The following is a 461,373-nucleotide window of genomic DNA, read 5'->3' on the forward strand; positions in this document are numbered from 1 at the left end:
CTTAATCAGCATAAACCGGGAATGGCGCTGGCGCTCAATCAGCAGATCCTGCCACGTGAGCAGTGGCAACAGCAAATCGTGCAGGAAGGCGATCAGATCCTGCTTTTTCAGGTTATTGCAGGGGGTTGATATGTTACGTATTGCCGACAAAACGTTTGATTCGCATCTGTTCACCGGCACCGGAAAATTTGCTTCATCGCAGCTGATGGTCGAGGCGATTCGCGCCTCCGGCAGCCAACTGGTGACGCTGGCAATGAAGCGCGTGGATCTACGACAGCACAACGACGCGATTCTGACACCGCTTATCGAAGCCGGCGTCACGCTGCTGCCTAACACTTCTGGGGCCAAAACGGCAGAGGAAGCTATCTTTGCCGCCCAACTGGCGCGTGAAGCGCTAGGGACACACTGGCTGAAGCTGGAAATCCACCCTGACGCTCGCTGGCTACTGCCGGACCCCATCGAAACGCTGAAAGCCGCCGAAGCACTGGTAAAGCAGGGCTTTGTGGTACTGCCCTACTGCAGCGCAGACCCGGTACTGTGCAAACGGTTAGAAGAAGTTGGTTGTGCGGCGGTGATGCCGCTCGGCGCGCCCATCGGTTCTAATCAGGGGCTGGAAACCAAAGCGATGCTGGAGATTATTATCCAGCAGGCGACCGTGCCGGTGGTAGTCGATGCCGGCATCGGTGTTCCCAGCCACGCTACGCAGGCGCTGGAGATGGGGGCCGATGCGGTGCTGGTCAACACAGCCATTGCCGTGGCTGACAGCCCGGTGATGATGGCAACCGCCTTCCGCCTGGCCGTTGAAGCGGGTCTGCTGGCGCGCCAGGCGGTACCAGGAAGAAAAAGTTCGCAGGCAAGTCCCACCAGCCCACTCACTGGGTTTCTGGAGGCCCTCTCATGAAAACTTTCGCCGATCGCTGGCGACAACTGGACTGGGACGACATCCGCCTGCGCATCCACAGTAAAACCGCGGCGGATGTGGAACGGGCGATCAATGCCTCGCAACTCACACGCGATGACTTGATGGCCTTGCTCTCCCCTGCCGCCACCGCCTATCTGGAGCCGCTGGCGCAGCGGGCGCAGAAACTTACTCGCCAGCGCTTTGGCAACACCGTCAGTTTTTACGTCCCGCTGTATCTCTCTAATCTGTGTGCCAATGACTGCACCTACTGCGGCTTCTCTATGAGCAACCGTATTAAACGCAAAACACTGGACGAAGATGAGATTAGCCGGGAGTGCGCGGCCATCCGCGAGCTGGGTTTCGAGCACCTGCTGCTGGTCACCGGTGAACATCAGGCAAAAGTGGGGATGGATTACTTTCGTCGCCACTTACCCGCTATTCGCCGCCAGTTCGCCTCATTACAGATGGAAGTACAGCCGCTGTCAGAGGCTGAATATGCGGAGCTGAAGACGCTGGGACTGGATGGCGTGATGGTGTATCAGGAGAGCTACCATGAAGCGGTTTATGCGCGGCACCATCTGAAAGGGAAAAAACAGGATTTCTTCTGGCGGCTGGACACGCCAGACAGACTGGGCCGCGCAGGTATCGATAAAATCGGCCTGGGCGCGTTGATTGGTTTGTCCGATAGCTGGCGGGTTGATTGTTATATGGTCGCCGAGCATCTGCTGTGGATGCAGCAACATTACTGGCAGAGCCGTTACTCCATCTCCTTCCCGAGACTACGTCCGTGTACCGGAGGTGTAGAGCCGGCGTCAATTATGGATGAACGCCAGTTGGTGCAAACCATTTGTGCATTTCGCTTGCTGTCGCCGGACATTGAACTGTCGCTTTCCACCCGTGAATCGCCGTGGTTCCGCGACCATGTGATCCCACTGGCGATCAACAACGTCAGCGCTTTCTCGAAAACGCAACCCGGTGGTTACGCTGATAATCATCCTGAACTGGAACAGTTCTCTCCGCACGACGATCGTCGACCGCAAGCCGTTGCCGACGCATTGATTGCACAGGGATTACAACCCGTGTGGAAAGACTGGGACAGCTATCTGGGAAGGGCGTCTCAGGTGTTGTAAATCTGAGGAGATCGCACAAACGAAAAAACCCGCTTTCGCGGGTTTTTTCTTCACTGGCACTTAACTGCTCAGGCTCTGGCCTTCATCGCTATCGTAAGCGTTCGTGAGATTATCGGCAATTACAGCGCGATAACGTTAACAGCAGACGGACCTTTAGCGCCGTTCTCAACAGAGAACTCCACTTTTTGACCTTCGTCTAAGGTTTTGAAATCGTTGCTCTGGATGGCTGAAAAATGCACAAATACATCTTTGCTACCGTCCTGAGGAGTGATAAAGCCGAAGCCTTTATCAGAGTTAAACCATTTTACTAAACCAGTCATTTTGTTAGACATAGATACTTCCTTTCATGTTTTTGAGCCGCTTATGCAGCGAAGATGGCCTGTTTTGCAGAAATTAACTTATGGGGCACTTAGGAGGAGGCTCACGATGAAGAGTATCTGAGGATAACGCTTGAACTGAGAACTGCTTTACTAAAACTGCTTGCATAAGGTCTGTGTTCCAAACCGATGTCGCTATAGTAGCCCTACTTCTAATCATTAAGCAAGCATTAATTTATTTAATACCCATCAACAGGTGAAATGTTGAACCGGTGCGGCCGTGCGAAAAGGTAAGGTATTGATATATAGATAATAAAAGCCCTGACCGTTGCAGCCAGGGCTTTAAGTTACTACAAACTTCAGATTTAACATTAATAGACTTAACAATTTTGTACTGCTGTTGATACTACATTTTAAATGTACACGTTTATCACTGATAATATTGGATGCTGATACTGACTAACACTTTCCTCTATTTATCGTTAAATAAACCCAGCCAGCTTGATAATAAATCTCAAGAATGGCGACCTAAACAAGTACACTTCCCCTTGCGACATATACTCTTTGATGCGTGGCCTTACTGCCCTTGCAAGCTCTTATAAAAGAAACCTGCCAACATTAACTATTAAATCATGGCCTTACATCGTCGCACTTTTTTACTACTTTGCGATTAGATAAATCAACTACAGAGCCTGAAAACATTGTCGATGTGCCAGGATAATAACTTCGGCATCGACTACCCCATACAACAGAATATTTCGTGGCCCTTATCGCAACCCCCTATCAAACGCTACTAACACTTACTAATTTAACAGCAAATGACTATTTCTCCGCTGTTAAGTATTAACATACGGGTTTAAAAAACAGTGTCAATACTGTTTTTAATAACATGTCTTTATTGACAGTAATTATTAATATCTACGCCTGAGCGCTATGGGAAAAACGGCTTTTTGGGTCAGACCAGGCCGGCCTGAGTCTCATTTGTAACCGGTTTCAGGAAAAATGGCATTTCTTTGTGATGCCAGACACACAATCGTCGCAAAGCGGTTGTTGCTGTTGCCCGCACGAGATAATTATCAAGAAATACCTGTTGATCGAGACTCACTATGAAAAACATCGTTTTATGCTGTGCCGCCGGAATGTCCACCAGCATGCTGGTGCAAAGGATGAAAGATGCCGCCCAGAAAAAAGGCGTCGATGTGACTATCAAAGCAGTCCCGGTGGCTGAGTTTGCAGAAAATATCGCCACTGCAGATATTGTTTTACTCGGTCCGCAGGTTAAGTATGAACAGGCCAAGCTGCAGGCGCTCGCCGACCCGTTAGGCAAAAAGGTCGCCGTTATCGACATGATGGATTACGGCATGATGAAAGGGGATGCCGTACTGGATAAAGCGCTGAAACTACTGGAGTGATGGCATGGAAGAGTTAGAAACAATCATCATGGAATTATTGGTCAACGCTGGCGCTGCACGCAGCCAGGCCCTGACGGCATTGCAACTGGCGCGTAAAGGTGATTTCACCGGTGCAGAACAAGCGATGACGGAATCACGCGAGTTCGTTAAACAGGCGCATAAAATCCAAACCCAGCTGATCGGTATTGACGAAGGCACTGGCAAACTACCGGTCAATCTCATCACCGTCCATTCGCAGGACCACCTGATGAACGCGATGGTGATTCAGGATCTGGCGGGCGACATGATTGAACTTTATCGGCGCTTACCGCCGGTAAATTAATGGTGCTGCCGAATGGCTTCTTAGGCCTGATAAGCGCAGCGCCATCAGGATAAACATAGATATAAAAAAACCCGCCGAAGCGGGTTTTTTATTAGGGTCAACAACGATTAATCGTTATCAGAACCGCCCAGACCTGCGTTCAACAGTTCTGCCAGGCTGGCAGAAGCATCTTCAGCAGTGACCTGCGGTGCAGCTGGCAGTTCGCCTGCTGCGCGGCGGCGCATACGATCCTGGTGGTACGCATAACCGGTACCAGCCGGGATCAGACGACCCACGATGACGTTCTCTTTCAGACCGCGCAGTTCATCACGTTTACCTGCAACAGCGGCTTCGGTCAGGACACGCGTGGTTTCCTGGAACGATGCTGCAGAGATGAAGGACTCGGTTGCCAGAGACGCTTTGGTGATACCCAGCAGATCGCGGGAGAATGTTGCACCCACTTTGCCGTTCGCTTCCAGCTCGCGGTTAGCGATCTTGACGCGAGAGTATTCAACCTGCTCGCCTTCGAGGAAGTCGGAGCTACCCGCATTTTCGATGGTGGCTTTACGCAGCATCTGACGAACGATAACTTCGATGTGTTTATCGTTAATCTTAACACCCTGCAGACGGTATACGTCCTGAACTTCGTTAACGATGTAACGAGTTACAGCATGTACACCACGCAGACGCAGGATGTCGTGCGGCGCTTCCGGACCGTCGGAAACAACGTCACCACGTTCTACACGTTCACCTTCGAACACGTTGAGCTGACGCCATTTCGGAATCATCTCTTCGTACGGTTCGCTGCCATCTACCGGAGTGATAACCAGACGACGTTTCCCTTTGGTTTCTTTACCGAAGGAAATGATGCCGCTGATTTCAGCCAGGATTGCCGGCTCTTTCGGACGACGTGCTTCGAACAGGTCCGCAACGCGCGGCAGACCACCGGTGATATCCTTGGTACCGCCGGATTCCTGCGGTACACGCGCCAGGGTGTCACCAGAGCTGATCTGTACGCCATCTTCCAGCTGAACAATCGCTTTACCCGGCAGGAAGTACTGAGCAGGCATATCGGTGCCTGGGATCAGAACGTCGTTGCCCTGAGCATCAACAATTTTCAGTGCCGGACGCAGGTCTTTACCACCCGCAGTACGCTCTGCAGAATCCAGAACCACCAGAGAAGACAGACCGGTCAGCTCGTCGGTCTGACGAGTAATGGTCTGGCCGTCGATCATGTCAGTGAAGCGGACGAAACCACTCACTTCGGTGATAACCGGCATGGTATGCGGATCCCAGTTTGCTACGGTTTCGCCGCCAGCAACCTGTTCGCCATCACCTTTCGCCATAACGGAGCCGTAAGGCACTTTATAGCTTTCTTTGGTACGGCCGAATTCGTCGATCAGTTTCAGTTCGGTGTTACGTGAGGTGATAACCAGTTTACCGCTGGAGTTCACAACCGACTTCGCATTGCTCAGACGGATGCTACCTTTGTTTTTCACCTGGATGCTGGATTCAGCAGCCGCACGAGATGCCGCACCACCGATGTGGAACGTACGCATGGTCAGCTGTGTACCCGGTTCACCGATGGACTGTGCCGCGATAACACCGATTGCTTCACCTTTGTTGATGATGTGGCCACGCGCCAGGTCACGACCGTAGCAGTGCGCACATACACCAAAGTCGGTGTCACAGGATACAACGGAACGGACTTTGACGGAGTCAACGGAGTTCTCTTCCAGCAGGTCACACCACTGTTCGTGCAGCAGCGTATTGCGAGGAACCAGAATATCCGCCGTACCCGGCTTCAGAACGTCTTCAGCAGTCACACGACCCAGAACGCGATCGCGCAGCGGCTCTTTAACGTCACCACCCTCGATAACCGGGGTCATGGTGATGCCTTCCAGCGTGCCACAATCGTCTTCAGTAACGACCAGATCCTGCGCGACGTCAACCAGACGACGAGTCAGATAACCGGAGTTCGCTGTTTTCAGTGCGGTATCCGCCAGACCTTTACGCGCACCGTGAGTGGAGATGAAGTACTGGAGTACGTTCAGACCTTCACGGAAGTTCGCGGTGATTGGCGTTTCGATGATGGAGCCATCTGGCTTCGCCATCAGACCACGCATACCGGCCAGCTGACGAATCTGTGCTGCAGAACCACGCGCACCGGAGTCGGCCATCATGTAGATGCTGTTGAAGGAAACCTGCTGCTCTTCTACGCCGTCACGGTTAATAACAGTTTCAGTTTGCAGGTTATCCATCATCGCTTTGGATACACGATCGTTCGCCGCAGCCCAGATATCGATAACTTTGTTATAGCGTTCGCCTGCGGTTACCAGACCAGACTGGAACTGCTCCTGGATCTCAGCAACTTCAGCTTCTGCTTCAGAGATGATCTCGTGTTTCTTCTCTGGGATGACCATGTCATCAATACCAACAGATGCACCTGAACGCGCTGCATAAGCAAAGCCGGTGTACATGGTCTGGTCAGCGAAGATAACGGTCGGCTTCAGGCCCAGAATGCGGTAACAGGTGTTCAGCATTTTGGAGATAGCTTTCTTGCCCAGCGCCTGGTTGACGATGGAGAAAGGCAGACCTTTCGGTACGATCATCCACAGAATGGCACGGCCAACGGTCGTGTCTTTCAGGCTGGTTTTCGCTACGAATTCGCCGTTTTCATCTTTTTCGTATTCGGTGATACGCACTTTAACGCGCGCATGCAGAGAGGCCAGACCTGCGCGATAAATACGCTCAGCTTCTTTCGGGCCAGTCAGCACCATGCCTTCGCCTTTGGCGTTAACACAGTCACGGGTCATGTAGTACAGACCCAATACAACGTCCTGAGACGGAACGATGATTGGTTCGCCGTTCGCCGGGGACAGGATGTTGTTGGTAGACATCATCAGCGCACGCGCTTCGAGCTGGGCTTCCAGCGTCAGCGGTACGTGAACAGCCATCTGGTCACCATCGAAGTCGGCGTTATATGCCGCACAAACCAGCGGGTGCAGCTGGATAGCTTTACCTTCGATCAGTACCGGTTCAAATGCCTGGATACCCAGACGGTGCAGTGTTGGTGCACGGTTCAGCAGTACCGGGTGTTCGCGGATAACTTCGTCCAGAATATCCCAAACGACAGCTTCTTCACGCTCAACCATTTTCTTAGCGGCTTTGATGGTGGTGGCGAGTCCTCGCAGTTCCAGCTTGCCGTAGATGAACGGTTTGAACAGTTCCAGTGCCATTTTCTTCGGCAGACCGCACTGATGCAGACGCAGGTATGGACCTACGGTGATTACAGAACGACCGGAGTAGTCAACACGCTTACCGAGCAGGTTCTGACGGAAACGACCCTGCTTACCTTTGATCATGTCGGCCAAAGATTTCAGAGGACGTTTGTTAGAACCGGTGATCGCACGACCGCGACGACCGTTATCCAGCAGGGCGTCAACCGCTTCCTGCAGCATACGTTTTTCGTTGCGTACGATGATGTCCGGCGCAGCCAGATCCAGCAGACGCTTCAGACGGTTGTTACGGTTGATAACGCGACGATACAGATCGTTCAGATCCGACGTTGCGAAACGACCACCATCCAGCGGAACCAGCGGACGCAGATCCGGCGGCAGAACCGGCAGAACGGTCAGGATCATCCACTCTGGCTTGTTGCCAGACTGTACGAAGGCTTCCAGCAGTTTGATACGCTTGGTCAGCTTCTTACGCTTGGTTTCGGAGTTGGTTTCGTTCAGCTCTTCGCGCAGAGTTTCACACTCTTGCTCCAGATCCATGCTCTTCAGCAGGGCCTGAATAGCTTCCGCACCCATCTTCGCGTCGAATTCGTCACCGAACTCTTCCAGCGCGTCCAGATACTGCTCTTCAGTCAGGATCTGTTGACGTTCCAGGTTAGTCATACCGCCTTCGATAACCACATAAGATTCGAAGTACAGTACGCGTTCGATATCACGCAGTGGCATATCGAGCAGCAGACCGATACGGGACGGCAGAGATTTCAGGAACCAGATGTGAGCAGTCGGAGACGCCAGCTCGATGTGGCCCATACGCTCACGGCGTACTTTAGTCTGAGTCACTTCAACGCCGCACTTCTCACAGATCACACCACGGTGTTTCAGGCGCTTGTACTTACCGCACAGGCACTCATAGTCTTTTACCGGCCCAAAGATACGGGCGCAGAAAAGGCCGTCACGCTCAGGTTTGAACGTACGGTAGTTAATGGTTTCCGGCTTCTTAACTTCACCGAAAGACCATGAACGGATCATGTCTGGCGAGGCCAGCGCAATTTTGATCGCATCAAACTCTTCGGTTTTAGTCTGCGCTTTCAGAAACTTTAATAAATCTTTCACGGATTTGCTCCCGTCGGAGTTAGCACAATCTGGCGCTGGCGGTTAAGCCAGCACCAGTGACCTGTTTGATCGAGAGTTACTCGTCTTCCAGCTCGATGTTGATACCCAGCGAACGAATCTCTTTCAACAGTACGTTGAAGGATTCCGGCATGCCTGGTTCCATCTGATGGTTGCCGTCCACGATGTTTTTATACATCTTAGTACGACCGTTCACGTCATCAGACTTAACGGTGAGCATTTCCTGCAGGGTGTATGCTGCGCCATATGCTTCAAGCGCCCACACTTCCATCTCCCCGAAGCGCTGACCACCGAACTGCGCCTTACCACCCAGCGGCTGCTGAGTAACCAGGCTGTAAGAACCGGTAGAACGCGCATGCATCTTGTCATCAACCAGGTGGTTCAGTTTCAGCATGTACATGTAGCCAACGGTAACCTGGCGCTCGAACTGCTCACCGGTACGACCGTCGAACAGTGTGATCTGACCGGAAGTCGGCAGGCCACCCAGCTGTAACAGTTCCTTGATTTCAGACTCTTTCGCACCGTCGAATACCGGCGTTGCGATCGGCATACCTTTTTTCAGGTTTTCAGCCAGACGCAGAACTTCTTCATCGCTGAAGGTATTCAGGTCAACTTTCTGACGAACATCTGAACCCAGATCGTAAGCACGCTGGATGAATTCGCGCAGTTTCGCGACTTCCTGCTGCTGTTTCAGCATGGCGTTGATCTTATCGCCGATACCTTTTGCAGCCATACCCAGGTGGGTTTCAAGGATCTGACCGATGTTCATACGCGATGGTACGCCCAGCGGGTTCAGTACGATATCTACCGGCGTACCGTTAGCATCGTGTGGCATATCTTCGATCGGGTTGATCTTAGAGATTACACCCTTGTTACCGTGACGACCTGCCATCTTATCACCAGGCTGGATCCGACGTTTAACCGCCAGATAAACCTTAACAATCTTCAGCACGCCCGGTGCCAGATCGTCGCCCTGAGTGATTTTACGGCGTTTCGCTTCGAGTTTTTTCTCGAATTCGTGTTTCAGTTCGTCGTACTGCTCAGCCAGTTGCTCCAGCTGATTCTGTTTCTCTTCGTCGGTCAGGCCGAGTTCTAACCAGCGGTCACGCGGCAGTTTGTCGAGCTTCTCAGCTTCAACACCACCGGAAACCAGCACAGCGTAGATACGGCTGAACAGGCCAGCTTCGAGGATCTGCAGTTCTTCAGACAGGTCTTTTTTCGCCTGCTTCAGCTGCATCTCTTCGATTTCCAGCGCACGTTTGTCTTTTTCTACGCCATCGCGAGTAAAGACCTGAACGTCGATAATCGTACCGGAAACACCGTTTGGCACGCGCAGAGAAGAGTCTTTAACGTCAGACGCTTTCTCACCGAAGATTGCACGCAGCAGCTTCTCTTCTGGCGTCAGCTGGGTTTCACCTTTCGGCGTTACCTTACCAACCAGAATGTCGCCACCGGTCACTTCCGCACCGATATAAACGATACCGGATTCATCCAGTTTGGAGAGCGCAGCTTCACCCACGTTCGGGATGTCAGCGGTGATCTCTTCTGGCCCCAGCTTGGTGTCACGGGACACACATGCCAGTTCCTGAATGTGGATGGTAGTGAAACGGTCTTCCTGGACAACACGCTCGGATACGAGGATGGAGTCTTCGAAGTTGTAACCATTCCATGGCATGAATGCCACGCGCATGTTCTGACCCAGCGCCAGTTCACCGAGGTCGGTGGACGGACCGTCTGCCAGCACATCACCACGTTCAACCGGCTCGCCCAGAGATACACAAGGCATCTGGTTGATACAGGTGTTCTGGTTAGAACGGGTGTATTTGGTCAGGTTATAAATGTCGATACCTGCTTCGCCCGGGTACATCTCGTCTTCGTTAACTTTGATAACGATACGGGAAGCATCCACGTACTGAACAGTACCGCCACGTTTAGCAACTGCAGTAACACCGGAGTCAACGGCAACAGCACGTTCCATACCGGTACCAACCAGCGGCTTATCAGCGCGCAGAGTCGGAACCGCCTGACGTTGCATGTTCGCACCCATCAATGCACGGTTGGCGTCATCGTGTTCCAGGAACGGGATCAGGGACGCACCGACGGATACCACCTGCTGGGTGGATACGTCCATGTAGTCAACCTGGTCGCGGCTGAACAAGCTGGATTCGCCTTTGCTACGGCAGGTAACCAGATCTTCTACAAAGTGGCCTTCGTCATCCAGGTTGGAGTTCGCCTGAGCGATAACGTAGTTGCCTTCTTCGATAGCAGACAGGTAATGAATTTCGTCAGTGACAACACCGTCGGTCACTTTACGGTACGGAGTCTCGAGGAAGCCGTATTCGTTAGTCTGTGCATACACGGACAGGGAGTTGATCAGACCGATGTTCGGACCTTCAGGCGTTTCGATTGGACATACGCGACCGTAGTGAGTCGGGTGTACGTCTCGAACTTCGAAGCCTGCACGTTCACGGGTCAGACCGCCTGGGCCGAGTGCAGAGATACGACGTTTGTGCGTAATCTCAGACAGCGGGTTGTTCTGGTCCATAAACTGAGACAGCTGGCTGGAACCAAAGAACTCTTTCACTGCTGCAGAAATCGGCTTGGCGTTGATCATATCCTGAGGCATCAGGGTATCCAGATCGCCCAGAGACAGACGCTCTTTCACCGCACGCTCAACACGTACCAGGCCAACGCGGAACTGGTTTTCCGCCATTTCGCCTACGGAACGGATACGACGGTTGCCGAGGTGGTCGATATCATCGACTTCGCCTTTACCGTTACGGATATCGATGAGCTTCTTCATCACTTCGATGATGTCGTCTTTGCTCAGGATACCGGAACCTTCGATTTCGTCGCGCAGCAGAGAACGGTTGAACTTCATACGACCAACCGCAGACAGGTCATAGCGGTCTTCGGAGAAGAACAGGTTCTCGAACAGGCTTTCAGCAGCTTCACGAGTCGGCGGCTCACCAGGACGCATCATGCGGTAGATTTCTACCAGTGCGCTCAGACGATCGTTGGTTGGGTCAACACGTACAGTTTCAGAAATGTACGGACCGTGGTCCAGATCGTTAGTGAACAGCGTTTCGATACGCTTGTGACCAGACTGGCTCAGCTTAGCCAGCAGATCCAGGCTCAGCTCCATGTTAGCTGCGCAGATCAGCTCGCCAGTAGATTCGTCAACGTAGTCTTTAGCCGCAACTTTACCAGCAATGTATTCAACCGGAACTTCGATATGTTTGATATCGTCTTTTTCCAGTTGGCGAATGTGGCGCGCAGTGATGCGGCGGCCTTTTTCGACGTAGACTTTGCCGTTAGCTTCAATGTCAAAGGAGGCGGTTTCACCACGCAGGCGTTCCGGCACCAGTTCCATCTGCAGCTTGTTGTCGCGAATTTCGAAAACAACTTTCTCAAAGAACAGGTCAAGGATCTGCTCAGTGGTGTAGTTCAGTGCACGCAGAATAATGGTCGCAGGCAGTTTACGGCGACGGTCAATACGTACGAACAGGTTGTCCTTCGGATCGAATTCGAAGTCCAGCCAGGAACCACGGTAAGGGATGATGCGCGCGTTATACAGCACTTTACCCGAAGAGTGGGTTTTACCTTTGTCGGAGTCAAAGAAGACGCCAGGACTACGGTGCAGCTGAGAAACGATAACACGCTCAGTACCATTGATTACAAAGGTACCGTTGTCAGTCATGAGCGGAATTTCGCCCATGTAGACTTCTTGTTCTTTAATGTCTTTTACGGTGCCTTCCGGCGCTTCGCGCTCGTAGATCACCAGACGCAGTTTTACGCGCAGCGGTGCGGAATAGGTCACGCCACGGATCTGACATTCCTGAACGTCAAACACCGGTTCGCCAAGGCGGTAGCTGACGTATTGCAGCTCGGAATTACCGCTGTAGCTCTGAATCGGGAAAACGGAACGGAAAGCTGCTTCCAGACCATACTGCCCTTCAGGATCTTGCTCGATGAACTTCTGAAACGAGTCAAGCTGGATAGAAAGGAGATAAGGTATGTCCAACACTTGTGGACGTTTACCAAAATCCTTACGAATACGTTTTTTCTCGGTATAGGAGTAAACCATTAGGGTTCCTCAGCTCGCTGACAAGTCGACCCATCTGTCCGACGAAGGGACAGTTTGTGCAACACTATTTTGTTGACCGGAAAATCGAATACTTTCCGCAATGCCTGTTGCTATCACGCTTAAACCATTTCATTGCGATTTACACAGAACTGACGCTCTGTCGCAGTATATTAAGGCGTCGATAGAAACAAGCATTGAAAGGCACAGCAGTAGTCAAACAGTGTGAAATGCTACTGGCGCCTTACAGCGCAAAAAGGCTGGTGACTAAAAAGTCACCAGCCATCAGCCTAATTTCTTAGGCTGCAACCAGAAAAGTTGGCTTATTTAACTTCAACTTCAGCGCCAGCTTCTTCCAGAGATTTTTTCAGTGCTTCTGCGTCGTCTTTGCTGATGCCTTCTTTCAGGGCAGCCGGAGCAGATTCTACCAGGTCTTTAGCTTCTTTCAGACCCAGGCCAGTTGCGCCACGTACTGCTTTGATAACAGCAACTTTGTTAGCGCCAGCAGCTTTCAGAATTACGTCGAATTCAGTTTTTTCTTCAGCAGCTTCAGCCGGGCCAGCAGCTACAGCTACAGCAGAAGCAGCGGAAACACCGAATTTTTCTTCCATTGCAGAAATCAGTTCTACAACGTCCATTACGGACATAGCGGATACTGCTTCAATGATTTGATCTTTAGTGATAGACATTTAAATTGTTCCTGAAAATCAGAATAAGTTTATACGTAAGCAGATGCTTGAGTAAGATAACTGCGATTAAGCAGCTTCTTTCGCATCGCGTACAGCAGCCAGAGTACGAACCAGTTTGCCAGCCGAAGCTTCTTTCATGGTTGCCATCAGGCGTGCAATTGCTTCTTCGTAGGTTGGCAGAGTTGCCAGACGATCGATATTCGACGCCGTAATCAACTCACCTTCAAAGGCTGCGGCTTTGACCTCAAATTTTGCATTCGCTTTCGCGAACTCTTTGAACAGACGAGCAGCTGCGCCCGGGTGTTCCATAGAGTATGCAATCAGGGTCGGACCAACAAACGTGTCTTTCAGGCACTCGAACTGAGTACCTTCAACGACGCGGCGCAGCAGGGTGTTACGAACAACACGCATGTATACGCCAGCTTCACGACCTGCTTTACGCAGTTCAGTCATTTTATCTACAGTTACGCCACGGGAATCCGCAACTACTGCAGACAGCGCGCCTTTGGCTACTTCGCTGACTTCAGCAACAATCGCTTGTTTGTCTTGAAGATTTAAAGCCATTAGCTTTGCTCCTGGATGTTTGCCGGAACTCATGTTCCGGAACTCACTTCACTCTTCCCAACGGAAAGAGCGTCTAAATACGGTGAGCAGAAACAAGCCAGAGTATCAGAAATAATCTTAGCGTTCTGTCACCGTCTACGCAGGGCATTAAGTTTCTTACGAAACACCTGCGGTCTTCGACGGAGGCCTGGATAGGCCAGGCTCCAACGAACAAATCTTGTCTATGACTTCGGCCTTTGAACTGTAGCCGCGTTAGCTGCTCTCGTTCACACCGATCATGTAGTTAACTACACTCCCGGCGATTCACTCAATTGCTGCCTTGCTACAATTCAAATGACTCGCATAGAGTTCTGTTTATTTAAACAGAAACGTGGGGGTAAGATTGTAGACAAAATCACCGCCCACGTAAAGGCGAATATTAGTTCGCCACAGTCGCAGTCAGACCGGACTGATCAACGGCAACACCAGCACCCATGGTGGTGGAGATGCTAACTTTCTTGATGTACACGCCTTTAGCCTGAGTCGGTTTCGCTTTTTTCAGCGCAACCAGCAGAGCTTCCAGGTTTTCTTTCAGTTTGTCAGCGTCAAAATCCACTTTACCGATGGTAGTGTGGATGATGCCGTTTTTGTCGTTACGGTAACGAACCTGACCTGCTTTAGCGTTCTTAACTGCTTCAGCAACGTTCGGCGTTACGGTACCAACTTTCGGGTTTGGCATCAGGCCACGCGGACCCAGAACCTGGCCCAGCTGGCCAACAACGCGCATTGCATCCGGGGAAGCAATAACAACGTCAAAGTTCATTTCGCCTTTTTTGATCTGGTCAGCCAGATCTTCCATACCTACCAGCTCAGCGCCTGCAGCTTTAGCAGCTTCAGCGTTTGCGCCCTGGGTAAATACGGCTACGCGAACGGAACGGCCAGTACCGTGCGGCAGTACAGTTGCACCACGTACGTTCTGGTCAGATTTACGTGCGTCGATGCCGAGATTAACAGCAACGTCCACGCTTTCTACGAATTTAGCAGTGGCCAGCTCTTTCAGCAGAGCGATAGCTTCGTTGATGTCGTACTGCTTAGTAGCATCAACTTTGTCACGGATCACGGACATGCGCTTGGTCAGTTTAGCCATTTCTTAGTCCTCCACTACCAGGCCCATGGAACGTGCAGTACCTTCAATGGAGCGAGTCATCGCTTCAATGTCGGAACCAGTCATGTCGGCAGCTTTGGTCTGCGCGATTTCCTGCAGCTGAGCGCGGGAAATTTTACCCACTTTGTCTTTGTTCGGCTTACCGGAACCAGACTTGATACCAGCCGCTTTCTTCAGCAGAACTGCTGCCGGAGGCGTTTTGGTAACGAAAGTGAAAGAACGGTCAGCGTAAACGGTGATAACAACCGGGATCGGCAGACCTTTTTCCATGGAATCAGTTTTTGCGTTGAACGCTTTGCAGAATTCCATGATGTTCACGCCTTGTTGACCCAGTGCTGGACCTACCGGCGGGCTCGGGTTAGCCATACCAGCTGCAACCTGCAGCTTGACATAGGCTTGGACTTTCTTAGCCATTCTAAATTCCTCTAGTTGGGTTATAGCGCCTCAAGGAGGCTCCCCGTGATTAAATTCGTTTTACGGACAGAATCCATAAAAACAAAAGGCGCGAAATTGTATTCCAATCTCGCGCCTTGTGCAACGATTAAATCGTCGCTTTTTTGATCGACGTGTTAGGCTTTTTCAACCTGAGCGAAGTCCAGTTCAACTGGAGTCGCGCGACCGAAGATAGACACGGAAACTTTCAGACGAGACTTCTCGTAATCCACTTCTTCAACCACACCGTTAAAGTCAGCGAACGGACCGTCGCTAACACGAACCATTTCACCTGGCTCAAACATCGTTTTCGGACGTGGCTTATCACCAACCTGCTGCAAGCGGTTCATGATCGCATCAACTTCTTTGTCGCTGATAGGTGCCGGACGGTCAGATGTACCGCCGATAAAGCCCATCACACGCGGCACGCTGCGCACCAGGTGCCAGCTTGCATCATTCATTACCATCTGGACCAGTACATAGCCCGGGAAGAATTTACGCTCGCTTTTGCGACGCTGGCCGCCACGGATTTCGACCACTTCTTCGGTCGGCACCATGACTTCACCAAACAACTCTTCCATATTTTGTAACTTGATATACTCACGCAGCGAGGTCGCTACGCGGCCTTCAAAACCGGAAAACGCCTGAACGACGTACCAGCGCTTTTTAGGGGCTTCAGACATCTTAGAACCTCAGGCCAGTGATAAAGGATACCAGGCGAACCAGAATACCATCCAGTCCCCACAGGATCAGTGACATTACCGCAGTGACCGCAGCAACGATCAGCGTGGTGTGCAGCGTTTCCTGGCGAGTTGGCCAAATGACCTTACGGACTTCGGTTCTCGCTTCACGGGCAAAAGCAACGGTCGCTTTACCTTTTGTCGTCAACAGCGCGACACCACCCGCTGCGGCAATCAGAATCACTACGGCCAGCGCACGCAGCGGCAGCATCATGTCACGATAGAGGTAGTTGCCAACGATAGCTACAAGCAGCAATACAGCGACAACAACCCACTTCATCGCTTCCAGGCCGCGCCCGCTTCCTTGAGCTTCGGTATTCGCACTCATAAACCAACCTGTCAGAAGTATCTACAAACATTTTCACCCCGCGTAAGCGAGGCGATCCAAACCGAAATGCTCTGGTGCGTTTCGGACTAAACGCCCTCTTCAGAGCCTGTCTCAGCAATGATTATGACAAAAAAAATCACTGATGAGCCAGGTTCTGGTGTGAAAGCGTGCAAAAAGGGCATCAAATGATGCCCTTTTATTGCGCATTGCGTCAAATGTTATCGGCAATTAGCTCATTACTTTGGCAACAACGCCCGCGCCAACGGTACGGCCGCCTTCACGGATTGCGAAACGCAGACCGTCGTCCATCGCGATCGGGTGGATCAGGGTAACAACCATTTTGATGTTGTCGCCCGGCATTACCATCTCTACGCCTTCCGGCAGTTCGATGGTACCCGTCACGTCAGTAGTACGGAAGTAGAACTGCGGACGGTAGCCTTTGAAGAACGGAGTATGACGGCCGCCTTCATCTTTGGACAGGATATAAACTTCAGATTCGAACTTGGTGTGCGGCTTGATAGAGCCTGGTTTAGCCAGTACCTGACCACGTTCGATTTCTTCACGTTTGATACCACGCAGCAGAACACCAACGTTCTCACCAGCACGGCCTTCGTCCAGCAGTTTGCGGAACATTTCAACGCCAGTACAGGTAGACTTAGCAGTCTCTTTGATACCAACGATTTCAACTTCTTCACCAACTTTGATGATACCGCGTTCTACACGACCGGTAACAACGGTACCACGACCGGAGATGGAGAATACGTCTTCGATAGGCAGCAGGAACGGCTTGTCAATCGCACGCTCTGGTTCTGGGATGTAAGAATCCAGGAAGCCAGCCAGTTCGATGATTTTCGCTTCCCACTCTGCTTCGCCTTCCAGCGCTTTCAGAGCAGAACCACGAACGATCGGCGTGTCGTCGCCCGGGAAATCGTACTGAGACAGAAGTTCACGAACTTCCATTTCTACCAGTTCCAGCAGCTCTTCGTCATCAACCATGTCGCATTTGTTCAGGAACACGATGATGTATGGAACGCCTACCTGACGACCCAGCAGGATGTGCTCACGAGTCTGCGGCATCGGGCCGTCAGTCGCAGCAACAACCAGGATCGCGCCGTCCATCTGCGCAGCACCGGTGATCATGTTTTTAACATAGTCGGCGTGGCCCGGGCAGTCTACGTGTGCGTAGTGGCGAGTCGGGGTGTCATATTCAACGTGAGAAGTGTTGATGGTGATACCACGTGCTTTTTCTTCCGGCGCGTTATCGATCTGATCGAATGCGCGAGCAGCACCGCCGTAGGTTTTAGCCAGAACGGTAGTGATTGCAGCGGTCAGCGTTGTTTTACCATGGTCAACGTGGCCGATAGTACCGACGTTAACGTGCGGTTTAGTACGTTCAAATTTTTCTTTAGACATCGATTGTCCCTCTAAGACACGGATAAATCGGTGATATCACCACATCAACCAGGCAATATACCTGAGCTGTTGAATGCTTTTAAAAGTAAACAGAGAGAAACGGGAAGGAGAAGTGAAGTGGTGCTGATACCCAGAGTCGAACTGGGGACCTCACCCTTACCAAGGGTGCGCTCTACCAACTGAGCCATATCAGCACGTCTGGAGCGGGCAGCGGGAATCGAACCCGCATCATCAGCTTGGAAGGCTGAGGTAATAGCCATTATACGATGCCCGCATCCTGAAACTCGGCTACCCAGTTCTTTCTGTAACAAAAAAGAGATTTCTCTCTTTTATGTTTGAGCTGATTAAATTTTTTAACCAACTCAGGCGGCGATAGCGCTGCCAGAAAGTGGTGGTGGGGGAAGGATTCGAACCTTCGAAGTCTGTGACGGCAGATTTACAGTCTGCTCCCTTTGGCCGCTCGGGAACCCCACCGGACTTGATGGTGCCGACTACCGGAATCGAACTGGTGACCTACTGATTACAAGTCAGTTGCTCTACCTACTGAGCTAAGTCGGCATCAAGTAGCGCGCATTTTATGGATACCTGCGTGCTCATGCAACTAAAAAATTGCATAAAATGTTCTTCCGCTCACATTTTGCACTATACGTCCGATAAATAATCTATTTCTTGTCTGAATTGCACAAATTTCCAACGTTGGGCGTTATAACCGGAGAGGGTTTTGCTCCGTTATTCACGTCCGGGCAGAGAGAAAGCACATCTTTATACATCTGGAATACTCGTCACAATGCTTTTCAGGGGACGATTTTTTCTTATTATTCCCCCTCATCTGGTGTTACCCTCCTGCCCATTGTCCAAATTAACTGAAATGTGCGTGCCATTGCGTGCCGGGGATGATTTCGTTTTTTATCACTGACCTGATATAGCAATGACAGCCAGACCATGCGTATGAGTATAAAAGAGCAAGCGTTAACGTCGCCTTACCTACAGTTTGATCGCAACCAGTGGGCTGCGCTTCGTGATTCAGTGCCGATGACCCTGACCGAGGAAGAGATTGCTCGTCTGAAAGGCATTAACGAAGACTTATCGCTGGAAGAAGTTGCTGAGATTTATTTGCCTCTATCGCGTTTGCTAAATTTTTACATCAGTTCAAACCTGCGACGCCAGGCTGTTCTGGAGCAATTTTTAGGCACAAACGGCCAGCGTATTCCTTATATCATTAGTATTGCAGGCAGTGTTGCGGTGGGTAAAAGTACAACCGCGCGCGTTTTGCAGGCACTGCTGAGCCGCTGGCCAGAGCACCGCAAAGTTGAGCTGATTACGACCGATGGTTTCCTTCACCCAAACCAGGTGTTGAAAGAACGCGGACTCATGAAGAAGAAAGGCTTCCCCCAGTCTTATGATATGCACCGTCTGGTAAAATTTGTTTCCGACCTAAAGTCAGGCGTCCCTAACGTCACTGCCCCGGTCTATTCTCATCTGATCTATGATGTGATCCCTGATGGCGACAAAACGGTTGCCCAGCCGGATATATTGATTCTCGAAGGGTTAAATGTATTACAAAGCGGAATGGATTACCCCCACGACCCGCATCATGTATTTGTTTCTGACTTTGTCGACTTTTCTATTTATGTTGATGCGCCAGAAGAATTACTCCAGACGTGGTATATCAACCGCTTCCTGAAATTCCGCGAAGGGGCATTTACCAACCCAGACTCTTATTTCCATAACTATGCGAAATTGTCGGAAGACGAGGCAATCAACACCGCCACATCGCTATGGAAAGAAATTAACTGGCTGAATTTAAAGCAAAATATTTTGCCAACTCGTGAAAGAGCCAGCTTGATTATGACCAAAAGCGCCAATCATGCCGTTGAGCAAGTCAGGTTAAGAAAATAAATAAAAAAGGGGAGCCGATGCTCCCCTTCTTCTTATTATTCTGCACTTCTGAGCGATATTTCTCCGCCCATCCATGGCTTTATCTCACCATTCTGCTCAAGCAATAGTGCACCTTGAGCATCTATTCCCCGCGAGATACCAAATATTTCTTTATCACCAATAATGAGTTTAACCGGGCGGTTGATAAAGTTATCAAGTACCTTCCAGCGTGATAAATAAGGCACCAACCCCTCTTGCTCAAACAGTATCAGCGCAGCACGAAGCTCGCGGATCAGCCGAGCCGCAAGAGTATTACGGTCAATGTTTATGCCTGCTTCCTGTAGGTTAATCCACCCCTGATTAACCACATTCTCTTCGACCCGACGCATAGACATGTTAATGCCGGCACCAATAACAATTTGCGCGGCATCACCAGTCTTCCCGGTGAGCTCAACCAATATACCGGCCAGTTTTCGATCGAGCAGGTAGAGATCATTAGGCCATTTGACACGGACTTTATCCGCCCCCAGATCGCGTAAAACCTCAGCCATGACGATACCAATGACCAGACTCAGGCCAATCGCCGCTGCCGGGCCCTGCTCCAGGCGCCAGAACATAGAGAGATACAGGTTAGCACCAAATGGCGAAAACCATTTACGCCCACGCCGGCCACGACCAGCCTGCTGATACTCCGCCACGCAGGCATCTCCGGATGCCAGTTGCCCAATTCGATCCAGCAGATACTGGTTGGTTGAATCGATTACGGGTAGAACAGTGATATTTCCGCCGCCCAGCTGAGAATGAATAACGGATGAGTCTAGTAGCTGGATGGGCTCTGGTAAGCTGTAGCCTTTACCTGGAACAGTAAATACATCAACGCCCCAGTCGCGTAACGTCTGGATGTGTTTGTTAATCGCTGCACGACTCATTCCCAGTTTTTCACCGAGTTGCTCACCTGAATGGAATTCACCATCAGCCAATAATGAGATGAGCGTCAGGGGGACGGTATTATCCTTCATGCGATGATCTCCACAGCATTCACTTCACCCTGTGGGCCGATAAATCTGACCTCCGGCTCGAGCCAGACATTGAATTTTTCACCGACGTTTTGCCGTACATGATGCGCTAGTTGCACCACATCCTGACTGGTCGCACGGTCTGCATTGATCAGTACCAGTGCTTGCTGCTGATGTACAGCTGCACCACCAATACGCATGCCTTTTAGCTGGCATTGATCGATAAGCCAGCCGGCAGCCAGTTTCACTGAACCATCTACCTGCGGGTAATGAGGTGCAGTCGGGAATTTGGCCAGCAGTTCCTGCGCAACATGCTCTGTAACAACCGGGTTTTTAAAGAAGCTACCCGCATTACCGTTAACTTTCGGATCGGGTAGCTTTGTTGTGCGCATATGGCAGACAGAATCAAAAATCTGCTGAGGCGTCACGGTTGCGGGATCCAGACGCGTCAGGTCACCGTAAGTCAAAACGGGCTGCCACTGTTTAGACAAGCGCAGACCAACGGCTACAATCGCGAAACGATCCTGGTACTCATGCTTAAAGATGCTGTCACGGTAACCAAATCGACATTCTGCGGCGTTAACGCGCAGATGTTTGCCGGTCGAAAGCTCTACGCAGTCCACGTATTCGCAGACGCGCTGAAGTTCCACACCATAAGCACCAATGTTCTGGATTGGCGATGAGCCAACACAGCCGGGAATAAGCGCCAGGTTTTCCAGTCCAGGCATACCAAGCTGCATTGTATGCTGTACCAGATGATGCCAGTTCTCACCAGCCCCTACGTGTAAATGCCACGCATCAGGTTGTTCAGTAATCTCTATCCCCTTGATACGGTTGACGATTACCGTGCCATGGAAGGTATCAAGAAACAGGACGTTACTCCCCTCGCCCAGGATCAGTACTGGATGATGTGATGCATTGGCTGATTGCCAGGCATTCAATAATTGTTGCTCATTTTCGGCGCAGACAAGTTCGTTAGCTTGCTGATCGATGCCGAAGGTATTCCAGGCTTTAAGGGAGTGATTCATAGACGCTTTCCTGATGCAAAATCGCGCTTAGTTTACCGCATATGCCACAGGATGGCTTGTGTTATGGAGGCTCAGGGTATTGCTTTGCACCCGATGGTGCCGCGATGTGCCTGATGCGCTGCGCTTATCAGGCCTACAACATACATTCAGTCCGGTTCATCCGCCTGTTTCCGGAAAAACACGCAGACGCAAAAAAGCCCATCCGTCAGGATGGGCTTCTTCACTTATTTGATGCCTGGCAGTTCCCTACTCTCGCATGGGGAGACCCCACACTACCATCGGCGCTACGGCGTTTCACTTCTGAGTTCGGCATGGGGTCAGGTGGGACCACCGCGCTACAGCCGCCAGGCAAATTCTGTTTATCAGACCGCTTTTTGCGTTCTGATGTAATCTGTAATCAAGCTGAATTTCGATGTCTGTCTTTCGCCAAAACACCTTCGGCGTTGTAAGGTTAAGCCTCACGGTTCATTAGTATCGGTTAGCTCAATGTATCGCTACACTTACACACCCGACCTATCAACGTCGTCGTCTTCAACGTTCCTTCAGGAGACTTATAATCTCAGGGAGAACTCATCTCGGGGCAAGTTTCGTGCTTAGATGCTTTCAGCACTTATCTCTTCCGCATTTAGCTACCGGGCAATGCCATTGGCATGACAACCCGAACACCAGTGATGCGTCCACTCCGGTCCTCTCGTACTAGGAGCAGCCCCCCTCAATTCTCCAGCGCCCACGGCAGATAGGGACCGAACTGTCTCACGACGTTCTAAACCCAGCTCGCGTACCACTTTAAATGGCGAACAGCCATACCCTTGGGACCTACTTCAGCCCCAGGATGTGATGAGCCGACATCGAGGTGCCAAACACCGCCGTCGATATGAACTCTTGGGCGGTATCAGCCTGTTATCCCCGGAGTACCTTTTATCCGTTGAGCGATGGCCCTTCCATTCAGAACCACCGGATCACTAAGACCTGCTTTCGCACCTGCTCGAGCCGTCACTCTCGCAGTCAAGCTAGCTTATGCCTTTGCACTAACCTCCTGATGTCCGACCAGGATTAGCTAACCTTCGTGCTCCTCCGTTACTCTTTAGGAGGAGACCGCCCCAGTCAAACTACCCACCAGACACTGTCCGCAACCCGGATTACGGGTCTACGTTAGAACACCAGCCATTAAAGGGTGGTATTTCAAGGTCGGCTCCATGCAGACTGGCGTCCACACTTCAAAGCCTCCCACCTATCCTACACATCAAGGACCAGTGTTCAGTGTCAAGCTATAGTAAAGGTTCACGGGGTCTTTCCGTCTTGCCGCGGGTACACTGCATCTTCACAGCGAGTTCAATTTCACTGAGTCTCGGGTGGAGACAGCCTGGCCATCATTACGCCATTCGTGCAGGTCGGAACTTACCCGACAAGGAATTTCGCTACCTTAGGACCGTTATAGTTACGGCCGCCGTTTACCGGGGCTTCGATCAAGAGCTTCTCCTTACGGATAACCCCATCAATTAACCTTCCGGCACCGGGCAGGCGTCACACCGTATACGTCCACTTTCGTGTTTGCACAGTGCTGTGTTTTTAATAAACAGTTGCAGCCAGCTGGTATCTTCGACTGATTTCAGCTCCATGAGTAAATCACTTCACCTACATATCAGCGTGCCTTCTCCCGAAGTTACGGCACCATTTTGCCTAGTTCCTTCACCCGAGTTCTCTCAAGCGCCTTGGTATTCTCTACCTGACCACCTGTGTCGGTTTGGGGTACGATTTGATGTTACCTGATGCTTAGAGGCTTTTCCTGGAAGCAGGGCATTTGTTACTTCAGCACCGTAGTGCCTCGTCATCACACCTCAGCGTTAAAAGAAGTCCGGATTTACCTAAACTTCCCGCCTACATGCTTAAACCGGGACAACCGTCGCCCGGCTAACATAGCCTTCTCCGTCCCCCCTTCGCAGTAACACCAAGTACAGGAATATTAACCTGTTTCCCATCGACTACGCCTTTCGGCCTCGCCTTAGGGGTCGACTCACCCTGCCCCGATTAACGTTGGACAGGAACCCTTGGTCTTCCGGCGTGCGGGTTTTTCACCCGCATTATCGTTACTTATGTCAGCATTCGCACTTCTGATACCTCCAGCACCCCTCACAGGACACCTTCAACGGCTTACAGAACGCTCCCCTACCCAACAACACATAGTGTCGCTGCCGCAGCTTCGGTGCACAGTTTAGCCCCGTTACATCTTCCGCGCAGGCCGACTCGACCAGTGAGCTATTACGCTTTCTTTAAATGATGGCTGCTTCTAAGCCAACATCCTGGCTGTCTGTGCCTTCCCACATCGTTTCCCACTTAACTGTGACTTTGGGACCTTAGCTGGCGGTCTGGGTTGTTTCCCTCTTCACGACGGACGTTAGCACCCGCCGTGTGTCTCCCGTGATAACATTCTTCGGTATTCGCAGTTTGCATCGGGTTGGTAAGTCGGGATGACCCCCTAGCCGAAACAGTGCTCTACCCCCGAAGATGAATTCACGAGGCGCTACCTAAATAGCTTTCGGGGAGAACCAGCTATCTCCCGGTTTGATTGGCCTTTCACCCCCAGCCACAAGTCATCCGCTAATTTTTCAACATTAGTCGGTTCGGTCCTCCAGTTAGTGTTACCCAACCTTCAACCTGCCCATGGCTAGATCACCGGGTTTCGGGTCTATACCCTGCAACTTAACGCCCAGTTAAGACTCGGTTTCCCTTCGGCTCCCCTATTCGGTTAACCTTGCTACAGAATATAAGTCGCTGACCCATTATACAAAAGGTACGCAGTCACCCCATAAAGAGGCTCCCACTGCTTGTACGTACACGGTTTCAGGTTCTTTTTCACTCCCCTCGCCGGGGTTCTTTTCGCCTTTCCCTCACGGTACTGGTTCACTATCGGTCAGTCAGGAGTATTTAGCCTTGGAGGATGGTCCCCCCATATTCAGACAGGATACCACGTGTCCCGCCCTACTCTTCGAGTTCACAACACATGCGATTTTGTGTACGGGACTATCACCCTGTACCGTCGGACTTTCCAGACCGTTCCACTACCACACATGCTGATTCAGACTCTGGGCTGCTCCCCGTTCGCTCGCCGCTACTGGGGGAATCTCGGTTGATTTCTTTTCCTCGGGGTACTTAGATGTTTCAGTTCCCCCGGTTCGCTTCATTACGCTATGTATTCACGTAATGATAGTGTGTCGAAACACACTGGGTTTCCCCATTCGGAAATCGCCGGCTATAACGGTTCATATCACCTTACCGACGCTTATCGCAGATTAGCACGTCCTTCATCGCCTCTGACTGCCAGGGCATCCACCGTGTACGCTTAGTCGCTTAACCTCACAACCCGAAGATGTTTCGTAAAACACATCGTGTTGCGAAAATTTGAGAGACTCGAACACACCGCTTTTCATTTCTTATTACGGAGAAATGAAACAGTGTGTCGTTTCAATTTTCAGCTTGATCCAGATTTTTAAAGAGCAAAACTTCGCAGTGAACCTTTTCAGGTACACTCTGAAGTTTTCTTGGTTTTTTGCAGTAAAGATGGTGGAGCTATGCGGGATCGAACCGCAGACCTCCTGCGTGCAAAGCAGGCGCTCTCCCAGCTGAGCTATAGCCCCATCGTAGTTATCTCATTCACCTTAATTTTTGTTGAAGCAAGGCGTGGTGACACGAAGCATACTGAAGTATGTGAGTGTCGCCGCAACGCAGCATCAGCAAAAATTTGGTAGGCCTGAGTGGACTTGAACCACCGACCTCACCCTTATCAGGGGTGCGCTCTAACCACCTGAGCTACAAGCCTGCAGAGATTTTTACTGCTAATTTTCATCAGACAATCTGTGTGAGCACTACAAAGTACGTTTCTTTAAGGTAAGGAGGTGATCCAACCGCAGGTTCCCCTACGGTTACCTTGTTACGACTTCACCCCAGTCATGAATCACAAAGTGGTAAGCGCCCTCCCGAAGGTTAAGCTACCTACTTCTTTTGCAACCCACTCCCATGGTGTGACGGGCGGTGTGTACAAGGCCCGGGAACGTATTCACCGTGGCATTCTGATCCACGATTACTAGCGATTCCGACTTCATGGAGTCGAGTTGCAGACTCCAATCCGGACTACGACGCACTTTATGAGGTCCGCTTGCTCTCGCGAGGTCGCTTCTCTTTGTATGCGCCATTGTAGCACGTGTGTAGCCCTACTCGTAAGGGCCATGATGACTTGACGTCATCCCCACCTTCCTCCAGTTTATCACTGGCAGTCTCCTTTGAGTTCCCGGCCGGACCGCTGGCAACAAAGGATAAGGGTTGCGCTCGTTGCGGGACTTAACCCAACATTTCACAACACGAGCTGACGACAGCCATGCAGCACCTGTCTCACGGTTCCCGAAGGCACTAAAGCATCTCTGCTAAATTCCGTGGATGTCAAGAGTAGGTAAGGTTCTTCGCGTTGCATCGAATTAAACCACATGCTCCACCGCTTGTGCGGGCCCCCGTCAATTCATTTGAGTTTTAACCTTGCGGCCGTACTCCCCAGGCGGTCGACTTAACGCGTTAGCTCCGGAAGCCACGCCTCAAGGGCACAACCTCCAAGTCGACATCGTTTACGGCGTGGACTACCAGGGTATCTAATCCTGTTTGCTCCCCACGCTTTCGCACCTGAGCGTCAGTCTTTGTCCAGGGGGCCGCCTTCGCCACCGGTATTCCTCCAGATCTCTACGCATTTCACCGCTACACCTGGAATTCTACCCCCCTCTACAAGACTCTAGCCTGCCAGTTTCGGATGCAGTTCCCAGGTTGAGCCCGGGGATTTCACATCCGACTTGACAGACCGCCTGCGTGCGCTTTACGCCCAGTAATTCCGATTAACGCTTGCACCCTCCGTATTACCGCGGCTGCTGGCACGGAGTTAGCCGGTGCTTCTTCTGCGAGTAACGTCAATGAATGCGGTTATTAACCACATCCCCTTCCTCCTCGCTGAAAGTACTTTACAACCCGAAGGCCTTCTTCATACACGCGGCATGGCTGCATCAGGCTTGCGCCCATTGTGCAATATTCCCCACTGCTGCCTCCCGTAGGAGTCTGGACCGTGTCTCAGTTCCAGTGTGGCTGGTCATCCTCTCAGACCAGCTAGGGATCGTCGCCTAGGTGAGCCGTTACCCCACCTACTAGCTAATCCCATCTGGGCACATCCGATGGCAAGAGGCCCGAAGGTCCCCCTCTTTGGTCTTGCGACGTTATGCGGTATTAGCTACCGTTTCCAGTAGTTATCCCCCTCCATCGGGCAGTTTCCCAGACATTACTCACCCGTCCGCCACTCGTCACCCAAGAGCAAGCTCTCTGTGCTACCGTTCGACTTGCATGTGTTAGGCCTGCCGCCAGCGTTCAATCTGAGCCATGATCAAACTCTTCAATTTAAGTTTGATGCTCGTGAATTAAACTTCGTAATGAATTACGTATGTTCACTCAGGAGACTTGGTATTCATTTTTCGTCTTGCGACGTTAAGAATCCGTATCTTCGAGTGCCCACACAGATTGTCTGATAAATTGTTAAAGAGCAGTTGCGACGCGCTTTAGCGCTCTGTCGCGAGGTCCCGTATATTACGTTTTCCTCATTCAGAGTCAAGCATTTATTTTTGCTTTTCTCCTCGAAGTTCTCAGTGGAACCCCGCTGACCCGGCGGCGTGTAATCCGTTGTTCCGTGTCAGTGGAGGCGCATTATAGGGAGTTATTTCAGGCTGACAAGGGGAAATTTAAAATAATTTTCCGAGTGCGTACTTTTTCACCAAAACAGACTAAATCGCCAGTTTTTCGAGCGTTTTGAAGCCATAGCGCTGCAACACTGGCAATAACTGTTCGGCCTCGGTTGTCATTGCCATGCAGAATGCCACATTCTCATCGGCTGATTTTGCATCTGGCGCTTCGTGTTCTAATAGCCAGGCCGTGCGACGCGCAATCGCTGCACCGGAATCCACCAGTCGCGTCCCTTCCGGGAGGACTTGTAATAACTCTTCCTGTAATAGAGGGAAATGGGTGCATCCAAGAACCACCGTATCAGGGGGTTCCGACATCCGCAGCCACGGTCGCAGAATACGGCGCAGCTCTTCCAGCGAGACGGGTTCTCCGTGCAGCTTCGCTTCTGCCAGCTCCACCAACTCAGCGGATCCCAACATCGCTATCTGACACTCGTTAGCAAAGCGCGCAATCAATTCGTGTGTGTACGAGCGTTTCACCGTCGCGCGCGTCGCCAGTAGCCCTACAATACCATTCGCCGTGAGCCGCGCCGCGGGTTTAATCGCAGGCACCACACCGACAACCGGAAAAGCGAACTTTTCCCGTAATGCCGGGAGTGACACCGTGCTGGCGGTATTGCATGCGATAACCGCAAGTGCGAGGGGATAGCGTTGCTGAACTGCCGTCACAATCTCAACAACACGCTCAACGATAAACTCTTCGCTTTTCTCACCATAAGGAAAGGCGACGTTATCGAAAGCATAAATATAGTGGAGATCCGGCAGGAGGTTGCGGATCTCATTGTAGACCGACAACCCACCGACGCCGGAATCAAACACCAGCACGGTGGGACGTGAATCAGAAGGTGTAGCTGCCAGACAAGGTGTATTCCCGTCCTGCAGTTGGGTAGCCATAAACTGTCTCGTAATCTTTATCGAACAGGTTGGCGATTTTACCACGAACTGTCAGCTGTGAGGTGATCGGATATGACACGGCCAGATCCCACAAACTCACACCGCCCAATTTTACCGGTTGATAAGTAACGTAGTCCGTATCGTATCGCGTCCCCAGATATTGATATGTCAGGCCCCAGTCAAAATCATAGACCTGCCAGTCGAGTTGGTATTTCACCTGCTGTTTAGAACGACGAGCCAGTGGCTCGTTGGTAATCGCATTACGCGAATCTACGTAGTCGTAGCTAAGCGTATGCGCCAACGGCCCTGTGTCGAAGTTTGCAGTCGCTTCAATACCTTTAATACGCGCTTTGCCTTCGTTGTAGTACTTCTGAGTGTGGGTGTTGTAGTCGATCATGTCATCGATATCGTTGCGATACCCTGACACGCGCCAGTTAACACCTGATGTTAACCCTTCAAACGCCCCTTCCCACTGCTTACTCTCTTCGGGGTCAAGGTTTGCATTGCCGTAATAGCCATGCAACTGCCCCAGATTTGGCGCTTTGTAAGATGTGCCATAGGAGGCAATAAAACGATAGCCTTCGATAAACTCCCATCCGGCACTGGTTTGCCATGTACCATGACGACCAAACTCGGAGTTATCATCACTACGAGCCGCACCTTCGAAGGTGAAGTCACCAAGCTGCTGCAATCCCGTCAAATAGAGGCCAGTATTACGTTGGTCGTAACCGTCCGTAACATACCCAGTGCCTGGCTCCGTGGTTTGCTTCTGCCAGTCCACGCCTGCACCAATGTTACCGTGGCCAACAACGATGCTGTTTGACCACTGAACATTGTACTGCTTCATATCATCCAGCGTGGCCGAGGAATCATAGCGACCATAGTTCGGATCATAGTTGTAGTCTTTACTGTGGCTGTAGCTCGAAACCAGTTGTGACTGAATAAGCTCGCCATTAAAACGTAACCCAGCGTCCCAGCTCTGGCTATAAAGCTGTCGGGTATCAAGTAGCGCCGAGCCAGGAGAATAATACGAGTCATAATCTGTGCGGTTATCATAACCATAACCACGAACGAACCCACTCCATGTCTCGGAGAAGTTGTGCTCCAGTGCGCCATACAGCGTCTTGCTTAAGAAACCGTCTTTATCCGGTTGAGCCTGTGCGCCAGTGCTACCGTAGGCCACGACATCGAAGCCTTTGGTGTAGGCATAATCGCCCATCAGCGTGACACGCGTATTTTCGCCAAGCTGTTGTTGGGTTGAGATATCATAATTCTGATACCCATTGCTTCCCACGCCGGCAGTCAGTTCCGTCCCTGGTTTTTCGCGCGTAGTAATGATATTCACCACGCCGCCAATCGCATCCGAACCATATATGGCGGAACGCGGCCCGCGGATATACTCAATACGTTGCACCAGCGATACCGGGAACTGGCTAAGATCGGCTGAGCCGCTAACTCCCGCTAAATTAAGACGCACACCATCTATCAACACCAGAACATGGCTGGCGTTAGTGCCGCGAATAAAAATAGACGAGTTTTGCCCCATACCGCCGCTTTGCGCGATATCAACACCAGGCAAACGACGTAGTACATCGTTTACCGAGGTAGATTGCCAGCGATCGATGTCCTGACGTGTAACGACGGTGATGGGTGCAAGTACTGCGCTTAGGGGCTGCTGAAAACGGTTGGCAGTGACGACGAGAGTATCTGGGCTAGCATCCTGCGCCCAACCAGAAGATGCCGCGACGGAAAGCGCCGTCAACAGCAACGATTTTTTAATCATTGTAAAGCATCCACAATATAAGAAGGATGCCGCAGGTCCACCGATAGTACGCGATAGTGAAAACCAGATGCGACGTTAGCCGGCAGGTCTTCGGGCTTGGAAGGTTATTCAGGATACCGAATAAAAAAGAAATGAAGACTTCCCACCCACAGGCAGTGTCTGCTTTACGCTCTCATTTCACCTTTCCTTACCGCTGCGCGTCAGCTCCAGATTCACACTGGATTCCCTTTTAACTCACAGGACCGGAAAACGGATGCTACAGTTTGTTACAACCTACTGTCCAGACCGGATATCACAATATCGGAAATCATCAATAACTGGACATCTGATGGGCAATCCCTACAATCCCCGCGTACTTTTATTTTTCAGGACGCATCATGACCCCCGAACACCTTCCGACAGAACAGTACGACGCACAGTTAGCTGAAAAAGTGGCGCGTCTGCAGAGCTTAATGACGCCATTTTATGCACAGGCTCCGGAAGTGTTCCGCTCACCGGTTAGCCATTACCGTATGCGTGCCGAGTTCCGTCTGTGGCATGACGGGGACGACCTGTACCACATCATGTTCGACAGCCAAACGAAAAACCGTATTCGCGTCGACAGCTTTCCGGCGGCCAGCGAGCTTATCAATACGCTGATGACGGCAATGATTGAAGGTGTACGCAACAACCACGTCCTGCGTCACAAACTGTTCCAGATTGATTACCTCACCACCCTGAGCGATCAGGCGGTGATATCCATGCTGTACCATAAAAAGCTGGATAATGAGTGGCGCCAGGAAGCCGAAGCGCTGCGGGATGCGCTGCGGGCGCAAAACCTGAATGTGCACCTGATCGGCCGGGCGACCAAAACTAAAATCGAGTTGGATCAGGATTATATCGACGAACGTTTACCGGTCGCGGGCAAAGAGATTATCTACCGTCAGGTTGAGAACAGTTTCACGCAACCGAATGCTGCGATGAACATTCAGATGCTGGAATGGGCGATTGATGTCACCAAAGGTTCAAAGGGCGATCTGTTGGAGCTGTACTGCGGTAATGGCAACTTTTCATTAGCGCTGGCGCAGAACTTCAACCGCGTACTGGCCACCGAAATCGCCAAGCCGTCCGTTGCTGCAGCCCAGTACAACATCGCCGCTAACCATATTGATAATGTACAAATTATTCGTATGGCCGCCGAAGAGTTTACGCAGGCAATGAACGGTGTTCGCGAATTCAACCGTTTGCAGGGGATTGATCTGAAGAGTTATCAGTGCGAGACCATTTTCGTTGACCCACCGCGCAGCGGTCTGGACAGCGAAACGGAGAAAATGGTGCAGGCGTATCCGCGGATTCTGTACATCTCCTGCAACCCGGAGACGCTGTGTCAGAACCTGGAAACATTAAGCCAGACGCACAATGTTTCACGTCTGGCGCTGTTCGATCAGTTCCCGTATACGCACCATATGGAGTGCGGCGTACTGTTAACGAAGAAGTAAGACTGAACGGAGGCCGGATAAGCACTGCCGGTTCAGATTGCCGGATAGCGGCTTTGCCTTATCCGGCCTACAGCTACAACTGTTACTCCGCGATTTCCTGCTTACGGTTACGCACTTTAAAGCCGATCCAGAACACCAGAATCACCGACAGTACCGCCGGGAAGAAGTTAGAGCCAATATCCGGATATTCAGCACGTACAACGGTGCTGTACAGCAGAACACCGAGAATAAAACAGGCTGCAGCCAGGCCCGGTAACCCCACAGGCATGGTGCGATTCTGGTAACGTTGATGCAGACAGTAAACCGTCAACACCAGCGAAATAATCGGGAATACAGAGAATGGCACAATGGAGCTAAACAGCGCCGCGAATGTGCCATTGATCGATAAGCCAGCAACCAGCGCCAGCAGCAGCGTACCTTTATCTTGACCTGACTGTTTCATTGCTCGTCCTTCTCGTTACTCGGAGTGGTGCGTCATCTTCTCTTGTTCACGGCGGTACCAGTAAAATGCGCCTTTGGCGATCATGCGCAGTTGCAATACCAGCCGCTCTTCCAGCTGCCGACGCTGTTCAGCGCCAACATCCAGTGCTTCTGCCCCGGCACTGAACACAATCGTTACCATCGCTTCGGCTTGCGCTTCAGTAAACGCGCGAGGCATATGGTTTTCGAGTTCAAGATAGTCCGCAAGTTCCGCAATGAAGTGCTGAATTTCACGCGCAACCGCTGCACGAAACGCTGCGGAGGTGCCCGAACGCTCGCGCAATAATAAACGGAAGGCGTTGGGATTGTTGCCGATGAACTCCATAAATGTTGAGACCGAGGTACGGATCACACTACCGCCTTTGGCGATACGCTGACGTGCCTGACGCATCAACTGGCGCAGCATCAAACCACTCTCATCCACCATCGTCAGGCCGAGCTCATCCACATCGCGGAAATGGCGATAAAACGAGGTTGGCGCAATGCCCGCTTCACGAGCAACTTCTCGTAAACTTAGGCTGGCAAAACTACGCTCAGCGCTGAGTTGACTAAATGCGGCTTCTACCAGCGAACGCCGGGTTTTCTCTTTTTGTTGCGCTCTAACGCCCATCACGATGTCTGAATCCTTCCACATACCTTGCTGGCACTATACCAGAGATTCGGCGGTTGGCATGGCTTTGTGAATGATTGTTTACGCGCAGTTTGTGCTTCGACTTCGCAAAAAAGCACAACGATAATTGGGTTATCCCAACAACGATGTTACTATTCTGTTGCTTTTATGTATAAGAACAGGTAAGCCTGACCATGTCACATTCCTACGATTACGATGCAATAGTAATAGGTTCCGGTCCCGGCGGCGAAGGCGCTGCGATGGGTCTGGTTAAGCAAGGAGCGCGCGTCGCGGTTATTGAGCGCTATCATAACGTCGGCGGAGGCTGTACCCATTGGGGCACAATCCCGTCGAAAGCGCTCCGCCACGCAGTCAGCCGTATTATCGAATTCAATCAGAACCCACTTTACAGCGACCATTCCCGACTTCTTCGTTCTTCTTTCGCCGATATTCTCAACCATGCTGATAACGTAATTAATCAGCAAACGCGTATGCGGCAAGGTTTTTACGAGCGCAACCACTGTGAAATTCTGCAGGGAAATGCCCGTTTCGTCGACGAACACACCCTTGCTCTGGAATGTCACGACGGTACAGTGGAAACACTCACCGCAGATAAGTTTGTTATTGCCTGTGGCTCGCGCCCTTATCATCCAACTGACGTCGATTTTTCGCACCCACGCGTTTACGACAGCGATTCTATCCTCAGCCTACATCACGAACCTCGCCATGTTCTGATTTATGGCGCAGGCGTGATTGGCTGCGAATATGCGTCGATCTTCCGAGGGATGGACGTAAAAGTTGATTTAATCAACACCCGCGATCGTCTGCTGGCATTCCTCGATCAAGAGATGTCCGATTCGCTCTCATACCACTTCTGGAACAGCGGCGTGGTCATTCGCCACAACGAAGAATATGAGCGGATTGAAGGCTGTGATGACGGCGTCATCATGCACCTGAAATCCGGTAAAAAGCTGAAAGCAGACTGTCTGCTGTACGCCAATGGTCGCACCGGTAATACCGATTCGCTGGCACTGGAAAATATTGGTCTGAAAACGGACAGTCGCGGGCAGCTAAAAGTGAATAGCATGTATCAGACCGCACTGCCGCATGTGTATGCCGTTGGCGATGTGATCGGTTACCCAAGCCTGGCATCTGCAGCTTACGATCAGGGACGTATCGCCGCTCAGGCACTGGTCAAAGGCGAAGCCACCGCACATCTGATCGAAGATATTCCCACCGGGATTTATACCATTCCTGAAATCAGCTCCGTCGGTAAAACCGAACAGCAGCTAACGGCAATGAAAGTCCCATACGAAGTCGGTCGCGCCCAGTTTAAACATCTGGCACGAGCGCAAATCGTCGGAATGAGTGTCGGTACGCTGAAGATTTTGTTCCATCGCGAGACCAAAGAGATTTTGGGGATCCATTGCTTTGGGGAACGCGCAGCCGAAATTATTCATATCGGTCAGGCGATCATGGAGCAAAAAGGTGGTGGTAACACCATCGAGTACTTCGTTAACACCACCTTTAACTACCCAACCATGGCAGAAGCCTATCGGGTAGCCGCGCTAAACGGCTTAAACCGCCTGTTTTAACGCTTTGTCGAAATGGCCATCCATTGCCCCACGGATGGCCTCTGCCAGCTGTTCATAACGGCTGCGTAACGGCGATCCCGGACGATAGACGAGACCAATAGTACGGCGCGGTTCTGGCTTAATGCACGGCAGATAGACCACACCATCACGCTTACGCTCTGGCGGAACGGCCAGTGCAGGCAGCAAAGTAATGCCACTCCCTGCCGCAACCATATTGCGCAGCGTTTCCAGACTGGTTGCCCGGAAATGGGTGTCTTCATCGGCACCGGCTTCAAAGCAGAAGCCCATCGCCTGATCGCGCAGACAGTGCCCATCTTCCAGCATCAGCAGTTTTTCACCGGCTAAATCTGACATCGGCACACAGTCGCGGTTTGCCCATGGGTGATCTTCATAGATCGCCAGCATCATAGGTTCATCAAACAGCGGCACTTCAATGAACGCCTCACTTTCCTTGACCAACGCCAGGATCACACAGTCGAGCTTACCGCTATCCAGTTGCGCCAGCAGCTGATGCGTCTGCGCTTCATGCAGGTACATTTCCAGTTTCGGGAAGGTCTGGTGCAACATAGGGATAATATGCGGCAACAGGTATGGCCCCACCGTTGGGATCAAACCGATGTGCAGCGGGCCAGACATTGTTTCGCCTTGTTGGCTTGCCATTTCCTTGAGCACTTTGACCTCGCGCAGCACGGTACGCGCCTGATCCACCAGCAGTAAACCTGCCTGAGTGAACAGCACTTTACGACTCGTACGCTCCAGCAGCATAACGCCAAGCTCATCTTCCAGTTTGCGGATTTGCCCGCTAAGCGTGGGCTGGCTGACGTGGCAGGAGTCCGCCGCTCGCCGGAAGTGACGATGCTCGGCTAGCGCCACCAGGTATTCAAGATCACGAATATTCATTATTCATCCTCCTTCGCCACGATAGTTCATGGCGATAGGTAGCATAGCAACGAACGATTATCCCTATCAAGCTTTCTGTTTAATAATGCACCACAGAAACGGAACGGTACCCTTTAACCCTTGAAGCGCCTGTCCGTTCTCATACTCGAAATAACTAAAGCCAACGTGAACTTTTGCGGACCTCTGGTCCGCTTTTTTTTGCATAAAAAAGCCCGGCTTAATGCCAGGCTCTGATAACTTTTTTCCTGATGGCGCTACGCTTATCAGGCAGAACGACGCACAGTGCCGGATGGCGGCTTCGCCTTATCCGGCCTACAGACGCGCCTTCGCATCGTCGATTGCCTGCGCGACCTGCTGCGGTGATACGCCGCCTTTCGCCGCACGTTTATCCAGACAGGATTGCAGGGAGAGTATCGGATAGACATCATCGCCAATGACGCTGCTGAACTTTTGCAAGTCGGCCAGCGACAATCCTTCCAGCGGTTTACCCTGACGAATCGCCTCAACCACCGTCTCACCTACGATATGGTGTGCTTCGCGGAACGGAACACCTTTGGCAACCAGATAATCCGCCAATTCAGTGGCGTTAGCATAACCCTGCTGCGCCGCTTCCTGACAACGCGGGCGTTTCACCTGAATACCGTCCAGCACCAGCGCAGCCATGTGCAAACAGTCCAGCCAGGTATCGAGCGCATCGAACAGGCCTTCTTTGTCTTCCTGCATGTCTTTGTTGTACGCCAGCGGCAGACCTTTCAGTGTCATCATCATGCCGGTCAGCGCACCTTGTACGCGGCCACATTTGCCACGGATCAGCTCTAATGCATCCGGGTTTTTCTTCTGTGGCATCAGGGATGAACCTGAGGTCACACGATCGGATAACTCAACAAAGCCTGCTTCGCCGGTGTTAAAGAAAATCAGATCTTCAGCAAAGCGCGACAGATGCACCATGCCGATAGAGGCATCAGAGAGCAACTCCAGGACATGATCACGATCAGAAACGCTGTCCAGGCTATTGCGGGTTGCCGAGGCAAAGCCCAACCAGCCAGCCAGTTGCTCACGATCGATTTCGTAGGCGGTACCCGCCAGTGCGCCACAGCCTAACGGGCTAACGTCCAGACGCTTAAGCGCATCCTGCAGACGGCTCTCATCACGCGCCAGCATTTCGACATACGCCAGACACCAGTGCGCAAACGTCACCGGCTGTGCCCGCTGCAAGTGCGTGTAACCCGGCATAACCGCGTCCTGATTATTTTGCGCGGTGTCGACTAACGCGCTTTGCAACTGACGATTCGCAGACAGCAGTTCCATGACCGTGTCTTTGCACCACAGTTTAAGGTCAGTTGCGACCTGGTCATTACGGCTACGTCCGGTGTGCAGTTTTTTACCTAACTGCCCGACTTTATCAATCAGCTTGCCTTCCACCCAGCTGTGAATATCTTCCGCATCACTTTGCAGGATCTGCTGCGGGTCCAGGCGTACCTCTTCCAGCAGATTATTCAGCGCTTCTTCCAGCTGTAGCTGTTCATCAGCAGTCAGTACACCGACGGTTACCAGCGCTTTGGACCAGGCCACAGAGCCGACAATATCCTGCTCTGCCAGACGGTAGTCAAAACGCAACGAGTCGTTGAACTGTTTGAACCGCTGATCTGCTGCCTGTGTAAAACGCCCACCCCAAAGTGCCATAACGAATTTCCTTAATATGATATTTTTGCCCGGCGGCGCTACGCTTACCGGGCCTACAAAACCCATGTCGGCCGGATAAGGCGAAGCCGCCATCCGGCACATTAATAGTTAAGCCAGAATACGCGTACCAATCGGCGTGCCGTTAAACAGCGCCGGGAGTTGCTCAGCATGACGCCAGGAGGCGATATCTACCGGGCGGCCCAGCGTACGCGCAGCATCCAGCGCCGCATTGACCTTCACGATCATGCCATCGGTAATAATGCCCTGCTCAATCAACTGTTCCGCTTTCATCGCGGTCATTTCGGCAATACGCTGGCCTTTACCATCCAGAATACCGCTCACATCGGAGAGCAGGATCAGATCAGCCCCCAGCGTTGCCGCCAGCGCCGTCGCCGCCTGATCGGCATTGACGTTCATCAACAGCCCATCTTCAGTAACGCCAATGGAACTCACTATCGGCAGAAATCCCCCTTCCAGCAGCGTGTTAATCAGCTTAGGCGAACCCGGCTGCGCCAGTCCAACGTGACCTAACTCTTTATCGAGCGGCGTCACTTTTACACTATCGCCATCGCCAAGATACAGACCCACAGAGGCAATTTGATGTTTCTTCGCCCAGGCCAGTAAGGTTTTATTCGCGGTTCCCGCCAGCGCCCCGGTGATGATGTCGATTTGATCGGCTGGCGTAACACGCAGGCCATTTTTCTTTTTCACCGGCAGATTAAGTTGTTTCATCAGCTCGTCGACAACACAGCCACCACCGTGCACAATGACCAGCGGACGTTGATGCGACTCGCGATAATTTACCAGCGCGGTAAACAGACGCTCCAGCGCCTCTTCGCTATCCAGTAAAACGCCGCCCAGCTTGATAATTAATGGATTCATCATTGCACCCTTAAATAAGAGACTGCGTCTCAGCAAAGCCGAAACGGATATTTGCGCACTGCATGGCCTGTGCCGCCGCGCCCTTCAATAAGTTATCTTCCGTCGCTACCACAATCAGATGTTCGCCCTGCACAGCAAATCCGATATCACAGAACGGTAAGCCAACCACGTTTTTCAGTGCCGGAACACCTTTCTCATACAGACGCACCAGCGGTTTATCGCTGTATGCCTGTTGCAGTGTCTGCGCGACCTGAGCCTGAGTTACCCCCGCATTCAGACGGCAGGTAATGGTTTCCAGTATCCCACGCGGGAAATTGCCCAGATGTGGAGTGAAGATCACCTCCGTACCCAGGTGAGTAGCAATTTCCGGCTGATGGCGATGAGTAAACACGCCATACGGTTGCAGGCTCACCTCACAGAAGCTGTTCGAAATAGCGGCCTTACGGCCCGCACCGCTCACCCCACTGGTGGCGTTAATCACCGGCCACTGAGTCAGGTCCAGCAGCCCGGCATCAATCAGTGGTTTCAGCGACAATTGTGCCGCCGCCGGGTAACAACCCGGAACCGCAATCAAATTCGCGTCTTTCAGTCTGTCTGCGCTCCACTCAGCCAGACCGTATACCGCTTGTTCCAGCAGTTCAGGATGCTGATGGGTAAAACCATAGTATTGCTCATAGAATGCGCCGTCGTTTACGCGGAACGCGCCCGAGAGGTCAAACACCACACACCCAGCACGCAGAAACTGCGGAGCCAGATCATGACTGACCTCATGAGCCGTCGCGAGAAACACAACGTCCACCCCTGCGCTAAACTCGCTGATATCGGACATTGGCTGTAACGGCAAATCGACAATGCCTTTTAGCTGCGGATGTAAATCGGAGATTAATTTTCCTGCATCATTGCTTTGCGCTGAGACGGTCAAAGCGGTTATGGTCATATCAGGATGGCGATTTACATAGGTCACAAGCTCTGCGCCAGCGTAGCCACTCGCGCCCACAATCAGCGTATTCAACATCGGAGCTGTTCACCTTCTTAGATTCGGTTGCCAGGTATAAGCCTTTATCACCTCACCTTACACTTGGTGGGTTTTATTACGCTCAATGTTATTGTATTTTTATTCACAAATACTGCATGAATATTGATACTATCATGACCCGAGGTGTGTCAACAATGAAAAACAATTTACCGCCATTTATCGAGATTTACCGCGCTCTGATTGCCACACCGTCGATTAGCGCAACCGAAGAAGCGCTCGATCAAAGCAATGCAGGTTTAATCACTCTGCTGGCGGACTGGTTCAAAGATTTAGGCTTCAATGTTGAGGTTCAGCCAGTTCCTGGTACGCGCAATAAATTCAACATGCTGGCGAGTGTCGGGCACGGTGCCGGTGGTCTGTTGTTGGCAGGCCATACCGATACCGTACCTTTTGACGATGGGCGTTGGACACGCGATCCCTTCACTCTTACCGAGCACGACAATAAGCTCTACGGTCTGGGCACCGCGGATATGAAAGGCTTTTTCGCCTTTATTCTCGATGCTCTGCGCGGTGTGGATGTCACGAAACTGAAAAAGCCGCTCTACATTCTGGCCACCGCTGATGAAGAGACCAGCATGGCCGGCGCACGTTACTTTTCTGAAACGACCTCGCTCCGCCCGGACTGCGCAATCATTGGTGAACCGACATCTCTGCAGCCCGTTCGCGCGCACAAAGGCCATATCTCTAACGCCATTCGAATTTTGGGTCAGTCGGGTCACTCAAGCGATCCGGCACGCGGCGTGAATGCGATTGAACTAATGCATGATGCTATCGGCCATATCATGAAGCTGCGCGATGACCTGAAAGAACGCTATCACCATGACGCCTTTACCGTGCCGTACCCCACGTTAAATCTGGGACATATTCATGGCGGTGATGCTGCTAACCGTATCTGCGCCTGCTGCGAACTGCATATGGATATTCGTCCGCTACCTGGCATGACGCTTAACGATCTGAATGGGCTACTCAACGATGCATTGGCCCCGGTCAGTGAACGTTGGCCGGGTCGCCTGACGGTGTCGGAACTGCATCCGCCCATTCCTGGCTATGAGTGTCCGCCGGACCATCAGCTGGTCGAGGTGGTTGAGAAACTGCTGGGCGCACAGACTGAAGTGGTGAACTACTGCACCGAAGCGCCGTTTATCCAGACGCTGTGTCCGACGCTGGTATTGGGTCCCGGTTCTATTAATCAGGCACATCAGCCAGATGAATATCTGGAAACACGCTTTATTAAGCCAACCCGCGAATTGATCACCCAAGTTGTGCACCATTTCTGCTGGCACTAATGAAACTCGCCCGGTGGCGCTACGCTTACCGGGCCTACCCCGTCTTGTAGGCCGGATAAGCGCAGCGCCATCCGGCATCTCTATGTCACATGTTCATAAGCTTTTCTTATTTGGCACGATGTGAATTAACTTTAATAAATTCCCGGCATTTATTCGTTTGCTGAACCGATTTCGCAGCAATTGACGTAAGGGTTTTTACGTGGCTTTATAAAAGACGGCGAAAAATTAAGTCCGAGAGATTTCGAGCGCAGCCAACGCCGCTGTGGCGCGAAGGATACAGGACACATAAATTAAAGATGGGGTGTCTGGGTTAATATGAACGAACAATATTCCGCGTTGCGTAGTAATGTCAGTATGCTCGGCAAAGTGCTGGGAGAGACCATCAAGGATGCGCTGGGAGAGAACATTCTTGATCGCGTAGAAACAATCCGTAAGCTGTCTAAATCATCCCGCGCTGGCAATGAAGTTAATCGCCAGGAGCTGCTCACCACACTGCAAAATCTGTCTAACGACGAGCTACTGCCCGTTGCCCGCGCATTTAGCCAGTTCCTGAATCTGGCCAATACCGCCGAGCAGTACCACAGTATTTCGCCAAAAGGCGAAGCTGCCAGCAACCCGGAAGTGATTGCTCGTACTTTGCGTAAACTGAAAGACCAGCCCAACCTCGATGAGGCCACCATCAAGAACGCCGTGGAATCGCTGTCTCTCGAGCTGGTACTGACCGCACACCCAACCGAAATCACCCGCCGCACCTTGATTCATAAAATGGGTGAAGTAAACGCATGCCTCAAACAGCTTGATAACAAAGATATCGTTGATTACGAACGCAATCAGCTGATGCGTCGTCTGCGTCAGTTGATTGCTCAGTCCTGGCATACGGATGAAATCCGTAAACTACGACCAAGCCCGGTTGATGAAGCCAAATGGGGCTTCGCAGTGGTTGAAAACAGCCTGTGGGAAGGCGTACCCAACTATCTGCGCGAGCTAAATGAACAGCTGGAAGAACATCTGGGCTATAAGCTACCTGTTGATTTTGTTCCGGTGCGTTTTACCTCCTGGATGGGCGGCGACCGTGATGGTAACCCGAATGTCACTGCAGATATCACCCGCCATGTGCTGCTGCTTAGCCGTTGGAAAGCCACTGACCTGTTCCTGAAGGACATCCAGTTCCTGATTTCTGAGCTGTCGATGGTTGAAGCCACACCGGAACTGATGGCGCTGGTCGGTGAAGAAGGTGCGGCAGAACCTTACCGCTATCTGATGAAAATGCTGCGTTCGCGTCTGATGGCAACTCAGGCCTGGCTGGAAGCGCGTCTGAAAGGCGAAAAACTGCCAAAACCAGCTGGCCTGCTAACCCAAAACGAACAGCTTTGGGAGCCGCTGTATGCGTGTTACCAGTCTCTGCAGGCCTGTGGTATGGGTATCATCGCCAATGGCGAGTTGCTCGACACCCTTAGGCGCGTGAAGTGTTTCGGCGTACCGCTGGTACGCATTGATATTCGTCAGGAAAGCACTCGTCATACCGAGGCACTGGGCGAATTGACCCGGTATCTGGGAATTGGCGACTACGAAAACTGGTCAGAAGCGGATAAACAAGCCTTCTTGATCCGTGAACTGAACTCCAAGCGCCCGCTTCTGCCACGTAATTGGGAACCCAGCAACGATACCCGTGAAGTGCTCGATACCTGCCGGGTGATTGCCGAAGCCCCTTATGGCTCCATTGCTGCCTATGTTATCTCAATGGCGAAAACACCCTCTGACGTACTGGCCGTGCATTTACTGCTGAAAGAAGCCGGCATTGGTTTTGCTATGCCAGTTGCACCGCTGTTTGAAACGCTGGACGACCTCAACAACGCCGATGATGTCATGAGCCAGCTGCTGAATATCGACTGGTATCGCGGCTTTATTCAGGGCAAACAGATGGTCATGATTGGCTATTCTGACTCAGCAAAAGACGCCGGCGTGATGGCCGCTTCCTGGGCGCAATATCAGGCACAGGACGCGCTGATCAAAACCTGCGAAAAAGCCGGTATTGAACTGACGCTGTTCCACGGTCGCGGCGGCTCTATTGGTCGCGGCGGCGCGCCTGCCCATGCCGCACTGCTCTCTCAACCGCCAGGTAGCCTTAAAGGTGGCCTGCGTGTGACGGAACAAGGCGAGATGATCCGCTTCAAATACGGCCTGCCGGAAGTCACCATCAGCAGCCTGTCGCTGTACACTGCCGCAATTCTGGAAGCTAACCTGTTACCGCCGCCGGAACCAAAAGATGGCTGGCGTCATATCATGGATGAGCTTTCAGATATCTCCTGCGATCTCTATCGTGGGTATGTCCGTGAAAACAAAGACTTTGTACCTTACTTCCGTTCCGCAACACCAGAGCAGGAACTGGGCAAGTTACCGCTCGGCTCACGTCCGGCAAAACGTCGCCCGACCGGTGGCGTAGAGTCTCTGCGTGCTATTCCGTGGATCTTCGCCTGGACTCAGAACCGCCTGATGCTTCCGGCCTGGCTGGGTGCGGGTACGGCACTGCAAAAAGTGGTTGAAGACGGTAAGCAAAGCGAGCTTGAAGCAATGTGCCGTGACTGGCCATTCTTCTCCACGCGTCTTGGCATGCTGGAGATGGTGTTCTCAAAAGCTGACCTGTGGCTGGCGGAGTACTACGATCAGCGTCTGGTCAAAAAAGAGCTTTGGCCATTGGGTGAAGAACTGCGTCAGCGTCTGGAAGCCGATATCAATGTGGTGTTGGCAATCGCCAATGACTCGCATTTGATGGCCGATCTACCGTGGATTGCCGAGTCTATTCAGTTAAGGAATATTTATACTGATCCACTGAACGTCTTACAGGCCGAATTATTATATCGTTCGCGCCTGGCAGAAGAGCAAGGTCATGCACCAGACCCACGCGTCGAACAGGCGCTAATGGTGACAATTGCTGGCGTTGCTGCCGGTATGCGTAACACCGGCTAATTTTTATGCCTGTCACCCTCGTGCTATTGCGCGAGGGTGATATAAAATACTGCTGTCATAACCATCTCATTTTTAATATATTCCTGTCTGCATTTTATACATCCAATGGATATTTGTTAGCAGAACGCGATATTCGACTCGCATTGCTTCAGATCCCCTTAAGGTTTAGCCGCTAACGTTGGCGCTACGATTAAAGACAGGCTCACACTATGCAATCCTTACAACTCCAGTCTAAACCCAAATTTAGCTGGAAAGCCCTGGGTTGGGCACTCCTCTATTTTTGGTTCTTCTCTACCTTACTCCAGGCCATTATTTATTTTAGTGGCTATAGCGGAACTAACGGATTACGCGACTCAATACTGTTCAGCTCATTGTGGTTGATTCCGGTATTCTTATTCCCGAACCGTATTCGCATTATCGCCGCCGTTATCGGTGTGGCACTCTGGGCGGCTTCATTGGCCGCGCTGAGTTATTACGTTATTTACGGACAAGAATTCTCACAAAGCGTTCTGTTCGTTATGTTTGAAACCAACGCTAACGAAGCCCGCGAATATCTGAGCCAATATTTCAGTCTCAAGATCGTACTTATCGCACTGGCCTATACAGCAACCGCAATCCTGCTGTGGACGCGTTTACGCCCGGTCCATATTCCGTCGCCATGGCGTTATCTGGTGTCATTTGCGCTGTTGTACGGTTTAATTCTGCACCCAATGACCGTCAATACGTTTATCAAGCATAAGCCGTTTGAGAAAACGCTGGGCGGCCTTGCATCGCGCATGGAGCCTGCCGCGCCATGGCAGTTCATCTCTGGTTATTATCAATACCGTCAACAATTGACCGCATTAAATAGCCTGCTGAATGAGAACAACGCATTGCCACCACTGGCTAACTTTAAAGACACTTCTGGTGATGCGCCGCGTACGCTGGTGCTGGTGATTGGCGAGTCAACTCAACGTGGCCGCATGAGCCTGTACGGCTACCCACGTGAAACCACGCCGGAACTGGATGCGCTGCATAAATCCGATCCAAACTTCACCGTGTTCAATAATGTCGTGACCTCACGTCCGTACACGATTGAAATCCTGCAACAGGCGCTGACCTTCGCAAACGAGAAGAATCCGGATTTATATCTGACACAGCCGTCGTTGATGAATATGATGAAACAGGCGGGTTATAAAACGTTCTGGATAACCAACCAGCAAACAATGACCGCCCGTAACACCATGCTGACCGTATTTTCCCGGCAGACAGACAAGCAGTTCTATATGAACCAGCAGCGTACCCAAAGTGCGCGTGAATACGACAGCAACGTACTGGCGCCGTTTAAAGAAGTCATGGCCGACCCGGCACCGAAAAAGTTCATCATCGTTCACTTGCTGGGTACGCACATTAAATACAAATTCCGCTATCCGGAAGGCCAGGGTAAGTTTGACGGTAATACCGAGAACGTACCTGCAGGTCTGAGCAGTGATGAACTGGAGTCATATAACGATTATGACAATGCCAACGTCTATAACGACCATATCATTGCCAGCCTGATCAAAGACTACAAAGCAACTGATCCGAACGGCTTCCTGCTCTACTTCTCTGACCATGGTGAAGAAGTGTATGACACGCCGCCACATAAAACACAGGGCCGTAATGAAGATAGCCCAACGCGCCATATGTATACGGTACCGTTCCTGCTGTGGACGTCTGAAAAATGGCAGGCTGCGCACCCACGCGACTTCTCACAGGACATTAATCGTAAGTACAGCAGCTCTGAACTTATCCATACCTGGTCAGATTTGGCCGGCTTTACGTACGACGGTTTCGATCCGACCCGTTCTATTACCAGCCCGGAGTTCAAAGAGACGACCCGCTGGATTGGTAATCCGTACAAGAAAAACGCCCTGATCGATTACGACTCCCTGCCTTACGGCGATCAAATCGGGAATCAGTAACGCCCTCTCAGGCCACTCTTTAAGAGTGGCCTTTTTTTATGATGACGGTTACTGTTTCCCTGTCCACGATCTGTCAGGGATTCACATGCATCACAACATCAGCCACCTACTTTCCCGCCTGATTAGCGGTCCCTTACCGCTGCACCAGGTTTACTTCGCCAGCAGCAATGCCGCAGCGCCAGAACTGGCGTATAAGGTCGATTTTCCACGACTGGAAATCGTGCTGGAGGGGCAACTTTCGGATACGGGTATAGGCAACATACTTGTTCCCGGGGACGTTCTGTACGTCCCGGCAGGAGGCTGGAATCTTCCGCAATGGCAAATGCCCGTCACCCTGTTGACGATTCTGTTCGCTAAGCAGCAGTTAATCTTTAGCGTTATGCAATGGGATGGTCGCCAGTTCCAACATCTCGCCAATCAACATGTGGCACGCCGCGGGCCGCGTATCGGCTCCTTCCTGCTACAGGCACTCAATGAAATACAAATGCAGCCCCAGGAGCAGCAAACTGCGAAATTAATTATTGCCAGCCTGTTCAGCCATTGCCGTGACCTGCTCGGTAGTCAAATCCAGACGGCATCGCGTAGCCAGGCGCTTTTCGGCGCCATTCGCGACTACATTGACGAACGCTACGCCTCTCCGTTGACCCGCGAATCCGTCGCCCAGGCCTTTTACATCTCACCGAATTACCTTTCGCATCTGTTTCAGAAAACCGGAGCCATTGGTTTTAACGAATATCTCAACCACACCCGACTTGAACAAGCGAAAACGCTATTGAAGGGCTACGATCTGAAAATTAAAGAAGTTGCACACGCCTGCGGGTTCGTCGACAGCAACTACTTCTGTCGCCTGTTTCGCAAAAATACCGAACGTTCACCGTCTGAGTATCGTCGGCAATATCACAGCCAGTTAACGGAAAAAGAGACGTCCCCACATTAAGGTGATGTCGCGACAAAACCCACAGAGGACAAAAAACATATTTACTGGATTTTTGTAATATCAAAAAGAAACACGTATCCTCCGCCATCAGATTAAACTGACCAACCCAGAACATGTGAAGTACCTCCCACTTTCACCGACATATTACATTTGTCCAGCTTTTGACAGATTTGTCAGATAGCGCAGTATGCCGAAACACTCTTATCCTGAGCACAGCAAAGCATCCCGGTAACGGGCTGCTACCGAGAAATTAAGAGGGTGTTTTATATGGAACTGTACCTGGATACCGCTAACGTCGCGGAAGTCGAACGTCTGGCACGCATCTTCCCTATCGCGGGTGTTACCACCAACCCAAGCATTGTCGCGGCCAGCAAAGAATCCATCTGGGATGTACTGCCACGTCTGCAAAACGCCATCGGCGAAGAGGGCATTTTGTTTGCCCAAACCATGAGCCGCGACGCACAGGGCATGGTGGAAGAAGCCAGACGCCTGAGCAACGCCGTGCCCGGTCTGGTAGTGAAAATCCCGGTGACATCCGAAGGTCTGGCCGCGATTAAGATGCTGAAAAAAGAGGGTATCACCACGCTGGGAACCGCCGTTTACAGTGCTTCTCAAGGGCTACTGGCTGCGCTGGCTGGGGCAAAATATATCGCACCATACGTTAACCGCATTGATGCTCAGGGTGGTGACGGTATCCGCACGGTGCAAGAGCTGCAAACACTGCTGGAGATGCATGCGCCAAACAGCATGGTGTTGGCAGCCAGTTTTAAGACACCGCGCCAGGCGCTGGATTGCTTACTGGCAGGATGTGCCGCAATCACCCTGCCATTAGACGTAGCGCAACAAATGCTCAATACCCCTGCGGTAGAGTCAGCAATAGAGAAGTTTGAGCAGGACTGGAACAACGCATTTGGTCACATCAACCTGTGAGGGAAATACAGTATGGATCGCATTATTCAATCTCCTGGTAAGTACATCCAGGGTGCCGATGTTATTACCCGTCTTGGCAGCTACCTCAAACCACTGGCAGAGCGCTGGCTGGTCGTTGGGGACAAGTTTGTCTTAGGATTTGCCCAGGGCGCACTGGAAAAAAGCTTCCATGACGCCGGTCTGGCACTCGAGATCGTGCCGTTTGGTGGTGAATGTTCACAAAACGAAATCGACCGCCTGCGTGGCGTGGCAGAAAAAGCGCAATGCGGTGCCGTGCTCGGTATCGGCGGAGGTAAAACGCTGGATACTGCCAAGGCGCTGGCGCACTTTATGGGTGTACCGGTTGCCATTGCGCCAACCATCGCCTCTACCGATGCGCCATGTAGTGCGCTGTCCGTCATTTACACCGATGCCGGTGAATTCGATCGCTATTTGCTGCTGCCAAACAACCCGGACAGGGTCATTGTTGATACCAAAATTGTCGCGGGTGCGCCTGCACGGCTGCTGGCAGCGGGTATCGGCGATGCGCTGGCAACCTGGTTTGAAGCACGCGCCTGCTCACGCAGCGGCGCAACGACCATGGCGGGTGGTCAATGCACTCAGGCCGCACTGGCACTGGCGGAGCTGTGCTTCAATACGCTGATTGAAGAAGGCGAAAAAGCGATGCTGGCCGCCGAGCAACATGTGGTAACACCGGCGCTGGAGCGCGTCATTGAAGCCAATACCTATCTGAGCGGCGTGGGTTTTGAAAGCGGTGGACTGGCCGCTGCACACGCGATCCATAACGGTCTGACGGCAATCCCTGATGCTCATCACTACTACCACGGTGAGAAGGTGGCTTTCGGTACATTGACGCAACTGGTGCTGGAAAACGCGCCGGTAGACGAAATCGAAACCGTGGCTGCACTGTGCCATTCCGTTGGCCTGCCGATTACCCTGGCGCAACTGGACATCAAACAGGATGTTCCCGCGAAGATGCGCATTGTGGCAGAAGCGGCTTGTGCCGAAGGCGAAACTATCCACAACATGCCGGGCGGCGCCACGCCGGATCAGGTGTATGCCGCCCTGCTGGTGGCTGACCAGTACGGTCAACGTTACCTGCAAGAGTGGGAATAACCTGCAAATAGAAAATCCCCGCAATCACGGGGATTTTTTTTATTCTTACAATGCCGGAGCCGCGCAAGCGACATCCGGCATTTTCGATTACAGCAGATCGAAACGGTCCAGGTTCATCACTTTCACCCATGCCGCGACAAAGTCCTTCACGAACTTCTCGTGGGCATCGCTGCAGGCATAAACTTCGGCCAGCGCACGCAGTACCGAGTTAGAGCCAAACACCAGGTCGGCGCGGGTTGCGGTGTATTTCACTTCACCGTTCAGACGGTCACGACCTTCAAAGACCTCTTTCGATTCGTCAGTCGCTTTCCATTCGTTACGCATATCCAGCAGGTTGACGAAGAAGTCATTGCTGAGCACGCCAGGACGATCGGTAAAGACGCCATGCTGACTACCATCGAAGTTGGCACCCAGGACGCGCATCCCGCCTACCAGCACGGTCATTTCCGGTGCGGTTAACGTCAACTGCTGCGCTTTATCGATCAGTAACGACTCGGTGGTCGACACGTCAGGACGGGCACGATAGTTACGGAAACCATCTGCAATAGGCTCCAGCAGCTCAAACATCTCGATATCGGTTTGGTCCTGACGCGCATCTACGCGGCCCGGAACAAAAGGTACAGTGATGTTAACACCCGCCGCGCTTGCCGCTTTCTCAACCCCTACCACACCGGCCAGCACGATAATGTCGGCCAACGAGGCGGTATGAGCAGATTTATAAATGCCCTCCAGCACTGGCAGAACACGTGCTGCAGTCGCATTCACATCCCAGCCGCGTTGTGGTGCCAGCGCAAGGCGAGCACCGTTAGCGCCACCACGTTTGTCACCGCCACGGAAAGTCGATGCGGAAGCCCACGCCACCGATACCAGCTCACTGACAGAAAGCCCGGAAGCTGCAATGGTCGCCTTCAGGTTAAGAATGTCTTCTTCGCTTGGATTGAAGAACGCATGCGGCAGTGGGTCCTGCCAAATCAGATCTTCTTGCGGTACTTCCGGTCCGATGTAGCGTGATTTCGGCCCCATATCACGGTGCGTCAGTTTAAACCACGCACGGGCAAAGGCTTCGTTGAACGCCTGCGGATCGTTAAGGAAACGACGAGAGATCTTCTCGAACTCAGGATCAAAGCGCAAGGTCAGGTCGGTGACCAGCATTGTAGGCTTGCGTTTTTTCGACGGATCAAACGGATCGGGGATAATTTCTGGCGCGTCAACCGCTTCAAACTGAATAGCGCCTGCCGGACTGCGCGTTTGCACCCACTCATATTTGAACAGGTTCTCGAAGAAATAGTTGCTCCACTGGGTCGGCGTCTGCGTCCAGACGACTTCCAGACCAGAGGTGATGGCATCTGCACCCGAGCCGCTGCCGTAGCTGCTGGCCCAGCCCAGTCCCTGCGCTTCAATCGGCGCGGATTCTGGATCCGGGCCGACGTGTGATGTAGGACCTGCGCCATGGGTTTTGCCCAACGTATGGCCACCGCCAATCAGCGCGACGGTTTCTTCGTCATTCATCCCCATGTTGCCAAAGGTCGCACGAATTGCCGCTGCCGCAGAAAGCGGTTCACCACTGTGATCAGGGCCTTCCGGGTTCACATAGATAAGACCCATCTCGGTTGCGCCAAGTGGGGTTTTCGCCAGCTCTTCCGGGTGGCGGTGAGTCAGCCAGGCTTTCTCATCACCCCAGTTTACGTCCAGATCCGGTTCCCAGACATCTTCACGCCCTGCGCCAAAACCGAAGGTACGGAAGCCGGAGTTTTCCAGCGCCACGTTACCCGCGAGGATAAACAGGTCGGCCCAGGAAATTTTCTGCCCATATTTTTGCTTAATTGGCCACAGCAGACGGCGCGCCTTATCAAGGCTAACGTTGTCCGGCCAGGCGTTCAGCGGTGCAAAACGCTGCTGTCCGCGACCCGCGCCACCGCGTCCATCGATGGAGCGATAGGTCCCTGCGCCGTGCCATGCCATACGGACAAACAAACCGGCATAAGAGCCCCAGTCGGCAGGCCACCACGGTTGAGATTCGGACAGAAGGGCTCTGAGATCCCCTTTCAGGGCAGAGTAGTCGAGTTTGCTAAATTCTTTGCGGTAGTTGAAGTCCTCGCCCAGCGGGTTCGAACGGTTGGAATGTTGGTTTAAAAGATCAACGCGGAGTTGATTCGGCCACCAGTCGCGGTTATTTCTTCCTGCACCCGCGCTGTGATCCGCCCCCCCCTGATGGAAAGGACACTTACCGGCAGTTGATGCGTTCTGGCTATCGTCGGACATGCTCATCTATATGCTCCCTTTACAGTGTTCTGACTACGATATACACCACCAGAGATAAGATATAGTCGAAATAATCCACAGATTCGATAGCTAATTCCTTTTATATTTTAAGTTACAGAGATGTAGATCAAAATGATCAATAAAAAGCCCTCCGTAGAGGGCTGGGGCATCTGTTTAATTCGGTCTTACACCCAGTGTGTGACAAATAGCGTAGCTCATCTCAGCGCGGTTGAGCGTATAGAAGTGAAAATCTTTCACCCCTTCGCGACTGAGGATCTTCACCATATCCATGGCAATATTCGCCCCTACCAGCTTACGGGTTTCGGCATCCTCATCCAGGCCATCAAACATTGTCGACATCCAGGAAGGGATACGAACATTGGTCATATCGGCAAATTTCTTCGCCTGCTTAAAGTTAGAGACCGGCAGGATACCCGGAATAATTTCCACATCGATGCCTGCTGATACGCAACGGTCGCGAAAACGCAGGTAGCTTTCCACATCAAAGAAGAATTGGGTGATCGCCCGGTTTGCGCCGGCATCAACCTTACGTTTCAGGTTAAGCAGGTCTGCCTGGGCACTCTTCGCTTCCGGATGAACTTCCGGATAAGCGGCAACAGAGATATCAAAATCTGCGACGTCTTTCAGTAAGCTCACCAGATCGGCAGCATACATATCTGGTTTCCCTCCACCCGGAGGCAGGTCGCCGCGCAGGGCAACAATATGACGAATACCGTTATTCCAGTAATCCTGAGCAATGGTGCGCAGCTCATCGCGAGTGGCATCAATACAGGTCAGGTGCGGAGCCGCTTCGAGGCCCGTGCGATCCTTAATCCCTTTAATAATGCTGTGCGTACGGTCGCGCTCACCCGAATTTGCCCCGTAAGTCACGGAAACAAACTTCGGCTTCAGGCTGCTCAGGCGATCGATGGAGTTCCACAGGGTTTGCTCCATTTCACTGGTGCGCGGCGGGAAAAACTCAAACGAAACGTTAATCTGACCCTGCACTTCCGCCAGGCTCTGATTCAGGGCTTCCCGCTGGTTGGCGTGAAAAAAGCTCATACCTTACCTCATCAATCTTTTGTCGTTATATGTTGTGTTGTGAACTGCTATACGTTTAGACGTCTAGATGTAAAAATGACGGAAAAGCGTGCTGGCGTCAACACAAAAATCATCGATAAAGGTGAGGAATACTCAGCCAACGTGAAAAAAATTCACATCAGCCTGAAATGGTGAGGGATTGCGTCATGAGTTCTTGCACCCACTGCAACCGGCTCTCATTCTCAGGCAACATCACTAACCCGGCACGGATACACAGCTCAGCATCGCTCAGTGGATGGAATACCACGCCCTGACGCTGGATAGCGGCAAATGAAGCCGGGAGCAAACTTAAGCCATCGCCCTGGGCAATCCGCGCAAGCAGCACATCATGCTCCAGGGGTTCTTCAAGACAGGAAGGAGAGTAACCAGCACGGTGGAAAATCTGCCGGGTGTAGTCAAAGAAAGCCGGGTTACGTTCCCGCTGGAACCAGAACAGCGGTCGGTGGTTGAGTGCCGATAAGGAAAGAGAGGCCGTACAAGCCTCTGACCAAAAGGAGGGTAATGCAGCAATTATCGGCTCTTGCCAGGCTAAAGGGGTGACGGTAAGCCCAGGTGCCTCAATAGGCAAAGCCACCAGCGCCGCATCCAGTTTGCCTCGCCTTACCTGACGAACAAGTTCAGGTGAGCCGTGACGCATGACACGCAGCATTTTTACACGAGCATTTAGCGTTGATTCAAGCGCCACAAAAACACCCTGTTCAAACGCCGTGCTTAATCCTAAACGCAGAGGTTGCACCTCCATCTGCGCTAGCTGGCTCAATGCATTATAGGTCTTGTCCTGTAGCGCCAGCAGTGGGCGCACCATTTCTAATACGTGCAGCCCCTCCTCCGTCAACGTCAGCCCACGGGTATGACGGACAAAAAGCGTCACTCCCAGGCGTTCTTCAAGCTGGCGAATATGACGGCTTAGCGGCGGCTGCGACATAAAAAGACGTTGCGCCGCCCGGCTCATATTGTTCTCTTCCGCTACTACGGAAAAGTAACGCAGCAGACGGATATCCAGAGAGTGCAAAGAAGATGTTGTCATACCGAAAAGGTATCACGGAAACGGTATTATCCCAATTGTTCTGCCCCCCTTATCCTCATGGCATACACCGCACTCACGAGGAAGAGATAATGAATTCAGAACGCTTTATGACGGGTCAGTTGATGCTGCAAAAAGTAGATGGTAAAGGGGGCGATGCGGTCGTCGAAAGTCTGCAGGACATTGCGCCAGACTTCGCCCGATACCTGATTGAATTTCCTTTTGGCGACATCTATTCAAGACCGGGACTGGATTTACGCAGTAGAGAAATCGCTACCGTCGCGGCATTAACTGCGCTGGGTAACGCCACACCGCAACTGAAAGTACATATTGGTGCGGCATTACACGTCGGTTTAACGCAGGATGAAATCATTGAAGTGATTATGCAAATGGCCGTGTATGCAGGCTTTCCCGCTGCGCTGAACGGGCTATTCGCCGCAAAAGAGGTGTTTGCCTCGCACAAAGATTAAAATAACAGGCCAGCGGATACTCTGCTGGCCTGAACTCGTTACGGTTTCACATCTTCCACACGCATGCCTTTGAGTTGCTCATCCGTCAGCGGATTTCCCGCTTTGAAATAATCAACAACCGCATTAGAGATGTAGTAGCCTCCGGATGTGTTACGCGCTTTACCTTCGGTAAAGGCGGCAAAACCATCACAACCGTCCGCCAGGAAGCTATTGGTGGCAATGTGATAGGTGGTGGCGTCCTCAATGGGTTTGCCGTTTAACGTCAATACAGTGACCCGCTGACCGACAGGTTTACTGCTGTCATACTTCATCTCCAGGCCTTTGGATACCTGCAAAACACCGTTACTTAAACTCGCGCCGTGCTCCATCAAACTACGCAACTGCTTACCGTTGAGATCCATTGTGGCCAGCTCGTTCGGGAACGGGAAGGTGCTAATAACCGCCCCCATGGTGATAGCACCTGCAGGGACTTCATTACGGATGCCGCCTGAGTTAGTGAGCGCTAACTGGGTATCTTTACCCGCTGCCACCAGCAGCGCATCCGCCGCCAGGTTCCCCAGCGAAGAAGATTCACCGTAAGCACGCGTCAGCTCAACCGGCGAGTTGGCAACCGTCTGCTGCACCACCTTATCGAGCTTCTTATTCCAGCCATCAATGACCTGTTTCGTCTGCGGATCGGGTTTCCACTCATCGGCGTAGATGGTCTTCAGCTCGAAATTCTTCACGGTAAATTGATGCGGTTTCTGCTGGTAATCCAGCACCAGTTTACCCACATCAATACCCCCGCTGTCGGTGGAAAGGATCAGGGTATTACCGACTTTAATCGGCTCTGGCGTGCCCACATGCGCATGACCGGTGATCAGGATATCCAGCCCCTTCACCTGGCCTGCGGTCTGGATGTCTTTATCCAACGCACGGCGCACATCGGTGCCTCCCAGGCTGGACTGACGCGCTGGCGTGCCTTCATGGATCAGCGCCACGGTGAGATCGACTTTGCCTTTAAGCTCATCGATATAGCGTTGCAACCACTTCACTTCATCACGCGCTTCGATACCAACGCGTGTCGCCGCAGAAACCGTATCATCAAAAGCAAACACACCGTGCAGACCAATTACGCCAATTTTAACGCCATCTTTCTCAATGATGGTGTACGGCTTATCCCAGAACATTTTACTGCTGTTCTGATAAAAGATATTACCCTGCACAATCGGGAATTTCGCCTGGCTCAGCTGTAGCAGCGTGTTATCCCAGCCATGATCGAACTCATGATTACCCATGGTGACAGCGTCAAAATTCATGGTGTTCATGATATCGATAATCGCCTTGCCCTTGGTCAGGCTGCTGATATACGGCCCGGTAAAATAGTCCCCGGCATCAAAAAACCAGGTGGCGCTATTTTTCGCTTTCTCCTGCTTCACCATCGTCGTGATATTAGCCCAACCACCAATGTCACGTGAGCCATTGGCAATCCATGGGACTTTATAAGGTTCGACATGGGCATGGAGATCGTTGGTATAGATAATCGTGACATCTTTAGCACTGGCCCAGAGCGGCAAAGAGACCAGAACACCAACAGCAAGCATTTTTAACTTCATAATCAATCCCTTTCAGTCATATAAAGAATCGCTACGTTACGTTCTGAAAGGTTTTTTTATGTGAGAAAAATCACATCCATCGGTGATAGTCACAGGGCAAAATCAACGACCATTAAAAATCGTTGGTAATACGATGGCGTCTCCGTTCACTATCAATTGCTGTAAGTCCTTTGGCTGCCAAAATCTGGGATTGCCGAGTTCAGCAGATTACAGCTGGCCAGAGTATCGGCTGGGTTATGCCGCGCTGCACTGCCGGGCATGCGGGAGTTATCCGCCGCTGTTTAACGAGGAACAGTTCCGACTCTGGCTGTCGGCCTATTTAGCGGATTCTGCAGCTAATAGCGGTCATTTTTGCCCAAGTTGTTACCAACGGGACCCAATCCGCTATGGCCGAAATCCCCAGGGCAGTCAGCGCATTCAGTGTCGGGCGTGTAAAAAGGTCTGGACGCCCAAACGGCAGCCGCTCACACTTTTTGAGCCGCCAGAACAAATCGCGACGGTTCCGTTGATCGTGCCTTTTCAAGGCGCCAGCGCCGACCAGAAACTTTATATATTGCTCAGCTTTGATGCTATTCGTGGCAATATTCTGCATATTTCCAGCAATTTCGCACCTCATCCTGCCGGGGCTTCATTGCGCTACCGCTGGCGCGGCATCGGCGAGGCAGCTGCAACACATGACGATATTGTTGAGAGAGTAAGCCAACGAGAAAGTCAGTTTTTACGCCGCAGCCAGTTTGATGAAATCCAGTACGGCAGCGCGATGCTCAAACGTAACGCCAGCGGCGCGATTTTACGCCCGGTCATTACCGCGCATGGGCATTTCCGCGTCCTGAGCCATCTCTGGCCTGCGGTAAAAACGCACATCATCGCTCACGAGTGCTTTCTGCGCGGCGCAGTGATTACCGCATGGGCGGAACAATTTCGCGAACATCACGCCTCGCTTTGGTTTGTGGATGAAGAAATCAGTGACGATCAACACACCAGACCCTGGCAGTTACTGGGCAAAAGTTATCAGGGATGGTGGCAAAACCAGTGGCAAATTTGGCAACAAGGCGACACGCGTAAAATGGTGTGTTTGTTAACGGAAGGTCAGGTTGAAAAAGGCGCGTCAATAACCCTGGCGGCAAGTCATCATTTTCTCGCCTGGTTGCAGCAACAGACGGAATTTCGGGATAGCGCCCGTTACTCGGCCCATTCGGTGTTGCTGACGATAAGGACGCTGGCGGAGAAATACAACATCCTGGATTTGCCCGGTGGCGCTGCCGCTTACCGGGCCTACGGTTCGTGTCATATGTAGGCCGGATAAGCGTAAGCGCCATCCGGCAACGCAAACTACAGCAGCTGCGCCAGACGATTGATGTCGGACTGGATAGCACCGGCGGTCACATCACGACCTGCGCCCGGCCCGCGGATCACCAACGGATTATCGCGATACCAGCGGCTTTCAATGGCGAATACGTTATCGCACGGCAACAGCGCAGCCAGCGGGTGTTCAGCGCGGACCGCCTCAACACCCACACGCGCTTTACCATTGGCATCAAAACGCGCCACGTAGCGCAATACCAGCCCCATTTCACGTGCAGCTTCCAGACGTTGCACCATCTGTTCGTTCAACTCATCGCCATTTTCAAAGAAATGGTCAATGGAGCCTTCTTCACAGTGTGCAGGCACCAGTGACTCAACGCGAACCTGGTCCGGCTCAATATCGTAACCTGCTTCACGCGCCAGGATCACCAGCTTGCGCATCACATCTTTGCCAGAAAGATCGACGCGCGGGTCCGGTTCAGTTAACCCTTGCTGCCAGGCCTGATCAACCAGATCGGTGAACGGGACCGTGCCATCAAATTGCAGAAACAGCCAGGATAACGTGCCGGAGAAGATCCCGCTGATCGACAAAATCGTATCACCGCTATCAATCAGATCGCGCACAGTATGGTTGATCGGCAAACCTGCGCCCACGGTGGCGTTATACAGCCAGTGACGGCCGGTTTTTTCGAACGCATCATGAATTTGGCGGTACTTATCACTGGTGCTCGCCCCCGCCAGTTTATTGGCGCTAATGACATGGAAACCATGGCTGGCGAAGTCCAGATACTGATCGGCCAATTGTTCACTGGCCGTCACATCCAGCACCACTAAATCATCATACGGGTGGGCGCGCATCCACAGGAATAGCGCCTCTTCATCCTGCTCTACCGCTTCGTCGTCGAAGAAGGCCAGAGCACGGCTGGCATCCAGTCCTTCATAGTTCAGCAGGCTACGGCGGCTATCCACCACGCCAGCCAGCACGAATTCAAATCCGGTACGCGCGGAAAGCGTTGTTTGTTCGCGGGCAAACAGTTCCAGCCAGCGTGAACCAATATTCCCCTTGCCGAACAGTACCAGACCAATGCGTTTTTCTGCGCGGAAGATAGACTGATGCAGACCCTGAATCAGGCTCTCCGTCGGGCCGGTGCGCAGTACCGCAACCAGACTGATCCCCTCTTCCGACTGCCAGGTAAACTCGACTGGTTGACCTTTTAACTGCTGCCAGAAACGGTGGCAATGCAGCGGATTGCGCGTTACGCCTGCCCCAACCATCGCCACCAGCGCCAACCCCTGGCGCAGACGCAGCTCGCCCGGCAGGCCAGCTTCATCCAGAATTTTCAGTGCGCCGTCAGCCACTTCGGAGGTATAGCAAAATTGCAGCAACTGACGGTCCGGATGCACGCCAACCGCCAATGGACGCACCTGCGTGCGTTTTAAAATCTGGTCGATATCTTTGTAAGCCAGCTTAAAGTCCTGGCCAGTGGGAACCTGAAACTCAATCAGACAGACGTCGTCATGGCTGGTCACAATGCGCGCCCCGGTACCAGAAGCCAGTACACGCTCAATCCGCGTTGACCCCTGATCCGGCGTGTAGCTGCAGCGCAGCTGCAGGTCGATATCGCTTCCCGAAACCGGCTGTAAGGTGCGGGCATGCAGAACCGGAGCCGCCAGACGCGCCAGCTCGCTGGCTTCATCCAGACGCAGCAGCGGCAGCAAACAGGCATCTTTGACTTTACGCGGGTCCGCACTATAAACCCCGGCGACATCGCTCCAGATAGTCACACGGGAAACGCCTGCCAGCGCCCCCACCTGCGTAGCTGAATAGTCAGAGCCGTTACGCCCCAGCAGCACCGTTTCACCGGCATTGCTACGGCTGATAAACCCGGTAACCACCAGGCGCTTGCCAGGATGTTGAGCCAGCAGTTGTTGCAGCAACGGATAAGACAGACCTTCATCCACCTGCGGCTGGGCACCGCGTTCAGCACGTAAAAACTCACGCGCATCCAGCCAAGCCGATTCCAGCCCCTGCTGGTTAAGGACAGCAGACATCAAACGCGCCGACCACACTTCACCATGCCCCACCACTTCGGCATAGACGGCTTCATTCACACCGCTGTCGAGCAATCCGGCCAGACGCTCCAGATCGTGAATAAACGCACCGATCAGCCCATCAGCCACATCTGGTGGTAACAGGCCACTAATCAGCTCACTTTGATAACGGCGTAACGCCTGCTGAACCTGATGCGCAGAAAGACGATCGGTCTGGCTTAACTTAAGCCAGCTAATCAACTGGTTAGTGGTACTGCCTGCGGCGGAAACAACCATCATATCGTCAGGCTGCGAGTACTCCGCCATAATACCTGCGACACGCAAATAACATTTCACGTCTGCCAGACTACTACCACCAAATTTGTGCAGTTGACGACCCTTCGCCCCTGCCTGCGCAATCACACTCATGTTTACCCCTTGTTTGCAGCCCGGAAGCCATTTTCCAGGTCGGCAATTAAATCTTCGCCATCTTCAATACCGGTGGAGATACGCAGCAGCGTTTCAGAAATTCCGGCAGCAGCACGCGCTTCTGGCGCCATACCCGCGTGTGTCATGGTCGCGGCGTGGGAGATCAGACTTTCAACGCCCCCTAATGATTCCGCCAGCGTAAACAATGACAACCCGCTCAGGAAGCGACGCAATGTTTGCTCGTCGCCATTCAGTTCAAAACTCAACATCGCGCCGAACCCTTTTTGCTGACGCGCGGCAATCTCATGCCCCTGATTATCCGGCAGTGACGGATGATACAGTTTTTTCACCAGCGGCTGGGTTTGCAGGTAGTCCACAATAGCCTGAGCATTACGTTGAGCCACTTCCATACGCGGCGACAAAGTACGCAGGCCACGCAACAGCAGATAGCTATCAAATGCGCCGCCGGTTACGCCAATATTATTCGCCCACCATGCCAGCTCAGTGACCGTCTCCGGATCTTTCGCTATCACCACGCCAGCCACCACATCCGAGTGACCGTTTAAATATTTCGTGCATGAATGCAACACCAGATCGGCGCCCAATGCCAGTGGATTTTGCAGTGCAGGGCTTAAAAAAGTGTTGTCGACCACGCTCACCGCACCAGCCTCACGCGCCAGTTGGCAGATTTTTGCAATATCCACCACACGCAGCAACGGATTGCTTGGACTTTCAATCAGTACCAGCTTTGGTTTTTCCGCCAACGCCGCTTTCAGCGCCTGCTCATCACCCTGATCGACAAACAGCACGCGATAGCAGCCACGTTTTGCCAGACTGTCAAACAAGCGGTAGCTACCACCGTAACAGTCGTGCGGTGCGACCAGCAGATCGCCAGGCTTCAGGAACACCGTGGTCACCAGATGAATCGCCGACATGCCGGTATTGGTCAGCACTGCGCCAGCGCCACCTTCCAGCTCCGCCAGCGCACGCTGAACCACATCACGCGTCGGGTTGCCACGGCGTGAATAGTCATGGGCACGCGGCTCATTAAAACCGGTGAAATTATAGGTACTGGAGAGGTGAATCGGTGGGACAACGCAACCGTACTGCTCGTCGTCATTTAATCCGCTACGCACTGCAATGGTGGCCTGTTTACGCGTCATATTGAGGAGATCCTGGCTGAGTCGGTGAAAAGTCAGACACCAGAGTAATCATTGTTACAATAGCCGTCAATACATCTGGACATCTAAACTTCTTTGCGTATAGATTGAGCAAACAGGAAATAGCCGTTAAAATTATATGCATTAGCGTACATTTGCGTCGGCTAACTTCGTGTCAGGGCCGCGCCACTACGATAAACTACGCGCAATTATGGTCCGGGCTCAGGTTCTGGCCTCAATATTAATGACGAAGAGGATTAAGTATCTCATGGCTGAATGGAGCGGCGAATATATCAGCCCATACGCTGAGCACGGTAAGAAGAGTGAGCAAGTCAAAAAAATTACGGTTTCCATTCCTCTGAAGGTGTTAAAAATCCTTACCGATGAACGCACGCGTCGTCAGGTGAATAACCTGCGCCACGCCACCAACAGCGAACTGCTGTGTGAAGCGTTTCTGCACGCCTTTACCGGGCAACCGTTGCCGAACGACGAGGATCTGCGCAAAGAGCGCAGTGATGAGATCCCGGAAGAGGCGAAGATCATCATGCGTGAACTGGGGATCGACCCGGAGACGTGGGAGTACTGATCGGCTAACGGTGAGAAAAATGAGAAAAGGCGGGATAACCCCGCCGTTTCTCACAACATTACTTGCTAATACCATTGATTTTATTCAATGTTTCTTCCATTTTGAGCGTTTCTTTGCGGTTCAATGGATAGAGATAAATCAGTATGACTGCCGCCAAAAACAGACATAACGCCGGCAAGAGATTTGCCATCGTATAAATATTTTCCTGCACGATGCTGGTTTGCACAGCGCCGCCCGTTGACGAAGATTGATAACCAATGATGGCCAGCATAAAGCCACCAATCGCCCCTGCACACGCCTGACCTACCTTGCGGGCAAAGAAGTTTACGCCGTAAACCGTACCATCCTCACGATCGCCGGTGACATACTGATGATAATCACAAACATCGGTCATAAACGCCCAAATCATCAGGTTGAATAACCCTGCCCCCAACGTCGCCAGGAACAGGAAAACCAAATAGACTTTCGCGTCCGTAATATGGATGAAGTACATAATCAGATACATCGCCACCGCAAAGAGCAATGCGCCGACGCTGGCCTCTTTTTTACCAAACCGCTTCGTCAGCCAGGATGCCGAGGGTGCCAGCAAAACCAGAGAGCCGAAGGTAAACAGCAACGCAACGGACATCGCCTCTTTGTTGTGGAAGTAGTCATTAAACAGGTAAGTCATGTTGGTACCGGACAACCCCTGGTTAATCACAATCAGCAGATCCACCACAACTAAAACGATCAGTGCCTTATTGCGTAACAATCCCTTCAGCAGCACCGATACGGGCATGCTCTCTTTTCGCTCCACGCGCACACGTTCTGTTGTTAACTGACAGGTCAACGTTAAAAAGATAAAGCCCAGTACGGCACAGCCGATGGAAATCCAGAAGAAGTGCTGCCCGGAAATCACCTGGCTGCCGTCCACCAGCGTGGTGTACATCAGGATAGGAATGAAGAAGCCGGTCGCCCCGCCGCCAATAGCCGAGCCGACGCTACGCCAGGTTGACAACGAAACACGGTCTTCCGGATTAGAGCTAATCGCCGCAGACATGGCGCCATACGGAATGCTGACTGTCGATAACAGTGAACCGTAAACAAAATAGGAGCAGCAGATATAGATAATTTTCGCCGTATAAGAAAAATCATTCACAAATGGCAGAAACAGGACCACCGCGATGATACAGAACGGATACTTCATGCGGCGCACCCAGGGGTTAAATCGCCCATGTATCGTTAGTTTAGAGGTATCGCATAAGCGTCCTACGCCAACATCGACAAACGCATCAAAGAGTTTGGTCACAAAATAGAGCGAGCCGACAATGACACCAGAAATGCCGAGGACGTTCGTGTAATAAATCATTAAAAAACTATTTACTAACCCAAGAATAAAACAGGTTCCCAGGTCACCACACAAATAACCAATTTTATCTCTGAATCCGAAAGGTCTGACGACAATACTTTGATTGCTTCCACTCACCGTTCCATCATTAGACATGATGTCAACTCCTTAGACATATTATTCACGTAAACTATGTGTATATCCTGGTGCTCAACGTAATAAACCAATACGCAGAGTATTAACAATCAAAAGTTATAACCGAGACCGACACGATAGCGGGTCTGACGATCGTCAGTCGTGGTGGTGTCATAACCCGAAGAAACGTTACCAATCTCAATAAATGGAACCCAGGAATCTATTTTATAAGCGACACGGAAGTTATATTCATAATCGTCTTTTCTGTTGTTGTATAAATCTTCGCTGTCAGCAATTTTATAAATGCCGTTTAGCTCAAACATCCAGTTATTGACGTTATAGCCAAGCCACGCTTCCGGACGGTAAACCATACGGTCATCTTTACCATCGGCGTTTCTGCGCATATACTCCTGACGATAGCGGAATGCCGTCCACCAGCTGTCATTGAGATTATATTGCACACGAATATAAGGCTTATAGATCGTGATGTTGTCACCCGTTTCAACCGCAATACCCGGCTGCCAGATGAGGCCCCGCCAGGTAAACTGATAACTTGCCGTATACTCGTTACCGTTACTTTCCATATTATTCCACGCATCATTCGATTGCGTATCTTCAGAACGTGAAATGGCCTCTACCGCTACACCAAAACCTGTAGCAAAACGATGCGACATATAAACACGATCGTAATTTCGCCCGTCATCATAATATTCATGACGGTAATCAACATAACCCGCCTGCGCGGCTGCAGATAATAATGGGATAAGTAATAAGGTAGATTTAAATTTCATGACAATCCCTTTTCACACTAAATAAAGAAAATTCACCATCACATTCCGGACGATAAACAGGAAAGTAATAGAGTCGTAAGAATAATTTTATATTTCCACGAAAGTGTATTTTAGAAAGAGGGGATAAACCTTTGAGATTTTGCCAGTAATTGGCATGAGTGGCAAAGAACAGAAGATAAAAATGACGGAGATCACTAGTGTGAATATTTTATTTAAATAATAAAAACGCTGTTTCATTTATTAAAAATAAAATATCATTCAACATATCAATATAAATTTTATTATCAAATACATGACTAGTCCTGATATAGGTTGACAGTTTTTTGTCTATAAAACGCCTGATGAACATCATCGGGCGTTTTGTATTTCAGGGCCAGATGTGGCCGTTCATGGTTATAAATGGCCACGGACTCTTTTACCATCATTCGGGCTTGTGCAAGATCCACCGGGCGGGAGAGTAAAAACTCATTTTTCAGTATCCCGTTTATTCTCTCAGCCAGCGCATTCTGGTAGCAGTCGTAACCATCGGTCATTGAACAGATTATTCCGTTTCGCTCATGAACTGACTGATAAAGTACCGAACAGTATTGCAGTCCTCTGTCAGAGTGATGTACCAGCGGACCTGTCGTTTTTCTCCGCCTCAGAGCCTGTCTGAACGCCTTTACCACGTTTTCTGTCTGCAGGTTTTCCCCGACATGGTAACCCACGATTTTTCTGGAGCAGGCATCGGTGACCAGACTCAGATAAGCCGTGCCGCTGCGTAGTGGAAGGTAAGTTATATCAGCGACCCAGACCTGCTCTGGCTCAAGGGCGGTAACCTGTTCAGGGCCGGGTTTCAGCAGATTAGGATGCCGGTAAAAGCGATGATGGCTGTTGGTTGTTTTGTGATATGCCCGTTTCACGGGGACCAGGAGCCGGTATTCACCCAGCAGGTTAAACAAACGGTCCCGCCCTATAGCCAGTGTTTTACCGGCCTGGGTGTTCAGCAGATAGTGCAGTTTACGCGTACCTATTCGCGGCTGACGGCACCGGGTACGGGCAACAAAATCAAGAACCTGAGCATGATGCTCCTGCCGTTTATTACATCTTGTGTTGTACTGGTACCACGCCTGTCTGCTGTGCCCCAGGAACTGACATGCACGCGTAACTGTTATTTTTGGGGCCTGACTTTGCGTGAGGACTTGCCGGGCCGCTTTTTTACAACACTCACCCCGTAATCATTTTTCAGGACGTTGATAACGGACTCAAAAAACTCAGCTTTCTGGTTTGCCAGCTCAAGCTGTTCTTCAAGTTCCCTGATTCTTTGCTCGGGTGTAAGCGGGACAGTCGTCTGAGCCACAGGCAGTTTCCTCTTCACCAGGTCAGGAAGTCCGGGACTCCAGTCAAGCCGGCCATATTTACGCAGCCAGACAAGTACGGTGGAGCGCCCCTGAATGCCATATCGCTGCTGGGCCTGTTTATAGGTCATCTCGCCTTTTTCGACCTGCTCAACGACGGCTATTTTAAAGGATAGAGGATAATCGCGTTGGGTGCGTTTGAACTCAGTCATCATCACGTTCTCCGGAATTAAATCTGGAACGTGTCAACGCTATTCAGGACGGGTCAACAGATACAAAAAAAGCGCCATAAGGCGCTTTTTTCTGACAGCAGGAACTTATTTGCTGCCCGGGATGTTGAAACGCTTGTTGAAGCGGTCAACACGGCCACCGGTAGCAACATCACGCTGCTTGCCAGTATAGAACGGGTGGCACTGACCGCACACGTCCAGGTTCAGATCGTGACCGACGGTAGAGCGGATTTTCATGACGTTACCGCAAGAGCAGTTTGCAGTAATTTCTTCGTATTTCGGGTGAATATCTTTTTTCATGGGAAAACCTCGGTTTAAGGCCGCGTCGCTCTTCCAGCCCTAACGCCAGACACCACGCGATGTTAATAGTATAGGTCAGTGATACAAATTCGTATCAAAGGCGGCGAATCATACAGAAATTAACCTGCTCATGCAAACTGATCCGCATTCTACCCTTCACTAATGTGTATACTAACCCGCCAGATTTCAAGTCAGGATGATTCAATGCCCGTTGCGCATGTTGCCTTACCCGTTCCGCTACCTCGTACCTTTGACTATCTCCTGCCGGAAGGTATGAGCGCCAAAGCCGGGTGTCGCGTACGCGTGCCCTTTGGCAAGCAGCAGGAGCGCGTCGGTATAGTGCTGTCAGTCAGCGAGCAAAGCGAACTGCCGCGGAGCGAATTGAAAGCCGTTCACGAGGTACTGGACAGCGAACCGGTCTATTCGACCTCCGTCTGGCGCTTGCTGCTGTGGGCGGCTGATTACTACCATCATCCCATTGGCGATGTGCTGTTCCATGCCCTGCCGATCCTGCTGCGCCAGGGCAGACCCGCCGCCAACACGCCCATGTGGTACTGGTTCGCCACCGAAGAAGGCCAGGTCATTGACCTCAACAGTCTGAAGCGCTCTCCAAAACAGCAACAGGCGCTGGCTGCGCTTCGGCAGGGAAAAATCTGGCGCGATCGGGTCGCCGAACTGGAATTTAACGATGCTGCATTACAGGCGCTACGTAAAAAAGGCCTGTGCTCCCTGGCAAGCGAAACGCCAGGCTTTAGCGACTGGCGTACGCACTACGCGGTTTCCGGTGAGCGTCTGCGGCTGAATACCGAACAGGCTACCGCCGTCGGGGCGATCCACAGCGCCTCTGACAGTTTTAGCGCCTGGTTGCTTGCAGGTGTAACGGGTTCCGGCAAAACAGAAGTCTATTTAAGCGTGCTGGAAAATGTTCTCGCCCAGGGCAAACAGGCACTGGTAATGGTGCCGGAGATTGGCCTGACGCCACAAACCATTGCCCGCTTTCGCGAACGCTTCAATGCCCCGGTCGAAGTCCTGCACTCGGGTTTAAATGACAGCGAACGTCTTTCGGCCTGGCTGAAAGCAAAAAATGGCGAAGCGGCAATAGTCATCGGCACACGCTCATCGCTGTTTACCCCATTTAAAAATCTCGGCGTAATTGTCATCGATGAAGAGCATGACAGTTCCTACAAACAACAGGAAGGCTGGCGCTACCATGCCCGCGATCTGGCGGTTTACCGCGCCCACAGCGAGCAGATCCCGATTATTCTCGGTTCAGCCACCCCCGCGCTGGAAACGTTGTGCAACGTGCGGCAGAACAAATACCGCATGCTGCGCCTGACGCGTCGAGCCGGAAACGCACGCCCTGCCACTCAGCACGTGCTGGATTTAAAGGGTCAGCAGGTGCAGGCCGGACTGGCTCCGGCGCTGATCACCCGCATGCGTCAGCACCTGCAAGCCGATAATCAGGTAATTTTGTTTCTTAATCGTCGGGGTTTTGCGCCTGCGCTGCTGTGTCACGACTGTGGCTGGATTGCCGAATGCCCACGCTGCGATCACTACTACACGCTGCATCAAGCGCAGCATCACCTGCGCTGCCACCACTGCGACAGCCAGCGCCCGATACCGCGCCAGTGCCCTTCCTGCGGCTCAACGCATATGGTGCCGGTAGGACTCGGTACCGAGCAACTGGAACAAGCTCTGGCGCCCTTTTTCCCTGGCGTGCCGATTTCGCGTATCGATCGCGACACCACCAGCCGTAAGGGATCGCTGGAGCAGCACCTGGCAGAAGTGCATCGCGGCGGCGCGCGAATACTGATCGGCACGCAAATGCTGGCGAAAGGCCACCACTTTCCGGATGTCACGCTGGTTGCACTGCTGGATGTTGACGGGGCGCTATTCTCTGCCGATTTCCGTTCGGCTGAACGTTTCGCCCAACTTTATACCCAGGTTTCCGGACGAGCTGGGCGCGCCGGGAAACAAGGCGAAGTAGTGCTGCAAACGCACCATCCTGAACATCCGCTACTGCAAACCTTGCTGTATAAAGGTTATGACGCATTTGCCGAACAGGCGCTGGCCGAACGGCAAACGTTACAGTTACCGCCGTGGACCAGCCACGTGATCGTGCGGGCAGAGGATCATAACAATCAGCATGCGCCAATGTTCTTACAACAGCTGCGAAACCTGATTCAGGCCAGCCCGTTAGCTGATGACAAACTCTGGGTACTCGGCCCGGTTCCGGCGCTGGCCCCCAAACGTGGCGGTCGCTATCGCTGGCAAATTTTGTTGCAACATCCGTCACGCATTCGCCTGCAACATATCGTCAGCGGAACGCTGGCGTTGATAAATACGCTACCCGATGCACGTAAGGTGAAATGGGTGTTGGATGTCGATCCCATCGAGGGATAACCCCTCATGATGCGAGGCGGATCGTAAAATTAAAGATCCATCACACTTTTTATGAAAATTCTGTAACTGCTTCTATTCACTATCTGATAAAAATGTTTCAGATGAAGGTTATCCAGGGACAGGTCTGTGCCAACTGCACCCTGGCGAGGAGAAAGAGTGAAACCGAATAAGCAGGTTGCCGCCGCTACGATGAAAGATGTTGCTCTGAAGGCGAAAGTCTCAACGGCAACCGTATCCCGCGCATTAATGAACCCGGACAAAGTCTCTCAGTCCACCCGTAACCGGGTCGAACAGGCGGCGCTGGAGGTGGGATATTTACCCCAATCAATGGGACGCAACGTTAAACGAAATGAATCACGTACCATTCTGGTGATTGTGCCGGATATCTGCGATCCCTTTTTTAGCGAAGTGATTCGTGGCATAGAAGTCACCGCCGCAGAACAAGGTTATCTGGTACTTATCGGCGATTGCGCGCACCAGAATCAGCAGGAAAAGACTTTTCTTAACCTCATTATTACCAAGCAGATAGATGGCATGGTCCTGCTCAGCTCACGCCTGCCATTTGATGCCAGCGTGGAAGAACAGCGCAATTTACCGCCAATGGTCATGTCCAACGAATTTGCGCCAGAGCTGGAACTGCCTACCGTTCACATTGATAACCTCACTGCAGCCTTTAACGCGATGAATTACCTGCTGGAGCTGGGGCATAAGCGCATTGGTTGTATTGCCGGGCCAGAGGATATGCCGCTGTGCCACTACCGCCTGCAAGGCTATGTTCAGGCACTACGCCGCAGTGGAATTACCGTCGATCCACACTTCATCGCGCGCGGTGATTTCACCTATGAAGCGGGCGCTAACGCGTTAAAACAGCTGCTTGAGTTACCGCAACCTCCGACCGCGGTCTTTTGTCACAGCGATGTGATGGCGCTTGGCGCGCTCTCTTACGCCAAACGTCAGGGCTTAAAAGTACCGGATGATTTATCTATCATTGGCTTCGATAATATTTCACTGACGGAATTTTGTGATCCACCCCTGACAACCGTCGCACAGCCGCGTTTCGATATCGGACGCGAAGCTATGCTGTTACTGCTCGATCAGCTTCAAGGACAGAACGTCAGCAGTGGTTCACGTTTACTGGACTGTGAGCTCATAATTCGGGGCACTACCCGGGCACTGACGTAAAGTAAAGTGCTTTCGGACTCCCCTGTCTGGTCAAAGGCCCGTCGCTTAAGTAACATGGCGGGCTGACGAACGAATAAATACAGCGAAACGATAGTGGCACAACGAGATTATGTACGTCGCGGCCAACCGGCACCTTCGCGGCGCAAAAAGAGCACATCACGGAAAAAGCAACGCAGTACGCCAGCGGTATCCCCCGCGATGGTCGCTATTGCTGCAGCCGTACTCGTGACCTTTATCGGTGGTCTGTACTTCATTACGCATCACAAGAAAGAAGAGTCCGAGACGCTGCAAAGCCAGAAAGTCACCGGTAATGGCATCCCGCCTAAACCGGAAGAACGCTGGCGCTATATCAAAGAGCTGGAAAGCCGTCAGCCTGGCGTACGTGCGCCTACCGAACCGTCTGCAGGCGGCGAAGTGCTTAACGCCGATCAGCTGACCAATGAGCAGCGCCAGTTGCTGGCGCAAATGCAGGCAGATATGCGTCAACAGCCGACACAGCTCAACGAAGTACCGTGGAACGAACAAACACCTGAACAGCGCCAGCAAACGCTGCAGCGTCAGCGTCAGGTGCAACAACAACAGTGGAACAACGCGCAGCAGCAGGCGCAGCAACCGCGCCCACGGGCGACGGAACAGCCGTACCAGCAGCCACAAACGCGTACGGCACAAGCCGCACCGGTACAACAGCCGAAAGCGCAGCCAAAACCGGTGGCCCAGCAGCCGTACCAGGATCTGTTGCAGACGCCAGCGCACACCGCTGCCGCACAGCCTAAAACGCAACCGGCCGCGCCAATAACGAATGAGACTCAGCCGCCAAAACAGACGGCAGAGAAAAAAGATGAACGCCGCTGGATGGTTCAGTGCGGATCATTCAAAGGGGCTGAGCAGGCAGAAACCGTGCGTGCTCAACTGGCCTTTGAGGGCTTCAACTCCCGCATTACCACCAACAACGGCTGGAATCGCGTGGTGATTGGCCCGGTGAAAGGCAAGGAAAATGCCGACAACACCATCAGCCGCCTGAAAGTTGCCGGCCATACAAACTGCATTCGACTCGCCACTGGGGGTTGAAACCCCCAAAATCTCCCCCATCTATACTTGCATTACGCCCCGCACGCCTGTGCGGGGCCTGTATTCTGCATTTGTAACCAAGGGGTCTGCTCGTGACAACAATAGTAAGCGTACGCCGTAACGGCCATGTGGTAATCGCCGGTGATGGTCAGGCCACACTGGGTAACACCGTAATGAAAGGCAACGTGAAAAAAGTCCGCCGTCTGTACAACGACAAAGTCATTGCGGGCTTTGCGGGTGGTACTGCGGATGCATTCACGCTGTTTGAACTGTTTGAACGCAAACTGGAAATGCACCAGGGTCACCTGGTTAAGGCCGCCGTTGAGCTGGCTAAAGACTGGCGTACCGACCGTATGCTGCGCAAACTCGAAGCGTTGCTGGCCGTTGCAGATGAAACGGCATCTCTCATCATCACCGGTAACGGTGACGTCATTCAGCCAGAAAACGATCTGATTGCCATCGGCTCCGGCGGTCCCTACGCCCAGGCGGCGGCACGCGCTCTGCTGGAAAACACCGAGCTTGGCGCACGCGAAATTGCTGAGAAAGCGTTGGATATTGCAGGGGATATCTGCATTTATACCAACCACTTCCATACCATCGAAGAATTGAACTCCAAAGCGTAAGGATCCCCCATGTCTGAAATGACCCCACGCGAAATTGTCAGCGAACTGAACAAGCACATCATCGGCCAGGATAACGCGAAGCGTTCCGTGGCGATTGCACTGCGTAACCGCTGGCGCCGCATGCAGCTCAACGAAGAGCTGCGCCATGAAGTCACACCGAAAAACATTCTGATGATTGGCCCAACCGGTGTCGGTAAAACCGAGATCGCCCGCCGTCTGGCAAAACTGGCCAACGCGCCGTTCATCAAAGTGGAAGCAACGAAATTCACTGAAGTCGGCTATGTGGGTAAAGAAGTTGACTCCATCATCCGCGATCTGACCGATGCCGCCATCAAAATGGTTCGCGTTCAGGCGATTGAGAAAAACCGCTTCCGCGCAGAAGAAATGGCCGAAGAGCGTATTCTCGATGTACTGATCCCGCCAGCCAAAAATAACTGGGGACAGTCAGAGCAGCCGCAGGAACCTTCTGCTGCGCGTCAGGCGTTCCGTAAAAAACTGCGTGAAGGTCAGTTGGACGACAAAGAGATTGAAATCGATCTCGCTGCCGCACCGATGGGCGTAGAAATAATGGCGCCTCCGGGAATGGAAGAGATGACCAGCCAGCTACAGTCCATGTTCCAGAACCTGGGTGGTCAGAAGCAAAAACCGCGTAAGCTGAAAATCAAAGACGCGATGAAGCTGCTGATTGAAGAAGAAGCGGCCAAGCTGGTCAATCCGGAAGAGCTGAAACAGGAAGCTATCGACGCCGTTGAGCAGCACGGGATCGTGTTTATCGACGAAATCGACAAAATCTGTAAGCGCGGCGAATCCTCCGGCCCGGACGTGTCCCGCGAAGGCGTACAGCGCGACCTGCTGCCGCTAGTTGAAGGCTGCACCGTCTCGACCAAGCACGGTATGGTGAAAACCGATCACATCCTGTTTATCGCCTCTGGCGCATTCCAGGTGGCCAAACCGTCTGACCTGATCCCGGAACTGCAGGGTCGTCTGCCGATTCGCGTCGAGCTGCAGGCACTGACCACCAGCGATTTCGAGCGCATTCTGACCGAACCGAATGCCTCTATCACTGTGCAGTACAAAGCGCTGATGGCAACCGAAGGTGTGGACATCAACTTTACCGAATCGGGCATTAAACGCATTGCCGAAGCGGCCTGGCAGGTTAACGAAACCACCGAAAACATCGGTGCGCGTCGTCTGCATACCGTGCTCGAGCGTCTGATGGAAGATATTTCCTATGATGCGAGCGATTTGAACGGTCAAAGCATCACAATTGATGCCGAATATGTGAGCAAACATCTGGATGCGCTGGTCGCAGATGAAGATCTGAGCCGTTTTATCCTATAATCGCGTTCAATGCATTTTCATCACTGTTGATGGGGCTGATAAAGCCCCATTTTTATTGGCGCTAAATATGACTGAACAACAACAAATTAGCCGCTCACAAGCCTGGCTGGAAAGTTTACGACCTAAGACCTTACCGCTCGCCTTCGCGGCGATCATCGTCGGTACGGCATTAGCATGGTGGCAAGGATATTTCGATCCGCTGGTGGCTCTGCTGGCATTAATTACGGCAGGGCTACTGCAAATCCTGTCCAATCTCGCTAACGACTATGGCGATGCCGTCAAAGGCAGCGATAAACCCGACCGCATCGGACCGCTGCGCGGCATGCAAAAAGGCGTTATTACCCAGCAGGAGATGAAGCGTGCGCTGATTGTCACCGTGGTCTTAATCTGCCTGTCCGGACTGGCGCTGGTGGCGGTGGCATGTCACACACTGGCGGATTTTGTCGGCTTCCTGATTCTCGGCGGCCTGTCGATTATCGCCGCTATCACCTATACCGTCGGTAATCGTCCGTACGGGTATATCGGTCTGGGTGATATTTCCGTGCTAGTCTTCTTCGGCTGGCTCAGCGTGATGGGGAGCTGGTACCTGCAGGCGCATACGCTGATTCCGGCGTTAATCCTGCCGGCAACCGCCTGTGGCCTGCTGGCAACTGCCGTACTCAACGTTAACAACCTGCGCGATATCAACAGCGACAGAGAGAACGGCAAAAACACGCTGGTGGTGCGCTTAGGCGCGGTTAATGCCCGCCGCTACCATGCCTGCCTGCTGATGGGCACGCTGGTCTGTCTGGCGCTGTTTAACCTGTTCTCGCTGCAAAGTTTATGGGGATGGCTGTTTATCCTCGCCGCACCGCTGCTGATTAAACAGGCACGCTACGTAATGCGCGAGATGGACCCGGCAGCAATGCGCCCAATGCTGGAACGCACCGTAAAAGCGGCACTATTGACTAACCTGCTGTTTGTTGTTGGAATTTTCTTAAGCCAGTTGTCTGTTTAACTGACAAATATCAATTAACAGTTTCAATTTTTAGAATCGCATAACGCCTCGCAACCCTTACAAATAGAGGGTCGCGAGGTTTTTCCATGTTTTTTATATTTTCCGGGGATACCTAGGGGATACCAACGAACGGTAAACACCGTGACCTATAAGTACTAAAATCTGCGTTTCCCAGCTTACTTAACCGATCACAAGGTCTGAAGCCCAACTGTACGATCTCGTACGGTTGCTCCCCAAACCAGGGGGCTTAACGCTAGAAGCGGCGTAGCCGCAGTTTGTGACAATTTCGGATATTTCCCGCATTTTTTAACAGGAAAAAATTTACTTTAAGGCGTATTAAGGTGTTTTTACCAATGGATGATGCCTCCAATGATAAGGGAAATGAACGATATAGACCGGGGCGGGTTACGGCTGTTAACGCTTGGTGAGATTAACTTGGCCCGTACCTTCTACGCTTTCACCATCCGCTATAACGAAGTCTGGATCCACCGCAGCAGCTATCTACCTTTCAACCTCCAAAAGAACAACTACGCCATGACGCCCAACGGCGAATTGTACTTTCAGGAAGGTACTTATGAGCCTGACTTTTCACAGCCGCATGTTAATAACGATCGCGTTGGTGGGCAGCATCTTTTTTTACATGAAATGATGCACGTCTGGCAGCATCTGCACGGGATGATGGTAAGGATGCGGGGCCTGTTCTCTTGGGCAGTTGATTACTATTACACGTTGGATAAGGCCATACTCTTGGATTACGGCTTAGAGCAGCAGGCTGCAATGGTGGCTGATTATTGGCTGCTTAAAACGTATGGATTCGGCAACCGCTCTGATTTGTATCGCCTCAAGGATTACGATCCATCTGAACCTGTCCTTAGCCTCATATCCCGCTATGAGAAAGTGTTAGGGAGGTTCCCGCATTGAAACGTTACTTTCTCATTCCTGCCTTTTTTGCGCTGGCTGGGTGTGGCGCTGGCGATAGCGTTCCCCCATGGCGTAGTTTCCCTATTATAAATAATTCGCTTTGCTTCTCTGTTAATAAATCGGACGTTCTGAGCCGATACGGCGTTTATTCTGAGCAGGGAAATGAATACAAGACATTGGCGGAAAATTCGCATGTAGCTCTCTCCTACCCTGAAACGTGCTTAAAAATACCGATAACGCCGGGCTATATCTATGCGGCTTCATACACATTGAACGGAAAGAATTACCGTTACAACTTTTTCATCGACAGAAACGGGAAAATATTAAGCACAAAATAAGGAGATCTATAAATGTCATTACCAGCTTATATGTATATTTATGATGAAAATGGACAACTGATCAAAGGCAGTTGCATGGCACTGGGCCGTGAGGGTGCAATTGAAATCATGAACAGCAGTTACGGTGTGTACCAAAACACATGCCGCAACACTGGTAAGCTGATGGGTTCGCGCGAACACAACGCTTTTACCCTGCACAAAGAGATTGATAAGACCTCGCCATATTTTGCAGTTGCAGTCTGCCAAAGTAAGCGACTGCAAAAGGCAGTAATCCACTATTACGACATCAACGAGGCGGGTGTCGAATACGAGATTTACCGAATTACGCTTAACAACATCGTAATCATGTCCGTCAATGCTGCTCATGCTTATATGCCGGGTTCCCACACTCCGGGCATGATGGAAAATATCGCCATCACCTACTCAGGCATTGAGTGGTTTTATATCGAAGGGAATATCAAATACGACGATGACTGGAGCCGCCCGGTTGGTTACAACCAGCAGCAGAGGTAAATCGAATTGGCAGGCAGATCTGTTGAAAATAAAGACCACTTAGCAGACTGCCTGCAATACTCGTCGCTATTCCCAAACACGCTTACTTGCAATACGAGCGTACTAGGTCATCAAATCAACGTAAATCAAACCAATAATGCAACAACTTTATAGATTTAAAATCATAAGGTTACGTTCTTAGCGTACATTTCTGTACGGTTGGGCTTCCCCCCCATCAACACATCAGTTTTATAGCCTGCTATAGCCCATTGTCTTACGGTATCAAGGGCCTTGAGCCAGCGGCCTAAATCATTATTTCTGATTTTAGTTGTTCTCCGTGTATTTCCATTCCAAAGCCTTTTTGTACATAAAATGGTTGTGGGCGGATCCGGTAACAATCTCCCGTCATCTTTATCACGGTAGCTATCATATGCATAGCGATAGACAGCACGCAGAACACGTGCCCATAAATCAGCCTGGGCTTTACTGCCTTTTTCTTCACGCGTGATAGATGAAAGTTGAAGAGCCATCCAGTCACCAGAATAATTATTGATAGTGTCTTCATATTTTCGCTGGTCGTTTTTTTATACGCCCGGCAGCCAACCGGGATTTGATGTACTCATCCAAAGCATCAGACAGCGTTATCGCCCGTTTTTTCTCTTCACAACGCCGTTCGTTCGGGTTACGCCGTGTGGTAGCTACTAGCTACTTCACTTAAGGCGTTATATGCCCGCTCTCTGGCCTGCTCAATAGTCATATCCGGGAACTTGCCCAACGTCACACGGTAAAATTTTCCGTCGCGCTTTCGGGACACACAAAAACTTTTGCTGCCACTGGACGTAACACGCAGCCGCAACCCATTAACGACACTATCAGCATATTCAAGGCGCTTGCCGGCATCAGGAACGGGGAGTTCCATCAGCACGGCTTGGTGAATCTGATCGTTCTCATAGGGCTTTCTTTTATGCTCCAGCAATCTTCCGAGGATAGCTCGGGGATACCTTACAGAGGAAAATACGGGTAATTGTAGGTCATTATCGGCTGTTTTCAAAATCAGTAATTATCTGTTTTTCAATGAAAAATATGAATGGTTATTGATCTGGACACTAATTAACAATTGATGATTTTGCCAACAGTACACATAGCGCGATATACTAAAAATTCTCGCAGCAACTGAACGTTAAGCCTATGAAATACGATACATCCGAGCTTTGTGACATCTATCAGGAAGATGTCAACGTCGTGGAACCGCTGTTCTCTAACTTTGGAGGACGGGCGTCGTTTGGCGGACAAATCATCACGGTAAAATGTTTCGAGGACAACGGGTTGCTGTACGATCTGCTCGAACAAAACGGCCGTGGTCGTGTTCTGCTGGTCGATGGCGGCGGTTCTGTCCGTCGTGCGCTGGTCGATGCCGAACTGGCAAGACTGGCCGTACAGAATGAATGGGAAGGTCTGGTCATCTACGGCTCAGTCCGCCAGGTAGACGATCTGGGAGAACTGGATATCGGCATTCAGGCGATTGCCGCTATTCCGGTAGGTGCTTCAGGAGAAGGTATCGGGGAAAGCGATGTGCGCGTCAATTTTGGCGGCGTGACGTTCTTTTCCGGCGACCACCTGTACGCCGACAACACCGGGATAATCCTCTCCGAAGACCCGCTCGATATCGAGTAAGCAAAAAAGGCCATCAGCAAGTTGATGGCCTTTTATTTTCTTCATTCATCCGATTCGTAGTGAATAACTTTAACATCATAATTTCCAGCGCTTGCTTCAACAACGACACTCATCATCTCACGACTTGCAGGATAAGATTCAACGTATGCGTTTAATCTTTCTTCTGCCCTGTGAACATCATTCTTAGGTACCCCCGTAAAAACGATTTCACTGCGTTGAAGCAGGCTCCCCTCATCTGTATCACTTACAAAAAACCAGTCGCTGGATACCCTTGGCGCCTGTTTAAGAAATTTCGGCGTTAACAGCTGATAAACTAATAAATCATGCTGCGTATAGCATTTTTTTGTAAAGACACTCACCATGAAATAACAATAAAGCAGCGCAGAAAAAAACATAAACGCAATAAGAGCACCTAACCTTCGAAACTTCATATGTGGAGTTCCCGAACATAATTTGGATTCGCAACAGGTTCTATTACATCCATAAATAAAGGTAGTTCCCCTGAATAAGGTTCATGTTTCTTATCTTTATCTATTGGGTCAGGAAATAATAACGGAATAACGCTTTTATTTTTAAACTCACCAACAGGCCCATAAAAGTCCCAGATACGATAAGCCTTTTCTTTCGGACATATATGAAGATAAGAAGTGTAATCTGCATAATTTACAGCCTGGTAAAAACCAAACAAATTCGATACCAAATCTTCAGCACTATAGCCACTATCAGTTAAATAAACGTAAGGCCAAAAATCCTGTAAGGACTCAAAACGATGTGACGTACTTAAGAATATCGATAAAGCAACACCTTTCAGTGTTCGATCCTGCAATCCTCGTCGCACCATAAATCTACGATAAACACCAGTATTTATATTTAGGCCATGAATGCTTTTGGACATACTTTGATGATAATTTACTTCATAAAATTCACTATCACCGCCACGAGGCTTTATCATTTCAAACCATAATCTTTCAGCGCCTTCCGGATTAGCGTGGCCCAGATCAATCCAACCTAGATTCTCTGTATAGATAAGGCCATATCTAATATCTCTGGTGATCAATCGATCAGAATTATCAATAATATCGCTTCTTTTTGTCATATCGTATTCTTTGAAATTTGAGAGTTACGATATCCTAAAGTCTACATAGTAAAAAGGCATCCATAATGGATGCCTTTTTAAAGAAATCAGAATTAGACTTCTTCCATACGACCCAGCAGGGCATGCAGACGATCCTGCCAGCCGCTCTGCTGTTCTTTCAGGCTGTTGTTCTCACGCTCCAGTTCTTCACGCTGCTGCTGTGCAGACTGAACTTCCTGCGACAGTGAGTTATTCTTTTCTTTCAGCTCTTCGATTTCCATCTGCAACAGCGTGATGGTATCAATCGCCTGCTGTACTTTTGCTTCCAGTTTCTCAAACACTTCTAATGACATCGTCATACCTCTCCTGAATTGCAAGGCGTTGATGGATAAAAATCCTCGTCCCGATAACCGGCGACGCCTTAATAAAAACGAGCGCACACTACTTAACACCGATTGTATGAAGCCACGTCATCCCTGTCCAGCGGCATCCCGCGCAGATTGCGGTTTGCAACACTTTTAATCTTTGTCCTGGTGACATAACTGTCATAACTCTTAAGTGTTAACAGGATGATCGGTGAAATGATTCAGCTCACACTATTTTTGTATAACAAATACCGCGCAATGGCGCGAAAACGCTCATTTTGTTGATGGAGTACACACATTTTAATTTCGATATTTCTCGTTTTTGAGCGTTAACGATAAATTAACAGTGTGCCTACCGGCTCCGGGGATGTCAGTGACCTTCTCGCATACAATAAACATTAAACTCTTCAGGATCCGATTATGAGTCAAACATCAACCTTGAAAGGCCAGTGCATTGCTGAATTCCTCGGTACCGGGTTGTTGATTTTCTTCGGTGTGGGTTGTGTCGCTGCACTCAAAGTGGCTGGTGCTACTTTTGGTCAGTGGGAAATCAGTATCATCTGGGGTCTGGGGGTAGCCATGGCTATCTATCTGACAGCAGGCGTTTCTGGCGCACACCTGAATCCAGCAGTCACAATCGCACTATGGCTGTTTGCGTGTTTTGACAAACGCAAAGTCGTTCCTTTTATTATTTCTCAAATTGCTGGCGCCTTTTGCGCAGCGGCATTGGTTTACGGGCTTTATTACAATCTTTTCATCGATTTCGAACAAACGAACCATATCGTGCGCGGTAGTGTAGAAAGCCTCAATCTGGCAGGTACTTTCTCCACCTATCCAAACCCGCATATCAATTTTGTGCAGGCCTTCGCGGTTGAAATGGTCATTACCGCTATTCTAATGGGGCTGATTCTGGCACTGACCGATGATGGTAATGGTGTACCGCGTGGTCCACTGGCACCGCTGCTGATCGGCTTACTGATTGCCGTTATTGGTGCATCCATGGGCCCACTGACCGGTTTTGCGATGAACCCGGCACGTGACTTCGGACCGAAACTCTTCGCCTGGATGGCAGGATGGGGCGAGATTGCCTTCACGGGTGGTCGTGATATCCCTTACTTCCTGGTCCCCGTGTTTGGCCCGATTACCGGCGCAATTCTGGGCGCATGGGCATATCGCAAACTGATTGGTCGCCATTTACCGTGCGATGTCTGCGCGATTGAAGAAAAAGACGTTGCGACCAACACTCAACAAAAAGCTTCGCAGTAATGTGACTACGGGACAAAAATGATGACTGAAAAAAAATATATCGTTGCGCTCGACCAGGGCACCACCAGCTCCCGCGCGGTCGTAATGGACCACGATGCGAATATCGTTAGCGTTTCACAGCGCGAATTCGAGCAAATCTATCCGAAAGCAGGCTGGGTAGAACACGACCCAATGGAAATTTGGGCGACCCAAAGCTCCACACTGGTAGAAGTGCTGGCGAAAGCCGATATCAGTTCCGATGAAATTGCCGCGATCGGTATTACCAACCAGCGTGAAACCACCATTGTCTGGGAACGTGAAACCGGTAAGCCAATCTATAACGCCATTGTGTGGCAGTGTCGTCGTACCGCAGAGATCTGCGAGAAGCTCAAGCGCGACGGTATGGAAGAGTACATCCGCAACAACACCGGTCTGGTCATTGACCCGTATTTCTCCGGTACCAAAGTGAAGTGGATCCTCGACCACGTTGAAGGCTCGCGTGAGCGTGCCCGTCGCGGCGAGCTGCTGTTCGGTACCGTAGACACCTGGCTTATCTGGAAAATGACGCAGGGACGCGTACACGTCACGGATTACACCAACGCCTCACGTACCATGCTGTTCAACATCCATTCCCTGGACTGGGACGACAAGATGCTGGATGCGCTGGACATTCCGCGCGCAATGCTGCCGGAAGTTCGCCGTTCTTCTGAAGTCTATGGCCAGACCAACATTGGTGGCAAAGGCGGCACACGTATTCCTATCTCCGGTATCGCGGGTGACCAGCAGGCTGCACTATTCGGCCAGCTGTGCGTGAAGGAAGGGATGGCGAAGAACACCTACGGTACTGGCTGCTTCATGCTGATGAATACCGGCGAGAAAGCCGTTAAGTCAGAAAATGGACTGCTGACCACTATCGCATGTGGCCCGACCGGGGAAGTGAACTACGCGCTGGAAGGTGCCGTGTTCATGGCGGGTGCGTCCATCCAGTGGCTGCGTGATGAGATGAAACTCATCAGCGATGCATTCGACTCAGAGTATTTCGCCACCAAAGTGAAAGATACCAACGGCGTATATGTTGTTCCGGCGTTCACCGGTTTGGGCGCACCATACTGGGACCCGTATGCACGTGGCGCCATCTTCGGTCTGACCCGTGGCGTAAACTCCAACCACATCATCCGTGCAACGCTTGAGTCTATCGCTTATCAGACGCGTGACGTGCTGGAAGCAATGCAGGCGGACTCCGGTATTCGTCTGCACGCGCTGCGCGTGGATGGCGGTGCAGTTGCCAACAACTTCCTGATGCAGTTCCAGTCAGACATTCTCGGCACACGCGTTGAGCGCCCGGAAGTTCGCGAAGTCACCGCATTGGGTGCGGCATATCTGGCCGGTCTGGCTGTCGGCTTCTGGCAGAATCTGGATGAGCTGCAGGAAAAAGCGGTTATTGAGCGTGAGTTCCGTCCTGGCATCGAAACCACCGAACGTAACTTCCGTTACAGCGGCTGGAAAAAAGCGGTCAAACGCGCTCTGGCGTGGGAAGATCACGAAGAGTAATACGTCATTGCCGGGTGGTGCGGCCTACTGATACGAAACTGACGTAGGCCGGATAAGACGCGTTAGCGTCGCCATCCGGCAATATCTTCGTGCGGGGGCAACCCCGCACACACATCAATAATCGCTCCCCCTCCCCTGTGCTACACTTCGCGCCATTCCTTTCTGCTACGAGTTTGCAATGAGACGAGAACTTGCCATTGAATTTTCACGCGTGACCGAAGCGGCTGCACTGGCTGGCTATAAATGGTTGGGTCGCGGCGATAAAAACACCGCTGACGGCGCGGCGGTAAACGCCATGCGTATTATGCTCAACCAGGTCAACATCGACGGCACCATCGTGATTGGCGAAGGTGAGATCGACGAAGCCCCCATGTTGTTTATCGGTGAGAAAGTCGGAACCGGTCTGGGCGATGCTGTTGATATTGCCGTCGATCCCATCGAAGGTACACGCATGACGGCAATGGGCCAGGCGAATGCGCTGGCGGTACTGGCTGTCGGCGACAAGGGTTGCTTCCTGAACGCGCCGGACATGTACATGGAAAAGCTGATTGTCGGCCCTGGCGCCAAAGGTTCAATCGACCTGAACCTGTCGCTGGAAGCGAACCTGCGTAATGTCGCCAGCGCGCTCAACAAACCGCTGAGCGAACTGACCGTCACCATTCTGGCGAAACCACGCCACGATGAAACCATCGCCGAGATGCAGGCGCTGGGCGTTCGCGTATTCGCGATTCCCGATGGCGACGTGGCCGCGTCGATTCTGACCTGCATGCCAGACAGTGAAGTTGACGTGCTGTATGGCATTGGTGGCGCACCGGAAGGTGTCGTCTCTGCCGCCGTTATCCGCGCACTGGATGGCGACATGCAAGGCCGTCTGCTGGCTCGCCATGACGTCAAAGGCGACAGCGAAGAGAACCGACGTATCGGCGAACAGGAGCTGGCTCGCTGCGCCGCGATGGGTATTGAGGCAGGTAAAGCGCTGCGTCTGGACGAAATGGCCCGCAGCGACAACGTTATTTTCTCAGCAACCGGGATAACCAAAGGCGATCTGCTGGAAGGGATTAGCCGCAAAGGTAATATTGCCACCACCGAAACACTGCTGATCCGTGGGAAATCACGTACGATCCGTCGTATTCAGTCCATCCACTACCTCGATCGCAAAGATCCGGATGTACAGACGCATATCCTGTAATTGATTTGATCAATAGAGCCTTCCAGCCCATCTGGGCTGGAAATCTTTCGTGCAACGAACGAAGATAAGGCAATCACAGCAGACAGGAGAAAACCATGGCAGATTGGGTAACAGGCAAAGTCACTAAGGTACAGAACTGGACCGATGCCTTATTTAGTTTGACCGTGCGAGCTCCGGTTCTTCCCTTCACGGCAGGTCAGTTTACCAAGCTCGGCCTCGAAATCGACGGCGAGCGCGTCCAGCGAGCCTATTCCTACGTGAATGCGCCTGATAACCCCGATTTAGAGTTCTATCTGGTGACGGTTCCCGACGGCAAACTCAGCCCCCGACTGGCGGCGCTAAAACCTGGCGACGAAATCCAGGTCGTGAGCGAAGCAGCCGGTTTCTTCGTGCTGGATGAAGTCCCCGATTGCGACACGCTGTGGATGCTGGCAACCGGTACGGCTATCGGCCCATATTTATCGATTCTGCAGTTGGGCAAAGATCTGGACCGTTTTAAAAATCTGGTGCTGGTCCATGCCGCCCGCTATGCCGCCGATTTAAGCTATCTGCCGTTAATGCAGGACCTGGAAAAACGCTACGAAGGAAAATTACGCATCCAGACGGTGGTCAGCCGTGAAACCGCTGCAGGTTCATTAACCGGGCGAGTTCCGGCGTTGATTGAAAGCGGCGCGCTGGAAGCTGCAGTTGGGCTACCCATGGATACAGCAACCAGTCATGTGATGCTCTGCGGTAACCCGCAAATGGTACGCGACACGCAGCAACTGCTGAAAGAAACCCGGCAGATGACCAAACATCTGCGCCGTCGGCCGGGCCATATGACCGCTGAACATTACTGGTAAGGGCTTGCCGGATGGCGCTCACGCTTATCCGGCCTACGAGTCAGCTCTGTATTTTACGTCCTGCGTGTCCTTACCGTATTTATTTGCGTCCTGGGTGCCAACGAACGCGCCCAGATCGATAAGCATACCCACCAGAATCAGCGTCGGTACAAAGCGGCCTACCGCCCATTGCCAGATACCGGGCAATACCGCCCAGTTTCCGGCCAGCAGCATCCATGCAAGAATCATCAGGAACGCCCACGCGCCGGAGCGACCCCGATCATGCAGACGTTTTACTGTGACTGCAGCCGTCGGCCACAGCAGACAGACCAGACAAAATGCCGCCGTCTGGATATCGAGCAATTGTTTACTCGCCAGCGAAAACAAAACCAGCATCCCGACAATCCACAGGCCGATCCAAATCCAGAAATCACGGCGTCCAAGACGCCCTTTAAATGAGAATAACCACTGCTGTATGGTCATGTAGATTCCTTTATTATTACCTTCCAGAACAGTTTACCCTTTTGACAAGCCCGGCGGTTACCGTTTTAATCGTGAGCAGTGAGAATAAAAGGTACGATTGATGAAGCAAGGATTGACACTGTTTTTATTATTGTTTTCAGCCTTAACCGCGAGCACAGCGGTACTGGCGGAAGATCCATCGACGGCAACCACGGCCCCCTATTTACTGGCGGGCGCGCCAACCTTTGACCTGTCGATTAGCCAGTTTCGCGAAAATTTTAATACGCAGAATCCAAAGCTTGCTCTGAATGAATTCCGTGCCATCGACAGCAGCCGCGATCGGGCAAATCTCACCCGTGCCGCCAGTAAAATCAATGAAAACCTGTACGCGTCCTCCGCCCTTGAACGCGGCACCTTAAAAATCAAAAGTATGCAGATAACCTGGCTGCCGATTCAGGGGCCAGAACAAAAGGCGGCCAAAGCGAAAGCGCTGGAATACATGACCGCCGTCATTCGCACCGTCGCGCCGCTACTGACAAAAGAGCAAAGCCAGAAAAAGCTGCAAAAATTACTCGCTGCCGGCAAAGGTAAGCGCTATTACGCCGAAACCGAAGGCGCAATTCGCTATGTTGTTGCAGATAACGGTGAAAAGGGGCTGACCTTCGCTGTTGAACCGATTAAGCTGGCACTATCAGAAAGTCTTGAGAAGGCGAATTGATGACAAAAAGCAAAGCCTTTCCGCAGACGAATCTCTATACTGTTTCACAGACCATGCTGCCCTGATGGGCGGCCATCTTCCTTAATTCGCTGACAAGCGTGGAGAAATGAAATGCGACATCCTTTAGTGATGGGTAACTGGAAACTGAACGGCAGCCGCCACATGGTAAACGAACTGGTTGCTAACCTGCGTAAAGAACTGGCTGGCGTTGCTGGCTGTGCAGTAGCAATCGCTCCGCCGGAAATGTATATCGACCTGGCGAAACACGCCGCTGCCGGTAGCCACATCATTCTGGGCGCGCAGAACGTTGACCTGAACCTGTCTGGCGCATTCACCGGTGAAACAAGCGCTGAAATGCTGAAAGATATCGGCGCGCAGTACATCATTATCGGTCACTCTGAGCGTCGTACTTACCACAAAGAGTCTGACGAGCTGATCGCGAAGAAATTCGCTGTGCTGAAAGAGCAGGGTCTGACGCCGGTTCTGTGCATCGGTGAAACCGAAGCAGAAAACGAAGCGGGCAAAACTGAAGAAGTTTGTGCACGTCAGATCGACGCGGTTCTGAAAACTCAGGGCGCAGCAGCATTCGAAGGCGTCGTTATCGCTTACGAACCAGTATGGGCTATCGGTACCGGTAAATCTGCAACGCCTGCTCAGGCTCAGGCTGTTCACAAATTTATTCGTGACCACATTGCTAATGCTGACGCGAAAATCGCTGAGCAAGTAATCATCCAGTACGGCGGTTCTGTAAACGCAGCTAACGCCGCAGAACTGTTCGCTCAGCCGGACATTGACGGCGCGCTGGTTGGCGGAGCATCGCTGAAAGCGGACGCCTTCGCAGTCATCGTTAAAGCAGCAGAAGCCGCTAAACAGGCCTAAGTTGTTAAAAGGGGAGCATCGCTCCCCTTCTTATATCTGCTTTACCAGTATCCCAGCCAGTGCCACCAGAAGGCACCGGTCACCCCCCAAATAGTCAGGTTGACCACACTCATCACCAGCCCCGTTTTCCACCACTCAGCCAGTGTAACGTAACCCGAACCAAAGATGATTGGCGCAGTCCCTGTACCATAGTGCGTAAGCGACATCATCAACGAGGAGGAGAAGCCCAGCATCAGACCGAGCAGCGCCGGTGGAGCACCGAGGCCTAATCCGGCAGCGAAGAAAGCCGCGAACATGGCCGTGATATGTGCAGTGGTACTGGCGAAAAAGTAGTGTGAATAGACATAAAGCAGGATCAGCAGCAGCGTGGCGATACTCCAGTGCACGCCGAGATGGTCAATTGCACTACCAACGCTCGTCGCCAGCCACCCCACCAGCCCCAGTTTGCTCAGGAAATCCGCCATCATAACCAGTGCGGCAAACCAGACTATCGTATCCCAGGCACCACGGCATTTAAGGATATCGTCCCAACTCAATACCCCTGTCACTAACAGAACAGACAAGCCAATCAGCGCCGCACTGGTGGGGTTAACGGCCCAGGTACTGCCCATCAGCATGGCAGGTACCCCCGCCCACAGGCAGAGCAGCAAAGCGAAAACCGCGAGGGTGATTTTTTCAGCCAGCGACAACGGACCGAGTGCCCCCAGTTTTTCCCGGGCAAACTCTGGCGCATTCGGTGTGCGTGTAATAGCGGGCGGATAGAGCCACCAGATGACAATAGGCATCACGACCAGGGAAACAACGGCAGGAAGAAGCGCCGCAATCGCCCACATTCCCCAGGTCATATTCAGCACCCCATCCGTCCCTTTGGTCAAAAAACTCACAATAAGCGGGTTTGGCGCGGTAGCGGTAATAAACATCGCCGAACTGATCGGGTTAATGTTGTAGTTCACCAGCGCCAGGTAACGACCTGTAGCGCCGTTCTCTTTGTCACCGGGTTGAGAGCCCAAACTTTCCGCAATCGCCCGCATCACCGGGTGAATAATACCGCCACCGCGTGCGGTATTGCTTGGCGTAACGGGTGCGATCAGCGTTTCTGCCAGCGTTAGCGCCCAGGCGATACCCAACGTTCTTTTGCCAAACAAAGCAATAAACCCATAGCCGATACGCGCGCCCAGCCCCGTTTTCAACAGGCTTTGCGACAACATAATCGAGATGCCGATCAGCCAGATAAGCTGGTTGGAGAAACCACTTAACGCATCGCTCAGCGCCGCGGTGGGTTTACCGGGGTGCGTCACGCCGGTCATGGCTACCAGCATAATCGCCACAATCGCAATCGCGCCGATAGGCATGGCTTTACCAATGATTGCCGCGATAGTACCGATAAATAACGCCAGCAGATGCCACGCCTCGGGGGTGACATCTGCTGGACATGGGATAACAAACCAGATGGTCAGCGTAATAACAATCGAGATGATGGCAGGCCAACAGCGGATGGGGGTCAATCTGTCCATGAATCAATCCTTGAGTTTCCAGTACGCAATTATGCGCTCAGGTATTAACCAATATCGGTGCGCATAATACAATTCACCCACTCACAAAACAAAAAATTAACATTCCGATACAACTATAATTTCCCCAACACGCTAAACCACAGATAATCCAGCGGCAGCAGTATCAGATACGTTGCCGCCGCCAGCGTGATACACAGCAGCATTCCAGCTCTTGCCGGTACTTTTCCTAACGCCATTGCCACCACAATCGGTGATGCCTGATACGGCAGCAGCGGTGTGGAATAACCCAATACCTGAATCATAATCACTGAGAGTAGCGGGAAGCCGGTCGCATCTGAAAAGCTTTGTGCCAGTGTGGTATACAGTGCCGGAACGCCGTTCGCCGTCATGATGAAATTGAGCGCGGTGGTAATGCCGGTCAATGCAAGGAAGCTGGTAAACGGTTTGTCCGCATCCAGCGGCATCACCTGTAACAGCGCCTCGCCTACCGCGCTACCGATACCGGTCTGCGTCACGGTGATGGCCAGCCCCAGAATACCCGCTACGTAAATGCAGGTACGGATATTCACCCCACTGGAAAATTCTTCGCCATTAATAAATCCTACGCGCGGCAACAGCGTAATCACCGCCGCCACCAGCCCGGTCCATGCCGGCCCCACGCCATGCCAGCTTTCGCTGACCCACAGAAACAGCACCACCGCTAACATCCAGGCCAGACGTTTTTCATCACGACTCATTGGTTCAGGCGGCGTCAGATCGCGCGGCGCATGAGGTTGACCGGGAAACAGCCAGCAGATAAGAGCAATGAGCACCGCACCTTTTAGCCAACCCAACACGGGTGTATGCAGCAGCAAATAGGGAAGATAATTCAAGTGGATACCCCAGGAACCTTCCGCTGCGCCACTCATCACCAGGTTTGGTACGTTAGCAGGTAAGATCGTCGCAGAAAGCTGGAAGGTACCAAAACCCACGGCAAGCGCCAGACCATACCAGGCGCGTGTGCCGTCGTTAATTCCAGCCCGTTTCGCCATCGCCGCCACAATCGGCATCAGCAACGCAATACGTCCCATGTTGGACGGCATGACGAACGCCAGCGCGTAACTCAATAGCACCACGCTCGCGACCATTAATGGCCAGGAGTCTGTCAGCCTTGACGACAACGCCCTCGCCGCCCGGTCCGCCAGCCCCGTTTTACGAATCGCAATACCCAGTACAAAGCCGCTAAACACCAGCCAGAACGCCGAAGAGGCAAAGCCGCCAAAGATGACATCCGGTGGCGCGATTTTGACCACCATCGCCACGGCAAAGAAAAGCAGCGCCGTGATAAATTCCGGCAACAGCGACGTTGCCCAAAGCAAAATGGTGACGCCGACCACCAGAGAGGGAATAAACAGAGGGTGCGTAAGCCAGAGCGACATGCCTGTCTCCTGTTGTTTTTTTCAACAAGAATACGGGGACAGGCAAAGAGAGTAAACGCCAGATTAAGGGGGGTTAACGCAGAATATCACATTGATGATCCTGGATTTCCTCAGCGGAGGCGAGATTCAGCGACAACAGGTCACGCTGAGTCGCCAGCAGGACAAAGGATTCGTCGCTTTGGCGCACCATCGCCAGCGCATAGCTTCCCATCCGCTCACGCGCATCCGGCACCTCTTCTGCCAGCATCATAAACGGGCTGCGCTGCGCCAGTTCGTTTTCCGTCACACGACGCGCCAGATATTCATGCCCGCGCAATCCGCCGGGCAATGGCAACCAGCGAGTGCTGATTTTCGCCATATTGTCATCCAGTTGCGTTCTGACGTCGGGTCGCAGGCAGGAGATATGAATGTGAAAGTGATTTTGCGTACGCCCGGTACGTGAGTTTATTGTCAGCGATACCGCCTTATCAGGGATCTCCTGGCCGTATTTTTGACTCATAAAACTACGTGCCTGCCAGGCTAGCCAGAAGAAGTTCGGCGTGCCTGATTCCAACAGCAGCGGGCTTTCCGTACCATTGATACGGTAAGTCGGCATCAACAGATATTGCAGCGGACCGTTACGGTCTTTGAACACCACATATCCGGCATCGAGTTTAACTTCAGTACACGGCGCGGGATCGTGCTGCTGCAATTGATGTGGCAGGCATTGCTCAAGGACTATCTGGCGTAACGCGTCCGGGTTACCGCTAAATTTCCAGTACCCTATGCCCGCAGCGGCGGCGACCACAATAACCGCCAGTAAAAGATAACCTGCTTTTTTCATTACGCGTTCCCTGTATCCCATTGAGGCGCAAGAGTAACGCAAAACGATGACAAATAAAAAACCCGGTCGCGCTATGCCACCGGGTTCTGTCGTGACCTCAACCTTTAGCGTTTGCTGATCTGGTCAAAGGTACCGCCGTTAGAAAAATGCGTTTTCTGCGCTTTCGTCCAGCCGCCAAACTCTTCATCAATGGTGAACAGTTTCAGTTTCGGGAATGCGCTTTCATATTTCTTCGCGACGTCAGCATCACGCGGGCGATAGTAGTTTTTCGCCGCAATCTCCTGACCTTCCGGGGAATAGAGATACTTCAGGTAAGCTTCTGCCACCGCTTTGGTATCTTTCTTTTCCACGACTTTGTCGACAACGGAAACGGTCGGCTCGGCGAGGATAGACTCACTTGGGGTGACTATCTCGAATTTATCTTTACCCAGCTCGTTCGTTGCCAGCAGCGCTTCGTTTTCCCACGCGATCAGTACATCGCCAATCCCGCGTTCAACAAAGGTATTGGTTGAGCCGCGCGCGCCGGAATCCAGCACTTCCACGTTTTTAAACAGAGCTTTGACGAAGTCCTGCGCTTTGGCCTGATCGTTGTTGTTGTGGTGCAGAGCGTAGCCCCATGCCGCCAGATAGTTCCAGCGTGCGCCGCCTGAGCTTTTCGGGTTTGGTGTAATCACTGACACACCCGGTTTGACCAGATCGTTCCAGTCATGAATTTGCTTTGGGTTGCCTTTGCGTACCAGGAAGACAATGGTGGAGGTGTAAGGCGCAGAGTTGTCCGGCAGGCGTTTAATCCAGTTTTTATCGATACGGCCACGCTCAGCAATGGCATCCACATCGTAAGCCAGCGCCAGCGTCACGACATCGGCTTCAATACCGTTGATGACAGAGGTCGCCTGTTTACCAGAGCCGCCGTGTGACTGGCGGATAACGACGTTATCGCCGGTTTCCTGCTTCCAGTGTGCGCTGAATGCTTTGTTGTACTGCTCGTACAGTTCACGTGTTGGATCGTACGATACGTTAAGTAACTGAATATCCTTTGCCAGAACGCTGGTCGATGCCAGCAATAATGTTAACCCTACGCCCCATTTGTTCATCGCCCAGCTCTCTTATGTGATGTTGTGATGAGCAAAGCGTGCCAGAAAGAGATCCAAACATTAAAGAATAAAAAAAGATTTGCTATAACTTCGAGGAATAAATCTGAGAGGTTGCCGGATGGCGGCTAACGCCTTATCCGGCCTACAAGTTTCTGCAACCTGTAGGCCTGATTAGCGTAGCGCCATCAGGCGCGAAAAAAATACAATCAGTACAGTTTTTTCGCGCAGTCCAGCCAGTCACCTTTGAACGGACGCTTCATGTTTTCGATAGCGTCGATAATGTCGTGGTGAACCAGTTGCTCGTTCTGAATACCGACGCAGCGACCGCCATGACCTGCCAGCAGCAGTTCAATAGCATATGCGCCCATTCGGGACGCCAGAATACGGTCGTAAGGAACCGGAGAACCACCACGCTGGATGTGACCCAGTACGGTAGAGCGCGTTTCACGGCCCGTTTCTTTCTCGATATAGTGCGCCAGTTCATCAACGTCACACATGTGCTCGGTGATCGCAACAATCGCGTGCTTCTTACCTTTCGCGATGCCGGCTTTGATTTCAGCGACCAGATCGTCACGGCTGAATTCAACTTCCGGAACGACGACAAATTCGCAGCCACCGGCAATTGCTGCAGCCAGGGTCAGGTCGCCGCAGTAGCGGCCCATCACTTCAACGATGGAGATACGCTGGTGAGAAGAAGAGGTGTCACGCAGGCGGTCAATCGCTTCGACAACAGTACCCAGTGCGGTGAAGTAGCCGATAGTGTAGTCGGTGCCTTTAATATCGTTGTCGATGGTACCTGGCAGGCCGATGCACGGGAAGCCCATTTCAGTCAGACGTTTTGCACCCAAGTAGGAACCGTCACCACCGATAACAACCAGGGCGTCAATACCACGCTTCTTCAGGTTTTCGATAGCCACAGCGCGCACGTTTTCGTCGCGGAATTCCGGGAAGCGAGCAGAACCGAGGAAAGTACCGCCACGGTTGATCATGTCGGACACGCTATAACGGTCAAGCTGAACCATACGGTCTTCGTACAAACCCAGGTAGCCATCATGGATCCCCATGACTTCCAGCCCTTCCGTCAACGCTGCACGTACAACACCACGGATTGCTGCGTTCATGCCCGGCGCATCACCGCCGCTTGTCAACACACCGATTTTCTTAATCATGACTACCTCTGAACTTTGGAATGCAAAATGAAATCTGCTGCCGGAAGTCGATTCCGCATATCGAAACGATCCAACGAATATGCAGATAGTATAACAATCACTTCCTGCTGAATTGATTCAGGTCAGGCCAAACGGTGGTAATTTATACACAAAATGCTGGCCCTGCTCACTTTTTTACAACGAATTATGAAAGCTCAAACATCTTGCCTTCCTTGGGTACGACTGAACAGGGATCCTGATGAATAATCACATCCGATCCCGGGAAACGTCGCAAAATAGCCTGCTCAACCTGTTCAGCGACTAAATGAGCCTGAACGAGCGGCAGATCATCTTCCATTTCCAAATGAATCTGAATAAAGCGGGTCGGCCCTGACTGCCGCGTGCGAAGATCGTGAGCGCCGCTGACTCCCGGCCATGACGTCACTATATCAATAATTTCCTGACGTTCTTCATCGGGCAAGGCGCGATCCAGCAGAGATTGCACCGCCTCATATCCCATACGCAATGCGCTATATAGAATATAGATGCCAATCCCGAGCGCAAACAAGGCATCCGCACGATGCCAACCATACCAGGCCAGTCCAAGCGCAACGAGAATCGCACCGTTCATCATAACATCAGACTGATAATGAAGCATATCTGCCCGTACAGCCTGACTTTGCGTACGTTTCACCACCCAGCGCTGAAACGTGACCAGAATGATAGTACAAATTAACGCAATAACGGTGACAACTACCCCGACACCCGGATCTTTCATCGGCGTCGGTTGGATGAGATGCTGAATCCCGGTCAGGAATAAAAACAGCGCCGAACCGGAAATAAACATACTTTGCGCCAGCGCCGCCAGAGATTCAGCTTTCCCGTGCCCAAACGTGTGCTCATCATCTGCTGGCTGCAACGAATAGCGCACCACCAACAGATTGGTGAGTGACGCCGCAATGTCGACCAGAGAATCCACCAATGCCGCCAGAATACTGACCGATCCGGTGTACCACCACGCAAAAATTTTGATCAAAAGTAACAGCGATGCCATCACGGTCGCCGCGATTGCCGCCCGGCTAACCAGCCGCCCATAGGTTTGATTCATAAACACTCCTGCCAGGATATGCCGCTAGTATAACGGATGAAGTAAAACAGTCAGGCAATAACCGAGTGACAAATTTTGGGCAAAAAAAACCCCCACATCATGTGGGGGAAGACAGGGATGGTGTCTATGGCAAGGAAAACAGGGTTACTACTGGGAACGTGAGTTGCTACTACTCAATAAATTCAACGATGAGCTTTTTTGCCATTGCGTTACATCACGCAGTTGCTCCATTCGTTGTTCATGTTTCTCATTTAAAACCGCTTGCTGCTCGGGCGTTAACAGGCGATACATCTGGTTGCGGACCCTGGCTATTTCAACCTGGCGGGCAACCTGTTCTTGTGCCATTTTTTCTGCCTGAGCGCGCACAGCGCTTTCATCAAATTTCTCTGCGGTGACAAGACGATGCATTGTCTCCATTTCGCTAACATTAACAGGAGGCTGCTCGTGTCTTGCCTGCTGCATTAAATCTCGCATCTGTTGACGTTGATGTTCGGTTAAACTGATACCGTCAAACATGTGGCTCTGTACGCTGCGCTGCGATGAGCCTTCACCCAGGTGCCAGTGATCGCCTGTGACGACTTCAGCTGCATGGCTTAAAGTACTGAGTGCCAGCGTTGAGGCCATGACGGCAGCGGTAACTTTGCCCATCACTTGCTCCCAAAATCTTTTCTGTCGCGATTCAACGAGAGACAGTTTACGATTCGGGCTGCAAACATGCGTCAGGGGGTGTAAAACAACGTAAAGTCATAGATTAGCGACGCCTGATGACGTAATTTCTGCCTCGGAGGTACGTAAACAATGAATAAAATCCTGTTAGTTGATGATGACCGAGAGCTGACTTCCCTGTTAAAGGAGTTGCTCGAAATGGAAGGTTTCGATGTGCTGGTTGCCCATGATGGGGAGCAGGCACTTGAACTTCTGGATGACAGCATCGATTTACTTTTGCTCGACGTCATGATGCCGAAGAAAAACGGTATCGATACACTGAAAGCGCTTCGCCAGACACACCAGACGCCCGTAATCATGCTGACCGCTCGCGGTAGCGAATTGGATCGCGTACTCGGCCTTGAGCTGGGCGCGGACGACTATTTACCCAAACCCTTTAACGACCGCGAACTGGTCGCGCGTATCCGCGCTATTCTGCGCCGCTCTCACTGGAGCGAACAACAGCAGACCAGCGATAATGGCTCGCCGACGCTGGAAGTGGATGCGTTAAGCCTGAATCCGGGTCGCCAGGAAGCCAGTTTTGATGGGCAAACCCTGGAGTTAACCGGCACCGAATTCACCCTGCTTTATTTACTGGCACAGCATCTCGGCCAGGTCGTTTCTCGTGAACACCTGAGTCAGGAAGTGCTGGGCAAGCGCCTGACGCCGTTTGACCGCGCTATCGACATGCACATCTCGAACCTACGTCGTAAGCTGCCAGAACGGAAAGACGGGCACCCGTGGTTTAAAACCCTGCGTGGTCGCGGCTACCTGATGGTCTCCGCTTCATGATAGGAAGCTTAACCGCACGCATCTTTGCCATCTTCTGGTTAACGCTGGCGCTGGTGTTGATGTTGGTACTGATGCTGCCCAAGCTCGACTCACGTCAGATGACCGAGCTACTGGACAGCGAGCAGCGCCAGGGGTTGATGATCGAGCAACACGTGGAAGCTGAGCTGGCGAACGACCCACCCAACGATCTGATGTGGTGGCGTCGCTTGTTCCGTGCCATCGACAAGTGGGCGCCGCCAGGACAGCGGTTATTGCTTGTCACTACAGAAGGACGTGTGATCGGCGCAGAACGCAACGAAATGCAGATCATTCGTAACTTTATTGGTCAGGCTGATAACGCTGATCATCCGCAGAAGAAAAAATATGGTCGCGTTGAGATGGTCGGGCCCTTCTCCGTCAGAGATGGTGAAGATAACTACCAGTTGTATCTCATTCGACCTGCCAGCAGTTCACAGTCTGATTTCATCAACCTGTTGTTTGACCGGCCCCTGTTGCTGCTGATCGTCACCATGCTTGTCAGCTCGCCGCTGCTGCTTTGGCTGGCATGGAGCTTGGCAAAACCAGCGCGTAAACTGAAAAATGCGGCGGATGAAGTGGCACAGGGTAACCTGCGTCAGCATCCGGAACTGGAAGCCGGCCCGCAGGAATTTCTGGCGGCAGGTGCCAGTTTTAACCAGATGGTGACCGCGCTGGAACGCATGATGACCACGCAGCAACGCCTGCTGTCGGACATCTCTCACGAGTTGAGAACGCCACTAACACGTTTGCAACTGGGGACTGCGCTGCTGCGCCGTCGTAGCGGTGAGAGCAAAGAGCTGGAGCGCATTGAAACAGAAGCGCATCGGCTGGACAGCATGATCAACGACCTGCTGGTGATGTCGCGTAATCAGCAGAAGAACGCGCTGGTCAGTGAAACCGTGAAGGCTAATCAGCTATGGGGCGACGTGTTGGATAACGCCGCCTTTGAAGCCGAGCAGATGGGCAAATCGCTTACCGTGAATTTCCCGCCGGGACCGTGGCCGCTGTATGGCAACCCGAACGCACTGGAAAGCGCATTGGAAAACATTGTGCGTAATGCCCTGCGCTATTCACATACGAAGATTGAAGTTGGCTTCGCGGTGGATATTGACGGGATTACCATCACCGTAGACGACGATGGTCCAGGCGTGAGTCCTGAAGACAGAGAGCAGATTTTCCGTCCATTCTATCGCACCGATGAAGCGCGCGATCGTGAGTCCGGTGGGACAGGTCTGGGTCTGGCGATTGTTGAAACCGCTATTCAGCAGCATCGAGGCTGGGTGAAGGCCGAGGACAGTCCGCTGGGAGGTCTACGTCTGGTGCTTTGGCTACCGTTGTACAAACGTTCGTAATTGTTCCTGTTGTGCCGGATGGCGATGCTAACGCATCTTATCCGGCCTACAGGTTCAATAATAGCCTTATTTTCCCCACAATCTCCGCGAATTGTCTTCGATCTTGCCACTTAGACGGCGCTTTTGCATCGTTCTGGTCCAGCTTTTTGATAACCCGGCAGCCGACAGTAAACGGTGATATTGCGAATCATCAAACGGCATATGCCAGGCGATAGCAATGGCCTCCCGCAGACTGACATCGCTCACGCGCGACACCAGTTCCAGCGGCGCATCCGCCGACACGCGTCCCGGCGCGATAACACTGTACAGCCAGCCTATCTTCCCCGAAGCCTGCATCTGACTTGCCATATCGCTAATGCCAAAATGGAAATTCAGCTTAAAACACGGTGAACGCGGCTGCGTGACCTGAATCAGCGCCTCTCCCCACTGGAAAATATCGCCGATATAGACATTCTCTTCTGTCAGCCCAAGCGTTGAGAGGTTCTCCCCAAAGGCGGGGGCGACAAATAACTCCGCCTGTTCGGGGAATTCTTGTATCCAGTGCTGATAGTGTTCACGCGGATAGTGGCACAGCGCGCGATCCGGCCCGCCATGAATTTTAGTCTCCGCCTGTTCATCGCCCGTGAGTCCCAGATCGGTCAGCATCAACTCGCCATCAACCTGAACTTTAGCAATCGCGCTGGGACGGCTTCCCGTGTAGTCCCGAATCTTGCCTGTAAAAACATCGACCGGATATCGCATCTGTTCCCTCTCCCGATAAATTTCTCCCATTACACCATATTTATTTTACCCCAGTCGCTCAAAATGAGAGCACGGTTCACATGAAACTTAGGGACACATGCTATCAATGTAATCTTGTTTTGAAACATCATTTCAATTAAGGAGTCGACAACGTGACTGGTCAATCGCAATTTGCTGGCGTCTGGTGCCCTTCCATTACGCCAATGGACAATGATGGCAAGATCGATCTCAATGGTCTGAGCCAGCATCTCAAACGCCTTACTGAGGCAAAAATCGACGTTATTTTGTTGATGGGCAGCATTGGGGAATTTGCTTCCTTTACGCTCGAAGAAAGGCTGTTGCTGATCCGTGAAGCCCGTGCCATGAGCTCGCTGAAGATGGTCGCGAACGTCTCATCCACCTGCCAGAATGATGTTTTGCTGATGGCCCAGGAGGCGCATCGCGCCGGATACGATGCCGTCATGATCCTGCCGCCTTACTACTACGGTCAAACGTCGAAGCAGCTACTGAGCTACTTTCGCCAGTTGGGACAAAAGCTCAACGGCAAATGGTTTGCCTATAACTTCCCGGCGCGAACCGGTTGCGATTTAACGCCTGAACTGGTGGCCACGCTGGCAGCTGAATTCCCGAACTTTGCTGGCATTAAAGACACCGTGGACTGCCAGTCCCACACCCGCAGCATGATCCAGACAACCCGTGCCGTGCGGGAAGATTTTGCGGTGCTGTCGGGTTATGACGAATACTACATTCCTAATCTGCTGGCTGGCGGTGCGGGGATCATCTCGGGCCTCAACAACGTTATGCCTGAGCTGTTTGTCAGCGCACGCGAAGCGTTTAAGCAGGGCGATCTGGCGGCGCTGCGTGAGATTCAGGATAAGATTGGCACCTACATGTCCATCTACGCCATCGGCGAGGATTTTGTCACTACCATCAAAACCGTGGTATCGCGTAAGTTTGGCTATTGCACCGGGGTATCACGAAACGCGGGTGGAGAGTTGAACGAGAGTGAGTGCCGAACAATCGATGAGGTGTTTGTCGTCAAAGGGTAAATAATTAAGCCGGATGGTGCAGACCATCCGGCAAAAGAGGCTTACTTCACGGTACCGCGAAGATCAATTTCCGCCGCTCTGGCTTTGGCTCTTTTCGACCAGATGGACGTGATAATCGGTACGAGGATCGAGGTTACAATCACCGAGGTCGCCACCAGGGAGGTGGCCGCTGGTGCCATCGGTTTGAACGCCGGAACCATTTCAGCAATCAGCACCGGTGTGGCAACGGCCGCGCCAGCAGAACTGGACGCCGCAATCCCCGCCGTACCATCCCCGCCACCAATCAGTTTATCGGCAATAATCAACGGTATACCGGTAATGATAATCACCGCGACGCCCAACAGAATACCCAGAACGCCAGTCTGCGCAATGACGCTCAAATCAATAGTGTTCCCCAATGCGAAGGCAAAGAAAGGGATCAGCGTCTGCACGGCTTTACTGAAGAATTCCCGCAGTTCAGGATCCAGATTACCCAGCGCAAAACCAATCAGGAACGGCAATACCGCCCCCACAAATACATGTGGTTCAAACGACGCAATCCCGGCGGTTCCCAGAATGACCATGGTCATCAGCGGACCTGACTCCAGCGACATCAGGACAAACGCCCCAGCCTCTTCTTTGGTGCCGTATTGCTGCATGATCGAAGCATACAGCCCGCCGTTAGTCATATCCATTGCGGCCACCAGCGCCAGCGTGGACAACCCGGCGAAGAACCCCACTTCCACACCATGTTCAGGAAGAATGCGCGATGCAATCGCCGCTACCACCCATGCGACCAGGATCTTGGTTATCACTAACGTGCCGGATTTACGCAGTACGGTTCCGGTAGCGCTCAGCTTAATCGACGCCCCCATGCAAAAGAACCAGACGGCCAGAATCGGCACCGTACCGGTGATCATGCCGTTGGTAAATGAGCCGAAGTATTTCCCGGCGCCGGGTGAAAAGGTGTGACATAACGCGCCCAGAAAAAGTGGTACCAACATCATACCGCCTGGGATTTTCTCTATCGTACGTTTGATCTGCATTTCCATCACCTGTAGACATAAAAATGGGGCAATTTTTATGGGCGACTGCATCTTGCTTTTGAGATGCGCCCGTCTTGATGAAAAGAAGATAGACATTCAGAGAAACTATAAAAGTGATCCCACTCGCATAATAAAACCTTGTTTCAATTTAAATGGATCAATGTTCCTATGTTGATTTTGATCACAAAAAAGCCCCCACAGGCATCGCTTGCAGGGGCTGTATCACGTCATCAGATCCCGACCCGATCAGCATAACGCTCTCAGGTTTCAGGCATCATTAAACTTATTTTTTTGCGGCAAAACGCGCAGCGGCTTCGTCCCAGTTCACTACGTTCCAGAACTCTTTGATGTAGTCCGGGCGACGGTTCTGGAATTTCAGGTAGTAAGCGTGTTCCCAGACGTCCAGGCCCACAATTGGGAAGCCGGAAGCGCCAGAAATAGCTTCACCCATCAGCGGGGAATCCTGGTTAGCGGTGGAAACAACAGCCAGTTTGTCACCTTTCAGAACCAGCCACGCCCAGCCGGAACCGAAACGAGTGGCTGCTGCTTTTTCAAATTCAGCTTTGAAGTTGTCAACGGAACCGAAGTCACGTTCGATAGCCGCTTTCAGGTCGCCCTGCAGCGTGGTACCGGTTTTCAGGCCTTTCCAGAACAGGCTGTGGTTAGCGTGGCCGCCAGCGTTGTTACGCAGAACGGTTTTCTTATCCGCAGGCAACTGATCCAGTTTGGTGATCAGCTCTTCAGCAGACAGGCTCGCGAATTCAGGCAGGCTTTCCAGCGCAGCATTAGCGTTGTTTACGTAAGCCTGGTGGTGTTTGGTATGGTGGATTTCCATCGTCTGCTTATCGAAGTGCGGTTCAAGGGCATCATAAGCGTACGGCAGGGATGGCAGTGTATAACTCATAATCATCTCCAGTATTGTCGGGCGGCCAGTGTTAACGCCGCGTAAGCAGTTGGGTCATTATAGTTAATTAAATGATATTGAAAATGATTATCAATGCCGTACTTTTTACAGGGTCTTAATTATTCATCACCATTACTGAAGATGTGAGCCAAATCACCCAGTTAACGTGATGATTGCCAACAAGAGGACAAAGGCGGCAATCGTCAAAAGGTTAATCATCTGCGTAATTTTTAAACTCGTTGTGTCGGAGGGGTTATGACCGACGATAAAAAATAACGAGGATTCAGTCATGAGTAACGCGATTACGATGGGTATTCTTTGGCATTTGATAGGCGCAGCCAGTGCAGCCTGTTTCTATGCCCCGTTCAAACAAGTTAAACATTGGTCATGGGAAACAATGTGGTCGGTTGGCGGGATCGTCTCCTGGCTTATCCTGCCATGGACCATCAGCGCCATGTTACTTCCCAATTTCTGGGCCTACTTCAGCTCTTTTAGCCTCTCCACGCTGGCACCGGTATTCCTGTTTGGCGCGATGTGGGGGATCGGTAATATCAACTATGGCCTGACCATGCGCTATCTCGGCATGTCGATGGGGATTGGTATTGCGATTGGTATTACCCTGATTGTCGGCACGCTGATGACCCCTATCATCAACGGTAACTTTGATGTGCTGATCAACACCAATGGCGGACGCATGACGCTACTGGGCGTATTGGTCGCGCTGATCGGCGTGGGCATTGTGACCCGCGCAGGGCAGTTGAAAGAACGTAAAATGGGCATCAAAGCAGAAGAGTTCAACCTGAAGAAGGGGCTGGTGCTGGCGGTAATGTGCGGCATTTTCTCTGCCGGGATGTCCTTTGCGATGAACGCGGCGAAACCCATGCACGATGCTGCCGCCGCGCTGGGCGTCGATCCGCTGTACGTCGCGCTGCCAAGCTATGTCATCATCATGGGCGGCGGTGCTTTAGTCAACCTGGGCTTCTGCTTTATTCGTCTGGCAAAAGTGAAAGATCTTTCGATAAAAGCCGACTTCTCGCTAGCCAAACCGCTGATCATCACCAACGTGCTGCTGTCCGCGCTCGGTGGTCTGATGTGGTATCTGCAATTCTTCTTCTACGCCTGGGGCCATGCTCGCATTCCGGCGCAGTATGATTATGTCAGTTGGATGCTGCACATGAGCTTCTATGTCCTGTGCGGCGGTATTGTTGGTCTGGTGCTGAAAGAGTGGAAAAACGCGGGCCGCCGTCCGGTCAGCGTACTGAGCCTCGGCTGCGTGGTCATTATTCTCGCGGCCAATATTGTCGGTCTGGGGATGGCCAGTTAATCATTCGGGCTGCTGAGATGACGCCACTGGCTCGGCGTCATCCCGGTTTCTCGCGTGAATACCACCGAAAAGTAATTACTGTCTTCAAAGCCGCAGCGCATAGAAATTTCACCGATCATCAGTCTACTGTGCTTGAGCAGATACTGAGCATGGCAAACCCGCACCTGGCGGAGATACTGGTTGATGGTCATCCCGGTCTGGCTGCGAAACTGCTGACGTAAAACTCGCTCACTGCACTGTTCCTGCTCACAGAATTTATCCAGCGCAAAGGCATGTTCATGACTCCCGGCCAACGCGGTAATCAGCTTATCCAACAACGTTTCACTTGATGTCGCTGGCAGCGTATCCGTGGCATAGCGATGCCGTTTGAAATGAGTCACCAGTTGCCCAAACAGCAATTCAGCCATTTCAAAAGCCAGCGGGTCACGCTGATTACTCTCGTGTTCAAGCTGACTAATTATCTGCCGGGCCTGGGACATACCAGCGCTACCGAGCCGCCAGTGGGGCTGTCGCGGCGAGCCGTTAAATCCTGGGATCGCGCTTTCCCAGCCAACATTCAGCGTCAGCCGTTCCGGGCAGTAAATGATATTTTGCAGGACGAGATCGTTAACTGAGGTGTAGGAGTGTTTGTCTTCGGCACGGATATAAAACAGATCGCCACGGGTTATCCGGTACGGGCGATCGTTGAGAACATGCAGGCCATTGCCGCGCCACACCATCACCAGTTCGCAAAACTCATGAGTATGTTCGGCAAACACATCCTGCGGGTAACGATCGGCCACCGCGACGGCCTGGTGGTCATTCGCAAAAAAGTCTGATTTCAGAAGGACCAGATGATTCACCATCACATCACCTCAACCTGAACGCTTGCCGGATGCGCTACGTTTATCCGGTCTACAGGGCATCCACGTAGGCCGGATAAGGCACAGCCGCCATCCGGCATAAAAGGGTATGATTATCAGCAAACGGACGGCAAAAAACGTTGATAGCTTTCGCGTTACTGGAGGCTGCTTCCAGTAATGACATCGCGTCCCTGTCGGATATCGCGCGGCGACCAGTTAAACTCCCGGCGAAACAGCGTCGAAAAATGGTTACTGTCGCCAAATCCGCAGCGATAAGCGATGTCCGTCACGCTGTCATCACTGTGACGTAGTAAATGGCGGGCTTTGATTAGCCGTAGGCGGTTGAGATAGCGCTGCGGCGTCAGCCCGGTCTGTTGTTTAAGCTGGCGGTGCAGAGTACGTAAAGAGAGCGAAAACTGCTCAGCTATAGCTTCCCAGCACACTTCGTCGGCAAAGTTGTCCTCCAGCCATGCCAGTAGTTGGTTCAGTCGCGCATCATTATCTGTTGCCGCTTCCATCAGGCTACTTTTACGCAACAGCACCAGCAACTGCATGAACAAGATCTCACGATTTGCCGCCGTCGGCGTATCCATTGCCTCGCCAAGATTTTCCATTTGCCCCACCAGATGCCGAACCTGCTGCAACACGCTCTGATTCACCCGCCAGTGTGACGGATATTGCCCATTCAGCTCCTGGGGTAACAACTGATTCAGCCCAGCCAAAAACTGAAACGCATCCGGGGAACGATACAGAATATTGGTCAAACACAGGTTGTCGGTATGTTCATATAAGTGTCTGTCATGATCGCGGACAAAACACACCGTTCCCCCGCTAATGGTATAAGGCTGTCCATTGAACACATGGATTCCCGTACCATGTTCAACCACTACAATTTCATGAAAATCATGATGATGCTCTGGAAAAGCAGGCTGAGGAAGCCGGGGTTCAATCGCCACGGGCGCTTTACCTGTCGGAAAAAAATCCACGCAATGCAATACGGTCATGATGACATCCACCCCGATCAAATGAACATGGCTGAATAGTAATTAAGGGTTATCACCCTCACCTTAAATTTTTGACGCCAAAGAGCGTAAACACGGTCAATTCTTCAAGAAATAGCGGGAAAGATCGGGAATTGCGGAAGGGGTCACATCAGACGAAACCATCCCTATTAGTAGAAAATGTGAACGCTATCACGTTCACCTTTGCCATGCTGCCAGCCGCCTATTGTCGTTGTCACTAACAAGAAGGTACGCCATTTCACGGGTTCTTAGACTGAGTGCAATGAAACTCAGAAGGACCTCGCTATGACTCTTCGCCATTGTGTCGCTGTTGATCTCGGTGCATCCAGTGGACGCGTAATGTTGGCGCGTTACGACAGTGAACACCGTACCCTGACACTGCGTGAAATCCACCGCTTTGTTAACTGCCTGCAAAAAACAGACGGTTTTGACACCTGGGACATCGACAGCCTGGAAAACGACATTCGCCTCGGTCTGCGGAAAGTCTGCGATCAAGGCATTCGGATCGACAGCATCGGCATTGATACCTGGGGCGTGGATTATGTCCTGATCGATAAAAACGGTCAGCGTGTCGGATTGCCAGTCTCTTATCGCGATAGCCGCACGAACGGCATTATGTCGCGGGCCATGACGCAGCCAGGTCAAAGTGAAATCTATCGCCGTAGCGGCATTCAGTTTCTGCCCTTTAATACCCTGTATCAGCTCCGCGCGCTGGTCGAACAGCAACCGGAACTGATCCCCCAGGTGGCGCATGCCCTGCTAATCCCCGATTACTTCAGCTATCGCCTGACCGGAGAAATGAACTGGGAATATACCAACGCCACCACCACCCAGTTAGTCAATATCAACACCGACGACTGGGACGAAACCCTACTGGCCTGGAGCGGTGCCGACAAAGCGTGGTTTGGCCGCCCCACGCATCCGGGGAACGTAATTGGCCACTGGATTTGCCCGCAGAAAAATCAAATCCCGGTGGTTGCCGTCGCCAGCCATGACACCGCCAGCGCGGTGATCGCTTCACCGCTGGCCGATAAACACAGCGCATACCTCTCTTCAGGCACCTGGTCACTGATGGGGTTTGAAAGCCGAACCCCATATGCCAACGATGCGGCACTGGCGGCGAATATTACCAACGAAGGCGGCGCGGAAGGACGCTACCGCGTGCTGAAAAACATCATGGGGCTGTGGCTACTCCAGCGCGTGTTAAAAGAGCGGCAGATAACCGACCTGCCTGCGCTTATCGCCCAAACCCAGGCGCTGCCGGCCTGCCAGTTTCTGATTAACCCCAACGACGAGCGCTTTATCAATCCTGACGACATGAGCGCGGAAATTCAGGCAGCATGCCGCGAATCTGGCCTGCCTGTGCCGATGCAAAACGCCGAACTGGCGCGCTGTATTTTCGACAGTCTGGCGTTGCTGTACGCCGATATCCTGCAGGAACTGGCTGAGCTTCGCGGCGAAGCATTTCACCAACTGCACATCGTCGGTGGTGGGTGCCAGAACGCATTACTCAACCAACTTTGCGCGGATGCCTGCGGTATTCGCGTCATATCCGGGCCTATTGAGGCCTCCACGCTCGGCAATATTGGCGTCCAGTTGATGACGCTGGATGAGCTAAACAACGTTGATGATTTCCGCCAGGTGGTACGCGCTAACTACGACCTGACAACCTTCATCCCCAATCCTGAAAGTGAAATTGCCCGCCACAAAGCGCAGTTTCAACCATTACGACAGACAAAGGAGCTTTGCGCATGACCACTCAACTTGAACAAGCCTGGGAACTGGCAAAACTGCGTTTCGCAGCGGTAGGTATTGATGTCGAGGAAGCATTACGCCAGCTCGATCGTCTGCCGGTCTCCATGCACTGCTGGCAGGGCGACGACGTAGCCGGATTCGAAAACCCGGAAGGTTCGCTCACGGGTGGAATTCAGGCAACCGGCAACTATCCGGGCAAAGCGCGTAACGCCAGCGAGCTGCGTGCCGATCTGGAGCAGGCGCTCAGCCTGATCCCTGGCCCTAAGCGACTTAATCTTCATGCCATTTATCTGGAATCAGAGACGCCAGTCGCCCGTGACCAAATCAAACCTGAACATTTCAAAAACTGGGTTGAATGGGCAAAAGCGAACCAGTTAGGTCTGGATTTCAACCCATCTTGTTTCTCACACCCGCTGAGTGCCGACGGTTTCACGCTGGCGCACGCCGACGACCACATCCGCCAGTTCTGGATTGACCACTGTAAAGCCAGCCGCCGCGTTTCCGCGTATTTCGGCGAGCAACTGGGTACGCCGTCGGTGATGAATATCTGGATCCCCGATGGCATGAAAGACATCACTGTTGACCGTTTAGCACCGCGCCAGCGTCTGCTGGAAGCGCTGGATGACGTGATCAGCGAGAAGTTCGACCCGGCGCACCATATTGATGCCGTCGAGAGCAAGCTATTTGGTATCGGCGCTGAAAGCTACACCGTCGGCTCTAACGAGTTCTATATGGGTTATGCCACCAGCCGCCAGACCGCATTGTGTCTGGATGCAGGCCACTTCCATCCTACTGAAGTCATTTCCGACAAGATCTCCGCCGCCATGCTGTACGTGCCGCGCCTGCTGCTGCATGTCAGCCGTCCGGTTCGTTGGGACAGCGACCACGTGGTGCTGCTGGATGATGAAACTCAGGCGATTGCCAGTGAGATCGTGCGCCACAACCTGTTCGACCGCGTACACATTGGCCTCGACTTCTTCGACGCCTCAATCAATCGCATTGCCGCATGGGTTATCGGTACCCGCAACATGAAAAAAGCGCTGTTACGTGCACTGTTAGAACCAACCGAACAGTTACGTCAGCTCGAAGCCAGCGGCGACTACACCGCCCGTCTGGCCCTGCTGGAAGAACAAAAATCGCTGCCGTGGCAAGCCGTCTGGGAGATGTACTGCCAGCGTCACGACACCCCAGCCGGTAGCCAGTGGCTGGAAAGTGTGCGCGCTTATGAAAAAGAGATTCTGAGCAAACGTCGCTAAGCGTGACGCCAGGCTTGTAGGCCGGATAAGGCGCCCTGCGTCGCCATCCGGCAATGAATGAAACACGATTGCCGGATGGCGCTTCGCTTATCCGGCCTGCGTAAGACCCGATAACGTTCGGGCAATAAACAGGAACACCGACATGCAAAACATTACCACGTCCTGGTTCGTCCAGGGGATGATCAAAGCGACTTCCGATGCCTGGCTGAAAGGCTGGGATGAACGCAACGGCGGTAACCTGACGTTACGTCTGGATGAAGCAGACATTGCACCATTTAGCGCCGATTTCCATGAAAAACCGCGCTATATTGCGCTAAGTCAGCCAATGCCGATGCTGGCGAACACCTCATTTATCGTCACCGGTTCCGGCAAGTTCTTCCGTAATGTTCAGCTCGACCCGGCCGCCAATTTAGGCGTGGTGAAAATTGACAGCGACGGCGCGGGTTATCACATCCTGTGGGGTCTGACCCATGAAGCCGTGCCGACCTCAGAACTGCCGGCCCACTTCCTCTCTCACTGTGAACGCATTAAAGCCACCAACGGCAAAGACCGCGTAATCATGCACTGCCACGCCACCAATCTGATCGCCCTGACCTACGTACTGGAAAACAACACGGCACTGATTACCCGCAAGCTGTGGGAAGGCAGCACCGAATGTCTGGTCGTATTCCCGGATGGCGTCGGCATTCTGCCGTGGATGGTGCCGGGTACCGATGAAATCGGTCAGGCTACCGCGCAGGAAATGCAGCAACACTCGTTGGTACTGTGGCCATTCCACGGTGTATTCGGCAGTGGGCCAACGCTCGACGAAGCGTTCGGCTTGATCGACACCGCAGAAAAATCCGCTGAGGTGTTAGTCAAAATTTATTCGATGGGCGGTATGAAGCAAACCATCACGCGTGAAGAGCTGATCGCACTCGGCAAACGTTTTGGCGTGACGCCGCTGGCAAGCGCCGTAGAGCTGTACTGATACCTCCCCACTCAACGCCGGATGCGGCTTCGCCTTATCCGGCCTACAGGATTTTATTGTTAAGGAGAATAGTGATGAGCTTTATGTTGGCACTACCAAAAATCAGTCTGCATGGCGCAGGGGCAATCCGCGATATGGTGAGCCTTGTGGCGAACAAACAATGGGGCAAAGCGCTGATCGTCACCGATGGCCAACTGGTGAAACTGGGTTTGCTGGATAGTTTGTTTGCGGCACTGGATGCACATCAAATGTCTTACCATCTGTTCGACGACGTCTTCCCGAACCCGACCGAAGAGCTGGTACAAAAAGGCTATGCCGCCTATCAGGACGCAGAGTGCGACTACATTATTGCTTTCGGCGGCGGTAGCCCAATCGATACCGCTAAGGCAGTGAAGATCCTGACCGCTAACCCAGGCCCCTCCACGGCGTACTCCGGGGTGGGAAAAGTGAAAAATGCCGGCGTACCGCTGGTTGCCATTAACACCACCGCAGGTACGGCGGCGGAAATGACCAGCAATGCAGTGATTATTGATTCCGCGCGTAAGGTCAAAGAGGTCATTATCGATCCGAACATCATTCCGGATATCGCCGTGGATGATGCCAGCGTGATGCTGGAGATCCCGGCGTCCGTGACCGCCGCGACCGGTATGGATGCCCTGACCCACGCCATTGAAGCCTATGTCTCCGTCGGCGCACATCCATTGACGGATGCCAACGCGTTAGAAGCGATTCGCCTGATCAGTCTGTGGTTGCCAAAAGCGGTCGACGATGGGCATAACCTCGACGCCCGTGAGCAGATGGCGTTTGGCCAGTATCTGGCGGGCATGGCGTTCAACAGTGCCGGTCTTGGCCTGGTACATGCGCTGGCGCACCAGCCGGGCGCAACGCACAACCTGCCGCACGGCGTTTGCAATGCCATCCTGCTGCCAATAATCGAGAACTTTAATCGCCCCAACGCCGTGGCACGCTTTGCCCGCGTGGCGCAGGCAATGGGTGTCGATACCCGCGACATGACCGATGAGGCGGCGAGTATGGAAGCCATCAACGCAATCCGCGCATTGAGCAAACGCGTCGGTATTCCTGTCGGCTTTCGTTCGCTTGGGGTAACCAAAGAAGATATTGAAGGTTGGCTGGACAAAGCGTTGGCCGATCCGTGTGCGCCGTGCAACCCGCGTACCGCCAGCCGCGACGAGGTGCGTGAGCTGTATCTGGAGGCGTTATGATCCGCAAAGCCTTTGTGATGCAGGTAAATGCCGACGCGCACGTTGAATATCAACGTCGGCATAACCCGATCTGGCCCGAGCTGGAAGCGGTGCTGAAAGCCCACGGCGCCCATCACTACGCGATTTATCTCGATGAGACGCGCAATCTGCTGTTCGCCACCGTTGAGATCGAATCCGAAGAACGCTGGAATGCCGTTGCCGAGACTGAGGTTTGCCAGCGCTGGTGGCAGCATATGCGTGACGTAATGCCCACCAATGCAGACAACAGCCCGGTTAGCGCAGAGCTAAAAGAAGTGTTTTACTTGCCGTAGTCTTGTAGGCCGGATAAGGCGCTAACGCGCCGCATCCGGCACAACGCAACATAACAGTTAGTTCTGCTCAGAAACCAGAATCGCCTGGGTATCCGGCTCCAGCGCTTTAAAGATATGGGTTTGATCGGCGGGATAACAAATATAGTCTCCCTCACTCAACGCTTCCGGCGCCTCAGTCAGCCCGACCAGCGCCTTCCCCTGCGTTACAATAATATGCTCCACCGATCCCGATGGATGTGGCTGTGAAATACGGTCCGCACCGGGTTGCGTCAGCAGCAGGTAGATATCCCGCCGGGCGCCTGGAGGGCAAGCTGCCAATAAAATCGCCTGATAATGGGCCTGTTCCGCCACCACTTTTGTCCCTTCACCGCGGCGAATCACCTGCGTTTTTTGTTCCTGCGGTTCCAGTAATCGGGCAAAGGGGATATCCAGCGCCACACACAGTGACCACAGCGTTTCCAGGCTAGGATTTCCATTACCGGCTTCCAGCTGGGAAAGTGTAGATTTTGCAATCCCCGCACGGCGCGCAATCTCGGCCAACGACAAACCGGTACGCTGACGTTCGCGCACCAGACTTTTGGCAATCATACTGATGGGTTGGGTCATATTCGACTCTGTGTTTTTTATATCGAACGAATCGTTCGACTTGTAATGCAATTCTGTTCCGTTCATTATAATGGAAATTCGTTCGATATGGCTAAAACAGTATGAAACATTATTTTTCCAGCCTCAAAGGCGACACGATCAAAGCGATATTTTTAGTGTGCCTGGCCGTCGGCGTGGTAGGCATGTCTTACGGTTCGCTGGCAATGGCTTACGGCTTCCCGCTGTGGGTGCCCTTTGTACTCTCGATTACCGTGCTGGCCGGGGCTTCTGAATTTATGTTCATCGGTATTATCGCCAGCGGCGGAAATCCGTTGGCAGCCGCCGCCGCCGGGTTACTGGTGAATGCCCGACATGTGCCGTTTGGCGTGACGGTACGCGATCTGGTCGGCGCTCGCGCCGCCAGCTTTCTCGGCTGCCATATCATGAACGATGAAAGCGTGGTGTTCGGCCTGTCGCAGAAAACACCGGAACAACGTAAAGCCGCCTACTGGTTATGCGGTCTGGGCGTCGCCATTTTCTGGCCGATTGGCACACTGATCGGTGCCGGTGTCGGTAAGCTGCTCCCGGCGCCTGAAACCATTGGGCTGGATGCCGTTTTCCCTGCCATTTTGTTGGCCTTAGTGGTTCCGGCCTTTAAAAACCGCACCACGCTCATCCGTGCCTGTAGCGGGGCCGCATTGTCACTCGCATCCGTACCTTTCGCACCGGTAGGCTTGCCGGTACTGCTCTCACTGTTTGGCCTACTGGCGAGGAAAAAATAATGGGTAACATGACGCTGTTTATCGTCGGGATTGCCGTGCTGTCTTTGGGCACATATTTAATGCGCTTAGGGGGAGCAAAACTGGGAGGCCGCTTAGCCTTTTCTGAACGTTCACAGGCGTTACTTTCTGATGCCGCAACGGTATTACTGTTCTCCGTCGCGCTGGCAACCACCTTTTATGAAGGCGAACACTTTGCCGGCATGGCGCGCGTACTCGGTGTGGGTTTTGCGGTCTTTCTCGCCTGGCGTAAGACGCCGCTAATCGTGGTGATCGTCGCTGCCGCTGTGGTGACCGCATTGCTACGAATGGCGGGTATAAACTAAAAAAGCGCCCCTGGGGCGCTCTTTCTACCGTACTGAGATAACTTATTTCAGCAGTTCAGCGGTCATATGCACACGGTTACCGGTGTAAGCCTGAGTGATTTTATAATCGCTGGCGCCCGCACGTTCAGCCTGGGCGGCAATTTTAGCTTCAGCACTTTCCAGTGTGGAACCGGTCGCTGTAACAGTCTGAGCAGCGAAAGAACCGAAAGAAGTAGCGAGAGCGATAACTGCGACAAAAGTTTTGATGCTTTTCATGATATAAACCCTTTCACTTAGTTGTTTGAGTAAGGCACCGTGCCTTGATGTGATGAATAGTAGCCTTCATATCACACAACTAAAAGCGGAAGGATTTGCCTATCTTATTCAAATTAACTGAACGTTTATTACTCAGCGATCAACCGCTGCGGATGGGTGTAGATCGTCGCCCTGCCCGGTTTGCAAAAACCCACCAGCGTCAGGTTACAACGTTCGGCAACTTCCACGGCAAGCGTTGTCGCCGCAGAGACAGCAAACAGGATCTCCACGCCACACATCGCCGACTTTTGCACCATCTCGTAGCTGGCGCGGCTGGAAACTAACACCGCGCCCTGTTGCCAGCTTTCCCCTTCCACTACGCGTCGTCCCAGCAGTTTGTCCAGCGCAACGTGACGGCCCACGTCTTCATGACCCCCTACCAGATGGCCTGACGGCTGTACCCAGGCCGCAGCGTGCGTACAGCCTGTAAGCTGTCCCACGGGCTGATAATCGTGCAGATGTCGTAATGCGGTATCAAGGTTCGCCAGGTTAAACGTCTGGGTAAACGCCAAAGGCTGGACCGGTTTGCCAATGTCATTGAGCTGCTCCACGCCACAAACGCCGCAGCCGGTACGTCCGGCCAGCGCGCGACGACGCTCCTTCAGCCCCATAAAGCGACGGCTGGACAACTCAACCTGGACTTCCAATCCGTTGCAGGAGGGCACTACGTCCATCGCGTAAATATCCTGCGGGGACTCAATGATGCCTTCAGAAAGTGAAAAACCCATCGCAAAGTGCGCAAGATCTTTCGGTGATGCCATCATCACCACGTGCGAAATTCCGTTATATACCAGCGCAACGGGCACTTCCTCAGCGACCTCATCAGGCTGAGGATGTTGCAAATCCTCGCGCTTCCAGAGGGTCAACTGACGCGATCCTGCACAATTCATCACATTTTTGACTTCTTCTTGATGGATTTTATTCACTTTCTTTTAACCATATTGGAACACACATACCAACATTGTGGTATTCTTTACAAACCCCTCCTGGACGGAGGGAAATTCACCCAATTCTGGACCTTTGCGGTCCCGTCCGCAAAGAAAAATAACAACCACTTCCCTCGCGTTCGCGTTATAGAAAAGCGAAGGGAACGTGACAATGTCGAAACAAGGAGCGAACCATGCAGGTCAGCAGAAGGCAGTTCTTTAAGATCTGCGCTGGCGGTATGGCAGGCACCACGGCAGCGGCACTGGGCTTTGCGCCCGGCGTAGCGCTCGCGGAAACACGGCAATATAAATTGCTGCGCACCCGCGAAACCCGTAACACCTGCACTTACTGTTCCGTTGGCTGTGGACTGTTGATGTACAGCCTCGGTGACGGCGCAAAAAATGCCAAAGCATCCATCTTCCATATCGAAGGGGACCCGGATCACCCGGTCAACCGTGGCGCGCTCTGCCCGAAAGGGGCCGGTCTGGTGGATTTCATCCACTCCGAAAGCCGCCTGAAATTCCCGGAATACCGCGCACCAGGCTCTGATAAGTGGCAACAAATTAGCTGGGATGAGGCATTTGACCGCATCGCGAAGCTAATGAAAGAAGACCGCGACGCTAACTACGTTGCGCAGAACACCGAAGGCGTTACCGTTAACCGCTGGCTTTCCACCGGGATGCTGTGTGCTTCCGCGTCCAGTAATGAAACCGGCTATTTAACCCAAAAATTCTCTCGCGCGCTGGGTATGCTCGCGGTCGACAACCAGGCACGCGTCTGACACGGACCAACGGTAGCAAGTCTTGCTCCAACATTTGGTCGCGGTGCGATGACCAACCACTGGGTCGACATTAAAAACGCCAACCTCGTTGTGGTGATGGGCGGTAACGCCGCTGAAGCTCACCCGGTCGGGTTCCGCTGGGCGATGGAAGCCAAAATTCACAACGGCGCGAAGCTGATTGTTATCGATCCGCGCTTTACGCGAACCGCTGCGGTGGCTGATTTCTATGCTCCTATTCGCTCTGGTACTGACATTGCCTTCCTGTCAGGCGTCTTGCTGTACCTGCTAAATAACGAAAAATTCAACCGCGAATACACCGAGGCCTACACCAACGCCAGTCTGATCGTGCGTGAGGATTATGGCTTCGAAGATGGTCTGTTCACGGGCTACGACGCGGATAAACGCAAGTATGACAAAACCAGCTGGAACTACGAGCTGGATGAAAAAGGCTTCGCCAAACGCGATGTTACGCTGCAACATCCGCGCTGCGTGTGGAACCTGCTGAAACAGCACGTCTCCCGCTACACGCCGGACGTCGTAGAAAACATCTGCGGTACGCCGAAGGCTGATTTCCTGAAGGTCTGTGAGTACATCGCAGAAACCAGCGCCAAAGATAAAACCGCGTCGTTCCTGTACGCCCTGGGCTGGACGCAACACTCCGTTGGCGCGCAGAACATCCGCACCATGGCGATGATCCAGTTACTGCTTGGCAATATGGGGATGGCTGGCGGCGGCGTTAACGCCCTGCGCGGTCACTCGAATATTCAGGGTCTGACTGACTTAGGCCTGTTGTCACAAAGCCTGCCAGGCTACATGACGCTGCCAAGCGAGAAACAAACCGACCTGCAAACCTACCTTGCCGCCAACACGCCAAAACCGTTGCTGGAAGGCCAGGTGAACTACTGGGGCAACTACCCGAAATTCTTCGTTTCGATGATGAAAGCCTTCTTTGGCGATAAGGCGACAGCAGAAAACAGCTGGGGCTTTGACTGGCTGCCGAAGTGGGATAAAGGGTACGACGTGCTGCAGTACTTCGAGATGATGAACCAGGGCAAAGTGAATGGCTATATCTGCCAGGGCTTTAACCCGGTCGCCTCATTCCCGAACAAAAACAAGGTTGTGGCTTCACTGTCTAAACTGAAGTTTCTGGTGACCATCGACCCGCTCAACACTGAGACCTCCACCTTCTGGCAGAACCACGGTGAGTCGAACGATGTTGACCCGTCGAAAATCCAGACTGAAGTGTTCCGTCTGCCATCCACCTGCTTTGCCGAAGAGAACGGTTCTATCGTCAACTCCGGTCGTTGGTTGCAGTGGCACTGGAAAGGCGCGGATGCCCCAGGGATTGCCGTTACCGATGGTGAAATCCTCGCCGGTATCTTCCTGCGTCTGCGTAAGATGTATGCCGAACAAGGTGGTGCGAACCCGGAACAGGTGCTGAGCATGACCTGGAACTACTCCACCCCGCACGAACCGGCTTCGGAAGAAGTGGCGATGGAGAGTAACGGTAAAGCGCTGGCCGACATTACCGACCCGGCAACCGGTGCGGTTATCGTCAAGAAAGGCCAACAGCTGAGCTCGTTCGCCCAACTGCGTGACGACGGCACTACCTCCAGCGGCTGCTGGATTTTCGCCGGTAGCTGGACGCCGGAAGGCAACCAGATGGCCCGTCGCGATAACGCCGACCCGTCAGGTCTTGGCAATACGCTGGGCTGGGCATGGGCATGGCCTCTTAACCGACGCATTCTGTATAACCGCGCCTCCGCTGACCCGCAGGGGAATCCGTGGGATCCAAAACGTCAGATCCTGAAATGGGACGGGGCGAAATGGAGCGGGATGGATATTCCGGACTACAGCGCCGCCGCACCGGGCAGCAACGTTGGGCCATTCATCATGCAGCCTGAAGGGATGGGACGTCTGTTTGCTATCGATAAGATGGCAGAAGGTCCGTTCCCGGAACACTACGAGCCGTTTGAAACGCCGCTGGGAACTAACCCGCTGCACCCGAACGTTATCTCTAACCCTGCCGCCCGTATCTTTAAAGGCGACGAAGAAGCACTGGGTAAAGCAGATAAGTTCCCGTACGTCGGAACAACCTATCGTCTGACCGAACACTTCCACTACTGGACCAAACATGCGCTGCTTAACGCCATCGCACAGCCGGAACAGTTTGTGGAAATTGGCGAGAAGCTGGCGAATAAGCTGGGCATCTCCCACGGCGATACCGTCAAAGTCTCCTCTAACCGCGGCTACATTAAAGCCAAAGCAGTGGTGACCAAACGTATTCGCACGTTGAAGGCCAACGGCCAGGATATCGACACAATCGGTATTCCGATTCACTGGGGCTACGAAGGTGTGGCGAAAAAAGGCTTTATCGCCAACACGTTAACGCCATTCGTCGGTGATGCGAACACGCAAACACCGGAATTTAAGTCCTTCCTCGTGAACGTGGAAAAGGTGTAACGGAGACGACCTATGGCTTATCAATCGCAAGACATCATTCGTCGTTCCGCCACTAACGGTTTCACCCCCGCGCCTCAGGCGCGGGACCATCAGGAAGAGGTGGCGAAGCTTATCGACGTCACCACCTGTATCGGCTGTAAAGCGTGTCAGGTGGCGTGTTCGGAGTGGAACGACATCCGTGATGAGGTGGGTAACAACGTTGGGGTGTACGACAACCCGGCTGATTTGACCGCCAAATCCTGGACGGTGATGCGCTTCTCAGAAGTGGAACAAGACGACAAACTCGAATGGCTTATCCGTAAGGATGGCTGTATGCACTGTGCCGATCCGGGCTGTCTGAAAGCATGCCCGGCTGAAGGGGCAATCATTCAGTATGCCAACGGTATCGTCGACTTCCAGTCCGAGCAGTGCATCGGCTGCGGCTATTGTATTGCAGGCTGCCCGTTCGACGTACCGCGCCTCAACCCGGAAGACAACCGCGTCTATAAATGTACGCTGTGTGTTGACCGTGTGGTGGTGGGCCAGGAACCGGCCTGTGTGAAAACGTGCCCAACCGGTGCCATTCATTTCGGCACCAAAGAGTCGATGAAAACGCTGGCGGGCGAGCGTGTCGCGGAGCTGAAAACGCGTGGTTACGAAAATGCGGGTCTGTACGATCCGGCAGGCGTTGGTGGTACGCACGTGATGTATGTGCTGCACCATGCTGACAAGCCGAATCTGTATCACGGCTTGCCAGAGAACCCGGAAATCAGCGCCACCGTCAAATTCTGGAAAGGTATCTGGAAACCCCTCGCAGCGGTCGGCTTTGCAGCGACATTTGCGGCCAGTATTTTCCACTACGTCGGTGTAGGCCCAAACCGTGCGGAAGAGGAAGAAGACAATCTGCATGAAAAAGACGATGAGGTGCGCAAATGAAACGACGTGACACCATCGTGCGCTACACGGCGCCGGAACGCATCAACCACTGGGTAACCGCCTTCTGCTTCATTCTGGCGGCGGTGAGCGGGATGGGTTTTCTCTTCCCGTCGTTTAACTGGCTGATGCACATCATGGGCACTCCGCAACTGGCGCGAATTGTGCACCCGTTTGTCGGCGTGATTATGTTTGCCTCGTTTATCATCATGTTTTTCCGATACTGGCACCACAATCTAATCAATCGGGATGATATCTTTTGGGCGAAGAATATTCGTAAGATTGTCGTCAACGAGGAAGTAGGTGACACGGGACGTTATAACTTCGGCCAGAAATGCGTATTCTGGGCGGCGATTATCTTCCTGGTCCTGTTGCTGGTGAGCGGAGTGGTCATCTGGCGTCCGTATTTTGCGCCTGCTTTCTCAATCCCGGTGATCCGATTCGCGTTAATGCTGCATTCATTTGCCGCAGTAGCGTTAATTGTGGTTATCATGGTGCACATTTACGCCGCCCTTTGGGTGAAAGGCACCATTACCGCGATGGTGGAAGGATGGGTTACCAGTTCATGGGCGAAGAAACATCACCCACGCTGGTACCGTGAAGTCCGAAAGACAACGGAAAAGAAAACTGAATGAGTATTCGCATAATCCCGCAAGATGAGCTGGGTTCGAGCGAGAAACGCACGGCGGATATGATTCCGCCGTTGTTATTCCCCAGACTCAAAAATTTGTATAACCGCCGCGCCGAACGTCTGCGCGAGCTGGCCGAGAACAACCCGCTGGGTGATTATCTGCGCTTTGCCGCGCTGATCGCCCATGCGCAGGAAGTGGTGCTGTATGACCATCCGCTGCAGATGGATCTGACCGCTCGCATCAAAGAAGCGAACGATCAGGGCAAACCACCGCTGGATATCCACGTCCTGCCGCGCGATAAACACTGGCAAAAACTGCTGCAGTCGTTAATTGCTGAGCTGAAACCAGAAATGAGCGGCCCTGCACTGGCAGTGATCGAAAATCTGGAAAAAGCCTCAGAGCAGGAACTTGAGCTGATGGCCAGCGCGCTGTTTGCTTCTGATTTTTCCTCCGTCAGCAGCGATAAAGCGCCGTTCATTTGGGCTGCCCTGTCGCTCTACTGGGCGCAGATGGCAAGTCTGATCCCTGGCAAAGCACGTGCGGAGTACGGTGAACAACGCCAGTACTGCCCGGTATGTGGTTCAATGCCGGTTTCCAGCATGGTGCAAATTGGCACCACTCAGGGGCTGCGCTATCTGCACTGCAACCTGTGTGAAACCGAGTGGCACGTCGTGCGCGTGAAATGCAGCAACTGCGAACAGAGCCGTGATTTGAACTACTGGTCACTGGATAACGAGCAAGCGGCAATTAAAGCCGAAAGCTGCGGCGACTGCGGGACTTACCTGAAGATTCTCTATCAGGAAAAAGACCCGAAAGTTGAAGCCGTGGCCGACGATCTCGCTTCACTGATGCTGGACGCACATATGGAGCAAGAGGGTTTTGCTCGTAGCTCCATCAACCCGTTCCTGTTTCCGGGTGAAGGGGAGTAAGTTCTTCGCACTATCGGGCGGCGCAGGTCGCCCGGGTTATAACGTATACGGTGTGACCACGCCGGATAAGCCTGCAAAATCCCTGGTATTACGCGTAACCAGTGTAAGACGATGAATCTGCGCAGTGGCCAAAATAATGGCATCCGGTAATTTCATCCCATGCTCCTGTCTGATATTCACGCTTCGTTCAGCAATATCCTGTGAAACACCGATCACATTAAAAGCGCCTAGCGCCACACGAGTGCGGGCTTCCTGATGGTATTTTTTTGCGCCCACCATCACCTCCATCCACGTAATGAGGCTGATCGCGTTCTGTGGCTGCCATGCTTCTATCGCCAGTTTTGCTTCACGTCTCCCGCTAAACAGGTCGATAAGGATATTGGTATCAAAAAGCGCAGATCCTTTGACCATTACCATTCCTCACGAAGTTTACGCTGGTACTCCACACCATCTTCCTCACAGTTTTGCCATAGTCCAAGAGCACGTGAAATTGTCGTTTCAGCCTGATCCTGCCTCTCAAGATACTGTTCAACGGCCTCCCGCAAAAGCTCTGCTCGCGGCAGGTTGCGCTGCACTTTGAGGTCATCAAGACGTTTAATCACTTCGTCTGATAAATCGAGTAAAATTCTGCCCATATCCATCCCAGCCATCATACTCACATATACCTCCAGTATATCATTGACGATTAATTTCCACACAACATACACGTGAGAAAAGCGAGAAAATAGCCTTCACGCGAACGATTTTTACTTTTGCGAGCCACTTTCCAGAATCATACACTCCCCCGCTTTTCCCATTTCCATTCGTAGTTATCCAGGTTATAACGCTGTATATCCATACAGATAAGAGAAATAATAAATGGCACTGGAAAACGGGATTGCGCAGCTGGTTGAGGCGTTTATTGCGGCGGGGCGTCCTTCTGCGCGCGAGCAGAATATTGATGAACGGAGGGCTGGCTACATCGCCAGTACAGTACTGGCCGGAGAAACTGAAACCCGCGTACAGGTTGAAGATAGTGAACTCGATACCATGACGTTTCGCGTTGTTTCGCCACGGGGTGTCACGGGAAACTTACCCTGCGTGATCTATTATCACGGCGGCTGCTTTGTCAGCGGTGGATTCGCTACGCATGATAACCAGCTAAGGCAGCTCGCCCTGACCAGCGGCTGTCGGGTGATTGCAGTACAGTATCGCCTCGCACCAGAGCATACTTTCCCAGCAGCACACGACGATGCCGAAAAAGGCGCTAACATCATTTGGAAGTATGCAGAGAAACTGGGTGTCGATCGTACGCGCATCACGCTTGCTGGCGACAGCGCTGGCGGACATCTGGCGCTGGTCACAGCACTACGCCTGAAAGCTGCCAGGCAATGGCAACCTGCGCAGCTTATGCTGATCTACCCGATGCTGGACGCTACCGCCAGCTTTGAGAGCTATGCCCGCAATGGGCGGGATTACATCATTACACGTGACACACTGCTGTCCGGTTACGAGATGTATATGCCACAGACTGACCTATACCATCCGGAAGTCAGCCCGCTGTGGCGCGACGATTTCAACGGGTTACCGCCGACCCACATCATTACCGCTGAATTTGACCCCCTGTGCGATGAAGGAGAGGCCCTGTATCACCGGCTTCAGAAGCAAGGTGTGGACTGCACCTGCCAGCGCTACCCCGGCGTTATCCACGGATTTTTTCAGTTAGGAGGCGTAAGCCAGACGGCACGAAACGCAATGCGCGACGTGGCTTGGCGAGTGGCAACACACGAGTAAAACGCGTAATCGGGTAGTGTGAAGAGTTGGGATTTCCCCCTACTCTTCTTCATTCCCACCTTCGACGTAAGGACCAAACGGCTTCGCAGGCAGTACGATATACGTGCCTTCAAACACTACGCCCGCCGTATCGTCCCCCAAAAGCTCCACCTGCATCTGCACACGTGCCTTGCGGCCTCTGGCCAGACGGTCAAGATCGCCGCTCAATGAGCCCAGATCGGCGATAGCAGTAGGTTTTCCGGTGATCGGCTTGCTGTAGCGGATATGCGCATCGGCGAGGATAATCGTTCCCCCCAAGTGACGCTCACGCAACATCAGCCAGATAAGCCCCCAACCGGTAAGCGTTGCCAACGAGAACAGGCTTCCGGCAAACAGGGTGTGGTGCGGATTCTGGTTCCCTGTCTCGGGCATCGTGGTAATAAATTTCTGCCCGGTATATTGCTGAATACGCACACCCATTTTCTCGCTTAACGGAATATGTTCGTACCAGGCCTGCTGTAGTTGCCCACACCAGTCACCACGATGAAGAATATCGTCCAGCGTCGCAATGGGCTTAATCATCAGGAAGTGGCGGACCGGCGTGGTTTGCGGCGTGGTGATTTCCCCCTGGCTTACAAACCCCAGCTTGGCGAAAAATTCAACCGCATCCTCACGAGCGCTACAGGTGACGCGCTTCACCCCTTCCTGGCGTGCCACGGATTCAAGGGTCATCGCCATCAGCGTTCCGAGCCCCTTTTCTTGCACCGAGGGGTCTACAGCCATAAAACGTATGGAGGCTTCGTTATCCGCATTGATATACAGACGCCCTACTGCGACCAAATTACCTTCTTCGTCCACCACCATTTGATGGTGTGCCATTGCGTCCCAGGCATCCCGTTCGGAGCCTTTTGGCTGGTGCAGGGGTTTACGCAGCATTTCCCAGCGAAACTGGTAGTAACGCTCCAATTCTTCTTCTGTTTGCGGTACTCGAAGGTGATACATAGTTGTATTCTCTCTTGTTACCCGCGACCACGCCGGAAGCTGGTTCATACTTGTAACCAGAACGTCACGGGGCCATCATTAACCAGCGAAACCTGCATATCAGCAGCGAATCGCCCGGTTTGCGTGTTCATTTCCTGTTGGCGGCAGCGCTCTACAAAATACGTGTACAGCGCTTCTGCCCGATCGGGTGCTGCGCCTTTTGAAAAACCAGGGCGCATGCCGCGTTCGGTATCTGCCGCCAGTGTAAACTGTGAAACCACCAGCACGCTGCCACCTGACTGCTGCACATTCAGGTTCATTTTGCCTTCGGCATCGCTAAAGATTCGATAGCCGAGTACGCGTTCGCACAAGCGGTTCGCTTTCTGTTCGTCATCATCCCTTTCGACACCTAACAGGACCAAAAGTCCTGGGCCAATTTCACCCGTCACCTCACCCTCCACGGTGACGCTGGCACGGGTTACGCGCTGAATTAATGCAATCATGGTTGCTCTGCTTCTTCTTGTTCTGCGGCTTGTTTAAGTTTGCGGTATTCCCCGAGAGTGACAGTTATTTCCGCGCCTAGCAAGACGATACACCACGTCCAGTAAACCCAGACGAATAAAATAGGGATCACCGCCAGGACACCGTAAATGAGCTGATAAGACGGGAACATCGTGATATAGAGCGCAAATCCTTTCTTTCCGGCTTCGAACAGCACAGCAGCAACAAAGGCACCGATTACCGCATCGCGATTGGGGACTCGCGTGGTGGGTACAATGCTGTAAAGCAGCCAGAACGACAGCCAGGAAAGTACCAACGGGAAAATACGCAGTACGTTATCAATCACCGTGTTGAGATCGCTGGCCCAGCGCAACGACAGCAAATAAGAACTGATTGCCAGGCTGGCTCCCGCCAGCAGCGGTCCCAGCGTTAATATCATCCAGTAAACGGCAAAAGAGTACACTTTGGGCCGCGTGCGCTTACTGCGCCAGATGGTATTCAACGCGCTATCGATGGCATACATCAGCAATAAGGCGGTTACAATCAGCCCGCATGCCCCAACAGCAGTCATTTTGTTCGAGTTTGCGACAAACTGTTCGATATACCGCTGGATGACATCGCCAGTTGCCGGAATAAAGTTAGCGAAAATGAAATGACGGAGTTGAATGCTGACATCGGAAAACATCGGAAATGCAGCGAAAAGAGCAAAAACAACGGCGATAAGCGGCACTAATGAGAGCAATGAAACGTAGGCAAGATTTCCTGCCAGCGTTGTCATATGGTCCTCATCAATGCGCTGCCATAATAGCTTCAGCCAGGCCCATACAGGACGCGTATGATGCCTGGCTTTTTGATGCAAAAATTTTAGCATAACAACTTCGCGAAATAGTCAGGGATGGTCGTTTTATCGACGACCTGGATACTGGTGATCCCTAACTGGTTAGCCCCTTCAATATTATCGGCGTTGTCATCAAAAAAGACGGCATCGTGCGCAGAAAAACCTTCTGACTGCAGAACGTGCTGGTAAATCCGTGCTTCCGGTTTACGCATGCCCAATTCCTGAGAAAGATAAATGTGATCGGCTGCCTGACGGATTTCGGGATACTCATCCGGCCAAAACGTTGTGTGCAGGCGGTTAGTATTTGATAACACAACGACACGATGCCCTTGCTCGCGCAGCTTATGCATGATGTCGATAACTTCGGGGCGTAATGCGACAAAAACGGCCTGCCAGCCGTGGGAGAACTGCTCATAACTTAAAGGCAACGCCATGTCATGACACAGCGCCTCGGCGAAGGCCTCATCTGTTATTTCGCCTCGCTCATGCTGGCGAAAAGCCTCCCCCATCGTGAAACTTTGCTTTAGTGAAGCCAGCGGTACACGGCTCAAATCGCTCCATGTGCCTAACACGCGATTGAAGTCGATATCGACAATCACATTACCCAAATCAAAGATATAGAGCATGTCCTTCTCCTTTCTCGCCGTGGATGAATAACTGTAGCGGGAAAGGAGAAGTTTGACTATGCGTGCGTGATGACTTCGAACGAATCAGAGCACCAAAGAGCGAGATCACATAGCCAGCGCATCATCCTGAGAAGGACTCACTTGCACAATTTCAACCTGCTGTGACTGAAGGAGATTGTGCAACGCCGGACCAGGATATTCATCGGTGAACAGCGCAGTTACCTGCGACACATTACCAATCTCTACTGCGGCAGAGGCCGTGTATTTCGTATGATCCGCTGCCAGCAGAATGTGCCGGGAATGGGACATCATCGTTTTTACTACACTGGCTTCGTTAACATCAAATTCCAGCAGCGCGCCATCGCTTTCAATCGCACCCACACTGGTCACCAGATAATCGGCGCGAAAGTCAGCGACAAACGCTGTAGCAGAAGGACCGATAATACCGCTGTTATGCGGGCGCAACGTTCCTCCGGGAACCATCACTTCAAAACGCGGGTTGTTATACAGAATATGCGCCACGCGCAGGCTGTTGGTGATGATGCGCAAATGGTTATGGTTTAACAGCGCCCGCGCAACCTGCTCAACGGTAGTACCAATGGTAATAAACACCGTTGAGCCGTCGGGAATGTAGTCAGCCACCGCTTCCGCGATGGCTTTTTTCTCTTCCGTCCAGGAGACTTCACGCTGTTCGAACGCCGTATTGACCACGCTGGAGGCTCTGCCTGCTCCGCCATGATGACGCGTAATTAATCCCTGTTCGCTTAACTTACGAATATCACGACGCACGGTCTGGGTGGAAACATCCAGCAGACTGGCAAGTTCGTCAATATTCATATAACCACGCTCGCTAATCAGCATCAGCAGTTGATCGTGTCGCGGGTTACCGGTCAGTTCGGTAAGACTCATGAAATTTCCTCGAAAAACCATTGCCCTGGCATTTTATACAAAAAGTGACAGAAAAGATCGGGTTTGATCACAGTCAGGGATCCCCGCACGCCCGCCCGGACGCGTACACTTCAGTGCAGCGACGCCACTGGCAAACCTGACGGCGTCTTCCTGCGCGGACCCACAGGCCAGACTAAATGCCAGCGCACCGTGAAAAACATCACCGGCACCGGTGGTATCGACCACATCGACTAAAAATCCTGGCTGATGCTGCACTGCATTATCTTTTATCCAGTCACACCCCTCACTGCCACGCGTCACATAAACATGACCATTTGTGAGCATTTGTGCTTTTTTCAGTCCAGAATCAGGCTCCGTTGTCCCTGTCAGTCGCGCCAGTCCAGGTTCAGAGAACGCAGCATGATCGCTCAATGCCACCAGTTCACTGATGTCCTGCGGCGTAACGTCGCCATCCAGCACGGTCATCACCCCTGACTGACGCGCCAGCGTGAAGGCCTGTTTTGCCCCTTCGTGCCAGCGCACGTCCGCCAACACCACATCCCACTGAGAAAAATCGATCTCCTTCAGCCAATCAGCATCCGGCAGTAAATCCGGGCTGGGATAGTTAACGATAATTCGCTCTCCCTTCGCGTCGACCATAATCGCCGACTGTGAAGAGTTCGCCCCTGCATAGCGCCGGGTGTAACGGGTGTTTACCCCCAGGGATTACAGCTCCGCCAGCAGGCTGTTTCCGGTGTCGTCATCGCCCACACGGCCAATAAAGTCCACCTGTGCGCCCAGCTTCGCCGCAGCCACAGCCGCCGTCGCAGCAGGCCCACCGCCCACTTCGGTATACCGCTTCGCCACATATTTACCTCCTTCAGTCGGTAAACCTTCTACGTAATAGATGCGATCCATCACGGTAATACCCACACAAGCAATACGAATCATGTTCATTCCTTAGGCGTTTCAAGATGAGATCATTTTAATTTCACAAAATGTTTAAAAAGTGACGGCTGTCAATTTTTTGACCATAAATTACAAATACGATCAAAAACAGACAGAAACAGACGATTTTAAATGACAGAAAATGACATCCACGTCTCAGGAGAACGTTATGGCAGTTATAGCATTTATCGGATTAGGTCAGATGGGTTCCCCCATGGCGAGCAACTTGCTGAAGCAGGGTCATCAACTCAGCGTCTTTGACGTTAACCCGGATGCTGTTCAGTGCCTGGTGGAAAAAGGAGCACAGCCTGCCAGCAGCCCGGCTCAGGCAGCAAACGGCGCGGAGTTTGTCATCACGATGCTGCCAAACGGCGATCTGGTGCGCCGCGTCTTGTTGGGTGAACAAGGCGTTTGCGAGAGCCTGTCGCCACAAGCGCTGGTCATTGATATGTCCACTATCCATCCGCTGCAGACCGACAAACTGATTAGCGACATGGAAGCCAAAGGCTTCAGCATGATGGATTGCCCGGTCGGGCGCACCTCCGATCATGCGATCGCAGGCACCCTGCTGTTGCTGGCAGGGGGAACGGCTGAACACGTTGAGCGCGCAACGCCAATACTGCTGGCAATGGGTAATGAATTAATCAATGCCGGCGGCCCCGGTATGGGTATCCGCGTCAAACTCATCAACAACTACATGAGCATCGCGCTAAATACGCTCTCTGCAGAAGCCGCCGTGTTGTGCGAAGCACTCGGCCTCTCCTTCGATGTGGCCCTGAAAGTGATGAGCGGGACGCCTGCCGGAAAAGGCCACTTCACCACCTCATGGCCGAACAAAGTGCTGAAAGGCGATCTTTCCCCGGCCTTCATGATCGACTTAGCCCACAAGGATCTTGGCATCGCCCTGGATGTGGCGAATCAACTGCACGTGCCGATGCCGCTTGGTGCGGCCTCCCGCGAAGTCTATAACCAGGCTCGCGCCGCTGGCCGTGGTCGGGAAGACTGGACGGCCATTCTTGAACAGGTTCGCGCATCCGCCGGGCTAAATAAACACACAGATAAGTAAGGACTGAACAATGACGAAGTACACCCTGAAAGACATCACCCGAGCTTCCGGCGGTTTTGCCATGCTGGCAGTCGATCAGCGCGAAGCCATGCGCTTAATGTTTGCCGCTGCGGGTGCGAAATTCCCGGTGAGCGACAGCGTGCTGACTGATTTCAAAGTGAATGCAGCGAAGATCCTTTCTCCCTATGCCTCTGCGATCCTGGTCGATCAGCAGTTCTGCTACCGCCAGGTTGTGGAACAACATGCCATCGCGAAAAGCTGCGGCATGATTGTGGCCGCGGATGAGTTCATTCCGGGTAATGGTATTCCGGTCGATAGCGTGGTGATTGATAAAAAAATCGACCCGCAGGCCGTGAAACAGGACGGCGCGAAGGCGCTGAAGCTGCTGGTACTGTGGCGCAGCGACGAAGATGCCCAACAGCGTCTTGATATGGTGAAAGAATTCAATGAGCTATGCCACGCCAACGGCCTGCTGAGCATTATCGAACCGGTTGTGCGTCCACCGCGCCGTGGCGATAAGTTCGATCGTGAGCAGGCCATAATCGAGGCCGCAAAAGAGCTGGGTGACAGCGGCGCCGATCTCTACAAGGTCGAAATGCCGCTGTACGGCAAAGGTACCCAACAAGAACTGCTTAGCGCCTCCCAGCGCCTGAATGAAAACATCAACATGCCGTGGGTCATTCTCTCCTCTGGTGTGGATGAAAAACTGTTCCCGCGCGCGGTCAGCGTGGCCATGACGGCAGGTGCATCCGGCTTTCTCGCCGGACGTGCGGTCTGGTCATCCGTGGTTGGCCTGCCGGATACCGAACTGATGCTGCGTGATGTTTCCGCACCTAAATTGCAACGTTTAGGTGAAATTGTCGATGAAATGATGGCCCGCCGCTAATTCGAGGATGAATAAATGAAATGGTTTAACACCCTGAGCCACAACCGCTGGCTGGAGCAGGAAACCGACCGCATCTTTAACTTTGGTAAAAACGCGGCGGTACCCACCGGGTTTGGCTGGCTGGGTAACAATGGTCAGGTCAGAGCGGAGATGGGGACACATTTATGGATCACCGCTCGTATGCTGCACGTTTATTCCGTGGCCGCATCAATGGGCCGCCCCGGCGCATATCAGCTCGTCGATCACGGAATTAAGGCGCTGAATGGCGCATTGCGTGACACGCGCTACGGCGGTTGGTACGCCTGCGTGAATGATGAAGGGGTCATGGATGCCTCCAAGCAGGGTTATCAGCATTTCTTCGTGTTGCTCGGGGCGGCAAGCGCTGTAACAACCGGTCATCCACAGGCGCGACCGTTGCTTGACGATGCCATCGAAGTGATTGAGAAGTACTTCTGGAGTGAAGATGAGCAGATGTGCCTTGAGTCCTGGGATGAAGCCTTCAGCCAGACGGAAGATTATCGTGGCGGCAATGCCAACATGCACGCAGTCGAAGCCTTCCTGATTGTCTATGACGTTACCCACGACCGTAAGTGGCTCGATCGCGCACTGCGTATCGCTTCAGTGATTATTCACGATGTTGCCCGCAGCGGTGAGTATCGCGTCAACGAGCACTTCGATTCGCAGTGGAACCCGATCCGCGATTACAACAAAGATAACCCTGCGCACCGCTTCCGCGCCTACGGTGGCACGCCAGGTCACTGGATCGAGTGGGGCCGTCTGATGCTACATCTGCACGCCGCACTGGAAGCGCGCTTCGAAACCCCTCCCGCCTGGCTGCTGGAAGATGCCAAAGGCTTGTTCCACGCCACCATTCGTGATGCCTGGGCACCGGACGGCGCGGATGGATTTGTCTACTCGGTGGACTGGGACGGTAAACCCATCGTTCGCGAAAGAGTACGCTGGCCGATAGTCGAAGCGATGGGTACCGCCTATGCCTTGTATACCCTCACCGGCGAGAGCCAGTACGAAGCCTGGTACCAGAAGTGGTGGGATTACTGCATCACTTATCTGATGGACTACGAGACGGGTTCATGGTGGCAGGAGCTGGACACCGACAACAAGGTGACCACCAAAGTCTGGGACGGTAAGCAGGATATTTACCACCTGTTGCACTGCCTGGTGATCCCACGTCTACCGCTGGCGCCGGGGTTGGCTCCGGCCGTTGCCGCCGGCCTGCTGGATATCAACGCTAAATAAGCCAGGAGATAAGCAGCCATGCATAGCGGTGGAAAAACCCTTCATCTTCAGGCTGGGCACTACCAGGCAAAAATTGTCACGGTTGGCGCGGGGCTGGCGGAACTGACGCATCGTGAGCGTCACGTCGTTATTCCGCACAAGCCTGAAGAAATGCCGTTGGCACATCTGGGGAAAGTACTCATTCCCTGGCCAAATCGCGTGGCAGACGGCTGCTATCAGCATAACGGCAAAGCCTTCCAGCTTGCCGTTAATGACCCGGTTTCTCATACCGCCATTCATGGATTGCTGGCCTGGCGAGACTGGCAGATTGACCAACAGTCGGCATCGGAAGTGGTGCTGACTATTTTTCTGCCGCCCTCGTATGGCTATCCCTTTGCGCTGATTTCAAAGGTGATTTACCGGCTGGAAGCCACCAGCGGGCTGCATGTCTTTATTCATACACAAAATGTGGGTGACGAAACGGCACCGTATGGCGCGGGCGCACACCCCTATTTGACCTGCAACCTGCACAGTATTGATGACTGTGAATTAGCACTGCCGTCGGGCGAATCCACACTGGGAGAGCGGGATTTCACAACGCCACAGGTCATCGCGAAAACCTCGCTTGATCATACGTTCAAAGTCTGGCCATCCGGGAATGAGTGGGAAGTCAGAATGACCAGCCCGACACAAAACATGTCCACATACCTGCGTAGCCACCAACCCTGGCTGCAGGTTTATACCGGTGAAAAATTAGCACGCCGTGGCCTGGCAATTGAGCCGATGACCTGCCCGCCCGACGCCTTTAATTCCGGGGTTAGCCTGATTCATCTCGCGCCCGGAGAAGCACACCAGATGCATTTTTTAATCGGCTGTGAATAACAGATTACCGAATTACCCTACATTTACGGAGACTATAATGAATTCGTTACTACAACGGTCAGCCGCCTTAGAGCTCAAAACATTACAGGACGGATTTACCTTAACGTATCAACAGCGTCTGATTTTACGCCATAGTGCCGAAAACCCCTGCCTGTGGATCGGCGCTGGCGTTGCCGATATTGATATGTTCCGCGGTAACTTCAGTATTAAAGACAAGCTCAATGAGAAAATTGCCCTAACCGACGCCACGGTCAGCGAGTCGCCTGACGGTTGGCGGGTAGATTTCAGCCGCGGTAATACCATCACTGCCACGCTACACATTTCCACCGATGAACAGGGTCGTCTGAAGCTGGATCTGCATAACGACGATCCCAGTCATAATCGCATTTGGTTGCGTCTGGCCGCCAGAGCGGACGACCACATCTACGGTTGCGGTGAACAGTTCTCTTACTTCGACTTACGCGGCAAGCCCTTCCCATTGTGGACCAGCGAACAAGGCGTGGGTCGGAATAAGAATAGCTATGTCACCTGGCAGGCGGATTGCAAAGAAAATGCCGGCGGTGACTACTACTGGACTTTCTTCCCGCAACCGACCTTTGTCAGCACGCAAAAGTACTACTGCCACGTTGATAACAGCTGCTACATGAATTTCGACTTCAGCGCGCCGGAGTATCACGAGCTGGCGTTGTGGGAAGACAAAACCACCCTGCGCGTTGAGTGCGCCGAGACTTACATTTCGCTGCTGGAGAAATTGACCGCATTGTTAGGTCGCCAGCCAGAACTGCCGGACTGGATTTACGATGGTGTGACACTCGGTATCCAGGGCGGTACTGAGGTTTGCCAGAACAAACTGGACACCATGCGTAATGCGGGCGTGAAGGTAAACGGCATCTGGGCGCAGGACTGGTCCGGGATCCGCATGACTTCCTTTGGCAAGCGCGTGATGTGGAACTGGAAGTGGAACAGCGACAACTATCCGCAACTGGATAGCCGTATTAAGCAGTGGAAAGAAGAAGGCGTGCAGTTCCTCTCCTATATCAACCCCTATGTTGCCAGCGATAAAGACCTGTGCGCAGAAGCCGCAGCGCGTGGTTATCTGGCGAAAGATGCTTCCGGCGATGACTATCTGGTTGAGTTTGGCGAGTTTTACGGTGGCGTGGTCGACCTGACCAACCCGGAAGCCTACGACTGGTTCAAAGAGGTCATCAAAAAGAACATGATCGCGCTGGGCTGCGGCGGCTGGATGGCGGACTTCGGTGAATATCTGCCGACCGACACATATCTGCATAACGGCGTCAGCGCCGAGATCATGCATAACGCCTGGCCCGCGCTGTGGGCGAAATGTAACTACGAAGCGTTACAGGAAACCGGCAAGCTTGGTGAAATCCTGTTCTTTATGCGCGCGGGTTACACCGGTAGTCAAAAGTATTCCACCATGATGTGGGCTGGCGATCAGAACGTTGACTGGAGCCTCGACGATGGCCTGGCTTCCGTCGTTCCTGCGGCGCTGTCGCTGGCGATGACCGGCCACGGCTTGCACCACAGCGATATTGGCGGTTACACCACGCTGTTTGACATGAAACGCAGCAAAGAGCTGCTGCTGCGCTGGTGTGATTTTAGCGCCTTCACCCCGATGATGCGTACCCACGAAGGCAACCGCCCCGGCGATAACTGGCAGTTTGATGGCGACAGCGAAACTATCGCCCACTTTGCCCGCATGACCACCGTGTTCACCACCCTGAAACCGTACCTCAAACAGGCCGTCGCACAAAACAGCGCCACCGGGCTACCGGTTATGCGCCCGTTGTTCCTGCACTACGAAAACGATGCGCAAACCTACACCCTGAAATATCAGTACCTGCTGGGACAGGATCTATTGGTCACGCCGGTTCATGAGCAGGGTAAGCACGACTGGACGCTGTATCTACCAGAGGATAACTGGGTCAACGTCTGGACTGGGGAAACTTATCAGGGCGGTGAAATTACCGTGGATGCGCCTATTGGCAAGCCTCCGGTGTTTTATCGCGCGAAGAGTGAGTGGGCGTCACTGTTTGCCACGTTACGCAATATCTAATACGGCTCGCCCGTGGGGAAACTCACGGGCAAATGGAGAATAACAATGAGTCAAAATACAGCCAATCCGGCAACCCTACGCTTGCCGTTTAAAGAAAAACTTGCCTATGGGATGGGTGATTTGGGCTCCAATATCCTGCTGGACATTGGTACGCTCTATTTACTCAAGTTTTATACTGATGTCCTTGGCTTGCCGGGGACTTACGGCGGTATCATTTTCCTTATCGCCAAGTTTTTTACCGCGTTTACCGATATGGGCACTGGGATTATGCTCGATTCGCGACACAAAATTGGTCCGAAGGGTAAATTCCGCCCATTCGTGCTCTACGCGGCCTTCCCCGTCACCTTGCTGGCGATTGCTAACTTTGTCGGCACACCGTTTGAAATAACCGGCAAAACGGTGATGGCAACGGTGCTGTTTATGCTGTACGGACTGTTCTTCAGCATGATGAACTGCTCTTATGGCGCGATGGTTCCTGCCATTACTAAAAACCCGGATGAACGCGCTTCGCTGGCCGCCTGGCGGCAAGGTGGCGCAACCCTGGGGTTGTTACTGTGCACAGTCGGCTTTGTTCCAGTGATGAATCTGATCGAAGGTAACTCGCAGTTGGGTTATATCTTCGCCGCCACATTATTTTCCCTGTTCGGCCTGCTGTTTATGTGGCTGTGCTATGCCGGTGTGAAAGAACGTTATGTAGAAGTGAAATCCGGGGATGCAGCAGCGCAAAAACCGGGATTACTGCAATCCTTCCGCGCTATCGCCGGTAACCGACCGCTGTTTATTCTGTGCGTTGCCAACCTTTGTACGCTTGGCGCGTTTAACGTCAAGCTGGCGATTCAGGTCTATTACACTCAGTACGTACTGAACGACCCTATCCTGCTTTCCTGGATGGGCTTTTTCAGCATGGGCTGCATCTTCATCGGCGTCTTTTTAATGCCGGGAATGGTCAGACGCTTTGGTAAGAAGAAGGTCTATATCGGCGGCCTGCTAATTTGGGTAGCGGGCGATCTGCTTAACTACTTTTTTGGCGGCGGCTCCGTCAGTTTTGTTGCCTTTTCCTGCCTGGCGTTCTTCGGCTCAGCATTCGTTAACAGCCTGAACTGGGCGCTGGTCTCCGACACGGTGGAATATGGTGAATGGCGTACCGGCGTGCGTTCTGAAGGGACGGTGTACACCGGATTTACCTTCTTCCGTAAAGTGTCGCAGGCGCTGGCGGGATTCTTCCCTGGCTGGATGCTGACGCAAATTGGTTACGTCCCGAACGTGGTGCAATCGGCAAATACAGTCGAAGGCTTGCGTCAGCTGATCTTTATTTATCCCTGCGCATTAGCAGTGATCACCATTGTGGCCATGGGCTGTTTCTACAACCTTAACGAGAAGATGTATGTCCGTATCGTTGAAGAGATAGAAGCGCGTAAACAACCTGTTTGATAATAATAATGAATAGCGCCTTACGGGGCGCTATTAAGGAGCGATTATGTCTGACCATGATCCGCTAACGCTAAAACTGAGCCTGCGTGAAAAATTCGCCTACGGAGTGGGTGACTTCGGCTCAAATTTGATGCTGTGTATCGGCACGCTGTATCTGCTTAAATTTTATACCGATGAACTAGGGATGCCGGCCTGGTACGGCGGGATAATCTTTCTGGTGGCGAAATTCTTCACTGCCTTCACCGATATGCTGACCGGTGTATTGCTGGACTCACGACGCAATATTGGTGCCAAGGGGAAATTCAGACCCTTTATTTTGTATGCGTCGTTTCCCGTCGCATTGGTTGCCAGCGCGCAGTTTTTAGCCACAGATTTTACCTTGACGGTGAAAACAGGTCTGGCGACGGTGTTGTTTATGCTGTTCGGTTTGTTCTATAGCCTGATGAACTGCTCCTACGGCGCAATGGTTCCTGCGATCACGAAGAATCCGCATGAGCGCGCTCACCTCGCGGCCTGGCGCCAGGGCGGCGCGACTGTGGGGCTATTACTATGTACCGTTGGTTTTATGCCCATTCAGGCGTTATTTATCCATTCGCCTTCGCTTGGCTACCTGATTGCCGCGCTGCTCTTCTCTGTTTGTGGGCTGTTCAGCATGTGGTGGTGCTTTAGCGGTGTGAAGGAGCGCTATATCGAAATCGTGCCGGATCACCATAAACCCAGCATGCTCAAATCGTTCTGTGCAATTTTCCGTAACCCCCCCCTGTTGGTGCTATGCCTTGCCAACCTGTGTACGTTGGCAGCATTCAATATCAAGCTGGCGATTCAGGTTTATTACACTCAGTACGTGCTCAATGATATCCACTTGCTCTCCTGGATGGGGTTTTTCAGCATGGGGTGCATTCTGGTTGGCGTACTGCTGGTGCCCACAGCCGTCAAACGTTTCGGTAAAAAGCAGGTTTATCTTGGTGGCCTGGCGCTATGGGCTCTCGGTGACATCCTGAATTTTCTCTGGGGCAGCACATCACTTCTCTTTGTCACTTTCTCGTGCATGGCCTTCTTTGGGACGGCATTCGTAAACAGCCTGAACTGGGCACTGGTCCCGGATACGGTGGATTATGGGGAGTGGAAAACGGGGATCCGCGCTGAAGGTTCTGTCTATACGGGTTACACCTTTTCACGCAAAATTTCTGCGGCGCTGGCCGGTTTCCTGCCAGGGATTATGCTGACACAAATCGGTTATATCCCCAATATCGCCCAGAGTGATGCAACCTTGCTTGGCTTGCGCCAGCTTATTTTCCTGTGGCCCTGCGGGCTGGCAATTATTGCGGCCATCACGATGGGGTTCTTTTATAAACTCAGCGAAGCCCGTTTTGCTTTTATCATTGAGGAAATCAGTCAACGGAAGAAAAATAACATTCAACCAGAACGCATTAGCCATAAAAAGAAAACCTCTGCTGTAAACATATAAAAATAATTGCCGCCTATTCCATCTTAATGGATGGCGGCCTCCCTACGCTTAAAAAATGGATTTATTATGAAAAAATTAAATACAATAATTCTCTTATCCTCTGTGGTATCCACCTCTGTTTTCGCCGGCGCTTATGTAGAGAACCGTGAAGCTTACAATCTGGCCTCCGATCAGATGGAGGTCATGCTGCGCGTCGGCTATAACTCCGATATGGGCGCGGGTATCATGCTCACCAACACCTATACCATGCAACGCAAGGATGAGTTAAAACACGGCTATAACGAAATAGAGGGCTGGTATCCGTTATTTAAACCGACAGATAAATTAACCATCCAGCCCGGCGGACTGATAAACGATAAGAGTATTGGTTCGGGTGGTGCCGTTTACCTGGATGTTAACTATAAATTCACCCCGTGGTTTAATCTGACTGTACGTAACCGATATAATCATAATAACTACAGTTCCACTGATTTAAACGGAGATCAGGATAACAATGACACCTATGAGATAGGTAACTACTGGAACTTCACTATTACCGATAAGTTTTCCTACACTTTTGAGCCACACTATTTTATTCGGGTAAATGACTTCAATAGTAGTAACGGTAAAGATCATCACTGGGAAATTACCAATACGTTTAAATACCGCATCAACGAGCGCTGGTTGCCCTATTTTGAGTTACGCTGGTTAGATCGCAATGTCGAGCCGTATCACCGCGAACAAAACCAGATTCGTATTGGTGTGAAGTATTTCTTCTGACGTTATTTATGTAGCCTTCTGTATGAAGGCTACATTTCATAGATTTATAGCTTTCATCCATGTCATTCCTATTTTTTTATTTTTATTAACTCCAACTGACTAAAAAAATGCAATAACTATTATCCATCTAAAAATAAATGATTTATTAACATATCATGGAATAAATATTCCGCAGTAACGTATGCGCGCCAACATGCCCAACAACAAAGCACGGGGTTTTGCGCACGAGTAGTTGCCGCTGCTAATGAAGTGCGATTTACTTTTATTATTGCGGAGATTGGACAAAGGAAGAGAAAGACAAGGCCAGCCTGGCGCTCCGGCTGACCTGTAGTGGCTGATCTGTGGTAAATGGCTTATTCTTGCGGTTGAACAGGCCAGTTAACGTCAGGTGCCGTCGCAACATCAACGGCTTCCACCGCCTTCTTGTATTTCATCCACGCTGACAATTTTTCTTTGTCTTCAATGCTGATATCGCCAAGCACTAATTCCACTCGCCAGTCAGAGGTTATGGCAGCTGCCTGAGACATTATGCGGCCCTCACGATGTAGCTAAATGCAACGTTACAGGGAGCCGTTCCGTTGTCCCTCTATTCACTTATATAAATCCCACTACTGCCAGACACAACGAAATAGACTGATGAAGCACTTTTGCGGAAACTCTCAGTTCGATGGGGATGATGAGTGAATGGTTATAACTGCGAACTTATATTATTTATTATGATTCATTACAAAAATAATAATTCCGGTCTATTTTTGTTAATATCATGAAAAGTTTTTTAAATTTAGTTTATTTGTAATAATATGCAATAAAGATTTTATCGAAACAAGCGATAAAGGAGTTATTAGTGTGTCATGGAATAAACACTCCGCAGTAACATATGCGCGCCAACATGCCCAACAACAAAGCACTGGGTTTTGCGCACGAGCAGTTGCTGCCGCTATTGAGGCTGGCGGAGTCCGGATAACTGGAGCAAATGCCGTGGATTTTGATCGTTCACTTGAGCGTGCCGGATTCAGGCAAGTTTATGGTGAACCGATGGAAGGGGATGTCGCAGTGATAAGCGCATTACCTGGCCCACATCAATATGGTCATGCCTGTATTTACGACGGGATGGGAACATGGTATTCCGATTTCGTTCAACGCAGTATGTACCCCGGCCCACGTTACAGGGAAATACATCCTGCTTTTAAACTTTACAGGCACAACTAATATGAAAAAATTATTGATATTAATTTTCATCAGTTTTGCAACATTCGCCGCAGTTGATGACAAAACCCCCATAGCCCGAGCATTTGAATTCAACAAATGGTATATAAATCAAATAAATAAAGATATTTACCCCATCAGTTCTGGTCATGAAATTGATAGTTTTGTTACGTCAGACACGATGAAAAAGTTGCGTCATGCGCAAGATCCTAAATACGCGGACGATGAATTTTATGACGCTGATTTCTTTATTAAGGCGCAATACATCGGCGATGACTGGCCGACCAACGTAACCGTAGTTTCATCCGATTACGATCCAGTTTGTGTGAATGTGTATGTATCATTTGGCAAAAAGCAGGATCACACCGTCGTTGATTGTATGGTTCAGGAAAATGGCATCTGGAAAGTTCAGTCAGTCGTCGGATATGAGATTTATCACAATGGCAGCTTGCAGTAATAAATATCTGTCCGTATACCAGAGCCATAAAAAAGCCGCTGACATTCAGCGGCTTTTTACTGTGCCGGGCGACTCTAATGCTTACCCGGCTCACAATTACTCGTATTACTCTTCTTTCGCGCCACGCATTGCACGGCGACGATCGTTTTCAGTCAGGTGACGTTTACGAATACGGATAGAAGTTGGTGTTACTTCTACCAGTTCGTCGTCATCGATGAATTCCAGAGCCTGCTCCAGAGTCATCTTAACCGGCGGAACCAGAACCGTTGCTTCGTCAGTACCGGACGCACGCATGTTGGTCAGTTTCTTACCGGTCAGGCAGTTTACAGTCAGGTCGTTAGAACGGCTGTGAATACCGATGATCTGGCCTTCGTAAACTTCAGCACCGTGACCCAGGAACAGCTTACCGCGGTCCTGCAGGCTGAACAGTGCGAACGCAACTGCTTTACCCTGGCCGTTGGAGATCAGTACGCCGTTCTGACGCTGACCCACATCACCCGCACGAACGTCGTCGTAGTGGCTGAAGGTGGAGTACAGCAGACCGGTACCGGAAGTCATGGTCATGAATTCTGAACGGAAGCCGATCAGACCACGGCTTGGGATCACGTAGTCAAGACGTACGCGGCCTTTGCCATCTGGATTCATGTTTTTCAGGTCGCCTTTACGCTCACCCAGAGCCTGCATCACAGAACCCTGGTGCTGCTCTTCGACGTCCAGCGTTACGTTCTCGAACGGCTCTTGTTTACGGCCATCGATTTCGCGGAAGATAACTTTCGGACGGGAAACCGCCATTTCGAAACCTTCACGGCGCATGTTTTCGATCAGAACTGACAGGTGCAGCTCACCACGACCGGATACACGGAACGCATCCGCATCTTCGGTTTCTTCAACGCGCAGCGCAACGTTGTGCACCAGCTCTTTGTTCAGGCGGTCAAGAATCTGACGAGAGGTAACATATTTACCTTCTTTACCGCAGAACGGAGAGGTGTTTACGCAGAAGAACATGGTTACGGTCGGTTCATCAACGGACAGAGCCGGCAGCGCTTCGACGTTCTGCGGGTCGCAGATGGTGTCGGAGATGTTCAGTTCGCCCAGACCGGTGATCGCGATGATATCGCCTGCTTCGGCAATATCACTCTCGATACGTTCCAGACCCAGGTGGGTCAGAACTTTACCGACTTTACCGTTACGGGTTTTGCCTTCGCTATCAATGATAGTGATCTGCTGGTTCGGTTTAACTTTACCACGTTTGATACGGCCGATACCGATTACGCCAACGTAGTTGTTGTAGTCCAGCTGGGAGATTTGCATCTGCAGCGGGCCGTCAAGGTCTACGTTCGGAGCCGGTACGCGATCAACGATGGTCTGATACAGTGGAGTCATGTCTTCAGCCATGTCTTCGTGATCCAGACCAGCGATACCGTTCAGCGCGGAAGCGTAAACGATCGGGAAGTCCAGCTGCTCGTCGGTAGCGTCGAGGTTAACGAACAGGTCAAATACCTGGTCAACAACCCAGTCAGGACGCGCGCCAGGACGGTCAACTTTGTTGATAACAACAATTGGCTTCAGGCCATGGGCAAAGGCTTTTTTGGTCACGAAGCGCGTCTGCGGCATCGGACCGTCCATTGCATCCACCACCAGCAGCACGGAGTCGACCATGGACATTACACGTTCAACTTCACCACCGAAGTCGGCGTGCCCTGGGGTATCAACGATGTTGATACGGTAGTCATTCCATTTGATAGCGGTGTTTTTAGCGAGGATGGTAATCCCACGCTCTTTCTCCAAATCGTTGGAGTCCATCACGCGCTCTTGGGTTTCAGCACGTGCATCGAACGTACCGGATTGTTGGAGCAGCTTGTCTACCAGGGTCGTTTTACCATGGTCTACGTGCGCGATGATGGCGATGTTACGCAAATTTTCGATCACAACTTTGCCTCAGGCATTTTAGAAATAGCGCGTTATTGTACACGGATTAATCGCAGTACAAAACAGGATCACAAACATCCTCCGCAAACAAGTATTGCAGAGTTTCTTTGTGATCACATTCACGGAGCGTTAAAAGGGGTAATCTGACATGCTTTGCACCAATATGGTGCTTAATGTTCACATTAAAGCACTATAATGGTGCAATACAACCTTCATGGTGCAGCCCCTTTGCACGATGGTGCGCATGATAACGCCTTTTAGGGGCAATTTAAAAGTTGGCACAGATTTCGCTTTATATTTTTTACGGCGACACGGCCAATTTTTGCAGAATTGAAGACTTCGTTACCACGACGACCATGACCAATCCGGGAGAGTAAGTATGTCCGCTGAACACGTTTTGACGATGCTGAACGAACACGAAGTGAAGTTTGTTGATTTGCGCTTCACCGATACCAAAGGCAAAGAACAGCACGTCACTATTCCTGCTCATCAGGTAAATGCCGAATTCTTTGAAGAAGGCAAAATGTTTGACGGCTCCTCAATCGGTGGCTGGAAAGGCATTAACGAATCAGACATGGTTCTGATGCCAGATGCGTCGACTGCACTCATCGACCCGTTCTTTGAAGAGTCTACCCTGATCATCCGTTGCGATATCCTGGAACCAGGTACGCTGCAGGGTTACGACCGCGATCCGCGTTCCATTGCGAAACGCGCTGAAGAGTATCTGCGTTCTACCGGCATCGCAGACACCGTTCTGTTCGGGCCAGAGCCAGAGTTCTTCCTGTTTGACGACATCCGTTTCGGCGCATCTATTTCCGGTTCCCACGTCGCTATCGATGACATCGAAGGCGCATGGAACTCCTCCACCAAATACGAAGGTGGTAACAAAGGTCACCGTCCAGGCGTCAAAGGCGGTTACTTCCCGGTTCCTCCGGTAGATTCTTCTCAGGACATCCGTTCTACCATGTGTCTGATCATGGAAGAGATGGGTCTGGTTGTTGAAGCCCACCACCACGAAGTGGCGACTGCGGGTCAGAACGAAATCGCGACCCGCTTTAACACCATGACCAAAAAAGCGGACGAAATTCAGATCTACAAATATGTCGTTCACAACGTCGCTCACCGTTTCGGTAAAACCGCGACCTTTATGCCAAAACCAATGTTTGGCGATAACGGTTCCGGCATGCACTGCCACATGTCCCTGTCCAAGAACGGCGTAAACCTGTTCTCTGGTGACAAATATGCGGGTCTGTCTGAGCAGGCGCTGTACTACATCGGCGGCGTTATCAAGCATGCTAAAGCGATCAACGCCCTGGCGAACCCGACCACCAACTCCTACAAGCGTCTGGTCCCAGGCTACGAAGCGCCGGTCATGCTGGCTTACTCTGCCCGTAACCGTTCTGCTTCTATCCGTATTCCGGTAGTTGCTTCTCCGAAAGCGCGTCGTATCGAAGTGCGTTTCCCGGACCCGGCGGCTAACCCGTACCTGTGCTTCGCTGCACTGCTGATGGCTGGCCTGGACGGTATTAAGAACAAGATCCACCCGGGCGAAGCGATGGACAAAAACCTGTACGACCTGCCGCCGGAAGAAGCGAAAGAGATCCCACAGGTTGCTGGCTCTCTGGAAGAAGCACTGAAAGAACTGGATCTGGACCGCGAGTTCCTGACCGCAGGCGGCGTGTTCACCAATGAAGCGATCGATGCGTACATTGCGCTGCGTCGCGAAGAAGATGACCGCGTGCGCATGACTCCGCACCCGGTAGAGTTTGAGCTGTACTATAGCGTTTAATCGTTTGAAGTTGCCGTGGAACTTTTAGCCTGCTCAGGCAGGCTTGAGATCGATGGCGAATGATAGGACGCCTGATGGCGCAAACTTATCAGGCCTGGAGGGTAACATTACCTTGTAGGCCGGATAAGGCGAAGCCGCCATCCGGCATCTATGTTTGCCAGTCATCTGTAGCCCATCTCTGGATGGGCTTTTTTCTCCACTAACAACCTGCTTTTTCGCGCTTTTTTGATGTAAAAAGCTATAATGCACTAAATTGGTGCAACACTTTTCAGGAGACTGCTGAATGGCAACCGGCACGCTGCCCGATGCTGGGCAGATCCTCAATTCTTTAATCAACAGCATCTTACTCGTCGACGATGAGCTGGCGGTACATTACGCCAACCCGGCGGCGCAACAGCTGCTGGCGCAAAGTTCCCGCAAACTGTTTGGCACACCGCTTCCCGATCTGTTGAGTTATTTCTCCTTAAACATCGGACTGATGCGAGAGAGCCTGGAAGCGGGTCAGGGCTTTACGGATAACGAAGTGACGCTGGTGATAGACAGCCACTCACATATCCTCTCTGTGACCGCGCAGAGGCTGCCTGATGGCCTTATCCTGCTGGAGATGGCGCCAATGGATAACCAGCGTCGTCTGAGTCAGGAACAACTGCAGCATGCCCAGCAAATCGCCGCGCGCGATCTGGTGCGTGGTCTGGCACACGAAATTAAAAATCCGTTGGGCGGCCTGCGCGGAGCGGCTCAGCTTCTTAGCAAAGCGCTTCCGGACCCGGCGCTGACCGAATATACCAAAGTCATTATTGAGCAGGCCGACCGCCTGCGTAATCTGGTTGATCGCCTGTTGGGGCCACAACAGCCGGGCATGCACGTCACGGAAAGCATTCACAAAGTGGCGGAGCGCGTGGTGGCGCTGGTGTCGATGGAGCTCCCCGAAAACGTCACGCTGATTCGTGATTACGACCCTAGCCTGCCAGAACTGCTGCACGATCCGGATCAGATAGAACAAGTTCTGCTGAATATCGTGCGTAATGCTCTACAGGCGCTGGGACCGGAAGGCGGAGAAATTATTCTACGTACCCGCACCGCGTTTCAGCTCACGCTGCACGGTATGCGCTACCGTCTGGCGGCACGTATTGATGTCGAGGACAACGGTCCGGGCATTCCTTCGCATTTGCAGGATACGCTGTTCTACCCAATGGTCAGCGGCCGCGAAGGCGGTACCGGACTTGGATTATCCATCGCCCGTAATTTGATCGATCAACATTCCGGCAAAATTGAATTTACCAGCTGGCCGGGTCATACCGAGTTCTCGGTTTATCTGCCTATCAGGAAATAAAGGTGACGTTTATGCAACGAGGAATAGTCTGGGTAGTTGATGACGATAGTTCCATCCGTTGGGTGCTTGAACGTGCGCTCGCAGGGGCAGGACTAAGCTGTACCACATTTGAAAGTGGTAAAGAGGTGCTGGACGCGCTGGCCAGCAAAACGCCGGATGTGCTGTTGTCGGATATCCGCATGCCGGGTATGGACGGTCTGACGCTGTTAAAACAGATTAAGCAGCGTCACCCGATGCTTCCGGTCATCATAATGACCGCCCATTCCGATCTGGATGCCGCCGTCAGCGCTTACCAGCAAGGGGCGTTCGACTATCTGCCCAAACCTTTTGATATTGACGAAGCGGTAGCGCTGGTCGAGCGCGCCATCAGCCATTACCAGGAACAGCAGCAGCCGCGTAATGTTCAGATCAACGGCCCGACCACCGATATCATCGGTGAAGCGCCTGCAATGCAGGATGTGTTCCGCATCATTGGCCGCCTCTCCCGCTCGTCAATCAGCGTGCTGATCAACGGAGAGTCCGGGACGGGTAAAGAGCTGGTCGCCCACGCCCTGCACCGCCACAGCCCGCGCGTCAAAGCACCGTTTATCGCGCTGAACATGGCAGCGATCCCGAAAGATTTGATCGAATCTGAGTTGTTTGGTCACGAGAAAGGGGCGTTTACCGGGGCGAATACCATTCGTCAGGGGCGCTTTGAACAGGCAGACGGCGGTACGCTGTTCCTTGATGAAATTGGTGATATGCCGCTGGACGTGCAGACGCGTTTATTGCGCGTATTATCCGATGGACAGTTTTACCGCGTGGGTGGTTACGCACCGGTGAAAGTGGATGTGCGCATTATCGCAGCCACCCACCAAAACCTGGAACTGCGCGTGCAGGAAGGCAAATTCCGTGAGGATTTATTCCACCGTCTGAACGTAATTCGCGTCCATTTGCCCCCGTTGCGTGAGCGTCGGGAAGATATCCCCCGCCTGGCACGTCATTTCCTGCAGGAAGCCGCCCGCGAGTTGGGTGTGGAAGCCAAGCAACTCCACCCTGAAACCGAAGCGGCACTTACGCGTCTGGCCTGGCCGGGTAACGTTCGTCAGCTTGAAAACACCTGTCGCTGGTTAACCGTCATGGCCGCCGGACAGGAAGTACTGATTCAGGACTTACCAACCGAGCTGTTTGAAACCACCGTGCCTGACACACCGTCACATATGCAACCAGACAGTTGGGCAACCCTGTTGGCACAGTGGGCGGATAGGGCATTACGCTCCGGTCATCAAAACTTGCTTTCTGAGGCCCAACCAAAGTTGGAGCGCACGCTGTTGACTACCGCGCTGCGTCATACCCAGGGACATAAACAGGAAGCGGCACGCTTGCTCGGCTGGGGGCGTAATACCCTGACACGTAAGTTAAAAGAACTCGGAATGGAGTGACGAAAAGTCACTGTGTAAAGATTGATAATTGAGCGCAAATTGCTGCTATTTTGCGCTTTACTGTTCCGATGAGTTAAGTATGATCGTGCCCGGCAAACGGGGGGAAGTCATCATGCTGGAATCAATCATTAATCTGCTATCGAGTGGCTCAGTCGACAGCCACACGCCACAAACCGCGGTTGCCGCAGTACTGTGCGCTGCGCTGGTTGGGCTGTTTAGCTGAAGGCGCGCCGGATGGCGCTAACGCTTATCCGGCCTACAGGTTATCGCAACGTGTAGGCCCGGTAAGCAAAGCGCCACCGGGCAACGTCATTAAATCACCCGAGAGAACTGCTGCATCCGCGCTTTCTGGCGTAGATAAGCATCAAAGCACATGCAAATATTACGGATCAACAGGCGACCCTTCGGCGTAACCTGAATTCCCTTCTCATTCACATCCACCAGCCCATCTTTCGCCAGTGGCGCCAACAGCTTCAGGTCTTCAGCAAAATAATCCGCAAAGTTCAAATCCCATTGCTGTTCCACAGCGGCGTAGTCGAGGCGGAAATTGCAGATCAGCAGCTTAATCACATCCCGACGAATACAGTCATCGCGGGTCAGCGCAATACCGCGCCACAGTGCATTCCCTTGTTCATCAACCTGCTGATAATAGTGCTTCAGCTCTTTTTGGTTCTGCGCGTAGTTGTCGCCAATCATACTGATGGCGGATACGCCCATCCCCAGCAAGTCGGTATCACCCTGGGTGGTATAGCCCTGGAAATTCCGATGCAGAACACCTTCACGCTGGGCAATGGCCAGCTCGTCGTCCGGACGAGCGAAGTGATCCATGCCAATGAACTGATAGCCGGTTTCGGTTAGTGAAGAGATGGTTTCCTGCAGGATATCCAGCTTTTGCTGTGCGCTGGGCAGGTCAGCATCTTTGATCTTACGCTGGGCTGCGAAAAGCGTTGGCAGGTGCGCATAGTTAAAGACGCTCAGACGATCTGGATTCAACTCCGCCACCCGCTTCAGGGTGAAAGCAAAGCTTTCCGGCGTCTGTTTTGGCAGACCGTAAATAAGGTCGATATTCGTCGAGGTGAAACCGATCTCACGCGCATGGTTAAGTAACGCAAAGATAAATTCCTCGTCCTGCTCACGGTTCACCAGGCGCTGAACTTCTTTGTTGAAGTCTTGCACCCCCATGCTCAGGCGATTAAATCCTTCAGCCCGTAAATGATCGAGAACATCCAGCTCGATTTCACGCGGATCCACTTCGATCGAGATTTCGGCATCCGCGTTAAACTGAAAGTTAGCCCGCAGCAGCGTCATTAAGCGGCTGATTTGCGCTTTATTTAAGTACGTTGGCGTACCGCCGCCCCAGTGCAGCTGGCTGACATGCCGTCCAGAAAACAACGGTGCGCGGTGAATAATTTCTTGTTCCAGGGCATCGAGGTATTGATCGGCTTTATGCTGCTGACGGGTCACAATCTTATTGCAGCCACAGAAGTAACACAGTTTATGGCAGAACGGGATGTGGACGTATAACGAAAGTGGGCGCTCAGGGTAACGCGCCACGGCGTGCAAAAACGCTTCTGCACCGTAGTCTTCAGAGAACTCCAGCGCGGTCGGGTACGAGGTATATCGTGGCCCGGAATAGTTATATTTCTGGATCAGGGCCAGGTCCCAGTCTATTAGCTGTTCAGACATGCTCACTCCTTCCGATGGCGTCTCTGGCGGGTACGGCGTACCGGCTTAACCCCAGTGCGGGTGATAAGCCGGTTGCGCAGCCACTTCTGTCGCCGCGACAACCGCTGTAGTTTAACGAATAACCACACCAGATAACATATAACCGGAAGGGTTATAAGCAGGACGGGAAGACCCACGGTGTAAAACCGTTAGTTGCCGCCTTTCAGCAGGCGCATCATATCTTCCTGCTTTTCTTCCTCATCCTCTTCTTCGTCATCCTCGTAAGAGAGACCCAGCTTTTGCATCAGCTCGTCGATGCGATCCAGTTTGGCATCTACCCAGGCCTGATCTTCTGCGCTCAGGTTTTCTCCGGCTTCAAGACGTTCCAGCAGCGCATCCAGGCGCTCATCCGTTTCCAGTAAATCCAACTCAGCCTGTGGTGAAAGCATAGGTTTCTCACTTTTCGGTTTGTGCTGTTTGGTGACTTTTTCGGTCACACCCAATGGAATGGGGGTTTTACTGCCAATACGAGGATCTTTTTGCTTGTTTTGGTTTCCGCCACCTGATGCGCCATCACTACCGGACGCACGGCTACCTGCCGCATGACCACGGTGTTTTTTCTGGCGCTTACGGTCGCGAGCTTCCTGGTTAATTTCTTCGCGTGTTTTACGACGCGCTTTTGCAGGACCTTTACCGCGTGGTGTAGAAGTTGGTTTCATCATGATTCGTCTTTGGCTGTTTTTATTCAGTATATAATTGCGCCGGAATCTAGCAGAAATAAAGAAAAAAGGCGACAGAGTAATCTGTCGCCTTTTTTCCTGACTCTCAACCCTTACGGGCTCTACAATCCATGTTGGCTATCAACACACCCTGTTTTTCCCTTAGCCTGTAACATTCCGTGTTGTTTCCATTTCCTTATACTAACGTCTCCGGACGTTTGTCTTCCTGACAATCCTGTGTCTTCGCCTCCTGGCGCTCCTGACCCTCATCCTGAGTCGTCTATCCTGTCAGCTTCCTCGCTATGGACACTACTTTACCTTTTTAAGGTAAACGCACAAGTAAGCCAGGTAACAGTTTCCATTAATCAGAACGCCAATAAAATATAATTATATGATTTATATGTATTATATTGTTTTTTGCTCTGTCATCTCGCATAGATACTATCGGCAATGTCTCACAAAGCACGAGGTTTTTACTTACACTGGCCACGCGTCGAAAAACCAGTCTTTTGCTGGTGTTCAGGTATAATCGCTGCAAAGCCTTGATTGATGGAGACGACCACGTTGACTAACTTGAATTATCAACAGACGCATTTTGTGATGAGTGCGCCTGATATTCGCCATTTACCTTCCGATACGGGAATCGAAGTGGCTTTTGCTGGCCGTTCCAACGCAGGCAAATCCAGTGCACTAAATACCCTGACCAATCAAAAGAGTCTGGCGCGTACCTCTAAAACACCAGGCCGTACTCAGCTCATCAACCTGTTTGAAGTTGTGGACGGTAAACGCCTGGTCGACCTGCCAGGTTATGGTTATGCCGAAGTCCCGGAAGAGATGAAGCGTAAATGGCAGCGCGCACTGGCTGAATACCTGGAAAAACGCCAGAGCCTGCAGGGTCTGGTGGTATTAATGGATATTCGCCACCCGCTAAAAGATCTCGACCAGCAGATGATCCTGTGGGCTGTTGAGAGCAACGTTCAGGTTCTGGTTCTACTGACTAAAGCAGATAAGCTGGCCAGTGGTGCCCGGAAAGCACAGCTGAACATGGTGCGTGAAGCGGTGCTGGCGTTTAATGGCGATGTGCAGGTTGAAGCATTTTCATCACTGAAGAAGCTGGGCGTGGACAAACTGCGTCAGAAGTTGGATAGCTGGTTTAGTGAGCTGGCACCGGTTGAAGAGATGCAGGACGGGGAATAATCCACGGATATGCCGGATGGCGCCGCTGCGCGTCTTATCCGGCCTACGAGCATGTGCAAAACTTTTCTTTCGCACAATAAAAAACGCCCCAGTCATTACTGACTGGGGCGGCTAAAATATTCAGCCAAATCCGATTACGTGAAGTAAAAGGTCTGAAAGATAGAACATCTTACCTCTGTACCCTACGTGAATAACTTTACTCTTTTTTGAGCAGCTCAGAAAGCACTTTTTGTAATTTTTTTTCATTCCCGACATAGGGATTTCTAATGGACATCACAAAAAGTTCTATCTTATGTTGCTTAGTTACGAAAAAAGCGCGTTATTCAGTAAACCCTTAGTGCGCCTGATCCCAGTTCTCACCACTACCGACTTCCACCAGCAATGGCACATCAATTTGCGTCTCGTTTTCCATCAGCTGATGGATCTTTTTCGACACGCTTTCCAGGTCATCTTTGTGCACTTCAAACACCAGTTCATCGTGTACCTGCATGATCATGCGCACGCGCGGCTGCTCTGTTTGCAGCCACCCATCCACGGCAATCATGGCCCGCTTAATAATATCTGCGGCAGTACCCTGCATCGGAGCGTTAATTGCAGCGCGTTCTGCACCGGCACGGCGAGCGCCATTACTGGATTTAATATCCGGTAAATAGAGGCGACGCCCTTCCAGCGTTTCAACGTAACCTTGCTCTTTTGCCTGTGCACGCGTCCGTTCCATATATTCCAGCACGCCAGGGTAGCGCTCGAAGTAGAGATCCATGTACTTCTGTGCTTCTTTACGCGGAATATTCAGCTGACGAGCAAGACCGAAAGCACTCATGCCATAGATCAGACCAAAGTTAATAGCTTTTGCGCTACGACGCTGTTCGCTGGTCACTGAATCGAGCGGTAAACCAAAAACTTCTGCCGCCGTTGCACGGTGAATATCTTTTCCTTCGGCAAACGCGGTAAGCAGGCCGTTATCACGCGAGAGATGCGCCATAATACGCAGCTCGATCTGCGAGTAGTCCGCAGAGACAATCACGTAGTCTTCTGGCGCGATAAATGCCTGGCGAATACGACGACCTTCATCGTTACGTACCGGGATGTTTTGCAGGTTAGGATCGGTTGAAGACAAACGTCCGGTCGCCGTGACAGCCTGGTGATATGAGGTATGCACACGCCCGGTTTTTGGGTTGATCATCAACGGAAGCTTATCCGTGTAGGTCGACTTCAGTTTTGCTAGCCCACGATATTCCAGGATAACTTTCGGCAACGGATAATCCAGCGCTAACTCTTCCAGTACCTCTTCCGACGTTGACGGCGCACCACCCGGTGTTTTCTTCAGCGGCTTGATACCCTGCTTTTCAAACAGAATCGTTTGCAGCTGCTTGGTTGAAGAGAGGTTAAACGCTTCTCCGGCAATCTCGTGCGCTTTTTGCTCCAGCGCATGCAAACGCAACGTCAGCTCTTCTGAGTGTTTGTGCAATACAGCAGGATCGATTTTCACACCGTTGCGCTCAACGCGGGACAGAACCGGGACCAACGGCATATCTATATTTTCGAAGACGTTTAGCGGCCCTTTGTGCTTCTGCAGTTCTGGCCACATCTTCAGATGCAACTGAAGCGTAACATCGGCATCCTCTGCGGCATAACGCCCGGCTTCTTCCAGTGCTATCTGGTTAAAGGTCAGCTGGTTTTTACCTTTCCCGGCAATCTCTTCAAAGGTGATCGTTTTATGTTTCAGCCAGCGATCTGACAGGCTGTCCATATCGTGTCGGCCTGCGACGCTGTTAAGAATGTAGGATTCGAGCATGGTATCAAAGACAATGCCGCGCAGTTCAATCCCGTAATTTGCCAGGATACCGCGATCGTACTTCAGGTTTTGCCCAACTTTATGCGCCTTTTCATCTTCCAACAGTGGCTTCAGTAACGCCAGCGCACGTTCACGAGAAATCTGATCGGGGGCATCCAGGTAATCATGGGCGACAGGAACATACGCAGCCACACCTGGCTCAATGGCAAAGGAGAGACCAACCAGATTCGCGGAGATGTTATCCAGGCTGTCAGTTTCTGTATCAAAGGCGAATACGGGAGCTTTCTTCAGCTTTGCAATCCACGCTTCCAGCGTTTCTTCGTCCAGAATCGTCACATAGTTATCGTACGAGAGAACCGTGGCAGGTTCCTCAGGCGTTTCATCGACGACGATGGTTTCCTGCGGTTTAGCTGCCGGTTTTGTCCCTTTCGCCTGTAGCCATTTACCGGCTTCAACGTCAGTAACCCAACGCTTGAATTCATACTGTTTAAACAGGCCCAGCAGTTCTTCTGCTGCTGGTTGGCGCACTTCCAGCTGCTCGCAGGTTAATTCCAGCTCAACATCCGTTTTGATGGTAGCCAGCTTATACGAGAGATACGCCACTTCTTTATTCTGCTCGAGTTTGCCTGCCATGGTTTTGGCACCACGGAAGGTCAGCCCTGCTATTTTGTCTGATTCCGCATAGAGAGTATCCAGCCCACCCAGGCCCTGAAGCAGCGCCTGAGCCGTTTTTTCACCCACGCCAGGTACGCCTGGAATGTTATCGGAGGAGTCACCCATCAGCGCCAGGAAATCAATGATCAGTTCAGGCGGAACACCGTACTTATTCACGACCTCATCCGGACCAAGGATCGTATTAGTCATAGTGTTGATGAGGGTGATGTTCGGCGTCACCAGTTGAGCCATATCTTTATCGCCGGTGCTAATCAGCACCGGACGCCCCACCTTCTCTGCCTCACGTGCCAGCGTACCGATGACATCGTCCGCTTCCACGCCTGAAACCGCCAGCAATGGCAGCCCCATCGCTTTTACCATCGCATGTAGAGGCTCAATCTGCGCACGTAAATCGTCCGGCATAGGCGGGCGGTGCGACTTGTAGTGTTCGAATAATTCATCACGGAAGGTTTTACCCTTAGCGTCGAATACCACCGCTGCATGCGTAGGCTGATATTGCAGAATCAAGCTACGCAGCATGTTGAGGACGCCGTACATCGCACCAGTAGGCTCTCCTGCGCTGTTCGTCAGCGGAGGAAACGCGTGGTATGCGCGATACAGGTAAGATGAACCGTCTACAAGGATAAGTGGGTTTTCTGGGATCTGAACCATAATGTCCGTGCCTGTTTATCAGATTATGGGTAAAGGATGCCACAGACGGGATGAAAACATGAGTTTTTCGCCGCATTTGTCGAAAAACTTTTGCAGATCTTCTGCGTTGCTCGCAAAGCGTGCTGTGGATAACTTTGTGAATAAATAATTTTCAGCCCTTTAGCTACAGCAACAGAATTTATAAATCATAATAATTTGTTATATTTTTCATTGCATTACGCTGATAAGTGGAATTTTATGCCATTTTTTCAGCTTATATCTGGATGTGGATAGATATTACCTTTTTTTCTATTCAGCGAAGATCCATCATTTGGTTCGTTTTCTGATAAAATCAGCCCCTTGCGCCTTATTTAGCGCACTATCTATGGCTAACCTTTTGAATAATTTAATTATGACGAGAATACTCGCTGCGATAACGCTGTTGCTGAGTATCGTATTGACCATATTGGTCACGATTTTTTGTTCTGTGCCGATCATCCTTGCAGGGGTTGTAAAACTCCTTTTGCCCATTCCTGTCGTCTGGCGCAAGGTTTCTGTCTTCTGTAATTTCATGATGTATTGCTGGTGTGAAGGCCTGGCTCTACTGCTGCACCTTAATCCACGATTAAAGTGGGATATCGAAGGGCTGGAAGGTCTTAGCAAGAAAAACTGGTACCTGCTCATTTGTAATCATTACAGTTGGGCCGACATCGTTGTACTTTGTGTTCTGTTCCGTAAACACATCCCGATGAATAAATACTTCCTCAAGCAGCAGTTGGCCTGGGTCCCTTTTATTGGTCTGGCGTGTTGGGCTTTGGATATGCCGTTTATGAAACGCTATTCGCGTGGCTATCTGCTCCGCCACCCGGAACGACGCGGTAAAGATGTGGAAACAACGCGCCGTTCCTGCGAGAAATTTCGCGTACATCCGACAACAATTGTGAATTTTGTCGAAGGCTCACGTTTTACGGACGAGAAGCGTCAGCAAACCCGTTCACCGTACAGCAATCTGCTTCCGCCCAAGGCGGCAGGCATTGCAATGGCGCTAAACGTTCTGGGGTCACAGTTCGATAAATTGCTGAACGTTACGCTGTGTTATCCAGAAAATAGCCTTCATCCTTTCTACGATATGCTCAGCGGCAAGCTGACACGTATTGTCGTGCGAGTGAATCTCGAGCCGATTAGCGAAGAATTGCACGGTGATTACGTTAACGATAAGGGATTTAAACGTCGGTTCCAGCAGTGGCTGAACATGCTCTGGAGCGAGAAAGATACACAATTAAATGCGATTAAAGCCTCACATAAAAAAGCCGGTCTGTGACCGGCTTTTTCTTTTACTTCTGACCTACCAGGAATTTCACAGTATCAGCATACTGCTGTACAAAGATATCCATGCTGCTGGTATCCATACCCTGCGGGTTCACCTGATATTTGCCATTAACAAACATCGCCGGCACGCCCTGCAGCTGCAAGTCAGCTGCCGCTTTTTCCTGCTGGGCAACAAGTGATTTCACCACGAAGCTATTCCATGCCGCATCATAGTCTTCACCTTTAATACCTGCGTCGACGAAGACCTTGCGGATATCAGCAACAGACTGAACAGTCTGCGTTTTCTGTACCCCTTCAAACAACGGCACAGTCACCTGATCTTCAACGCCCAGTGCCATAGCAACAGCCCATGCCTGCGTCAGATCTTTGCCCAAAGGCCCGAGAAACTCGACATGGTATTTGGTCATCTTGGTGCCTTCCGGCAGCTTTTTCTTCACATTATCAGAGACGTGAAGCACTTCTTCAAACTGATAGCAGTGCGGGCAGTAGAAGGAGAAGAACTCCAACACTTGCGGTTCACCCGCAACAGGCTTCTCCAGGGTGATGTATTGTTTACCATCCTGGAACTGCGCTGCCGATGCGCTAAAAGCTAAGACCATACCAGCCAGCGCCAGCCATATTTTTTTCATGTTCAAGTTTCTCCGATTAATACATTGGCGTTAATTGTAAGGGGGGCTCTTGCAGAATTTTTGCCTGCTCAATAAAGGTCGCGGTCTGACGATGCCAGTAATCTTCCCCGGTTAACCACGGAAAGTTTTTTGGGAACGCAGGGTCAGCCCAACGTCGAATTAGCCAAGCAAGATAATAAACTAAACGCATAGCGCGTAAAGGTTCTATCAGTCCGATTTCAGCGGTGTCGAACTCACTAAACTCTTCATAAGCCTCGATAATGGTTTCTAGCTGCATGCGTTGTTCAGCTTTATCACCATTGAGGAGCATCCATAAATCCTGAATAGCCGGACCATTGCGGGCATCATCTAAATCGACAAACATCGGGCCATCGCGCCACAGAATATTACCGGCATGACAATCACCGTGCAGGCGTAACGTGGTAAAACGCGTATGCCAGCGTTCGGTAACAATCGCGATAAGCGCATCCGTTGCCTTCAGGAAAGCCGCTTTTTGCCCTGATGGGATAAGCTGTGCGTGTTCAAAAACTTTACGCGGCTCAGTCAGGTACTCTTCAAGGCCAATCGTTGGGCGGAAGACAAAAGTACGCTTGCATCCGGTCTGGTGCATACGTCCGAGATAGCGCCCCACCGCCTCCATCTGATCGATGTTGTCGGCTTCAAACTGGCGTCCACCGACGCTTTGGAAGATCGCATAATGGAAACCCTGGTGGCTTAACAGCGTTTGGCCGTTCAGTACCAGAGGTGCAGCGACCGGGACTTCATCGCTTACCAGTTCCAGAGCAAACTGGTGCTCTTCCTGGATCTGATCGACAGACCAACGTTCAGGGCGATAAAACTTAACGACAAAGCGTCGACGGTCTTCGTCCTGGAATTGATAGACACGGTTTTCATAGCTGTTAAGTGGGGTAAGCCCGGAGTCCACCCGGATCCCCTGCTCAAACAGTGCATCCATGATGGTATCCGGGTGTAGCGTCTGGAAATTAAAAGCGTTGTCGTTCATCCCATCATCCGGAAAATACTACGAATGATTCAGGATATCATTTCGCAGCGCTTTCGGTGGCGGCGATTACAAGCTTTTACTCTTTAATTACGCCACGTGCGCGTAGAAGTGCCGTTTTAAAATCTTCTTCATAATCTTTCTGAATACCTGGGATGACTGCATCCTTCGCTGAGTCACGCATTTTCAGGTGATAGATCAGAATGTCATCAGTTAAATCCGCCAGTTCGCCGTCAAAACCTGACTCTTGCGCCAGTTTCTGTAAAAATTGCATCAGGTTAAGATCGGGTTCCTTCTGCCAGGCAGGCTGGAGGAGTTCAATAACTTCATTCAGACGTTTACATTTCATGGTTGTGCTCCTTAGGCTCAATACAGATACGTTAGCAGGGTCAATCCCACATTAAAAGAGGCGATATCAGTGATTCTGGATAGTGCAATAACAGGGGTTGTGCTGGCTGGCGGTAAGGCCAGACGGATGGGTGGAACCGATAAAGGTCTGCTTGAACTGGACGGTAAACCTCTTTGGCGGCATGTGGCCGACATTCTCGCTTTGCAGGTCGAAACCGTGGTGGTTAATGCCAATCGCCACCGGGATATATACCAGCAAAGCGGCCTGAAAGTTATTCCCGATTCCCTGGCCGATTTCCCTGGCCCACTGGCCGGGATGCTATCGGTATTCCTGCAGCAAACGGGGGAGTGGTTTCTGTTTTGCCCGTGCGATATGCCCTATATTCCTCACGATCTGGTCGCTCGTTTAAAAGAGCAGCGCAAAGCTGCACCGGTTGTCTGGGTGCATGATGGGGAAAGAGATCACCCAACCATCGCGCTAATGCACCGCTCTATGCAGCCTTTGCTGCAGGATTATCTTCAGTCTGGTGAACGACGCGTTATGGTCTTTATGCGTCTGGCTGGCGGCCATGCTGTCGATTTCAGCGATCATAAAGATGCGTTCGTAAACGTGAACACCCCCGAAGAGCTCGCAAAATGGCAGGAAAAATCATGATCCCATTACTCGCCATTGCGGCATGGAGCGGAACGGGAAAAACCACGCTGCTCAAAAAGTTGATCCCGGAACTACGTGCCAGAGGTATACGCCCCGGATTGATTAAGCATACTCATCACAATATGGATGTCGACAAGCCCGGTAAAGATAGCTATGAACTGCGCAAAGCCGGTGCAGCACAAACGCTGGTTGCCAGCCAACAGCGTTGGGCGCTAATGGTTGAAACACCTGAAGAGCCCGAACTGGACATGGCCTATCTGGTTAGCCGGATGGATGCATCGGCGTTAGATATGGTGCTTGTTGAAGGCTTTAAGCATGAACCTGTCGCGAAGATCCTGCTTTTTCGTGAAGGTTGCGGGCACAGTCCTGAGGAATTGGTGATGGACGAATATGTTATCGCAGTTGCCAGTGACGTTCCGCTGGCGGTGGATGTTCCATTGTTAGATATCAACGATATACAGCAACTTGCTGATTTTGTTACGCAATGGATAAGACAGTAACTGTGTATTGCCTGATGCGCTGCGCTTATCAGGCCTACTGAAACGCATGCACTGACGGGCTTTTGTAGGCCGGATAAGGCGGGACGCCGCATCCGGTGGTTTTCATCCCACGCAGACGCAAAAAAGCCCATCCGTCAGGATGGGCTTCTTCACTTATTTGATGCCTGGCAGTTTATGAATCACTTCGTGATTCACCCTTCGGGCCGTTGCTGCGCAACGTTCAAAAGCTTTCACTTTTGTCCTACTCTCTATCGAGTAGTGAACTGCCTCGAAAGTCAGTGCCATACTTCTAATTTGATGCCTGGCAGTTCCCTACTCTCGCATGGGGAGACCCCACACTACCATCGGCGCTACGGCGTTTCACTTCTGAGTTCGGCATGGGGTCAGGTGGGACCACCGCGCTACAGCCGCCAGGCAAATTCTGTTTATTAACCCGCCTTGGCCGGTTAATTTAATCTGTTATCAAGCTGAAACTGATGTCTGTCTTTCGCCAAAACATCTTCGGCGTTGTAAGGTTAAGCCTCACGGTTCATTAGTATCGGTTAGCTCAATGTATCGCTACACTTACACACCCGACCTATCAACGTCGTCGTCTTCAACGTTCCTTCAGGAGACTTATAGTCTCAGGGAGAACTCATCTCGGGGCAAGTTTCGTGCTTAGATGCTTTCAGCACTTATCTCTTCCGCATTTAGCTACCGGGCAATGCCATTGGCATGACAACCCGAACACCAGTGATGCGTCCACTCCGGTCCTCTCGTACTAGGAGCAGCCCCCCTCAATTCTCCAGCGCCCACGGCAGATAGGGACCGAACTGTCTCACGACGTTCTAAACCCAGCTCGCGTACCACTTTAAATGGCGAACAGCCATACCCTTGGGACCTACTTCAGCCCCAGGATGTGATGAGCCGACATCGAGGTGCCAAACACCGCCGTCGATATGAACTCTTGGGCGGTATCAGCCTGTTATCCCCGGAGTACCTTTTATCCGTTGAGCGATGGCCCTTCCATTCAGAACCACCGGATCACTAAGACCTGCTTTCGCACCTGCTCGAGCCGTCACTCTCGCAGTCAAGCTAGCTTATGCCTTTGCACTAACCTCCTGATGTCCGACCAGGATTAGCTAACCTTCGTGCTCCTCCGTTACTCTTTAGGAGGAGACCGCCCCAGTCAAACTACCCACCAGACACTGTCCGCAACCCGGATCACGGGTCTACGTTAGAACACCAGCCATTAAAGGGTGGTATTTCAAGGTCGGCTCCACGCAGACTGGCGTCCACGCTTCAAAGCCTCCCACCTATCCTACACATCAAGGACCAGTGTTCAGTGTCAAGCTATAGTAAAGGTTCACGGGGTCTTTCCGTCTTGCCGCGGGTACACTGCATCTTCACAGCGAGTTCAATTTCACTGAGTCTCGGGTGGAGACAGCCTGGCCATCATTACGCCATTCGTGCAGGTCGGAACTTACCCGACAAGGAATTTCGCTACCTTAGGACCGTTATAGTTACGGCCGCCGTTTACCGGGGCTTCGATCAAGAGCTTCTCCTTACGGATAACCCCATCAATTAACCTTCCGGCACCGGGCAGGCGTCACACCGTATACGTCCACTTTCGTGTTTGCACAGTGCTGTGTTTTTAATAAACAGTTGCAGCCAGCTGGTATCTTCGACTGATTTCAGCTCCATGAGTAAATCACTTCACCTACATATCAGCGTGCCTTCTCCCGAAGTTACGGCACCATTTTGCCTAGTTCCTTCACCCGAGTTCTCTCAAGCGCCTTGGTATTCTCTACCTGACCACCTGTGTCGGTTTGGGGTACGATTTGATGTTACCTGATGCTTAGAGGCTTTTCCTGGAAGCAGGGCATTTGTTACTTCAGCACCGTAGTGCCTCGTCATCACACCTCAGCGTTAAAAGAAGTCCGGATTTACCTAAACTTCCCGCCTACATGCTTAAACCGGGACAACCGTCGCCCGGCTAACATAGCCTTCTCCGTCCCCCCTTCGCAGTAACACCAAGTACAGGAATATTAACCTGTTTCCCATCGACTACGCCTTTCGGCCTCGCCTTAGGGGTCGACTCACCCTGCCCCGATTAACGTTGGACAGGAACCCTTGGTCTTCCGGCGTGCGGGTTTTTCACCCGCATTATCGTTACTTATGTCAGCATTCGCACTTCTGATACCTCCAGCACCCCTCACAGGACACCTTCAACGGCTTACAGAACGCTCCCCTACCCAACAACACATAGTGTCGCTGCCGCAGCTTCGGTGCACAGTTTAGCCCCGTTACATCTTCCGCGCAGGCCGACTCGACCAGTGAGCTATTACGCTTTCTTTAAATGATGGCTGCTTCTAAGCCAACATCCTGGCTGTCTGTGCCTTCCCACATCGTTTCCCACTTAACTGTGACTTTGGGACCTTAGCTGGCGGTCTGGGTTGTTTCCCTCTTCACGACGGACGTTAGCACCCGCCGTGTGTCTCCCGTGATAACATTCTTCGGTATTCGCAGTTTGCATCGGGTTGGTAAGTCGGGATGACCCCCTAGCCGAAACAGTGCTCTACCCCCGAAGATGAATTCACGAGGCGCTACCTAAATAGCTTTCGGGGAGAACCAGCTATCTCCCGGTTTGATTGGCCTTTCACCCCCAGCCACAAGTCATCCGCTAATTTTTCAACATTAGTCGGTTCGGTCCTCCAGTTAGTGTTACCCAACCTTCAACCTGCCCATGGCTAGATCACCGGGTTTCGGGTCTATACCCTGCAACTTAACGCCCAGTTAAGACTCGGTTTCCCTTCGGCTCCCCTATTCGGTTAACCTTGCTACAGAATATAAGTCGCTGACCCATTATACAAAAGGTACGCAGTCACCCCATAAAGAGGCTCCCACTGCTTGTACGTACACGGTTTCAGGTTCTTTTTCACTCCCCTCGCCGGGGTTCTTTTCGCCTTTCCCTCACGGTACTGGTTCACTATCGGTCAGTCAGGAGTATTTAGCCTTGGAGGATGGTCCCCCCATATTCAGACAGGATACCACGTGTCCCGCCCTACTCTTCGAGTTCACAACACATGCGATTTTGTGTACGGGACTATCACCCTGTACCGTCGGACTTTCCAGACCGTTCCACTACCACACATGCTGATTCAGACTCTGGGCTGCTCCCCGTTCGCTCGCCGCTACTGGGGGAATCTCGGTTGATTTCTTTTCCTCGGGGTACTTAGATGTTTCAGTTCCCCCGGTTCGCTTCATTACGCTATGTATTCACGTAATGATAGTGTGTCGAAACACACTGGGTTTCCCCATTCGGAAATCGCCGGCTATAACGGTTCATATCACCTTACCGACGCTTATCGCAGATTAGCACGTCCTTCATCGCCTCTGACTGCCAGGGCATCCACCGTGTACGCTTAGTCGCTTAACCTCACAACCCGAAGATGTTTCGTAAAACACCACCGTGTTGCGAAAATTTGAGAGACTCGAACACACCGCTTTTCATTTCTTATTACGGAGAAATGAAACAGTGTGTCGTTTCAATTTTCAGCTTGATCCAGATTTTTAAAGAGCAAAACTTCGCAGTGAACCTTTTCAGGTACACTCTGAAGTTTTCTTGGTTTTTTGCAGTAAAGATGGTGGAGCTATGCGGGATCGAACCGCAGACCTCCTGCGTGCAAAGCAGGCGCTCTCCCAGCTGAGCTATAGCCCCATCGTAGTTATCTCATTCACCTTAATTTTTGTTGAAGCAAGGCGTGGTGACACGAAGCATACTGAAGTATGTGAGTGTCGCCGCAACGCAGCATCAGCAAAAATTTGGTAGGCCTGAGTGGACTTGAACCACCGACCTCACCCTTATCAGGGGTGCGCTCTAACCACCTGAGCTACAAGCCTGCAGAGATTTTTACTGCTAATTTTCATCAGACAATCTGTGTGAGCACTACAAAGTACGTTTCTTTAAGGTAAGGAGGTGATCCAACCGCAGGTTCCCCTACGGTTACCTTGTTACGACTTCACCCCAGTCATGAATCACAAAGTGGTAAGCGCCCTCCCGAAGGTTAAGCTACCTACTTCTTTTGCAACCCACTCCCATGGTGTGACGGGCGGTGTGTACAAGGCCCGGGAACGTATTCACCGTGGCATTCTGATCCACGATTACTAGCGATTCCGACTTCATGGAGTCGAGTTGCAGACTCCAATCCGGACTACGACGCACTTTATGAGGTCCGCTTGCTCTCGCGAGGTCGCTTCTCTTTGTATGCGCCATTGTAGCACGTGTGTAGCCCTACTCGTAAGGGCCATGATGACTTGACGTCATCCCCACCTTCCTCCAGTTTATCACTGGCAGTCTCCTTTGAGTTCCCGGCCGGACCGCTGGCAACAAAGGATAAGGGTTGCGCTCGTTGCGGGACTTAACCCAACATTTCACAACACGAGCTGACGACAGCCATGCAGCACCTGTCTCACGGTTCCCGAAGGCACTAAAGCATCTCTGCTAAATTCCGTGGATGTCAAGAGTAGGTAAGGTTCTTCGCGTTGCATCGAATTAAACCACATGCTCCACCGCTTGTGCGGGCCCCCGTCAATTCATTTGAGTTTTAACCTTGCGGCCGTACTCCCCAGGCGGTCGACTTAACGCGTTAGCTCCGGAAGCCACGCCTCAAGGGCACAACCTCCAAGTCGACATCGTTTACGGCGTGGACTACCAGGGTATCTAATCCTGTTTGCTCCCCACGCTTTCGCACCTGAGCGTCAGTCTTTGTCCAGGGGGCCGCCTTCGCCACCGGTATTCCTCCAGATCTCTACGCATTTCACCGCTACACCTGGAATTCTACCCCCCTCTACAAGACTCTAGCCTGCCAGTTTCGGATGCAGTTCCCAGGTTGAGCCCGGGGATTTCACATCCGACTTGACAGACCGCCTGCGTGCGCTTTACGCCCAGTAATTCCGATTAACGCTTGCACCCTCCGTATTACCGCGGCTGCTGGCACGGAGTTAGCCGGTGCTTCTTCTGCGAGTAACGTCAATGAATGCGGTTATTAACCACATCCCCTTCCTCCTCGCTGAAAGTACTTTACAACCCGAAGGCCTTCTTCATACACGCGGCATGGCTGCATCAGGCTTGCGCCCATTGTGCAATATTCCCCACTGCTGCCTCCCGTAGGAGTCTGGACCGTGTCTCAGTTCCAGTGTGGCTGGTCATCCTCTCAGACCAGCTAGGGATCGTCGCCTAGGTGAGCCGTTACCCCACCTACTAGCTAATCCCATCTGGGCACATCCGATGGCAAGAGGCCCGAAGGTCCCCCTCTTTGGTCTTGCGACGTTATGCGGTATTAGCTACCGTTTCCAGTAGTTATCCCCCTCCATCGGGCAGTTTCCCAGACATTACTCACCCGTCCGCCACTCGTCACCCAAGAGCAAGCTCTCTGTGCTACCGTTCGACTTGCATGTGTTAGGCCTGCCGCCAGCGTTCAATCTGAGCCATGATCAAACTCTTCAATTTAAGTTTGATGCTCGTGAATTAAACTTCGTAATGAATTACGTATGTTCACTCAGAGACTTGGTATTCATTTTTCGTCTTGCGACGTTAAGAATCCGTATCTTCGAGTGCCCACACAGATTGTCTGATAAATTGTTAAAGAGCAGTGCCGCTTCGCTTTTTCTCAGCGGTGCGGGGTGTGCATATTACGCCATCCCGCTACGAAGTCAAGCATTTAATTTCGCTTTCTTCGCCGGAGTTCTCAGTGGAACCCCGCTGACCCGGCGGCTTGTAGTCCGTTGTTCCGTGTCAGTGGAGGCGCATTATAGGGAGTTATTTCAGGCTGACAAGGGGAAATTTGAAATTATTTACTGAGTGCGTATTTTTTATTCTTTCCGTTTATTTTGACAACGTTTTGTTGGTTAATTGGGCTATTTCCCGGGCAAATCCCGCCACCTGTTCCCAGTCGGTATAGATCACTTCTTTCTTCGTATCCGTTTCACCACCTGACATCTTCATAATCAGTTGGATCATGACGCGGTCATACCAGCGATAGCGGGGATACAACAAAGCACCCGCGATCACCGCGCTGCGATCGGGTCGCCACGGCGAGCTCATCAGAAACTTACGCGCATAGCTATTGGTTTGTGGTGTGCGTTTCTCCGGTTTGCGGGCAACCAGGTTTACAGAGTAAAACGCACTCGGCATCGTATTCAGCTGCGTGGCATGCTTTTTCACAAATTCCTGAAATGCAGAATGGTAATGGCCATAGCGAATTGATGCGCCAATCACCACGCTGTCATAATTTTTCCACTCAGGCTCTTCGGTACGATGCAAATTCATGACATCTGCCCAGACACCCAGCTCTTTCAGTTCAGAAGCCAGATACTCAGCGATTTCGCGCGTTTGTCCGTCCCGGGAAGAAAAAAGAATCAGTGTTTTCACGTGTTACTCCATTATTCACGCCAGAAAGTAGGGGTAAAGAGCACCAGCAGAGTAAAGACTTCCAGACGACCAAACAGCATGTTGGCAATCAGGATCCATTTCGCCACCGGGTTCATGCTGGCAAAATTGTCGGCAACAACCCCCAGCCCAGGCCCGAGGTTATTCAGCGTCGCCACAACCGAGGCAAACGCAGAGAAGTCATCCACACCGGTCGCAATAATTGCCAGCATACTGATAATAAAGACCAACGCATAGGCAGAAAAGAAGCCCCATACCGCTTCAAGGATTCGTTCCGGCAACGCACGGTTGCCCAACTTAATGCTATAGACCGCATTGGGGTGAACCAGTCGCTTCAGTTCGCGGTTACCCTGTTTGAACAGTAACAGGATACGAATCACCTTCAAACCACCGCCCGTTGACCCAGCACAACCACCAATAAACGCAGAACACAGTAGCAGGACCGGCAGGAACAACGGCCAGCGAGCAATACTGTCTGTGGTAAATCCGGCAGTGGTCGCCATCGATACAACCTGGAAAAATGCCTGATTGATTGTCGTAAGCGCCGAACCGTATGTATTGTGTATCCACAGCACCAGCGTACAAACGGCCACCAGCGTTAGCTGCACCCCGATAAACATGCGGAATTCAGGGTCGCGCCAGTAAACCTTCAGACTGCGTCCACTTAGTAAAGAGAAGTGCAAACCGTAGTTACAACCGGAGATCAGCAAGAAGATAGCGATAATAGTGTTGATGGTAGGGCTGTCGAAATAGCCCACACTGGCGTCGTGTGTTGAAAAGCCGCCGATAGCAATGGTGGCGAAGCTATGGCCGATAGCGTCAAAGGCCGGCATGCCGGCAAACCACAGCGCCAGCGCACACGCAACCGTCAATAGCACATAGATGAGCCACAAGGTTTTCGCCGTTTCGGCAATACGTGGGCGCATTTTGTTATCTTTCAGCGGCCCCGGCATTTCTGCACGATAGAGCTGCATCCCACCCACGCCAAGGATAGGCAGGATAGCCACCGCCAGCACGATGATCCCCATCCCGCCAAACCATTGCAGCATTTGACGATAAAAGAGAATTGCATGTGGCAATGAATCCAGTCCCACCAGCGTAGTCGCCCCCGTGGTGGTTAACCCGGAGAAGGATTCAAAAAAAGCGTCGGTTATCGTCAGGTTAGGGCTTTCCGCAAAGATGAACGGTAGCGCACCCACGCTGCCCAGCACGGTCCAGAACAAAACGACGATCAGAAACCCTTCACGTGATTTCAGTTCGCCCTTCTCCTTACGGTTCGGCCACCACAGCATGGAGCCGATCGCCAGAGCAACAAAGAAAGTTTGCGTAAATGCACGACCCGCACCATCACGGTAGATAAGTGCTACCAGTCCGGGGATGATCATCGTCCCCGAAAATAAGATGACCAGTAGTCCAACGATTCGGGTGATGGCGCGAAAATGCATCTCTGCCGCTTCCTTAGTTCTTTAAAATGAGGTGGGGATTATTCTGCAATCGATAACAATTGCAATGAACCACGACTAAAATCCGCCAGCTTTGCTGAAAATTCATCCACTTTCGCATAAGGAAGCGCTACCCGAAGCAGAACGAATGCCTGGTAATCACTGAAAACGATTTTACCGTCAAACTGCCCCAACAGTGTTTCAATGCCTGCCAGTTGGCCGTACTCACACTGCAAAGTATATTCGGTTAATGGCGTCTTGCGCTGTGTCGTCAACTGACGCAGCGCCTGATTTACACCGCCACCATAGGCTTTCACCAGTCCGCCGGTACCAAGAAGGATACCGCCGTAGTAGCGCACAACCACCGCGGTAATCTCACCAACGCCGCTCCCCATCAATTGTGCGAGCATCGGCTTGCCTGCCGTACCCGCCGGTTCACCATCGTCTGAAAACCCCAGCTGCTGCGAGTCATTCGGCGCACCCGCCACCCACGCCACACAATGATGACGGGCATCCGGGTGTTCCGCTCTGACTGACTCAACAAATGCTTTCGCCGCTTCTACACCGTCCGTATGGGCGAGCAATGTAATGAAGCGGCTTTTTTTGATTTCTTCAACGACGCTAACCGGCGCCGCAGGGATTAACCAACTGTCCATTACGCCAGTTTCAAATCCCGCGTCATGTTTTCAATATTGCTCTCGTGGACAACCACGTTGTCTTCAATACGAATCCCGCCGAACGGCTTCAGCGCTTCAATTTTCTGCCAGTTGAAGTGCTTGCTGAACTTCCCTTCACGCCACGGGGCGAGCAGAGATTCAATGAAGTAGATACCCGGCTCGATGGTCAGAACCATGCCCGGCTGCAGCACACGGGTGCAACGCAGGTAAGGGTACTTCGACGGTGCGACAAGGTGCGTGCCCGTGTCATCCTGCATGAAACCGGCAACATCATGCACCTGCAGACCCAGCGGGTGGCCGATACCGTGCGGCATAAACGGTCCGGTGAGATCATTTTCCACCATCGCCTCTTCACTCATGTCGGTGATGATTTGATGTTTACGCAGCAGCTTCGCAATACGCTGATGAAACTGAATGTGATAGTCCACATAGCTAACACCCGCTTTCATCGTCGCGATAAGCGCCAGCTCTTCGTCGTTAACGTCTTTCACCAGCTGTGCATAGTCGTTGTCGCTTTTCGCCGACCAGGTACGCGTCAGGTCTGCTGCATAACCGTTATATTCTGCTCCCGCATCCAGCAGGAAGCTGCGGATTTCGGACGGTGCCTGATGATCCAGTTTGGTATAATGCAGCACAGAGGCATGTTCATTGAGCGCGACGATATTGCTGTACGGCACGTCGGTATCGCGGTGACCGGTCGCGGTCAGGTAGGCGAGGTTGATATCAAACTCGCTCATCCCGGAACGGAACGCTTCTTCCGCGGCACGGTGCCCACTCACCGCCATTTTCTGCGCTTCACGCATACAGGCCAGTTCGTAATCTGTTTTATAGGCGCGGTAATAGTGCAGATAGTCGATCACCCCTTTCGGGTTGATGTTGCTGGCCGCGATGTCCAGTTGCAGCGCACGTTCCGGAACCGGACCGATATAACCGATATTGCCGCGTGCAGCAGGCAGTTGGCTACCAATACCCTCCGCTTTCGGCAGCGCAATGATCTCAATTTCTTCCGTCCAGAAGGAAGTCGGCAGCGGCTCGACGTTGTGCCAGTAATCAACCGGCAAATAGAACCACAGTTTTGGCTTATTCACGCCATCCACCAGCAACCAGCAGTTGGGAACCTGCGTTACGGGGACCCAGGCTTTAAACTGCGGGTTGACCTTAAACGGATACGGATGGTCGTCGAGAAAAACGTTAACAAGCTCGCCAGAATGAATAAGTAACGCATCCAGCTTGAAGCGCGCCAGTGCATCACGCGTACGCTCTTGTAAGGTAACAATATGATTTTTATAGAGTGCGGCCAGTGATTCCATTTTCTACCCTTCTGTTTTTTTGACCTCAAGTCTCCGCATCTTAGCACATCGCTTTATGACTGCGTGATTTCTGCCGAGCGTGATCGAATCGTCATTTCTTTAATCATTTATTTGCATTTTTTTAACATAAAACACACACTTCGATTCATCTGGTATGACCAGATCACCTTGCGGATTCAGGAGACTGACATGCTTTACAAAGGCGACACCCTGTACCTAGACTGGCTGGAAGATGGCATCGCCGAACTGGTGTTCGATGCCCCTGGTTCGGTCAATAAACTCGACACGGCCACCGTTGCCAGCCTGGGCCATGCGCTTGATGTGCTGGAAAAACAACCAAATTTAAAAGGGCTGCTCCTGCGCTCTAATAAAGCGGCTTTTATTGTCGGTGCCGATATCACCGAATTTCTTTCACTGTTCCTCGTTCCCGAAGAGCAGTTGAGCCAGTGGCTGCACTTTGCCAATAGCGTCTTTAATCGCCTGGAAGATCTGCCTGTTCCGACTATCTCTGCGGTAAACGGTTACGCGCTGGGCGGAGGCTGTGAGTGCGTGCTGGCAACTGATTATCGTCTGGCAACACCAGATCTGCGCATTGGTCTGCCGGAAACCAAACTGGGTATTATGCCGGGCTTTGGCGGTTCCGTGCGTATGCCACGTATGCTGGGTGCGGATAGCGCGCTGGAAATCATTGCTGCAGGTAAAGATGTTGGCGCTGAGCAAGCGCTGAAAATCGGCCTGGTTGATGGCGTGGTGAAACAAGACAAACTGCTTGATGGCGCGATCGCCGTATTACGTCAGGCAATCAACGGCGACCTCGACTGGAAAGCGAAACGCCAGCCGAAACTGGAACCTCTGAAACTCAGCAAAATTGAAGCAGCCATGAGCTTTACCATCGCCAAAGGCATGGTGGCACAGACGGCCGGTAAACATTATCCTGCACCGATTACCGCAGTGAAGACCATTGAAGCAGCAGCGCGATTCGGTCGTGAAGAAGCGCTGAATCTGGAAAATAAGAGCTTTGTTCCACTGGCGCACACCAGTGAAGCTCGCGCGTTGGTTGGTATCTTCCTCAACGATCAGTTCGTGAAAGCCAAAGCCAAAAAGCTCACCAAAAATATTGAGGCACCCAAGCAAGCGGCGGTACTGGGCGCTGGCATTATGGGCGGCGGTATTGCTTACCAGTCTGCCTGGAAAGGCGTGCCGGTAGTGATGAAAGACATCAACGACAAGTCATTAACGCTGGGCATGACCGAAGCGGCCAAGCTGCTTAACAAGCAGCTGGAGCGCGGCAAAATTGACGGTCTGAAAATGGCCGGCGTCATTTCCACTATTCAGCCAACTCTCGACTATAGCGGTTTTGAGCGCGTGGACGTGGTAGTTGAAGCGGTAGTCGAAAACCCGAAAGTGAAAAAAGCGGTTCTGGCGGAAACCGAAGATAAGGTGCGCCCGGACACCGTACTGGCGTCGAATACTTCTACTATCCCAATTAACGAGCTGGCCAGCGTTCTTAAACGCCCGGAAAACTTCTGCGGTATGCACTTCTTTAACCCGGTGCACCGTATGCCGCTGGTTGAGATCATTCGCGGAGAGAAAAGCTCGGATGAAACCATCGCCAAGGTTGTCGCGTGGGCAAGTCAGATGGGCAAAACGCCGATTGTGGTTAACGACTGCCCAGGCTTCTTTGTCAACCGCGTGCTGTTCCCTTACTTTGCCGGTTTCAGCCAGTTACTGCGCGACGGAGCGGATTTCCGCAAAGTCGACAAAGTGATGGAGAAACAGTTTGGCTGGCCAATGGGCCCGGCTTACCTGCTGGACGTGGTGGGTATTGATACCGCGCATCACGCTCAGGCTGTGATGTCCGCGGGCTTCCCGCAGCGTATGCAGAAAGATTATCGCGACGCGATTGATACGCTGTTTGATGCCAGCCGTTTCGGACAGAAAAACGGTCTCGGATTCTGGCGTTATAAAGAAGACAACAAGGGCAAGCCGAAGAAAGAAGAAGACGCCGCCGTTGATGGCTTACTGGCTGACGTCAGCCAGCCGAAGCGCGACTTCAGCGACGAAGAGATCATCGCTCGTATGATGATCCCAATGGTCAACGAAGTGGTGCGTTGCCTGGAAGAAGGCATCATTGCCAGCCCGGCAGAAGCCGATATGGCACTGGTTTATGGCCTGGGCTTCCCTCCGTTCCACGGTGGTGCGTTCCGCTGGCTGGATACACTTGGCAGTGCGAAGTATCTCGATATGGCGCAGCAGTATCAGCACCTGGGTCCGCTGTACGAAGTACCAGCCGGTCTGCGCAATAAAGCACGCCATAACGAACCGTATTATCCCCCGGTTGAGCCTGCCCGCCCGGTTGGCGACCTGAAAACGGCTTAAGGAGTCACAATGGAACAGGTTGTAATTGTTGATGCGATCCGTACCCCGATGGGCCGTTCGAAAGGGGGCGCGTTTCGCAACGTGCGGGCAGAAGATCTCTCCGCACACTTGATGCGTAGTCTGCTGGCGCGTAATCCCGCGCTGGAACCCACCGCGCTCGATGATATTTACTGGGGTTGTGTGCAGCAGACGCTGGAGCAGGGTTTCAATATCGCCCGTAACGCCGCGCTGCTGGCAGAAGTCCCACACTCCGTTCCTGCGGTTACGGTCAACCGTCTGTGTGGTTCGTCGATGCAGGCGCTGCACGATGCGGCACGCATGATTATGACTGGCGATGCGCAGGCGTGCCTGGTGGGCGGCGTGGAACATATGGGCCATGTGCCGATGAGCCACGGCGTTGATTTCCACCCGGGTATGAGCCGTAACGTAGCGAAAGCCGCGGGAATGATGGGGCTGACGGCAGAAATGCTCTCTCGTATGCACGGTATCAGCCGTGAAATGCAGGATGCCTTCGCTGCACGCTCACATGCTCGCGCCTGGGCTGCAACGCAGTCTGGCGCCTTTAAAAACGAGATCATCCCGACTGGCGGCCATGATGCCGACGGCGTGTTGAAACAGTTTAACTATGATGAGGTTATCCGTCCGGAAACCACTGTCGAAGCGCTGTCCACCCTACGCCCGGCATTCGATCCGGTCAGCGGTACCGTCACCGCGGGTACCTCTTCCGCGCTCTCCGATGGTGCTGCCGCGATGCTGGTCATGAGTGAGAGCCGTGCTCGTGAACTGGGTCTGACGCCGCGTGCACGTATTCGCTCGATGGCCGTAGTCGGCTGTGACCCCTCAATCATGGGTTATGGTCCGGTTCCTGCCTCAAAGCTGGCGCTGCAAAAAGCGGGACTCTCCACCAGCGACATCGGCTTGTTTGAGATGAATGAAGCCTTTGCCGCCCAGATCCTGCCGTGCATTAAAGATCTGGGGCTGATGGAGCAGATCGACGAGAAGATCAACCTCAATGGCGGGGCGATCGCACTGGGTCACCCACTGGGATGCTCTGGTGCGCGTATCAGTACCACCCTGCTCAACCTGATGGAACGCAAAGACGTGCAGTTTGGTCTGGCGACGATGTGTATCGGGTTAGGTCAGGGTATCGCGACAGTATTTGAGCGAGTGTAATCAAAGCATGCCGGGGGCGCTTCGCTTGCCCGGCCTACGAAATGTTATCTCAAAGCCATTGGTGCCAGAACAAGGCGGCAAGTGAATGAATCCCGATGAGCTTACGTGTAGTAAGTGATTCGGGTGAGTGAGCGCAGCCAACACAGTTATGGTGCCAATGGCGAAGAGAGAAAGTTTAGTTGCCGTTCTTCCCGCCTGTCAGGGGCGGGTTTTTTATTTCCCTGAACTACCACGTACCACCAACTGCACCGGCAGCAACAGATTCTCTTCCGGTTTGCCTGCCAGCAGTAAACGCAGTGCTTCGCGCCCCAGTTGCTGCTTATCAACCGCAATCGTAGTCAGCGGCGGATGTGACCAGGCCGCAGCATCAATATCATCAAATCCTACCAACGCAAGATCTTCCGGAATACGAATCCCCTGCTGCGCACACACCCGCTGAACAACCATCGCCGCCGCATCGTTATAAGCAAAAATGGCATCGGGCGGTTCCGGCAGTCTGAGCAGTTCATTAACCGCCTCGACCAACGATTGTTCGGTATCCAGCAGCGGCGGTGCGATGGCTTCGTACTCTGGAGGCATCAGCAGACGGGCTTCATACAGTGCCTGGCGATAACCCTTTTCACGTTGACGAATACTGTAGTGAGAGAGAGTACTGGCAAGAAAAGCGATATGGCTACGCCCCTGTTCGATCAAGTGTTTTGTCGCCAGATAGCCGCCCTGGGTATTGTCCGGATTGACGCAGGGCAAACCTGGAGCCCACAGATCCACCAGCACCAGCGGCAATTTCATCTGTTGCAGCAACCCAAGCAATTCAGGCTCAAAAAATCCGGCGCAGATCAGCGCATCCGGCTGGTGCAGCATCACCTGCTCACTTACCGCATCGCCCGGACCGATAGAGAGAAAGCTCAGCGCAATACCCTGATCACGGCAGGCATCATCAATACCCAGTAACAGCTGCGAGTAAAACGGCAATGCCCGGCTAATATTGTGTTGTCGATGCAACAAAAACAGGACTCGCTTGAGCTTGTCACTGCGCAGGCGGGAAAAATCATAACCTTGCTGTTGCGCCACAGAAATAATGCGCAATCGGGTATCTTCACGCAATCCGGGTTGACCTTTTAGTGCGCGGGATACAGCGCCAACTGAGACGCCGCAGGCTTCGGCAATATCTCTGATACGTACAGGTTTCGTCATTTCACTCTCATTGATTTTCGCTGGCTTGTTGTGCTCCCAGCCAGGCCGCGCCGCGTACGCCGCTGCTGTCACCGTGTCGGGCCTGAATAATCGGTGTGCGGCACTGTTTACCAAATACGTACTGTGCCACTCGCGCCTGCAAGCCTGAATACAGTATATCGATATTAGATACCCCGCCTCCCAGCACAATAACATCGGGGTCGAGTGTATTCACAATGCTCGCCAACGCGCGCGCCAGTTGATCACAGTAACGCTCCCATAACAGGCAAGCGTCTGCATCACCCAATGCTACCTGCTGCATGATGTGAGGAACGCTGACATGTTGATGAGTGTGATTGATGTACTGGCGTTCCAGACCACTGCCAGAGATAAAACTTTCAATACAGTTCTGTTGCCCGCAATAGCAGGTAACCACGTTACCATCCCGGGACTCATGGTAACGTGGCAATGCATTATGCCCCCACTCCCCTGCGCAGGCATTAGGCCCGGAGATCAAACGGTTATCAACACACAATCCGCCTCCGCAGCCAGTACCGAGAATTACGCCAAATACCACACTGTGTCCGCGTCCACTGCCGTCCATAGCCTCTGACAGTGTAAAGCAGTTAGCATCGTTAGTGACGGGCACAGGCATCCCTAATGCGTGTTCAAGGTCACGGGTAAAAGCCTGCTGATTTAGCACCAGAATGTTGGAATTTTTAATTAATCCCTTGCTGTCTACGGCTCCAGGGACCCCGATACCAACCGACAAAGGTTGGTTAAAGGTCTGCATAGCCTTAGCAATCATATCCGTCACGGCCTGGAAAAAATCGCCGTAGCTTTGCCTGGGTGTAGCGCATCGTTCGCGGTAAATAATCTCACCCGCTTTATCAATTACCACCGCTTCAATTTTAGTCCCGCCTATATCCAGTCCGAGCCTCATGGTGACCTCTCCTCTCATTGGCATCTCGCAGTTATGATGCTGCATAGAGTGCCTAATTTGTTTACTAAACAAATAGTGAGATGTCACAAAATGCTGTGATGTCTGCAGATAAACAGGAAAATAGTTTTGTTTACTAAAAATAATACGGTTTTGTAAAGCAGGAGATATGCAAAGATGCTGGGCCAGCAACCGTTATGTGGAAGGTGGGGAATTTATCAATGCGCCGGCGGGGTTCCGGCGCATATCGCTTAAATAAACGCGAACGCGTCGCCAAACAGACGATCTTCACGTGCCTGACGTTCATTGCAGAACAGGTCGCGCGCGATTTTAGCCATCTCGAAACGCCCGGCGATATAAATATCATGTTCCGCCAGAGTGCCGTAATCCTGTAACACCGCCGTTAATACGGTTCCCGTACGACCACGCCAGCCCGTTTCAGGCTGTTCCACTACCGGCTCAACACGCAGGTTCGGATGATTAACTGACAGTGCCTCCAGTTCAGAGAGATCGTAGAGATGTTTCTCTTCTCGTCCACCCCAGTAAATAGTGATATCCCGGTTTGGATTGCGCGCCAGTGCTGTCAGCAAAATCGAGCGTACGTATGAGAACCCTGTGCCGCCAGCAATCAGGATCAGCGGACGATTCTCATCATCACGCAGCCAGGCTTCACCGTGCGGGATATCGACCTTAATTTCCCGATCTTTCAGAATTCGGTCCATAACAGCCATGGCATAAAGATTTAGCTCAGAAGCACCCACGTGCAGCTCAATGAACCCGTGCTCATCCGGCGTAGATGCCATGGAGAACGGGCGTTTATCACGTTCGTCCATCACGACCATTAAATACTGACCAGCACGAAAGGAAAACGCCGCGTCCGGCACTAAACGTACGCGATATACGGTGTCAGTGATAGCTTCTACCGAGGTCACTTTACAGCTTAAGGTTGTCATGCGCTCTCTCTGTCGGATCAATAGGCAAAACGATCGCGCCTCAGGCGCTTTTGCCGTCATTAAAGATGGCTAATTCATCCCAAATTGCGTCAATACGCGCAGTCACTTCAGGATCTTTTTTAATCGGGCGTCCCCACTCTCGTTGGGTTTCACCCGGCCATTTATTTGTGGCATCCAGGCCCATTTTTGAACCAAGGCCGGAAACCGGCGAGGCAAAGTCCAGGTAATCAATCGGCGTATTCTCTACCAGTACCGTATCCCTGGCCGGGTCCATACGGGTAGTAATTGCCCAAATCACATCGTTCCAGTCACGTGCGTTGACATCATCATCGCAGACAATAACAAATTTGGTGTACATAAACTGACGCAAAAATGACCAAACGCCCATCATGACGCGTTTGGCATGGCCTGCGTACTGTTTTTTCATCGTCACCACGGCCAGTCGATAAGAACAACCTTCCGGCGGCAGATAAAAGTCGACGATTTCCGGGAACTGCTTTTGCAGAATAGGGACAAAGACTTCATTCAGCGCCACACCGAGCACCGCTGGTTCATCAGGTGGACGTCCGGTGTAGGTGGAGTGATAAATCGCATCTTCACGCTGGGTAATGTGGGTGACGGTGAAAACCGGGAAGCTATCCACTTCATTGTAATAACCCGTATGATCGCCATACGGTCCTTCCGGTGCCAGTTCACCCGGCTCGATATAGCCTTCCAGAACAATTTCAGCGCTGGCGGGTACTTCGAGATCGTTGGAGATACATTTGACAACTTCAGTCTTAGTGCCACGCAGAAGCCCAGCGAAGGCGTACTCTGATAATGTATCAGGCACAGGGGTCACAGCGCCCAGGATGGTCGCCGGGTCTGCCCCTAACGCAACGGAGACAGGGAAACGCTCACCAGGGTGTGCAGCGCACCACTCCTGATAATCCAGCGCGCCGCCACGATGTGAAAGCCAACGCATAATGAGCTTATTTTTGCCAATCAACTGTTGGCGATAAATACCCAAATTCTGTCGCTCTTTATGCGGACCACGCGTGACGGTGAGTCCCCATGTAATTAGCGGCGCAGCATCTTCCGGCCAGCAGGTCATGATCGGTATACGGTTTAAATCAACGTCATCGCCTGAAGAAATTTTTTGCTGGCAAGGCGCACCGCGTAGCCGTTTGGTCGGCATGTTCAGCACCTGCTTGAACTGCGGCAGCTTATCAAACAGATCGCGGAATCCTTTCGGCGGCTCCGGCTCTTTCAAAAACGCCAACAGCTTACCAACTTCCCGTAGTGCTGAGACATCTTCTTGCCCCATCCCCATGGCGACACGCTTCGGAGTGCCAAACAGATTGCACAGTACCGGCATTGAATAGCCTTTTGGATTCTCAAACAGCAGCGCAGGTCCACCAGCACGCAAGGTGCGATCGGCAATTTCAGTGATCTCCAGATGGGGATCCACTGGAAGCGAAATGCGTTTGAGCTCGCCCTGCTGTTCAAGCTGCGTCAGGAAGTCGCGTAAATCGTGATATTTCATGGCGTCCATTATGGCCTCTGTGTAAGCGCCTCATTATACGGCGTTCATCATTGTGATGCTGTATTTTTGTTAAATTAGCGTGAACTCTGGCAACCAACACCGATGAGGCTTGAAAGATGAAGTGTATAATGACTTTTGCTATGCTTGCGCTCAGAACAAGCGGATAAGAGTTATTATGCAAGCCTGGTATTTACTGTACTGCAAACGCGGGCAACTTCAGCGTGCCCAGGAACACCTGGAAAGACAAGCAGTAAACTGTCTGACGCCAATGATCACCCTGGAAAAAATGGTGCGTGGTAAACGTACCACAGTCAGTGAGCCACTTTTCCCTAATTACATGTTTGTCGAATTCGATCCGGAAGTGATCCACACCACGACCATCAATGCGACACGTGGCGTCAGCCATTTTGTACGTTTTGGGGCAACACCAGCCACCGTCCCCTCTCCCGTCATTCACCAGCTTTCTATCTACAAGCCCGAGGGGATTGTAGACCCGGAAACGCCACATCCTGGCGACAGCGTAATTATCACTGAAGGGGCATTTGAAGGGTTGAAGGCGATTTTCACCGAACCCGACGGCGAAGCGCGTTCCATGCTCCTGCTTAACCTGTTGAATAAAGAGGTTAAGCAGAGCGTGAAAAACACCGGCTTTCGAAAGATATAAACAGACTCAGAAGGTCACTTCGAATAACGTTCTGACGTTGGCATCAATTGCCGTTGATAGCCACTGAGGGTCTTCCCCGCGCCAGTGCGCAATACGCTCAAGAATATGCGGCAGGTGTGCAGGTTCATTACGTCGGGAAGTCGGCTTCGGGGCCAGATCGCGTGGGAGTAAATAGGGCGCGTCTGTTTCTATCAGTAGCCTTTCCACCGGGATAAAAGGCAGTAGCTCCCGTAGTTCCATACCCCGACGCTCATCGCAGACCCATCCGGTAATCCCGATATAAAGCCCTCTGTCCACGCAGTCCTGCATCTCCTGGCGCGAGCCAGTGAAACAGTGCAGCACTGCGCCGGGAAGGCTGTCCAGCCAAGGTTCCAGCAGCGTCAGAAAACGTTCGTGGGCATCCCGACAATGCATGAAAACAGGCATCTGCAATTCAGCGGCAATACGCAATTGCGCCTCAAAAGCCCGTTCCTGTTCCTGTGGAGTGGAGTAATTACGATTGAAATCCAGGCCGCATTCACCAATGGCGACCACTTCGGACTGGTTCGCCAGTGCAATAATTTCCGCCTCTGTTGAGGATTGCCATTGGCTACTGTCATGCGGATGGACGCCTGCAGTGGACCAGCAATGTGGATAATGCTGTGCCAGCTTTAGCGCCTGCTGGCTTTCATGCAGGTTTGTTCCGGTCAGAAGCATGCCGTTTACACCGGCAGCAAAAGCGCGTGCTACAACCTCATCCCTGTCTTTCGCAAATTGTGAACTGGTTAGATTAACGCCAATATCAAACATGCTTCCTCCCATATGACAACCGCCCTGACGGGCGGCTGAATTTACTCTTCGGTTTTCTCGGTGGCGTCGGCTTCTTTTGCTTCTTCAGCCTCGTTGTCCTCATCTCGCGTACGTCGCTTACCGACATAGAAACGAGAGAAGAACACACCCACCTCGAACAGGCAGTACATCGGTATCGCCAACAGCGTTTGCGAGAAGACATCTGGTGGAGTCAGTAACATCCCTACGACAAATGCCCCGACAACTACGTAAGGACGTTTCTTACGTAAATCATCTGGCGTCGTAATACCCATCCAGCATAGCAGCACGATGGCGACAGGAACCTCAAAAGAGACACCAAACGCCATAAACAGCGCCATGACAAAGCTGAGATAACTGGCAATGTCTGTCGAAACCTGCACGCCTTGCGGAGCTGTGTTGGCAAGGAAGCCAAACGCCAGCGGGAAGACGACAAAATAGGCGAATGCCATCCCGATATAGAACAACAGCGAACTTGAGACCAGCAGCGGCACAACAAGGCGGCGTTCATGCTTATACAAAGCAGGCGCAATGAATGCCCATACCTGGTACAGGATCACAGGTGCCGACAGGATCAGCGACACCATAAAGGTTAGCTTTATCGGGGTAAAGAACGGTGAAGCCACATCGGTGGCGATCATCGTTGCACCCTGAGGCATCTGCTTAATCAGCGGTGCCGCAACCATATGGTAAATGTCGTTGGCAAAATAAACCAACGCCAGAAAGATCACCATAACCGCAATAATGCAGTTCAGGAGTCGCTTACGCAGCTCAATAAGATGCGTGATGAGCGGTTGAGTATCTTCTACAGACATGTTTACGGTTTATCACTCGACGAGGGTGAGGATTCGACAGCAGGTGCAGCAGGTTTCTTTTCCGCGTCCATCGACGTAACGGAAGCAGTTTCCTTCAACTCCGGCGTGTCAGCACCCGTGGATTCCGGTTTTTGCTCCGGCGAACTGGCCTGTCCTTCAGCAGTAGCAGGGGTAACCCCCTCGTGCTGCGCTTCACTTCCTTTCACCACAGGGTTATGGATAGTGTGCGCTTCATCGCTCGCTTTCTCAGGATCGTGCACACTGTAAGAACGCTTCATCGACTCCGCCGCTTCGCGCAGCTCATCCATCGATGCTTTCAGCTCCGGCGTTAAATTTGTCAGGCTCGCTTTCTCTACTTTCTTCAGGCTGTCCTGAAACTCCTGAAGCTTAAGCTCCTGGGTCAGTTCATTCTGCACGGTAGTTGCAAGAGAGCGCAGCGCACGAACCCAGCCCGCGACCGTTTTTACTGCCACTGGCAAACGTTGTGGCCCCAGTACGATGAGGCCGATAACGAACACCAATAACAGTTCGCTAAAACCGATATCAAACACGGATTATACCTGCTCTTTATCTTGGCTTTTGGCGTCTTCTTTCTTCACTTCACCCTGCTTATCGGTGATGGATTTAGCGGTAAAATCAGCGTCCTGGCTGGTTTTATCCTGCTTAGGTTCATCATCACCCATCGCTTTCTTGAAGCCTTTAATCGACGCGCCAAGGTCGGAACCGATGGAGCCGAGTTTCTTGGTGCCAAATAGCAGTACAACGATGACGGCAATGATCAACAACTGCCAAATACTGATACCACCCATACATGTTCCTCTGTCATAGATGATGAATTAATAAGGCCGTAGTATACGTTACACGACCTGCCTTGGGCGATGAAAAAATCAGCGCATTTTGCGCCAGCCGATCAGCCAGGCGATAACACCACCCGCGATTAACCAGCCAGGCATAAGCCCCCACTCAGGACGGCTTACCAGCAGGAATGTCCCACTTAACAGCAACGTTGCGCCAATACCCAATAAATAACGGGATTGTCCCTGACGTACGTGATTCGCATGAAGCTCGCGCGCAATCTTATCAACACTGTGCTGTAAATATTTGCCCTGGCGCAAACTGTCATACACCAGTTCAGGTATTTCTGGCATTTTTTCGACCCAGAACGGTGCTTTTTCTTTAAATGCCCTGACAAGCGCCGGAATACCTACCTGATCTTTGATCCAGGATTCAAGGAAAGGCTTGGCCGTTTTCCACAAATCCAACTGAGGATAGAGCTGTCGGCCAACACCCTCAACATACAGCAGCGTCTTCTGTAACAACACCAGTTGAGGCTGGACTTCCATATTAAATCGACGCGCCGTATTGAACAGATTCAACAACACGTGACCAAAGGAGATCTCTGCCAGCGGCTTTTCGAAGATCGGCTCACACACGGTACGAATGGCAAATTCAAATTCTTCAACATTGGTATCGGGAGGAACCCAACCAGAATCGACATGTAGCTCGGCAACCTTACGGTAATCGCGATTAAAAAACGCAATAAAGTTTTCAGCCAGATAGCGCTTATCTTCTTTATTTAATGAGCCCACGATCCCGCAATCAATACCGATGTATTTCGGGTTTTCAGGGTGCTCATAGCTGACGAAAATGTTACCAGGGTGCATATCGGCATGGAAAAAACTGTCGCGGAATACCTGGGTAAAGAAGACCTGAACACCACGCTCGGCCAACAGCTTCATGTTGGTGCCGTTCTTCTCTAGCGTTGCAACATCCGAAACAGGGATACCGTAAATACGCTCCATCACCATCATGTTCTGACTGCAATAGTCGGAATACACTTCCGGGATGTACAGCATCGGGCTGTCTTCAAAATTGCGTCGCAGTTGAATGGCGTTTGCCGACTCACGCAGCAGGTTCAGCTCGTCGATCAATGTTTTTTCATATTCACGGACCACTTCTGTTGGCCGCAGACGACGACCGTCCGGCAACAGGCGAGGAACCCAGCGAGCAAGGCGATAGATCAGTTTTAAATCGGCTTTGATTACCGGCAGAATATCCGGACGAATAACCTTGATCACCACCTCTTTGCCATTCGACTTCAGTCGCGCGGTATGCACCTGAGCAATAGACGCAGATGCCAGTGGTGTGATCTCAAAATCATCAAACCACTCTTCAACAGGTAGCCCACCCATTGCTTCTTCAATTTGTTCTTTTGCTCGTTGCCCATCGAATGGAGCAACCCGATCCTGCAACAGGGCCAACTGATCGGCGATATGCGGCGGAAACAGATCACGACGGGTGGAAAGCATTTGACCAAATTTGATCCACACCGGCCCCAATTCCTGCAAAGCCAGTCTCAGCCTTTCACCCAGCGGCTTATCTTTATGTCGGTTTGGCATCCAAAACAATGTGTGACGCCACAAACGGAGCGGCAGCGTAATACGCATTTTGGGGATGAGTTCATCAAGACCGTAGCTTAAAAAAGTGCGAATGATGAAATAAAGGCGCCGTACTTCTCCTGGCGTCATTTGGCCTCCAGTTTTTCCAGCCGTCTGGCCAGAGATTCGACCGCGCGCTCAACCGCTGCCGTTTCTTCCGCAAACCATGCAACTTCAAGCGGGCCAGGGGCCATACGCCACTCTTCAGTGATCGCTTCGGCAACATAACGTTGCTGACGTTGAATGCCACGACGCAGGAACTTCGCGCCACCACGCAGGACTTTGCTAACGCCTTCCGCGACGATATCACCGGTATAAGGAGCTAATAGCTCTGCAGGGTCAAATTCCGCCAGGTCAGCCAGAGCCACAAAGTTCTGCACCACCTGAATATCGCCCTGCACTTCCAGTTCGCCGCTACGAATAAGCGTGGTGAGCTGCTGCCGGTCGCGTAATTTCGGTAACACGCTGGCATGTGTGATCACGGTGCAATCTGCTTCGCCTTCCCATGCCCCCAGCACATCGACCTGGCGCTCACTAAACACCAGGACTAACGGCGTAGAAAATCCTTTGAGATCAACACGCAGTACCTTGCTCTGCAAACGCGTTCGGGCTGATTTTAGCGCAGGTGAACGATACAGAAAGGTGTTGAGCAGATTTTCAACGCCAGCGGTCACTAAGGGTTTTAAAGGCATCCCCGGTCCTCCTGTCAGAACTTGTAACCACGATGCAGCGCAACAACACCTGCCGTTAGGTTGTAGTAATCAACACTTTCAAACCCGGCATCTTGCATCATTGCTTTTAACGTGTCCTGATCGGGATGCATACGGATGGACTCAGCCAAATAGCGGTAACTATCTGCGTCGCTCGCAACCATCGAACCAATACGTGGCAGAATATGGAAAGAGTACGCATCATACGCTTTGCTCAGCGGTTCGATGATCGGTTTAGAGAATTCCAGCACCAGTAAGCGCCCACCAGGTTTCAACACACGATACATCGAGCGTAGCGCTTTCTCTTTATCCGTAACGTTACGCAGGCCGAAAGAAATGGTGATGCAATCAAAGGTATTGTCAGGGAACGGCAGTGCCTCAGCATTTGCCTGGACATATTCAACGTTACCAATCACGCCAATATTGCGCAGCTTTTCGCGGCCCATTTTGAGCATTGAGTCATTGATATCTGCCAGAATAACCTTACCGGTTTCACCAACCATGCGAGAAAATTTCGCCGTCAGATCGCCCGTGCCGCCCGCTAAATCCAGAACGGTTTGTCCACGACGCACGCCACTACAGTCAATGGTGAAGCGCTTCCACAAACGATGAATGCCAAATGACATTAAGTCATTCATAACGTCATATTTAGACGCCACAGAATGAAAAACGTGGGCCACCATGTCAGCTTTCTGCTCTTTAGCGACGGTCTGAAAGCCAAAGTGCGTCGTTTCTTGTGAATTATCCACCATCTCAGTGCCTGCTCATCCAAAAAATGTTCGAGAAGTGTAACAGATTGGGCCCATTTGCCCTACCCTTCTGCCGGGTTCCACTACCCCAAACGGGCTAGTTTGATTGCTGATTTACCGCCTCTTCATCGGGGTAAGTCACGTCTTGCTGCGCTCCCGGGACCGAGCGTAAGCGGAACTCTTCATCCTGGGTCGTGGCTTGTTCAGCCAGTTCAGGATTTATCTCGCGCTTAATTTCCACGCCTAAGCCGCGGAAGGCTTCCGCCTGCGATAAGACATTTCCACGCCCCGAAGAGAGCTTCTTCATTGCCTGTCGGTAGTTATCCTGGGCTTTATCCAGGCTTTGGCCGATTGCCGACATATCATCCACAAACAGGCGCATCTTGTCATAAAGTTTACTGGCCCGATCCGCAATTTGTTGCGCATTGCGGCTTTGATGCTCATAGCGCCACAGGTTAGCGATCGTACGTAATGCCACCAACAACGTCGTCGGGCTGACCAGCATAATGTTATTTTTAAGCGCTTCGGTAATCAGTTCGGGCTGCCTGTCCAGCGCCAGCAGAAAAGCGGGCTCAACCGGGATAAACATCAGCACATAGTCCAGCGTACGTAACCCCGGCAACTGCTGGTAGTCTTTGCGGCCCAGCAGACGAATATGGTTACGCACGGAGGCAATATGCTCCTGTAACGCACTTTCTCGGGTGTAGTCATCTTCTGCGTTAAAGTAGCGTTCATAGGCCACCAGCGTCATTTTCGCGTCGATCACCACGTCTTTGCCCTGCGGCAATCGGACAATAACATCCGGTTGCATCCGCGATCGTGCGTCATTCTCAATGCTGACCTGAGTTTCATATTCATAGCCTTCACGCAGACCGGACGCCTCCAGTACCCGCGTAAGTACCACCTCTCCCCAGTTGCCCTGTGTTTTGTTATCACCTTTTAATGCCCGCGTCAGGTTAACGGCTTCCTGCGCCATCTGCGCGTTCAGTTGCTGGAGATTACGAATTTCGTGTGCCAGGGTATGGCGCTCCTGAGCCTCTTTACCAAAGCTATCCTGAACCTGGCGGCGAAAACCGTCCAGCTGTTCGCGTAATGGTGTAAGCAGGCTGTTCAGGCTTTGGCGGTTTTGCTCATCGACGCGGCGATTACTGTGCTCGAAAATGCGGTTCGCCAGATTCTCAAACTGTTCGCTCAGGCGCTGTTCGCTGTTGATCATCTGGCGAATTTTATCTTCCGCATGCTGTTGCGTTGCTTCCAGACGGGTGGTGACTTCCCGGAGATCGGCCTCCAGTGAGGTATTGATACTTTGCAGGCTGCGAAGTTCGTTATTCAGCAGCTCGCATTCGTCGCGCCAGTGGGCTTCTTGCGAGAGCTGTTGCCGAGCTGCACTGAGGGCAATATCCAGTTCTCGTCGTTCTTCGATGAGGTCTGCGCGGATCTGATCGGCGCGCGCTTTTGTCGCCAGCCAGCCCACCAGCAGCCCTGCGGCTAATGCCAGCACGGCACTCATCATAATTGAAATATCCACAACGCCCCCTTACAGCAACGACTTACCCGCACAAAATAGAATTGTGCTGTATAAACGTCCAGTTTAAAAGGAATTTCCTGCGAGGTACTACGCAAAATAAAAAGGCCGAACGCGTCGGCCTTTTTGAATAGAAGGGAGAATTACAGTAAACGACGCGCGGCCTCTACCACGATTTTCACCGCGTGGCTTTCCGTTTGCTTCATCGTTTCTGCATTCGGGATCTCTTGCTGAGTACGGTTTACGATAACACCCGCGACCATACCGGCACGCAGACCCTGGCTTGCGCACATGGTCAGCAGCGTAGCAGATTCCATTTCATAGTTCATGACGCCCATCGACTGCCACTCTTCCATAGAGCCTTTGAAACGGCTCACGACGCGACCAGAGAAGGTGTCATAACGCTCCTGGCCCGGGTAGAAGGTGTCTGAAGACGCGGTAACACCTACGTGGGTAGTCGCACCGATAGATTTCGCCGCTTCCACCAGCGCGGTGGTGCACTCGAAGTCCGCAACGGCCGGGAATTCCATTGGTGCGAAGTGCAGGCTCGCACCATCCAGACGGACAGATGCGGTAGTCACCAGTACATCACCCACGTTGATATGCGGCTGAATAGCGCCAGTCGTACCGATACGCAGGAAGGTACGGATGCCCAGTTGCGCCAGTTCTTCCACGGCGATGGAGGTGGACGGGCCGCCGATACCGGTAGAGCAAACGATCACGGCTTTACCATCCAGCTCAGCACGCCAGGTAGTGAACTCGCGATGAGATGCCAGCTTGACCGGCTTATCCATCAGCGCGGCGATCTTTTCCACACGCTCCGGGTCGCCAGGGACGATAGCGAGCTGGGCCCCTTGTAAATCGTTCTTAGTGAGGCCGAGATGAAAAACATCAGACTTAGACATAAAAACTCCTCTGTGAATCGGTTTTGTCAGAAGAAGCAAAAACACACTTTACCGAAGGCATAAACATCTTTTCGTGACAGTCATCACTATGACGGAAATCAATTGCATTGATTTACCGTGAAATAGTGATAGTCATCACATTAATGGCGCAATGTAAGGAAGCCTTGCACAAAAGATAGACCGTTTGAGGCAATGTGGTTCGTTGCATGTGTCTATAGTTAACAATGCGCTATTTTGCACAATATTTAAGGGTACGGAGAATACCATGACAACACGACAATCTGGTTTTGCACCTGCTGTATCCCCACCGTCGTCCACGACGGTTCACACCCCGGATAACGCGATTATCGCCGGAGTGACATCAATTCCATCACAAGGCGATGATATGCCTGCGTATCACGCACGACCGCAACAGACCGATGGTCCGCTGCCCATCGTCATTGTTGTGCAGGAAATTTTTGGTATTCATGAGCACATTCGTGATGTTTGCCGTCGACTGGCGCTGGAAGGTTATCTGGCTATTGCACCCGAACTCTATTTTCGCGAGGGCGATCCCAGTGACTTTGCCGATATCCCGACGCTTCTAAGCGGCCTGGTGGCGAAAGTTCCCGACTCACAGGTTTTGGCGGATCTGGACCATGTTGCCAGTTGGGCCTCCCGCAACGGCGGCGATGTGCATCAATTAATGATGACGGGTTTTTGCTGGGGTGGGCGTATTACCTGGCTGTATGCCGCACACAATCCACAGCTAAAAGCGGCGGTGGCGTGGTATGGCAAATTGGTTGGCGATAAAACGCTGAACTCCCCCAAACACCCTGTCGATATTGCCACCGATCTGAACGCTCCCGTTTTGGGACTGTATGGCGGTCAGGATACCAGTATTCCACAGGACAGCGTGGAAACCATGCGTCAGGCATTACGAGCCGCCAATGCTAAAGCGGAAATCGTCGTCTATCCCGATGCTGGCCATGCGTTTAATGCCGATTATCGCCCGAGCTATCACGAAGAGTCCGCGAAAGATGGCTGGCAGAGAATGCTGGAGTGGTTTGCGCAATACGGTGAGAAGAGATAATCGAGTCGGTCGGGTAAGGCAAAACCGCTACCCGACCTATTGCCCGGAGCGGCTTCGCTTACCGGGCCTACGTTTCGTTAAGCCTGACGCAGATTCTGCGCAGCTTTGACCATATTAGCCAGCGCAGCCCGAGTTTCCGGCCAGCCGCGCGTTTTCAGGCCACAGTCCGGGTTCACCCACAGACGCTCAGCCGGAATACGCTGTTGCGCTTTCTTCAGCAGGGCTTCAATCCACTCCACGCTCGGGACGTTCGGTGAGTGAATATCATAGACGCCCGGCCCGATTTCGTTCGGGTAATCGAACTCTTCAAACGACTCGAGCAGTTCCATATCAGAGCGTGAGGTTTCGATGGTGATCACGTCCGCATCCAGCGCGGCAATGGAATCCATGATGTCGTTAAACTCGCAGTAACACATATGGGTGTGGATCTGAGTTTCATCCCTCGCCACCGCTGCGTTGATGCGGAAGGCTTCAACGCCCCATTCCAGATATGCCGCCCAGTCACTGCGACGCAGCGGCAGGCCTTCACGCAGTGCAGGTTCATCAATCTGAATAATACCGATACCCGCCGCTTCCAGATCTGCCACTTCATCACGCAACGCCAACGCAATCTGTTTCGCGATCGTTTCACGGGTCACATCTTCACGCGGGAACGACCAGCAAAGAATGGTCACCGGTCCGGTCAGCATGCCTTTAACCGGTTTGTCAGTCAGCGACTGCGCGTATTTAGCCCACTCAACGGTAATCGCTTCCGGGCGGCTGACGTCGCCAATCACCACCGGCGGTTTCACGCAGCGTGAGCCGTAGCTCTGCACCCAACCATTCTGGGTAAAGACGAAGCCGTCCAGATGTTCGCCAAAGTATTCGACCATGTCGTTACGTTCAGCTTCACCGTGTACCAGTACGTCGAGGCCCAGACGTTCCTGCTCAACAATCGCCTGTTTGATATGTTCTGCGATCCCTGTACGGTAGTTGCCGGCATCCAGGTTGCCCTTTTTGAAGTCCAGGCGCAGACCGCGAATTTCGGTGGTTTGCGGGAATGAGCCGATCGTGGTGGTCGGCCATGCCGGCAGATTAAAGCGGGCACGTTGCGCCTCGGCGCGAACCGGGTAAGCGTTGGCGCGCTGGCTGTCTTGGGCGGTGATCGCCGCCAGACGTTTTTCCACTGCGGCGTTGTGTACACGGGTGGAGTGGCGACGCGCCTGAATCGGTGTGCTCCATTCAACCAGCGCCGTGGTATCGCCGCTGTTCAGCGCATCACGTAGTAGCGCCAGCTCACCGCATTTTTGCAGCGCGAAGGCAAACCAACTCTTCACTTCGGCATCCAGGCGGGTTTCAACGCTCAGGTCAATTGGGCTGTGCAGCAGGGAGCAGGAAGAGGCTACCCACAGCGAACGTTTCCCGACGATATCTTTAATTTGTGCGTATTTTTCGCTGAGATCGGCGCGCCAGACGTTACGACCATTTACCAGACCCGCAGACAGCAGCCAGTTGGCAGGCAGGCGCTTATGCAACTCGGCGACATCATCCTTACCATGGACCAGGTCAACATGCAGACCCTGCACCGGCAGCGCGGTGATGGTGTCCAGATTCGGGGTCACGCCCTCAAAATAAGTGGTCAGCAGTAGCTTCACCTGGCCGGTCAGCGCATCGTATGCCGGTTTGAAGGCATTCAGCCACGCCTGCGGCAGTTCCAGCACCAGCGCTGGCTCATCAATTTGCACCCACTCAATACCGCGTTTCGCCAGCTCAGCCAGCACCTGCTGGTAAACCGGTAGAATGTCGTTCAGCAGGCTCAGGCGATCGAACTGCTCACCCTTCACTTTACCCAGCCAGAGGTAAGTTACCGGGCCAAGCAGTACGGGTTTTACCTTGTGGCCGAGTGCCAGCGCTTCGTCCACTTCATCCAGCAGTTGGGTCCAGGTCAGTTTGAACTGCTGACCTTTGGTGAACTCCGGCACCATGTAGTGGTAGTTGGTATTAAACCATTTGGTCATTTCTGCCGCCGCCGCCGGTTCACCCGTCGGTGCGCGGCCACGGCCAATACGGAATAAGGTGTCAATATCAACGGAGCCATCTTTATTTTGATGACGAGCCGGAACGTTACCCAACAGCAGGCTGGTGGTCAACACGTGATCGTACCAGGCAAAATCACCCACCGGCAGCAGGTCAACGCCCGCCTGCTTCTGCTGATCCCAGTGGCGGGCACGCAGCTCGCGGCCAACGGTCAGCAACTCTTCACGGGAAGAATTACCCGCCCAGTAACTTTCTTGCGCTTTTTTCAACTCGCGACGCAGGCCAACGCGAGGGAAACCGAGGGTGTGATTCAATATTGTCATTTTTCTTCCTCTAATTATATGTAAATCCTATTGATTTTGAATTTAGGGAAGGCGGCAAGTTTGCTCATCCCCAAGAGCTTACTGAAGTAAGAGACCGGGGTGGAGAAACGCAGCCAACGCACCATAAATTTAAAAGACGAAGGATTTTAGCCGTCCAGATGTTTACACATCCATATTTGCCAGTTACTGTATATTCCTCAAGCGCAATTTGTTCATGCCGAAGTGAAGGACTTTCATGATCGAGATTAAACACCTGAAAACGCTCCAGGCGTTGCGGAACAGTGGCTCTCTGGCTGCAGCAGCGGCCACGTTGCATCAGACGCAATCCGCCCTTTCTCACCAGTTCAGCGATCTGGAGCAGCGCCTTGGCTTTCGGCTTTTTGTCCGCAAGAGCCAACCTTTGCGTTTTACGCCACAGGGTGAAATTCTGCTCCAGTTGGCAAACCAGGTATTGCCGCAAATAGGTCGCGCGCTACAGGCATGCAACGAACCGCAGCAAACCCGATTACGTATCGCGATTGAATGCCACAGTTGCATTCAGTGGCTGACGCCCGCGTTGGAGAATTTTCGTGCCAACTGGCCGCAGGTGGAGATGGATTTTAAATCCGGCGTGACCTTCGATCCGCAACCGGCGTTACAGCAGGATGAGCTGGATCTGGTGATGACATCCGATATTCTGCCGCGCAGCGGATTGCACTATTCACCGATGTTCGATTTTGAAGTACGCCTGATCCTGGCCCCCGACCATCCGCTGGCCAGCAAAACGCAAATCACACCGGAAGATTTGGCCAGCGAAACCCTGCTTATTTATCCGGTGCAGCGTAGTCGGTTGGATGTCTGGCGGCATTTCCTGCAGCCCGCAGGCGTTAGCCCATCGCTGAAGAGCGTGGATAACACACTGCTGCTGATTCAGATGGTTGCCGCAAAAATGGGTATCGCGGCTTTGCCGCACTGGGTAGTAGAGAGTTTTGAACGCCAGGGTCTGGTCGTAACCAAAACCCTGGGCGATGGGCTGTGGAGCCGACTGTACGCCGCCGTGCGCGACGGAGAACAGCGCCAGCCGGTAACAGAAGCGTTTATTCGTTCAGCGCGGAATCACGCCTGTGACCACCTGCCGTTTGTGCGGAGTGCGGAACGACCCACTTACGATGTACCCACAGTGAAGCCACTATCACAGCCGCGCCAATGATAAAGCTTGGCCAGTGCGGTTGTTGGTGCCAGATAGCCAGGTTGACCAGCAGCCCCGCCGGCACATGCATATTGTTCATAATACCCAACGTACCGGCATCCACCTGCGTCGCGCCGTAGTTCCACATAAAGTAACCAATGCCGGACGCCGCCACGCCAAGAAACACCAGAATTACCCACTGTAGCGTAGTTGCAGGCATTTTCTGCGCATTGCCCAGCATGAACCAGGCCACGACCGCCACCATAAAGGCGCCCATATAAAACCAGGCAAAGGCGTTGTGTTGTGGCATCGGGCGCGTTTCCATCAGGCGTTTGTAACCCACCATACCGATGGCAAAGCTAATGTTAGAAAGCTGTACCAGCAGCAGGCCGGTCCAGAAGTGGCTGGTCACCTGATCGTAACGGATAATCCCTGCACCAATTACCGCCAGTAGTGCGCTGAACGCATAGCTCCAACGTAAACGGCGCCCGCTCATCAGGTCATAAATTAGCGTAATGTACAACGGTGTCAGAACGGTAAAGAGCAGCAACTCTGAAACCGTCAGATACAGATAGGCGTGGAAACTCAGCATATACATGATGCCAAGCTGCATGGCGCCCACCAGCATATACAGCGCGATTGTTTTTACGCTGTGCCCACGGGTACGCAAAAACGGTAAAAACACCAACGCCGCCAGCCCAACGCGCACCAGCACCGCAAAATAGCTATCGACATGACCGGCAAGGTACTCGCCAAACAGGCTAAAGGAGAAGGCCCACAGAATTGTGGTAATGATGAGTAACGCCACAATGGATGTCTCTTAACAAAAGGTCACCCATTGTAGCGAAGAACACGGTTGACAACTGGTCAACTAACGAACAACAACGTTACTGCAGAAAAAGCTCACGCAGATAATGCGGCACGGCATCGTCGGCATTGAGGCCAATCACGTCCAGTTCCGGATGCAGATCCTTCAGGCGTTGATGCGCGTTGCCCATGATACAGCCTTTGCCTGCCATGGAGAGCATCTCCGCGTCGTTCATACCGTCGCCGAAGGCAATACAGTCCTTCAGGCTATAGCCCATCGCTTTCGCCACAGCTTCCAGCGCATGGCCTTTCGACACGCCACCTGCCATCACTTCCAGGCACGTCAGTGTGGAGAAACTGACGTTCACACGATCGCCCCAGCGGGCGTTAATCGCCTGTTCCAGCGGCAGCAATCTTTCGTGAGAATCGGTGGTGAAGAACACTTTGCTGACGCCTTCCGGCTCCAGCAGCGCAGGTTCAAACAGTGAATAATTGAATACCGCCTCTTTAAAGAAACGCATTTCTTCCGGGCGGTGGCGGTTCATGAACCACTCATCATCGCGGTAAACGTTCGTCACGATATCCGGGTTGGCGTTCACAACACCAAACAGATCGCTGGCAATGTCGCGATCCAGGTTGTGGGAAAACACCAGATTTCCGTCAGGATCGTGCACGCGGGCACCGTTGGACGTGATCATGTAGGTTTTAATGCCGAGGTTATCGCGAATTTGCCCCACATCAACATGATGACGACCAGTGGCAAACACGAAGTGAACACCGCGAGCCGTCAGAAGTTTCAGCGTCTCTTTGGCATAAGGGGACAAAGTATGGTCGGGAGAAAGCAGCGTACCGTCTAAATCAGACGCAACAACCTGATACATAAGAAAATTAAACCTCTAGGAAAAGCGAGTTCCGCTGGATGAGTTATGCCTGTTGAAAAAATCAACAATGGCGTTAAGCGCGACTGAGCGCATGGCGTCCTTTTCGAAAAGGATCTCATGGTACGCGCCTTTTATGACAAGCGGCTGACCTCCTTCTACCGGATGGCCTGCTGCAGCGCGGAGTTCACAAAAACGATCGTGCATGCGGTTATCCACCACACGCTCTTCTTCGGCCTGAATAAGCAGCGCTGGCGTTGCGTCATCACCCGCTCCGGCCAGAACCTGTTCGCCCGCCTGAATGCCTTCACGCACCCAGTGATAGGTAGGGCCACCCACACGTAACCGTGGATCATCTGCGTAGAAGCGTAGGTTACGCCGATAGCGCTGTCGACTATGGGTAAGCGCATTCATACCGAATGGCAGCGCCCGCCAGCGGCCGGTCCCCATCGCATAGCCTTCACGGATGCGCGGATGCCCTTCGGCCCAGTCAAGAATGTGGCGCACCATCCAGTCGGGAAAACGCATCACGATACCAAACATGGGCGCACAAAGCGCAATGGCATCACATTGATTTGGATGGCGCTGCAGGAACAGCGTGGCAATCGCGCCGCCCATGGAATGCGCCAGTATATAGCGTTTTCGCCACGGGCCAGGTTGTACTTCCTGCTGCCAGAAGGCGGCTAAATCATCGACGTAGTCATTAAAGTTATCGACATGACCACGATGTGGGTCCGATAGCATCCGCCCGGAACGCCCCTGACCACGGTGATCGATAATGAGTACGTCAAAACCAGAATGAAACAGGTCATACGCCAGCTCAGCGTATTTCACATAGCTTTCAATGCGCCCAGGACAGACAACGATGACGCGATCGTTTTTTTCGGCACGAAAGCGAACAAAATGTACGGGAACATCATCTACACCCGTAAACTCCGCTTCCTCCCGCTGGTGCCAGAAATCTGTCAGTGGCCCCATGGAAAAAGCGGCAAACGCGTTTTCTCTTGTTTCCCAGTCTTTTTGCTGCTGAAACATCGGGTATCCAGCCTCGCTGACCAAGTAAAATCGTTTTTTTCGCCGAGCCTGATACAACGCAACGGCAGTAGCGTATTGTGGCATAAAAATAGACAATCCGGGAGTTTCTCATGACCTTTGAATGGTGGTTCGCCTACCTGCTGACCTCTATTATTTTGAGCTTGTCTCCGGGCTCTGGCGCAATCAATACCATGACAACCGCCATCAGCCATGGCTATCGTGGCGCCAGCGCGTCGATTGCCGGTTTGCAGACCGGGCTTGCCATTCATATCGTACTGGTTGGCGTTGGGCTGGGGACACTGTTCTCACGCTCAGTCATCGCGTTTGAAGTGCTGAAGTGGGCGGGAGCGGCCTATTTGATTTGGTTAGGCATTCAGCAATGGCGGGCAGCGGGCGCTATCGATCTGAACACCATGGCAAACACGCAAACACGCAGCCGCCTGTTCAAAAGGGCGGTTTTCGTTAACCTGACCAACCCTAAAAGCATTGTGTTTCTCGCCGCCCTGTTCCCACAGTTCATCATGCCGCAAGAACCTCAGGTCATGCAGTATGTGGTGCTTGGTATCACCACCATCGTGGTCGATATCATTGTGATGATCGGTTACGCGACGCTGGCCACCCGCATTGCGGGCTGGATTAAGGGGCCAAAGCAAATGAAGGCGCTGAACAAGGTGTTTGGTTCACTGTTTATGCTGATAGGTGCCCTGCTGGCGTCGGCAAGGCATGCGTGATGTGAGTGCCGGATGGCGCTAACGCTTATCCGGCCTGCTGGTAAATTAGCGCGAAATAATCAGGTGAATACCGAAGCCCGCGAACAGCGCACCGGCAAAACCATCGATCCACTTCGCCAGACGCTGATAACCACGACGCATTTTCGGCAGTGCAAACAGGCTGGCGACCACGGTAAACCACGCCAGCGTTTCCACGATAATGAGGGCAAAGATCCCCCAACGTGCGCCCGTTCCTACGTTATCGCCAACGAACAATGAGAACACGGAGCCAAAGTAGATAATGGCTTTAGGGTTCGCCAGATTGGTGAGCAGACCTTTTAAAAAGCTGCGTCCGCTCTGCGCCAGCTCAACCTGTGGAGTGGGAGCAGCAACGTCCTGTTTTTTAAACGCGCCGCGCAGCATCTGGTAGCCCATCCAACACAGATACAGCCCCCCGCCGACCATAATAATGGTATGCAGCCAGGCCATTTTTTCGATGATCAGGTGTAAACCGAGCAGTGCCACGCCAGCCCATACCATGACGCCACAGGTAATACCCAGCACACCCATCATCGCTTCTTTACGCGAACGGCTCACAGCCGTTTGAGAGACAAAGAAAAAATCGGGACCGGGACTCATCAGTGCAACGATATGCACCAACGCAACGGTGAAAAATAGCGTTAACATAAAAATGACTCGCGGGGGAAATAGTTCAGTGAGTCACCATCCTGGCACTTTTTTGCCCGGCTGACTACTCTTCGTCGTCGCCATCAACGTGTGCACGAATAAGCGCCATAAACTCTTTGCCGAAACGCTCAAGTTTACGCATGCCCACGCCGTTGACGCTTAACATTTCGCTCGGAGAAACCGGCATCTGCTCGGCCATTTCTATCAGCGTCGCATCATTGAAAACCACGTACGGCGGGATATTTTCTTCATCGGCAATCGCTTTACGCAGCTTACGCAATTTGGCGAAGAGCTTGCGGTCGTAGTTGCCGCCAAAGGATTTCTGCATCGCACGCGGTTTCAGCGCCACGATACGCGGCACGGCCAGCTGTAACGCAACATCACCGCGCAACACCGGACGCGCGGCTTCGGTTAACTGTAACGCGGAGTGGTGGGCAATATTCTGCGTCACCAGCCCAAGATGAATAAGCTGGCGAATAACGCTCACCCAATGTTCATGGCTCTGTTCACGACCAATGCCATAGACCGGCAGCTTGTCATGGGCCAGCTCGCGAATACGTTGGTTATTGGCTCCGCGTAAGACTTCCACGACATACCCCATACCAAAGCGTTGGTTGACGCGATAGATTGTCGACAGCGCCTTACGCGCATCCATTAAGCCATCGTACTGTTTTGGCGGATCGAGGCAAATATCGCAGTTGCCGCACGGCTCCTGACGCCCTTCACCAAAATAATTCAGCAATACCAGACGACGACAGGTTTGCGCCTCGGCAAACGCTCCCATCGCATTGAGTTTATGCCGTTCAATATCCAGTAACTGCCCGGCTGGTTTTTCTTCCAGGCAACGGCGCAGCCATGCCATATCAGCCGGATCGTAAAACAGCATCGCTTCCGCAGGCAGGCCGTCACGCCCGGCGCGGCCGGTTTCCTGGTAATAGGATTCGATGTTACGCGGGATATCAAAATGCACCACAAAGCGTACGTTAGGTTTGTTGATTCCCATCCCGAACGCTACAGTCGCCACCACGATTTGCAGGTCATCGCGCTGGAATTTCTCCTGCACTTCAGCACGTACACTGTTTTCCAGCCCGGCATGATAGGCCCCCGCGCTGATGCCGCGGCTTTGCAGACGCGCAGCGGTGTCTTCTACTTTAGCGCGGCTGTTGCAATAGATAATGCCGGACTTACCGCGCTGCTCTTGCACGTAGCGCATCAGCTGATCGAGCGGCTTAAACTTCTCCATCAGCATGTAGCGAATATTTGGCCGGTCAAAACTGCTGATCTGAATGAGCGGATCGTTCAACCCCAGCAGACGCACAATATCCAGGCGGGTGGTGTCATCCGCGGTCGCGGTCAGCGCTACAAACGGCAGGGTTGGGAAACGCTGACGTAACTGGCCCAGCGCAGCGTACTCGGGGCGGAAATCGTGCCCCCATTGCGAGATGCAGTGCGCTTCATCAACGGCCAGCAACACCGGATTCCAGTGCGCCAGATGTTCGAGGAAGTTATCCAGCATCAAACGTTCGGGCGCAATGTACAGCAAACGAATTTGCCCGCTGCGACAGCCAGCCATGACCTCAAGCTGCTGTTCACGACTTTGGGTAGAGTTCAGACATGCCGCCGCCACGCCGTTTGCTAATAATTGGTCGACCTGATCTTTCATCAGGGAAATAAGCGGCGAGACAACAACGGTGAGTCCGTTCAGCAATAATGCGGGGATTTGATAGCACAGGGATTTACCACCACCGGTCGGCATGACGACCAGGCAGTCGCGACCAGAAAGCACAGTATCGATGATTTCTTCCTGCCCAGGGCGAAACTGTTGGTAGCCAAAGGTTTCCTGCAAAACCTGTTTAGCGCCCATTTCCAGATTCAACACTTCCGCCTGCGCCACATTAACCCCATTAGCCTTAAAGAAAAACAGGCGCTATTTTCAGCGCCTGAGAGAGAAACTGCAATGATTAAAATGCTATCAAACCTATCAGAAGATATCGTTGAGCATCACACCCACACCCACACGCGTCTGATTGAAATTGTAGTCGATCAGCGATTCGCCGTAGCCGCTATAGACCTGGGTGTAGAAGCGAACATGCTTAGTGATCGGGTAGCTCGCGCCGATTTCAGCACCACCGTAACCGGTATTCCAGTTGTACTGGCCTTTCACGCTGATGACGGCATCACCGAGGTGATAGCCCATTTTCAGCTGGTAGTAGCCCATGTATTTGGTGATGTCGGGGTTATCGTCAGTGCTGCCGATGACGTACCACGGTTTAACCTCCACCAGCCAGTTGCCATTTTCAGCCATCAGACGAGTGTACAGGCGGTTCCAGCTGCGCGAGGTGGGATCGGATCGGCCATTTGAATCATGGTTATAGCCCATTTCGACATCACGTAGCGTCCAGCCAGCAAAGCGATAATCCGTGGCGAAACCCAGAAACAGCTGTGGCTCGTAGTTAGTTTCACGAAACGGTGAAGACTCTTCACTATTAGAAAGCTGCCACCAGGATTTCTGAGTATATGAACCACCGAGCACTGAATTCGGGCCCAAAATCCCGCGCCAAAGCGGAAATGCCAGGCTTAGTTGAAACTTAACCTCATCTTTGCGCGCATTATCCGACCAGTTATAGCTGCTGATCGCCTCTTTGTTCATGTCGCTGGTATTGGTGTAGATGAGATAGTTGGTGTCATAGGGGTACAGCGTGAAAGGATTATCGTGTTCTTGCAGCATATTGGCGATAATACTGCCTCTCACTGCTGGTGCATCATGAATCTCTTTCACTGTCGCTTCCTGCGCATACGCGGTCAACGGCAGCATGACTGCTGGTAGTAACCAACCCAGAATCGCCCGCATCGGTAGTGTTCTCCTGAACCAAAATATTGATGAATTGTATAATTATCTGCCAAGTATTCTACATACTTAGCTAGTTCCTCGTTAGTTATCCCGTCCTAAAGTAGAAAACAACAAATAATAAGCATAATATCAACATTTCATTAACCAATAAGGTATCGGGATCGTATGTCTGCTGTTCTTACTGCTGAGCAAGCCCTTAAATTAGTGGGTGAAATGTTTGTCTATCATATGCCGTTTAATCGGGCATTGGGGCTGGAACTGGAACGTTATGAAAAAGAATTTGCGCAATTAGCGTTTAATAACCAACCGATGATGGTCGGCAACTGGGCACAAAGCATCCTGCACGGCGGGGTGATCGCCTCAGCGCTGGACGTTGCCGCCGGGCTGGTGTGCGTTGGCAGTACGCTAACCCGCCACGAGACCATCAGCGAGGACGAGTTACGCCAGCGCATGTCACGAATGGGCACCATCGATCTGCGCGTTGATTACCTGCGACCAGGCAGAGGGAATCGCTTTACGGCCACCAGCAGTCTGCTGCGAGCAGGCAATAAAGTGGCAGTCGCACGGGTGGAACTGCATAACGAAGAACAGCTTTATATCGCCAGTGCAACTGCCACTTATATGGTGGGGTAAGCGCCTGAAAAAAGGTAAACTACGGTTACTTTTCTGCAATGAGTTCTCCCAATGGATGCTAAACAAACGCGGCAGGGCGTGTTACTCGCTCTTGCTGCCTATTTTATTTGGGGTATCGCTCCCGCCTACTTCAAACTGATTTACTACGTCCCGGCGGATGAGATCCTGACGCACCGCGTTATCTGGTCATTTTTCTTTATGGTGGCGCTGATGAGCGTTAGTCGCCAATGGTCAGGTGTCAAAACGCTGCTGCAAACGCCAAAGAAGATTTTTCTGCTGGCGCTCTCGGCGGTCCTAATCGGCGGAAACTGGCTGCTCTTTATCTGGGCGGTCAATAACCACCATATGCTGGAAGCCAGCCTCGGTTACTTTATTAACCCGCTGGTGAATATCGTGTTGGGGATGATTTTCCTCGGAGAACGCTTCCGTCGTATGCAGTGGCTTGCGGTCTTATTAGCCGCTTGTGGCGTGCTGGTGCAGCTATGGACCTTTGGCTCCCTGCCAATAATTGCGCTGGGGCTGGCATTCAGCTTTGCTTTTTATGGTTTGGTACGCAAGAAAATCGCTGTCGAAGCGCAAACCGGCATGCTGATCGAAACCCTGTGGCTCTTGCCCGTTGCGGCCATCTATCTGTTTGGTATCGCAGACAGCCCGACCAGCCATATGGGTCAGAACCCCATGTCGCTTAATCTGCTGCTGATTGCTGCGGGTGTCGTGACCACAATCCCGCTGCTGTGCTTTACCGGTGCGGCAACCCGTCTACGTCTGTCCACGCTGGGCTTTTTCCAGTATATAGGGCCAACGCTGATGTTCCTGCTGGCGGTAACGTTCTACGGTGAAGTGCCGGGAGCGGATAAAATGGTCACCTTCGCCTTTATCTGGGTGGCGCTGGCAATTTTCGTGATGGATGCGATTTATACGCAACGACGGATTCGTCGGAGCTAGGGGAGTGCCGGATGGCGCTTCGCTTATCCGGCCTACAAAAGCACATCGCCGTAGGCCGGATAAAGCACAGTTATTACAGCCAGTTCTTGCGCTTAAAGTACAGATACGGCGCCAGACCCGCGAGCATCATAAAGACAATCGCGCCAGGATAACCGAAGCTCCAGTGCAGCTCTGGCATAAACTCAAAGTTCATCCCGTAGCTGGAAGCGACCAGCGTCGGCGGCAGGAACACGACAGAAACCACCGAGAAGATCTTGATGATGCGGTTCTGCTCGATGTTGATAAAGCCCATCGCCGCCTGCATCAGGAAGTTAACCTTCTGGAACAGTGATTCGTTGTGCGGCAACAGGGACTCGATATCGCGCAGGATCTCACGCGCCTGCTCCAGCTGACTGCCCGGCAGACGCGCTTTACGCACCAGAAAGTTCAGTGCGCGCTGGGTATCCATCAGACACAGGCGTACCTTCCAGCCGATATCTTCCAGCTCCGCAAGCGTCGATAGCGCTTCGTCGTACTCATCACCCTGACGCCCTTCCATAATCACGCGACTGAGTTTTTCCAGATCGCTGTAGATGTTTTCTATTTCATCCGCCAGCTGTTCGATTTTGGTTTCGAACAGGTCGAGCAGCAGCTCGTAGGCGTTGCCATCCACCATCGCCTGATTGCGCGCACGCATGCGGTACAGGCGGAAAGCCGGCAGTTCGCGCTCGCGCAGGGTAAACAAGCGACCTTCGCGAATGGTAAATGCGACGGTTGAGTTGCCCGCGTGATCGTCGGCGTCTTCATAAAAGAAGAAGGAGTGGATGTGCAAACCGTCTTCGTCTTCAAAAAAACGTGCGGATGCTTCGATGTCTTCCAGTTCAGGGCGCGTAGCCAGATTCTGGCCCAAGTCCTTTTGCACACGGTTTCGTTCTTCGTCATCCGGCTCGACTAAATCGACCCAAACCGAACTGGCCAGGTGCTCGATCTCATCCGCCTCAAGGCGAGTTAAACGATTGTTTTCCAGTTGAAATGCGCTCAGCATGACCGGGACTCCCAATGCAAAAAATTATCGGACAGTTCGGAGGGCACACAGAAACAAATTGGGTTTCAGACCATTAAACAGCCTGACTCAGCGCGACGGGAAAAAACAGAAGGTCGCTGACAACCGCGAAGGCTATCAGCAAAAAGGGATAGCCTTAGGAGTTGATCCTGGATGACAGGATAATGAGCCAGTATCTACTGGGTGTGTCCAAGGCGAATGTCCTCTTAGCGTAATCGTGCGCGCATGTTACGCCAGCAAAATTTTGACGTCAACACGCAACGGATGGCGAAAAAGTAATAATTTCCCCTTATACAGAAAGGTTAGCAGAGGGGAATTATTTATCTATGATTTCAGAATATTAACCGACAGGTTGCCGGATGTCGGCTTCGCCTTATCCGGCCTACAAATCAAAATATTACGTTCTGCGTAGGCCTGATAAGCGCAGCGACATCAGGCGATCATACCGTTTCCAGTCTGGCGTAGGCGGCAACCAGCCATTTGATCCCCTGCCCCTGGAATGCGACCTGCAAACGACTGTGTTCGCCGCTTCCTTCCAGATTAACGATGGTGCCCTCGCCAAACTTAGCGTGGCGCACGCGCTGGCCGAGCTTGTAGCCGGTATCATTTTCCGCCATTGGCGTGCCCATCCGCTGATGACTCACCGGGCGGCTAACCGTGGCACGCAGGCGAACCTCTTCAACGCACGCTTCCGGCAGTTCGCCGATAAAGCGCGACGGACGATGGTAAACCTCTTTGCCGTACAGACGACGCGTCTCGGCATAGGTCAGCGTCAGCTTCTGCATCGCGCGGGTTACACCGACGTAAGCCAGGCGGCGCTCTTCTTCGAGGCGACCACCTTCGTCCAGCGACATCTGGCTGGGGAACATGCCTTCTTCCATTCCCACGATAAACACCTGCGGGAACTCCAGACCTTTCGCCGAGTGCAGCGTCATCAGCTGTACCGCGTCCTGCCAGGTATCCGCCTGCCCTTCGCCCGCTTCCAGCGCGGCGTGAGACAGGAACGCCTGCAGCGGCATTAAGTCTTCGTCTTCTTCGTTGTAGCTGAACTGGCGCGTTGCCGTCACCAGTTCGTCTAAGTTTTCGATACGCGTCTGGCCTTTCTCGCCTTTTTCCTGCTCGTACATCATGCGCAAGCCGGAGTCTTTAATCACCCGGTCAGTCTGCACGTGCAGAGGCATATCGGCGGTCTCCTGCGCCAGTGCCTCAATCAGCTCCATAAAGCGCTGTAGAGCGCTGGCAGCGCGACCCGCAAGGGCTTTTTCCTGCAACAGCTCACGACAGGCCTGCCACAGCGTTAGCTGGCGGTCACGGGAGGTCTGGCGCACCACATCCAGCGTACGATCGCCAATCCCGCGCGTCGGTGTATTCACCACGCGTTCAAACGCAGCATCATCGTTGCGGTTAGCGATCAGACGCAGGTAAGAGAGCGCATCTTTGATTTCCTGGCGTTCAAAGAAGCGCATTCCACCGTAGATACGGTACGGCATGCTAGCCTGTAACAGCGCCTCTTCCAGTACGCGCGACTGGGCGTTGCTGCGATACAGAATGGCGCATTGTTCCAGCGCGCCGCCGTTGTCCTGCCAGGTTTTGATGCGGTTAACCACAAAGCGCGCTTCATCGAGTTCGTTGAATGCGCAATACAGAGAGATCGGTTCGCCGTCGACGCCGTCGGTCCACAGCTTTTTACCCAGACGCCCGTTGTTGTTTTCAATCAGGGCGTTGGCCGAGCTGAGGATGTTGTTGGTCGAACGGTAGTTCTGCTCCAGACGAATGGTTTCTGCGCCGGGGAAGTCAGTGAGGAAGCGCTGGATGTTTTCAACCTGCGCGCCGCGCCAGCCGTAAATTGACTGGTCGTCATCACCCACGATCATCACTTTGCCGCTGTCGCCCGCCAGCAGGCGGATCCACGCGTACTGAATGTTGTTGGTATCCTGGAATTCGTCCACCAGGATATTGGTAAAGCGTTCGCGGTAGTGCTGCAGGATATGCGGCTTGTTGAGCCACAGTTCATGGGCACGCAGCAGCAGCTCGGCGAAATCCACCAGCCCCGCACGGTCGCACGCTTCCTGGTAGGCCTGATAGACTTTCTGCCAGGTTTGCTCAACTGGATTTCCGTAGCTCTGTAAATGGTGCGGGCGCAGCCCTTCGTCTTTCTGGCTGTTGATGAACCACATCGCCTGACGCGGCGGCCACTGCTTCTCATCCAGATTCATTGCTTTGATCAGGCGCTTAAGCAGACGCAACTGGTCTTCGCTGTCGAGGATCTGGAAATCCTGCGGCAGGTTGGCATCCATATGGTGCGCACGCAGCAGACGGTGCGCCAGACCGTGGAAGGTCCCCACCCACATACCGCCCTGGCTGGTGCCCATGATCTGACCAATACGGTGACGCATTTCCGCCGCCGCTTTGTTGGTAAACGTCACCGCCATAATGGAGTACGGCGAGTTGTTCTCAACCGTCAGTAACCAGGCGATACGGTGCACCAGCACACGCGTTTTACCACTCCCCGCGCCCGCCAGAACCAGCATGTTGCTGCGTGGCGCGGCCACAGCCTGGCGCTGTTCGTCATTGAGGCTATCGAGCAGGTAAGAAACGTCCATTGGCACCGCCGGAATCAACAGGGCCCCACCGGACCCCTGGGAATTTATACAGAGTTGTTGGTGATTATATCAGCGAGGTCAGAGATGCCAACTGTGAAATTTCAATATGCGGAAGTAAACGGCTGTCAGCGGTTTGCATCAGGTCGGCATTTTCCGGTTTGATCCAGCAAGCCTGCATGCCGCAACGAATGGCACCGGCAACGTCTGTCGTCAGGTCATCACCCACATGCAGGATTTCCCCCACAGGTAGATTCAGTTTTTCCGCGGCCAGCGAGTACATGTCGCTGAACGGTTTTGATCGCCCATCCGGGCCCGCACGAAGTACAAACTCAAAATAATCGCCCAGGCCAAACAGCTCTGGTTGCGCATTACCGTTGGTGATCGCCACCAGCGGCCATTTGCGAGCCAGTGCCTTTAACGTGTCATGCGTTGTCTGCGGGACGTCGATACGGCTACGCCATTTGGCGAAATTCATCATCGCTGCATTCGCCCCCATTCTGGCTTCTGCCTCTGACAGCCCCGCCTCCAGCATAGCGCGCTCGACGGCTCGGTGACGCCATTGGGTAACATCGTGGTAGATTTCCGGCTCAGCGTCGCGCACAACCTGGCGTAAGCGCTGGAGGTCACTATTTTGCAACGTGCGCAGCGCGGGATGGTAATTTTGGACAAAAGCGAGCGCTTCCTGCTCGGTGCGTGTGATAACGGGACGGTTATCGTAAAGGGTGTCATCAAGGTCAAAGGTGAGCGCAGAAATGTGCCCCAAAGGCCGGTAAAAACGCATTATTTCCCCCGTTTGGCGCGTGGATGCGCCGCATCGTACACTGAAGCCAGGTGTTGAAAGTCAAGATGGGTATAGATTTGGGTCGTTGAGAGGTTGGCATGCCCCAATAACTCCTGCACACCGCGCAGATCGCCGCTCGACTCCAGCATATGTGTCGCAAAAGAGTGGCGCAATTTGTGGGGATGCACGTGACTGTTAAGCCCCTGTTTAATCCCCCACTCGGCAAAGCGTTTCTGCACGTTACGCGCAGAGATGCGTTTGCCCAGTTTTGACAGGAACAGCGCATCGTCATCGCTGCCAAACAGTCCGCGCAGATCCAACCAGTGCTCAATCCACGCCACCGCATTGCGGCCAATCGGCAGACGGCGTTCTTTACTGCCCTTGCCCATCACCCATACTTCGCCAGTATCAAGATCGAGATGTTTAATATCCAGCCCCACCAGTTCAGACAGACGCAGCCCTGCGCCGTACATCACTTCCAACATCGCCCGGTCGCGCACGGCGAGGGGATCGTTGAGATCGATATCCAGCAGGCGATTAACATCATCAACGTCGATATTTTTGGGCAAATGGCGCGGCGCTTTCGGCGCGGAAACACTTTTTGCCGGATTAGCGTTCAGCTCGCCCTGATTAACCATCCAGTCGAAGAAACTGCGCAGTGCAGACAGGCGCAAAGCCAGACTGGCTGGCCCCAGTCCTTTACGGCGACTACGCACGGCAAAACTACGAACCATCGAAGCGTCACACTGCTGCCAGCTTTGCAGACCGGTTTCTCCGGCTAACGCAATGATGGCATCAAGCTGACGCTGATAATTTAGCAATGTGATCGGGCTAAGCTGGCGCTCAACGCCCAGATAGCGCAAAAAGCGCGCCACATCCTGAGAAAGGGGTGAATCGGTCATACGCGTTCAATCCAACGCTCCAGCAGTTCCGGCAACATCAGCGAGATTTCCTGCAATAACTGCGTGCCCTGCCCCTGCTGGTAATGATTGGCATCACGGCTACTGAACAACATGACACCAAGAGAGCCATCTGGCCCCAACATCGACATTGCCACCGAGCCGATGGCTTTCGCTTCCGGCATCATGACTAACAATTCCGGGCCGTGGAGTGGTCCAAGGTAGTGCTGTGACTGGCCCAGACGCTGAATGCGCAGCGGTTCGAAAGCCTGGCGGCTTAATGCCAGATGGGTGAATTTCGAGGGCGCGCCAAGTCGCCAGCGATCCGGAAACAGACGAACCGTCGCTCCCGCCAGCCCTAACTCACGCGCCCAGCGATGAAGTCGCATCAGCATGTCGTCGAGACTGTTCGCGGACACCAGTCGTCCTTGCAGATTTAACAGTCGATAGAACAAGCTTTCGTTGGCATTCGCTTGTTCCATCAACAACGCCATGTTCTCTTCCAGCACGTTGATATGATTGCGTGCCCGCGCCATATGCCATTCAACTAAAGAGACCGTGCCCCGCACCGGATGCGGGACGCGCATCGCTTCAACCGCTTGAGCATTACGGATAAAAAACTCAGGATTACGTTGCAGATAATCGACGACCGCCCGGTCGTCCAGTTCCATGAGCGTTTCCTGTAGTTCTTCCCCTGGTTGCTTCATAAGTGAATAAATCCGTCGTAGACATGTGCCGCCGGGCCAGTCATATATAACGGATGACCCGGACCTTTCCAGGCGATATCAAGTCGACCGCCCGGTAATTCCACCCTCACTTCATCTGCCAGCAGGCCCTGCTGAATACCGACAGCGACAGCCGCACACGCGCCGCTGCCGCAAGCCTGCGTTTCACCCGCGCCACGCTCATAAACACGCAGTCGGATATGCTCACGCTTGACCACTTGCATAAAGCCGATATTGGCGCGTTCAGGGAAGCGTTCATGGCTTTCCAGAACCGGTCCCAGTGTTTCCACCGTGGCCGTATCAACATCATCAACCTGAATCACGCAATGCGGATTCCCCATTGAAACCACGCCGCACAATACTGTCTGCTCGGCCACTCGCATAATATAGGTCTTCTCTGCTTTATTGGCACGAAAAGGGACCTGCGAGGGTTCAAAGTTGGGTTCGCCCATATTCACCCGCACCAGCTCGTCGTCCGTTACGCTTAATACCATGCGGCCATTCGCGGTACTGACTCGAATATCACGCTTATTCGTCAGCCCTTTCAGGCGCACAAAACGGGCAAAGCAACGAGCGCCATTGCCACACTGCGAGACTTCGCTGCCATCAGCATTAAAAATGCGGTAATGGAAATCCAGCTCCGGATCGTACGGCGGCTCGACGACCAGCAGTTGATCGAACCCAACACCCAGATGCCTGTCAGACAAGCGACGGATCAGCTCGGGTGAAAAAAAGACATTCTGCGTTACCGCGTCGACGACCATAAAATCGTTGCCAAGGCCATGCATTTTAGAGAATTGCATTGTTTACTCCGTTCACGCGGGTACAGAAACTTACCGTCAGTAATTCACCTGAGAAGGCCCATCACTGATTCCACGATCGTTTTTATCCGGCGTCGTAGATTGTGCTGGCGACTGAATGCTCTTCGTCGGAGGCGGCGCGTTTTTGTCTGCTGGCGGGAAATAGAGAGGTCCCTTCAGACCACAGCCCGTCAGGCTGAACAGTGTAAAAAGTACAGCGAGTGCCTGAAACACGTTTTTCATTATGTATTGCCTGTAAGTTCATGCTTTCTGTTTTCTATCATCGCAGGAGAAGGCGTAAAAGCAAGAGTTTGGCTAAAAACTGCAACGTGATTTATTCCGCGTTATACTGCGACCATCACGAAAAACAGGATAAAAAAATGAACGACAGTGAATTTCATCGCCTTGCCGACACCCTGTGGATGACCATTGAAGAGCGTCTGGACGACTGGGACGGCGACAGCGATATCGATTGTGAGATCAACGGTGGCGTACTGACCATCAGCTTCGAAAATGGCAGCAAAATTATCATTAACCGTCAGGAGCCGCTGCACCAGGTATGGTTGGCCACTAAACAGGGCGGTTACCATTTTGACCTGAAAGGCGACGAGTGGATTTGCGACCGCAGCGGTGAAACCTTCTGGGATCTGCTGGAACAGGCGGCAACGCAGCAAGCGGGTGAAGAGGTGAGCTTCCGTTAAGTTGTAGTGCCGGATGCGCTTCGCTTATCCGGCCTACGGTAGACCCGGTAAGCGTAGCGCCACCGGGAAAGTTAACTCACGAGAAATACTGCTGCAACAGCGGCGTGTCGTTATCCTGACTGGTTTGCGGGACCGGACTAATCGGCTGAGTGCGGAACGGGATCACCTGTGCGCGCCCGTCAGTTTTCACAATCTGATAAAACTGCGGCAGGTTAAAGTTGATAAAACTGGAGCCGTAAGTGAAGCGATCGTGCGACGATGAATAGAAGCGGCTGACATCCCGCACCAGCTCTTCTTTACTGCCTTCACAGTGGTGATACACCTCGACACGGTTACTCTCGTCAAGAATGTAGATGTTAAAGCCCTGCTCATCACCCGTCTCTTCAAAAAAGAACTGAATGATCCCTTCGCTGGCAAAACCGTCCACCACCGACGGCAATTTCACATGGTTGGTCTCAACCTGGACGGAAAGACCGTGCAATTTGTTGTGCGAAATCGCGCCATAGAATTCAATGGCGTTTTCCAGTTTCTGCACCGAGACGTTCAGGCGTTCGAAGAACAGGCCCCACGTCTGACCGGAAACGCGCAGCGCTTTGAAGCGTCCGGTTTCCTGGCGCGTACTGGACAGGCGCAGTTCGATGCACTCAGACACCAGTTGCTGGACACGCGTGCGGATCAAACCACGCAAATGCTGGCTGTAACAGAACACGTCAACGCTATCCGGCGGCGCGGCATCCTGATGCATTTTGCCCAGAATCGTTTTTAACGCTTCAATCATCGCCTGCTCGCCGTTGAAGTGCAGGGTTCGCACTTCATTCCACGAGTTGCGATACAGCAGGTCTACGCTACCCACCAGGCAATTTTGCTCTTCGCCAAAGCTGAAGACATCCAGCTTACGGAAATCAAAATGCACGACCTGATTGCGAAACGCCGCCGTCGGGTCATATTCGAGGTTGACGATAATCGCCAGATGGCGAATTTCGCACGGACTGTACAGCGCTTTCGGCGTTGGTGCCGGCAGACGCAGCGGGAAGTGGTGCGAGACATCGGCGACCATCTCCTGCAGCTTCGGCAAGTCGACAATACCGTTACCCTTAATAAACAAATGCGTACGCGATGTCAGCAGACCGTTAAACCACGCCCACGCCACCAGCTTATTGAGGTAGCGGTTATATTCCAGCGGCTGATGGCTGATGATCGAATCCATGTTAGGCGCACGGTTGTAGAGATACCAACCCGAACGGTTGGCGCGACCTGGCGGCACGTGGATAAAGGTCAGATTGGGTTCTGAGAGATCCGGTGAGATCTGCGGGTTCACCAGCGTCACTTTGCCGGGCAAGGCTTCAAAAGCGGCATACAGCTTACGGGTCAGCACGCCAATATCCTGCGGACTAGCGCTGACGCTAAGATTGTTGCGGCGCGCAAAACGGATCAAATTACGATAGCTCTGCATCATTGCGTCGAGCAGTTCGTTGTGCGCTTCGCGTACCTGGTCAATTTTCCAGTTGGCGCGGTTATCCAGCATCGTCAGGCGGGCTTCATCCCAACCCCACTCTTGTACTAACTGACTTAACACTTCACGACGCCAGCCCACGCAGGCGCGTTCACGGCTCAGTTTCTCACAGACTTTTAAGTAGAAACATCGACGTACTAAATCCAGGCGCGTCGGATCTTCGATCGCCGTGAGGTACTCGGTAACGCGCTCCAGCATCATGCAGTATGGGTCGAGACCAAAAGAGACAATCTCGCCGTCGTGCAGGCGCTGTTTAATGTCTTTCGCCAACAGGCGTGGATTGGGGTATTCCCAGGAATAGGCTTCCAGCAGCAGCGTTTTCAGCACCGCTTTGTACGGGGAATCGATACTCTTGTACAACTGCCAGAGGCTGGCACCAAAGTACTCTTCGGCGGAAAGCGAACTGAGTCCCCCCAGATCCAGCCATTCGTTTGGCGTTAACACCCCCTGCGCGTAGAGCGTCATGACGTAATCGTCGTAATGCTCTTCTTCATCGCCAGGCACCATATTCCACAAAATACGTTTACCTGCGAGGCGCACAGCGGTGCGATAGAATTCATCAAGCAGCAGAATATGCTGCGTCGAGCCACAGTCCTCACCACCCAGACTGCCGCTTTCATTATGGCGGAAACGGTTTTCATCAATCAGGAAGAAACTGACTTCCACGCCCAGCGAGGCGGCCCAACTTTCCAGCAGGCTGCATTTACGTTGCAGCAGCTGCCGCTCTTCGCTATCCAGCCAGGATTGATGGCAGACCCAGATATCGAGGTCTGAGGAACAGCTTTGCCCTACGGAAGAGGTGCTGCCCATAGAGTAAACGCCGGTGATCGGCAGTTCGCCCTTTGGAGGGTCCTGCGGTGACATACCGCGGTACAGTTCCAGCTCATTCAGGTAGTGGCGTTGGGTTTCATCAGGCGTGTAAAAGCATATGCCTTTGGGAACGTTACCATCGAGGTAACCCGGCATCAGTGGGTGGTGGTAGTGCAATAATGTCGGCAGCAGACTGTATACCTGCTGGAAGGCAGGTCCCATGGCAGCAAGCGCGCGATCCACACGCAGTTGATTTATGGCATCCAGTCTCTGTTTCAGAGTCTCAATATAGAGGTACAAGACGTATCGCCTGATGTTGCTATCCATCATGTTGTCGATTGCTGCGGCGCAAGCGCTCATCAACAATCTTCAGCAATTCGGATAAACCGTATGTCAAAAATAACCGTTACCGTTTTTTCACCCCCATTTTTTTAGGGAGTACAGCCGAAAAAATGGTCTAAAACGTGATCAATTTAACACCTTGCTCATTGACCGTAAAGAAAGATGCGCTACATACAAGTGTAGCACCGTTCGTTACGTGTAAATTCCTTCATACGGTCGGGAGGTTTCTCGTCATTAATCACTGCCAGTGATGATGCAGCGCCTTTTCCTCTCACTTACGTTTGAGCGTAACGCTGACATCCCTTTGATAAGGATGTTAGGATGGTCAATGATTGATAATGACGGTAACAAGCATGTTAGACAATGTTTTGAGAATTGCCACACGCCAAAGCCCCCTTGCGCTCTGGCAGGCACATTATGTCAAAGACGCCTTAATGGCAAACCACCCCGGTCTGGTCGTTGAACTGGTTCCCATGGTGACCCGTGGCGACGTGATTCTGGATACCCCACTGGCAAAAGTCGGGGGTAAAGGTTTGTTTGTTAAAGAGCTGGAAGTCGCACTGCTGGAAAAACGCGCAGATATCGCCGTGCATTCCATGAAGGATGTGCCGGTCGAATTTCCTGAGGGTCTTGGGCTGGTTACTATTTGCGAGCGTGAAGATCCGCGTGATGCTTTCGTCTCAAATAAATACAACACGCTGGATGAGCTGCCAGCAGGTAGCATCGTTGGCACGTCCAGCTTACGTCGCCAGTGCCAGTTGGCAAAACAGCGCCCGGATCTCATCATCCGCTCGCTGCGCGGCAACGTAGGTACTCGCCTCGGTAAACTGGACAACGGCGACTACGACGCCATTATTCTGGCCGTCGCTGGATTAAAACGCTTAGGGCTGGAGTCGCGAATCCGCGCAGCACTGGCACCAGAAGTGTCTCTGCCTGCGGTCGGACAAGGCGCTGTGGGTATCGAATGTCGACTCGACGATCAGCGCACTCAGGCACTGTTAGCGCCACTCAACCATGAAGAAACCGCCCTGCGCGTAAAAGCAGAACGTGCCATGAACACCCGCCTGGAAGGGGGATGCCAGGTTCCTATCGGCAGCTATGCGGAACTCATCAACGGTGAGATTTGGCTACGCGCGTTAGTCGGTGCGCCAGATGGTTCACAGATGGTATGTGGAGAACGTCGTGGCGCAGCGCAGGATGCGGAAAAAATGGGTATATCTCTGGCAGAAGAGCTGCTGGAAAACGGTGCACGCGCCATTCTGGCGGAAGTTTATAACGGAGATGCCCCCGCATGAGTATTCTGGTCACCCGCCCATCTCCCGCTGGGGAAGAGTTAGTGAGCCGTCTGCGCACACTGGGGCAGGTGGCCTGGAGCTTTCCGCTTATTGAGTTCGCGCCGGGCCGGGAACTGCCAACGCTTGCCTCCCGGCTTTCGGCGCTCACCGAAAACGATCTGGTTTTTGCCCTCTCACAGCACGCCGTGACCTTTGCCGATGCTCAACTTCAGCGGCAAGGGGTAAGTTGGTCCACTCTCCCGCGCTATTTTGCCATCGGCCGTACAACGGCGCTGGTGTTGCACACCGTGAGCGGGTGCAATATTCACTATCCGTTGGATCGGGAAATTAGCGAAGTCTTGCTACAATTACCTGAATTACAAAATATTGCGGGAAAACGCGCGCTGATATTACGCGGCAACGGTGGCCGCGAGCTGATAGGTGAAACCCTGACTGCACGCGGAGCTGATGTCGATTTTTGTGAATGTTATCAACGCAGTGCAAAACATTACGATGGCGCGGAGGAAGCGATGCGCTGGCAATCACGCGGGGTGAAGACGGTGGTTGTCACCAGCGGAGAGATGCTACAGCAGCTCTGGGCGCTTATTCCGCAGTGGTATCGTGAGCACTGGTTACTACGCTGTCGGCTGCTGGTCGTCAGTGAGCGTCTGGCGAACCTCGCCCGGGAACTGGGCTGGCAAGATATTAAGGTCGCTGATAACGCCGACAACGATGCGATACTACGCGCATTACAATAACTCTCATAATGGGATGCCATAATGACGGAACAAGAAAAAACCTCCGCCGTGGTTGAAGAGACCAGGGAGGCCGTGGACACCACATCACAGCCAGTCAACAACACTGAAAAAAAGAGTAAGAACAGTACCGCACTGATTCTAAGCGCTGTGGCGATTGCTATTGCGCTGGCGGCAGGCGTGGGGCTGTATGGCTGGGGGAAACAGCAGGCCACTACGCAGACTGCAACCAGTGATGCGCTGGCAAACCAGCTCATGGCGCTGCAAAAAGCGCAAGAAACCCAAAAGACCGAGCTGGAAGGCATTATTAAGCAGCAGGCAACACAGCTGGATGAAGCCAATCGCCAGCGGACTGCGCTGGCCAAACAGCTTGATGAGGTTCAGCAAAAAATCGCCACTATCTCCGGAAGCGATGCCAAAACCTGGCTGCTGGCGCAGGCCGATTTTCTGGTGAAACTGGCGGGGCGTAAATTATGGAGCGATCAGGACGTTACCACCGCCGCAGCGTTGCTGAAAAGCGCCGACGCCAGCCTGGCTGACATGAATGACCCTAGTTTAATTGCCGCTCGTCGCGCGATTACCGACGATATCGCCAGCCTCTCTGCGGTAACTCAGGTCGACTATGACGGTATTATCCTCAAGGTAAACCAGCTCGCTAACCAAATTGATAACCTGCGTCTGGCTGATAACGATACCGATGATTCACCGATGGATTCTGACAGCAGCGAGCTTTCCAGCTCCATTAGCGAATGGCGCGTCAATCTACAAAAAAGCTGGCAGAACTTTATGGACAGCTTTATCACCATTCGCCGTCGTGATGAAACTGCCGTCCCGCTACTGGCGCCAAACCAGGATGTTTACTTACGTGAGAACATCCGTTCACGCCTGCTAGTGGCGGCGCAAGCCGTTCCTCGCCATCAGGAAGAAACATACCGCCAGGCGCTGGAAAATGTCTCCACGTGGGTTCGCGCCTATTACGACACTGACGATGCGGCGACAAAAGCGTTCCTTGAAGAGGTCGATCAACTGAGCCAGCAAAGCATCAGCATGGACGTACCGGAAACCCTTCAGAGCCAGGTTATTCTTGAGAAGCTAATGCAGACTCGCGTGCGTAATTTACTGGCCCAGCCATCCACATCACCGGCTGAAGCCGCACCTGCACCAGTACCTCAGGCAGATGCTCCGGCAACCGCGCCGCAGGGAGAATAATGATGCTAAAAGTATTATTACTCTTTGTACTGTTGATCGCCGGGATCGTCGTTGGTCCGATGATTGCTGGTCATCAGGGTTATGTTCTGATCCAGACGGATAACTACAACATCGAAACCAGCGTGACGGGTCTGGTGATCATTCTGATCGTCGCGATGGTCATTCTTTTTGCGATTGAGTGGCTGCTGCGCCGTATATTCCGTACTGGTGCGCATACTCGCGGCTGGTTTGTGGGGCGTAAACGCCGTCGTGCGCGTAAGCAGACCGAGCAGGCGCTGCTTAAACTGGCAGAAGGCGACTATCAGCAGGTTGAAAAGCTGATGTCAAAAAATGCCGATCACGCAGAACAACCGGTGGTGAATTACCTTCTGGCGGCAGAAGCGGCTCAGCAGCGTGGTGATGAGGCTCGCGCTAATCAACACCTTGAACGCGCAGCCGAACTCGCCGGAAATGATACGATCCCGGTCGAAATCGCCCGTGTTCGTTTGCAGCTGGCGCGTAATGAAAACCATGCCGCACGCCACAGCGTAGACAAACTGCTGGAAGTGACACCACGCCATCCGGAAGTCTTGCGCCTGGCGGAACAGGCTTACATTCGCACCGGTGCGTGGAGTTCTTTGCTGGATATCATTCCATCAATGGCGAAAGCGCATGTGGGTGATGAAGAACACCGTGCGATGCTGGAACAGCAGGCATGGGTGGGTCTGATGGATCAGGTTCGCGCCGATCAGGGCAGCGAGGGACTACGCGCATGGTGGAAAAACCAGAGCCGTAAGACTCGTCATCAGGTTGCCCTGCAGGTGGCGATGGCAGAACATCTGATTGAGTGTGACGATCACGATACGGCACAGCAAATCATCATCGATGGTCTGAAACGTCAGTATGACGACCGCCTGGTGCTGCCGATCCCTCGTCTGAAAACCAACAACCCGGAACAGATTGAAAAAGTACTGCGCCAGCAAATTAAAGTGGTGGGCGACCGCCCACTGCTGTGGAGTACGCTTGGTCAGTCATTGATGAAGCACGGTGAATGGCAGGAAGCTACGCTCGCCTTCCGTGCCGCGCTTAAACAACGCCCGGATGCATATGACTACGCCTGGCTGGCCGACGCGCTGGACAGACTGCATCAGCCGGAAGAGGCTGCAACAATGCGTCGTGATGGCCTGATGTTGACCTTGCAGAACAACAACCCTCCGCAGTAATTCCCCCTTGCCCGGTGGCGCTTCGCCTGCCGGGCCTACCGCATACACAAAATCATTCCGGACGGATATGCATAAAAAAACGCCCGCTCTTTTGGAGCAGGCGCTAAACAGGTCTGTATGACAACATAAATGGGTGCTTCACTCAACGTTATGTCCATGGTGTTTGATGAAGCTAAAGCGACATCTGTCAGTGGACGATAAGCACCGTAAACGGCTCTGCATCATTCCTGAGTTTATGAGGCCTGATGGCGAACATAAGAGATGGAATGAGCATCTACCCTCATATTATTACACAGCGTATGCGGTGATTGCACTGTAAAAACCAGGGATTGCGGCTTTTTAGGACTTCATGACATTAGGGGGAGAAGAGGTACAAAAGTGAGGAACAGAAAACAAAAAACCCCGCCGAAGCGGGGTTCAAAATTGGTCGGCGAGAGAGGATTCGAACCTCCGACCCACTGGTCCCAAACCAGTTGCGCTACCAAGCTGCGCTACTCGCCGTTTTACTGCTTTTTGAATTTTTAGTTCAATTCTTTAAGTCGTGGTGCGAGGGGGGGGACTCGAACCCCCACATCCTAAGGACACTAACACCTGAAGCTAGCGCGTCTACCAATTCCGCCACCTTCGCATTTCACAACTTTAAATTAATGGGGTGGCTAATGGGATTCGAACCCACGACAACTGGAATCACAATCCAGGGCTCTACCAACTGAGCTATAGCCACCACTGCAAATCTTTTACGCGGTATTAAAACCACCGCAGCTCCGGCACCTAACTTAATGGTGCGCCCGACAGGATTCGAACCTGAGACCTCTGCCTCCGGAGGGCAGCGCTCTATCCAGCTGAGCTACGGGCGCTTAGCGCCGTTGCGGGGCTGGATATTACGGAGGTCTCGGTCTGCTGTCTAGTGCTTTTTTAAAATAAATTATCGTTTGGTCACGCTTTGTGCGTTTTGTCGCTTATTCCTCCAGTTTTTGGGCTACACCATGGCGATTCAGGCCAAAAACCTTATAAATGAGCGTTACTGCCAGCAAGAAACCAATGCCAACAAAAAGCGACATCCGGGTATCTTCATTAAAGTACATCCCAATTAATACGCAAATCAGGAATGCCATCGTCAAATAATTCGCCCACGGGAACAAAATGGAACGGAACGGATGGCTGGCTATCGCTTCCTTATGAGCCTGACGGAAACGCAACTGGCTAATCAGGATAACAAACCACGGAACCATGCCCGGCAGCACGCTGGCGCTATAGACATAAACGAACACCCGCTGCGGATTAGGAATGATGTAGTTCAGGCACGAGCCAATCAGCAAGATGGCAATAGAAATCGCCACGCCAGCGACCGGCACACCGTGACGAGAGACTTTTCCGACGGCGGCAGGCAACTGGCGATTCTTTGCCAGCGCATAGAGCATACGACCACAGCTGTACATCCCGCTGTTACAGCCAGACAGCGCGGCCGTCAGGACCACAAAGTTGATAATCCCAGCGGCTGCCGTAATACCAATCCTGGCAAAAGTGAGAACGAACGGACTGCCGTTACTACCAATCTCATTCCACGGGAAGATAGTGACAATAACAAAAATCGCCCCCACGTAGAAAATCAGAATACGCCACAGGACCTTACCCACGGCGCTACGTAGCGTGACCTGCGGGTTTTTAGCCTCACCTGCCGTGATGCCGATCAGCTCCACGCCCTGGTAAGACGCCACAACAATACACAATGCTGTCAGGAACCCTTTCCAGCCACCCGCGAAGAAGCCGCCATGCTCGGTCAAATTGCCAAAGCCAATCGCCTGACCGCCGTTACCAAAGCCGAAGAAAATAACCCCTACGCCAATGACAATCATCACAATGATGGTGGTCACTTTAATCATGGCAAACCAGAATTCGATTTCACCATACAAGCGAACTGCTGCGAGGTTTGCCAACGCAACCAATCCGACCGCAATCAGTGCGGGTATCCATTGCGCCATTTCCGGGAACCAGAACTGCACGTAGACCCCAATGGCGGTAATCTCCGAGATCCCCACCGCCATCCACATAAACCAATATGACCATGCGGTAAGATAGCCAAAGAAGGGGCTCATATAGCGGTGAGCGTAAACGGCGAATGAGCCGGTGACCGGCTCCAGGAACAACATCTCCCCCATGGAACGCATGATGAAGAAGACGAACAGCCCAGCGACGATATACGCCAGCAGAACCGACGGTCCAGCCCATTTCAGGGTACTGGCAGCCCCCATAAACAGTCCGACACCAATGGTCCCCCCAAGGGCTATCAATTCGATATGACGAGCCTCCAGCCCACGCTGTAGCTCAGATTTATTCTCTGCCATAGATCCTCTTGTCGTGTTTGCATTGTTTCCGGTATTACCGGTTATCGTTATGGGTACATCGTTTTTTTGCCATAACAGGCCATTCAGCACCGACCGCTTTACGGTTGGCGCCAAAAACACCACGGCACTGTAATGATTGTTGCGAATGGTTTCTTAAAATCGCCTAAATGGCAATTAAAGCATTCAAAAAATGAATAGATTGTGCGAGAAAGCAGCGATTATGTTGTGAATAAGTAGCGCGTTTAGCATAACGCGCTACTGAACAACGCAGAGGTGATGTCAGAGATTGCCGGTATAGTGCCAGCGGAGATAACGTAATAAACGAAGTTGGCGGGTGATACGACTCGGTTGCAGCAGCAAGCGATACAGCCACTCCAATCCCAGGCTCTGCCAGAATTTGGGCGCACGCTTTACATGCCCGGTAAACACATCGTAGGTGCCGCCCACGCCCATATACAGCGCATGCGGATGGACCTGGCGACAATCGCGCATAAAAATTTCTTGTTTCGGCGAACCCATCGCCACGGTAACAAGCTGTGCGCCGCTGGCATGAATACGCTCAAACAGCGCCTGACGCTGATCGGCGGTAAAATAGCCGTCCTGACTGCCAACAATATTGACGTGCCATTGTGCGCGCAGTTTTGCCTCTGTTTGTGTCAGAACATCAGGCTTACCGCCAACCAGGAATACGGGCGTTTCTTCCTTCCCGGCGCGTGCCATCAGCGCTTCCCAGAGATCGGCCCCGGCCACACGTGATACCTGCGCCTGTGGGAATTTTTTGCACACGGAACGCACCACGCTGATCCCATCCGCATATTTAAACTCAGCGGCCTCGATCAACGTCCGAACCTCTGGGTTATCCTCCGCTGTCAGCATTTTCTCGGCGTTAATTGCTACCAGCGTCCCCTGCCTGAGGCGTCCCTCAGCAAACAGGTAATTCAGCGCATGTTGCATATCGCGCCAGCCAATCAGTTCTAATCCGCGCAGTGAATACAGCGGCGCAGTTGTGTTATCTGTCATTACGATCCTTCAACCTGTGTCCGGGGCACCGACTTTATTCGTTTATGGATGAGTCCCGCACTATCAAACAGCCAGTACAACAATTTTGCCACCAACAGACAGACACCGAAAATCACGAGGAAAAAAACAACTCGCGAGACAAACGAATCTAACCCTTCACGTGCCAAAACGATCATATTAAAAATGGCGCCGAAACAGAAACTATGCAAAATCGCTGACTTATAGCGATTAGTTTCCCGGTTACCTAATTCATACAACCAGTCGAACCATTTAATAATTAGGCCGACCACAATCGCACCTAACGGTATAAACAAGGCACCGCCCATCACCACCAGCGAACCAATCAGCGTCGGGGAGATAGCCAGGCCCGAGTGGTTGTTCAGCACTTCCCAGGTAAAATAGTTCGCGGAATTGAGCACAATGCTCGGTCGGCCCGGCCACAGCCAGGACGGTATAAAGACGTAGAAATCACGGACGATCGGCGCCAGCCCCTGAAACTCAATATTGTGGTAATTTTGCAGCAATAGCGCCAAATTCTCCCACGGCGAAAAGGTATCGCGCGTGAGGTACAGGAAAGTATAGAACGCCTCATCACCGCTGACGTTCATCCCGTAGCGCTTCAGCGCCAGCCAGAACATCCCGACAATACCCAGTACCCCCGCGGCAGCCAGCATCCACAGCGAAATCCAGCCGCGAATAATGCCGATAAACAGGAAAATGGCAAACGCGATAATAATATTGGCGCGGGTTCCGCCAACAATCATGTACGTCAGCAACCCAAATGCAACGGTACTCACCAGGAAGAACAGCCACGCTTTGCTGTCCTGACGCAGGAAGTAGACCACCAGCATCGCCGGAATGAAGAAGTAGAAGAAGCGTTTCAGAGCCACCCCGGAGACTTCACTGGAGAAAATCTGGCTATAGGATTGCAGCCTGAATAGCAGGAAACCGTTGTGCATAAAGAAAATGCCCACGCTCACCAGCGCAATCGCCATCAGGATAATCCAGGTCAAATGGGCTTCAACGCGATTGATGGTAAACAGCGGTTTGCGCGTTCTCTCCGGGCTCCGTTTCCGCAGACGTGTTTTATAGGTCACATAATACACTGCGTAGAAACAGGCAGCAGACAGCAACGCCTGCAGCAGAATTTCCGGCGGGGCCACCGCCACATCAAAGCGAAAGACCAGCACGCTGGTCAACGGAAAACCAAAGAAAAACGTCAATAAAAACAGCAATGAGAAGAAGACATTGAAGTTAAACCGTACGCGTCGGAATTCAAACCAGGTCAGCGTGGCGATAAACAAAGTAGAGAGTAGCCACACCACCAGCAGACCGCTGAATTGCATCAGACTCATACGGTTTCTCCTGAGGCAATGCGCAGCGCGTTATGCCACGGTTGCAGATAATTCGGACTAAAGAAAGTAATTGCACTTTTATCAACCGATGCCAGCTGGCGCTGCGCCTCGCGTACAATACCTTCATTAAGTACATCTGTCGTAAACAGAACCGGGATATTTTGCTCTGCCATATCCTGCCAGAATGGGTTTTCACGGTTGAGCACACACGGAATCCCCGCCTGAATCAGCAGACACAATGTACCAATCCCCTGTTGACGGGCAAAAATAAAGTAACCCAGATCGCACTGACGGAGTAGCGCCAGATAGTCATCAAACTCCAGCTTTTCACTGAGAATTTGCAGATTATTGGCGCTAAATAACGCCAGACCCGCCTGGCGCACTTCATCAATATAGCCTGCATTATTTGCCGGGTAACCCATTGGCACAATCACGTTCACCGTATCACCAAACTGCTGATGAACAGCGCGTAGCGCGGCTAGATGCTCATTACTGCGATCGCCAGAGTTTCCGACCAGGATCGTCATTTTCCCGCGCCGCTGGCGCTCATTGCTCATATTGTTCAGCGACGGATCCATACGGGTTGGGAAATAGAGCAATTCCCCGCGTACACGCGGATGCAGCTCAGCGAAATAGCTCAGATCGCCTCGTGTGGCAAAGACACAACCCACGCGGTTTTGCGCCATTCGACGAATCGGGTAAAACAGACGGAATTTCAGCCCACTGGAGACTTCATACAGATCGGCCCCCCAAATATGCCAGTAAAACTGCTCAGGTTTAATCCCCCCGCTCAGCAATGCCAGCCACAGGCTAGTATTGAACTGCCCGTGAAAGAAGAAACGCTGCTGGCGATCCGTCTTAGCTTTGGCGATAACGGCTTCAGCCAGCGCCTTTTTTCCGCCGTAGAAACTCAGTGATAATGCCGGGCAGCTCTCGCTAAATCCCGTATCCTGACCGGCAACCATAAACACGCGCGCGTGCTCGCTTGTTGCAGCCAACGCGTCGTTGAAGAACCGCAGCACGGTTTGATTATGGTGAGGGATATCCGATCCCAGAACGTGAATCAGTACAGTCATACCCGCCTACGCCAGAGTAAAAACACGCCACAACAAAGAGAAAAATAGACGATGTACGTTGCCATATAAGCCTGTGCCGCGCCGAGAGCACCGTGCGCGGGGATCAACCAGTGGGCAAATGCCGTCAACAAAATGAACTGGCTAATTTCGGCCAGAATATAAAACCGCAGCGAGGCCTTCGCGATCACCAGATAGCCAAATACGTAGGCACCCACTTTCAGCACATCCCCCACCAGTTGCCAGGCAAACAAATCACGCATGGCGGTGAATTTAGCGGAGAAAAGCAGCCAGATAGCAAAATCACGTAACAGCCAGACGGTAAAACTCGCGGCGGCAACCGCCGGTAATACAAATTTCAGCGACTTGATAACTTCACGCGTGATGTCGCGCTTTTCAGTCAGGCGCGACAGTGTTGGCAGTAGATACACACTGAATGAAGCGGTAATAAATTGCAGGTACGCATCAGAGATACTGCTCACCCCCTGCCAGATCCCCACGTCATCCCAGCTGTATTGCGCCGCCAATAGGTTTCGCATCATCACATACGCCACGGGCAGCGTCACAGAGGTAATGAGCGCCATCAACGTAAACTTACTGAGTTTCCCTGCCAGGCCGTTATCCCAGCAAGGTTTCAGGTATTGCACAGGGAGGGTTCCACGCTTGATCAGCATAAGCATGGCGGGCACCACCACCAGCGCTGGCACCAGCGCCAGCCCCAACAAGGCACCTTCGTATCCGCCCAACCGATAGCAGCCGTAGTAGGCCACGACGCCGACCAGACTGCCAATAATCAGCGATAGCGCATTACCTGCGGCATCGCGGAACCCTTTCATCAACGCCAGTAACAGGTTTGCCCAGGCAATCCCCATCTGTACCAGCGCAACCAGGCGTACCAACCCCTGAAAATGCGTATGCCCAAACAATCCCTGACTGATAGGCGCGGCCGCCAGCAAGAAAATCGCCGCCATCAGCGTAGAGAATCCCAACACCATTGCGGATGATGTCCCTACCACCTGACGCAACCGCGCCGGGTCATCATGGTGCTGCGCAACGTATTTCGTGACGCCGTTGAAAATCCCAGCGCCCGCCAACACGCCAAGCACGGTGACCATCTGACGGAAGTTTCCCGCCTGGCCCACACCCGCAGGGCCGAAAGAGACCGCCAGCAGTTTTACCACCAACAAACCCGCACCAATTTTTACCAGCGTACTGGTAGCCGTCCACAAGGACGCTTTTGCCAGCGACATATCAGGAGAAGTAGTTGAGTAAGGTCGTAATCACTGTGCGCTGGTTAACCGGCGACAGGTTGTAAAACAGCGGCAGACGCAGCAGACGTTCACTCTCTTTAGTGGTGTAACGATCGACTCCGGAAAACACGCCAAATTTATCGCCAGCCGGACAATCATGCAGCGGAATATAATGGAATACCGCCATAATTTCGGCTTCTTTCAGGAAGTTAATCAACGCCGTGCGATCGTCAATATCACGCAGCTTGATATAAAACATATGGGCGTTCTGCGCACAACCTTCCGGGATGACGGGTAAATCAATACGCCCGGCGCGCGCCAGCGGTTCGAGGGCATCATAATAATTCTGCCACAGCACCAGGCGCTGATGATTAATACGCTCCGCCGCTTCCAGTTGCGCCCACAGATAGGCAGCCTGGAGATCGGACATCAAATAACTGGAGCCAATATCACGCCAGGTATATTTATCAACCTGACCGCGGAAAAATTGACTGCGATTCGTCCCCTTTTCACGGATGATTTCTGCACGTTCAACTAATTTACGGTCGTTGATCAGCGTCGCCCCGCCTTCACCGCCTGCGGTATAGTTTTTGGTCTCATGGAAGCTAAAGCAGCCAATATGCCCAATGGTTCCCAGCGCACGGCCTTTGTAGGTCGACATGACGCCCTGAGCGGCATCTTCCACCACGAACAGGTTGTACTGTGACGCCAACGCCATAATGGTATCCATTTCACAGGCAACTCCGGCGTAGTGCACCGGCACGATAGCACGGGTTTTCTCGGTGATCGCCGCTTCAATCAGCGTTTCATCAATGTTCATGGTATCCGGGTGGATATCGACAAAGACGATTTTTGCGCCACGCAGCACGAATGCGTTCGCGGTAGATACAAATGTGTAGCTGGGCATGATGACTTCATCGCCGGGCTGGATGTCCAGCAATAATGCCGCCATCTCCAGTGATGCGGTACAGGATGGCGTCAGCAGCACTTTCTCACTACCAAAATGCTGCTCCAGCCATTGCTGGCAACGACGGGTAAAACCACCATCGCCACACAGCTTGCCGCTGCTCATCGCTGACTGCATGTATTCAAGCTCGGTTCCCACCACCGGCGGTGCGTTAAATGGAATCATTTTGTCACCTGTATAACCAGTACGCGGTGCTTTCCACATTTGCACCGCTCTGTATATAACGTTTAAGCGCGGCGGTGTTGCCCATCTGGGTCGCCACCCGCAATGTTGTTTTACCGCGAGCCTGTGCCCAGCAAAGCGCAGCCTGCATGAGTTCGGCACCTGCACCACGACCAGCCAGCAGGCCAATACGTGCATCAGTATCATTAACGTCACGTAGCGAGACATAACCGCGAATCCCACCTGTCTGTGTGCGAAAAATGAGGCACTGATGATCGAACGTGCCCAGCACAGCGTTTTCTATCCACTGTGCATAAAAACGCGCACTGGCCTCCACGGGATACCATGGTGCGCGGAAACGACTTTGGGCGAACGCCACTCCAGCCAGTTGACGCAGCAGCGGAATATCCGCAGCTTGCGCCACCTGTGCACCGGGATTTTCACGGGCGCACGTAACCGGCAGAACAAAGTCCATCTCACCTTCGACCAGTGAAAAACCCAACTGCTGTAAAGCATCTAATTCATACGTATTTGCAGCAGGAATTTTTGCCTGCACCCGTTCCCAGCGCTGTAAAACGTCTGCTGTCAGGATTGGTGCGTGCGGGTCAAACCGTACGATGGCGCTATTCACGCCAAAGAACGTATTTTCCCAATCCAGAGACTCAATACTGGCGCGGACGGGCACGGAGAAGCTCCAGCAAATATTGGCCGTAGCCTGTTTTAGCCAGAGAGCTGGCGGCACGTCTTACACCTTCATCATCCAGCCAGCCATTGCGCCATGCTATTTCTTCCAGGCAGGCGATTTTAAAGCCCTGACGTTTCTCTACCGTCTGCACAAAAGTGCTCGCTTCAATCAGACTGTCATGCGTACCGGTATCCAGCCAGGCAAAGCCACGGCCAAGCAGTTCAACGGTCAGATTGCCATCGTCAAGGTACATCTGGTTAATGGAGGTAATTTCCAGTTCCCCACGCTCAGAAGGTTTCACGCGCTTTGCGTATTCCACGACCTTACTGTCGTAGAAATAGAGTCCTGTCACCGCCCAGTTTGATTTTGGTTCTTTCGGCTTCTCTTCCAGCGAGACTGCCCGAAAATTGTCATCGAACTCCACCACACCGAAACGCTCAGGATCCATCACCTGATAGCCAAATACCGTCGCACCTTGCGTTCTGGCAGCGACGTGGCGTAGTTTTGGACTAAATCCCTGACCAAAGAAGATATTGTCCCCAAGCACCAGACATGACGGTTCGCCGTTAAGGAACGCTTCACCAATAATGAACGCCTGTGCTAAACCATCCGGACTGGGCTGCTCTGCATAGTGCAAATCAATACCGAACTCAGAGCCATCTCCCAGCAAACGCTGGAAATACCCTTTATCTTCCGGTGTGGTAATAATCAGGATCTCGCGAATTCCCGCCAGCATCAGTACCGATAGCGGGTAATAGATCATGGGCTTATCGTAAATAGGCAATAGCTGCTTCGATACACCGCGCGTAATGGGGTACAGGCGAGTACCTGAGCCACCTGCCAGAATGATACCTTTCATATGATCCCTCCTCCGGGCGCCAAAACCAGGCTGTTAGCCCTTCAGACCCAAACGCTCACCCTGGTAGCTGCCATCCTGCACGGGTTTCCACCAGGCCTCATTTGCCAGATACCATTGCACGGTTTTACGCATCCCACTTTCAAACGTTTCCTGCGGCACCCAGCCAAGTTCACGCGCAATTTTCGACGCATCAATGGCATAGCGCAGATCATGGCCTGGGCGATCTTCAACATAGGTGATCAATTCACGATACCGCATAACACCTTGTGGTTTTTGCGGCGCCAGTTCTTCCAACAAGCTGCAAATCGTTTCGACCACGTCCAGGTTTTTACGCTCGTTATGACCACCAATATTATAGGTCTCGCCAACCGCACCGGTTGTCGCGACGCAATAGAGCGCCCGGGCATGATCTTCCACATACAGCCAGTCACGAATCTGCTGTCCGTTGCCGTACACCGGCAGAGGTTTTCCCGCCAGTGCATTGAGTATCATCAGCGGGATCAGTTTTTCCGGGAAATGGTAGGGACCATAGTTGTTGGAGCAGTTAGTCATTAACGTTGGCAACCCGTAGGTGCGCAACCAGGCACGTACCAGATGATCGCTGCTGGCCTTTGACGCGGAATAAGGACTACTCGGTGCATATGGCGTCGTTTCGGTAAAGAAATCATCCGTAGAATGCAGATCGCCATACACCTCATCGGTTGATATATGGTGGAAACGAAACGCCTGCTTTTTATCATCGGTTAACACATTCCAGTATGCGCGAGCGGCTTCCAGCAACGTGTAGGTCCCGACAATATTGGTTTCAATAAATGCGGCGGGGCCATCGATAGAACGATCGACATGACTTTCTGCCGCCAGGTGCATCACGCAATCCGGCTGATACTGTTGAAACACGTTGTCGAGCGCCAGGCGATCGCAGATATCCACGCGTTCAAAGGCAAAACGGGCATTCTGTGCAACCGGCGCCAGCGACATCAGGTTTCCGGCATAGGTTAGCTTATCAACCACGACCACGGCATCCCGAGTCTCATTAATGATGTGACGCACAACCGCTGAGCCAATAAATCCTGCACCACCGGTAACCAGAATTCGTTTCATTAGCGCCAGACTCCTTTGGTATCAACCACGTATTGCTGGTGAACCGCATCGCCTTTAATCGCTTTAAATTCATTATGGTCAACCAGCATCACCAGCACATCGGCACTTGCCAACGCAGCATCCAGTTTCGCCAGTTGGCACAGGCCATCCAGTTTTTTCGGCAGTTGATGAATATTCGGTTCAACCACCCACGTCTCGCCGCGGTGCCAGCGTGCGATACTTTGTGCCACCCCCATTGCCGGGCTTTCACGTAAATCATCAATATTCGGTTTGAATGCCAGACCAAAACAGGCAATTTTTACGTCGCTGGCACGTTTATTGGTCTCCGTCAGACAATCCGCTACAGCGGCTTTTACCCGATCGACAACCCAATGAGGCTTACTGTCATTTACCTCACGTGCGGTGCGGATCAATCTCGCCTGCTGCGGGTTCTGTGCCACAATAAACCACGGGTCGACCGCGATACAGTGTCCGCCAACGCCAGGTCCAGGCTGCAAAATATTAACCCGCGGGTGACGGTTCGCCAGACGGATCAGTTCCCAGACGTTAATCCCCTGATCGGCGCAAATCAGCGACAGTTCATTAGCAAAGGCAATGTTGACATCGCGGAAGCTGTTTTCGGTCAACTTGCACATTTCTGCGGTGCGGGCGTTAGTCACCACGCATTCACCTTCGAGGAAGATGTTGTACAGTTCGCTGGCACGCGTAGAGCAGACGGGGGTCATTCCGCCAATCACACGGTCATTTTTAATCAGTTCAACCATCACCTGGCCTGGCAGCACGCGCTCCGGACAATAAGCAATGTTCACATCAGCTTGTTCCCCCGCCTGCTGCGGGAAAGTCAGGTCAGGGCGCATTTCTGCAAGCCATGCTGCCATCTGTTCCGTTGCCCCGACGGGTGACGTCGATTCAAGGATCACCAACGCCCCTTTTTTCAGCACCGGCGCAAGCGACTTCGCTGCGGCTTCAACGTAGACCATATCGGGTTCATGCTCCCCCTTGAAGGGGGTTGGCACAGCAATCAGATAAGCGTCTGCTTCAACAGGTGTCGTAACCGCACGCAGAAAGCCATTTTCGACTGCTGTTTTCACCACCGCAGCCAAATCAGGTTCAACGATGTGGATTTCACCGCGGTTAATGGTATCCACCGCATGTTGATTTACATCTACGCCAATAACATGTTTTTGACGGGAAGCAAAAGCGGCCGCCGTTGGCAGTCCGATATAACCCAGCCCAATGACAGAAATGGTCGTAAAACTCATAGCGATATCCGATTATTTTTTAACGCGTGTAAAATGCGGCCACACGCCTGCCCATCTCCATACGGATTATGGGCGCGGCTCATGGTCTGATATTCATTTTCGTCATGCAGCAAGCGCGTGACTTCTGCCACAATACGCTGAGGGTCAGTCCCAACCAGACGAACTGTGCCTGCGGTAATAGCTTCTGGCCGTTCCGTTGTTTCGCGCATCACCAACACAGGTTTACCCAGAGAAGGCGCTTCCTCCTGAATCCCGCCAGAATCGGTAAGGATAAGCCAGGCATGATTCATCAGCCAGACGAATGGCAGATAGTCCTGCGGTTCAATGAGTATCACGTTCTCAACGTGACCCAGAATACGATTTACCGGCTCGCTAACGTTGGGGTTCAGGTGAACCGGATAGACAATCTGTACATTCTGATTAGCCGCGGCAATTTCCGCCAGTGCATGGCAGATTTGCTCAAAACCGCGACCAAAGCTTTCCCGACGATGACCGGTCACCAGGATCATCTTCTTATCCGCATCCAGGAAAGGGTAGCGCTCAGCCAGTTCAGCGCGCAGCGCTTCATTTCCGAGTACACGATCGCGAACCCAGATCAACGCATCAATGACCGTGTTCCCCGTGACAAAAATACGGTCATCCGGAATGGTTTCACGCAACAGGTTTTGGCGTGAATTTTCAGTGGGGGAAAAGTGATACATGGCCAGGCGTCCGGTCAGCGTACGGTTTGCCTCTTCCGGCCAGGGAGAATAGAGATCGCCCGTTCGCAACCCAGCCTCAACATGTCCCACCGGAATACGCTGATAAAACGCGGCCAGACTGGTAGCAAGGGTTGTTGTTGTGTCACCGTGGACTAACACCACATCAGGTTTGAACTCAGCGAGGATTGGCTTTAATCCTTCCAGAATTCGACAGGTAATTTCTGTCAGTCCCTGACCTGGCTGCATAATATTGAGATCGTAGTCAGGTACGATGGAAAAGAGATGTAATACCTGATCGAGCATCTCCCGATGCTGTGCAGTGACGCAAACTTTCGCGTCGAAATCAGGATCTTTAGCCAGCGCATGAACCAGAGGAGCCATCTTAATGGCCTCCGGTCGCGTACCAAATACAGTCAGTACTTTCACATCGATTCTCTTCGGATTGGCAGTGAGAGCCCAGCCCCTCACTGCAACGGTATTGCTAAATCGAACGGCGACGGGTTAATGCAACACCAGCACCGATCAGGGCCCCAACGATGCCCCACATAATCATCAGGAAGGCACGACGTGGGCTATCACGTTTTACCGGTTCTTCCGGCGTCCGCAAATAACGATAGGTCTGAAAACGTGGGTCCAGGGTCGGTCCTACGTTCAGCGTATTCAGCATGGCCCTGTTTTGAAAATAGTCCATATCAAAATCTGGGCCAACAGATTGCAGGTTTTCGAGTCGCGCCTGCAGCATAGGGCGTCCGAGTAAAAACAACTCAGAATCAGGCAACTCTTCAGCAGGGACGTCAGTAGAAGTACGCGAAATATTATGCTGCTCAGCAATTTTGAGCGCTTGTTCAATGTTATGAACACGGCGAGAGAAAATCGATTTTGCTACCTCTTCCTGCCGTTTGACCTGCGCTTTCATTTGCACCGTCCGCGCGGCCCATGCACCTTTCAGCTCATCGTTCAGATGACGTGCTGCGCGCTGGCTGGCAAAGGCCACGTACTGGCGCAGTAGATTGTTGGCATCAGGTGCCGTTTCCGCAATAAGCTTCACGCTATCATTGGTGTTCCGCAACGCATCACCAGGCATAAACTGAATGTTATTGATCAGTTCATCCAGCAGCGCGGCATCAGCTTTACTGTTTCCGACCATGCGCTGCTTGTAATAATCAGTCTGCTGCCAGAATTCACGACGCGTATCCCAGGAAGCAAGCTGCATGATAAATTCTTTATAGGCTTCATCCATCACCGACGGCTGGTCCGTTGACGCGAGGCTGGCCTTAATATCCAGGTTGCGCAGGAACTGTTGTTGAGAGTAATAGCCCCCCAACATATTCACCGTAGGCTTGTCTGAAATCGCCGTTGCGCTCCACTCCTGACGGGCGAAAAAAGTATAGGCGAGAGCAACAAGTGCAAATGCGAGCGCCATACCGACAATCCACACCTTCCCTGCCCATAAGGTACGAAACAACCCACGGATATCCAGTTCATTTTCAGCGCTCACGGCGTCTACCCCCGGTAATGGTTGTGTCATCGCATCCTCAATTCACTTGGTTAAGTTTGGTTTGCCTTCACGAATTCTTCGCAGTCTGCGCTTCACTCGCTTGATAAATCTCGCCACTTTCCAGGCACGCTTGATACAGTATCCGTAGAGGCCAAATGCCATTAAAAACAGCACCAGCATGGCCCATTCCGGAAGCAAACGGAAATATTCAGCCAGCACACCGATTGATGCCAGCACGGCCGCAGCCAGCGTAATCAGAACAAATGCCTGGCGGGAAGTAAACCCTGCCCGCATCACCAAATGATGAATGTGCTGGCGATCGGCTGAGAACGGGCTCATGCCCTTACGCAAACGCCGGTACATGATTGCCACCATATCCATCAACGGGATGGCGATAATCCACAGCGCGGTAACTGGGCTTATAGGATGTGTTTTGCCCTGCGTAGTTTCCAGCAGGATCCAGATGATGGTAAAACCAATCAGCGTACTGCCGGCATCACCCATGAAGACTTTATAACGGCGCCCAAGAACGCCCAGGTTCAGCAGAATATAAGGCAGAATGGCGGCGATCATCGCAAAACACCATACGGCCAGACTCGTCTGCCCATCGAACCACAGGATAAACCCCATCGCCGCGAATGAAACGCTGGACAGCCCACCTAACAGGCCGTCAATGCCGTCCACCATATTGAAAGCATTAATTGCCGCCCAGACGGCAAACAGCGTCAGTAAATAGCCAAACGGACCAAGAATCATCTCCCAGGGGCCAAAAATATACCCAAGGCTAAGCAGATAGAGTTTGCCAACCGACATCATGATGATGCCGATCGCGGCCTGGATAGTTGCGCGAATTTTTACACTGATATCAAAACGATCGTCCAGCGCGCCAACCAAAACCAGCACGCCGGCACAGGCCAGATAGAGAGAAGCATGCGGGATGTAATAATCAGCAATCACAAACGTAAAGCAAATACCTGCGTAAGCCGAAATCCCCCCAACCAGCGGGATCAATCCTTGATGCCGTTTGCGAAAGTTGGGTTTATCCACTAAACCAATCTTTTTTGCGACCTTACGCGCAAAGAAAAGAAACAGTGTTGTGAATAAAAAAATACTGATGAGATCAGTGCTTACTGTCAGTAAATTCACAATGCATGCTCTCAGAGAAAATTAATAGCAGAAGTATAACCACGAAGACCTTTATTCAGAAGGGAAACCCGTCTCCATATCCGATGGTTCTGTATAATTATCAACCACAAGATACAAATTACGAATCTTTTTCAACCTGGCGGTATGTCATACCGTATTATTGTTATTGTGTCGTTAAGATTACAGGCATAAAAGCAAAACGCCACGTAAAAACGTGGCGTTTTCGGATGATGCCTGAATTATGAGCGCTTCATCATATCGAAGAAGTCATCATTGGTCTTGGTCATCGCCAGCTTGTTAATGAGGAACTCCATTGCATCAATTTCACCCATCGGATGGATGATTTTGCGCAGGATCCACATTTTCTGCAGCTCTTCCTGGGTGGTAAGCAGCTCTTCTTTACGGGTACCGGAACGATTGTAGTCGATAGCCGGGAAGACGCGTTTTTCAGCAATCTTACGAGAGAGGTGCAGTTCCATGTTGCCGGTACCTTTAAACTCTTCGTAGATAACTTCATCCATTTTAGAGCCGGTATCGATAAGCGCAGTCGCGATGATGGTCAGGCTGCCGCCCTCTTCCACGTTACGTGCCGCACCGAAGAAACGCTTCGGACGGTGCAGGGCGTTAGCGTCCACACCACCGGTCAGGACTTTACCTGAAGCCGGAACCACGGTGTTGTAAGCACGCGCCAGACGCGTGATGGAGTCGAGCAGGATGATAACGTCTTTCTTATGTTCAACCAGACGTTTCGCCTTCTCGATTACCATTTCCGCAACCTGAACGTGGCGAGATGCGGGTTCGTCAAAGGTAGAAGCCACAACTTCACCTTTAACCAGACGCTGCATCTCGGTCACTTCTTCCGGACGTTCGTCAATCAGCAGAACCATCAGCACACAGTCCGGGTGGTTGTAGGCAATGCTCTGCGCAATGTTCTGCAGCAGCATGGTTTTACCCGCTTTCGGCGGTGCCACAATCAGACCACGTTGACCACGACCGATCGGCGATGCCAGGTCCAGTACACGCGCCGTTAAGTCCTCGGTAGAACCATTACCACGCTCCATACGCAGACGAGAGTTTGCGTGCAGCGGCGTTAAGTTTTCGAAGAGGATTTTGTTACGGGCGTTTTCCGGTTTGTCGTAGTTAACTTCGTTAACTTTCAACAGCGCAAAATAGCGTTCACCTTCTTTCGGCGGGCGAATCTTACCAGAAATGGTATCACCAGTGCGGAGGTTGAAACGGCGGATTTGGCTTGGAGAAACGTAGATGTCATCAGGACCGGCGAGGTAGGAGCTGTCTGCAGAGCGGAGGAAACCAAATCCATCCTGCAATATCTCCAGCACACCGTCACCAAAGATATCTTCGCCACTCTTTGCGTGCTGCTTCAGGATGGCAAAAATAATGTCCTGCTTGCGCATACGAGCCAGGTTTTCAAGGCCCATATTTTCGCCGAGAGTGATCAGCTCAGAAACCGGCGTATTCTTTAATTCGGTAAGATTCATAATGGTGTGAGTTCTTAAACTTGGGGTAAATCTCGAACTTAATGTTGTGAATGGTATGGCAGGGTCATCCATGCCTGTTTACGGCCATCGACTCATGTCTGTTCGCTGTCTGGTCACAGGAAAGTACGCAGAACTGAAACGACAAGACGGATTGAGTGGCAAGGCCCTGAATCTTTCTACTTCTCGCACGAGAAACAACGGGAAGTATTGGATAAAGCTAGATTCAAACTTAATAAGGTATGTTTAATACGAAGTCAACACTAACTTAGCACGACTCAAGTCGGGCGTCCAGTCATCCGAATCATTTCGAAGTATGGCCGCCCGATCATGATACTTCCTTACGCTAAGTTAGCGTCGAGGAACTCTTTCAACTGACCTTTGGACAGTGCACCAACTTTAGTCGCCGCAACTTCACCGTTTTTAAACAGCAGAAGGGTCGGGATGCCACGAATACCATACTTCGGCGCGGTGCCTGGGTTTTGGTCAATGTTCAGTTTAGCAACCGTCAATTTGCCCTGATATTCGTCAGCGATTTCATCCAGAATCGGAGCGATCATTTTGCACGGACCGCACCACTCTGCCCAGAAATCAACGAGGATAGCTCCGTCCGCTTTGAGTACATCCGTGTCAAAACTGTCGTCAGTCAGGTGAATAATTTTATCGCTCATAATAACTCCACAGGAATAAGCCTGGTGTGTTGGTGTTTACACATCATCCTTCAAGCCGCCTTTTGTTGGCTGTGCGCTGCGTCCTGGTCACGTACTCAATACGCTTCTTTGGACCCATTCACTTGCCATCTCGACGCATCATGAATGAATTGTGTACAGTATTAACCAACTAAAGGTTGACTTTATTTCACCGGATACGCTTTCGTAAAGCAATAGTAAGCTGATATTCTACCACACTATGAGCAAAACACATTTAACAGAACAGAAGTTTTCCGACTTCGCCCTGCACCCAAAGGTGATAGAAGCCCTTGAAAATAAAGGGTTTCATAACTGCACGCCCATTCAGGCCCTCGCGCTGCCGCTTACGCTGGCAGGCCGTGATGTTGCCGGGCAGGCGCAAACCGGTACCGGAAAAACGATGGCGTTCCTTACGTCAACGTTTCATTATCTTCTCTCTCATCCCGCGATTGCCGATCGCAAGGTGAATCAGCCGCGTGCGTTAATTATGGCGCCAACGCGTGAGTTAGCCGTGCAGATCCATGCCGATGCGGAACCGCTGGCGCAAACTACCGGTCTGAAATTAGGCCTGGCTTATGGCGGTGATGGCTATGACAAACAGCTGAAAGTGCTGGAAAGCGGCGTCGATATTCTTATCGGCACGACTGGTCGTCTCATTGACTACGCAAAACAGAACCATATCAACCTGGGCGCGATTCAGGTCGTGGTACTGGACGAAGCCGATCGTATGTACGATCTTGGCTTTATTAAAGACATTCGTTGGCTGTTCCGCCGTATGCCGCCAACCACTCAACGCCTGAACATGCTGTTTTCCGCAACGCTCTCTTACCGCGTTCGTGAACTGGCGTTTGAACAGATGAACAACGCCGAGTACGTTGAAGTCGAGCCGGAACAGAAGACGGGCCACCGTATCAAAGAAGAGCTCTTCTATCCTTCAAACGAAGAGAAAATGCGTTTACTGCAAACGCTAATCGAAGAAGAGTGGCCAGATCGCGCCATTGTTTTTGCGAACACCAAGCACCGTTGCGAAGATATCTGGGGCAGTCTTGCTGCTGACGGACATCGCGTAGGTCTGCTTACCGGTGACGTGGCGCAGAAAAAACGCCTGCGTATCCTAGATGAGTTCACCCGTGGCGATCTCGATATTCTCGTCGCAACCGATGTCGCGGCGCGTGGCCTGCACATCCCAGCCGTAACGCACGTGTTTAACTATGACCTGCCGGATGACTGTGAAGATTACGTCCACCGTATTGGCCGTACAGGTCGTGCTGGCGCAAGTGGTCATTCTATTAGCCTGGCTTGTGAAGAGTACGCGCTGAATTTACCTGCAATCGAGACCTACATTGGCCACTCGATTCCGGTCAGCAAGTACAACCCGGACGCGCTGATGACTGACCTGCCGAAGCCGCTGCGCCTGACGCGCCCACGCCCAGGCAATGGCCCGCGTCGTACCGGCGGTGCTCCGCGTAATCGTCGTCGTTCAGGTTAAGAAAAGTTATGCCATACACAAAATCATTCAGCCTGTATCAAGGCGGCAAGAAAACGACCCCCGATGAGCTTACTTTAGTCAGTGATTCGGGTGAGAGAACGCAGCCAACACAGATACAGGTTGAAGGATGAAGTGTATGAATTCTACTTCGCTATATGCGGCAATCGATCTCGGCTCTAATAGTTTTCATATGCTGGTCGTACGCGAGGTGGCGGGAAGCATCCAGACGCTCACGCGTATCAAACGCAAGGTGCGTCTGGCTGCCGGCCTGAACAACGACAACGTTCTCTCCGCTGAAGCCATGGAGCGCGGTTGGCAATGTCTGCGCCTGTTTGCAGAACGTCTGCAGGATATCCCACAACCGCAAATCCGCGTCGTCGCCACCGCAACACTACGTATTGCCGTAAACGCCAACGCGTTTATCGCTAAAGCGCAAGAGATCCTCGGCTGTCCTGTCCAGGTAATTAGCGGCGAAGAAGAAGCCCGACTGATTTATCAGGGTGTCGCCCATACGACCGGCGGAGCCGATCAGCGCCTGGTCGTTGATATTGGCGGCGCCAGTACGGAACTGGTCACCGGTTCCGGCGCACAAACAACCTCCTTGTTTAGTCTGTCAATGGGCTGCGTTACCTGGCTCGAACGGTACTTCACCGATCGTAATCTGGCGCAGGAAAATTTTGACGAAGCAGAGAAGGCGGCGCGTGAGGTTCTACGCCCGGTAGCAGATAAACTGCGCTTTCATGGCTGGAAAGTCTGTGTTGGTGCCTCTGGTACCGTACAGGCGCTACAGGAAATCATGATGGCGCAGGGCATGGATGAGCGCATTACGCTGGCCAAACTCCAGCAGTTAAAACAGCGCGCCATTCACTGTGGACGCCTGGAAGAGCTGGAAATAGAGGGCCTAACGCTGGAACGTGCGCTGGTGTTCCCCAGCGGACTGGCCATTCTGATTGCCATTTTCACCGAACTGAACATTCAGTGCATGACCCTCGCCGGCGGCGCATTACGCGAAGGTCTGGTCTACGGTATGTTACATCTGGCAGTGGATCAGGATATTCGCAGCCGTACGTTGCGTAATATTCAGCGTCGATTTATGGTCGATACCGATCAAGCGCATCGGGTCGCTAACCTGGCAAGTAAGTTCCTCGATCAGGTAGAGAAAAAGTGGCATCTTGAAGCGATAAGTCGTGAACTACTGATTAGCGCCTGCCAGTTACATGAAATTGGGCTGAGCGTCGATTTTAAGCAGGCACCACAGCATGCGGCGTATCTGGTACGCAACCTCGATCTCCCGGGATTTACCCCCGCGCAAAAAAAACTGTTAGCCACGCTGTTATTAAATCAGACTAACCCGGTCGTTCTCTCTTCGCTCCACCAGCAAAATGCCGTCCCCCCGCGTATCGCTGAGCATCTTTGTCGCTTGTTACGGCTTGCGATCATCTTCGCAAGCCGCCGCCGTGACGATTTAGTGCCGGAGGTTCATTTGGATGCAAGAGATGAACACCTTACGGTAACGCTACCTGCCGGATGGCTGGCGCATCACCCACTGGGTAAAGAGCTCATCGATCAAGAAAGCCAGTGGCAAAGCTATGTTCACTGGCCTTTAGAAGTGCACTAAACTTCAATTATTGCCGGATGGCGCTACGCTTATCCGGCCTACAAAAACCTACTTCTCTTTTGCTTTCGCCATCATGGCCCGAATATTCGCGATACTGGCTTGCCCCTTTTGCATCCGCTCCTCAGCGCTCACCACTTTACGCTCCTGTTCCCAGATTACGTCATCCTGTGGCAGCTCCAGCAGGAAGCGGCTCGGCTCCGGGCGCACCAGCTCCCCGTACTGACGGCGCTCTTTACACAACGTGAAGATAAGCTCTTTCTGTGCGCGGGTAATGCCGACGTAGGCCAGACGACGCTCTTCATCAATGTTGTCTTCATCAATGCTGCTCTGATGAGGTAAAAAGCCCTCTTCCATTCCCACCATAAACACATAGGGGAACTCCAGCCCTTTTGAAGCATGTAGCGTCATCAGCTGCACCTGATCCAACTCTTCTTCACTTTCACCACGCTCCATCATGTCGCGCAGGGTAAAACGGGTAACAACCTGAGTCAGGGTCATCGGCTCTTCCAGATCGCTGCCTTCCAGCATCTCTGTCATCCAACTGAACAGCGTGTTGACGTTCTTCATACGCATTTCCGCCGCTTTCGGGCTCGGCGAAGTCTCATACAGCCAGGATTCGTAATCAATGCCATGGATCAGGTCACGCACGGCGGCAATCGGTTCACGCTCCGCGAGGCGCTGGATTTCCCCCAGCCAGTGCGTAAAGCGGGTTAGAGAATCATAACCGCGACCGGTCAGCGTCTGGCTAAGCCCCATATCAAAGCTGGCGGTAAACAGGCTTTTATTGCGCGTCATCGCCCATTCCCCCAGCTTTTGCAGCGTGGCCGGACCGATTTCACGTTTTGGTGTGTTTACGATGCGCAAAAATGCGCTGTCATCATCCGGGTTGCTCAGTACGCGCAGGTAGGCGAGCAGATCTTTGATTTCCGGACGCGAGAAAAACGATGTCCCCCCGGAAATTTTGTACGGGATACGGTTCTGCATCAGGAATTTTTCGAACACCCGTGACTGGTGGTTGCCGCGATACAGGATCGCATAGTCCTTATACTGCGTCTTATTCACGAAGTGATGAGCAATCAACTCCCCAGTCACGCGTTCCGCTTCATGCTCTTCGTTGTTGGCACTCAGTACTTTCAACTCAGGTCCGTAGCCCAGCTCAGAGAACAACCGCTTTTCAAATACGTGCGGGTTATTGGCAATGAGGATGTTCGCGGCCTTCAGGATACGTCCGGAAGAACGGTAGTTCTGCTCCAGCTTAACCACCTGCAGCGCCGGAAAATCTTTGCTTAGCAGTACCAGGTTTTGCGGACGCGCACCACGCCACGAGTAAATAGACTGATCGTCATCACCCACGACGGTGAAGCGTGCACGGCTGCCCACCAATAACTTCACCAACTCGTACTGGCTGGTGTTGGTATCCTGATATTCATCCACCAGCAGGTAGCGAATCTTGTTTTGCCAGCGCTCACGTACCTCTTCATTACGTTGAAGCAGAAGCGTCGGGAGTAAGATCAGATCGTCAAAGTCGAGAACGTTACACGCCTTCATATGCGCGTCGTACAGACCATAGCAGTGCGCAAAAATACGATCGCGTTCGCCTTTAGCGCTGGCTGCTGCCTGCGTCGGGGTCATCAGATCGTTTTTCCAGTTGGAGATCGTGGAGATCAGCTGTTGGAGGATCAGTTTATCGTCTTCAATTAACCCTTCGGTCAGCTCCTTAAGCAGAGCGACCTGATCGGTATCGTCAAACAGCGAGAAGTTCGACTTCATCCCCAACGCCGCAAATTCACGCTTGATGATATCCAGCCCCAGGGTGTGAAAGGTGGAGATCATCAGTCCACGCGCCTCTTTACGTCCCAGCGTCTGCGCCACACGCTCTTTCATTTCACGTGCGGCCTTATTGGTAAACGTCACCGCCGCGATATGCCGCGCCTGATAACCGCAAACGCGAATCAGGTGCGCAATTTTATTGGTGATAACACGCGTCTTACCGGAACCCGCTCCCGCCAGCACCAGGCAAGGGCCAGTGACGAATTCGACGGCTTGTTGTTGTCCGGGGTTTAAACGCATAGGGGCATTGCTCAATCTGTAAACACGGGGGTGTGGATTGTAGCAGAAAGTCAGGCTGAGATTTACCCGCCGAATGGTAAAGTGTTGGGTAGCAAATCAACGATAAGAGTGACCTTATGGCAAAGAGCGCGGCAGCCCTGCACATCCTGGTAAAAGAAGAAAAACTGGCGCTGGAGATCCTCAGCAAACTGGGGCGAGGAATCAGCTTCGATCATCTGGCAAAACGCTATTCCCGTTGCCCTTCCGGGCGCAACGGTGGCGATCTTGGCGAATTTAAGCAGGGGATGATGGTGGGGCCATTCAACGCCGCCGTTTTTAGCTGTCCGCTACTTAAGCCTTTCGGGCCGGTCAAAACCAAATTTGGCTATCACATCATCAAGGTGCTGTATCGGCGATAAGCCATGCTAAAATCGCCAGCCTTACAGACTCGCTTATAGAAAGGCTCGATCATGGCAAAAACAGCAGCAGCAGTGCATATCCTGGTGAAAGAAGAGAAACTGGCACTGGATCTTCTGGAACAGATTAAAAACGGCGCCGATTTCGGCAAGCTGGCGAAGAAGCACTCCATCTGCCCATCGGGCAAACGCGGCGGTGACTTAGGTGAATTCCGCCAGGGCCAGATGGTTCCAGCGTTTGATAAAGTGGTCTTCTCCTGCCCAGTGCTGGAGCCAACCGGCCCGCTGCACACTCAGTTCGGTTACCACATCATTAAGGTGTTGTACCGTAACTAAGGTGTATCCCCGGCAACGCCGGATTTTTATTTCTGCGATTGCAGCGTCTGCTGGGCGTTATGCTTCATCACGTGGGTGCTAACCGCCTCCTGGAACACCTTAAACATCAGGCCATTAATCAGCGTGCTGATAGTAATCACGATAAACGCAGATAAAAAAACGGCCCGGTAGCGAGGCGCTGACCGGGCCGGATGATAACGAGGTTTTATTAGCCTGCGACTGCGATACGCTTCATATCGGTCATATAGCCGCGCAGTTTCTTACCAACCTGCTCGATAGCGTGGCCGCGAATAGCTTCGTTCACGTCGCGCAGCTGGGCGTTGTCTACCGCGCCTTCGGCAATTGCTTTGCCCAGATCGCCGGTCTGCAGGGTAGTCATAAACTCTTTCAGCAGCGGTACGCATGCGTAAGAGAACAGGTAGTTACCGTATTCTGCGGTATCGGAGATAACCACGTTCATTTCGTACAGACGCTTACGGGCGATGGTGTTGGCAATCAGCGGCAGTTCGTGCAGTGATTCGTAGTAAGCAGACTCTTCGATGATGCCGGAATCCACCATGGTTTCGAACGCCAGCTCAACGCCCGCTTTCACCATCGCAATCATCAGAACGCCTTTATCAAAGTACTCCTGCTCGCCAATTTTACCTTCGAACTGCGGTGCAGTTTCAAACGCGGTTTTACCGGTCTCTTCACGCCAGGTCAGCAGTTTCTTATCGTCGTTAGCCCAGTCAGCCATCATGCCGGAAGAGAATTCACCGGAGATGATGTCGTCCATGTGTTTCTGGAACAGCGGCGCCATGATCGCTTTCAGCTGTTCGGACAGCGCGTAAGCGCGCAGCTTAGCCGGGTTAGACAAACGGTCCATCATCAGGGTGATGCCGCCCTGCTTCAGCGCTTCGGTGATGGTTTCCCAGCCGAACTGAATCAGTTTTTCTGCGTAAGCCGGGTCGGTACCTTCTTCCACCAGCTTGTCGAAGCACAGCAGAGAACCCGCCTGCAGCATACCGCACAGGATAGTCTGCTCGCCCATCAGGTCAGATTTCACTTCCGCAACGAAAGAGGATTCCAGTACGCCCGCACGGTGACCGCCGGTTGCCGCAGCCCAGGCTTTAGCAATGGCCATACCTTCGCCTTTCGGATCGTTTTCCGGATGAACAGCGATCAGCGTCGGCACACCAAAACCACGTTTGTACTCTTCACGTACTTCGGTACCCGGGCACTTCGGCGCCACCATCACCACGGTGATGTCTTTACGGATCTGCTCGCCGACTTCGACGATGTTGAAACCGTGGGAGTAGCCCAGCGCCGCGCCGTCTTTCATCAGCGGCTGTACGGAACGTACAACGTCGGAGTGCTGTTTGTCTGGCGTCAGGTTAACCACCAGATCCGCCTGCGGGATCAGCTCTTCGTAGGTACCCACTTTGAAGCCGTTTTCGGTTGCTTTACGCCATGAAGCACGTTTCTCAGCAATCGCTTCTTTACGCAGGGCGTAGGAGATATCCAGACCGGAGTCACGCATGTTCAGGCCCTGGTTCAGACCCTGAGCGCCACAGCCGACGATGACCACTTTTTTACCCTGAAGGTAGCTTGCGCCGTCGGCGAATTCTTCGCGGCCCATGAAGCGACATTTGCCCAGCTGAGCCAGCTGCTGACGCAGATTCAGTGTATTAAAGTAGTTAGCCATGATGGTGTACTCCGTGATGTTGTGTTGTGGTGCTTATTATTCGGTTCGCAGATTTGTATGTGCGAGAATGAACCCACATTACAACAGGAAATTTATTGCGGAAATTGATATATTCACAACGTCACATTGCAATTTATGCAACGTAGAAAACCGGAGACTGGTCTGTGGATTTACGCGATCTGAAAACCTTCCTGCATCTGGCGGAAAGCCGCCACTTTGGCCGCAGCGCACGGGCCATGCACGTCAGTCCTTCTACGCTTTCCCGGCAGATTCAGCGCCTGGAAGAGGATCTTGGTCAGGCGCTATTTGTCCGTGATAACCGCACGGTCACACTCACCGAAGCGGGCGAAGAGCTGCGCGTTTTTGCCCAGCAGACGCTGCTGCAGTATCAGCAATTACGCCATACCATTGATCAGCAAGGGCCGTCGCTGTCAGGTGAGCTGCATATCTTTTGTTCGGTGACCGCCGCATATAGCCATCTGCCGCCAATTCTTGACCGCTTTCGCGCCGAACACCCGTCGGTGGAGATTAAGCTCACCACCGGCGATGCTGCCGATGCAATGGAAAAAGTGGTGACGGGAGAAGCGGATCTGGCTATCGCCGGGAAGCCCGAAACGCTGCCGGGCGCGGTGGCCTTTTCCATGCTGGAGAATCTGGCTGTGGTACTGATCGCCCCGGCGTTACCCTGCCCGGTGCGCAATCAGGTTTCCGTTGATGACCCCGACTGGTCAACGGTACCCTTTATCATGGCCGACCAGGGCCCGGTACGCCGCCGCATTGAGCTGTGGTTCCGCCGTCATAAAATCAGCAATCCCTCAATTTACGCCACGGTCGGCGGTCATGAAGCGATGGTCTCAATGGTGGCACTGGGCTGCGGTGTGGCGCTGCTGCCGGAAGTGGTGCTGGAAAATAGCCCTGAACCGGTGCGCAACCGCGTGATGATTTTAGAACGTAGCGACGAGAAAACGCCGTTTGAGCTGGGCGTTTGCGCACAAAAAAAGCGGCTGCATGAGCCGCTGATTGATGCGTTCTGGAGCTTGCTACCTGGGCACTAATGCCGGAAGCGCCTTATCCGGCCTACCCTGCCAGAAAGAACCTGAACGCAGGGTTATGACTCTCATCATGGCAGTCGTAGCCCAGCTCATTTAGTCGCGTTTCAAAATCCGGCTCGTGATTGCCCAATTCAAACGCCGCCAGAACACGGCCGTAGTCAGTTCCATGACTGCGATAGTGGAACAATGAAATATTCCAGTGGGTCCCCAGCGTATGCAGAAACTTCAGCAGCGCCCCCGGCGATTCCGGGAATTCGAAGCTGAACAGCCGCTCCTGCAAGGGTTTTGACGGACGTCCACCGACCATATAGCGCACGTGCAGTTTTGCCATTTCATCGTCGGAAAGGTCCACCACACTGTAGCCACCCTCGTTGAGCAACTGGAGGATTTCCTTACGCTCTTCCAGACCGCGACTCAGACGTACCCCGACAAAAATACAGGCGTCTTTGGCATCAGCAAAACGGTAGTTAAACTCGGTAACCGAGCGCCCACCCAGCAATTGGCAGAATTTCAGGAAGCTGCCCTTCTCTTCCGGGATGGTCACTGCCAGCAATGCTTCACGTTGTTCCCCCAACTCGCAGCGTTCAGAAACGTAGCGCAGGCCGTGGAAATTAACGTTGGCCCCAGAAAGCACATGCGCCAGCCGTTCACCGCGAATATTGTGCTGGGCGATGTATTTTTTCATTCCCGCCAGCGCCAGCGCGCCCGATGGCTCAGCCACGGCTCGCACATCTTCAAACAGGTCTTTCATCGCCGCGCAAATAGCATCGCTATCGACGGTGATAATGTCATCGAGATACTCCTGGCACAGACGGAAGGTTTCATCACCAATACGTTTGACCGCCACGCCTTCAGCAAAAAGACCGACACGCGGGAGATCCACCGGATGACCCGCATCCAGCGCCGCTTTCAGGCAGGCAGAATCTTCAGCTTCCACGGCAATCACTTTGATTTGTGGCATCAGCTGTTTGATCAGCACTGCGACACCGGCGGCCAGACCACCGCCGCCGACCGGTACAAAAACGCGATCAAGATGGGCATCCTGCTGCAGTAACTCCAGCGCCAGCGTACCTTGCCCGGCAATCACCATCGGGTGATCGAACGGCGGGACCCAGGTAAAGCCCTGCTGTTGCGACAGCTCAATTGCTTTGGCTTTGGCTTCATCAAAGTTCGCCCCGTGCAGCAATACTTCGCCACCGAAACCGCGCACGGCATCGACTTTGATATCAGCGGTAGCCGTCGGCATGACAATCAGCGCTTTCACCCCAAGACGCGCGGAGGAAAATGCTACACCCTGGGCATGATTCCCTGCCGACGCGGTGATCACACCCTGTGCTTTTTGCGCTTCGGTCAGACCCGCCATCATGGCATAGGCTCCGCGCAGCTTGAAACTGTGCACGGGCTGTCGGTCTTCGCGTTTCACCAGAATGACGTTATCGAGGCGCGAAGAGAGCTTGTCCATTTTTTGTAGCGGTGTGACCTGCGCCGCTTCGTACACCGGCGCACGCAGTACCGCTCTGAGATATTCAGCACCTTCCGGCGTGCCGGACAGGGGTTGTGAATCCGCCATCGTCTTAACCCCCCAGTTTCGATTTATCGCGCACCGCACCTTTGTCGGCGCTGGTTGCCAGGCTGGCATAGGCGCGCAGGGCAAAGGAGACCTGACGCTGACGATCTTTTGGTGTCCAGGCTTTGTCACCGCGTGCTTCCTGCGCTTCACGGCGCGCAGCGATTTCCGCATCACTCAGTTGCAGTTGAATGCCACGATTCGGGATATCTATGGCAATCATGTCGCCATCTTCGATAATCGCGATATTACCGCCGCTGGCCGCTTCCGGTGAAACGTGACCGATAGAGAGGCCCGAAGTACCGCCAGAGAAACGGCCATCTGTTATCAGCGCACAGGCCTTGCCCAGACCCATCGATTTCAGGAAGGTGGTTGGGTAAAGCATTTCCTGCATCCCTGGTCCGCCTTTCGGCCCTTCGTAGCGAATCACCACCACGTCGCCGGCAACCACTTTGCCGCCAAGAATAGCCTCAACCGCATCGTCCTGGCTTTCATACACTTTTGCCGGGCCGGTGAATTTCAGGATGCTGTCATCCACGCCTGCGGTTTTCACGATGCAGCCGTTTTCCGCGAAGTTACCGTACAACACAGCCAGACCGCCGTCTTTGCTGTAGGCGTGTTCCAGCGAGCGGATACAACCTTCGGCGCGATCGTCATCCAGCGTATCCCAACGGCAATCCTGCGAGAACGCCTGGGTGGTACGGATGCCGGCCGGGCCGGCGCGGAACATCTTTTTCACCGCGTCATCTTTGGTCAGCATCACGTCATACCGATCGAGCGTTTGCGGCAGCGTCAGACCCAACACGTTTTTCACGTCACGGTTCAGTAATTCGGCGCGATCCAGTTCGCCTAAAATGCCCAGCACGCCGCCCGCACGGTGGACATCTTCCATATGATATTTCTGGGTACTCGGCGCCACTTTACACAGTTGCGGCACTTTGCGGGACAGCTTGTCGATATCACTCATCGTGAAGTCGATTTCGGCTTCCTGCGCGGCCGCCAGCAGGTGCAGAACGGTATTGGTGGAACCGCCCATCGCGATATCCAGGGTCATGGCATTTTCAAACGCCGCCTTGTTGGCAATGTTGCGCGGCAGCGCGGAAGCGTCATCCTGCTCATAATAGCGTTTGGTCAGCTCGACGATCCGCGAACCGGCATTGAGAAACAGTTGCTTACGGTCGGCGTGGGTCGCCAGCAAAGAACCATTACCTGGCTGCGACAGACCCAGCGCTTCGGTCAGACAGTTCATCGAGTTCGCGGTGAACATCCCCGAACAGGAACCACAGGTCGGACAGGCGGAACGCTCAACCTGTTCGCTTTGTGAGTCGGAGACTTTCGGGTCCGCGCCCTGAATCATTGCATCAACCAGATCGAGCTTGATGATTTGGTCAGAGAGCTTGGTTTTTCCGGCTTCCATCGGGCCACCGGAAACAAAGATCACCGGAATGTTCAGACGCAGTGAGGCCATTAACATCCCGGGGGTGATTTTGTCGCAGTTGGAGATGCAGACCATCGCATCGGCACAGTGGGCGTTAACCATGTACTCGACCGAATCGGCAATCAGCTCGCGTGACGGCAGTGAATACAGCATGCCCCCGTGGCCCATGGCAATTCCGTCATCCACAGCAATGGTGTTGAACTCTTTTGCCACGCCGCCTGAAGCTTCAATTTGTTCGGCAACCAGCTTACCGAGATCGCGCAGATGCACGTGCCCCGGCACGAACTGGGTAAAGGAGTTCACCACAGCGATAATCGGTTTACCGAAGTCGTCATCGGTCATCCCGGTGGCGCGCCACAATGCGCGGGCACCCGCCATATTACGGCCATGGGTGGTGGTGGCAGAACGATACTTAGGCATGCTTGATTAACTCCCGTCTGTCTTTCCCCCGCATACTTCACGCCGCAGGTGCGTTGACTGCCTCGCTCCCCCCAGTCACTTACTACAGTAAGCTCCTGGGACTTGCTGCGTTGCCGTCTTCCTGCAACATGAATTATTTTGGGGAAATATTAATTTTGTTATTGGTTTACTGAATCCAACCAGCCGTATTTATCTTCTGTTTCACCGGTGAAGAGGCCAAAGAAGGCTTGCTGGATGCGTTTGGTGACTGGACCGCAGCGGCCTTCGCCCACCTGGATACCATCGACGCTGCGTACTGGGGTGATTTCGGCCGCGGTACCGGACATGAACACTTCGTCGGCCAGGTACAGCGATTCACGGGACAGCACCTGCTCACGCACCTCGATATCGAGATCTTTTGCCAGCTTGATGATCGCGTCACGGGTGATGCCTGGCAGCGCGGAAGAGGTAAACGGCGGGGTAAACAGAATGCCGTCTTTAACTTCAAACAGGTTTTCACCGGCACCTTCGGAGATGTAGCCATTCACGTCCAGCGCAATACCTTCCTGATAACCATGACGACGCGCTTCGCTACCCACCAGCAACGAAGACAGATAGTTACCGCCCGCTTTAGCCGCGGTAGGGATGGTGTTTGGTGCAACACGGTTCCAGGAAGAAACCATGGCATCAATCCCCTGATCCAGAGCATCTGCACCAAGGTAAGCCCCCCATGGGAACGCAGCGATAATCACGTCAGTGGTGTATCCCGCTGGCGGGTTAACGCCCATACCTACATCGCCAACAAACACCAGCGGACGGATATAGGCGCTGGTCAGATTGTTTTTGCGGATCACCGCACGGCACGCTTCCATCAGTTCATCAACGCTCTGAGAGACCGGAAAACGATAGATCTTGGCTGAATCACGCAGACGCTGCATGTGCTCGCGATGACGGAACACCACCGGCCCTTTGTGAGAGTCGTAGCAACGGATGCCTTCAAATACCGAAGTACCGTAATGCAGAGCGTGGGACATCACGTGAACCTTCGCGTCTTCCCAACGAATCATCTCGCCATTAGACCAAATGAAATCAGCTTTTTTCGTCGTCATTTCTCTTCCTTTTGCGCTCAGGCGCGAATTTGTTGTGATGTGGTTGTGCTCTGGCAGATAGCAACATGTGCAACATCTACCAGTTTACTTAACTGACTAAACAGTAAGTCGACCGACCGGGGGCTGGCAACGGTCAATTCGATATTTATATTCTGCGCATCGCTGGCGGCTTCCATATTCATGGAGCACACCTGAAAACCACGATGGCGTACCACGCGTAAAACACGTTCTAACGTTTCCGGATTGAAACGAGCCTCAACGGCGACCTGATGTTGCATCATGATAATTTCTCCAGCATTTCTGAGTTGCTGGCACCTGGCGGTACCAGAGGCCAGACATTCTCAAGTTCGTCGATTGAGACATGAAGCAGGTATGGCCCCTCACTGTTCAGCATCGTGTCGAGGGCCGCTTCAACCTGGTCTTTACGGGTGATGTGTTGACCTGGGATACCGAAGGCACTGGCCAACATGAGGAAATCGGGGTTATCGGTAAGGGTGGTTTCGCTATAACGTTCCTGGAAAAACAACTGCTGCCATTGTCGAACCATACCTAACCGTTGGTTGTCGAGTAAGACGATCTTCAACGGCAATTGCTTGCGTTTTACGGTGCCCAGCTCCTGTACATTCATCATGAAGGAACCGTCACCGGAGATACAGATTACCGTATCATTCGGGCGAGCTACCTGTGCGCCAACCGCGGCAGGTAAACCAAAGCCCATCGTTCCCAGCCCGCTGGAGGTGATGAAATTTTCCGGGCGGGTGTAGGTCATATGCTGTGCAGACCACATCTGATGCTGGCCAACATCCGTTGTAACAACGCTATCCGCAGGTTTACGGTCCGACAGTTGTTTTAACAACAACGGCGCATAGATGGCCTCACCCGGATGGTCATAGCGCCAGGTATGCTCTGCGCGCAGTTCTGCATTGTGCTGACGCCAGGCGTCAACGTTCAGAGGTTGCTGTAATGCCGGTAACAGCGTATTTAAATCGCCCTGTAACGCTACGTGCGCCTGACGCAGTTTGTTCATCTCAGCCGGATCGATATCCATGTGGATCACGCTGGCGTTCGGAGCGAAGGTGTTCAGCTTGCCAGTCACCCGGTCATCAAAACGTGCCCCGACAGCGATCAGTAAGTCGCATTCCTGCACCGCAAAATTCGCGGCCTTGGTTCCGTGCATCCCCAGCATTCCCAGGTAATACGGATAATCAGCGTCAACTGCGCCCAGACCTTTCAGCGTACAAGCGACCGGTAATTGGGTTAGCGCGATAAATTCACGCAGGGCAGGAACCGCCTGCGCCATACCAACGCCGCCACCTACGTACAGAATCGGTTTTTGCGCCTGCGCCAGCATGTTACGCGCCTGCTCAACGTCAGCATGAGGGAATGCGGCCGCATCTTCTACGGTCGTGAAATACGGTTCCAGCGTACCGCTGGCTAACTGGATATCTTTCGGGATATCAACCAGAACAGGCCCCGGACGACCGGAATTCGCCACGTTGAAAGCTTCCGCCATAATGCGCGGTAACTCTTCCAGTGACTGGACCAGGAAGCTATGTTTGGTGCAGGACAGCGACATACCCAGCACGTCCACTTCCTGAAACGCATCGGTTCCGATGAATGGTGCAGCAACCTGGCCGGTGATGGCCACAACAGGAACAGAATCTAACAGCGCATCAGCAAGACCCGTAATCAGGTTGGTAGCACCCGGACCGGAAGTGGCGATGCATACACCGGTTTTACCTGTAGAGCGGGCATAGCCAATTGCCGCCATCGCCGCGCCCTGCTCATGACGGCACAACAGGTGTTCTACGCCGCCGTCATACAACGCATCGTAAACCGGCATAATTGCGCCACCAGGATAACCGAAAACGGTTTTAACCCCTTGTGCACGCAACGCATGTACCACCCACTGAGCCCCATTCATAGTTACATCCCCGCCGTAAATCTTGAGAAACAGAATTTTATGCTACTGTTCACTTTCTGCTCCTCGTGTCTGTTTTTAAGGTCAAAAAAAACCCCCGGACCTTTCGGTGCGGGGGTCTTAGTTCGTTAAGGCTTGTTTTTTAAGCCTTTCCTCGTCCAAGTGCAGCCCCGCACGGTGGGATAATAATCACCACCACGCTAATCACGACCAGGCTAATCACTCGTAGAAGGGCTGTCATTTTTGTATTTTCTTGCATCTTGTTCGAAGGAATGCCTAAAGAGTTACCATAGAATTTGCGAATAGCACAAGATATTTTTGTTTTCATTTTTCTGACGCTGTTAACGGTTTAGATAAATACCGTTGTTTTTTATACAAAAAATATAAAATGAAAATATTTCACGTTTCAGCGCATCAGCACAACCTGCGATCCCTTTCCTCGGCACACTCATACGCATTTGCGAGCGAGATTCCAGACATGGCGCAAGCAATTCCTGATTACACAAAAACACAGGAATAAGCATCTAAAATCATCAATTATGCAGAATCTTGCCGATATCTATTGCGACATAATGTTCCCACCAGGAGGGGTTATGTCACTATCGATTGTTCACACACGCGCCGCACTCGGCGTGAATGCACCAGCCATTACCATCGAGGTACATATCAGCAATGGCCTGCCTGGTTTAACCATGGTGGGGTTACCTGAAACGACGGTGAAAGAGGCTCGCGATCGGGTACGCAGCGCAATTATTAATAGCGGGTATGAATTCCCGGCCAGGAAGATAACCATCAACCTGGCTCCGGCTGACCTCCCCAAAGAAGGGGGACGATATGATTTGCCTATCGCTGTTGCGCTTCTGGTCGCTTCTGAGCAGCTTACAACCCATAATCTCGATACCTATGAGCTGGTAGGCGAATTAGCGCTTACAGGCGCTTTACGCGGCGTTCCAGGCGCTATATCAAGCGCAACCGAAGCGATTCGAGCAGGCCGGCGCATCATTGTCGCTAAAGAGAATGCCGCAGAGGTTGGCCTAATACACGGTGAAGGGTGCCTGATTGCCGATCACCTGCAGGCGGTATGCGCATTCCTGGAAGGAAAACATGATTTAGACAAACCGCAATCTGCAGACTTTACCGCCGCACCTTCACCAGAGGATCTCAGTGATGTCATCGGTCAGGAACAGGGTAAACGAGGGCTGGAGATCACCGCCGCTGGTGGTCACAACCTCCTGTTTATCGGCCCACCTGGTACGGGCAAGACCATGCTGGCCAGCCGCCTGAGAGGATTGCTTCCTCCACTTAGCAACGATGAGGCGCTGGAAAGTGCAGCGATCCTCAGTCTGGTCAATTCCGATACGATACAAAAACAGTGGAAGCAACGCCCTTTTCGTTCTCCCCATCACAGTGCTTCACTAACCGCAATGGTGGGGGGGGGTTCTATTCCCGCACCGGGAGAGATCTCCCTGGCGCATAACGGTATATTATTTCTGGATGAATTACCTGAGTTTGAGCGACGCACGCTGGATGCACTACGTGAGCCTATTGAGTCCGGACAGATCCATTTGTCCCGCACGCGGGCTAAAATAACCTACCCAGCGCGTTTTCAACTGATTGCTGCTATGAATCCTAGCCCAACGGGCCATTACCAGGGAAACCATAACCGCTGCAGTTCAGAACAGACGCTGCGTTATCTTAATCGACTATCAGGACCTTTTCTTGACCGCTTTGATCTCTCCCTCGAAATCCCCTTGCCACCCCCCGGCATACTCAGCCAGAACGCGGTGAAAGGAGAAGACAGCGCTACGGTAAAACAACGCGTTCTGGCAGCTCGGGAACGTCAATACCAGCGGCAAAATAAGTTAAATGCGCATCTGGACAGTCAGGATATACATAAATTTTGCATGCTTCGCAGTGATGATGCGCACTGGCTTGAGGACACGTTAGCTCGTCTTGGATTGTCCATCCGCGCCTGGCTACGCCTGATAAAAGTCGCACGTACCATTGCGGATATTGAACAGTGCGACCATATCACCCGCCAGCACTTGCAGGAGGCCGTTGCTTATCGGGCGATAGACAGGTTATTAATCCACCTGCAGAAATTACAGGCATAAAAAAAGGGCTTACGCCCTTTTTTTATTAATCATCAGATTCGGTGTAATCTTCCGCACCTTCTACCTGAGGTTTCCCGCCAGACAGAGTGTGGAAACGTTTCGGACGTTTAATCCGCGTCATGTACTTGGACCACACACGTTCAGCTTCAGTAACCGGTTCGCGTTCACCACGGCACACCGCAACAAACAATTTTTCTTCTTCAGTTACTGGCTCACGTTTGCCCAGATCCAGCTCGTTGAAGGCATAGCCATGACGCTCAAGCAGCTGTGCCTCTTTAATGGTGAAATCACCATGACGGGAGAATCCGCGGGGGTAATATTTATTGTCGAAATATCGATTAGTCGTCGTAAAGCTTTCCGCCATCCTGCACGCTCCTAATTCTTTGGCCGAGCTATTTATGGCGCGGAGTATTAGTTACGCTTGACAGAGCGTCAAACAAAAGATTTAAATCATCACGACAAATAATTTTATGGAGCGCTTTGTGGATACGGAATTGTTAAAAACTTTCCTGGAAGTTAGCCGGACACGCCACTTTGGCAGGGCTGCTGAAGCGCTCTACCTGACCCAGTCGGCGGTGAGTTTTCGGATCAGACAACTGGAAAATCAACTGGGTGTGAACCTGTTCACCCGACACAGAAACAATATTCGTTTGACCGCTGCAGGTGAAAAATTATTGCCTTACGCAGAAACGCTGATGAATACGTGGCAAGCAGCACGTAAGGAGGTCGCGAATACCTCACGGCACAACGAGTTTTCGATCGGTGCCAGTGCATCCCTTTGGGAATGCATGCTCAATGACTGGTTGCGGCGTTTGTACCAATCTCAGGAGCCACAATCCAGCCTGCAGTTTGAAGCGCGAATCGCTCAGCGCCAGTCGCTGGTAAAGCAGCTCCATGAGCGACAGCTGGATCTGTTAATTACGACCGAAACCCCAAAAATGGACGAATTTAGCAGCCAACTGTTGGGATATTTCACGCTGGCGCTTTATTGCAGTACCCCTTCACAAACCAAAGATGAACTGAATTACCTACGTCTGGAATGGGGACCGGATTTTCAGCAGCATGAAGCGGGATTGATTGCAGGAGATGAAGTGCCGGTACTTACGACCAGTTCTGCAGAACTGGCAAGACAGCAACTTTCTGTAATTAAAGGATTTAGTTGGCTTCCCGTCAGCTGGGCCAGAACCAAAAGCGATCTTCACACGGTTACTGACAGTACGACGCTTTCACGTCCGTTATATGCGGTTTGGCTGCAAAATAGCGACAAACATGCACTTATTCGCGAACTGCTGAAAACAAATATTTTGGAAGATTAACAAAAACGCTGGCAAGGATGCCGGGAAACAATGAACTGGAGGATCTCGAACATAATGTTCAGGTAAAAAAAAATCCTTAGCAAAAATGCTAAGGATTGTTTCTGGCAGGGGCGGAGAGACTCGAACTCGCGACACCCGGTTTTGGAGACCGGTGCTCTACCAACTGAGCTACGCCCCTAAATTTTCTTATCATTAAGCCTGCTTAGTAGCAGGCTTAATTTTCTAATAAGTGGCGGAACGGACGGGACTCGAACCCGCGACCCCCTGCGTGACAGGCAGGTATTCTAACCAACTGAACTACCGCTCCACCGAATTTCTTTGTCACCACCCGGATTATTCATCCCGGTTTACTGCAATTTGATGCCTGGCAGTTCCCTACTCTCGCATGGGGAGACCCCACACTACCATCGGCGCTACGGCGTTTCACTTCTGAGTTCGGCATGGGGTCAGGTGGGACCACCGCGCTACAGCCGCCAGGCAAATTCTGTTTATTAACCCGCCTTGGCCGGTTAATTTAATCTGTTATCAAGCTGAAACTGATGTCTGTCTTTCGCCAAAACATCTTCGGCGTTGTAAGGTTAAGCCTCACGGTTCATTAGTATCGGTTAGCTCAATGTATCGCTACACTTACACACCCGACCTATCAACGTCGTCGTCTTCAACGTTCCTTCAGGAGACTTATAGTCTCAGGGAGAACTCATCTCGGGGCAAGTTTCGTGCTTAGATGCTTTCAGCACTTATCTCTTCCGCATTTAGCTACCGGGCAATGCCATTGGCATGACAACCCGAACACCAGTGATGCGTCCACTCCGGTCCTCTCGTACTAGGAGCAGCCCCCCTCAATTCTCCAGCGCCCACGGCAGATAGGGACCGAACTGTCTCACGACGTTCTAAACCCAGCTCGCGTACCACTTTAAATGGCGAACAGCCATACCCTTGGGACCTACTTCAGCCCCAGGATGTGATGAGCCGACATCGAGGTGCCAAACACCGCCGTCGATATGAACTCTTGGGCGGTATCAGCCTGTTATCCCCGGAGTACCTTTTATCCGTTGAGCGATGGCCCTTCCATTCAGAACCACCGGATCACTAAGACCTGCTTTCGCACCTGCTCGAGCCGTCACTCTCGCAGTCAAGCTAGCTTATGCCTTTGCACTAACCTCCTGATGTCCGACCAGGATTAGCTAACCTTCGTGCTCCTCCGTTACTCTTTAGGAGGAGACCGCCCCAGTCAAACTACCCACCAGACACTGTCCGCAACCCGGATCACGGGTCTACGTTAGAACACCAGCCATTAAAGGGTGGTATTTCAAGGTCGGCTCCACGCAGACTGGCGTCCACGCTTCAAAGCCTCCCACCTATCCTACACATCAAGGACCAGTGTTCAGTGTCAAGCTATAGTAAAGGTTCACGGGGTCTTTCCGTCTTGCCGCGGGTACACTGCATCTTCACAGCGAGTTCAATTTCACTGAGTCTCGGGTGGAGACAGCCTGGCCATCATTACGCCATTCGTGCAGGTCGGAACTTACCCGACAAGGAATTTCGCTACCTTAGGACCGTTATAGTTACGGCCGCCGTTTACCGGGGCTTCGATCAAGAGCTTCTCCTTACGGATAACCCCATCAATTAACCTTCCGGCACCGGGCAGGCGTCACACCGTATACGTCCACTTTCGTGTTTGCACAGTGCTGTGTTTTTAATAAACAGTTGCAGCCAGCTGGTATCTTCGACTGATTTCAGCTCCATGAGTAAATCACTTCACCTACATATCAGCGTGCCTTCTCCCGAAGTTACGGCACCATTTTGCCTAGTTCCTTCACCCGAGTTCTCTCAAGCGCCTTGGTATTCTCTACCTGACCACCTGTGTCGGTTTGGGGTACGATTTGATGTTACCTGATGCTTAGAGGCTTTTCCTGGAAGCAGGGCATTTGTTACTTCAGCACCGTAGTGCCTCGTCATCACACCTCAGCGTTAAAAGAAGTCCGGATTTACCTAAACTTCCCGCCTACATGCTTAAACCGGGACAACCGTCGCCCGGCTAACATAGCCTTCTCCGTCCCCCCTTCGCAGTAACACCAAGTACAGGAATATTAACCTGTTTCCCATCGACTACGCCTTTCGGCCTCGCCTTAGGGGTCGACTCACCCTGCCCCGATTAACGTTGGACAGGAACCCTTGGTCTTCCGGCGTGCGGGTTTTTCACCCGCATTATCGTTACTTATGTCAGCATTCGCACTTCTGATACCTCCAGCACCCCTCACAGGACACCTTCAACGGCTTACAGAACGCTCCCCTACCCAACAACACATAGTGTCGCTGCCGCAGCTTCGGTGCACAGTTTAGCCCCGTTACATCTTCCGCGCAGGCCGACTCGACCAGTGAGCTATTACGCTTTCTTTAAATGATGGCTGCTTCTAAGCCAACATCCTGGCTGTCTGTGCCTTCCCACATCGTTTCCCACTTAACTGTGACTTTGGGACCTTAGCTGGCGGTCTGGGTTGTTTCCCTCTTCACGACGGACGTTAGCACCCGCCGTGTGTCTCCCGTGATAACATTCTTCGGTATTCGCAGTTTGCATCGGGTTGGTAAGTCGGGATGACCCCCTAGCCGAAACAGTGCTCTACCCCCGAAGATGAATTCACGAGGCGCTACCTAAATAGCTTTCGGGGAGAACCAGCTATCTCCCGGTTTGATTGGCCTTTCACCCCCAGCCACAAGTCATCCGCTAATTTTTCAACATTAGTCGGTTCGGTCCTCCAGTTAGTGTTACCCAACCTTCAACCTGCCCATGGCTAGATCACCGGGTTTCGGGTCTATACCCTGCAACTTAACGCCCAGTTAAGACTCGGTTTCCCTTCGGCTCCCCTATTCGGTTAACCTTGCTACAGAATATAAGTCGCTGACCCATTATACAAAAGGTACGCAGTCACCCCATAAAGAGGCTCCCACTGCTTGTACGTACACGGTTTCAGGTTCTTTTTCACTCCCCTCGCCGGGGTTCTTTTCGCCTTTCCCTCACGGTACTGGTTCACTATCGGTCAGTCAGGAGTATTTAGCCTTGGAGGATGGTCCCCCCATATTCAGACAGGATACCACGTGTCCCGCCCTACTCTTCGAGTTCACAACACATGCGATTTTGTGTACGGGACTATCACCCTGTACCGTCGGACTTTCCAGACCGTTCCACTACCACACATGCTGATTCAGACTCTGGGCTGCTCCCCGTTCGCTCGCCGCTACTGGGGGAATCTCGGTTGATTTCTTTTCCTCGGGGTACTTAGATGTTTCAGTTCCCCCGGTTCGCTTCATTACGCTATGTATTCACGTAATGATAGTGTGTCGAAACACACTGGGTTTCCCCATTCGGAAATCGCCGGCTATAACGGTTCATATCACCTTACCGACGCTTATCGCAGATTAGCACGTCCTTCATCGCCTCTGACTGCCAGGGCATCCACCGTGTACGCTTAGTCGCTTAACCTCACAACCCGAAGATGTTTCGTAAAACACCATCGTGTTGCGAAAATTTGAGAGACTCGAACACACCATTTATCTGTTCTTATTACGGAGAACAGACACAGTGTGTCGTTTCAATTTTCAGCTTGATCCAGATTTTTAAAGAGCAAATATCTCAAACAAGACTCGGAAGTCTGTTTTGAGATACTTCGGCCGGCGACTTTCACTCACACAAACCAGCAAGTGGCGTCCCCTAGGGGATTCGAACCCCTGTTACCGCCGTGAAAGGGCGGTGTCCTGGGCCTCTAGACGAAGGGGACGTGTCAGTCTCAATCGCAAGACGCCTTGCTATTTACTTTTCATCAGACAATCTGTGTGAGCACTACAAAGTACGTTTCTTTAAGGTAAGGAGGTGATCCAACCGCAGGTTCCCCTACGGTTACCTTGTTACGACTTCACCCCAGTCATGAATCACAAAGTGGTAAGCGCCCTCCCGAAGGTTAAGCTACCTACTTCTTTTGCAACCCACTCCCATGGTGTGACGGGCGGTGTGTACAAGGCCCGGGAACGTATTCACCGTGGCATTCTGATCCACGATTACTAGCGATTCCGACTTCATGGAGTCGAGTTGCAGACTCCAATCCGGACTACGACGCACTTTATGAGGTCCGCTTGCTCTCGCGAGGTCGCTTCTCTTTGTATGCGCCATTGTAGCACGTGTGTAGCCCTACTCGTAAGGGCCATGATGACTTGACGTCATCCCCACCTTCCTCCAGTTTATCACTGGCAGTCTCCTTTGAGTTCCCGGCCGGACCGCTGGCAACAAAGGATAAGGGTTGCGCTCGTTGCGGGACTTAACCCAACATTTCACAACACGAGCTGACGACAGCCATGCAGCACCTGTCTCACGGTTCCCGAAGGCACTAAAGCATCTCTGCTAAATTCCGTGGATGTCAAGAGTAGGTAAGGTTCTTCGCGTTGCATCGAATTAAACCACATGCTCCACCGCTTGTGCGGGCCCCCGTCAATTCATTTGAGTTTTAACCTTGCGGCCGTACTCCCCAGGCGGTCGACTTAACGCGTTAGCTCCGGAAGCCACGCCTCAAGGGCACAACCTCCAAGTCGACATCGTTTACGGCGTGGACTACCAGGGTATCTAATCCTGTTTGCTCCCCACGCTTTCGCACCTGAGCGTCAGTCTTTGTCCAGGGGGCCGCCTTCGCCACCGGTATTCCTCCAGATCTCTACGCATTTCACCGCTACACCTGGAATTCTACCCCCCTCTACAAGACTCTAGCCTGCCAGTTTCGGATGCAGTTCCCAGGTTGAGCCCGGGGATTTCACATCCGACTTGACAGACCGCCTGCGTGCGCTTTACGCCCAGTAATTCCGATTAACGCTTGCACCCTCCGTATTACCGCGGCTGCTGGCACGGAGTTAGCCGGTGCTTCTTCTGCGAGTAACGTCAATGAATGCGGTTATTAACCACATCCCCTTCCTCCTCGCTGAAAGTACTTTACAACCCGAAGGCCTTCTTCATACACGCGGCATGGCTGCATCAGGCTTGCGCCCATTGTGCAATATTCCCCACTGCTGCCTCCCGTAGGAGTCTGGACCGTGTCTCAGTTCCAGTGTGGCTGGTCATCCTCTCAGACCAGCTAGGGATCGTCGCCTAGGTGAGCCGTTACCCCACCTACTAGCTAATCCCATCTGGGCACATCCGATGGCAAGAGGCCCGAAGGTCCCCCTCTTTGGTCTTGCGACGTTATGCGGTATTAGCTACCGTTTCCAGTAGTTATCCCCCTCCATCGGGCAGTTTCCCAGACATTACTCACCCGTCCGCCACTCGTCACCCAAGGAGCAAGCTCCTCTGTGCTACCGTTCGACTTGCATGTGTTAGGCCTGCCGCCAGCGTTCAATCTGAGCCATGATCAAACTCTTCAATTTAAGTTTGATGCTCGTGAATTAAACTTCGTAATGAATTACGTATGTTCACTCAAGAGACTTGGTATTCATTTTTCGTCTTGCGACGTTAAGAATCCGTATCTTCGAGTGCCCACACAGATTGTCTGATAAATTGTTAAAGAGCAGTGCCGCTTCGCTTTTTCTCAGCGGCGCGGGGTGTGCATATTAAGCCATCCCGCCACGAAGTCAAGCATTTAATTTCGCTTTCTTCGCCGGAGTTCTCAGTGGAACCCCGCTGACCCGGCGGCTTGTAGTCCGTTGTTCCGTGTCAGTGGAGGCGCATTATAGGGAGTTATTTCAGGCTGACAAGGGGAAATTTAAAATAACTTTCCGACTGCGTGTTTTTTCACCAAAACCACCATTAACATGCCATAAAATAAGCAATTTGCCGTTTTTGCAGCCGCAATCACACTCCCTGATGGCATACTAATGAATAAGAAAAAGCGTAAGGAAGAACATTCATGCCTTTAAATGCCCAACAGATAGCTGCCCAAAAGAATCTTTCCTATGTTCTGGCAGAAAAGCTGGCTCAGAGAATATTAAAAGGTGAATATGCACCCGGCGCCATCCTGCCTGGTGAAATTGAGCTGGGCGATCAGTTTGGCGTGAGCCGAACTGCGGTAAGGGAAGCAGTTAAGACATTAACGGCTAAAGGTATGGTATTACCGCGCCCACGCATTGGTACACGCGTTATGCCGCAGGCAAATTGGAACTTCCTCGATCAGGAGCTGCTCACCTGGTGGATGACGGAAGATAATTTCCCACAGGTCATTAAACACTTTCTGGTGATGCGTATTAGCCTGGAGCCTCAGGCGTGTTCGCTGGCGGCGACGATTGGTACGGCAGAGCAGAAAGCCCATCTCAATACATTAATGGAAGAGATGGTCGAGCTGAAAAGAAACTTCAGACGCGAACGTTGGATTGAAGTTGATATTGCCTGGCATGAGCACATTTATGAAATGAGCGCGAATCCATTCCTGATATCCTTCGCATCATTGTTCCATTCCGTTTATCAGACCTACTTTACGTCGATTACCTATAACGATGTGGTCAAGCTGGATTTGCACCAGGCCATTGTCGATGCAATAGAAGATAGCGATGGCGAACGCGCCTTTGCCGCTTGTCAGGCATTACTGATAGCCCCGAACGAGCTCCCGGATAAATAATCTATGTCAGAAAAGAAATCGCGCAGTATGGCTGGATTACCATGGATAGCCGCCATGGCCTTTTTTATGCAGGCATTAGATGCCACTATCCTCAACACGGCCTTACCCGCAATAGCACATAGTCTGAACCGCTCCCCGCTTGCCATGCAATCAGCCATTATCAGCTATACCCTGACCGTCGCTATGCTGATCCCAGTGAGTGGATGGTTGGCTGACAGATTCGGGACCCGGCGCGTATTTATGATTGCCGTTAGCCTGTTTACGTTGGGATCGTTGGCTTGTGCACTTTCCAGCTCATTAAGTGAACTGGTGGTTTTCCGTGTGATACAGGGTATCGGTGGCGCAATGATGATGCCTGTTGCCCGTCTGGCATTATTGCGTGCTTACCCGCGCAGCGAACTGCTCCCCGTACTTAATTTCGTGACCATGCCCGGTCTTGTTGGACCGATTTTAGGTCCGGTGCTGGGTGGCGTGCTGGTAACGTGGGCCAGTTGGCACTGGATCTTCCTGATTAATATTCCCATCGGCATTGCCGGTATCTTCTATGCCCGCAAATATATGCCGAACTTCACCACACCACGCCGCGGCTTCGATATGACCGGTTTCTTTCTCTTTGGTCTAAGCCTGGTGCTGTTTTCCAGCGGTGTTGAGTTGTTTGGCGAGAAACTTGTTGCCAGTTGGGTCGCACTTGGCATTATTCTCACCAGCATTGTGCTACTGCTCGCCTACATCCGTCATGCGCGTCGCCATCCGACACCGCTGATTGCGCTTCCTATCTTTAAAACGCGAACCTTTTCTGTTGGCATCGCCGGAAACCTTGCTACTCGCCTGGGAACGGGATGCGTACCGTTCTTAATGCCGCTAATGCTGCAGGTAGGATTTGGATACCCGGCACTCATTGCCGGTTGCATGATGGCTCCGACAGCGCTGGGCTCCATTCTGGCGAAATCGATGGTGACGCAGGTACTGCGCCGGCTCGGCTACCGGACCACACTGGTAGGTATTACGGTGTTCATCGGCCTGATGATTGCACAGTTCTCGTTGCAGTCTCCAGCCATGCCGGTCTGGATGCTAATCCTGCCACTGTTCATTTTAGGTATGGCGATGTCCACCCAGTTTACCTCGATGAATACCATTACCCTGGCAGATTTGACTGATGAGAACGCCAGCAGCGGCAACAGCGTTTTAGCCGTTACGCAGCAGCTGTCTATTAGTTTAGGGGTTGCCATCAGTGCCGCGGTTCTGCGTATCTACGAAGGTATGGAAGGAACCAATACGGTCGAACAGTTCCACTATACCTTTATTACAATGGGCGCGATCACCGTCGTATCGGCGCTGATGTTTATGCTGTTAAGAGCCAAAGATGGGCGCAATCTGATCAAAGAGCGGCATAAGCCTAAACCGACCCCCGCGCCACCAGAACGGGAGTAAGCTGCAAGCGCTGCTGCTGCAATGCGGGCTGTGCCATACGGTGGATTAACACATCAATGGCCAGTTCGCCCAACTCATCTTTCGGTTGGTGAATAGTTGTCAGCGGCGGCGTCATATAGCGCGCCAGTTCTATGTCATCATAACCGACTACCGCCATATCCTGCGGGATACGCAATCCAGACTGATATAAAGCCTGATATGCTCCAACCGCCATCGCATCATTGCCGGTAAAAACTGCCTGTGGGCGGTCTTTATGCGACAACAGCGTTTGCATAGCTTCAAACCCACCGCCAAACTCGAAGTCACCGGTGATCTCGTAACCGTCCGGGATAGCCAGCCCTGCACGCTTCATTGCCGCACGATACCCTTCCAGACGCAGACGCGCCGGTGTTTTATCCAGAGGGCCCGTGATGCAGGCAATGCGCGTAAACCCTTTTTCGATAAGATGCTGGGTGGCTAAATCCCCACCTAACAGGGAGTTATCCTGAATCAGATCGCTTTCACCATCGAAAGGCGACCAGTCCATCATCACGGTGGGTATAGAAGGGTAACGCTGCATGATTTCTTTGGAAGGCTGATGTGTTTCCGTGCAGAGCAGTAGCAAGCCGTCTACCCGCTTTTGCATCAACGTTTCCAGATTACGGTTCATACGCTGCTCATCACCTTCGGTGTTGCACAACACCAGGCTGTAACCGCGCTCAAAGCAGCTACGTTCAACACCACGAACCAGCTCAGAGTAAAAGGGATTGGTACTGGCTGTGATTAACATGCCAATAGTGCGGGTCTGATTCAGTTTGAGACTACGCGCCAACGCGGAAGGCGCATAGTTAAGCGCTTTGATCGCCGCATCAACTTTGTCAGTGATCGCTTCACTGACAAAGCGATCTTTATTAATGACGTGAGAAACCGTCGACGTGGAGACACCCGCCAGGCGGGCAACGTCCTTCATTGTAGCCAAGCGTTACCTCTGTTGACTTAAAAACGCTTCGATTTCTTCACGCCATGGAACGGAAGGCTGTGCACCTTTACGTGTGACCGCAATCGCCGCGGCAGCATGTGCAAAACGGATGGCTTCCGATAGCGGAGTCTCTTCCAGTAACGCTGTGATTAACGCGCCGTTAAAGGTATCTCCGGCAGCGATAGTATCAACAGCATCCACTTTAAACCCGGGCACACGACGACCTTCACCGTTTACGCTGGCCCAAACACCGCGACTTCCCAAGGTAATCAGTACAGTATGAATACCCTTCGCGTGCAATGCCTGCGCCGCTTTAGCTGCATCTTCATCGTTTTCTACCCGGATACCCGTCAGTTTTTCAGCTTCGGTTTCATTTGGGGTAATAATATCTACCAGCGCCAGCAGCTCGTCAGATAGTTCACGTGCCGGGGCCGGATTCAGGGCAACCGTAGTCTTGTTTTGCTGCGCTATCTTTGCCGCAGCCAACACGCTTTCGATCGGTGATTCTAATTGCATCAGTAACGCAGACGCCTGAGCAATACGGTCACGCTGTGCTTCGACTAACGCCGGAGAAAGAGCAGCATTCGCGCCGGCATGAATACCGATAACGTTCTCACCTTCGGCATTCACAAAAATCAACGCCACACCGGTCGATTCACCCGAAATAACGCTAATCGGGGCAATATCAATATTATCGCGGGCTAACTGTTTACGCACACTTTCGCCAATATCGTCATCACCCGTACAGGCAATGAACGCGATATTCGCGCCACTACGCCCTGCAGCAACCGCCTGATTCGCGCCTTTACCGCCAAACGCCACCTGATATTGACTACCGGTTACGGTTTCACCCGGTGTCGGGAAAGAGTTAAGGTTGAGGATGTGATCGGCATTAATGCTGCCAAGAACAACGAGGTTGCCTGCGGTTTTCATGTTAGGTATTCCAAGTCAAAGTGCGCCACCGGGTTAGGGTGGCGCGTGCCCTGCTTTTCTTTTTACGCTTTCATCTTCAGAACCAGGTCTAACGATGGCGTATTTATGTCTCCATCAGGCCACGAGCGACCTGAATCGGTATTACTGCTTGATGACCAGCTTCAGGTCAACCGGATATTTAGCCTGAACCTTCTCGCCTTTCAGGACTTTATCCGCAGTCTCAACGCCTTTCGCGCCAATCTGATCCGGCAACTGAGCAATAGTCGCAGCCAGTTTGCCATCATTTACTGCTTTTTCGCCATCAGGTGTGCCGTCAAATCCAACCACCATCACATCAGATTTACCCGCAGTTTGCAGTGCGCGCAATGCACCCAGCGCCATTTCATCGTTCTGGGCAAATACCGCCTGCACATCAGGATGTGCGGTCAGCAGGTTCTGCATGACGTTCAGGCCTTTGGTACGGTCGAAGTCTGCCGGCTGGCTGGCCAGTACGTTAAATTTGTGTGCCGCAACGGCCTGCTGGAAACCTTCGCCACGCTCACGCGCCGCGGACGTTCCGGCAATGCCCTGCAGTTCGATAACTTTCGCGCCTTCACCGGCTTTTTTCGCGATGTAATCACCCGCAATTTTGCCGCCCAGCACGTTATCAGACGCAATATGGCTTACCACTTCACCTTTAGACGCTACGCGGTCGAGAGTGATAACCGGAATCTTCGCCTGGTTAGCCATCTTCACAGCGTTACCCACGGCATCGGAGTCCGTCGGGTTAATCAGCAGTATTTTTGTTCCACGAACCGTGAGGTCCTGAACGTTTGCCAGTTCTTTCGCCGGGTTATTCTGTGAATCCAGAATAACCAGGTTGTAGCCCAGCTTATCCGCCTCTTTTTGCGCGCCATCTTTCAGGGAGACAAAGAACGGGTTATTAAGCGTGGAGACCACCAACGCAATGGTATCTTTCGCCATCGCATTCGCGCTCACGGTGGCGCTCAGCGCAACAGCAGAAACCAGGGTAGCCAGTTTTTTCATGTTCATATTTAAGATGTCCTGTAATCGTTGTTACTGCTTTTTGTTGTCTACCAGTACCGCCAGCAAAATCACCACCGCTTTGACGATCATCTGGTAATAGGAGGATACACCTAACAAATTCAAACCATTATTGAGGAAACCAAGAATCAATGCTCCGATCAGCGTCCCAACAATTCGTCCTTTACCGCCCGCAAGGCTTGTACCGCCTAACACCACCGCAGCGATAGCATCCAGCTCGTAACCGGTACCCGCCGTGGGTTGTGCAGAGGAAAGACGCGCCACTTCAATGATGCCCGCCAGCGAAGCCAGCAGCCCACAGAGTGAATAAACGATGATTTTGATTTTACTGACGCTGATACCAGACAGACGCGTTGCCGCTTCGTTACCGCCCAGCGCATAGATATATCGGCCCAGACGGGTGTGATGCAGCATGTACCACGCCGCCAGGAAGACAATCCCCATAATCCACACCGGCGTCGGGACGCCTAACGGACGACCAATACCAAACCAGCCAAACAGATCGGCATTGTCGGTAAAGCCGGTATTTACCGGACTCCCATTGGTGTACACCATCGTCACACCACGCAGCAGCAGCATCATCACCAGCGTGGCGATAAATGCCTGTACGCGACCTTTTGCGACAATCACCCCGGTTAACGCACCAACAGCAGCGCCCAGCGCCAATGCTGCCGCGACGGCGACCAGTGCGTTGACTTCAATTCCTACAATGGAAGCAGCAACCGCACCGGTGAGCGCCAGCAGGGAACCAACGGACAGATCGATACCCGACGTCAGGATGACCAGCGTCATGCCAACGGCCATAATGGCGTTTACCGACGTTTGCTGGAGAATGTTGAACAGGTTATTAACAGTAAAAAAGTTCGGGCTCATGGTGGAAACAATCGCAATCAGCACTAACAGAGCGATGAGCGACTTTTGCTCCAGAAGCCATGCTTTAGTGAAATAACGGCGACCAGAAACAGCCTGGGTTGTCATCTTTTTTACTCCTGATTCACGCGATTAAGCTTGCCCACAGCGGCAGCCATTAATACTTCCTGAGTGGCCTGCTCGCGAGTGAACTCACCGCCGAGATGCCCTTCATGCATAACGATAATTCGATCGCTCATGCCCAATACTTCTGGCATCTCAGAGGAGACCAGAATGATGCTCAGCCCATCGGCCTTAAACTGGTTGATAAGCTGATAGATTTCTTTCTTGGCGCCAACATCAACGCCGCGTGTTGGCTCATCGAGGATCAGCACTTTGGGTCGGGTCATCAAACCGCGTGCAATCGCCACTTTTTGCTGGTTACCACCAGAAAGCAGGCCGATAGCCTGTTCCATCGATGGCGTTTTCACATTGAACAGACGAATAAAATCACCTACCGCCTGCTGCTCATCTTTATGCTTCAGGCTTCCGCCGGCACGGCTGAAATAGCGCAGTGCAGTTAACGACATGTTCTCTTTCACCGACATGCCCAGCACTAAACCATCACGTTTGCGGTCTTCAGAAATATAGACGATACCGTTAGCCAGGCCATCCTGCGGCGAACGGGTAACCACTTCATGGCCATCCAGTGTGACGTAACCGCTGGTACGCGGCAGTGCACCGTACAGGACTTTCATCAATTCGGTTCGCCCGGCCCCCATCAGGCCCGATACCCCAAGGATCTCACCTTTGCGCAGCGTGAATGAAACACTGTTCACCCCTGGGCCGCACAGGTTATCGACTTTCAGGCGTACATCACCCGGCGCTTTATCCAGACGCGGGTACTGATCTTCCAGCTTACGTCCCACCATCATTTCAATCAGCGAATCTTCGGTTAACGAGGCAACTTCACGCTCGGCAATAAACTGCCCGTCGCGGAAAACGGTCACGTCATCGCAAATCTCGAAGATCTCTTTCATACGGTGGGAGATATAGACGATGCCACGCCCCTGCGATTTAAGTTCGCGGATCACGCGGAACAGAGATTCGGTTTCGGTATCGGTAAGGGCGTCGGTCGGTTCATCCATCACGATGACCTTCGATTCAAAGCTCAGCACTTTGGCAATTTCAACCATCTGCTGATCGCCAATCGACAACTCACCCACCAGCCTGTCGCTTTTAAAGCGCAGATTGAGTTTGGCGAGCAGCAGATCGGCTTCGGCATACATCTTCTTCCAGTCTATTTTGCCAAAGCGATTTACAAACTCACGGCCAAGAAAAATGTTCTCAGCGATGGTGAGTTGCGGGATCAGGTTCAGCTCCTGGTGAATAATGCCAATCCCGGCTTCCTGGGAGGATTTTGGGCCGTTGAAGGTGGTTTCTTTCCCCAGCCATAATAAAGAACCGGCATCGCGGGTATAGATACCGGTCAGGACTTTCATCATGGTGGATTTGCCCGCGCCGTTTTCGCCTACCAGCGCCATTACGCGACCAGGATAGACATTCAATGCGGCGCCAGATAGCGCTTTTACGCCGGGGAACGCTTTGTCGATCCCTTTGAGTTGCAGTAATGCGTTCATGATGGCCTCAGAACGTGACGCCAGCACAAAGAATAATATTCGCATACGGAGAACACTCTCCGCTGCGAATTACCGCCTGACTGTCTGCGGTTTGTTTTTTGAAATGTTCATGCGTGGTGTAACGAATTTCTATGGTGTTTCCCTGGTGTTGTTGCAGTTGCTCAATGTGGTTGAGCAACGTTTCGTGGAGTTGCGGATTATGTTGTTTAATTTCCGTCGCGAGAATGGCCGCTTCGACCTGCATTTCACGTGTGACCACATCCAGCACCTGCATAAAAGAAGGTACGCCCTGGGTTAATGCCATATCGATACGGGCTGTGCTATTCGGGATAGGTAAACCCGCATCACATACCACCAGCGTATCGGTATGCCCCAGACGGGAGATCACCGATGAAATTTCAGAGTTGAGTACCGTGCCTTTCTTCATTTTCTTTCCCCACTAGCGAAACGTTTCGCTGACGATAAGTTTAGTCTGAAAGGTGCACAGAAAACCACCGCGAGGTTACGAAAATGTGATCGCCATCGAAACGTTTCGCAAGGATTATCATGAGATGAAAAGAAAACTGAGAGGGGTCAAACAAAACGCCCCCTTTCACGGTGAAAGAGGGCGTTCGCAACATTAAATCTCGACCTGAGTACCGAGTTCAATCACCCGATTAGGCGGAATTTCAAACTGGTCCGGCGCACGTAGCGCGTTACGCTGCAACAGCAGATACAGCTTACCGCGCAGGCGCAGATACCATGGCCGTTTGCCAACAATCAGCGACTCATGCGACATAAAGAAGGAGGTTTCCATCATCCGGCAACTTAAGCCTTCCAGGCCACAGCGGTGGAACACTTCCTCAACGTTTGGCGTTTCACGCCAACCATAACTGGCCACCACGCGCCAGAAGGTAGGCGACAATTGCTCAATCTGCACTCTACGTACATTGTGTACATAGGGTGCGTCTTCCGTGCGCAGCGTCAGCAGAATAACGCGTTCATGCAACACTTTGTTGTGTTTGAGATTATGCAGCAGCGCAAACGGGATGACGTTCAACGCACGGGACATATACACCGCCGTTCCTGGCACGCGCACCGGTGGGGATTTCTCCAGCGAGGCAATCATCGCCTCCAGAGAGTTACCGTGCTCATGCATACGACGCAGCAGACGGAAGCGTTCACTTTTCCAGGTCGTCATAATCGTGAACATCACCAGACCCAGCGAGAGCGGCAACCAGCCGCCTGAAACGAGCTTATCGAGGTTTGCAGAGAACAACGGAACATCGATGCACAGGAACGCAACCAGGATCAGGAAGACGAAGTATTTATTCCAGTGCCAGTTTTGCCGCGCCACGGTCGTCGACAGAATGGACGTCAGTACCATCGTTCCCGTTACCGCAATACCGTACGCAGCAGCCAGATTACTGGAGTGCTCAAAGCTCACGATCACGATAACCACGGCGAAATAAAGCATCCAGTTTACGAAAGGAATATAGATCTGACCCGATTCCATTTCTGAAGTATGGATAATCCGCATCGGCGATAAATACCCCAGACGCACAGCCTGGCGCGTCAGTGAGAATACGCCGGAGATCACCGCCTGAGAGGCGATAACCGTTGCCAGCGCGGCAAGGATCAGCAGCGGAATCAGCGCCCAGTCCGGTGCCAGCAGGAAGAACGGGTTTTTGATCGCTTCGGGATGCTTTAACAGCAACGCACCCTGACCAAAATAATTCAACACCAGCGAAGGCAATACGACGGAGAACCATGCCAGGCGAATCGGTAACTTACCGAAGTGGCCCATATCCGCATACAACGCTTCAACACCGGTAATCGACAGCACCACCGCGCCCAGCGCAATAAAGGACAGCGTTTTGAATTCCAGGAAGAAATGAACAGCCCAATACGGATTTAGGGCATGCAACACTTCCGGATTCGCAATAATGCTGCGTACACCCAGCACGGCAAGTACCAGGAACCATATCAGCATAATCGGCGCAAACAGCTTACCGACCATGCCGGTACCGTGTTTTTGAATCAAAAACAGCAGGGTAAGTACGATAATAGAGAGAGGAACAATCCAGGTATCCAGCTGTGGAGCAATAATCTCCAGACCTTCAATCGCCGACATCACCGAAATGGCTGGCGTAATAACCACCTCGCCATAGAAAAAGCTGCCGCCAATCAATCCCATAATCACCAGCATCGAGGTCGTTCGCGCCGACGTATTACGCCCGGCCAACGACATCAGCGTCAGGATCCCGCCTTCCCCGGCGTTATCAGCACGCATAACAAATGACAGATATTTAACGGAAACAACCAGGATTAGCAGCCAGAAAATCAGCGAGAGAAAACCAAACACGGCATCACGTTCAACGCCAAAACCAAACTGCCCGGACAAACATTCACGAAGCGTATAAAGTGGGCTGGTACCAATATCACCGTAGACAACCCCAATGGCCGCGAGGGTAATCGCAGACAATGATTGCTTATTATCAGTGCTCATAGACTCGTCTTTCGTTTATACACATCATCGTTCAAGCTACCTCCGCGTTGGCTGCATTCGTTATTCCCCCCATCCCCGGAGAAAACTCCATTGCCGCCTTGGTGCAGCTTGATTGATTTGGTGTATATATAAGAAATGTGTGCGTCGTCCCTTGGCCCACAAAAAGGCGCACAGTATGCACGATTAATCGCAAAATCGTACCCCTAAATGAGACCAGATTAATCTGGCTCAAAGAAAAATAAACGCGCCTTCAGTCTATTACAGCCCAGGGGCTAAACATCTATACTCGCTGTTTAACGCGGTACATTTGGCGAAAGGACGCCACTTCATTATGGCTCACCCACATTTATTAGCGGAAAGAATTTCCCGTCTGAGCAATGCGCTGGAAAAGGGACTTTATGAACGTAGTCACGCCATTCGCCTTTGTCTGTTGGCCGCGCTCAGCGGCGAGAGCGTCTTCTTACTAGGCCCTCCAGGGATCGCGAAAAGCTTAATCGCTCGCCGGCTGAAGTTTGCCTTTAAAAATGCCCGTGCTTTCGAATATCTGATGACGCGCTTCTCGACACCTGAAGAGGTCTTTGGCCCGCTATCCATTCAGGCGCTTAAAGATGAAGGTCGTTACGAGCGCTTAACAGCAGGCTATCTTCCTGAAGCCGAAATTGTTTTTCTTGATGAAATCTGGAAAGCAGGCCCGGCCATTCTCAACACCCTGCTGACCGCCATTAACGAACGCCACTTCCGCAACGGCGCACACGAGGAGAAAATCCCGATGCGCCTGCTGGTCGCGGCCTCCAACGAACTACCTGAAGCGGACAGCAGCCTGGAAGCATTGTACGACCGTATGCTGATTCGCCTGTGGCTGGATAAAGTCCAGGACAAGGCCAACTTCCGCTCCATGCTGTTAAGCCAGCAGGATGAAAGTGACAACCCCGTTCCAACAACGTTACAAGTGACGGATGAAGAGTACTACCAGTGGCAAAAAGACATTGGCAAAATCACGCTCCCCGATCGTGTATTTGAATTGATTTTCACCCTGCGCCAGCAACTGGATGCGCTACCGAACGCCCCTTACGTCTCTGACCGTCGCTGGAAAAAGGCAATCCGCCTGTTGCAGGCCAGCGCCTTCTTTAGCGGACGCGATGCCGTTGCACCAATCGATCTTATTCTGCTGAAAGATTGCCTGTGGTACGACGCGCAAAGCCTGAATCTGATGCAGCAACAAATCGAAATATTGATGACCGGGCACGCCTGGCAGCAGCAGACAATGTTGACGCGCCTTGGGGCAATAATGCAGCGCCGCATCCAGCTACAGCAACAGCAAAGTGATAAAACGGCCTTCACGGTAATTCGTCAGGGCGGCATGTTCAGCCGCCGTCCTCATTATGATTTACCACCGGAAGCCACATCTTCAGTCGTGACATTACTGCTGCAAAAGCCCTTAAAGCTGCATGATATGGACGTTATCCATATTGCCTTTGAACGCGGCGCTCTGGAGCTATGGCTGACTAAAGGCGGCGAGATCCGCGGAAAATTAAACGGTATCGGATTTGCCCAGACGCTGAATATGGAAGTCGACAGCGCTCAGCACCTGGTCGTACGCGACGTCAGCTTACAGGGTTCTCGACTGGCGTTACCTGGTGCATCAGAAGAAGGCATGCCCAGTGAGATAAAACAGCAGCTTGAAGCGCTCGACAACGAATGGCACCAGCAGCACAGCGAATTTAGTGAACAGCAAAAATGTCTGTTTATCCATAGTGACTGGTTAGGCCGCATTGAGGCCAGCCTGCAGGACGTCGGTACGCAGATCCGACAGGCACAACAATGCTGACCCTTGATACGCTGAATATCATGCTGGCGGTCGGCGAAGAGGGGATGATCGAAGAGATGATCATCGCACTGCTGGCTTCCCCGCAGATGGCGGTCTTTTTCAAAAAATTTCCCCGGCTAAAAAAAGCAATTACTGACGATGTCCCCCGCTGGCGTGAAGCGTTACGTAGCCGCCTCAAAGATACCCACGTACCGCCGGAGCTCACAGAAGAGGTTATGTGCTATCAGCAAAGTCAGCTCCTCTCCACTCCGCAGTTTATCGTCCAGCTGCCGCAAATCTTAGCGCTCCTGCACCGACTCCACTCACCATGGGCCGGGCAAGCGCAGCAACTGGTCGATGACAACAGTACGTTTACGCCCGCACTGCATACACTATTTCTCCAGCGCTGGCGCCTGAGCCTGGTGGTGCAAACCACCACGCTTAATCAGCAGCTACTGGAAGAAGAACGCGAACAGTTGCTCAGTGAAGTGCAGGAACGGATGACGCTCAGTGGCCAACTGGAACCTGTGCTGGCGGAAAATGACAACGCAGCGGGTCGTTTGTGGGACATGAGCGCAGGTCAAATCAAGCGCGGTGATTATCAGCTGATGGTGAAATACGGTGAGTTCCTGACGCAACAACCCGAACTTCAGCGACTGGCCGAACAGTTGGGGCGCTCCAGAGAAGCGAAATCCGTGCCGCGTAAAGACGCGCCAATGGAAACATTCCGTACGCTGGTGCGTGAACCGGCTACCGTCCCGGAGCAGGTGGATGGCATTCAACAAAGTGATGATATCCTGCGTTTACTCCCCCCCGAACTGGCCACATTAGGTATTACCGAACTGGAATATGAGTTCTATCGGCGGCTGGTGGAAAAACAGCTCCTGACATACCGCCTGCATGGAGAAGCCTGGCGCGAGAAAGTCACGGAGCGGCCGGTTATCCACCAGGATTTTGACGAGCAGCCTCGTGGACCGTTTATTGTCTGTGTCGATACCTCGGGATCGATGGGCGGATTTAACGAACAGTGTGCGAAAGCCTTTTGCCTCGCACTGATGCGCGTGGCTCTCGCCGATAACCGCCGCTGTTTCATCATGTTATTTTCGACAGAAGTCGTGCGCTATGAGCTATCCGGTCCGGAAGGCATTGAGCAGGCAATCCGTTTTTTAAGCCAGCGTTTTCGCGGCGGTACGGACATTGCCAGCTGTTTTCGCGCCATTATTGAACGTATGCAAGGTCGGGAATGGTTTGATGCCGATGCGGTGGTGATTTCGGATTTTATCGCCCAGCGATTACCCGATGAGGTTGTCAACAAAGTGGGGGAATTACAGCGGGTACATCAGCACCGTTTTCATGCGGTCGCGATGTCAGCACACGGCAAACCCGGCATCATGCGCATTTTCGATCATATCTGGCGCTTTGATACCGGGATGCGAAGCCGCCTGCTCAGACGCTGGCGGCGTTAATTTTTTACAGCAGAGAAGCGACGCTTTCACGGACCTGTGCAGGCCACACACCGCACTGAACCTGGCCAATGTGCGGCAACTGCAGCAGCAGCATCGTCAGGCGTGACTGCCCAATACCGCCACCAATGGTCTGCGGCATTTCGCCACGCAACAGCGCCTGGTGCCACTCCAGACTCAGGCGATCTTCATCACCGGTCAGAGCAAGCTGGTGTTTCAGCGCATCGGCATCCACGCGGATCCCCATCGAAGACAGTTCAAACGCATCTTCCAGAACAGGGTTCCACACCAGGATATCACCGTTCAGACCAGCATGGCCCAGCTCGGAAGCGGAACTCCAGTCATCATAATCCGGAGCACGAACGTCATGACGGTGACCGTCGCTAAGTTTGCCGCCGATCCCGACCAGGAACACCGCGCCCAGCTCTTTTGCGATCGCACGTTCACGACCTTTAGCATCAAGATCCGGGTAGCGAGATAACAGCTCCTGGCTATGCACAAAGTGGATCTGCTCTGGCAGGAACGGTGCCAGACCAAATTCTTTGCTTACCGCAGCTTCGGTTGCCTTAATTCCCGCCCAGATAGCCTCTACTGTGCTTTTCAGAGTGGAGAATTGACGCTCACCGTCACCCATCACGCGCTCCCAGTCCCACTGGTCAACATAGACCGAGTGAAGCGGAGAGAGACGGTCCTCATCCGGACGCAGGGCTTTCATATGCGTGTACAGCCCCTCGCCCGCGCTGAAGTCGTGTTGTCCCAGCGTTTGACGCTTCCACTTCGCCAGTGAATGAACCACTTCGAACTGAGCGTCGGGTAATGCTTTCACTTTCACCTGCACCGCTTTTTCACAGCCAGACAAGTTATCCTGCGTGCCATCTCCTACGCGGCTGAGGATCGGAGCCTGAACTTCGATCAGACCTAAACGCTCCTCCAGTTGACGAGAGAAATGAGATTTCACGAAGCTAATTTGACGTTGTTTGGCAATGTAAGCGGTTTTCATTATGTTTACTCCTGTGTCCTGTTGCCTATGATTAAGCAACAGAATGAGGGTAATATTCAATAATCAACAAACAAAAAGCCGACTTCGATTTTGATTCGTTAAAATTAACGTCTAAAATAGAGTGAATCATTAATCTACATAAGAAAAACCTATGGAAAATTATCAGATCGACAATCTGGACCGCGGCATTCTTGACGCCCTGATGGAAAATGCCCGTACCGCCTACGCAGAATTAGCCAAACAGTTCGGCGTCAGCCCAGGGACAATCCACGTGCGCGTTGAAAAGATGAAGCAGGCTGGGATTATTACCGGCGCACGTATTGATGTCAGTCCAAAACAACTGGGTTATGACGTCGGCTGCTTTATCGGCATTATCCTGAAAAGTGCGAAAGACTATCCGTCAGCGCTGGCCAGGCTGGAAAGTCTCGATGAAGTGACCGAGGCGTATTACACCACCGGGCACTACAGCATCTTTATTAAGGTGATGTGTAAATCAATCGATGCCCTGCAACAGGTACTTATCAACAAGATCCAAACAATTGATGAAATTCAGTCCACTGAAACCTTGATCGTCTTGCAGAATCCGATCATGCGTACCATCAAGCCCTGAGCGCTTTTTTTAATCCCCTGGTTTTCCACAGGTAGATCCCAACTCGCTCACAGCGTACAATGCTGCCTCTTCATCGAGGTAGCGATCAATGGCAGATATCACTCTTATCAGCGGCAGCACGCTTGGCAGTGCGGAATATGTAGCAGAACATCTGGCGGAAAAGCTGGATGACGCCGGTTTTTCCAGCGAAATACTGCATGGACCGATGCTCGACGAGGTTCCAACTCAAGGGATTTGGCTGGTAATCAGCTCAACGCACGGTGCAGGAGACATTCCTGATAACCTGCAACCTTTATATGACACATTGCGCGAACAGAAACCGGATCTTTCGCAGGTACGCTTTGGTGCCATCGGCATTGGTAGCCGCGAATATGACACGTTCTGCGGTGCGATTGACAAGCTGGAAGCTGAACTGAAGGCCTGCGGGGCGAAACAGATCGGTGAAACGCTCAGGATCAACGTACTGGAACATGAGATTCCGGAAGATCCGGCTGAAATTTGGTTGAGATCCTGGCATCCATTGCTCAGAGATTTGTAAAGATCGTACTTTTTTATGTGGATAACTCTGGTTAAAAGCTTGGATCAACCGGTAGTTATCCAAAGAATAACTGTTGTTCAGTTTTTGAGTTGTGTATAACCCTTCATTCTGATCCCAGCTTATACGGACCAGGATCACCGATCATTCACAGCTAATGATCCTCTACAACCCGTTGATCTTATTCAAACGATCGCCCTTATCCACAGATAGTTGCGATCCTAATAAGAGATCACAATAAAACAGATCTCTAAATAAAAAGATCTTCTTTTTAATACCCAGGATCCGAGGTCTTTCTCCATCGACTAAAGTTGAGTAGAATCCACGGCCCGGGCTTCAATCCATTTTCACACCGCGTTATGCGAGGCAATTACCATGTTTTATCAGGATCCTTTTGACGTCATCATCATTGGCGGGGGTCATGCAGGCACCGAGGCCGCAATGGCCGCGGCGCGAATGGGTCAGCAGACCCTGCTGTTGACACACAATATCGACACTCTGGGACAGATGAGCTGCAACCCGGCGATTGGCGGCATTGGGAAGGGACACCTGGTAAAAGAAGTGGATGCGCTTGGCGGCCTGATGGCAACCGCAATTGACCATGCCGGTATCCAGTTTAGGATACTAAACGCCAGCAAAGGCCCGGCCGTTCGCGCCACCCGTGCTCAGGCGGATCGCGTGCTCTATCGTCAGGCGGTACGTACTGCACTGGAGAACCAGCCAAATCTGATGATCTTCCAGCAAGCGGTTGAAGATCTGATTGTTGAAAACGATCGTGTTGTTGGTGCGGTGACTCAGATGGGTCTGAAGTTCCGTGCCAAAGCGGTCGTATTAACCGTGGGGACCTTCCTCGACGGGAAAATTCACATTGGTCTGGATAACTACAGCGGTGGCCGTGCTGGCGATCCGCCGTCTATCCCACTGTCACGTCGCCTGCGTGAGCTACCGCTGCGCGTTAGCCGTCTGAAAACCGGTACACCGCCGCGTATCGATGCGCGTACCATCGATTTCAGCGTACTTGGCCAGCAAAACAGCGATAACCCAATGCCGGTCTTTTCGTTCCTTGGCGATGTTTCTCAACATCCACGCCAGATGCCGTGCTACATCACGCATACTAACGAGAAAACCCATGACGTGATCCGTAATAACCTCGATCGTAGCCCGATGTATGCTGGCGTGATCGAAGGTATCGGCCCACGTTACTGCCCGTCGATCGAAGACAAAGTGATGCGCTTTGCCGACCGGAACCAGCACCAGATCTTCCTTGAACCGGAAGGACTGACGTCTAACGAAATTTACCCGAACGGTATTTCCACCAGCCTGCCGTTTGACGTGCAGATGCAAATTGTCCGCTCTATGCAGGGAATGGAAAATGCCAAAATTGTCCGTCCTGGCTATGCTATTGAGTATGATTTCTTCGATCCACGCGATCTGAAGCCAACTCTGGAAAGCAAATTCATTCAGGGTCTGTTCTTTGCCGGCCAGATTAACGGTACAACCGGTTACGAAGAAGCCGCCGCACAAGGCTTGCTGGCGGGTCTGAACGCCGCACGCTTGTCCGCTGACAAAGAGGGGTGGGCACCTGCGCGTTCTCAGGCCTATCTTGGTGTGCTGGTGGATGACCTGTGTACGCTGGGTACCAAAGAACCGTACCGCATGTTTACTTCGCGCGCAGAATACCGTTTGATGCTGCGCGAAGATAACGCCGATCTCCGTCTGACCGAAATTGGTCGTGAACTGGGTCTGGTAGGGGATGAACGTTGGGCGCGCTTCAATGAAAAACTGGAACGCATCGAACAAGAACGCCAGCGTCTGAAATCGACCTGGGTGAACCCGCTTGCTGAATCTGCCGCGGAAGTGAACGCGCACCTGGCAACGCCTCTGTCACGCGAGGCCAGTGGTGAAGATCTGCTACGTCGTCCGGACATGACCTATGCACAGCTGACGTCATTGTCTGTATTTGCACCAGCGCTTGATGATCCTCAGGCGGCTGAGCAGGTTGAGATCCAGGTTAAGTACGAAGGTTATATCGCCCGTCAGCAGGATGAAATCGAAAGACAACAACGTAACGAGAACACGTTGCTGCCTGCGACTCTGGATTATCGTCAGGTTTCCGGTTTGTCGAATGAAGTTATTGCCAAGTTGAACGATCACAAACCGGTGTCAATCGGTCAAGCATCGCGCATTTCTGGTGTCACGCCTGCCGCCATCTCCATTCTGCTGGTTTGGCTGAAAAAACAAGGTATGCTGCGCCGTAGCGCTTAGTCACTCTATTTGGGCGGGGCTTCACTTACCCGCCCTGCAAATTTGTCGACCCGATACGCGGTAGCGTAGCGTGTAATTGATTATTAACAGGTAACGACCGTGCTCAACAAACTCTCTCGTCTGCTGGCTGATGCTGGTATTTCTCTTACCGATCACCAGAAAAATCAGCTGATTGCGTATGTCGATATGCTGCACAAATGGAATAAAGCGTACAACCTGACATCGGTGCGGGATCCCAACGAAATGCTGGTGCGCCATATTCTGGACAGCATTGTTGTCGCCCCCCATCTGCAGGGCGAGCGTTTTATTGATGTCGGCACGGGACCGGGCTTACCAGGAATTCCTCTTTCTATCGTGCGTCCTGAGGCGCACTTTACTCTGCTGGATAGCCTGGGAAAACGCGTACGCTTTCTGCGTCAGGTACAACATGAACTTAAACTGGATAACGTCACTCCAGTGCAAAGCAGGGTAGAAGAATTCCCTTCCGAGCCTCCTTTTGATGGCGTGATAAGTCGTGCTTTTGCCTCTCTTAACGACATGTTGAGCTGGTGCCACCATTTACCTGGTCAAAACGGGCGTTTTTATGCTTTAAAAGGGCAATTACCGGAAGATGAGATCGCCACACTGCCTGCGGCGTTCAGCGTAGAATCAGTTGTAAAATTACGGGTTCCACAACTGGATGGTGAGCGTCATTTGGTGGTTATTAAGCCAAACAAAATTTAATATTTATCAAAAAAAACAGAAAAAAAGTGGGCCTTCAGGTGTTAAATACCGAAGGTTATAGGGGGGGGAAGTGGTGTTACATTTCACCTCTGCCTTACTGTTTTGCATCATAACTATAACGTACCGTTTTTTGTTAAAAGCGAAACAAGTCAACAGTGAAAATATCAGTCTGCTAAAAATAGAATCTAAGAATCACCGTTTTGTGTTAATTATTTATTATAAATGTCAATGAGCGGTTTTTTTGTTGTTAGGGTCTATTTCTAAAATAGTGACGGTTTTTACGCTTAAATATCAAAAAGATGAAAAGGCATCATTTGCCACGTAAATTAATTGTGCGAAGGTGAATATGTTCAATATGTGATCTGGTGCACGCTTTATCGCCAGTGTTTACGCGGTATTTGCAGTTTTGCATGATCGTTCACAGTTTGCCGAAAAGTAATAAATGTGGCCTGGAGAAAAATATTTAAACATTTATTCACTTTTTAGCTACTTATTGTTTGAAATCACGAAGCCGCACCGTATAATTTGACCGCTTTTTGATGCTTGACTCTAAGCCATAAAGAACGTTTTATACGACACGCGGCATACCTCGAAGGGAGCAGGAGTAAAAACGTGATGTCTATGTCGCTCTTGAGTCGAAACGTTGCTCGTAAGCTTTTGCTCACACAGCTTCTGGCGGTAATAGCAAGTGGATTGCTGTTTAGCCTCAAAGACCCTTTCTGGGGCATCTCCGCATTGTGCGGGGGATTGGCAGTGTTACTGCCTAATATGTTGTTTATGATATTTGCCTGGCGTCACCAGGCACATACACCAGCAAAGGGCCGAGTGGCCTGGTCGTTCGCTTTCGGCGAAGCCTTCAAGGTGTTAGCGATGCTGGTTTTGCTTGTGGTGGCGTTGGCGGTTTTGAAGGCGGTGTTCTTACCGCTGATCGTTACGTGGGTTTTGGTGCTGGTGGTTCAGATACTGGCACCGGCTGTAATTAACAACAAAGGGTAAAAGGCATCATGGCTTCTGAAAATATGACGCCGCAGGAATACATAGGGCACCATCTGAATAACCTTCAGTTGGACCTGCGTACTTTCTCGCTGGTAGATCCGCATAACCCCCCAGCCACCTTCTGGACGCTCAATATTGACTCCATGTTCTTCTCGGTGGTGCTGGGTCTGTTGTTCCTGCTTATGTTCCGTAGCGTGGCCAAAAAGGCAACCAGCGGCGTACCAGGGAAATTTCAGACCGCGATTGAGCTGGTAATCGGCTTTGTTCATGGCAGTGTCAAAGACATGTACCATGGCAAGAGCAAGGTTATCGCACCGCTTGCCCTGACGATCTTCGTCTGGGTCTTCCTGATGAACCTGATGGATTTACTGCCAATCGACCTGCTGCCGTATATTGCTGAGCATATACTGGGCCTGCCGGCACTGCGCGTAGTTCCGTCTGCGGACGTAAACATCACCCTGTCGATGGCACTGGGCGTGTTTATCCTGATTCTGTTCTACAGCATCAAAATGAAAGGCATCGGCGGCTTCGCGAAAGAGTTGACGCTGCAGCCGTTCAATCACTGGGCGTTCATTCCTGTCAACTTAATCCTTGAAGGGGTAAGCCTGCTGTCCAAACCAGTTTCTCTTGGTCTGCGACTGTTCGGCAACATGTACGCTGGTGAGCTGATTTTCATTCTGATTGCTGGTCTGTTGCCGTGGTGGTCACAGTGGATTCTGAATGTGCCGTGGGCCATTTTCCACATACTGATTATCACGCTGCAAGCCTTCATCTTCATGGTTCTGACGATTGTCTATCTGTCGATGGCGTCTGAAGAGCATTAATTTACCAACACTACTACGTTTTAACTGAAACAAACTGGAGACTGTCATGGAAAACCTGAATATGGATCTGCTGTACATGGCTGCCGCTGTGATGATGGGTCTGGCGGCAATCGGTGCTGCGATCGGTATCGGCATCCTCGGGGGTAAATTCCTGGAAGGCGCAGCGCGTCAACCTGATCTGATTCCTCTGCTGCGTACTCAGTTCTTTATCGTTATGGGTCTGGTGGATGCTATCCCGATGATCGCTGTAGGTCTGGGTCTGTACGTGATGTTCGCTGTCGCGTAGTAAGCGTTGCTTGAATTAAGAGCAATATCAGAACGTTAACTAGATAGAGGCATTGTGCTGTGAATCTTAACGCAACAATCCTCGGCCAGGCCATCGCGTTTGTCCTGTTCGTTCTGTTCTGCATGAAGTACGTATGGCCGCCATTAATGGCAGCCATCGAAAAACGTCAAAAAGAAATTGCTGACGGTCTTGCTTCTGCTGAACGAGCACATAAGGATCTTGACCTTGCAAAGGCCAGCGCGACTGACCAGCTGAAAAAAGCGAAGGCGGAAGCTCAGGTAATTATCGAGCAGGCAAACAAACGCCGCGCTCAGATCCTGGACGAAGCTAAAACTGAAGCAGAGCAGGAACGTACTAAAATCGTGGCACAAGCGCAGGCGGAAATTGACGCCGAGCGTAAACGTGCTCGCGAAGAGCTGCGTAAGCAAGTTGCTGTCCTGGCTGTTGCTGGCGCCGAGAAGATCATCGAACGTTCCGTGGATGAAGCTGCTAACAGCGACATCGTGGACAAACTTGTCGCTGAACTGTAAGGAGGGAGGGGCTGATGTCTGAATTTATTACGGTAGCTCGCCCCTACGCCAAAGCAGCTTTTGACTTTGCCGTTGAGCACCAAAGCGTTGACCGTTGGCAGGATATGCTGACGTTTGCCGCTGAGGTGACGAAGAACGAACAAATGGCAGAGCTTCTCTCTGGCGCGCTGGCGCCGGAAACGCTCGCTGAGTCGTTTGTCGCAATCTGCGGTGAGCAGTTAGACGAAAGCGGTCAAAACCTGATTAAGGTAATGGCTGAAAATAACCGTCTTAATGCGCTCCCGGATGTTCTTGAGCAGTTTATTCACCTGCGTGCAGCCAGTGAGGCTATCTCTGAGGTAGAAGTCACTTCTGCCAATGCACTGAGTGATGAACAGCTTACGAAGATTAGTGCAGCGATGGAAAAACGTCTGTCACGCAAAGTTAAGCTGAATTGCAAAATCGATAAGTCTGTAATGGCAGGCGTAATCATCCGTGCGGGTGATATGGTCATTGATGGCAGCGTACGCGGCCGTCTTGAGCGCCTTGCAGACGTCTTGCAGTCTTAAGGGGACTGGAGCATGCAACTGAATTCCACCGAAATCAGCGAACTGATCAAGCAGCGCATTGCTCAGTTCAGTGTTGTGAGTGAAGCTCACAACGAAGGTACTATTGTTTCTGTAAGTGACGGTGTTATCCGCATCCACGGTCTTGCTGACTGTATGCAGGGGGAAATGATCTCTCTGCCGGGTAACCGTTACGCTATCGCACTGAACCTGGAGCGCGACTCCGTAGGTGCAGTTGTGATGGGTCCATACGCTGACCTCGCCGAAGGTATGAAGGTTAAGTGTACGGGTCGTATCCTTGAAGTTCCGGTAGGCCGTGGCCTGCTGGGTCGTGTGGTGAACACGCTGGGTTCCCCAATTGACGGTAAAGGTCCGGTTGATAACGATGGCTTCTCGCCAATCGAAGTTATCGCACCAGGCGTAATCGAACGTCAGTCCGTAGATCAGCCGGTACAGACCGGTTATAAATCCGTTGATGCCATGATCCCAATCGGTCGTGGCCAGCGTGAGTTGATCATCGGTGACCGTCAGACCGGTAAAACCGCGATGGCAATCGATGCCATCATCAACCAGCGTGACTCCGGCATCAAATGCGTGTACGTGGCTATCGGCCAGAAAGCGTCCACCATTTCTAACGTGGTTCGTAAACTGGAAGAACACGGCGCACTGTCCAACACCATCGTTGTTGTGGCTACCGCGTCTGAATCTGCTGCACTGCAATACCTGGCACCGTATGCGGGTTGCGCAATGGGCGAATACTTCCGTGACCGCGGTGAAGATGCACTGATTGTTTATGATGACCTGTCCAAACAGGCTGTTGCTTACCGTCAGGTTTCCCTGCTGCTGCGTCGTCCACCAGGACGTGAAGCATTCCCAGGCGACGTATTTTACCTCCACTCCCGTCTGCTGGAACGCGCATCCCGCGTTAACGCGGAATACGTTGAGAAATTCACCAATGGTGAAGTTAAAGGTAAAACTGGCTCCCTGACCGCTCTGCCGATTATCGAAACCCAGGCGGGTGACGTTTCTGCGTTCGTTCCGACCAACGTAATTTCCATTACCGATGGTCAGATCTTCCTGGAAACCAACCTGTTCAACTCCGGTATTCGTCCGGCAGTTAACCCGGGTATCTCCGTATCCCGTGTAGGTGGTGCAGCGCAGACCAAGATCATCAAGAAACTGTCCGGTGGTATCCGTACCGCGCTGGCACAGTATCGTGAACTGGCAGCGTTTTCTCAGTTCGCTTCCGACCTTGACGAAGCTACGCGTAAGCAGCTGAGCCACGGTCAGAAAGTAACTGAACTGCTGAAGCAGAAACAGTATGCCCCAATGTCTGTTGCACAGCAGGGTGTGGTGCTGTTTGCGGCTGAACGCGGTTACCTCGAAGATGTGGAACTGGCGAAAATCGGTAGCTTCGAAGCCGCTCTGCTGGCTTACGTTGACCGTGATCACGCTCCGCTGATGCAAGAGATTAACCAGTCCGGTGGCTATAACGATGAAATCGAAGGCAAGCTGAAAGCTATCCTCGATTCCTTCAAAGCAACCCAGTCCTGGTAACGTCTGGCGGTCTGTCTTAGGACGGACCGCAAGGCATTGAGGAGAAGCTCATGGCCGGCGCAAAAGAGATACGTAGTAAGATCGCAAGCGTCCAGAACACGCAGAAGATCACTAAAGCGATGGAGATGGTCGCCGCTTCCAAAATGCGTAAATCGCAGGATCGCATGGCGGCCAGCCGTCCTTATGCAGAGACCATGCGCAAAGTGATTGGTCACCTTGCGAATGGCAATCTGGAATATAAGCACCCTTACCTGGAAGAACGCGACGTTAAGCGCGTGGGCTACCTGGTGGTGTCGACCGACCGTGGTCTGTGCGGTGGCTTGAACATTAACCTGTTTAAAAAGCTGCTGGCGGATATGAAAACATGGTCCGATAAAGGCGTTCAGTGCGACATCGCAATGATCGGCTCTAAGGGCGTGTCTTTCTTTAATTCCGTAGGCGGTAACGTGGTTGCTCAGGTAACCGGTATGGGGGATAACCCTTCCCTGTCCGAACTGATCGGCCCGGTTAAAGTGATGCTGCAGGCCTACGATGAAGGTCGTCTGGACAGACTGTACGTTGTCAGCAACAAATTTATTAACACCATGTCTCAGGTTCCGACTCTCACTCAGCTGCTGCCTTTACCGGCTTCAGAAGATGAAGAGTTAAAACAAAAAGCCTGGGATTACCTGTATGAACCAGACCCGAAACCGCTGCTGGATACCCTGCTGCGTCGTTACGTTGAATCTCAGGTTTATCAGGGCGTGGTAGAAAACCTGGCCAGCGAGCAGGCCGCACGTATGGTGGCGATGAAAGCCGCGACCGACAATGGCGGCAGCCTGATTAAAGAGCTGCAGTTGGTATACAACAAAGCTCGTCAGGCCAGCATTACTCAGGAACTCACCGAAATCGTCGGTGGTGCATCCGCGGTATAACCAGGTTAATTCGTAGAGGATTCAAGATGGCTACTGGAAAAATTGTCCAGGTAATCGGCGCCGTGGTTGACGTCGAATTCCCTCAGGATGCCGTACCGCGCGTGTACGATGCTCTTGAGGTTATGAATGGTAAAGAGAGCCTGGTGCTGGAAGTTCAGCAGCAGCTCGGCGGCGGTATCGTACGTACCATCGCCATGGGTTCTTCCGACGGTCTGCGTCGTGGTCTGGAAGTGAAAGACCTCGAGCACCCGATCGAAGTCCCGGTAGGTAAAGCAACTCTGGGTCGTATCATGAACGTCCTGGGTCACCCGATCGACATGAAAGGCGATATCGGTGAAGAAGAGCGTTGGGCTATCCACCGCGCAGCACCTTCCTACGAAGAGCTGTCCAGCTCTCAGGAACTGCTGGAAACCGGCATCAAAGTTATCGACCTGATGTGTCCGTTCGCTAAGGGCGGTAAAGTTGGTCTGTTCGGTGGTGCGGGTGTAGGTAAAACCGTAAACATGATGGAGCTTATTCGTAACATCGCGATTGAGCACTCCGGTTACTCTGTGTTTGCGGGCGTAGGTGAACGTACTCGTGAGGGTAACGACTTCTACCACGAAATGACCGACTCCAACGTTCTGGATAAAGTATCCCTGGTTTATGGCCAGATGAACGAGCCGCCGGGAAACCGTCTGCGCGTTGCGCTGACCGGTCTGACCATGGCTGAGAAATTCCGTGACGAAGGTCGTGACGTACTGCTGTTCGTCGATAACATCTATCGTTACACCCTGGCCGGTACGGAAGTATCCGCACTGCTGGGTCGTATGCCATCAGCGGTAGGTTACCAGCCGACCCTGGCGGAAGAGATGGGTGTTCTGCAGGAACGTATCACCTCCACCAAAACTGGTTCTATCACCTCCGTTCAGGCGGTATACGTACCTGCGGATGACTTGACTGACCCATCACCAGCAACCACCTTTGCTCACCTGGATGCAACCGTGGTACTGAGCCGTCAGATCGCTTCTCTGGGTATTTACCCGGCCGTTGATCCGCTGGACTCCACCAGCCGTCAGCTGGATCCGCTGGTTGTTGGTCAGGAACACTATGACACTGCGCGTGGCGTACAGTCCCTGCTGCAGCGTTATCAGGAACTGAAAGATATCATCGCCATCCTGGGTATGGATGAACTGTCTGAAGAAGATAAACTGGTGGTAGCTCGTGCGCGTAAGATCCAGCGCTTCCTGTCCCAGCCGTTCTTCGTTGCGGAAGTATTCACCGGTTCTCCGGGTAAATACGTTTCCCTGAAAGACACCATCCGTGGCTTTAAAGGTATCATGGAAGGCGAATACGACCACCTGCCAGAGCAGGCGTTCTACATGGTTGGTTCTATCGACGAAGCCGTAGAAAAAGCCAAAAAACTTTAACGCCTTAATCGGAGGGTGATATGGCAATGACTTACCACCTGGACGTCGTCAGCGCAGAGCAACAAATGTTCTCTGGTCTGGTCGAAAAAATCCAGGTAACGGGTAGTGAAGGTGAACTGGGTATTTTCCCGGGCCACGCACCGCTGCTCACCGCCATTAAGCCTGGTATGATCCGCATCGTTAAACAGTTCGGTCATGAAGAGTTTATCTATCTGTCCGGCGGCATTCTTGAAGTGCAGCCTGGCAACGTGACCGTACTGGCTGATACCGCGATTCGCGGTCAGGATCTCGATGAAGCGAGAGCCCTGGAAGCGAAACGCAAGGCTGAAGAGCATATTAAGAGCTCTCATGGTGACGTGGATTACGCTCAGGCATCTGCGGAACTGGCCAAAGCGATCGCAAAACTGCGCGTTATCGAGTTGACCAAAAAAGCGATGTAACACCGGCTTGAAAATACGAAAACCAGTCTGCTAGCAGGCTGGTTTTTTTTTGCCTGTGTTTTAGATATTTTGAAACTGAAAAGGTGTTTTGATTTTATGTGATCTGCATCACATAACTATTGATCGATTAAAAAATGAAGCGTAGACTTGTTTTTGTGATGTAAGTCACATAATTAACTCAGATAAAAACAGGATACCAACATGAAATTGTTCAACAAAATCATCGCCCTTTTCAGCAGCATGGCCGTTTAGTCATACCTGTTGTTATGTGGCGCGATGCTTCACATCGTTGAGAGCAAGCGCCATTTATTTAGCTCCTTACCCTCTTGCTTGTGCACTCTTCCTCTCCCCCCCAATTCTTGTCTTCTCCATTTTTCTGCTTGTCACTGAATCATATATAAAAATCGTGCGTTGCTTACCCAATTCTTTATTCATGGGGCAAAAAAATAGCAAAAACATTAACCTAAGGCTTTAATAAGAGCATGCTCCTGGGTTTTTGGAGACAAAAGACGCCGATATCGTCGAAAATAGTGAGTTAATAGTTAGGGATTTTCCCCTATTGAACGTTTTATCTTCGGCCCATTTTATGATGAAAAAAATGTAGTATTTTCAATGTGAAAGGGTATAAATTCGTTCTCAAATGACAGTCAGGATGTGTATGTTGAATAATGCTATGAGCGTCGTGATCCTTGCCGCAGGCAAAGGTACACGTATGTATTCCGATCTTCCTAAAGTGCTGCACACTCTCGCAGGAAAAACGATGGTGCAGCATGTTATTGATGCCGCTAATGAATTAGGCGCAACTCATGTACACCTGGTCTACGGGCATGGTGGTGATTTGCTTCAGCAGACGTTGAAAGATGGCAATCTGAACTGGGTTTTGCAGGCAGAACAACTGGGAACCGGTCATGCAATGCAGCAGGCTGCACCGTTCTTTGGTGATGACGAAGACATTTTAATGCTTTATGGCGATGTGCCGTTAATCTCCACCGAAACGTTACGCCGCCTGCGCGATGCTAAACCTCAGGGTGGTATTGGCTTATTAACCGTAAAACTGGACGACCCAACCGGCTATGGGCGCATTACGCGTGATAACGGCAAAGTTACTGGTATCGTTGAGCACAAAGATGCGACCGACGAGCAACGCCAGATCCAGGAAATTAACACCGGCATCCTGATTGCCAATGGCGCTGATATGAAGCGCTGGTTGTCTAAACTGACCAACAACAACGTGCAGGGTGAATATTACATCACCGATATCATTGCGATGGCGTACCAGGAAGGGCGTGAAATTGCTGCGGTACATCCGGCACGTATTAGCGAAACCGAAGGGGTGAATAACCGTCTTCAGTTATCCCGTCTTGAACGTGTCTATCAGTCCGAACAAGCAGAGAAACTGCTGTTAGCAGGCGTTATGCTGCGCGATCCAGCACGTTTTGATCTTCGCGGTTCGCTTATTCACGGGCGCGATGTTGAAATTGATACTAACGTTATCATTGAAGGCAACGTAACCCTTGGCGATCGCGTCAAGATTGGTACTGGCTGCATTATCAAAAACAGCGTAATTGGCGACGGCTGTGAGCTTAGCCCGTACAGCGTGGTGGAAGATGCCCATTTGGAAGCGGCCTGTACTATCGGGCCTTTTGCGCGTCTGCGCCCTGGCGCTGAGCTGCTGGAAGGTGCGCACGTGGGTAACTTCGTCGAAATGAAAAAAGCGCGTCTGGGTAAAGGTTCTAAAGCGGGTCATCTGACGTATCTCGGCGACGCTGAAATTGGTGATAACGTGAATATTGGCGCGGGTACGATTACCTGTAACTATGATGGCGCTAATAAGTTTAAAACCATTATTGGCGATGATGTTTTTGTCGGTTCTGATACTCAGCTGGTGGCTCCCGTCACCGTGGGTAAAGGCGCAACGATCGCCGCCGGAACCACAGTGACGCGTAATATCGCTGATAACGAACTGGTATTAAGCCGTGTACCTCAGGTCCATAAACAGGGCTGGCAGCGTCCGGTGAAGAAGAAGTCATAATTTTTGCCGGATGGCGGCCTACGTGCGGTGACGTTCTGTAGGCCTTATAAGCGTGAGCGCCATCAGGCAGACAAGAGATGAGGGGATAATATAATCCTCCGCTCAACAAGCAGTACCTATAAAAATAACCCCACTCTCTACAAGGCTCGGGGCGCCCGGAATACGGGTATCAGGTTGACCGACAACGACAGGCATAATGCCTAAATTCGGAATCAAAAAATATGTGTGGAATTGTTGGCGCTATCGCGCAGCGTGATGTAGCTGAAATCCTTCTCGAAGGTTTACGTCGTCTGGAATATCGTGGTTATGACTCAGCCGGCCTGGCTGTTGTTGATGCTGAAGGTAACATGACCCGTCTGCGTCGTCTGGGTAAAGTGCAGATGCTGACTGCTGCAGCGGAAGAACATCCGTTACACGGTGGTACGGGTATCGCCCACACCCGCTGGGCAACACATGGCGAACCTTCAGAAGCGAACGCGCATCCGCATGTTTCTGAGCACATTGTGGTGGTGCATAACGGCATCATCGAAAACCATGAACCGCTGCGTGAAATGTTGAAAGCGCGTGGTTACACCTTCGTATCTGAAACGGATACCGAAGTGATTGCTCACCTGGTGCACTGGGAGCTGGAACAGGGCGGTACACTGCGTGAAGCGGTACTGCGTACTATTCCGCAACTCCGTGGTGCATACGGTACGGTGATCATGGATACCCGTAATCCTGAAACACTGCTGGCGGCGCGTTCTGGTAGCCCACTGGTTATCGGTCTGGGCATGGGTGAAAACTTTATCGCTTCCGACCAGCTGGCGCTGCTGCCGGTAACCCGTCGCTTTATCTTCCTGGAAGAGGGCGACATCGCGGAAGTAACGCGTCGTTCAGTCTCTATTTTTGATAAGACTGGCGCGGAAGTAAAACGTCAGGATATTGAATCTAATCTGCAATACGACGCGGGCGAAAAAGGTATTTATCGCCACTACATGCAGAAAGAGATCTATGAGCAACCGAACGCGATTAAAAATACGCTGACCGGGCGTATCAGTCATGGCGAAGTGGACTTAAGTGAGCTTGGCCCTAATGCCAACGCGTTGCTGTCTCAGGTTGAGCATATCCAGATTATTGCCTGCGGTACGTCATACAACTCAGGCATGGTGTCCCGTTACTGGTTTGAGTCGCTGGCCGGCATTCCCTGTGATGTGGAAATTGCTTCTGAGTTCCGTTATCGCAAATCTGCTGTGCGTCGTAACAGTCTGATGATTACCCTGTCTCAGTCCGGTGAAACGGCGGATACCCTGGCGGGTCTGCGCTTATCTAAAGAGCTGGGCTATCTGGGGTCGCTGGCAATCTGTAACGTTCCAGGCTCTTCTCTGGTACGTGAATCTGACCTGGCGATGATGACTAATGCCGGGACCGAAATCGGCGTGGCCTCCACGAAAGCATTTACCACTCAGCTGACAGTTCTGTTGATGCTGGTGGCGAAACTGTCTCGTCTGAAAGGTCTGGATGCGTCTATTGAACAAGAGATTGTTCACGGGTTACAGGCGCTGCCGAGCCGTATTGAGCAGATGCTGTCACAGGACAAACGTATTGCTGCACTGGCGGAAGACTTCTCTGACAAACACCATGCGCTGTTCCTGGGCCGTGGCGATCAGTACCCCATTGCGCTGGAAGGCGCGCTGAAGCTGAAAGAGATCTCTTATATTCACGCTGAAGCATATGCCGCAGGCGAACTGAAACACGGTCCGCTGGCGCTGATTGATGCCGATATGCCGGTTATCGTGGTTGCGCCGAACAACGAACTGCTGGAAAAACTGAAATCCAACATTGAAGAAGTTCGCGCCCGTGGCGGTCAGCTGTACGTCTTTGCTGATCAGGATGCAGGATTTATCAGTAATGAAAATATGCACATCATTGAGATGCCGCATGTGGAAGAGGTGATTGCGCCGATCTTCTATACTGTTCCGCTGCAATTGCTGGCGTATCACGTCGCGCTGATTAAAGGGACTGACGTGGATCAGCCGCGTAACCTGGCGAAGTCGGTTACCGTGGAATAAGCGATACCTTGCTGAATTGAAAATGCCCTGCTCAAAGCGGGGCATTTTTTTAAACGTGTTCTGTTTTTAATCAATTATCCCGCCTGTTTTATGTGACAAACCGTCATCTTCAGCTACTGTTTTCAGTGTCATAAAAAGAAAATTTTGCCGAAATATGATTGTCATATAATCTATTAACTTGCTGTTTTTATACTGTTTTTAATTGTTCCTGGCGCATTATTTTTCATTGTCATAAAACTGTCATATTTCGTACATTTAACTGTCACCTGTTTGTCCTATTTTGCTCACAGTAGCAACTCAAACAACAATTTACGAAAACCGTGCAGGAGACATTATGAAAGTTATGCGTACCACTGTCGCAACTGTTGTCGCCGCGACCTTATCTATGAGCGCGTTCTCTGCCTTTGCTGCAGCGAGCCTGACAGGTGCTGGTGCAACTTTTCCTGCGCCAGTGTATGCCAAATGGGCTGATACTTATCAGAAAGAGACCGGTAGCAAAGTAAACTACCAGGGTATCGGCTCCTCCGGTGGTGTAAAACAAATTACCGCAAATACCGTTGATTTCGGTGCATCTGATGCACCGTTGTCTGACGAGAAGCTGGCTCAGGAAGGCCTGTTCCAGTTCCCGACAGTGATCGGCGGTGTGGTGCTGGCGGTGAATATCCCTGGCCTGAAGTCCGGTGAGCTGGTGCTTGACGGTAAAACCCTGGGCGATATCTACCTCGGCAAAATTAAGAAGTGGGATGATGAAGCCATCACCAAACTGAACCCAGGTCTGAAGCTGCCTTCTCAGAACATTGCCGTTGTGCGTCGTGCAGATGGTTCCGGTACCTCCTTCGTCTTCACCAGCTACCTGGCGAAAGTGAACGAAGAGTGGAAATCTAAAATTGGTTCCGGCTCTACCGTGAACTGGCCGACCGGTCTGGGTGGTAAAGGTAACGACGGTATCGCTGCGTTCGTACAGCGTCTGCCAGGCTCTATCGGCTACGTTGAGTACGCTTATGCTAAGCAGAACAACCTGGCATACACCAAACTGGTTTCTGCTGATGGCAAACCGGTAAGCCCGACAGAAGAAAACTTTGCCAATGCAGCGAAAGGTGCTGACTGGAGCAAAACCTTCGCTCAGGATCTGACTAACCAGAAAGGTGACAATGCGTGGCCAATCACTTCCACCACCTTCATCCTGGTGCACAAAGAGCAGAAGAAACCAGAGCAAGGCGTTGAAGTGCTGAAGTTCTTTGACTGGGCGTACAAAAATGGCGGCAAACAGGCCAATGACCTGGATTATGCCAGCCTGCCGGACAGCGTGGTTGAGCAGATTCGTGCTGCATGGAAGACCAACGTGAAAGACAGCAGCGGTAAAGCGCTGTATTAAATACCCGTCATACTTCGAGCCGCAGCTGTGTTGGCTGTGCTTGTTCACCCCAGTCACATAGTGAATCTATGCTCCTGGGGATTCACAAGCTTGCCGTCTTGCTGCAACTCGAATTATTTAGGGTATGGCATTACGTTAGCCGGGAAGCACGATAAAATGCGAGCTTCCTGGCCCAAACTTAAAGAGTGATTTATGGCTGCAACCAAGCCTGCTTTTAACCCACCGGGTAAAAAGGGTGACATGATCTTCAGCGCGCTGGTAAAACTGGCTGCGCTGATTGTGCTATTGATGTTGGGTGGCATTATTGTCTCTCTGATCATCTCCTCCTGGCCAAGCATCCAGAAATTTGGTTTCTCATTCCTTTGGACCAAAGACTGGGATGCGCCAAATGATATCTACGGCGCACTGGTACCGATTTACGGTACGCTGGTCACCTCACTTATCGCACTGCTGATCGCCGTTCCGGTGAGTTTCGGCATTGCCTTGTTCCTGACGGAACTTGCACCTGGCTGGCTGAGACGCCCGCTGGGTATCGCTATTGAACTGCTGGCGGCGATCCCGAGTATCGTTTACGGCATGTGGGGCCTGTTTATCTTTGCCCCGCTGTTTGCGACGTATTTCCAGGAGCCGGTCGGTAATATCCTTTCCAACATTCCGTTTGTTGGCGCACTGTTTGCTGGCCCGGCATTTGGTATTGGTATTCTGGCTGCTGGCGTGATCCTCGCCATCATGATCATCCCGTACATTGCGGCGGTTATGCGTGATGTATTCGAGCAAACGCCGGTACTGATGAAAGAGTCAGCTTACGGTATTGGCTGTACTACCTGGGAAGTTATCTGGCGTATCGTTCTGCCGTTCACCAAAAATGGTGTGATCGGCGGTGTGATGCTGGGGCTGGGCCGTGCGCTGGGTGAAACCATGGCGGTGACCTTTATCATTGGTAACACCTACCAGCTCGATAGCGCCTCGCTGTACATGCCGGGCAACAGTATTACCTCTGCGCTGGCGAATGAATTTGCCGAAGCGGAATCGGGGCTGCACGTTGCTGCGTTGATGGAACTGGGTCTGATCCTGTTTGTGATCACCTTCATCGTGCTGGCAGCGTCTAAGTTCATGATCATGCGCCTTGCGAAAAACGAGGGGGCACGCTAATGGCTACGCTGGAAATGCAAAACACCACCGCACTGGCAGAATCACGCCGTAAAATGCAGGCGCGTCGTCGTCTGAAGAACCGTATCGCGCTGACGCTCTCGATGGCGACGATGGCATTTGGTCTGTTCTGGCTTGTCTGGATCCTGATGTCCACGATTACCCGGGGCATTGATGGTATGTCGCTGGCACTGTTTACTGAAATGACCCCACCGCCGAATACCGCGGGTGGTGGTCTGGCGAACGCGCTTGCCGGTAGCGGGCTGTTAATTCTGTGGGCGACCGTGTTTGGTACACCGCTTGGTATTATGGCGGGCATTTACCTGGCTGAGTACGGACGTAAGTCCTGGCTGGCTGAGGTCATCCGCTTTATCAACGACATCCTGCTGTCTGCGCCATCAATCGTGGTTGGTCTGTTCGTTTACACCATCGTGGTGGCAAAAATGGAACACTTCTCCGGCTGGGCGGGTGTTATCGCGCTGGCGCTGCTGCAGGTACCTATCGTTATTCGTACCACTGAGAACATGCTCAAACTGGTGCCGGATAGTCTGCGAGAAGCCGCCTATGCGTTGGGTACACCAAAGTGGAAGATGATTTCCGCGATCACCCTGAAGGCGTCTGTGTCGGGCATTATTACCGGCATTCTGCTGGCTATTGCCCGTATCGCGGGTGAAACGGCTCCGCTGCTGTTTACGTCGCTCTCCAACCAGTTCTGGAGCACTGACATGATGCAGCCAATCGCCAACCTACCGGTCACTATCTTTAAGTTTGCGATGAGCCCGTTTGCTGAGTGGCAGCAACTGGCCTGGGCCGGGGTGCTGATTATTACCCTGTGCGTACTGCTGCTGAACATTCTGGCGCGCGTCATTTTCGCGAAGAAGAAACACGGTTAATTTTTACGGCGTGGCTGATGCGGCGCCGAATGAGGAAGAGATTGAAATGAGTATGGTTGATACTGCCCCAGGTAAGATTCAGGTTCGTGATTTGAACTTCTACTATGGCAAATTCCATGCCCTGAAGAACATCAACCTGGATATTGCGAAGAACCAGGTAACGGCGTTTATCGGGCCGTCAGGCTGTGGTAAATCAACGCTGCTGCGTACCTTCAACAAAATGTTTGAACTGTACCCGGAGCAGCGTGCGGAAGGTGAAATCCTGCTGGATGGTGACAATATTCTCACCAATACCCAGGATATCGCGCTGCTGCGTGCCAAAGTCGGCATGGTTTTCCAGAAACCAACACCGTTTCCGATGTCTATCTACGACAATATCGCGTTTGGCGTGCGTCTGTTTGAGAAGCTTTCCCGTGCCGATATGGACGAGCGCGTGCAGTGGGCGTTGACCAAAGCCGCATTGTGGAATGAAACCAAAGATAAATTACACCAGAGCGGATACTCTCTCTCCGGTGGTCAGCAGCAGCGTTTGTGCATTGCGCGTGGTATCGCCATTCGCCCGGAAGTGCTTCTGCTTGATGAACCGTGTTCAGCGCTTGACCCGATCTCAACCGGGCGTATTGAAGAGCTGATCACTGAGCTGAAAGAGGATTACACCGTTGTTATCGTGACCCACAACATGCAGCAGGCTGCACGTTGTTCCGATCACACGGCATTTATGTACCTGGGCGAGTTGATTGAGTTCAGCAACACGGACGATCTGTTCACCAAGCCCGCGAAGAAACAAACTGAAGACTACATCACCGGTCGTTACGGCTGATTCAGGAGCTTGTTGTGGATAACCTTAACCTAAATAAACATATTTCCGGCCAGTTCAACGCCGAACTGGAAAGTATCCGTACCCAGGTGATGACCATGGGCGGCATGGTTGAACAGCAGCTTTCTGATGCGATTACTGCCATGCACAATCAGGACAGCGATCTGGCGAAGCGCGTCATTGAAGGCGATAAAAACGTCAACATGATGGAAGTGGCGATTGATGAAGCCTGCGTGCGTATCATCGCCAAACGTCAGCCGACGGCGAGCGACCTGCGCCTGGTGATGGCGATTATCAAAACCATCGCTGAGCTGGAGCGTATTGGTGACGTCGCGGATAAAATCTGCCGCACCGCGCTGGAGAAATTCTCCCAGCAGCATCAGCCGCTGTTGGTCAGTCTGGAGTCGCTGGGCCGTCACACCGTGCAGATGCTGCACGACGTGTTGGATGCCTTTGCGCGTATGGATCTGGATGAAGCGGTACGTATCTACCGTGAAGATAAGAAAGTCGACCAGGAATATGAAGGCATTGTGCGCCAGCTGATGACCTACATGATGGAAGATCCGCGCACCATTCCAAGCGTGCTGACCGCGCTGTTTTGCGCGCGTTCTATCGAGCGTATCGGTGACCGTTGCCAGAATATCTGCGAATACATCTTCTACTTCGTGAAGGGGCAAGATTTCCGTCACGTGGGCGGGGATGAGCTGGATAAGCTGCTGGCGGGCAAAGATCCGAAGGAATAAGCGGCTTGTTGCGTTCGCCGGGATCCCCGGTGTCGCTATTGTAGGCCGGATAAGGCGTTACGCCGCATCCGGCATTCTGCGCCATTCGCCTGATGGCGCTTTGCTTATCAGGCCGACTGTTTAATCGACGATATTCCAACCCCGCGCCTTCCACAATTCCGGCAACTGTGCCAGATCGGTAAACGTCGTCACTTTAGGATGATCGATCGGTTTGTTGTGCGGATCGGCGCAGAAGTAAAAAACCTCCATTCCCGCCGCAATCCCCGCCTGCGCGCCTGCGCTGGAATCATCAACCAGGATACAGTTCTCAACGTTGACGTTCATCGCTTTCGCCGCATGGAACATCAGTGCCGGGTCGGGCTTCCAGCGCTGAATATCATAACCACTGAACAGTAAATCAGGAAAATGATGCAACATGCCCAGCTTACCCAATGAATGCTGCATTTTGCTGACCGGACCGTTAGACACCACGCACATTGGCACAGCCATGCTGTCCAACAGCGTGTTCGCACCAGCAATGACTTCCAGCTCGGTATCGAACAGACGTGCGACCTCAGCGCGGTAAACCGGTTCTAACTCGGCTTTTGCCAGTTCGACACCGTGTTCTTCGTTAATAATGTCGATGATTTCGTAGAGCTTTACCCCCTTGAAGCGTTTAAACGTCTCTTCAAGATCGAGCGTAATGCCGAACGCCTGGAACATGCTGACATACGCGCGAGAACAAATTACTTCACTGTCGACAAGGGTACCGTCACAGTCAAAAAATACGGCTTCTATCTGGGACATGTCATTTCCATTTTAACAAGTTTAACGTTTTCGTAATGCATAATGGGGGGACGCAATCGTTGCCGTATAAGCAAAATCAATGAAAAAAGTTGCTCATAACCCAACCCTATTGTCGCATTTTGGTATAGGATAGCGACGAATTTTCCCTCCTTGTTCGGAAATTGATTATGAGTCAACAACACACAACCCAGGCTTCTGGCCAGGGGATGCTGGAACGCGTGTTCAAACTGCGCGAGCATGGCACGACGGCACGGACCGAAGTGATCGCCGGTTTAACCACCTTCCTGACGATGGTGTATATCGTTTTTGTTAACCCGCAAATTCTTGGCGTAGCTGGCATGGATACCAGCGCCGTCTTTGTTACCACCTGTCTTATTGCTGCATTTGGTAGCATCCTGATGGGGCTGTTTGCCAACCTGCCGGTTGCGCTGGCACCTGCTATGGGTCTGAACGCATTCTTTGCCTTCGTGGTGGTCGGTGCGATGGGGCTATCATGGCAGATTGGTATGGGCGCTATTTTCTGGGGCGCAATTGGTCTGCTGCTGCTGACGATTTTCCGCGTACGTTACTGGATGATTGCGAATATCCCGGTCAGTCTGCGCGTGGGCATCACCAGTGGTATCGGCCTGTTCATCGGCATGATGGGGCTGAAAAATGCCGGTGTTATTGTTGCGAACAAAGACACGCTGGTTTCCATTGGTAACCTGACGTCCCATAGCGTGCTGCTGGGGATTCTGGGTTTCTTTATCATCGCGATTCTGGCATCACGCAACATTCACGCGGCAGTGCTGATCTCCATCATTGTGACCACGCTGTTGGGCTGGATGTTGGGCGATGTTCATTACAGCGGTATCGTTTCTGCGCCGCCGAGCGTCACATCTGTTATTGGGCATGTTGATCTGGCGGGTTCATTTAACATTGGCCTGGCGGGCGTTATTTTCTCGTTCATGCTGGTGAACCTGTTTGACTCTTCCGGTACGTTGATTGGCGTCACGGATAAAGCGGGTCTGGCGGATGCCAAGGGCAAGTTCCCGCGCATGAAGCAGGCTCTGTTTGTCGATAGCGTGTCGTCTGTTACCGGTGCGTTTATCGGTACTTCTTCCGTTACCGCATATATTGAATCCTCTTCCGGGGTTTCTGTTGGTGGACGTACAGGTCTGACAGCCGTGGTTGTCGGTCTGCTGTTCCTGCTGGTTATCTTCCTGTCACCGTTGGCGGGAATGGTGCCGGGCTATGCCGCAGCGGGTGCGCTGATTTACGTGGGCGTATTGATGACGTCCAGCCTGTCGCGCGTGAAGTGGGATGATCTGACTGAAGCGGTTCCGGCGTTTATTACCGCAGTGATGATGCCGTTTAGCTTCTCCATCACTGAAGGTATCGCGCTGGGCTTTATTTCCTACTGCGTGATGAAAATTGGTACCGGACGTTTCCGCGATCTCAGCCCGTGCGTCATCGTTGTTGCGCTGCTGTTTGTGTTGAAGATTGTGTTCATCGACGCGCACTAAAATATCGGTATTGTCTATAGCCCGCCCGGCATTACTGCTGGCGGGCTTTTTCTTTTACGCTTTTACGCGCTGAATATAATCCCCGAACGCGGTCAGCTGGCCGGTCAGATGGTCCAGCGTGCTTTGGTCGATCACTTCGCCGGTCTGCGGGTCTACTTTATTCTGAATTACGCCGCCCATAAACTCTGGCTTGTTCATCACCATCGCATCGAGGAACACCAGAATTTGGCGCAGATGATACTGACAGCGTGCGCCACCAATAGCGCCCATTGAGCTGGTCTGGATTAGCACCGGTTTGCCTGATAATGGTTGATCGGGCAGACGAGACAACCAGTCGATGGCGTTTTTCAGCCCACCAGGAACAGAATAGTTGTATTCCGGCGTGACGATAACGACGCCGTCAGCCTTCCTGATTTGTTCTGCCAGCGCTTCTACACTTGCCGGAAAACCCTCTTCCTGCTGGAGGTCGGCATCGTACAGAGGAATATCCCCAATCGACGGTAACGCATTCACTTCCATCCCCGCGGGGGCAATTTTTGGCAGCGTGCGGGCAACCATTCCATTAAACGAACCCTTGCGCAGGCTCCCCAGTAACGTAACAACATTCAATGTTTCAGACATGGTTACTCCTGTTTCATCATGAAGGTTAAATCAAAGCGTATGGCTCTTCGCTGCGGATAATTGTGAAAACCGGATCAGGCGACCCGTTGGCTCATTCGCGCGGGTCTGGATATCAGGCAAACTTTTCCAGTCTTGTTTACCATCAAACTCCCAAACCTTGAGTTTTTCAATGGTTGGCGTGACTGCGACCGACCACACCAGCACATCTTCGGCATCGCAAATGGCTTCTATCTGCGTAACGTGAGCACATCTCAGACGGCCCGCACCCGGTAATAGCTGGAGTTCACGTGGATCGTCATTGCACACGTCGCCAGTGAGCTTGAGAACGCTCTGGCGTAACGTAATGAGCTGGGCACGCGCTTCATTGGGGTCGTTTTGATTATTGATCCACAGGTTTTCGTTACTGGAAAAGCGGTAGGTTTCTGTGGCACTCGGGGTATGAAACCCGCGGGTCGCTCGCTGAAGCTCCATATCCAGGCCGCATGAACCTTCTGTGGTAAGCGCGACGCCGACGATATTCCCGGCATAGGAAATCGAAAATTCTGGCAGGCTTTTATCGCGAAAGACGGGCTTACCTTTCGCCTCGGTAACAATCTCAGGCAATGTGCTGGTGCCGTAAAGCATAAACATCAGTTCAGCGAGAAGGCTTCGGGAGGCCAAAAAGCGTGTTCGGCGGTGAGTGGGTAGATTTCTTGCTTCAAAATGACATGGAGTAGGGAGACGAACTGAAACCAGGTGTCCCTCCGTAAGAATCCCTCTGGCAAAATGTGTCGCCATTTTTCGCTCCGTGATTAATGGTCCGTGATTATTATCAGAGTAACATTTACGCGGCTTCCAGGCAGGCTTTACTGCCCAAAAAGTAAACGGAATCGGGATACATTACGCGACATTTACATTTCCACCGCCAGGGAGGTCAATAAAACAACAATATAGCAAAGGATCTTCATGACATCTCGCGGTAGAGTGCCTTGATCGTCTCTTTCAGCCAAACGATCTTAGGATTGTGGCTGTTGCGTTTATGCCAAAGGAGGGTGAACGGTACGCGCATTTTTTCCAGTTGCGCAGCATCAAAAGGCATTGGACGTGCCACGAGCGGAAGCTGGTGGAGTTGATTGTAACGCTGACAATAGACCGGGGCGGTGGCTATCAATGCGTGATCGGGCTGCGCGGCCATAAACAGCGACTGTTCAAAGCCTGGCAGACACAATGCGATGTTACGCGCACGCCCCATCTCCTGAAGCACATCGTCCAGCGCCCAGGTGTCGCTCTGCTCCCAGCTAATGCTGATATGGGGATAGCGCAGGAATGTTTCCAGATTCCACTCTTCCTGCAATGCCGGATGGTCTTCACGTAACCAGACGCAGGGGAGATCGGAAAACAGGACTTCGTGGTCGATCGATAACGGTAGCAGGCTCAGCAATTCACGCGAGCGCGGGTGACTTTCACGCCCGGTAAAGCCGATATCGACCTCGCCACGGATAATGGCATCCAGCGAATCGTAATCCCAGTTGCGCACTTTGATCGTGGCCTGTGGATAACGCTGGTAGATCTGTTGGGAGAGCGCGTTAAACATGATCATCACCAGCGGCGTTTCAGCCACCAAATCAAATTTCAGCCCACGTGGTGCTTCATGGTGTGGCTTATCGAGCAATTGATTGCCCATCTGCATCCACTCCGCCAGGCTCTGTTCCATGTTGAGCATCAGCGGCGTTGGCGTTAGCCCCAGCGGGGTGTTAACAAACAACGGATCGTCAAACCAGGCTCTCAGCTTCGACAGCGATTTGCTGACCGCCGACGGCGTGACGTTCATCCGTTTGGCGGTTTTAGTGACGCTGCGTTCCTGCATCAACAACTGCAGGCAGAGCAGCAAATTAAGATCGAGACTGCTGAGGGATTTCTTCATGAGTTGGTGTGGACCGGTTTGGTGCAACAGTGATAATCAGCATGATGCTCACTATGCTACAGCCAATCAGAATCCCGATCAGCATATTCAGCGCATCGAGCCCAAGGATGGCGGCCAACCAAATCCATAACGATGAGCCGCAAACCTGGGCAATGCCTAATGCTGAGCTGGCGACACCTGCGCGCAGCGAGAATGGCCCCAGCGCCTGGCTCATGGCAACGCCGAAACCGACCGAGAATCCGGCGCAGATTAAGGTTAACCCGAACAACGTTACCGCGTGCGTACTGGCAAGGATTAACACGATGCCCGCAGCCAGGAACAATACCTGTGAAGTCAGCATCAGGATGCGGGGCTTAAAAATGCTCAGTGCGAATGGCGTAGAGAAAGAGACCGCCATACTGATGCCTGCGGTCATCGCCATCGTGGTGGCGTATTCACCGCGGTCAAAACCCATCACCTCCATCAGCAGCACCGGAGAGGTATTCACAAAGGTCAGGATTACCGACACGCTGAGGGTGGTAATGGCCAGACGGCTTAAGAAAAAACGGTTTACCAGCGACTCTGCGCGATGATCGCTCTGCGTAGAGGTCGAGAGCATCGCTGGGCGCGATTCTCGCAGGATAAACACCGACAGCAGGCAAACGACCACGCCCATGCCCATCATCGTGTAGAACAGGCTCTGCCAGGGGTATTTGAGCATAATCAGATGCCCCATCACTGGAGCCAGCACCGGTACGATACAAGTGATACCGTTTAGCAGCGACAGCACCTTCGCACGGCGGCGATCGTCGAGAGTATCGCGCAGGATGGCGAAGGCCACCACGTAGCAGCAACCTGCACCGACGCCCTGAATAAAACGACCGACCAGGAACGGCGTGCCGCTCTCGGCGAATGAACATAAGGCCGAGGCGATAATAAAGATCACCGCACCGACAATGGCGACCGGTTTACGACCCGACTGGTCAGCAATTTTACCGGCGAACAACATTGCCGTCGCCATCCCTGCCAGGTAGACCGAAAACGCGATATGCAACTGAGCCTCGCTGGCTTGTAAATCGGCAGCAATACGGGGCAATCCCACCAGATACATATCAATACCGGCGGGATAAAGGAGAACCAGAGCAAAACTGCAGATTAGAAAGCGTGTCATAGCGACCTCATGAGGAAAGTGGCGCTAAGAATACGGGGAGAGGATTGTCTGTGCGAGTTGCCATTTGGACAACAGTGATTTCCTTATGGGAAATCACTGTTGTCGTATCCGACCAACGGGGCCTGTAGGCCCGGTAAGCATCGCGCCACCGGGCAATACATCGTTACTTACCAATACAGAAGCTGGAGAAAATCCGTCCCAGCAGATCGTCGGAAGTAAACTCTCCGGTGATTTCACTGAGGTTTTGCTGTGCAAGGCGCAGCTCTTCCGCCAGCAATTCTCCGGCCCATGCTCCGAGTAGTTGGGCTTTGCCCTGTTCAAGATGCTCCGCCGCTTCTACCAGTGCCTGCAAATGACGACGACGCGCCAGGAAGCCGCCTTCCATATTGGTTTCAAAGCCCATGCTCTGTTTGAGATGGTTGCGCAGTACGTCAACGCCTTCGCCGGTACGCGCAGAGAGGCGAACCAGTGAGTGGCCATTTACTTCGCTGAGACCCAGCGTTTCACCCGTGATATCCGCTTTGTTTCGCACGACGGTGATCGGCAGTTTTGCCGGTAAACGCGCAATAAAGTCTGGCCAGATGTCTGCCGGGTCAACTGCGTCGGTGGTGGTGCCATCAACCATAAACAGTACACGGTCGGCCTGTTCGATCTCCTGCCAGGCGCGTTCGATACCGATGCGTTCAACTTCATCGCTGGCGTCGCGCAGACCGGCGGTATCGATAATGTGCAGTGGCATACCGTCGATATGGATATGCTCACGCAGTACGTCGCGGGTAGTCCCGGCAATGTCGGTGACAATGGCCGCCTCACGGCCTGCCAGCGCGTTCAGCAGGCTTGATTTCCCGGCGTTAGGACGCCCGGCAATCACCACCTTCATCCCTTCGCGCAGCAGGCTGCCCTGACGTGCTTCGGCACGCACGGCATCAAGATCAGCCATCACGCTATTGAGCTGGGCTTCAATCTTGCCGTCAGACAGGAAGTCGATTTCTTCATCCGGGAAATCAATCGCCGCCTCCACATAGATGCGCAGGTGAGTGAGTGCTTCCACAAGATGATTGACTCGCGCAGAAAATGCGCCCTGTAAGGAATTTAGCGCCGAGCGTGCCGCCTGTTCAGAGCTGGCGTCGATCAGGTCAGCAATTGCCTCTGCCTGAGCTAAATCGAGCTTATCGTTAAGAAATGCGCGCTCGGAGAATTCCCCCGGTCTGGCAATGCGCAGCCCGGGAATGGTCAGAATACGTTTGAGCAGCAGGTCAAGAATCACCGGACCGCCATGGCCCTGAAGCTCTAAGACGTCTTCACCGGTAAAGGAGTTCGGACCGGGGAACCACAGCGCAATTCCCTGATCCAGCACGCTGCCATCCGCGTCTTTAAACGGCAGGTAGTCGGCATAGCGCGGTTTTGGCAGTTTCCCCAGTACGGTTTCTGCGACCTCACGCGCCTTCAGGCCGGAGATGCGCAGGATACCCACGCCACCACGTCCCGGTGGGGTGGCCTGAGCGACGATGGTGTCGTTATGGCTCATGATATGTCTCTTTGTCATGCAATAAAAAAGGCGGTCTAATGACCGCCCTTTAATTTATGTTCCGTTTGCCGGATGGCGGCTTCGCCTAATCCGGCCTACACCGAATCAGGAGTTTTTCTTCTCGCGGCTATGCAGGCCACGCTTCTCCAGACCACGGTAAATCAGCTGCTGCTGAATAATGGTTACCAGGTTGCTGACGATATAGTACAGCACCAGACCTGACGGGAACCACAGGAAGAACACGGTGAAGATGACCGGCATAAAGGTCATGATCTTCTGCTGCATCGGGTCGGTCACGGTGGTCGGAGACATCTTCTGGATGAAGAACATCGTCACGCCCATCAGGATCGGCAGGATGTAGTACGGGTCCTGTGCAGACAGGTCATGGATCCACAGTGCGAACGGCGCATGACGCAGTTCAATGGAGCCCATCAGCATGTAGTACAACGCCAGGAAGATTGGCATCTGGATGATCAGCGGGAAGCAGCCGCCCAGCGGGTTAACCTTCTCAGCTTTGTACAGGGCCATCATTTCCTGGCTCTGACGCTGTTTGTCATCGCCCAGACGCTCACGCATAGCCTGAATCTTCGGCTGCAGCATACGCATCTTCGCCATGGAGGTGTACTGCGCTTTGGTCAGCGGGTACATGATGCCACGAACGATAAAGGTGATAACGATGATGGAGAAGCCCCAGTTACCCAGGAAGCTATGAATCCATTTCAGCAGTTTAAACAGCGGCTGAGAGATGAACCACAACCAGCCGTAATCCACGGTCAGATCCAGGTGCGGTGCAACGGCCGCCATTTTATCCTGAATTTCCGGGCCGACCCACAGGGTGCTGGTCATCGCGCCAGTCTGGCCAGGCTGAACCAGTACCGGCTGTGATTTATAGCCGATAGCGGCAATGCCGTTACCCAGGTTAGCGGTATAGAAGTTGTTGGTGCCGTCGTTACGCGGAACCCATGCCGTTGCGAAATACTGTTGCAGCATTGCAACCCAGCCGTCTTTAGCATTGACGTTCAGGTTTTCGTTTTCAGCAATGGTGTCGAATTTGTATTTCTCATACTTCTCATCCGGCGTGGAGTACGCCGCGCCACGGAAGGTGTGCAGCGCAAAGTTGCTGCTACCGGTGTCGCGATGAGAAGGCAGGTTGATGGATTGCTTCAGCTGACCAAAGGTGGAGACTTCCAGCGGTTTCTCGCCGGCGTTCTGCACGCTGTAGTTAACGTTGACAGCATATTCACCACGTTTGAGAACAAACGTCTTCGTGAATGTGTTACCCGCTGCGTCAGTATAGGTCATCGGGATCTGCAGTTCGTTCTGACCGTCTGCCAGTACAAAGGCGTCTTTTTCGACGTTGTACAGCGGACGCGGGCCGTTAGCCGGGTTATCCGGGCCGTCACGACCTGTCAGGCCACTTTGTGCCTGGTAGATGAACTGTGGCGTAGTTTCCAGTAACTGGAACGGTTCGGTAGAACCCAGTTCTTTCGGGTAAGCTGGCAGTGAAGCCTGTTCCACATCACCACCACGGGTGTTGATGGTCAGATCAAGCACGTCAGTTTTAACCGTAATCAGTTTCCCCTGGCCACTGGCCGGTACGCCCTGGTCGGCGGCGCTACCCGCTGCGGTGGTCGTTGTCTGCGTGGTCTGTTGGGCCTGAGGTTGCGGATTTTTATCCTGCTCCCAGGCTTGCCAGATCATGAAAGACACGAACAGCAAAGCGATGACTAAAAGATTGCGTTGCGAATCCATCGTTAGTGTTCTCTGGTATCAAATGGTCCGGGCGGGACGGGATCGTCACCACCAGGGTGTAAAGGGTGGCATTTTAATACGCGTTTCACCGTCAACCAACTGCCTTTTATCACTCCAAACCTGCGCAATGCCTCAATTCCGTAGCTCGAACAGGTTGGAGTGAAACGGCAATGCGGCCCAAGCAGCGGACTGATCAGGCGTTGATAGACCCGAATGAGGGCTATCAGGACCCGCGAGCCAGGCGACAATGGCGACGCCATAATTTTTCCAACGCTTCCGAGAGAGCACGGTTATCGAGGTCGGCAACCCCTTTTTTCGCCACCACCACGAAATCCATTGCTGGAAGCTCGTGCTGACGTAAACGAAAGCTTTCACGCGTCAGACGTTTAATCCGATTACGTTCATGCGCACGTTTAACATTTTTCTTGGCGACTGTAAGACCGATACGGGGATGCCCCAGCGAATTCAGGCGGCCGAGGATGGTGATTTGCGGCGTGCCAGCCCGTTGTGGCTGCTGGAAGACGAATGTGAAATGAGTGGGAGTTAACAAACGTAACTCCCTGGGAAATGCGAGCTTAACCACTCAGGGGCTAGCTTTTATTACTTAGAAACGGTCAGACGAGAACGGCCTTTAGCACGACGACGTGCCAGAACCTGACGACCATTTTTATTTGCCATACGAGCACGGAAGCCGTGAGAACGGTTGCGCTTCAGTACAGACGGTTGAAAAGTGCGTTTCATGGCGATTTCTACCTAAACTTGAATAAATTCACTGACTTTTGCGTATACCCGAACGAATTTCGAACGACTTACGCCACAGTGTGGGTGATTAAAGAGGCCGGATTGTAATAATTGTACACTCCGGAGTCAATTCTCTTTCCTTATATCCCGTTTTTTTTCACGTGGTTTTGTGTAAAAAACAGGCAGCGTTGACGCCGTAAGGCGACCGTTACTCGCTGGGGGTAAGAATTATACGGGCTGGTGGATAAAGCGCAAGGATCGCTCGGGATCTTTATTAGATCGTTTAAGCAGTAAAGCATCTTTACTCATTAATTTTTTCAATATGCGCGCGAAAACCTGCAGCACTTCTCCAGGATCGTTTACACTTAGCCGATTCTGGATCATCCTGTGGATAAATCGGGAAGAATCTGTGAGAAACAGAAGATCTCTTTCTCAGTTTACGCTATGATCCGCGGTCCTGATCGTTTCGATGGATCCTGATCGGGTAAAAATTGCAGATAGCAATTCGCACGTCACCCTTTGCATAGGGTCTTGTCGATGTGCGTCAACAATCATGAATGTTTCAGCCTTTGTCATTTATCGACTTTTGTTCGAGTGGAGTCCGCCGTGTCACTTTCGCTTTGGCAGCAGTGTCTTGCCCGATTGCAGGATGAGTTACCAGCCACAGAATTCAGTATGTGGATACGCCCGTTGCAGGCGGAACTGAGCGATAACACGCTGGCTTTGTATGCGCCAAACCGTTTTGTGCTCGATTGGGTAAGGGATAAATACCTCAATAATATTAATGGATTGCTGAATAATTTCTGCGGAGCGGATGCCCCACAGCTGCGTTTTGAGGTCGGCACTAAACCTGTCACGCAAACGCTGAAGACGCCGATGAATAACATCGTTACGCCTGCGCATGTGGCTCAACAAGTGCAACCGCAACGAGTCGCTCCGGCGGCGCGTCCCGGCTGGGATAACGTACCGGCCCCGGCAGAGCCTACCTATCGCTCTAACGTCAACGTCAAACATACGTTTGATAACTTCGTTGAAGGTAAATCTAACCAACTGGCGCGCGCGGCGGCACGTCAGGTGGCGGACAATCCTGGCGGCGCCTACAATCCGTTATTCCTTTATGGCGGTACAGGTCTGGGTAAAACCCACCTGCTGCACGCTGTAGGTAACGGCATTATGGCGCGTAAGCCGAACGCAAAAGTGGTGTATATGCACTCCGAGCGTTTTGTGCAGGACATGGTTAAAGCCCTGCAAAACAATGCGATCGAAGAGTTTAAACGCTATTACCGTTCCGTTGATGCGTTGCTGATTGACGATATTCAATTCTTTGCTAATAAAGAACGATCGCAGGAAGAATTTTTCCACACGTTTAATGCCCTGCTGGAAGGAAATCAGCAGATCATCCTGACCTCGGATCGCTATCCGAAGGAGATCAATGGCGTTGAAGATCGTCTGAAATCCCGCTTCGGCTGGGGGCTGACCGTCGCGATCGAACCGCCTGAACTGGAGACGCGTGTCGCGATCCTGATGAAAAAAGCAGATGAGAACGACATTCGTCTGCCGGGTGAGGTGGCGTTCTTTATTGCCAAGCGTCTACGCTCTAACGTGCGTGAGCTGGAAGGCGCACTGAACCGCGTGATCGCCAACGCCAATTTTACCGGCCGGGCGATTACTATCGATTTCGTGCGCGAAGCGCTGCGCGATCTGCTGGCTTTGCAGGAAAAACTGGTCACCATCGACAATATTCAAAAGACGGTGGCGGAGTATTACAAAATCAAAATTGCGGATCTGCTTTCTAAGCGTCGATCTCGCTCGGTAGCTCGTCCGCGCCAGATGGCGATGGCGCTGGCAAAAGAGCTCACTAACCACAGTCTGCCGGAAATTGGCGACGCGTTTGGTGGGCGTGACCATACTACCGTGCTTCATGCCTGTCGCAAGATTGAGCAGTTGCGTGAAGAAAGCCATGATATTAAAGAAGATTTCTCCAATTTAATCAGAACATTATCTTCGTGACGCTATGAAATTTACCGTTGAACGTGAACATTTATTAAAACCGCTTCAGCAGGTCAGCGGCCCGCTGGGTGGACGTCCTACACTGCCGATCCTTGGAAACCTGCTGCTGCAGGTTGCTGACGGCACGCTTTCGCTGACCGGTACCGATCTCGAGATGGAGATGGTGGCACGCGTTGCGCTGATCCAGCCGCATGAGCCTGGTGCAACCACCGTTCCGGCGCGTAAATTCTTCGACATTTGTCGTGGGTTGCCGGAAGGTGCAGAAATTGCCGTTCAACTGGAAGGCGACCGTATGCTGGTGCGTTCTGGCCGCAGCCGTTTCTCGCTGTCCACATTACCTGCTGCTGACTTTCCGAATCTGGATGACTGGCAGAGCGAAGTCGAATTCACCTTGCCGCAGGCAACGATGAAGCGTCTGATTGAAGCCACGCAGTTCTCAATGGCGCATCAGGACGTGCGTTATTACTTAAACGGTATGTTGTTTGAAACCGAAGGCGAAGAGCTGCGCACCGTGGCGACCGATGGTCACCGTCTGGCCGTTTGTTCTATGCCGGTTGGTCAGTCCCTGCCTAACCATTCGGTGATCGTACCGCGTAAAGGCGTGATTGAACTGATGCGTATGCTCGACGGCGGCGACAATCCGCTGCGCGTGCAGATCGGCAGCAACAACATTCGGGCACACGTGGGTGATTTCATCTTTACCTCCAAACTGGTGGATGGCCGCTTCCCGGATTACCGTCGTGTATTGCCGAAGAACCCGGACAAACATCTGGAGGCGGGCTGCGATATTCTCAAACAGGCGTTTGCCCGAGCGGCAATTCTTTCTAATGAGAAATTCCGCGGCGTGCGTCTGTATGTCAGTGAAAATCAGCTCAAAATCACGGCCAACAACCCGGAACAGGAAGAGGCGGAAGAGATCCTCGACGTCACCTATCCGGGCACTGAACTGGAAATCGGTTTTAACGTCAGCTACGTGCTGGACGTACTTAATGCGCTGAAGTGCGAAAATGTGCGCATTATGCTGACCGATTCCGTATCGAGCGTACAGATTGAAGATGCAGCGTCACAATCCGCAGCCTACGTCGTCATGCCTATGAGATTGTAGAATCTGCAAAGGGGCTGGTTTACTTGCCATTTCGCCTTCCGGCAGTGTTCGACAAAACGCTATGCGTTTTGGACGTCTGTAAGACGGTCCGAAGGACGAGCGGAGCGAGCAAATGCTCACGTACTTCGTGTACGCTCCGCTTTCTGCGCGCTGGCGGTAGACGAACTGGCTGCAACACCCACGCCCCTTGAATGATGACGAGTTGATATGTCGCTATCCCGACTACTAATCAAAGACTTCCGCAATATCGAAAATGCGGATCTCGCTTTATCTCCCGGCTTTAACTTTCTGGTTGGCGCTAACGGCAGTGGCAAAACCAGCGTGCTGGAAGCAATTTATACGCTTGGCCATGGTCGGGCGTTTCGTAGTTTGCAAATTGGCCGCGTGATTCGCCACGAGCAGGAATCGTTTGTCCTCCACGGGCGTTTACAAGGTGAAGAACGTGAGACCTCGATTGGCCTGACGAAAGACAAACAGGGCGACAGTAAAGTACGCATTGATGGCACTGACGGGCATAAGGTCGCGGAACTGGCGCACCTGATGCCGATGCAGCTGATAACGCCTGAAGGGTTTACTTTACTCAACGGCGGCCCCAAATACAGAAGAGCGTTCCTTGACTGGGGATGCTTTCACAATGAAGCTGGATTTTTCACCGCCTGGAGCAACCTGAAGCGTCTGCTCAAGCAACGCAACGCGGCGCTGCGCCAGGTGAGTCGTTATGAACAACTGCGTCCGTGGGATAAAGAACTGATCCCGCTGGCGGAACAAATCAGCACCTGGCGCGCGGAGTACAGCGCCGGTATCGCGCAGGATATGGCGGATACCTGCCAGCAGTTTCTTCCTGAGTTTTCCCTTTCTTTCTCTTTCCAGCGCGGTTGGGAGAAAGAGAGCGACTACGCTGAAGTGCTGGAACGTAGTTTTGAACGCGATCGCATGTTGACCTACACCGCGCACGGTCCGCACAAGGCGGATTTCCGCATTCGTGCCGACGGTGCGCCGGTGGAGGACACCTTATCGCGTGGGCAGCTAAAGCTGCTGATGTGCGCCTTACGTCTGGCGCAAGGGGAGTACCTGACCCGTGAAAGCGGGCGGCGCTGCCTGTACCTGATAGATGATTTTGCCTCTGAACTGGATGATGCGCGTCGCGGACTGCTGGCCAGCCGCTTAAAAGCCACGCAATCTCAGGTCTTTGTCAGCGCAATCAGCGCTGAACACGTTCTGGACATGTCGGACAAAAATTCGAAGATGTTCACCGTGGAAAAGGGTAAAATAACGGATTAACCCAAGATAAAATGAGCGAGAAACGTTGATGTCGAATTCTTATGACTCCTCCAGTATCAAAGTCCTGAAAGGGCTGGATGCGGTGCGTAAGCGCCCGGGTATGTATATCGGCGACACGGATGACGGCACCGGTCTACACCACATGGTATTCGAGGTGGTAGATAACGCTATCGACGAAGCGCTCGCGGGTCACTGTAAAGATATCGTGGTGACGATTCACGCTGACAACTCCGTGTCCGTTACCGATGATGGCCGTGGTATCCCAACCGGTATCCACCCGGAAGAGGGCGTTTCGGCGGCGGAAGTTATCATGACCGTGCTGCACGCAGGCGGTAAATTCGATGATAACTCTTATAAAGTGTCCGGCGGTCTGCACGGCGTAGGTGTCTCCGTGGTTAACGCCTTGTCGCAGAAGCTGGAGCTGGTGATTCGCCGCGAAGGCAAAGTGCATCAGCAAACTTACGTGCACGGTGTGCCGCAGGCACCGCTGGCGGTAACCGGCGAAACAGAATTGACCGGTACCCAGGTCCGTTTCTGGCCAAGCCACGAAACCTTCACCAATGTCGTTGAGTTCGAATACGACATTCTGGCGAAGCGTCTGCGCGAGCTGTCCTTCCTGAACTCCGGCGTCTCTATTCGTCTGCGCGACAAGCGCGACGGTAAAGAAGACCATTTCCACTACGAAGGCGGCATCAAGGCGTTTGTTGAATACCTCAACAAGAACAAAACGCCAATTCACCCAAATATCTTCTATTTCTCCACCGAAAAAGACGGTATCGGTGTGGAAGTCGCGCTGCAGTGGAACGACGGCTTCCAGGAAAATATCTACTGCTTCACCAACAACATTCCGCAGCGTGACGGCGGTACTCACCTTGCAGGCTTCCGTGCGGCGATGACCCGTACCCTGAACGCCTACATGGACAAAGAAGGCTACAGCAAAAAAGCGAAAGTTAGCGCCACCGGTGACGATGCCCGTGAAGGCCTGATTGCTGTCGTATCGGTAAAAGTACCGGATCCGAAATTCTCCTCTCAGACCAAAGACAAACTGGTTTCTTCAGAGGTGAAATCGGCGGTAGAACAGCAGATGAACGAACTGCTGAGCGAATACCTGCTTGAGAACCCGTCTGACGCTAAAATCGTCGTCGGTAAAATTATTGATGCGGCACGTGCCCGTGAAGCGGCACGCCGTGCGCGTGAAATGACCCGCCGTAAAGGCGCGCTGGACTTAGCGGGCCTGCCGGGCAAACTGGCAGACTGTCAGGAACGCGACCCGGCCCACTCTGAACTGTACCTGGTGGAAGGGGACTCAGCGGGCGGCTCTGCGAAGCAGGGACGTAACCGTAAGAACCAGGCCATTCTGCCGCTGAAGGGTAAAATCCTTAACGTTGAGAAAGCGCGCTTCGACAAGATGCTCTCTTCTCAGGAAGTGGCGACGCTGATCACCGCACTGGGCTGCGGCATTGGTCGCGACGAATACAACCCGGATAAACTGCGCTATCACAGCATCATCATCATGACCGATGCGGACGTCGACGGCTCGCACATCCGTACGCTGCTGTTGACCTTCTTCTATCGTCAGATGCCGGAAATCGTGGAACGCGGTCACGTCTACATTGCGCAGCCGCCGCTGTACAAAGTGAAGAAGGGCAAGCAGGAACAGTACATCAAAGATGATGAAGCGATGGATCAGTACCAGATTTCTATCGCCCTTGATGGTGCCACGCTGCACACCAACGCCCACGCGCCGGCTCTGGCGGGTGAGGCGCTGGAAAAACTGGTTTCTGAGTACAACGCCACGCAGAAGATGATTGGCCGTATGGAGCGCCGCTTCCCGCGCTCACTGCTGAAGGAACTGGTTTACCAACCGACGCTGGCTGAAGCCGATCTTGCTGATGAAGCGAAAGTGACAGCCTGGGTTTCCCAGTTGGTTAACGTGCTGAATGAAAACGAAATGCACGGCAGCACCTGGAACAGCTTTGTGCGTAAAGACGCTGAACTGAACCTGTTCGAACCGGTGATCCGCGTGCGTACGCACGGCGTTGATACCGACTATCCGCTGGACCACGAGTTTGTGACCGGCGGCGAATACCGTCGTATCTGCACGCTGGGTGAGAAACTGCGTGGCCTGATCGAAGACGATGCGTTTATCGAACGTGGCGAGCGTCGTCAGCCGGTTACCAGCTTCGAGCAGGCGCTGGACTGGCTGGTGAAAGAGTCCCGTCGTGGCCTCGCGATTCAGCGCTATAAAGGTCTGGGCGAGATGAACCCGGAACAGCTGTGGGAAACCACGATGGACCCGGAAAGCCGCCGTATGCTGCGCGTTACGGTGAAGGATGCGATTGCCGCTGACCAGCTTTTCACCACCCTGATGGGTGATGCTGTTGAACCGCGTCGTGCATTTATCGAAGAAAACGCCCTGAAAGCGGCGAATATCGATATTTAAGCCAATCTGTAGGCCGGAAAAGGCGGTTTATGCCGCCATCCGGCAAGACGTTGTATTGTGCCCGATGGCGCGTTGCTTATCAGGCCTGCAAACGACAACCAATCTACAAAAGGGGAATCCCAATTCCCCTTTCTATCCCCCTTTTCGTAGCTGTTTTTTGAGCGGAATCGCGTTAGCATGAGGGCGGACTCATTTAATCCGGGGAACTCATGGCTATCAAACTTATTGCTATCGACATGGATGGCACACTTCTGCTGCCCGATCACACCATTTCACCTGCGGTCAAAACGGCGATTGCCGCGGCACGCGCGCGAGGTGTGAATGTGGTACTGACCACGGGGCGCCCGTATGCTGGCGTTCACAGCTATCTGAAAGAACTGCATATGGAACAACCCGGTGATTACTGCATTACCTACAACGGTGCACTGGTGCAGAAAGCCGGAGACGGGAGTACCGTCGCGCAAACCGCGCTGAGCTATGATGATTACCGTTTCCTGGAGCAACTCTCCAGGGAGGTCGGCTCGCATTTCCACGCACTCGATCGCAATACGCTGTATACCGCCAACCGTGATATCAGTTACTACACGGTGCATGAGTCTTTTGTCGCGACCATCCCACTGGTGTTCTGTGAAGCAGAGAACATGGACCCGGCGACCCAGTTCCTGAAAGTGATGATGATTGATGAACCAGAGATCCTCGATAAAGCCATCTCGCGTATTCCAGCAGAGGTAAAAGAGAAGTACACCGTGCTGAAAAGTGCGCCGTATTTCCTCGAAATCCTGGATAAACGTGTCAATAAAGGGACTGGTGTAAAATCGCTGGCCGATGCGTTGGGCATTAAAGCGGAAGAGATTATGGCGATTGGCGATCAGGAAAATGATATCGCGATGATCGAATACGCAGGCGTAGGCGTTGCAATGGATAATGCTATTTCGTCGGTGAAAGAAGTGGCTAACTTCGTGACGAAATCCAATCTTGAAGACGGCGTAGCCTGGGCGATTGAGAAGTACGTCCTCTCCTGATACTCGTTATGCCTGGCTTCGGCCAGGCATAAAACATTAAGAATGTTATAAAAATCATGTTTGTATTATCAGATGTGAAATCGCACATTAATCCCCCCACTTAGCATGTAACTTCTATACTCTCCCCCCTTCTTTTATATTCTGGCGATTCCTGCCTGCAACTATGTTTCCTTATGACTAACACACGCATCCGCCTGGTGTTGATGACGTCTTCCTGTTTGGCTTTTCACGCCTGGGCTGCGACGGATTCTGGCTCAACATTGACACCGCTGTATGACTATCAGGACGATGGTCAGGCTACTTCTTTGCCGACAACACCCGCGGCTAAACCAACAACAAGCCACGCTGTTTTGCCGTTTTTAGGTGAGGAGGCACGTAAACGTGGCTACGACCTGCCTGAGCCGTTTGGCGTGAATATTAACTACATGAATATCAGGCAAAATATTAATGTAGACAGTATTAATTTCAACGGTCTTTCCCTGCGCGGTCACTCGTTGGATAACGCGTTTAAAATCAACGTCGGCAATACCCGGGAGAGAAGCAAAACCGAAACCTTAAAACTGGATGCCTGGCTACTGCCCTTTATGAACGTCTATGGTCTGATTGGCTATACCGACGGACACTCTGTTTCGCAGATAGGTGTAGGAATCAAAGGACCACGTAAATACCGCACACCAGCCAATTTGCAGAATCTGGCATTTCAGCTCGACTTTAAAGGCACAACCTACGGTGTAGGAACAACTTTGGTTGGCGGAGTGGGCAACTGGTTTACGGCTTTTGATGCCAACTATACGCAAACGCAGTTCGATATCCTTGATGGCAGTATTAATGCCTTTACCGTCTCCCCGCGCGTAGGTTATCGCTTTACCACTCCCGGCGTGGAGGCCCTGCACATGCCATCCGGCAAGTTAAATCTGTGGGTGGGCAGTATGTATCAGGATGTGCAGCAAGAATTTAGCGGCAGCCTGAACGATCTCACTATGCCTTCTGCGGCGCTGCAAAAAATGGTGGATATTGCGAACAAGGATGGCAATGGTCGCTTCGATGTCAAACAACACCTGCAATCCCCCTGGAACGTGCTGGTAGGCGCGCAATATGAGTTGACCCGCAACGTTAATATCACCACCGAAATTGGCTTCGCCGATCGTAATAGCTTCTTTGCTGCGGGAGAGTATCGTTTTTGACGCGCATCGGCCTGCTTCTGTTTTTCTGCCTGTTTGCCGGATACGTTCAGTCGGCGCTGCCGACCCGCAACGAGGTTGACGGCTGGCTGAATAAACTGGGTGCCAGCGATAACTTTAACGCCAGTAAAGGTATCGACTGGGGAGTGATGCCTGGGCCGTTTTATACCCCGGAACTGGGGCTGGGGATCGGGACGGCGGTGGTGGGGATGTATCGACCCGATCCGAACGATATGGTGAGTCAAAACTCGACGCTGACGCTGAGCGGTTACTTTAGCTCAACGGGGGCTTTTGGCATCACAATGCAAAATTATGCTTTTTTCGCCGACGATCGCTGGCGTTTCTTTCTTAATGGCGCATTAACAGATACCCCAACCTGGTACTGGGGACAGGGTTTTAGTGCCGGAGATAAAGACAGCCAAAAACAGCAATATACCGCTCAGGTCCTGGATTTGCGTCCAACGCTATACCGGCGGTTAGCACCTAACATCTATCTGGGGCTCGGCTGGGCGCTAAATACCCTGCATGCTGCGCAAATGGACGACAACGATCCGCCGAAAATTGACAATACGCCGCAGGGGGCATCGGTTCTCAGTTCCGGTAGTCGCGTGGAACTGAGCTGGGACGATCGTGATTTCGTCCCTAATCCGCGTAAAGGGCAGTATGCCGACGTGCGCTACACCCGCTTTACTCCGGAGGTGGGGAGTGATACCCGGTTTGATGAATACCAGTTGCATTACAGTCGTTACCACTCGCTGGACGATAAAAACGTGCTGGCATGGGAGGCGGATGGCACGTTTACCCAGGGAGCAGTGCCGTGGAACATGATGCCGCTGCTCGGTAGCAATCAACGCATGCGCGGTTATTACGAAGGGCGCTATCGGGATAAGAATGTCGTCAGCGGACAACTTGAGTATCGCCGCAAGCTCGATTGGCGGCACGGCGTGGTCGGTTGGCTGGGCGCGGGTACCATGGGGCCATCATTTAGTGCGCTGGACGACGGACGCTGGCTGCCCTCGGCAGGAGTCGGTTATCGCTTTGAATTCAAGCCGCGCGTCAACATACGCCTGGATTACGGCATCGGTAAAGGCAGCAGCGGTTTCTATTTTCAGGTCGGAGAGGCATTTTGAGTAGGTTGCTGAAAATCATGTCGTTACTGGCATTACTTCTCGCAGGCCGCGCTGGGGCGGTACTACCGCTGGCATTAGATCTGGCTCCGCAGGCAACAGCGAGGGCGACCACCGCGTGGCCTGCTATGCCGCCACAGCCACTGCCTAAAGGGTTACGTCCTTGCTGTGCATTTGGCTACAACCTGCATGCACAATTGCTGGGCATGCAGGTACCGTTTTATCAGCTGGATAACGTGGTCCAGGTGGGCCACCTTGGATTGCATCAGTACAACGATAGCATGCTGGCCGGGCTGGAAAACCTGACCGGCTTAAGCCGTGAAAATAACGGCATTCTCTACACCGCGCACGGTGGCTTTATTGATACCGCCCACGTGCGTGATACCGCTGATATGACGGTCTATATCTTTAGTCAGATCCTGCCGAAACTGGGGCTGGCGTTTACGCTCGATCTGGATAGCGAACTGGCTCAGCGTCGGTTAGTGTTTAATGCCTTTACACCACCAACCGATCCTGTCGCGCGTTACACGCTGACAGCCTGGCTGGCCGCTCATCTGGCGTTTCAGGTCGCGGAGTGGCATGAAATTGCGCAATGGTACGGTTTTGAGTCTGTTCCCGGATTTTCTGAAGGTGTTTCTGCTTTTTCGCCAGAAGATCTTTACTCTAACCTGCTTGGTGCCCGCCTGGCGGTGTCACTGATTCTGGAGGGACAAACAGTTTCTCAGGGGGTATACGAGGTGGCGATGGGAACGGCACTTCGCCAGGCACTGGTCCATCTTGGCGCTCAGTCGCCGGAACTCACCCGTTTCCATTTCGATATGCTGGACGGCCGCTGGTGGAACAGCCGGCGTCGGGTGCCGGAAAAGTATCTGGTGCTGCGGCGTAACTATCAGGTGGGGGATAATCGTTTGCCGACACGCGTGCCCGGCGAGCAGGCTGTTCTGCAGCGACTGGCGCTGCCGCACCACTGGCAGGGCGTTGATCTCAATGCTGTCGGAGAGTTGCAACTGTGGCCGGGTACCGCAATGGAGCGGTTACCGTCGCCCATTCGTTACTATACGTTCGAGGACTTCCCCGCTTTGGCGGTGAACGCTCAGCAAGCTGATGCGCTTGCGGCCCGCTAAAGGCTTATGGGATACGCGCTGTGCGTGGTAAAAAGGAGCGGTATTTTTTGTCCGGGACACCGCCATGAAACAAATCACTTTTGCAGCGCGTAATCATCAGCTTACCAATATCAACACCTGGACACCGGACAGCCAGTGGCTGGTCTATGACGTGCGCCCTTCCGGTGCGTCATTTACGGGTGAAACTATTGAGCGAGTGAATGTGCAGGACGGCGAGGTTGACGTCATTTACCGTGCTACACAAGGCGCACATGTCGGCGTGGTGACCGTTCATCCTAAGTCTGAGCAGTATATCTTTATTCATGGGCCAGAAAACCCTGATGAAACATGGCATTACGATTTTCATCATCGCCGTGGTGTGATTGCGACCCAGACCGCAGTGGCGAATCTGGATGCGATGGATATTACCGCGCCGTATACCCCAGGCGCGCTGCGTGGCGGTAGTCATGTGCATGTCTTTAGTCCGAACGGTGAGTTTGTGAGCTTCACCTACAACGACCATGTGCTGCATGAGCGTTCTCCGGCACTGGATTTACGTAACGTTGGCGTGGCGGTTCCCTATGGCCCGGTGACTGTGTCAGCAGATCACCCGCGTGAGTACAGCGGTAGCCACTGGTGTGTGCTGGTCAGTCAGACTACGCCGGAACCCAAACCGGGCAGCGATGAGATTAACCGTGCTTATGAAGAAGGTTGGGTAGGAAATCATACGCTGGCCTTTATCGGCGATACGTTGTCTGCCAGTGGCGAAAAAGTACCGGAACTGTTTATCGTTGATTTGCCACGCCATGAAAGCGGCTGGAAACAGCCTGGCGATGCGCCTCTGGAGGGAACGGAAGCAACAATGCCTGCGCCACCAGCCGGCATCGTTCAGCGCCGCCTGACGTTTACTCACGATCGCGCCTTCCCGGGGCTGGTGAATCAACCGCGCCACTGGGTACGCAGCAATCCACAGGCAGCCGAAATTGCGTTTCTGATGCGTGATGACAACGGTATCGTGCAGTTATGGCTCATTACCGTGCAAGGGGGGGAGCCGCGTCAACTAACCCGGAGCGCCACGGATATTCAGTCGGCATTTAACTGGCATCCGTCGGGGCGATGGCTGGGATTTGTGCTGGAAAACCGAATTGCCTGCTGCGATGCGCAGACGGGAGAGATTGAATTTTTAACGACCAGCCATGGCAACCCACCTTCAGCAGACGCGATTGTCTTTTCTCCTGATGGCCGACAGGTTGCATGGATGGAAGACGTCGACGGTTTCCGCCAGCTATGGGTGACAGAAACCGGACGTTAACTTAAGGCGCAGGCATTTGAGCTGGGGGGATAACGGCGTTGGTGGCTTGCGTTTTCTCCTCGCTCTTTTCTACGCGAGATCGGACCGAGTTATCTTTGCGAAAGAGATCCCACGGGAGCAGTACCGTATCCAGAACCGCAGTAAAAGGCATATCCAGAATAGCCAACGACTTTGTTCCCCAGTTCGTATCGCTATCGCCAATCATTGTGGCGCTGGCACGGGTGCCTGGATAGGTCCCTTCTTTCCCTCCGGTATGTGACATCACGCTGGAGCAGCCGCTGATAAAAACCATCCCGCTGCACATCATCAGTGTTAACACCATTTTTTTTATCATCATTATTTCATCTGCTAATCATCGTGTTTGCATGGTGAGTTAAAGCGATCCGTTGCGAAAATAACATCACCATCTTGTCGCACTGTGGCGGCAATCGCGATTTAACGATAACGACTGCTCCCCCCAGTGTATGCAATAGACAACAAACTGCAAAAAAAGTCAGAGGAGTACGCTTGAAAAGTTTGTATTAAGACCCACTTTTAGGATGTAGACAAATGAAGGGCATGCCTGATGGGTGTCCTGGCTACCTGACCTGTCCAAGATGGAAGGTCCAACATTCTCGCTGATTTCAGGAGCTATTGATTATGCGTAACTTTGATTTATCCCCGCTATACCGTTCTGCTATTGGATTTGATCGTCTGTTTAACCTGTTGGAAAACAACCAGGGCCAAAGCAATGGTGGCTACCCTCCGTACAACGTTGAGCTGGTAGACGAAAACCACTACCGCATTGCAATTGCCGTTGCGGGCTTTGCTGAAAGCGAGCTGGAAATTACCGCGCAGGATAATTTGCTGGTGGTGAAAGGCGCGCATGCGGACGAGCAAAAAGAACGTACTTACCTGTATCAGGGTATTGCCGAACGCAACTTCGAACGCAAGTTCCAGTTAGCGGAGAACATCCACGTTCGCGGCGCAAACCTGGTAAACGGTCTGCTGTATATCGAGCTTGAGCGCGTGATCCCTGAAGCGAACAAACCGCGCCGCATCGAAATCAACTAATTTATCTGTCGGGCCGCTTGCGCGGCCCTGCTAAGCACAGGCTTGCCGTCAGGGAGCCGAAAGGTACTTACTCGCTTCTTAGAAGGAGAATATTATGCGTAACTACGATTTATCCCCACTGCTGCGTCAATGGATCGGTTTTGACAAACTGGCCAATGCATTACAAAACGCCGGTGAAAGCCAAAGCTTCCCACCCTATAACATCGAAAAGAGCGATGATAACCACTACCGCATTACCCTTGCGTTAGCCGGTTTCCGCCAGGAAGATTTGGATATTCAACTGGAAGGCACGCGTCTGACCGTAAAAGGTACGCCGCAGCAGCCGGAAAAAGAGACCAAATGGTTGCATCAGGGGCTGGTCACTCAATCATTCAGCCTGAGCTTTACGCTGGCTGAAAATATGGAAGTCTCCGGCGCAAGCTTCACCAATGGCTTGCTGCATATTGATTTGACCCGTAATGAGCCTGAAACCATTGCTCCACAACGTATCGCCATCAGCGAACGTCCCGCATTAAATAGCTAAATAGCTCCAAGCCTTTGCCCCGCCAGAAATGACGGGGCTTTTTTGTGCTTTACCACCCATACATTGCGCCTGTACTCTGCGAGAATCCATTTACTTAATGATGTTATTCACAGGGAACAGAAGAATGAGTGATATAGCATTGACGGTCAGCGTTCTGGCATTGGTGGCGGTTGTCGGGTTATGGATCGGCAACATTAAAGTACGGGGCGTTGGTTTTGGCATCGGAGGCGTGCTGTTCGGCGGTATCATCGTCGGACACTTTGTCGATCAGGCAGGGATGACCCTGAGCGGCGATATGCTGCATTTTATTCAGGAATTTGGCCTGATACTCTTCGTCTACACCATCGGCATCCAGGTCGGGCCGGGTTTCTTTGCCTCACTGCGTGTTTCGGGACTGCGTCTGAACCTGTTTGCAGTGCTGATCGTGATTATCGGGGGACTGGTCACCGCGCTTTTGCATAAGATCTTCGCGATTCCGCTGCCCGTGGTGCTGGGGATCTTCTCCGGCGCGGTCACCAATACGCCCGCACTGGGTGCCGGGCAGCAAATTCTGCGCGATCTGGGTACGCCGGGAGATGTGGTCGATCAGATGGGGATGAGCTATGCCATGGCTTATCCTTTCGGTATTTGCGGTATTTTGCTCACCATGTGGCTGATGCGCCTCATTTTCCGCGTGAACGTTGAGTCCGAAGCTCAGCAGCATGAATCAACGCTGACCAACGGTCATACGCTGATTCAGACGATGAACATTCGTGTGGAAAACCCGAACCTCAACAATATGGCGATTCAGGATGTCCCCATTCTGAATAGCGACAAAATCATCTGTTCACGCCTGAAGCGAGATGAAACGTTAATGGTGCCGTCGCCGGGGACGATTATCCAGATGGGCGATCTGCTCCATCTGGTCGGACAGCCTGGCGATCTGCATAATGCGAAGGTGGTGATTGGGCAGGAAGTGGACACTTCACTGTCAACGCGGGGCACGGATTTGCGCGTTGAACGTGTCGTTGTGACCAACGAACAGGTGCTTGGCAAGCGGATCCGTGATCTGCACTTTAAAGAACGTTACGACGTGGTGATTTCCCGTCTGAACCGCGCGGGCGTTGAGCTGGTCGCCAGCAGCGATGCCAGCCTGCAATTTGGCGATATCCTGAATCTGGTGGGGCGACCTTCGTCGATTGATGCTGTTGCCAATGTTGTGGGTAACGCACAGCAAAAACTGCAGCAGGTGCAGATGTTGCCGGTGTTTATCGGGATCGGGCTGGGGGTGTTGTTGGGTTCAATCCCGCTGTTTATCCCCGGTTTCCCGGTGGCATTAAAACTGGGGTTGGCCGGTGGACCACTGATTATGGCGCTGATTTTGGGGCGTATTGGCAGTATCGGTAAGCTGTACTGGTTTATGCCTCCCAGCGCGAACCTGGCGTTGCGTGAGCTAGGTATTGTGCTCTTTCTCGCGGTGGTTGGTCTGAAATCCGGCGGCGATTTTGTGAATACGCTGACGCAGGGCGATGGTTTGAGCTGGGTGGGCTACGGTATTTTCATTACCGCCATTCCGCTGATTACTGTCGGTTTGCTGGCACGTATCTTTGCCAAAATGAATTATCTTACGCTGTGCGGCATGCTGGCAGGGTCGATGACGGACCCTCCTGCGCTGGCATTTGCTAACAACCTGCATGCCACCAGTGGCGCAGCAGCGCTCTCCTACGCCACCGTTTATCCGTTGGTGATGTTCCTGCGCATTATTACCCCGCAACTGCTGGCGGTGCTCTTCTGGGGATTAGGTTAAAACTGACCTGTCCAGCCAGCATATCCAGGAGTGCCTGATGCGCTGCGCTTATCCGACCTACATCGTTCACTGTAGGCCGGATAAGACGCCAGTCGCCATTACCAAGCACATCTCTCTTTTCCATTGCCTCATCACATTACGCTCCTTTTCGTTGGCGAATCAGGTTCATACTTCTTCACTGTTCCGGTATAACGACCAGACGACAATATTGAAGGAGTCGTCATGAAGATTTCCCGCCTTGGGGAAGCGCCGGATTACCGCTTCTCGCTGGCAAATGAGCGTACGTTTCTGGCGTGGATCCGCACTGCGCTGGGTTTTCTGGCGGCAGGCGTTGGTCTTGATCAACTGGCCCCGGACTTTGCTACGCCGGTCATCCGTGAGGCACTTGCTTTGTTGCTGTGTCTGTTTGCGGGTGGTCTGGCGATTTACGGTTATCTGCGCTGGTTGCGAAATGAAAAGGCGATGCGTCTGAAAGAGGACATGCCGTACACCAACAGCCTGCTGATTATCAGCGTCATGCTGACGCTTGTGGCGGTGATTGTTATGGCGCTGGTGCTGTATGCCGGATAGTCGTAAGGCTCGTCGCCAGTCCGACCCTGGTCTACAACCGGAACGGACATCGCTGGCCTGGTTTCGTACGTTGCTAGGCTATGGCGCACTGATGGCGCTGGCGATTAAGCATAACTGGCATCAGGCGGGAGCGTTATTCTGGGTTTCGATAGCTGTGCTGGCAATTGTGGCGATTATTCTCTGGCGCTACACCCGCAGCCGTAACCTGATGGATGTTACGCATAGCGATTTTTCTGAATCTCGTGCGGTGCGTGACAAATTTATGATCTCCCTCGCGGTGTTATCCCTTGCAATACTGTTTGCTGTAACACACGTTCGCCAACTTATCGTATATATCGGGAATTTTGCATGACAGTATGTGAGGACATGGATGTTAGTGAGGGGGTTTTAAAGGTGGTGATTGATCACCAGAAGAGTTTACAACCTATTGGATTGTACCGTGATTTACGACAGGGCGATGTTCGTCTCGTCCAGTTTATCCCCCTGATTAAGCGCGATGAAGCAGGCAACCTGACGGCTGAATCTGTCACACCAGAAGGGTGGGGACAGTTTTTAAATACGATATTTGATATCTGGGTTCGTGAAGATATTAATCGGGTATCTATTCAGCTTTTTGATAAAACGCTGCGTCGATGGTGCGGTCTGGCGGTGCAAATTGAACGGCAATTGACCTCACCGCAGAGCGTGCGTTGCCGGTCATGTTCCTTATCGCAATTTTACCGTGGTGATTGTCCGGTGCATGGGGATACTCACGGGGAAAATGTGCTGTGTGCGGGATATCAGGCCTTCTTTGAACACTCATCACCCCATATGCGCGTCATGCGCGATCTGATTAAACAGCATCGCTCACCGATGGAGCTGATGGCGATGCTGCGTTGAGATCAGCGGGGGTTAGCGTCCTTTTGCCAGGTATTGCGCCATTTCGGTCTCCGGCACCATACCGCCGCCGGTTGCCCATACCAGATGAGTGGCGTTATTGAGCTGTTCTGCGCTGAATCCATGCATCTGCTGGTAATCAGCGGAGGCACAAATGTGCTGCGGGCCAGCCATGCCAGCCAGTGCTGACGGCTCAAGACGAATACCTTCCTCCTGCGCCAGCCAGCCCAGCATGTCATACATGGTCTGGTCTTCCAGCGTGTACAGACCGTCGAGCAGACGTTCCATCGCCCGGCCTACAAAGCCCGATGCGCGACCGACTGCCAGCCCATCTGCCGCCGTCAGGTTGTCGATGCCGATATCCTGCACGGAAATGGTATCGTGCAGTCCGGTGTAAATTCCCAACAGCATGCACGGTGAATGAGTCGGTTCTGCGAAGAAGCAGTGAACGTTATCGCCAAACGCCAGCTTCAGGCCAAACGCCACCCCGCCAGGGCCGCCGCCGACGCCGCAAGGCAGGTAAACAAACAGCGGATGATCGGCATCCACCACGCGACCCTGCTGGGCAAACTGCGCCTTCAGGCGCTGTCCGGCCACCGCATAGCCTAAGAACAGCGTGCGGGAGTTTTCATCATCGATAAAGAAACAGTTCGGATCGGACTCTGCCGCCTTACGTCCTTGTTCAACTGCCACACCGTAATCTTCTTCATACTCGACAACCGTCACGCCGTGGCTGCGTAGTTTGGCTTTTTTCCATGCGCGCGCGTCGGCAGACATGTGTACCGTCACCTTAAAGCCGATGCGGGCGCTCATGATGCCGATAGACATCCCCAGGTTGCCGGTGGAACCTACCGCGATGCTGTACTGGCTAAAGAACTGTTTGAATTCAGGTGAAAGCAGCACGCTGTAATCATCTTTCGTGGTCAGCAGACCCGCTTCCAGCGCCAGTTTTTCGGCGTGGGTCAGCACTTCATAAATACCGCCACGGGCTTTAATCGAGCCAGAAATCGGCAGGTGGCTGTCTTTCTTCAGCAGAATTTCGCCGTTGATAGGCTGTCCGTACTCTTTTTCCAGCCGCTTCTGCATGGCGGGAATGGCGGCCAGCTCAGACTCGATAATGCCGCCGGTCGCCGCCGTTTCCGGGAAGGCTTTCGCCAGGTACGGCGCAAAGCGCGCCAGACGGGCGTGAGCATCCTGAACGTCATCTTCCGTCAGGCCAACATAAGGTAAACCTTCCGCAAGAGAGGTGGTGCCCGGGTTAAACCAGGTCGTTTCTTTCAGTGCGACCAGATCCTCCACTAACGGGTACTGGGCGATAAGTTTTTGCATGTTTTCCATAGGACGTCTCTTTGCGCTTAGATGATAAAGGAAAGCAGGAATGTGCACGCCAGTGCAATCACCGACGCGATAAATGTCGCGGTCGTATAGTATTTAAACGTCTCATTCAGGGTAGCGCCGCAGTATTGCTTCACCAGCCAGAAGAGGGAATCGGTGACGATTGTGCAGCCAATGGCGCCGGAACCGATGGCAATAGCGATGATCTCCGGGCTGACGTTCGGGTAGAGCGGTAGCATCGGTGCCACGATTGCCGTCGCGCCCATCATTGCCACCGTAGCGGAACCGACAGCGGCGTGCAGGATTAACGCCACCAGCCAGGCCAGCAGAATCGGGTGCATATGCATGTTCGAGAGGATCTGCGCGAGAGTATCCGCCAGCCCACTGCTTTTCAGGATAGCGTTGAATGCGCCGCCTGCGCCGATAATCAGCAGAATGTTGGCAATCGAGCCAAAGCCATTTTCAGTATGGGTCAACAGTGCACCCATGCCGATATGCTGGCGTAGACCGAGAATGTAATAGGCCACGAAAACGGCGATAAACATCGCGGTGATTGGGTTACCAATAAACTCCAGCAGCGTATAAACCGCGCTGCCTTTCGCCATATTCAGCTCAGCGACGGTCTTCATCAGCATCAGGCCAATCGGCAGCAGCACGGTAAACAGCGTTGCGCCGAGCGATGGCTGTGTACTTTCGTCGCGAACCTTCAGGTCGGAAAACTCAGCCGGAACCGGTTTAAACGGCAGACGGTTGCCGAGGAATTTCAGGTACAGCGGTCCGCCGATTAGCGAGGCCATCAAGCCAACCAGTAAACCGTAAACGATCACTGTACCAATATCGGCACCCAGCTTGTTGGCCACGAACAGGGCCGCCGGATGCGGTGGGACGACGCAGTGCACCGCCATCAGCGCTGTACACAGCGGGATCGCCAGCTTCAGCAGTGAGGTATTGGTTTTTTTAGCGATAGAGAATGCCAGCGGAATCAATAACACCACGCCCACTTCAACGAACAGCGTGATCCCGCAAATCAGCCCGACCAGCACCATAATGACGTCGGCAGAAAGCCAGCGGCAGCGCTGCAGCGTCAGGCCAATGCGTTCAGCTGCGCCGGACACTTCCATCATTTTGCCGAGAATGGTACCAAGACCGATAACGGCAGCGAGAAATCCCAGCGTACCGCCGATGCCACTCTCAATGGCGTTGACCATATCCAGCGGTCCCATGCCCATCATCGTACCCACGAAGAAGCTGGCTAACAGCAGTGCCAGAAACGGGTGGAATTTGAACTTCACGATGGTCAAAACGATTAATACGATGCTTATCAGCAGCGTACTCACAACCCAGATTTGAGAGTGCATAACTCACCTTGCCCTGTGATTAACCTGGGGTTATTGGACAAAAATAGGGCAGGGTCTGACAAACGATATAAATCCCCACTCACATGAGCCAGATTGAATCAAATAGGTGATTTGCGTCTAATTACGCTGCTTTTATGCGACATGATTCACTCTGTATCACCTTTGTGCTGATTTTTAGCGCTGGTTTTTTTACACTCCGGCGAAGAACAATCAGGATGAAAGAGGTGAGTATGGATCCCCTGCGCGAGGTCAGAAATCGGCTGCTTAACGGCTGGCAGCTGTCGAAGCTGTATACCTTTGAAGTGGCGGCCAGGCATCAGTCATTTGCGCTGGCAGCAGACGAACTGTCGTTAAGTCCCAGCGCCGTCAGCCACCGCATTAATCAACTGGAAGAGGAACTGGGCATCCAGCTGTTTGTGCGCTCGCACCGCAAAGTGGAGCTTACCCACGAAGGAAAACGGGTGTTCTGGGCGCTGAAATCGTCGCTGGATACGCTGAATCAGGAAATCCTCGATATCAAAAACCAGGAGCTGTCCGGGACGCTCACTGTGTACTCACGCCCCTCCATCGCCCAGTGCTGGCTGGTTCCGGCGCTTGGTGACTTTACCCGCCGTTACCCGTCGATTTCCCTGACCATCCTGACCGGGAACGACAACGTCAATTTGCAACGTGCCGGGGTTGATCTGGCCATTTATTTTGACGATGCCCCCTCTGCACAGCTCACGCACCATTTCCTGATGGATGAAGAGATCCTGCCGGTATGCAGCCCGGACTATGCCCGTCGTTATGATCTTACGGGGTCGTTAGTGAATCTGCCGCACTGCACGTTGCTGCACGATAGACAGGCATGGAGCAACGACTCCGGGACCGATGAATGGCACAGTTGGGCGCAACATTATGAAGTGAATTTGCCGACATCGTCGGGTATTGGCTTCGATCGTTCAGATTTAGCGGTGATTGCGGCAATGAACCATATCGGCGTAGCGATGGGACGAAAGAGACTGGTACAAAAGCGCCTCGACAGCGGGGAACTGGTCGCGCCTTTCGGTGATATGGCGCTGAAATGCCATCAACACTATTACATCACCACGTTACCCGGCAGGCAGTGGCCAAAAATCGAGGCATTTATTGGCTGGCTGCAGGAGCAGGTTAAATAAGCGGGCCGCGAATATTTTTTACGCTTTCTCTCTACACCAGGTATCAAAAATCATGCTAAATACGTGATATCACACCTGATGATTTGCGTAAGGACGACCGTGTTAAAGCCGATTGTTTCCCTCTTACTGTTAGCCAGTGCCACCGTGTATGCCGCGCCCCCTGCGCTGACGGCGGCGCTGTATGCGCAGCAGCTTGGGGTTGGAATGGACGTAGACTGGGCGCGCACCGATCGCGGTATCCGCGAGTTCGATCCGCTGGTGGTACGGGATTTCAAGGCGAAGGGGATCTCTCATGTGCGTATTCGTGTGGCGGGTGAGCCAACAGAAGCCAGGCTTATCCATTTGCGCAAGCTGGTAGAGGCTTGCGAGCAATACGGCGTGATCCCGATTATTGCTTATCAGGCCGATGAATATAAAAAAGACCCCAATAGCGGTAACGAAAAAGAGGTGGTTAACTGGTGGGTCGCAGTGGCGCATTATTTTGGGCAAAGCTCGCCGTTGCTGGGGTTTGACCTGATTTATGAGCCTGCCGATAAGCTTAATCACAATCAGACTTCGCTCAATCGGGTGTACGACAAAACCATTCGCACCATCCATGCCATCGACCCGCAGCGGATGATTTTCATTGCGCCGCGACTGCGGGCGGCACCGGAAGATTTGCCTAATCTGAAATTACCGCCGCAAAGCCAGAATACCGTTCTGGCCGAATGGCATATCTTCCCGTGGGGGCCGCTAAAAAATAACGGTAAGTACCCCTGGACGTCGGGGACTGCGGCAGAAAAAGCCGCCATTCGCGCCCGTATTAATACGGCCATTCACTGGCAACAGAAAACGGGGCACGTCAGTTGGGTGGGGGGCTGGTCACCGGGAGAAACCATCAAAAACACGCCTTCTGCCGCGCAAACAGCGTTTGCACGGTTTATGGCATGTGAACTGCGCAAGGCTAAAATCCCCTATGCAATCAATGCTGATACGCAGTTTTATGATGGTGAAGAAGGCGCCTGGCGTCCGGCACTGGAGCCGTTGATTAATACGATGATTGCGCCTGAATGTGAAAAGCCCGGCGATAAGCCGGGCCATCATGCGCTTAAACCGCCTGTCCCTGATGCGACATACGTGACGCCAGCGGCAGCCAACACACAAAAATCAGCAGCCCCATAAGGGTCATCAGCAGCCCGAGGCTGGCTTGTCCGGTCTGCGGTAGCATCGCGGAGAGCCACGCCAGCACGCCAGAGCCAATGTTCTGTAAGCCACCAACCAGCGCGCCGGCAGTACCTGCCAGGAACGGGAAAGGTTCCATTGCGCCACTGGTTGCCAGTGGGAACAACATCCCCGCACCGAAGAAGAACAACGCGGCAGGAACCAGCAGCGTCCAGACGTTCATCACGTCGAACAGCCCCGGGATCCACATCATCAACCCGGCAACCAGGCAGCAGGTAACCGACTGCCACATTAGCGTTGAAAATCGCTTGTTAGGGCGACCGGCGAACCAGGCGCCGAAAAACGCCGCCGGGATGGGCAGAATAAACAGGATACTGACCACCATGCTGCTTAAACCGAGCCGTGCGCCCAACAATACCCCGGAGCAGGCTTCGAAGACGGCAACGCCTGCCAGGCCGCCGATTAGCATCAGCACGTAACAGGTGAATGCACCGTTGCCAAACAGGGTTTTGTAGCTGGCAATCAGCCGTGGACGTGGCGCGCCAGCAGGCCGTGTTTCCGGCATCCAGCGCGCCATGCTAAACGTGACACCCGCGCACAGAATCAACAGGAAAATATAGCAGGCGCGCCAGTTCCACAGCGTATCCAGCATACCGCCAATCAGCGGTGCCAGCAGCGGACTGACCAGGATACCCATGTTTAACAAACTATTCGCGTGGCGCAGCTGAGTACCCTCATACAGGTCTCGCGGTAGGGTTCGCGCCATCACACCGCCGACGCCTGTCCCCATACCCTGAATGGCACTGGCGATAATCAATACCGTCAGACTATGGGTAGTAATGGCGACCAGCGTAGCCAGCATAAAAATAGACATCCCGGCGAGGATCACCGGGCGACGACCTACGCGGTCGGAAAGCGGGCCGTAAAACAGTTGTGACACGCCGTAGGTCAGCAGGTAGGCAGCCATTACGCTTTGCACCGCGCCTTCGCGAACGTTCAGTTCACGCGCCATATCAGCAATCGCGGGGATATAAATGGTTTGCGCCATCTGACCCACCGCCACCAGTAATACCAACATCAACAACAAATTGACGCTTCTATGCCTTTTCATTTCGCTGATTACTTTTCAAATGAAGAAAAAATAAGAATAAGGTGCTGCACTTTCCCATAAATGCGCGTGGAATCTACCACAACAGAAAAAGAAGGCCAGATAGTGGACTGGAATGTTTAAACGATGAACGGCAGGAAATGTAAACAAATAGCGGCAACAAATGTTGCCGGATTGCATCGGGTTAAAGCGCGATTATGACAAACGTAGCAATACTGCGCCGGCGGCAATGCCTGCGGCCGCGATAAGGCGGACTCCGGCGACTTTCTCTTTTAGCAGCAACCAGGCGAGCAGTGCGCCAAACAGAATGGATGTTTCACGCAGTGCGGCTACCACCGCCAGCGGGGCCTGAGTCATCGCCCACAGTGCCAGCCCGTAAGAGCCCATGGTGCCAATACCGCCAAGAATACCTTTCTTCCACTGGTGCGCCAGATAGCGGGAGGCTTCGCGGCGTCGGGCAATCATCGCCCAGCTCAACAAGCAGGAGCCGTTCAGGAAGAAGGTCCACAGCGTGTAGCCCAGAGCAGTCTCTGAAAGCCGAACACCGGTGCCATCAACCAGCGTATAGCCGGCAATAAAGCAGGCATTAATGAGCGCCAGAACGATCCCTCGTTGCGAGCTACTGCGACCGTTAAATGCCATGCCGAGGATTGCCAGGCAGATTGTGGCAATCCCCACCCAGGCCAGCATTGACAGACTATCGCCGAGAAACAGGACGCTGATGATAGCGACCAACAATGGGGCGGTGCCGCGCATGATGGGATAGGTCTGACTCATGTCTGAAACCTGATAGGTTTTGGCAACCAGTACGGTGTACACCACCTGTAATGCGGTTGAAATCGCCAAAAACGGCAGGCTGGCGGCAGAGGGTTGGGGGGCGAAGGGCAAGAGAATCAGCGCCATCATCGCGGCCGAGCCACTCACGCTGATAGCAGAGTACAGCTTGTCATTTCCTGCTTTAACAATGGCGTTCCAGCTGGCATGAAGCAGCGCGGCGAACAGTAAAATGCAGAAAACAGAAAGGGTCATAGCGGTATTCTTCCCTGAGAATGTCATAAAAACGTAACATATTGGCGCGACACAAGCACCTGGGAGAAGGTGAAAGGGGAGCAGGCGATAACCCGCTCCCCTTAAGTGCGACTTGAATCTGAACTATTTAATATACTTCAGAACAGCATCAAGCAGTTGCAGTGCTGCAACGATGAGTTTGAGGATAAGAATAGCGATATCCACGAGGCTCATACGCTCTCCTTTTGGTACAAGGAGCACGGTGCTGGCGTACCTCGCCGCTGCCTGTTGCCAGCACCATTGTTGACGTAACACAGTGTGCTCACTTCGGGGGTTAAGGCGCTGACGGCACCACCCGTTTCAGCCAGGACTTTGATGCGCCGGTAAAACAGCGGCCCCCTCGCGCACTGCGAACATTCACAGTATAGATAAATACTGTATGTATGAACAGTATTTTGTAGACGAAATCCGCAAAGCGATCCATACTCAGAAACGTCAAAATCCGTGCCTTAAATTGCGCGTTCGTTGCCGATCGCGTATACTTCTTGCGTTGACGTAACACAGTGCGTTCTGCGGTTACCAGCCGCAAACCCTGAAAAAAAACCTCGCCCCGGCGGGGTTTTTTGTTTTTACATTGCGTACAGCTAAACGTGATCTTTGACGCATTTTTGCGCAGATGAAAAATTTTCCATTGTCACGCTGAAAAACCTGTGTTTGTATAAATCCTGTTAACCAACAAACAGACAAGGTCCCTAATGAACCCTTCCATGCTGACTGCGACCCTACTAAAAACTGCGCCATCTCGCGCAGCGGTCGTCGTGCGTGTGGTGGTGGTCGTCGGCAATGCGCCGTAGGGTCCGGAACAACACACGATTCCAAAACCCCGCCGGCGCAAACCGGGCGGGGTTTTTCGTATAAGAGACCTGCCCGGAGCAAAGGCCCAGAATAAAAGGACTGGAGCATGGCAAGTTCGGGCATCACATCCAAGCGTACGCGCTTTACGGGCGCTGAATTCATCGTTCATTTCCTGGAACGTCAGGGAATTAAAGTAGTCACCGGTATTCCTGGCGGCTCAATTCTCCCCGTCTACGACGCCTTGAGCCAAAGCACGCAAATCCGTCATATCCTGGCGCGCCACGAGCAGGGTGCGGGGTTTATCGCCCAGGGGATGGCACGAACTGAAGGTAAACCGGCGGTGTGTATGGCCTGTAGCGGGCCGGGGGCAACTAACCTGGTTACTGCTATCGCCGATGCGCGCCTGGACTCTATTCCGTTGGTGTGTATCACCGGGCAGGTTCCGGCCTCTATGATCGGCACCGACGCCTTCCAGGAAGTTGACACCTACGGCATCTCTATCCCCATCACCAAACACAATTATCTGGTTCGCCATATCAATGAATTACCGCAGGTCATGAGCGATGCCTTCCGCATTGCGCAGTCAGGACGCCCTGGCCCGGTGTGGATAGACATACCTAAGGACATTCAAACAGCCGTATTTGACATTGAAGAGATGCCGGAGCCTGCAGAAAAAGCCCCTGCGCCAACTTTTAGCGCGGACAGCGTTCGCGATGCTGCCGCTATGATTAATGCGGCACAACGTCCGGTGTTGTACCTCGGCGGCGGCGTGATTAACGCACCTGAACGCGTACGTGAGCTGGCGGAAAAAGCAATGCTGCCCACCACCATGACCTTAATGGCGCTGGGTATGTTGCCAAAAGCGCATCCGCTGTCGTTAGGTATGCTGGGCATGCACGGCGCACGCAGCACCAACTTTATACTGCAAGAGGCTGATTTATTAATTGTTCTTGGCGCACGTTTTGATGACCGGGCGATTGGTAAAACCGAGCAGTTCTGCCCGAATGCAAAGATTATTCATGTGGATATCGATCGTGCCGAGCTGGGTAAAATCAAACAGCCGCACGTGGCCATTCAGGCGGATGTGAATGAGGTGCTGGAACAGCTGATCCCATTGATTGAGGCGCAGTCGCGCGACGCATGGCATCACATGGTGGCGGATTTGCAGCGTGAATTCCCGTGTACCATTCCACAGGAAAGCGATCCGCTCAGCCATTATGGGCTGATTAACGCCGTTGCGGCTTGCGTGGATGACAGCGCCATCATCACTACCGACGTGGGTCAGCATCAGATGTGGGCGGCGCAGGCCTACCCGCTGAATCGCCCACGTCAGTGGCTGACGTCTGGTGGTCTGGGGACCATGGGCTTCGGTCTGCCTGCAGCGATTGGCGCGGCGCTGGCGAACCCGGACAAGAAAGTGCTGTGCTTCTCCGGCGACGGCAGCCTGATGATGAATATTCAGGAGATGGCGACTGCCAGCGAAAATCAGCTGGATATTAAAATCATCCTGATGAATAACGAAGCGCTGGGTCTGGTGTATCAGCAGCAGAGCCTGTTCTATAAACAAGGCGTATTTGCTGCGACCTATCCGGGGATGATTAACTTTATGCAGATTGCCGCCGGTTTTGGTCTCGAAACCTGCGATTTAAATCATGAAGCGGATCCACAGGCGGCGCTGCAGGAGATAATTAATCGTCCAGGACCTGCGCTGATCCACGTACGTATTGATGCAGAAGAAAAAGTGTACCCGATGGTACCGCCGGGTGCGGCAAACACTGAAATGGTGGGGGAATAAGCCATGCAACAGCAGACTCATGACAACGTAATCCTGGAACTCACCGTACGCAATCACCCGGGTGTAATGACCCACGTTTGTGGACTGTTTGCCCGCCGTGCGTTCAACGTGGAAGGTATCCTCTGTCTACCGATTCAGGACAGTGATAAGAGTCGTATCTGGCTATTGGTGAATGACGACCAGCGTCTGGAGCAGATGATAAGCCAGATCGACAAACTGGAAGATGTGGTGAAAGTGGCGCGCAACCAGTCTGATCCCTCGATGTTTAACAAAATTACCGTCTTTTTCGAGTAATCCGCTCAAGGCAGAGGCCGCTTGAAGGATGACGTGTATATCGTTAAGGTAATCTCCTTTGCCGGATGGCGGCATTCATGCCTTATCCGACCTACCTTCTTGTAGGCCTGATAAGCGCAGCGCCATCAGGTGTTTTCCAGCACCAGGACATAACCTATGATTACCGTTGCCCTTATCGACGACCACCTTATCGTCCGTTCCGGGTTTGCCCAACTGTTGGGGCTGGAACCCGATTTGCGGGTTGTGGCTGAGTTTGGCTCAGGTAGCGAGGCGCTGGCAGGATTGCCGGGGCGCGGCGTGCAGGTCTGTATCTGCGACATCTCCATGCCTGACATTTCTGGCCTCGAACTGTTAAGCCAGTTGCCAAAAGGCATGGCGATTATCATGCTCTCCGTCCACGACAGCCCGGCGCTGGTGGAGCAGGCGTTGAACGCAGGGGCGCGAGGCTTTCTCTCAAAACGCTGTAGCCCCGATGAACTGATAGCCGCGGTGCGTACCGTGGCGACCGGCGGCTGCTATTTAACGCCGGATATCGCCGTCAAACTGGCGGCCGGGCGTCAGGACCCGCTCACCAAACGCGAACGTCAGGTGGCAGAAAAACTGGCACAAGGGATGGCAGTCAAAGAGATTGCGGCTGAACTGGGCTTGTCACCAAAAACGGTACACGTGCACCGCGCCAACCTGATGGAAAAGCTGGGCGTAAGCAACGATGTTGAGTTGGCACGGCGGATGTTTGACGGCTGGCAATGAACACGTTCTTTTCCCGGTTGGTCACTATCGTTGCCTGCTTTTTTATCTTCTCTGCCGCATGGTTTTGCCTGTGGAGCATCAGTCTGCATCTGGTTGAACGCCCGGAGCTGGCAGTGCTGCTGTTTCCATTCGGCCTGCGCCTGGGCTTGATGCTGCAATGCCCGCGCGGCTACTGGCCGGTACTGTTGGGTGCGGAATGGCTGCTTCTGTTTTGGCTGGCGCAGGAAGTGGCGCTGGCCCATCTGCCACTTTTGATGATCGGAAGCGCCCTCACGCTATTCCCGGTGATGCTGATTTCGCGATACCGCCATCAGCGCGACTGGCGCACGTTGCTGTTGCAGGGCGCGGCACTGACCGCGGCGGCACTGCTGCAATCGTTGCCCTGGATTGGGCAAGGTGAAGCGGCGTGGACCGTGCTGCTGCTGACACTCACCGGTGGGCTGACGCTGGCGCCGATCTGCCTGGTATTCTGGCACTATCTGACCAGCACCACCTGGCTGCCGCTGGGACCGGCGGTGGTTTCTCAACCTGTGAACTGGCGCGGACGACATCTGGTCTGGTATCTGCTGTTGTTCAGTGTCAGCCTGTGGTTGCAGTTGGGTCTGCCGAATGAGCTGTCACGTTTTACGCCGTTTTGCCTGGCGCTGCCGATTATTGCACTTGCCTGGCACTATGGCTGGCAGGGGGCGCTGATCGCCACGCTAATGAATGCCATTGCGCTGATTGCCAGCCAGACCTGGCACGACCATCCCGTCGACTTGCTGCTCTCCTTGCTGGCGCAGAGCCTGACCGGACTGCTGCTCGGCGCGGGTATTCAGCGCCTGCGTGAACTCAACCAGTCGCTGCAAAACGAGCTGGCGCGTAATCATCGTTTGGCGGAACGTTTGTTGGAAACCGAGGAAAGCGTGCGCCGCGACGTGGCGCGTGAGCTGCATGATGATATTGGGCAGACCATCACCGCGATTCGTACTCAGGCCGGTATCGTTCAGCGGCTGGCTCCGGAGAACGTGGGCGTGAAGCGCAGTGGGGCGCATATCGAGCAGCTTTCACTCGGGGTATACGATTCGGTACGCCGCCTGTTGGGGCGTTTACGCCCGCGCCAGTTAGATGATTTAACGCTGGAGCAGGCTATCCGTTCGTTGATGCGGGAAATGGAGCTGGAAAGTCGCGGTATCGTCAGCCATCTCGACTGGCATATTGATGAATCAGAACTCAGCGAAAGTCAGCGGGTGACGCTGTTTCGCGTCTGCCAGGAAGGACTGAACAATATTGTTAAGCATGCCAATGCCAGCGCGGTGACGTTGCAGGGCTGGCTACAGGATGAGCGGTTGATGCTGGTGATTGAGGACGATGGCAGTGGCCTGCCGCCGGGTTCGAATCAGCAAGGATTTGGCCTCACCGGGATGCGTGAGCGCATTACGGCCCTCGGCGGTAAGCTTTCGATATCCTGTACGCACGGTACGCGGGTCAGCGTCTCTTTGCCTCAGCGTTATGTGTAAGGAATGGCAATGTTTCAGTTTCTAAAAGCCCCGGCTAATGCGCCACTCATTACTAATAAAAGTGAAGTAGATGCCCGTTATCGCTACTGGCGACGGCATATTCTGACCACCATCTGGCTTGGCTACGCGCTGTTTTATTTTACGCGCAAAAGCTTCAACGCGGCGGTGCCGGATATCCTGACCAGCGGTGTACTGACCCGCAGCGATATTGGCCTGCTGGCTACGCTGTTTTACATCACTTACGGCCTGTCGAAGTTTGTCTCCGGTATCGTCAGCGATCGTTCCAACGCTCGCTATTTTATGGGCATTGGTTTGATTGCAACCGGTGTGGTAAACATCCTGTTCGGTTTCTCGACCTCGCTTTGGGCCTTTGCGTTATTGTGGGCACTGAATGCGTTCTTCCAGGGCTGGGGATCGCCGGTATGCGCCCGTTTGCTGACAGCCTGGTATTCGCGTACCGAGCGCGGTGGCTGGTGGGCGCTATGGAACACCGCGCATAACGTCGGCGGGGCGCTGATCCCGATGGTGATGGCGGCGACGGCGCTGCATTATGGCTGGCGTGCAGGAATGATGATTGCCGGAATACTGGCGATTGTGGTGGGATTTTTCCTGTGCTGGCGGTTGCGCGACAGGCCGCAGGCGATTGGCTTACCCCCGGTTGGCGACTGGCGACACGATGAGTTAGAAATTGCCCAGCAGCAGGAGGGCGCAGGCTTAACCCGCAAAGAAATTCTCACCCGCTATGTGTTGCTGAATCCCTACATCTGGCTGCTGTCGTTGTGTTATGTGCTGGTGTACGTGGTACGTGCGGCGATCAACGACTGGGGTAATCTGTACATGTCAGAAACGCTGGGGGTTGATCTGGTGACCGCCAACACCGCGGTGACCATGTTTGAACTGGGCGGGTTTATTGGGGCTCTGGTGGCGGGGTGGGGATCAGATAAGCTGTTCAACGGCAATCGTGGGCCAATGAACCTGATTTTTGCCGCTGGGATTTTGCTCTCCGTCGGTTCGCTGTGGCTGATGCCGTTCGCCAGCTACATGATGCAGGCGGCGTGCTTTTTCACCACCGGATTCTTCGTCTTTGGCCCACAAATGCTGATTGGTATGGCGGCGGCGGAGTGCTCGCACAAAGAGGCGGCAGGGGCGGCGACCGGGTTTGTCGGGCTGTTCGCTTATCTGGGGGCCTCGCTCTCCGGCTGGCCGCTGGCGAAGGTGATGGAGGTGTGGCACTGGACCGGATTCTTTGTGGTTATCGCCATCGCCGCGGGGATCTCCGCGCTGCTGCTGCTGCCGTTTTTGAATGCCCAGGCGCCGCGTGAGCCTGGCGAAGCGTGATGTATCTCACCTTTTTGCCCCGAGTGGGGTAAAACTAAGAAATTTTCCCGGTTGCACCTGGACGCTATCTCAGGCGTGATCCCGGGCTGATTTTTACAATGCCTGCTATTCGCAGGTATAAAAATCAGGAGATACCTATGCTGGCCTTCTTAAACCAGGTGCGCAAGCCAACCCTGGATCTGCCGCTCGATGTGCGGCGTAAAATGTGGTTCAAACCGTTCATGCAGTCCTATCTGGTGGTCTTTATTGGCTACCTGACCATGTATCTGATCCGCAAAAACTTCAACATCGCGCAGAACGACATGATCTCCACCTACGGTCTGAGCATGACGCAGTTGGGGATGATTGGCCTGGGCTTCTCCATCACCTACGGTGTGGGTAAAACGCTGGTTTCTTATTACGCGGATGGTAAAAACACCAAGCAGTTCCTGCCGTTTATGTTGATCCTCTCTGCTATCTGTATGCTCGGCTTCAGTGCCAGCATGGGCGCAGGCTCAACCAGTCTGTTCCTGATGATTACCTTCTACGCGCTGAGCGGTTTCTTCCAGAGTACCGGCGGTTCGTGTAGTTATTCCACCATCACCAAATGGACACCTCGCCGTAAACGTGGTTCTTACCTCGGTATGTGGAACATTTCCCACAACCTCGGTGGTGCCGGTGCGGCTGGTGTGGCGTTGTTTGGTGCCAATTACCTGTTCGACGGCCACGTCATTGGTATGTTTATCTTCCCATCGATTATCGCCCTGATTGTTGGCTTTATCGGCCTGCGTTATGGCAGCGACTCCCCGGAATCTTATGGCCTGGGGAAAGCTGAAGAGCTGTTCGGTGAAGAGATCAGCGAAGAAGACAAAGAGACCGAAGAAAATGACATGACCAAGTGGCAGATCTTTGTTGAGTATGTGCTGAAAAACAAAGTGATCTGGCTGCTGTGTTTCTCCAACATCTTCCTGTACGTGGTGCGTATTGGTATCGACCAGTGGTCTACCGTGTATGCGTTCCAGGAACTGAAGCTCTCCAAAGAAGTGGCGATTCAGGGCTTTACCCTGTTTGAAGTGGGGGCGCTGGTCGGTACGTTGCTGTGGGGCTGGCTCTCTGACCTGGCAAACGGTCGCCGGGCGCTGGTGGCCTGTGTGGCACTGGCATTAATCATTGCGACACTGGGTGTTTACCAGCATGCCAGCAACCAGTATGTCTATCTGGCTTCGCTGTTTGCCCTCGGCTTCCTGGTGTTTGGTCCGCAGCTGTTAATCGGTGTCGCAGCCGTTGGTTTCGTACCGAAAAAAGCGATCGGCGCTGCCGATGGGATTAAAGGGACATTCGCCTATCTGATAGGTGACAGCTTCGCCAAGCTGGGTCTGGGGATGATTGCTGATGGTACACCGGTATTCGGTCTGACTGGCTGGGCAGGTACCTTCGCCGCGCTGGATGCTGCCGCTATCGGTTGTATCTGCCTGATGGCTATCGTGGCCGTGTTTGAAGAACGTAAAATTCGCCGCGAGAAAAAGATCCAGCAATTGAAAGTCGCTTAAGTGTGTAGTGGTAACTTTTACCCGCCTTTATGGCGGGTTTTTTTATGGTTTAGACTGACTGGTTTCATGCACCAGATTGCGTAGCCACTGATGCGCCGCATCGCGGTGCGTGCGTTCGTGCCAGGCCATACTTTTAGTAAAACCAGTAATGGGCAGCGGCGGCGACACAACGTGCATCCGGGGATCGGTATAGGCCAGCCGGGCAGGGACGACGGCAATCATCTCGCTAATCGCGAGGATATCCGGCAGAACCAGAAAACTGCTGACTGACAAACCAATCTGTCGTTTTCGTCCAACCTCTGCCAGCGCATCATCGGTGACCCCCCAGAAACTTTCTCCCTTATAAGAAACCAGCACATGCTCCAGCGCGCAGAAGCGATCGAGTGTTAGCGCCTGGTGGGCATCGGGATGATCATGACGCATGAGACAGACATACTCTTCGTTATATAACGAGCGGTTGTGCAGATTATCCGGTGTTGAATCCGGCGTCAGCAGCGCCAGGTCAATTTTACCCTGCTCAAACTGTGTTGTTAGCTGCTCTGGCTCAACGGGAACGACCCGCACACGAATACCTGGCGCACGTGCGCGAAGCGCGGCGATAAACGGCACGATCACCGCTTTAAGGGCGTAATCGGTAGCGGCGACGGTAAAGGTGAGCGTTTCGGTGAGTGGGTCGAACTGCGCGGGCTTAAGCAGGATATCAATGTCGCTGAGGATCTGTTTGATGGGCGCCGCCATTTCGCGAGCCCGGAGCGTCGGGACAATACCGTGCGGCGTGCGGACAAACAGCGGATCGTCAAAATAATCACGCAGACGGTTTAGCATGCCGCTGACCGCTGGTTGGGTGAGCGACAGCCGCTGCGCCGCCCGGGTGACGTTGCGTTCATCCAGCAGGGCATCCAGCGTTTTCAACAGATTAAGATCGAGGGTTCTGATATCAGATTTCATGATGTCTGCTCATGGGTTCGATAAGTCACATTATGACACGTTCAGTCGTCGACACAGGTGAATTTGCCGCTATGATGGGCGTCCTGTCGGGTAATGGATGTGCGCATGATTTGGATAATGCTGGCCACGCTGGCCGTTGTTTTTGTTGTGGGTTTTCGGGTACTGACGTCCGGGTCACGGCGCGCGATTCGCCGTCTGAGCGAGCGTCTGAGTATTGATGTCGTGCCGGTAGAATCGATGATCGATCAGATGGGGAAAGCGCAGGGAGAGGCGTTTTTACAGTACCTCCATCGACCTGATGAATCGCATCTGCAAAATGCTGCCCAGGTGCTGCTAATCTGGCAAATCGTCATTGTTGACGGTAATGAACAGAATCTGCTGCAGTGGCACAGGGTGTTGCAAAAAGCCCGGCTGGCCGCGCCGATTACCGACGCACAGGTACGCCTGGCGCTGGGTTTCCTGCGCGAAATGGAGCCGGATATGCAGGAGATAAATGCGTTTCAAATGCGCTATAACGCCTTTTTTCAACCTGAAGATGGGGTGCACTGGTTGCACTGATATCAAAATATGTGATGACGGTTATTTTTAATCGTCATTATGTTTATATCTCTCTCCCGCGCATGATGATCCTCGTTAACTTACACGATGAGGAACATCATGAAACAAGCGACTCAACAAAGTGCGATTATCTGGCCGCAAGCGTATTTGCCAGGGACGACCGATAACTTTGCCTCCAATGAAATCATTGTTGCCGGACTGAGCGCCCGCGCTGTTTGGGCGCAGCTCAACGACACAACGCGCTGGCCGACTTATTACAGCAATGTGGCGGATATCCGGTTTCACGATGGCTCCGGACCGTTACTGAGCATGAACGCTCGTTTCCGTTTCACAACCTTTGGCTTCCCGATTGAAGCGCAAATCATCGAATATGCGCCACCGGTCGATGGTCAGGCTGCACGTATTGCCTGGCACGGCTGGGCGGAAGGGGATGCTGATTCGCGTCTGGATGTTGTCCATGCCTGGCTGTTTGAAGATTTACCCGGCGGGCGCGTACGTATTCTGACCCAGGAGTCGCAGCGTGGTGTTCCGGCACAGGAGCTGGCGCGTACTCTACCCAATCCGATGATTAACGGTCACCAGGAGTGGATAACCGGGCTGGCAAGGGCTGCGTCAATTAGCGAATAATGAGTGCGTGATAAGCATTGATTTAATAGCTAATAGGCTATAATTTACCTATAGCTTATTAGCTATGAGGGATCGCTGATGTGGGATGTGGAAACAACGGATGCTTTCGACAAGTGGTTTGATGTACAAACCGAAGCGCTCAAGGAGGATATGCTCGCAGCGATGATGATTTTGTCCGAATATGGACCCCAGTTAGGCAGGCCGTTTGCAGATACGGTGAATGATTCTGCTTTTTCAAATATGAAAGAGTTACGGGTACAACATCAGGGCAATCCCATTCGGGCGTTCTTTGCGTTTGATCCTTCCCGTCATGGCATCGTGTTATGTGCCGGGGATAAAACAGGGATAAACGAGAAGAAATTCTATAAAGATATGATCAAGTTTGCAGATATTGAGTACCGAAAGCACCTTAATAAGTAAGGAAAAATTATGGCTACCCTTAAAGAATTGATGGCTAAACAAAGCCCCGAAAGCCAGGAGCGCATTGCTGAAAAAGTAGAAGTGCTACGTCAGGCGGTTGCGTTAAATATGTTAAGGGAAGAACTGAATCTCTCTCAGGCTGAACTTGCCTCAGCAATGGGCGTCAAGCAGCCAACAATTGCAAAAATGGAACAGGCTGATAACGATCCACGCCTGTCGACTCTAAAGCGTTATGTCGCTGCGCTGGGTGGTGAGTTGAGCATTGATGTTAAGCTGCCAACAGGTAAAAGAGTCGCGTTCCATCTTTAGGAATCCGATAGCCTGGCGTTTGCAGTAAATGAAAAACAGTTGCTGAAACGTTAAATGCGTCACAAATTTAATGTTACACTGCGTAACTTTTCTACAATAACCCCACGCAGGTAACAAAATGAGTGACGCTATTGAACAAAAATCCCGCGCTGGGGCAAATGCCCGACCGAACTGGTCGGCGGTATTCGCCGTGGCGTTCTGTGTTGCCTGCCTGATAACCGTTGAATTTCTGCCCGTCAGTTTGTTGACGCCAATGGCGCAGGATCTCGGTATTTCGGAAGGTGTTGCCGGACAATCGGTGACCGTAACGGCGTTTGTCGCCATGTTTGCCAGCCTGTTCGTGACGCAAATTATTCAGGCAACCGATCGTCGCTACGTCGTGATCCTCTTTTCGGTGCTGCTGACGATCTCCTGCCTGCTGGTTTCCTTTGCCAATTCTTTTTCGCTGCTGCTCGTTGGCCGCGCCTGCCTCGGTCTGGCTCTTGGCGGCTTCTGGGCGATGTCGGCGTCGCTGACCATGCGTCTGGTCCCTGCACGTACGGTGCCGAAAGCGCTGTCGGTGATCTTTGGCGCAGTCTCTATCGCACTGGTCATTGCCGCCCCGCTGGGGAGTTTCTTAGGCGGCATCATTGGCTGGCGCAACGTCTTTAATGCCGCGGCGGTGATGGGCGTGCTGTGTACCATCTGGGTGGTGAGATCGCTGCCTTCGCTGCCCGGTGAGCCATCACATCAGAAACAGAACATGTTTAGCCTGCTGCAACGGCCGGGGGTCATGGCTGGCATGATTGCTATCTTCATGTCCTTTGCCGGGCAGTTCGCCTTCTTTACCTATATTCGTCCGATCTATATGAATCTGGCGGGATTTGATGTGGATGGCCTGACGCTGGTGCTGCTGAGCTTCGGTATTGCCAGCTTTGTTGGTACGTCGTTCTCATCGATGATTTTGAAGCGTTCGGTCAAACTGGCGTTAGCCGGTGCGCCACTGGTGCTGGCGCTCAGTGCGCTGGTCCTGATCCTGTGGGGCAGCGACAAAGTGGTGGCGGCGGGTATTGCGATTATCTGGGGACTGTTGTTTGCGCTGGTACCGGTGGGCTGGTCGACGTGGATCACCCGTTCTTTGGCCGATCAGGCAGAGAAAGCCGGGTCTGTTCAGGTCGCCGTGATCCAGCTGGCTAACACCTGTGGCGCTGCGATTGGCGGGTATGCGCTCGATACCCTCGGACTGCTGTCACCCCTGATGATTTCCGGCAGCCTGATGCTGCTGACGGCGCTTCTGGTGGCAGCAAAAGTTCGCATAAAAGATATGCAATAAACTAAAACACGGTATGCCGGATTGCTATCCGGCATCCTGGTTGGTTTTAATTAAAACCATTGTGCTCGGCGGTATGAGCAAACCATTCGCCACTCTTTTTCACCGTGCGTTTTTGCGTTTCCAGATCGAGCTGGACAAAACCGTAGCGGTTTTTATATCCGTTGAGCCATGACCAGTTATCAATAAAGGTCCACATATGGTAGCCAAGACAATTACAGCCTTCGCTAATTCCTTTATGTAGCCATTTAAGATGTTCAGAAACAAATTCAATACGGTAGCTGTCGTTGATTTGCTCTTGCTGAATAAAACGCTGCTCATTCTCGACACCCATACCATTTTCAGAAATAAAACAGCGCGGGTTGCCATAATTATCACGCAGGTTGGTAATAATATCGTAAATACCCGGCTCATAAATTTCCCAGCCACGGTAGGGGTTCATTTTACGCCCCGGCATTTCGTAATAATCAAACAGCCACTCCGGCATAAACGGAGCATCCGGGTTGACGGCGCTATCGCGACATTTAACGCGACGCGGCTGATAGTAGTTGATGCCAAGCAGGTCGATTTTACCCTCGGCGATCAACTGCGCGTCGTCGGGCTGGCAGGCCGGTAGCTGATCGTATTCTTTCAGCAATGCCACCAGATCCGCCGGGTATTCACCCTTCAGCACCGGGTCGAGGAAACTACGGTTAAAGAGCAGGTCTGCGTAGTGTGCGGCTTTCACATCGGCCGGGTTTTGCGAGCGCGGGTAGGAAGGCGTTAAATTCAGCACCACGCCGATTTCACCGTCAAGGTTTGCAGCGCGATACGCCCGAACCGCCATCGAATGTGCCAGAATAGTGTGGTACGCCACCGTCGCGGCGCGTTTGAAATCCACCACGTTAGGATAGTGGAAATCATACAGATAACCGCCTTCTACCGGGACAATCGGTTCGTTAAAGGTGAACCAGTGCTTCACCCGGTTGCCGAACAAGTTAAAGCAGGTCTGTGCATAGTGGCCAAATGCCTCGACCACTTCACGGTTTTCCCAGCCGCCTTTCTCCTGCATCACCATCGGCATGTCAAAATGGAACAGGGTGATAAAGGGCGTAATACCTTGAGCCAGTAACTCGTCGATAACGTTGTTATAAAAATCAACGGCCTCTGGATTCACCTCACCCGTGCCATTTGGGATCAGGCGTGACCAGCTCAGCGATGTACGAAAGCTGTTATGTTTCAGCTGGTTGAGTAGGGTGATGTCCTGTTTCCAGTGCTGATAAAACGTGGATGTGTTCGCTGGGCCAATTCCCTGATGGAATCGACCCGGTTGGCGGTCGAACCACACATCCCATGTGGTCTGGCTTTTGCCGCCATTGAGGCTATCACCTTCCGTTTGCAGCGCGGAACAGGCACTGCCCCACCAGAAGTTCGCAGGAAAACGGTATCGCATTATTGTTGCTCCCTTACTCTTTATTCGTTGTGGCAACAATACGTGTTTTTGCGATACAGAAACCGGTTACAGTGCTCATTTTCCAACATAATGGCTATAAATCAGGGCACTCAACTTTGCCAAGCGCTTCCCAGTAGTTGTTCTGATTATTTCTTTCTATTGCCACAATGGCTTCGCGAATATGCTGCTGATTGCGCGTATCAGACATAATTGTTTTTTCCCACACTTCATCCGATGGCGACCCCTGTGGGGTGCAAAGTTTGCGCAAATCCTTGAGTACGGTGTTCTTTTCGTGAACCGACTGTAACCCGCCGTAAGCCGAGTCAGCCTGCGCCAGGCCCGGTAGCGTGAAAAGGACGGCAATAATCGGAAAAACGGCTAATTTCATGATAATAATCCTTGTTGTTGATGCGCATCATCTCAAGGGTAAGTGTAGACGGCATACGGCTCACTCATCAGCCTGTGTTAACGTTTAAAAATAAATCAGCCAGAAGTTGTAGTGTTTCAGGAGGATAGGATACAGATTACTGATACCGTTACAGAAGACGATCAAAATGCCCTGCTTGCCGGATTGCGCGCTTACAATCGCCAGTTCCTGAGAACCACCAATTTTGGTGACCTGGCGGTGTATTGGCGTGATGATCGCAATGAAATTCTGGGCGGGCTGATCGGCAAAATCAAAGGTGAATGGCTGTGTATCGATTTTCTGTGGATGCATGACTCGCTGCGTAAAGGCGGTTATGGCTCACAATTGATGCAGGCCGCCGAACAGACGGCGCGTGAGCGAGGATGTCTGCATGCGCTGGTGGATACCATGAGTTTCCAGGCGCTGCCGTTTTATCAGAAAAACGGCTATCAGCTGCAAATGACCCTCGATAACTTCCCGGAAACCGGTTCCGCACGCCATTATTTGTCGAAAACGTTTTGATGACCGGAAGGTCTGGATGCCGCCTCACTTTCTTGCGTAGCAGAATAGTGTATGTTCTGAACAATCATTTATTTCTTAAGCGGTAAAGAGATGAGACGGATTGAGATAATACTGGGAGAGCTGGAACGGCTGACGCGAGGAGTGAATCTTGCCCATCTGGCGCAGGAAACGGCGTTCACAGCGGAGGCCATCGGCTTTAACCTCGGGCTGGCGCGCAACTCAGTCAGTAAAGATCTCAATCAGCTCTGGAACGACGGCCTGGCGATTAAAAGCCGCGGGCGTCCGGTATTCTTTCTGCATCGTCAGGCAATTGAAACGCTGTTGGGGCGCAAACTGGATGAGTCCGAGCGTGAAGTGCAAACCGTTGCTGACCTGTTGCCTGTTCAGGAAAACCAGGCAACAGACGATCCCTTTTCCAGCCTGATTGGTTACGATCGCAGCCTGCGTGATGCGGTGGAAAAAGGCCGCGCGGCGGTGCTGTATCCCCACGGACTGCATGTTCTGCTGACCGGTCCCTCCGGCGTGGGTAAAACCTTTTTTGCCGAACTGATGCACCGTTTCGCCTGTGAACGTGCAGCGGGAACGCCCCCGCCGCTGGTTTATTTCAACTGCGCGGAATACGCCCATAACCCGGAGCTGCTCTCTTCGCACCTGTTTGGTCATCGGCAGGGGGCGTTTACCGGCGCAAACGAAAATAAGCCCGGTCTGGTCGAGCAGGCCGACGGCGGTTATCTGCTGCTCGATGAAGTGCATCGTCTGCCGTATGAAGGCCAGGAAAAGTTGTTTTCTATTCTCGACAAAGGTGAATACCGGCCGCTGGGTTCAAGCGCCGTGGCGCGGTCTATTTCAGTTCGCCTGATATGTGCCACCACCGAACCTGTCAGCTCAGCGTTGCTGCGCACCTTCCAGCGACGTATTCAGGTATGTATTGATCTCCCCGGCATCCGCCAGCGTTCGGTGGAAGAACAGGTTGAACTGATTGTCGGCTTCTTACAGCGTGAGAGCCGTAAAATCGAGCGTACCGTAAGCATCGACCGCACTTTGCTGCTCTGGCTACTGAACAAACCGCTGGAAGGCAATATTGGTCAGCTCAAGAGCGACATTCAGTTTCTCTGCGCCCAGGCCTGGGCCTCGGGAATGACGGAGCACAGCGATACGCTACAGCTGGATAAACGTCTGACCGAGATCCCCTTTAACGCCACGCCGGAACAACGTCTGCTGGTTGGGGCGCTGTTCGAAGGCAAAGAACACCTGAGCATTGATGCCCGCACGTTGCCGGCACTGAAAAATTCGCTGGCCACCGGGGCTGAAATTGAAGAGAGCGATCTCTTTTACAGCTTCCTGACCCGGGAATATATCAACCTGCGTAACAGCAACGTACCGCCAGCTGAAACGCTGGCAATCCTCAAAAACAAGCTCAGCTCGATTTTTGAATATGGTCTCTATAGCCGCGACAGCGTGGCGCATCCCCCGCGCTATGGCGATCAGATTGAAGAGCGAGTCACGCTGCTGATCGGCTGCGTTGAGCAGGTGCTTGGCTTCACGCTGCCGGAAAATCTGGTTAACCCGCTGCGCAAACACTTCCTGGCGCTGATTGGCTACGTGCAGCGCGGGCTTATTCCACAACTTTATTCTTCCAGCCTGATCCTCGACCGCTGTAAAGATGAATACGAAAACGCCACGCTGTTATGCCGAAAAATCAATGAACTGCTGCATATTCAATGCCCGGCGACGGAAGTGGTCTGGCTGTGCCTGTTCCTCAAAGAGTGCCGTCATTACCGCCAACGGATTGACGCCAGTCCGGACTGCGGGGTGATTTTGATTGCCCACGGCGCGACGACCGCCACAAGCCAGGCGCAGTACGTGAATCGCGTGCTGGAGCGCGAGGTGTTCAGCGCTATTGATATGCCTTTCGAGCAGTCGGTGCATGACACGCTGGAAGCCCTGACGCAGATGATCCAGACCCGGCAATATCGCCGATTGATCCTGATGGTGGATATTGGCTCGCTGGTCCATTTTGGCAGTACGATCAGCAAATTATTCCAGATAGACGTTCTGCTGATGCCCAACATTACTCTCACCAGCCTGCTGGAGATAGGGCTGGATTTAAGCTATGAAACCAGTGAGTTACCGCAGCTGGCGGCACTGATGCAGAGTAAAAATATACCCTGCCAGCTCTGTACGCCACAGCAAGAAAATAACGGCAAAGTGCTGGTTATCTCCTGCATCACCGGAATGGGCACGGCGGAAAAAATCAAAAAGGTGCTGGAAGAGAGTTTTGGTGAGCTGATGTCGCAGGATACGCGGATGGTGATCCTCGATTACAACGAAGTCCGCAGCCTGGAGCGCGTTCAACAGGCGATTAACGCCAGTGAACGTCTGGCAGGCATCGTGGGTACTTTCCAGCCGGGACTGCCGGATATCCCGTTTATCTCGCTTGAAGAGTTGTTCTCCGAGCAGGGGCCTGAACTGGTGCTCAGTCTGTTGACGCCGGATCTTTCAAGCAGTGAACGTCGTCTGGAGATGGAGCGCAGCGCGATGCGTTTTATCAGTGCGTTGACCATGGAAAGTATCATTAACCATATTTCAGTGCTTAACCCACAGCGGATTCTGAAGGAAATGGAAGGTGTACTTAACCATCTGACCACCACGCTTTCGCTAAAACCGAGTCGCCAGGTGACACTGCGCTTCCTGATCCACTGCTGTTGTATGGTCGAGCGTATCGTGATTAACCGCAAACCGTTACAGATGGCGCTGGAGAACAAGCCGGATCTGGATGTTCGTGCGTTTAGTGTCATTAAATCCGCGTTCCTGCCGATTGAAGAGGCCTATGCCATTCGCTTATCGGACGCGGAATATTTTTATATCTACGAATTGCTGTATAGCTAATCCCTTGCCCGGTGGGGCTTTGCGCCCCGCCTGCACCCACAACTCCCCCGCGTGACACAAATTCTGGCACAGCCTTTGCTCTGTTTACCTATGTCTATGTAATCGAGCCAGGAGGCCATTTTGACTACCACTGAATCCTTGCCCCAGATCCTGCTGCTGACCCATGGCGGCTGGGGGCAACAGCTTTGCAACAGCCTGCGCATGGTGATGGGTGAAATCAAAGGCGTGACGGAAATTGCGCTGATGCCTGTTGATACGCTTGGCGAGTTTTATCAGCGCGTCGAAGCCGTAGTGAAAGCTATGCCGGAAGGCTCACTGATCCTGACCGATTTTATTGGCGGCACCACGTCTAACGTGGCGGCACGGCTGAGCGCCGATTACCCGGTGGCTGTCATTTCCGGGCTCAACGCCTCTTTGTTACTGGAGGCGCTCGACAAACGCGAGCATGGCCAACTGACCGCCTGCGTGGCCGAACTGGTCGAGGCCGGGCGTAGCAGCTGCCTGGACGTTGTTGCCCACGTACGTCAATTACAACAATCACAATAAGGAATAAATATCATGGCAAACATCGTCTTATGTCGTATCGATAGCCGTCTGATTCATGGACAAGTGGTGACCAAATGGGTTGGGCAATCTCAGGCAAACCGGATTGCGGTGGTCAGCGATGAGCTGGATGCCGATCCATTTATGAAAAATATCTACCTGATGGCCGCGCCGCCGAACATCAAAGTGGATTGTTTCGGTAACCAAAGTTTTGCCGCTGCCTGGAAAGAGAATCAACTGGGTGACGGCAAGGTTCTGGTGCTGTTCCCCTCCCTGGCGGCGGTTCAGGAAGCGGTTCAGTTGGGATTTGATGTCACCACCATTCAGGTCGGTGGGCTGGGCGGTGGGCCAAACCGCAAAGCAGTATTCCAGAACATTACGCTGGATGAAAAAGACGTCGGCATCCTGAGCGACCTGAAAAATCATGGGATTCAGGTGTTCTTCCAGACTATCCCGGAAGATAAGCCGCAGTCGCTGGACGATATCCTGAAAAAATTCTAATTCTTTGATAACAGGGTACTTAATTATGGATACTTTAGTCTTCGCAAGCCTGATGGGGTTGTATTACTGGTTTGCCCGATTACGCCTTGGCTACACCTTCTCCGCCATGCTGCTACAGCCGGTCGTGATTGCCGTATTCGTTGGCCTGCTGTTAGGCAACATGGAAACGGCGATGATCATCGGCGCAGGTATGCAGCTGGTTTATCTCGGCGTGACCTCCACGCCAGGCGGCAACGTCCCGTCGGATCCGGCGCTGGCTGCCTGCATTTCAATTCCTATCGCCGTGAAGGCCGGAATGGACCCGAACCTGGCTATCGCACTGGCGATCCCGTTTGGCGTCATCGGCGTGTTCCTCGACCAGTTGCGCCGTACGTTAAACGCGGCGTGGGTACATATGGCCGACAAGCATGCGGAAACGGCAAACATGGCAGGCATTATGCGCTGTGCGTTCCTCTACCCGGCGCTGCTTGGGCTGGTACTGCGTTTCCCGGTGGTGTTTGCCGCCAACTATTTTGGTCAGGACGTTGTGGAAAGCTTCCTGAAGCTGATGCCGCACTGGCTGACGCACTCCTTTGAAATTATGGGCGGCATTCTGCCGGCGCTGGGCTTCGCCATCACCATTATGGTGATCGGTAAAAAGAGCCTGCTGCCGTGGTTTATCGGCGGTTTCTTTGCGGTGCTGTACCTGAAGGTAGACATCATGGCGATGGCAATCTTTGGTACCTGCGTGGCCTTCCTGATTAAAGGTCTGGCAAAAAATGAAGGAGCAGCATGATGAGCAGCGACGTAATGCAGCATGAACTGGTAGAGCGCGCGCGTGAAAGCGGCACGCTGACTAAAGCCGACATCACCAAAGCCTGGTTTATTTATTGGCTGGGTGCGGAAGTGTCCAGCTCCTATGAGCGTTTGCAAAGCCTGATTTTCTGCGCCTCGATGACGCCGATCATCAAAAAGCTCTACCCGCAAAAAGAGGAGCAGGTGGAAGCGCTGAAACGCCATTTGAACTTCTTCAACTCAGAGCAGACGTTCGGGGCGGTGATTCAGGGGATCTCCATTGCGATGGAGGAACAGAAAACCCGCGGTGAGCCGATCAGCGATGCCTCAATTACCGGCATTAAAACGGGTTTAATGGGACCGCTGGCCGGGATGGGGGACTCCATCATCTGGGCCGCCGTAATGCCGCTGTTAATTGCTATTTTTATCCCGTTCGCTGCCAATGGCAGTGCGATGGGCGGTATTGTGCCGCTCATTCTCTATCCCGCTATCACGTTGGCAATCAGCTACGGCATGGTTCACAAAGGCTATACGCTGGGACGTGATTCGATTATCGGTCTGCTGCAAGGGGGGCGAATTAAAGAACTGATCTACGGCGCAAACGTGCTGGGTCTGATCATGATGGGGGCGCTTTCTGCAAGCTACGTCAAGATCACCACTCCGCTAAAACTCAGTGCCCTGAAAGGCTCTGAAGTGGTGGTTCAACAGATCCTCGACTCTATTGCCCCCGGCCTGTTACCGCTGGCGGCGGTGTTCGCCATTTATTTCTATCTGGTGAAGAAAGGACCGCGTTACACCACCATTTTGCTGTCAATTGTCGCGCTCAGCGTGGTCTGTTCGCTGCTGGGAGTGCTGTAAACCATGACACAGAATATCTATCAACAACTGGGGCTAAAACAGGTCATTAATGCCTGCGGCAAGATGACGATTCTGGGTGTTTCCAGCGTGGCGCCGGAAGTGATGCAAGCCACCGCACGAGCGGCCTCAGCCTTTGTTGAAATTGATCGGCTGGTGGACCGTACCGGCGAGCTGGTTTCCCGCTACACCGGCGCTGAAGACAGCTATGTCACCTCCTGTGCGTCGGCGGGTATTGCTATCGCCGTTGCGGCAGCCATTACCCGTGGTGACCAGGCGCGAGTCACGCTGATGCCGGACAGCGCAGGTATGGCCAATGAAGTGGTCATGCTGCGCGGGCATAACGTTGACTACGGTGCGCCCATCACCAGCGCCATCCGCTTAGGCGGCGGACGGGTGGTGGAAGTCGGTTCAAGTAATCTGGCGGCCCGCTGGCAGCTGGAGAGCGCGATTAACGACAATACCGCCGCGCTGCTGTACGTGAAATCGCACCACTGCGTGCAGAAAGGGATGTTGAGCATCGCCGATTTTGTGCAGGTTGCGCAGGTTCACAACCTGCCGCTGATTGTCGATGCCGCCGCCGAGGAAGATTTACACGCCTGGGTAGCAAGCGGGGCGGATATGGTGGTCTACAGCGGGGCAAAAGCCTTTAACGCGCCGACGTCCGGGTTTATCACCGGGAAGAAACAGTGGATTGCGGCCTGTAAGGCTCAGCATCACGGAATTGCCCGGGCGATGAAAATCGGCAAAGAGAATATGGTTGGGCTGGTGTATGCCCTGGAAAACTACCATCAGGGACAAACCGTGGTCACCGCCGAAGAGCTCCGCCCCGTGGCGCAGGCGATTTCAGAGATTCGTGGGCTGGATGCGGATATCGAGCAGGATGAGGCTGGACGCGCCATCTGGCGGATTCGTATTCGGGTGAATGCGCAGGTGCTGGGGATGGATGCTTACGCCGTAGAAGCGCAACTGCGAGAGGGTGAAATCGCGATTTACGCTCGCCGTTACAACCTTCATCAGGGTGTTTTTAGCCTTGACCCGCGTACGGTCGCCGAAGGGGAAATGGCGCTGATCGTGGCCCGATTAAAGGAGATTGCAGAGCATGCAGCAGATTAATTTTTATCGTAATAAAGTGGCCATTAACGTACTGGCGAAGGATATCGCCAATGCGCGGGAAATCTATGATGCCGCTGAAGGCCATGCGGTGATCGGCATTCTTTCGGCGCAGTTTTCTTCGGTTGAGGAAGGCGTTCGGGAAGTTAAACGCTGGATGACGGATGTGCCGTCAATCTCCGTCGGATTGGGGGCTGGCGACCCGGCACAGTATTACAAAGCGGCGATGATTGCCTCACAGGTCTATCCGGCGCACGTCAACCAGACCTTTACCGGCTGCGGGTTTGCGGCAGGCGCCCTGGCGGCAACGGGCGGTGAACAAACCCATATCAATGCGCTAGTCAGCCCGACGGGCACACCCGGGGAAGTGCTGATCTCGACGGGTGTCAGCAGCAGTCAGGGCACGCCAGCCCGCGTTTCCTGCGATGCAGCGGTCCGTATGATGTTGGATTCAGGAGCCCATGCGGCGAAGTTCTTCCCGATGGGCGGTGAGCAGTCGCTGCCTGAGCTGTACGCGCTGGCGACGACCGCGGCGCGAAACGGCATGACGTTGATTGAGCCGACCGGCGGTATCGATCTCGATAACTTCGGCGTTATCCTGCAATCCTGTCTGGAGGCGGGAGTACCGCGCGTGATGCCGCATGTTTACAGCTCGATTATCGATCCACATAGCGGTAATACCCGGCCTGAAGATGTCGTCAGGCTGATGGAGATAGTCAAAGCTCTGGTGTGATGTCGCCATTGCTGGATGGCTCATAAAAATGCCCGGAGGTGATCACGCTTACCGGGCATTTTTGCGAACGCTATTCCCTGAAAATGAATACATTGCAAAAGCATGTATTTATCCGCCAGGCCGCCTCGCAGATAGAAAAGTTCCCAGATGTTGTGTGTGCGAGTGGCGCTCCTGGAACTTGTCCAGAAGCATATACGTGAGCGCGATTTGATGGTGCTGGTCGAGAAACTGGTTGCTCTGCTGATTAAGGGACACGCTAATGACAGTCAGGTAGAAACGCTATTTAATTATCTGGTGCAGTCTGGTAGCGCACCGCGTTTTGAGGTGTTTATTCGAGAAGTTGCCCTGCGCGTTCCCCAACACAAGGAGATTAATGACGATTGCAGAATGCTTACGTGAGTCGGGGCGAAGCGTTGCGCATAGCCCATGCCATGCTTGAGAAGGGGATCGATCGTGAACTGGTGCTAATTATTACCGGGCTTTCAAGTGATGAACTAACGGTATCTTCCGACTAATTTATCTTTTTCCCGTTATGCTTTTTTCTTCTTGCTGATGCTTTTTCGTTTTTTAAACCGCAGCGGCCTTCCCGTTATAGTCATTTCATTACTCATCAGGCGGTTATTGCAAAAGGATAAAACGTGAAGCTGAAGATACCTTATTTCGGGGCCGGGGCGGCAGTATTGCTGGCGGGATTATTGCTGGCTGGTTGTGATCAGCAGAGCAGTGATGCAAAGCATATCAAAGTGGGTGTGATTAACGGCGCAGAGCAGGATGTGGCGGAGGTCGCGAAGAAAGTCGCTAAAGAAAAATATGGCCTTGAGGTGGAGTTGGTGGGTTTTAGCGGTTCTCTGCTGCCCAACGATGCCACCAATCACGGGGAACTGGACGCCAACGTCTTCCAGCATCGTCCGTTCCTTGAACAAGATAATAAAGCGCACGGCTATAAGCTGGTGGCGGTGGGCAATACCTTCGTTTTCCCAATGGCCGGCTATTCGAAAAAAATCAAAACCCTTGCTGAGCTGAAAGACGGTGCGACGATTGCCATTCCTAATGATCCGACTAACCTCGGACGGGCGCTGTTACTGCTGCAAAAAGAGAAATTAATCACTCTGAAAGCGGATACGGGTCTGTTGCCAACGGCGCTGGATATTACCGATAACCCGCGGCATCTGAATATTATGGAGCTGGAAGGTGCGCAGTTACCGCGTGTGCTGGACGATCAGAAAGTGGATGTGGCGATTATCAGTACCACTTATATTCAACAAACCGGGCTTTCCCCGGTACATGACAGCGTATTTATCGAAGATAAAAATTCACCGTACGTGAACATTCTGGTAGCGCGAGAAGACAATAAAGATGCCGAGAATGTGAAAGAATTCCTGCAATCTTATCAGTCACCTGAAGTGGCGAAGGCGGCGGAAACCATCTTTAACGGCGGCGCGGTTCCGGGCTGGTAATCGTAGCCCGTTGCCGCGCCGGTGGGTATTAAACCGCTTTGGCGCGGCGGCGGGAGTCCATTGAGATCAGCACCACGGAAGAGAGGATCAGCAGTGTGCCCAGCCAGTCAGGTAGGGTGAATGTAATGCCCAGCAACAACAGAGACAGCAACGCGCTACTCAGCGGTTCCGCGCAGCTCAAAATGCTCGCTTTCGGTCCGCCAATCATCTGCGCACCTTTCAGGTACAGGCTGAACGTCAGCGACGTGCCGATAACTACCAGATAGAAAAACGCCAGAATCAAACTGCCATTTACCACAAAGTTTGTTCCTTGCCCGGCATAGAACGGGAGCAGGATCAGACCGCCGATTAACATGCTCCAGCCGACGATCGGCAGCGTACCGTACCGTGCAATTAGTGTGGAAGGATAGGTGGTATAAAAAGCCGCGGCGAATGCAGAAGCGATACCCCAGAACAGTGCGGCAGGTGAAATGGACAGCGACGTCGGGTTACCGTGGGTGACCAGCAAGAAGGTGCCGATAAGCGAGGTGAAGATAGCGGTCAGCACTAGAATCCCCGGTCGCGCTTTGCGCACCACAGAAAACCATGCCACGATAATGGTTGGTGACAAAAACTGCAGTACTGTCGCGGTCGCGGCATTGGATTTTTCAATGGTTAGCAGGAAGGTTAGCTGTACAGTGAGTGCGCCAACCACGGAAAAAATCACCAGGCTGATGGCATCTTTGCGGTTTTTGATAATGGAGAAGACTTTGTCGCCGTGCACAAAAGAGAGCATCAGCAGAATGAGTCCGGCGAAAATCAGGCGCGTCATGGTCAGAAACTGTGACGACATCTGGCTTTGCTCCATGATGTACTGTGCACAAACGCCTGAACTTCCCCACAATACGGCGGCAATCAGGACGTTCATCATCCCTCTTCTGGTGGAACTCATCTTTTCCTCTACATGTTGTTTTGTCTTATTTGTGTGCAGGCATCATAGCAGAGAAGGGATTGATCTCCGCCAGCACATCCGCAATCAGCCAGTCATTAAATACTTTCACCTCCGGGCGCATGGTTGTGTGCTGTGGAGTGACGATGTAGTAAGACCACGCCAGGGGCCAGCGGGTGTTGGGGTGAAGCTGAACCAGTTGCCCGTCTGTCAGTAGCTGCTGCACCAATGCCCTGCGCACAATGGCGACACCTTGACCACTGAGCGCCGCCAGAATCACCGCAGAGGTAGAGTTGATGTGCAATCCACTGTCGCGAACGACAGGTGCCTGGGTGGCGGTCAGGACATCATTCCAGTCCGGGAAATTGGCACCGGGATGGGGAGTATCATCATGGATCAGCTTTTGTGTGGCCAACCATTCACCACAGGATATTTTGTCTACTGGCACAATACGTGGGCTACAGACCAGAACCGCTTCTTCATCCATCAGCCAGGTTTTATTTACCCCAGGCCAGTCGCCTTTGCCGCAACGCACGCCCAAATCCGCTTCGCCATGAGCAACATCCATCAGCTTTTCCGTCACGTTCAGGCGTAATTCTATGTTTTCATGCGCTTGTGAGAAACGGTTGAGGCGGCTCATCAGCCAGTTCATCACTAGTACCTGAGAGGCCGTGATGATCACCACCGAGCGCGCCCGCCGACCGCGTAACTTGTTCAGCCCGGATTCCAGACTATCCAATCCCTGGGTTATCTCACGCAACGCGTCCTGTGCTTCGCTGACCAGCGTGAGACGCTCTTTGCCTGAACGGGTACGATGCAGCAGCGGGTGGCCAACCCAATCTTCCAGCGCACGAACCAGTTGTCCAACGGCAGCCGGGGTGACCCCCAACTCCTGTGCCGCCCCGGTAAAACTGCCGTGGCGGGCAGTGGCCTCAAAAGCGTGTAACCATTTAAGCCGATTCAGCGATCGCATCAGATCATTTCCCGTTTTGTGAATATCCTCAGTATATGTCATCGAGATAGATTTTCTTTCTCGGATCGCTATTTCTTCTCATTCGTCAGCGCCTCAGGGGAGTGGCATTGTTAGCGCATTAACGAATACGTGAAACGAGGCTAGCGATGAACACATTATTTGTCGGCAAAAAACTGTTAGTGGTAGGCGGCACCAGTGGTATCGGATTTGAAACTGCAAAACTGATCCTCCAGGGTGGTGGTCGAGTGGTGTTGGTTGGCAATCGTGCCGAGAAAGCGGAACGGGCCCGTCAGGCTCTGGCGGCGCTGGGTGATGTGGCGGTCATTGTGGCGGATCTGATGTCAGACGCCGGAATGAAGCAGGTGATGGCAACGGTGAACGCCGGGCACAAAGATATAAACCTGCTGGTGAATGCGGCCGGGGTCTTCTTCCCAAAACCTTTCACTGATCATGAAGTTGAAGATTATGAACTGTATATGAGCCTCAACCGCGCGACGTTTTTTATCACCCGCGATGTCGTGCGAAATATGGTAGCGGCTAACATCCCGGGGGCTATTGTGAATATTGGTTCGATGTGGGCACAACAGGCGATTGGCGCAACGCCTTCTTCAGCGTACTCAATGGCAAAAGCGGGCCTGCATGCCATGACCAAAAATCTGGCTATCGAACTGGGCTCTCACGGTATTCGCGTCAACGCCGTTTCGCCAGCCGTCGTGCATACACCTATCTACGAAGGATTTATCCCGAAAGAAGACGTACAAGGTGTGATGAGCAGCTTTGACAGCTTCCATCCGATTGGGCGGGTCGGTACGCCGCGTGATGTGGCTGAATCCGTCGCGTTCCTGTTGTCAGACAAAGCGCAATGGGTGACTGGCGCCATCTGGGATGTCGATGGGGGAGTTATGGCTGGACGTAATGGCTGACAGGGGCTGATGCCGCGTATGACAAAACGCCTGCTTATACTAAACAGGCGTTTGTGAAAGAAGGAAAAAGTTAAGCGCGCTGAGAGTCCAGCAGTTCGTTATTTTTCACGACATCCTGGGCTTTGGTATAGCTTTCAATCAGCAACTGATAAGCCGGGAAGATTTTGGTATAGACTTCAGCCCATTCCGCTGCGTCTTCCCGATTCCAGGTTTTCTGCAGTTCGGACGCAACCGCGGCAGTATCCATCGGCACGACGCCAGCCTGTACGACGCGGGCCATGGTGATCTCCTGCGCCATTTTGCTGTAAGTACCGGAAGCATCGATGACCGCAAAGACTTTAAAGCCTTCAGCTACCGCGCTAATGGCCGGGAATGCCATGCATACGCTGGTGATGGTACCAGCAATAATCAGCGTCTTACGCCCTGTCGCTTTTACCGCCGCAACAAACTCTTTGTTATCCCAGGCGTTAATTTCACCTTTGCGTGCGACATAATGTGCATGAGGTGCGTTTTCATGAATTTCCGGGATAAGTGGACCGTTTGGCCCCTGCGGTACAGAAGCGGTGGTGATCACCGGCATTTTGCACAAGGTGGCAATTTTTGCCAGAGCCGTTGCTCTTGCACGCAGTTCAGTCATTGGCATATCGCCAACGGTCTGGAACAGGCCGCTTTGATGATCGATAAGCAACATCACTGCGTCATTGACATCAATCACTGGGCGTTGGCCATTAAAATTAGCAGGTGTAGACATGATCCATTCCTTGTTGTTGCTTTTTGCGGGTTATCTAACCCGCAGTAAAGTCTATAATCGCCTGGGCGATATCCATTTTTGCTCTACAGCTAATTAACCATTATTGACATCATCATGGTTAATTTCAGAGGGGCTAAAGTTATCTTTATCAGAATTTCCTTAGTGAACTTAATTTCCTCCCACCCCATTAAAATAACAATGCCTGTTATTATGAAATTATATTTCTGTATTCATCCTATTTTATGGTGTGCACTGGAAGTAAAGGGTGAAGATTTGGTGGATGTTTCTGATGGATATATCTTTATATGGTTACTATTATTGTGAAACAGAATGAATATTAACGATATATATTCAATGTTAACTTTGTGACGAAAGCCACTGTTTTTTAGAGGCTAATGAGCATATCTATTTTTTGTCCAGTTATTCTTGAGCTAAGCAAATCCTCCAGCTGATATTTATTATGCTCCCCGAACAACAGGGGAGCACGGTATCAATATTACGGCTCAATCGGGGTCAGATAATCCAGCCGTAACGGCTCAGCCAGAAGGTCATTCATTTGCAGAATGAATGATTGAAAATGTGGCAGAGCGATATGCTCGTCCAGGCCGGCCTGACCGCGCCAGGATTCGCGCACGTAGAATACATCTGGCGTGTCGCGCAACTGGAACAGGTCATACTCAATATTTCCCGGCTCCCGACGAGTGGGGAGTAACAGCGCTTTTAACGCCTGTTTTAGTGCGTTGGTTTTCCCTGGTTTGGCTTTCAGTACCGCAATAATGGAAATAATTTCATCATCTGACATGCTAAAACCCCTCCAACACGATCTTGCCAACTGAACGACCCGTTTCAATTTGCGCATGCGCTTTTTGCACATTTTCCGCTGTGATAGCGCCAAAATGTTTGCCCAGTGTCGTGCGGATCACGTTGCTGTCGATAAGCTTTGCTACACGCGTTAATAACTGGTGCTGCGCAATGATGTCGTGAGTGGTGAACATCGAACGGGTAAACATAAATTCCCAGTGCAGTGAAATACTTTTGGCTTTTAGCGGACGTGCATCCAGCGTTTGCGGATCATCGATCAGCGCCAGTTTTCCCTGCGGAGCCAGTGCTGCAATGATTTGCTGGTAGTGCTGCTCGGTATTGTTCAGGCTGGCAACGTGTGTTACTTCCTTGATTCCTATCCGCGCCAGCTCATCCGTTAATGGTTTGCTGTGATCAATCACATGGTGCGCACCCGATTCACGGACCCATTTCTGACTTTCCGCGCGTGATGCTGTGCCGATCACGGTCATTTTCGTCAGTTTACTGGCCAGTTGAGTCAGAATGGAGCCGACGCCTCCAGCAGCGCCAACAATCAATAACACATCATCTTCATTGCCACCTTCCTCAACGCCGAGGCGATCGAACAGCATTTCCCATGCGGTAATCGCGGTCAGCGGCAGGGCTGCAGCAGATGCGTTATCCAGTGATTGCGGCTTCAGCGCGGTAATGCGCTCATCAACCAGTTGAAATTCGCTGTTGCTCCCGGCGCGACCCAGCGCACCGGCATACCAGACTTCATCACCGGGTGAGAACAATGTCACCGCTTCACCGATGGATTTCACGACACCCACAGCGTCCCAGCCCAGCACGCGCGGCACGTCTGCATTGAAACCTTCGCGAACTTTGGTATCGACTGGATTGACGGAAATCGCTTTCACTTCAACCAGCAGGTCATGCCCAGTGGCGACCGGAACAGGCAGATCTATCTCGTGTAAAAACTCAATGTTGTTGCCGTGGGTTGCGGCGCGGGTAATGGCGATGGCTTTCATGGTCTCTCCGGTTACAGGAATCAGTTGAATAATTCGATGGTAAACCGGCAACAGAACGGGAAAAATAGCCCTACGGCGACAGGACTTATACTCGGGGAGTGAAAATGTTCCGGCTTGAAGATCTCACGTTGTTTGTCCGCGCCGCGGCGCTGAATAGTTTTAGCGATGCCGCACGCGAAGCTGGCGTCCAGCCCGCTCAGGTCAGTTCTGCCATCAAGCGTCTGGAATCCACGCTGACCATCCGCTTGTTTGCCCGTTCCACACGCAGTCTGCGGCTGACGCCGGAAGGCGAGGTTTGGTTGCCCTATGCCCGCCAGATGTTGGATGTGATGCATGCCGGGTTACAAAAAATCCAGACGCCGGAAGATGAAATTTCAGGCACGCTGCAAATTGCCGTTCCTTCCGATCTCGGGCGGAATTTGTTGCTGCCGGTTTTTCAGTCGTTTCGACGCCGTTATCCTGCGCTGCGTCTGCGGATCTTTTTCTCCGATCAGGTCACGGATGTCTTTAAAGACCCCGTCGATGTCGCGTTTCGCTACGGCAATACAGAAGATGCGTCTTATATCGCGCTACCCGTTGCATCGGGTAACCGACGTGTGCTGGTGGCTTCTCCGGAGTGGGTTTTGCAAAACGGTGAGCCACAATGTCCGGATGATTTAGCACAGCTGAATGCCATGACTTTTGTATTGCGTGGGCGCCTGCACGATCGCTGGACGTTTACGCGTAACGGCGAGGTCAGCAGTGTGCAAGTCAACAGCACCATTATGAGCGACGATGCGGAAGTGATCCGCCGACTGGCGATTGCCGGTGAGGGGATAGCGTACAAGTCGTGGCTGGATGTCAGTGAAGATGTGCGTGACGGTCGATTACAACTGCTGATGACGGATTATCAGGGAGAGAAAGTCCCGCTGAATATGATTTGCCCGCATCGGAAACAGCTTTCAACGGCGGTACGCCTGCTGCACGAGGCGGTGAAGGTGCGGTGTGAAATGCTGGCGCAAAGCTAATACGCGCTTTACGCCAGAATATTATCGCGTCGTTACTCAGTCTTTCTTCGCGGCGTTAGCAAAGAAGATATCAGACTGAATGTCTTTGGTGCGGAGGGTGAACAGCTGATTGGTCAGGTCTTCCGTCAGCTTCTCAGCATCGGCCATGATGCGCAAGTTGAAGTCATTCAGCATCTTATCCGCGGCGGGTTTATCAGTTTTCGCCATCTTCAAATATTCTGCTTCGACCTCTTTTTGCTCCTTCGCAACTTTATCTTCCCACGCTTTGTAGGCTTTTTTAACGATTGGGGCGAGTTTCGGATAATCGGTCATCGTCAGCGTCTGCAATTTGCGATATTTCCAGTAGATAGACTGATCGTCCGCCTTATCTGTACCCATCGTATAGTTGGCCGGGTAGGCTTTCAGGCCGCTGTAGTACGGAACGAAAGCGGTGAGATCGGCCATACCCAAACCGATATAAGTCGTTTCACCAATCTCTTTTGGCAACCACGGACGGACCTGCATGACGTGTGCCTCGTAGGTACGGAACACGCTGACAGGACGCCACGGCTCTTTACCGTTCAGACCGTTGGTGTAGGGGTCATGGCTGGTACCTTCATAGTGATTGCGCAGTACCGCCTTCACATCATCCAGCGTCATTTTCTTCTCTGGCGTCATGAAGACCGGGAATTCACGACCGTTAGCCATATCCTGTTTTACAGAAGGATTGAACTCTTTCTGGATGGTCCATACCCGAGGGTCGTTATACGTGCGGTCGCGTTCATCATCACGGGTATAGACTTTGGAGAAGTTGAATTTGCCATCTTTTGCCTGATCGTAAAGACCTTTTTCAGTGGCGAACTCAACCAGATTTTTCGATGCCATCATGTTCGGGTTTTTAGGATCGTAATCCTGTAAACGCCCCTGATTGCCGGTAGCAAAGTACTGATTGTTGGGCAGACGCTGCGCCATCCACTGGTGGCCGCTACCGGTCTCCAGATACCAGATTTCGTTATCATCCACGACGGCGACCCCAAAGCCTTCACCTGCACCGGCGGTTTCAACGATATGGCCGAGCAGTGCTACGGCTTCCCGCGCGGTTTTACTCTGTGACAGCAGAATGTCCGGGATATCGTCTTCGGTGATCCCTTTATCCTCAACGTACGGATCGACTGCCAGTGCTTTTGGCGAGGCAAAAATAGATTCTGTACCGCTTACGCCAACACCCAGTTCGTTAAACCCGGTTGCGCCGTGCAGTTGGGTTTTCCAGTTAGGAACGGTGGTATAACGCAGGGAGTTTTTCGGCAGAGGCCAGGTAAAATCATTTGCGCCATTATGCGCTTTGGTGCTGTAAACACCGGTCTGATTCTGTTTTGCCGGATGAATGACAAAATGTTGCGCTTTCAGGGCATCGCTGTCGGCACTACGGGCGACCAACATCGATCCGTCCGCTGATGCTTCATTGCCTACCAGCAGGGTTGTACAGGCAAAACCCGATGAAACGACGGCCAGGTTAATAGAAAGTGCAATCAGGCACTTTTTAAACGTAAACATTAAATATCCCTCAATAAGTACGCCATTAAATACATCGGAAACACATTGTTTCCTGAAATGCGAAAACGTCTGACTGGTCAGACATTGCTCGCCGGAGAGATAAACGTCCCTGCCCACGTTTTCTCCAAATATCCATTGGTCTGTTGAAGTCTTCGGGACGAAATAACGCGTCCATTTCGCTTAATTATTACGCAATGAATATCAAGGTATTCAGGAGGTTTCCTGATTCGGGGGAAAGAATAGCAATGGGTTATTGGTGTATTCAGTGACACATGTCTCGTAAGTCAATGATGACAAATATGCATCTCCACGGAAGAACGGTATTTTTTGTATCTGAATCTGATGTTACTTTTTACGGCAGTACAGTGAGGGAACACTTGAACTCGCAAAAATCCATGCGCCTTTATACTCCTCCATCACCAGGCTCAGACTCCGTCCGGTCTGGCGATAAAACCCTGGCAGAGTCGTGTTGATATCGGCCTCATCTGCTGTGTCAGCGAAGGTTTTTACGACCTGCATCGCCTGCAGTAATCGTGCATCGTGCTGCCGGGTATAGCTAAAATAAACGTTTCTGCTGATATCCGTGGTGTTATGTCCATATAACTTTCCGGTGATGGTCGCCAGCCCTTCATCATTGCGCATGCGAAACGATACTGTGCCGGTAAAACGCTTGTTGCCAATATTCCATTCAACGTTTCCCACACAATTCAGTGGCTGGTCAGCATACCGCGAATGCCATAACCAGGCACCTGAACCGAACATCACGACCAGCACGGCTACGAGCAGGGTCCGATTACGTGTTTTTTTCATTTCTTGTCTCGTGCATCCAGTAGTAATGGGTGGTACAAAATGCGCGAGCATCTACCCGCGCATCTTTATCGCATACAAATGCCACTACTCTTTCTGTTTTACGGTAACCGGTAAGAAACACATGTTTGTTTTTTTCACAGAGCTCGGGATGTAACTGCATCAGGCTGAAATAGCCCTCGTGATCTTGCTCATTTGGTGAATAATAAATTTTGCAGTTCTGACGCGATGGAATCTGCATAGAGATGGACACAAAATTGTTAAACGGCATGGTCGGGCGCGTCTGATACCACACCAGCCAGATAATCAGGATGACGATAACCGCGCTGGCGGTAAGTAAAAGGTTCCACCACGCGAGCTGCGTTGCCTGTGCCGGGGGGAGTATTACCTCATGGTCGTCATGAACTGGAATACTGGCTGACAAAGAAACATCATCATGAGAAAGCGTAATTGTCTCTACCAGCGTATTTTCATTCAATGTAAGTCCGCGGCGGGAAATAGTTTTCACCGTGTCACGGGGCAACCCGACATCCGCCAGTGCATTACGTAGCGTCAGAATAGCCTGGTAGAGGGTATTGGTCGTCGTGACATTATTTCTCTCTCCCCAGCCTACTTTTATCAGCGTGTTCTGAGAAACAATGTCACTTGCGTGAGTAATTAAATAGAGAAAACACAGTGAGGCAGGAAGTTGCAGTTGAATTGATCGCCCGGTCTGCCGGTTGACCAGGCTTTTGTTATCAGGATTGAATTCGACCAACTGATTGATAAGGTACAATTCCCGGTCCTCTGTAACGTAACGTACCATGGGGTACTGTAGTGCACCTTTTAATACTACATGCAAATTGATAGCGCGCCTCTATCTTTGTACATGTTTGAGGATAAGGATTTTTTGTCAATCATAAAACGTTTTTAAATACAATGAGTTATGCGCACTATTTCTTAGGTGAGAATTAGCTAAGGTGAAATAATAAGAATTCATTACAGTTTTATCTGAATGGCAATTATATTTATCCCCAGCAGCACAAGGGTGATTGAGTTATCAAAATTGTGTTATTAATAAGTATCGTTCATTAAGGTTATATTTTAGCAAATAGTGCTATATTCAGATTTATCCTATGGTCCGTATTTATGCATAAAAATCCTAATGAACTGGCAAATAATCCGATATAAAACGTCGAAATACTACGCTGTATCATGTTATTTATAGCTAATGTTAATTTACTTCTCAGGAGTTTATAACATTTCTAATGACTCACTGTTATTAACTGACATGGAACTCACAATGTGTTGGATTGACACATTTATTTACCAATGAAATATTTAGGGAAAAATAGCAGGGGTCATCGTTGATGAAGATAAAGCCGCTACAGAGTGTTCGTTGCATAAGCTGTGAATTATCCTGTCAATTATTTCCGGATGCTGCGGTACGAGCACAGTACTGTCACCGTGCCGCCTTTGCAATCTGGCCAGAGGGAAATCGTTTTCTGAAAACAGGAATTATCGAAAAACTCCTGCTTAATAATCAGAACTATTTATCCCATGGGTTTATTTTTATTGACTTTTCATTCCCGAATTTGCGCCTGTTTGCCGATCCGCACTGGGTGGATCGCCTGACGCAAAGTGGTATGCATATCGTTCTGATATCTGACAGGATCCTGACGCCGCTAGCCAATTACTGGCTTGCAAAAAGTAATAAAATACAAGGTGTTATTTATTCTGACGATGATGAGGATGTCCAACATCAGAAAATCCGCCGCCTGTTTACTGGCCATCTCGCCAATAGCAAACGCGGACGCTCATTAAACTACACGGAAATGATATTACTGAAGCGATTTGTTTCAGGAATTAGTATTCAGCAAATAACCAAGATAGACAATATAGATGTTAAGAGAATATATGTATATAAACTTCGGCTTGAAGATAAGCTGGGTCTAAGTATTCATAAAATTCTCTCTAATATTTTATAAAGCTATTTTCATTTTATTATTTTCACATCATGACGATGTGACGGACGCTCTACGCCCAAAAGCAGGAGGCTATTATGCCAAACCCCAGGGATTACTCACGTCTTGCCATATCGGTATCAGCCGCGTTGGCCTCAATGATATTTTCAACCCATGCCGCTTGGGTTGACGTTGATAGTCTTCCTTCCAGCGGGCTGGTGAGCAGTCTACCCCCGGAATTGCAGGCTATAATACCCGCACAGGCAGGTGCGAATTTCGCAAAAACCAGCGCCATGCCGAATTATGTTTATCAATGGAGTGCGGGCACTATTCCCGTTTATGGCAATGGATTAACGATTAATGGACCCGGTGCTGAAGCTTTTGAGCACTCTATTACCGTTATTCAGAACAGTGCTACGGGTAGCCCTGGCGTTATTTTCGGTGACGACCTGACGATCCGCACGCAGTCAAAGAATGCTGCCAATAATGGTAAAGATGTTGACGGTATCCGCACACACGGTGCCAATATGCCGGATAACCCGGTCTTTATTATCACCGGCGACCGTACATCCATCTATGTGGATGGTCAGGATGGTGATGGTATTAACGCCGGTTATAACGCGGTAGGCCAGGGTGGGAGAGGCTCGGCAAACATCTACGTCGGTGACGATCTGTATATTCAAACGACTGGCCCTCAGGGGCGTGGTATCACCGCAAATGCGTTAAGGGATGCCACGCTTGCCAAAAATACGATTGTCGTCGGCGATCGCGCGCACATTGTGACAACCGGTGACAGCTCAGAAGGTCTTCGCACCGGGCAGAGCGGCTCTTCGATCCGCCTTGGCAATGACGCCATCATTGAGACCACGGGGACCTCCTCAACGGGGATTTATGCCGCCTCATCGTCGAAGACAGAACTGGGCAACAACGCGACGATTACGGTTAACGGCATAAGCGCACATGCGGTCTATTCCACTAATGCGACCGTGAATCTGGGTGATAATGCAGCGATAAGGGTTAACAGCTTCGATAAAAGTTACTCATTTAGCAAAGCCCCGCGTGGCCTGTATGCAGCTTCACGCGGCGCGATAAACCTCGCAGGCGGTGCAGCCATTACCATGGCGGGCGACCACAGCAATGAAAGCTATGCCATCAGCACCGAAACGGGTGGCATTGTGGATGGTTCTGCTGGCGGGCGCTTCCTCATCAACGGCGATCTTCACGCCGCCAGTGCGACTGCTGCAACGAGCAGCCTGCCACAGCAAAACAGCACCATTACGCTCAATATGACCGATAACTCGCTGTGGAGCGGGGCGTCATACATCACCAGCGCCACTGCCGGGACGGGCGTCATCTCGCTGCAAATGAGCGACGCGACCTGGAACATGACCAACAGCTCAACGCTCACCGACCTGACGCTGAACGGCGGGTCAGTGGTGAACTTTGGCCATGCTGATGGCGAACCGTGGCAGACGCTTACCATCAATGAAGATTTCACAGGGAACGGCGGCAAACTGGTTTTCAATACCGTCCTGAATGACGATACCTCCGAAACCGACAAGCTGAAAGTGCTCGGCAACACCGCGGGTAATGCGTTCGTGGCGGTGAATAACATTGGCGGAACCGGGGCGCAGACCATTGAAGGTATTGAGATCATCGAAGTGGCTGGTAATTCTGACGGTACTTTTGAGAAAGCGGGCCGTATTGTTGCCGGGGCGTACGACTATAACGTGGTGCAGAAGGGTAACAACTGGTATCTGACCAGTTTTATTCAGCCGGAAGACCCGGACCCCGTCGATCCGCATGACCCTGATCCGGTTAGTCCAGACCCGGTCGATCCTGTGGACCCGATTATTCCTGAACCGGAAGAACCTGTTTCACCTCCCGTTACAGAGCAGCAGTACCGCCCGGAAGCGGGTAGCTATCTGGCGAACAACTATGCCGCTAACACGCTGTTTATGACCCGACTGCACGATCGCCTGGGCGAAACACAGTACACCGACATGCTGACGGGCGAGAAAAAAGTCACCAGTTTGTGGCTGCGTAACGTTGGTGCCCATACCCGTTTCAAAGACGGTAGCGGGCAGTTGAAAACCCAAAGCAACAGCTATGTGATGCAGCTAGGTGGCGACCTGGCGCAGTGGAGTAGCGACGGTCTCGACCGCTGGCACCTCGGCGCGATGGCCGGTTATGCCAACAGCCAGAGCCGCACGCAGTCCAGCCTGACCGGCTACTATTCGCGTGGTCAGGTTACTGGCTACAGTGTGGGACTGTACGGTACCTGGTATGCCAATGAGGCTGACAAGTCAGGTACCTATGTGGATACCTGGGCGCTGTACAACTGGTTTGATAACAAAGTGATGGGCCAGGAGCAGGCGACGGAGAAATATAAATCCAGCGGGATAACCGCTTCGGTCGAAGCCGGTTATAGCTTCAAGCTGGGTGAAAGTGAGCGCAACAGCTACTGGCTGCAACCAAAAGCGCAGGTGGTGTGGATGGACGTGCAATCCGACAACCACCGTGAAGCGAACGGTACCCGCGTGAAGGACAACACCGATGGCAACCTGATGACCCGTCTGGGTGTGAAGGCCTACATCAACGGTCACAACGCCATCGACGACGGTAAATCTCGCGAGTTTCAGCCGTTTGTCGAAGCCAACTGGATCCACAACACGCAGACGACCAGCGTGAAGATGGACGATGTGAGCAACGACATGCGCGGCACCAGGAACATTGGTGAGTTGAAAGTAGGTGTTGAAGGCCAAATCACCCCGCGCCTCAACGTGTGGAGCAACGTGGCTCAACAGGTTGGTGACAAAGGTTACAGCGATACCCGCGGTATGCTGGGTGTGAAATATAACTTCTGACGTCATTGCTGATAAAAGAAAAAGCCGCTGATTAACCGATCGGCGGCTTTATTTTTTTGTGGAAATTGCAGGCCGGATAAGCGCAAGCGTCATCCGCCGACAGGAGCAATAAACTCCAGGATAGATTAGAAGTGGTAGCTGATACCGGCCTGAACGCTGGCATCGTTATCTACATCACCCGTACCGAAGTACACCCCGGTGTTGAGTGAGAAATCTTTACCGATGGTGGTGTTGATACCAGCACCGAAGATCCCCATCGACATGTTGTTACCGTCGCTGTTGTGATAATCCGCTGCAGTAATATCGGTATTATCGCTGAACTCAGTCTGGTAGCGGGCATCCACCCATGGGTACAGCTCGACGTTTTTGTTGAGGTCGGCCAGTTTTGTCGTAACGCGCATACCGACGCTGGTATTCCATTCGGAAACCTGGTTGTCGCCGAAGGTGACTTCCTGATTGGAGAAGCTGTTTTCATCGGCCTTATCCCAGCCCAGGGTAGCATATGGCTGAAGGACGGTATCGCCCGGTAGCAGTACGTTCACACCAGTACGAACCTGAGTGGTGTACAGGTTGCCGTCAGAAGAGCCGCTCAGCGCTTCGGTCATGCCGCTGGTGTTATCTTTGACGTTGCTGGCAGACATGTTGTAGCGCATATCGCCGTAGCTGAAGCTACCATCAACGAACATGCTCCACAGGTTGTCGTGCAACGCCTGCTGCCAGCCGCCGTACACGCTGTAGTAGTTGCCGTACACGGTATTGTTAAAGCTGTTTGAGCTGCCGTTGTTATTCTGGTCGCGACTGCGGGTCCAGGCCAGCGCGATACCTCCGGTCAAGCTGTCACCGTTTGCCATTCGAGACGTCCAGTCAACACCGCCCTGTACGCCCTGGGTGATGTCTTTGTAGTCGACGTCATCGCTGTAATCGCCATTCTGGTACAGGAAGTCGCCCCAGATCTGCGCGCCGTCTGCAACGTGGCCGTACAGGCTTTGCAGGTGTACCTGATCCAGGCGGTTAGCCAGGTCGTCGGTCACCATGCGGCCCGCTTGTTTAGCAGCATCCAGACCGGCAATCGCGCCCTGTACGTCGCTGGCCAGTTCGCCACGAGAGCTGTCGAGCTGGACGTTATAGGCCGTTCCGGCAGGCGCGGTAAGACGGGCGCTCTTCAGCTGTGCTGCTTGCTCAATAGTCAGAGAGTTGTCGTAGTTGTACGCACCGCTACGGCTTTCGACCTGCTGTTTACCATTGCTGAACTGGGCGTCAACGGCACTGTCAGGATTGTCAGCGTTGCCAGAGGTGGTCGTGAAGGTTGCAATCGCCTCATCTTGCTGGCTTGCGCTGGACGGAGCAATACTGGTCACCGTCAGGTTGTCGTTGGTGCCGTCAACTTCACCAAAATCAACATGGCTGTCAGAAGTCATATTGACCTGGACATTGCTGCCCGTGGTGTCTGACTGTAATGTAGAACCATTCTGAATATTCCAGGTGGTGCTATCGGTGCTAGTAATATCGATATTGTTGTTGTCTGTCGTATTGATGGTTTCGAAATTGCTAATTGTCCCGTTAATAGAACTGTCAGCATCCATAGAAAGAGTATCGGTACCTGCGCCACCGTCAACATCACCCGTCACTGTCGATTTATTGGTTAATGTCACCGTATCATCACCCGCGCCGGTAGTGATGTTGCCGTTTACCGTGGAAGCGTTCAGTTGAACGGTAGTGCTGTTTTCATCTGCGGAATTGATACTGCCATTCAGGATGCTACCATCCAGAGAGATCTGGGCTGTGGAGGCTGTGGAGTAATTATCACCAATAACAGCAATAGAACCGGTTACGGTACTATTATTTAGAGCAATATTGGAGGCCTGTGTCCCATAGACACCCATTGCAATGGTCTGTCCTTGAAGGGACGCATTAATCTCTGCTGCGTCTTTATTTCCTGCATAAACGCTGTCGGCATAGTTATTCTCTGCAGTACCTTCGAAGTAGCCCTGCAATGTACTATTGTTTGCATCAACAGTAACAGTACTGCCATCTAGCGTAATGTTGTTGCGACCAGCCGTAGTATTATTGAACGCATAAATTGCACCGTTTACGGTACTGCCACCAGAGACATCAATAGTATTGTCCCCCCCGGTTACGCTATAAATTGCACCACCCAGCTGGCTACCGTTTTCTACCGCGATATCGTTTGAGCCTTCAGTTGAACCAGAGTCAGCGAAAATGGATGCGCCACCCATGTAGCTTTTATCGTTTTTAATGTAATTAGCATCGTCGGCGTTGTTTTCACCCGCTAATGTTGAGTTATCAACGGTAATATTAACGTTTGTACTGACGTCGTGGCCTCCTGCCTCAATCATATCGGCAGTCGTACCATTTTCTAGAGTAATATTTGCTGTTCCACCATCATATGCCTGAATGTAATAGCCGTCCATATTCGTACCATTGACTGTCAATGATTGAGTATCATTGTCACCCCGGTGGCCGTTGCTATTTCTGGAGTTATCAGTCAGGTAAATATTAGTCTTACTTTGCCCTCCGGTCATGACTGCATCAGTGGTATCGCTGTTATAGTGATAACCCGATGTTGAATATTGAGTCAAACCACTAACCACAGGATCACTACCACTGCTGGCCATTGACGAATCAGCTAACGCATAACCAGAAATAGAGGTCAGGGATAAAATGATACATTGTGATAGTAAGGTACGACGAGACTTATGGCGCATTTGAAGCTCTCCAGGATAATTATTCTGATGAATAAATTGATAAAGGAGATAGTCTCGTAGTGGGTATGAATTGAGAATAGTCTTAACGATGCGATTTGAAACATTGTATTAACCCTTAATTAATTGATGTTCATCATAAAACAAACAAATTAAAGTTAATTCTCAGCCATATACATTGATGTAGTAAATTAATGTGGCTGTTTTTTGAACAGCAATGGAATTATTCATCATGCAAATAAATTAAAACTATCTGTAACTATAAAATGTATTGTAAATAACTCTTTTGATCAAAAAACATACTATTTATATTATTAATATTTTGTATTAGTTAGTATAAAAATATTATTTATTATCACGGTTACTGAAATACTCAGGATTGAACCTCAATAAACATCCCTGCCGATCATGGAAATGGTGCCATAATCCCCCCCTCTGTTATTCACTGATTTTATTAATAAATAAATTCTTCAAATCTCAAATGCAATTTCCTGCATCTTTTTCTTTTATCCTGATCTGGCCTGTTCGCAACATATAGCAGCGATATTGCGCTCGAAAGCCTCCCGTTTCAGGATGAGCCGTGATCTGAAAGAAGCGCTGATTAACCGATCGGTGGTTTTTTACGTATTGAATATGGGGGTTATGGCAGTTGTTCGGTAAAACCGAATAACTGAAAATGAAAGGCCGCCATGTTGTCTCTTATTGCATGCAGTCCGTAGGCCGGATAAGCGTTAGCGCCATCCGGCACCAGGTTAACATGTAAGCGCCACTTACATGCTAACTCGCAATTCACTGGAGAGTCGCCAGCGTGCTCTCAATTCTGTTCAACTTCTGATGTGCCTCTTTCAACTCATCCTGCAGCCGTTGTTCCTGCTCGCCATAGACCATCAGGACAATACAGCCGTTCATCACTTTTACAGTAATCTGTTGCCCGGTATCAAACCCCGCTTCGCGTAGCCACTTGCCGGAAAGAATAATTTTGGGTGTGGATTTGTCGAAAACATTCGGGCGATATCCCACAATTACCGAACGTTCGGTTCCGGATTGGTCGGTGTCTGGGGTAGAATGCGAATCAGCCATAATCAACTCCTTGATAGTTGGTGAGGTTAGTTCTCGTCGGGTACTGCGAATACCAGGCGAGGGCGTTTATAAGTCAGGTCGCCAGATACAAAGGTACGTACATGTCAACAGCTAAACGCGACCCAAATCAGTCTAAATCTGGGAAAGCACCAACTTTCCAGATTCGTATCACACCCGAGTTAAAGGCGCAGTTTGAGGCTGCGGCAAAAGCAGAAGGGATGAGTTTGGGGAATTGGCTCAAAACCTTGGGGAGAAAGGAACTTAAGAGGTTAGGTATTGAGCCTCAAGATAAGTAGTGACTCGATTAACTGTCCTGTCTTGCTGGAATATTTATAATTTCCATTTTTAAAGCATCTTCTCCTGAAAATATTGCAGCTAAACCTTTTCTTATTTTTATCTGATCGCTCTCGATTGCTCCATGGGCAACCGGAGAATATGTGGCTGTTTGTAATTGGACTCGCTCAAAATCATAGCCAATATCTTTTGCAATATCTGATAATAAATCCAGGAACAAATTATTACTTGTTTGATTCCATATAGCGCCTTGGGCATTATCGTTACCAGGGTATGAAGTATTCAAGTGTGCAAAATAAAGCTTCCATGAAGATAATACTCTACCCTCAGAAGCGCTCCTCTTTGTCTTTCCTTTTTTTAATTTACCATAAAATGCTAAGTCTATCATATTTAGCGCGCGAACATGCTCATTGGATAATCTGGAATTCTGAGAGCGTGTCGCCATGAGTTGTTTGAATATGTCAATTTTCAATGATTTTTTTTGTGAATATTTTTCAATGAATTTCTGAGTTTGAACCGCTAATAATGGACTAATTACAGTAGCTGTAATGGCTATAATAGTAAGCGCTGTGCTCATATAAGATTACTCATAGTAAATAGATGTATTTAGAATTTTGAGCTGAGAATCATATAGGAATTTGTGAATGGAGAAGATATGGCAAATGGCGGATATAAGATAAGCAAATTGGCGGAAGATCACAGGAGTCGAACCTGCCCGGGACCGCTGGCGGCCCCAACTGGATTTGAAGTCCAGCCACCTCACCGGAGATGACGATCTTCCGCGCCTCGATTGCTACATGGAGGCGGGGCGCATTATAGCTACTTCCTACGGTTTCCACACCCCCTCACTCACTTTTTTAACTTCCCTTTCTCCTTACCATGACCCGTTTCAAATAAATCCCTACAAAATCCATCGCTTACACTTCGACATATTTTTCGACGCTACCCCGATCACAGAAAAAAGAATCGTAATTTGAGAACCAAATAGCGGAATACCCGCGCTCATGTTGAAGGTTTACAAGGGCTGTAACCGGTATCAGTGCGAATGAAAGAGCAAAAGGATGCGCGATGAAAAATGAGATTCTGTCCGTGAAAGAGATGATTGGCTACGGTATGGGTGATGCCGCCAGCCACATCATCTTTGATAAAGTTATGTTATATATGGTGTTATTCTATACCGGTGTCTTCGGTAGACCTGCTGGTTTTGTCGGTACCATGTTTTTGTTGGCGCGGGCGCTGGATGCCATCCCCGACCCCTGTATGGGCCTGCTGGCTGACCGTACCCGGTCGCGCTGGGGGGAAATTCCGCCCGTGGGTGCTATTTGGCGCGCTGCCGTTTGGTGATCTGTGTGCAGGGCGTGGGGAACGGTGGTTACGCCAGGTGAGGAAGATAGGCTGACGATAACCCTATAAGCGCATGTGAACGTGGTGCCGGATGGCGACGCATTGCGTCTTATCTGGCCTACGATGCGTACAGCGTTCCAGATCTGAAAAGAAAAAATATTCTGACTTAAATTTTTACCTATCCATATTTGCGAGCGCTGTCACTCTAATACATGAAAAAAATGTGATCTGCGCCGTAAATATCTCACTATTTCCTCTTTTTGTCTTATTTCTGTCCGGATTACAGGACACGATTTAGTATTGTTGACGCATCGTAGTCCTCTTATATTTATCATCACGGATTACACGTGGAGCATAAATGCTTCTTTAGATATTTAATCTGGTGTGTGATAAGGGTAAATAATGCAAATGATTACCTCGCGACAAAACAGATTATTAAAATTCCTTCTGTCCCGGAAGGAATATGTCACACTGCTGAAAATTGCTGAGCATTTATCTGTTTCGGAAAAGACCGTACAACGCGACCTGCGTTTACTGGAACAGTGGTTGTCGGAATGGAAAATAGCTATTGATAAGCGTGCTGGCGCAGGTGTGATATTAAGTGCCGATAATATTACCGATCTTTTATATTTAGACCAGTTATTAGGGACGGAGGGTGATGATGCTGACGGCATGATGAATAACTCACGGCGTGTCAAGATAGCGTCACAACTATTAAGCGAAACACCGCATGAAACCTCGATCAGTAAATTGTCCGAACGTTATTTCATTAGTAGCACATCGATTGTTAACGATCTAAAAGTAATTGAATCCTGGATTACCCCACTGGGCCTGTCGTTGATTCGCAGTCAGAGCGGTACGCACATCGAAGGTAGCGAGAGCGGCGTGCGCCAGGCGATGGCGTCACTGATCAACGGTGTGATTAACCATAATGAACCCGGTAGTGTGGTTTATTCACGTCTTGACCCGGGGAGCTATAAAGCGCTAGTCCATTATTTTGGTGAGGAAGACGTTTTATTTGTCCAGACGCTGTTGCAGGAAATGGAGAATGATCTGTGCTGGTCGTTAGGCGAACCGTATTACGTCAATATTTTTACCCATATTCTGATCATGATGTATCGCATCACGCGCGGAAATGCCTTACCGCGAAAAGATGAAAATATCACTTCATATGATGAGAGCATTTTCTCGATTGCCAGCCGCATGATTCAACGTATCGAAAAACGTATAGCCCATTCGCTGCCGGAAGACGAAGTCTGGTTTATTTATCAATATATTATCTCGTCTGGCGTTGTGATTGAAGAGCATAACGATGTAAGTGCCATTGGTCATATGCACTCCAGCGATGAAGCGCGGTTGATTACCCATCGACTGATTGCCACCTTCGCCGAGATGGTCGACAGCGATCTCAGCCAGGATAGTGCGCTATATGACGGATTGCTGATTCATATTAAGCCACTGATTAACCGGCTTAACTACCAGATCCGCATTCGCAATCCGCTGCTGGAGGACATCAAAGGCGAGCTGCAGGACGTCTGGCTGTTGACCCAGTGCGCGGTGAATCGGGTGTTTAGCGGTTGGGGCAAGCGGGCGGTATCGGAAGATGAGGTGGGATATCTCACCGTGCATTTTCAGGCGGCAATGGAGCGCCAGATAGCGCGAAAGCGCGTGCTGCTGGTCTGCTCAACCGGTATCGGCACCTCTCACTTACTCAAAAGCCGCATTCTGCGCGCCTTTCCGGACTGGACCATTGTTGGTGTGGTGTCGGCAGGCAGCCTGTCCTCTGTACTGACGGACGATATTGAACTGGTGGTCTCGACGATAAATTTACCTGCCGTTGCTATGCCGGTCGTGTATGTCACCGCCTTTTTCAATGATGCAGATATTAAGCGGGTAACAGAAACGGTTATTACTGAAAAATTACATCGGGCGACGTCACTGGTCGTTGAAAATTAATGTCTGAACTCCATGAGGTATGATTGATGGACATAACGAAAATACTCAATACGAATCGCGTTATTTTGGACATGAAGGCGACAAACAAAACGGAGGTGATTGAGGAACTGACGGATATTCTGCAAAAAGATGGTGCTATTAGCTGTCGGGAAACGTTTATTCAGGATGTCTGGCAGCGTGAATCTGAGGGATCGACCGGCTTCGAAAATCATATTGCGATCCCGCACGGAAAATCATCAGCGGTGATCAATACGACGCTGGCTATTGGGCGTACCCGGCAGGATATTCCCTGGGAAACGCTGGATGGCAGCAATGTGCGGTGCATTATTTTGTTTGCCGTCCGTCTTGAAGATCAGAACACCACGCATATTCGTCTGCTCTCGCAGGTTGCCGGAGCACTGGCTGACGAAGACATTATTGAACAATTACTGGTCGAAAACAGTCCACAAAAAATTATTGAGCTATTTAGCCAATATGCTGAATCCAATGTCTGCTAAATAAAAAGTGGAGCATGTTATGAATATTGTTTGTGTTGCCGCCTGTACGGCGGGTATTGCGCACACCTATATTGCCCGTGAGAAGTTAATTAAAGGTGCCAAAGCGCTTGGTCATAATATAAGAGTTGAAACCCAAGGGACTATCGGCACGGAGAACGAACTGCTGACAGAAGATATTTCTGCGGCTGATGTCGTGATTCTTGCCGTCGATGTAAAAATAAAAGGGGAGGAACGATTTTTAAATAAACGTATTGTGCGAGTGAAAACCGAGATCGTCATAAAATCACCGATTCAGTTTCTTGAAAAGGTCGAAAAATCATTAGTTAACACAAACCAGTAGCGATCCTCATTCTGGAGGGATTTCACATGAGTGAAAATAAAATTCCGCTATCTCAGGAAATTAAAAAGCATTTGTTAACGGGGATTTCGTGGATGATCCCGTTAATTGTTGCCGCTGGGATCTGTATTGCCCTGGGGCAAATACTTGGCGGCACTAACGTGGGTGAAAAAACAGGGACAATACCCTGGATGCTCAACCAGATAGGCGGTTGGGGGATGGGGCTGATTGTACCGCTGATTAGCGCGGCGATTGCCTACTCCATTGCCGATCGCCCCGGATTTGCGCCGGGTCTGATTGTCGGTTTTGTCTGTGGCGAAATTCATACCGGTTTTATTGGCGGAATGCTTGGCGGGTTTCTGGTTGGCTACACCGTTCTGCTGTTGAAACGTTATATCCGTTTACCACAGTCAATGCAGGGCCTGATGCCCATCATGGTGCTACCGGTGTTGAGTACCGTGATTGGCGGCCTGTTGATGATGACGCTGATCGGCAAGCCGATTGCCTGGCTGCAGGATGCGTTGATTCATCTGTTGGAGTCCATGCAGGGAGGGTCCCGTTTTCTGATGGGGGCGATCCTCGGCGCAATGGCGACATTCGACTTCGGCGGACCGGTAAATAAAACCATGTCGCTGTTTGCGGATGGCATGCTGGTTAGCGGCGTGTATGGTCCTGAAGCGGTCAAGTTTGTCGGGTCAATGATTCCACCGTTCGGCATTACGCTCTCCTTCCTGCTGACGCGCCACAAGTACACCCGTGCGGAGCGTGAGGCGCTGAAGGCGGCATTCCCGATGGGGATCTGCATGATTACCGAAGGCGTTATACCGATTGCGGCGCGTGACCTGTTGCGCGTGGTCGGGTCCTGTGTGGTGGCATCAGCGGTGGCGGGCGGCTTGATTATGGTATGGGGTGTCGAAAGTCCGGTTCCGCACGGCGGCATGTTCGTGGTCCCACTCTTCACGCACCCGCTGCTGTTTTGTCTGGCATTGGGGATCGGTACGGTGATTTGCGGTGTGATGCTCTCACTGTGGAAGAAACCGGTGACTGAGCGTGACGAGGAGTTTGACGAACTCAGCGATCAGAAGCTGAAAGACGAAGAAATCACCTTCACCCTGGAATAACCGGAGGCTGTATGTTTGCCGATATGAAAAGCATGGTGACGAAAGCCTGGCGCGAGAAGTATGCGCTGCTGGCCATCAACTGTATGAACCTGGAAAGCGCCCGTGCGGCGGTACGGGTGGCTGAGAAACACCGTGCGCCCATTATTCTGAATCTGTATCAGGGGCATCTGGACCATTTTCCGGCCCTGATAGCCGCTGCGGTCGTCAAAACGCTGGCGGATGAAGCCTCGGTGCCGGTCGTGCTGGCACTGGACCACGGCAAAGATCCTGTACGCATTCGCCAGGCTTTTCGCGCCGGGTTGAGTGGCTTGATGATCGACGCTTCGGCGTTTGCGCTGGAAGAAAACATTCGTCAGACCCGTGCGGTTGTGGATCTGGCTGCCAGCGTCTCGCTGTGTGTGGAAGGTGAGTTGGGCCATCTTGCCGATGCTCCACGCTACGACCACGCGACGAACGTTGATTTGATGACCCAGACTGCTGACGTTGGGCCGTTTATCCAGCAGACCGGGATCGACGTGCTGGCGGTGTCGGTCGGTACGGCGCACGGTATGTACGCGCCGGGTGTGACACCGGCGATTGATTTCCAGCGCCTTGAAGAGATTGCCCGTTTATCGACGGTGCCACTGGCGCTACATGGCGGCAGCGGTACGCCGTTTGACCAGCTACAGCGTTGTCCGATGTTTGGCGTCGCCAAAATTAACGTTGGCGCGGCGGTTTTTGAAGCTGGAAAAGCCGCATTGCTACATACCCTGTGTCGCGACAAATCCTGTGAACTTGTTGATGCCCTGGCCCTGATGGAACAGGCCTGCGAAGAAGCCATTATTCCGTATCTGCAGGCCAGCGGCGCTATCGGCAAAGCCTGATTCATTTTCTGTAACGCCTTCTATGCCTCTGCGATGACGCACTGGCAGGGCTTTCTACACCCTGAAACTGGAGAATTAACATGTTAGTTTCGATGAAAGAATTACTGCAACCTACCCGTCAGCACGGTTTTGCTATTGGCGCCTTCAACGTGGCGGATAGCTGCTTTGTGCGTGCAGTGGTCGAAGAGGCGGAAGCAACCAACACGCCGGCGATTATCTCGATTCACCCCAGCGAGCATGATTTTGTCGGTGATGCGTTTTTTAGTTATGTCCGCGATATCACGATGCGCAGCCCTGTACCCTTTACTCTGCATCTGGACCATGGGGCATCGGTGGAACATGTCCTGCGGGCGATTCAGTGTGGGTTTACCTCGGTGATGATCGACGGTTCGCTGCTACCCTATGAGGAAAACGTGGCCCTGACCCGCGAAGTAGTCAAACTGGCGCATGCGGTAGGGGTCTCGGTTGAGGGGGAGTTGGGGACGATCGGCCAGACCGGAACGTCAGTGGAAGGCGGCGTATCAAAAGTCACCTACACCGATCCTGCTCAGGCGCAGGACTTTATCGCCCGTACCGGAGCCGACACGCTGGCGGTAGCGATTGGTACCGCCCACGGGATCTACCCGAAAGGAATGCAGCCAGAGCTGCAAATGAACATTCTGCGTGATATCGCCGGGCGGCTGGATATTCCGCTGGTGCTGCACGGCGGCTCGGCGAACCCGGATGCGGAGATTGCCGAATCCGTCACGCTGGGTGTGGGCAAAATCAATATTTCCAGCGATATGAAGTATGCCTACTTCCAGAAGGTGCGTGAAATTCTGGCGAAAGAAACCTGGTGGGACCCGAACGTGATTTACCCGGAAGCGATTAGCGCCGCACGGGATGTGATCCGCCATAAAATGAAGCTGTTTGGATCTACTGGCAAAGCATCACTTTACTAACGGCATGCAGGCGGGGAAACCCGCCTCTTTCGCGACAAGGAAAAGTGGAATGAAGCGTTCACAAATTAATTATGCCGTTGATAAAGCGCATGCCATCGCCGAGACTTTTCGAATCTGTCTGCCTGACTTTGCGTATTTTACCGTCGACGCCTGGCGGCAACAGGATCAAACTTTGTGGCATGAAGTGCTCGATCTCCAGCTGGGCTGGGATGTCACCAATTTTGGTCGTGGTGATTTTGCACAAAGCGGGCTCACGCTGCTGACGTTGCGCAATGGCGTGTTGGGTTCGGCAAACTACCCCAAACCGTATGCCGAAAAGATGCTGCAAATTCAGCAGGATCAACAAACGCCATGGCATTTTCACACCCATAAAATGGAAGATATTGTCAATCGCGGCGGCGGTGATTTATGTATGCAGCTGGCATGGGCCACGCCCGATGCGCAGTATGACGCGCAGCGTATTGTTGAGGTAAGTGTGGATGGTCAGCGGCGAACCGTTAAGCCCGGCGAAACGCTGGTGTTGAAACCAGGGCAAGGCATCTGCCTGCCACCCCGTCTGTATCATCGTTTCTGGGCCGAGAAAGCATTTGTATTGGGCTGGGAAATCTCAATGGTGAATGACGACCAGCACGATAACCACTTTCTTGAGCCTGGGGGACGCTTCCCGGCGATAGAAGAGGACGAGCCGCTGAAATGGTTGTTGTGCAGTGAATATAGTCGTTTATGAGCGTGAGCAGGCCCGGTAAGCGAAGCGCCACCGGGCAATAAATCATTGTGCAGGTGGTGGTGCAGTGACTTCACTCCCCGAAACCACGCCCGCCTGCATGGTTTGCGTTACCTGCTGTTTCTCCACGTTTACCGCATGCAACTGACCGTTGACCGTTGGCTTGAGCGGCGCATCGGCCTGAATATTGCCGCTGGCGGTAAGCTGGATGTTGCCATCGCCGGAAAGCGGCAGTGCGGGCCAGCCCCACTGCTGCAGGATCGTCATTGGCACGCCGCGCCCGTTCAGGCTGACCTGCGTCTGGCGCTGAGGCAGTTGCGAAATGCTGGCGGTGGCCTCCAGCAGTCCTTTTTCCGTATAGGCGCTCAGTTCGCTGATATTGATGGTGCTGCTGTTTGCCGTCAGCGCCAGTGAAGGACGACGCACATCAGTGCGGTTAAAGGTGGCTGCGGCAGCGTTGAGGGTGGCACTCCCGCTCCAGATCCCCCACTGATTGTTCTGTACCAGCCCGAGGTTAGCGCCGTAGCCGTCCAGCGCGGTGAGCTGCCACGGGAAACTCGGGTCGATATCAATCACCAGATTGCGGCTGGCGCTGAATTTCTTCAGCGTCAGGCTGCTTAGCCACGCTGGCAGGGGTTTCATCCACAGCTGCTTCCAGTTTTCCGGCAGCGTGTATTCCAGACCGGCAATGGCAGCATCATCGAGGACCAGCGCTTTGTTGCTGCGCATCCAGTTTCCGGATGTTCTGACCATACCGCCTTCCCAGCGGGTGGTGAACTGGCGCAGCGCAATGCCCTGCGGTGAGAACTCGGCGTTCAGAATCGGATCGAAGAAGTGCAGAGAGCCGTAGATAAACTCGCTGGCGTTCATCGACAGCTTCCCTTCCTGAGTTTGCCAGTCGTCCTTGCTGAAGGTCATATTGCGCAAACTCAGATCGAGGTCTGTTACTGCCCAGTCAGGACCTTGCAGACGGGCATCAGTCACCTCAAGACGACCAATTTGTAGGGACGGAATCGTGGTTAGCGGTGCGAAAAAATCGACCAGTGATTTATCACTTTGTAGCCGGATATCATTTAACCGCAGATTCTCCACGACCCAACTGCCATCAGCATTGCGCTGCGCCACGCCGGTTAATGCCCCACGCGCCACGTCTGCGCCAATATTGCTAAGCGTCACTCGGTCATGGTCGATGCTGCCTTCAATTAGCACGTTAGTGGTGGGAACGTCGTTAAGCGTTAATGAACTGGCGCTGAGCTGAATTTGCGCTTTGTTGCCGAGAATTTTACCCGCCTCAGGGTTCCAGGGAATAACACCGCCGTTCACGCGTTGCGCGCTCAGGTTCCACTCACTGCCGGGGCTGTTTAGTGCCATATCCTGTAACTGCAGGCGATCGGCCTGGAACGGAAGCGGCGCAGTGTGTTGAGAAAGATTGAGCGTACCGTTTTGCAACAAAATGGTGTCTACGTGCAGCGGATCGGTGATTTGGCGGCTGCTCAGGCCAATATCAACCGTTTTAGCGACCAGCGTTGCGGGCTGACCATCCCGGCCAAAGGTGACGTTTTTCAACAGAATATGGGAAGGGGAGGAAAACCGGTGATCGATGGTATCAAACGCCAGATGGTAGCTGCTGTTCTCCGAGACCCAGGTACTGACATGCTCTGCGCCCCAGCGGGTTTGCAGTAGAAAATAAAGGCCGAGGATCGCCACTGCAAGGGCGATCAGCACATAAAGAAGCAGCTTTCCAATAAATTTCATGGTCTTCCATCCCGCGAAGTGCACATAGTCAAGTTATGCACGATTTAGGCGCAATGCTCAAGGCGGGAATGGTGAAAGAGCGTTACAGCGGCGTTGATTCAGAACCAACGCCGCATTTTGCTTATTGCTTTTCTGGCGGGAATACCAGATTCAGAACGATTGCGGTAATACCGCCGGCGGCGATACCGGAAGAGAGCAGGTTTTTCACCCAGTCCGGGGCGAACTGGAGAATCAGCGGCTGCTGGGAAACACCCAGACCAACGGCCAGCGACAGCGCGATAATCAGAATCGCGCGGCGGTTCAGCGGCTCGCGGGACACGATACGCACGCCGGATGCTGCGATAGTACCGAACATCACCAGCGTTGCGCCACCCAGTACCGGCTCAGGAATATGCTGTACAAAACCGCTGACTGCCGGGAACAGGCCCAGCGCGATCAACATCAGCGCCACCACAAAACCAACGTAGCGGCTGGCAACGCCCGTTAACTGAATAACCCCGTTGTTCTGGCCAAAACAGGAGTTCGGGAAGGTGTTGAACACGGCGGAAACAAACGAGTTCAGACCGTTCGCCAGCACGCCGCCTTTCAGGCGTTTCATATACAGCGGACCAGAAACCGGCTGTTCGGAGACATCGGAGGTAGCCGTAATATCGCCGATGGTTTCCAGTGAAGTGATCATAAAGACCAGCATCAGCGGCAGCAGTAAACTCCAGTCGATACCCAGGCCATAATACAGTGGCGTTGGCACCATCAGCAGGTCCTGGCTTACCGGTGCGGTATTTTGCGGCAGCATGTCCATAAACCAGGCCAGCAGGTAGCCCGCAGCCATGGCAATCACCAGTGACGCAACGCGCAGGTATGGGTTGCGCTGGCGATTAAGAATGATAATCAGCGCCAGCACGACACCAGCTAGCATCAAATTCTTCGGTGCGCCAAAGGTGTTGTCGCTCATTGCCGCGTAACCGCCGCCAATCGATGTCAGACCTACCTGAATCAGCGACAGGCCGATGATCATCACTACTACCCCTGAGACCAGCGGAGTAATAATACGACGCGCCAGGTGCAGGACACGCGAGATAACCATCTCGGTGCAGCTTGCCAGCATTAGCGTACCGAACAGCGCCGCCATCATGGTTGGGACATCTGCGCCACCGGTTTTTAGCGCCGTACCGCCCATAATCAGCGGCGCAACAAAGTTAAAGCTGGTGCCCTGAATGGATAACAGCCCTGAACCTACCGGTCCCCAGGCTTTGATCTGAATGATAGAAGCCACGCCGGAGGCGAACAGCGACATACTGATAATGTGTTGAGTATCCTGAGCCGGTAAACCAAGCGCCTGGCAAATTAACAGAGCAGGGGTGATCACCGCGACGAACATGGCCAGCAGATGCTGACAGGCGGCAAACAGGGTCTGGGCTAACGGGGGGCGATCTTCAAGACGGTAAATCAGTTCACTGTTGTGAGTCTGCGCAACCGGTTGCGCATTTGTCGACTCTACGGCGTTAACGGACATCAGAGGCAATCCCATGGTGGAAAAGCGGTGATTTTATCTGACCAGGACAGAAAAGCAAACGTTTGCGAGTAACTATTCTTAATATTTAAAACGGATAAACAAACATTTTTATATAACTTTTCATCATTTTCTGCTTAAAATCCACCCCGATAACTCATTAAGAGCTAAAAATCGACCTGGAATGAATCGTGCGTAGCAGAACTGCAAAGCGCACTAATGGAGCTGTATATGTTTTACCTCGATACATTATCAACACTGGTTGCTGCAACCCTGGTGTTGCTGCTGGGGCGTAAGCTCGTCCAGTCAGTCTCTTTCCTGAAAAAATATACCATTCCCGAACCTGTAGCAGGTGGATTGCTGGTGGCGATCGCGTTGCTGGTGCTGAAAAAAAGCATGGGCTGGGAGGTCAATTTTGATATGACGTTGCGCGATCCGCTGATGCTGGCGTTCTTCGCAACTATCGGCCTGAACGCCAATATTGCCAGCCTGCGCGCGGGTGGCCGCGTGGTGGGCATCTTTCTGATTGTGGTTGTTGGGCTGCTATTAATGCAGAACGCTATTGGTATCGGTATGGCGAGCCTGCTGGGTCTCGACCCGCTGATGGGCCTGATTGCCGGTTCGATAACGCTCTCTGGTGGGCACGGAACTGGAGCGGCGTGGAGCAAGCTGTTTATTGAACGCTATGGTTTCGCTAATGCAACTGAAGTGGCAATGGCATGCGCAACGTTCGGCCTGGTGCTGGGCGGCTTGATCGGTGGGCCTGTTGCGCGCTATCTGGTAAAACACTCCACGACTCCGGATGGTATGCCGGACGATCAGGCAGTACCGACTGCGTTTGAAAAGCCGGATGTTGGGCGCATCATCACTTCGCTGGTGCTGATTGAAACCATCGCGCTGATTGCTATCTGCCTGACGGTGGGCAAAATCGTTGCGCAAATGTTGGTGGGAACGGTGCTGGAACTGCCGACCTTCGTCTGCGTACTGTTTGTCGGTGTGATCCTGAGTAATGGTCTGGCGCTACTGGGCTTTTATCGGGTGTTTGAGCGTGCGGTTTCGGTACTTGGTAACGTCAGCCTGTCGCTGTTCCTGGCAATGGCGTTAATGAGCCTCAAGCTGTGGGAACTGGCCTCGCTGGCGCTGCCAATGTTGGCAATCCTTGTCGTACAGACCGTTTTCATGGCGCTGTATGCGATTTTTGTCACCTGGCGCCTGATGGGTAAGAACTACGATGCGGCGGTGCTGGCTGCCGGGCACTGTGGCTTTGGCCTTGGCGCAACGCCGACAGCGATTGCTAACATGCAGGCGATTACCGAACGTTTTGGTCCATCACATATGGCGTTTCTGGTGGTGCCGATGGTGGGGGCGTTCTTTATCGATATCGTCAATGCACTGGTGATTAAGCTGTATCTGCTGTTGCCGATTTTTGCGCAATAAAGGCCGTGCGGCGGTGTGATAACCGCCGCGATGAAGAGGGTTATGCGTTGGAGTAGCGTTCAGTTTCTGGCATCCAGCGCTCTATCAGCGCCACTGCCTGCTGTGGATAACGTTCGTGAATATGGCGGGCAATGCGCTGAACTTCCGGAATAATTGCCTGATCGCGCAGTAAATCCGCCACCTTAAATTCCGCCGTTCCGGTCTGGCGTGTACCCAGCAGCTCACCGGGGCCGCGGATCTCCAGATCTTTTTGCGCAATAACGAATCCGTCGTTGCTGTCTCGCAGCACCTGCAGACGCTTTTGCGCTGTTTTTGACAGCGGTGATTTGTACAGCAGGACGCAGTGAGAAGCGACTGCACCGCGACCGACGCGGCCGCGCAGCTGGTGTAACTGCGCTAAACCCAGACGCTCCGGGTTTTCAATAATCATCAGGCTGGCGTTAGGTACGTCTACGCCAACTTCAATCACTGTAGTGGCGACCAGCAGATGCATTTCGCCCTGTTTAAACGCAGCCATGACAGACAGCTTCTCTGCAGGTTTCATGCGCCCGTGCACCAGACCAATATTAAGCTCCGGCAGAGCGAGTTTAAGTTCTTCCCACGTGGCCTCTGCTGCCTGGGCCTCCAGTAAATCAGACTCTTCGATCAACGTGCAGACCCAGTACGCCTGACGTCCTTCGTGCGTGCAGGCGTTACGCACACGGTCAATGATGTCGCTGCGGCGGGTATCCGGAATCGCGACGGTGGTGACCGGTGTACGTCCCGGAGGCAGTTCATCAATCACTGACGTGTCGAGATCGGCATAGGCGGTCATCGCCAGCGTGCGTGGGATTGGCGTGGCGGTCATGATCAATTGATGCGGGTGGAAACCCTGCTGCTGACCTTTTTCCCATAGTGCCAGGCGTTGATGCACGCCGAAGCGGTGTTGTTCGTCGATGATAACCAGAGCCAGACCATTGAACTGAACCTGTTCCTGGAAAATAGCGTGAGTGCCGACAATCATCTGTACCTGGCCGCTGGCAATAGCTTCCTGCTGTGCCTGACGTGCTTTACCCTTTTGCTTGCCGGCCAGCCAGCCCACTTCAACTCCCAGCGGTGCAAACCAGTTGCGGAAGTTATTTGCGTGCTGCTCAGCCAGGAGTTCGGTGGGGGCCATCAGCGCAACTTGCTTGCCATGTGCAATTGCCCGTAGAGCAGCAAGTGCCGCAACCAGCGTTTTTCCGGAACCAACATCACCCTGTACCAGTCGCATCATCGGGACATCCAGCGCCATGTCGCGTTCAATCTCGGCGGTTACCCGCGCCTGCGCGCCGGTTGGCTTAAAGGGGAGGGCTGCCAGTAGCTTATTTTTCAGCGTATCGTTCGCGCTCAGCGGCTGGGCGTGAAAACGCTGGGCTCCGGCGCGTAACGCCAACATGCTGAGGTTGTGGGCCAGCAGTTCTTCCAGAATCAAACGTCGCTGTGCCGGATGTTGTCCGGTTTCCAGATCGCTTAGCTGGAGTGACGGCGGTGGACGGTGCAGCGTGCGCAGAGCTTCTGGCAGGCTCATCATCCCTTGTAGTAATTCCGGTGGTAGCAGTTCGGCAATGGCGCAGGTATCAAGCAAATCCAGTGCCTGATCGGTCAGCTTGCGCAGCGTGGCCTGCTTCACACCTTCGGTTGTCGGGTAAACCGGCGTGAGCGTTTCCTGGAGTTCCGGCGTGCTGAGATCGCCCTGTACGCGATATTCCGGATGGATCATCTCGGCGCCATATTTCCCACGTTTAGCTTCGCCATAGGCCAGCACCCGTCTTCCGGTCGCGAGGCTATTTTTCATCGCGGCGCTGAAATTGAAGAAGCGCATCGTCAGAATACCCGAGCCATCGCTTATCTGGCAGGTCATCATCCGGCGGCCACCGAAGGTGATATTGCAGTTCAGCACTTCGCCTTCAACGGTGGCATAGACACCTGGCAGCAGTTCGCCAATTGGGTAAAGATGAGTACGATCTTCGTAGCGCAGAGGGAGGTGGAGCAGGAGGTCCTGCACGGTGTGCAGGCCAATTTTCGCCAGTTTACTGCTTTGCGCTGCGCCAACGCCGGTCAGAGAGTTGAGTGGGATGGCATCCAGTAAACGGCCTTTCATCGCGTTTATCTCGCAGATTGCATAGTGGCCCACCACGTTGCATCGGCTTCAATTTCGCCCTGCGTGTTTACGTGAGGGTAGGGAAGACCTTTGCGCTTAGCGACATTCGCCAGCACCGGATAACCGCCTTCAAACAGTAAACGCTGCTGCTCATCTTGTGGCAGCATGCTGTTTTCTCGTCGGTACATCCCCGCGTTTTGCCGCTGGCGCTGTGCTTCGTACAGAATCAGCGCGGAGGCGACAGAAACGTTCAGCGACTGCACCATGCCAGTCATGGGAATGATGATGTCCTGATCAGCCAGATCCAACGCTTCCTGAGTGATGCCGGTTTTCTCCTGGCCCATCAGGATGCAGGTGGGGCGTGTGTAATCAATCTCGCGAAAATCCACGGCGTTATCTGACAGATGGGTTGCCAGAACCTGCATACCCTGGCTTTTTAAATGTGTGACAGCATCGCCAATAGTCGGGTGGGTCTTGACTTGCACCCAACTGTTACTGCCTGCGGCAGAAGAGAGCATAGTGCGCATGCGGCTACCCGGCCAGACGGCGTGGACTTCGTGCACGCCGACCGCATCTGCAGTACGAATAATCGCAGAAACGTTATGAGGTTTGTGAACCTGCTCCATGCAGACGGTCAGATCGGGCTGACGACGTGCGAGCATCTCGCGGATACGTGCATAGCGCTGTTCATTCATAAGACTAGTTTCGGTTACGGGTGACTTTTATCACGTCCGGCATGACGCGGATTTTGCGCATGATATTCGCCAGGTGCACACGATCTCGTGCTGTCAGGCGAATAAAGGCACTATACACGCGGCCATCTTTCTCTTCCGTATTCAGACTCTGAATATTGGAGGTGGTCGTGTTGATTGCCGCCGTCAGGTTCGCCAGAGCACCCTGGTGGTTAAACATATCCACCTTAATCTCGGTGATGAATTCCTGCTCTGTTTCTTTATCCCATTCCACTGCCATAAACTTCTCTGGCTCTTTCTGGTAGCCACGAATATTACGGCAGGACTCATGGTGGATCACCAGACCTTTACCCGGACTGACGTGGGCAATGATTGGATCGCCTGGAATTGGGCGACAGCATTTCGCGAAGGTAATCAGCACACCGTCTGCACCTTTGATCGGCAGATGACCGTGACCAGATTGTGCTGGTACGTTCGCTGTTGCTTCGCCCTGCTGGAGGTTTTTCGCTACCACCACGCTCATGGCGTTACCCAGACCGATTTCCGCGAGCAGATCGTCAAGCGTGGCGAGCTTCATGCGCTCAAGCTCGCGCTGGATGCTCTCTGGAGGGATCTCAGCCAGTTTACGGCTACCGCCCAGGGCATGGTTGAGCAGTCGACGCCCCAGACTGACGGAATCATCGCGCTTGAGGTTTTTCAACAGTTGGCGAATCTTGGCGCGCGCTTTCGAACTGACGACGAAGTTGAGCCACGCTGCGTTCGGACGTGCGCCCGGCGCGGTAATAATCTCAACGGTCTGGCCGCTAAAGAGCGGTTGTGAAAGCGGGTAAGGCTGTCTGTCAACGCGGGCGCCAACGCAGGCGTGACCGATATCGGTATGCACAGCATAGGCGAAGTCGACAGGTGTTGCACCGGCAGGCAATTCGACAATTCGCCCTTCCGGTGTGAAAACATAAATCTCATCCGGGAAGAGATCAGATTTGACGCTTTCAATAAATTCAAACGAGCTACCGGCGCTCTGCTGCAGTTCCAGCAGACTTTGCATCCAGCGCTGAGCGCGGATTTGCGCAGTGGTGCTGCTTTCGCCGCCGTGCTCTTTGTAAGCCCAGTGCGCTGCAACACCCATCTCCGCCATCTGGTCCATGTCTTCAGTACGAATCTGTACTTCAACCGGGACGCCATGAGGGCCGATCATTGAGGTGTGCAAAGACTGATATCCGTTCGCTTTCGGAATGGCGATATAGTCTTTCACGCGACCAGGACGTGGTTTGTACAGGCTGTGCATCTGGCCGAGTACGCGATAGCAGGTATCGGAATCATGAACGATGACGCGAAATGCGTAGATATCCATGATCGAGTGAAAACGCTGCTCTTTGAGCACCATTTTGCAGTAAATCGAGTACAGATGCTTCTCACGCCCGCTTACGCGACACGGAATGCCTGCCTCTTGCAAACGCCCTTCGATTTCCGAGAGGATTTTTTGGATCATCTCTTTGCGGTTGCCGCGAGCGGCTTTAACCACTTCTTTAATCACGCGATAGCGGTTTGGGTACAGCGCTTCAAAACCCAACTCTTCCAGCTCGGTTTTAATGTGGTGGATACCTAAACGGTGTGCCAGCGGACTGTAGATTTCGAGGGTTTCACGAGCGATGCGGCGACGCTTATCCGGGCGTAATGAGCCCAGCGTGCGCATGTTGTGGGTTCGGTCGGCAAGTTTGATGAGAATGACGCGGATATCCTGCACCATCGCCATAATCATCTTGCGAAAGTTTTCGGCCTGCGCCTCTTTCTTATCGCGAAACTTAAGCTTATCAAGCTTTGATACCCCTTCTACCAGTTCAGCAACGCTTTTACCAAAAAGCTGTTCCATATCCTGGTAGGTGGCAGGGGTATCTTCAATCACGTCATGCAGCAGCGCAGCCATTAGCGTTTCATAGTCGAGTTTCATCTCGGCCAGAATGCAGGCTACCGCTACCGGGTGCGTGATATAGGGTTCACCGCTTGAACGTGTTTGGCCCTCGTGAGCGTCACGTGCAACGAGATACGCCTGCCGAAGACGCTTAATCTGGTCTTCCGGCAGGTAGTTTTGAATCAGTTGATTCAGGCTTTCAAACAGATACAAGGGCGACCCGCTTTGTGATTAACGACGACCTTCAGCAATAGCGGTAACGGCTTGTAATTCAGCGGCTTCCTGCTCTTGCTGTTCCTGGCGCTCACGTACGTCGAGGATCTGGTTGTTGATCAGACCTTCTTCGATTTCGCGCAGCGCGATAACGGTAGTTTTATCGTTTTCTTCCGGTACGAGCGGATCCTTTCCGCCTACCTGCATCTGACGAGCGCGACGCGCGGCGACCAGTACCAGGTCAAAACGGTTACCAATTTTCTCTACAGCGTCCTGAACAGTTACGCGTGCCATACTTAAAATGCTCCACAGGTGAAGAAATGACTGGGCATGATACTGAATGTGGGTTCAGTCTGCCAACAGTTTGCTGATTAAAGCGTCATGACGCTGCTTTTGGCGGCTCATGCGCAGACGTTCGGCGCGAATGATGGTTTTCAAATCGCCCAGGGCGGTATCGAAATCATCATTCACAATAAGATAATCATATTCGGCGTAATGGCTCATTTCTGCAACAGCTTGCGCCATACGTTTTGCGATCACTTCTTCGCTATCCTGCCCGCGGCCGCGGAGACGGCGGTCCAGTTCAATCTTAGAAGGTGGCAAAATAAAAATGCTGCGTGCATGCGGCATTTTTTCACGAATTTGCTGTGCACCTTGCCAGTCGATATCTAAAAAGACATCTACGCCGGATGCTAATACTTGCTCAATCGTCTCACGCGAAGTGCCGTAATAATTGCCGAATACCTCAGCGTGTTCCAGGAACGCATCTCTGCCAATCATGGTTCTGAATTCGTCATGGTTCACAAAGAAATAGTGTTCACCATGCACTTCCCCCGGGCGCGGTGCGCGCGTGGTGTGTGAAACAGAAACCTGGGTGTCATACAACGGTTGGGTCTTTAATAAAGCCTGAATCAGGCTGGATTTACCCGCGCCACTGGGGGCAGAAACAATATAAAGCGTGCCTTGAGCCATGAGTATCTTAATGTATGTGATTGTCGAAAGAGAGCCTACATACGGGCTTATTATACACGTAGCCGCTATGTGACGTAGCCCTTGTCACACTTTTTGCGCATGTTTATTGCGTTTTGCGTACCAGTTTCCTGTTTTACTGGAGGTTTGCTGCAAAAAGTGAAAATGCCAGGAAAGCTGTTCGCATGATGAATTTTTGCCGCTCTGTTTCGATGAGGCTTTGCGCTATACCTGCCGGGAAACGCATTTTCAGGCGGAGGCGGTATGGGGTTATGGAAAAGCATTGTGCTGGCGTTGCTGTTCTGCCATTTGCGGGCTGGGGCCGCGTGTCCCGCCTGGTCTGCGGATCGGGCAAACGAGGAAATGTCGCGACTACAACAGCAGATAACGCAATGGAATGATAGTTATTGGCAGCAGGGTGTGAGTGTCGTAGATGACGGTATTTATGATCAGTTGAATGCGCAACTACGCCAATGGCAGCGCTGTTTCGGAGGTGATTCACAGACAGACCTGTCTGCGCCACCGATAAGCGGCTCAATATTGCACCCTGTTCCTCATACGGGGGTTCGTAAGCTGGCGGATAAGCAAGCGGTGCAGCAATGGATGCAGACGCGTAGCGATCTCTGGGTGCAACCAAAGGTAGACGGTGTTGCGGTAACGCTGGTTTATCGGGATGGCAATCTGATTAAGGCGATTAGCCGTGGTAACGGCCTCAAAGGTGAGGACTGGACGCAAAAGGTTCTCCAGATGCCTTCAATACCGCGGACCGTCAGAGGACTGCTTGCTAACAGCACGCTGCAGGGGGAGATTTTTTTGCAGCAGGATGGGCATATCCAGCAAAAGAAAGGCGGTATAAATGCCCGTTCTAAGGTTGCCGGAATGATGATGCGGCAGCACACGCCGGAGTTATTACGCTCTCTGAACATATTTATCTGGGCCTGGCCTGATGGTCCGGCGGTCATGTCGGAAAGGCTGGAGCAACTCACCGCTGCCGGGTTCAGTTTTGCACAGCGCTATACTCAGGCTGTGAAGAATGCGGACGATGTAGAACATACCCGCGTCAGGTGGTGGACTTCGGCGCTCCCTTTTGTGACGGATGGTGTCGTGGTGCGATCGGGGAAAGAACCGCAGGCGCGATACTGGGTACCCGGGCAGGGCGACTGGCTGGCTGCGTGGAAATATCCCCCGGTGGCTCAGGTATCAGAGGTTACAGATATTCAGTTTTCAGTTGGTAAAAGTGGGAAAATTGCCGTTGTTGCTATGTTGGAGCCCATCATGCTGGACGATAAACGAGTGCAACGCGTCAATATTGGCTCTGTACGTCGCTGGAATGAATGGGATATCGCACCTGGAGATCATATTCTGATAAGTCTGGCAGGTCAGGGGATCCCCCGAATCGACGAAGTGGTCTGGCGTAGCACTCAACGCACTAAGCCAAAGCCGCCTGAGGGTCGCTTCAATTCAATGACCTGTTTTTATGCCACGCCGGGGTGTTACGAGCAGTTTATTGCCAGACTGGTTTGGCTGGGCGCAAAAGAGGTGCTGGAATTAGAAGGTATTGGCGAAGCGGGGTGGCGGGAACTGCATCAGGCGTATCGTTTTGAGCATATCTTTTCCTGGCTCGGATTAACTCAGGAGCAGATCCAGTCCACATTAGGCGTGAGCAAAGGGGAGAAGATATGGCATCAGTTTAATCTGTCGCGCCATCTCCCGTTCACGCGCTGGGTTATCGCCATGGGAATACCGTTAACACAGGCAACGCTGAATGCCAGTCGGGATGATTCGTGGCAACAATTGCAGGACCGCGATGAACAAAGCTGGCGGCAGCTTCCTTCCATGGGGGGGCAGAGGACACGACGGGTTATTCAGTGGCTGGAGGATCGAGAAATCACTGCGCTGAGCAACTGGTTAGCTGCTCAGCGTATCGCGGGTTTTATGCCTTAATGGCCTTCATGGCGATAATAAAATACCGGTAGTCCCAACTTCAGGCGCAGTGCCAGTAAACGTGCTGTAAAGCCGAACAGTAGGGTAGATATCACCACCACATCGTGGCTGGAGACATAATGTTGCAGCACGATGTACAGCACGGCAGCGGCAAATGACACGCCGGCATAAAGTTCTTTCTGAAATACGAGCGGGATGCGTTTGCAGAACATGTCGCGTAACACGCCACCGAAGACGCCGGTGGTAACCGCAGCGACCACGGCGATAATCGGCCCGTGACCCATATCCAGCGCCACCTGTGCGCCAATAATAGAGAAGACCACCAGGCCCAGCGCATCCAGTACGAGGAATATTTTACGCAGGTAGGGCATCACGGGAGCAATAATCGTTGTCAGTACCGCAGCGGCTGCCACGATAATGACGTATTCAGGATGCTTTACCCAGCCAAGCGGATAGTGGCCGAGAAGAATGTCGCGTACCGAACCACCGCCAATGGCGGTCGCAGTGGCAATAATAATGACGCCAAATGTATCCATACGACGACGACCTGCCGCAAGCGCCCCCGTCATGGCTTCAGCTGTGATACCAATTAAATATAAAACGTGTAACAGCATGTCTTCCCCCTGATTTGCTGGGGGCTAAGGTTAACGATTTGTGCGCACTGTCACGATTGAGATTTTCTAAGGTGAAACGATTTTAATAACTACAGCTAATGCTGATTTGATGAAAATGCCATATGGCATGCGCTTCATGATATTGGCGATACTGATAAATGATGAGAAAATATAATGCGTAGTGAGAGGTTATAAACATGCTCATCGAAAAAAACACGTAGCGCCGCCGTTTACTGGCGGGCTACGTATGATATTTCATCAAGCTATCACTCCCCGACCATAGAACAAGTTGACACGCCAGAAGCCATTAGGGAAGTCATCATGAGTAAACTCTGATATTCAGCGGCCTCTATTCTGAAAAATGGTCCCCTCAGCTATCGCTTCTATGTGTGTAGGGGCATTTACAGCAAAATCTTCAGCATTTAGTCAGTCGGAGTGATAGACATGAGCGTAAGAGAAGAAATTCAGGATGGCAGAGAGGCTGGAATTTTAAGAAGTGAGATAATCTACACCGAAGTTTTGGGCTGGATAGATATGGGACATGCTCGAGGAGATGATGTCAGAAAGTTACTCTCGGATATACACCAGGGTGAGCATTAGCTCATCGTTTTGAAGGTTTACAGTCAAATTTCCCCTTTTATCTTTACACCGACAGCGGTTTCAGTGGTGAGGATTTAGTATCCGATTTGCTGGGGTTCTACCGCGTAGTCTCATATAGTAACCCATTCCCGCTATTGCAGCCCGTCAGCAAAGATGAAGCCCTCAGACGTTGGGATTATTATGGTCCAATCGGCTCTTTTAAAAACACCTCATTCCAACCGATTTTATTTCCCGATCCGATGAAATCAGCTTTAGCTCTTCCTGTAAAAGGTGTTTTACCCTCATTCATGAGAACAGTGATACCTTACAGCGATTTTAGGTCTGGTAACGTTAAAATAGTTTCCAGAGATGGAACGGTCGTTAACTGGTAAAAAAGGGAAACATATGAAACAGGCAGCCATAATAGTTCTGATGGTAATAGTTATATGCGGCTCTTATTTCTGGCCCTAAGGCTGATGTATGGAGTGTGACGTTCCATGATACCAGGGATACGGGGAAGATTAGTGAATATCTCTCAATGGTGGGCTATGAAAAACAGGAAAAATGCGATATAGAGGCAGAATGCTGGCGCCTCAGGGGGTCTGATGAAGTACTGACAGTAGTGAAGATGAACAGCAGCAAAGCTGTTCGGGTTGATATTCTGAAGAGTCTTTATAACGACAAATATATGCCAGATAAATAATTACTCCAATTTTATATCAATCAGCACTTATTGACGGTAGGGATAGCCCGCATTTAGCAGGCTATCCTGTGCTTTACGATAGCATAGGCATGGTACGCAAAATTACTCGATATTCTGAATCTGCTCGCGCATTTGCTCGATCAATACCTTCAGCTCAATCGCAGAATTCGTCACCTCGGCATTGATGGACTTGGATGCCAGAGTGTTCGACTCACGGTTGAATTCCTGCATCATGAAGTCCAGACGACGGCCAACGGCCTCTTTTTTCTTCAGAATGTTGTAGGTTTCTTTGACGTGGGCTTCCAGACGATCTAACTCTTCTGCCACATCGATGCGCTGCGCCATCAGCACCAATTCTTGCTCAAGACGGTTATTTTCCAGTTGCACCTGCGCGTCTTCCAGTTTGGCGACCAGACGCTCACGCTGCCATTGCAGAATCTCCGGCATATGCGCACGTACCTTCGCCACTTCAGCGCTGACGCCTTCCAGGCGTTGCTCGATCAGCGCCTTCAGCGCCTGACCTTCAGTTTCACGTGCGACAATGAAATCATCCAGTGTACCGTCAAGCGTGGCGAGGATTTCAGCGGCAATAGCATCCAGGTCTTGCTCCTGAGCGGCCATTACACCCGGCCAGCGCAGGATATCGACCGGATTAATTTCGCCTTCATCGCTCTGCATCTTGACCCAGTTAGCAGCGCTAACGAGCTGTTTAGCGAGCTTTTCATTCAGAATAAGCTCGCCTTGTGCGCTGGCATCAGGTTCAAAACGCAGCGTGCATTCGATTTTACCGCGTGTCAGACGTGTGCGGATGCGCTCACGCACAACAGGTTCAAGACTACGGAACTGCTCCGGCAGACGAAAATAGGTTTCCAGATAACGCTGGTTTACCGAGCGCATTTCCCAGGTAGCGCTACCCCATTCACCCTTGATTTCACGCCGGGCGTAGGCGGTCATGCTGCGGATCATAGACGTTCCTGTTTTTGACGATGAGATGAGAGGATTATAGCCATCCACGTCTTGTCAGGATAGGAATAACCGTCGGAAGTCCGTATAATGCGCAGCCACATTCGTTTCAAGCCGGAGATTTTATCATGCGTCCAGCAGGTCGTAGTGCCAATCAGGTGCGTCCCGTCACCCTGACCCGTAATTATACAAAACACGCTGAAGGCTCCGTGCTGGTCGAATTTGGTGATACCAAAGTGTTGTGCACCGCGTCTATTGATGAAGGTGTTCCGCGTTTCCTGAAAGGCCAGGGCCAGGGATGGATCACCGCAGAATATGGCATGCTGCCGCGTGCCACGCATACCCGTAACGCGCGCGAAGCGGCGAAAGGTAAGCAGGGTGGCCGCACCATGGAGATTCAGCGTCTTATTGCGCGTGCGCTGCGTGCCGCAGTTGACCTGAAAACCCTTGGCGAGTTCACCATTACGCTGGACTGCGATGTTATCCAGGCTGATGGTGGTACGCGTACCGCATCCATTACCGGTGCTTGTGTCGCTTTGGCTGACGCGCTGAACAAACTGGTAGCAAGCGGTAAGCTGAAAACCAACCCAATGAAAGGGATGGTCGCGGCGGTCTCCGTAGGTATTGTGAATGGCGAAGCACTCTGCGACCTGGAATACGTTGAAGATTCTGCCGCAGAGACCGACATGAACGTAGTGATGACCGAAGACGGTCGCATTATTGAGGTGCAAGGTACGGCAGAAGGCGAGCCCTTCAGCCACGAAGAGCTACTCACCCTGCTGGCATTGGCCCGAGGGGGAATCGAGTCCATTGTAGCGACGCAGAAGGCGGCGTTAGAAAATTGATTTTAAAGGCGACTGATTAGTCGCCTTTTTTTTGTCTGTAATAAAGTGAGATGAGGAGCGAATCCATGAAACCGTATCAGCGCCAGTTTATTGAGTTTGCGCTTAGCAAGCAGGTACTAAAGTTTGGCGAATTTACGCTGAAATCCGGGCGCAAAAGCCCCTATTTCTTCAACGCCGGGCTGTTTAATACCGGGCGCGATCTGGCACTGCTAGGCCGTTTTTATGCCGAGGCGCTGGTGGATTCCGGTATTGATTTTGATCTGCTGTTTGGCCCGGCGTACAAAGGTATTCCTATCGCTACCACAACAGCTGTTGCACTGGCGGAGCATCATGACAAAGATTTACCGTACTGCTTTAACCGTAAAGAGGCGAAGACCCACGGCGAAGGCGGTAACCTGGTAGGGAGTGCGCTACAAGGTCGTGTGATGTTGGTTGATGATGTGATCACCGCCGGGACAGCGATTCGTGAGTCAATGGAGATTATCCAGGCGAATGGCGCACGGCTTGCTGGCGTATTGATTTCTCTCGATCGTCAGGAACGTGGACGTGGCGAGATTTCAGCTATCCAGGAAGTAGAGCGAGACTATGGTTGCAAGGTGATTTCTATTGTTACCCTGAAAGACTTGATTGCCTATCTGGAAGAGAAGCCTGAAATGGCAGAGCATCTGGCAGCCGTGCGAGCATATCGCGAAGAGTTCGGCGTATAAGAACTGCCGGATGGCGTTGCGCTTATCCGGCCTACGCACTTACCGGGCCTACGGTTTACGTAGGCCGGACAAAACGAAGTCGTTACTGCAACTGTGCGGCAACTAACGGCCAGCGGGTGTCAAAGTCATCCGTTGGACGGTATTTAAATTCGCTGCGCACGAAACGAGATAACATACCTTCACAGAAAGCCAGTAACTGACTGGCCAGCAGCGTTTCATCTACGGTGTAACCTTCGCCTTCACGCATTCTTTTTTCTCGCAGAACCTGGCGCAACTGTGCCTCAATGCGTTCAAAAAGCTGGTTAATACGGCCTTGCAGACGATCCTGTTCAAACATGAGCGCATGCCCGGTCAGAATGCGCGTCAGACCGGGGTTACGTTCACCGAACCCTAAAATCAGCAGAACGATCAGGCGCAGACGTGCGTTGGTGTCCTTTTCATCTTTTAAGATCAGATTGATACGGGTAATCAGACTATCTTCGATAAACTCAATCAGGCTATCGAACATGCGGGTCTTGCTGGGAAAATGGCGATACAATGCCGCTTCGGAAACGCCCACAGAGGCTGCCAGTTTTGCTGTCGTGATGCGCTGGCTTCCATCACTGGATTCCAGCATCAGCGCCAGAGACTGAAGTATTTCTTCGCGACGATTCCTTTTCGCAGTTTGCTTTTCTACCATGTTACAAAATACCCCTGAAAATAAGCACTTGCCAGGCAGGCATCCACACAGCGACCGCAAACGACTGTTTGCGGTATGTTATTGCGTTATTACGCTGCGGGATGCTTCTTTACGGGTTACTTGCGCCCGGAATGGCCGAAGCCGCCTTCGCCACGATCGGTGGCTTCAAACTCTTCCACCAGATTAAATTCAGCCTGCACAACCGGTACAAAGACCATCTGTGCAATACGTTCACCAGGTTCAATGGTGAAGCTATCCTGGCCACGGTTCCAGATGGATACCATCAGCTGACCCTGATAGTCGGAATCAATCAAACCGACCAGGTTACCCAATACGATACCGTGCTTATGACCCAGACCAGAGCGTGGCAACATCACCGCGGCCAGTGAGGGATCGGCGATATGGATGGCTAACCCGGTTGGCACCAGCGTCGTTGCGCCAGGCGCTAATTCTACGGCGTCATCAAGACAGGCACGCAGGTCAAGTCCGGCAGAACCAGAGGTGGCGTACGTCGGGAGCGGAAATTGTTTCCCTACGCGCGGGTCCAGAATTTTAACGTCGATTTTTTTCATCATAACGGGTCACGATCTCGTCGAGTAATAATTGGCCCAGGAGTTCTTTGCGCTCAAGCGGTAAGACTTTATCTCCATCCTGCCAAAAAAGGTGTAATGCGTTGCTGTCGCTGTTAAATCCTTGAGTAGAAAGCGAAACATCGTTCGCGCAGATCACATCAAGGTTTTTGCGGAGGCGTTTTTGCCGGGCATATTCTTCCACATTATTTGTTTCGGCGGCAAACCCAACGACAAAAGGACGGTTAGCATCCAGTGCGGCAACGCCGGCAATAATATCCGGGTTCTTGATCATTTTTACTGTTAATTCATCGCCCTGCGTCGCCTGCTTTTTGATTTTTTCGTGGGCGACGGTCTCCGCGCGATAATCAGCAACTGCGGCGCAGCCAATAAAAATATGCTGCTGCTGCACTGAAGATTGCACGGCTGCTTCCATTTCCAGCGCGGTCATTACATCAATGCGCTGCACAAATGGCGGTGTGGGTAACGAAACAGGACCCGACACTAGCGTGACGTTTGCCCCGCGTTTTGCGGCAGCGGCGGCGATAGCAAATCCCATTTTCCCGGAGCTGTGATTGGAAATGTAACGCACGGGATCCAGCGGTTCACGCGTCGGGCCCGCCGTAATCATGATATTGAGATGTTGCAGATCGTTTACAGACGAAAAATGTTCTGCCGCTATATCCACAATTGTTAAGGGATCCAGCATACGGCCAGGCCCGATATCGCCACATGCCTGACTACCACTGTCGGGTCCCCAGATAAGCAAACCGCGGGAGGCGAGGACGTCAAGATTATGTTGAGTGGCGGCGGCGCGGTACATTTGCTGGTTCATGGCCGGCAGTACTGCAACAGGAGCAGGAGTCGCCAGACAGATTGTTGAAACCAGATCGTTGGCCATACCTGCTGCGACGCGAGCAATCAGATCTGCCGTGGCGGGGGCCAGAATAACCAAATCGGCCCATTTACCCAGTTCAATATGACCCATTGCGGCTTCGGCTGCGGGGTCAAGCAGGCTGTCGGAAACGGGATAACCCGAAACCGCTTGTAAGCTCAGGGGAGTAATAAACGCTTTTGCCGCTTCGGTCATCGCCACGCGGACGTCAGCGCCGCGTTCCCGTAAACGACGCACCAGTTCAGGGGTTTTGTAGGCAGCTATGCCGCCACTGACGCCAAGTACGATTTTTTTACCGGCCAGGCTCATCATGATCTTTCCTGTTGGGTTTCACCAGAAGGCGGATATTTTATCACAATCCGCAATGAGTCGTGCTTTTGCCCGCGCTTCAGTTTGCGAGCCGCTACGAAGAAGCGATAACAGAGCGTCGATTCGCGACAGGCGTTATGCCACTATGCGGACGCGAAAGGAGGGGGAAGCATGGAAAATACAGGACGTATGATGCCCCGGGAAAAACTGTTAGCGCAGGGGGCTGGTTCACTTAGCGATGTTGAGCTGCTGGCGCTTTTTTTACGCACCGGGATTCTGAGTAAAGATGTGCTGACGCTGGCAAAAGAATTGATTCAGCATTTTGGTTCGCTGTATGGCCTGTTATCAGCAGACTATATGGCGTTTAGCCACGTTCACGGCATTGGCCTTGCGAAGTATGCACAGCTTAAAGGGATTGCCGAACTGGCAAGGCGCTACCATAACGTGCGAGTGATGGAGGAGCGCGCGTTACTTAGCCCGGAAATGGCGCGAGAATTTCTGCAAAGCCAGCTCGCGCAAGAGGAACGCGAGATCTTTCTGGTGATCTTTATGGATTCTCAACATCGCGTGATTAAACACAGCAAACTTTTTTCCGGCACGCTTAGCCATGTTGAGGTGCATCCGCGAGAAATTGTCCGTGAAGCGATAAAAATGAATGCGTCAGCGGTGATCCTTGCACATAATCACCCTTCGGGTTGTGCAGAGCCGAGTAAAGCAGATAAACTCATCACCGAGCGTGTTGTGAAATGCTGTCAGTTCATGGATATCCGGGTGCTTGATCATCTGGTCATTGGGCGCGGAGAGTACGTTTCTTTTGCGGAACGCGGTTGGATTTAACGCACTTTACGCGATCCATCGGGATCTTTGTCTGTTCGGGACTTGAGCATAACGCCGGGTCAGCGTATACTACGCCACCTTTGAGAATCTCGGGTTTGGCATTTGGGCCTGGCAATCGAGAGTTCACTTAGAACTATGCGATGACCGGGCTGTAAAGCCTGACGAGGCGCCGATACCCCATACGAAGCTCGAGCTAATTTGATTTTTGGAGAATAGACATGTCCCGAGTCTGCCAAGTTACTGGCAAGCGTCCGGTGACCGGTAACAACCGTTCCCACGCACTGAACGCGACTAAACGCCGTTTCCTGCCTAACCTGCACTCTCACCGTTTTTGGGTTGAGAGCGAGAAGCGTTTTGTCACCCTGCGTGTATCTGCTAAAGGTATGCGTGTAATTGATAAGAAAGGCATCGAAACAGTTCTGTCCGAACTGCGTGCCCGTGGCGAAAAGTACTAAGTACTTAACGAGGAAATAAATCATGGCTAAAGGTATTCGTGAGAAAATCAAGCTGGTTTCTTCTGCTGGTACAGGTCACTTCTACACCACCACGAAGAACAAACGTACTAAACCGGAAAAACTGGAACTGAAAAAATTCGATCCAGTTGTCCGTCAGCACGTTCTGTACAAAGAAGCGAAAATCAAATAATTCTCGTTTTGATGTAAAGAAAAACCCTGCCTCGGCGGGGTTTTTTGTTTTCTGGCCGTCCCCATATTAATGAGACCTGTTACAGCGCCGGAGATGCTATGCCTGAATTACCTGAAGTCGAAACCAGTCGCCGTGGTATTGAGCCGCATCTGGTAGGGGCGACGATTCTACACGCCACTGTGCGTAATGGTCGTTTGCGCTGGCCGGTATCTGAGGAAATCTATCGCCTGAGCGATAAACCTGTACTGAGCGTACAGCGCCGCGCGAAATACCTGCTGCTGGAACTGGCGGATGGCTGGATTATCATTCATCTGGGGATGTCGGGTAGTCTGCGTATTCTTCCTGAAGAACTTCCCGCAGAAAAGCATGATCACGTCGACTTAGTGATGAGTAATGGCAAAGTCCTACGGTATACCGATCCTCGACGTTTTGGCGCCTGGCTGTGGACGAAAGAACTGGATGGACATAATGTCCTCGCTCATCTTGGCCCAGAGCCGCTGAGCGACGATTTCAACGCCGTTTATCTCCAGCAGAAATGCGCAAAGAAGAAAATGGCGATAAAACCCTGGCTGATGGATAACAAGCTGGTGGTGGGGGTGGGAAATATCTACGCCAGTGAGTCTCTCTTTGCGGCTGGTATTCACCCTGACCGCCTGGCATCATCGCTGTCGAAAGATGAGTGTGAGCTGCTGGTGCGCGTGATTAAGGCTGTATTGCTGCGCTCTATCGAGCAGGGTGGAACGACGCTGAAAGATTTTCTGCAAAGTGACGGTAAGCCAGGCTATTTTGCTCAGGAATTACAGGTTTATGGACGTGAAGGTGAGCCTTGCCGCGTATGCGGAGCGCCAATTGTTGCGACTAAGCACGCTCAGCGAACGACGTTCTACTGCCGTCGCTGTCAGAAATAACATTCATTGCAGGCCGGATAAACCTTGTCGGCTTACCCGGCTAAATGCGCTACTTCAGCTTATCCATTAGCGCCTGATGAACATTCTTGGGCAGGAAGTGGGTCACGTCACCCTGGTGGCGGGCGACTTCTTTAACCAGCGATGATGAAATAAACGACCACTCTTTAGAAGGCATCAGAAAGACGCTTTCCAATTGCGGCATTAGGTGGCGGTTCATGTGCGCCAGCTGCATTTCATACTCAAAATCTGCTACCGCGCGCAGGCCACGAATCAGAATATTAGCCTGATTATCGCGGGCAAAGTTTGCCATTAAATCGCTAAATCCCATGACGTCTACATTACCCAGATGCGCCGTTGCCTGCTGTGCCAGTTGAACGCGTTCTTCCAGCGTGAACATCGGTTTTTTACTGGGGCTTGCGGCAATTGCCAGGATCACGTGATCAAACATGCTTGTCGCACGTGTCACGATATCAAGATGGCCGTTAGTTATGGGATCGAAGGTTCCTGGATAAATCGCCCGTTTTTGCATGACAGCCCTCAATGCGTTTTGGGTGGCAGGTAAGGTTCCAGCAGCTGCAGCAGACGCTGTAGCGCGCCCTGATTTTGATACAGTACTTCAACAGCATGGCGACCATAAAAATTACGATAATCTTCATCGGTCAGTAGGGACGAAATCTCTTTCACCAGCGTGGTGACGTCGGTGACGGTAATCAACCCACTTGCCTGTTCCAGTCGGGCGCAAATGTCTTTGAAGTTAAAGGTATGTGGGCCCATCAATACAGGAATGGCATGTGCCGCTGCTTCCAGTGGGTTGTGCCCACCACGCTCAACCAGAGAGCCGCCGACAAAAGCAAGATCGGCAATGCCGTACAGCAGCATCAACTCACCCATCGTGTCGCCAATAACCACCTGGGTACTTGAGGACGGAACTTCGCCAGAAGAGCGTGTGGTAAAGCTTAGACCAGCCTGGCGCACGAGGTTAATGGCATCCGGGAAGCGCTCAGGGTGTCTGGGTACCAGAATCAATAAAAGATTCGGGAACTGGTGTAACAGCGCCTGATGAGCTGCGATGATGATGCTTTCTTCCCCGTCATGCGTACTGGTCGCAATCCATACCGGGCGATGAGGTGCCCACTGGCGTCGTAACGTAACCGCTTTAGCGGCCAGCTGTGGGGTGACGGAAATATCAAACTTCAGGCTACCGGTGACGGTGACCTGATTGCTTCTGGCTCCCAATGTAATGAAGCGAGCGCCATCTTCTTCGTTTTGTGCAGCAATCAGCGTAATGCGGCGTAATAGCCTGCTAACAAATTTCCCTAATTTAGCGTAGCCAGCGGCTGAACGAGCGGAAAGGCGTGCGTTGGCGATGACCAGCGGAATATGGCGCTTATGCAGAGCGGCGATCAGATTTGGCCAGAGCTCGGTTTCCATAATTAGCACCAGTTTGGGGTCAACTTTATTCAGGAAACGGTTCAGTGCATCCGGTAAATCATAGGGAAGATAGATATGTTGAACGTCTGTGCCAAAAGCAGATTGCACGCGCTCAGAACCGGTTGGCGTCATGGTTGTTACCGTGATCGGCAAATCCGGGTAACGATGTCGCAGAGCGCGGACTAATGGGATTGCTGCCAGCGTTTCACCCACGGAAACTGAATGGAGCATGATGCCGCCTGGTTTCAGTGGGCGGCGATAAAAACCGTAGCGTTCACCCCAGCGTTTACGGTACGCCGGAGCTTTACGTCCGCGCACCCAAAGCCGTATCCAGATCAAAGGCTGAATAAGGTAGAAAAGAGCGGTGTAAAGCAATTCTAGCATAATAGTAGCTGGCTTATGGATGTGCTGGGGATTCTATGTATTTAACTATGGCTTTACCATCATTTTTGCTGATTTTTTGAGGAAACTGTACGGATCACGAGAAAGGGGGCCTGAGTTGTGTTGTCCCGCTTGGTAATCTCTGCAGTGGAAGGCTAAAAACGGAATGGTTATGGTCATAAAAACCGAACACTTTATAGAATATGCCAGAAACATAACCATTCCTGAAAATACAATAATATCAATGCATTAGCGTTTTTTCTGTGTTTGGTACTTGTTAACTAAATACTTAACATAGAAAATAAAAGCACCGAGGAGTTGGCCATTGTGTTTTAAATGTGTGCTTTTTCGCGATAGCTGTTTATACGTAGTGGGTGCCAATAAAGGAATATCTTTCCACGGTGAATTCGCTCTGGCTATTTTGAAGTATTCTACTTCAGCATAATATTGCGCCCAGTCATGCCAGGGTTTAGTGACGCCGACATAATGAATGAATACCGTTTGTGATGTGATTTTAAAGGCATCCCCCCCTTTCTTGGCTAACGTATCGATGTTAAAGAATGAATTGAATTTATGGTCCAAAATTTTTACGCGATCATTAAAGAGAACATTCAACGCATCCTGATCGGGATGTGAGAAACGGTTTTCATTGACCTTTGAAATGACCTGTAGAGTCAAATTAGTATCTTTTAATTCTGGAAGATTAAAATACATAAAGCCTGAGTTGAAGTACAGGCCTGGATTGATACCGGCAACAGCAGATGTATCGACAAAGCTATCATGAACAGCCATTAATACATTGCCATTAAATTCTTCCGTGAGTAACGAGGCAAGGCTTCCTTTACATATAATATCAGAGTCTAGATATATAATGCTGCTGAGTTTATCGGCAAAGTAATCGATTGCAATAAGTCGGAAATAGATTGAGTAATTCCATGCCTTAGATGCAGTAGGTAGATTTTTTAATTCATTATCATCCAGTACATAAAACGTAATGCGGGTATTGTATTGACTTGCCAGGACAGAAAAAAGACGAAGTTGATGTTCATCAAGATAATTAGTGAAAATATGGAAATGGAAGTTCAGATCACGATTATTTAAAAGTACCGATGTTATTGAAACGCCCGTACCGTAAAGAAAGGGTCTGTCAGCGCCATAGGTAATATTGACACATGTACTTTTTTTATCGTCATTTTCAATATGTGCATTCTTAATATATTTTATTATATTTTCTTTCACATCTTTTTCCTTTTGATTCTTTCAGAGTGCACGCGTGTTTATGTAAGACAAAATGGCTCTCCTGTCGGCATAGAATAGAACAAACTGTAAAGGAAGGAAAGAGATACTTGGAGGCTAAATTTCTTTTATTAATCATTATGTTATGTGAAAATCTTTTTGTGACCAGAATGAAGGTACACGGTGAGAGGAAGAGACTAAAATTAATGGGGGATTTTTACGATGTTATATAATAAGATATGCCCCATAAATCGTGCGAGCGAGTGTTTGTCGTTGATTAACAAGGCAATTTGAAGAAGTGAGATTTGAATTTTATGAATCAAGTAAGATACAGTCAAAATGGTAATATCTTGATTTTAAGCAAAGTTGTATTGATTTTAATGATTTTTGGGTTATTTACGATAGATAATCAAGGGGTGCTAAATATGACCTCTGTGCTCGCTGTAGTTTTATCTATTTACTATATTAAAGCCAATAAAATAGATATTAAAAACATTGTGCTCGATCTCATGCAGAAGAGAAAATTATTGTTACTCTTCACGTTATGGTGTGTTTTCTGTATAGTATTTTTCACCTATGAAGATAAGTCTCTTGATGCTTTTATCATATTGATAAAAGACTGGCGTTACCCGTTAGTGATGATGTTGTTTTTTGGCGCATTCAGTAAACATATCACCTCACTGAGACAGTTTTTTGTCATTGGTGCGATACTTACTCTATCCTATATTGTCTTAGTGGTGCCAATTTTAAGAATTATAAAAAATAACCCGCAGGAACTGTATCTACAGCTTCGCTATGGTTTCGCTTTCTATGTTGTTATGCTATTTCCGTTTGTATTAACAGGGGCGATCTTATTCAAGAATCACTTCCTGAAAACAGTATTATATATCATCTCTGCGCTTGCATTTGTCTTTTTATCATACACCGGGAGCCGGGCAGGGATCTTAGCAGTTGTTGTTGAGATTTTCCTGATTTCATTTCTGGTGGGTAAAACCATCAAGAGATTTATGGCTGCCGCCTGTGGCTTGCTAGTTATAATGGTTGTTTTGCTTATCGGGGCCTACAACACAGTGGGTCAGGTAAAAATGAAAGTCGATCAAACGCTGCAAATGAATAACGTCACATCCAGTCGTGATGAAATTATCTTAGACCGTTTCCCATTAGTAATGGAAAATATCAACAATGCCGTCTTTGGTATTGGATATGGAAATTCTACATACAATCAGTATTTAGAGGACCATAATGCGCCGAAAAATGGCGGGGTATATTCTGAGCGGAACAATGGCTATAATATAGATGAACCATTCTTTATTATAATTCTTTATAATGTTGGGGTAATTGGTCTCTTCTTATTTACTGCGGCCTTTTTCATTACATTTAAAGATATATATATCCGAGCCAGAAGCCAAAAGGATATTTTTAGCATTTCATTACTGTGCTCTCTTGTTGGCTATATTCTGGTATATTGTTTATTTGAAAAGATGTTCATAAATGTCTTTTTATTATACAGCGTAGCTATCCTGATGTTGTATGACAAAAATGAGTCAGGAAAAATAACGAATTAAAATTAAGATGAGCCTATGTGACGTAGTTGAGAATATAGGCTCAATTATTCATAATATGATAGATAGTCTCATATATTGTAAATATTCATTTTTTTCTAATTCACATAGAAAATTTCTATAGATATCGAATTGTCAAGTGATTAGTGGTATAATATAAGCGATAAAATAAGATGGTGTGATCTGCAGTACACAGGTAGCTGTTGAGCCTGGGGCGGTAGCGTGATTTGAAAATTAACAATAACCTGAAAGGGTAGAGTGTGAAAAAGATCCTGGTAATAAAAATGCGCTTTCACGGCGATATGTTGCTAACCACACCGGTCATCAGCACGCTTAAAAAAAATTATCCTGATGCTGATATTGATGTTTTACTCTACGAAGATACCATTCCTATTTTATCTGAAAATCCCGATATCCATGCTTTATATGGGATAAAAAATAAAAAGAGCTCTGCTTTTGAGAAAGCAAAAAATTTCTTAGCGCTGATCAAGGTACTACGTGGTAATCATTATGATTTAGTGGTCAACCTTACCGATCAGTGGATAGTTGCTTTACTGTGTCGTTGTTTGGATTGCCCAATAAAGTTGACACATGATTTCTCGCACAGAAATAAGAAATTCTGGCGCGACAGTTTTACTCATCACGTTCCTCTAAGTGGCGATCATTGGGTTGAACGTAATTTGTCTGTGCTGACGCCATTAAATCTAAAAGAATCAGTCCCGGTACTGAAAATGGTTTATGGTGAGCAAGTCTGGCAATCTGTTCGGAAAAAACTTCCTCAAGTTGATACCCAGAAGTATGTTGTTATACAGCCTACGGCGAGACAAGAATTCAAGTCGTGGGAGAATGATAGATTCTCCCTGGTGATTGATGCGATACATCATTTGGGGTATCAGGTTGTACTGACTTCTGGACCCGGTGCCAGCGATATTGCCTGCGTCGATGAGATTGCCAGGGCATGTGAAACCAAGCCGTTAACTGAAATTGCCGGGAAGACAACATTCCCTGAGCTTGCTGCATTAATTGATCATGCTGTGCTTTTTATTGGTGTCGACTCTGCCCCGATGCATATTGCCGCAGCTGTTAAAACCCCCATCATTTGTCTTTTCGGCGCCACCGATCATATCGCCTGGCGACCATGGTCTGATGATGTGGTTCAATTTTGGGCTGGTGATTACCAACCAATGCCTGTGCGTGAAAAACTTGATCGAAGTAAGAAATATTTATCAGCTATACCTGCGGAAGACGTGATTGCAGCCATAGCGTTACGGTTACCTAAACTCGATTAATAAAGCATCCGGATATATAAAATGGTTATTGCTTTCTGTTTGTATAAATATTTCCCTTTTGGTGGGTTACAGCGTGATTTTTTGCGTATAGCGTCGACAGTCGCATCACGTGGACATCATGTTCGGGTTTACACACAATCATGGCAAGGAAATATTCCAGACAGCCTGGAGATCATCATTGTTCCTGTGAGGTCATGCTCCAACAACGGGAAAAATGCTGAGTATCATCGGTGGGTAAGTAAACATCTTGAGTGTAATCCAGCAGACCGGATCGTTGGGTTCAATAAAATGCCTGGGTTAGATGTTTATTATGCTGCTGATGTCTGCTACGCAGAAAAAGTCGCGCAAGAAAAAGGTTTGCTCTATCGTCTGACACCGCGATACCGGCATTATGCCGCCTTTGAAAAAGCTACATTTGCTGAGGGAAAATCAACACAGCTGTTAATGCTAACCGATAAGCAAATTGCGGATTTTCAGAAGCACTATCATACTGAGCCCGCGCGTTTTCATATCCTTCCGCCGGGGATTTATCCTGACAGAAAATACAGCTCTCAGCCAACAAATTGTAGAGCTAGCTTCAGGAAAGAAAATGATATCAGTGATTCCCAGTATTTAATTATACAAATCGGTTCTGATTTTACCCGTAAGGGTGTCGACAGAACTATCAAGGCGATCGCTTCCTTACCGGAAGCTGTCCGTAAACAAACGATTCTTTTTGTTGTGGGTCAGGATAAGCCTGATCGCTATATAAAGCTGGCAACAGAGTATGATGTTGCTGACAATATCAAGTTCTTCCCTGGCCGTAATGATGTCTCAGAGTTAATGGCAGCAGCCGATCTATTGATTCATCCGGCATACCAGGAAGCCGCAGGGATCGTGCTGGTTGAAGCAATTGCAGCAGGTTTACCTGTCATAACAACGGCAGTATGCGGATATGCTCATTATGTTAGAGATGCTGAGTGCGGGATTGTTATTGATGAACCGTTTGAACAAAAATTATTAAATGAAGCTGTTTATTTATCTTTAACTGACTCAGGGCAGAGAAAAGCATGGAAAGAGAATGCACAACACTTTGCTGATACTCAAGACCTTTATAGTCTACCTGAGAAAGCAGCTGATATTATTATAGGTGGTGCCCATGGTTGAGTTAAAAGAACCATTTTTATCCTTGTGGAAAGGGAAAGATGCTTTTTCTGAAGTGCAGAAGCTGCAGGGAGAAACATTTAGGCAGCTCGAAACGCGTAGAACGATTAGGTTTGAGATTGCAGGTAAAAGCTATTTCCTGAAATGGCACCAGGGAACTAAACTGAAGGAAGTTATCAAAAACTTATTCTCTTTACGTTTGCCGGTACTCGGAGCTGATAGAGAATGGAATGCTATACACCGTTTGCAGGAACTGGACGTTGATACAATGCACGGTGTTGGTTTCGGGCAACAAGGTATAAATCCGCTCAACCGTATCTCATTTATTATAACTGAAGATCTGAGTCCGGCGGTTAGCCTGGAAGACTATTGCGCAGATTGGTTGGTGAATCCACCTGCGCGAAAAATTAAAATGGCATTAATTGAGCGTCTTGCCATTATGGTCAGAAGGATGCATCAGGGAGGCGTTAATCACCGTGATTGCTATCTCTGTCACTTCTTATTGCATCAACCGGCCAATTTTGAGGATAATACGTTCAAACTGTCGGTTATTGATCTGCACCGAGCTCAGATAAGAAATGCGGTTCCTATTCGTTGGCGCAATAAAGATCTGATTGGTTTGTACTTCTCCTCGTTAAACATTGGGTTAACGCAAAGAGACTACTTCAGATTTCTGAAGATATACTTTAAAAAAGACATTAATCAAATTATTCGTGATGAGTCTGATCTCTTTGCAACTTATGCAAGAAAAACTGATAAGATTATTAATCATACATCAAAAAATAAACTATAAATATGAAATAATAGACTTTGTATAGCTACATAGAATAGTTAGTTAAGTTTATTCAGCTGGCCAGTAATTGTTAACCTTTATTTCATGATGACTGTGCTGGCTTAATTATATTAGAGGGTTTGAACTCATGCACGTGCTGGTCATTTCGCTTCCTTTTGACGATGCCCGACGAAAACGCGTATCAGATATAATGAATGAATTAAATATCGAGTATTCGTTTGTTGATGCTATCTATGGGAAAAATTTGTCTGCCGAAGAAAAGCGCAAGATACCGTTAACTGACTTTCAGCACAGGGAAAACCATACGCCTACTGATGGTGAACTGGGTTGCTCACTAAGCCATATGAAGGCATTTAAACAGTTTGGGCAGAGTGGGCAAGATTGGGTTTGTATTCTTGAAGATGACGCAATTATCGATCAGGATTTTAAGGAATTTATATCGACTGTCGATGAAAGTGTTCTCAATAAAGACGCGTTATACCTACTTGGTGGGCAGGATGGTTTAAGGTATAAGAATAAAGTTGTCTTAAATTTGCTTAAACTCAAGAAAATTGGTGGACAGACCTTCGGCAAAGTCATATTTGGTCATGGATATGTTTTGCGAGCCTGCGGTTATTTAATGAATTCTGTAACAGCTCAAAAACTTGTTTCCCGTTTTGAAAATAACTTCTTCATCATAGACGAATGGGCATATCTGATGCGCCAGGGGTATTTTTCTGATATATACCTGGCAAACTTTGTCCATCACCCTGAAGAGTTGTCCGGGAGCTGGTTAGAGAAAGAACGTAAAGAGATAAAGAGTCACAAGAAGAAGCAAAAATCACTTTTCAGACGTAAAATTTCCTCCTCATACTGGCATGCCCGACGAATTATTCTTGGTTTATGTTGGTGGAAGTAGATGAATGCAACAATGCTTAATCGTGGATGAAATACGATATAGTGCATAGTTTTAGTCAGCTGCAGATATGTTAAATAGCAAAGCGATTGTATAAGAACGAATTTAACATATCTGCGAAACCTGAATAATTACAGCAGCGCTATGTGAGAATAAACCTGAGTGGGTTCAAGCAAAGCAAGCTTTCCTTCCGGGGCACGACATGTGACCTGATTCTTCCCGTATCCCCCAATCAACCCCGGGTCCGTAGGGCCATATAGCGTAACATTCGGCCGATCCAGCGCGGCGGTCAAGTGGCTTAATCCGGTATCAACGGATACCACAAACTTAGCGCCGGCTAATATCCGGGCGACATCCCCAAGACTCATGCGCGGTAAAACGTCTACGTAATCAAATCCTTCTGCCAGTCGTCTGGCTCGCGCTTCTTCATGCGGAGCACCCCAGGGGAGCTTAATACGTATTCCTGCGTGATTGAATAAGCCAATGAGCTCCCGCCACTTCGCTTCCGGCCAGTGCTTGTCATCACGAGTAGTGGCGTGCAGGAAGACGGCATACTGCCCTGCATCGGCATTGCGTTCATTCAGAAAATGCTGTGCAATCGCGTAATCACCCTGCGACTGGGGTTTGGCATACCCCAGACTTTTCGCGAACAGCTCACGAGTACGTTCAACAGCATGCTGTTGTTTGGCGATATGATGCTTACGGTTATAAAACAGACTCGCCAGCGGTTCGCGCGCAGTACTCCAGTCCATACCATGCTTAATGCCATGCGCCAGACGTGTGACCAGCGCGGCGCTTTTTACCAGCCCCTGCGCATCGATAACCACGTCATAGTTCTGTAAACGCACCGCATCGCGAAAAGCTTTGCGCTCCGCTTTAATGGGGGCGGAAAACCAGGCTTTACGCCAGCGGCGAATCGCCACCGGGATCACACGGTCAACGGCCGGATGCCAGGAGGGGATTTGAGCAAACCCTTCTTCCACTACCCAATCAAACTGAATATCCGCAATGGCCTGCTGCGCATCTGTTAGTGCGGGCAACGTATGCAGCACATCGCCCATGGACGATGTTTTAACGATCAGAACCCGCATCCGTCAGACTTCCTCTTGTAACAACAGGTTATTCAGTTCTTCCAGTACGCGCTGAGGCGTGATGTCAATCAGGCTCTGGTGATACCCTTGTGCAGCATCCCCCTTACGCACCTTGTGATACCCCGTAATCAGGCGAATCACGCGAGCTTTGTGGGAGAGTGGTGGAGTGAAATCCGGGCTGCTGGGGCCATACAGAGCGACCAGCGGACGATTTAGTGCGGCAGCCACGTGCATCAAACCGGAGTCATTGGTGACCACGGCTTTACAGGCGGCGAGAAGAATAACGGCCTGCTCCAACTGCGTTTCACCAGCCAGGTTCCGACACCATGCCTGCTGTTCAACGCTCAGTGCAGCCAGAATCTCATTGCCAGCTTCATGATCCTTAGCCGAGCCAAACAGGACAATCTGATGACCTTCGTCGATCAACTGCTTTGCCAGTTCAGCATAGTGGTAATGTGGCCAACGTTTCGCTGGACCAAATTCTGCACCAGGGCAGAAGCCGATGATTGGACGTTCAGCCGAGAGGGAAAATTGGCTACAGGTAAGTGATTTTTCGCCTTCACTGACCTGCAATTGCGGCCACAGCAGCGGCTGTGGTAAATCTTTGGCTGTGAGCATCACGCCTTTATCGTACGCTAACGCGACATAGCGCTCGACCATCAGCGGCCAGGCTTCCTTATCCAGTACACGTGCGTCGTTCAGCAGACCATAGCGCATCTCGCCACGCCAGCCGGTACGATGAGGAATACCCGCGAAGAAGGGTACCAGTGCGGATTTAAATGAGTTCGGCAGGACGTACGCGCGATCGTAGCGTTTATCACGCAAACTGTGGCCCAGTTTGCGGCGCTCGCCAATCTCCAGTGCGCCGTGTCCAAGCGGCATGGCGATAGCATCGTTGACTTCAGGCATGCGCGATAATAACGGACGGCACCATGCAGGTGCCATCACGTCGATTATTGCCTGGGGATAGCGCGCCTTGAGCGTGCGATAGAGACTTTGCGACATCATCATGTCGCCCACCCATGACGGGCCTACCACCAAAATCTTCATTCACTTCATCCTTCAAGCTGTCTCTGCGTTGGCTGCCTGCGTTCACTCCGGTCACTTACTCTTGTAAGCTCCCGGAGATTCACTTAGTTGCCGCCTTGATACCGCTCGAATGATTTTGTGAATTTGTAGCGTTGTCGCGGTTCAGCCAGGCCATATATTCCGTCACGCCTTCGGCAACGGTTTTGAACGGTTTGTCATAGCCCGCAGCGCGCAGGTTAGTCAGATCCGCCTGAGTAAATGCCTGATAGCGGCCCTTCAGTTTTTCCGGGAACGGAATGTACTCAATGCTGCCTTTTTTGTGGTATGCCAGCGTGGCATCCGCGACGGCCTGGAAAGACTCTGCGCGACCAGTACCGAGGTTAAAGATGCCGGAAACGCCGTTTTCCAGGAACCACAGGTTTACTGCCGCAACATCGCCGACATAGACGAAATCACGTTTGAAGTTTTCACTGCCTTCGAACAGCTTGGGTGTTTCGCCGTTGTTGAGCTGAGTATTGAGATGGAAAGCTACGCTCGCCATGCTGCCTTTGTGACCTTCACGTGGCCCGTAGACGTTGAAATAACGGAAGCCAACGATCTGAGAATTTGCTTCTGGCAGGATCTGGCGTACATATTCGTCGAACAGGAATTTTGAGTAGCCATAGACGTTCAGCGGCTTCTCATATTCACGAGATTCGATGAAGTCAGAGGTACGACCGCCGTACGTTGCTGCAGAAGAGGCATACAGGAAAGGAATTTCACGCTCCAGACAGTAGTGCAGCAGCTCTTTGGAGTATTGATAGTTGTTGTCCATCATATACTTGCCATCCCACTCGGTCGTGGAAGAACACGCGCCTTCGTGGAAAATTGCCTCAATATCGCCGAAATCTTCTCCAGCCATAATCTGGATCAGGAAGTCTTCCTTATCCATATAGTCAGCAATATTCAGATCCACCAGATTCACAAACTTGGTGCCGTCTTTTAGGTTGTCCACCACCAGAATATCGGTGATGCCTTTGTCATTCAGGGACTTAACGATGTTGCTGCCGATAAAGCCCGCGCCGCCGGTAACGATGATCATATATGTAACCTTCGAATTATGGAGTCAGAGACAATCTCAGACACGAATACCTCTAATCATATCACTACATGGCGTCGGCTTCAGCAGTACGTCACGACGTGTGGCGTGTGACCTGTGTACTGATTATTGCTTCAGTCATTCTTAATTGAAATAGTTAGGGCCTGGTGGTGTATGATTCACGTAGTTGTAGTGGTCAACAAAAACTGGCCACAGCTTTAGAGTTTTTCCAGAACAATCGTTCTGATTCATTCGGCGTCAAACCACCATTATATTGATGAGGTCTGAGCTGGCTGTAATATCCTGTGATGTAATTCGTTATTGCCGTGCTGGCTTGGCTAAAATTCGCGTAGCCATTATCCGGTACCCACTCTGTTTTCAGGCTTCTGAAGAACCGTTCCATTGGGCTGTTATCCCAGCAATTTCCCCGGCGACTCAGGCTTTGCTTTATCTGATATCTCCACAGTAACTGTCTGAAATTCCTGCTGGTATAGTGACTGCCTTGATCCGAGTGATACAGTAAATTAGCCGGTTTTCCCCGTGCTTCCCAGGCCATCGACAGGGCTTTACCTGTCAGTGCGGAATCAGGGAAAAATGACATCGCCCAGCCAACCGGTTTACGGGAAAACAAATCGAGTACAACAGCCAGATAAGCCCAGCGTTTTCCCGTCCAGATATAAGTCACATCACCACACCAGGCCTGATTAGGCTCGGTAACAGCAAACTGGCGATCCAGATAATTAGGGATCTCAATGTGTTCCTTAGACGCCTTCTTATAACGATGGCCAGGTTGCTGACAGCTGATAATATTGAGCGCTTTCATCAGCTTTGTTGCCCGCCAGCGGCTCAGTTTTATACCTTTGGTGGTGACCATTGCGGCAATGCTTCGCGCTCCTGCTGAACCGTTACTTTCGCGATAAACTTCACGCACAAGGCTCAGTAATGCCACTCTCGTGGCGTCAGGCTTCCTGGGCTGCCGCCAGTATTTATAACTGCTGCGATGAACCCCAAACACGTTGCACACAACGGCAACAGGAAACCGCGCCCTGAGTTTCTCAACTAATGAGAATTGTTCAGGGAGTCTGACATCAAGAGCGCGGTAGCCTTTTTTAATATATCCCGTTCCATTTCAACGCGTTGAAGTCTTTTCTTCAACTCACGTATCTCAATCTGCTCAGGTGTCATGGGTGAAGCTATGGGTGATTTTCCCGCTCGCTCTTCTTTCAGTTGTCGAACCCATTTATCCATCGTGGATTTGCCGACATTCATCGCAGTGGCAGCGGCGGCAACGGTGTAATGCTGATCGAGTACAAGCTGGGCAGCCTCGAGGCGAAACTCGGGGCTAAAATTGCGTCTGTTACGTCCGGTCATAATGTCACCTGTTTTGACTATGAGGTGATGATATCACCTCTATTCAGGTGGCCAAATTCACTATGCCACTACAAGTGAATGTGTATTCAGGCGCGCGGTGCCGGCTTTTTCGGAGCCATCAACGAATCAATAAGCAAGGTAAAGCACTGTGTTGGGGCTGACAATAGTCGTTGGAATGAAAATAACATATGCAACTTAAGAAGATAATTATTACAGGTTATGAAACAAGTGGCCTCGGCGGTATGGAGACAGTATGTATTAATCTGGTGAAGCTGCTGCGGATGCAAGACCCTGATATTGATGTCTCCTTTGTTTTCTTTAAGAAAAATAATAATAGCAATGTCAATATTGGCTGGCTTACGGGGCAGCGCTATTGTCATCTTTCTTCTAATATAAAAATAACTAAATTAAGAAGATTAAGTTTTGCTTATGGTTTGCGAAAAATTATACATCAGGAAAGTCCTGATGTAATTATATCCCTGGATACGCTTTCATGTTATATCAGTCACGTTGCAAGAAAATATACAAGCAAGCAGGTTAAAATATTTTCATGGTTTCACTTCTCTATTTTTAACTTCTACAAAAATAATTACAAGAAAAAAATCAAGTACATTAATAAAGCTGACTATCATCTTTCAATTAGCTCTGGGATAACTCAGCAACTCATTGAGATGGGAATAGAAAAAAGCACTATTGCAACGATTTACAATCCCGTTGCGCGATGCGATATCCGTATCCCTACCCCTGAGAAGCATGCCCGGTTTGTGTATGTAGGCAGGGTTGTAGCAGATGGACAGAAAAATGTACGTAGTCTTTTCAACGGGTTGGCTAAACTAAAAGGGAAGTGGTCCTTAGATATTGTCGGCACTGGCCCGGATGTTGATACCTTAACGGCATTAGCTGAAACGTTGGGGATTAGCGAAAACATTCACTGGCATGGTTGGCAGAAATCACCGTGGGAATATATTCAAAATACGCTGAAAAATATCACCTGCCTGCTGCTAACTTCCCATTTTGAAGGTTTCGTTATGGTTCTGGTTGAAGCCAGCGCTCACGGTGTTTATGCCATTAGCTCTGATTGTGAAACGGGGCCAGCAGACATTATCAAAGAAGGGATAAACGGTAATTTATACCCGACTGATGAACCAGAAAAATTTGTTTCCTTGCTGCAGGAAATCGTTGATGGCAAAGCGTTGCCTGCCGGCGAGCAGATTCAGCAGGCGATTGAGGAATTCTACGAAGACAACTATATCATTAAGGTTAATAAGGCCTTTGCTATGGCAGGATTTACTCTGGCACCGTCATCAGCGTCTCAGGTCATTGATGACGCGACAACGTAAGTCAGGTTGTGATGCCAGGTCTGTCATTCCTGAAAGGTTATGTGGGTACACGTGATTTATGCTGCATTTTAGACAAGTCATGATGAGTCATCTCGTACAAACCAATAGCATTGGGTAATATGTGCTGAAATTTGCCCAGTCTGGAGAATTGCAATGCGTGGGAATTTTTATAAGCAGTTAACGAACGATCTGGAAACCGCACGCGCGGAAGGGTTGTTTAAAGAAGAGCGCATTATTACGTCTGCTCAGCAGGCTGATATCACCGTGGCTGACGGAAGCCATGTTATTAACTTTTGTGCGAACAACTACTTAGGGCTGGCTAACCACCCGGAACTGATTGCAGCGGCAAAAGCGGGTATGGATTCTCACGGATTTGGTATGGCCTCGGTGCGCTTTATTTGTGGCACTCAGGACACCCATAAGCAACTGGAGCAAAAACTGGCTGCGTTCCTGGGTATGGAAGATGCCATTCTTTACTCTTCTTGCTTTGACGCCAACGGCGGCCTGTTCGAAACGCTGCTGGGAGCAGAGGATGCCATTATCTCTGACGCCCTGAACCACGCCTCTATTATCGATGGTGTGCGCCTGTGCAAAGCGAAGCGTTTCCGCTACGCCAACAACGATATGCAGGAACTGGAAGCGCGTCTGAAAGAAGCGCGTGAAGCAGGTGCCCGCCACGTATTGATCGCCACCGATGGCGTGTTCTCAATGGATGGCGTTATCGCTAACCTGAAAGGTGTATGCGATCTGGCAGACAAATATGATGCGCTGGTGATGGTAGATGATTCTCACGCGGTAGGCTTTGTGGGTGAGAACGGCCGTGGCTCTCATGAGTATTGCGACGTGATGGGTCGTGTGGACATCATCACCGGCACGCTGGGCAAAGCACTCGGCGGCGCATCGGGTGGTTACACTGCGGCACGTAAAGAAGTTGTTGAGTGGCTGCGTCAACGTTCTCGTCCGTATCTGTTCTCTAACTCACTGGCTCCGGCAATTGTTGCCGCTTCCATTAAGGTGCTGGAGATGGTTGAGGCGGGTAGCGACCTGCGCGACCGTCTGTGGGCGAATGCGCGTCAATTCCGTGAACAAATGTCCGCAGCAGGCTTCACGCTGGCAGGGGCCGATCACGCGATTATTCCGGTAATGCTCGGTGATGCGGTTGTTGCACAGGCGTTTGCCCGCGAACTGCAAAAAGAGGGGATTTACGTTACTGGATTCTTTTATCCAGTGGTTCCAAAAGGCCAGGCGCGTATTCGTACCCAGATGTCTGCGGCACATACCCCTGAGCAGATTACGCGTGCAGTCGACGCGTTCACACGCATTGGTAAACAACTGGGCGTAATTGCCTGAGGATGTGAAATGAAAGCGTTATCCAAACTGAAAGCGGAAGAAGGCATTTGGATGACCGACGTTCCTGAACCGGAAGTCGGCCATAACGATTTGCTGATTAAAATCCGTAAAACAGCCATCTGCGGGACTGACGTTCACATTTATAACTGGGATGAATGGTCGCAAAAAACCATCCCGGTTCCAATGGTTGTAGGGCATGAATATGTCGGTGAAGTTGTTGGCATCGGCCAGGAAGTTAAAGGCTTCAAAATCGGCGATCGCGTTTCTGGTGAAGGCCACATTACCTGCGGACATTGCCGTAACTGCCGCGGTGGCCGTACTCACCTGTGCCGCAATACGACCGGTGTCGGCGTAAACCGTCCAGGCTGTTTTGCACAATATCTGGTGATCCCGGCGTTTAACGCCTTTAAAATCCCGGACAATATCTCCGATGATTTAGCTTCCATCTTTGATCCATTCGGTAACGCGGTACACACGGCGCTGTCGTTTGATTTGGTTGGCGAAGATGTGCTGGTTTCCGGTGCGGGTCCGATTGGCATTATGGCTGCTGCGGTAGCGAAGCACGTTGGTGCACGCCACGTAGTGATTACCGATGTTAATGAGTACCGTCTGGAGCTGGCGCGTAAAATGGGTATTACCCGCGCAGTCAACGTCTCGAAAGAGAACCTGACCGACGTGATGGCCGAACTGGGGATGACCGAAGGGTTCGATGTGGGTCTGGAAATGTCTGGTGCACCGCCAGCGTTCCGCACCATGCTGGACACCATGAACCACGGTGGCCGTATTGCCATGTTGGGGATCCCGCCATCAGACATGTCGATAGACTGGACGAAAGTTATCTTTAAAGGTCTGTTTATTAAAGGTATCTATGGTCGCGAAATGTTTGAAACCTGGTACAAGATGGCGGCACTGATCCAGTCCGGTCTTGATCTGTCGCCGATCATCACCCATCGATTCTCGATTGATGAGTTTCAGCAGGGCTTTGATGCCATGCGTTCAGGCCAGTCCGGGAAAGTGATCCTGAGCTGGGATTGAGTGCGCAGCGTGCATTCAATGTTAATTACGGCCAGATATCGCTATCTGGCCGTATAAACCATAGATTTTATTTTCCGCGGATCTTTCTGGATAACGATCTTATATTTTCTTTAAGCAGGATGAGTTTATAAATTAACCCTCTGCCTTTAACGTTAATATTGTATTTTCGTTGTAATGCCAGAATGTCATTTGCCTGACAGACCTTCATATTTCCCTTGCAGGACAGGTCAATAATCCTTAACTCACCCGTTGGTGTGCGAATGAAATTCCCCGGGTGAATATCATTTGATGCCAGTCCGGCCTTGTGAAGACGCAGCACGCATTGTTTTACCTCGTCAGCATTCTGCTGGTTAATTTCCCTTAAAGGAACACCTTCAATATATTCATGAATGGTATAAACATCATGACACTGGCGAAAACGTGTTTTCTCAGCAGCATAATAGAGATCGGCAGTACAGATGCGCATTTCCGGCGGGAGCTTGTCCAGCTTCCTGATCAGCCGGGAATAGAAAGGACCGGAGGTAAAGTTCTGTAATTTTTTCTCAAATCGAGGATCAACTTCACGGTCATTTTTGATGATAAATTTTTGTGAGTTGTACTCGACCAACTCCACGCTGCGCAATGCGTTACCACTGCTCAGCGGTTTGCCACTGATTTCTTTCTTTATATACTTATTCATCAGTAGCTTAAGGTCTTTTTTAGTCTCTTTGCAATAGACCGTATAACCTTTTTCGTGTGTCTTACTGATGGCCATCTTTTCCCTCAATATCAGTCTATAGAGTACGTTAATTCATAGGGATAGAGTATACAGGTTGTGCACCCCGATATGTAGACGATCTGAGCTATCATCAACCTGCTGAACGCAGGCGTGGCGGGGTATCTTTCTCAAATCGGACGCTTTCGCTGCAGCGTTTCTGCCCATAAATACGTTCTAACCTTAATAATTCCTTAATGAAACTGTAGTAAAAGTCATCAGCGTAATGACAAACCTGGGTTAGCTGATGAGAAACCGCGCAAGTATGTTGAGTGTTATTATTCCGTTGTATAACGTGGGTGATAGTTTTCGGGATTGCATGGAATCTTTGATCGCACAGACATGGACTGCGCTAGAGATCATCATTGTGAATGATGGTTCAACGGATAACTCTGTTGATATTGCACAACATTATGCGGATAACTATTCCCACGTGCGGTTGTTGCATCAGGCTAACGCAGGGGCATCTGTAGCGCGTAACCGTGGCCTGGAAGCGGCCAAAGGGGATTATGTTGCATTTGTCGATGCCGATGACCTGGTTTATCCCAATATGTACGAAACCCTGATGACCATGGCAATTCAGGATGACCTGGATTTAGCCCAGTGTAATTCCGACTGGTGCATTCTCGAAACGGGACACACCTGGCAATCAATACCGACGGATCGTCTTCGGTCTACGGGGGTGTTGACCGGCCCTGACTGGTTACGTATGGCGTTGGCTTCACGCCGCTGGACACATGTGGTGTGGATGGGAATTTATCGCCGGGATGTTATTGAGAAAAATAAAATAACGTTTATTCCGGGGTTACATCACCAGGATATTGTCTGGACGACGGAGTTTATGTTTAACGCTGTACGCGTGCGATATACCGAACAATCTTTATATAAATACTTCTTACATGATAAATCAATCAGCCGTCTTAAACGACAAGGTTTAAAAAATCTCAACTACCAGCGGCACTATATTAAAATTACGCGGTTATTGGATAGGCTGAATCGTGAATATGCCGATCGGATTACTATTTATCCGGAATTTCATCAGCAAGTCACCTATGAAGCATTACGCGTATGCCATGCGGTCCGTAAAGAACAGGATGTGCATATTCGTCAGCGTATGATCGCAGAGATTTTTGTCTCGGGTATGTATAAACGCATGATAACTAACGTACGCAGTGCCAAAGTATTGTATCAGGCACTGCTATGGTCATTCCGTTTATGGAAATGGCGCGATAAAACATCAACGCCTTCGCGTATTGCCCGAAAAGCGCTTAATCTACGTTAGCGTTCATGGTGCTGGGTGAAGATGTGTTCCCCCAGCCCTGCCACTGCAGTCTCATATACTGCACCAGCGTGCTTTGTGTGATGCTTTCCCCTAGCACGCTAAAGAATCGGTTGGCGTAAACCGGCTCCAAAGGTTGTTTCGGTTTGCACAATTTTACCCCACGGAAAGGATTACGGGGTGCATCTGGCGTACCGTTTCTCGGTGGAGTGAGGTTAGGCCTGGAGGTATCGACCTGCGGCTCATTAAGCAGGCTGCTCGGACGAACCAGCGTAATATCAGCTGGCAGGCTATACAGCATCTGCTGCAGTACGCGTACCGTAGAAGGGTGAGGGTGCCCGATGGCAATCGCTGATCCGTTACGGCGAGCAAGATCGACTGCACGATTAAACTGACGGCGAATATCCGCTTCGTTTTGTGTATCGTCGAGGAAGACTTTGCGTTTGATGACCTTCACCCCGGTTCCTGCCGCTGCGCGCATGGCCTGGCTGTTGCCGATGGTCATACTGTCGAGGAAGTAGAGGTCGTAGCGTTCCAGAGCTTGCATCACTTTCTGCATGCCGAACAGGCTGGACGTCATCGCACTCCCCATGTGGTTGTTCAGTCCCACTGCATACGGCACTTTGCTTACCGCGTCGCGAATAATCCGTTCAATTTCTTCGCTGCTCATCTCCGGGCGTAACGTGTCTTTCTCCAGCGGTTGCTTGCTCAGTGGAGCCATCGGCAGATGGATCAACACTTCATGTCCACTGTTATGCGCTTTAGTCGCCATTTCACGTGCATGTGGCGCGTTTGGCAGAACGGCAACGGAGACAGTGGAAGGCATTGCCAGCACCTGGTTTTCCGTTTGCGGACGATAACCGAAATCATCAATGACGATAGCAAGTTTGCCGGCGAAAACAGGTGTTGCGAATGCCAGCAGGCTGGCGAGTGAGAGCAAAGTACGACGAAACTGAGGCAAAAGTTATCTTCCCAACCACGGCTGTGGATTGACCGCCTGACCCTGGCGACGAATTTCGAAATAGAGTGCTGGCCTGCCCTGACCACCGCTGCTACCCACAAGTGCAATAGGCTGCCCGGCGCGAACCTGCGTACCCACGCTGACCAATGCGCTTTGGTTGTAACCGTACAGGCTCATATCGCCTTTACCGTGTTCAACCACGACGACCAGTCCATAGCCCTGCAACCAGTCTGCCAGAATGACGCGACCATCGGCGATGGCTTTGACTTCGGTACCTTCGGAGGCACCAATAACCATCCCTTTCCAACGTAGCTCACCTTGCAGCTGTTCGCCATAGCGATGCAGCGTTGGACCACGAACGGGCCAGAACGCCTGACCGCGTGGTGAGCCCAACCCGCCGGTACGAGACATCAGTGATTTCTCGCTTTCGGTTGGCTTATAGGTTGAGCCTTTGCGTGATGCTTCCTGCTGCTTATCACGTACAGCCTGCGCCTCACGCGCTTCACGCTCTGCGCGGGCTTTCGCGGCGGCTTCGGCTCGCGCAATACTGTTGCGCAGACGGGATTCGTTGGCTCGCATCTCGCCTAACTGCTGCTGGCCCTGCTGAATGGATGATTCCAGGCCCGCGAGTGTTTTTTGACGTTCATTACGCGCCTGCTCCAGTTTTGCCTGCTGAGCACGCTGTTCGTACAGCAGCGTCTGCTGTTCGCTTTGCTTATCTTCCAGCTCAGCTTTCTGCGAATCGACCTCTTCGCGGGTTTGCTTCAGCTGTGCGATAGTCTCCTGGCGCGCCTGGTTCAGATAGCCGAAATAGGCCTGCAGGCGTTGTCCGCGCTGAGTCTCTTCACCACTGAGGATCAACTGAATACCAGTATGTTCACCCTGGCGAAACGCCGCATCTAACTGGGCTGCCAGACTGCGCTCTTGCGCTGCCCGCTGCTTTTCCAGCTTCGCGATAGACGCGTTCATCTCGGCGATTTGTGCATTCAGCTGTGCCAGGGAGTTTTGCGTTTCGCGTAGCTGTCGTGCCGCTGCGGCGATGGCTTGTTCCTGAGCTTTAAGCTGAGCAAGGAGGGTGGCGCGTTGTTGCTGCTGCTGGCGTACCGCGCGTTCTTTTGCCGCGATATCGGCCTGAATGGATTTGAGCTGATCGCGCTCGTCCGCTTGGGCGGAAAAGGCGCACAGCAATACGCCAGCGCTAAGCGCGCTGGCGTAGAACAAGGGCCTGACTGAAAACTTCGGTAGTTTCACGGCCCATGTGATGGTATTAATCGCCTTTCCCCTCATGGGGAGGGATTATTCCACGATGAACAGCGGCTTACCAGTCATCTCTTGCGGGATTTCCATACCCATCAGCGTCAGCATTGTCGGGGCGATATCAGAAAGTTTACCGCCTTCAACTGCTTTGACGTTTTTGCCACCAACATAAATCAGCGGAACCGGCAGGTTGGTATGCGCGGTATGTGCCTGACCGGTAGACGGATCGCGCATCTGCTCTGCGTTCCCGTGGTCTGCGGTGATCAGCAGTTGGCCGCCAACGGATTCAACGGCTTTAGTCACTTGCTCCACGCAGTGATCCAGCGCTTCAACCGCTTTAACCGCCGCTTCCATCACCCCAGTATGGCCAACCATGTCGCCGTTCGGGTAGTTACAGATGATGGTATCGTATTTACCGCTCTCAATCGCAGCAACCAGCTTCTCAGTCAGTTCTGCAGAGCTCATTTCTGGCTGCAGGTCGTAGGTAGCGACTTTTGGCGAGTTGATCAGGATGCGGTCTTCGCCTTTGAACGGTTCTTCTACACCGCCGTTAAAGAAGAAGGTCACGTGCGCGTATTTTTCTGTTTCAGAAATACGCAGCTGGGTTTTGTCATTCTTCGCCATCCACTCACCAAGGGTGTTGGCCAGAGACGCTGGTGGGTAAGCCACCGCGGTTTTGATGTCGGCAGCGTATTCAGTCAGCATCACAAAGTTGAGGTTAACGACTTTTTTACGTGCGAAGCCATCAAAATCAGCGTTTACAAACGCACGGGTAATTTCACGCGCACGGTCAGCACGGAAGTTCATGAAAATCAGCGTATCGCCATCTTCCATTGCGGCATCAGCCTGGCCTTCAGCGCGGATCACGGTCGCTTTTACGAATTCGTCGTTCTCGTCGCGAGCATAGGCAGCCTGCAGACCCGCTACTGCGGTATCGGCCTGGAATTCACCTTTTGCCAGCGTCATCAGGTCATAAGCCTGTTCAACGCGATCCCAACGGTTGTCGCGGTCCATAGCGTAGTAACGACCGATGATGGACGCTACGCGGCCTTTGCCCAGCGCGGCAAATTTCTCTTCGAATTTCTGCAGTGAATGTTCAGCGCTGCGCGGCGGGGTATCACGGCCATCAAGGAAAGCGTGCAGATAGATTTTCTCAGCGCCACGTTCAGCGGCCATTTCTACCATCGCCATTATGTGATCTTCGTGGCTGTGTACGCCACCGGCAGACAGCAGGCCCATGATGTGTACCGCTTTGCCGCTATTTTTGGCCTGGTCGACTGCGTTGGTCAGCACCGGGTTAGCGAAGAAAGTCCGTTCTTTAATTTCCACATCCAGACGGGTCAGATCCTGATACACGATACGGCCCGCGCCAAGGTTAACGTGACCCACTTCAGAGTTACCCATCTGGCGATCGGGCAGGCCGACTTCCAGGCCAGACGCATCAATCAGGGTATGCGGACGTTTTGCCCACAGGGCATCCATTACCGGGGTTTTGGCATTAAAAATAGCGTTATCCTGGCTGTCTTCACGATAGCCGTAGCCATCCAGAATCACCAGTACCATAGGCTTTTTAGAAACCGACATTGCGACAACCTCACACTTAATAGATAAAAAATAATTGCGTAATTTTACTACAGCTGAATCGATAAAGTAGCCCCAGAAGATCAAATAATCGACCAGAGCGGTTCGGGTAGGGGGGCGATTTGTGTTTTTTTTTCCGTAGCGCCCCGCAAAAATGCAATCCAATGCATGCTCTGGCTGTATTTGCGCCAACGCGCAGGTATACTCCTTTCCTGGTTTTTTTAATCACTGAGTCGGGAGTTGTTACCCCCCATGCAAGAAATTATGCAATTTGTTAGCCGCCACCCTGTCTTGAGTATCGCCTGGATTGCGTTACTGGCGGCGGTATTGTTTACCACGTTTAAGAGCCTGACCTCAAAAGTGAAGGTAATTACACGCGGCGAAGCGACACGTCTAATCAATAAAGAAGATGCGGTGATTGTGGATTTACGTCAGCGCGACGACTTCCGCAAAGGTCATATCGCAGGCTCCACGAACCTGCTGCCGAGCGAAATCAAAGCCAATAATTTTGGCGAGCTGGAAAAACACAAAAACAAACCTGTTATTGTGGTTGATGGCTCAGGCATGCAGTGCCAGGATTCCGCAACTGCGCTGATTAAAGCCGGTTTTGAACAGGTATCTGTACTGAAAGACGGCGTAGCGGGCTGGAGTGGCGAGAATCTGCCACTGGTTCGCGGCAAGTAATTTACCCGTCTTCTTTCGTACCGCAGGGTAAAAAGAACACTGGAGATAAGTCATGGCCAATATTGAGATCTATACCAAAGCAACCTGCCCGTTTTGCCATCGCGCAAAGGCGCTGTTGAACAGTAAGGGTGTGAGTTTCCAGGAACTTCCGATTGACGGTGATGCCGTGAAGCGTGAAGAGATGATCAAGCGCAGTGGCCGTACGACGGTTCCGCAGATTTTTATTGATGCACAGCACATTGGCGGTTGTGACGACTTGTATGCGTTGGATGCGCGTGGTGGACTGGATCCCCTGCTGCGTTAAGGCGTACCGAAGTATTTAAAGGACAACACTAAGGGTTTTCTAAACATGTCAGAACAAAATAACACTGAAATGGCTTTCCAGATCCAACGTATTTATACCAAGGATGTGTCTTTCGAAGCGCCAAATGCACCGCATGTTTTCCAGAAAGATTGGCAGCCAGAGGTTAAACTGGATCTTGATACCGCATCTACCCAACTGGCAGATGATGTGTATGAAGTAGTGCTGCGTGTCACCGTTACGGCTTCTCTGGGCGAAGAAACTGCGTTCCTGTGCGAAGTTCAGCAGGGCGGTATTTTCTCCATCAGTGGTATTGAAGGGACTCAGATGGCGCATTGCCTGGGTGCATACTGCCCGAACATCCTGTTCCCGTATGCCCGCGAATGCATCACCAGCCTGGTTTCACGCGGTACGTTCCCGCAACTGAACCTTGCGCCGGTCAACTTTGATGCGCTGTTCATGAACTATTTACAGCAGCAGGCTGGCGAAGGTACTGAAGAACATCAGGATGCCTGATGAACCAAAGTAATGCTTCAATGACTGTGATTGGTGCCGGCTCGTACGGCACCGCTCTTGCTATCACCCTGGCAAGAAACGGCCACCAGGTTGTCCTGTGGGGCCATGATCCCAAACATATCGCGACCCTTGAGCACGATCGCTGCAACGTCGCGTTCCTCCCTGATGTGCCTTTTCCCGAAACGCTGCGCCTGGAAAGTGATTTAGCTACTGCGCTGGCCGCCAGCCGTAATATTCTGGTGGTGGTGCCGAGCCATGTCTTTGGTGAAGTGCTGCGCAAGATTAAACCGTTGATGCGTGCTGACGCGCGACTGGTTTGGGCGACAAAAGGACTGGAAGCAGAAACGGGACGTTTGTTACAGGATGTCGCGCGTGAAGCGCTGGGGGATGAAATTCCGCTGGCCGTTATCTCCGGTCCTACATTTGCCAAAGAACTGGCGGCGGGCATGCCGACGGCGATTTCTCTGGCCTCAACGGACGAGACGTTTGCTGACGATCTCCAGCAGTTACTGCACTGTGGCAAAAGCTTCCGCGTCTACAGCAACCCGGATTTCATTGGCGTGCAGCTTGGTGGCGCGGTGAAAAACGTGATTGCGATTGGCGCGGGGATGTCTGACGGCATCGGCTTTGGTGCTAATGCCCGTACGGCATTGATAACCCGTGGGCTTACCGAAATGTCGCGGCTTGGTGCGGCATTGGGCGCTGATCCTGCCACCTTCATGGGGATGGCTGGTTTAGGCGATCTGGTGCTGACCTGTACCGACAACCAGTCGCGTAACCGCCGCTTTGGCATGATGCTCGGACAGGGCATGGATGTGCAGGGCGCGCAGGACAAGATTGGTCAAGTGGTTGAAGGCTATCGCAATACAAAAGAAGTTCGTGAGTTGGCGCACCGTTTTGGTGTCGAAATGCCAATAACCGAGGAAATTTATCAAGTATTGTATTGCGGAAAAAACGCGCGCGAGGCAGCATTGACGTTACTAGGTCGTGCACGCAAGGACGAGCTGAGTCGCCACTAGCTGCAAGGAAACTGTTGAATATAACGACCCGACCCGCGAAGAACGGGTCGGTCGTTTTGCTACCTTCTGGAGTACGCAATGCCGTGTGAAGAACTGGATATTGTCTGGAAAAATATTAAAGCGGAAGCCCGGGCACTGGCGGAATGTGAGCCAATGCTGGCCAGTTTTTACCACGCAACGCTGCTCAAGCATGAGAATCTCGGCAGTGCGCTGAGCTATATGCTGGCGAACAAACTTGCTTCTCCGATCATGCCCGCCATTGCGATTCGCGAAGTTGTGGAAGAGGCTTATGCGGCCGATCCTGAAATGATTGCCTCGGCGGCCTGCGATATCCAGGCTGTGCGCACGCGTGACCCGGCAGTCGATAAATATTCCACCCCACTTCTGTACCTGAAAGGCTTCCATGCGCTGCAGGCCTACCGCATCGGCCACTGGCTATGGCATCAGGGGCGTCAGGCATTGGCGATCTTCCTGCAAAATCAGGTCTCCGTTACCTTCCAGGTGGATATCCACCCGGCGGCAAAAATTGGTCGCGGAATTATGCTCGACCACGCTACAGGCATTGTGGTGGGTGAAACGGCGGTCATTGAAAACGACGTATCTATTCTGCAATCCGTCACGCTTGGCGGGACCGGTAAAGCAGGCGGCGACCGTCACCCGAAAATTCGTGAAGGCGTGATGATTGGCGCTGGCGCGAAAATCCTTGGCAATATCGAGGTTGGACGCGGCGCGAAGATTGGCGCAGGCTCTGTCGTTCTCCAGCCTGTACCGCCGCACACTACCGCCGCAGGCGTTCCGGCGCGTATTGTCGGCAAGCCCGACAGCGATAAACCGTCCATGGATATGGATCAGCATTTCAATGGGATACATCACACGTTCGAATACGGCGATGGCATCTGATTTCGCGCTATGCCCGGTGGTGCAGTGCTTACCGGGCCGACAAACCTCGTAGGTCGGATAAGGCGCTAGCCGCATCCGACTAAAATCAACTACGTAATACTGCGCCGGGATATCCCAACTGGCGCCAGGCCTCATACACCACCACCGACACTGCATTTGACAGGTTCATGCTGCGGCTGTCCGGCATCATCGGAATACGAATTTTTTGTTCGGCAGGCAAGGCATCAAGAATGCTGGCTGGCAGGCCGCGTGTTTCCGGGCCAAACATCAGGTAATCCCCATCCTGATAGCTTACCGCACTGTGTGCAGGCGTACCTTTGGTCGTCAGGGCGAACAGACGTTGCGGATGTTCTGCGGCGACGAAGGCGGCGTAATCAGGGTGGCGTAGCACGGCGGTAAATTCGTGGTAGTCCAGCCCCGCGCGACGCAGCCGCTTGTCGTCCCAGGCAAAGCCCATTGGCTCAATGATATGCAGACGAAAACCGGTATTGGCGCAAAGGCGAATGATATTACCGGTGTTTGGCGGGATTTCTGGTTCAAATAATACGATGTTAAGCATACTGCCCCCTTAATAGCGGGGGGCAGAATAGCAGAAATAAGGGGGACTATGCGACGGTCAGAGACTGCGGTTTATAGCGTTGCAGCTTATAAACCGTCGCGGCAGCGGCGACCAGCGCTGGAAGGCTGAGGAACATCAGGATGCTGTCGGCCTGCCATTGCAGGGAGAGCAGTTGGGCGCTCATCATGGTGCCGGCCACGCCACCAAAGCGGCCCACACCTTGCATCCAGGCAATGCCGGTTGCGCGGCAATGAGTGGGATAAAACGTTGCAGCCAGCGTCTGTAGCCCGGACTGCGCGCCGTTCATGGTAATCCCCATCAGGAAGATCAGTGCGCCGAACAGAACGATGTGGTTATGCTCAAAGCCGAGTGCGAGGGCAAACAGCATCGTCAGCATAAAGCCAAGTGAAACCACTTTGTGTGCTTCCCAGCGATCCATCAACCAGCCGGCCAGCAGGATCCCTGCCGTGCCACCGAAGGTGAATAGCGATGTCAGCCAGGCGGACTCTGCCAGCGGGTAGCCCATTCCCAGCATCAGCGTTGGCATCCAACTGAGCAGTACGTAATAGATCACCAGCCCCATAAAGTAGGTCATCCACAGCATCAGCGTGCCCGGTAACCAGGGCATACTGAATAGCTGCGCTACGCTGCCTTTTTTGACCGCCACCCGATCTTCTTCCAGGTAAAACTGGGTGACCTGCTCCAGGCTCCCCGACATAAAGCGTTGGGCAATGCGTTTGATTTGTGCGATCTCTTTGCCACGGTGAACCAAATACTTCACCGATTCTGGCAGGAACAGTACCAATAACACGGTGAGCGCCAGCGGGGCGATTGCGCCAGCCAGCAGTACGCTGTGCCAGCCGTGACTGGGAATGAGCCAGGAGGAGATAACCCCGCCACCCGCAGCACCAAGGGGGAAGCCGCAGTACATGGTGTTAATGGCCATTGAACGGCAGCGTTTAGGGGCAAATTCTGAGACCAGCGTGATGGCATTGGGCATTGCGGCACCGAGCCCAAGGCCGGTGAGGAACCGCCAGAACGTTAACATATTTAGCGTCTCGGCATACGCTGTACCCAGGCTGGCGAGCCCAAAGAACAGGCAGGAAAAGACCAGTACGCGCTTACGTCCCATACGATCGGAAATTGGCCCGGCCAGCAGTGCGCCAAATGAGAGTCCCAATAGCGCGGCACTCAATACCGGTCCCAGATCTTGTTTCTTGATGCCCCAGTCAGCAGAGAGCGTGGGGGCAATGTAGCCCATTGCCGCCGTATCGAATCCATCAATGGCTAAAACCAGAAAGCCCAGGACAATAATGACCCAGTGAAACCGTGAAAAAGGAGTGTCATCTATCGCCTGCTGGATATTCACTTTTCCGGAATAAGCCATGTTACCCTCGCCCGTTATGATGGTTGTGATCTACCCGTCATACTTCAAGCTGCATGTGCGTTGGCTTTACTGGCTCACCCCAGTCACGTACTTATGTACGCTTCTGAGATTCGCTGCGTTGCCGCCTTCCTGCAGCTCGAATTATTTAGGGTACATGTATAAAATGCTGTTGTATTAGCTTGTATATACATTTGGCAGGCGGATAAAAAGTTGTCAAATATATTGGTTATAAATGTTAAGCAGTCGTTACTTTTGCATAAAAAATGGTCGGACCGAAAAACAGGCCGACCATTAAGAGAAGAGGCTGTATGAGGGTGTGATTATGCAGCATCACCCCGAGCGAGCGGAGGCAGGGTTTTGCCCAGTTCCTGAACCAGCGAGTCGTGGCTGATTTCGCTAATGGATTTCGCGCCAGTCAGGGTCATGGCCACTTTCATCTCTTTTTCGATCAGGTTCAGCAGATTCGCCACACCAGCCTGTCCGTGTGTCGCCAACGCGTACAGGTAAGCGCGACCCAACAGGACGCTATCAGCACCCAGCGCAATCATACGCACGACGTCCAGACCGTTACGTATCCCGCTGTCGGCCAGGATAGCGATATCCCCTTTGACCGCATCGGCAATGGCGGGCAGCGCACGAGCAGAAGACAGTACACCATCCAACTGGCGACCACCGTGGTTAGAAACAACAATGCCATCTGCGCCAAAGCGTACCGCATCGCGGGCATCTTCCGGATCGAGGATCCCTTTGATCACCATCGGACCCTCCCAGAATTCGCGGATCCACTCGAGGTCTTTCCAGGAAATAGACGGATCGAAGTTATTTGCCAGCCAGCCGATGTAATCCTCAAGGCCGGTAGGTTTGCCAAGATACGTCGAAATATTGCCTAAATCATGCGGACGACCATTCAGACCAACGTCCCATGCCCACTGGGGATGGGTGACCGCCTGCCAGTAACGGCGCAGCGCCGCATTCGGGCCGCTCATACCGGAATGGGCATCACGGTAGCGGGCGCCAGGCGTGGGCATATCGACAGTAAAGACCAGCGTGGAGCAGCCTGCCGCTTTGGCGCGCTCCAGGGCATTACGCATAAAGCCGCGATCGCGCAGGACGTACAGCTGGAACCACATTGGGCGTTTGATGGTCGGGGCGACTTCTTCAATCGGGCAGACGGAAACCGTAGAAAGCGTAAATGGAATACCTTTGGCGTCAGCGGCGGCGGCGGCCTGAACTTCACCCCTACGCGCATACATGCCACACAAACCGACCGGGGCTAATGCCACCGGCATCGACAATTTTTCGTTGAACAGAGTGGTTTCCAGACTCAGGTCGGACATGTTCTTCAGCACGCGCTGGCGCAGCGCCACTTCCGACAGGTCTGCCACGTTACGGCGCAAGGTGTGTTCTGCGTACGCTCCACCGTCAATATAGTGGAACAAGAAAGGGGGTAGGATGCGCTGGGCTGCGGCGCGATAGTCGCTGGCTGCTGAAATAATCATGTGTTGTTCTCCCTGCTATTCTCACCAGGATCACCGGGCAGGCGGGTGATACGCGCCTGGCGGGCCTGATCTTCATCAAATCGTTTAATTGTGGTGTGGACGAAACTAAGGTGCGCCATCATGGACTTCCGGGCGCCGTCGGCATCCCCGGCAACGATGGCGTCCAGCACCGCCTGATGTTGCTCCGTCAACTGTGAAAAAACGGGCGGTACCAGATACATACGTTGGCGGCTCTGTTTAACCGAAGATTGCAGGACGTCGAAGAAACCGCGCATAGTTTGTAGCAGCACCACGTTGTGCGACGCTTCGGCAATGGCGAGGTGAAAACGCACGTCTGCCTGCGAGGCGAGATCGGGGTCTTCGCTTTGCGTGGCGTCGAAACAGAGCCGGATTTTCTCTTTATCGGCGGCAGTGGCACGCATGGCGGCATGCCAGGCGGTGCTGGCTTCGATGGCGTGACGGGCTTCCAGAATATCGAAACTGTAATCGGGATCGTCTGCCATCAGCGTTTTCAGCGGCTGAACGATGTTTTGTTCAGACCACGCCTCATGCTGCCAGCGGACAAACGTCCCACCGCCGCGGCGGCTGATCAACACCCCTTCGCTCACCAGCTTGGCTAACGCCTCACGCAGCGAGTTGCGTGATACGCCCAGTTGTACGGCCAGTTGGCGCTCCGCGGGCAACTTCATGCCCGCTTCCAGCTGTTGTTCTTCAATCAGCGCCCGCACACGAGATGCAACCTCGTCTGACAGGCGTCTGGGCATCACAATCATGGAATCATCCAGGTTAAGACATAGGCCTGCAGTGTGGTGATAACACCCACCATGCAGGTGAAAATCAGGCTGTGTTTGACGGTGAAGCGGAACAGGTCAGACTCTTTACCCACCAGTCCCACTGCCGCACAAGCGATGGCGATAGACTGCGGAGAGATCATCTTGCCGGTTACGCCGCCGGTGGTATTTGCCGCTACCATCAGTACGTCAGAAACACCGATTTGCTGCGCCGCCGTTGCCTGTAGCGCTGCGAACAGGGCGTTTGACGAGGTATCAGAGCCCGTCAGGAACACCCCCAGCCAGCCGAGGAACGGCGAGAAGAAAGTGAACGCGCTGCCCGTGTGCGCCAGAGCCAATGCCAGGGTTGATGAAAGCCCGGAGTAGTTAGAGATAAATGCGAATGCCAGTACCATCCCGATGGAGTAAATAGGCAGCGCCAGATCTTTCAGCGTGCTGCCAAAGGTCTGCAGTGCGGCAGAGGGTTTCATCTTCAGCCAAACGATAGACAGCAGGGCGGCAAACAGGATGGCGGTGCCGGTCGCTGAGAACCAGTCAAATTTGTACACTGCGGCATACGCTGTGGCTTCGTGTACCACCGGCGGCATACGGGCAACCAGCTTGTCGAGGAACGGAACCGGAATATTGACCACCCAGTGGTACATCGCGCCGCCGGGTGCAAACAGCGCTTTAAACGGCGGTACGCTCCACAGTGTGACGGTGGCGGTCAGGAACAGGAACGGTGACCAGGCGCGTACCACCTGGCCAGCGGTGTAACGGGTGCGCGACAGGTCCATATCGACCTGTGAAGCGCCCATATCGCCAAAGCGGAAGATGCGTACCGGTTGCCAGCGCTTCAGGAACAGCGTCAGACAGACCAGCGAAACCAGAGAAGAGATAATGTCCGGCAGTTCCGGCCCGATAAAGTTAGAGCTGAGGTACTGCGCGATAGCAAATGAGCCGCCAGCGACCATCACCGCAGGCCAGGTTTCTTTGACACCACGCCAGCCATCCATAATCGCCATAATCCAGAACAGTACGATAATCGTCAGGAACGGCAGCTGGCGGCCAACCATCTGGCCAATCTCAAAGCTGTCCAGCCCGGTGACCTGACCGGCAACCAGAATAGGGATGCCCATCGCACCAAACGCCACCGGCGCGGTGTTGACGATCAGGCACAAGCCTGCTGCATACAGTGGGTTAAAACCAAGACCAACCAGCAGTGCGGCGGTTATCGCCACCGGTGCACCGAAGCCCGCGGCCCCTTCGAGGAACGCCCCAAAGGAGAAACCGACAATCAGCATTTGCAGGCGCTGGTCAGGGGTAATTGAGAGAATGGATGAGCGGATGATGTCGAACTGCCCGGTTTTCACCGAGATTTTATAGACAAACACCGCTGCAATGATGATCCAGGCTATCGGCCACAGACCATAGAAGAAGCCGTATACCACGGAGGCCAGGGCGTGATCGACCGGCATCTTATAGAACAACAGGGCAACCGACAGGGCAATCACGACCGTCCATGACGCCGCAACATAACCTTTCAGCTTGAGCTTAATCAGCGCGAAGAAAAAGAACAGGATCGGTAGCGATGCTATCAGGCTGGAAAGCCAAATGTTACCCGCCGGGTCGTAGTTTTGTTGCCAGAGATTCATTGCAGGTCTCCTGAGGGCCTTCAACATAATGGAATGAGTCTTTGCTCATCTCTTCGTCACATTATGTGTAAAAGTGGCCCTGCCAATATTGTTGTGTAGGGATAATGACAACGAATGGTTAACCAGATGTTATTTATTGGCAACGGTATTGTAGGGTAATTTTAACGAAATGTGAGGGGGTATTCGGATCTGGTGATAATTGGTAGGGCCAATTGACGGGGAAGCAGGAGGCCGGGCAAACGGACGTTGCCCGGAGGGTAATCAAAACTCAGTCTTTGAAAAGCCGGTCATCTCTTTCAGGCCCATTTCACGACCCAGTTCGGTCATCGGGTGTACGACTACCAGGCCGCGCACGCTTTTCTTCAGCTTACCCATGTCTGCTTGTTCTTTTTTGGTGATGGCGCGGCGGAAGGGGAGCTTAGAGAGCTTTTGCGCTTCTTTGCTCAGCTTCTGACCATGCACTTCACGCAGACGCGCAATCTCGGTTTCCAGCGTTTCTTTCTCTTGCTCCAGCTCGGCATATTTGTCGGCGGCTTCAACCAGCGAGAGGTCAGCCTGCTGGTGGCGGATGGCGTCCAGACGATCGCTCAGGCGTTTAATTTCGTTTTTTTCGACTTCTTTCATAGGATAGCTTCTGATAAAAATAGGATGAATATCCTATAGTATGCGCGCAGAGCGGGATTATTCACAACTAATCGAAGATAAATAATCAAATACCGCAAGTATTACTCCGCTAATGATAATGCTAGTGTTTTGATTAATATTGAATTTTAAGCGATAAGATCGGCGATGGTGCTTTTTATTTGCAGGTTCATAGTGAAGCACGTTTTCCTCAATGTAATTGCTCAACCGATCCTAAACTTAAATCATCGACCGCGTAGGCCGTACGCGGAGAATACATGGAGGATTGGTCATCATGGCGAAAATAGGTGAGAACGTTTCTATTCTTATTGATAAAACTATCGATTTTATGGCTTCAAGCCAGGCTTTCCGCGAGTATTTGAATAAAACGCCGCCGCGCAACGTTGTCCCTTCTGAAGTGCCGCAAGAGAATGCCGAGCTGTATCTGCAACGCCTGGCGTACTATCGACAGCTGTACCGGCCACAGCAGGAAGAGAAGTAAAGCGCACCGCTTTATTTTTGAAAGGCTTTTTTTAAGCTGATTTTAGAAATCAGCTCGGTCAGGGAAAGCACCATCGTGGAGCGTACCATTTGCTGGTAGCGCTGGATTTGCATGGCGTGCAGACCCGAGTCTGAGGTATCAAACTGCGGGGGGGGCGGGAGCGCCGTCACGCAGTGCAGCTCACCAAATGGCCCGAGAATTTCGTCATCGGTGAACGCATATTCATTGCCGTCGTGATTTAACTCTTCACGCAGTGCCATCAACAGTTCCGCATCTTCATACTCCGGACGACTGAGTACGCCCAGGCCGTAGATGAGCTTCAGACGCACTGAAAGATCGCCCAATGGGCCATCGCCGTCGAGTAACGGTTCTACGGCATATTTCACCGCATAGTCGTCTTTGCGAAATACCTGAAGCACCAGGATATTCACCGCCTCGGTGAGTAATTCTACGGCGGTGATGAGGAAGCTGCGTACGGTTTTGCCAGCATTCAGACGCTCAAGCACACGATTTTCAAAGGCCTGTGTTTGTTCCATTATTGCCTGCATATCTGACAATCTGTCATGTCGGCGCAGGATGGCCTGCGCCGTATTCTGTATCATTTGGTTGCGTTATATGCGTTAACCGCCTCCGCCACCACGTCGCTGTTGGCATCCAGTCCGGACACCTGTGCCAGCGCGGCCTGTGGGCCTTTTTCGTCAATCAGTGCAGCCAGTTCCTGCGCCTGCGGGTCTTCTGCACTGCGGTAATGCATCGCTGCAGCAATACCCTGCACCAGATTAACGTGCGGCAGACCATATTCCAGCGTGCCCAGCAGGGGTTTAATCAGACGGTCGCCTGCGCTCAGTTTACGCAGCGGCTGACGGCCAACGCGCTCAACGTCATCTTTCAGGTACGGGTTTTCAAAACGACCGAGGATTTTCTGAATGTATGCCGCATGTTTTGCTGCATCAAAGCCATAGCGTTTGATCAGTACCGCGCCGCTCTCTTCCATTGCACCTTTTACCACTGTGCGGATTTTCTCGTCGAGAATCGCGTCACGGATGGTCTGATGACCGGTCAATTTTCCGAGGTACGCGGTTATAGCATGCCCGGTGTTCAGCGTGAAGAGTTTACGTTCGACAAATGCCATCAGGTTATCAGTTAATTCCATTCCCGGGATGTTCGGCAGCACGCCTTTGAACTGCGTTTTGTCGACAATCCACTCACTGAAGGTTTCGACGGTGACTTCCAGCGGATCGTGGGTCGCAGAAGCAGATGGCGGAACAATGCGGTCCACGGCAGAATCGACAAAGCCAACATGTTCTTCAACCCAGGCTTTGTCTTCATCTGCCAGCGCGTTCATTACGTGGCCTTTCAGCTGCGTGGTTCCGCGCACCATGTTTTCACAGGCGATGATATTCAGCGGAGTGGTGATGCCCTGAGTTTTGCGTTTGACCAGCCCTTTGGCGATGGCCGGTGCGATACGCTCAAGTACAACCGGACCCACAGCCGTGGTGATTAAATCAACGTGGGCAATCAGGTCGACGACATCATCGCCGATGCTGCTAACGGCGTTAACGCCAGAAACGGTATCGACCTGCTCATTTTCACCGACAACATGAACCTGATAGCTATGACGGGCATTCAGGGCATCGAGCACGACCTGGTTTACATCCGCGAACGTCAGCTGTATCCCCGCGTCCGCCAGCAGTTTGCCGATAAAGCCACGACCGATATTACCTGCGCCAAAATGTAATGCTTTCATAGTATTAACCTTCATTAATGTTTTTACCCAAGAGGGCTGGGGTGAGGCTTTTCCCTCAACCTAACCCTCTCCTTTGCGGAGAGGATTTTGTAGGCCCGGTAAGCGTGAGCGCCACCGGGCAATAACGCTTACTTACGACCTGCCAGCAGTTCCAGAACTTCATCGACGCTGGTGGTATGGGCCAGCCGTTCGATGACAGATTCATCATCCAGCGCGTTGGTCAGGCTGGTAATCACCTGGATGTGCTCGTTGTTACGCGCGGCGATACCAATCACCAGACGGGCAATATCATCTTCTTCTTCACCGAAGCGCACACCTTCCGGGTACTGGCAGAATACGATGCCGGTTTTCAGCACGCGATCTTTCGCTTCGATGGTGCCGTGCGGTACCGCAATGGACTCACCCAGGTAGGTAGAGGTCAGTTTTTCGCGGTCCAGCATTGCCTGGACGTATTCCGGCTCAACGTAGCCGCCTTTCACCAGTTGCTCACCGGCAAACAGAATGGCTTCTTCTTTGTTGGTGGCTTTACGGCCAAGGAAGATATTCTCCGCACCCAGTTTGAACAGGTTGTTATCACCTTCATCAAAGCTGTCTTTCAGGTGATCGCGTACTTTTTCTTCGTTGACGTTGTGGCGTTGCGCCGCAACCAGACGCTCAGTCAGGCTGGTGTAAAGGCCGCTGTCGAGGAAGTTGGTCAGCGAAATGTGCTGAGCCTGCGGAACCTGGCGCATCGCACGTTCGGTCAGATCACGGTGAGTAATGACCAGATCCACATCCGGCGGCAGATTGTTAATTGCGCTGTTGGTAACGGAAATCTGCGACAGACCAGCATCCTGTACTTTCTTACGCAGTACGCCTGCACCCATGGCACTGGAACCCATACCAGCATCACAGGCGACGATGATTTTACGCACGTGGCTCAGGTCGTTGGTGACATCGCCAGCAGACAGCGGAGAAGCGCCTTTAGATTCTGCTTTCATGTCCTGCATACGACGGGTTGCCGCATCAATATCATCTTCTTCTTTCACTTTGCTGGTTTTCAGCAGAATCGCCGAGACCACAAAAGAGACCGCCATTGCCGCACAGATTGCCGCGATGTTAGCAAAGTAAGCCCCTTTCGGCGTCATTGCCAGCACGGCCAGGATAGAACCCGGAGAAGCCGGAGACACCAGACCACCGTTCAGAATAGTCAGGGTAAATACGCCAGTCATACCGCCGAGGATAACGGCCAGGATCAGGCGTGGGTTCATCAGCACGTATGGGAAGTAAATTTCGTGAATACCCCCCAGGAAGTGGATGATAGCCGCACCGCCCGCAGACTGTTTAGCGCTACCGCGACCGAAGAACATGTACGCCAGCAGAACACCCATACCCGGGCCTGGGTTTGCTTCAATCAGGAAGAAGATGGATTTACCCATCTCATGCGACTGCTGAATGCCCAGCGGTGAGAAAATACCGTGGTTGATGGCGTTGTTGAGGAACAGGATTTTCGCCGGTTCAACGAAGATAGACGCCAGCGGCAGCATGTCATGGACAACCATGAAGTTAACGCCGGCCGCCAGAATCTTAGACAGGGCTTCAACCAATGGGCCAATGCCGAGGAAGGCCAGAATGGCGAGGATCATACCGATGATGCCAGCGGAGAAGTTATTCACCAGCATCTCAAAACCGGATTTGATCTTACCGTCTACCCAACCGTCGAAATGTTTGATTGCCCAACCGCCCAGCGGGCCTGCAATCATCGCACCGAGGAACATCGGCATATCAGCACCGACGATCACGCCCATGGTGGTAATCGCACCCACTACGCCGCCGCGTTCGCCGCCTACCAGCTTACCACCGGTATAACCGATCAGCAGCGGCAGCAGATAGGTGATCATCGGGCCGACCAGCTTCGCCAGCGTTTCGTTCGGCAACCACCCTGTCGGAATGAATAATGCGGTGATAATACCCCACGCGATAAACGCGCCGATATTTGGCATCACCATGTTGCTGAGGAATCGACCAAAGCTTTGCACCTTGATCTTAATATCGGATGACATAAAAACACCCCTTCTTATGTTTGCTATCGCGCAGGCTGAAAGCCCGAGGTTTGTTAATGTAGCGGCAGGAGGTAGCCGGACCCTGTAGATACTGCGAAATCTGGCACTGAATCGTTCAACTGTCCAGTCGATGGCCTTTTGTGTGACTTGCGTCACGTAAATATAGGGTGTGTGGCGTTAGTTAATGTGATTTTCATCACAAAATACCGGTACAAAAAAACATCGACAGCCAGGGATTTGCTAAAAATGGCGATTAAATGTGAATTAGTTCACGTTTTGCAATTCACTGTTTGTTGGATTTTTGTGAAGTAGATCGCAAAGTATTTTCACTGGGGATTCCCAGGATGTGATCTTCAGCAGCTTCTACCCTGGCATTTTTTTTCGCACAAGAGAGCAATTTCTCACCAGAAAAAATATTTATTTTATGGTATGGCGAAAACCCCGATCTCCGGTTATGTTCAAAATATCAGCCAGGATGCATACGGCTGCCGGCACAAAAAAACTCTAATTAGCGTGAATTCGAGGCAGGTATGTTTCTAAATTATTTCGCATTAGGCGTGCTGATCTTCGTTTTTCTGGTTCTGTTTTACGGAATCATTGCCATTCATGACATTCCCTACAACATGGCTAAAAAGCGTAACCACCCGCATGCGGAAGCCATTCATACCGCTGGGTGGGTAAGCCTGTTTACGCTGCATGTTATCTGGCCGTTTCTGTGGATCTGGGCCACGCTCTACCAGCCTGAAAAGGGCTGGGGGATGCAGTCGCATGTCGCGCCGACCGGAAGGGAACAAGACCCTGAAATTGCCGCGCTGGCCGCGCGCATTACCCAGTTAGAAAAAAGGCTGGCTGGGGAGAAAAAAACTGATGACTCCACTTTCCCGGAGATTTAATCATGGATTTGTTGATTGTTCTGACCTACGTGGCGTTTGCCTGGGCCATCTTCAAGATATTCCGTATTCCGGTAAACCAATGGACACTGGCGACTGCCGCATTAGGCGGGGTGTTTATTGTGGCGGGACTCATCTTATTAATGAACTATAACCACCCTTATACGTTTACCGCGCAAAAAGCCGTTATTTCAATTCCTATTACCCCGCAGGTCACGGGTATTGTGAGCGAGGTAACCGATAAAAATAACCAACTGATTAAAAAAGGCGAAGTGCTTTTTAAGCTCGATCCGGTGCGTTATCAGGCGCGGGTCGACAGGCTACAGGCCGATCTGGTGACGGCCACGCATAATATTGAGACCTTAAAAGCGCAATTGTCAGAGGCGCAGGCCAATACCACGCGTGTTTCAGCCGAACGTGACCGTCTGTACAAAGATTATCAGCGCTACCTGAAAGGCAGCCAGGCGCGAGTCAATCCATTCTCTGAAAGCGATATTGATAATGCACGCCAGAACTACCTGGCACAAGATGCGCTGGTGAAAGGTTCCGTTGCGGAACAAACTCAGATCCAAAGTCAGCTGGACAGTATGGTTAACGGCGAGCAATCGCAGGTTGCTTCGCTGCGTGCTCAACTTGCCGAAGCCAAATACAATCTGGATCAGACCGTGGTACGTGCGCCAAGTAATGGCTACATCACGCAGGTGCTGATCCGTCCGGGAACCTATGCTGCGGCATTGCCTTTGCGTCCGGTGATGGTCTTTATTCCGGAACAGAAACGCCAGATTGTGGCCCAGTTCCGCCAGAACTCTCTGCTCCGTCTGGAGCCGGGTGATGAGGCTGAAGTGGTGTTTAACGCGCTGCCGGGTCAGGTATTCACCGGTAAGCTGACCAGCATCCTGCCGGTTGTGCCGGGAGGGTCTTATCAGGCGCAGGGGGCATTGCAGTCCTTAACCGTTGTTCCGGGAACGGATGGTGTACTGGCAACGATTGAACTGGAACCGAATGCTGATGTAGATGCTTTACCTGATGGGATCTACGCACAGGTGGCGGTCTATTCCGACCATTTCGCCCACGTTTCGGTGATGCGTAAAGTGCTGCTGCGTATGACCAGCTGGATGCATTATCTTTATTTAGATCATTGAGACCAGCATCACCTGCCATTTGTCGTGGCCTGAGCCATACTAAGCGGTGTCCAGATAGTCGTTGGACATCGCTTTTTTGTTGGCAAAAAGGACACGGCATGAAACTCATTGGCAGCTATACCAGCCCTTTTGTGCGTAAAATTTCTATTCTGTTGCTGGAAAAGGGCATCACCTTCGAATTCGTTAATGAACTCCCCTATAACGCGGAAAACGGCGTGGCGCGATATAACCCGTTAGGCAAAGTGCCCGCGCTGGTCACCGATGAGGGAGAGTACTGGTTTGATTCCCCGATCATTGCTGAATATATAGAGCTGTTGGATATTGCACCCGCTATGCTCCCGCGTGAGCCGCTGGCGGCGCTGAAAGTACGGCAACTGGAAGCACTGGCGGACGGTATTATGGATGCGGGGTTGGTGTCGGTACGTGAGCAGGCGCGCCCCGCTGCGCAGCAGTCAGAAACTGAATTGCTACGCCAGCGTGAGAAAATTACCCGCGGCCTGGATGTGCTGGAAGGTTATCTGGCGGACGGTACGCTGAAAACGGATACGGTTAATCTGGCAACGATTGCGATTGCCTGTGCCGTGGGCTATCTCAATTTTCGTCGGGTTGCACCTGGCTGGTGTGTTGACCGACCACGTCTGGTCAAACTGGTGGAAACACTCTTTCAACGAGAAAGCTTCGCCCGCACGGAACCGCCAAAGGCTTGATGCGTATTATGTCCGCCTGAGTAAAGTCACGGTACAATCCTCTGCATATCGATATCCCTCTCCACGGTGGAGAGGGCCACCAACAGCCAGGCCCTTTCATGACAACCGACATGCGTTCACTCTACAGCCAGCTTCCTGCTATCGATCGTTTACTGCGCGATAGCGCCTTCCAGGTCTTACGTGAGTCCCACGGTCATACCCGCGTGGTGGACCTGCTGCGTCATATGCTCGATGAAGCCAGAGAGGCGATTCGCGATACGCAGGCGCTTCCAGCATGGGGGGAAGACTGGGCGCAAGAAGCCAGCTCCCGGCTGGAACGAGAATCGCAAAGTGCACTGCGCCCGGTGATTAATCTGACGGGGACTGTGCTGCACACCAACCTTGGTCGTGCGTTGCAGGCCGAAGAAGCGATTGCTGCGGTGGTGCAGGCGATGCGTACGCCGGTGACGCTGGAATACAGCCTGACTGACGCCGGGCGTGGACATCGTGACCGGGCGCTGGCGGATTTACTCTGTCGTCTTACGGGGGCGGAAGACGCCTGTATCGTCAATAATAATGCCGCTGCGGTTCTGCTGATGCTGGCGGCCACCGCGGCGGGCAAAGAGGTGGTTGTGTCTCGCGGCGAACTGGTGGAAATTGGCGGCGCGTTTCGTATTCCGGACGTCATGTGTCAGGCCGGATGTATGCTGCGCGAAGTGGGCACCACCAACCGCACCCATGCGAAAGATTACCGTCAGGCGGTGAATGAAAACACTGGTTTGCTGATGAAAGTGCATACCAGTAATTACAGCATCGAAGGCTTTACGAAGTCGGTGGATGAAGCTGAGCTGGCCGCCATTGGTCAGGAGCTGGATGTGCCGGTAGTGGCGGATCTGGGTAGCGGCTCGTTGGTCGATCTCAGTCAGTATGGTTTGCCGCAGGAACCGATGCCGCAGCAGCTCATTGCCGCAGGTGTGAGCCTGGTGAGTTTCTCTGGTGACAAGCTGTTGGGCGGGCCACAGGCTGGCATTATTGTGGGTAAAAAAGAGATGATCGCCCGCTTACAACGACACCCACTGAAACGAGCGTTACGGGCTGATAAAATGACGCTGGCAGCGCTGGAAGCAACGCTGCGGCTCTATCTGCACCCGGAAGCGCTGGCGGAGAAATTGCCAACGCTACGCCAACTCACCCGCACGAAAGAGGCGATCCACGAGCAGGCGCTACGATTACAGGCACAACTGACAGAACATTATGGTGCCGAGTTTGCGTTGAATATCATGCCTTGCCTGTCGCAGATTGGCAGCGGCTCGTTACCGGTTGATAGGCTGCCGAGCGTGGCATTAACCTTTACCCCGCATGACGGGCGTGGAAGCCGCCTCGAAGCGCTGGCCGCCCGCTGGCGTCAGCTGCCCGTGCCGGTCATTGGGCGAATTTATGATGGTCGCTTGTGGCTGGATCTGCGCTGTCTTGAAGACGAGACCCGGTTTATGGAGATGATGCTGAAATGATTATTGCAACCGCCGGACACGTTGACCACGGAAAAACAACGTTATTACAGGCGATTACCGGCGTGAATGCCGACCGACTGCCGGAAGAAAAAAAGCGTGGCATGACTATCGACCTCGGCTATGCCTACTGGCCGCAGCCGGATGGGCGGGTACTGGGATTTATCGATGTCCCTGGACACGAAAAGTTTCTGTCCAACATGCTGGCGGGTGTCGGTGGTATCGACCACGCGCTGCTGGTGGTGGCCTGTGATGATGGCGTGATGGCGCAAACGCGTGAACACTTGCAAATCCTGCAACTGACGGGCAACCCACAGCTTACCGTGGCGCTCACAAAAGCCGATCGCGTCGATGACGCACGCATTGACGAAGTACGTGCCGAGGTGCAAACCACGCTGGGTAACTATGGTTTTGCCGATGCGATACTGTTCGTGACTGCCGCCAGTGAAGGCCGTGGTATCGAAGCGCTGCGTGATCACTTGCTGCAGTTGACGCCGCGTGAGCTGGCCCGCGATCACACCTTCCGCCTGGCAATTGACCGCGCTTTCACGGTAAAAGGCGCAGGTCTGGTCGTAACGGGAACAGCACTCAGCGGAGAAGTGAACGTCGGGGACGCGTTGTGGCTGACCGGGGTTAACAAACCGATGCGCGTACGTAGCCTGCATGCGCAAAATCAGCCGACCGAATACGCTCACGCCGGACAGCGAATTGCGCTGAACATTGCCGGTGATGCGCAAAAAGAAGAGATTAACCGTGGTGACTGGCTGCTGGCTGATGCGCCGCCGGAGGCCTTCTCACGCGTCATTGTCTCTTTAGAACACTCGGCTCCGCTGATGCAGTGGCAGCCGCTGCATATCCACCACGCAGCCAGCCATGTGACCGGACGTATCTCACTGCTTGAAGGGACGCTGGCGGAACTGGTGTTTGATACTCCGCTGTGGCTGGCCGATAACGACAGGCTGGTGCTGCGTGATATTTCTGCCCGTACGACGCTGGCAGGCGCACGTGTCGTGACGCTGAATCCGCCGCGCCGTGGGAAGCGTAAGCCGGAGTATTTACAGTGGCTGTCGGCGCTGGAAAGTGCGCAGAATGACGGCGAAGCGCTGGCATTGCATCTGACGCGCGGCGCGGTGAACATTCCCGATTTCGCGTGGGCACGCCAGCTCAATGGCGACGGCATGCGTCCGTTGATTGAGCAACATGGATTTATTCGCGCCGGGTATAGTCTGTTGAATGCGCCCGTTGCTGCACGCTGGCAACGTAAGATTCTGGATACGCTGGCGACCTACCATGAGCAACATCGTGATGAGCCAGGACCTGGACGTGAACGCCTGCGTCGTATGGCCCTGCCGATGGAAGATGAAGCGCTGGTCCTGCTGCTGATTGAAAAGATGCGCGATAGCGGCGCTATTCATAGTCATCATGGCTGGCTGCATTTGCCGGATCATAAGGCCGGTTTCAGCGATGAGCAGCAGGCTATCTGGCAAAAAGTAGAACCGCTTTTTGGCGATGAGCCGTGGTGGGTGCGCGATCTGGCGAAAACCACGGCTACGGACGAGCAGGTGATGCGTCAGGCGCTACGGCTGGCGGCGCAGCAGGGCATCATTACGGCGATCGTCAAAGATCGTTATTACCGTAACGATCGGATTGTGGCCTTTGCCAATCTGATCCGCGAACTGGATCAGGAGAGAGGGTCGACCTGTGCTGCCGATTTCCGCGACAGGCTCAATGTCGGACGTAAACTGGCTATCCAGATTCTGGAATATTTTGACCGTATCGGCTTTACTCGTCGTCGGGGAAATGATCATTTATTACGCGATGCATTACTGTTTCCTGAAAAGGAATGAAACAATTAATTCAGGAATAGAATGAATTAATACAAAATAAATATTGATTAAAATAAGCACATTAGATTATGAACCTAATGTGCTTTTTAATTTCTGATGTTATTAAAATAACAACCACGATCATATTTTGTTGGGATTATCACTCGTATGCTCCCTGCCTCTTTTGAGTAATTAAGGATCGTACAATGGCTGCTTCAACATTTTTATTCCTTCCGTGAATGTAATTGGCGCTGGTTCATTAAAAGATGCAATGAATACAATGGAGGAATATGGATTTCGTCGTACGTTAATTGTCACGGATGCCATGCTGGCGAAATTAGGTATGGCGAGTGAAATTCAAAAAGCGCTGCAGGAACGTGATATTTTCAGCATAATTTATGATGGTACGCATCCTAATCCGACAACCAGCAACGTTGCCGCAGGCCTGCAAATGCTGAAAGAAAATGCCTGTGATAGCGTCATTTCCCTCGGCGGCGGTTCCCCACACGATTGTGCGAAGGGGATTGCGCTGGTGGCGGCTAACGGCGGCGATATTAGTGATTACGAAGGCGTCGACCGTTCTGCAAAACCGCAGTTGCCGATGATTGCCATTAACACGACGGCGGGAACGGCATCTGAAATGACCCGTTTTTGCATCATTACCAACGAAGTACGCCACATCAAAATGGCGATTGTAGATAAGCACGTTACGCCGCTGCTGTCCGTCAATGATTCTTCGCTGATGGTCGGTATGCCGAAGTCCCTGACTGCAGCAACCGGTATGGATGCGCTGACTCACGCGATTGAAGCGTATGTCTCCATTGCGGCAACGCCGATCACCGATGCATGTGCGCTTAAAGCCGTGACGATGATTGCCGAGAACCTGACGATCGCCGTGGAAGATGGCGCCAATGCTCAGGCGCGTGAAGCGATGGCTTATGCGCAGTTCCTCGCGGGTATGGCATTCAACAACGCTTCTCTTGGTTACGTTCACGCGATGGCGCATCAGTTGGGTGGTTTCTACGACCTGCCACACGGTGTCTGCAACGCGGTACTGCTGCCGCACGTTCAGGTGTTCAATAGTAAGGTGGCCGCAGCGCGTCTGCGCGATTGCGCTGCGGCAATGGGCGTCGACGTGGCTGGATTGAACGAAGCGCAAGGCGCCGAAGCCTGTATCACGGCAATCCGTGAACTGGCCGAGAAAGTGAATATTCCGGTAGGTTTGCGTGAGCTGAACGTGAAGGAAGAAGACTTTGCTGTTCTGGCGACCAACGCCCTGAAAGATGCCTGTGGTTTTACTAACCCGATCCAGGCGACTCATGAGGAAATCATGGCGATCTACCGCGCGGCAATGTAATTCGTGATATCTGTCGTAAAGCAGTAAAAGGCTGGCGAATAATTCGCCAGTCCCGTCTACCTTTGTAATACCCCTACAGCAAGGAGACGGTCATGACCAATAACCCCCCTTCAACGCGTATCTATCCCGGCGAGTATGGTTACCCTCTGAAGTTAAAGGCCCGATACGATAACTTTATCGGCGGCGACTGGGTCGCCCCGGTGGACGGTGAGTATTACCAGAACCTGACGCCGGTAACCGGGCAATTACTGTGCGAAGTGGCCTCTTCCGGCAAAAAGGATATCGATCTGGCACTGGATGCCGCGCACAAAGTAAAAGACAAGTGGGCGCAGACATCTGTGCAGGACAGAGCGGCGATTCTGTTCAAAATTGCCGACCGTATGGAGCAAAACCTGGAGCTGTTGGCCACCGCAGAAACCTGGGATAACGGTAAACCCATCCGCGAAACCAGCGCGGCAGACGTGCCGCTGGCCATTGACCATTTCCGCTACTTCGCCTCCTGTATCCGCGCACAGGAAGGGGGAATCAGTGAAGTTGATAGCGACACTGTGGCGTATCACTTCCACGAACCTCTTGGCGTGGTGGGACAAATTATTCCGTGGAACTTCCCACTGCTGATGGCGAGCTGGAAGATGGCGCCTGCGCTGGCGGCGGGGAACTGCGTAGTGCTCAAACCTGCGCGTCTGACACCGCTTTCCGTGCTGCTGCTGATGGAAGTGGTGGGTGACCTGCTACCGCCGGGCGTGGTGAACGTGGTGAACGGAGCGGGTGGGGAAATCGGGGAGTATCTGGCGACGTCAAAACGCATTGCGAAAGTGGCGTTTACCGGTTCGACGGAGGTCGGGCAGCAGATCATGCAGTACGCCACACAGAATATTATTCCCGTCACGCTGGAGCTGGGCGGCAAGTCGCCAAATATCTTCTTCGCTGATGTGATGGATGAAGAAGATGCGTTCTTCGACAAGGCGCTGGAAGGCTTCGCGTTATTTGCATTTAACCAGGGTGAGGTATGTACCTGCCCAAGCCGCGCACTGGTACAGGAATCCATTTACGAACGTTTCATGGAAAGAGCGATTCGTCGCGTAGAGAGTATCCGCAGCGGCAACCCGCTGGACAGTATCACACAAATGGGGGCGCAGGTTTCCCATGGTCAACTGGAAACTATTCTGAATTACATCGATATTGGTAAGAAAGAAGGGGCGGATGTGCTGACCGGTGGGCGGCGCAAGCAGCTGGAGGGTGAGCTAAAAGAAGGCTACTACCTCGAACCGACCATTCTGTTCGGTAAGAACAACATGCGTGTTTTCCAGGAGGAGATCTTTGGTCCGGTATTGGCGGTCACTACCTTTAAAACCATGGATGAGGCGCTGGAAATCGCCAATGACACGCAATATGGGCTAGGCGCCGGCGTCTGGAGTCGCAACGGTAATCTGGCATACAAGATGGGACGCGGTATTCAGGCGGGGCGTGTCTGGACCAACTGTTACCACGCTTACCCGGCCCACGCCGCGTTCGGCGGCTATAAGCAGTCGGGCATCGGGCGCGAGACGCACAAAATGATGCTCGAGCATTATCAGCAAACCAAATGCCTGTTGGTGAGCTACTCGGATAAACCGCTAGGACTGTTCTAATATCCCGTCACTTACTGCCCGGGCGCGTTTAGCGTACCGGGCATCCCCAGGCGCTTACTCAAGTAACTGACTGGGGTGAATGAACGCAGCCAACAAAGAAGCAGCTCGAAAGACGACGGGTATATATAGAAACCCATATATCGTTATATAAATAACACCATTGCATCCAATCTGGTCATTCCACTACTATTATCAACGCTATTGTTTAAATCAAACAGCAGCCGATTATTTAATTTAAATCCCTGAGGCAAATATGTTCCTTGATTATTTTGCATTAGGAGTGCTTATTTTTGTATTCCTGGTCATTTTTTACGGGATTATTATTCTGCATGATATTCCCTATCTAATTGCAAAGAAACGTAACCATCCACATGCTGACGCAATACACGTCGCGGGCTGGGTTAGTTTGTTTACCTTACATGTTATTTGGCCCTTTTTATGGATCTGGGCAACGCTTTATCGTCCGGAGCGCGGGTGGGGCATGCAGAGCGCGGATTCTTCCCTGATCCAGCTTCAGGCAAGGGTTGCCGATCTGGAAAAGAAACTGGGTGAGGCGAAGACCTCTCCGGCGGAGTAATATCGATGGATTTACTGATTGTTCTAACCTATGTCGCGTGCGCATGGTCAATATTTAAAATTTTTAAAATCCCTGTAAATAAATGGACAGTACCCACCGCCGCATTGGGCGGTATATTTATTGTGTGCGGTCTTATATTACTGATGAATTATAACCACCCGTATACATTTAAAGCACAAAAGGCGGTAATTTCTATTCCCGTCGTGCCGCAAGTGACGGGAGTGGTAACGGAAGTCACGGATAAGAAGAACACGCTGATCAAAAAAGGCGAAGTTCTGTTTAAACTGAATCCGGGGCGTTATCAGGCGCGGGTTGACCGCCTGAAAGCCGATATTGTCACGGCCCAGCATAAAGAGCAGGCTCTTGCTGCGCAGCTGGATGAAATGGCTGCAAATACGCAGCGGGCAAAAGCCACACGTGACAAGCTGGCGAAAGATTACCAACGCTATGCGCAGGGGAGTCAGGCGAAGGTGAATCCTTTCTCTGAACGCGATATTGATGCGGCGCGACAAAACTATCTGGCGCAGGAAGCCGCGGTGAAATCCTCCGTTGCAGAACAACAGCAAATCCAGAGTCAGTTAGACAGCCTGGTGCAGGGTGAGCATTCGCAAATTGCCAGCCTGAAAGCACAGTTGGCCGAAGCGGAGTTTAACCTGGATCAGACCGTGGTTCGTGCGCCCAGCGATGGTTACGTTACGCAGGTGCTGATGCGCCCCGGAACCTATGCCGCTGCGCTGCCGATGCGCCCGGTAATGGTGTTTATTCCGGATCAAAAACGGCAAATTATCGCTCAGTTCCGCCAAAATTCGCTGCTGCGACTGGAACCCGGCGATGAAGCCGAAGTGGTGTTTAATGCACTGCCGGGTAAAGTGTTTAGCGGAAAACTGGCAGCTATCAGCCCGGCCGTTCCGGGAGGGACGTATCAGTCGAATGGGGCGCTGCAATCGTTGAATTCTACGCCTGGTTCAGAAGGGGTGATTGCCACAATCGAATTGAATGAAAATGCGGAGGTGAGCGCGTTACCTGATGGGATTTACGCCCAGGTCGCCGTTTACTCTGACCACTTCGAACATGTGTCGGTCATGCGCAAGGTCTTGCTGAGGATGACCAGCTGGGTGCACTACCTGTATCTCGACCACTAAACGCAGGTTATTTGCCTACTCAGGCTGTCGTAGCGCCTGAGTAAGCTGCAGACGTATCTCGGTTAACATTGCGTCGAGAATATACTGCACTCGCCACGGCTGGTATTCACGCTTGCGGAAAATCGCCACCAAATCCAGCCACCATTCATGTTGTTCAGAGAAACACGGAACCAGCATCTCGGAGCGACAATCTCGTTGTACACTCTCATTCGGTGCAAAAACAATACCCAAATGGTTACGTGCCAGCGCCAGCGCGGACTGGGTATTGTCACAGACGTAATTGCCCGTGACGCGATAGTCACGCATCTTTTTGTCTTCCGCTGAATTGAACCGCCAAATATTGGCATCATCAATCATCATGGAATCAATCAAAATACAGGAGTGATGTTCTAATTCCTCAGGACCGCTAATAGGATGTTTATTGAGATACTCCTGGCTGGCAAAAGCAATCACCGCATATTTAGTAATAAAACTGGCAACCAGTGATTCATCTTTCGGATGAGCATAGGACAGTAAAATATCACAGTCGTCAGGAAAGTCGACGCCTTCGTAAAATGCCTTGCGATCCAGATTATAGGTTTTCAACACCAGACTGATATCGCCGATATCCATAATTTTGGCAATAACATGTTGCGACAGGTAAGCAATAATCCCCGTTGGCGCATATACCGTTACTTTGCCACGTTTTTCATGCTTATAATCAGCAATGAAATTATTCAACTGATCGTTTCGGTCTAACATGTCATTGATGTAAGGGAGCAGCGCAGTACCAAACGGCGTGAGGGTCAGCTGCCGGGTGGTGCGGTCAAACACCTTTAGCCCCACTTTTGATTCAAAATCAGCAAGATATTTGCTGACGTTGGCCTGTGCAATGCCGAGAACTGTGGCTGCGTGACTGATGTTTTCACTGGCAGCAATGACCGAAATAATCTTCAGTTCCCGGTGTTTGAGTTGTAATTTATTCATCGCCAAGCCCGATATATATAATTTTATATATATTACTATATAAATATGGATGTTGCACCGATGAAATTGTAAGCATTATTATGCACCCGCTTTGTAGCTTATTTTAAAATGGAATGTTGGCATGTTAATTAAACGCAATATTGTGGCGCTGTTCGCCTTTTCTTTTATGGCGAGTGCGACAGCCGCAGAATTTTCTATTGGCGGTGGCGCTGTATATAATGAATCTCCTTATCGTGGATATAATGATAATGTTCACGCAGTACCGCTTGTCAGTTATGAAAGTGAATCATTTTATTTTAGGCAAACAACGTTAGGTTATATTCTTTCAAAAAACGAAAGTAATGAATTTAGCATTACTGCCTCATACATGCCGCTTGAGTTTGATCCAGGTGATAACGACGATCATGCGATGAAAAAACTGGATAAGCGCGATGCGACCGCCATGGCAGGCGCCGCGTGGTATCACCATGAGAAATGGGGCAGCGTGAAAGTCTCCGCGGCGGCAGATGTTCTGGACAACAGCAATGGTTGGGTCGGGGAAGTGTCGCTGTTCCGCCAAATGCCAATGGGCAAGCTGACGCTGACGCCTGCGATTGGTGTGCTCTACTATGACGAAAACTTTAACGAATATTACTACGGCATTTCCGGCAATGAATCCCGCCGCAGCGGGTTATCAAGCTACTCCCCAGGGGACAGCTGGACACCGTATGTTGGCCTGTCCGCTAAATACGCGTTGACCAGTAACCTGACGCTGCTCGCCAGCGCCAACTATAGCGTGCTACCGGATGATATTAAGAATAGCCCGATGGTCGATCGCGACGACAGCTTCACTTTCCTGTCAGGGGTGAGCTGGCGCTTCTGATTCTCACCCGTTTGTCCTCAGGGAGGAGGGCAATCTTTTCGCTGTGGTAGGCCGGATAAGACGCGAAGCGTCGCCATCCGGCATGTTTTCACTTACCGCTCATTTACCCAGATACGCATTTCACCTTCACCACGGTTTGCCCAGCTAAACCACGGAATGAACGTCAGCGTATGCACCTGACGAGAAGCTGGTGAGACATCGTAGTGCCACAAGGACTGTTGCGTCGCGTCGTTTGCGCTGTGTTTCACGCCTTCAGCTTGAATCAGCATTTTATGGCTGAATAACCCCTTACCCTCAAATACCCTGAATTCACTCTCTTTCGGCAGCCACAGGTTATGTAACTCTTCACCATTGTCGGCTTGCTCCAGGCAATACACCAGCGGTCCACGTTGAACGGCAACTTTACCCGCAACATGACGAACAAGTGGGTTCCCGTACACCCGACGCACCGTCATCGGCAGCGTCAGACTCAGCGTATCGCCTTCCTGCCAGGTGCGACTGATGTGCAAATACCCTTTGCGAATATCCTGTTCAATCGGCAGGCCATTCAGCGTGACCTGTGGCGCGGAGCACCAGTCTGGCAGGCGTAACGCCAGAGTGTGATACACCGGCTCGGCTGAGTCGATGGTGATTTTGACTTGCTCATGCCATGGATAATCGCCGCTGATGCGCAGTTTGAGCGTCCCGTTCTCAACGGGAACCTCCATGCTATTGCCCACGTACATATTGATATACAGCGCGTCCTGACGTGGTGTGTAGAGGTAATGGCCAATTGAAGTTAAGACGCGGGCAATATTCGGTGGACAACAGGCGCAGCCAAACCAGCGCTGACGAACGGGTTTCACATGATCATAAATATGATTGAATTTTAATGATTTAGGATGCACTTCCAGCGGGTTGACGTAGAAGAAGTGTTTGCCATCCAGCGCCATACCGCCCAGTACGGTGTTATACAGCGCGCGTTCCATCACGTCGGCATACTGACTGTCGGCCTCCATTTCCAGCATCCGGCGGGCGAACATCATTAGACCGATTGAGGCGCAGCTTTCCGCATACACGGAGTCGTTAGGCAGATCGTAATCGCTGCTAAATGCCTCGCCGCTGCTTTGTGAACCGATCCCGCCGGTAATGTACAACTGACGCTGGGCCATGTTTTTCCACAGACGCAGGCAATCCTGACGTTTGCCTTCGTCCTGACTCAAGCGTGCCAGATGCGCCACGCCGGTCATCAGATAAACAAAACGTACTGCATGACCGATCGCCGTTTGCTGTTCTGAAATGGGCTGATGAGCCTGGCTGTAGGGTTTATCCTTCACCATCCACGCCGGGCCGTAGGTGTGCCAGTAAGAGGTTTTTCCGCGTTTTTCGTACTCTTCGTCGTAGAAATGGGGCTGTGCGCCGCGCTGCTCAACAAAGTAGTTTACCAACGTCATATAGCGTGGTTGCTGGGTCACTTCGTACAATCGCATGAGCGCCAGTTCAATTTCCGGATGTCCCGGGTAGCCGTGAAGCTGGTTTTCACCTGGCCCAAACACGCTGTCGATATGATCTGCCAGGCGGCAAACGACGTCTAACAGGCGACGTTTGCCCGTGGCCTGGAAGAAGGCGACGCCCGCTTCAACTAAATGACCGGCGCAGTACAGCTCATGGCATTCGGCGAGGTTGGTCCAGCGTTCATCCGGGGCTTTTACCGTAAAGTAAGTATTGAGATAGCCATCTTCACACTGTGCCGCCGCCACCAGTTCAATGACCTCATCTGCGGTTTTCTCAAGTTCCGCATCAGGTTTCTGGCACAGGGACCAGGCGACGGCCTCCAGCCATTTCGCGACGTCGCTATCCTGAAAAACCATGCCGTAAAATTCACCATCCTGCAGTCCTGCGGCGATACGAAAGTTCTCTATTGCATGACTTGGTTCCGCCTCTGCAATGCGGTCATTGAGCGCATCCCACTGGTAGGGGATCACTACGTCACGCACCAATTGCTGATATTGTCCGAGGAACGGATCGCTGACCGTGAGCTTATGCAGGTCGACTTCCAGTACGTTCATTTCGTGCTCCTTAAGGCTGTACATGACGCTGACGCAGATCGGTGGCAATACGCGACATCATCGGGTTATTAAGTTTGCAGATGCGAATAGAGAGTGCCAGCAGCAGGTGGAACAGTGCAGGCAGCAGCGTCTCCATGGCAGTAATGCCTTGCAATGAACTGGCAGTTTGGTTGCCAGCGCCTGGCTGGTAAGCGACAAAAATAAACAACAGGCTGATGATCCCCGCGCTGGAAGCCCAGGCCAGTTTGATGAAAAACAGGTTGAAGGCGAAGTTCATGCCGGAGGAACGCACACCGGTTTTCCACTCGCCGTAATCGTCGGCAAAAGCCATCAGTGAGAAGTGCAACGGCAGCGTGAAGCCCAGAATAATGCCGTTACCGAGGATCACCGCCAGCCACAGCGTCTGATAAGCCGGGCCGGTTGGCAGGAACCACATCATTACCGCCAGCGCGGCCAGTACCAGGTTGGTGTAGTAATAGAGTTTGACGGTATCGATGCGACGGGTTAGCGGACTGACAATCACCGAGCCAATGATGGACGCGAAGGTGACCATGGTGAAAAACAGCGACGTGTAAGCGGTGCCGCCCTCCAGCACGTAGGTAATGAAGTACATGTACCCGCCGCCGCGAATATTGAAAACGTTGATCAGCAGGAATGACATCACCAGCATCAGCAACAGCTGGTCATTTTTACGCAGCCCGCCGATATGCTCACGCAGGGTAAATTTCCCCATCATCGCCAGCGGTACGCGCTCGCGCACCCAGAAGAAACAGCACAGGAACATCACCACCGCGATAGCACACAGTATGCCAACGCCGAACTGATAACCCTGCGCGGCATTGCCCTGACCGAGAGCATCGACCATCCACGGCAGACCGACGGAGACAAGGAATCCCGCTACACCGCACAGCACAAAGCGCCAGGACTGGCAGGCGATCACTTCATTGTGACGAGTGGTCATGGTGTTGATCAGCGCACAATACGGCACGTTGATGGCGGTGTAGCCGACGGAAAGCAGCAGATAGGTGCCAAACGCCCACGCGATTTTTACGCCCATACTGGCGTCCGGGACGGTAAAGGTCAGTACGCCAATGATACCAATGGGAACTGCGACCCACAGTTGCCACGGACGAAAGCGCCCCCAGCGGCTTTGTGTGCGGTCGGCGAGTATGCCCATAATGGGGTCGGAAATGGCATCAAATACACGCAAAGCAATAAACAGTGTACCGACCAGTGCGGGCGTTAAACCGAACACGTCGGTGTAGAAAAAGGTGAGAAAGTTCATGATCAGGCAGGTAATTACCGTTCCACCCGCATCGCCTAATCCATAACCTATCTTTTCACGCAGGGATAATTTGTCGTCTTGCGCACGTTGCGCTAAATCGCTTGTCGTAATCGGAGCCGAAGTCATAAATAACTCCTGGAGATGATGTTCAGAAAGTATCCCGCTACATTGCGGGTTTTTTAGTGGTAATTTGCAAAGTACGTTATTTATTTTGCACGAAATGTTTGGGTCAACAAGGGAAGAGAAAAGTATAAAAAGATGACAATTCCGACGTCATTATAAAAATGTGATTTTGATCCGGCAGAACATTATTTTATCGTGAATAATCAAAGGTAAAGAGTACGTTAGATAATGTAAAAAGCAGAGGTTTGAATAGTTATGCTCGAATTATCCATGTCTCTTCCGATTAAAGTGCAAAATGGTGGCTTATTTATTTCCCGTGGTGTCGGTAGTCATCCGGCACGGCAATTACAATCCTGGGAAATAATTTTTGTTGAAAAAGGGACATTAACGATTCGCGAAGGCCAGACCGTTTTTTGCGTGAATGCCGGAGAAAGTTTGCTGCTGTGGCCGCAGCGCTCGCATATTGGCGTTGGGCGATTTCCGGCTGATTTGAAATTTTACTGGCTGCACTTTGAGGTAACGGCAGAAGCCGGTACAGCTATACCTGAACTGCTACTCGCAGTTCCTCAGCATACCCGGGTGAGTGAGCCGCAGTATATTATTTCGCTATTTCGCCAGTTCTTACGTGAGCAAGAAAATATACATCGCAGTATCGCGTTGGAGCTGCTCTTGCTGTTGATTCTGCAGCAAATATCCGCGGCTGCCAGCGAACAGCCCGCTGATAGCCCAGGTAATGCGCTGGCATGGAAGGCCCAACAAATTATACATACTCAGTTTCACCTGCCGATTTCGGCTTCCACGCTGGCAAAAGAGCTGCATTGTAATGCGGACTATCTGGGGCGCGTTTTCCGTGGTGCTTTCCGGCTGACGCTAACCGAAGCGTTGCACCGTCAGCGTGTAAGGGCGGCAGAAAAGTTGTTAATCAGCGATTCACTGGCGTTAACTGAAGTGGCGATGAAATGTGGATTTAATGACGTGGGTTATTTTCGCAAAATCTTTCGTAAGCACACCAGCCTGACGCCCGCGGCGTGGAAACGGCGCTATTGCAAAGAACATATTAATAGCGCCTGACCCATTATTGCCCGTAATACGCATTCACACCGTGTTTGCGCAGATAGTGTTTATCCAGCAACTCCGGCTGCATATCCGGCAACTGCGGGGCTAACTGGCGCGAGAACAGCCCCATGTAGGCACACTCTTCGAGCACCACGGCGTTATGTACGGCGTCTGCGGCGTCTTTACCCCAGGCAAACGGACCGTGCGAATGCACTAATACCGCCGGAACCTGCAGCGGATTAAGAGAGCGTTGCTCAAAGGTTTGAATGATCACCTCACCGGTTTGATGTTCATATTCACCGTTGATCTCCTCAACGGTCATCAGACGGGTACACGGAATAGAACCATAGAAATAATCGGCATGCGTGGTGCCCCATGCCGGGAGATCAAGACCCGCCTGCGACCAGATTGTCGCGTGGCGCGAATGGGTATGGACGATCCCACCGATCTCAGGATAGCGGCGATACAGCGCCAGATGGGTTGGCGTGTCAGATGAGGGTTTTTTACTGCCTTCAACCACGTCGCCGCTGGCGATATCCACTACCACCATATCGTCGGCGGTCATCACGTCATATTCCACGCCGGATGGCTTAATCACCATCAGTTTACGCGTTTCATCTACCGCGCTGACGTTACCCCAGGTAAAGGTGACTAACCCATGAGCCGGGAGCGCCAGATTGGCCGTCAGCACATCGGCTTTCAGTTGTTCTAACATAGAAATCCTCCTTCCTGCATACGTGCTTCTATCCAGCGTCGCGCCTGGATAATTTCCAGTACCGGCTCATTCGCTTTTTCAGTCCACATTTCAATCAGAAACGATCCGCGATAGTTCAGCTCATGCAGCGTTTTGAAGATACTCACAAAGTCGACGCATCCTTCGCCAAAGGGCACATCGCGAAACTGGCCCGGATGGGTTTCGGTTACTGGCAGCGTGTCTTTCAGGTGGATAGCGGCGATACGGTCGATGCCCAGCCGCAGTTCGGCGGTGACGTCGTTCCCCCAGGCGCTGAGGTTGCCGACATCCGGGTAGACGGTGAACCACGGCGACGACAGCATTTCGTCCCACTTTTTCCACTTGCTGATCGAGTTCATAAATGCGGTATCCATGATTTCTACCGCCAGCATGACCTGCGCGGCGGCGGCTTGCTCGACTGCCCATGCCAACCCTTCGGCAAAGCGCTGCTGCGTACCTTCATCATGTTCTTCGTAATAGACGTCGTAACCCGCCAGTTGAATAGTGCGAATACCGAGATCGCGCGCCAGACGAATGGCTTTGGTCATGATGTCGCGCGCCCGGGCGCGTACAGATTCATCGCGGCTGCCAAAGGGAAAACGGCGGTGGGCGGACAGGCACATTGAGGGGATTGCCACGCCGGTTTCCAGCATCGCGCTCACCAGCGATGCGCGCTGAGCAGGACTCCAGTCGAGACGCGACAGACGTTCATCGGTTTCATCCACTGACATCTCGACGAAATCAAAACCGCAGCTTTTCGCCAGCACCAGACGCTCCGGCCAGGAGAGGTCTTTCGCCAGCGCTTTTTCATAGATACCTAACGGATGATTACGCATACTGTGCTCCCCAGATGGCATCGATTTGCGCATGGAATTCGCCAGCAACCTGCGCCGGGTTTTGCGCCCCCGCCAGCGCACGCCCGGCGATAAAGGCTTTGACGTTAATATCGCGAAACAGCGCCAGGTCGGTGGGCGTAATCCCACCGGTAATCGACAGCTCCAGACCGATATCGGAAAGCGCCTTCATCCGCGCCAGATCCGCTTCTCCCCACTGTTGCCCGCTGGCCTGGGCATCGCGTCCGCGATGGTAAATCGCCTGACGAACCCCAACGCGATACCAGTCACGGGCATCATCCAGCGTCCAGTTGCCGAACAGTTCCATCTGAATTTCACCGCCGCAGGACTGCGCGACGCCATGACCTTTCTCTACCGTTGCCAGCGGCGCGGCGCAGATGATGGTCATCCAGTTTGCGCCAGCGTCAAACGCTTGCTGTGCGAGGGTTTCGCCCGCATCGGCCACTTTCCAGTCGGCGACGATGATTTTATTTGGGCACTGGGCTCGCAGCGCTTTCACGGCAGCCAGGCCTTCGGTTAAGCAGAGAATCGTCCCCGCCTCAACGATATCAACACTCTCTTGTAGCAGGGCGACATCGCGCTGGGCCGCCTGCAGGTTGGTGTGGTCGAGCGCCAGTTGCAGTAATGGTCGACTCATCATTCGTACTCCTTAATGCGGGCGTGATAGCCCTGTAGTGCGGTAATTAAATTCTGGTATTGGCGGTATTTACGCTGGTAGCTCGCATGCGCCGCGGCGTCCGGCAGCAGCGTGCGTACCGGGTGCTGTAAGCTGCGCTGGGCGTCGCTGAAATTGTGATAAACGCCGGTGCCTACGCGGGCGGCAAGCGCTGCGCCAAAGCAACCTGTCTCTTCAATCTGTGGCAATTCGATACGTAAGCCGCTGACGTCTGCCAGCATTTGCATCCAGATGTCGGAGTGCGCCGGACCTCCGGTGACGCGCAGGGTATGCGCCTGCGTAAAACGTTCACGCATGCGGTTGAGGTGGGTCATGTGGCTGAAAACCACGCCTTCGTAGATGGCCTGTAATAAGTGGGCGCGAGTGTGTATAGCCTGCATGCCATAAAAGCCGCTGGTCATCTCCAGCCCGGCGTTGCTGCCGTACAAAAAGGGCAGAAAGAACAGCGCGCTACCGGCTTTCGGCAAGCTGGCGACGGCCTGATTGATCTCATCAAAAGAGAGTTCACCCCATTGGGCGGTAAACCATTCCAGATTGCCGGAGGAGGTCGGACTGGCTTCGTGAACGATGTACTGCCCGTCATTCACATAGCGGCCATAGACATAGGGATGAGCCTCGTGGTCGCGCAGGCCGTGAGCGATCCCGCTGGTGACGGCCCAGGTTCCCATTACCGCGTTGAGGGTGTGCTCATCTTCAATACCGGCACAGAGTGCGGTGGAAACCACATCAAACAGACCGCCGACGACGGGCGTACCCGCCGCCAGACCGGTGATGGCGGCTGTCTGAGCGGTGATTTCCCCGCATATTTCTGCTGAGCCCACGACAGGTGGCAGGGCAGTGTCGATTTCACTGATGCCCAGCCACTGGGTCAGTCGCGGGTCGTACTGGCCCGTGGTCATGTTGTAGAGGTTCGACTCGGAGATATTGCTCTCTTCGCAGCCTTTGACACCGGTTAAGCACCAGCGCAGGTAATCATGGCCCATCATGACGCTGCCAATTTGCGCGTAGCGCTGAGGGGTGTTCTCCTTTACCCAACGCAGGAGCGATGCCGGATGCCCGGTCCACAATGTCTGGCGGGTGACCGGGTAGAGCTGCTCAGGTATCCCATCCTGCTGCCAGCGCTGAACGATGCCCATCGCGCGTCGATCGGAAGAGAGAATGGCATTGCCCAGCGGTTTATCCTGCTTATCAAGAAGGAACAGGCCTTTGCCCTGAGCGGAAATACCGATGCCTTTAATTTGATCGCCGCAGACGCCAGTGCGTTTTAACAGACCGGCAATGGTCGCGACGCACTGTTGCCACAGTTGGTGCATGTCGCGTTCGGCGTAACCTGGCAATGGCGATATTGTCTGCAACGATTGCCGGTTAATTCCCTGCTCATGACCTTTGGCATCATACAAACCCGCTTTCAGATATGTACCGCCACAATCAATACCCAGCCAGAAGGTCGCTTTCTCACTCATCTTTATCATCTCATTTTGGCCGGATGACGCTGCGCTTATCCGGCCTACGACGGTTGTCACCTGTAGGCCCGGTAAGCGAAGCGCCACCGGGCATTGTTTCAGGCTGTGCGTTTATGTGGATTCAGTGTCTTTAGCGGAGCTGCGCCCGCATCGCATTTCGCTGGCAGCAGCAGCGCCATCAGCGCGGCCAGCGCCAGTGAGATAGCCAGGCAGTAAACGCCCGCATCTTTGCTGTACAGGGTGATGAGTACGCCGACCGCGTAAGGACCGCAGAAGCCACCGAGATTGCCGAGGGCGTTGATGACCCCACGAGCGCCACCGGCCATTTCTGCACTGAACAAACGCGCCGGAATGGTCCAGAACACGCCCGCAGCCGATTGCAGGAAGAAGCCGCAGCCGACCAGCGCGGCATAAGCCAGCCAGACGTTATTTTTCAGCGCCACGGAGAGGAACATGCACAGGGCAAAGCCGATCAGCGGCAGGCAGACGAACAGCTTGCGTTTACCGGTGCGGTCAGAGAGAGAAGAGAACAGGAACATCCCGGCAATCGCGCCGACGTACGGCAGAATGGCGAGCATGCCGACCTGTCCCATGCTGCTGTGCGTCAACTCTTTGAGGATGGTCGGCAGCCACAAGGTGTAACCGTAAATCCCGGTCTGGTAGAAGAAATTCAGCGCGATCAGCTGCCACATGGTTTTATCGGACAGCACCGCGCTCAGAGAGGCATTTTTGACTTCGGTTCCGGCAATAGCTTTTTGCTCAGCGGCCAGCGTTTCAACGAGGTAATTTTTCTCGGCGTCAGAGATCCAGCGCGCTTCCTGCGGACGGTCGTAAACGGTATACGCCCACAACACCAGGACGACGACAGACAGTAAACCTTCAATGATAAACAGCCAACGCCAGTCGAGCACGGTGATGATCCAACCCGAGAGCGGGGCGGTAATGATCCCGGCAATCGGCACAAACATAATCACAATCGCATTGGCGCGACCGCGCTCGGCGTCGGGGAACCAGTTACTGATCATCGTCAGCACAACCGGCAGCATGCCGCCTTCGGCAACGCCGAGTAAGAAACGCAAAACCAGCAGTTGATACTGATTGGTGATCAACCCCGTCAAAACGGAAATAACCGCCCAGGCAACCAACGACCAGCCGATAAATTTCTTACCGCTGCCGTGTACAGCAATTTTTCCGCCGGGAACCTGTAAAAACAGATAGCCGATAAAGAAAATACCACCGGCCAGACCCGCCATGGTGGCAGAAATACCTAATTCTTCATCCATTCCGCCCGGCATCGCAAATGCGATATTGACACGGTCCATATAAGAAATAATACAGGCGATCAGAATCGGTGGAATAATTCGTAGCCAGCGCTGACGGGGTATATCTTTGAGTGTAGGGAGAGAGGTCATGTTCATATTAATATTCTCGTAGAGTAGTATGTTATTTTTATAGTTTTGCTTTATTTAATGCGGTGATGCCGTCGCGTAATATCGCTAGGCGATGATCCACATCTGCATTGGCGTTTATTTCCAGCAATTTAATACCGGCGAATTGCAATGGATCGGTACCTGCGCAGGTGAATAATTCGCTGGCATGATCGGTGGTCATCAGGCTTTGCGGGCAGAAAGGAGCAAACGGGGCGTGTAAGTCCTGCCACTCGCCATATTCCCCCGCAAGCGTGGTGCCGGAGAACATCAGTGCACCCAATTTTCCAGCCCGTTTGGCCTGCTGGGTGTGGGTCAGCGGTAGGGCGAGACTCTGCCCTTCAATGGCCGATCGCGCCCAGTTAATGCATACGCTGATGTCATATCCGGTTATCGCATCCAGCACGTTGTCTAACGGCAAAAAACCTTTGCGTGGCGCGGGGCCCGTCATGGCATCGCAATGCTCCAGCACCAGATCGCAGGACCAGTCCCAGCGGGTAATTTCTTTCAGTGAACGGGCGAACGCGTCGGTGGCCTGAGCGACGTTTGGATTGCCTGCCAGCGGGGCGGCATGCAGTTCAAGGGCGATAATTTTCCCGGCGTTGGTTGCATTGATATGGTTGATTTTCTGCAGTAGATGGCGGTAATACGCCACACAGGCCTGACGCTGCTCTTCGTCGCTGGAGGCCAGCCCAAAACCGCTATTGTTACCGCGGCGGCGCATGGTCTCCATAATGGCCGTGACCACGATTTGCCAGTCGCCCGGCGTATGGCGCAATAACCATTCGTCGCCTAACGGATGCAGATTTTCAAGGCAGGGCTGTTCCAGTCCACGAATATCCGGGGTATCGGCGAGCTGTCGCCAGAATTCCTTCTCTTCCTCTTCACTCTTTTGGTGAAATGAGGGTGCACAGGGGTACGCACCGATAATATAACCGGCATTATCCAAATTCATATTGTGCTCCTTTTTATAAAACTGAAATAGCAACCTTTACGACTATTTTGCGGATCGGTGTGGCGACAGTTTTATGACATCCTGGGCGATGAACATCCTGCGGGAAAAATATGGCGTAACTTCCCGGAATCATTTCAATAAAAGATTCATGTTCGCTGGCGTGATAAAAAATAATATCGCGCTGTGCTAATAACGATTCGCTGATTTGGTTATTCCCGGTATCAATGGCGATACCGATTTTCTCTTCACCCCAGGCCAGAAACTGAATATCCAGATAACGGCGATGCACTTCCGGGCGATTTTCGGCTGCGTCACGGGTGGTTAAATCGATAATCTGCGCGAAGATATTTTTACCGTCGATCTCCACCACGCCCGGCTCCAGTTTGCTGAAATCGGTGGCGCGCAAAAAGTCGAGCGCCCTTTCAATCGCTGCGGGTAAACGGCATGGATTAGACTGAGCAATATGTCCAAAGATCATGGTGTTGCTCCTTACAGCGCCTGAATTTTTGCCCAAACGCTGTCATCAATGGTGATGCCGTTTTGGCGATTTTCTGCCAGTAGCTTTGTAAACTCGTGGCCCGGCAGGCGAACAGGCGTATTTTCATCAGCGCGTTCGGCGGTGGTGATGAAATCCATAATCCGCTGTAGCTTGGCATCGCGGGTGGCGCCATCGATCAGCTTATCCACTTCAATGGCGATGAAAATCTGTGAAACGCCATATTCATCGCTGTTATCCTGGGTGACTTCCGCCACGGAAGAGCCGTCAGAAAGTAGGGTGGCAATCATATCCAGCACAATCGACAGACCTGAACCTTTCCAGTAACCCATTGGCAAAATGCGGCGGTTTTTTTCGATAACGCCCGGCTCTTTGGTGAGATTGCCTTCATCGTCAAAGCCGCCATCTACCGGCAGTTCACGACCGGCCAGGCGATTCACTTCCAGCATGCCGTAGGAGAACATCGACATCGACATATCAACCATGGTGATTGGCGTGGAGGGGATCGCGACAATCAGCGGGTTGGTACCAATGCGGCACTCTTTCGAACCCCACGGCGGCATGACGGCAATCGAGTTGGTCCAGCAGATACCAATGTACCCTTTCTCTGCCGCCTGCCAGCCATAGCTGCCGCCGCGCATCCAGTGGTTAGCGTTACGCAGCGCGACCAGGCCAATACCGTGATCGGAAGCCAACTCAATGGCTCTGTCCATCATCTTTTTCGCCGTCAGGTTGCCGATCGAACGCTGAGCATCCCATTGTTCAATCGCCCCCAGGCTGGTAATGCGCTGCGGTTTGGCCTCAGGAATGATGTCGCCGTTATCCAGTTGTTGAATGAAACGGGGGAAGCGATTCACGCCGTGCGAATAAACGCCGGACTCGGTGGTGCGCGCAAACATTTCGGCACAAGCATCGGCGGTTTCAACGGCGATACCGCGTGCCAGCAGTACCCGATTGAACGCATCTTTCAACTGCTCAAAAGTGACTTTCATTCCTGTTTCCTTGTTTAAATTTGATCGCTTTTTTATCTCTAAATTTCACTATGCGAAATCTGATTTCAAATATAGCGATCAAATTTTGACAGATCAACGGGGTGGTCTATTTTTTAAAATCATCAAAATCAAATAGTTGTGTTTTTTCGGTTCAGATCGTGAACTGAAACACACTTTGCGCTACCATCAGAGCGCGACGAAAAGGGGAGCGGAAGCGATGGGCACAAAAGAGAGTGAAATGACGCAAGATAAAGAGAGGCCTGCCGGAAGTCAGAGCCTGTTCCGTGGTTTGATGTTGATTGAGATCCTGAGCAACTATCCGAATGGGTGCCCACTGGCCCATTTGTCTGAACTGGCCGGGCTGAACAAAAGTACCGTGCATCGACTCCTGCAAGGGCTGCAGTCCTGCGGATACGTCACGCCCGCACCCGCTGCGGGCAGTTATCGGTTGACCACTAAATTTATCGCCGTGGGCCAGAAGGCGCTGTCGTCACTGAATATTATCCATGTTGCCGCGCCGCACCTCGAAGCGTTGAATATTGCCACCGGAGAAACGATCAACTTCTCCAGTCGTGAAGACGACCACGCTATTTTGATTTATAAGCTAGAGCCGACAACGGGCATGCTGCGTACCCGCGCCTATATCGGTCAGCATATGCCGCTGTATTGCTCCGCGATGGGCAAAATATATATGGCGTTTGGGCATGCGGATTACGTGGAGTCCTACTGGGAGAGTCATCAGGATCTGATTCAGCCACTGACACGCAATACTATTACCGGTCTACCGGCGATGTACGATGAGCTGGCGCAGATCCGCGAAAGCAGTATGGCGATGGATCGGGAAGAGAACGAGCTGGGGGTATCCTGTATTGCCGTGCCGGTGTTTGATATTCATGGCCGGGTACCGTACGCGGTGTCAATTTCACTCTCGACCTCGCGGCTTAAGCAGGTAGGGGAAAAGAATCTACTCAAGCCGCTGCGGGAAACCGCACAGGCTATTTCAAATGAGCTGGGCTTTACCGTTCGCGATTAGGCGCATGCCAGGGGTCGTTCAGACACCTGACACTATTTAACCGTTTCCCCTGTTCGATCAAAGCGACAGGGGCCGTCTCTCTGGCAATCTGTGGTTTTCACGCAGACGGAGGGGGCAATGAACGCGTTTATTATGGCGGATGCGGCAAAATGTATTGGGTGTCGTACCTGCGAAGTTGCCTGTGTCGTCGCGCATCAGCAAAACCAGGACTGCGCGTCGGTCTCTTCCACTGCGTTTCTCCCGCGGATTCGGGTAATCAAAGACGACGCCTTTACGACGGCGGTCGCTTGCCATCAATGCGAAGACGCTCCCTGTGCGAATGTGTGTCCAACTCACGCCATTCGTCGTGAACATGGGCATATCTTCGTTGAACAAGCGCGTTGCATTGGTTGTAAAAGCTGTATGCTGGCCTGCCCGTTTGGGGCAATGAATGTCGTCGCCCGTTCGTCGCGGGTGCAGGCGATAAAATGCGATTTGTGCTGGCATCGCGAGACGGGGCCGGCGTGTGTCGAAGCCTGCCCAACCAGCGCGCTGCAGTGTATTGATGCCGTCAGTATTCAGCGCCAGCGCCTGCGGTCGCAACCGCTGTAACGCGAGTCCCGACCAGCACAGAGGTCGGGGTTTTCGTCAGCCTTCAAGCCAGGCGCGTTCTATCTCTTCGGCCAGAATCTTCACGCCAGTCTCGATTTTCTCCGGTTCCGGTACGTAATTCATCCGCATGCACTGATGCGTATGCGGCCAGGGTTTATCCAGCCCTGGGAAGAAATAGTCGCCAGGCACCATCAGGACACCGCGCGCTTTCAGACGCTGATACAACAGCTCGGTGGAAATCGGTAAATCCTTGAACCATAACCACAGAAAAATCGCCCCTTCTGGTTTATGAATCAGGCAGCGATCTTCAGATAAATAGCGGCGAATAATCGCAATCGTCTGCTGAACGCGCTGATAATAAAACGGTTTGATAACCGTCTCAGACAGACGCAGAAGGTCGTTGCGCTTAATCATTTCGCACATGATTGCCGGACCCATTCCGCCAGGCGCAAGGCTGATAATGCCGTTCATATTGGTGATGGCGGTGATGATTTTTTCATTAGCAATAATGATACCGCAGCGAGAACCCGGCAGCCCCAGCTTGGAAAGGCTCATGCACAGTACAATGTTTGGGTTCCACAGCGGACGCGCTTCGCTAGAAATGATGCCCGGGAATGGGACACCATAGGCGTTATCGATAACCAGCGGAATTCCATGCTGATTGGCCAGCCGGTCCAGCTTCATCAACTCTTCATCGGTGATCACATTGCCGGTTGGGTTCGTCGGACGTGACACGCAAATCATGCCCGTCTCTTCGCCGATATGCAGGTGTTCAAAGTCAACGTGATACTTAAACTGGCCTTCCGGTAACAGTTCGATGTTTGGGCGTGCTGAAACGAAAAGGTCTTCTTCGAGCCCTGAATCGGCATAACCAATGTATTCCGGTGCCAACGGGAACAACACTTTTCGGGTGGTTCCATCGGCGCGACGTCCGGCGAAGAGGTTGAATAAGTAGAAAAACGCGCTCTGACTGCCATTTGTCAGTGCAATATTTTGTGGTTCGATATCCCAGCCCAGCTTCTCACGTAGTAGTTTCGCCAGCTCAGACAGTAGCTCGGTTTTACCTTGTGGACCGTCATAATTACAAAGCGCATCAGTGGCTTTGCCGTTTTCCAGCATTTCTGCCAGCAGAGACTGAAAGTAATTTTGCATCTCTGGAATTTGTGCCGGATTACCGCCGCCGAGCATGATAGCGCCTGGGGTGCGTAAGCCGTCGTTGAGGTCCTCCATCAGGCGTGTGATGCCTGAATGGCGGGTAAATTTGTCGCCAAAAAGTGAGAATGTCATAGCAGGTGATCTGTCGAACTCAGTATTAAAGTGGCTAACCATAGCGCTACCTATGGCGGGGTGCAAATCAGGCCTACAGAGCCGAATTGATGTTTTGTGCTGCAGATTTTTTGCTGGATAGTTTTTTATATTGAATCTGGCTTCCCGCGCCGTTAAGCACGAGAAGCCTGCAGAGCTCAGGGTTTACCGGCCCACACGACCATGACTTTATCGTCGCCGTGTTCGCGGATAAATCCGTATCCCTGCTTTAGTGAAAGCGTGGTTTGTTTACCTGCTCCGATTGCGGGATGTCGGGCCCTGAACTGGCTAATGCGTTGCCAGTGCGCGACGCTGGCGGCAGATTTCCCGCTAACGTCCTGCCAGTTCATTTGCGAGCGTGTGCCCTGTAACGGGTCTGAGCCGGTTGGGCCGAAAGGTCGAGCCGACTCGTCACCGTAAAAAAGTTGTACCGCGCCAGGCGTCAGCAATAACAGCTCGGCGGCTTTGTCTCCACCTTCACGGAACAGCCGAGTATCGTGTGATGAGAGGTAGCTTAGCACGTTGAAATCCTGCAATTTATCGGCCATCTGCTGCCAGGTGAGATCGATATTCGCCAGACAATCGACGGCCCTGGCCGCCTGCTCCTGATAGTCAAAATTGATCATCGCATCGAAACCGTGGCGGTAATAATCGCTTTGCATGACGCCATGTCCCCAGGCCTCACCGGTCATCCAGAAGGGTTTATCATCCAGCGCTTTGTCTGGATTAGCTTTCTTCCATTCGGCCAACGCTGAGCTGGCCTGCGCTTTTAGCTGTTGCCAGGCCGGAAGCTCGACATGTTTAGCGGTATCGACCCGAAACCCGTCAATGCCGTAGTCACGCACCCACTGGCTGAGCCAGTGAGTCAGATAATCTCGTGGCGTATAACCAGGGATAGCTTTGGCGCGGGTATCCGGCTTGTGTTGATAAAAATTCGGCAAACCCGAAGGCGTAGTGGACTCCGTTTTCAGATCGGGCAGGAAAGCCAGCGACATGGTCAGGTCGTCAAAACCCGGATTGTCGTAGTCGCCAATGTCAGTGCGGAGCCACTTTTTCCCCCACCATTTTTCCCACGCGGCTTTATCACTGAAGTTGATGTAATCATTAAAGCTGTGCCAGCTCTGCCCGGACACGGGTTTCCAGTCCGTCCAGCGTTCACCGAGCGTTTTTTCCAGTTCCTCACCTGACAAGTACAACGCCCCAAACTGGTACTCCTGCATATCAGCCAGCGTGGCGTAACCGGTATGGTTCATGACAATATCGAACAGAATGCGGATGCCGCGTTGATGCGCGCCGTCAACCAGCGCGCGCAGGTCGGCCTCGTTACCCATATTGGCGTCGAGCGTGGTCCAGTCCTGGGTGTAGTAACCGTGATAGGCATAGTGGGGAAAATCGCCTTTAGTACCACCGCCAACCCAGCCGTGGATTTGTTCAAACGGCGCGCTGATCCACAAGGCGTTGATGCCCAGACGTTGCAGGTAGCCGAGTTTGTTGGTCAGCCCGCGTAAATCTCCTCCGTGAAAGGTACCAATTTCCTGCATACCATCATTGCGACGGCCATAGCTGTGATCATTAGTCGGATCGCCGTTTTCAAAGCGATCTGTCAGTACGAAGTACACCGTGGCGTTGTGCCAGTCGAAAGCGGCGGGGGCATCTGTTTCCGCCCGTTCTAACAGTAAAAGTCCATTGCTGGCCGCGTCGGGTTGCAGGGTAATGGTTCCGTTTTTCACCGTTGCCGTTTGCTGGCTGTAGAAATCACGTACCACGGCGCCTTCCGGGAAGGTCTGGCTCACGTCCAGCGTCAGCGGCGAGCCATCCCATTTTGGACACTGGCGGATCGGGGCGGTGACGGGATCAGCAACGTTTTTTACTGACAGCATTAGCGTCGGTGTACCGGAGCGGGTATCGACTTCCAATGTGTAATCGCCGTCTTTAAATAAACGCCACTGTGGCGGTGTGCCTTCACAGGGTTTTAGCGACAGCATCTGATTGAGTTTAATGGCATCTGTAGGCTGCCAGCACTGTTGGTCAAAATTCAGGGTCAAAGGGCGAGTACCCTTCGTCAACGCTGCATGGCTGACAAATTTACCCGTACCTTCCGCTTCGAAGGTAGGGAATCCCTGAGAAGTCCATGATGAGGCGATGGCAATGCCGGGCAGTAATACCAGCGCAACGGCGGCAAGTTTCATAATGCTGTCCTTGGTGCTGCGATTTACGCCAGTTTGCCAGTGAAATCAGAGCGGAAACTCATCCTTAGCGTCGATTCTGCCCGGATGAGAGATGAGGGTGAGCGATCGCGCGCAAAAAACGACCTAATTTTGCGATAACCTCCACATTTTCTTCGAATTAACCGCACCCGGAACGGTTTGTACGTGACATAGTTTCAGAATTGGACTATTCCTTTGGGTGCTCTTGACGGCTATTTTTGATATGATTTGAGATTCATCTCTCATTTTTGTGAAAAATATAAGGTGTTGGAATGTTTAAATCCGACCAGGAGACCTAATGATATTGACTCCCATTCGACGATATGGGGCAATGATTCTTATGTTACTCACCATTGCATTTTCGGGTGAGGTGCTGGCAAAGACACACACGGCGACAACGAGTCATAAGCCCCAGGTAATCAAGGCAAGTAATACACAGGTAAGCAGTAAACAAGAGTATTCTCGCAATAGTGCAAAGAGTAGTTCACTTCCTGATTTGCGAAAATACCCTTCCGGAACACCAAGGAAAAAAGCGTTTCTCCGGACGGTTATGCCTTATATTACCAGTCAAAATGCTGCCATTACGGCGGACCGTAACTGGCTGATCTCAAAGCAGTACCAGAATCGCTGGTCACCGACTGAGCGTACGCGTATGAAAGACATCGCGAAACGCTACAAGGTGAGCTGGTCTGGTAACACGCGTAAAATTCCATGGAATACGCTGCTTGAGCGCGTAGACATCATTCCTACCAGTATGGTGGCGACTATGGCTGCGGCTGAAAGCGGTTGGGGCACATCGAAACTGGCGCGTAGCAATAACAACCTGTTTGGCATGAAATGTGTCAAAGGCCGCTGCAACAATGCACCCGGTAAGGTGAAAGGCTACTCACAGTTTGAATCGGTAAAAGAGTCGGTGAATGCCTATGTCATTAACCTGAACACGCACCCGGCATACTCTTCCTTCCGTAAATCGCGCGCGCAGTTGCGTAAAGCCGATCAGGAAGTGACAGCGACCGCGATGATCCATAAGCTGAAGGGGTACTCCACCAAAGGACAGAGTTACAATAACTATCTGTTCGCGATGTACCAGGATAACCAGCGTTTAATCGCCGCGCATATGTAATTCCACAGGCCTGATGGCGCGACGCTTATCAGGCCTGTGAGTCGCTCTGTAGGCCGGATAAGGCGAAACCGCTATCCGGCACAATTCCCCTTACAGTAACACCTCACTGTTCATGTCACGGTACTCTTTTGGCGTCGTATCGTATTCTTTCTTGAACACGGAATAGAAATACTGCAACGACGGGTAGCCGCACATTTGTGAAATTTCGTTTATCGCGAGCGTCGTGGAGATCAACAGGCTACGCGCTTTTTCCAGTTTTTCGGCATGAATCACGGCGTGGATGGTCTCCCCGACCTCGTCTTTAAAGCGCTTCTCGAGATTCGAACGTGAAATCCCAACTGCATCCAGCACTTGTTCGACTTTGATGCCTTTGCAGGCATGGTTGCGGATAAAGTGCATTGCCTGAATGACGGCGGGATCGGTCAGTGAGCGATAGTCGGTTGAACGACGATTCACGACGCGCACCGGAGGCACCAGAATGCGCTGCAGCGGCAGTTCTTCATTCGCCAGTAAGCGGTGCAGAAGTTTTGCAGCCTGATAGCCCATCTGTCGCGCGCCCTGAGCAACGGATGACAGCGCGACGCGGGACAGGTAACGGGTGAGTTCTTCGTTATCGATCCCAATGACACACAGTTTTTCCGGCACCGGGATATGCAAATGCTCGCAAGCCTGCAGAACATGCCGCGCACGTGCGTCGGTCACGGCGATAATACCGGTTTGCGTGGGTAAAGTTTGCAGCCAGTCCGCCAGACGATTTTGAGCGTGTTGCCAGTTTTCTGGTGCGGTTTCCAGCCCCTGATAGACAACACCACGGTACTTCTCTTTGGCGACCAACTGACAAAAGGCATATTCACGCTCGGCAGCCCAGCGCTTGCCGCTGGAAGAGGGCAGACCATAAAATGCGAATCGGTTGACCCCTTTTTCTTTCAGATGCAAAAAAGCGCTTTCCACCAGTGCATGGTTATCGGTCGCAATGTAATGGACGGGTGGATAATCGCTTTCAAGATGGTAGGAACCACCGACACCGATGATGGGAACATCGACATCAGCAAGTAATTGCGCAATGTCATCATCGTCATAATCAGCAATAACACCGTCGCCTAACCAGTCTTTGATATTATCAATACGGGCACGGAAATCTTCCTCAATGAATATATCCCACTCGGATTGCGATGCCTGTAAATATTCACCTACGCCCTCTACCACCTGGCGGTCATAGGCTTTATTAGCATTAAATAATAGGGTGATACGGTGTCGTTTATCAAACATAAGAGCCTATCCTGAAAGGTTAACGTGGCCTGTCGATACTACCAAAACCGCAGGTGCGACTACTTGATGAAGCGTGATAAATTTCTTATTTGCGTAACGCTACGCAAAATTCACACACCCCGACCAGGAAGACAATTGTCATTTCTTATCTGCGTATTACGGTTTTTTGTTTATTGATGAAGAGCCGATCGCGATCGCTTTTTTAATTGCTTATTCAGTGTGCATTTTTGGGAGCCAGCGCACATTTGGGTATTCTCTTAATGGCGGTGTGAAATAACGTAATTGAGCAATAAATCAGGAAATTCCAGTATGACTGTATCGCAGTTTACTTGCCGTATTACCTGATTATGGAGCTTATTATGCAGGCTTATTTTGACCAACTCGATCGCGTTCGTTTTGAAGGTACAAAATCCACTAACCCACTCGCATTTCGCCATTACAACCCTGATGAAATTGTGCTGGGCAAGCGCATGGAAGATCATCTGCGCTTTGCTGCCTGCTACTGGCACACTTTCTGCTGGAACGGCGCGGATATGTTCGGTATGGGGGCCTTCGACCGTCCGTGGCAACAGCCGGGTGAGGCATTGGCGCTGGCAAAACGTAAAGCGGATGTGGCCTTTGAGTTCTTTCACAAGTTGAACGTCCCTTACTACTGCTTCCATGATGTTGACGTCTCGCCTGAAGGCGCGTCTTTGAAAGAGTATAAAAATAACTTTGCCCAGATGGTGGATGTGCTGGCGGCAAAACAGGAACAGAGCGGCGTGAAACTGCTGTGGGGTACGGCAAACTGCTTTACTAACCCACGTTATGGCGCAGGCGCGGCGACTAACCCGGACCCGGAAGTCTTCAGCTGGGCGGCTACGCAGGTCGTGACTGCCATGGATGCCACACATAAATTAGGTGGCGAGAACTACGTTCTGTGGGGCGGCCGTGAAGGTTATGAAACGCTGCTTAATACCGACCTGCGTCAGGAACGTGAGCAGATTGGCCGCTTTATGCAACTGGTGGTCGAGCATAAACACAAAACCGGTTTCCAGGGCACCTTACTGATCGAACCGAAGCCGCAAGAACCCACTAAACACCAGTATGACTACGATGCCGCGACCGTTTACGGATTCCTGAAGCAGTTCGGTCTGGAAAAAGAGATCAAACTGAATATTGAAGCGAACCATGCCACGCTGGCAGGCCATTCGTTCCACCACGAAATCGCTACGGCGATTGCTCTGGGGCTATTTGGTTCCGTCGATGCGAACCGTGGCGACGCACAACTGGGCTGGGATACCGACCAATTCCCGAACAGCGTAGAAGAGAATGCGCTGGTCATGTACGAAATCCTGAAAGCGGGCGGTTTTACCACTGGTGGCCTGAACTTTGATGCCAAAGTCCGTCGTCAGAGTACTGATAAATACGATCTGTTCTATGGTCATATTGGTGCGATGGATACCATGGCGCTGTCGCTGAAAATTGCGGCCCGTATGATTGAAGACGGTGGCCTGGATCAGCGCGTGGCAAAACGCTATGCCGGTTGGAATGGTGAGCTGGGCCAGCAAATTCTGAAAGGTCAGATGACGCTGACGGAAATTGCGCAGTACGCTGAACAACATAACCTGGCACCGGTGCATCAGAGCGGCCATCAGGAACAGTTGGAAAATCTGGTAAACCATTATTTGTTCGACAAATAATGGACTGCTGAGTACGTCCGTAAGCCCGGATAGCGATTCGCTACCGGGCCTTTCTTTAAGGAACGATACCCTATGTATATCGGGATAGATCTTGGTACATCAGGCGTAAAGGCCATTCTGCTGAATGAGCAGGGCGATGTGGTGGCCTCGCACACGGAGAAACTGACCGTCTCCCGGCCTCATCCGTTATGGTCGGAGCAGGATCCTGAACAGTGGTGGCTGGCGACGGATCGTGCTGTAAAAGCGTTGGGTCAGCAACATTCTCTCAGTGAGGTGAAGGCGTTAGGTCTCGCCGGGCAGATGCACGGCGCGACGCTGCTTGATAAGCAACAGAAGGTTCTGCGTCCGGCAATCCTGTGGAATGACGGTCGTTGCGCCGAAGAATGCGTGATGCTGGAAAATCAGGTGCCGCAATCTCGTATAATTACCGGCAATCTGATGATGCCTGGCTTTACTGCCCCTAAATTGCTGTGGGTTCAGCGCCATGAACCGGACATTTTCAGCCAGGTTGATAAAGTCCTGCTACCGAAAGATTACCTGCGTCTGCGTATGACCGGCGAGTTTGCCAGCGATATGTCGGATGCCGCAGGTACGATGTGGCTGGATGTCGCGAAACGTGACTGGAGTGACGTCATGTTGGCGGCGTGTCAGCTGACTCGCGCGCATATGCCGGCCTTGTACGAGGGCAGTGCGATTACCGGAACGCTGTTGCCTGGTATCGCGCAATCCTGGGGCATGTCAGAGGTTGCGGTCGTTGCGGGTGGTGGCGATAACGCGGCGGGTGCGGTTGGCGTAGGCATGATGAATGCAGGCCAGGCAATGCTGTCATTGGGTACGTCCGGCGTCTACTTTGCAGTAAGCGACGGCTTTCTCAGTAAACCAGAAAGTGCGGTACACAGCTTCTGCCACGCGCTGCCTGACCGGTGGCATCTGATGTCAGTGATGCTGAGCGCCGCATCCTGCCTCGACTGGGCGGCAAAATTAACCGGGCTGGCAAGCGTACCTGCGCTGATTGATGCCGCACAGCAGGAAAATGAGCAGGCTGAACCGGTCTGGTTCTTACCCTATCTGTCAGGTGAACGTACGCCGCACAATAACCCGCAGGCGAAAGGCGTCTTTTTTGGCCTGACGCATCAGCATGGTCCGGCAGAGCTGGCGCGAGCGGTACTTGAAGGTGTGGGGTTTGCCTTAGCTGACGGTATGGATGTGGTACATGCCTGTGGCGTTACACCGGCCAGCATTACGCTCATCGGTGGTGGGGCGCGTAGCGAATACTGGCGGCAGATGTTGTCCGATATCAGCGGATTGCAGCTGGATTACCGTACCGGCGGAGATGTCGGTCCTGCCCTGGGCGCAGCACGGCTGGCGCAAATTGCGATGAATCCACAACAACCACTCTCTGACTTACTGCCTCAACTGGTGCTGGAGCAGGCGCATTACCCTGATGCAGAGCAACATGCACGTTATCAACAACGTCGGGAAACCTTCCGGCGTATCTATCAGCAATTGCTGCCCTTAATGTCCTGATCGTGTTCCCCTCTGAAAAGCAGAGGGGATTTCCATCATATATATCTTCGTTTAATCAATAACTTATGTGTATGAATGTATTCTGAAATTTCAGTGAGATAGCGTTTTTCTGTGTTGTCTTGAGTGGGTTATTCATATTGTATCCGTGGTAGAGGATAAGGAGATCCCAATGAAGACGACAAGGCTATTGCCATGGCTATTGTTTCTTTCCGGCGCACTCATTTACTGCACAGGCCTATGGTGGTCATGCCCCTTACTCAGCGAAAAAGGTTACTTTTTAGGTGTTCTGATGACGGGAATGTTTGTGACGTACGCTTATCAGCGTGCTGTAAATCTCAATCAGAACGACGAACGTTTCGCTTCCGTGTGTCAGATGGTCGCGCTCATAACAATCGGGTTACTGCTGGTGGGGGTGCGGAATGCCCCATTATCACCCCTCGAAATGGGGCTGTACCCGGCGGCATTCTTTGTGTGTATATCAGGGCTGATTTTGCTGATGTGCCCAACGGAAGAGGCACATTCTGATGAATTCTAACTCACCAGTCTGCGTGTATCGATGCGTTGTAGCAGCATGGAAAGTAATAGGCTGCCCGCCAGCGTGGCGCTAAAAATCCATAGCATATCCAGCGGTGGCCAGTTTTTGAGTTCAATACCGCGGGTACGTAGCGCATGAATGATCAGCGCGTGGAAACCGTAAATACCTAACGAGTGACGGGAAATAAGCCCCAGTATGGGCAGTGTGTGTGTACTGAGCGTGTTTTTGACCAGCGTCAGGAGCGATGCAGCAAAGATAAATACCGCCGGGCCACAATAGAGATACCAGGTATCGGCAAAATTGCCTCGCCACCGGAGCTCATGCAGCGTCCCGCGTGAAATAACAAACACGGCGACGAGACACAACGCTGCGCAGAGCCAGGAGAGTGAGCGCTTTTGTGTCTCCATCATGCCAATTGCCCGGCCCAGCATGCCGTACAGAATGTAGTAGAACGTATCGCCACTGATGTACAGGTTGATGGGTAGCCACTCAAAGCCGCCAATTTTTTGCGATACGGTGTTGGGATTGGCAATAACGCCAATCACGATCATCAATGCCAGCAGCATTTTTCCGCTGACATTTTTCACCTGAATCAGCGGGGATACCAGGTAGATAACGGCAATAGCGAAGAAAAACCACAGGTGGTAGAACACCGGTTTTTGCAGCAGGTTTTTCAACGATAGCTCAGCGTTGATCGAGGTGAACAACAGGATGTAGGCCAGTGCCACGGCGCTGTAAAACAGAATGCACAACGCGATGCGGATGAAATGCCGCGGTCTGGCGCTGCGTTCGCCGAAAAAGAGATAACCCGAGATCATAAAAAACAGCGGGACGCTAACGCGAGAAGCTGAATTTAGCACATTGGCAAGATCCCAATTTACCGGGCTGACGCTTTGCGCATTGGTGATGTACCAGGTCGTGGTGTGAATCATCACAACCATTAAACAGGCTATCCCGCGTAAGTTATCAATCCAGAAAATTTTGGGCTGCATCAGTTCCTCTGTTTTCATTAAAAAAGTCTGAGCGGTATTTGCGAACATCGCTCACTGGATAAATCCGAGTTATTACGCTAAAGCTTGTGATGGCCTGGGGAGATTCTCACAATAGGATCTGTTTCCAGACACTAATAATAAGACTGACCAGCAAACCAGGCGGTAATAAAATGATGATGAAGTATTTCTTTCCAGCCATCCTCACGCTGCTACTGGCGGGGTGCGCCGATCCACAATCGTCAGCACCCGTGCAGAAAGCGCAAAAGGGCAAAATTACTGCCACGCGTTCGCTGGATATGGAGTCATTGTGCAAAAGTGAAGCATCGGAGCGTTATAATACGGGTGCCCAGAAAATTGCGATCACCGGTCTTGAGCAATTCCAGGGTAGCTACGAGATGCGCGGTTCTACCTTCCGTAAAGAGAGTTTTGTCTGCTCATTTGACGCAGACGGGCAGTTTTTGCACCTTTCCATGCGCTAAGTTCCCCCTTTTTCCCGTTTCGTACTGTATATCTTGCAGCTAGCGGGTATACTGATCGCTTCCTTTAAATCCACACGTATCCAGCACGAAATAATATGCAAAAGTTTGATACCAGGACCTTCCAGGGCTTGATCCTGACCTTACAGGATTACTGGGCTCGCCAGGGCTGCACCATCGTTCAACCATTGGAC

General features: G+C 52.1%; 414 protein-coding genes, 16 tRNA genes, 9 rRNA genes, 7 pseudogenes, 1 riboswitch and 1 other annotated feature (2 of these 448 cut by a window edge). Of the genes and pseudogenes, 208 read left to right on the forward strand and 238 right to left on the reverse strand.

What is annotated here, in order from left to right; translation table 11 throughout:
• The 3 genes in view from thiS to thiH are tightly spaced (at most 1 nt apart) and all read left to right on the forward strand, a layout consistent with a single transcriptional unit that may run on beyond the window.
• Positions 1 to 129: the 3' portion of a sulfur carrier protein ThiS gene (gene thiS / locus HV261_RS01115; RefSeq protein WP_202037215.1), read on the forward strand. The gene continues 72 nt to the left of window position 1, outside the view; 129 of the gene's 201 nt are visible here — the last part of the coding sequence; its start codon lies beyond the left edge, outside the window; its stop codon occupies positions 127 to 129.
• A 1-nt stretch (position 130) separates the two neighbouring features.
• Complete coding sequence (thiG, locus tag HV261_RS01120) at positions 131 to 901, forward strand: thiazole synthase (RefSeq protein WP_202037216.1); 771 nt, start codon at positions 131 to 133, stop codon at positions 899 to 901.
• On the forward strand, positions 898 to 2,031 hold the full coding sequence (gene thiH, locus HV261_RS01125; protein WP_202037217.1) for a 2-iminoacetate synthase ThiH: 1,134 nt from the start codon (positions 898 to 900) through the stop codon (positions 2,029 to 2,031). Before thiG ends, thiH begins: the two co-directional genes overlap by 4 nt.
• 119 nt (positions 2,032 to 2,150) lie before the next feature.
• On the opposite strand, the gene cspE is transcribed toward thiH, so the two are convergent.
• Positions 2,151 to 2,363: a transcription antiterminator/RNA stability regulator CspE gene (gene cspE, locus HV261_RS01130; RefSeq protein WP_005132883.1), complete on the reverse strand. Its 213-nt coding sequence runs from the start codon at positions 2,361 to 2,363 to the stop codon at positions 2,151 to 2,153.
• 1,091 nt (positions 2,364 to 3,454) lie between these two features.
• On the opposite strand from cspE, the gene HV261_RS01135 reads away from it, so the two are divergent.
• Both HV261_RS01135 and HV261_RS01140 read left to right on the forward strand, forming a co-directional pair.
• Entirely contained in the window at positions 3,455 to 3,760 is a 306-nt protein-coding gene (locus tag HV261_RS01135) for a PTS sugar transporter subunit IIB (RefSeq protein WP_048214121.1), read from the forward strand.
• Positions 3,761 to 3,764: 4 nt separating this feature from the next.
• A complete protein-coding gene (locus HV261_RS01140) occupies positions 3,765 to 4,082 on the forward strand; it encodes a PTS lactose/cellobiose transporter subunit IIA (protein ID WP_137383233.1) in 318 nt (105 codons plus the stop codon).
• A 107-nt stretch (positions 4,083 to 4,189) separates the two neighbouring features.
• Here the strand turns inward: HV261_RS01140 and rpoC are convergent, their stop codons facing one another.
• From rpoC to HV261_RS01205, 13 genes are all read right to left on the reverse strand, one after another.
• Entirely contained in the window at positions 4,190 to 8,413 is a 4,224-nt protein-coding gene (rpoC, locus tag HV261_RS01145) for a DNA-directed RNA polymerase subunit beta' (RefSeq protein WP_005132891.1), read from the reverse strand.
• Between the two features lie 76 nt (positions 8,414 to 8,489).
• Positions 8,490 to 12,518, reverse strand: a complete 4,029-nt coding sequence (gene rpoB / locus HV261_RS01150) for a DNA-directed RNA polymerase subunit beta (RefSeq protein WP_003033111.1) — start codon at positions 12,516 to 12,518, stop codon at positions 8,490 to 8,492.
• Positions 12,519 to 12,838: 320 nt separating this feature from the next.
• Positions 12,839 to 13,204: a 50S ribosomal protein L7/L12 gene (gene rplL, locus HV261_RS01155; RefSeq protein ID WP_202037218.1), complete on the reverse strand. Its 366-nt coding sequence runs from the start codon at positions 13,202 to 13,204 to the stop codon at positions 12,839 to 12,841.
• Positions 13,205 to 13,270: 66 nt separating this feature from the next.
• Positions 13,271 to 13,768 carry a 50S ribosomal protein L10 gene (rplJ, locus tag HV261_RS01160; protein WP_005132895.1) on the reverse strand — a complete coding sequence of 166 codons (498 nt, stop codon included), beginning with the start codon at positions 13,766 to 13,768 and terminating at the stop codon, positions 13,271 to 13,273.
• A gap of 418 nt (positions 13,769 to 14,186) precedes the next feature.
• Entirely contained in the window at positions 14,187 to 14,894 is a 708-nt protein-coding gene (rplA, locus tag HV261_RS01165) for a 50S ribosomal protein L1 (RefSeq protein ID WP_005132897.1), read from the reverse strand.
• Positions 14,895 to 14,897: 3 nt separating this feature from the next.
• Positions 14,898 to 15,326, reverse strand: a complete 429-nt coding sequence (gene rplK / locus HV261_RS01170; RefSeq protein ID WP_003033122.1) for a 50S ribosomal protein L11 — start codon at positions 15,324 to 15,326, stop codon at positions 14,898 to 14,900.
• A 155-nt stretch (positions 15,327 to 15,481) separates the two neighbouring features.
• Positions 15,482 to 16,027 (reverse strand): transcription termination/antitermination protein NusG, encoded by a 546-nt coding sequence (gene nusG / locus HV261_RS01175; RefSeq protein ID WP_003033125.1) that lies wholly within the window; start codon positions 16,025 to 16,027, stop codon positions 15,482 to 15,484.
• 1 nt (position 16,028) lies between these two features.
• The gene (gene secE, locus HV261_RS01180) at positions 16,029 to 16,412 is read right to left on the reverse strand and encodes a preprotein translocase subunit SecE (RefSeq protein ID WP_003033128.1); all 384 of its coding nucleotides are present in this window, start codon (positions 16,410 to 16,412) and stop codon (positions 16,029 to 16,031) included.
• Positions 16,413 to 16,640: 228 nt separating this feature from the next.
• On the reverse strand, positions 16,641 to 17,825 hold the full coding sequence (gene tuf, locus HV261_RS01185; RefSeq protein WP_003031109.1) for an elongation factor Tu: 1,185 nt from the start codon (positions 17,823 to 17,825) through the stop codon (positions 16,641 to 16,643).
• 118 nt (positions 17,826 to 17,943) lie between these two features.
• Positions 17,944 to 18,019 (reverse strand) — tRNA-Thr (locus HV261_RS01190).
• A 5-nt stretch (positions 18,020 to 18,024) separates the two neighbouring features.
• Positions 18,025 to 18,099 (reverse strand) — tRNA-Gly (locus tag HV261_RS01195).
• 115 nt (positions 18,100 to 18,214) lie between these two features.
• Positions 18,215 to 18,299, reverse strand: a tRNA-Tyr gene (locus tag HV261_RS01200).
• 8 nt (positions 18,300 to 18,307) lie between these two features.
• Positions 18,308 to 18,383, reverse strand: a tRNA-Thr gene (locus tag HV261_RS01205).
• Positions 18,384 to 18,402: 19 nt separating this feature from the next.
• Between HV261_RS01205 and HV261_RS27575 the strand changes: the two are divergent.
• Together HV261_RS27575 and coaA are read left to right on the forward strand one after the other, a co-directional pair.
• A pseudogene (locus HV261_RS27575) lies at positions 18,403 to 18,483 on the forward strand (hypothetical protein); the annotation flags it as partial.
• Positions 18,484 to 18,773: 290 nt separating this feature from the next.
• Positions 18,774 to 19,724, forward strand: a complete 951-nt coding sequence (gene coaA / locus HV261_RS01210) for a type I pantothenate kinase (RefSeq protein ID WP_202037219.1) — start codon at positions 18,774 to 18,776, stop codon at positions 19,722 to 19,724.
• A gap of 35 nt (positions 19,725 to 19,759) precedes the next feature.
• Here the strand turns inward: coaA and birA are convergent, their stop codons facing one another.
• The 9 genes from birA to btuB form a co-directional block, all read right to left on the reverse strand.
• A complete protein-coding gene (birA, locus tag HV261_RS01215) occupies positions 19,760 to 20,722 on the reverse strand; it encodes a bifunctional biotin--[acetyl-CoA-carboxylase] ligase/biotin operon repressor BirA (protein ID WP_137381307.1) in 963 nt (320 codons plus the stop codon).
• Complete coding sequence (gene murB / locus HV261_RS01220; RefSeq protein WP_202037220.1) at positions 20,719 to 21,747, reverse strand: UDP-N-acetylmuramate dehydrogenase; 1,029 nt, start codon at positions 21,745 to 21,747, stop codon at positions 20,719 to 20,721. Before murB ends, birA begins: the two co-directional genes overlap by 4 nt.
• Before the next feature lie 233 nt (positions 21,748 to 21,980).
• Positions 21,981 to 22,096, reverse strand: a 5S ribosomal RNA gene (gene rrf / locus HV261_RS01225).
• Between the two features lie 98 nt (positions 22,097 to 22,194).
• Positions 22,195 to 25,101, reverse strand: a 23S ribosomal RNA gene (locus tag HV261_RS01230).
• Positions 25,102 to 25,306: 205 nt separating this feature from the next.
• A tRNA-Ala gene (locus tag HV261_RS01235) sits at positions 25,307 to 25,382 on the reverse strand.
• A 105-nt stretch (positions 25,383 to 25,487) separates the two neighbouring features.
• Positions 25,488 to 25,564 (reverse strand) — tRNA-Ile (locus HV261_RS01240).
• A 69-nt stretch (positions 25,565 to 25,633) separates the two neighbouring features.
• A 16S ribosomal RNA gene (locus HV261_RS01245) occupies positions 25,634 to 27,173 on the reverse strand.
• The 16S, 23S and 5S rRNA genes sit together here with 2 tRNA genes alongside, the layout of an rRNA operon.
• 378 nt (positions 27,174 to 27,551) lie before the next feature.
• The gene (murI, locus tag HV261_RS01250; RefSeq protein WP_137381510.1) at positions 27,552 to 28,403 is read right to left on the reverse strand and encodes a glutamate racemase; all 852 of its coding nucleotides are present in this window, start codon (positions 28,401 to 28,403) and stop codon (positions 27,552 to 27,554) included.
• Entirely contained in the window at positions 28,348 to 30,186 is a 1,839-nt protein-coding gene (gene btuB / locus HV261_RS01255; RefSeq protein WP_202037221.1) for a TonB-dependent vitamin B12 receptor BtuB, read from the reverse strand. The genes murI and btuB overlap by 56 nt, the downstream gene beginning before the upstream one ends.
• 64 nt (positions 30,187 to 30,250) lie before the next feature.
• Positions 30,251 to 30,448, reverse strand: a riboswitch (cobalamin riboswitch).
• Positions 30,449 to 30,563: 115 nt separating this feature from the next.
• On the opposite strand from btuB, the gene trmA reads away from it, so the two are divergent.
• Positions 30,564 to 31,664 (forward strand): tRNA (uridine(54)-C5)-methyltransferase TrmA, encoded by a 1,101-nt coding sequence (gene trmA, locus HV261_RS01260; protein WP_202037222.1) that lies wholly within the window; start codon positions 30,564 to 30,566, stop codon positions 31,662 to 31,664.
• Positions 31,665 to 31,746: 82 nt separating this feature from the next.
• Here trmA and HV261_RS01265 read toward each other — a convergent pair whose 3' ends face one another.
• Positions 31,747 to 32,106 carry a YijD family membrane protein gene (locus HV261_RS01265; RefSeq protein ID WP_003825114.1) on the reverse strand — a complete coding sequence of 120 codons (360 nt, stop codon included), beginning with the start codon at positions 32,104 to 32,106 and terminating at the stop codon, positions 31,747 to 31,749.
• Positions 32,107 to 32,121: 15 nt separating this feature from the next.
• A complete protein-coding gene (gene fabR, locus HV261_RS01270) occupies positions 32,122 to 32,757 on the reverse strand; it encodes an HTH-type transcriptional repressor FabR (protein WP_003028862.1) in 636 nt (211 codons plus the stop codon).
• 191 nt (positions 32,758 to 32,948) lie between these two features.
• Here fabR and sthA point away from each other — a divergent pair, with 191 nt between their 5' ends.
• A complete protein-coding gene (gene sthA / locus HV261_RS01275) occupies positions 32,949 to 34,349 on the forward strand; it encodes a Si-specific NAD(P)(+) transhydrogenase (RefSeq protein ID WP_202037223.1) in 1,401 nt (466 codons plus the stop codon).
• On the opposite strand, the gene oxyR is transcribed toward sthA, so the two are convergent.
• From oxyR to argC, 4 genes are all read right to left on the reverse strand, one after another.
• The gene (gene oxyR, locus HV261_RS01280) at positions 34,332 to 35,249 is read right to left on the reverse strand and encodes a DNA-binding transcriptional regulator OxyR (RefSeq protein WP_137381485.1); all 918 of its coding nucleotides are present in this window, start codon (positions 35,247 to 35,249) and stop codon (positions 34,332 to 34,334) included. The genes sthA and oxyR overlap by 18 nt on opposite strands.
• Before the next feature lie 312 nt (positions 35,250 to 35,561).
• Positions 35,562 to 36,932, reverse strand: coding sequence for an argininosuccinate lyase (gene argH / locus HV261_RS01285; RefSeq protein WP_202037224.1), 1,371 nt, complete (start codon positions 36,930 to 36,932; stop codon positions 35,562 to 35,564).
• Positions 36,933 to 37,040: 108 nt separating this feature from the next.
• A complete protein-coding gene (gene argB, locus HV261_RS01290) occupies positions 37,041 to 37,817 on the reverse strand; it encodes an acetylglutamate kinase (RefSeq protein WP_202037225.1) in 777 nt (258 codons plus the stop codon).
• 7 nt (positions 37,818 to 37,824) lie between these two features.
• Entirely contained in the window at positions 37,825 to 38,829 is a 1,005-nt protein-coding gene (gene argC / locus HV261_RS01295) for an N-acetyl-gamma-glutamyl-phosphate reductase (RefSeq protein WP_202037226.1), read from the reverse strand.
• A 155-nt stretch (positions 38,830 to 38,984) separates the two neighbouring features.
• Between argC and argE the strand changes: the two genes are divergently transcribed.
• From argE to gldA, 6 genes are all read left to right on the forward strand, one after another.
• The gene (gene argE / locus HV261_RS01300; protein ID WP_137381482.1) at positions 38,985 to 40,136 is read left to right on the forward strand and encodes an acetylornithine deacetylase; all 1,152 of its coding nucleotides are present in this window, start codon (positions 38,985 to 38,987) and stop codon (positions 40,134 to 40,136) included.
• Between the two features lie 315 nt (positions 40,137 to 40,451).
• A complete protein-coding gene (ppc, locus tag HV261_RS01305) occupies positions 40,452 to 43,103 on the forward strand; it encodes a phosphoenolpyruvate carboxylase (protein WP_202037227.1) in 2,652 nt (883 codons plus the stop codon).
• A gap of 209 nt (positions 43,104 to 43,312) precedes the next feature.
• Entirely contained in the window at positions 43,313 to 45,046 is a 1,734-nt protein-coding gene (locus HV261_RS01310) for a phosphoethanolamine transferase CptA (RefSeq protein ID WP_202037228.1), read from the forward strand.
• An 85-nt stretch (positions 45,047 to 45,131) separates the two neighbouring features.
• The gene (locus tag HV261_RS01315) at positions 45,132 to 45,983 is read left to right on the forward strand and encodes an AraC family transcriptional regulator (protein WP_202037229.1); all 852 of its coding nucleotides are present in this window, start codon (positions 45,132 to 45,134) and stop codon (positions 45,981 to 45,983) included.
• Between the two features lie 267 nt (positions 45,984 to 46,250).
• Positions 46,251 to 46,913, forward strand: coding sequence for a fructose-6-phosphate aldolase (gene fsa / locus HV261_RS01320; RefSeq protein ID WP_202037230.1), 663 nt, complete (start codon positions 46,251 to 46,253; stop codon positions 46,911 to 46,913).
• Positions 46,914 to 46,925: 12 nt separating this feature from the next.
• Positions 46,926 to 48,029: a bifunctional L-1,2-propanediol dehydrogenase/glycerol dehydrogenase gene (gldA, locus tag HV261_RS01325; protein WP_202037231.1), complete on the forward strand. Its 1,104-nt coding sequence runs from the start codon at positions 46,926 to 46,928 to the stop codon at positions 48,027 to 48,029.
• Positions 48,030 to 48,116: 87 nt separating this feature from the next.
• Here gldA and katG read toward each other — a convergent pair whose 3' ends face one another.
• The 3 genes from katG to HV261_RS01340 form a co-directional block, all read right to left on the reverse strand.
• Positions 48,117 to 50,297, reverse strand: a complete 2,181-nt coding sequence (gene katG, locus HV261_RS01330; RefSeq protein WP_202037232.1) for a catalase/peroxidase HPI — start codon at positions 50,295 to 50,297, stop codon at positions 48,117 to 48,119.
• A gap of 168 nt (positions 50,298 to 50,465) precedes the next feature.
• Positions 50,466 to 51,353 carry a methylenetetrahydrofolate reductase gene (metF, locus tag HV261_RS01335; protein WP_137381475.1) on the reverse strand — a complete coding sequence of 296 codons (888 nt, stop codon included), beginning with the start codon at positions 51,351 to 51,353 and terminating at the stop codon, positions 50,466 to 50,468.
• Positions 51,354 to 51,510: 157 nt separating this feature from the next.
• Positions 51,511 to 52,419 (reverse strand): LysR family transcriptional regulator, encoded by a 909-nt coding sequence (locus HV261_RS01340; RefSeq protein ID WP_202037233.1) that lies wholly within the window; start codon positions 52,417 to 52,419, stop codon positions 51,511 to 51,513.
• 89 nt (positions 52,420 to 52,508) lie between these two features.
• Here HV261_RS01340 and HV261_RS01345 point away from each other — a divergent pair, with 89 nt between their 5' ends.
• Complete coding sequence (locus tag HV261_RS01345; protein ID WP_202037234.1) at positions 52,509 to 52,886, forward strand: carboxymuconolactone decarboxylase family protein; 378 nt, start codon at positions 52,509 to 52,511, stop codon at positions 52,884 to 52,886.
• Between the two features lie 38 nt (positions 52,887 to 52,924).
• Here the strand turns inward: HV261_RS01345 and HV261_RS01350 are convergent, their stop codons facing one another.
• Positions 52,925 to 54,481, reverse strand: a complete 1,557-nt coding sequence (locus HV261_RS01350) for a bifunctional metallophosphatase/5'-nucleotidase (RefSeq protein ID WP_202037235.1) — start codon at positions 54,479 to 54,481, stop codon at positions 52,925 to 52,927.
• A 133-nt stretch (positions 54,482 to 54,614) separates the two neighbouring features.
• On the opposite strand from HV261_RS01350, the gene HV261_RS01355 reads away from it, so the two are divergent.
• The gene (locus HV261_RS01355) at positions 54,615 to 55,778 is read left to right on the forward strand and encodes a cytoplasmic protein (protein WP_202037236.1); all 1,164 of its coding nucleotides are present in this window, start codon (positions 54,615 to 54,617) and stop codon (positions 55,776 to 55,778) included.
• A gap of 35 nt (positions 55,779 to 55,813) precedes the next feature.
• Here the strand turns inward: HV261_RS01355 and metL are convergent, their stop codons facing one another.
• Both metL and metB read right to left on the reverse strand, forming a co-directional pair.
• Positions 55,814 to 58,246 (reverse strand): bifunctional aspartate kinase/homoserine dehydrogenase II, encoded by a 2,433-nt coding sequence (gene metL / locus HV261_RS01360; RefSeq protein WP_137381471.1) that lies wholly within the window; start codon positions 58,244 to 58,246, stop codon positions 55,814 to 55,816.
• A gap of 2 nt (positions 58,247 to 58,248) precedes the next feature.
• Complete coding sequence (gene metB, locus HV261_RS01365; protein ID WP_202037237.1) at positions 58,249 to 59,409, reverse strand: cystathionine gamma-synthase; 1,161 nt, start codon at positions 59,407 to 59,409, stop codon at positions 58,249 to 58,251.
• Between the two features lie 265 nt (positions 59,410 to 59,674).
• On the opposite strand from metB, the gene metJ reads away from it, so the two are divergent.
• On the forward strand, positions 59,675 to 59,992 hold the full coding sequence (gene metJ / locus HV261_RS01370; protein WP_048213988.1) for a met regulon transcriptional regulator MetJ: 318 nt from the start codon (positions 59,675 to 59,677) through the stop codon (positions 59,990 to 59,992).
• A gap of 58 nt (positions 59,993 to 60,050) precedes the next feature.
• On the opposite strand, the gene HV261_RS01375 is transcribed toward metJ, so the two are convergent.
• The 4 genes from HV261_RS01375 to rpmE all read right to left on the reverse strand — a co-directional run bounded on the left by HV261_RS01375 (position 60,051) and on the right by rpmE (position 64,112).
• On the reverse strand, positions 60,051 to 61,475 hold the full coding sequence (locus HV261_RS01375) for an MFS transporter (RefSeq protein ID WP_202037238.1): 1,425 nt from the start codon (positions 61,473 to 61,475) through the stop codon (positions 60,051 to 60,053).
• 89 nt (positions 61,476 to 61,564) lie between these two features.
• On the reverse strand, positions 61,565 to 62,245 hold the full coding sequence (locus HV261_RS01380; protein ID WP_202037239.1) for an oligogalacturonate-specific porin KdgM family protein: 681 nt from the start codon (positions 62,243 to 62,245) through the stop codon (positions 61,565 to 61,567).
• 296 nt (positions 62,246 to 62,541) lie between these two features.
• Positions 62,542 to 63,797, reverse strand: a protein-coding gene (locus HV261_RS01385; protein WP_202037240.1) for an IS3 family transposase whose coding sequence is annotated in 2 segments (ribosomal slippage) — positions 62,542 to 63,446 and positions 63,446 to 63,797 — 1,257 coding nt in all. Because the reading frame shifts where the segments join, the coding sequence is not laid out codon by codon here.
• A 102-nt stretch (positions 63,798 to 63,899) separates the two neighbouring features.
• A complete protein-coding gene (gene rpmE, locus HV261_RS01390) occupies positions 63,900 to 64,112 on the reverse strand; it encodes a 50S ribosomal protein L31 (RefSeq protein ID WP_094761941.1) in 213 nt (70 codons plus the stop codon).
• Between the two features lie 204 nt (positions 64,113 to 64,316).
• On the opposite strand from rpmE, the gene priA reads away from it, so the two are divergent.
• The 9 genes from priA (at position 64,317) to tssD (ending at position 73,498) form a co-directional block, all read left to right on the forward strand.
• Entirely contained in the window at positions 64,317 to 66,515 is a 2,199-nt protein-coding gene (priA, locus tag HV261_RS01395; RefSeq protein WP_202037241.1) for a primosomal protein N', read from the forward strand.
• 156 nt (positions 66,516 to 66,671) lie between these two features.
• On the forward strand, positions 66,672 to 67,697 hold the full coding sequence (gene cytR / locus HV261_RS01400; protein ID WP_137381466.1) for a DNA-binding transcriptional regulator CytR: 1,026 nt from the start codon (positions 66,672 to 66,674) through the stop codon (positions 67,695 to 67,697).
• A gap of 93 nt (positions 67,698 to 67,790) precedes the next feature.
• Complete coding sequence (ftsN, locus tag HV261_RS01405; protein ID WP_202037242.1) at positions 67,791 to 68,765, forward strand: cell division protein FtsN; 975 nt, start codon at positions 67,791 to 67,793, stop codon at positions 68,763 to 68,765.
• 92 nt (positions 68,766 to 68,857) lie between these two features.
• Entirely contained in the window at positions 68,858 to 69,388 is a 531-nt protein-coding gene (gene hslV / locus HV261_RS01410) for an ATP-dependent protease subunit HslV (RefSeq protein ID WP_003028805.1), read from the forward strand.
• A 9-nt stretch (positions 69,389 to 69,397) separates the two neighbouring features.
• Positions 69,398 to 70,729, forward strand: coding sequence for an ATP-dependent protease ATPase subunit HslU (gene hslU, locus HV261_RS01415; RefSeq protein ID WP_003028803.1), 1,332 nt, complete (start codon positions 69,398 to 69,400; stop codon positions 70,727 to 70,729).
• A 67-nt stretch (positions 70,730 to 70,796) separates the two neighbouring features.
• The gene (gene menA / locus HV261_RS01420) at positions 70,797 to 71,726 is read left to right on the forward strand and encodes a 1,4-dihydroxy-2-naphthoate polyprenyltransferase (RefSeq protein WP_202037243.1); all 930 of its coding nucleotides are present in this window, start codon (positions 70,797 to 70,799) and stop codon (positions 71,724 to 71,726) included.
• 369 nt (positions 71,727 to 72,095) lie between these two features.
• Positions 72,096 to 72,647 (forward strand): type IV secretion protein Rhs, encoded by a 552-nt coding sequence (locus tag HV261_RS01425; protein ID WP_202037244.1) that lies wholly within the window; start codon positions 72,096 to 72,098, stop codon positions 72,645 to 72,647.
• Positions 72,644 to 72,985, forward strand: coding sequence for a putative T6SS immunity periplasmic lipoprotein (locus HV261_RS27900; protein WP_368666065.1), 342 nt, complete (start codon positions 72,644 to 72,646; stop codon positions 72,983 to 72,985). The genes HV261_RS01425 and HV261_RS27900 overlap by 4 nt, the downstream gene beginning before the upstream one ends.
• Positions 72,986 to 72,997: 12 nt before the next feature.
• Positions 72,998 to 73,498, forward strand: coding sequence for an Hcp family type VI secretion system effector (gene tssD, locus HV261_RS01430; protein WP_016155257.1), 501 nt, complete (start codon positions 72,998 to 73,000; stop codon positions 73,496 to 73,498).
• 161 nt (positions 73,499 to 73,659) lie between these two features.
• On the opposite strand, the gene HV261_RS27580 is transcribed toward tssD, so the two are convergent.
• Together HV261_RS27580 and HV261_RS27585 are read right to left on the reverse strand one after the other, a co-directional pair.
• The gene (locus tag HV261_RS27580) at positions 73,660 to 74,007 is read right to left on the reverse strand and encodes a hypothetical protein (RefSeq protein WP_326929121.1); all 348 of its coding nucleotides are present in this window, start codon (positions 74,005 to 74,007) and stop codon (positions 73,660 to 73,662) included.
• Between the two features lie 152 nt (positions 74,008 to 74,159).
• On the reverse strand, positions 74,160 to 74,528 hold the full coding sequence (locus HV261_RS27585) for an Arm DNA-binding domain-containing protein (RefSeq protein WP_326929122.1): 369 nt from the start codon (positions 74,526 to 74,528) through the stop codon (positions 74,160 to 74,162).
• A gap of 137 nt (positions 74,529 to 74,665) precedes the next feature.
• On the opposite strand from HV261_RS27585, the gene rraA reads away from it, so the two are divergent.
• Positions 74,666 to 75,151 carry a ribonuclease E activity regulator RraA gene (gene rraA / locus HV261_RS01440; protein WP_079939327.1) on the forward strand — a complete coding sequence of 162 codons (486 nt, stop codon included), beginning with the start codon at positions 74,666 to 74,668 and terminating at the stop codon, positions 75,149 to 75,151.
• 41 nt (positions 75,152 to 75,192) lie between these two features.
• On the opposite strand, the gene HV261_RS01445 is transcribed toward rraA, so the two are convergent.
• The 3 genes from HV261_RS01445 to zapB all read right to left on the reverse strand — a co-directional run bounded on the left by HV261_RS01445 (position 75,193) and on the right by zapB (position 76,585).
• Positions 75,193 to 75,582, reverse strand: coding sequence for a hypothetical protein (locus tag HV261_RS01445; RefSeq protein ID WP_202037245.1), 390 nt, complete (start codon positions 75,580 to 75,582; stop codon positions 75,193 to 75,195).
• Complete coding sequence (locus HV261_RS01450) at positions 75,579 to 76,247, reverse strand: hypothetical protein (protein ID WP_202037246.1); 669 nt, start codon at positions 76,245 to 76,247, stop codon at positions 75,579 to 75,581. The genes HV261_RS01445 and HV261_RS01450 overlap by 4 nt, the downstream gene beginning before the upstream one ends.
• A gap of 92 nt (positions 76,248 to 76,339) precedes the next feature.
• A complete protein-coding gene (zapB, locus tag HV261_RS01455; RefSeq protein WP_115259761.1) occupies positions 76,340 to 76,585 on the reverse strand; it encodes a septal ring assembly protein ZapB in 246 nt (81 codons plus the stop codon).
• A gap of 426 nt (positions 76,586 to 77,011) precedes the next feature.
• Between zapB and HV261_RS01460 the strand changes: the two genes are divergently transcribed.
• The 4 genes from HV261_RS01460 to fpr all read left to right on the forward strand — a co-directional run bounded on the left by HV261_RS01460 (position 77,012) and on the right by fpr (position 81,418).
• Positions 77,012 to 77,857 carry an MIP/aquaporin family protein gene (locus tag HV261_RS01460; RefSeq protein ID WP_137381460.1) on the forward strand — a complete coding sequence of 282 codons (846 nt, stop codon included), beginning with the start codon at positions 77,012 to 77,014 and terminating at the stop codon, positions 77,855 to 77,857.
• Between the two features lie 21 nt (positions 77,858 to 77,878).
• On the forward strand, positions 77,879 to 79,387 hold the full coding sequence (glpK, locus tag HV261_RS01465) for a glycerol kinase GlpK (RefSeq protein ID WP_202039643.1): 1,509 nt from the start codon (positions 77,879 to 77,881) through the stop codon (positions 79,385 to 79,387).
• 178 nt (positions 79,388 to 79,565) lie between these two features.
• On the forward strand, positions 79,566 to 80,576 hold the full coding sequence (gene glpX, locus HV261_RS01470; protein ID WP_137381459.1) for a class II fructose-bisphosphatase: 1,011 nt from the start codon (positions 79,566 to 79,568) through the stop codon (positions 80,574 to 80,576).
• Between the two features lie 95 nt (positions 80,577 to 80,671).
• A complete protein-coding gene (fpr, locus tag HV261_RS01475) occupies positions 80,672 to 81,418 on the forward strand; it encodes a ferredoxin--NADP(+) reductase (protein WP_137381458.1) in 747 nt (248 codons plus the stop codon).
• Positions 81,419 to 81,451: 33 nt separating this feature from the next.
• Here the strand turns inward: fpr and HV261_RS01480 are convergent, their stop codons facing one another.
• Positions 81,452 to 81,880: a DUF805 domain-containing protein gene (locus HV261_RS01480; RefSeq protein ID WP_202037247.1), complete on the reverse strand. Its 429-nt coding sequence runs from the start codon at positions 81,878 to 81,880 to the stop codon at positions 81,452 to 81,454.
• Positions 81,881 to 81,980: 100 nt separating this feature from the next.
• On the opposite strand from HV261_RS01480, the gene HV261_RS01485 reads away from it, so the two are divergent.
• Both HV261_RS01485 and tpiA read left to right on the forward strand, forming a co-directional pair.
• Positions 81,981 to 82,577: a YiiQ family protein gene (locus tag HV261_RS01485; protein WP_202037248.1), complete on the forward strand. Its 597-nt coding sequence runs from the start codon at positions 81,981 to 81,983 to the stop codon at positions 82,575 to 82,577.
• A gap of 111 nt (positions 82,578 to 82,688) precedes the next feature.
• Positions 82,689 to 83,456, forward strand: coding sequence for a triose-phosphate isomerase (gene tpiA / locus HV261_RS01490; protein WP_202037249.1), 768 nt, complete (start codon positions 82,689 to 82,691; stop codon positions 83,454 to 83,456).
• Between the two features lie 41 nt (positions 83,457 to 83,497).
• On the opposite strand, the gene HV261_RS01495 is transcribed toward tpiA, so the two are convergent.
• The 7 genes from HV261_RS01495 to cpxP form a co-directional block, all read right to left on the reverse strand.
• Positions 83,498 to 84,970 carry a DASS family sodium-coupled anion symporter gene (locus HV261_RS01495; protein WP_061066967.1) on the reverse strand — a complete coding sequence of 491 codons (1,473 nt, stop codon included), beginning with the start codon at positions 84,968 to 84,970 and terminating at the stop codon, positions 83,498 to 83,500.
• Between the two features lie 113 nt (positions 84,971 to 85,083).
• Entirely contained in the window at positions 85,084 to 86,388 is a 1,305-nt protein-coding gene (locus HV261_RS01500; RefSeq protein ID WP_202037250.1) for an SLC13 family permease, read from the reverse strand.
• Positions 86,389 to 86,461: 73 nt separating this feature from the next.
• Positions 86,462 to 87,211, reverse strand: a complete 750-nt coding sequence (locus HV261_RS01505) for a CDP-diacylglycerol diphosphatase (RefSeq protein ID WP_202037251.1) — start codon at positions 87,209 to 87,211, stop codon at positions 86,462 to 86,464.
• Positions 87,212 to 87,315: 104 nt separating this feature from the next.
• On the reverse strand, positions 87,316 to 88,305 hold the full coding sequence (sbp, locus tag HV261_RS01510; RefSeq protein WP_202037252.1) for a sulfate/thiosulfate ABC transporter substrate-binding protein Sbp: 990 nt from the start codon (positions 88,303 to 88,305) through the stop codon (positions 87,316 to 87,318).
• Between the two features lie 206 nt (positions 88,306 to 88,511).
• Positions 88,512 to 89,474: a 6-phosphofructokinase gene (pfkA, locus tag HV261_RS01515; protein ID WP_202037253.1), complete on the reverse strand. Its 963-nt coding sequence runs from the start codon at positions 89,472 to 89,474 to the stop codon at positions 88,512 to 88,514.
• A gap of 184 nt (positions 89,475 to 89,658) precedes the next feature.
• Positions 89,659 to 90,561: a CDF family cation-efflux transporter FieF gene (fieF, locus tag HV261_RS01520; protein WP_196209863.1), complete on the reverse strand. Its 903-nt coding sequence runs from the start codon at positions 90,559 to 90,561 to the stop codon at positions 89,659 to 89,661.
• A 147-nt stretch (positions 90,562 to 90,708) separates the two neighbouring features.
• Positions 90,709 to 91,209, reverse strand: coding sequence for a cell-envelope stress modulator CpxP (gene cpxP / locus HV261_RS01525; RefSeq protein WP_137381452.1), 501 nt, complete (start codon positions 91,207 to 91,209; stop codon positions 90,709 to 90,711).
• Between the two features lie 150 nt (positions 91,210 to 91,359).
• On the opposite strand from cpxP, the gene cpxR reads away from it, so the two are divergent.
• Together cpxR and cpxA are read left to right on the forward strand one after the other, a co-directional pair.
• A complete protein-coding gene (gene cpxR / locus HV261_RS01530) occupies positions 91,360 to 92,058 on the forward strand; it encodes an envelope stress response regulator transcription factor CpxR (RefSeq protein ID WP_048214010.1) in 699 nt (232 codons plus the stop codon).
• Positions 92,055 to 93,428, forward strand: coding sequence for an envelope stress sensor histidine kinase CpxA (gene cpxA, locus HV261_RS01535; protein ID WP_202037254.1), 1,374 nt, complete (start codon positions 92,055 to 92,057; stop codon positions 93,426 to 93,428). Before cpxR ends, cpxA begins: the two co-directional genes overlap by 4 nt.
• Positions 93,429 to 93,494: 66 nt before the next feature.
• Here cpxA and yiiM read toward each other — a convergent pair whose 3' ends face one another.
• Positions 93,495 to 94,169, reverse strand: coding sequence for a 6-hydroxyaminopurine reductase (yiiM, locus tag HV261_RS01540; protein WP_202037255.1), 675 nt, complete (start codon positions 94,167 to 94,169; stop codon positions 93,495 to 93,497).
• A gap of 152 nt (positions 94,170 to 94,321) precedes the next feature.
• Between yiiM and HV261_RS01545 the strand changes: the two genes are divergently transcribed.
• Positions 94,322 to 95,218 (forward strand): dihydrodipicolinate synthase family protein, encoded by an 897-nt coding sequence (locus HV261_RS01545; RefSeq protein WP_202037256.1) that lies wholly within the window; start codon positions 94,322 to 94,324, stop codon positions 95,216 to 95,218.
• A 41-nt stretch (positions 95,219 to 95,259) separates the two neighbouring features.
• On the opposite strand, the gene kdgT is transcribed toward HV261_RS01545, so the two are convergent.
• Positions 95,260 to 96,243, reverse strand: coding sequence for a 2-keto-3-deoxygluconate transporter (gene kdgT, locus HV261_RS01550; RefSeq protein WP_003028743.1), 984 nt, complete (start codon positions 96,241 to 96,243; stop codon positions 95,260 to 95,262).
• Positions 96,244 to 96,526: 283 nt separating this feature from the next.
• Complete coding sequence (sodA, locus tag HV261_RS01555) at positions 96,527 to 97,147, reverse strand: superoxide dismutase [Mn] (protein WP_003840480.1); 621 nt, start codon at positions 97,145 to 97,147, stop codon at positions 96,527 to 96,529.
• Between the two features lie 289 nt (positions 97,148 to 97,436).
• Here sodA and rhaT point away from each other — a divergent pair, with 289 nt between their 5' ends.
• The gene (gene rhaT / locus HV261_RS01560) at positions 97,437 to 98,471 is read left to right on the forward strand and encodes an L-rhamnose/proton symporter RhaT (protein ID WP_202037257.1); all 1,035 of its coding nucleotides are present in this window, start codon (positions 97,437 to 97,439) and stop codon (positions 98,469 to 98,471) included.
• Here rhaT and rhaR read toward each other — a convergent pair.
• Both rhaR and rhaS read right to left on the reverse strand, forming a co-directional pair.
• Positions 98,468 to 99,316, reverse strand: a complete 849-nt coding sequence (gene rhaR, locus HV261_RS01565) for an HTH-type transcriptional activator RhaR (protein WP_137381446.1) — start codon at positions 99,314 to 99,316, stop codon at positions 98,468 to 98,470. The two genes, rhaT and rhaR, sit on opposite strands and share 4 nt — an antisense overlap.
• A 152-nt stretch (positions 99,317 to 99,468) precedes the next feature.
• A complete protein-coding gene (gene rhaS, locus HV261_RS01570; protein WP_137381445.1) occupies positions 99,469 to 100,317 on the reverse strand; it encodes an HTH-type transcriptional activator RhaS in 849 nt (282 codons plus the stop codon).
• 303 nt (positions 100,318 to 100,620) lie between these two features.
• Between rhaS and rhaB the strand changes: the two genes are divergently transcribed.
• From rhaB to rhaM, 5 genes are all read left to right on the forward strand, one after another.
• Complete coding sequence (gene rhaB, locus HV261_RS01575; RefSeq protein WP_202037258.1) at positions 100,621 to 102,090, forward strand: rhamnulokinase; 1,470 nt, start codon at positions 100,621 to 100,623, stop codon at positions 102,088 to 102,090.
• Entirely contained in the window at positions 102,087 to 103,346 is a 1,260-nt protein-coding gene (rhaA, locus tag HV261_RS01580) for an L-rhamnose isomerase (protein ID WP_202037259.1), read from the forward strand. Before rhaB ends, rhaA begins: the two co-directional genes overlap by 4 nt.
• Before the next feature lie 142 nt (positions 103,347 to 103,488).
• Complete coding sequence (gene rhaD, locus HV261_RS01585) at positions 103,489 to 104,316, forward strand: rhamnulose-1-phosphate aldolase (protein WP_202037260.1); 828 nt, start codon at positions 103,489 to 103,491, stop codon at positions 104,314 to 104,316.
• 74 nt (positions 104,317 to 104,390) lie between these two features.
• Entirely contained in the window at positions 104,391 to 105,539 is a 1,149-nt protein-coding gene (fucO, locus tag HV261_RS01590; protein ID WP_202037261.1) for a lactaldehyde reductase, read from the forward strand.
• On the forward strand, positions 105,536 to 105,850 hold the full coding sequence (gene rhaM, locus HV261_RS01595) for an L-rhamnose mutarotase (RefSeq protein ID WP_202037262.1): 315 nt from the start codon (positions 105,536 to 105,538) through the stop codon (positions 105,848 to 105,850). The genes fucO and rhaM overlap by 4 nt, the downstream gene beginning before the upstream one ends.
• A 57-nt stretch (positions 105,851 to 105,907) precedes the next feature.
• Here rhaM and HV261_RS01600 read toward each other — a convergent pair whose 3' ends face one another.
• Positions 105,908 to 106,456 carry a helix-turn-helix domain-containing protein gene (locus tag HV261_RS01600; protein ID WP_202037263.1) on the reverse strand — a complete coding sequence of 183 codons (549 nt, stop codon included), beginning with the start codon at positions 106,454 to 106,456 and terminating at the stop codon, positions 105,908 to 105,910.
• Positions 106,457 to 106,557: 101 nt separating this feature from the next.
• Here HV261_RS01600 and HV261_RS01605 point away from each other — a divergent pair, with 101 nt between their 5' ends.
• Together HV261_RS01605 and HV261_RS01610 are read left to right on the forward strand one after the other, a co-directional pair.
• Positions 106,558 to 107,217, forward strand: a complete 660-nt coding sequence (locus tag HV261_RS01605) for an AzlC family ABC transporter permease (RefSeq protein WP_202037264.1) — start codon at positions 106,558 to 106,560, stop codon at positions 107,215 to 107,217.
• The gene (locus HV261_RS01610) at positions 107,217 to 107,540 is read left to right on the forward strand and encodes a branched-chain amino acid transport AzlD family protein (RefSeq protein ID WP_202037265.1); all 324 of its coding nucleotides are present in this window, start codon (positions 107,217 to 107,219) and stop codon (positions 107,538 to 107,540) included. Before HV261_RS01605 ends, HV261_RS01610 begins: the two co-directional genes overlap by 1 nt.
• Positions 107,541 to 107,582: 42 nt before the next feature.
• Here the strand turns inward: HV261_RS01610 and HV261_RS01615 are convergent, their stop codons facing one another.
• Both HV261_RS01615 and fdhD read right to left on the reverse strand, forming a co-directional pair.
• Positions 107,583 to 107,795 carry a YdgH/BhsA/McbA family protein gene (locus HV261_RS01615; RefSeq protein ID WP_003825262.1) on the reverse strand — a complete coding sequence of 71 codons (213 nt, stop codon included), beginning with the start codon at positions 107,793 to 107,795 and terminating at the stop codon, positions 107,583 to 107,585.
• A 128-nt stretch (positions 107,796 to 107,923) separates the two neighbouring features.
• Positions 107,924 to 108,724, reverse strand: coding sequence for a formate dehydrogenase accessory sulfurtransferase FdhD (fdhD, locus tag HV261_RS01620; RefSeq protein ID WP_442781062.1), 801 nt, complete (start codon positions 108,722 to 108,724; stop codon positions 107,924 to 107,926).
• Positions 108,725 to 108,954: 230 nt separating this feature from the next.
• On the opposite strand from fdhD, the gene fdnG reads away from it, so the two are divergent.
• From fdnG to fdhE, 4 genes are read left to right on the forward strand one after another with little or no spacing between them, the layout of a single operon-like run.
• Entirely contained in the window at positions 108,955 to 112,005 is a 3,051-nt protein-coding gene (fdnG, locus tag HV261_RS01625; protein ID WP_202037267.1) for a formate dehydrogenase-N subunit alpha, read from the forward strand.
• A gap of 12 nt (positions 112,006 to 112,017) precedes the next feature.
• The gene (gene fdoH / locus HV261_RS01630; protein WP_202037268.1) at positions 112,018 to 112,920 is read left to right on the forward strand and encodes a formate dehydrogenase O subunit beta; all 903 of its coding nucleotides are present in this window, start codon (positions 112,018 to 112,020) and stop codon (positions 112,918 to 112,920) included.
• Positions 112,917 to 113,552, forward strand: a complete 636-nt coding sequence (fdoI, locus tag HV261_RS01635) for a formate dehydrogenase cytochrome b556 subunit (protein ID WP_137381433.1) — start codon at positions 112,917 to 112,919, stop codon at positions 113,550 to 113,552. The genes fdoH and fdoI overlap by 4 nt, the downstream gene beginning before the upstream one ends.
• Positions 113,549 to 114,478 carry a formate dehydrogenase accessory protein FdhE gene (gene fdhE / locus HV261_RS01640; RefSeq protein ID WP_137381432.1) on the forward strand — a complete coding sequence of 310 codons (930 nt, stop codon included), beginning with the start codon at positions 113,549 to 113,551 and terminating at the stop codon, positions 114,476 to 114,478. The genes fdoI and fdhE overlap by 4 nt, the downstream gene beginning before the upstream one ends.
• A gap of 36 nt (positions 114,479 to 114,514) precedes the next feature.
• Here the strand turns inward: fdhE and HV261_RS01645 are convergent, their stop codons facing one another.
• Together HV261_RS01645 and HV261_RS01650 are read right to left on the reverse strand one after the other, a co-directional pair.
• Complete coding sequence (locus HV261_RS01645; protein WP_202037269.1) at positions 114,515 to 114,889, reverse strand: type II toxin-antitoxin system VapC family toxin; 375 nt, start codon at positions 114,887 to 114,889, stop codon at positions 114,515 to 114,517.
• Positions 114,889 to 115,131 carry a ribbon-helix-helix domain-containing protein gene (locus tag HV261_RS01650; protein ID WP_202039644.1) on the reverse strand — a complete coding sequence of 81 codons (243 nt, stop codon included), beginning with the start codon at positions 115,129 to 115,131 and terminating at the stop codon, positions 114,889 to 114,891. Before HV261_RS01650 ends, HV261_RS01645 begins: the two co-directional genes overlap by 1 nt.
• A gap of 205 nt (positions 115,132 to 115,336) precedes the next feature.
• On the opposite strand from HV261_RS01650, the gene HV261_RS01655 reads away from it, so the two are divergent.
• A complete protein-coding gene (locus HV261_RS01655) occupies positions 115,337 to 116,251 on the forward strand; it encodes an alpha/beta hydrolase (protein ID WP_202037270.1) in 915 nt (304 codons plus the stop codon).
• Positions 116,252 to 116,290: 39 nt separating this feature from the next.
• Here HV261_RS01655 and fabY read toward each other — a convergent pair whose 3' ends face one another.
• The 6 genes and pseudogenes from fabY to HV261_RS01685 form a co-directional block, all read right to left on the reverse strand.
• Positions 116,291 to 117,232: a fatty acid biosynthesis protein FabY gene (gene fabY, locus HV261_RS01660; protein ID WP_202037271.1), complete on the reverse strand. Its 942-nt coding sequence runs from the start codon at positions 117,230 to 117,232 to the stop codon at positions 116,291 to 116,293.
• 44 nt (positions 117,233 to 117,276) lie between these two features.
• A complete protein-coding gene (dtd, locus tag HV261_RS01665) occupies positions 117,277 to 117,714 on the reverse strand; it encodes a D-aminoacyl-tRNA deacylase (protein ID WP_137381428.1) in 438 nt (145 codons plus the stop codon).
• On the reverse strand, positions 117,711 to 118,583 hold the full coding sequence (locus HV261_RS01670; protein WP_137381427.1) for a virulence factor BrkB family protein: 873 nt from the start codon (positions 118,581 to 118,583) through the stop codon (positions 117,711 to 117,713). Before HV261_RS01670 ends, dtd begins: the two co-directional genes overlap by 4 nt.
• The gene (gene yihX / locus HV261_RS01675) at positions 118,577 to 119,176 is read right to left on the reverse strand and encodes a glucose-1-phosphatase (RefSeq protein WP_137381426.1); all 600 of its coding nucleotides are present in this window, start codon (positions 119,174 to 119,176) and stop codon (positions 118,577 to 118,579) included. The genes HV261_RS01670 and yihX overlap by 7 nt, the downstream gene beginning before the upstream one ends.
• Positions 119,177 to 119,281: 105 nt before the next feature.
• Positions 119,282 to 120,085, reverse strand: a complete 804-nt coding sequence (locus HV261_RS01680; RefSeq protein WP_202037272.1) for a DeoR/GlpR family DNA-binding transcription regulator — start codon at positions 120,083 to 120,085, stop codon at positions 119,282 to 119,284.
• Positions 120,086 to 120,118: 33 nt separating this feature from the next.
• Positions 120,119 to 121,015, reverse strand: a pseudogene (locus tag HV261_RS01685) (sugar kinase).
• A 166-nt stretch (positions 121,016 to 121,181) separates the two neighbouring features.
• On the opposite strand from HV261_RS01685, the gene yihU reads away from it, so the two are divergent.
• From yihU to ompL, 8 genes are all read left to right on the forward strand, one after another.
• Positions 121,182 to 122,078: a sulfolactaldehyde 3-reductase gene (gene yihU / locus HV261_RS01690; protein ID WP_202037273.1), complete on the forward strand. Its 897-nt coding sequence runs from the start codon at positions 121,182 to 121,184 to the stop codon at positions 122,076 to 122,078.
• A 10-nt stretch (positions 122,079 to 122,088) separates the two neighbouring features.
• Complete coding sequence (gene yihT, locus HV261_RS01695; RefSeq protein ID WP_202037274.1) at positions 122,089 to 122,964, forward strand: sulfofructosephosphate aldolase; 876 nt, start codon at positions 122,089 to 122,091, stop codon at positions 122,962 to 122,964.
• A 15-nt stretch (positions 122,965 to 122,979) separates the two neighbouring features.
• A complete protein-coding gene (yihS, locus tag HV261_RS01700; protein WP_202037275.1) occupies positions 122,980 to 124,221 on the forward strand; it encodes a sulfoquinovose isomerase in 1,242 nt (413 codons plus the stop codon).
• Positions 124,222 to 124,239: 18 nt separating this feature from the next.
• On the forward strand, positions 124,240 to 125,082 hold the full coding sequence (locus HV261_RS01705) for an aldose-1-epimerase (protein ID WP_202037276.1): 843 nt from the start codon (positions 124,240 to 124,242) through the stop codon (positions 125,080 to 125,082).
• 37 nt (positions 125,083 to 125,119) lie between these two features.
• Positions 125,120 to 127,156 carry an alpha-glucosidase gene (locus tag HV261_RS01710; RefSeq protein ID WP_202037277.1) on the forward strand — a complete coding sequence of 679 codons (2,037 nt, stop codon included), beginning with the start codon at positions 125,120 to 125,122 and terminating at the stop codon, positions 127,154 to 127,156.
• A 45-nt stretch (positions 127,157 to 127,201) separates the two neighbouring features.
• Positions 127,202 to 128,587 (forward strand): MFS transporter, encoded by a 1,386-nt coding sequence (locus HV261_RS01715; RefSeq protein WP_202037278.1) that lies wholly within the window; start codon positions 127,202 to 127,204, stop codon positions 128,585 to 128,587.
• Between the two features lie 46 nt (positions 128,588 to 128,633).
• Complete coding sequence (locus tag HV261_RS01720) at positions 128,634 to 130,055, forward strand: MFS transporter (protein WP_202037279.1); 1,422 nt, start codon at positions 128,634 to 128,636, stop codon at positions 130,053 to 130,055.
• A gap of 66 nt (positions 130,056 to 130,121) precedes the next feature.
• Positions 130,122 to 130,814: a porin OmpL gene (ompL, locus tag HV261_RS01725; RefSeq protein WP_137381416.1), complete on the forward strand. Its 693-nt coding sequence runs from the start codon at positions 130,122 to 130,124 to the stop codon at positions 130,812 to 130,814.
• A gap of 353 nt (positions 130,815 to 131,167) precedes the next feature.
• Here ompL and HV261_RS01730 read toward each other — a convergent pair whose 3' ends face one another.
• Entirely contained in the window at positions 131,168 to 131,341 is a 174-nt protein-coding gene (locus tag HV261_RS01730) for a tail fiber assembly protein (protein WP_202037280.1), read from the reverse strand.
• 319 nt (positions 131,342 to 131,660) lie between these two features.
• Between HV261_RS01730 and HV261_RS27590 the strand changes: the two genes are divergently transcribed.
• Together HV261_RS27590 and HV261_RS01735 are read left to right on the forward strand one after the other, a co-directional pair.
• The gene (locus tag HV261_RS27590) at positions 131,661 to 132,023 is read left to right on the forward strand and encodes a CHAP domain-containing protein (RefSeq protein ID WP_137381414.1); all 363 of its coding nucleotides are present in this window, start codon (positions 131,661 to 131,663) and stop codon (positions 132,021 to 132,023) included.
• A 1-nt stretch (position 132,024) separates the two neighbouring features.
• The gene (locus HV261_RS01735; protein ID WP_202037281.1) at positions 132,025 to 132,477 is read left to right on the forward strand and encodes a DUF3828 domain-containing protein; all 453 of its coding nucleotides are present in this window, start codon (positions 132,025 to 132,027) and stop codon (positions 132,475 to 132,477) included.
• Between the two features lie 105 nt (positions 132,478 to 132,582).
• Here the strand turns inward: HV261_RS01735 and typA are convergent, their stop codons facing one another.
• Entirely contained in the window at positions 132,583 to 134,406 is a 1,824-nt protein-coding gene (typA, locus tag HV261_RS01740; protein WP_003028641.1) for a ribosome-dependent GTPase TypA, read from the reverse strand.
• Positions 134,407 to 134,785: 379 nt separating this feature from the next.
• On the opposite strand from typA, the gene glnA reads away from it, so the two are divergent.
• The 4 genes from glnA (at position 134,786) to HV261_RS01760 (ending at position 139,172) form a co-directional block, all read left to right on the forward strand.
• Positions 134,786 to 136,195, forward strand: a complete 1,410-nt coding sequence (gene glnA / locus HV261_RS01745) for a glutamate--ammonia ligase (RefSeq protein ID WP_003825314.1) — start codon at positions 134,786 to 134,788, stop codon at positions 136,193 to 136,195.
• Between the two features lie 283 nt (positions 136,196 to 136,478).
• A complete protein-coding gene (gene glnL / locus HV261_RS01750) occupies positions 136,479 to 137,528 on the forward strand; it encodes a nitrogen regulation protein NR(II) (RefSeq protein WP_016155163.1) in 1,050 nt (349 codons plus the stop codon).
• A gap of 11 nt (positions 137,529 to 137,539) precedes the next feature.
• Positions 137,540 to 138,949 carry a nitrogen regulation protein NR(I) gene (gene glnG, locus HV261_RS01755; protein ID WP_202037282.1) on the forward strand — a complete coding sequence of 470 codons (1,410 nt, stop codon included), beginning with the start codon at positions 137,540 to 137,542 and terminating at the stop codon, positions 138,947 to 138,949.
• Between the two features lie 112 nt (positions 138,950 to 139,061).
• Entirely contained in the window at positions 139,062 to 139,172 is a 111-nt protein-coding gene (locus tag HV261_RS01760) for a YshB family small membrane protein (protein ID WP_086523820.1), read from the forward strand.
• Positions 139,173 to 139,261: 89 nt separating this feature from the next.
• Here HV261_RS01760 and hemN read toward each other — a convergent pair whose 3' ends face one another.
• The 3 genes and pseudogenes from hemN to HV261_RS01775 form a co-directional block, all read right to left on the reverse strand.
• Positions 139,262 to 140,635: an oxygen-independent coproporphyrinogen III oxidase gene (gene hemN, locus HV261_RS01765; RefSeq protein WP_202037283.1), complete on the reverse strand. Its 1,374-nt coding sequence runs from the start codon at positions 140,633 to 140,635 to the stop codon at positions 139,262 to 139,264.
• A 188-nt stretch (positions 140,636 to 140,823) separates the two neighbouring features.
• Positions 140,824 to 141,333 (reverse strand): Der GTPase-activating protein YihI, encoded by a 510-nt coding sequence (gene yihI, locus HV261_RS01770; RefSeq protein WP_249357511.1) that lies wholly within the window; start codon positions 141,331 to 141,333, stop codon positions 140,824 to 140,826.
• 106 nt (positions 141,334 to 141,439) lie between these two features.
• Positions 141,440 to 141,643 (reverse strand): annotated as a pseudogene (locus HV261_RS01775) (hypothetical protein).
• Between the two features lie 254 nt (positions 141,644 to 141,897).
• Here HV261_RS01775 and yihA point away from each other — a divergent pair.
• Positions 141,898 to 142,530: a ribosome biogenesis GTP-binding protein YihA/YsxC gene (yihA, locus tag HV261_RS01780; RefSeq protein WP_103771976.1), complete on the forward strand. Its 633-nt coding sequence runs from the start codon at positions 141,898 to 141,900 to the stop codon at positions 142,528 to 142,530.
• Positions 142,531 to 142,650: 120 nt separating this feature from the next.
• Here yihA and spfP read toward each other — a convergent pair whose 3' ends face one another.
• Both spfP and polA read right to left on the reverse strand, forming a co-directional pair.
• Positions 142,651 to 142,698: a small protein SpfP gene (spfP, locus tag HV261_RS27905; protein WP_071892919.1), complete on the reverse strand. Its 48-nt coding sequence runs from the start codon at positions 142,696 to 142,698 to the stop codon at positions 142,651 to 142,653.
• A 166-nt stretch (positions 142,699 to 142,864) separates the two neighbouring features.
• Positions 142,865 to 145,651 carry a DNA polymerase I gene (polA, locus tag HV261_RS01785; protein ID WP_202037284.1) on the reverse strand — a complete coding sequence of 929 codons (2,787 nt, stop codon included), beginning with the start codon at positions 145,649 to 145,651 and terminating at the stop codon, positions 142,865 to 142,867.
• Between the two features lie 364 nt (positions 145,652 to 146,015).
• Here polA and yihG point away from each other — a divergent pair, with 364 nt between their 5' ends.
• Positions 146,016 to 146,951, forward strand: a complete 936-nt coding sequence (gene yihG, locus HV261_RS01790; protein ID WP_202037285.1) for a 1-acylglycerol-3-phosphate O-acyltransferase, YihG family — start codon at positions 146,016 to 146,018, stop codon at positions 146,949 to 146,951.
• A 13-nt stretch (positions 146,952 to 146,964) separates the two neighbouring features.
• Here yihG and dsbA read toward each other — a convergent pair whose 3' ends face one another.
• The 3 genes from dsbA to HV261_RS01805 form a co-directional block, all read right to left on the reverse strand.
• Positions 146,965 to 147,588: a thiol:disulfide interchange protein DsbA gene (gene dsbA / locus HV261_RS01795; protein WP_137381405.1), complete on the reverse strand. Its 624-nt coding sequence runs from the start codon at positions 147,586 to 147,588 to the stop codon at positions 146,965 to 146,967.
• 16 nt (positions 147,589 to 147,604) lie between these two features.
• Positions 147,605 to 148,591, reverse strand: a complete 987-nt coding sequence (locus HV261_RS01800) for a serine/threonine protein kinase (RefSeq protein WP_202037286.1) — start codon at positions 148,589 to 148,591, stop codon at positions 147,605 to 147,607.
• Positions 148,592 to 148,667: 76 nt separating this feature from the next.
• Positions 148,668 to 148,937, reverse strand: a complete 270-nt coding sequence (locus HV261_RS01805; protein WP_003028616.1) for a YihD family protein — start codon at positions 148,935 to 148,937, stop codon at positions 148,668 to 148,670.
• Between the two features lie 69 nt (positions 148,938 to 149,006).
• Between HV261_RS01805 and mobA the strand changes: the two genes are divergently transcribed.
• On the forward strand, positions 149,007 to 149,591 hold the full coding sequence (mobA, locus tag HV261_RS01810) for a molybdenum cofactor guanylyltransferase MobA (protein WP_003028614.1): 585 nt from the start codon (positions 149,007 to 149,009) through the stop codon (positions 149,589 to 149,591).
• A complete protein-coding gene (gene mobB, locus HV261_RS01815) occupies positions 149,588 to 150,091 on the forward strand; it encodes a molybdopterin-guanine dinucleotide biosynthesis protein MobB (protein ID WP_202037287.1) in 504 nt (167 codons plus the stop codon). Before mobA ends, mobB begins: the two co-directional genes overlap by 4 nt.
• Before the next feature lie 299 nt (positions 150,092 to 150,390).
• Here mobB and rrf (HV261_RS01820) read toward each other — a convergent pair.
• The 9 genes from rrf (HV261_RS01820) to pepQ all read right to left on the reverse strand — a co-directional run bounded on the left by rrf (HV261_RS01820) (position 150,391) and on the right by pepQ (position 159,950).
• A 5S ribosomal RNA gene (rrf, locus tag HV261_RS01820) occupies positions 150,391 to 150,506 on the reverse strand.
• Between the two features lie 96 nt (positions 150,507 to 150,602).
• Positions 150,603 to 153,509 (reverse strand): 23S ribosomal RNA (locus HV261_RS01825).
• A gap of 206 nt (positions 153,510 to 153,715) precedes the next feature.
• Positions 153,716 to 153,791: transfer RNA gene (locus HV261_RS01830), tRNA-Ala, on the reverse strand.
• A 105-nt stretch (positions 153,792 to 153,896) separates the two neighbouring features.
• Positions 153,897 to 153,973 (reverse strand) — tRNA-Ile (locus HV261_RS01835).
• 69 nt (positions 153,974 to 154,042) lie between these two features.
• A 16S ribosomal RNA gene (locus HV261_RS01840) occupies positions 154,043 to 155,582 on the reverse strand.
• A gap of 375 nt (positions 155,583 to 155,957) precedes the next feature.
• Positions 155,958 to 156,503 (reverse strand): menaquinone-dependent protoporphyrinogen IX dehydrogenase, encoded by a 546-nt coding sequence (gene hemG / locus HV261_RS01845; protein WP_137383138.1) that lies wholly within the window; start codon positions 156,501 to 156,503, stop codon positions 155,958 to 155,960.
• 11 nt (positions 156,504 to 156,514) lie between these two features.
• Positions 156,515 to 157,966, reverse strand: a complete 1,452-nt coding sequence (gene trkH, locus HV261_RS01850; protein WP_003017848.1) for a Trk system potassium transporter TrkH — start codon at positions 157,964 to 157,966, stop codon at positions 156,515 to 156,517.
• A 38-nt stretch (positions 157,967 to 158,004) separates the two neighbouring features.
• Positions 158,005 to 158,619 carry an IMPACT family protein gene (locus tag HV261_RS01855; protein ID WP_048214101.1) on the reverse strand — a complete coding sequence of 205 codons (615 nt, stop codon included), beginning with the start codon at positions 158,617 to 158,619 and terminating at the stop codon, positions 158,005 to 158,007.
• Positions 158,619 to 159,950: a Xaa-Pro dipeptidase gene (pepQ, locus tag HV261_RS01860; RefSeq protein ID WP_202037288.1), complete on the reverse strand. Its 1,332-nt coding sequence runs from the start codon at positions 159,948 to 159,950 to the stop codon at positions 158,619 to 158,621. The genes HV261_RS01855 and pepQ overlap by 1 nt, the downstream gene beginning before the upstream one ends.
• A 189-nt stretch (positions 159,951 to 160,139) precedes the next feature.
• Here pepQ and fadB point away from each other — a divergent pair, with 189 nt between their 5' ends.
• Both fadB and fadA read left to right on the forward strand, forming a co-directional pair.
• A complete protein-coding gene (gene fadB / locus HV261_RS01865) occupies positions 160,140 to 162,329 on the forward strand; it encodes a fatty acid oxidation complex subunit alpha FadB (RefSeq protein ID WP_202037289.1) in 2,190 nt (729 codons plus the stop codon).
• A 9-nt stretch (positions 162,330 to 162,338) separates the two neighbouring features.
• Positions 162,339 to 163,502: an acetyl-CoA C-acyltransferase FadA gene (gene fadA, locus HV261_RS01870; protein WP_202037290.1), complete on the forward strand. Its 1,164-nt coding sequence runs from the start codon at positions 162,339 to 162,341 to the stop codon at positions 163,500 to 163,502.
• Between the two features lie 213 nt (positions 163,503 to 163,715).
• Here the strand turns inward: fadA and HV261_RS01875 are convergent, their stop codons facing one another.
• The 4 genes from HV261_RS01875 to ubiD form a co-directional block, all read right to left on the reverse strand.
• On the reverse strand, positions 163,716 to 164,696 hold the full coding sequence (locus HV261_RS01875) for a LacI family DNA-binding transcriptional regulator (RefSeq protein WP_202037291.1): 981 nt from the start codon (positions 164,694 to 164,696) through the stop codon (positions 163,716 to 163,718).
• A gap of 7 nt (positions 164,697 to 164,703) precedes the next feature.
• The gene (locus tag HV261_RS01880) at positions 164,704 to 165,618 is read right to left on the reverse strand and encodes an ROK family protein (RefSeq protein WP_202037292.1); all 915 of its coding nucleotides are present in this window, start codon (positions 165,616 to 165,618) and stop codon (positions 164,704 to 164,706) included.
• A gap of 248 nt (positions 165,619 to 165,866) precedes the next feature.
• Positions 165,867 to 166,568, reverse strand: a complete 702-nt coding sequence (fre, locus tag HV261_RS01885) for an NAD(P)H-flavin reductase (RefSeq protein ID WP_137383145.1) — start codon at positions 166,566 to 166,568, stop codon at positions 165,867 to 165,869.
• Positions 166,569 to 166,608: 40 nt separating this feature from the next.
• Positions 166,609 to 168,102 carry a 4-hydroxy-3-polyprenylbenzoate decarboxylase gene (gene ubiD / locus HV261_RS01890; protein WP_202037293.1) on the reverse strand — a complete coding sequence of 498 codons (1,494 nt, stop codon included), beginning with the start codon at positions 168,100 to 168,102 and terminating at the stop codon, positions 166,609 to 166,611.
• Positions 168,103 to 168,268: 166 nt separating this feature from the next.
• Here ubiD and rfaH point away from each other — a divergent pair, with 166 nt between their 5' ends.
• Positions 168,269 to 168,757, forward strand: a complete 489-nt coding sequence (gene rfaH / locus HV261_RS01895) for a transcription/translation regulatory transformer protein RfaH (RefSeq protein ID WP_137383146.1) — start codon at positions 168,269 to 168,271, stop codon at positions 168,755 to 168,757.
• Positions 168,758 to 168,763: 6 nt separating this feature from the next.
• On the opposite strand, the gene tatD is transcribed toward rfaH, so the two are convergent.
• From tatD to udp, 9 genes are all read right to left on the reverse strand, one after another.
• On the reverse strand, positions 168,764 to 169,546 hold the full coding sequence (gene tatD, locus HV261_RS01900) for a 3'-5' ssDNA/RNA exonuclease TatD (RefSeq protein ID WP_202037294.1): 783 nt from the start codon (positions 169,544 to 169,546) through the stop codon (positions 168,764 to 168,766).
• 41 nt (positions 169,547 to 169,587) lie between these two features.
• Positions 169,588 to 170,379 carry a Sec-independent protein translocase subunit TatC gene (gene tatC / locus HV261_RS01905; RefSeq protein WP_137383148.1) on the reverse strand — a complete coding sequence of 264 codons (792 nt, stop codon included), beginning with the start codon at positions 170,377 to 170,379 and terminating at the stop codon, positions 169,588 to 169,590.
• Between the two features lie 2 nt (positions 170,380 to 170,381).
• Positions 170,382 to 170,930, reverse strand: a complete 549-nt coding sequence (gene tatB, locus HV261_RS01910) for a Sec-independent protein translocase protein TatB (protein ID WP_202037295.1) — start codon at positions 170,928 to 170,930, stop codon at positions 170,382 to 170,384.
• Positions 170,931 to 170,933: 3 nt separating this feature from the next.
• Entirely contained in the window at positions 170,934 to 171,188 is a 255-nt protein-coding gene (gene tatA / locus HV261_RS01915; protein ID WP_003017888.1) for a Sec-independent protein translocase subunit TatA, read from the reverse strand.
• Between the two features lie 78 nt (positions 171,189 to 171,266).
• The gene (gene ubiB / locus HV261_RS01920; protein WP_202037296.1) at positions 171,267 to 172,907 is read right to left on the reverse strand and encodes a ubiquinone biosynthesis regulatory protein kinase UbiB; all 1,641 of its coding nucleotides are present in this window, start codon (positions 172,905 to 172,907) and stop codon (positions 171,267 to 171,269) included.
• Positions 172,904 to 173,509, reverse strand: coding sequence for a ubiquinone biosynthesis protein UbiJ (gene ubiJ, locus HV261_RS01925; protein WP_202037297.1), 606 nt, complete (start codon positions 173,507 to 173,509; stop codon positions 172,904 to 172,906). Before ubiJ ends, ubiB begins: the two co-directional genes overlap by 4 nt.
• A gap of 14 nt (positions 173,510 to 173,523) precedes the next feature.
• Positions 173,524 to 174,279, reverse strand: coding sequence for a bifunctional demethylmenaquinone methyltransferase/2-methoxy-6-polyprenyl-1,4-benzoquinol methylase UbiE (gene ubiE, locus HV261_RS01930; protein ID WP_202037298.1), 756 nt, complete (start codon positions 174,277 to 174,279; stop codon positions 173,524 to 173,526).
• 94 nt (positions 174,280 to 174,373) lie between these two features.
• Positions 174,374 to 175,804, reverse strand: a complete 1,431-nt coding sequence (rmuC, locus tag HV261_RS01935) for a DNA recombination protein RmuC (RefSeq protein WP_202037299.1) — start codon at positions 175,802 to 175,804, stop codon at positions 174,374 to 174,376.
• Between the two features lie 140 nt (positions 175,805 to 175,944).
• Positions 175,945 to 176,706: a uridine phosphorylase gene (gene udp, locus HV261_RS01940; RefSeq protein WP_006686084.1), complete on the reverse strand. Its 762-nt coding sequence runs from the start codon at positions 176,704 to 176,706 to the stop codon at positions 175,945 to 175,947.
• Positions 176,707 to 176,971: 265 nt separating this feature from the next.
• On the opposite strand from udp, the gene HV261_RS01945 reads away from it, so the two are divergent.
• On the forward strand, positions 176,972 to 177,778 hold the full coding sequence (locus tag HV261_RS01945; RefSeq protein WP_137383154.1) for a dienelactone hydrolase family protein: 807 nt from the start codon (positions 176,972 to 176,974) through the stop codon (positions 177,776 to 177,778).
• Positions 177,779 to 177,855: 77 nt separating this feature from the next.
• Here HV261_RS01945 and metE read toward each other — a convergent pair whose 3' ends face one another.
• Positions 177,856 to 180,117, reverse strand: a complete 2,262-nt coding sequence (metE, locus tag HV261_RS01950; protein WP_202037300.1) for a 5-methyltetrahydropteroyltriglutamate--homocysteine S-methyltransferase — start codon at positions 180,115 to 180,117, stop codon at positions 177,856 to 177,858.
• A 235-nt stretch (positions 180,118 to 180,352) separates the two neighbouring features.
• Between metE and metR the strand changes: the two genes are divergently transcribed.
• The gene (gene metR / locus HV261_RS01955; protein ID WP_202037301.1) at positions 180,353 to 181,306 is read left to right on the forward strand and encodes an HTH-type transcriptional regulator MetR; all 954 of its coding nucleotides are present in this window, start codon (positions 180,353 to 180,355) and stop codon (positions 181,304 to 181,306) included.
• On the opposite strand, the gene HV261_RS01960 is transcribed toward metR, so the two are convergent.
• The 3 genes from HV261_RS01960 to pldB all read right to left on the reverse strand — a co-directional run bounded on the left by HV261_RS01960 (position 181,194) and on the right by pldB (position 184,005).
• Positions 181,194 to 182,093 carry a carboxylate/amino acid/amine transporter gene (locus HV261_RS01960; protein WP_202037302.1) on the reverse strand — a complete coding sequence of 300 codons (900 nt, stop codon included), beginning with the start codon at positions 182,091 to 182,093 and terminating at the stop codon, positions 181,194 to 181,196. The two genes, metR and HV261_RS01960, sit on opposite strands and share 113 nt — an antisense overlap.
• Before the next feature lie 79 nt (positions 182,094 to 182,172).
• Complete coding sequence (gene yigL / locus HV261_RS01965) at positions 182,173 to 182,973, reverse strand: sugar/pyridoxal phosphate phosphatase YigL (protein WP_202037303.1); 801 nt, start codon at positions 182,971 to 182,973, stop codon at positions 182,173 to 182,175.
• A 15-nt stretch (positions 182,974 to 182,988) separates the two neighbouring features.
• Positions 182,989 to 184,005, reverse strand: a complete 1,017-nt coding sequence (gene pldB, locus HV261_RS01970) for a lysophospholipase L2 (protein WP_137383159.1) — start codon at positions 184,003 to 184,005, stop codon at positions 182,989 to 182,991.
• Positions 184,006 to 184,115: 110 nt separating this feature from the next.
• Between pldB and rhtB the strand changes: the two genes are divergently transcribed.
• Entirely contained in the window at positions 184,116 to 184,736 is a 621-nt protein-coding gene (gene rhtB / locus HV261_RS01975) for a homoserine/homoserine lactone efflux protein (RefSeq protein ID WP_202037304.1), read from the forward strand.
• 45 nt (positions 184,737 to 184,781) lie between these two features.
• On the opposite strand, the gene rhtC is transcribed toward rhtB, so the two are convergent.
• The 3 genes from rhtC to pldA form a co-directional block, all read right to left on the reverse strand.
• The gene (rhtC, locus tag HV261_RS01980) at positions 184,782 to 185,402 is read right to left on the reverse strand and encodes a threonine export protein RhtC (protein WP_003828942.1); all 621 of its coding nucleotides are present in this window, start codon (positions 185,400 to 185,402) and stop codon (positions 184,782 to 184,784) included.
• Positions 185,403 to 185,466: 64 nt separating this feature from the next.
• The gene (gene recQ, locus HV261_RS01985) at positions 185,467 to 187,296 is read right to left on the reverse strand and encodes an ATP-dependent DNA helicase RecQ (RefSeq protein WP_202037305.1); all 1,830 of its coding nucleotides are present in this window, start codon (positions 187,294 to 187,296) and stop codon (positions 185,467 to 185,469) included.
• Between the two features lie 87 nt (positions 187,297 to 187,383).
• Positions 187,384 to 188,253, reverse strand: coding sequence for a phospholipase A (pldA, locus tag HV261_RS01990; RefSeq protein ID WP_137383162.1), 870 nt, complete (start codon positions 188,251 to 188,253; stop codon positions 187,384 to 187,386).
• A gap of 165 nt (positions 188,254 to 188,418) precedes the next feature.
• Here pldA and yigI point away from each other — a divergent pair, with 165 nt between their 5' ends.
• Together yigI and rarD are read left to right on the forward strand one after the other, a co-directional pair.
• On the forward strand, positions 188,419 to 188,886 hold the full coding sequence (gene yigI / locus HV261_RS01995) for an acyl-CoA thioesterase YigI (RefSeq protein WP_005133301.1): 468 nt from the start codon (positions 188,419 to 188,421) through the stop codon (positions 188,884 to 188,886).
• A 51-nt stretch (positions 188,887 to 188,937) separates the two neighbouring features.
• The gene (gene rarD / locus HV261_RS02000; RefSeq protein WP_202037306.1) at positions 188,938 to 189,831 is read left to right on the forward strand and encodes an EamA family transporter RarD; all 894 of its coding nucleotides are present in this window, start codon (positions 188,938 to 188,940) and stop codon (positions 189,829 to 189,831) included.
• Between the two features lie 73 nt (positions 189,832 to 189,904).
• On the opposite strand, the gene corA is transcribed toward rarD, so the two are convergent.
• The 8 genes from corA to lptM form a co-directional block, all read right to left on the reverse strand.
• Entirely contained in the window at positions 189,905 to 190,855 is a 951-nt protein-coding gene (corA, locus tag HV261_RS02005; RefSeq protein WP_003017920.1) for a magnesium/cobalt transporter CorA, read from the reverse strand.
• 154 nt (positions 190,856 to 191,009) lie between these two features.
• Positions 191,010 to 191,066: a YsgD/CorL family protein gene (ysgD, locus tag HV261_RS27510; protein WP_212723238.1), complete on the reverse strand. Its 57-nt coding sequence runs from the start codon at positions 191,064 to 191,066 to the stop codon at positions 191,010 to 191,012.
• A 247-nt stretch (positions 191,067 to 191,313) separates the two neighbouring features.
• Positions 191,314 to 193,476, reverse strand: a complete 2,163-nt coding sequence (uvrD, locus tag HV261_RS02010) for a DNA helicase II (RefSeq protein WP_202037307.1) — start codon at positions 193,474 to 193,476, stop codon at positions 191,314 to 191,316.
• Positions 193,477 to 193,540: 64 nt separating this feature from the next.
• Positions 193,541 to 194,257: a 5-amino-6-(5-phospho-D-ribitylamino)uracil phosphatase YigB gene (gene yigB / locus HV261_RS02015; RefSeq protein WP_202037308.1), complete on the reverse strand. Its 717-nt coding sequence runs from the start codon at positions 194,255 to 194,257 to the stop codon at positions 193,541 to 193,543.
• Positions 194,257 to 195,159: a tyrosine recombinase XerC gene (gene xerC / locus HV261_RS02020; protein ID WP_137383166.1), complete on the reverse strand. Its 903-nt coding sequence runs from the start codon at positions 195,157 to 195,159 to the stop codon at positions 194,257 to 194,259. The genes yigB and xerC overlap by 1 nt, the downstream gene beginning before the upstream one ends.
• A complete protein-coding gene (locus HV261_RS02025; protein ID WP_137383167.1) occupies positions 195,156 to 195,863 on the reverse strand; it encodes a DUF484 domain-containing protein in 708 nt (235 codons plus the stop codon). The genes xerC and HV261_RS02025 overlap by 4 nt, the downstream gene beginning before the upstream one ends.
• Positions 195,860 to 196,684: a diaminopimelate epimerase gene (dapF, locus tag HV261_RS02030; protein WP_040230073.1), complete on the reverse strand. Its 825-nt coding sequence runs from the start codon at positions 196,682 to 196,684 to the stop codon at positions 195,860 to 195,862. The genes HV261_RS02025 and dapF overlap by 4 nt, the downstream gene beginning before the upstream one ends.
• Before the next feature lie 36 nt (positions 196,685 to 196,720).
• Entirely contained in the window at positions 196,721 to 196,924 is a 204-nt protein-coding gene (lptM, locus tag HV261_RS02035) for an LPS translocon maturation chaperone LptM (protein ID WP_005133315.1), read from the reverse strand.
• A 137-nt stretch (positions 196,925 to 197,061) separates the two neighbouring features.
• Here lptM and cyaY point away from each other — a divergent pair, with 137 nt between their 5' ends.
• Positions 197,062 to 197,382, forward strand: a complete 321-nt coding sequence (gene cyaY, locus HV261_RS02040; protein WP_003828967.1) for an iron donor protein CyaY — start codon at positions 197,062 to 197,064, stop codon at positions 197,380 to 197,382.
• Positions 197,383 to 197,458: 76 nt separating this feature from the next.
• Here cyaY and cyaA read toward each other — a convergent pair whose 3' ends face one another.
• The gene (gene cyaA, locus HV261_RS02045) at positions 197,459 to 200,005 is read right to left on the reverse strand and encodes a class I adenylate cyclase (protein ID WP_202039645.1); all 2,547 of its coding nucleotides are present in this window, start codon (positions 200,003 to 200,005) and stop codon (positions 197,459 to 197,461) included.
• Positions 200,006 to 200,400: 395 nt separating this feature from the next.
• On the opposite strand from cyaA, the gene hemC reads away from it, so the two are divergent.
• From hemC to hemY, 4 genes are read left to right on the forward strand one after another with little or no spacing between them, the layout of a single operon-like run.
• Positions 200,401 to 201,342, forward strand: coding sequence for a hydroxymethylbilane synthase (gene hemC / locus HV261_RS02050; RefSeq protein WP_137383169.1), 942 nt, complete (start codon positions 200,401 to 200,403; stop codon positions 201,340 to 201,342).
• Positions 201,339 to 202,079, forward strand: a complete 741-nt coding sequence (hemD, locus tag HV261_RS02055) for a uroporphyrinogen-III synthase (RefSeq protein ID WP_202037309.1) — start codon at positions 201,339 to 201,341, stop codon at positions 202,077 to 202,079. Before hemC ends, hemD begins: the two co-directional genes overlap by 4 nt.
• A gap of 21 nt (positions 202,080 to 202,100) precedes the next feature.
• A complete protein-coding gene (hemX, locus tag HV261_RS02060; protein ID WP_202037310.1) occupies positions 202,101 to 203,285 on the forward strand; it encodes a uroporphyrinogen-III C-methyltransferase in 1,185 nt (394 codons plus the stop codon).
• Positions 203,286 to 203,287: 2 nt separating this feature from the next.
• Positions 203,288 to 204,487 (forward strand): protoheme IX biogenesis protein HemY, encoded by a 1,200-nt coding sequence (hemY, locus tag HV261_RS02065; RefSeq protein ID WP_170974384.1) that lies wholly within the window; start codon positions 203,288 to 203,290, stop codon positions 204,485 to 204,487.
• A 424-nt stretch (positions 204,488 to 204,911) separates the two neighbouring features.
• Here the strand turns inward: hemY and HV261_RS02070 are convergent.
• The 20 genes from HV261_RS02070 to trxA form a co-directional block, all read right to left on the reverse strand.
• Positions 204,912 to 204,988: transfer RNA gene (locus HV261_RS02070), tRNA-Pro, on the reverse strand.
• 41 nt (positions 204,989 to 205,029) lie between these two features.
• Positions 205,030 to 205,115 (reverse strand) — tRNA-Leu (locus HV261_RS02075).
• A 20-nt stretch (positions 205,116 to 205,135) separates the two neighbouring features.
• A tRNA-His gene (locus HV261_RS02080) sits at positions 205,136 to 205,211 on the reverse strand.
• A gap of 56 nt (positions 205,212 to 205,267) precedes the next feature.
• Positions 205,268 to 205,344 (reverse strand) — tRNA-Arg (locus HV261_RS02085).
• A 102-nt stretch (positions 205,345 to 205,446) separates the two neighbouring features.
• Positions 205,447 to 206,832: a bifunctional threonine/serine APC transporter ThrP gene (gene thrP / locus HV261_RS02090; protein WP_137383173.1), complete on the reverse strand. Its 1,386-nt coding sequence runs from the start codon at positions 206,830 to 206,832 to the stop codon at positions 205,447 to 205,449.
• Between the two features lie 279 nt (positions 206,833 to 207,111).
• The gene (wecG, locus tag HV261_RS02095) at positions 207,112 to 207,852 is read right to left on the reverse strand and encodes a lipopolysaccharide N-acetylmannosaminouronosyltransferase (RefSeq protein WP_202037311.1); all 741 of its coding nucleotides are present in this window, start codon (positions 207,850 to 207,852) and stop codon (positions 207,112 to 207,114) included.
• Positions 207,852 to 209,207, reverse strand: coding sequence for an ECA oligosaccharide polymerase (gene wzyE, locus HV261_RS02100; RefSeq protein ID WP_137383174.1), 1,356 nt, complete (start codon positions 209,205 to 209,207; stop codon positions 207,852 to 207,854). The genes wecG and wzyE overlap by 1 nt, the downstream gene beginning before the upstream one ends.
• The gene (locus tag HV261_RS02105) at positions 209,204 to 210,283 is read right to left on the reverse strand and encodes a TDP-N-acetylfucosamine:lipid II N-acetylfucosaminyltransferase (protein ID WP_202037312.1); all 1,080 of its coding nucleotides are present in this window, start codon (positions 210,281 to 210,283) and stop codon (positions 209,204 to 209,206) included. Before HV261_RS02105 ends, wzyE begins: the two co-directional genes overlap by 4 nt.
• Positions 210,280 to 211,530, reverse strand: coding sequence for a lipid III flippase WzxE (gene wzxE / locus HV261_RS02110; protein WP_202037313.1), 1,251 nt, complete (start codon positions 211,528 to 211,530; stop codon positions 210,280 to 210,282). The genes HV261_RS02105 and wzxE overlap by 4 nt, the downstream gene beginning before the upstream one ends.
• Position 211,531: 1 nt before the next feature.
• On the reverse strand, positions 211,532 to 212,662 hold the full coding sequence (gene rffA / locus HV261_RS02115) for a dTDP-4-amino-4,6-dideoxygalactose transaminase (protein WP_040230067.1): 1,131 nt from the start codon (positions 212,660 to 212,662) through the stop codon (positions 211,532 to 211,534).
• 4 nt (positions 212,663 to 212,666) lie between these two features.
• Complete coding sequence (gene rffC, locus HV261_RS02120) at positions 212,667 to 213,344, reverse strand: dTDP-4-amino-4,6-dideoxy-D-galactose acyltransferase (protein WP_202037314.1); 678 nt, start codon at positions 213,342 to 213,344, stop codon at positions 212,667 to 212,669.
• Positions 213,322 to 214,203, reverse strand: coding sequence for a glucose-1-phosphate thymidylyltransferase RfbA (gene rfbA, locus HV261_RS02125; protein ID WP_202037315.1), 882 nt, complete (start codon positions 214,201 to 214,203; stop codon positions 213,322 to 213,324). The genes rffC and rfbA overlap by 23 nt, the downstream gene beginning before the upstream one ends.
• A gap of 33 nt (positions 214,204 to 214,236) precedes the next feature.
• Positions 214,237 to 215,304 carry a dTDP-glucose 4,6-dehydratase gene (rffG, locus tag HV261_RS02130; RefSeq protein ID WP_202037316.1) on the reverse strand — a complete coding sequence of 356 codons (1,068 nt, stop codon included), beginning with the start codon at positions 215,302 to 215,304 and terminating at the stop codon, positions 214,237 to 214,239.
• Positions 215,304 to 216,566, reverse strand: a complete 1,263-nt coding sequence (gene wecC / locus HV261_RS02135) for a UDP-N-acetyl-D-mannosamine dehydrogenase (RefSeq protein ID WP_202037317.1) — start codon at positions 216,564 to 216,566, stop codon at positions 215,304 to 215,306. The genes rffG and wecC overlap by 1 nt, the downstream gene beginning before the upstream one ends.
• Positions 216,563 to 217,693 (reverse strand): non-hydrolyzing UDP-N-acetylglucosamine 2-epimerase, encoded by a 1,131-nt coding sequence (wecB, locus tag HV261_RS02140; protein WP_048214061.1) that lies wholly within the window; start codon positions 217,691 to 217,693, stop codon positions 216,563 to 216,565. Before wecB ends, wecC begins: the two co-directional genes overlap by 4 nt.
• Positions 217,694 to 217,748: 55 nt before the next feature.
• Positions 217,749 to 218,795: an ECA polysaccharide chain length modulation protein gene (gene wzzE, locus HV261_RS02145; RefSeq protein ID WP_202037318.1), complete on the reverse strand. Its 1,047-nt coding sequence runs from the start codon at positions 218,793 to 218,795 to the stop codon at positions 217,749 to 217,751.
• A 12-nt stretch (positions 218,796 to 218,807) separates the two neighbouring features.
• Complete coding sequence (gene wecA / locus HV261_RS02150) at positions 218,808 to 219,911, reverse strand: UDP-N-acetylglucosamine--undecaprenyl-phosphate N-acetylglucosaminephosphotransferase (RefSeq protein ID WP_202037319.1); 1,104 nt, start codon at positions 219,909 to 219,911, stop codon at positions 218,808 to 218,810.
• Positions 219,912 to 220,150: 239 nt separating this feature from the next.
• Positions 220,151 to 221,410, reverse strand: coding sequence for a transcription termination factor Rho (rho, locus tag HV261_RS02155; protein ID WP_002437993.1), 1,260 nt, complete (start codon positions 221,408 to 221,410; stop codon positions 220,151 to 220,153).
• A 78-nt stretch (positions 221,411 to 221,488) separates the two neighbouring features.
• The gene (locus HV261_RS02160) at positions 221,489 to 221,572 is read right to left on the reverse strand and encodes a rho operon leader peptide (RefSeq protein WP_202039646.1); all 84 of its coding nucleotides are present in this window, start codon (positions 221,570 to 221,572) and stop codon (positions 221,489 to 221,491) included.
• A 176-nt stretch (positions 221,573 to 221,748) separates the two neighbouring features.
• Complete coding sequence (trxA, locus tag HV261_RS02165) at positions 221,749 to 222,078, reverse strand: thioredoxin TrxA (protein ID WP_001280776.1); 330 nt, start codon at positions 222,076 to 222,078, stop codon at positions 221,749 to 221,751.
• A gap of 238 nt (positions 222,079 to 222,316) precedes the next feature.
• Between trxA and rhlB the strand changes: the two genes are divergently transcribed.
• The gene (gene rhlB / locus HV261_RS02170; protein WP_202037320.1) at positions 222,317 to 223,585 is read left to right on the forward strand and encodes an ATP-dependent RNA helicase RhlB; all 1,269 of its coding nucleotides are present in this window, start codon (positions 222,317 to 222,319) and stop codon (positions 223,583 to 223,585) included.
• A gap of 136 nt (positions 223,586 to 223,721) precedes the next feature.
• A complete protein-coding gene (gppA, locus tag HV261_RS02175) occupies positions 223,722 to 225,203 on the forward strand; it encodes a guanosine-5'-triphosphate,3'-diphosphate diphosphatase (protein ID WP_202037321.1) in 1,482 nt (493 codons plus the stop codon).
• A gap of 48 nt (positions 225,204 to 225,251) precedes the next feature.
• On the opposite strand, the gene rep is transcribed toward gppA, so the two are convergent.
• Positions 225,252 to 227,273, reverse strand: coding sequence for a DNA helicase Rep (gene rep / locus HV261_RS02180; protein WP_202037322.1), 2,022 nt, complete (start codon positions 227,271 to 227,273; stop codon positions 225,252 to 225,254).
• Between the two features lie 116 nt (positions 227,274 to 227,389).
• On the opposite strand from rep, the gene ppiC (HV261_RS02185) reads away from it, so the two are divergent.
• Both ppiC (HV261_RS02185) and ppiC (HV261_RS02190) read left to right on the forward strand, forming a co-directional pair.
• Complete coding sequence (gene ppiC, locus HV261_RS02185; protein ID WP_202037323.1) at positions 227,390 to 227,671, forward strand: peptidylprolyl isomerase PpiC; 282 nt, start codon at positions 227,390 to 227,392, stop codon at positions 227,669 to 227,671.
• Between the two features lie 51 nt (positions 227,672 to 227,722).
• A complete protein-coding gene (ppiC, locus tag HV261_RS02190) occupies positions 227,723 to 228,004 on the forward strand; it encodes a peptidylprolyl isomerase PpiC (protein ID WP_003017999.1) in 282 nt (93 codons plus the stop codon).
• A 208-nt stretch (positions 228,005 to 228,212) separates the two neighbouring features.
• On the opposite strand, the gene ilvC is transcribed toward ppiC (HV261_RS02190), so the two are convergent.
• The gene (gene ilvC, locus HV261_RS02200; RefSeq protein ID WP_137383188.1) at positions 228,213 to 229,688 is read right to left on the reverse strand and encodes a ketol-acid reductoisomerase; all 1,476 of its coding nucleotides are present in this window, start codon (positions 229,686 to 229,688) and stop codon (positions 228,213 to 228,215) included.
• A 164-nt stretch (positions 229,689 to 229,852) separates the two neighbouring features.
• Between ilvC and ilvY the strand changes: the two genes are divergently transcribed.
• Entirely contained in the window at positions 229,853 to 230,743 is an 891-nt protein-coding gene (ilvY, locus tag HV261_RS02205; RefSeq protein WP_202037324.1) for an HTH-type transcriptional activator IlvY, read from the forward strand.
• Between the two features lie 22 nt (positions 230,744 to 230,765).
• On the opposite strand, the gene ilvA is transcribed toward ilvY, so the two are convergent.
• The 6 genes from ilvA to ilvL all read right to left on the reverse strand — a co-directional run bounded on the left by ilvA (position 230,766) and on the right by ilvL (position 237,415).
• A complete protein-coding gene (gene ilvA, locus HV261_RS02210; RefSeq protein ID WP_202037325.1) occupies positions 230,766 to 232,310 on the reverse strand; it encodes a threonine ammonia-lyase, biosynthetic in 1,545 nt (514 codons plus the stop codon).
• A 4-nt stretch (positions 232,311 to 232,314) separates the two neighbouring features.
• Complete coding sequence (ilvD, locus tag HV261_RS02215; protein WP_202037326.1) at positions 232,315 to 234,165, reverse strand: dihydroxy-acid dehydratase; 1,851 nt, start codon at positions 234,163 to 234,165, stop codon at positions 232,315 to 232,317.
• A gap of 158 nt (positions 234,166 to 234,323) precedes the next feature.
• Positions 234,324 to 235,253 (reverse strand): branched-chain amino acid transaminase, encoded by a 930-nt coding sequence (locus HV261_RS02220; RefSeq protein ID WP_202037327.1) that lies wholly within the window; start codon positions 235,251 to 235,253, stop codon positions 234,324 to 234,326.
• Positions 235,254 to 235,270: 17 nt separating this feature from the next.
• Entirely contained in the window at positions 235,271 to 235,534 is a 264-nt protein-coding gene (gene ilvM, locus HV261_RS02225) for an acetolactate synthase 2 small subunit (RefSeq protein WP_003018017.1), read from the reverse strand.
• Complete coding sequence (ilvG, locus tag HV261_RS02230; protein ID WP_202037328.1) at positions 235,531 to 237,177, reverse strand: acetolactate synthase 2 catalytic subunit; 1,647 nt, start codon at positions 237,175 to 237,177, stop codon at positions 235,531 to 235,533. The genes ilvM and ilvG overlap by 4 nt, the downstream gene beginning before the upstream one ends.
• A 139-nt stretch (positions 237,178 to 237,316) precedes the next feature.
• Positions 237,317 to 237,415 (reverse strand): ilv operon leader peptide, encoded by a 99-nt coding sequence (gene ilvL / locus HV261_RS02235; protein ID WP_001311244.1) that lies wholly within the window; start codon positions 237,413 to 237,415, stop codon positions 237,317 to 237,319.
• Between the two features lie 352 nt (positions 237,416 to 237,767).
• Here ilvL and HV261_RS02240 point away from each other — a divergent pair, with 352 nt between their 5' ends.
• Complete coding sequence (locus HV261_RS02240) at positions 237,768 to 239,288, forward strand: YifB family Mg chelatase-like AAA ATPase (RefSeq protein WP_202037329.1); 1,521 nt, start codon at positions 237,768 to 237,770, stop codon at positions 239,286 to 239,288.
• Between the two features lie 25 nt (positions 239,289 to 239,313).
• On the opposite strand, the gene maoP is transcribed toward HV261_RS02240, so the two are convergent.
• Positions 239,314 to 239,652, reverse strand: a complete 339-nt coding sequence (gene maoP / locus HV261_RS02245; protein WP_003018025.1) for a macrodomain Ori organization protein MaoP — start codon at positions 239,650 to 239,652, stop codon at positions 239,314 to 239,316.
• A 106-nt stretch (positions 239,653 to 239,758) separates the two neighbouring features.
• Between maoP and hdfR the strand changes: the two genes are divergently transcribed.
• On the forward strand, positions 239,759 to 240,604 hold the full coding sequence (gene hdfR, locus HV261_RS02250; RefSeq protein WP_202037330.1) for an HTH-type transcriptional regulator HdfR: 846 nt from the start codon (positions 239,759 to 239,761) through the stop codon (positions 240,602 to 240,604).
• A gap of 102 nt (positions 240,605 to 240,706) precedes the next feature.
• Here the strand turns inward: hdfR and HV261_RS02255 are convergent.
• From HV261_RS02255 to HV261_RS02280, 6 genes are all read right to left on the reverse strand, one after another.
• Positions 240,707 to 240,782 (reverse strand) — tRNA-Trp (locus HV261_RS02255).
• Between the two features lie 52 nt (positions 240,783 to 240,834).
• A tRNA-Asp gene (locus tag HV261_RS02260) sits at positions 240,835 to 240,911 on the reverse strand.
• 55 nt (positions 240,912 to 240,966) lie between these two features.
• Positions 240,967 to 241,082, reverse strand: a 5S ribosomal RNA gene (gene rrf / locus HV261_RS02265).
• Between the two features lie 96 nt (positions 241,083 to 241,178).
• Positions 241,179 to 244,085: ribosomal RNA gene (locus HV261_RS02270) — 23S ribosomal RNA — on the reverse strand.
• A 219-nt stretch (positions 244,086 to 244,304) separates the two neighbouring features.
• Positions 244,305 to 244,380, reverse strand: a tRNA-Glu gene (locus tag HV261_RS02275).
• Positions 244,381 to 244,465: 85 nt separating this feature from the next.
• A 16S ribosomal RNA gene (locus HV261_RS02280) occupies positions 244,466 to 246,007 on the reverse strand.
• A 479-nt stretch (positions 246,008 to 246,486) separates the two neighbouring features.
• Between HV261_RS02280 and HV261_RS02285 the strand changes: the two genes are divergently transcribed.
• Positions 246,487 to 247,191 carry a FadR/GntR family transcriptional regulator gene (locus tag HV261_RS02285; RefSeq protein WP_048213796.1) on the forward strand — a complete coding sequence of 235 codons (705 nt, stop codon included), beginning with the start codon at positions 246,487 to 246,489 and terminating at the stop codon, positions 247,189 to 247,191.
• 3 nt (positions 247,192 to 247,194) lie between these two features.
• Positions 247,195 to 248,622 carry a multidrug transporter subunit MdtD gene (locus HV261_RS02290; RefSeq protein ID WP_202037331.1) on the forward strand — a complete coding sequence of 476 codons (1,428 nt, stop codon included), beginning with the start codon at positions 247,195 to 247,197 and terminating at the stop codon, positions 248,620 to 248,622.
• On the opposite strand, the gene rbsR is transcribed toward HV261_RS02290, so the two are convergent.
• From rbsR to kup, 7 genes are all read right to left on the reverse strand, one after another.
• Positions 248,588 to 249,580, reverse strand: coding sequence for a ribose operon transcriptional repressor RbsR (rbsR, locus tag HV261_RS02295; RefSeq protein ID WP_202037332.1), 993 nt, complete (start codon positions 249,578 to 249,580; stop codon positions 248,588 to 248,590). The genes HV261_RS02290 and rbsR overlap by 35 nt on opposite strands.
• A gap of 3 nt (positions 249,581 to 249,583) precedes the next feature.
• Positions 249,584 to 250,513: a ribokinase gene (gene rbsK, locus HV261_RS02300; RefSeq protein WP_137381322.1), complete on the reverse strand. Its 930-nt coding sequence runs from the start codon at positions 250,511 to 250,513 to the stop codon at positions 249,584 to 249,586.
• A gap of 141 nt (positions 250,514 to 250,654) precedes the next feature.
• Positions 250,655 to 251,545, reverse strand: a complete 891-nt coding sequence (rbsB, locus tag HV261_RS02305; RefSeq protein ID WP_003023760.1) for a ribose ABC transporter substrate-binding protein RbsB — start codon at positions 251,543 to 251,545, stop codon at positions 250,655 to 250,657.
• Positions 251,546 to 251,569: 24 nt separating this feature from the next.
• On the reverse strand, positions 251,570 to 252,535 hold the full coding sequence (gene rbsC, locus HV261_RS02310; protein WP_137381321.1) for a ribose ABC transporter permease: 966 nt from the start codon (positions 252,533 to 252,535) through the stop codon (positions 251,570 to 251,572).
• Positions 252,536 to 252,540: 5 nt separating this feature from the next.
• Positions 252,541 to 254,046, reverse strand: coding sequence for a ribose ABC transporter ATP-binding protein RbsA (gene rbsA / locus HV261_RS02315; RefSeq protein WP_137381320.1), 1,506 nt, complete (start codon positions 254,044 to 254,046; stop codon positions 252,541 to 252,543).
• Between the two features lie 7 nt (positions 254,047 to 254,053).
• Complete coding sequence (gene rbsD, locus HV261_RS02320) at positions 254,054 to 254,473, reverse strand: D-ribose pyranase (protein WP_137381319.1); 420 nt, start codon at positions 254,471 to 254,473, stop codon at positions 254,054 to 254,056.
• 192 nt (positions 254,474 to 254,665) lie between these two features.
• A complete protein-coding gene (gene kup, locus HV261_RS02325; protein ID WP_048213793.1) occupies positions 254,666 to 256,534 on the reverse strand; it encodes a low affinity potassium transporter Kup in 1,869 nt (622 codons plus the stop codon).
• Between the two features lie 331 nt (positions 256,535 to 256,865).
• On the opposite strand from kup, the gene ravA reads away from it, so the two are divergent.
• On the forward strand, positions 256,866 to 258,362 hold the full coding sequence (gene ravA / locus HV261_RS02330; protein WP_202037333.1) for an ATPase RavA: 1,497 nt from the start codon (positions 256,866 to 256,868) through the stop codon (positions 258,360 to 258,362).
• Positions 258,356 to 259,807, forward strand: a complete 1,452-nt coding sequence (gene viaA / locus HV261_RS02335) for an ATPase RavA stimulator ViaA (protein ID WP_137381317.1) — start codon at positions 258,356 to 258,358, stop codon at positions 259,805 to 259,807. The genes ravA and viaA overlap by 7 nt, the downstream gene beginning before the upstream one ends.
• Before the next feature lie 4 nt (positions 259,808 to 259,811).
• Here viaA and asnA read toward each other — a convergent pair whose 3' ends face one another.
• Entirely contained in the window at positions 259,812 to 260,804 is a 993-nt protein-coding gene (gene asnA / locus HV261_RS02340; RefSeq protein ID WP_005121446.1) for an aspartate--ammonia ligase, read from the reverse strand.
• A 151-nt stretch (positions 260,805 to 260,955) separates the two neighbouring features.
• Here asnA and asnC point away from each other — a divergent pair, with 151 nt between their 5' ends.
• The 20 genes from asnC to phoU all read left to right on the forward strand — a co-directional run bounded on the left by asnC (position 260,956) and on the right by phoU (position 281,498).
• Positions 260,956 to 261,414 (forward strand): transcriptional regulator AsnC, encoded by a 459-nt coding sequence (asnC, locus tag HV261_RS02345; RefSeq protein ID WP_003023780.1) that lies wholly within the window; start codon positions 260,956 to 260,958, stop codon positions 261,412 to 261,414.
• 88 nt (positions 261,415 to 261,502) lie between these two features.
• Positions 261,503 to 261,952, forward strand: coding sequence for an FMN-binding protein MioC (gene mioC, locus HV261_RS02350; RefSeq protein ID WP_202037334.1), 450 nt, complete (start codon positions 261,503 to 261,505; stop codon positions 261,950 to 261,952).
• Between the two features lie 372 nt (positions 261,953 to 262,324).
• Positions 262,325 to 264,214, forward strand: coding sequence for a tRNA uridine-5-carboxymethylaminomethyl(34) synthesis enzyme MnmG (mnmG, locus tag HV261_RS02355; protein WP_061066899.1), 1,890 nt, complete (start codon positions 262,325 to 262,327; stop codon positions 264,212 to 264,214).
• 99 nt (positions 264,215 to 264,313) lie between these two features.
• Entirely contained in the window at positions 264,314 to 264,937 is a 624-nt protein-coding gene (gene rsmG / locus HV261_RS02360) for a 16S rRNA (guanine(527)-N(7))-methyltransferase RsmG (protein WP_202037335.1), read from the forward strand.
• Between the two features lie 615 nt (positions 264,938 to 265,552).
• Positions 265,553 to 265,933, forward strand: coding sequence for a F0F1 ATP synthase subunit I (gene atpI / locus HV261_RS02365; protein ID WP_045449005.1), 381 nt, complete (start codon positions 265,553 to 265,555; stop codon positions 265,931 to 265,933).
• 8 nt (positions 265,934 to 265,941) lie between these two features.
• Positions 265,942 to 266,757 (forward strand): F0F1 ATP synthase subunit A, encoded by an 816-nt coding sequence (gene atpB / locus HV261_RS02370; protein WP_005121454.1) that lies wholly within the window; start codon positions 265,942 to 265,944, stop codon positions 266,755 to 266,757.
• A gap of 46 nt (positions 266,758 to 266,803) precedes the next feature.
• Positions 266,804 to 267,043, forward strand: a complete 240-nt coding sequence (atpE, locus tag HV261_RS02375) for a F0F1 ATP synthase subunit C (protein WP_000429386.1) — start codon at positions 266,804 to 266,806, stop codon at positions 267,041 to 267,043.
• Between the two features lie 59 nt (positions 267,044 to 267,102).
• Positions 267,103 to 267,573 (forward strand): F0F1 ATP synthase subunit B, encoded by a 471-nt coding sequence (gene atpF / locus HV261_RS02380; RefSeq protein ID WP_040232304.1) that lies wholly within the window; start codon positions 267,103 to 267,105, stop codon positions 267,571 to 267,573.
• Positions 267,574 to 267,587: 14 nt separating this feature from the next.
• On the forward strand, positions 267,588 to 268,121 hold the full coding sequence (atpH, locus tag HV261_RS02385; RefSeq protein ID WP_202037336.1) for a F0F1 ATP synthase subunit delta: 534 nt from the start codon (positions 267,588 to 267,590) through the stop codon (positions 268,119 to 268,121).
• A gap of 12 nt (positions 268,122 to 268,133) precedes the next feature.
• A complete protein-coding gene (gene atpA / locus HV261_RS02390; protein ID WP_003827026.1) occupies positions 268,134 to 269,675 on the forward strand; it encodes a F0F1 ATP synthase subunit alpha in 1,542 nt (513 codons plus the stop codon).
• 50 nt (positions 269,676 to 269,725) lie between these two features.
• Positions 269,726 to 270,589, forward strand: a complete 864-nt coding sequence (atpG, locus tag HV261_RS02395) for a F0F1 ATP synthase subunit gamma (protein WP_005121458.1) — start codon at positions 269,726 to 269,728, stop codon at positions 270,587 to 270,589.
• Positions 270,590 to 270,615: 26 nt separating this feature from the next.
• Complete coding sequence (gene atpD, locus HV261_RS02400) at positions 270,616 to 271,998, forward strand: F0F1 ATP synthase subunit beta (protein WP_003023806.1); 1,383 nt, start codon at positions 270,616 to 270,618, stop codon at positions 271,996 to 271,998.
• 20 nt (positions 271,999 to 272,018) lie between these two features.
• The gene (locus HV261_RS02405; protein WP_005121460.1) at positions 272,019 to 272,438 is read left to right on the forward strand and encodes a F0F1 ATP synthase subunit epsilon; all 420 of its coding nucleotides are present in this window, start codon (positions 272,019 to 272,021) and stop codon (positions 272,436 to 272,438) included.
• A gap of 658 nt (positions 272,439 to 273,096) precedes the next feature.
• On the forward strand, positions 273,097 to 274,470 hold the full coding sequence (glmU, locus tag HV261_RS02410; protein WP_202037337.1) for a bifunctional UDP-N-acetylglucosamine diphosphorylase/glucosamine-1-phosphate N-acetyltransferase GlmU: 1,374 nt from the start codon (positions 273,097 to 273,099) through the stop codon (positions 274,468 to 274,470).
• A gap of 221 nt (positions 274,471 to 274,691) precedes the next feature.
• A complete protein-coding gene (gene glmS / locus HV261_RS02415; RefSeq protein ID WP_005121462.1) occupies positions 274,692 to 276,521 on the forward strand; it encodes a glutamine--fructose-6-phosphate transaminase (isomerizing) in 1,830 nt (609 codons plus the stop codon).
• Between the two features lie 334 nt (positions 276,522 to 276,855).
• Complete coding sequence (gene pstS, locus HV261_RS02420) at positions 276,856 to 277,896, forward strand: phosphate ABC transporter substrate-binding protein PstS (protein ID WP_202037338.1); 1,041 nt, start codon at positions 276,856 to 276,858, stop codon at positions 277,894 to 277,896.
• A 192-nt stretch (positions 277,897 to 278,088) separates the two neighbouring features.
• Positions 278,089 to 279,048, forward strand: a complete 960-nt coding sequence (pstC, locus tag HV261_RS02425) for a phosphate ABC transporter permease PstC (RefSeq protein WP_048213782.1) — start codon at positions 278,089 to 278,091, stop codon at positions 279,046 to 279,048.
• Positions 279,048 to 279,938, forward strand: coding sequence for a phosphate ABC transporter permease PstA (gene pstA, locus HV261_RS02430; RefSeq protein ID WP_202037339.1), 891 nt, complete (start codon positions 279,048 to 279,050; stop codon positions 279,936 to 279,938). Before pstC ends, pstA begins: the two co-directional genes overlap by 1 nt.
• Positions 279,939 to 279,984: 46 nt before the next feature.
• Positions 279,985 to 280,758, forward strand: coding sequence for a phosphate ABC transporter ATP-binding protein PstB (gene pstB, locus HV261_RS02435; protein WP_003023821.1), 774 nt, complete (start codon positions 279,985 to 279,987; stop codon positions 280,756 to 280,758).
• Between the two features lie 14 nt (positions 280,759 to 280,772).
• Positions 280,773 to 281,498 (forward strand): phosphate signaling complex protein PhoU, encoded by a 726-nt coding sequence (gene phoU / locus HV261_RS02440; protein ID WP_006687755.1) that lies wholly within the window; start codon positions 280,773 to 280,775, stop codon positions 281,496 to 281,498.
• A 120-nt stretch (positions 281,499 to 281,618) separates the two neighbouring features.
• On the opposite strand, the gene yieH is transcribed toward phoU, so the two are convergent.
• Positions 281,619 to 282,284: a 6-phosphogluconate phosphatase gene (gene yieH, locus HV261_RS02445; RefSeq protein ID WP_202037340.1), complete on the reverse strand. Its 666-nt coding sequence runs from the start codon at positions 282,282 to 282,284 to the stop codon at positions 281,619 to 281,621.
• Between the two features lie 167 nt (positions 282,285 to 282,451).
• Here yieH and HV261_RS02450 point away from each other — a divergent pair, with 167 nt between their 5' ends.
• Positions 282,452 to 283,789: an NCS2 family permease gene (locus HV261_RS02450; protein ID WP_202037341.1), complete on the forward strand. Its 1,338-nt coding sequence runs from the start codon at positions 282,452 to 282,454 to the stop codon at positions 283,787 to 283,789.
• A gap of 54 nt (positions 283,790 to 283,843) precedes the next feature.
• Here HV261_RS02450 and HV261_RS02455 read toward each other — a convergent pair whose 3' ends face one another.
• The 10 genes from HV261_RS02455 to HV261_RS27910 form a co-directional block, all read right to left on the reverse strand.
• A complete protein-coding gene (locus tag HV261_RS02455) occupies positions 283,844 to 284,410 on the reverse strand; it encodes an NADPH-dependent FMN reductase (RefSeq protein ID WP_003827046.1) in 567 nt (188 codons plus the stop codon).
• A gap of 30 nt (positions 284,411 to 284,440) precedes the next feature.
• Positions 284,441 to 285,187 (reverse strand): 4'-phosphopantetheinyl transferase family protein, encoded by a 747-nt coding sequence (locus tag HV261_RS02460; protein WP_202037342.1) that lies wholly within the window; start codon positions 285,185 to 285,187, stop codon positions 284,441 to 284,443.
• A gap of 166 nt (positions 285,188 to 285,353) precedes the next feature.
• Positions 285,354 to 286,313 carry an HTH-type transcriptional regulator YidZ gene (gene yidZ, locus HV261_RS02465; protein ID WP_101742130.1) on the reverse strand — a complete coding sequence of 320 codons (960 nt, stop codon included), beginning with the start codon at positions 286,311 to 286,313 and terminating at the stop codon, positions 285,354 to 285,356.
• A complete protein-coding gene (locus HV261_RS02470) occupies positions 286,282 to 287,463 on the reverse strand; it encodes an MFS transporter (RefSeq protein ID WP_202037343.1) in 1,182 nt (393 codons plus the stop codon). The genes yidZ and HV261_RS02470 overlap by 32 nt, the downstream gene beginning before the upstream one ends.
• A 163-nt stretch (positions 287,464 to 287,626) precedes the next feature.
• A complete protein-coding gene (gene mnmE / locus HV261_RS02475) occupies positions 287,627 to 288,991 on the reverse strand; it encodes a tRNA uridine-5-carboxymethylaminomethyl(34) synthesis GTPase MnmE (protein WP_202037344.1) in 1,365 nt (454 codons plus the stop codon).
• 105 nt (positions 288,992 to 289,096) lie between these two features.
• The gene (gene yidC, locus HV261_RS02480; protein WP_003023844.1) at positions 289,097 to 290,743 is read right to left on the reverse strand and encodes a membrane protein insertase YidC; all 1,647 of its coding nucleotides are present in this window, start codon (positions 290,741 to 290,743) and stop codon (positions 289,097 to 289,099) included.
• 2 nt (positions 290,744 to 290,745) lie between these two features.
• Positions 290,746 to 291,003, reverse strand: coding sequence for a membrane protein insertion efficiency factor YidD (gene yidD / locus HV261_RS02485; RefSeq protein WP_003023846.1), 258 nt, complete (start codon positions 291,001 to 291,003; stop codon positions 290,746 to 290,748).
• Complete coding sequence (gene rnpA, locus HV261_RS02490) at positions 290,967 to 291,326, reverse strand: ribonuclease P protein component (protein ID WP_003844432.1); 360 nt, start codon at positions 291,324 to 291,326, stop codon at positions 290,967 to 290,969. The genes yidD and rnpA overlap by 37 nt, the downstream gene beginning before the upstream one ends.
• Before the next feature lie 17 nt (positions 291,327 to 291,343).
• Positions 291,344 to 291,484 carry a 50S ribosomal protein L34 gene (gene rpmH / locus HV261_RS02495; RefSeq protein ID WP_003023858.1) on the reverse strand — a complete coding sequence of 47 codons (141 nt, stop codon included), beginning with the start codon at positions 291,482 to 291,484 and terminating at the stop codon, positions 291,344 to 291,346.
• A 228-nt stretch (positions 291,485 to 291,712) separates the two neighbouring features.
• Positions 291,713 to 291,868: a hypothetical protein gene (locus HV261_RS27910; protein ID WP_423244543.1), complete on the reverse strand. Its 156-nt coding sequence runs from the start codon at positions 291,866 to 291,868 to the stop codon at positions 291,713 to 291,715.
• Positions 291,869 to 292,090: 222 nt separating this feature from the next.
• On the opposite strand from HV261_RS27910, the gene dnaA reads away from it, so the two are divergent.
• The 9 genes from dnaA to HV261_RS02540 all read left to right on the forward strand — a co-directional run bounded on the left by dnaA (position 292,091) and on the right by HV261_RS02540 (position 304,068).
• Complete coding sequence (gene dnaA / locus HV261_RS02500) at positions 292,091 to 293,494, forward strand: chromosomal replication initiator protein DnaA (RefSeq protein ID WP_202037345.1); 1,404 nt, start codon at positions 292,091 to 292,093, stop codon at positions 293,492 to 293,494.
• Positions 293,495 to 293,498: 4 nt separating this feature from the next.
• A complete protein-coding gene (dnaN, locus tag HV261_RS02505) occupies positions 293,499 to 294,599 on the forward strand; it encodes a DNA polymerase III subunit beta (protein ID WP_202037346.1) in 1,101 nt (366 codons plus the stop codon).
• Between the two features lie 207 nt (positions 294,600 to 294,806).
• Positions 294,807 to 295,880: a DNA replication/repair protein RecF gene (recF, locus tag HV261_RS02510; RefSeq protein ID WP_202037347.1), complete on the forward strand. Its 1,074-nt coding sequence runs from the start codon at positions 294,807 to 294,809 to the stop codon at positions 295,878 to 295,880.
• 28 nt (positions 295,881 to 295,908) lie between these two features.
• Positions 295,909 to 298,323, forward strand: coding sequence for a DNA topoisomerase (ATP-hydrolyzing) subunit B (gene gyrB / locus HV261_RS02515; protein WP_202037348.1), 2,415 nt, complete (start codon positions 295,909 to 295,911; stop codon positions 298,321 to 298,323).
• Between the two features lie 209 nt (positions 298,324 to 298,532).
• Positions 298,533 to 299,345, forward strand: a complete 813-nt coding sequence (gene yidA, locus HV261_RS02520; RefSeq protein ID WP_137382189.1) for a sugar-phosphatase — start codon at positions 298,533 to 298,535, stop codon at positions 299,343 to 299,345.
• 173 nt (positions 299,346 to 299,518) lie between these two features.
• Positions 299,519 to 300,529, forward strand: a complete 1,011-nt coding sequence (locus tag HV261_RS02525; protein WP_442781013.1) for a hypothetical protein — start codon at positions 299,519 to 299,521, stop codon at positions 300,527 to 300,529.
• 5 nt (positions 300,530 to 300,534) lie between these two features.
• Positions 300,535 to 301,656, forward strand: a complete 1,122-nt coding sequence (locus tag HV261_RS02530) for a BamA/TamA family outer membrane protein (protein WP_326929172.1) — start codon at positions 300,535 to 300,537, stop codon at positions 301,654 to 301,656.
• Positions 301,653 to 302,777, forward strand: a complete 1,125-nt coding sequence (locus tag HV261_RS02535; RefSeq protein ID WP_202037349.1) for a DUF4056 domain-containing protein — start codon at positions 301,653 to 301,655, stop codon at positions 302,775 to 302,777. Before HV261_RS02530 ends, HV261_RS02535 begins: the two co-directional genes overlap by 4 nt.
• A 64-nt stretch (positions 302,778 to 302,841) precedes the next feature.
• The gene (locus tag HV261_RS02540; RefSeq protein WP_202037350.1) at positions 302,842 to 304,068 is read left to right on the forward strand and encodes a YidR family protein; all 1,227 of its coding nucleotides are present in this window, start codon (positions 302,842 to 302,844) and stop codon (positions 304,066 to 304,068) included.
• A 1-nt stretch (position 304,069) separates the two neighbouring features.
• Here the strand turns inward: HV261_RS02540 and HV261_RS02545 are convergent, their stop codons facing one another.
• The gene (locus HV261_RS02545; RefSeq protein ID WP_170974358.1) at positions 304,070 to 304,402 is read right to left on the reverse strand and encodes a YceK/YidQ family lipoprotein; all 333 of its coding nucleotides are present in this window, start codon (positions 304,400 to 304,402) and stop codon (positions 304,070 to 304,072) included.
• Positions 304,403 to 304,641: 239 nt separating this feature from the next.
• Positions 304,642 to 304,714 (forward strand) — a sequence feature (ROSE (Repression Of Heat Shock gene Expression) occurs in the 5'-region of heat shock genes and acts as an RNA thermometer to modulate expression.).
• Here HV261_RS02545 and ibpA point away from each other — a divergent pair.
• The 6 genes from ibpA (at position 304,708) to HV261_RS02575 (ending at position 308,879) form a co-directional block, all read left to right on the forward strand.
• A complete protein-coding gene (ibpA, locus tag HV261_RS02550) occupies positions 304,708 to 305,121 on the forward strand; it encodes a small heat shock chaperone IbpA (protein WP_040231504.1) in 414 nt (137 codons plus the stop codon). Its footprint overlaps the feature before it by 7 nt.
• Positions 305,122 to 305,215: 94 nt before the next feature.
• Positions 305,216 to 305,644, forward strand: a complete 429-nt coding sequence (gene ibpB, locus HV261_RS02555) for a small heat shock chaperone IbpB (protein WP_005121488.1) — start codon at positions 305,216 to 305,218, stop codon at positions 305,642 to 305,644.
• Between the two features lie 124 nt (positions 305,645 to 305,768).
• On the forward strand, positions 305,769 to 307,430 hold the full coding sequence (locus HV261_RS02560; RefSeq protein WP_137382182.1) for a putative transporter: 1,662 nt from the start codon (positions 305,769 to 305,771) through the stop codon (positions 307,428 to 307,430).
• A gap of 222 nt (positions 307,431 to 307,652) precedes the next feature.
• The gene (locus tag HV261_RS02565) at positions 307,653 to 308,000 is read left to right on the forward strand and encodes a YidH family protein (protein WP_005121491.1); all 348 of its coding nucleotides are present in this window, start codon (positions 307,653 to 307,655) and stop codon (positions 307,998 to 308,000) included.
• Positions 307,990 to 308,352: a DUF202 domain-containing protein gene (locus HV261_RS02570; protein WP_137382181.1), complete on the forward strand. Its 363-nt coding sequence runs from the start codon at positions 307,990 to 307,992 to the stop codon at positions 308,350 to 308,352. The genes HV261_RS02565 and HV261_RS02570 overlap by 11 nt, the downstream gene beginning before the upstream one ends.
• Complete coding sequence (locus HV261_RS02575) at positions 308,349 to 308,879, forward strand: radical SAM protein (RefSeq protein WP_202037351.1); 531 nt, start codon at positions 308,349 to 308,351, stop codon at positions 308,877 to 308,879. Before HV261_RS02570 ends, HV261_RS02575 begins: the two co-directional genes overlap by 4 nt.
• Positions 308,880 to 308,891: 12 nt before the next feature.
• Here HV261_RS02575 and dsdA read toward each other — a convergent pair whose 3' ends face one another.
• Together dsdA and dsdX are read right to left on the reverse strand one after the other, a co-directional pair.
• Entirely contained in the window at positions 308,892 to 310,214 is a 1,323-nt protein-coding gene (gene dsdA, locus HV261_RS02580) for a D-serine ammonia-lyase (RefSeq protein WP_202037352.1), read from the reverse strand.
• A 17-nt stretch (positions 310,215 to 310,231) separates the two neighbouring features.
• Positions 310,232 to 311,569 carry a D-serine transporter DsdX gene (gene dsdX / locus HV261_RS02585; protein ID WP_202037353.1) on the reverse strand — a complete coding sequence of 446 codons (1,338 nt, stop codon included), beginning with the start codon at positions 311,567 to 311,569 and terminating at the stop codon, positions 310,232 to 310,234.
• A 230-nt stretch (positions 311,570 to 311,799) separates the two neighbouring features.
• Here dsdX and dsdC point away from each other — a divergent pair, with 230 nt between their 5' ends.
• Together dsdC and HV261_RS02595 are read left to right on the forward strand one after the other, a co-directional pair.
• The gene (gene dsdC / locus HV261_RS02590) at positions 311,800 to 312,726 is read left to right on the forward strand and encodes a DNA-binding transcriptional regulator DsdC (protein WP_202039649.1); all 927 of its coding nucleotides are present in this window, start codon (positions 311,800 to 311,802) and stop codon (positions 312,724 to 312,726) included.
• A gap of 78 nt (positions 312,727 to 312,804) precedes the next feature.
• Entirely contained in the window at positions 312,805 to 313,887 is a 1,083-nt protein-coding gene (locus HV261_RS02595; protein WP_202037354.1) for a cellulase family glycosylhydrolase, read from the forward strand.
• Here the strand turns inward: HV261_RS02595 and emrD are convergent.
• The 3 genes from emrD to tisB form a co-directional block, all read right to left on the reverse strand.
• The gene (gene emrD / locus HV261_RS02600) at positions 313,814 to 314,998 is read right to left on the reverse strand and encodes a multidrug efflux MFS transporter EmrD (RefSeq protein ID WP_137382177.1); all 1,185 of its coding nucleotides are present in this window, start codon (positions 314,996 to 314,998) and stop codon (positions 313,814 to 313,816) included. The genes HV261_RS02595 and emrD overlap by 74 nt on opposite strands.
• A gap of 192 nt (positions 314,999 to 315,190) precedes the next feature.
• Positions 315,191 to 316,024, reverse strand: a complete 834-nt coding sequence (locus HV261_RS02605) for an EamA family transporter (protein ID WP_202037355.1) — start codon at positions 316,022 to 316,024, stop codon at positions 315,191 to 315,193.
• Between the two features lie 123 nt (positions 316,025 to 316,147).
• Complete coding sequence (gene tisB / locus HV261_RS02610; protein WP_003840643.1) at positions 316,148 to 316,237, reverse strand: type I toxin-antitoxin system toxin TisB; 90 nt, start codon at positions 316,235 to 316,237, stop codon at positions 316,148 to 316,150.
• A gap of 521 nt (positions 316,238 to 316,758) precedes the next feature.
• Here tisB and ivbL point away from each other — a divergent pair.
• From ivbL to uhpT, 7 genes are all read left to right on the forward strand, one after another.
• Complete coding sequence (gene ivbL / locus HV261_RS02615; protein ID WP_003827118.1) at positions 316,759 to 316,857, forward strand: ilvB operon leader peptide IvbL; 99 nt, start codon at positions 316,759 to 316,761, stop codon at positions 316,855 to 316,857.
• A 107-nt stretch (positions 316,858 to 316,964) separates the two neighbouring features.
• Positions 316,965 to 318,653 (forward strand): acetolactate synthase large subunit, encoded by a 1,689-nt coding sequence (gene ilvB / locus HV261_RS02620; protein WP_202037356.1) that lies wholly within the window; start codon positions 316,965 to 316,967, stop codon positions 318,651 to 318,653.
• Between the two features lie 3 nt (positions 318,654 to 318,656).
• Positions 318,657 to 318,947, forward strand: coding sequence for an acetolactate synthase small subunit (gene ilvN, locus HV261_RS02625; protein WP_003023914.1), 291 nt, complete (start codon positions 318,657 to 318,659; stop codon positions 318,945 to 318,947).
• A 156-nt stretch (positions 318,948 to 319,103) separates the two neighbouring features.
• Entirely contained in the window at positions 319,104 to 319,697 is a 594-nt protein-coding gene (gene uhpA / locus HV261_RS02630; RefSeq protein ID WP_202037357.1) for a response regulator transcription factor UhpA, read from the forward strand.
• Positions 319,694 to 321,196, forward strand: a complete 1,503-nt coding sequence (gene uhpB / locus HV261_RS02635; protein ID WP_202037358.1) for a signal transduction histidine-protein kinase/phosphatase UhpB — start codon at positions 319,694 to 319,696, stop codon at positions 321,194 to 321,196. Before uhpA ends, uhpB begins: the two co-directional genes overlap by 4 nt.
• A gap of 9 nt (positions 321,197 to 321,205) precedes the next feature.
• Positions 321,206 to 322,534 carry an MFS transporter gene (locus HV261_RS02640; protein WP_202037359.1) on the forward strand — a complete coding sequence of 443 codons (1,329 nt, stop codon included), beginning with the start codon at positions 321,206 to 321,208 and terminating at the stop codon, positions 322,532 to 322,534.
• Positions 322,535 to 322,671: 137 nt separating this feature from the next.
• Positions 322,672 to 324,063: a hexose-6-phosphate:phosphate antiporter UhpT gene (gene uhpT, locus HV261_RS02645; RefSeq protein ID WP_137382170.1), complete on the forward strand. Its 1,392-nt coding sequence runs from the start codon at positions 322,672 to 322,674 to the stop codon at positions 324,061 to 324,063.
• 42 nt (positions 324,064 to 324,105) lie between these two features.
• On the opposite strand, the gene HV261_RS02650 is transcribed toward uhpT, so the two are convergent.
• Positions 324,106 to 325,011: a LysR family transcriptional regulator gene (locus HV261_RS02650; protein WP_202037360.1), complete on the reverse strand. Its 906-nt coding sequence runs from the start codon at positions 325,009 to 325,011 to the stop codon at positions 324,106 to 324,108.
• A gap of 105 nt (positions 325,012 to 325,116) precedes the next feature.
• Between HV261_RS02650 and HV261_RS02655 the strand changes: the two genes are divergently transcribed.
• The 5 genes from HV261_RS02655 to nepI all read left to right on the forward strand — a co-directional run bounded on the left by HV261_RS02655 (position 325,117) and on the right by nepI (position 328,237).
• The gene (locus HV261_RS02655; protein ID WP_202037361.1) at positions 325,117 to 325,569 is read left to right on the forward strand and encodes a DUF1198 domain-containing protein; all 453 of its coding nucleotides are present in this window, start codon (positions 325,117 to 325,119) and stop codon (positions 325,567 to 325,569) included.
• 99 nt (positions 325,570 to 325,668) lie between these two features.
• Positions 325,669 to 326,196 (forward strand): SRPBCC domain-containing protein, encoded by a 528-nt coding sequence (locus HV261_RS02660; protein ID WP_202037362.1) that lies wholly within the window; start codon positions 325,669 to 325,671, stop codon positions 326,194 to 326,196.
• A gap of 78 nt (positions 326,197 to 326,274) precedes the next feature.
• Positions 326,275 to 326,616, forward strand: a complete 342-nt coding sequence (locus HV261_RS02665; protein WP_137382166.1) for a type II toxin-antitoxin system RelE/ParE family toxin — start codon at positions 326,275 to 326,277, stop codon at positions 326,614 to 326,616.
• 9 nt (positions 326,617 to 326,625) lie between these two features.
• Positions 326,626 to 326,925 (forward strand): type II toxin-antitoxin system RelB family anti-toxin, encoded by a 300-nt coding sequence (relB, locus tag HV261_RS02670; RefSeq protein WP_006687695.1) that lies wholly within the window; start codon positions 326,626 to 326,628, stop codon positions 326,923 to 326,925.
• 118 nt (positions 326,926 to 327,043) lie between these two features.
• Entirely contained in the window at positions 327,044 to 328,237 is a 1,194-nt protein-coding gene (gene nepI / locus HV261_RS02675; protein WP_202037363.1) for a purine ribonucleoside efflux pump NepI, read from the forward strand.
• 46 nt (positions 328,238 to 328,283) lie between these two features.
• On the opposite strand, the gene gmuD is transcribed toward nepI, so the two are convergent.
• Positions 328,284 to 329,666 carry a 6-phospho-beta-glucosidase GmuD gene (gene gmuD / locus HV261_RS02680; protein WP_202037364.1) on the reverse strand — a complete coding sequence of 461 codons (1,383 nt, stop codon included), beginning with the start codon at positions 329,664 to 329,666 and terminating at the stop codon, positions 328,284 to 328,286.
• A 94-nt stretch (positions 329,667 to 329,760) separates the two neighbouring features.
• Entirely contained in the window at positions 329,761 to 330,054 is a 294-nt protein-coding gene (locus tag HV261_RS02685) for a YicS family protein (protein WP_202037365.1), read from the reverse strand.
• A 111-nt stretch (positions 330,055 to 330,165) separates the two neighbouring features.
• On the opposite strand from HV261_RS02685, the gene HV261_RS02690 reads away from it, so the two are divergent.
• The 10 genes and pseudogenes from HV261_RS02690 (at position 330,166) to nlpA (ending at position 339,459) form a co-directional block, all read left to right on the forward strand.
• Positions 330,166 to 330,594, forward strand: a complete 429-nt coding sequence (locus HV261_RS02690; RefSeq protein WP_202037366.1) for a GNAT family N-acetyltransferase — start codon at positions 330,166 to 330,168, stop codon at positions 330,592 to 330,594.
• A gap of 90 nt (positions 330,595 to 330,684) precedes the next feature.
• The gene (gene dagR / locus HV261_RS02695; RefSeq protein ID WP_202037367.1) at positions 330,685 to 333,483 is read left to right on the forward strand and encodes a transcriptional regulator DagR; all 2,799 of its coding nucleotides are present in this window, start codon (positions 330,685 to 330,687) and stop codon (positions 333,481 to 333,483) included.
• A 120-nt stretch (positions 333,484 to 333,603) separates the two neighbouring features.
• Complete coding sequence (locus HV261_RS02700; protein ID WP_202037368.1) at positions 333,604 to 334,029, forward strand: PTS sugar transporter subunit IIA; 426 nt, start codon at positions 333,604 to 333,606, stop codon at positions 334,027 to 334,029.
• A gap of 12 nt (positions 334,030 to 334,041) precedes the next feature.
• Positions 334,042 to 334,527 carry a PTS sugar transporter subunit IIB gene (locus HV261_RS02705; protein WP_202037369.1) on the forward strand — a complete coding sequence of 162 codons (486 nt, stop codon included), beginning with the start codon at positions 334,042 to 334,044 and terminating at the stop codon, positions 334,525 to 334,527.
• A 25-nt stretch (positions 334,528 to 334,552) separates the two neighbouring features.
• The gene (locus HV261_RS02710) at positions 334,553 to 335,302 is read left to right on the forward strand and encodes a PTS mannose/fructose/sorbose/N-acetylgalactosamine transporter subunit IIC (RefSeq protein WP_003023960.1); all 750 of its coding nucleotides are present in this window, start codon (positions 334,553 to 334,555) and stop codon (positions 335,300 to 335,302) included.
• Entirely contained in the window at positions 335,299 to 336,159 is an 861-nt protein-coding gene (locus tag HV261_RS02715; RefSeq protein ID WP_005121522.1) for a PTS system mannose/fructose/sorbose family transporter subunit IID, read from the forward strand. Before HV261_RS02710 ends, HV261_RS02715 begins: the two co-directional genes overlap by 4 nt.
• Before the next feature lie 3 nt (positions 336,160 to 336,162).
• A complete protein-coding gene (gene dgaE, locus HV261_RS02720) occupies positions 336,163 to 337,272 on the forward strand; it encodes a D-glucosaminate-6-phosphate ammonia lyase (protein ID WP_202037370.1) in 1,110 nt (369 codons plus the stop codon).
• On the forward strand, positions 337,259 to 338,002 hold the full coding sequence (gene dagF, locus HV261_RS02725; protein ID WP_202037371.1) for a 2-dehydro-3-deoxy-phosphogluconate aldolase: 744 nt from the start codon (positions 337,259 to 337,261) through the stop codon (positions 338,000 to 338,002). The genes dgaE and dagF overlap by 14 nt, the downstream gene beginning before the upstream one ends.
• Before the next feature lie 159 nt (positions 338,003 to 338,161).
• Positions 338,162 to 338,517 (forward strand): annotated as a pseudogene (locus tag HV261_RS02730) (Rpn/YhgA-type helix-turn-helix domain-containing protein); the annotation flags it as partial.
• A 123-nt stretch (positions 338,518 to 338,640) separates the two neighbouring features.
• A complete protein-coding gene (gene nlpA / locus HV261_RS02735) occupies positions 338,641 to 339,459 on the forward strand; it encodes a lipoprotein NlpA (RefSeq protein WP_202037372.1) in 819 nt (272 codons plus the stop codon).
• Between the two features lie 28 nt (positions 339,460 to 339,487).
• On the opposite strand, the gene HV261_RS02740 is transcribed toward nlpA, so the two are convergent.
• Both HV261_RS02740 and HV261_RS02745 read right to left on the reverse strand, forming a co-directional pair.
• Positions 339,488 to 340,390 (reverse strand): carboxylate/amino acid/amine transporter, encoded by a 903-nt coding sequence (locus HV261_RS02740; protein ID WP_202037373.1) that lies wholly within the window; start codon positions 340,388 to 340,390, stop codon positions 339,488 to 339,490.
• Between the two features lie 25 nt (positions 340,391 to 340,415).
• Complete coding sequence (locus HV261_RS02745; RefSeq protein ID WP_202037374.1) at positions 340,416 to 341,360, reverse strand: LysR substrate-binding domain-containing protein; 945 nt, start codon at positions 341,358 to 341,360, stop codon at positions 340,416 to 340,418.
• A 146-nt stretch (positions 341,361 to 341,506) separates the two neighbouring features.
• On the opposite strand from HV261_RS02745, the gene HV261_RS02750 reads away from it, so the two are divergent.
• On the forward strand, positions 341,507 to 342,283 hold the full coding sequence (locus HV261_RS02750) for an SDR family NAD(P)-dependent oxidoreductase (protein ID WP_202037375.1): 777 nt from the start codon (positions 341,507 to 341,509) through the stop codon (positions 342,281 to 342,283).
• A gap of 70 nt (positions 342,284 to 342,353) precedes the next feature.
• Here HV261_RS02750 and HV261_RS02755 read toward each other — a convergent pair whose 3' ends face one another.
• The 3 genes from HV261_RS02755 to HV261_RS02765 form a co-directional block, all read right to left on the reverse strand.
• Positions 342,354 to 343,034: a hydrolase gene (locus HV261_RS02755; RefSeq protein ID WP_202037376.1), complete on the reverse strand. Its 681-nt coding sequence runs from the start codon at positions 343,032 to 343,034 to the stop codon at positions 342,354 to 342,356.
• A 496-nt stretch (positions 343,035 to 343,530) separates the two neighbouring features.
• A complete protein-coding gene (locus tag HV261_RS02760; RefSeq protein ID WP_326929173.1) occupies positions 343,531 to 343,821 on the reverse strand; it encodes a putative quinol monooxygenase in 291 nt (96 codons plus the stop codon).
• A gap of 16 nt (positions 343,822 to 343,837) precedes the next feature.
• A complete protein-coding gene (locus HV261_RS02765) occupies positions 343,838 to 344,845 on the reverse strand; it encodes a zinc-binding alcohol dehydrogenase family protein (RefSeq protein ID WP_202037378.1) in 1,008 nt (335 codons plus the stop codon).
• A 104-nt stretch (positions 344,846 to 344,949) separates the two neighbouring features.
• Here HV261_RS02765 and HV261_RS02770 point away from each other — a divergent pair, with 104 nt between their 5' ends.
• On the forward strand, positions 344,950 to 345,852 hold the full coding sequence (locus HV261_RS02770) for a LysR family transcriptional regulator (RefSeq protein ID WP_202037379.1): 903 nt from the start codon (positions 344,950 to 344,952) through the stop codon (positions 345,850 to 345,852).
• A gap of 36 nt (positions 345,853 to 345,888) precedes the next feature.
• Here HV261_RS02770 and HV261_RS02775 read toward each other — a convergent pair whose 3' ends face one another.
• The 3 genes from HV261_RS02775 to HV261_RS02785 all read right to left on the reverse strand — a co-directional run bounded on the left by HV261_RS02775 (position 345,889) and on the right by HV261_RS02785 (position 348,967).
• Positions 345,889 to 347,385: a C69 family dipeptidase gene (locus HV261_RS02775; protein ID WP_202037380.1), complete on the reverse strand. Its 1,497-nt coding sequence runs from the start codon at positions 347,383 to 347,385 to the stop codon at positions 345,889 to 345,891.
• Positions 347,386 to 347,730: 345 nt separating this feature from the next.
• The gene (locus HV261_RS02780) at positions 347,731 to 348,195 is read right to left on the reverse strand and encodes a YqeJ family protein (protein ID WP_202037381.1); all 465 of its coding nucleotides are present in this window, start codon (positions 348,193 to 348,195) and stop codon (positions 347,731 to 347,733) included.
• Complete coding sequence (locus HV261_RS02785) at positions 348,179 to 348,967, reverse strand: winged helix-turn-helix domain-containing protein (protein WP_202037382.1); 789 nt, start codon at positions 348,965 to 348,967, stop codon at positions 348,179 to 348,181. The genes HV261_RS02780 and HV261_RS02785 overlap by 17 nt, the downstream gene beginning before the upstream one ends.
• Positions 348,968 to 349,541: 574 nt before the next feature.
• Between HV261_RS02785 and HV261_RS02790 the strand changes: the two genes are divergently transcribed.
• Both HV261_RS02790 and HV261_RS02795 read left to right on the forward strand, forming a co-directional pair.
• Complete coding sequence (locus HV261_RS02790) at positions 349,542 to 350,159, forward strand: helix-turn-helix transcriptional regulator (RefSeq protein WP_202037383.1); 618 nt, start codon at positions 349,542 to 349,544, stop codon at positions 350,157 to 350,159.
• 74 nt (positions 350,160 to 350,233) lie between these two features.
• On the forward strand, positions 350,234 to 353,002 hold the full coding sequence (locus tag HV261_RS02795; protein ID WP_202037384.1) for an autotransporter outer membrane beta-barrel domain-containing protein: 2,769 nt from the start codon (positions 350,234 to 350,236) through the stop codon (positions 353,000 to 353,002).
• Between the two features lie 125 nt (positions 353,003 to 353,127).
• On the opposite strand, the gene HV261_RS02800 is transcribed toward HV261_RS02795, so the two are convergent.
• Together HV261_RS02800 and HV261_RS02805 are read right to left on the reverse strand one after the other, a co-directional pair.
• Positions 353,128 to 355,728: an autotransporter outer membrane beta-barrel domain-containing protein gene (locus HV261_RS02800; protein ID WP_202037385.1), complete on the reverse strand. Its 2,601-nt coding sequence runs from the start codon at positions 355,726 to 355,728 to the stop codon at positions 353,128 to 353,130.
• A 786-nt stretch (positions 355,729 to 356,514) separates the two neighbouring features.
• Positions 356,515 to 356,805, reverse strand: coding sequence for a SymE family type I addiction module toxin (locus HV261_RS02805; RefSeq protein WP_071444564.1), 291 nt, complete (start codon positions 356,803 to 356,805; stop codon positions 356,515 to 356,517).
• A gap of 101 nt (positions 356,806 to 356,906) precedes the next feature.
• Between HV261_RS02805 and HV261_RS02810 the strand changes: the two genes are divergently transcribed.
• The gene (locus HV261_RS02810) at positions 356,907 to 357,101 is read left to right on the forward strand and encodes a toxin-antitoxin system HicB family antitoxin (protein WP_137382143.1); all 195 of its coding nucleotides are present in this window, start codon (positions 356,907 to 356,909) and stop codon (positions 357,099 to 357,101) included.
• 8 nt (positions 357,102 to 357,109) lie between these two features.
• Here HV261_RS02810 and HV261_RS02815 read toward each other — a convergent pair whose 3' ends face one another.
• Both HV261_RS02815 and HV261_RS02820 read right to left on the reverse strand, forming a co-directional pair.
• A complete protein-coding gene (locus tag HV261_RS02815) occupies positions 357,110 to 357,676 on the reverse strand; it encodes a DUF6680 family protein (protein WP_202037386.1) in 567 nt (188 codons plus the stop codon).
• 109 nt (positions 357,677 to 357,785) lie between these two features.
• Positions 357,786 to 357,880: transfer RNA gene (locus HV261_RS02820), tRNA-Sec, on the reverse strand.
• 287 nt (positions 357,881 to 358,167) lie between these two features.
• On the opposite strand from HV261_RS02820, the pseudogene HV261_RS02825 reads away from it, so the two are divergent.
• The 8 genes and pseudogenes from HV261_RS02825 to HV261_RS02860 form a co-directional block, all read left to right on the forward strand.
• A pseudogene (locus HV261_RS02825) lies at positions 358,168 to 358,450 on the forward strand (MFS transporter); the annotation flags it as partial.
• Positions 358,451 to 358,845: 395 nt separating this feature from the next.
• Positions 358,846 to 360,399 carry a BglG family transcription antiterminator gene (locus tag HV261_RS02830; RefSeq protein WP_202037387.1) on the forward strand — a complete coding sequence of 518 codons (1,554 nt, stop codon included), beginning with the start codon at positions 358,846 to 358,848 and terminating at the stop codon, positions 360,397 to 360,399.
• A 26-nt stretch (positions 360,400 to 360,425) separates the two neighbouring features.
• The gene (locus HV261_RS02835) at positions 360,426 to 360,896 is read left to right on the forward strand and encodes a PTS sugar transporter subunit IIA (protein WP_202037388.1); all 471 of its coding nucleotides are present in this window, start codon (positions 360,426 to 360,428) and stop codon (positions 360,894 to 360,896) included.
• A 19-nt stretch (positions 360,897 to 360,915) separates the two neighbouring features.
• A complete protein-coding gene (locus HV261_RS02840; protein WP_080859269.1) occupies positions 360,916 to 361,236 on the forward strand; it encodes a PTS fructose transporter subunit IIB in 321 nt (106 codons plus the stop codon).
• 26 nt (positions 361,237 to 361,262) lie between these two features.
• Complete coding sequence (locus HV261_RS02845; protein WP_202037389.1) at positions 361,263 to 362,354, forward strand: PTS fructose transporter subunit IIC; 1,092 nt, start codon at positions 361,263 to 361,265, stop codon at positions 362,352 to 362,354.
• Between the two features lie 11 nt (positions 362,355 to 362,365).
• On the forward strand, positions 362,366 to 363,217 hold the full coding sequence (locus HV261_RS02850; protein ID WP_202037390.1) for a class II fructose-bisphosphate aldolase: 852 nt from the start codon (positions 362,366 to 362,368) through the stop codon (positions 363,215 to 363,217).
• Positions 363,218 to 363,297: 80 nt separating this feature from the next.
• Positions 363,298 to 364,158, forward strand: a complete 861-nt coding sequence (locus HV261_RS02855; RefSeq protein WP_137382123.1) for a ketose-bisphosphate aldolase — start codon at positions 363,298 to 363,300, stop codon at positions 364,156 to 364,158.
• Between the two features lie 49 nt (positions 364,159 to 364,207).
• Complete coding sequence (locus HV261_RS02860) at positions 364,208 to 364,885, forward strand: D-lyxose/D-mannose family sugar isomerase (protein ID WP_202037391.1); 678 nt, start codon at positions 364,208 to 364,210, stop codon at positions 364,883 to 364,885.
• A gap of 42 nt (positions 364,886 to 364,927) precedes the next feature.
• On the opposite strand, the gene HV261_RS02865 is transcribed toward HV261_RS02860, so the two are convergent.
• Together HV261_RS02865 and xanP are read right to left on the reverse strand one after the other, a co-directional pair.
• Complete coding sequence (locus tag HV261_RS02865; RefSeq protein ID WP_202037392.1) at positions 364,928 to 366,637, reverse strand: AsmA family protein; 1,710 nt, start codon at positions 366,635 to 366,637, stop codon at positions 364,928 to 364,930.
• A 121-nt stretch (positions 366,638 to 366,758) separates the two neighbouring features.
• Positions 366,759 to 368,150: a xanthine/proton symporter XanP gene (gene xanP, locus HV261_RS02870; protein WP_202037393.1), complete on the reverse strand. Its 1,392-nt coding sequence runs from the start codon at positions 368,148 to 368,150 to the stop codon at positions 366,759 to 366,761.
• Between the two features lie 228 nt (positions 368,151 to 368,378).
• On the opposite strand from xanP, the gene gltS reads away from it, so the two are divergent.
• A complete protein-coding gene (gene gltS / locus HV261_RS02875; protein WP_202037394.1) occupies positions 368,379 to 369,584 on the forward strand; it encodes a sodium/glutamate symporter in 1,206 nt (401 codons plus the stop codon).
• A gap of 40 nt (positions 369,585 to 369,624) precedes the next feature.
• On the opposite strand, the gene recG is transcribed toward gltS, so the two are convergent.
• The 5 genes from recG to gmk are packed head-to-tail and all read right to left on the reverse strand — an operon-like array spanning position 369,625 to position 375,492.
• Positions 369,625 to 371,706 (reverse strand): ATP-dependent DNA helicase RecG, encoded by a 2,082-nt coding sequence (recG, locus tag HV261_RS02880; protein WP_202037395.1) that lies wholly within the window; start codon positions 371,704 to 371,706, stop codon positions 369,625 to 369,627.
• 5 nt (positions 371,707 to 371,711) lie between these two features.
• The gene (gene trmH, locus HV261_RS02885) at positions 371,712 to 372,401 is read right to left on the reverse strand and encodes a tRNA (guanosine(18)-2'-O)-methyltransferase TrmH (RefSeq protein WP_202037396.1); all 690 of its coding nucleotides are present in this window, start codon (positions 372,399 to 372,401) and stop codon (positions 371,712 to 371,714) included.
• A gap of 4 nt (positions 372,402 to 372,405) precedes the next feature.
• The gene (gene spoT / locus HV261_RS02890) at positions 372,406 to 374,520 is read right to left on the reverse strand and encodes a bifunctional GTP diphosphokinase/guanosine-3',5'-bis pyrophosphate 3'-pyrophosphohydrolase (protein ID WP_003024038.1); all 2,115 of its coding nucleotides are present in this window, start codon (positions 374,518 to 374,520) and stop codon (positions 372,406 to 372,408) included.
• An 18-nt stretch (positions 374,521 to 374,538) separates the two neighbouring features.
• A complete protein-coding gene (rpoZ, locus tag HV261_RS02895) occupies positions 374,539 to 374,814 on the reverse strand; it encodes a DNA-directed RNA polymerase subunit omega (protein ID WP_000135058.1) in 276 nt (91 codons plus the stop codon).
• A 54-nt stretch (positions 374,815 to 374,868) separates the two neighbouring features.
• Positions 374,869 to 375,492, reverse strand: a complete 624-nt coding sequence (gene gmk, locus HV261_RS02900) for a guanylate kinase (RefSeq protein ID WP_137382115.1) — start codon at positions 375,490 to 375,492, stop codon at positions 374,869 to 374,871.
• A gap of 261 nt (positions 375,493 to 375,753) precedes the next feature.
• Here gmk and ligB point away from each other — a divergent pair, with 261 nt between their 5' ends.
• Positions 375,754 to 377,433: an NAD-dependent DNA ligase LigB gene (gene ligB / locus HV261_RS02905; protein WP_202037397.1), complete on the forward strand. Its 1,680-nt coding sequence runs from the start codon at positions 375,754 to 375,756 to the stop codon at positions 377,431 to 377,433.
• Here ligB and HV261_RS02910 read toward each other — a convergent pair.
• Positions 377,430 to 378,047, reverse strand: coding sequence for a trimeric intracellular cation channel family protein (locus tag HV261_RS02910; RefSeq protein ID WP_038635410.1), 618 nt, complete (start codon positions 378,045 to 378,047; stop codon positions 377,430 to 377,432). The genes ligB and HV261_RS02910 overlap by 4 nt on opposite strands.
• Positions 378,048 to 378,491: 444 nt before the next feature.
• Between HV261_RS02910 and HV261_RS27595 the strand changes: the two are divergent.
• A pseudogene (locus tag HV261_RS27595) lies at positions 378,492 to 379,018 on the forward strand (hypothetical protein).
• Between the two features lie 413 nt (positions 379,019 to 379,431).
• On the opposite strand, the gene HV261_RS02915 reads toward HV261_RS27595, so the two are convergent.
• The gene (locus HV261_RS02915; RefSeq protein WP_202037398.1) at positions 379,432 to 380,295 is read right to left on the reverse strand and encodes a YicC/YloC family endoribonuclease; all 864 of its coding nucleotides are present in this window, start codon (positions 380,293 to 380,295) and stop codon (positions 379,432 to 379,434) included.
• 125 nt (positions 380,296 to 380,420) lie between these two features.
• Between HV261_RS02915 and rph the strand changes: the two genes are divergently transcribed.
• Together rph and pyrE are read left to right on the forward strand one after the other, a co-directional pair.
• Entirely contained in the window at positions 380,421 to 381,137 is a 717-nt protein-coding gene (gene rph / locus HV261_RS02920; RefSeq protein ID WP_003024054.1) for a ribonuclease PH, read from the forward strand.
• 65 nt (positions 381,138 to 381,202) lie between these two features.
• Positions 381,203 to 381,844, forward strand: coding sequence for an orotate phosphoribosyltransferase (gene pyrE / locus HV261_RS02925; protein ID WP_137382110.1), 642 nt, complete (start codon positions 381,203 to 381,205; stop codon positions 381,842 to 381,844).
• An 82-nt stretch (positions 381,845 to 381,926) separates the two neighbouring features.
• Here pyrE and slmA read toward each other — a convergent pair whose 3' ends face one another.
• The 3 genes from slmA to coaBC all read right to left on the reverse strand — a co-directional run bounded on the left by slmA (position 381,927) and on the right by coaBC (position 384,296).
• Positions 381,927 to 382,523 (reverse strand): nucleoid occlusion factor SlmA, encoded by a 597-nt coding sequence (gene slmA, locus HV261_RS02930; RefSeq protein WP_003827257.1) that lies wholly within the window; start codon positions 382,521 to 382,523, stop codon positions 381,927 to 381,929.
• A gap of 116 nt (positions 382,524 to 382,639) precedes the next feature.
• Positions 382,640 to 383,098: a dUTP diphosphatase gene (gene dut / locus HV261_RS02935; protein WP_061066835.1), complete on the reverse strand. Its 459-nt coding sequence runs from the start codon at positions 383,096 to 383,098 to the stop codon at positions 382,640 to 382,642.
• Positions 383,076 to 384,296 carry a bifunctional phosphopantothenoylcysteine decarboxylase/phosphopantothenate--cysteine ligase CoaBC gene (gene coaBC, locus HV261_RS02940; protein WP_202039650.1) on the reverse strand — a complete coding sequence of 407 codons (1,221 nt, stop codon included), beginning with the start codon at positions 384,294 to 384,296 and terminating at the stop codon, positions 383,076 to 383,078. Before coaBC ends, dut begins: the two co-directional genes overlap by 23 nt.
• A 171-nt stretch (positions 384,297 to 384,467) precedes the next feature.
• Between coaBC and radC the strand changes: the two genes are divergently transcribed.
• From radC to mutM, 4 genes are all read left to right on the forward strand, one after another.
• On the forward strand, positions 384,468 to 385,133 hold the full coding sequence (radC, locus tag HV261_RS02945) for a RadC family protein (protein WP_202037399.1): 666 nt from the start codon (positions 384,468 to 384,470) through the stop codon (positions 385,131 to 385,133).
• A gap of 218 nt (positions 385,134 to 385,351) precedes the next feature.
• Positions 385,352 to 385,588 (forward strand): 50S ribosomal protein L28, encoded by a 237-nt coding sequence (rpmB, locus tag HV261_RS02950; protein WP_003024071.1) that lies wholly within the window; start codon positions 385,352 to 385,354, stop codon positions 385,586 to 385,588.
• A gap of 22 nt (positions 385,589 to 385,610) precedes the next feature.
• Complete coding sequence (rpmG, locus tag HV261_RS02955; protein WP_003024094.1) at positions 385,611 to 385,778, forward strand: 50S ribosomal protein L33; 168 nt, start codon at positions 385,611 to 385,613, stop codon at positions 385,776 to 385,778.
• 98 nt (positions 385,779 to 385,876) lie between these two features.
• Positions 385,877 to 386,686, forward strand: coding sequence for a bifunctional DNA-formamidopyrimidine glycosylase/DNA-(apurinic or apyrimidinic site) lyase (mutM, locus tag HV261_RS02960; RefSeq protein WP_202037400.1), 810 nt, complete (start codon positions 385,877 to 385,879; stop codon positions 386,684 to 386,686).
• A gap of 49 nt (positions 386,687 to 386,735) precedes the next feature.
• Here mutM and coaD read toward each other — a convergent pair whose 3' ends face one another.
• From coaD to HV261_RS02975, 3 genes are all read right to left on the reverse strand, one after another.
• Entirely contained in the window at positions 386,736 to 387,215 is a 480-nt protein-coding gene (gene coaD / locus HV261_RS02965) for a pantetheine-phosphate adenylyltransferase (protein ID WP_005122615.1), read from the reverse strand.
• Between the two features lie 8 nt (positions 387,216 to 387,223).
• A complete protein-coding gene (waaA, locus tag HV261_RS02970; RefSeq protein WP_202037401.1) occupies positions 387,224 to 388,501 on the reverse strand; it encodes a lipid IV(A) 3-deoxy-D-manno-octulosonic acid transferase in 1,278 nt (425 codons plus the stop codon).
• 246 nt (positions 388,502 to 388,747) lie between these two features.
• On the reverse strand, positions 388,748 to 389,737 hold the full coding sequence (locus tag HV261_RS02975) for a glycosyltransferase (protein ID WP_202037402.1): 990 nt from the start codon (positions 389,735 to 389,737) through the stop codon (positions 388,748 to 388,750).
• A gap of 311 nt (positions 389,738 to 390,048) precedes the next feature.
• Between HV261_RS02975 and HV261_RS02980 the strand changes: the two genes are divergently transcribed.
• From HV261_RS02980 to HV261_RS03000, 5 genes are all read left to right on the forward strand, one after another.
• Complete coding sequence (locus tag HV261_RS02980) at positions 390,049 to 391,299, forward strand: O-antigen ligase family protein (RefSeq protein ID WP_202037403.1); 1,251 nt, start codon at positions 390,049 to 390,051, stop codon at positions 391,297 to 391,299.
• 281 nt (positions 391,300 to 391,580) lie between these two features.
• Complete coding sequence (gene rfaQ / locus HV261_RS02985) at positions 391,581 to 392,585, forward strand: lipopolysaccharide core heptosyltransferase RfaQ (RefSeq protein ID WP_411961642.1); 1,005 nt, start codon at positions 391,581 to 391,583, stop codon at positions 392,583 to 392,585.
• 21 nt (positions 392,586 to 392,606) lie between these two features.
• On the forward strand, positions 392,607 to 393,731 hold the full coding sequence (locus HV261_RS02990; RefSeq protein WP_202037405.1) for a glycosyltransferase family 4 protein: 1,125 nt from the start codon (positions 392,607 to 392,609) through the stop codon (positions 393,729 to 393,731).
• Positions 393,724 to 394,521, forward strand: coding sequence for a lipopolysaccharide core heptose(I) kinase RfaP (gene rfaP / locus HV261_RS02995; RefSeq protein ID WP_202037406.1), 798 nt, complete (start codon positions 393,724 to 393,726; stop codon positions 394,519 to 394,521). Before HV261_RS02990 ends, rfaP begins: the two co-directional genes overlap by 8 nt.
• A gap of 127 nt (positions 394,522 to 394,648) precedes the next feature.
• Positions 394,649 to 395,419, forward strand: a complete 771-nt coding sequence (locus HV261_RS03000; protein ID WP_202037407.1) for a glycosyltransferase family 25 protein — start codon at positions 394,649 to 394,651, stop codon at positions 395,417 to 395,419.
• A gap of 128 nt (positions 395,420 to 395,547) precedes the next feature.
• On the opposite strand, the gene rfaC is transcribed toward HV261_RS03000, so the two are convergent.
• The 4 genes from rfaC to HV261_RS03020 all read right to left on the reverse strand — a co-directional run bounded on the left by rfaC (position 395,548) and on the right by HV261_RS03020 (position 399,985).
• Entirely contained in the window at positions 395,548 to 396,507 is a 960-nt protein-coding gene (gene rfaC, locus HV261_RS03005; RefSeq protein ID WP_202037408.1) for a lipopolysaccharide heptosyltransferase RfaC, read from the reverse strand.
• Positions 396,508 to 396,510: 3 nt separating this feature from the next.
• On the reverse strand, positions 396,511 to 397,557 hold the full coding sequence (gene rfaF, locus HV261_RS03010) for an ADP-heptose--LPS heptosyltransferase RfaF (protein ID WP_202037409.1): 1,047 nt from the start codon (positions 397,555 to 397,557) through the stop codon (positions 396,511 to 396,513).
• A gap of 79 nt (positions 397,558 to 397,636) precedes the next feature.
• A complete protein-coding gene (gene rfaD / locus HV261_RS03015; RefSeq protein ID WP_048227317.1) occupies positions 397,637 to 398,617 on the reverse strand; it encodes an ADP-glyceromanno-heptose 6-epimerase in 981 nt (326 codons plus the stop codon).
• Between the two features lie 193 nt (positions 398,618 to 398,810).
• Positions 398,811 to 399,985 (reverse strand): IS3 family transposase gene (locus HV261_RS03020; RefSeq protein ID WP_137399272.1). Its coding sequence is split into 2 segments (ribosomal slippage): positions 398,811 to 399,727 and positions 399,727 to 399,985, totalling 1,176 coding nucleotides; the frame shifts between segments, so codons are not numbered across the junction.
• A 188-nt stretch (positions 399,986 to 400,173) separates the two neighbouring features.
• Between HV261_RS03020 and HV261_RS03025 the strand changes: the two genes are divergently transcribed.
• The 3 genes from HV261_RS03025 (at position 400,174) to tdh (ending at position 403,710) form a co-directional block, all read left to right on the forward strand.
• Positions 400,174 to 401,325 (forward strand): glycosyltransferase, encoded by a 1,152-nt coding sequence (locus HV261_RS03025; RefSeq protein ID WP_202037410.1) that lies wholly within the window; start codon positions 400,174 to 400,176, stop codon positions 401,323 to 401,325.
• Positions 401,326 to 401,478: 153 nt separating this feature from the next.
• On the forward strand, positions 401,479 to 402,675 hold the full coding sequence (gene kbl, locus HV261_RS03030; protein ID WP_061066827.1) for a glycine C-acetyltransferase: 1,197 nt from the start codon (positions 401,479 to 401,481) through the stop codon (positions 402,673 to 402,675).
• Between the two features lie 9 nt (positions 402,676 to 402,684).
• Positions 402,685 to 403,710: an L-threonine 3-dehydrogenase, zinc-binding type gene (gene tdh / locus HV261_RS03035; protein WP_005120462.1), complete on the forward strand. Its 1,026-nt coding sequence runs from the start codon at positions 402,685 to 402,687 to the stop codon at positions 403,708 to 403,710.
• A 67-nt stretch (positions 403,711 to 403,777) separates the two neighbouring features.
• Here the strand turns inward: tdh and rfaY are convergent, their stop codons facing one another.
• A complete protein-coding gene (rfaY, locus tag HV261_RS03040; RefSeq protein WP_202037411.1) occupies positions 403,778 to 404,464 on the reverse strand; it encodes a lipopolysaccharide core heptose(II) kinase RfaY in 687 nt (228 codons plus the stop codon).
• Between the two features lie 247 nt (positions 404,465 to 404,711).
• On the opposite strand from rfaY, the gene HV261_RS03045 reads away from it, so the two are divergent.
• Positions 404,712 to 405,746: a glycosyltransferase gene (locus tag HV261_RS03045; RefSeq protein WP_202037412.1), complete on the forward strand. Its 1,035-nt coding sequence runs from the start codon at positions 404,712 to 404,714 to the stop codon at positions 405,744 to 405,746.
• On the opposite strand, the gene HV261_RS03050 is transcribed toward HV261_RS03045, so the two are convergent.
• The 3 genes from HV261_RS03050 to gpmM are packed head-to-tail and all read right to left on the reverse strand — an operon-like array spanning position 405,733 to position 409,545.
• Entirely contained in the window at positions 405,733 to 406,704 is a 972-nt protein-coding gene (locus HV261_RS03050) for a divergent polysaccharide deacetylase family protein (protein WP_202037413.1), read from the reverse strand. The genes HV261_RS03045 and HV261_RS03050 overlap by 14 nt on opposite strands.
• 3 nt (positions 406,705 to 406,707) lie before the next feature.
• Positions 406,708 to 407,967 carry a murein hydrolase activator EnvC gene (envC, locus tag HV261_RS03055; RefSeq protein WP_326929174.1) on the reverse strand — a complete coding sequence of 420 codons (1,260 nt, stop codon included), beginning with the start codon at positions 407,965 to 407,967 and terminating at the stop codon, positions 406,708 to 406,710.
• Between the two features lie 33 nt (positions 407,968 to 408,000).
• Entirely contained in the window at positions 408,001 to 409,545 is a 1,545-nt protein-coding gene (gene gpmM, locus HV261_RS03060) for a 2,3-bisphosphoglycerate-independent phosphoglycerate mutase (RefSeq protein ID WP_202037415.1), read from the reverse strand.
• Positions 409,546 to 409,794: 249 nt separating this feature from the next.
• On the opposite strand from gpmM, the gene HV261_RS03065 reads away from it, so the two are divergent.
• From HV261_RS03065 to cysE, 5 genes are all read left to right on the forward strand, one after another.
• The gene (locus HV261_RS03065; protein WP_005120473.1) at positions 409,795 to 410,226 is read left to right on the forward strand and encodes a rhodanese-like domain-containing protein; all 432 of its coding nucleotides are present in this window, start codon (positions 409,795 to 409,797) and stop codon (positions 410,224 to 410,226) included.
• A gap of 52 nt (positions 410,227 to 410,278) precedes the next feature.
• Positions 410,279 to 410,530, forward strand: coding sequence for a glutaredoxin 3 (gene grxC, locus HV261_RS03070; protein WP_003024152.1), 252 nt, complete (start codon positions 410,279 to 410,281; stop codon positions 410,528 to 410,530).
• 45 nt (positions 410,531 to 410,575) lie between these two features.
• On the forward strand, positions 410,576 to 411,043 hold the full coding sequence (secB, locus tag HV261_RS03075) for a protein-export chaperone SecB (protein ID WP_003024155.1): 468 nt from the start codon (positions 410,576 to 410,578) through the stop codon (positions 411,041 to 411,043).
• Complete coding sequence (gpsA, locus tag HV261_RS03080) at positions 411,043 to 412,062, forward strand: NAD(P)H-dependent glycerol-3-phosphate dehydrogenase (RefSeq protein ID WP_137382092.1); 1,020 nt, start codon at positions 411,043 to 411,045, stop codon at positions 412,060 to 412,062. The genes secB and gpsA overlap by 1 nt, the downstream gene beginning before the upstream one ends.
• 78 nt (positions 412,063 to 412,140) lie before the next feature.
• The gene (cysE, locus tag HV261_RS03085; protein ID WP_003024160.1) at positions 412,141 to 412,962 is read left to right on the forward strand and encodes a serine O-acetyltransferase; all 822 of its coding nucleotides are present in this window, start codon (positions 412,141 to 412,143) and stop codon (positions 412,960 to 412,962) included.
• Positions 412,963 to 413,047: 85 nt separating this feature from the next.
• On the opposite strand, the gene trmL is transcribed toward cysE, so the two are convergent.
• The 6 genes from trmL to HV261_RS03115 all read right to left on the reverse strand — a co-directional run bounded on the left by trmL (position 413,048) and on the right by HV261_RS03115 (position 419,456).
• On the reverse strand, positions 413,048 to 413,521 hold the full coding sequence (trmL, locus tag HV261_RS03090; protein ID WP_202037416.1) for a tRNA (uridine(34)/cytosine(34)/5-carboxymethylaminomethyluridine(34)-2'-O)-methyltransferase TrmL: 474 nt from the start codon (positions 413,519 to 413,521) through the stop codon (positions 413,048 to 413,050).
• Between the two features lie 46 nt (positions 413,522 to 413,567).
• On the reverse strand, positions 413,568 to 414,908 hold the full coding sequence (locus HV261_RS03095) for an MFS transporter (protein ID WP_202037417.1): 1,341 nt from the start codon (positions 414,906 to 414,908) through the stop codon (positions 413,568 to 413,570).
• 320 nt (positions 414,909 to 415,228) lie between these two features.
• On the reverse strand, positions 415,229 to 416,407 hold the full coding sequence (gene lldD / locus HV261_RS03100; RefSeq protein ID WP_202037418.1) for an FMN-dependent L-lactate dehydrogenase LldD: 1,179 nt from the start codon (positions 416,405 to 416,407) through the stop codon (positions 415,229 to 415,231).
• Entirely contained in the window at positions 416,404 to 417,180 is a 777-nt protein-coding gene (gene lldR / locus HV261_RS03105) for a transcriptional regulator LldR (protein ID WP_202037419.1), read from the reverse strand. The genes lldD and lldR overlap by 4 nt, the downstream gene beginning before the upstream one ends.
• Entirely contained in the window at positions 417,177 to 418,832 is a 1,656-nt protein-coding gene (gene lldP / locus HV261_RS03110; RefSeq protein WP_202037420.1) for an L-lactate permease, read from the reverse strand. Before lldP ends, lldR begins: the two co-directional genes overlap by 4 nt.
• Before the next feature lie 261 nt (positions 418,833 to 419,093).
• Complete coding sequence (locus HV261_RS03115; RefSeq protein ID WP_202037421.1) at positions 419,094 to 419,456, reverse strand: YibL family ribosome-associated protein; 363 nt, start codon at positions 419,454 to 419,456, stop codon at positions 419,094 to 419,096.
• Between the two features lie 292 nt (positions 419,457 to 419,748).
• On the opposite strand from HV261_RS03115, the gene HV261_RS03120 reads away from it, so the two are divergent.
• Positions 419,749 to 419,955 carry an SNARE domain-containing protein gene (locus tag HV261_RS03120; RefSeq protein WP_137382084.1) on the forward strand — a complete coding sequence of 69 codons (207 nt, stop codon included), beginning with the start codon at positions 419,749 to 419,751 and terminating at the stop codon, positions 419,953 to 419,955.
• Between the two features lie 11 nt (positions 419,956 to 419,966).
• Here the strand turns inward: HV261_RS03120 and mtlR are convergent, their stop codons facing one another.
• The 3 genes from mtlR to mtlA form a co-directional block, all read right to left on the reverse strand.
• Positions 419,967 to 420,557 (reverse strand): mannitol operon repressor MtlR, encoded by a 591-nt coding sequence (gene mtlR, locus HV261_RS03125; RefSeq protein ID WP_137382083.1) that lies wholly within the window; start codon positions 420,555 to 420,557, stop codon positions 419,967 to 419,969.
• On the reverse strand, positions 420,554 to 421,702 hold the full coding sequence (gene mtlD / locus HV261_RS03130) for a mannitol-1-phosphate 5-dehydrogenase (protein WP_202037422.1): 1,149 nt from the start codon (positions 421,700 to 421,702) through the stop codon (positions 420,554 to 420,556). The genes mtlR and mtlD overlap by 4 nt, the downstream gene beginning before the upstream one ends.
• A gap of 128 nt (positions 421,703 to 421,830) precedes the next feature.
• The gene (mtlA, locus tag HV261_RS03135) at positions 421,831 to 423,744 is read right to left on the reverse strand and encodes a PTS mannitol transporter subunit IICBA (protein WP_202037423.1); all 1,914 of its coding nucleotides are present in this window, start codon (positions 423,742 to 423,744) and stop codon (positions 421,831 to 421,833) included.
• A gap of 530 nt (positions 423,745 to 424,274) precedes the next feature.
• Between mtlA and HV261_RS03140 the strand changes: the two genes are divergently transcribed.
• The 9 genes and pseudogenes from HV261_RS03140 (at position 424,275) to HV261_RS03180 (ending at position 434,503) form a co-directional block, all read left to right on the forward strand.
• On the forward strand, positions 424,275 to 424,637 hold the full coding sequence (locus HV261_RS03140; protein ID WP_202037424.1) for a DUF3302 domain-containing protein: 363 nt from the start codon (positions 424,275 to 424,277) through the stop codon (positions 424,635 to 424,637).
• Positions 424,638 to 424,639: 2 nt separating this feature from the next.
• Complete coding sequence (locus HV261_RS03145; protein ID WP_202037425.1) at positions 424,640 to 425,776, forward strand: HlyD family secretion protein; 1,137 nt, start codon at positions 424,640 to 424,642, stop codon at positions 425,774 to 425,776.
• A gap of 98 nt (positions 425,777 to 425,874) precedes the next feature.
• On the forward strand, positions 425,875 to 426,483 hold the full coding sequence (locus tag HV261_RS03150) for a glutathione S-transferase (RefSeq protein ID WP_202037426.1): 609 nt from the start codon (positions 425,875 to 425,877) through the stop codon (positions 426,481 to 426,483).
• 98 nt (positions 426,484 to 426,581) lie between these two features.
• Positions 426,582 to 427,973 carry an L-seryl-tRNA(Sec) selenium transferase gene (gene selA / locus HV261_RS03155; RefSeq protein WP_202037427.1) on the forward strand — a complete coding sequence of 464 codons (1,392 nt, stop codon included), beginning with the start codon at positions 426,582 to 426,584 and terminating at the stop codon, positions 427,971 to 427,973.
• The gene (selB, locus tag HV261_RS03160) at positions 427,970 to 429,817 is read left to right on the forward strand and encodes a selenocysteine-specific translation elongation factor (protein WP_202037428.1); all 1,848 of its coding nucleotides are present in this window, start codon (positions 427,970 to 427,972) and stop codon (positions 429,815 to 429,817) included. Before selA ends, selB begins: the two co-directional genes overlap by 4 nt.
• Positions 429,818 to 430,002: 185 nt before the next feature.
• Positions 430,003 to 431,153 (forward strand): annotated as a pseudogene (gene yiaY, locus HV261_RS03165) (L-threonine dehydrogenase).
• Positions 431,154 to 431,245: 92 nt separating this feature from the next.
• The gene (gene aldB / locus HV261_RS03170; protein WP_202037429.1) at positions 431,246 to 432,784 is read left to right on the forward strand and encodes an aldehyde dehydrogenase AldB; all 1,539 of its coding nucleotides are present in this window, start codon (positions 431,246 to 431,248) and stop codon (positions 432,782 to 432,784) included.
• A 253-nt stretch (positions 432,785 to 433,037) separates the two neighbouring features.
• Entirely contained in the window at positions 433,038 to 433,361 is a 324-nt protein-coding gene (locus HV261_RS03175; protein WP_103769449.1) for a DUF3302 domain-containing protein, read from the forward strand.
• 5 nt (positions 433,362 to 433,366) lie between these two features.
• Positions 433,367 to 434,503 carry an HlyD family secretion protein gene (locus HV261_RS03180; protein ID WP_202037430.1) on the forward strand — a complete coding sequence of 379 codons (1,137 nt, stop codon included), beginning with the start codon at positions 433,367 to 433,369 and terminating at the stop codon, positions 434,501 to 434,503.
• Between the two features lie 15 nt (positions 434,504 to 434,518).
• Here the strand turns inward: HV261_RS03180 and HV261_RS03185 are convergent, their stop codons facing one another.
• Positions 434,519 to 435,469, reverse strand: a complete 951-nt coding sequence (locus HV261_RS03185; protein ID WP_202037431.1) for a LysR family transcriptional regulator — start codon at positions 435,467 to 435,469, stop codon at positions 434,519 to 434,521.
• A 121-nt stretch (positions 435,470 to 435,590) separates the two neighbouring features.
• Here HV261_RS03185 and HV261_RS03190 point away from each other — a divergent pair, with 121 nt between their 5' ends.
• Entirely contained in the window at positions 435,591 to 436,331 is a 741-nt protein-coding gene (locus tag HV261_RS03190) for a MipA/OmpV family protein (protein ID WP_202037432.1), read from the forward strand.
• Positions 436,332 to 436,423: 92 nt separating this feature from the next.
• On the opposite strand, the gene HV261_RS03195 is transcribed toward HV261_RS03190, so the two are convergent.
• Both HV261_RS03195 and HV261_RS03200 read right to left on the reverse strand, forming a co-directional pair.
• On the reverse strand, positions 436,424 to 438,379 hold the full coding sequence (locus HV261_RS03195) for a glycoside hydrolase family 127 protein (RefSeq protein WP_202037433.1): 1,956 nt from the start codon (positions 438,377 to 438,379) through the stop codon (positions 436,424 to 436,426).
• 10 nt (positions 438,380 to 438,389) lie between these two features.
• Entirely contained in the window at positions 438,390 to 439,790 is a 1,401-nt protein-coding gene (locus HV261_RS03200; protein ID WP_202037434.1) for an MFS transporter, read from the reverse strand.
• A gap of 252 nt (positions 439,791 to 440,042) precedes the next feature.
• Between HV261_RS03200 and HV261_RS03205 the strand changes: the two genes are divergently transcribed.
• On the forward strand, positions 440,043 to 440,858 hold the full coding sequence (locus HV261_RS03205; protein WP_202037435.1) for a helix-turn-helix domain-containing protein: 816 nt from the start codon (positions 440,043 to 440,045) through the stop codon (positions 440,856 to 440,858).
• A 4-nt stretch (positions 440,859 to 440,862) separates the two neighbouring features.
• On the opposite strand, the gene araD is transcribed toward HV261_RS03205, so the two are convergent.
• The 8 genes from araD to yiaK all read right to left on the reverse strand — a co-directional run bounded on the left by araD (position 440,863) and on the right by yiaK (position 448,439).
• Positions 440,863 to 441,558: an L-ribulose-5-phosphate 4-epimerase gene (araD, locus tag HV261_RS03210; protein WP_202037436.1), complete on the reverse strand. Its 696-nt coding sequence runs from the start codon at positions 441,556 to 441,558 to the stop codon at positions 440,863 to 440,865.
• A complete protein-coding gene (locus HV261_RS03215; RefSeq protein WP_202037437.1) occupies positions 441,552 to 442,412 on the reverse strand; it encodes an L-ribulose-5-phosphate 3-epimerase in 861 nt (286 codons plus the stop codon). Before HV261_RS03215 ends, araD begins: the two co-directional genes overlap by 7 nt.
• Entirely contained in the window at positions 442,405 to 443,067 is a 663-nt protein-coding gene (gene ulaD, locus HV261_RS03220; RefSeq protein WP_202039652.1) for a 3-keto-L-gulonate-6-phosphate decarboxylase UlaD, read from the reverse strand. Before ulaD ends, HV261_RS03215 begins: the two co-directional genes overlap by 8 nt.
• Positions 443,067 to 444,569 carry an FGGY-family carbohydrate kinase gene (locus tag HV261_RS03225; protein WP_202037438.1) on the reverse strand — a complete coding sequence of 501 codons (1,503 nt, stop codon included), beginning with the start codon at positions 444,567 to 444,569 and terminating at the stop codon, positions 443,067 to 443,069. The genes ulaD and HV261_RS03225 overlap by 1 nt, the downstream gene beginning before the upstream one ends.
• Positions 444,570 to 444,667: 98 nt before the next feature.
• Positions 444,668 to 445,987: an MFS transporter gene (locus tag HV261_RS03230; RefSeq protein WP_202037439.1), complete on the reverse strand. Its 1,320-nt coding sequence runs from the start codon at positions 445,985 to 445,987 to the stop codon at positions 444,668 to 444,670.
• A gap of 31 nt (positions 445,988 to 446,018) precedes the next feature.
• Positions 446,019 to 446,951, reverse strand: a complete 933-nt coding sequence (locus tag HV261_RS03235; protein WP_202037440.1) for a DUF4862 family protein — start codon at positions 446,949 to 446,951, stop codon at positions 446,019 to 446,021.
• A 13-nt stretch (positions 446,952 to 446,964) separates the two neighbouring features.
• On the reverse strand, positions 446,965 to 447,429 hold the full coding sequence (locus tag HV261_RS03240) for a YhcH/YjgK/YiaL family protein (RefSeq protein WP_202037441.1): 465 nt from the start codon (positions 447,427 to 447,429) through the stop codon (positions 446,965 to 446,967).
• Between the two features lie 11 nt (positions 447,430 to 447,440).
• Positions 447,441 to 448,439, reverse strand: a complete 999-nt coding sequence (yiaK, locus tag HV261_RS03245) for a 3-dehydro-L-gulonate 2-dehydrogenase (RefSeq protein WP_202037442.1) — start codon at positions 448,437 to 448,439, stop codon at positions 447,441 to 447,443.
• Positions 448,440 to 448,656: 217 nt separating this feature from the next.
• Here yiaK and yiaJ point away from each other — a divergent pair, with 217 nt between their 5' ends.
• Positions 448,657 to 449,472, forward strand: a complete 816-nt coding sequence (gene yiaJ, locus HV261_RS03250; RefSeq protein ID WP_043018696.1) for an IclR family transcriptional regulator YiaJ — start codon at positions 448,657 to 448,659, stop codon at positions 449,470 to 449,472.
• Between the two features lie 117 nt (positions 449,473 to 449,589).
• Positions 449,590 to 450,063 (forward strand): 4Fe-4S dicluster domain-containing protein, encoded by a 474-nt coding sequence (locus HV261_RS03255; protein ID WP_202037443.1) that lies wholly within the window; start codon positions 449,590 to 449,592, stop codon positions 450,061 to 450,063.
• A 36-nt stretch (positions 450,064 to 450,099) separates the two neighbouring features.
• On the opposite strand, the gene avtA is transcribed toward HV261_RS03255, so the two are convergent.
• Both avtA and malS read right to left on the reverse strand, forming a co-directional pair.
• On the reverse strand, positions 450,100 to 451,350 hold the full coding sequence (gene avtA / locus HV261_RS03260; protein ID WP_202037444.1) for a valine--pyruvate transaminase: 1,251 nt from the start codon (positions 451,348 to 451,350) through the stop codon (positions 450,100 to 450,102).
• A 176-nt stretch (positions 451,351 to 451,526) separates the two neighbouring features.
• Positions 451,527 to 453,557 carry an alpha-amylase gene (malS, locus tag HV261_RS03265; RefSeq protein WP_202037445.1) on the reverse strand — a complete coding sequence of 677 codons (2,031 nt, stop codon included), beginning with the start codon at positions 453,555 to 453,557 and terminating at the stop codon, positions 451,527 to 451,529.
• 316 nt (positions 453,558 to 453,873) lie between these two features.
• On the opposite strand from malS, the gene HV261_RS03270 reads away from it, so the two are divergent.
• On the forward strand, positions 453,874 to 454,698 hold the full coding sequence (locus HV261_RS03270; RefSeq protein ID WP_061066797.1) for a protein bax: 825 nt from the start codon (positions 453,874 to 453,876) through the stop codon (positions 454,696 to 454,698).
• A 90-nt stretch (positions 454,699 to 454,788) separates the two neighbouring features.
• Here the strand turns inward: HV261_RS03270 and xylR are convergent, their stop codons facing one another.
• Positions 454,789 to 455,967, reverse strand: a complete 1,179-nt coding sequence (gene xylR / locus HV261_RS03275) for a D-xylose utilization transcriptional activator XylR (RefSeq protein ID WP_202037446.1) — start codon at positions 455,965 to 455,967, stop codon at positions 454,789 to 454,791.
• Between the two features lie 359 nt (positions 455,968 to 456,326).
• Here xylR and xylA point away from each other — a divergent pair, with 359 nt between their 5' ends.
• From xylA to yiaB, 3 genes are all read left to right on the forward strand, one after another.
• The gene (gene xylA / locus HV261_RS03280; protein WP_137361657.1) at positions 456,327 to 457,649 is read left to right on the forward strand and encodes a xylose isomerase; all 1,323 of its coding nucleotides are present in this window, start codon (positions 456,327 to 456,329) and stop codon (positions 457,647 to 457,649) included.
• Positions 457,650 to 457,721: 72 nt separating this feature from the next.
• Positions 457,722 to 459,176: a xylulokinase gene (gene xylB / locus HV261_RS03285; protein WP_202037447.1), complete on the forward strand. Its 1,455-nt coding sequence runs from the start codon at positions 457,722 to 457,724 to the stop codon at positions 459,174 to 459,176.
• Positions 459,177 to 459,345: 169 nt separating this feature from the next.
• Complete coding sequence (yiaB, locus tag HV261_RS03290; RefSeq protein ID WP_202037448.1) at positions 459,346 to 459,711, forward strand: inner membrane protein YiaB; 366 nt, start codon at positions 459,346 to 459,348, stop codon at positions 459,709 to 459,711.
• Here the strand turns inward: yiaB and HV261_RS03295 are convergent.
• Entirely contained in the window at positions 459,708 to 460,703 is a 996-nt protein-coding gene (locus tag HV261_RS03295) for an acyltransferase (RefSeq protein ID WP_202037449.1), read from the reverse strand. The two genes, yiaB and HV261_RS03295, sit on opposite strands and share 4 nt — an antisense overlap.
• A 170-nt stretch (positions 460,704 to 460,873) precedes the next feature.
• Here HV261_RS03295 and HV261_RS03300 point away from each other — a divergent pair, with 170 nt between their 5' ends.
• On the forward strand, positions 460,874 to 461,182 hold the full coding sequence (locus tag HV261_RS03300) for a YsaB family lipoprotein (RefSeq protein WP_202037450.1): 309 nt from the start codon (positions 460,874 to 460,876) through the stop codon (positions 461,180 to 461,182).
• A 95-nt stretch (positions 461,183 to 461,277) separates the two neighbouring features.
• On the forward strand, positions 461,278 to 461,373 hold the beginning of the coding sequence (gene glyQ / locus HV261_RS03305) for a glycine--tRNA ligase subunit alpha (RefSeq protein ID WP_001168551.1). The gene runs 816 nt beyond the window's last position; the window shows 96 of its 912 coding nt (coding positions 1–96); the start codon lies at positions 461,278 to 461,280; its stop codon lies beyond the right edge, outside the window.

This window comes from Citrobacter sp. RHBSTW-00671 (genome assembly GCF_014103415.1).
GTDB lineage: Bacteria > Pseudomonadota > Gammaproteobacteria > Enterobacterales > Enterobacteriaceae > Citrobacter.

Coding starts and splice junctions, on each gene's coding strand:
- HV261_RS03205 (WP_202037435.1), top strand. CDS start 440,043: ATGCTCGAATTATCCATGTCTCTTCCGATTAAAGTGCAAAATGGTGGC.
- cysE (WP_003024160.1), top strand. CDS start 412,141: ATGCCGTGTGAAGAACTGGATATTGTCTGGAAAAATATTAAAGCGGAA.
- HV261_RS01340 (WP_202037233.1), bottom strand. CDS start 52,419: ATGACAACATCTTCTTTGCACTCTCTGGATATCCGTCTGCTGCGTTAC.
- HV261_RS02855 (WP_137382123.1), top strand. CDS start 363,298: ATGTTAGTTTCGATGAAAGAATTACTGCAACCTACCCGTCAGCACGGT.
- asnC (WP_003023780.1), top strand. CDS start 260,956: ATGGAAAATTATCAGATCGACAATCTGGACCGCGGCATTCTTGACGCC.
- HV261_RS01735 (WP_202037281.1), top strand. CDS start 132,025: ATGAAAAAATTATTGATATTAATTTTCATCAGTTTTGCAACATTCGCC.
- rpmG (WP_003024094.1), top strand. CDS start 385,611: ATGGCTAAAGGTATTCGTGAGAAAATCAAGCTGGTTTCTTCTGCTGGT.
- cyaY (WP_003828967.1), top strand. CDS start 197,062: ATGAACGACAGTGAATTTCATCGCCTTGCCGACACCCTGTGGATGACC.
- xerC (WP_137383166.1), bottom strand. CDS start 195,159: ATGACCGATTCACCCCTTTCTCAGGATGTGGCGCGCTTTTTGCGCTAT.
- HV261_RS01345 (WP_202037234.1), top strand. CDS start 52,509: ATGAATTCAGAACGCTTTATGACGGGTCAGTTGATGCTGCAAAAAGTA.
- pstB (WP_003023821.1), top strand. CDS start 279,985: ATGAGTATGGTTGATACTGCCCCAGGTAAGATTCAGGTTCGTGATTTG.
- mnmE (WP_202037344.1), bottom strand. CDS start 288,991: ATGAGCCATAACGACACCATCGTCGCTCAGGCCACCCCACCGGGACGT.
- waaA (WP_202037401.1), bottom strand. CDS start 388,501: ATGCTAGAATTGCTTTACACCGCTCTTTTCTACCTTATTCAGCCTTTG.
- emrD (WP_137382177.1), bottom strand. CDS start 314,998: ATGAAAAGGCATAGAAGCGTCAATTTGTTGTTGATGTTGGTATTACTG.
- HV261_RS02545 (WP_170974358.1), bottom strand. CDS start 304,402: ATGATAAAAAAAATGGTGTTAACACTGATGATGTGCAGCGGGATGGTT.
- HV261_RS02705 (WP_202037369.1), top strand. CDS start 334,042: ATGGCAAACATCGTCTTATGTCGTATCGATAGCCGTCTGATTCATGGA.
- fieF (WP_196209863.1), bottom strand. CDS start 90,561: ATGAATCAAACCTATGGGCGGCTGGTTAGCCGGGCGGCAATCGCGGCG.
- wecC (WP_202037317.1), bottom strand. CDS start 216,566: ATGAGTTTTACGACCATTTCTGTCATTGGGCTGGGTTATATCGGACTG.
- kup (WP_048213793.1), bottom strand. CDS start 256,534: ATGAGCACTGATAATAAGCAATCATTGTCTGCGATTACCCTCGCGGCC.
- HV261_RS01450 (WP_202037246.1), bottom strand. CDS start 76,247: ATGACAAAAAGAAGCGATATTATTGATAATTCTGATCGATTGATCACC.
- HV261_RS03025 (WP_202037410.1), top strand. CDS start 400,174: ATGCAACTTAAGAAGATAATTATTACAGGTTATGAAACAAGTGGCCTC.
- rho (WP_002437993.1), bottom strand. CDS start 221,410: ATGAATCTTACCGAATTAAAGAATACGCCGGTTTCTGAGCTGATCACT.
- HV261_RS02685 (WP_202037365.1), bottom strand. CDS start 330,054: ATGAAATTAGCCGTTTTTCCGATTATTGCCGTCCTTTTCACGCTACCG.
- HV261_RS01355 (WP_202037236.1), top strand. CDS start 54,615: ATGGCGTCTCCGTTCACTATCAATTGCTGTAAGTCCTTTGGCTGCCAA.
- corA (WP_003017920.1), bottom strand. CDS start 190,855: ATGCTGAGCGCATTTCAACTGGAAAACAATCGTTTAACTCGCCTTGAG.
- pstC (WP_048213782.1), top strand. CDS start 278,089: ATGGCTGCAACCAAGCCTGCTTTTAACCCACCGGGTAAAAAGGGTGAC.
- fadA (WP_202037290.1), top strand. CDS start 162,339: ATGGAACAGGTTGTAATTGTTGATGCGATCCGTACCCCGATGGGCCGT.
- HV261_RS02455 (WP_003827046.1), bottom strand. CDS start 284,410: ATGTCTGAAACATTGAATGTTGTTACGTTACTGGGGAGCCTGCGCAAG.
- HV261_RS01875 (WP_202037291.1), bottom strand. CDS start 164,696: ATGACGAAACCTGTACGTATCAGAGATATTGCCGAAGCCTGCGGCGTC.
- ibpB (WP_005121488.1), top strand. CDS start 305,216: ATGCGTAACTACGATTTATCCCCACTGCTGCGTCAATGGATCGGTTTT.
- yidZ (WP_101742130.1), bottom strand. CDS start 286,313: ATGAAGAAATCCCTCAGCAGTCTCGATCTTAATTTGCTGCTCTGCCTG.
- ilvG (WP_202037328.1), bottom strand. CDS start 237,177: ATGAATGGGGCTCAGTGGGTGGTACATGCGTTGCGTGCACAAGGGGTT.
- HV261_RS01605 (WP_202037264.1), top strand. CDS start 106,558: ATGAAACATTATTTTTCCAGCCTCAAAGGCGACACGATCAAAGCGATA.
- pfkA (WP_202037253.1), bottom strand. CDS start 89,474: ATGATTAAGAAAATCGGTGTGTTGACAAGCGGCGGTGATGCGCCGGGC.
- polA (WP_202037284.1), bottom strand. CDS start 145,651: ATGGTTCAGATCCCAGAAAACCCACTTATCCTTGTAGACGGTTCATCT.
- yidC (WP_003023844.1), bottom strand. CDS start 290,743: ATGGATTCGCAACGCAATCTTTTAGTCATCGCTTTGCTGTTCGTGTCT.
- xanP (WP_202037393.1), bottom strand. CDS start 368,150: ATGTCCGTTAACGCCGTAGAGTCGACAAATGCGCAACCGGTTGCGCAG.
- HV261_RS02655 (WP_202037361.1), top strand. CDS start 325,117: ATGATTTGGATAATGCTGGCCACGCTGGCCGTTGTTTTTGTTGTGGGT.
- HV261_RS03140 (WP_202037424.1), top strand. CDS start 424,275: ATGTTTCTAAATTATTTCGCATTAGGCGTGCTGATCTTCGTTTTTCTG.
- HV261_RS03045 (WP_202037412.1), top strand. CDS start 404,712: ATGAGAAACCGCGCAAGTATGTTGAGTGTTATTATTCCGTTGTATAAC.
- ubiD (WP_202037293.1), bottom strand. CDS start 168,102: ATGGACGCCATGAAATATCACGATTTACGCGACTTCCTGACGCAGCTT.
- rhaT (WP_202037257.1), top strand. CDS start 97,437: ATGAGTAACGCGATTACGATGGGTATTCTTTGGCATTTGATAGGCGCA.
- HV261_RS02565 (WP_005121491.1), top strand. CDS start 307,653: ATGAAGATTTCCCGCCTTGGGGAAGCGCCGGATTACCGCTTCTCGCTG.
- udp (WP_006686084.1), bottom strand. CDS start 176,706: ATGTCTAAGTCTGATGTTTTTCATCTCGGCCTCACTAAGAACGATTTA.
- xylA (WP_137361657.1), top strand. CDS start 456,327: ATGCAGGCTTATTTTGACCAACTCGATCGCGTTCGTTTTGAAGGTACA.
- rbsA (WP_137381320.1), bottom strand. CDS start 254,046: ATGAACGCATTACTGCAACTCAAAGGGATCGACAAAGCGTTCCCCGGC.
- fdoH (WP_202037268.1), top strand. CDS start 112,018: ATGGCTTATCAATCGCAAGACATCATTCGTCGTTCCGCCACTAACGGT.
- tatD (WP_202037294.1), bottom strand. CDS start 169,546: ATGTTTGATATTGGCGTTAATCTAACCAGTTCACAATTTGCGAAAGAC.
- fpr (WP_137381458.1), top strand. CDS start 80,672: ATGGCAGATTGGGTAACAGGCAAAGTCACTAAGGTACAGAACTGGACC.
- HV261_RS27580 (WP_326929121.1), bottom strand. CDS start 74,007: ATGGCTCTTCAACTTTCATCTATCACGCGTGAAGAAAAAGGCAGTAAA.
- grxC (WP_003024152.1), top strand. CDS start 410,279: ATGGCCAATATTGAGATCTATACCAAAGCAACCTGCCCGTTTTGCCAT.
- trmA (WP_202037222.1), top strand. CDS start 30,564: ATGACCCCCGAACACCTTCCGACAGAACAGTACGACGCACAGTTAGCT.
- HV261_RS01505 (WP_202037251.1), bottom strand. CDS start 87,211: ATGAAAAAAGCAGGTTATCTTTTACTGGCGGTTATTGTGGTCGCCGCC.
- HV261_RS01445 (WP_202037245.1), bottom strand. CDS start 75,582: ATGAAGTTTCGAAGGTTAGGTGCTCTTATTGCGTTTATGTTTTTTTCT.
- gpsA (WP_137382092.1), top strand. CDS start 411,043: ATGAACCAAAGTAATGCTTCAATGACTGTGATTGGTGCCGGCTCGTAC.
- yidA (WP_137382189.1), top strand. CDS start 298,533: ATGGCTATCAAACTTATTGCTATCGACATGGATGGCACACTTCTGCTG.
- ubiJ (WP_202037297.1), bottom strand. CDS start 173,509: ATGCCTTTAAAACCCTTAGTGACCGCTGGCGTTGAAAATCTGCTCAAC.
- wzxE (WP_202037313.1), bottom strand. CDS start 211,530: ATGTCGCTGGCAAAAGCGTCCTTGTGGACGGCTACCAGTACGCTGGTA.
- kbl (WP_061066827.1), top strand. CDS start 401,479: ATGCGTGGGAATTTTTATAAGCAGTTAACGAACGATCTGGAAACCGCA.
- HV261_RS01485 (WP_202037248.1), top strand. CDS start 81,981: ATGAAGCAAGGATTGACACTGTTTTTATTATTGTTTTCAGCCTTAACC.
- HV261_RS01500 (WP_202037250.1), bottom strand. CDS start 86,388: ATGTCGCTCTGGCTTACGCACCCTCTGTTTATTCCCTCTCTGGTGGTC.
- rph (WP_003024054.1), top strand. CDS start 380,421: ATGCGTCCAGCAGGTCGTAGTGCCAATCAGGTGCGTCCCGTCACCCTG.
- atpA (WP_003827026.1), top strand. CDS start 268,134: ATGCAACTGAATTCCACCGAAATCAGCGAACTGATCAAGCAGCGCATT.
- uhpB (WP_202037358.1), top strand. CDS start 319,694: ATGAACACGTTCTTTTCCCGGTTGGTCACTATCGTTGCCTGCTTTTTT.
- dsdX (WP_202037353.1), bottom strand. CDS start 311,569: ATGCACTCTCAAATCTGGGTTGTGAGTACGCTGCTGATAAGCATCGTA.
- relB (WP_006687695.1), top strand. CDS start 326,626: ATGGCTACCCTTAAAGAATTGATGGCTAAACAAAGCCCCGAAAGCCAG.
- HV261_RS01315 (WP_202037229.1), top strand. CDS start 45,132: ATGCATCACAACATCAGCCACCTACTTTCCCGCCTGATTAGCGGTCCC.
- kdgT (WP_003028743.1), bottom strand. CDS start 96,243: ATGCAGATCAAACGTACGATAGAGAAAATCCCAGGCGGTATGATGTTG.
- argB (WP_202037225.1), bottom strand. CDS start 37,817: ATGATGAATCCATTAATTATCAAGCTGGGCGGCGTTTTACTGGATAGC.
- rffA (WP_040230067.1), bottom strand. CDS start 212,662: ATGATTCCATTTAACGCACCGCCGGTGGTGGGAACCGAGCTTGAATAC.
- HV261_RS02660 (WP_202037362.1), top strand. CDS start 325,669: ATGAAACAAGCGACTCAACAAAGTGCGATTATCTGGCCGCAAGCGTAT.
- rfaP (WP_202037406.1), top strand. CDS start 393,724: ATGGTTGAGTTAAAAGAACCATTTTTATCCTTGTGGAAAGGGAAAGAT.
- atpE (WP_000429386.1), top strand. CDS start 266,804: ATGGAAAACCTGAATATGGATCTGCTGTACATGGCTGCCGCTGTGATG.
- cpxR (WP_048214010.1), top strand. CDS start 91,360: ATGAATAAAATCCTGTTAGTTGATGATGACCGAGAGCTGACTTCCCTG.
- rfbA (WP_202037315.1), bottom strand. CDS start 214,203: ATGAAAGGTATCATTCTGGCAGGTGGCTCAGGTACTCGCCTGTACCCC.
- HV261_RS01480 (WP_202037247.1), bottom strand. CDS start 81,880: ATGACCATACAGCAGTGGTTATTCTCATTTAAAGGGCGTCTTGGACGC.
- HV261_RS02640 (WP_202037359.1), top strand. CDS start 321,206: ATGTTTCAGTTTCTAAAAGCCCCGGCTAATGCGCCACTCATTACTAAT.
- HV261_RS02470 (WP_202037343.1), bottom strand. CDS start 287,463: ATGACACGCTTTCTAATCTGCAGTTTTGCTCTGGTTCTCCTTTATCCC.
- lldR (WP_202037419.1), bottom strand. CDS start 417,180: ATGATTGTGATGCCCAGACGCCTGTCAGACGAGGTTGCATCTCGTGTG.
- ligB (WP_202037397.1), top strand. CDS start 375,754: ATGGGGTTATGGAAAAGCATTGTGCTGGCGTTGCTGTTCTGCCATTTG.
- coaBC (WP_202039650.1), bottom strand. CDS start 384,296: ATGAGCCTGGCCGGTAAAAAAATCGTACTTGGCGTCAGTGGCGGCATA.
- cspE (WP_005132883.1), bottom strand. CDS start 2,363: ATGTCTAACAAAATGACTGGTTTAGTAAAATGGTTTAACTCTGATAAA.
- wzyE (WP_137383174.1), bottom strand. CDS start 209,207: ATGAGTCTGATGCAATTCAGCGGTCTGCTGGTGGTGTGGCTACTCTCT.
- glpX (WP_137381459.1), top strand. CDS start 79,566: ATGAGACGAGAACTTGCCATTGAATTTTCACGCGTGACCGAAGCGGCT.
- radC (WP_202037399.1), top strand. CDS start 384,468: ATGGAAAATACAGGACGTATGATGCCCCGGGAAAAACTGTTAGCGCAG.
- fdoI (WP_137381433.1), top strand. CDS start 112,917: ATGAAACGACGTGACACCATCGTGCGCTACACGGCGCCGGAACGCATC.
- HV261_RS02025 (WP_137383167.1), bottom strand. CDS start 195,863: ATGAAGCAACCAGGGGAAGAACTACAGGAAACGCTCATGGAACTGGAC.
- rhaS (WP_137381445.1), bottom strand. CDS start 100,317: ATGACCGTATTGCATTGCGTGGATTTTTTTCCGACAGGTAAAGCGCCC.
- gmk (WP_137382115.1), bottom strand. CDS start 375,492: ATGGCTCAAGGCACGCTTTATATTGTTTCTGCCCCCAGTGGCGCGGGT.
- rhtB (WP_202037304.1), top strand. CDS start 184,116: ATGACCTTTGAATGGTGGTTCGCCTACCTGCTGACCTCTATTATTTTG.
- HV261_RS01140 (WP_137383233.1), top strand. CDS start 3,765: ATGGAAGAGTTAGAAACAATCATCATGGAATTATTGGTCAACGCTGGC.
- atpD (WP_003023806.1), top strand. CDS start 270,616: ATGGCTACTGGAAAAATTGTCCAGGTAATCGGCGCCGTGGTTGACGTC.
- HV261_RS03185 (WP_202037431.1), bottom strand. CDS start 435,469: ATGAATAAATTACAACTCAAACACCGGGAACTGAAGATTATTTCGGTC.
- HV261_RS01425 (WP_202037244.1), top strand. CDS start 72,096: ATGATAAGGGAAATGAACGATATAGACCGGGGCGGGTTACGGCTGTTA.
- HV261_RS02560 (WP_137382182.1), top strand. CDS start 305,769: ATGAGTGATATAGCATTGACGGTCAGCGTTCTGGCATTGGTGGCGGTT.
- rhlB (WP_202037320.1), top strand. CDS start 222,317: ATGAGCAAAACACATTTAACAGAACAGAAGTTTTCCGACTTCGCCCTG.
- yieH (WP_202037340.1), bottom strand. CDS start 282,284: ATGTCCCAGATAGAAGCCGTATTTTTTGACTGTGACGGTACCCTTGTC.
- HV261_RS02405 (WP_005121460.1), top strand. CDS start 272,019: ATGGCAATGACTTACCACCTGGACGTCGTCAGCGCAGAGCAACAAATG.
- HV261_RS01615 (WP_003825262.1), bottom strand. CDS start 107,795: ATGAAAAGCATCAAAACTTTTGTCGCAGTTATCGCTCTCGCTACTTCT.
- gltS (WP_202037394.1), top strand. CDS start 368,379: ATGTTTTACCTCGATACATTATCAACACTGGTTGCTGCAACCCTGGTG.
- rbsB (WP_003023760.1), bottom strand. CDS start 251,545: ATGAACATGAAAAAACTGGCTACCCTGGTTTCTGCTGTTGCGCTGAGC.
- HV261_RS02830 (WP_202037387.1), top strand. CDS start 358,846: ATGCAAATGATTACCTCGCGACAAAACAGATTATTAAAATTCCTTCTG.
- HV261_RS03150 (WP_202037426.1), top strand. CDS start 425,875: ATGAAACTCATTGGCAGCTATACCAGCCCTTTTGTGCGTAAAATTTCT.
- HV261_RS02840 (WP_080859269.1), top strand. CDS start 360,916: ATGAATATTGTTTGTGTTGCCGCCTGTACGGCGGGTATTGCGCACACC.
- wzzE (WP_202037318.1), bottom strand. CDS start 218,795: ATGACACAACCATTACCGGGGGTAGACGCCGTGAGCGCTGAAAATGAA.
- selB (WP_202037428.1), top strand. CDS start 427,970: ATGATTATTGCAACCGCCGGACACGTTGACCACGGAAAAACAACGTTA.
- rhaR (WP_137381446.1), bottom strand. CDS start 99,316: ATGGTGAATCATCTGGTCCTTCTGAAATCAGACTTTTTTGCGAATGAC.
- trmL (WP_202037416.1), bottom strand. CDS start 413,521: ATGCTTAACATCGTATTATTTGAACCAGAAATCCCGCCAAACACCGGT.
- rarD (WP_202037306.1), top strand. CDS start 188,938: ATGGATGCTAAACAAACGCGGCAGGGCGTGTTACTCGCTCTTGCTGCC.
- HV261_RS03195 (WP_202037433.1), bottom strand. CDS start 438,379: ATGAACGTACTGGAAGTCGACCTGCATAAGCTCACGGTCAGCGATCCG.
- dsbA (WP_137381405.1), bottom strand. CDS start 147,588: ATGAAAAAAATATGGCTGGCGCTGGCTGGTATGGTCTTAGCTTTTAGC.
- dsdA (WP_202037352.1), bottom strand. CDS start 310,214: ATGGAAAACATGCAAAAACTTATCGCCCAGTACCCGTTAGTGGAGGAT.
- HV261_RS02795 (WP_202037384.1), top strand. CDS start 350,234: ATGCCAAACCCCAGGGATTACTCACGTCTTGCCATATCGGTATCAGCC.
- aldB (WP_202037429.1), top strand. CDS start 431,246: ATGACCAATAACCCCCCTTCAACGCGTATCTATCCCGGCGAGTATGGT.
- HV261_RS01350 (WP_202037235.1), bottom strand. CDS start 54,481: ATGAAGTTAAAAATGCTTGCTGTTGGTGTTCTGGTCTCTTTGCCGCTC.
- rpmB (WP_003024071.1), top strand. CDS start 385,352: ATGTCCCGAGTCTGCCAAGTTACTGGCAAGCGTCCGGTGACCGGTAAC.
- HV261_RS01715 (WP_202037278.1), top strand. CDS start 127,202: ATGAGTCAAAATACAGCCAATCCGGCAACCCTACGCTTGCCGTTTAAA.
- tatC (WP_137383148.1), bottom strand. CDS start 170,379: ATGTCTGTAGAAGATACTCAACCGCTCATCACGCATCTTATTGAGCTG.
- tdh (WP_005120462.1), top strand. CDS start 402,685: ATGAAAGCGTTATCCAAACTGAAAGCGGAAGAAGGCATTTGGATGACC.
- HV261_RS03200 (WP_202037434.1), bottom strand. CDS start 439,790: ATGACTTCGGCTCCGATTACGACAAGCGATTTAGCGCAACGTGCGCAA.
- rffG (WP_202037316.1), bottom strand. CDS start 215,304: ATGAAACGAATTCTGGTTACCGGTGGTGCAGGATTTATTGGCTCAGCG.
- rfaC (WP_202037408.1), bottom strand. CDS start 396,507: ATGCGGGTTCTGATCGTTAAAACATCGTCCATGGGCGATGTGCTGCAT.
- HV261_RS02105 (WP_202037312.1), bottom strand. CDS start 210,283: ATGACTGTACTGATTCACGTTCTGGGATCGGATATCCCTCACCATAAT.
- HV261_RS03255 (WP_202037443.1), top strand. CDS start 449,590: ATGAACGCGTTTATTATGGCGGATGCGGCAAAATGTATTGGGTGTCGT.
- secE (WP_003033128.1), bottom strand. CDS start 16,412: ATGAGTGCGAATACCGAAGCTCAAGGAAGCGGGCGCGGCCTGGAAGCG.
- oxyR (WP_137381485.1), bottom strand. CDS start 35,249: ATGAATATTCGTGATCTTGAATACCTGGTGGCGCTAGCCGAGCATCGT.
- ilvB (WP_202037356.1), top strand. CDS start 316,965: ATGGCAAGTTCGGGCATCACATCCAAGCGTACGCGCTTTACGGGCGCT.
- fdhE (WP_137381432.1), top strand. CDS start 113,549: ATGAGTATTCGCATAATCCCGCAAGATGAGCTGGGTTCGAGCGAGAAA.
- rbsD (WP_137381319.1), bottom strand. CDS start 254,473: ATGAAGAAAGGCACGGTACTCAACTCTGAAATTTCATCGGTGATCTCC.
- uhpT (WP_137382170.1), top strand. CDS start 322,672: ATGCTGGCCTTCTTAAACCAGGTGCGCAAGCCAACCCTGGATCTGCCG.
- HV261_RS02835 (WP_202037388.1), top strand. CDS start 360,426: ATGGACATAACGAAAATACTCAATACGAATCGCGTTATTTTGGACATG.
- HV261_RS02575 (WP_202037351.1), top strand. CDS start 308,349: ATGACAGTATGTGAGGACATGGATGTTAGTGAGGGGGTTTTAAAGGTG.
- HV261_RS02765 (WP_202037378.1), bottom strand. CDS start 344,845: ATGAAAGCCATCGCCATTACCCGCGCCGCAACCCACGGCAACAACATT.
- tpiA (WP_202037249.1), top strand. CDS start 82,689: ATGCGACATCCTTTAGTGATGGGTAACTGGAAACTGAACGGCAGCCGC.
- murB (WP_202037220.1), bottom strand. CDS start 21,747: ATGAATCACTCCCTTAAAGCCTGGAATACCTTCGGCATCGATCAGCAA.
- yigB (WP_202037308.1), bottom strand. CDS start 194,257: ATGCGTTTTTACCGGCCTTTGGGGCACATTTCTGCGCTCACCTTTGAC.
- rfaQ (WP_411961642.1), top strand. CDS start 391,581: ATGCGCTTTCACGGCGATATGTTGCTAACCACACCGGTCATCAGCACG.
- HV261_RS03240 (WP_202037441.1), bottom strand. CDS start 447,429: ATGATCTTTGGACATATTGCTCAGTCTAATCCATGCCGTTTACCCGCA.
- HV261_RS01495 (WP_061066967.1), bottom strand. CDS start 84,970: ATGGACAGATTGACCCCCATCCGCTGTTGGCCTGCCATCATCTCGATT.
- rhtC (WP_003828942.1), bottom strand. CDS start 185,402: ATGTTAACGCTATTTTTCACCGTTGCGTTGGTGCATATCGTTGCACTG.
- HV261_RS02790 (WP_202037383.1), top strand. CDS start 349,542: ATGAAGATAAAGCCGCTACAGAGTGTTCGTTGCATAAGCTGTGAATTA.
- dagR (WP_202037367.1), top strand. CDS start 330,685: ATGAGACGGATTGAGATAATACTGGGAGAGCTGGAACGGCTGACGCGA.
- fdhD (WP_442781062.1), bottom strand. CDS start 108,724: ATGAATTGTGCAGGATCGCGTCAGTTGACCCTCTGGAAGCGCGAGGAT.
- HV261_RS01730 (WP_202037280.1), bottom strand. CDS start 131,341: ATGTCTCAGGCAGCTGCCATAACCTCTGACTGGCGAGTGGAATTAGTG.
- rpoB (WP_003033111.1), bottom strand. CDS start 12,518: ATGGTTTACTCCTATACCGAGAAAAAACGTATTCGTAAGGATTTTGGT.
- HV261_RS02915 (WP_202037398.1), bottom strand. CDS start 380,295: ATGATCCGCAGCATGACCGCCTACGCCCGGCGTGAAATCAAGGGTGAA.
- katG (WP_202037232.1), bottom strand. CDS start 50,297: ATGAGCATGTCCGACGATAGCCAGAACGCATCAACTGCCGGTAAGTGT.
- HV261_RS27910 (WP_423244543.1), bottom strand. CDS start 291,868: ATGATCCAGAATCGGCTAAGTGTAAACGATCCTGGAGAAGTGCTGCAG.
- rplA (WP_005132897.1), bottom strand. CDS start 14,894: ATGGCTAAACTGACCAAGCGCATGTCCGTGATCCGTGACAAAGTTGAT.
- pldA (WP_137383162.1), bottom strand. CDS start 188,253: ATGCGGGCGATTCTGGGTTGGTTACTACCAGCAGTCATGCTGCCGTTG.
- rplL (WP_202037218.1), bottom strand. CDS start 13,204: ATGTCTATCACTAAAGATCAAATCATTGAAGCAGTATCCGCTATGTCC.
- HV261_RS02570 (WP_137382181.1), top strand. CDS start 307,990: ATGCCGGATAGTCGTAAGGCTCGTCGCCAGTCCGACCCTGGTCTACAA.
- dagF (WP_202037371.1), top strand. CDS start 337,259: ATGCAGCAGATTAATTTTTATCGTAATAAAGTGGCCATTAACGTACTG.
- HV261_RS02860 (WP_202037391.1), top strand. CDS start 364,208: ATGAAGCGTTCACAAATTAATTATGCCGTTGATAAAGCGCATGCCATC.
- HV261_RS01655 (WP_202037270.1), top strand. CDS start 115,337: ATGGCACTGGAAAACGGGATTGCGCAGCTGGTTGAGGCGTTTATTGCG.
- HV261_RS03145 (WP_202037425.1), top strand. CDS start 424,640: ATGGATTTGTTGATTGTTCTGACCTACGTGGCGTTTGCCTGGGCCATC.
- priA (WP_202037241.1), top strand. CDS start 64,317: ATGCCCGTTGCGCATGTTGCCTTACCCGTTCCGCTACCTCGTACCTTT.
- nusG (WP_003033125.1), bottom strand. CDS start 16,027: ATGTCTGAAGCCCCTAAAAAGCGCTGGTACGTCGTTCAGGCGTTTTCC.
- dapF (WP_040230073.1), bottom strand. CDS start 196,684: ATGCAATTCTCTAAAATGCATGGCCTTGGCAACGATTTTATGGTCGTC.
- hemX (WP_202037310.1), top strand. CDS start 202,101: ATGACGGAACAAGAAAAAACCTCCGCCGTGGTTGAAGAGACCAGGGAG.
- rplJ (WP_005132895.1), bottom strand. CDS start 13,768: ATGGCTTTAAATCTTCAAGACAAACAAGCGATTGTTGCTGAAGTCAGC.
- HV261_RS01645 (WP_202037269.1), bottom strand. CDS start 114,889: ATGGTCAAAGGATCTGCGCTTTTTGATACCAATATCCTTATCGACCTG.
- HV261_RS01705 (WP_202037276.1), top strand. CDS start 124,240: ATGCATAGCGGTGGAAAAACCCTTCATCTTCAGGCTGGGCACTACCAG.
- selA (WP_202037427.1), top strand. CDS start 426,582: ATGACAACCGACATGCGTTCACTCTACAGCCAGCTTCCTGCTATCGAT.
- gpmM (WP_202037415.1), bottom strand. CDS start 409,545: ATGTCGGTTTCTAAAAAGCCTATGGTACTGGTGATTCTGGATGGCTAC.
- metJ (WP_048213988.1), top strand. CDS start 59,675: ATGGCTGAATGGAGCGGCGAATATATCAGCCCATACGCTGAGCACGGT.
- coaD (WP_005122615.1), bottom strand. CDS start 387,215: ATGCAAAAACGGGCGATTTATCCAGGAACCTTCGATCCCATAACTAAC.
- HV261_RS03095 (WP_202037417.1), bottom strand. CDS start 414,908: ATGGCTTATTCCGGAAAAGTGAATATCCAGCAGGCGATAGATGACACT.
- HV261_RS02715 (WP_005121522.1), top strand. CDS start 335,299: ATGATGAGCAGCGACGTAATGCAGCATGAACTGGTAGAGCGCGCGCGT.
- menA (WP_202037243.1), top strand. CDS start 70,797: ATGACTGAACAACAACAAATTAGCCGCTCACAAGCCTGGCTGGAAAGT.
- murI (WP_137381510.1), bottom strand. CDS start 28,403: ATGGCTACCCAACTGCAGGACGGGAATACACCTTGTCTGGCAGCTACA.
- yidD (WP_003023846.1), bottom strand. CDS start 291,003: ATGGCGTCGCCATTGTCGCCTGGCTCGCGGGTCCTGATAGCCCTCATT.
- metR (WP_202037301.1), top strand. CDS start 180,353: ATGATCGAGATTAAACACCTGAAAACGCTCCAGGCGTTGCGGAACAGT.
- HV261_RS01310 (WP_202037228.1), top strand. CDS start 43,313: ATGCAATCCTTACAACTCCAGTCTAAACCCAAATTTAGCTGGAAAGCC.
- yiaB (WP_202037448.1), top strand. CDS start 459,346: ATGAAGACGACAAGGCTATTGCCATGGCTATTGTTTCTTTCCGGCGCA.
- HV261_RS02665 (WP_137382166.1), top strand. CDS start 326,275: ATGTGGGATGTGGAAACAACGGATGCTTTCGACAAGTGGTTTGATGTA.
- coaA (WP_202037219.1), top strand. CDS start 18,774: ATGAGTATAAAAGAGCAAGCGTTAACGTCGCCTTACCTACAGTTTGAT.
- glmS (WP_005121462.1), top strand. CDS start 274,692: ATGTGTGGAATTGTTGGCGCTATCGCGCAGCGTGATGTAGCTGAAATC.
- HV261_RS03215 (WP_202037437.1), bottom strand. CDS start 442,412: ATGCGTAATCATCCGTTAGGTATCTATGAAAAAGCGCTGGCGAAAGAC.
- zapB (WP_115259761.1), bottom strand. CDS start 76,585: ATGACGATGTCATTAGAAGTGTTTGAGAAACTGGAAGCAAAAGTACAG.
- gppA (WP_202037321.1), top strand. CDS start 223,722: ATGAATTCTACTTCGCTATATGCGGCAATCGATCTCGGCTCTAATAGT.
- glnG (WP_202037282.1), top strand. CDS start 137,540: ATGCAACGAGGAATAGTCTGGGTAGTTGATGACGATAGTTCCATCCGT.
- HV261_RS02220 (WP_202037327.1), bottom strand. CDS start 235,253: ATGACGACGAAAAAAGCTGATTTCATTTGGTCTAATGGCGAGATGATT.
- yiiM (WP_202037255.1), bottom strand. CDS start 94,169: ATGCGATATCCGGTCGATGTTTTTACAGGCAAGATTCGGGACTACACG.
- HV261_RS02740 (WP_202037373.1), bottom strand. CDS start 340,390: ATGAGTTCCACCAGAAGAGGGATGATGAACGTCCTGATTGCCGCCGTA.
- HV261_RS01375 (WP_202037238.1), bottom strand. CDS start 61,475: ATGTCTAATGATGGAACGGTGAGTGGAAGCAATCAAAGTATTGTCGTC.
- HV261_RS03300 (WP_202037450.1), top strand. CDS start 460,874: ATGATGATGAAGTATTTCTTTCCAGCCATCCTCACGCTGCTACTGGCG.
- ppiC (WP_003017999.1), top strand. CDS start 227,723: ATGGCAAAAACAGCAGCAGCAGTGCATATCCTGGTGAAAGAAGAGAAA.
- atpG (WP_005121458.1), top strand. CDS start 269,726: ATGGCCGGCGCAAAAGAGATACGTAGTAAGATCGCAAGCGTCCAGAAC.
- atpB (WP_005121454.1), top strand. CDS start 265,942: ATGGCTTCTGAAAATATGACGCCGCAGGAATACATAGGGCACCATCTG.
- gyrB (WP_202037348.1), top strand. CDS start 295,909: ATGTCGAATTCTTATGACTCCTCCAGTATCAAAGTCCTGAAAGGGCTG.
- rfaF (WP_202037409.1), bottom strand. CDS start 397,557: ATGAAGATTTTGGTGGTAGGCCCGTCATGGGTGGGCGACATGATGATG.
- rpoZ (WP_000135058.1), bottom strand. CDS start 374,814: ATGGCACGCGTAACTGTTCAGGACGCTGTAGAGAAAATTGGTAACCGT.
- trmH (WP_202037396.1), bottom strand. CDS start 372,401: ATGAATGAACAGCGCTATGCACGTATCCGCGAGATGCTCGCACGTCGT.
- HV261_RS02285 (WP_048213796.1), top strand. CDS start 246,487: ATGCCTTTAAATGCCCAACAGATAGCTGCCCAAAAGAATCTTTCCTAT.
- HV261_RS03180 (WP_202037430.1), top strand. CDS start 433,367: ATGGATTTACTGATTGTTCTAACCTATGTCGCGTGCGCATGGTCAATA.
- gmuD (WP_202037364.1), bottom strand. CDS start 329,666: ATGCGATACCGTTTTCCTGCGAACTTCTGGTGGGGCAGTGCCTGTTCC.
- asnA (WP_005121446.1), bottom strand. CDS start 260,804: ATGAAAACCGCTTACATTGCCAAACAACGTCAAATTAGCTTCGTGAAA.
- glmU (WP_202037337.1), top strand. CDS start 273,097: ATGTTGAATAATGCTATGAGCGTCGTGATCCTTGCCGCAGGCAAAGGT.
- argH (WP_202037224.1), bottom strand. CDS start 36,932: ATGGCACTTTGGGGTGGGCGTTTTACACAGGCAGCAGATCAGCGGTTC.
- ilvL (WP_001311244.1), bottom strand. CDS start 237,415: ATGACAGCCCTTCTACGAGTGATTAGCCTGGTCGTGATTAGCGTGGTG.
- rhaA (WP_202037259.1), top strand. CDS start 102,087: ATGACCACTCAACTTGAACAAGCCTGGGAACTGGCAAAACTGCGTTTC.
- glnA (WP_003825314.1), top strand. CDS start 134,786: ATGTCCGCTGAACACGTTTTGACGATGCTGAACGAACACGAAGTGAAG.
- HV261_RS01670 (WP_137381427.1), bottom strand. CDS start 118,583: ATGCTAAAATTTTTGCATCAAAAAGCCAGGCATCATACGCGTCCTGTA.
- HV261_RS02750 (WP_202037375.1), top strand. CDS start 341,507: ATGAACACATTATTTGTCGGCAAAAAACTGTTAGTGGTAGGCGGCACC.
- mtlA (WP_202037423.1), bottom strand. CDS start 423,744: ATGTCATCCGATATTAAGATCAAGGTGCAAAGCTTTGGTCGATTCCTC.
- pstA (WP_202037339.1), top strand. CDS start 279,048: ATGGCTACGCTGGAAATGCAAAACACCACCGCACTGGCAGAATCACGC.
- HV261_RS02815 (WP_202037386.1), bottom strand. CDS start 357,676: ATGAGCACAGCGCTTACTATTATAGCCATTACAGCTACTGTAATTAGT.
- HV261_RS03235 (WP_202037440.1), bottom strand. CDS start 446,951: ATGAATTTGGATAATGCCGGTTATATTATCGGTGCGTACCCCTGTGCA.
- glnL (WP_016155163.1), top strand. CDS start 136,479: ATGGCAACCGGCACGCTGCCCGATGCTGGGCAGATCCTCAATTCTTTA.
- ilvA (WP_202037325.1), bottom strand. CDS start 232,310: ATGGCGGATTCACAACCCCTGTCCGGCACGCCGGAAGGTGCTGAATAT.
- HV261_RS01855 (WP_048214101.1), bottom strand. CDS start 158,619: ATGGACAGTTGGTTAATCCCTGCGGCGCCGGTTAGCGTCGTTGAAGAA.
- HV261_RS01720 (WP_202037279.1), top strand. CDS start 128,634: ATGTCTGACCATGATCCGCTAACGCTAAAACTGAGCCTGCGTGAAAAA.
- HV261_RS03225 (WP_202037438.1), bottom strand. CDS start 444,569: ATGAGTGAGAAAGCGACCTTCTGGCTGGGTATTGATTGTGGCGGTACA.
- HV261_RS01805 (WP_003028616.1), bottom strand. CDS start 148,937: ATGAAATGTAAACGTCTGAATGAAGTTATTGAACTCCTCCAGCCTGCC.
- argE (WP_137381482.1), top strand. CDS start 38,985: ATGAAAAACAATTTACCGCCATTTATCGAGATTTACCGCGCTCTGATT.
- ilvN (WP_003023914.1), top strand. CDS start 318,657: ATGCAACAGCAGACTCATGACAACGTAATCCTGGAACTCACCGTACGC.
- atpI (WP_045449005.1), top strand. CDS start 265,553: ATGTCTATGTCGCTCTTGAGTCGAAACGTTGCTCGTAAGCTTTTGCTC.
- yiaJ (WP_043018696.1), top strand. CDS start 448,657: ATGGGCACAAAAGAGAGTGAAATGACGCAAGATAAAGAGAGGCCTGCC.
- HV261_RS02710 (WP_003023960.1), top strand. CDS start 334,553: ATGGATACTTTAGTCTTCGCAAGCCTGATGGGGTTGTATTACTGGTTT.
- thiG (WP_202037216.1), top strand. CDS start 131: ATGTTACGTATTGCCGACAAAACGTTTGATTCGCATCTGTTCACCGGC.
- HV261_RS03120 (WP_137382084.1), top strand. CDS start 419,749: ATGGCGAAAATAGGTGAGAACGTTTCTATTCTTATTGATAAAACTATC.
- ivbL (WP_003827118.1), top strand. CDS start 316,759: ATGAACCCTTCCATGCTGACTGCGACCCTACTAAAAACTGCGCCATCT.
- slmA (WP_003827257.1), bottom strand. CDS start 382,523: ATGGTAGAAAAGCAAACTGCGAAAAGGAATCGTCGCGAAGAAATACTT.
- sodA (WP_003840480.1), bottom strand. CDS start 97,147: ATGAGTTATACACTGCCATCCCTGCCGTACGCTTATGATGCCCTTGAA.
- HV261_RS02990 (WP_202037405.1), top strand. CDS start 392,607: ATGGTTATTGCTTTCTGTTTGTATAAATATTTCCCTTTTGGTGGGTTA.
- HV261_RS02595 (WP_202037354.1), top strand. CDS start 312,805: ATGATTTGCGTAAGGACGACCGTGTTAAAGCCGATTGTTTCCCTCTTA.
- HV261_RS03295 (WP_202037449.1), bottom strand. CDS start 460,703: ATGCAGCCCAAAATTTTCTGGATTGATAACTTACGCGGGATAGCCTGT.
- HV261_RS01710 (WP_202037277.1), top strand. CDS start 125,120: ATGAATTCGTTACTACAACGGTCAGCCGCCTTAGAGCTCAAAACATTA.
- dgaE (WP_202037370.1), top strand. CDS start 336,163: ATGACACAGAATATCTATCAACAACTGGGGCTAAAACAGGTCATTAAT.
- HV261_RS01800 (WP_202037286.1), bottom strand. CDS start 148,591: ATGAACGACAACGCTTTTAATTTCCAGACGCTACACCCGGATACCATC.
- yihU (WP_202037273.1), top strand. CDS start 121,182: ATGGCAGTTATAGCATTTATCGGATTAGGTCAGATGGGTTCCCCCATG.
- HV261_RS02460 (WP_202037342.1), bottom strand. CDS start 285,187: ATGGCGACACATTTTGCCAGAGGGATTCTTACGGAGGGACACCTGGTT.
- HV261_RS02810 (WP_137382143.1), top strand. CDS start 356,907: ATGTCAACAGCTAAACGCGACCCAAATCAGTCTAAATCTGGGAAAGCA.
- HV261_RS01460 (WP_137381460.1), top strand. CDS start 77,012: ATGAGTCAAACATCAACCTTGAAAGGCCAGTGCATTGCTGAATTCCTC.
- fadB (WP_202037289.1), top strand. CDS start 160,140: ATGCTTTACAAAGGCGACACCCTGTACCTAGACTGGCTGGAAGATGGC.
- glpK (WP_202039643.1), top strand. CDS start 77,879: ATGACTGAAAAAAAATATATCGTTGCGCTCGACCAGGGCACCACCAGC.
- HV261_RS03115 (WP_202037421.1), bottom strand. CDS start 419,456: ATGAAAGAAGTCGAAAAAAACGAAATTAAACGCCTGAGCGATCGTCTG.
- araD (WP_202037436.1), bottom strand. CDS start 441,558: ATGTTAGAACAACTGAAAGCCGATGTGCTGACGGCCAATCTGGCGCTC.
- argC (WP_202037226.1), bottom strand. CDS start 38,829: ATGTTGAATACGCTGATTGTGGGCGCGAGTGGCTACGCTGGCGCAGAG.
- fucO (WP_202037261.1), top strand. CDS start 104,391: ATGAGCTTTATGTTGGCACTACCAAAAATCAGTCTGCATGGCGCAGGG.
- cpxA (WP_202037254.1), top strand. CDS start 92,055: ATGATAGGAAGCTTAACCGCACGCATCTTTGCCATCTTCTGGTTAACG.
- trxA (WP_001280776.1), bottom strand. CDS start 222,078: ATGAGCGATAAAATTATTCACCTGACTGACGACAGTTTTGACACGGAT.
- pldB (WP_137383159.1), bottom strand. CDS start 184,005: ATGTTTCAGCAGCAAAAAGACTGGGAAACAAGAGAAAACGCGTTTGCC.
- pstS (WP_202037338.1), top strand. CDS start 276,856: ATGAAAGTTATGCGTACCACTGTCGCAACTGTTGTCGCCGCGACCTTA.
- mobB (WP_202037287.1), top strand. CDS start 149,588: ATGATCCCATTACTCGCCATTGCGGCATGGAGCGGAACGGGAAAAACC.
- birA (WP_137381307.1), bottom strand. CDS start 20,722: ATGAAGGATAATACCGTCCCCCTGACGCTCATCTCATTATTGGCTGAT.
- rpmH (WP_003023858.1), bottom strand. CDS start 291,484: ATGAAACGCACTTTTCAACCGTCTGTACTGAAGCGCAACCGTTCTCAC.
- dut (WP_061066835.1), bottom strand. CDS start 383,098: ATGATGAAAAAAATCGACGTTAAAATTCTGGACCCGCGCGTAGGGAAA.
- dsdC (WP_202039649.1), top strand. CDS start 311,800: ATGGATCCCCTGCGCGAGGTCAGAAATCGGCTGCTTAACGGCTGGCAG.
- ulaD (WP_202039652.1), bottom strand. CDS start 443,067: ATGAGTCGACCATTACTGCAACTGGCGCTCGACCACACCAACCTGCAG.
- mioC (WP_202037334.1), top strand. CDS start 261,503: ATGGCAGATATCACTCTTATCAGCGGCAGCACGCTTGGCAGTGCGGAA.
- rhaB (WP_202037258.1), top strand. CDS start 100,621: ATGACTCTTCGCCATTGTGTCGCTGTTGATCTCGGTGCATCCAGTGGA.
- wecG (WP_202037311.1), bottom strand. CDS start 207,852: ATGACAGATAACACAACTGCGCCGCTGTATTCACTGCGCGGATTAGAA.
- HV261_RS01650 (WP_202039644.1), bottom strand. CDS start 115,131: ATGATGGCTGGGATGGATATGGGCAGAATTTTACTCGATTTATCAGAC.
- viaA (WP_137381317.1), top strand. CDS start 258,356: ATGCTGACCCTTGATACGCTGAATATCATGCTGGCGGTCGGCGAAGAG.
- yihI (WP_249357511.1), bottom strand. CDS start 141,333: ATGAAACCAACTTCTACACCACGCGGTAAAGGTCCTGCAAAAGCGCGT.
- lldP (WP_202037420.1), bottom strand. CDS start 418,832: ATGAATCTCTGGCAACAAAACTACGACCCGGCGGGTAACATTTGGCTT.
- HV261_RS01680 (WP_202037272.1), bottom strand. CDS start 120,085: ATGAGTCTTACCGAACTGACCGGTAACCCGCGACACGATCAACTGCTG.
- HV261_RS03190 (WP_202037432.1), top strand. CDS start 435,591: ATGTTAATTAAACGCAATATTGTGGCGCTGTTCGCCTTTTCTTTTATG.
- tisB (WP_003840643.1), bottom strand. CDS start 316,237: ATGAGCCTCGTGGATATCGCTATTCTTATCCTCAAACTCATCGTTGCA.
- rpmE (WP_094761941.1), bottom strand. CDS start 64,112: ATGAAAAAAGATATTCACCCGAAATACGAAGAAATTACTGCAAACTGC.
- yiaK (WP_202037442.1), bottom strand. CDS start 448,439: ATGAAAGTCACTTTTGAGCAGTTGAAAGATGCGTTCAATCGGGTACTG.
- hemD (WP_202037309.1), top strand. CDS start 201,339: ATGAGTATTCTGGTCACCCGCCCATCTCCCGCTGGGGAAGAGTTAGTG.
- hemC (WP_137383169.1), top strand. CDS start 200,401: ATGTTAGACAATGTTTTGAGAATTGCCACACGCCAAAGCCCCCTTGCG.
- ravA (WP_202037333.1), top strand. CDS start 256,866: ATGGCTCACCCACATTTATTAGCGGAAAGAATTTCCCGTCTGAGCAAT.
- HV261_RS02650 (WP_202037360.1), bottom strand. CDS start 325,011: ATGAAATCTGATATCAGAACCCTCGATCTTAATCTGTTGAAAACGCTG.
- yihG (WP_202037285.1), top strand. CDS start 146,016: ATGGCTAACCTTTTGAATAATTTAATTATGACGAGAATACTCGCTGCG.
- HV261_RS01880 (WP_202037292.1), bottom strand. CDS start 165,618: ATGAGGCTCGGACTGGATATAGGCGGGACTAAAATTGAAGCGGTGGTA.
- HV261_RS02755 (WP_202037376.1), bottom strand. CDS start 343,034: ATGTCTACACCTGCTAATTTTAATGGCCAACGCCCAGTGATTGATGTC.
- HV261_RS02525 (WP_442781013.1), top strand. CDS start 299,519: ATGACTAACACACGCATCCGCCTGGTGTTGATGACGTCTTCCTGTTTG.
- ibpA (WP_040231504.1), top strand. CDS start 304,708: ATGCGTAACTTTGATTTATCCCCGCTATACCGTTCTGCTATTGGATTT.
- HV261_RS03000 (WP_202037407.1), top strand. CDS start 394,649: ATGCACGTGCTGGTCATTTCGCTTCCTTTTGACGATGCCCGACGAAAA.
- HV261_RS02845 (WP_202037389.1), top strand. CDS start 361,263: ATGAGTGAAAATAAAATTCCGCTATCTCAGGAAATTAAAAAGCATTTG.
- tssD (WP_016155257.1), top strand. CDS start 72,998: ATGTCATTACCAGCTTATATGTATATTTATGATGAAAATGGACAACTG.
- fabY (WP_202037271.1), bottom strand. CDS start 117,232: ATGTATCACCTTCGAGTACCGCAAACAGAAGAAGAATTGGAGCGTTAC.
- fsa (WP_202037230.1), top strand. CDS start 46,251: ATGGAACTGTACCTGGATACCGCTAACGTCGCGGAAGTCGAACGTCTG.
- rep (WP_202037322.1), bottom strand. CDS start 227,273: ATGCGTTTAAACCCCGGACAACAACAAGCCGTCGAATTCGTCACTGGC.
- HV261_RS02980 (WP_202037403.1), top strand. CDS start 390,049: ATGAATCAAGTAAGATACAGTCAAAATGGTAATATCTTGATTTTAAGC.
- yigL (WP_202037303.1), bottom strand. CDS start 182,973: ATGTATCAGGTTGTTGCGTCTGATTTAGACGGTACGCTGCTTTCTCCC.
- ilvC (WP_137383188.1), bottom strand. CDS start 229,688: ATGGCTAACTACTTTAATACACTGAATCTGCGTCAGCAGCTGGCTCAG.
- HV261_RS01380 (WP_202037239.1), bottom strand. CDS start 62,245: ATGAAATTTAAATCTACCTTATTACTTATCCCATTATTATCTGCAGCC.
- sthA (WP_202037223.1), top strand. CDS start 32,949: ATGTCACATTCCTACGATTACGATGCAATAGTAATAGGTTCCGGTCCC.
- tatA (WP_003017888.1), bottom strand. CDS start 171,188: ATGGGTGGTATCAGTATTTGGCAGTTGTTGATCATTGCCGTCATCGTT.
- HV261_RS01760 (WP_086523820.1), top strand. CDS start 139,062: ATGCTGGAATCAATCATTAATCTGCTATCGAGTGGCTCAGTCGACAGC.
- rbsC (WP_137381321.1), bottom strand. CDS start 252,535: ATGACAACCCAGGCTGTTTCTGGTCGCCGTTATTTCACTAAAGCATGG.
- metE (WP_202037300.1), bottom strand. CDS start 180,117: ATGACAATATTGAATCACACCCTCGGTTTCCCTCGCGTTGGCCTGCGT.
- uvrD (WP_202037307.1), bottom strand. CDS start 193,476: ATGGACGTTTCTTACCTGCTCGATAGCCTCAATGACGAACAGCGCCAG.
- uhpA (WP_202037357.1), top strand. CDS start 319,104: ATGATTACCGTTGCCCTTATCGACGACCACCTTATCGTCCGTTCCGGG.
- btuB (WP_202037221.1), bottom strand. CDS start 30,186: ATGATTAAAAAATCGTTGCTGTTGACGGCGCTTTCCGTCGCGGCATCT.
- pepQ (WP_202037288.1), bottom strand. CDS start 159,950: ATGGAATCACTGGCCGCACTCTATAAAAATCATATTGTTACCTTACAA.
- ompL (WP_137381416.1), top strand. CDS start 130,122: ATGAAAAAATTAAATACAATAATTCTCTTATCCTCTGTGGTATCCACC.
- lptM (WP_005133315.1), bottom strand. CDS start 196,924: ATGAAAAACGTGTTTCAGGCACTCGCTGTACTTTTTACACTGTTCAGC.
- yihT (WP_202037274.1), top strand. CDS start 122,089: ATGACGAAGTACACCCTGAAAGACATCACCCGAGCTTCCGGCGGTTTT.
- HV261_RS02450 (WP_202037341.1), top strand. CDS start 282,452: ATGAGTCAACAACACACAACCCAGGCTTCTGGCCAGGGGATGCTGGAA.
- HV261_RS02775 (WP_202037380.1), bottom strand. CDS start 347,385: ATGTTTACGTTTAAAAAGTGCCTGATTGCACTTTCTATTAACCTGGCC.
- mutM (WP_202037400.1), top strand. CDS start 385,877: ATGCCTGAATTACCTGAAGTCGAAACCAGTCGCCGTGGTATTGAGCCG.
- rhaM (WP_202037262.1), top strand. CDS start 105,536: ATGATCCGCAAAGCCTTTGTGATGCAGGTAAATGCCGACGCGCACGTT.
- HV261_RS02290 (WP_202037331.1), top strand. CDS start 247,195: ATGTCAGAAAAGAAATCGCGCAGTATGGCTGGATTACCATGGATAGCC.
- maoP (WP_003018025.1), bottom strand. CDS start 239,652: ATGGCGGAAAGCTTTACGACGACTAATCGATATTTCGACAATAAATAT.
- HV261_RS02805 (WP_071444564.1), bottom strand. CDS start 356,805: ATGGCTGATTCGCATTCTACCCCAGACACCGACCAATCCGGAACCGAA.
- recF (WP_202037347.1), top strand. CDS start 294,807: ATGTCGCTATCCCGACTACTAATCAAAGACTTCCGCAATATCGAAAAT.
- rfaY (WP_202037411.1), bottom strand. CDS start 404,464: ATGGCCATCAGTAAGACACACGAAAAAGGTTATACGGTCTATTGCAAA.
- hemY (WP_170974384.1), top strand. CDS start 203,288: ATGCTAAAAGTATTATTACTCTTTGTACTGTTGATCGCCGGGATCGTC.
- thrP (WP_137383173.1), bottom strand. CDS start 206,832: ATGGCAGAGAATAAATCTGAGCTACAGCGTGGGCTGGAGGCTCGTCAT.
- HV261_RS02800 (WP_202037385.1), bottom strand. CDS start 355,728: ATGCGCCATAAGTCTCGTCGTACCTTACTATCACAATGTATCATTTTA.
- mtlR (WP_137382083.1), bottom strand. CDS start 420,557: ATGATACAGAATACGGCGCAGGCCATCCTGCGCCGACATGACAGATTG.
- yihX (WP_137381426.1), bottom strand. CDS start 119,176: ATGCTCTATATCTTTGATTTGGGTAATGTGATTGTCGATATCGACTTC.
- HV261_RS01135 (WP_048214121.1), top strand. CDS start 3,455: ATGAAAAACATCGTTTTATGCTGTGCCGCCGGAATGTCCACCAGCATG.
- ppiC (WP_202037323.1), top strand. CDS start 227,390: ATGGCAAAGAGCGCGGCAGCCCTGCACATCCTGGTAAAAGAAGAAAAA.
- ppc (WP_202037227.1), top strand. CDS start 40,452: ATGAACGAACAATATTCCGCGTTGCGTAGTAATGTCAGTATGCTCGGC.
- hemN (WP_202037283.1), bottom strand. CDS start 140,635: ATGTCTGAACAGCTAATAGACTGGGACCTGGCCCTGATCCAGAAATAT.
- nepI (WP_202037363.1), top strand. CDS start 327,044: ATGAGTGACGCTATTGAACAAAAATCCCGCGCTGGGGCAAATGCCCGA.
- HV261_RS01610 (WP_202037265.1), top strand. CDS start 107,217: ATGGGTAACATGACGCTGTTTATCGTCGGGATTGCCGTGCTGTCTTTG.
- HV261_RS01945 (WP_137383154.1), top strand. CDS start 176,972: ATGACAACACGACAATCTGGTTTTGCACCTGCTGTATCCCCACCGTCG.
- trkH (WP_003017848.1), bottom strand. CDS start 157,966: ATGCATTTTCGCGCCATCACCCGAATCGTTGGACTACTGGTCATCTTA.
- secB (WP_003024155.1), top strand. CDS start 410,576: ATGTCAGAACAAAATAACACTGAAATGGCTTTCCAGATCCAACGTATT.
- HV261_RS02865 (WP_202037392.1), bottom strand. CDS start 366,637: ATGAAATTTATTGGAAAGCTGCTTCTTTATGTGCTGATCGCCCTTGCA.
- HV261_RS02605 (WP_202037355.1), bottom strand. CDS start 316,024: ATGACCCTTTCTGTTTTCTGCATTTTACTGTTCGCCGCGCTGCTTCAT.
- pyrE (WP_137382110.1), top strand. CDS start 381,203: ATGAAACCGTATCAGCGCCAGTTTATTGAGTTTGCGCTTAGCAAGCAG.
- atpH (WP_202037336.1), top strand. CDS start 267,588: ATGTCTGAATTTATTACGGTAGCTCGCCCCTACGCCAAAGCAGCTTTT.
- rraA (WP_079939327.1), top strand. CDS start 74,666: ATGAAATACGATACATCCGAGCTTTGTGACATCTATCAGGAAGATGTC.
- rfaH (WP_137383146.1), top strand. CDS start 168,269: ATGCAAGCCTGGTATTTACTGTACTGCAAACGCGGGCAACTTCAGCGT.
- HV261_RS02770 (WP_202037379.1), top strand. CDS start 344,950: ATGTTCCGGCTTGAAGATCTCACGTTGTTTGTCCGCGCCGCGGCGCTG.
- metB (WP_202037237.1), bottom strand. CDS start 59,409: ATGACGCGTAAACAGGCCACCATTGCAGTGCGTAGCGGATTAAATGAC.
- xylB (WP_202037447.1), top strand. CDS start 457,722: ATGTATATCGGGATAGATCTTGGTACATCAGGCGTAAAGGCCATTCTG.
- hdfR (WP_202037330.1), top strand. CDS start 239,759: ATGGAGCGCTTTGTGGATACGGAATTGTTAAAAACTTTCCTGGAAGTT.
- HV261_RS02540 (WP_202037350.1), top strand. CDS start 302,842: ATGAAACAAATCACTTTTGCAGCGCGTAATCATCAGCTTACCAATATC.
- HV261_RS03230 (WP_202037439.1), bottom strand. CDS start 445,987: ATGAACATGACCTCTCTCCCTACACTCAAAGATATACCCCGTCAGCGC.
- HV261_RS02850 (WP_202037390.1), top strand. CDS start 362,366: ATGTTTGCCGATATGAAAAGCATGGTGACGAAAGCCTGGCGCGAGAAG.
- HV261_RS03065 (WP_005120473.1), top strand. CDS start 409,795: ATGCAAGAAATTATGCAATTTGTTAGCCGCCACCCTGTCTTGAGTATC.
- ilvD (WP_202037326.1), bottom strand. CDS start 234,165: ATGCCTAAGTATCGTTCTGCCACCACCACCCATGGCCGTAATATGGCG.
- HV261_RS02240 (WP_202037329.1), top strand. CDS start 237,768: ATGTCACTATCGATTGTTCACACACGCGCCGCACTCGGCGTGAATGCA.
- malS (WP_202037445.1), bottom strand. CDS start 453,557: ATGAAACTTGCCGCCGTTGCGCTGGTATTACTGCCCGGCATTGCCATC.
- yihS (WP_202037275.1), top strand. CDS start 122,980: ATGAAATGGTTTAACACCCTGAGCCACAACCGCTGGCTGGAGCAGGAA.
- dnaN (WP_202037346.1), top strand. CDS start 293,499: ATGAAATTTACCGTTGAACGTGAACATTTATTAAAACCGCTTCAGCAG.
- mnmG (WP_061066899.1), top strand. CDS start 262,325: ATGTTTTATCAGGATCCTTTTGACGTCATCATCATTGGCGGGGGTCAT.
- HV261_RS02910 (WP_038635410.1), bottom strand. CDS start 378,047: ATGCTGTTACACGTTTTATATTTAATTGGTATCACAGCTGAAGCCATG.
- sbp (WP_202037252.1), bottom strand. CDS start 88,305: ATGAACAAATGGGGCGTAGGGTTAACATTATTGCTGGCATCGACCAGC.
- mtlD (WP_202037422.1), bottom strand. CDS start 421,702: ATGAAAGCATTACATTTTGGCGCAGGTAATATCGGTCGTGGCTTTATC.
- rplK (WP_003033122.1), bottom strand. CDS start 15,326: ATGGCTAAGAAAGTCCAAGCCTATGTCAAGCTGCAGGTTGCAGCTGGT.
- HV261_RS03175 (WP_103769449.1), top strand. CDS start 433,038: ATGTTCCTTGATTATTTTGCATTAGGAGTGCTTATTTTTGTATTCCTG.
- xylR (WP_202037446.1), bottom strand. CDS start 455,967: ATGTTTGATAAACGACACCGTATCACCCTATTATTTAATGCTAATAAA.
- recG (WP_202037395.1), bottom strand. CDS start 371,706: ATGAAAGGCCGTTTACTGGATGCCATCCCACTCAACTCTCTGACCGGC.
- ubiE (WP_202037298.1), bottom strand. CDS start 174,279: ATGGTGGATAATTCACAAGAAACGACGCACTTTGGCTTTCAGACCGTC.
- rfaD (WP_048227317.1), bottom strand. CDS start 398,617: ATGATCATCGTTACCGGCGGCGCGGGCTTTATCGGCAGCAACATCGTT.
- lldD (WP_202037418.1), bottom strand. CDS start 416,407: ATGATTATTTCAGCAGCCAGCGACTATCGCGCCGCAGCCCAGCGCATC.
- yigI (WP_005133301.1), top strand. CDS start 188,419: ATGTCTGCTGTTCTTACTGCTGAGCAAGCCCTTAAATTAGTGGGTGAA.
- ubiB (WP_202037296.1), bottom strand. CDS start 172,907: ATGACGCCAGGAGAAGTACGGCGCCTTTATTTCATCATTCGCACTTTT.
- cpxP (WP_137381452.1), bottom strand. CDS start 91,209: ATGGGCAAAGTTACCGCTGCCGTCATGGCCTCAACGCTGGCACTCAGT.
- avtA (WP_202037444.1), bottom strand. CDS start 451,350: ATGACATTCTCACTTTTTGGCGACAAATTTACCCGCCATTCAGGCATC.
- HV261_RS01265 (WP_003825114.1), bottom strand. CDS start 32,106: ATGAAACAGTCAGGTCAAGATAAAGGTACGCTGCTGCTGGCGCTGGTT.
- rbsK (WP_137381322.1), bottom strand. CDS start 250,513: ATGAAAACCGCAGGCAACCTCGTTGTTCTTGGCAGCATTAATGCCGAT.
- gldA (WP_202037231.1), top strand. CDS start 46,926: ATGGATCGCATTATTCAATCTCCTGGTAAGTACATCCAGGGTGCCGAT.
- HV261_RS03270 (WP_061066797.1), top strand. CDS start 453,874: ATGATATTGACTCCCATTCGACGATATGGGGCAATGATTCTTATGTTA.
- metL (WP_137381471.1), bottom strand. CDS start 58,246: ATGAGTGTGATTGCGCAGGCAGGGGCGAAGGGTCGTCAACTGCACAAA.
- rhaD (WP_202037260.1), top strand. CDS start 103,489: ATGCAAAACATTACCACGTCCTGGTTCGTCCAGGGGATGATCAAAGCG.
- dtd (WP_137381428.1), bottom strand. CDS start 117,714: ATGATTGCATTAATTCAGCGCGTAACCCGTGCCAGCGTCACCGTGGAG.
- tuf (WP_003031109.1), bottom strand. CDS start 17,825: ATGTCTAAAGAAAAATTTGAACGTACTAAACCGCACGTTAACGTCGGT.
- metF (WP_137381475.1), bottom strand. CDS start 51,353: ATGAGCTTTTTTCACGCCAACCAGCGGGAAGCCCTGAATCAGAGCCTG.
- hslU (WP_003028803.1), top strand. CDS start 69,398: ATGTCTGAAATGACCCCACGCGAAATTGTCAGCGAACTGAACAAGCAC.
- HV261_RS02745 (WP_202037374.1), bottom strand. CDS start 341,360: ATGCGATCGCTGAATCGGCTTAAATGGTTACACGCTTTTGAGGCCACT.
- HV261_RS02780 (WP_202037381.1), bottom strand. CDS start 348,195: ATGAAAAAAACACGTAATCGGACCCTGCTCGTAGCCGTGCTGGTCGTG.
- HV261_RS01600 (WP_202037263.1), bottom strand. CDS start 106,456: ATGACCCAACCCATCAGTATGATTGCCAAAAGTCTGGTGCGCGAACGT.
- fre (WP_137383145.1), bottom strand. CDS start 166,568: ATGACAACCTTAAGCTGTAAAGTGACCTCGGTAGAAGCTATCACTGAC.
- ilvM (WP_003018017.1), bottom strand. CDS start 235,534: ATGATGCAACATCAGGTCGCCGTTGAGGCTCGTTTCAATCCGGAAACG.
- thiH (WP_202037217.1), top strand. CDS start 898: ATGAAAACTTTCGCCGATCGCTGGCGACAACTGGACTGGGACGACATC.